Source organism: Arcanobacterium buesumense (assembly GCF_012563545.1).
GTDB classification, from domain to species: Bacteria; Actinomycetota; Actinomycetes; order Actinomycetales; family Actinomycetaceae; genus Arcanobacterium; species Arcanobacterium buesumense.
Window position 1 is genome coordinate 922,742 of the sequence record NZ_CP050804.1, and the last position, 461,373, is coordinate 1,384,114.

422 protein-coding genes, 8 tRNA genes, 3 rRNA genes, 1 other RNA gene, 9 pseudogenes and 1 riboswitch (2 of these 444 only partly in view) are annotated in these 461,373 nt (G+C 48.6%); of the genes and pseudogenes, 113 read left to right on the plus strand and 330 right to left on the minus strand.

The features are described from left to right. The 7 genes in view from der to xerD are tightly spaced (at most 20 nt apart) and all read right to left on the minus strand, a layout consistent with a single transcriptional unit that may run on beyond the window. Positions 1 to 1,441 carry the 5' portion of a ribosome biogenesis GTPase Der gene (gene der / locus HC352_RS04165; RefSeq protein ID WP_168917717.1) on the minus strand. Its footprint begins 74 nt before the window's first position, so 1,441 of the gene's 1,515 nt are visible here — the first part of the coding sequence; its start codon is at positions 1,439 to 1,441; its stop codon lies off the left edge, out of view. Next, on the minus strand, positions 1,438 to 2,136 hold the full coding sequence (gene cmk, locus HC352_RS04170; RefSeq protein ID WP_168917718.1) for a (d)CMP kinase: 699 nt from the start codon (positions 2,134 to 2,136) through the stop codon (positions 1,438 to 1,440). The genes der and cmk overlap by 4 nt, the downstream gene beginning before the upstream one ends. Continuing rightward, entirely contained in the window at positions 2,136 to 2,891 is a 756-nt protein-coding gene (locus HC352_RS04175) for a pseudouridine synthase (RefSeq protein WP_168917719.1), read from the minus strand. Before HC352_RS04175 ends, cmk begins: the two co-directional genes overlap by 1 nt. After that, the gene (gene scpB / locus HC352_RS04180; RefSeq protein WP_168917720.1) at positions 2,888 to 3,451 is read right to left on the minus strand and encodes an SMC-Scp complex subunit ScpB; all 564 of its coding nucleotides are present in this window, start codon (positions 3,449 to 3,451) and stop codon (positions 2,888 to 2,890) included. The genes HC352_RS04175 and scpB overlap by 4 nt, the downstream gene beginning before the upstream one ends. Beyond that, on the minus strand, positions 3,451 to 4,263 hold the full coding sequence (locus tag HC352_RS04185; protein ID WP_168917721.1) for a segregation and condensation protein A: 813 nt from the start codon (positions 4,261 to 4,263) through the stop codon (positions 3,451 to 3,453). The genes scpB and HC352_RS04185 overlap by 1 nt, the downstream gene beginning before the upstream one ends. A gap of 11 nt (positions 4,264 to 4,274) precedes the next feature. Beyond that, positions 4,275 to 5,129, minus strand: a complete 855-nt coding sequence (locus HC352_RS04190; RefSeq protein ID WP_168917722.1) for a ParA family protein — start codon at positions 5,127 to 5,129, stop codon at positions 4,275 to 4,277. 20 nt (positions 5,130 to 5,149) lie between these two features. Continuing rightward, positions 5,150 to 6,079 (minus strand): site-specific tyrosine recombinase XerD, encoded by a 930-nt coding sequence (xerD, locus tag HC352_RS04195; protein ID WP_211080716.1) that lies wholly within the window; start codon positions 6,077 to 6,079, stop codon positions 5,150 to 5,152. Between the two features lie 101 nt (positions 6,080 to 6,180). On the opposite strand from xerD, the gene tkt reads away from it, so the two are divergent. Then, complete coding sequence (gene tkt / locus HC352_RS04200; protein WP_168917723.1) at positions 6,181 to 8,268, plus strand: transketolase; 2,088 nt, start codon at positions 6,181 to 6,183, stop codon at positions 8,266 to 8,268. Positions 8,269 to 8,432: 164 nt separating this feature from the next. Here the strand turns inward: tkt and secG are convergent, their stop codons facing one another. The 9 genes from secG to uvrA form a co-directional block, all read right to left on the minus strand. Beyond that, positions 8,433 to 8,678 (minus strand): preprotein translocase subunit SecG, encoded by a 246-nt coding sequence (secG, locus tag HC352_RS04205; protein ID WP_168917724.1) that lies wholly within the window; start codon positions 8,676 to 8,678, stop codon positions 8,433 to 8,435. Positions 8,679 to 8,800: 122 nt separating this feature from the next. Continuing rightward, the gene (gene tpiA / locus HC352_RS04210) at positions 8,801 to 9,580 is read right to left on the minus strand and encodes a triose-phosphate isomerase (RefSeq protein ID WP_168917725.1); all 780 of its coding nucleotides are present in this window, start codon (positions 9,578 to 9,580) and stop codon (positions 8,801 to 8,803) included. A 5-nt stretch (positions 9,581 to 9,585) separates the two neighbouring features. Then, positions 9,586 to 10,779, minus strand: coding sequence for a phosphoglycerate kinase (locus HC352_RS04215; protein ID WP_168917726.1), 1,194 nt, complete (start codon positions 10,777 to 10,779; stop codon positions 9,586 to 9,588). Positions 10,780 to 10,916: 137 nt separating this feature from the next. Then, a complete protein-coding gene (gap, locus tag HC352_RS04220) occupies positions 10,917 to 11,924 on the minus strand; it encodes a type I glyceraldehyde-3-phosphate dehydrogenase (RefSeq protein ID WP_168917727.1) in 1,008 nt (335 codons plus the stop codon). Between the two features lie 213 nt (positions 11,925 to 12,137). Next, positions 12,138 to 13,130 (minus strand): DNA-binding protein WhiA, encoded by a 993-nt coding sequence (gene whiA, locus HC352_RS04225; RefSeq protein WP_168917728.1) that lies wholly within the window; start codon positions 13,128 to 13,130, stop codon positions 12,138 to 12,140. 111 nt (positions 13,131 to 13,241) lie between these two features. Then, positions 13,242 to 14,198, minus strand: a complete 957-nt coding sequence (locus HC352_RS04230) for a gluconeogenesis factor YvcK family protein (protein ID WP_168917729.1) — start codon at positions 14,196 to 14,198, stop codon at positions 13,242 to 13,244. Next, complete coding sequence (rapZ, locus tag HC352_RS04235) at positions 14,198 to 15,133, minus strand: RNase adapter RapZ (protein WP_168917730.1); 936 nt, start codon at positions 15,131 to 15,133, stop codon at positions 14,198 to 14,200. The genes HC352_RS04230 and rapZ overlap by 1 nt, the downstream gene beginning before the upstream one ends. A 16-nt stretch (positions 15,134 to 15,149) precedes the next feature. Then, positions 15,150 to 17,123, minus strand: coding sequence for an excinuclease ABC subunit UvrC (uvrC, locus tag HC352_RS04240; RefSeq protein ID WP_168917731.1), 1,974 nt, complete (start codon positions 17,121 to 17,123; stop codon positions 15,150 to 15,152). A 2-nt stretch (positions 17,124 to 17,125) separates the two neighbouring features. Next, on the minus strand, positions 17,126 to 20,002 hold the full coding sequence (gene uvrA / locus HC352_RS04245; protein ID WP_247645230.1) for an excinuclease ABC subunit UvrA: 2,877 nt from the start codon (positions 20,000 to 20,002) through the stop codon (positions 17,126 to 17,128). Between the two features lie 62 nt (positions 20,003 to 20,064). On the opposite strand from uvrA, the gene HC352_RS04250 reads away from it, so the two are divergent. Both HC352_RS04250 and HC352_RS04255 read left to right on the plus strand, forming a co-directional pair. Then, the gene (locus HC352_RS04250; protein ID WP_168917732.1) at positions 20,065 to 20,343 is read left to right on the plus strand and encodes a YciI family protein; all 279 of its coding nucleotides are present in this window, start codon (positions 20,065 to 20,067) and stop codon (positions 20,341 to 20,343) included. Between the two features lies 1 nt (position 20,344). Further along, on the plus strand, positions 20,345 to 21,277 hold the full coding sequence (locus HC352_RS04255; protein WP_247645231.1) for a bile acid:sodium symporter family protein: 933 nt from the start codon (positions 20,345 to 20,347) through the stop codon (positions 21,275 to 21,277). A 389-nt stretch (positions 21,278 to 21,666) separates the two neighbouring features. Here the strand turns inward: HC352_RS04255 and HC352_RS04260 are convergent, their stop codons facing one another. The 9 genes from HC352_RS04260 to HC352_RS04300 form a co-directional block, all read right to left on the minus strand. Further along, positions 21,667 to 22,653, minus strand: coding sequence for a TerC/Alx family metal homeostasis membrane protein (locus HC352_RS04260; RefSeq protein ID WP_168918607.1), 987 nt, complete (start codon positions 22,651 to 22,653; stop codon positions 21,667 to 21,669). A gap of 259 nt (positions 22,654 to 22,912) precedes the next feature. Continuing rightward, the gene (uvrB, locus tag HC352_RS04265) at positions 22,913 to 24,964 is read right to left on the minus strand and encodes an excinuclease ABC subunit UvrB (RefSeq protein ID WP_168917734.1); all 2,052 of its coding nucleotides are present in this window, start codon (positions 24,962 to 24,964) and stop codon (positions 22,913 to 22,915) included. Between the two features lie 154 nt (positions 24,965 to 25,118). Beyond that, positions 25,119 to 25,925 carry an MFS transporter gene (locus HC352_RS04270; protein ID WP_168917735.1) on the minus strand — a complete coding sequence of 269 codons (807 nt, stop codon included), beginning with the start codon at positions 25,923 to 25,925 and terminating at the stop codon, positions 25,119 to 25,121. 53 nt (positions 25,926 to 25,978) lie between these two features. Then, positions 25,979 to 26,290, minus strand: a complete 312-nt coding sequence (locus tag HC352_RS04275) for an MFS transporter (protein WP_168917736.1) — start codon at positions 26,288 to 26,290, stop codon at positions 25,979 to 25,981. Between the two features lie 210 nt (positions 26,291 to 26,500). Then, positions 26,501 to 27,346, minus strand: coding sequence for a dephospho-CoA kinase (gene coaE, locus HC352_RS04280; RefSeq protein WP_168917737.1), 846 nt, complete (start codon positions 27,344 to 27,346; stop codon positions 26,501 to 26,503). Positions 27,347 to 27,457: 111 nt separating this feature from the next. Continuing rightward, entirely contained in the window at positions 27,458 to 28,540 is a 1,083-nt protein-coding gene (locus HC352_RS04285; protein ID WP_168917738.1) for an FtsX-like permease family protein, read from the minus strand. Then, entirely contained in the window at positions 28,537 to 29,181 is a 645-nt protein-coding gene (locus HC352_RS04290) for an ABC transporter ATP-binding protein (protein WP_168917739.1), read from the minus strand. The genes HC352_RS04285 and HC352_RS04290 overlap by 4 nt, the downstream gene beginning before the upstream one ends. Further along, entirely contained in the window at positions 29,174 to 30,247 is a 1,074-nt protein-coding gene (locus HC352_RS04295) for a peptidoglycan-binding domain-containing protein (RefSeq protein WP_168917740.1), read from the minus strand. The genes HC352_RS04290 and HC352_RS04295 overlap by 8 nt, the downstream gene beginning before the upstream one ends. Positions 30,248 to 30,262: 15 nt before the next feature. Continuing rightward, the gene (locus HC352_RS04300) at positions 30,263 to 30,583 is read right to left on the minus strand and encodes a hypothetical protein (RefSeq protein WP_168917741.1); all 321 of its coding nucleotides are present in this window, start codon (positions 30,581 to 30,583) and stop codon (positions 30,263 to 30,265) included. 97 nt (positions 30,584 to 30,680) lie between these two features. Between HC352_RS04300 and HC352_RS04305 the strand changes: the two genes are divergently transcribed. Continuing rightward, on the plus strand, positions 30,681 to 31,424 hold the full coding sequence (locus HC352_RS04305; RefSeq protein WP_168917742.1) for a hypothetical protein: 744 nt from the start codon (positions 30,681 to 30,683) through the stop codon (positions 31,422 to 31,424). Between the two features lie 98 nt (positions 31,425 to 31,522). On the opposite strand, the gene rpsA is transcribed toward HC352_RS04305, so the two are convergent. Further along, a complete protein-coding gene (rpsA, locus tag HC352_RS04310; protein ID WP_168917743.1) occupies positions 31,523 to 32,995 on the minus strand; it encodes a 30S ribosomal protein S1 in 1,473 nt (490 codons plus the stop codon). A 170-nt stretch (positions 32,996 to 33,165) separates the two neighbouring features. Between rpsA and HC352_RS04315 the strand changes: the two genes are divergently transcribed. After that, positions 33,166 to 33,960: a class I SAM-dependent methyltransferase gene (locus HC352_RS04315; protein WP_168917744.1), complete on the plus strand. Its 795-nt coding sequence runs from the start codon at positions 33,166 to 33,168 to the stop codon at positions 33,958 to 33,960. A gap of 6 nt (positions 33,961 to 33,966) precedes the next feature. On the opposite strand, the gene polA is transcribed toward HC352_RS04315, so the two are convergent. Beyond that, entirely contained in the window at positions 33,967 to 36,675 is a 2,709-nt protein-coding gene (gene polA / locus HC352_RS04320) for a DNA polymerase I (protein WP_168917745.1), read from the minus strand. A gap of 56 nt (positions 36,676 to 36,731) precedes the next feature. On the opposite strand from polA, the gene HC352_RS04325 reads away from it, so the two are divergent. Then, entirely contained in the window at positions 36,732 to 37,133 is a 402-nt protein-coding gene (locus tag HC352_RS04325) for a PaaI family thioesterase (protein WP_168917746.1), read from the plus strand. Here the strand turns inward: HC352_RS04325 and HC352_RS04330 are convergent. From HC352_RS04330 to HC352_RS04375, 10 genes are all read right to left on the minus strand, one after another. After that, the gene (locus tag HC352_RS04330) at positions 37,111 to 37,728 is read right to left on the minus strand and encodes an ANTAR domain-containing response regulator (protein WP_168918608.1); all 618 of its coding nucleotides are present in this window, start codon (positions 37,726 to 37,728) and stop codon (positions 37,111 to 37,113) included. The two genes, HC352_RS04325 and HC352_RS04330, sit on opposite strands and share 23 nt — an antisense overlap. Before the next feature lie 93 nt (positions 37,729 to 37,821). Next, positions 37,822 to 37,903 (minus strand) — tRNA-Leu (locus HC352_RS04335). A gap of 84 nt (positions 37,904 to 37,987) precedes the next feature. Beyond that, positions 37,988 to 39,406: a pyruvate kinase gene (pyk, locus tag HC352_RS04340; RefSeq protein ID WP_168917747.1), complete on the minus strand. Its 1,419-nt coding sequence runs from the start codon at positions 39,404 to 39,406 to the stop codon at positions 37,988 to 37,990. A 9-nt stretch (positions 39,407 to 39,415) separates the two neighbouring features. Then, positions 39,416 to 40,279: a prolipoprotein diacylglyceryl transferase gene (gene lgt, locus HC352_RS04345; RefSeq protein WP_168917748.1), complete on the minus strand. Its 864-nt coding sequence runs from the start codon at positions 40,277 to 40,279 to the stop codon at positions 39,416 to 39,418. Between the two features lie 57 nt (positions 40,280 to 40,336). Beyond that, positions 40,337 to 41,206, minus strand: coding sequence for an FKBP-type peptidyl-prolyl cis-trans isomerase (locus HC352_RS04350; protein WP_168917749.1), 870 nt, complete (start codon positions 41,204 to 41,206; stop codon positions 40,337 to 40,339). After that, entirely contained in the window at positions 41,203 to 42,573 is a 1,371-nt protein-coding gene (locus tag HC352_RS04355) for a proteasome accessory factor PafA2 family protein (protein WP_168917750.1), read from the minus strand. Before HC352_RS04355 ends, HC352_RS04350 begins: the two co-directional genes overlap by 4 nt. Continuing rightward, a complete protein-coding gene (locus tag HC352_RS04360; protein ID WP_168917751.1) occupies positions 42,570 to 42,746 on the minus strand; it encodes a ubiquitin-like protein Pup in 177 nt (58 codons plus the stop codon). The genes HC352_RS04355 and HC352_RS04360 overlap by 4 nt, the downstream gene beginning before the upstream one ends. Before the next feature lie 15 nt (positions 42,747 to 42,761). Continuing rightward, complete coding sequence (dop, locus tag HC352_RS04365) at positions 42,762 to 44,354, minus strand: depupylase/deamidase Dop (protein ID WP_247645232.1); 1,593 nt, start codon at positions 44,352 to 44,354, stop codon at positions 42,762 to 42,764. Continuing rightward, the gene (arc, locus tag HC352_RS04370; protein WP_168917752.1) at positions 44,299 to 45,825 is read right to left on the minus strand and encodes a proteasome ATPase; all 1,527 of its coding nucleotides are present in this window, start codon (positions 45,823 to 45,825) and stop codon (positions 44,299 to 44,301) included. The genes dop and arc overlap by 56 nt, the downstream gene beginning before the upstream one ends. 9 nt (positions 45,826 to 45,834) lie before the next feature. Next, on the minus strand, positions 45,835 to 46,944 hold the full coding sequence (locus HC352_RS04375) for a tRNA (adenine-N1)-methyltransferase (protein WP_168917753.1): 1,110 nt from the start codon (positions 46,942 to 46,944) through the stop codon (positions 45,835 to 45,837). Between the two features lie 44 nt (positions 46,945 to 46,988). Between HC352_RS04375 and HC352_RS04380 the strand changes: the two genes are divergently transcribed. Next, complete coding sequence (locus HC352_RS04380) at positions 46,989 to 47,939, plus strand: RecB family exonuclease (protein WP_247645233.1); 951 nt, start codon at positions 46,989 to 46,991, stop codon at positions 47,937 to 47,939. Here HC352_RS04380 and HC352_RS04385 read toward each other — a convergent pair. Both HC352_RS04385 and HC352_RS04390 read right to left on the minus strand, forming a co-directional pair. Next, positions 47,872 to 48,537: an HAD family hydrolase gene (locus HC352_RS04385; RefSeq protein WP_168917754.1), complete on the minus strand. Its 666-nt coding sequence runs from the start codon at positions 48,535 to 48,537 to the stop codon at positions 47,872 to 47,874. The genes HC352_RS04380 and HC352_RS04385 overlap by 68 nt on opposite strands. A gap of 10 nt (positions 48,538 to 48,547) precedes the next feature. After that, a complete protein-coding gene (locus HC352_RS04390; protein WP_168917755.1) occupies positions 48,548 to 49,390 on the minus strand; it encodes an undecaprenyl-diphosphate phosphatase in 843 nt (280 codons plus the stop codon). Between the two features lie 46 nt (positions 49,391 to 49,436). Here HC352_RS04390 and HC352_RS04395 point away from each other — a divergent pair, with 46 nt between their 5' ends. Further along, a complete protein-coding gene (locus tag HC352_RS04395) occupies positions 49,437 to 50,378 on the plus strand; it encodes an aldo/keto reductase (protein ID WP_168917756.1) in 942 nt (313 codons plus the stop codon). 81 nt (positions 50,379 to 50,459) lie between these two features. On the opposite strand, the gene HC352_RS04400 is transcribed toward HC352_RS04395, so the two are convergent. The 3 genes from HC352_RS04400 to HC352_RS04410 form a co-directional block, all read right to left on the minus strand. Beyond that, positions 50,460 to 50,801 carry a hypothetical protein gene (locus HC352_RS04400; protein ID WP_168917757.1) on the minus strand — a complete coding sequence of 114 codons (342 nt, stop codon included), beginning with the start codon at positions 50,799 to 50,801 and terminating at the stop codon, positions 50,460 to 50,462. 37 nt (positions 50,802 to 50,838) lie between these two features. Beyond that, positions 50,839 to 51,717, minus strand: a complete 879-nt coding sequence (aroE, locus tag HC352_RS04405) for a shikimate dehydrogenase (protein ID WP_168917758.1) — start codon at positions 51,715 to 51,717, stop codon at positions 50,839 to 50,841. 120 nt (positions 51,718 to 51,837) lie between these two features. Further along, positions 51,838 to 51,922, minus strand: a tRNA-Leu gene (locus HC352_RS04410). 171 nt (positions 51,923 to 52,093) lie between these two features. Here HC352_RS04410 and HC352_RS04415 point away from each other — a divergent pair. Then, positions 52,094 to 52,579, plus strand: coding sequence for a pyrophosphohydrolase domain-containing protein (locus tag HC352_RS04415; protein WP_168917759.1), 486 nt, complete (start codon positions 52,094 to 52,096; stop codon positions 52,577 to 52,579). A 76-nt stretch (positions 52,580 to 52,655) separates the two neighbouring features. On the opposite strand, the gene HC352_RS04420 is transcribed toward HC352_RS04415, so the two are convergent. From HC352_RS04420 to imuA', 6 genes and pseudogenes are all read right to left on the minus strand, one after another. Next, positions 52,656 to 53,216: a hypothetical protein gene (locus tag HC352_RS04420; protein ID WP_168917760.1), complete on the minus strand. Its 561-nt coding sequence runs from the start codon at positions 53,214 to 53,216 to the stop codon at positions 52,656 to 52,658. Then, positions 53,213 to 53,674, minus strand: a complete 462-nt coding sequence (locus HC352_RS04425) for a hypothetical protein (protein ID WP_168917761.1) — start codon at positions 53,672 to 53,674, stop codon at positions 53,213 to 53,215. Before HC352_RS04425 ends, HC352_RS04420 begins: the two co-directional genes overlap by 4 nt. 80 nt (positions 53,675 to 53,754) lie before the next feature. Next, positions 53,755 to 56,919 (minus strand): annotated as a pseudogene (locus HC352_RS09275) (error-prone DNA polymerase). Then, positions 56,916 to 57,917 (minus strand): DinB/UmuC family translesion DNA polymerase, encoded by a 1,002-nt coding sequence (locus HC352_RS04435; RefSeq protein ID WP_168917762.1) that lies wholly within the window; start codon positions 57,915 to 57,917, stop codon positions 56,916 to 56,918. Before HC352_RS04435 ends, HC352_RS09275 begins: the two are co-directional and overlap by 4 nt. Then, positions 57,908 to 58,372, minus strand: coding sequence for a hypothetical protein (locus HC352_RS04440; RefSeq protein ID WP_168917763.1), 465 nt, complete (start codon positions 58,370 to 58,372; stop codon positions 57,908 to 57,910). The genes HC352_RS04435 and HC352_RS04440 overlap by 10 nt, the downstream gene beginning before the upstream one ends. Next, positions 58,373 to 59,017, minus strand: coding sequence for a DnaE2-dependent mutagenesis accessory factor ImuA' (gene imuA', locus HC352_RS04445; RefSeq protein ID WP_168917764.1), 645 nt, complete (start codon positions 59,015 to 59,017; stop codon positions 58,373 to 58,375). 84 nt (positions 59,018 to 59,101) lie between these two features. Between imuA' and HC352_RS04450 the strand changes: the two genes are divergently transcribed. Both HC352_RS04450 and HC352_RS04455 read left to right on the plus strand, forming a co-directional pair. Further along, positions 59,102 to 59,578: a tRNA (cytidine(34)-2'-O)-methyltransferase gene (locus HC352_RS04450; protein WP_168917765.1), complete on the plus strand. Its 477-nt coding sequence runs from the start codon at positions 59,102 to 59,104 to the stop codon at positions 59,576 to 59,578. Positions 59,579 to 59,644: 66 nt separating this feature from the next. Next, positions 59,645 to 59,944: a helix-turn-helix domain-containing protein gene (locus tag HC352_RS04455; protein ID WP_168917766.1), complete on the plus strand. Its 300-nt coding sequence runs from the start codon at positions 59,645 to 59,647 to the stop codon at positions 59,942 to 59,944. Here the strand turns inward: HC352_RS04455 and HC352_RS04460 are convergent. The 5 genes from HC352_RS04460 to glgA form a co-directional block, all read right to left on the minus strand. Then, entirely contained in the window at positions 59,941 to 60,786 is an 846-nt protein-coding gene (locus HC352_RS04460) for a TrmH family RNA methyltransferase (protein WP_168917767.1), read from the minus strand. The genes HC352_RS04455 and HC352_RS04460 overlap by 4 nt on opposite strands. 76 nt (positions 60,787 to 60,862) lie before the next feature. After that, positions 60,863 to 61,921, minus strand: a complete 1,059-nt coding sequence (locus tag HC352_RS04465; protein WP_168917768.1) for an SPFH domain-containing protein — start codon at positions 61,919 to 61,921, stop codon at positions 60,863 to 60,865. 21 nt (positions 61,922 to 61,942) lie between these two features. After that, entirely contained in the window at positions 61,943 to 62,365 is a 423-nt protein-coding gene (locus HC352_RS04470; protein WP_168917769.1) for an NfeD family protein, read from the minus strand. Between the two features lie 63 nt (positions 62,366 to 62,428). Then, positions 62,429 to 63,214, minus strand: coding sequence for an ABC transporter ATP-binding protein (locus HC352_RS04475; protein ID WP_168917770.1), 786 nt, complete (start codon positions 63,212 to 63,214; stop codon positions 62,429 to 62,431). A gap of 38 nt (positions 63,215 to 63,252) precedes the next feature. After that, the gene (gene glgA / locus HC352_RS04480) at positions 63,253 to 64,476 is read right to left on the minus strand and encodes a glycogen synthase (protein WP_168917771.1); all 1,224 of its coding nucleotides are present in this window, start codon (positions 64,474 to 64,476) and stop codon (positions 63,253 to 63,255) included. A 190-nt stretch (positions 64,477 to 64,666) separates the two neighbouring features. On the opposite strand from glgA, the gene glgC reads away from it, so the two are divergent. Next, positions 64,667 to 65,926, plus strand: a complete 1,260-nt coding sequence (gene glgC / locus HC352_RS04485; protein WP_168917772.1) for a glucose-1-phosphate adenylyltransferase — start codon at positions 64,667 to 64,669, stop codon at positions 65,924 to 65,926. Between the two features lie 77 nt (positions 65,927 to 66,003). Here glgC and HC352_RS04490 read toward each other — a convergent pair whose 3' ends face one another. The 24 genes from HC352_RS04490 to HC352_RS04605 form a co-directional block, all read right to left on the minus strand. After that, complete coding sequence (locus HC352_RS04490) at positions 66,004 to 66,495, minus strand: SixA phosphatase family protein (protein WP_168917773.1); 492 nt, start codon at positions 66,493 to 66,495, stop codon at positions 66,004 to 66,006. Next, positions 66,492 to 68,105 carry an ABC-F family ATP-binding cassette domain-containing protein gene (locus HC352_RS04495; protein ID WP_168917774.1) on the minus strand — a complete coding sequence of 538 codons (1,614 nt, stop codon included), beginning with the start codon at positions 68,103 to 68,105 and terminating at the stop codon, positions 66,492 to 66,494. The genes HC352_RS04490 and HC352_RS04495 overlap by 4 nt, the downstream gene beginning before the upstream one ends. Positions 68,106 to 68,221: 116 nt before the next feature. Beyond that, a complete protein-coding gene (locus HC352_RS04500; protein WP_168917775.1) occupies positions 68,222 to 68,539 on the minus strand; it encodes a metal-sulfur cluster assembly factor in 318 nt (105 codons plus the stop codon). Positions 68,540 to 68,586: 47 nt separating this feature from the next. Further along, entirely contained in the window at positions 68,587 to 69,048 is a 462-nt protein-coding gene (gene sufU, locus HC352_RS04505) for a Fe-S cluster assembly sulfur transfer protein SufU (RefSeq protein ID WP_168917776.1), read from the minus strand. Positions 69,049 to 69,050: 2 nt separating this feature from the next. Further along, positions 69,051 to 70,319, minus strand: a complete 1,269-nt coding sequence (locus HC352_RS04510; protein ID WP_168917777.1) for a SufS family cysteine desulfurase — start codon at positions 70,317 to 70,319, stop codon at positions 69,051 to 69,053. 3 nt (positions 70,320 to 70,322) lie between these two features. Continuing rightward, a complete protein-coding gene (sufC, locus tag HC352_RS04515) occupies positions 70,323 to 71,072 on the minus strand; it encodes a Fe-S cluster assembly ATPase SufC (protein ID WP_168917778.1) in 750 nt (249 codons plus the stop codon). 29 nt (positions 71,073 to 71,101) lie between these two features. Continuing rightward, positions 71,102 to 71,431, minus strand: a complete 330-nt coding sequence (locus HC352_RS04520) for a Rieske (2Fe-2S) protein (RefSeq protein ID WP_168917779.1) — start codon at positions 71,429 to 71,431, stop codon at positions 71,102 to 71,104. Next, a complete protein-coding gene (sufD, locus tag HC352_RS04525; RefSeq protein ID WP_168917780.1) occupies positions 71,418 to 72,554 on the minus strand; it encodes a Fe-S cluster assembly protein SufD in 1,137 nt (378 codons plus the stop codon). Before sufD ends, HC352_RS04520 begins: the two co-directional genes overlap by 14 nt. Continuing rightward, entirely contained in the window at positions 72,554 to 73,996 is a 1,443-nt protein-coding gene (gene sufB / locus HC352_RS04530; RefSeq protein ID WP_168917781.1) for a Fe-S cluster assembly protein SufB, read from the minus strand. The genes sufD and sufB overlap by 1 nt, the downstream gene beginning before the upstream one ends. Continuing rightward, a complete protein-coding gene (locus HC352_RS04535; protein WP_168917782.1) occupies positions 73,993 to 74,724 on the minus strand; it encodes a helix-turn-helix transcriptional regulator in 732 nt (243 codons plus the stop codon). Before HC352_RS04535 ends, sufB begins: the two co-directional genes overlap by 4 nt. Before the next feature lie 130 nt (positions 74,725 to 74,854). Next, positions 74,855 to 75,472: an NUDIX domain-containing protein gene (locus HC352_RS04540; protein ID WP_168917783.1), complete on the minus strand. Its 618-nt coding sequence runs from the start codon at positions 75,470 to 75,472 to the stop codon at positions 74,855 to 74,857. Beyond that, positions 75,469 to 77,028 carry a murein biosynthesis integral membrane protein MurJ gene (murJ, locus tag HC352_RS04545; protein WP_168917784.1) on the minus strand — a complete coding sequence of 520 codons (1,560 nt, stop codon included), beginning with the start codon at positions 77,026 to 77,028 and terminating at the stop codon, positions 75,469 to 75,471. Before murJ ends, HC352_RS04540 begins: the two co-directional genes overlap by 4 nt. Positions 77,029 to 77,037: 9 nt before the next feature. After that, complete coding sequence (locus HC352_RS04550; RefSeq protein ID WP_168917785.1) at positions 77,038 to 77,853, minus strand: hypothetical protein; 816 nt, start codon at positions 77,851 to 77,853, stop codon at positions 77,038 to 77,040. Beyond that, a complete protein-coding gene (locus tag HC352_RS04555) occupies positions 77,850 to 78,875 on the minus strand; it encodes a copper transporter (protein ID WP_168917786.1) in 1,026 nt (341 codons plus the stop codon). The genes HC352_RS04550 and HC352_RS04555 overlap by 4 nt, the downstream gene beginning before the upstream one ends. An 8-nt stretch (positions 78,876 to 78,883) precedes the next feature. Next, a complete protein-coding gene (steA, locus tag HC352_RS04560) occupies positions 78,884 to 80,062 on the minus strand; it encodes a putative cytokinetic ring protein SteA (RefSeq protein ID WP_168917787.1) in 1,179 nt (392 codons plus the stop codon). A gap of 7 nt (positions 80,063 to 80,069) precedes the next feature. Continuing rightward, positions 80,070 to 81,764 carry a DNA repair protein RecN gene (gene recN / locus HC352_RS04565; protein WP_168917788.1) on the minus strand — a complete coding sequence of 565 codons (1,695 nt, stop codon included), beginning with the start codon at positions 81,762 to 81,764 and terminating at the stop codon, positions 80,070 to 80,072. Next, entirely contained in the window at positions 81,761 to 82,642 is an 882-nt protein-coding gene (locus HC352_RS04570; protein ID WP_168917789.1) for an NAD kinase, read from the minus strand. Before HC352_RS04570 ends, recN begins: the two co-directional genes overlap by 4 nt. A 50-nt stretch (positions 82,643 to 82,692) precedes the next feature. Beyond that, the gene (locus HC352_RS04575; protein ID WP_168917790.1) at positions 82,693 to 83,523 is read right to left on the minus strand and encodes a TlyA family RNA methyltransferase; all 831 of its coding nucleotides are present in this window, start codon (positions 83,521 to 83,523) and stop codon (positions 82,693 to 82,695) included. A 13-nt stretch (positions 83,524 to 83,536) separates the two neighbouring features. Then, entirely contained in the window at positions 83,537 to 83,710 is a 174-nt protein-coding gene (locus HC352_RS04580) for a hypothetical protein (RefSeq protein WP_168917791.1), read from the minus strand. A 15-nt stretch (positions 83,711 to 83,725) separates the two neighbouring features. After that, complete coding sequence (locus HC352_RS04585) at positions 83,726 to 84,739, minus strand: HAD-IIA family hydrolase (protein ID WP_168917792.1); 1,014 nt, start codon at positions 84,737 to 84,739, stop codon at positions 83,726 to 83,728. Further along, positions 84,732 to 86,315: a hypothetical protein gene (locus HC352_RS09055; protein WP_168917793.1), complete on the minus strand. Its 1,584-nt coding sequence runs from the start codon at positions 86,313 to 86,315 to the stop codon at positions 84,732 to 84,734. Before HC352_RS09055 ends, HC352_RS04585 begins: the two co-directional genes overlap by 8 nt. 283 nt (positions 86,316 to 86,598) lie before the next feature. Beyond that, positions 86,599 to 86,716: ribosomal RNA gene (rrf, locus tag HC352_RS04595) — 5S ribosomal RNA — on the minus strand. A gap of 118 nt (positions 86,717 to 86,834) precedes the next feature. Further along, a 23S ribosomal RNA gene (locus HC352_RS04600) occupies positions 86,835 to 89,927 on the minus strand. A 245-nt stretch (positions 89,928 to 90,172) separates the two neighbouring features. Next, a 16S ribosomal RNA gene (locus HC352_RS04605) occupies positions 90,173 to 91,697 on the minus strand. Together the 16S, 23S and 5S rRNA genes form the textbook arrangement of a ribosomal RNA operon. Positions 91,698 to 92,314: 617 nt before the next feature. Here HC352_RS04605 and HC352_RS04610 point away from each other — a divergent pair. After that, on the plus strand, positions 92,315 to 92,893 hold the full coding sequence (locus HC352_RS04610; protein WP_168917794.1) for a TMEM175 family protein: 579 nt from the start codon (positions 92,315 to 92,317) through the stop codon (positions 92,891 to 92,893). 120 nt (positions 92,894 to 93,013) lie between these two features. On the opposite strand, the gene HC352_RS09200 is transcribed toward HC352_RS04610, so the two are convergent. From HC352_RS09200 to HC352_RS04620, 3 genes and pseudogenes are all read right to left on the minus strand, one after another. Next, the gene (locus HC352_RS09200) at positions 93,014 to 93,301 is read right to left on the minus strand and encodes a DUF5692 family protein (protein WP_369801221.1); all 288 of its coding nucleotides are present in this window, start codon (positions 93,299 to 93,301) and stop codon (positions 93,014 to 93,016) included. Next, positions 93,259 to 93,441, minus strand: coding sequence for a hypothetical protein (locus tag HC352_RS09205; protein WP_168917795.1), 183 nt, complete (start codon positions 93,439 to 93,441; stop codon positions 93,259 to 93,261). Before HC352_RS09205 ends, HC352_RS09200 begins: the two co-directional genes overlap by 43 nt. Positions 93,442 to 93,462: 21 nt before the next feature. After that, positions 93,463 to 94,425: pseudogene (locus HC352_RS04620) on the minus strand (hypothetical protein); the annotation flags it as partial. A gap of 234 nt (positions 94,426 to 94,659) precedes the next feature. Between HC352_RS04620 and HC352_RS04625 the strand changes: the two are divergent. Beyond that, the gene (locus tag HC352_RS04625) at positions 94,660 to 95,385 is read left to right on the plus strand and encodes a DUF5692 family protein (RefSeq protein WP_168917796.1); all 726 of its coding nucleotides are present in this window, start codon (positions 94,660 to 94,662) and stop codon (positions 95,383 to 95,385) included. Between the two features lie 76 nt (positions 95,386 to 95,461). Here HC352_RS04625 and tyrS read toward each other — a convergent pair whose 3' ends face one another. After that, a complete protein-coding gene (gene tyrS, locus HC352_RS04630) occupies positions 95,462 to 96,721 on the minus strand; it encodes a tyrosine--tRNA ligase (protein ID WP_168917797.1) in 1,260 nt (419 codons plus the stop codon). A gap of 189 nt (positions 96,722 to 96,910) precedes the next feature. On the opposite strand from tyrS, the gene HC352_RS04635 reads away from it, so the two are divergent. Beyond that, positions 96,911 to 98,338 (plus strand): YkvI family membrane protein, encoded by a 1,428-nt coding sequence (locus tag HC352_RS04635; RefSeq protein ID WP_247645157.1) that lies wholly within the window; start codon positions 96,911 to 96,913, stop codon positions 98,336 to 98,338. A gap of 7 nt (positions 98,339 to 98,345) precedes the next feature. Here HC352_RS04635 and HC352_RS04640 read toward each other — a convergent pair whose 3' ends face one another. The 17 genes from HC352_RS04640 to HC352_RS04720 form a co-directional block, all read right to left on the minus strand. Next, positions 98,346 to 99,101 carry a nitroreductase family protein gene (locus HC352_RS04640; protein ID WP_168917798.1) on the minus strand — a complete coding sequence of 252 codons (756 nt, stop codon included), beginning with the start codon at positions 99,099 to 99,101 and terminating at the stop codon, positions 98,346 to 98,348. Further along, complete coding sequence (gene argR, locus HC352_RS04645; RefSeq protein WP_168917799.1) at positions 99,098 to 99,607, minus strand: arginine repressor; 510 nt, start codon at positions 99,605 to 99,607, stop codon at positions 99,098 to 99,100. The genes HC352_RS04640 and argR overlap by 4 nt, the downstream gene beginning before the upstream one ends. Next, positions 99,604 to 100,749: an aspartate aminotransferase family protein gene (locus tag HC352_RS04650; protein ID WP_168917800.1), complete on the minus strand. Its 1,146-nt coding sequence runs from the start codon at positions 100,747 to 100,749 to the stop codon at positions 99,604 to 99,606. Before HC352_RS04650 ends, argR begins: the two co-directional genes overlap by 4 nt. Before the next feature lie 91 nt (positions 100,750 to 100,840). Next, positions 100,841 to 101,623, minus strand: a complete 783-nt coding sequence (locus HC352_RS04655) for an SDR family NAD(P)-dependent oxidoreductase (protein WP_168917801.1) — start codon at positions 101,621 to 101,623, stop codon at positions 100,841 to 100,843. Between the two features lie 92 nt (positions 101,624 to 101,715). After that, positions 101,716 to 104,298, minus strand: a complete 2,583-nt coding sequence (gene pheT, locus HC352_RS04660) for a phenylalanine--tRNA ligase subunit beta (RefSeq protein WP_168917802.1) — start codon at positions 104,296 to 104,298, stop codon at positions 101,716 to 101,718. Further along, positions 104,298 to 105,377, minus strand: a complete 1,080-nt coding sequence (gene pheS, locus HC352_RS04665) for a phenylalanine--tRNA ligase subunit alpha (protein ID WP_168917803.1) — start codon at positions 105,375 to 105,377, stop codon at positions 104,298 to 104,300. The genes pheT and pheS overlap by 1 nt, the downstream gene beginning before the upstream one ends. Before the next feature lie 632 nt (positions 105,378 to 106,009). Next, positions 106,010 to 106,930, minus strand: coding sequence for a dihydrodipicolinate synthase family protein (locus HC352_RS04670; RefSeq protein WP_211080621.1), 921 nt, complete (start codon positions 106,928 to 106,930; stop codon positions 106,010 to 106,012). A gap of 6 nt (positions 106,931 to 106,936) precedes the next feature. After that, a complete protein-coding gene (locus HC352_RS04675) occupies positions 106,937 to 107,746 on the minus strand; it encodes an ABC transporter ATP-binding protein (RefSeq protein WP_168917804.1) in 810 nt (269 codons plus the stop codon). Beyond that, positions 107,743 to 109,779: a dipeptide/oligopeptide/nickel ABC transporter permease/ATP-binding protein gene (locus HC352_RS04680; protein WP_168917805.1), complete on the minus strand. Its 2,037-nt coding sequence runs from the start codon at positions 109,777 to 109,779 to the stop codon at positions 107,743 to 107,745. Before HC352_RS04680 ends, HC352_RS04675 begins: the two co-directional genes overlap by 4 nt. A 2-nt stretch (positions 109,780 to 109,781) precedes the next feature. After that, positions 109,782 to 110,732 carry an ABC transporter permease gene (locus HC352_RS04685; RefSeq protein ID WP_168917806.1) on the minus strand — a complete coding sequence of 317 codons (951 nt, stop codon included), beginning with the start codon at positions 110,730 to 110,732 and terminating at the stop codon, positions 109,782 to 109,784. Between the two features lie 93 nt (positions 110,733 to 110,825). Next, positions 110,826 to 112,394: an ABC transporter substrate-binding protein gene (locus HC352_RS04690; RefSeq protein WP_168917807.1), complete on the minus strand. Its 1,569-nt coding sequence runs from the start codon at positions 112,392 to 112,394 to the stop codon at positions 110,826 to 110,828. 246 nt (positions 112,395 to 112,640) lie between these two features. Next, positions 112,641 to 113,495, minus strand: a complete 855-nt coding sequence (locus HC352_RS04695; protein ID WP_168917808.1) for a TrmH family RNA methyltransferase — start codon at positions 113,493 to 113,495, stop codon at positions 112,641 to 112,643. A gap of 84 nt (positions 113,496 to 113,579) precedes the next feature. Next, entirely contained in the window at positions 113,580 to 113,960 is a 381-nt protein-coding gene (gene rplT / locus HC352_RS04700; protein ID WP_168917809.1) for a 50S ribosomal protein L20, read from the minus strand. A gap of 29 nt (positions 113,961 to 113,989) precedes the next feature. Further along, positions 113,990 to 114,184: a 50S ribosomal protein L35 gene (gene rpmI / locus HC352_RS04705; RefSeq protein WP_013170184.1), complete on the minus strand. Its 195-nt coding sequence runs from the start codon at positions 114,182 to 114,184 to the stop codon at positions 113,990 to 113,992. Between the two features lie 94 nt (positions 114,185 to 114,278). Then, on the minus strand, positions 114,279 to 114,959 hold the full coding sequence (gene infC, locus HC352_RS04710; protein WP_168917810.1) for a translation initiation factor IF-3: 681 nt from the start codon (positions 114,957 to 114,959) through the stop codon (positions 114,279 to 114,281). A gap of 167 nt (positions 114,960 to 115,126) precedes the next feature. Further along, the gene (locus HC352_RS04715) at positions 115,127 to 115,873 is read right to left on the minus strand and encodes an SseB family protein (RefSeq protein WP_168917811.1); all 747 of its coding nucleotides are present in this window, start codon (positions 115,871 to 115,873) and stop codon (positions 115,127 to 115,129) included. Next, positions 115,866 to 116,435: a hypothetical protein gene (locus HC352_RS04720; protein WP_168917812.1), complete on the minus strand. Its 570-nt coding sequence runs from the start codon at positions 116,433 to 116,435 to the stop codon at positions 115,866 to 115,868. The genes HC352_RS04715 and HC352_RS04720 overlap by 8 nt, the downstream gene beginning before the upstream one ends. A 172-nt stretch (positions 116,436 to 116,607) precedes the next feature. Between HC352_RS04720 and HC352_RS04725 the strand changes: the two genes are divergently transcribed. After that, positions 116,608 to 117,375 carry a VIT1/CCC1 transporter family protein gene (locus HC352_RS04725; protein ID WP_168917813.1) on the plus strand — a complete coding sequence of 256 codons (768 nt, stop codon included), beginning with the start codon at positions 116,608 to 116,610 and terminating at the stop codon, positions 117,373 to 117,375. 97 nt (positions 117,376 to 117,472) lie between these two features. Here HC352_RS04725 and HC352_RS04730 read toward each other — a convergent pair whose 3' ends face one another. The 9 genes from HC352_RS04730 to hrcA are packed head-to-tail and all read right to left on the minus strand — an operon-like array spanning position 117,473 to position 125,647. Continuing rightward, positions 117,473 to 118,270 (minus strand): isoprenyl transferase, encoded by a 798-nt coding sequence (locus HC352_RS04730; protein WP_168917814.1) that lies wholly within the window; start codon positions 118,268 to 118,270, stop codon positions 117,473 to 117,475. Positions 118,271 to 118,276: 6 nt separating this feature from the next. Further along, entirely contained in the window at positions 118,277 to 119,005 is a 729-nt protein-coding gene (gene recO, locus HC352_RS04735) for a DNA repair protein RecO (protein WP_168917815.1), read from the minus strand. Between the two features lie 6 nt (positions 119,006 to 119,011). Next, positions 119,012 to 119,944, minus strand: coding sequence for a GTPase Era (gene era / locus HC352_RS04740; protein WP_168917816.1), 933 nt, complete (start codon positions 119,942 to 119,944; stop codon positions 119,012 to 119,014). Then, positions 119,937 to 121,202 (minus strand): hemolysin family protein, encoded by a 1,266-nt coding sequence (locus HC352_RS04745; protein ID WP_168917817.1) that lies wholly within the window; start codon positions 121,200 to 121,202, stop codon positions 119,937 to 119,939. Before HC352_RS04745 ends, era begins: the two co-directional genes overlap by 8 nt. Positions 121,203 to 121,207: 5 nt before the next feature. Continuing rightward, complete coding sequence (ybeY, locus tag HC352_RS04750; protein WP_247645158.1) at positions 121,208 to 121,720, minus strand: rRNA maturation RNase YbeY; 513 nt, start codon at positions 121,718 to 121,720, stop codon at positions 121,208 to 121,210. Continuing rightward, complete coding sequence (locus HC352_RS04755; RefSeq protein ID WP_168918613.1) at positions 121,713 to 122,678, minus strand: PhoH family protein; 966 nt, start codon at positions 122,676 to 122,678, stop codon at positions 121,713 to 121,715. The genes ybeY and HC352_RS04755 overlap by 8 nt, the downstream gene beginning before the upstream one ends. 10 nt (positions 122,679 to 122,688) lie before the next feature. Beyond that, on the minus strand, positions 122,689 to 123,432 hold the full coding sequence (locus tag HC352_RS04760) for a 16S rRNA (uracil(1498)-N(3))-methyltransferase (RefSeq protein WP_168917819.1): 744 nt from the start codon (positions 123,430 to 123,432) through the stop codon (positions 122,689 to 122,691). Continuing rightward, entirely contained in the window at positions 123,429 to 124,580 is a 1,152-nt protein-coding gene (gene dnaJ, locus HC352_RS04765) for a molecular chaperone DnaJ (RefSeq protein ID WP_168917820.1), read from the minus strand. Before dnaJ ends, HC352_RS04760 begins: the two co-directional genes overlap by 4 nt. Before the next feature lie 38 nt (positions 124,581 to 124,618). Continuing rightward, complete coding sequence (hrcA, locus tag HC352_RS04770; RefSeq protein WP_168917821.1) at positions 124,619 to 125,647, minus strand: heat-inducible transcriptional repressor HrcA; 1,029 nt, start codon at positions 125,645 to 125,647, stop codon at positions 124,619 to 124,621. Positions 125,648 to 125,791: 144 nt separating this feature from the next. Between hrcA and HC352_RS04775 the strand changes: the two genes are divergently transcribed. Continuing rightward, a complete protein-coding gene (locus HC352_RS04775) occupies positions 125,792 to 126,658 on the plus strand; it encodes a DUF3097 family protein (protein WP_168917822.1) in 867 nt (288 codons plus the stop codon). Positions 126,659 to 126,743: 85 nt separating this feature from the next. On the opposite strand, the gene HC352_RS04780 is transcribed toward HC352_RS04775, so the two are convergent. Together HC352_RS04780 and pulA are read right to left on the minus strand one after the other, a co-directional pair. Beyond that, on the minus strand, positions 126,744 to 127,361 hold the full coding sequence (locus HC352_RS04780; RefSeq protein WP_168917823.1) for a hypothetical protein: 618 nt from the start codon (positions 127,359 to 127,361) through the stop codon (positions 126,744 to 126,746). A 201-nt stretch (positions 127,362 to 127,562) separates the two neighbouring features. Beyond that, a complete protein-coding gene (gene pulA, locus HC352_RS04785) occupies positions 127,563 to 134,279 on the minus strand; it encodes a pullulanase-type alpha-1,6-glucosidase (protein ID WP_211080622.1) in 6,717 nt (2,238 codons plus the stop codon). Between the two features lie 415 nt (positions 134,280 to 134,694). Between pulA and HC352_RS04790 the strand changes: the two genes are divergently transcribed. After that, positions 134,695 to 135,549, plus strand: coding sequence for a hypothetical protein (locus HC352_RS04790; protein ID WP_168917824.1), 855 nt, complete (start codon positions 134,695 to 134,697; stop codon positions 135,547 to 135,549). Further along, positions 135,536 to 136,150 carry an ATP-binding cassette domain-containing protein gene (locus HC352_RS04795; protein ID WP_168917825.1) on the plus strand — a complete coding sequence of 205 codons (615 nt, stop codon included), beginning with the start codon at positions 135,536 to 135,538 and terminating at the stop codon, positions 136,148 to 136,150. Before HC352_RS04790 ends, HC352_RS04795 begins: the two co-directional genes overlap by 14 nt. 177 nt (positions 136,151 to 136,327) lie before the next feature. Here the strand turns inward: HC352_RS04795 and HC352_RS04800 are convergent, their stop codons facing one another. The 4 genes from HC352_RS04800 to lepA form a co-directional block, all read right to left on the minus strand. Next, the gene (locus tag HC352_RS04800) at positions 136,328 to 138,649 is read right to left on the minus strand and encodes an alpha/beta fold hydrolase (RefSeq protein WP_168917826.1); all 2,322 of its coding nucleotides are present in this window, start codon (positions 138,647 to 138,649) and stop codon (positions 136,328 to 136,330) included. A gap of 105 nt (positions 138,650 to 138,754) precedes the next feature. After that, the gene (gene hemW / locus HC352_RS04805; protein WP_211080623.1) at positions 138,755 to 139,945 is read right to left on the minus strand and encodes a radical SAM family heme chaperone HemW; all 1,191 of its coding nucleotides are present in this window, start codon (positions 139,943 to 139,945) and stop codon (positions 138,755 to 138,757) included. After that, on the minus strand, positions 139,942 to 140,757 hold the full coding sequence (gene trmB / locus HC352_RS04810) for a tRNA (guanosine(46)-N7)-methyltransferase TrmB (protein ID WP_168917827.1): 816 nt from the start codon (positions 140,755 to 140,757) through the stop codon (positions 139,942 to 139,944). Before trmB ends, hemW begins: the two co-directional genes overlap by 4 nt. Next, complete coding sequence (gene lepA / locus HC352_RS04815; protein ID WP_211080725.1) at positions 140,754 to 142,583, minus strand: translation elongation factor 4; 1,830 nt, start codon at positions 142,581 to 142,583, stop codon at positions 140,754 to 140,756. The genes trmB and lepA overlap by 4 nt, the downstream gene beginning before the upstream one ends. A 107-nt stretch (positions 142,584 to 142,690) precedes the next feature. Between lepA and HC352_RS04820 the strand changes: the two genes are divergently transcribed. The 4 genes from HC352_RS04820 (at position 142,691) to rpsT (ending at position 144,912) form a co-directional block, all read left to right on the plus strand. Next, positions 142,691 to 143,290 carry a hypothetical protein gene (locus tag HC352_RS04820; RefSeq protein WP_168917829.1) on the plus strand — a complete coding sequence of 200 codons (600 nt, stop codon included), beginning with the start codon at positions 142,691 to 142,693 and terminating at the stop codon, positions 143,288 to 143,290. Positions 143,291 to 143,357: 67 nt separating this feature from the next. Then, positions 143,358 to 143,864 carry a PH domain-containing protein gene (locus HC352_RS04825; protein WP_168917830.1) on the plus strand — a complete coding sequence of 169 codons (507 nt, stop codon included), beginning with the start codon at positions 143,358 to 143,360 and terminating at the stop codon, positions 143,862 to 143,864. Continuing rightward, complete coding sequence (locus HC352_RS04830) at positions 143,864 to 144,430, plus strand: type II toxin-antitoxin system PemK/MazF family toxin (protein WP_168917831.1); 567 nt, start codon at positions 143,864 to 143,866, stop codon at positions 144,428 to 144,430. The genes HC352_RS04825 and HC352_RS04830 overlap by 1 nt, the downstream gene beginning before the upstream one ends. A 215-nt stretch (positions 144,431 to 144,645) precedes the next feature. Beyond that, the gene (gene rpsT, locus HC352_RS04835; protein ID WP_168917832.1) at positions 144,646 to 144,912 is read left to right on the plus strand and encodes a 30S ribosomal protein S20; all 267 of its coding nucleotides are present in this window, start codon (positions 144,646 to 144,648) and stop codon (positions 144,910 to 144,912) included. A 90-nt stretch (positions 144,913 to 145,002) separates the two neighbouring features. Here rpsT and pntB read toward each other — a convergent pair whose 3' ends face one another. From pntB to HC352_RS04860, 5 genes are all read right to left on the minus strand, one after another. Next, complete coding sequence (gene pntB, locus HC352_RS04840; RefSeq protein ID WP_256367966.1) at positions 145,003 to 146,427, minus strand: Re/Si-specific NAD(P)(+) transhydrogenase subunit beta; 1,425 nt, start codon at positions 146,425 to 146,427, stop codon at positions 145,003 to 145,005. A gap of 42 nt (positions 146,428 to 146,469) precedes the next feature. Beyond that, complete coding sequence (locus HC352_RS04845; RefSeq protein ID WP_168917834.1) at positions 146,470 to 148,002, minus strand: Re/Si-specific NAD(P)(+) transhydrogenase subunit alpha; 1,533 nt, start codon at positions 148,000 to 148,002, stop codon at positions 146,470 to 146,472. Positions 148,003 to 148,065: 63 nt separating this feature from the next. Beyond that, complete coding sequence (holA, locus tag HC352_RS04850; protein ID WP_168917835.1) at positions 148,066 to 149,031, minus strand: DNA polymerase III subunit delta; 966 nt, start codon at positions 149,029 to 149,031, stop codon at positions 148,066 to 148,068. 4 nt (positions 149,032 to 149,035) lie between these two features. Further along, positions 149,036 to 150,475, minus strand: a complete 1,440-nt coding sequence (locus HC352_RS04855; protein WP_168917836.1) for a ComEC/Rec2 family competence protein — start codon at positions 150,473 to 150,475, stop codon at positions 149,036 to 149,038. Continuing rightward, complete coding sequence (locus HC352_RS04860; protein ID WP_168917837.1) at positions 150,472 to 151,380, minus strand: ComEA family DNA-binding protein; 909 nt, start codon at positions 151,378 to 151,380, stop codon at positions 150,472 to 150,474. Before HC352_RS04860 ends, HC352_RS04855 begins: the two co-directional genes overlap by 4 nt. 135 nt (positions 151,381 to 151,515) lie before the next feature. On the opposite strand from HC352_RS04860, the gene HC352_RS04865 reads away from it, so the two are divergent. Beyond that, positions 151,516 to 153,297, plus strand: coding sequence for a helicase HerA-like domain-containing protein (locus tag HC352_RS04865; RefSeq protein WP_168917838.1), 1,782 nt, complete (start codon positions 151,516 to 151,518; stop codon positions 153,295 to 153,297). An 80-nt stretch (positions 153,298 to 153,377) separates the two neighbouring features. Here the strand turns inward: HC352_RS04865 and HC352_RS04870 are convergent, their stop codons facing one another. Together HC352_RS04870 and leuS are read right to left on the minus strand one after the other, a co-directional pair. Then, entirely contained in the window at positions 153,378 to 154,340 is a 963-nt protein-coding gene (locus HC352_RS04870; RefSeq protein ID WP_247645159.1) for an aldose 1-epimerase, read from the minus strand. A gap of 216 nt (positions 154,341 to 154,556) precedes the next feature. Beyond that, on the minus strand, positions 154,557 to 157,436 hold the full coding sequence (gene leuS, locus HC352_RS04875; protein ID WP_211080624.1) for a leucine--tRNA ligase: 2,880 nt from the start codon (positions 157,434 to 157,436) through the stop codon (positions 154,557 to 154,559). A 116-nt stretch (positions 157,437 to 157,552) separates the two neighbouring features. On the opposite strand from leuS, the gene HC352_RS04880 reads away from it, so the two are divergent. Then, positions 157,553 to 157,990, plus strand: coding sequence for an HIT family protein (locus HC352_RS04880; protein ID WP_168917840.1), 438 nt, complete (start codon positions 157,553 to 157,555; stop codon positions 157,988 to 157,990). A gap of 8 nt (positions 157,991 to 157,998) precedes the next feature. On the opposite strand, the gene HC352_RS04885 is transcribed toward HC352_RS04880, so the two are convergent. Next, positions 157,999 to 158,697: a vitamin K epoxide reductase family protein gene (locus tag HC352_RS04885; RefSeq protein WP_168917841.1), complete on the minus strand. Its 699-nt coding sequence runs from the start codon at positions 158,695 to 158,697 to the stop codon at positions 157,999 to 158,001. Beyond that, complete coding sequence (locus tag HC352_RS04890; RefSeq protein ID WP_168917842.1) at positions 158,672 to 159,439, minus strand: HAD-IIB family hydrolase; 768 nt, start codon at positions 159,437 to 159,439, stop codon at positions 158,672 to 158,674. The genes HC352_RS04885 and HC352_RS04890 overlap by 26 nt, the downstream gene beginning before the upstream one ends. A gap of 94 nt (positions 159,440 to 159,533) precedes the next feature. On the opposite strand from HC352_RS04890, the gene HC352_RS04895 reads away from it, so the two are divergent. The 5 genes from HC352_RS04895 (at position 159,534) to HC352_RS04915 (ending at position 164,729) form a co-directional block, all read left to right on the plus strand. Next, positions 159,534 to 160,805 (plus strand): AI-2E family transporter, encoded by a 1,272-nt coding sequence (locus HC352_RS04895; protein ID WP_168917843.1) that lies wholly within the window; start codon positions 159,534 to 159,536, stop codon positions 160,803 to 160,805. A 94-nt stretch (positions 160,806 to 160,899) separates the two neighbouring features. Then, positions 160,900 to 161,607 carry a purine-nucleoside phosphorylase gene (locus HC352_RS04900; RefSeq protein ID WP_168917844.1) on the plus strand — a complete coding sequence of 236 codons (708 nt, stop codon included), beginning with the start codon at positions 160,900 to 160,902 and terminating at the stop codon, positions 161,605 to 161,607. Between the two features lie 345 nt (positions 161,608 to 161,952). Then, positions 161,953 to 162,041: riboswitch (SAM riboswitch) on the plus strand. A gap of 5 nt (positions 162,042 to 162,046) precedes the next feature. Then, positions 162,047 to 163,036: a methionine ABC transporter ATP-binding protein gene (locus tag HC352_RS04905; RefSeq protein WP_168917845.1), complete on the plus strand. Its 990-nt coding sequence runs from the start codon at positions 162,047 to 162,049 to the stop codon at positions 163,034 to 163,036. Further along, positions 163,033 to 163,767, plus strand: coding sequence for a methionine ABC transporter permease (locus HC352_RS04910; RefSeq protein ID WP_168917846.1), 735 nt, complete (start codon positions 163,033 to 163,035; stop codon positions 163,765 to 163,767). Before HC352_RS04905 ends, HC352_RS04910 begins: the two co-directional genes overlap by 4 nt. Positions 163,768 to 163,901: 134 nt before the next feature. Continuing rightward, positions 163,902 to 164,729 (plus strand): MetQ/NlpA family ABC transporter substrate-binding protein, encoded by an 828-nt coding sequence (locus tag HC352_RS04915; protein ID WP_168917847.1) that lies wholly within the window; start codon positions 163,902 to 163,904, stop codon positions 164,727 to 164,729. Between the two features lie 150 nt (positions 164,730 to 164,879). Here HC352_RS04915 and HC352_RS04920 read toward each other — a convergent pair whose 3' ends face one another. Then, positions 164,880 to 168,380 (minus strand): proline dehydrogenase family protein, encoded by a 3,501-nt coding sequence (locus tag HC352_RS04920; RefSeq protein WP_168918616.1) that lies wholly within the window; start codon positions 168,378 to 168,380, stop codon positions 164,880 to 164,882. A 164-nt stretch (positions 168,381 to 168,544) separates the two neighbouring features. Here HC352_RS04920 and putP point away from each other — a divergent pair, with 164 nt between their 5' ends. After that, positions 168,545 to 170,122 (plus strand): sodium/proline symporter PutP, encoded by a 1,578-nt coding sequence (gene putP, locus HC352_RS04925; protein ID WP_168917848.1) that lies wholly within the window; start codon positions 168,545 to 168,547, stop codon positions 170,120 to 170,122. A 6-nt stretch (positions 170,123 to 170,128) separates the two neighbouring features. On the opposite strand, the gene HC352_RS04930 is transcribed toward putP, so the two are convergent. Beyond that, positions 170,129 to 170,776: a pyroglutamyl-peptidase I gene (locus HC352_RS04930; protein WP_168917849.1), complete on the minus strand. Its 648-nt coding sequence runs from the start codon at positions 170,774 to 170,776 to the stop codon at positions 170,129 to 170,131. Between the two features lie 128 nt (positions 170,777 to 170,904). Further along, positions 170,905 to 176,301: a S8 family serine peptidase gene (locus HC352_RS04935; protein WP_168917850.1), complete on the minus strand. Its 5,397-nt coding sequence runs from the start codon at positions 176,299 to 176,301 to the stop codon at positions 170,905 to 170,907. Between the two features lie 296 nt (positions 176,302 to 176,597). On the opposite strand from HC352_RS04935, the gene HC352_RS04940 reads away from it, so the two are divergent. Together HC352_RS04940 and HC352_RS04945 are read left to right on the plus strand one after the other, a co-directional pair. Beyond that, positions 176,598 to 177,197, plus strand: a complete 600-nt coding sequence (locus HC352_RS04940) for a DUF998 domain-containing protein (protein WP_168917851.1) — start codon at positions 176,598 to 176,600, stop codon at positions 177,195 to 177,197. Further along, positions 177,160 to 177,807: an alpha/beta fold hydrolase gene (locus HC352_RS04945; protein ID WP_168917852.1), complete on the plus strand. Its 648-nt coding sequence runs from the start codon at positions 177,160 to 177,162 to the stop codon at positions 177,805 to 177,807. The genes HC352_RS04940 and HC352_RS04945 overlap by 38 nt, the downstream gene beginning before the upstream one ends. Here HC352_RS04945 and lysX read toward each other — a convergent pair. The 10 genes from lysX to HC352_RS04995 form a co-directional block, all read right to left on the minus strand. Continuing rightward, a complete protein-coding gene (gene lysX, locus HC352_RS04950; protein WP_168917853.1) occupies positions 177,791 to 180,988 on the minus strand; it encodes a bifunctional lysylphosphatidylglycerol synthetase/lysine--tRNA ligase LysX in 3,198 nt (1,065 codons plus the stop codon). The two genes, HC352_RS04945 and lysX, sit on opposite strands and share 17 nt — an antisense overlap. A gap of 36 nt (positions 180,989 to 181,024) precedes the next feature. After that, entirely contained in the window at positions 181,025 to 182,107 is a 1,083-nt protein-coding gene (pyrB, locus tag HC352_RS04955; RefSeq protein ID WP_168917854.1) for an aspartate carbamoyltransferase, read from the minus strand. A 3-nt stretch (positions 182,108 to 182,110) separates the two neighbouring features. Further along, entirely contained in the window at positions 182,111 to 182,755 is a 645-nt protein-coding gene (pyrE, locus tag HC352_RS04960; RefSeq protein WP_168917855.1) for an orotate phosphoribosyltransferase, read from the minus strand. Continuing rightward, complete coding sequence (pyrF, locus tag HC352_RS04965) at positions 182,752 to 183,450, minus strand: orotidine-5'-phosphate decarboxylase (RefSeq protein WP_168917856.1); 699 nt, start codon at positions 183,448 to 183,450, stop codon at positions 182,752 to 182,754. The genes pyrE and pyrF overlap by 4 nt, the downstream gene beginning before the upstream one ends. A 1-nt stretch (position 183,451) precedes the next feature. After that, positions 183,452 to 184,372, minus strand: a complete 921-nt coding sequence (locus HC352_RS04970) for a dihydroorotate dehydrogenase (RefSeq protein WP_168917857.1) — start codon at positions 184,370 to 184,372, stop codon at positions 183,452 to 183,454. Then, positions 184,369 to 185,136, minus strand: a complete 768-nt coding sequence (locus tag HC352_RS04975) for a dihydroorotate dehydrogenase electron transfer subunit (RefSeq protein WP_168917858.1) — start codon at positions 185,134 to 185,136, stop codon at positions 184,369 to 184,371. The genes HC352_RS04970 and HC352_RS04975 overlap by 4 nt, the downstream gene beginning before the upstream one ends. A 3-nt stretch (positions 185,137 to 185,139) precedes the next feature. Beyond that, on the minus strand, positions 185,140 to 188,331 hold the full coding sequence (gene carB, locus HC352_RS04980; protein ID WP_168917859.1) for a carbamoyl-phosphate synthase large subunit: 3,192 nt from the start codon (positions 188,329 to 188,331) through the stop codon (positions 185,140 to 185,142). Between the two features lie 37 nt (positions 188,332 to 188,368). Then, positions 188,369 to 189,625, minus strand: coding sequence for a dihydroorotase (locus HC352_RS04985; RefSeq protein ID WP_168917860.1), 1,257 nt, complete (start codon positions 189,623 to 189,625; stop codon positions 188,369 to 188,371). Positions 189,626 to 189,986: 361 nt separating this feature from the next. Next, positions 189,987 to 190,847 (minus strand): hypothetical protein, encoded by an 861-nt coding sequence (locus HC352_RS04990; protein WP_168917861.1) that lies wholly within the window; start codon positions 190,845 to 190,847, stop codon positions 189,987 to 189,989. A gap of 82 nt (positions 190,848 to 190,929) precedes the next feature. Further along, positions 190,930 to 192,510: a Na+/H+ antiporter NhaC family protein gene (locus HC352_RS04995; protein WP_168917862.1), complete on the minus strand. Its 1,581-nt coding sequence runs from the start codon at positions 192,508 to 192,510 to the stop codon at positions 190,930 to 190,932. Positions 192,511 to 192,683: 173 nt separating this feature from the next. Between HC352_RS04995 and HC352_RS05000 the strand changes: the two genes are divergently transcribed. Next, positions 192,684 to 192,929, plus strand: coding sequence for a type B 50S ribosomal protein L31 (locus tag HC352_RS05000; protein WP_168917863.1), 246 nt, complete (start codon positions 192,684 to 192,686; stop codon positions 192,927 to 192,929). Positions 192,930 to 192,933: 4 nt separating this feature from the next. Here the strand turns inward: HC352_RS05000 and HC352_RS05005 are convergent, their stop codons facing one another. The 7 genes from HC352_RS05005 to HC352_RS05030 all read right to left on the minus strand — a co-directional run bounded on the left by HC352_RS05005 (position 192,934) and on the right by HC352_RS05030 (position 197,826). Beyond that, entirely contained in the window at positions 192,934 to 193,860 is a 927-nt protein-coding gene (locus tag HC352_RS05005) for an alpha/beta hydrolase fold domain-containing protein (RefSeq protein WP_168917864.1), read from the minus strand. A gap of 8 nt (positions 193,861 to 193,868) precedes the next feature. Further along, on the minus strand, positions 193,869 to 194,942 hold the full coding sequence (locus tag HC352_RS05010; protein WP_211080625.1) for an MFS transporter: 1,074 nt from the start codon (positions 194,940 to 194,942) through the stop codon (positions 193,869 to 193,871). A 74-nt stretch (positions 194,943 to 195,016) separates the two neighbouring features. Next, on the minus strand, positions 195,017 to 195,370 hold the full coding sequence (locus tag HC352_RS08985; protein ID WP_211080726.1) for an MFS transporter: 354 nt from the start codon (positions 195,368 to 195,370) through the stop codon (positions 195,017 to 195,019). Between the two features lie 68 nt (positions 195,371 to 195,438). Further along, positions 195,439 to 196,053: a TetR/AcrR family transcriptional regulator gene (locus tag HC352_RS05015; RefSeq protein ID WP_168917865.1), complete on the minus strand. Its 615-nt coding sequence runs from the start codon at positions 196,051 to 196,053 to the stop codon at positions 195,439 to 195,441. Between the two features lie 20 nt (positions 196,054 to 196,073). Next, a complete protein-coding gene (locus tag HC352_RS05020) occupies positions 196,074 to 196,427 on the minus strand; it encodes a fluoride efflux transporter FluC (protein ID WP_168917866.1) in 354 nt (117 codons plus the stop codon). Next, positions 196,424 to 196,810, minus strand: coding sequence for a fluoride efflux transporter FluC (locus HC352_RS05025; protein WP_168917867.1), 387 nt, complete (start codon positions 196,808 to 196,810; stop codon positions 196,424 to 196,426). Before HC352_RS05025 ends, HC352_RS05020 begins: the two co-directional genes overlap by 4 nt. Next, positions 196,807 to 197,826 (minus strand): diacylglycerol/lipid kinase family protein, encoded by a 1,020-nt coding sequence (locus HC352_RS05030; protein WP_168917868.1) that lies wholly within the window; start codon positions 197,824 to 197,826, stop codon positions 196,807 to 196,809. The genes HC352_RS05025 and HC352_RS05030 overlap by 4 nt, the downstream gene beginning before the upstream one ends. Before the next feature lie 240 nt (positions 197,827 to 198,066). Between HC352_RS05030 and HC352_RS05035 the strand changes: the two genes are divergently transcribed. The 5 genes and pseudogenes from HC352_RS05035 (at position 198,067) to HC352_RS05055 (ending at position 203,706) form a co-directional block, all read left to right on the plus strand. Beyond that, a complete protein-coding gene (locus tag HC352_RS05035; protein WP_211080626.1) occupies positions 198,067 to 198,516 on the plus strand; it encodes a DoxX family protein in 450 nt (149 codons plus the stop codon). Positions 198,517 to 198,642: 126 nt separating this feature from the next. Further along, positions 198,643 to 199,200 (plus strand): ClbS/DfsB family four-helix bundle protein, encoded by a 558-nt coding sequence (locus HC352_RS05040; protein ID WP_168917869.1) that lies wholly within the window; start codon positions 198,643 to 198,645, stop codon positions 199,198 to 199,200. Between the two features lie 173 nt (positions 199,201 to 199,373). Then, a pseudogene (locus HC352_RS09210) lies at positions 199,374 to 199,514 on the plus strand (helix-turn-helix domain-containing protein); the annotation flags it as partial. A 357-nt stretch (positions 199,515 to 199,871) separates the two neighbouring features. Then, positions 199,872 to 201,527 (plus strand): SulP family inorganic anion transporter, encoded by a 1,656-nt coding sequence (locus HC352_RS05050; protein ID WP_168917870.1) that lies wholly within the window; start codon positions 199,872 to 199,874, stop codon positions 201,525 to 201,527. A gap of 358 nt (positions 201,528 to 201,885) precedes the next feature. Beyond that, positions 201,886 to 203,706 carry a chloride channel protein gene (locus tag HC352_RS05055; RefSeq protein ID WP_168917871.1) on the plus strand — a complete coding sequence of 607 codons (1,821 nt, stop codon included), beginning with the start codon at positions 201,886 to 201,888 and terminating at the stop codon, positions 203,704 to 203,706. 1 nt (position 203,707) lies between these two features. Here HC352_RS05055 and HC352_RS05060 read toward each other — a convergent pair whose 3' ends face one another. Further along, a complete protein-coding gene (locus tag HC352_RS05060) occupies positions 203,708 to 204,481 on the minus strand; it encodes an ATP-binding cassette domain-containing protein (protein WP_168917872.1) in 774 nt (257 codons plus the stop codon). Next, positions 204,478 to 206,022 carry an ABC transporter permease/substrate-binding protein gene (locus HC352_RS05065; RefSeq protein ID WP_211080627.1) on the minus strand — a complete coding sequence of 515 codons (1,545 nt, stop codon included), beginning with the start codon at positions 206,020 to 206,022 and terminating at the stop codon, positions 204,478 to 204,480. The genes HC352_RS05060 and HC352_RS05065 overlap by 4 nt, the downstream gene beginning before the upstream one ends. A 369-nt stretch (positions 206,023 to 206,391) precedes the next feature. On the opposite strand from HC352_RS05065, the gene HC352_RS05070 reads away from it, so the two are divergent. Continuing rightward, positions 206,392 to 207,510: a hypothetical protein gene (locus tag HC352_RS05070; RefSeq protein ID WP_168917873.1), complete on the plus strand. Its 1,119-nt coding sequence runs from the start codon at positions 206,392 to 206,394 to the stop codon at positions 207,508 to 207,510. After that, complete coding sequence (locus HC352_RS05075; RefSeq protein ID WP_168917874.1) at positions 207,507 to 207,827, plus strand: PadR family transcriptional regulator; 321 nt, start codon at positions 207,507 to 207,509, stop codon at positions 207,825 to 207,827. Before HC352_RS05070 ends, HC352_RS05075 begins: the two co-directional genes overlap by 4 nt. A 355-nt stretch (positions 207,828 to 208,182) precedes the next feature. Here the strand turns inward: HC352_RS05075 and HC352_RS05080 are convergent, their stop codons facing one another. Beyond that, entirely contained in the window at positions 208,183 to 208,770 is a 588-nt protein-coding gene (locus HC352_RS05080) for an MFS transporter (RefSeq protein WP_168917875.1), read from the minus strand. An 898-nt stretch (positions 208,771 to 209,668) separates the two neighbouring features. Here HC352_RS05080 and HC352_RS05085 point away from each other — a divergent pair. The 4 genes and pseudogenes from HC352_RS05085 to HC352_RS09220 all read left to right on the plus strand — a co-directional run bounded on the left by HC352_RS05085 (position 209,669) and on the right by HC352_RS09220 (position 211,504). After that, a complete protein-coding gene (locus HC352_RS05085) occupies positions 209,669 to 210,067 on the plus strand; it encodes a helix-turn-helix domain-containing protein (RefSeq protein ID WP_168917876.1) in 399 nt (132 codons plus the stop codon). Continuing rightward, positions 210,009 to 210,826, plus strand: a pseudogene (locus HC352_RS09280) (IS30 family transposase). The gene HC352_RS05085 and the pseudogene HC352_RS09280 overlap by 59 nt, the downstream one beginning before the upstream one ends. Continuing rightward, a pseudogene (locus HC352_RS09215) lies at positions 210,825 to 211,040 on the plus strand (XamI family restriction endonuclease); the annotation flags it as partial. The pseudogenes HC352_RS09280 and HC352_RS09215, both read left to right, overlap by 2 nt. Before the next feature lie 269 nt (positions 211,041 to 211,309). Continuing rightward, entirely contained in the window at positions 211,310 to 211,504 is a 195-nt protein-coding gene (locus HC352_RS09220) for a XamI family restriction endonuclease (protein ID WP_168917879.1), read from the plus strand. Positions 211,505 to 211,581: 77 nt separating this feature from the next. Here HC352_RS09220 and HC352_RS05105 read toward each other — a convergent pair whose 3' ends face one another. The 6 genes from HC352_RS05105 to HC352_RS05130 form a co-directional block, all read right to left on the minus strand. Then, a complete protein-coding gene (locus HC352_RS05105) occupies positions 211,582 to 212,163 on the minus strand; it encodes a thiamine pyrophosphate-dependent enzyme (RefSeq protein WP_168917880.1) in 582 nt (193 codons plus the stop codon). A gap of 16 nt (positions 212,164 to 212,179) precedes the next feature. Next, positions 212,180 to 212,659, minus strand: coding sequence for a hypothetical protein (locus tag HC352_RS05110; RefSeq protein WP_168917881.1), 480 nt, complete (start codon positions 212,657 to 212,659; stop codon positions 212,180 to 212,182). Between the two features lie 5 nt (positions 212,660 to 212,664). Next, positions 212,665 to 213,894, minus strand: a complete 1,230-nt coding sequence (locus HC352_RS05115) for an MFS transporter (protein WP_168917882.1) — start codon at positions 213,892 to 213,894, stop codon at positions 212,665 to 212,667. 9 nt (positions 213,895 to 213,903) lie between these two features. Then, complete coding sequence (locus HC352_RS05120; RefSeq protein ID WP_211080628.1) at positions 213,904 to 215,022, minus strand: DNA glycosylase AlkZ-like family protein; 1,119 nt, start codon at positions 215,020 to 215,022, stop codon at positions 213,904 to 213,906. Between the two features lie 685 nt (positions 215,023 to 215,707). Next, positions 215,708 to 216,745, minus strand: coding sequence for a YncE family protein (locus HC352_RS05125; RefSeq protein WP_168917884.1), 1,038 nt, complete (start codon positions 216,743 to 216,745; stop codon positions 215,708 to 215,710). Positions 216,746 to 217,642: 897 nt separating this feature from the next. Beyond that, entirely contained in the window at positions 217,643 to 219,013 is a 1,371-nt protein-coding gene (locus tag HC352_RS05130) for a recombinase family protein (RefSeq protein ID WP_168917885.1), read from the minus strand. Positions 219,014 to 219,478: 465 nt separating this feature from the next. Between HC352_RS05130 and HC352_RS05135 the strand changes: the two genes are divergently transcribed. Next, the gene (locus tag HC352_RS05135; protein ID WP_168917886.1) at positions 219,479 to 219,904 is read left to right on the plus strand and encodes a DNA/RNA non-specific endonuclease; all 426 of its coding nucleotides are present in this window, start codon (positions 219,479 to 219,481) and stop codon (positions 219,902 to 219,904) included. A 1,063-nt stretch (positions 219,905 to 220,967) separates the two neighbouring features. Here HC352_RS05135 and HC352_RS05140 read toward each other — a convergent pair. Then, positions 220,968 to 221,043: transfer RNA gene (locus HC352_RS05140), tRNA-Ala, on the minus strand. A 160-nt stretch (positions 221,044 to 221,203) separates the two neighbouring features. Between HC352_RS05140 and HC352_RS05145 the strand changes: the two genes are divergently transcribed. Continuing rightward, positions 221,204 to 222,025 (plus strand): HNH endonuclease family protein, encoded by an 822-nt coding sequence (locus tag HC352_RS05145; protein ID WP_168917887.1) that lies wholly within the window; start codon positions 221,204 to 221,206, stop codon positions 222,023 to 222,025. A 168-nt stretch (positions 222,026 to 222,193) separates the two neighbouring features. On the opposite strand, the gene HC352_RS05150 is transcribed toward HC352_RS05145, so the two are convergent. The 5 genes from HC352_RS05150 to nadD all read right to left on the minus strand — a co-directional run bounded on the left by HC352_RS05150 (position 222,194) and on the right by nadD (position 225,205). Continuing rightward, positions 222,194 to 222,269: transfer RNA gene (locus tag HC352_RS05150), tRNA-Ala, on the minus strand. A 73-nt stretch (positions 222,270 to 222,342) separates the two neighbouring features. After that, entirely contained in the window at positions 222,343 to 222,999 is a 657-nt protein-coding gene (locus tag HC352_RS05155; protein WP_168917888.1) for a histidine phosphatase family protein, read from the minus strand. Between the two features lie 12 nt (positions 223,000 to 223,011). Continuing rightward, entirely contained in the window at positions 223,012 to 223,479 is a 468-nt protein-coding gene (rsfS, locus tag HC352_RS05160) for a ribosome silencing factor (protein WP_168917889.1), read from the minus strand. Positions 223,480 to 223,515: 36 nt separating this feature from the next. Further along, a complete protein-coding gene (locus tag HC352_RS05165) occupies positions 223,516 to 224,475 on the minus strand; it encodes a hypothetical protein (protein WP_168917890.1) in 960 nt (319 codons plus the stop codon). After that, entirely contained in the window at positions 224,468 to 225,205 is a 738-nt protein-coding gene (nadD, locus tag HC352_RS05170) for a nicotinate-nucleotide adenylyltransferase (RefSeq protein ID WP_168917891.1), read from the minus strand. The genes HC352_RS05165 and nadD overlap by 8 nt, the downstream gene beginning before the upstream one ends. A gap of 182 nt (positions 225,206 to 225,387) precedes the next feature. Between nadD and trxA the strand changes: the two genes are divergently transcribed. Continuing rightward, the gene (gene trxA / locus HC352_RS05175; protein ID WP_168917892.1) at positions 225,388 to 225,753 is read left to right on the plus strand and encodes a thioredoxin; all 366 of its coding nucleotides are present in this window, start codon (positions 225,388 to 225,390) and stop codon (positions 225,751 to 225,753) included. 76 nt (positions 225,754 to 225,829) lie between these two features. Here trxA and HC352_RS05180 read toward each other — a convergent pair whose 3' ends face one another. From HC352_RS05180 to HC352_RS05200, 5 genes are all read right to left on the minus strand, one after another. Continuing rightward, complete coding sequence (locus HC352_RS05180; protein ID WP_168917893.1) at positions 225,830 to 226,777, minus strand: LLM class oxidoreductase; 948 nt, start codon at positions 226,775 to 226,777, stop codon at positions 225,830 to 225,832. Between the two features lie 264 nt (positions 226,778 to 227,041). Continuing rightward, on the minus strand, positions 227,042 to 228,574 hold the full coding sequence (gene obgE / locus HC352_RS05185) for a GTPase ObgE (RefSeq protein WP_168917894.1): 1,533 nt from the start codon (positions 228,572 to 228,574) through the stop codon (positions 227,042 to 227,044). 96 nt (positions 228,575 to 228,670) lie between these two features. After that, on the minus strand, positions 228,671 to 228,928 hold the full coding sequence (gene rpmA, locus HC352_RS05190) for a 50S ribosomal protein L27 (RefSeq protein ID WP_013170278.1): 258 nt from the start codon (positions 228,926 to 228,928) through the stop codon (positions 228,671 to 228,673). Between the two features lie 49 nt (positions 228,929 to 228,977). Continuing rightward, a complete protein-coding gene (rplU, locus tag HC352_RS05195; RefSeq protein WP_168917895.1) occupies positions 228,978 to 229,283 on the minus strand; it encodes a 50S ribosomal protein L21 in 306 nt (101 codons plus the stop codon). Between the two features lie 158 nt (positions 229,284 to 229,441). Beyond that, positions 229,442 to 231,952 (minus strand): Rne/Rng family ribonuclease, encoded by a 2,511-nt coding sequence (locus tag HC352_RS05200; protein ID WP_247645160.1) that lies wholly within the window; start codon positions 231,950 to 231,952, stop codon positions 229,442 to 229,444. Between the two features lie 479 nt (positions 231,953 to 232,431). Here HC352_RS05200 and HC352_RS05205 point away from each other — a divergent pair, with 479 nt between their 5' ends. Together HC352_RS05205 and cydB are read left to right on the plus strand one after the other, a co-directional pair. Continuing rightward, entirely contained in the window at positions 232,432 to 233,931 is a 1,500-nt protein-coding gene (locus tag HC352_RS05205; protein ID WP_168917896.1) for a cytochrome ubiquinol oxidase subunit I, read from the plus strand. A gap of 17 nt (positions 233,932 to 233,948) precedes the next feature. Continuing rightward, positions 233,949 to 235,088 (plus strand): cytochrome d ubiquinol oxidase subunit II, encoded by a 1,140-nt coding sequence (gene cydB / locus HC352_RS05210; RefSeq protein ID WP_168917897.1) that lies wholly within the window; start codon positions 233,949 to 233,951, stop codon positions 235,086 to 235,088. A 53-nt stretch (positions 235,089 to 235,141) separates the two neighbouring features. Here cydB and HC352_RS05215 read toward each other — a convergent pair whose 3' ends face one another. From HC352_RS05215 to HC352_RS09225, 4 genes and pseudogenes are all read right to left on the minus strand, one after another. Beyond that, the gene (locus HC352_RS05215) at positions 235,142 to 235,492 is read right to left on the minus strand and encodes a hypothetical protein (protein ID WP_211080629.1); all 351 of its coding nucleotides are present in this window, start codon (positions 235,490 to 235,492) and stop codon (positions 235,142 to 235,144) included. A 339-nt stretch (positions 235,493 to 235,831) separates the two neighbouring features. Continuing rightward, positions 235,832 to 236,659 (minus strand): carbohydrate ABC transporter permease, encoded by an 828-nt coding sequence (locus HC352_RS05220; RefSeq protein ID WP_369801284.1) that lies wholly within the window; start codon positions 236,657 to 236,659, stop codon positions 235,832 to 235,834. A gap of 7 nt (positions 236,660 to 236,666) precedes the next feature. Then, positions 236,667 to 237,510 (minus strand): annotated as a pseudogene (locus HC352_RS05225) (carbohydrate ABC transporter permease). Positions 237,511 to 237,574: 64 nt separating this feature from the next. Next, positions 237,575 to 238,934: pseudogene (locus HC352_RS09225) on the minus strand (ABC transporter substrate-binding protein). A gap of 121 nt (positions 238,935 to 239,055) precedes the next feature. Between HC352_RS09225 and cydD the strand changes: the two are divergent. Genes cydD through HC352_RS05245 form a run of 3 tightly spaced genes read left to right on the plus strand, consistent with a single transcriptional unit; the run spans position 239,056 to position 244,116 of the window. Continuing rightward, positions 239,056 to 240,717 (plus strand): thiol reductant ABC exporter subunit CydD, encoded by a 1,662-nt coding sequence (gene cydD, locus HC352_RS05235; RefSeq protein ID WP_168917900.1) that lies wholly within the window; start codon positions 239,056 to 239,058, stop codon positions 240,715 to 240,717. After that, complete coding sequence (cydC, locus tag HC352_RS05240) at positions 240,714 to 242,471, plus strand: thiol reductant ABC exporter subunit CydC (protein WP_168917901.1); 1,758 nt, start codon at positions 240,714 to 240,716, stop codon at positions 242,469 to 242,471. Before cydD ends, cydC begins: the two co-directional genes overlap by 4 nt. Positions 242,472 to 242,475: 4 nt before the next feature. Next, positions 242,476 to 244,116 (plus strand): GAF domain-containing sensor histidine kinase, encoded by a 1,641-nt coding sequence (locus tag HC352_RS05245; protein ID WP_168917902.1) that lies wholly within the window; start codon positions 242,476 to 242,478, stop codon positions 244,114 to 244,116. 52 nt (positions 244,117 to 244,168) lie between these two features. On the opposite strand, the gene HC352_RS05250 is transcribed toward HC352_RS05245, so the two are convergent. Genes HC352_RS05250 through HC352_RS05285 form a run of 9 tightly spaced genes read right to left on the minus strand, consistent with a single transcriptional unit; the run spans position 244,169 to position 250,768 of the window. Next, positions 244,169 to 244,792 carry a response regulator gene (locus HC352_RS05250; protein WP_168918620.1) on the minus strand — a complete coding sequence of 208 codons (624 nt, stop codon included), beginning with the start codon at positions 244,790 to 244,792 and terminating at the stop codon, positions 244,169 to 244,171. A 40-nt stretch (positions 244,793 to 244,832) separates the two neighbouring features. Beyond that, the gene (locus tag HC352_RS09075) at positions 244,833 to 245,345 is read right to left on the minus strand and encodes a zinc finger domain-containing protein (protein ID WP_247645164.1); all 513 of its coding nucleotides are present in this window, start codon (positions 245,343 to 245,345) and stop codon (positions 244,833 to 244,835) included. Between the two features lie 44 nt (positions 245,346 to 245,389). Beyond that, positions 245,390 to 245,689, minus strand: a complete 300-nt coding sequence (locus tag HC352_RS09080; protein WP_247645165.1) for a DNA-formamidopyrimidine glycosylase family protein — start codon at positions 245,687 to 245,689, stop codon at positions 245,390 to 245,392. Further along, positions 245,682 to 246,392, minus strand: a complete 711-nt coding sequence (rnc, locus tag HC352_RS05260) for a ribonuclease III (RefSeq protein ID WP_168917903.1) — start codon at positions 246,390 to 246,392, stop codon at positions 245,682 to 245,684. Before rnc ends, HC352_RS09080 begins: the two co-directional genes overlap by 8 nt. Continuing rightward, positions 246,392 to 246,970, minus strand: coding sequence for a YceD family protein (locus HC352_RS05265; protein ID WP_168917904.1), 579 nt, complete (start codon positions 246,968 to 246,970; stop codon positions 246,392 to 246,394). Before HC352_RS05265 ends, rnc begins: the two co-directional genes overlap by 1 nt. Before the next feature lie 5 nt (positions 246,971 to 246,975). Then, positions 246,976 to 247,482, minus strand: a complete 507-nt coding sequence (locus HC352_RS05270; protein WP_168917905.1) for an ATP synthase subunit B family protein — start codon at positions 247,480 to 247,482, stop codon at positions 246,976 to 246,978. Beyond that, positions 247,479 to 247,955, minus strand: a complete 477-nt coding sequence (gene coaD / locus HC352_RS05275) for a pantetheine-phosphate adenylyltransferase (protein ID WP_168917906.1) — start codon at positions 247,953 to 247,955, stop codon at positions 247,479 to 247,481. Before coaD ends, HC352_RS05270 begins: the two co-directional genes overlap by 4 nt. Before the next feature lie 4 nt (positions 247,956 to 247,959). After that, positions 247,960 to 248,523, minus strand: a complete 564-nt coding sequence (rsmD, locus tag HC352_RS05280; RefSeq protein ID WP_247645166.1) for a 16S rRNA (guanine(966)-N(2))-methyltransferase RsmD — start codon at positions 248,521 to 248,523, stop codon at positions 247,960 to 247,962. A gap of 13 nt (positions 248,524 to 248,536) precedes the next feature. Further along, positions 248,537 to 250,768 (minus strand): ATP-dependent DNA helicase RecG, encoded by a 2,232-nt coding sequence (locus HC352_RS05285; protein WP_168917908.1) that lies wholly within the window; start codon positions 250,766 to 250,768, stop codon positions 248,537 to 248,539. 236 nt (positions 250,769 to 251,004) lie between these two features. Here HC352_RS05285 and rpmB point away from each other — a divergent pair, with 236 nt between their 5' ends. Next, positions 251,005 to 251,196 carry a 50S ribosomal protein L28 gene (gene rpmB / locus HC352_RS05290; RefSeq protein ID WP_168917909.1) on the plus strand — a complete coding sequence of 64 codons (192 nt, stop codon included), beginning with the start codon at positions 251,005 to 251,007 and terminating at the stop codon, positions 251,194 to 251,196. 86 nt (positions 251,197 to 251,282) lie between these two features. Here the strand turns inward: rpmB and thiL are convergent, their stop codons facing one another. Genes thiL through murA form a run of 4 tightly spaced genes read right to left on the minus strand, consistent with a single transcriptional unit; the run spans position 251,283 to position 255,601 of the window. Further along, positions 251,283 to 252,260: a thiamine-phosphate kinase gene (thiL, locus tag HC352_RS05295; RefSeq protein ID WP_168917910.1), complete on the minus strand. Its 978-nt coding sequence runs from the start codon at positions 252,258 to 252,260 to the stop codon at positions 251,283 to 251,285. A gap of 7 nt (positions 252,261 to 252,267) precedes the next feature. Beyond that, a complete protein-coding gene (locus HC352_RS05300) occupies positions 252,268 to 253,386 on the minus strand; it encodes a D-alanine--D-alanine ligase family protein (RefSeq protein WP_091280909.1) in 1,119 nt (372 codons plus the stop codon). A gap of 44 nt (positions 253,387 to 253,430) precedes the next feature. Continuing rightward, entirely contained in the window at positions 253,431 to 254,258 is an 828-nt protein-coding gene (locus HC352_RS05305) for a lysophospholipid acyltransferase family protein (protein WP_168917911.1), read from the minus strand. Between the two features lie 20 nt (positions 254,259 to 254,278). Beyond that, positions 254,279 to 255,601 (minus strand): UDP-N-acetylglucosamine 1-carboxyvinyltransferase, encoded by a 1,323-nt coding sequence (murA, locus tag HC352_RS05310; RefSeq protein ID WP_168917912.1) that lies wholly within the window; start codon positions 255,599 to 255,601, stop codon positions 254,279 to 254,281. 206 nt (positions 255,602 to 255,807) lie between these two features. Between murA and HC352_RS05315 the strand changes: the two genes are divergently transcribed. The 3 genes from HC352_RS05315 to HC352_RS05325 all read left to right on the plus strand — a co-directional run bounded on the left by HC352_RS05315 (position 255,808) and on the right by HC352_RS05325 (position 259,767). After that, complete coding sequence (locus tag HC352_RS05315; RefSeq protein WP_091280900.1) at positions 255,808 to 256,539, plus strand: IclR family transcriptional regulator; 732 nt, start codon at positions 255,808 to 255,810, stop codon at positions 256,537 to 256,539. Between the two features lie 9 nt (positions 256,540 to 256,548). Beyond that, the gene (locus tag HC352_RS05320; protein ID WP_168917913.1) at positions 256,549 to 257,682 is read left to right on the plus strand and encodes a glycosyltransferase family 4 protein; all 1,134 of its coding nucleotides are present in this window, start codon (positions 256,549 to 256,551) and stop codon (positions 257,680 to 257,682) included. 66 nt (positions 257,683 to 257,748) lie between these two features. After that, positions 257,749 to 259,767, plus strand: coding sequence for a M3 family metallopeptidase (locus tag HC352_RS05325; protein ID WP_168917914.1), 2,019 nt, complete (start codon positions 257,749 to 257,751; stop codon positions 259,765 to 259,767). 59 nt (positions 259,768 to 259,826) lie between these two features. Here HC352_RS05325 and HC352_RS05330 read toward each other — a convergent pair whose 3' ends face one another. The 4 genes and pseudogenes from HC352_RS05330 to HC352_RS05345 all read right to left on the minus strand — a co-directional run bounded on the left by HC352_RS05330 (position 259,827) and on the right by HC352_RS05345 (position 263,198). After that, entirely contained in the window at positions 259,827 to 260,750 is a 924-nt protein-coding gene (locus HC352_RS05330; RefSeq protein WP_168917915.1) for a PI-PLC domain-containing protein, read from the minus strand. A gap of 417 nt (positions 260,751 to 261,167) precedes the next feature. Next, positions 261,168 to 261,973, minus strand: a pseudogene (locus HC352_RS05335) (ISL3 family transposase). Next, a complete protein-coding gene (locus tag HC352_RS09230) occupies positions 261,927 to 262,214 on the minus strand; it encodes a helix-turn-helix domain-containing protein (RefSeq protein WP_369801224.1) in 288 nt (95 codons plus the stop codon). Before HC352_RS09230 ends, HC352_RS05335 begins: the two are co-directional and overlap by 47 nt. 351 nt (positions 262,215 to 262,565) lie before the next feature. Further along, entirely contained in the window at positions 262,566 to 263,198 is a 633-nt protein-coding gene (locus tag HC352_RS05345; protein WP_168917918.1) for a hypothetical protein, read from the minus strand. 429 nt (positions 263,199 to 263,627) lie between these two features. On the opposite strand from HC352_RS05345, the gene HC352_RS09235 reads away from it, so the two are divergent. The 3 genes and pseudogenes from HC352_RS09235 (at position 263,628) to HC352_RS05360 (ending at position 265,988) form a co-directional block, all read left to right on the plus strand. After that, positions 263,628 to 263,861, plus strand: a complete 234-nt coding sequence (locus HC352_RS09235) for a helix-turn-helix domain-containing protein (RefSeq protein WP_168917917.1) — start codon at positions 263,628 to 263,630, stop codon at positions 263,859 to 263,861. Then, positions 263,815 to 264,674, plus strand: a pseudogene (locus HC352_RS05355) (ISL3 family transposase). The gene HC352_RS09235 and the pseudogene HC352_RS05355 overlap by 47 nt, the downstream one beginning before the upstream one ends. 3 nt (positions 264,675 to 264,677) lie before the next feature. Beyond that, a complete protein-coding gene (locus tag HC352_RS05360) occupies positions 264,678 to 265,988 on the plus strand; it encodes an ISL3 family transposase (RefSeq protein ID WP_168917919.1) in 1,311 nt (436 codons plus the stop codon). Positions 265,989 to 266,403: 415 nt separating this feature from the next. On the opposite strand, the gene HC352_RS05365 is transcribed toward HC352_RS05360, so the two are convergent. The 5 genes from HC352_RS05365 to HC352_RS05385 form a co-directional block, all read right to left on the minus strand. Continuing rightward, positions 266,404 to 266,476, minus strand: a tRNA-Glu gene (locus tag HC352_RS05365). Positions 266,477 to 266,546: 70 nt separating this feature from the next. Beyond that, a tRNA-Glu gene (locus HC352_RS05370) sits at positions 266,547 to 266,622 on the minus strand. Positions 266,623 to 266,650: 28 nt separating this feature from the next. Next, a tRNA-Gln gene (locus HC352_RS05375) sits at positions 266,651 to 266,722 on the minus strand. Positions 266,723 to 266,905: 183 nt separating this feature from the next. After that, the gene (gltX, locus tag HC352_RS05380) at positions 266,906 to 268,414 is read right to left on the minus strand and encodes a glutamate--tRNA ligase (protein ID WP_168917920.1); all 1,509 of its coding nucleotides are present in this window, start codon (positions 268,412 to 268,414) and stop codon (positions 266,906 to 266,908) included. Between the two features lie 28 nt (positions 268,415 to 268,442). Continuing rightward, the gene (locus tag HC352_RS05385; protein ID WP_168917921.1) at positions 268,443 to 269,210 is read right to left on the minus strand and encodes a fumarylacetoacetate hydrolase family protein; all 768 of its coding nucleotides are present in this window, start codon (positions 269,208 to 269,210) and stop codon (positions 268,443 to 268,445) included. Positions 269,211 to 269,237: 27 nt separating this feature from the next. Between HC352_RS05385 and HC352_RS05390 the strand changes: the two genes are divergently transcribed. Beyond that, on the plus strand, positions 269,238 to 270,209 hold the full coding sequence (locus HC352_RS05390; protein ID WP_168917922.1) for a 3-methyladenine DNA glycosylase: 972 nt from the start codon (positions 269,238 to 269,240) through the stop codon (positions 270,207 to 270,209). Positions 270,210 to 270,264: 55 nt separating this feature from the next. Further along, on the plus strand, positions 270,265 to 270,570 hold the full coding sequence (locus tag HC352_RS05395; RefSeq protein ID WP_168917923.1) for a thiamine-binding protein: 306 nt from the start codon (positions 270,265 to 270,267) through the stop codon (positions 270,568 to 270,570). Positions 270,571 to 270,576: 6 nt separating this feature from the next. Here the strand turns inward: HC352_RS05395 and HC352_RS05400 are convergent, their stop codons facing one another. Continuing rightward, the gene (locus HC352_RS05400) at positions 270,577 to 271,302 is read right to left on the minus strand and encodes a DUF4097 family beta strand repeat-containing protein (RefSeq protein WP_168917924.1); all 726 of its coding nucleotides are present in this window, start codon (positions 271,300 to 271,302) and stop codon (positions 270,577 to 270,579) included. 64 nt (positions 271,303 to 271,366) lie between these two features. Then, positions 271,367 to 271,840: a hypothetical protein gene (locus HC352_RS05405; protein ID WP_168917925.1), complete on the minus strand. Its 474-nt coding sequence runs from the start codon at positions 271,838 to 271,840 to the stop codon at positions 271,367 to 271,369. A 431-nt stretch (positions 271,841 to 272,271) separates the two neighbouring features. Here HC352_RS05405 and HC352_RS05410 point away from each other — a divergent pair, with 431 nt between their 5' ends. From HC352_RS05410 to HC352_RS05425, 4 genes are all read left to right on the plus strand, one after another. Continuing rightward, on the plus strand, positions 272,272 to 272,634 hold the full coding sequence (locus HC352_RS05410) for a hypothetical protein (RefSeq protein WP_168917926.1): 363 nt from the start codon (positions 272,272 to 272,274) through the stop codon (positions 272,632 to 272,634). 12 nt (positions 272,635 to 272,646) lie between these two features. Next, positions 272,647 to 272,982: a hypothetical protein gene (locus HC352_RS05415; RefSeq protein WP_168917927.1), complete on the plus strand. Its 336-nt coding sequence runs from the start codon at positions 272,647 to 272,649 to the stop codon at positions 272,980 to 272,982. 5 nt (positions 272,983 to 272,987) lie between these two features. Next, a complete protein-coding gene (locus tag HC352_RS05420; RefSeq protein WP_168917928.1) occupies positions 272,988 to 273,395 on the plus strand; it encodes a hypothetical protein in 408 nt (135 codons plus the stop codon). Positions 273,396 to 273,506: 111 nt separating this feature from the next. Beyond that, positions 273,507 to 273,767 carry a hypothetical protein gene (locus HC352_RS05425; protein ID WP_168917929.1) on the plus strand — a complete coding sequence of 87 codons (261 nt, stop codon included), beginning with the start codon at positions 273,507 to 273,509 and terminating at the stop codon, positions 273,765 to 273,767. Positions 273,768 to 273,818: 51 nt separating this feature from the next. On the opposite strand, the gene HC352_RS05430 is transcribed toward HC352_RS05425, so the two are convergent. The 44 genes from HC352_RS05430 to HC352_RS05640 all read right to left on the minus strand — a co-directional run bounded on the left by HC352_RS05430 (position 273,819) and on the right by HC352_RS05640 (position 305,101). Then, positions 273,819 to 274,256 carry a hypothetical protein gene (locus HC352_RS05430; RefSeq protein ID WP_168917930.1) on the minus strand — a complete coding sequence of 146 codons (438 nt, stop codon included), beginning with the start codon at positions 274,254 to 274,256 and terminating at the stop codon, positions 273,819 to 273,821. Then, on the minus strand, positions 274,249 to 274,497 hold the full coding sequence (locus HC352_RS05435; RefSeq protein ID WP_168917931.1) for a holin: 249 nt from the start codon (positions 274,495 to 274,497) through the stop codon (positions 274,249 to 274,251). The genes HC352_RS05430 and HC352_RS05435 overlap by 8 nt, the downstream gene beginning before the upstream one ends. Before the next feature lie 10 nt (positions 274,498 to 274,507). Next, the gene (locus tag HC352_RS05440; protein ID WP_168917932.1) at positions 274,508 to 275,371 is read right to left on the minus strand and encodes a CHAP domain-containing protein; all 864 of its coding nucleotides are present in this window, start codon (positions 275,369 to 275,371) and stop codon (positions 274,508 to 274,510) included. Continuing rightward, on the minus strand, positions 275,355 to 275,477 hold the full coding sequence (locus HC352_RS09140; RefSeq protein WP_256367949.1) for a hypothetical protein: 123 nt from the start codon (positions 275,475 to 275,477) through the stop codon (positions 275,355 to 275,357). Before HC352_RS09140 ends, HC352_RS05440 begins: the two co-directional genes overlap by 17 nt. Positions 275,478 to 275,581: 104 nt before the next feature. Then, positions 275,582 to 275,899 carry a hypothetical protein gene (locus HC352_RS05445; RefSeq protein WP_168917933.1) on the minus strand — a complete coding sequence of 106 codons (318 nt, stop codon included), beginning with the start codon at positions 275,897 to 275,899 and terminating at the stop codon, positions 275,582 to 275,584. Between the two features lie 4 nt (positions 275,900 to 275,903). Continuing rightward, positions 275,904 to 277,160 (minus strand): collagen-like protein, encoded by a 1,257-nt coding sequence (locus tag HC352_RS08995; protein WP_211080630.1) that lies wholly within the window; start codon positions 277,158 to 277,160, stop codon positions 275,904 to 275,906. Between the two features lie 14 nt (positions 277,161 to 277,174). Next, positions 277,175 to 277,717 (minus strand): hypothetical protein, encoded by a 543-nt coding sequence (locus tag HC352_RS05455; RefSeq protein ID WP_168917934.1) that lies wholly within the window; start codon positions 277,715 to 277,717, stop codon positions 277,175 to 277,177. Positions 277,718 to 277,762: 45 nt separating this feature from the next. Continuing rightward, on the minus strand, positions 277,763 to 277,924 hold the full coding sequence (locus tag HC352_RS05460; RefSeq protein WP_168917935.1) for a hypothetical protein: 162 nt from the start codon (positions 277,922 to 277,924) through the stop codon (positions 277,763 to 277,765). Then, a complete protein-coding gene (locus HC352_RS05465) occupies positions 277,924 to 280,749 on the minus strand; it encodes a hypothetical protein (RefSeq protein WP_168917936.1) in 2,826 nt (941 codons plus the stop codon). The genes HC352_RS05460 and HC352_RS05465 overlap by 1 nt, the downstream gene beginning before the upstream one ends. After that, on the minus strand, positions 280,737 to 281,519 hold the full coding sequence (locus HC352_RS05470) for a hypothetical protein (protein WP_168917937.1): 783 nt from the start codon (positions 281,517 to 281,519) through the stop codon (positions 280,737 to 280,739). Before HC352_RS05470 ends, HC352_RS05465 begins: the two co-directional genes overlap by 13 nt. Positions 281,520 to 281,532: 13 nt before the next feature. Then, positions 281,533 to 283,719 carry a phage tail protein gene (locus HC352_RS05475; RefSeq protein ID WP_168917938.1) on the minus strand — a complete coding sequence of 729 codons (2,187 nt, stop codon included), beginning with the start codon at positions 283,717 to 283,719 and terminating at the stop codon, positions 281,533 to 281,535. Positions 283,720 to 283,736: 17 nt separating this feature from the next. Continuing rightward, a complete protein-coding gene (locus tag HC352_RS05480) occupies positions 283,737 to 284,039 on the minus strand; it encodes a DUF5361 domain-containing protein (protein WP_168917939.1) in 303 nt (100 codons plus the stop codon). Positions 284,040 to 284,122: 83 nt separating this feature from the next. Continuing rightward, positions 284,123 to 284,419, minus strand: coding sequence for a hypothetical protein (locus HC352_RS05485; RefSeq protein ID WP_168917940.1), 297 nt, complete (start codon positions 284,417 to 284,419; stop codon positions 284,123 to 284,125). Between the two features lie 160 nt (positions 284,420 to 284,579). Then, on the minus strand, positions 284,580 to 285,140 hold the full coding sequence (locus HC352_RS05490; protein WP_168917941.1) for a phage tail tube protein: 561 nt from the start codon (positions 285,138 to 285,140) through the stop codon (positions 284,580 to 284,582). Further along, the gene (locus HC352_RS05495; protein ID WP_168917942.1) at positions 285,133 to 285,513 is read right to left on the minus strand and encodes a gp17 family tail completion protein; all 381 of its coding nucleotides are present in this window, start codon (positions 285,511 to 285,513) and stop codon (positions 285,133 to 285,135) included. The genes HC352_RS05490 and HC352_RS05495 overlap by 8 nt, the downstream gene beginning before the upstream one ends. Then, positions 285,510 to 285,749 (minus strand): hypothetical protein, encoded by a 240-nt coding sequence (locus HC352_RS05500; protein ID WP_168917943.1) that lies wholly within the window; start codon positions 285,747 to 285,749, stop codon positions 285,510 to 285,512. Before HC352_RS05500 ends, HC352_RS05495 begins: the two co-directional genes overlap by 4 nt. A 2-nt stretch (positions 285,750 to 285,751) precedes the next feature. Then, positions 285,752 to 286,087 (minus strand): hypothetical protein, encoded by a 336-nt coding sequence (locus tag HC352_RS05505; RefSeq protein ID WP_168917944.1) that lies wholly within the window; start codon positions 286,085 to 286,087, stop codon positions 285,752 to 285,754. Next, a complete protein-coding gene (locus tag HC352_RS05510) occupies positions 286,084 to 286,461 on the minus strand; it encodes a Gp19/Gp15/Gp42 family protein (RefSeq protein ID WP_168917945.1) in 378 nt (125 codons plus the stop codon). The genes HC352_RS05505 and HC352_RS05510 overlap by 4 nt, the downstream gene beginning before the upstream one ends. 6 nt (positions 286,462 to 286,467) lie before the next feature. Continuing rightward, positions 286,468 to 286,707, minus strand: coding sequence for a hypothetical protein (locus tag HC352_RS05515; protein ID WP_168917946.1), 240 nt, complete (start codon positions 286,705 to 286,707; stop codon positions 286,468 to 286,470). A gap of 75 nt (positions 286,708 to 286,782) precedes the next feature. Then, a complete protein-coding gene (locus HC352_RS05520; RefSeq protein WP_168917947.1) occupies positions 286,783 to 287,754 on the minus strand; it encodes an SU10 major capsid protein in 972 nt (323 codons plus the stop codon). A 14-nt stretch (positions 287,755 to 287,768) separates the two neighbouring features. Continuing rightward, positions 287,769 to 288,317 carry a hypothetical protein gene (locus tag HC352_RS05525; protein WP_168917948.1) on the minus strand — a complete coding sequence of 183 codons (549 nt, stop codon included), beginning with the start codon at positions 288,315 to 288,317 and terminating at the stop codon, positions 287,769 to 287,771. 91 nt (positions 288,318 to 288,408) lie between these two features. Further along, positions 288,409 to 289,182, minus strand: a complete 774-nt coding sequence (locus HC352_RS09000) for a VG15 protein (RefSeq protein WP_211080631.1) — start codon at positions 289,180 to 289,182, stop codon at positions 288,409 to 288,411. Beyond that, the gene (locus HC352_RS05535; RefSeq protein ID WP_168917949.1) at positions 289,179 to 290,570 is read right to left on the minus strand and encodes a phage portal protein; all 1,392 of its coding nucleotides are present in this window, start codon (positions 290,568 to 290,570) and stop codon (positions 289,179 to 289,181) included. The genes HC352_RS09000 and HC352_RS05535 overlap by 4 nt, the downstream gene beginning before the upstream one ends. 3 nt (positions 290,571 to 290,573) lie before the next feature. Further along, positions 290,574 to 292,067, minus strand: a complete 1,494-nt coding sequence (locus HC352_RS05540; protein WP_247645167.1) for a terminase large subunit domain-containing protein — start codon at positions 292,065 to 292,067, stop codon at positions 290,574 to 290,576. Then, positions 292,018 to 292,329: a hypothetical protein gene (locus HC352_RS05545; RefSeq protein WP_168917951.1), complete on the minus strand. Its 312-nt coding sequence runs from the start codon at positions 292,327 to 292,329 to the stop codon at positions 292,018 to 292,020. Before HC352_RS05545 ends, HC352_RS05540 begins: the two co-directional genes overlap by 50 nt. Before the next feature lie 186 nt (positions 292,330 to 292,515). Next, the gene (locus tag HC352_RS09240; protein ID WP_168918622.1) at positions 292,516 to 292,821 is read right to left on the minus strand and encodes an HNH endonuclease; all 306 of its coding nucleotides are present in this window, start codon (positions 292,819 to 292,821) and stop codon (positions 292,516 to 292,518) included. 164 nt (positions 292,822 to 292,985) lie between these two features. After that, positions 292,986 to 293,591: a hypothetical protein gene (locus HC352_RS05555; protein ID WP_168917952.1), complete on the minus strand. Its 606-nt coding sequence runs from the start codon at positions 293,589 to 293,591 to the stop codon at positions 292,986 to 292,988. A gap of 93 nt (positions 293,592 to 293,684) precedes the next feature. After that, positions 293,685 to 294,134: a hypothetical protein gene (locus HC352_RS05560; protein ID WP_168917953.1), complete on the minus strand. Its 450-nt coding sequence runs from the start codon at positions 294,132 to 294,134 to the stop codon at positions 293,685 to 293,687. A 274-nt stretch (positions 294,135 to 294,408) separates the two neighbouring features. After that, a complete protein-coding gene (locus HC352_RS05565; protein WP_168917954.1) occupies positions 294,409 to 295,785 on the minus strand; it encodes a DEAD/DEAH box helicase in 1,377 nt (458 codons plus the stop codon). Then, entirely contained in the window at positions 295,766 to 296,047 is a 282-nt protein-coding gene (locus HC352_RS05570; RefSeq protein WP_168917955.1) for a PDDEXK family nuclease, read from the minus strand. Before HC352_RS05570 ends, HC352_RS05565 begins: the two co-directional genes overlap by 20 nt. 473 nt (positions 296,048 to 296,520) lie before the next feature. Continuing rightward, positions 296,521 to 298,989, minus strand: coding sequence for a phage/plasmid primase, P4 family (locus HC352_RS05575; protein WP_168917956.1), 2,469 nt, complete (start codon positions 298,987 to 298,989; stop codon positions 296,521 to 296,523). Positions 298,990 to 299,098: 109 nt separating this feature from the next. Continuing rightward, positions 299,099 to 299,776 carry a hypothetical protein gene (locus tag HC352_RS05580; protein WP_168917957.1) on the minus strand — a complete coding sequence of 226 codons (678 nt, stop codon included), beginning with the start codon at positions 299,774 to 299,776 and terminating at the stop codon, positions 299,099 to 299,101. 29 nt (positions 299,777 to 299,805) lie between these two features. Then, positions 299,806 to 300,573: a hypothetical protein gene (locus tag HC352_RS05585; RefSeq protein WP_168917958.1), complete on the minus strand. Its 768-nt coding sequence runs from the start codon at positions 300,571 to 300,573 to the stop codon at positions 299,806 to 299,808. Further along, positions 300,570 to 300,878: a hypothetical protein gene (locus HC352_RS05590; RefSeq protein WP_168917959.1), complete on the minus strand. Its 309-nt coding sequence runs from the start codon at positions 300,876 to 300,878 to the stop codon at positions 300,570 to 300,572. Before HC352_RS05590 ends, HC352_RS05585 begins: the two co-directional genes overlap by 4 nt. Next, a complete protein-coding gene (locus HC352_RS05595) occupies positions 300,875 to 301,069 on the minus strand; it encodes a hypothetical protein (protein ID WP_168917960.1) in 195 nt (64 codons plus the stop codon). The genes HC352_RS05590 and HC352_RS05595 overlap by 4 nt, the downstream gene beginning before the upstream one ends. Then, positions 301,066 to 301,413, minus strand: coding sequence for a hypothetical protein (locus HC352_RS05600; protein ID WP_168917961.1), 348 nt, complete (start codon positions 301,411 to 301,413; stop codon positions 301,066 to 301,068). The genes HC352_RS05595 and HC352_RS05600 overlap by 4 nt, the downstream gene beginning before the upstream one ends. Then, positions 301,413 to 301,610, minus strand: a complete 198-nt coding sequence (locus tag HC352_RS05605) for a hypothetical protein (RefSeq protein ID WP_168917962.1) — start codon at positions 301,608 to 301,610, stop codon at positions 301,413 to 301,415. The genes HC352_RS05600 and HC352_RS05605 overlap by 1 nt, the downstream gene beginning before the upstream one ends. A gap of 129 nt (positions 301,611 to 301,739) precedes the next feature. Further along, entirely contained in the window at positions 301,740 to 301,898 is a 159-nt protein-coding gene (locus tag HC352_RS05610) for a hypothetical protein (protein WP_168917963.1), read from the minus strand. Then, positions 301,891 to 302,550, minus strand: a complete 660-nt coding sequence (locus HC352_RS05615) for a pentapeptide repeat-containing protein (RefSeq protein WP_168917964.1) — start codon at positions 302,548 to 302,550, stop codon at positions 301,891 to 301,893. The genes HC352_RS05610 and HC352_RS05615 overlap by 8 nt, the downstream gene beginning before the upstream one ends. Continuing rightward, entirely contained in the window at positions 302,550 to 302,735 is a 186-nt protein-coding gene (locus tag HC352_RS05620; protein ID WP_168917965.1) for a hypothetical protein, read from the minus strand. The genes HC352_RS05615 and HC352_RS05620 overlap by 1 nt, the downstream gene beginning before the upstream one ends. 2 nt (positions 302,736 to 302,737) lie before the next feature. Continuing rightward, the gene (locus HC352_RS09245) at positions 302,738 to 302,986 is read right to left on the minus strand and encodes a helix-turn-helix domain-containing protein (protein ID WP_168917966.1); all 249 of its coding nucleotides are present in this window, start codon (positions 302,984 to 302,986) and stop codon (positions 302,738 to 302,740) included. 88 nt (positions 302,987 to 303,074) lie between these two features. After that, positions 303,075 to 303,854, minus strand: a complete 780-nt coding sequence (locus tag HC352_RS05630) for a phage antirepressor (RefSeq protein WP_168917967.1) — start codon at positions 303,852 to 303,854, stop codon at positions 303,075 to 303,077. A gap of 262 nt (positions 303,855 to 304,116) precedes the next feature. Beyond that, positions 304,117 to 304,635, minus strand: coding sequence for a hypothetical protein (locus HC352_RS05635; protein WP_168917968.1), 519 nt, complete (start codon positions 304,633 to 304,635; stop codon positions 304,117 to 304,119). A 229-nt stretch (positions 304,636 to 304,864) separates the two neighbouring features. Further along, positions 304,865 to 305,101 (minus strand): hypothetical protein, encoded by a 237-nt coding sequence (locus tag HC352_RS05640; protein ID WP_168917969.1) that lies wholly within the window; start codon positions 305,099 to 305,101, stop codon positions 304,865 to 304,867. 118 nt (positions 305,102 to 305,219) lie between these two features. Here HC352_RS05640 and HC352_RS05645 point away from each other — a divergent pair, with 118 nt between their 5' ends. The 4 genes from HC352_RS05645 (at position 305,220) to HC352_RS05660 (ending at position 306,815) form a co-directional block, all read left to right on the plus strand. After that, positions 305,220 to 305,603 (plus strand): helix-turn-helix domain-containing protein, encoded by a 384-nt coding sequence (locus HC352_RS05645; protein ID WP_168917970.1) that lies wholly within the window; start codon positions 305,220 to 305,222, stop codon positions 305,601 to 305,603. 13 nt (positions 305,604 to 305,616) lie between these two features. Beyond that, on the plus strand, positions 305,617 to 305,994 hold the full coding sequence (locus HC352_RS05650; RefSeq protein WP_168917971.1) for an ImmA/IrrE family metallo-endopeptidase: 378 nt from the start codon (positions 305,617 to 305,619) through the stop codon (positions 305,992 to 305,994). 45 nt (positions 305,995 to 306,039) lie between these two features. Continuing rightward, on the plus strand, positions 306,040 to 306,474 hold the full coding sequence (locus tag HC352_RS05655; RefSeq protein ID WP_168917972.1) for a hypothetical protein: 435 nt from the start codon (positions 306,040 to 306,042) through the stop codon (positions 306,472 to 306,474). A gap of 125 nt (positions 306,475 to 306,599) precedes the next feature. Beyond that, entirely contained in the window at positions 306,600 to 306,815 is a 216-nt protein-coding gene (locus tag HC352_RS05660) for a transcriptional regulator (protein WP_168917973.1), read from the plus strand. A 46-nt stretch (positions 306,816 to 306,861) separates the two neighbouring features. Here HC352_RS05660 and HC352_RS05665 read toward each other — a convergent pair whose 3' ends face one another. The 4 genes from HC352_RS05665 to HC352_RS05680 all read right to left on the minus strand — a co-directional run bounded on the left by HC352_RS05665 (position 306,862) and on the right by HC352_RS05680 (position 309,185). Beyond that, a complete protein-coding gene (locus tag HC352_RS05665; protein ID WP_168917974.1) occupies positions 306,862 to 308,082 on the minus strand; it encodes a tyrosine-type recombinase/integrase in 1,221 nt (406 codons plus the stop codon). An 87-nt stretch (positions 308,083 to 308,169) separates the two neighbouring features. Next, positions 308,170 to 308,251 (minus strand) — tRNA-Leu (locus HC352_RS05670). A gap of 103 nt (positions 308,252 to 308,354) precedes the next feature. Then, a complete protein-coding gene (bcp, locus tag HC352_RS05675) occupies positions 308,355 to 308,834 on the minus strand; it encodes a thioredoxin-dependent thiol peroxidase (protein ID WP_168917975.1) in 480 nt (159 codons plus the stop codon). Between the two features lie 36 nt (positions 308,835 to 308,870). Continuing rightward, positions 308,871 to 309,185 carry a hypothetical protein gene (locus HC352_RS05680; protein WP_168917976.1) on the minus strand — a complete coding sequence of 105 codons (315 nt, stop codon included), beginning with the start codon at positions 309,183 to 309,185 and terminating at the stop codon, positions 308,871 to 308,873. Positions 309,186 to 309,316: 131 nt separating this feature from the next. On the opposite strand from HC352_RS05680, the gene HC352_RS05685 reads away from it, so the two are divergent. Further along, the gene (locus HC352_RS05685) at positions 309,317 to 309,847 is read left to right on the plus strand and encodes an NUDIX hydrolase family protein (protein ID WP_168917977.1); all 531 of its coding nucleotides are present in this window, start codon (positions 309,317 to 309,319) and stop codon (positions 309,845 to 309,847) included. A 2-nt stretch (positions 309,848 to 309,849) separates the two neighbouring features. On the opposite strand, the gene rdgB is transcribed toward HC352_RS05685, so the two are convergent. The 3 genes from rdgB to HC352_RS05700 all read right to left on the minus strand — a co-directional run bounded on the left by rdgB (position 309,850) and on the right by HC352_RS05700 (position 311,765). Next, positions 309,850 to 310,479 carry an RdgB/HAM1 family non-canonical purine NTP pyrophosphatase gene (rdgB, locus tag HC352_RS05690; protein ID WP_168917978.1) on the minus strand — a complete coding sequence of 210 codons (630 nt, stop codon included), beginning with the start codon at positions 310,477 to 310,479 and terminating at the stop codon, positions 309,850 to 309,852. Next, positions 310,479 to 311,222 carry a ribonuclease PH gene (rph, locus tag HC352_RS05695; protein WP_168917979.1) on the minus strand — a complete coding sequence of 248 codons (744 nt, stop codon included), beginning with the start codon at positions 311,220 to 311,222 and terminating at the stop codon, positions 310,479 to 310,481. Before rph ends, rdgB begins: the two co-directional genes overlap by 1 nt. Positions 311,223 to 311,348: 126 nt before the next feature. Further along, positions 311,349 to 311,765 carry a nuclear transport factor 2 family protein gene (locus HC352_RS05700; RefSeq protein ID WP_168917980.1) on the minus strand — a complete coding sequence of 139 codons (417 nt, stop codon included), beginning with the start codon at positions 311,763 to 311,765 and terminating at the stop codon, positions 311,349 to 311,351. 132 nt (positions 311,766 to 311,897) lie between these two features. On the opposite strand from HC352_RS05700, the gene HC352_RS05705 reads away from it, so the two are divergent. Then, complete coding sequence (locus HC352_RS05705; RefSeq protein WP_168917981.1) at positions 311,898 to 312,230, plus strand: winged helix-turn-helix transcriptional regulator; 333 nt, start codon at positions 311,898 to 311,900, stop codon at positions 312,228 to 312,230. 513 nt (positions 312,231 to 312,743) lie between these two features. Here the strand turns inward: HC352_RS05705 and HC352_RS05710 are convergent. The 5 genes from HC352_RS05710 to clpS form a co-directional block, all read right to left on the minus strand. Then, positions 312,744 to 313,940, minus strand: coding sequence for a Fic family protein (locus HC352_RS05710; RefSeq protein WP_168917982.1), 1,197 nt, complete (start codon positions 313,938 to 313,940; stop codon positions 312,744 to 312,746). Positions 313,941 to 314,084: 144 nt separating this feature from the next. Further along, positions 314,085 to 314,885 carry an MBL fold metallo-hydrolase gene (locus HC352_RS05715; protein WP_168917983.1) on the minus strand — a complete coding sequence of 267 codons (801 nt, stop codon included), beginning with the start codon at positions 314,883 to 314,885 and terminating at the stop codon, positions 314,085 to 314,087. 12 nt (positions 314,886 to 314,897) lie between these two features. After that, the gene (gene murI / locus HC352_RS05720; protein WP_168917984.1) at positions 314,898 to 315,746 is read right to left on the minus strand and encodes a glutamate racemase; all 849 of its coding nucleotides are present in this window, start codon (positions 315,744 to 315,746) and stop codon (positions 314,898 to 314,900) included. 10 nt (positions 315,747 to 315,756) lie between these two features. Beyond that, a complete protein-coding gene (locus HC352_RS05725) occupies positions 315,757 to 316,437 on the minus strand; it encodes a DUF2017 family protein (protein ID WP_168917985.1) in 681 nt (226 codons plus the stop codon). Then, a complete protein-coding gene (gene clpS, locus HC352_RS05730) occupies positions 316,437 to 316,724 on the minus strand; it encodes an ATP-dependent Clp protease adapter ClpS (RefSeq protein ID WP_247645168.1) in 288 nt (95 codons plus the stop codon). The genes HC352_RS05725 and clpS overlap by 1 nt, the downstream gene beginning before the upstream one ends. 85 nt (positions 316,725 to 316,809) lie before the next feature. Between clpS and HC352_RS05735 the strand changes: the two genes are divergently transcribed. Further along, positions 316,810 to 318,153, plus strand: a complete 1,344-nt coding sequence (locus HC352_RS05735) for a nicotinate phosphoribosyltransferase (protein ID WP_168917986.1) — start codon at positions 316,810 to 316,812, stop codon at positions 318,151 to 318,153. 52 nt (positions 318,154 to 318,205) lie between these two features. Here the strand turns inward: HC352_RS05735 and HC352_RS05740 are convergent, their stop codons facing one another. From HC352_RS05740 to HC352_RS05755, 4 genes are all read right to left on the minus strand, one after another. Next, positions 318,206 to 320,002 (minus strand): DEAD/DEAH box helicase, encoded by a 1,797-nt coding sequence (locus tag HC352_RS05740; RefSeq protein WP_168917987.1) that lies wholly within the window; start codon positions 320,000 to 320,002, stop codon positions 318,206 to 318,208. Beyond that, entirely contained in the window at positions 319,999 to 320,364 is a 366-nt protein-coding gene (locus HC352_RS05745) for a DUF3039 domain-containing protein (RefSeq protein WP_168917988.1), read from the minus strand. Before HC352_RS05745 ends, HC352_RS05740 begins: the two co-directional genes overlap by 4 nt. 128 nt (positions 320,365 to 320,492) lie before the next feature. After that, positions 320,493 to 320,774, minus strand: coding sequence for an HU family DNA-binding protein (locus tag HC352_RS05750; protein WP_168917989.1), 282 nt, complete (start codon positions 320,772 to 320,774; stop codon positions 320,493 to 320,495). A gap of 193 nt (positions 320,775 to 320,967) precedes the next feature. After that, positions 320,968 to 322,536, minus strand: coding sequence for an aspartate:alanine exchanger family transporter (locus tag HC352_RS05755; RefSeq protein ID WP_168917990.1), 1,569 nt, complete (start codon positions 322,534 to 322,536; stop codon positions 320,968 to 320,970). Positions 322,537 to 322,625: 89 nt separating this feature from the next. On the opposite strand from HC352_RS05755, the gene HC352_RS05760 reads away from it, so the two are divergent. Continuing rightward, positions 322,626 to 323,909 (plus strand): alpha/beta hydrolase, encoded by a 1,284-nt coding sequence (locus tag HC352_RS05760; RefSeq protein WP_168917991.1) that lies wholly within the window; start codon positions 322,626 to 322,628, stop codon positions 323,907 to 323,909. A 78-nt stretch (positions 323,910 to 323,987) separates the two neighbouring features. Here the strand turns inward: HC352_RS05760 and dhaM are convergent, their stop codons facing one another. Further along, positions 323,988 to 324,716, minus strand: a complete 729-nt coding sequence (gene dhaM, locus HC352_RS05765; RefSeq protein ID WP_168917992.1) for a dihydroxyacetone kinase phosphoryl donor subunit DhaM — start codon at positions 324,714 to 324,716, stop codon at positions 323,988 to 323,990. Beyond that, positions 324,716 to 326,440, minus strand: a complete 1,725-nt coding sequence (gene dhaK, locus HC352_RS05770; protein WP_168917993.1) for a dihydroxyacetone kinase subunit DhaK — start codon at positions 326,438 to 326,440, stop codon at positions 324,716 to 324,718. Before dhaK ends, dhaM begins: the two co-directional genes overlap by 1 nt. Positions 326,441 to 326,604: 164 nt before the next feature. On the opposite strand from dhaK, the gene HC352_RS05775 reads away from it, so the two are divergent. After that, positions 326,605 to 327,771 (plus strand): AI-2E family transporter, encoded by a 1,167-nt coding sequence (locus HC352_RS05775; protein ID WP_168917994.1) that lies wholly within the window; start codon positions 326,605 to 326,607, stop codon positions 327,769 to 327,771. Positions 327,772 to 327,789: 18 nt separating this feature from the next. Here the strand turns inward: HC352_RS05775 and nadE are convergent, their stop codons facing one another. Beyond that, positions 327,790 to 328,620: an NAD(+) synthase gene (gene nadE, locus HC352_RS05780; protein WP_168917995.1), complete on the minus strand. Its 831-nt coding sequence runs from the start codon at positions 328,618 to 328,620 to the stop codon at positions 327,790 to 327,792. Between the two features lie 162 nt (positions 328,621 to 328,782). Here nadE and HC352_RS05785 point away from each other — a divergent pair, with 162 nt between their 5' ends. After that, positions 328,783 to 333,327 (plus strand): TIGR03773 family transporter-associated surface protein, encoded by a 4,545-nt coding sequence (locus tag HC352_RS05785; protein ID WP_168917996.1) that lies wholly within the window; start codon positions 328,783 to 328,785, stop codon positions 333,325 to 333,327. A 67-nt stretch (positions 333,328 to 333,394) separates the two neighbouring features. Here the strand turns inward: HC352_RS05785 and HC352_RS05790 are convergent, their stop codons facing one another. The 9 genes from HC352_RS05790 to hemH all read right to left on the minus strand — a co-directional run bounded on the left by HC352_RS05790 (position 333,395) and on the right by hemH (position 342,269). Continuing rightward, a complete protein-coding gene (locus tag HC352_RS05790; RefSeq protein ID WP_168917997.1) occupies positions 333,395 to 333,739 on the minus strand; it encodes a GNAT family N-acetyltransferase in 345 nt (114 codons plus the stop codon). A 30-nt stretch (positions 333,740 to 333,769) separates the two neighbouring features. Beyond that, on the minus strand, positions 333,770 to 334,789 hold the full coding sequence (locus tag HC352_RS05795) for a pirin family protein (RefSeq protein ID WP_168917998.1): 1,020 nt from the start codon (positions 334,787 to 334,789) through the stop codon (positions 333,770 to 333,772). A gap of 4 nt (positions 334,790 to 334,793) precedes the next feature. After that, positions 334,794 to 335,816 carry an ABC transporter ATP-binding protein gene (locus HC352_RS05800; RefSeq protein WP_168917999.1) on the minus strand — a complete coding sequence of 341 codons (1,023 nt, stop codon included), beginning with the start codon at positions 335,814 to 335,816 and terminating at the stop codon, positions 334,794 to 334,796. Further along, positions 335,813 to 338,227 carry a substrate-binding domain-containing protein gene (locus tag HC352_RS05805; RefSeq protein WP_168918000.1) on the minus strand — a complete coding sequence of 805 codons (2,415 nt, stop codon included), beginning with the start codon at positions 338,225 to 338,227 and terminating at the stop codon, positions 335,813 to 335,815. The genes HC352_RS05800 and HC352_RS05805 overlap by 4 nt, the downstream gene beginning before the upstream one ends. A 91-nt stretch (positions 338,228 to 338,318) precedes the next feature. Next, positions 338,319 to 339,713: an MFS transporter gene (locus tag HC352_RS05810; protein WP_168918001.1), complete on the minus strand. Its 1,395-nt coding sequence runs from the start codon at positions 339,711 to 339,713 to the stop codon at positions 338,319 to 338,321. A gap of 109 nt (positions 339,714 to 339,822) precedes the next feature. Then, on the minus strand, positions 339,823 to 339,930 hold the full coding sequence (locus tag HC352_RS09250) for a winged helix-turn-helix domain-containing protein (protein WP_369801228.1): 108 nt from the start codon (positions 339,928 to 339,930) through the stop codon (positions 339,823 to 339,825). After that, a complete protein-coding gene (locus HC352_RS05815; protein WP_247645169.1) occupies positions 339,899 to 340,510 on the minus strand; it encodes a response regulator transcription factor in 612 nt (203 codons plus the stop codon). Before HC352_RS05815 ends, HC352_RS09250 begins: the two co-directional genes overlap by 32 nt. Beyond that, positions 340,507 to 341,307 (minus strand): sensor histidine kinase, encoded by an 801-nt coding sequence (locus tag HC352_RS05820; protein ID WP_168918002.1) that lies wholly within the window; start codon positions 341,305 to 341,307, stop codon positions 340,507 to 340,509. Before HC352_RS05820 ends, HC352_RS05815 begins: the two co-directional genes overlap by 4 nt. A 5-nt stretch (positions 341,308 to 341,312) precedes the next feature. After that, the gene (gene hemH / locus HC352_RS05825; protein ID WP_247645245.1) at positions 341,313 to 342,269 is read right to left on the minus strand and encodes a ferrochelatase; all 957 of its coding nucleotides are present in this window, start codon (positions 342,267 to 342,269) and stop codon (positions 341,313 to 341,315) included. Between the two features lie 165 nt (positions 342,270 to 342,434). On the opposite strand from hemH, the gene spxB reads away from it, so the two are divergent. From spxB to HC352_RS05845, 4 genes are all read left to right on the plus strand, one after another. Further along, positions 342,435 to 344,186 (plus strand): pyruvate oxidase, encoded by a 1,752-nt coding sequence (gene spxB, locus HC352_RS05830; protein WP_211080633.1) that lies wholly within the window; start codon positions 342,435 to 342,437, stop codon positions 344,184 to 344,186. 163 nt (positions 344,187 to 344,349) lie between these two features. Then, positions 344,350 to 345,261: a hypothetical protein gene (locus tag HC352_RS05835; RefSeq protein ID WP_168918004.1), complete on the plus strand. Its 912-nt coding sequence runs from the start codon at positions 344,350 to 344,352 to the stop codon at positions 345,259 to 345,261. Then, on the plus strand, positions 345,258 to 345,635 hold the full coding sequence (locus HC352_RS05840; RefSeq protein ID WP_168918005.1) for a GntR family transcriptional regulator: 378 nt from the start codon (positions 345,258 to 345,260) through the stop codon (positions 345,633 to 345,635). Before HC352_RS05835 ends, HC352_RS05840 begins: the two co-directional genes overlap by 4 nt. 162 nt (positions 345,636 to 345,797) lie before the next feature. Further along, positions 345,798 to 346,469 carry a queuosine precursor transporter gene (locus HC352_RS05845; RefSeq protein ID WP_168918006.1) on the plus strand — a complete coding sequence of 224 codons (672 nt, stop codon included), beginning with the start codon at positions 345,798 to 345,800 and terminating at the stop codon, positions 346,467 to 346,469. A gap of 1 nt (position 346,470) precedes the next feature. Here the strand turns inward: HC352_RS05845 and HC352_RS05850 are convergent, their stop codons facing one another. Continuing rightward, positions 346,471 to 347,154: a nitroreductase family protein gene (locus HC352_RS05850; RefSeq protein ID WP_168918007.1), complete on the minus strand. Its 684-nt coding sequence runs from the start codon at positions 347,152 to 347,154 to the stop codon at positions 346,471 to 346,473. Positions 347,155 to 347,199: 45 nt separating this feature from the next. On the opposite strand from HC352_RS05850, the gene HC352_RS05855 reads away from it, so the two are divergent. Both HC352_RS05855 and HC352_RS05860 read left to right on the plus strand, forming a co-directional pair. Beyond that, entirely contained in the window at positions 347,200 to 348,252 is a 1,053-nt protein-coding gene (locus tag HC352_RS05855) for a S66 family peptidase (RefSeq protein ID WP_168918008.1), read from the plus strand. Positions 348,253 to 348,363: 111 nt separating this feature from the next. Next, complete coding sequence (locus HC352_RS05860) at positions 348,364 to 348,939, plus strand: flavodoxin domain-containing protein (RefSeq protein WP_168918009.1); 576 nt, start codon at positions 348,364 to 348,366, stop codon at positions 348,937 to 348,939. Between the two features lie 88 nt (positions 348,940 to 349,027). Here the strand turns inward: HC352_RS05860 and HC352_RS05865 are convergent, their stop codons facing one another. Further along, positions 349,028 to 349,324, minus strand: coding sequence for a hypothetical protein (locus tag HC352_RS05865; protein WP_168918010.1), 297 nt, complete (start codon positions 349,322 to 349,324; stop codon positions 349,028 to 349,030). Between the two features lie 184 nt (positions 349,325 to 349,508). Here HC352_RS05865 and HC352_RS05870 point away from each other — a divergent pair, with 184 nt between their 5' ends. From HC352_RS05870 to HC352_RS05905, 8 genes are all read left to right on the plus strand, one after another. Then, positions 349,509 to 351,257: a cytochrome c biogenesis protein CcdA gene (locus HC352_RS05870; RefSeq protein WP_247645170.1), complete on the plus strand. Its 1,749-nt coding sequence runs from the start codon at positions 349,509 to 349,511 to the stop codon at positions 351,255 to 351,257. Positions 351,258 to 351,302: 45 nt separating this feature from the next. After that, positions 351,303 to 351,854, plus strand: coding sequence for a sigma-70 family RNA polymerase sigma factor (locus HC352_RS05875; protein ID WP_369801285.1), 552 nt, complete (start codon positions 351,303 to 351,305; stop codon positions 351,852 to 351,854). After that, the gene (locus HC352_RS05880) at positions 351,851 to 352,540 is read left to right on the plus strand and encodes an anti-sigma factor (RefSeq protein ID WP_168918012.1); all 690 of its coding nucleotides are present in this window, start codon (positions 351,851 to 351,853) and stop codon (positions 352,538 to 352,540) included. Before HC352_RS05875 ends, HC352_RS05880 begins: the two co-directional genes overlap by 4 nt. A 759-nt stretch (positions 352,541 to 353,299) precedes the next feature. After that, a complete protein-coding gene (locus tag HC352_RS05885; protein ID WP_168918013.1) occupies positions 353,300 to 353,776 on the plus strand; it encodes a hypothetical protein in 477 nt (158 codons plus the stop codon). A gap of 839 nt (positions 353,777 to 354,615) precedes the next feature. Beyond that, a complete protein-coding gene (locus HC352_RS05890) occupies positions 354,616 to 355,071 on the plus strand; it encodes a hypothetical protein (protein ID WP_168918014.1) in 456 nt (151 codons plus the stop codon). Then, positions 355,068 to 355,262: a helix-turn-helix transcriptional regulator gene (locus HC352_RS05895; protein ID WP_091280754.1), complete on the plus strand. Its 195-nt coding sequence runs from the start codon at positions 355,068 to 355,070 to the stop codon at positions 355,260 to 355,262. Before HC352_RS05890 ends, HC352_RS05895 begins: the two co-directional genes overlap by 4 nt. A gap of 87 nt (positions 355,263 to 355,349) precedes the next feature. Then, positions 355,350 to 355,559: a type II toxin-antitoxin system RelB family antitoxin gene (relB, locus tag HC352_RS05900; protein WP_247645171.1), complete on the plus strand. Its 210-nt coding sequence runs from the start codon at positions 355,350 to 355,352 to the stop codon at positions 355,557 to 355,559. After that, on the plus strand, positions 355,556 to 355,840 hold the full coding sequence (locus HC352_RS05905) for a type II toxin-antitoxin system RelE family toxin (RefSeq protein ID WP_168918015.1): 285 nt from the start codon (positions 355,556 to 355,558) through the stop codon (positions 355,838 to 355,840). The genes relB and HC352_RS05905 overlap by 4 nt, the downstream gene beginning before the upstream one ends. A 14-nt stretch (positions 355,841 to 355,854) precedes the next feature. Here the strand turns inward: HC352_RS05905 and pdxT are convergent, their stop codons facing one another. Continuing rightward, the gene (gene pdxT / locus HC352_RS05910) at positions 355,855 to 356,499 is read right to left on the minus strand and encodes a pyridoxal 5'-phosphate synthase glutaminase subunit PdxT (protein WP_168918016.1); all 645 of its coding nucleotides are present in this window, start codon (positions 356,497 to 356,499) and stop codon (positions 355,855 to 355,857) included. Positions 356,500 to 356,521: 22 nt separating this feature from the next. After that, complete coding sequence (pdxS, locus tag HC352_RS05915) at positions 356,522 to 357,400, minus strand: pyridoxal 5'-phosphate synthase lyase subunit PdxS (protein ID WP_091280738.1); 879 nt, start codon at positions 357,398 to 357,400, stop codon at positions 356,522 to 356,524. 200 nt (positions 357,401 to 357,600) lie between these two features. Between pdxS and HC352_RS05920 the strand changes: the two genes are divergently transcribed. The 5 genes from HC352_RS05920 to HC352_RS05940 all read left to right on the plus strand — a co-directional run bounded on the left by HC352_RS05920 (position 357,601) and on the right by HC352_RS05940 (position 362,363). Next, positions 357,601 to 358,443 (plus strand): SAM hydrolase/SAM-dependent halogenase family protein, encoded by an 843-nt coding sequence (locus tag HC352_RS05920; RefSeq protein ID WP_168918017.1) that lies wholly within the window; start codon positions 357,601 to 357,603, stop codon positions 358,441 to 358,443. Positions 358,444 to 358,463: 20 nt separating this feature from the next. Next, the gene (locus tag HC352_RS05925; protein ID WP_168918018.1) at positions 358,464 to 359,018 is read left to right on the plus strand and encodes an ECF-type riboflavin transporter substrate-binding protein; all 555 of its coding nucleotides are present in this window, start codon (positions 358,464 to 358,466) and stop codon (positions 359,016 to 359,018) included. Between the two features lie 12 nt (positions 359,019 to 359,030). After that, a complete protein-coding gene (locus tag HC352_RS05930; RefSeq protein WP_168918019.1) occupies positions 359,031 to 360,815 on the plus strand; it encodes an ABC transporter ATP-binding protein in 1,785 nt (594 codons plus the stop codon). Beyond that, positions 360,808 to 361,638 carry an energy-coupling factor transporter transmembrane component T family protein gene (locus HC352_RS05935; RefSeq protein WP_168918020.1) on the plus strand — a complete coding sequence of 277 codons (831 nt, stop codon included), beginning with the start codon at positions 360,808 to 360,810 and terminating at the stop codon, positions 361,636 to 361,638. Before HC352_RS05930 ends, HC352_RS05935 begins: the two co-directional genes overlap by 8 nt. A gap of 71 nt (positions 361,639 to 361,709) precedes the next feature. Further along, a complete protein-coding gene (locus HC352_RS05940; protein ID WP_168918021.1) occupies positions 361,710 to 362,363 on the plus strand; it encodes an HD domain-containing protein in 654 nt (217 codons plus the stop codon). On the opposite strand, the gene HC352_RS05945 is transcribed toward HC352_RS05940, so the two are convergent. The 3 genes from HC352_RS05945 to HC352_RS05955 all read right to left on the minus strand — a co-directional run bounded on the left by HC352_RS05945 (position 362,335) and on the right by HC352_RS05955 (position 365,157). Then, positions 362,335 to 363,204 (minus strand): metal ABC transporter permease, encoded by an 870-nt coding sequence (locus tag HC352_RS05945; protein WP_168918022.1) that lies wholly within the window; start codon positions 363,202 to 363,204, stop codon positions 362,335 to 362,337. The genes HC352_RS05940 and HC352_RS05945 overlap by 29 nt on opposite strands. After that, the gene (locus HC352_RS05950; protein WP_247645172.1) at positions 363,201 to 363,971 is read right to left on the minus strand and encodes a metal ABC transporter ATP-binding protein; all 771 of its coding nucleotides are present in this window, start codon (positions 363,969 to 363,971) and stop codon (positions 363,201 to 363,203) included. The genes HC352_RS05945 and HC352_RS05950 overlap by 4 nt, the downstream gene beginning before the upstream one ends. 226 nt (positions 363,972 to 364,197) lie before the next feature. Continuing rightward, entirely contained in the window at positions 364,198 to 365,157 is a 960-nt protein-coding gene (locus HC352_RS05955) for a metal ABC transporter substrate-binding protein (RefSeq protein WP_168918024.1), read from the minus strand. A 174-nt stretch (positions 365,158 to 365,331) separates the two neighbouring features. On the opposite strand from HC352_RS05955, the gene HC352_RS05960 reads away from it, so the two are divergent. Genes HC352_RS05960 through HC352_RS05975 form a run of 4 tightly spaced genes read left to right on the plus strand, consistent with a single transcriptional unit; the run spans position 365,332 to position 368,571 of the window. Continuing rightward, the gene (locus HC352_RS05960) at positions 365,332 to 366,615 is read left to right on the plus strand and encodes an LssY C-terminal domain-containing protein (protein ID WP_168918025.1); all 1,284 of its coding nucleotides are present in this window, start codon (positions 365,332 to 365,334) and stop codon (positions 366,613 to 366,615) included. Positions 366,616 to 366,675: 60 nt separating this feature from the next. Then, positions 366,676 to 367,053, plus strand: a complete 378-nt coding sequence (locus tag HC352_RS05965; RefSeq protein WP_168918026.1) for a GntR family transcriptional regulator — start codon at positions 366,676 to 366,678, stop codon at positions 367,051 to 367,053. Between the two features lie 37 nt (positions 367,054 to 367,090). Next, positions 367,091 to 367,759, plus strand: a complete 669-nt coding sequence (locus tag HC352_RS05970) for an ABC transporter ATP-binding protein (RefSeq protein WP_369801229.1) — start codon at positions 367,091 to 367,093, stop codon at positions 367,757 to 367,759. Next, on the plus strand, positions 367,759 to 368,571 hold the full coding sequence (locus tag HC352_RS05975; RefSeq protein ID WP_168918028.1) for a hypothetical protein: 813 nt from the start codon (positions 367,759 to 367,761) through the stop codon (positions 368,569 to 368,571). Before HC352_RS05970 ends, HC352_RS05975 begins: the two co-directional genes overlap by 1 nt. A 107-nt stretch (positions 368,572 to 368,678) precedes the next feature. On the opposite strand, the gene HC352_RS05980 is transcribed toward HC352_RS05975, so the two are convergent. From HC352_RS05980 to HC352_RS05990, 3 genes are read right to left on the minus strand one after another with little or no spacing between them, the layout of a single operon-like run. Continuing rightward, the gene (locus HC352_RS05980; protein ID WP_168918029.1) at positions 368,679 to 369,425 is read right to left on the minus strand and encodes an amino acid ABC transporter ATP-binding protein; all 747 of its coding nucleotides are present in this window, start codon (positions 369,423 to 369,425) and stop codon (positions 368,679 to 368,681) included. Beyond that, complete coding sequence (locus HC352_RS05985) at positions 369,425 to 370,093, minus strand: amino acid ABC transporter permease (RefSeq protein WP_168918030.1); 669 nt, start codon at positions 370,091 to 370,093, stop codon at positions 369,425 to 369,427. Before HC352_RS05985 ends, HC352_RS05980 begins: the two co-directional genes overlap by 1 nt. After that, the gene (locus HC352_RS05990) at positions 370,093 to 370,902 is read right to left on the minus strand and encodes a transporter substrate-binding domain-containing protein (RefSeq protein WP_168918031.1); all 810 of its coding nucleotides are present in this window, start codon (positions 370,900 to 370,902) and stop codon (positions 370,093 to 370,095) included. The genes HC352_RS05985 and HC352_RS05990 overlap by 1 nt, the downstream gene beginning before the upstream one ends. A gap of 256 nt (positions 370,903 to 371,158) precedes the next feature. On the opposite strand from HC352_RS05990, the gene HC352_RS05995 reads away from it, so the two are divergent. Further along, positions 371,159 to 371,512, plus strand: coding sequence for a NifB/NifX family molybdenum-iron cluster-binding protein (locus tag HC352_RS05995; protein ID WP_247645173.1), 354 nt, complete (start codon positions 371,159 to 371,161; stop codon positions 371,510 to 371,512). A 63-nt stretch (positions 371,513 to 371,575) separates the two neighbouring features. Here HC352_RS05995 and brnQ (HC352_RS06000) read toward each other — a convergent pair whose 3' ends face one another. Next, the gene (gene brnQ, locus HC352_RS06000) at positions 371,576 to 372,886 is read right to left on the minus strand and encodes a branched-chain amino acid transport system II carrier protein (protein ID WP_168918033.1); all 1,311 of its coding nucleotides are present in this window, start codon (positions 372,884 to 372,886) and stop codon (positions 371,576 to 371,578) included. Between the two features lie 61 nt (positions 372,887 to 372,947). Further along, positions 372,948 to 374,261, minus strand: a complete 1,314-nt coding sequence (brnQ, locus tag HC352_RS06005; protein ID WP_168918034.1) for a branched-chain amino acid transport system II carrier protein — start codon at positions 374,259 to 374,261, stop codon at positions 372,948 to 372,950. Positions 374,262 to 374,566: 305 nt separating this feature from the next. Here brnQ (HC352_RS06005) and HC352_RS06010 point away from each other — a divergent pair, with 305 nt between their 5' ends. Both HC352_RS06010 and galK read left to right on the plus strand, forming a co-directional pair. Beyond that, complete coding sequence (locus HC352_RS06010; RefSeq protein WP_168918035.1) at positions 374,567 to 375,262, plus strand: MgtC/SapB family protein; 696 nt, start codon at positions 374,567 to 374,569, stop codon at positions 375,260 to 375,262. Positions 375,263 to 375,363: 101 nt separating this feature from the next. Further along, positions 375,364 to 376,506 carry a galactokinase gene (gene galK / locus HC352_RS06015; protein WP_168918036.1) on the plus strand — a complete coding sequence of 381 codons (1,143 nt, stop codon included), beginning with the start codon at positions 375,364 to 375,366 and terminating at the stop codon, positions 376,504 to 376,506. Between the two features lie 66 nt (positions 376,507 to 376,572). Here galK and galE read toward each other — a convergent pair whose 3' ends face one another. The 4 genes from galE to HC352_RS06035 all read right to left on the minus strand — a co-directional run bounded on the left by galE (position 376,573) and on the right by HC352_RS06035 (position 383,083). Further along, positions 376,573 to 377,592 (minus strand): UDP-glucose 4-epimerase GalE, encoded by a 1,020-nt coding sequence (gene galE / locus HC352_RS06020; protein ID WP_168918037.1) that lies wholly within the window; start codon positions 377,590 to 377,592, stop codon positions 376,573 to 376,575. A gap of 36 nt (positions 377,593 to 377,628) precedes the next feature. Further along, a complete protein-coding gene (locus tag HC352_RS06025; RefSeq protein WP_168918038.1) occupies positions 377,629 to 379,104 on the minus strand; it encodes a galactose-1-phosphate uridylyltransferase in 1,476 nt (491 codons plus the stop codon). 125 nt (positions 379,105 to 379,229) lie between these two features. Continuing rightward, a complete protein-coding gene (locus tag HC352_RS06030) occupies positions 379,230 to 380,657 on the minus strand; it encodes an NAD(P)/FAD-dependent oxidoreductase (protein WP_168918039.1) in 1,428 nt (475 codons plus the stop codon). A gap of 164 nt (positions 380,658 to 380,821) precedes the next feature. Then, a complete protein-coding gene (locus tag HC352_RS06035; protein WP_247645174.1) occupies positions 380,822 to 383,083 on the minus strand; it encodes a bifunctional metallophosphatase/5'-nucleotidase in 2,262 nt (753 codons plus the stop codon). A gap of 168 nt (positions 383,084 to 383,251) precedes the next feature. On the opposite strand from HC352_RS06035, the gene HC352_RS06040 reads away from it, so the two are divergent. Together HC352_RS06040 and HC352_RS06045 are read left to right on the plus strand one after the other, a co-directional pair. Beyond that, positions 383,252 to 383,836 (plus strand): TetR/AcrR family transcriptional regulator, encoded by a 585-nt coding sequence (locus tag HC352_RS06040; RefSeq protein WP_168918041.1) that lies wholly within the window; start codon positions 383,252 to 383,254, stop codon positions 383,834 to 383,836. A gap of 59 nt (positions 383,837 to 383,895) precedes the next feature. After that, positions 383,896 to 384,393 (plus strand): GNAT family N-acetyltransferase, encoded by a 498-nt coding sequence (locus tag HC352_RS06045; protein ID WP_168918042.1) that lies wholly within the window; start codon positions 383,896 to 383,898, stop codon positions 384,391 to 384,393. Between the two features lie 86 nt (positions 384,394 to 384,479). Here the strand turns inward: HC352_RS06045 and HC352_RS06050 are convergent, their stop codons facing one another. From HC352_RS06050 to HC352_RS06060, 3 genes are read right to left on the minus strand one after another with little or no spacing between them, the layout of a single operon-like run. Further along, a complete protein-coding gene (locus HC352_RS06050; RefSeq protein ID WP_168918043.1) occupies positions 384,480 to 385,958 on the minus strand; it encodes an amino acid permease in 1,479 nt (492 codons plus the stop codon). 22 nt (positions 385,959 to 385,980) lie between these two features. Beyond that, complete coding sequence (locus HC352_RS06055) at positions 385,981 to 386,430, minus strand: YhcH/YjgK/YiaL family protein (protein ID WP_168918044.1); 450 nt, start codon at positions 386,428 to 386,430, stop codon at positions 385,981 to 385,983. Continuing rightward, positions 386,427 to 389,396, minus strand: coding sequence for a glycoside hydrolase family 2 TIM barrel-domain containing protein (locus tag HC352_RS06060; RefSeq protein ID WP_168918045.1), 2,970 nt, complete (start codon positions 389,394 to 389,396; stop codon positions 386,427 to 386,429). Before HC352_RS06060 ends, HC352_RS06055 begins: the two co-directional genes overlap by 4 nt. 280 nt (positions 389,397 to 389,676) lie before the next feature. Here HC352_RS06060 and HC352_RS06065 point away from each other — a divergent pair, with 280 nt between their 5' ends. Continuing rightward, complete coding sequence (locus tag HC352_RS06065) at positions 389,677 to 390,711, plus strand: LacI family DNA-binding transcriptional regulator (RefSeq protein ID WP_168918046.1); 1,035 nt, start codon at positions 389,677 to 389,679, stop codon at positions 390,709 to 390,711. A gap of 25 nt (positions 390,712 to 390,736) precedes the next feature. On the opposite strand, the gene purB is transcribed toward HC352_RS06065, so the two are convergent. From purB to HC352_RS06080, 3 genes are read right to left on the minus strand one after another with little or no spacing between them, the layout of a single operon-like run. After that, a complete protein-coding gene (gene purB, locus HC352_RS06070) occupies positions 390,737 to 392,170 on the minus strand; it encodes an adenylosuccinate lyase (protein WP_168918047.1) in 1,434 nt (477 codons plus the stop codon). Between the two features lie 33 nt (positions 392,171 to 392,203). Next, complete coding sequence (locus HC352_RS06075; RefSeq protein WP_168918048.1) at positions 392,204 to 393,499, minus strand: adenylosuccinate synthase; 1,296 nt, start codon at positions 393,497 to 393,499, stop codon at positions 392,204 to 392,206. A gap of 30 nt (positions 393,500 to 393,529) precedes the next feature. After that, the gene (locus HC352_RS06080; protein ID WP_168918049.1) at positions 393,530 to 394,975 is read right to left on the minus strand and encodes a GuaB1 family IMP dehydrogenase-related protein; all 1,446 of its coding nucleotides are present in this window, start codon (positions 394,973 to 394,975) and stop codon (positions 393,530 to 393,532) included. A gap of 195 nt (positions 394,976 to 395,170) precedes the next feature. Here HC352_RS06080 and HC352_RS06085 point away from each other — a divergent pair, with 195 nt between their 5' ends. Next, positions 395,171 to 396,985 (plus strand): FUSC family protein, encoded by a 1,815-nt coding sequence (locus HC352_RS06085; RefSeq protein WP_168918050.1) that lies wholly within the window; start codon positions 395,171 to 395,173, stop codon positions 396,983 to 396,985. A gap of 76 nt (positions 396,986 to 397,061) precedes the next feature. Here the strand turns inward: HC352_RS06085 and HC352_RS06090 are convergent, their stop codons facing one another. The 5 genes from HC352_RS06090 to HC352_RS06110 all read right to left on the minus strand — a co-directional run bounded on the left by HC352_RS06090 (position 397,062) and on the right by HC352_RS06110 (position 403,374). Then, complete coding sequence (locus HC352_RS06090) at positions 397,062 to 398,588, minus strand: FGGY-family carbohydrate kinase (RefSeq protein ID WP_168918051.1); 1,527 nt, start codon at positions 398,586 to 398,588, stop codon at positions 397,062 to 397,064. A 35-nt stretch (positions 398,589 to 398,623) separates the two neighbouring features. Then, positions 398,624 to 399,643, minus strand: coding sequence for an ABC transporter permease (locus HC352_RS06095; protein ID WP_168918052.1), 1,020 nt, complete (start codon positions 399,641 to 399,643; stop codon positions 398,624 to 398,626). 1 nt (position 399,644) lies between these two features. Beyond that, positions 399,645 to 400,742, minus strand: coding sequence for an ABC transporter permease (locus HC352_RS06100; protein WP_168918053.1), 1,098 nt, complete (start codon positions 400,740 to 400,742; stop codon positions 399,645 to 399,647). Further along, positions 400,739 to 402,268, minus strand: a complete 1,530-nt coding sequence (locus tag HC352_RS06105) for a sugar ABC transporter ATP-binding protein (protein ID WP_168918054.1) — start codon at positions 402,266 to 402,268, stop codon at positions 400,739 to 400,741. Before HC352_RS06105 ends, HC352_RS06100 begins: the two co-directional genes overlap by 4 nt. A 176-nt stretch (positions 402,269 to 402,444) precedes the next feature. Then, the gene (locus HC352_RS06110; protein WP_168918055.1) at positions 402,445 to 403,374 is read right to left on the minus strand and encodes an autoinducer 2 ABC transporter substrate-binding protein; all 930 of its coding nucleotides are present in this window, start codon (positions 403,372 to 403,374) and stop codon (positions 402,445 to 402,447) included. 278 nt (positions 403,375 to 403,652) lie between these two features. Here HC352_RS06110 and HC352_RS06115 point away from each other — a divergent pair, with 278 nt between their 5' ends. Further along, a complete protein-coding gene (locus HC352_RS06115; protein ID WP_168918056.1) occupies positions 403,653 to 404,426 on the plus strand; it encodes a DeoR/GlpR family DNA-binding transcription regulator in 774 nt (257 codons plus the stop codon). 5 nt (positions 404,427 to 404,431) lie between these two features. On the opposite strand, the gene HC352_RS06120 is transcribed toward HC352_RS06115, so the two are convergent. Further along, positions 404,432 to 405,367: a cation diffusion facilitator family transporter gene (locus HC352_RS06120; RefSeq protein ID WP_168918057.1), complete on the minus strand. Its 936-nt coding sequence runs from the start codon at positions 405,365 to 405,367 to the stop codon at positions 404,432 to 404,434. A gap of 222 nt (positions 405,368 to 405,589) precedes the next feature. Between HC352_RS06120 and HC352_RS06125 the strand changes: the two genes are divergently transcribed. Beyond that, on the plus strand, positions 405,590 to 408,154 hold the full coding sequence (locus HC352_RS06125) for a Rib/alpha-like domain-containing protein (RefSeq protein ID WP_168918058.1): 2,565 nt from the start codon (positions 405,590 to 405,592) through the stop codon (positions 408,152 to 408,154). 77 nt (positions 408,155 to 408,231) lie between these two features. Here HC352_RS06125 and HC352_RS06130 read toward each other — a convergent pair whose 3' ends face one another. From HC352_RS06130 to HC352_RS06195, 14 genes are all read right to left on the minus strand, one after another. Continuing rightward, positions 408,232 to 410,493, minus strand: a complete 2,262-nt coding sequence (locus HC352_RS06130) for a Cna B-type domain-containing protein (RefSeq protein WP_211080635.1) — start codon at positions 410,491 to 410,493, stop codon at positions 408,232 to 408,234. Between the two features lie 136 nt (positions 410,494 to 410,629). After that, positions 410,630 to 411,838, minus strand: a complete 1,209-nt coding sequence (locus HC352_RS06135) for an MFS transporter (protein ID WP_168918060.1) — start codon at positions 411,836 to 411,838, stop codon at positions 410,630 to 410,632. Positions 411,839 to 411,876: 38 nt separating this feature from the next. Then, the gene (locus tag HC352_RS06140) at positions 411,877 to 412,542 is read right to left on the minus strand and encodes a TetR/AcrR family transcriptional regulator (RefSeq protein WP_168918061.1); all 666 of its coding nucleotides are present in this window, start codon (positions 412,540 to 412,542) and stop codon (positions 411,877 to 411,879) included. Then, entirely contained in the window at positions 412,542 to 414,296 is a 1,755-nt protein-coding gene (locus HC352_RS06145) for an ABC transporter ATP-binding protein (protein WP_168918062.1), read from the minus strand. The genes HC352_RS06140 and HC352_RS06145 overlap by 1 nt, the downstream gene beginning before the upstream one ends. Continuing rightward, complete coding sequence (locus HC352_RS06150; RefSeq protein WP_168918063.1) at positions 414,293 to 416,083, minus strand: ABC transporter ATP-binding protein; 1,791 nt, start codon at positions 416,081 to 416,083, stop codon at positions 414,293 to 414,295. Before HC352_RS06150 ends, HC352_RS06145 begins: the two co-directional genes overlap by 4 nt. Positions 416,084 to 416,101: 18 nt before the next feature. Beyond that, the gene (locus HC352_RS06155) at positions 416,102 to 417,562 is read right to left on the minus strand and encodes an ABC transporter ATP-binding protein (RefSeq protein WP_168918064.1); all 1,461 of its coding nucleotides are present in this window, start codon (positions 417,560 to 417,562) and stop codon (positions 416,102 to 416,104) included. Further along, positions 417,559 to 418,374, minus strand: coding sequence for an energy-coupling factor transporter transmembrane component T family protein (locus tag HC352_RS06160; RefSeq protein ID WP_211080636.1), 816 nt, complete (start codon positions 418,372 to 418,374; stop codon positions 417,559 to 417,561). The genes HC352_RS06155 and HC352_RS06160 overlap by 4 nt, the downstream gene beginning before the upstream one ends. Positions 418,375 to 418,382: 8 nt before the next feature. Continuing rightward, complete coding sequence (locus tag HC352_RS06165) at positions 418,383 to 419,006, minus strand: MptD family putative ECF transporter S component (protein ID WP_168918066.1); 624 nt, start codon at positions 419,004 to 419,006, stop codon at positions 418,383 to 418,385. Between the two features lie 158 nt (positions 419,007 to 419,164). After that, positions 419,165 to 419,944, minus strand: a complete 780-nt coding sequence (gene pstB, locus HC352_RS06170) for a phosphate ABC transporter ATP-binding protein PstB (protein WP_168918067.1) — start codon at positions 419,942 to 419,944, stop codon at positions 419,165 to 419,167. A gap of 39 nt (positions 419,945 to 419,983) precedes the next feature. Continuing rightward, positions 419,984 to 421,066: a phosphate ABC transporter permease PstA gene (gene pstA / locus HC352_RS06175; RefSeq protein WP_247645175.1), complete on the minus strand. Its 1,083-nt coding sequence runs from the start codon at positions 421,064 to 421,066 to the stop codon at positions 419,984 to 419,986. After that, complete coding sequence (gene pstC, locus HC352_RS06180; RefSeq protein ID WP_247645176.1) at positions 421,063 to 422,214, minus strand: phosphate ABC transporter permease subunit PstC; 1,152 nt, start codon at positions 422,212 to 422,214, stop codon at positions 421,063 to 421,065. Before pstC ends, pstA begins: the two co-directional genes overlap by 4 nt. Before the next feature lie 77 nt (positions 422,215 to 422,291). Further along, a complete protein-coding gene (gene pstS, locus HC352_RS06185) occupies positions 422,292 to 423,377 on the minus strand; it encodes a phosphate ABC transporter substrate-binding protein PstS (RefSeq protein WP_168918069.1) in 1,086 nt (361 codons plus the stop codon). A gap of 120 nt (positions 423,378 to 423,497) precedes the next feature. Then, positions 423,498 to 424,190 carry a response regulator transcription factor gene (locus HC352_RS06190; protein WP_168918070.1) on the minus strand — a complete coding sequence of 231 codons (693 nt, stop codon included), beginning with the start codon at positions 424,188 to 424,190 and terminating at the stop codon, positions 423,498 to 423,500. After that, positions 424,187 to 425,356 (minus strand): sensor histidine kinase, encoded by a 1,170-nt coding sequence (locus tag HC352_RS06195; RefSeq protein WP_168918071.1) that lies wholly within the window; start codon positions 425,354 to 425,356, stop codon positions 424,187 to 424,189. Before HC352_RS06195 ends, HC352_RS06190 begins: the two co-directional genes overlap by 4 nt. Positions 425,357 to 425,505: 149 nt before the next feature. Here HC352_RS06195 and phoU point away from each other — a divergent pair, with 149 nt between their 5' ends. Continuing rightward, positions 425,506 to 426,186 (plus strand): phosphate signaling complex protein PhoU, encoded by a 681-nt coding sequence (gene phoU / locus HC352_RS06200; protein ID WP_168918072.1) that lies wholly within the window; start codon positions 425,506 to 425,508, stop codon positions 426,184 to 426,186. Positions 426,187 to 426,279: 93 nt separating this feature from the next. Here phoU and HC352_RS06205 read toward each other — a convergent pair whose 3' ends face one another. From HC352_RS06205 to HC352_RS06250, 10 genes are all read right to left on the minus strand, one after another. Then, positions 426,280 to 426,600 (minus strand): putative heavy metal-binding protein, encoded by a 321-nt coding sequence (locus tag HC352_RS06205; RefSeq protein ID WP_168918073.1) that lies wholly within the window; start codon positions 426,598 to 426,600, stop codon positions 426,280 to 426,282. Positions 426,601 to 426,626: 26 nt separating this feature from the next. After that, a complete protein-coding gene (locus tag HC352_RS06210; RefSeq protein ID WP_168918074.1) occupies positions 426,627 to 427,073 on the minus strand; it encodes an arsenate-mycothiol transferase ArsC in 447 nt (148 codons plus the stop codon). Positions 427,074 to 427,129: 56 nt separating this feature from the next. Then, positions 427,130 to 427,750, minus strand: coding sequence for a biotin transporter BioY (locus tag HC352_RS06215; RefSeq protein ID WP_168918075.1), 621 nt, complete (start codon positions 427,748 to 427,750; stop codon positions 427,130 to 427,132). Between the two features lie 34 nt (positions 427,751 to 427,784). Continuing rightward, on the minus strand, positions 427,785 to 428,249 hold the full coding sequence (acpS, locus tag HC352_RS06220; protein WP_168918076.1) for a holo-ACP synthase AcpS: 465 nt from the start codon (positions 428,247 to 428,249) through the stop codon (positions 427,785 to 427,787). A 19-nt stretch (positions 428,250 to 428,268) separates the two neighbouring features. After that, positions 428,269 to 437,451 (minus strand): type I polyketide synthase, encoded by a 9,183-nt coding sequence (locus tag HC352_RS06225; RefSeq protein WP_211080637.1) that lies wholly within the window; start codon positions 437,449 to 437,451, stop codon positions 428,269 to 428,271. A gap of 53 nt (positions 437,452 to 437,504) precedes the next feature. Further along, positions 437,505 to 439,127 carry an acyl-CoA carboxylase subunit beta gene (locus tag HC352_RS06230; protein ID WP_369801286.1) on the minus strand — a complete coding sequence of 541 codons (1,623 nt, stop codon included), beginning with the start codon at positions 439,125 to 439,127 and terminating at the stop codon, positions 437,505 to 437,507. After that, on the minus strand, positions 439,121 to 440,962 hold the full coding sequence (locus HC352_RS06235) for an ATP-binding protein (protein WP_247645177.1): 1,842 nt from the start codon (positions 440,960 to 440,962) through the stop codon (positions 439,121 to 439,123). The genes HC352_RS06230 and HC352_RS06235 overlap by 7 nt, the downstream gene beginning before the upstream one ends. Positions 440,963 to 440,988: 26 nt before the next feature. Next, positions 440,989 to 441,786 carry a biotin--[acetyl-CoA-carboxylase] ligase gene (locus HC352_RS06240; RefSeq protein WP_168918078.1) on the minus strand — a complete coding sequence of 266 codons (798 nt, stop codon included), beginning with the start codon at positions 441,784 to 441,786 and terminating at the stop codon, positions 440,989 to 440,991. A gap of 180 nt (positions 441,787 to 441,966) precedes the next feature. Further along, on the minus strand, positions 441,967 to 442,617 hold the full coding sequence (locus tag HC352_RS06245) for a TetR/AcrR family transcriptional regulator (protein ID WP_168918079.1): 651 nt from the start codon (positions 442,615 to 442,617) through the stop codon (positions 441,967 to 441,969). Between the two features lie 39 nt (positions 442,618 to 442,656). Beyond that, positions 442,657 to 442,989 carry a VOC family protein gene (locus HC352_RS06250; protein WP_168918080.1) on the minus strand — a complete coding sequence of 111 codons (333 nt, stop codon included), beginning with the start codon at positions 442,987 to 442,989 and terminating at the stop codon, positions 442,657 to 442,659. A 124-nt stretch (positions 442,990 to 443,113) separates the two neighbouring features. On the opposite strand from HC352_RS06250, the gene HC352_RS09005 reads away from it, so the two are divergent. The 4 genes from HC352_RS09005 to HC352_RS09010 all read left to right on the plus strand — a co-directional run bounded on the left by HC352_RS09005 (position 443,114) and on the right by HC352_RS09010 (position 448,355). Then, positions 443,114 to 443,320, plus strand: a complete 207-nt coding sequence (locus HC352_RS09005) for a hypothetical protein (protein WP_211080638.1) — start codon at positions 443,114 to 443,116, stop codon at positions 443,318 to 443,320. 9 nt (positions 443,321 to 443,329) lie between these two features. Continuing rightward, the gene (locus HC352_RS06255) at positions 443,330 to 444,139 is read left to right on the plus strand and encodes an ADP-ribosylglycohydrolase family protein (protein ID WP_256367967.1); all 810 of its coding nucleotides are present in this window, start codon (positions 443,330 to 443,332) and stop codon (positions 444,137 to 444,139) included. A 54-nt stretch (positions 444,140 to 444,193) separates the two neighbouring features. After that, positions 444,194 to 445,126 (plus strand): PfkB family carbohydrate kinase, encoded by a 933-nt coding sequence (locus HC352_RS06260; RefSeq protein WP_168918081.1) that lies wholly within the window; start codon positions 444,194 to 444,196, stop codon positions 445,124 to 445,126. 133 nt (positions 445,127 to 445,259) lie between these two features. After that, positions 445,260 to 448,355, plus strand: coding sequence for an isopeptide-forming domain-containing fimbrial protein (locus tag HC352_RS09010; protein WP_211080640.1), 3,096 nt, complete (start codon positions 445,260 to 445,262; stop codon positions 448,353 to 448,355). A gap of 118 nt (positions 448,356 to 448,473) precedes the next feature. Here the strand turns inward: HC352_RS09010 and HC352_RS06270 are convergent, their stop codons facing one another. The 16 genes from HC352_RS06270 to HC352_RS06345 form a co-directional block, all read right to left on the minus strand. Beyond that, positions 448,474 to 449,457, minus strand: coding sequence for an ADP-ribosylglycohydrolase family protein (locus tag HC352_RS06270; protein WP_168918082.1), 984 nt, complete (start codon positions 449,455 to 449,457; stop codon positions 448,474 to 448,476). A 115-nt stretch (positions 449,458 to 449,572) separates the two neighbouring features. Then, positions 449,573 to 450,514 carry a DUF5996 family protein gene (locus HC352_RS06275; RefSeq protein WP_168918083.1) on the minus strand — a complete coding sequence of 314 codons (942 nt, stop codon included), beginning with the start codon at positions 450,512 to 450,514 and terminating at the stop codon, positions 449,573 to 449,575. 239 nt (positions 450,515 to 450,753) lie between these two features. After that, complete coding sequence (locus HC352_RS06280) at positions 450,754 to 451,998, minus strand: DUF6688 domain-containing protein (RefSeq protein ID WP_168918084.1); 1,245 nt, start codon at positions 451,996 to 451,998, stop codon at positions 450,754 to 450,756. 338 nt (positions 451,999 to 452,336) lie between these two features. Then, positions 452,337 to 452,717: a transfer-messenger RNA gene (ssrA, locus tag HC352_RS06285) on the minus strand. A gap of 122 nt (positions 452,718 to 452,839) precedes the next feature. Next, entirely contained in the window at positions 452,840 to 453,601 is a 762-nt protein-coding gene (locus HC352_RS06290) for an HAD-IIA family hydrolase (protein WP_168918085.1), read from the minus strand. Between the two features lie 172 nt (positions 453,602 to 453,773). Next, positions 453,774 to 454,316: an SsrA-binding protein SmpB gene (smpB, locus tag HC352_RS06295; protein ID WP_168918086.1), complete on the minus strand. Its 543-nt coding sequence runs from the start codon at positions 454,314 to 454,316 to the stop codon at positions 453,774 to 453,776. Between the two features lie 17 nt (positions 454,317 to 454,333). Further along, the gene (locus HC352_RS06300; RefSeq protein ID WP_168918087.1) at positions 454,334 to 455,617 is read right to left on the minus strand and encodes a M23 family metallopeptidase; all 1,284 of its coding nucleotides are present in this window, start codon (positions 455,615 to 455,617) and stop codon (positions 454,334 to 454,336) included. Next, on the minus strand, positions 455,617 to 456,531 hold the full coding sequence (gene ftsX / locus HC352_RS06305; RefSeq protein ID WP_168918088.1) for a permease-like cell division protein FtsX: 915 nt from the start codon (positions 456,529 to 456,531) through the stop codon (positions 455,617 to 455,619). Before ftsX ends, HC352_RS06300 begins: the two co-directional genes overlap by 1 nt. Then, positions 456,531 to 457,220 (minus strand): cell division ATP-binding protein FtsE, encoded by a 690-nt coding sequence (gene ftsE / locus HC352_RS06310; protein ID WP_168918089.1) that lies wholly within the window; start codon positions 457,218 to 457,220, stop codon positions 456,531 to 456,533. The genes ftsX and ftsE overlap by 1 nt, the downstream gene beginning before the upstream one ends. A 119-nt stretch (positions 457,221 to 457,339) precedes the next feature. Beyond that, complete coding sequence (gene prfB / locus HC352_RS06315; RefSeq protein WP_168918090.1) at positions 457,340 to 458,470, minus strand: peptide chain release factor 2; 1,131 nt, start codon at positions 458,468 to 458,470, stop codon at positions 457,340 to 457,342. 15 nt (positions 458,471 to 458,485) lie between these two features. Beyond that, positions 458,486 to 458,911, minus strand: a complete 426-nt coding sequence (locus tag HC352_RS06320) for a hypothetical protein (RefSeq protein WP_168918091.1) — start codon at positions 458,909 to 458,911, stop codon at positions 458,486 to 458,488. After that, entirely contained in the window at positions 458,908 to 459,351 is a 444-nt protein-coding gene (locus tag HC352_RS06325; protein ID WP_211080641.1) for a TadE/TadG family type IV pilus assembly protein, read from the minus strand. Before HC352_RS06325 ends, HC352_RS06320 begins: the two co-directional genes overlap by 4 nt. Continuing rightward, positions 459,335 to 459,697: a pilus assembly protein gene (locus HC352_RS06330; protein ID WP_168918093.1), complete on the minus strand. Its 363-nt coding sequence runs from the start codon at positions 459,695 to 459,697 to the stop codon at positions 459,335 to 459,337. The genes HC352_RS06325 and HC352_RS06330 overlap by 17 nt, the downstream gene beginning before the upstream one ends. Continuing rightward, the gene (locus tag HC352_RS06335; RefSeq protein WP_168918628.1) at positions 459,694 to 459,888 is read right to left on the minus strand and encodes a hypothetical protein; all 195 of its coding nucleotides are present in this window, start codon (positions 459,886 to 459,888) and stop codon (positions 459,694 to 459,696) included. The genes HC352_RS06330 and HC352_RS06335 overlap by 4 nt, the downstream gene beginning before the upstream one ends. Positions 459,889 to 459,923: 35 nt before the next feature. After that, the gene (locus tag HC352_RS06340) at positions 459,924 to 460,799 is read right to left on the minus strand and encodes a type II secretion system F family protein (RefSeq protein ID WP_168918094.1); all 876 of its coding nucleotides are present in this window, start codon (positions 460,797 to 460,799) and stop codon (positions 459,924 to 459,926) included. Further along, a protein-coding gene (locus tag HC352_RS06345) for a type II secretion system F family protein (RefSeq protein WP_168918095.1) crosses the window boundary here: on the minus strand, positions 460,796 to 461,373 show its 3' portion. It continues 241 nt past the right edge of the window; only the last 578 of its 819 coding nucleotides appear in the window; the start codon falls outside the window, past its right edge; it ends in the stop codon at positions 460,796 to 460,798. The genes HC352_RS06340 and HC352_RS06345 overlap by 4 nt, the downstream gene beginning before the upstream one ends.

Below are 461,373 nucleotides of genomic sequence, written 5' to 3' on the forward strand. Positions count from 1 at the left end.
GACGCAACCGGTTTTCGATGAACCGGCGGTAGCCGTGATCGAAGAAGCCGGAAGTAAACAGCACGAAGCGTGGCGGACGATTAGCGACCTGGGTAGCAAACAAGATACGTGGCTGCTTGCCCGAACGCACCGGATGCGGATTCGCTGCCTGCAGCTCCCCCAAAAACGCGTTCAACTTACCAGTAGGAATACGCGTATCCCAGGACTCAAGCGCGGTGTTCATTGCACGCGTCAGCCGGTTGGTATGCCAGCCGGTCTTGGCCGACAAGTTGATACGTTCTGCCCATTGGATTTGGACAAGCTCACGTTCGAATTCACGATCGAGTTCTATGCGACGTTCTTCTTCGACCAGATCCCACTTATTCATGATGACGACGACGGCTCGCCCGGCATCGATCACTTGTTGGACCACACGAATATCTTGCTCAGCAATAGGTTCGGAAGCATCCATAAGCACTAAACCAAGCTCAGCTTTCTCTATTGCGGATTGGGTGCGAAGAGTCGCATAGTAGTCAGCACCTTTAGTTAAATGAACTCGACGGCGAACACCTGCAGTATCGACGAATGTCCAAGGCTGGCCATCAAGTTCGATAACCTCATCAACCGGATCGCGTGTCGTGCCAGCAAGCTCATTGACCACCACACGCTCACTACCAGCGAGCTTATTCAACAAGGAAGACTTACCAACATTCGGGCGGCCAACCAACGTAATCCGGCGCGGACCTTGATCCGGACGAGCAAGCGCCACTTCAGAAACTTCAGGAAGCATCTTGACAGCAGCATGGAGTAAGTCGCCAGTCCCTCGGCCATGCAAAGCAGAAATGGGATAGGGTTCGCCCAGACCCAAATTCCACAATGCGGCTGCGTCAGATTCACCCTGTGGTGAATCAACCTTGTTTGCTGCAAGAATTACCGGTTTACCGCTACGACGAAGTAACCGAACCATACGTTCGTCAGTGTCAGTTGCTCCCACAGTGGCATCGACGACGAGCATAACAACATCAGCTTCATTGATCGCCATTTCTGAAGATTCCGAAACCGACTTATCGATACCTTCAACGGCAGCTTCCCAGCCACCAGTATCCATAATCGTGAAATCAACGCCAGCCCATTCAGCATCATACTTCACGCGATCGCGAGTAACGCCCGGAGTATCTTGAACAACAGCGACGCGCTGACCAACTATCCGATTAACCAAAGTTGACTTACCAACATTTGGCCGACCCAGAATTGTTAATACCGGTTTTCCCCACTGTTGCGTAACAGGTGCGAACTCGATCTCACCATCGAGCAGAGCTTGGTCTTCGTCGTCGAGGTCATACTCGTCAAGGAACGAACGCATCACATCGGCTTGCTGAGCCTCCTCGACGTCGTCCTCCCCGATCGGAGTAAAGGTTGCGTTGATGTCGAAGTCGTCATCAAATACGTACTCGTCGCTCATGCGCGGGCCTCTTTCACTAGCTGAATAACTGCCTCAACAACCTCATCTATCCCCAGATTTGAGGAATCAATCGTGGTAACACCATCTTGCGCAGTCATAAACTCCGAAACTGTCGAATCATCGCGATCACGGCGAATAACTTCATCACGAGTCTGTGCTAACGCGTCCGCATCAGCGCTCCCCCGCACTTCCAATGCGCGACGAGCCAACCGGGCTTCCTCAGAAGCAGTCAACAAAACCCGCACATGGGCATCAGGCGCCACAACCGTCGTAATATCACGGCCTTCGGCAACAATCCCACGCCCAGATGAATACGAATCAGGAGCATCCTGGGACTCGATAATTGCGCGCTGACGACGAAGCATCTCTTTACGCACTGGAATATTAACCGCAACTTTCGAAACAACTTTAGAAAGTTCTGACGTGCGGATCGCAGAAGTAATATCTTCGCCACCGCACACAAAGCGTTGAGCTTGAGGATCGAGCACGATCTCTAACGGCATTGCTTTTGTCACTTCCAATACCGCTTGCGGATCATCAAGATCGATATTCTCGTGAATTGCCCACCACGTAGCTGCTCGATACATTGCGCCCGTGTCAAGGTATCCTAACCCGAGTTCCTGAGCCACTCGGCGGGCAACTGTGGACTTACCAGACCCCGAAGGGCCATCAATTGCTATACGTAAACCTGCCATCACATACCTACCATTGACATCAAAGCACCCAGCTCCGAACCAGCAATCTGGCGAACCTGTCCAGGTTTCAAATGTCCAGCAACAATATTGCCGAACTGCATACGAACAAGCTCCATCACCGGATGGCCAACTTCATCCATCATGCGGCGCACGATACGGTTACGCCCCGAATGCAACGTGATCTCAATAATCGAATTCTTTCGGGCAACCTCACGCACAATAAAACGGTCAGCCTTAACTGGACCGTCTTCTAACGTAATGCCCTTTTCCATCACCTTCTGCAAGCCACGGCTGACCGAGCCTTCAACACGCGCAATGTAGGTCTTAGGAACCTCGTAAGAAGGGTGGGTTAACCGATGAACAAGTTCGCCGTCGTTCGACAACAAAATAAGTCCTTCAGTGTCCACGTCCAACCGGCCCACATGAACCAAACGCTGAGGATAATCTTCAACAAAATCAGCTAAGGTTTTACGCCCCTGATCGTCCGACATCGTCGAAACAACCCCTGGTGGCTTGTATAGCGCAACAGTAATTAAGTCCTGATCTAACTGGACGCGATTGCCATCAACATGAATAATTGCCGTCTTTGGATCAACTCGGATGCCTAACTGGCGAACGATAACACCATCGACGCTAACCCGGCCTTCTTGAATCATGTCTTCCGCAGCTCGGCGTGACGCCACACCAGCATGTGCTAACACCTTTTGTAGGCGCTCGCCGTTCGGATCATGAAGATCTTGTGTTTTTCGGCTCATGCCATCTCCTTTACTACATCGTCAAACTCATCATCATCTGGCAAATATGGTGCCAGCGGAGCAAGCTCATCGAGGGAATTCATTCCCATTTTTTCTAAAAATAAATCAGTTGTTTCATACAACACTGCGCCAGTATCTGCAGTTGTGCCAGCCGGCTGAATAAGTCCGCGATTTTGTAATGTACGAACAACAGAATCCACATCAACACCACGAATAGCGGCGATCTGTGCTCGAGTTACTGGCTGGCGATAAGCAATAACAGCCAATGTTTCCAGGGCTTGAACAGATAAACGTGACGAATGGCCGGACGAAACAAAACTACTCACAACATCGGCATAACGTGGATCAGAATAAAAACGCCAACCTCCACCAACATGGCGCAGTTGAAAACCACGCGACGGATCAGCTTGGGCATACTCTTGTGCCATGAGCGTCAATAAGTCATCGATATCCGCCGGTGTAGCCGCCAATATAGGCGCCAGATCAGTAGCCTTAACCGGCTCAGAAACAACCATCAAAATTGCTTCTAACGCCCCACGGCGATAATTATTATCCTGCATTATAAACTCCGCTCTGCATCACTGCGATCGTTAGACTCTAAGGCTACCGTATTTCCTGGCTTAACGCGAATAACAATGAGAGACTCAAGCGGACCGGCTTGATTAATATCGACTTCACCCTGACGCAACATTTCCAACACCGCCAAAAAACGCGATACAACAGTCGCCACATTGACCGCATCTGAACACAGCTGAGCAAACGACATCCGATCGCCAACCATTAACCGTTGGCGAAGCACTGATATTTGAGATTCTACTGGGACAAGCGGATCGTGAATATGATTGATAGCTACTTGGTCAGGGCGGCGAAATAACGCCCCAGCAGCCAAAATAGCCAAATCAACACAGCCAATCGGCACATCGACATCTGGCAAAATATTGTGAAAAGCCTCCTCTAATGGCACATTCCGTGGAAAACTCAACGATTGTGCACTCATATATTGCGCAATTTCTAAAGCAACTTTTTTAAATGCTCGGTACTGTAATAATTTTGCAAATAATATGTCCCGAGCTTCAAAAATTGCCGCTACATCGTCGTCATCACGAGCTTCGCGCGGCAAAAGACGCGCGGCCTTAATATCCAAAAGAGTTGCCGCTACTACCACAAACTCGCTCATTTGCTCCAACGCAGCCTCATCTTGACTGCGAATAAAGGCGATGAAATCATCAGTTACCTGCGCTAACGCAACTTCAGTTACGTCAAGTTGATGCTTTCCAATAAGCGATAAGAGAACATCAAACGGGCCAGAAAAGACGTCAAGGCTGACGGCGAAACTGGACCCGTTTGAAAACAGATTGTCACGCGCAGACATGGCCAGTAAAACTAGGCGCTACCGCCACGCGAAATTAGCTCCCGTGCGAGACGCATATAGGCTTTTGCTCCCACATGTGTCGGGGCAAAAGTCGTAATCGGTTCAGCAGCTATCGTTGCATCTGGGAATTTCACTGACCGGCCAATCATAGTGTCAAAAACCCGGTCACCAAAACGCTCTTTAATCAAAGAAATCACTTCACGAGCATGTAACGTGCGCGTATCGACCATCGTTAATAACACACCGTCAATACGTAGCCGTGGATTAAGACGATCTTGGACACGCTCAATCTGATCAACTAGCAAGGCAACGCCACGCATCGCAAAATATTCTGCCTCTAACGGAATAATCACACCATGCGCGGCGGTTAGCGCGTTAACAGTCAACAAACCAAGTGACGGCTGACAGTCCACAATAATGACGTCATAGCTATCCATCACCGGGCGCAATACACGCATCAATGACTGTTCACGTGCGACTTCATTGATAAGTTGAATTTCGGCTGCCGACAACTCAATATTCGCCGGCGCCACATCAAGATTCGGAACTACCGTGTGATGAATTATCTGAGTGATATCTGGCTTAGTTGCAACCATTTCATCGTAAATAGTTCGCTCTAAGGCCATTGCGTTAACGCCCAATCCCGCGGAAGCGGCTCCCTGCGGATCGAAATCAACGATAAGCACTTTACGGCCATATTCTGCTAAAGCGGCGGCGAGATTAATCGACGTCGTCGTCTTACCCACCCCACCCTTTTGGTTGCACATTGCGATAATGCGCGCAGGGCCATGGGCATGCAATTCTTGCGGAAGAGGAAAATCCTGTTCCGTGCTGATATTAATCAAAGATGGTTGTTCTGCACTCACACTACTAATCTACCGGATATTTAGTCGTGCCACGCACGTGGATGGGCAGTTGCGTACACTTCATTGAGTGTTTCGCGTGTCACCATCGTATAAATCTGGGTAGTTGTGACCGACGAATGTCCCAACATTTCTTGAACAATGCGTACGTCTGCCCCTCCTTGTAACAGGTGCGTGGCAAAAGAGTGGCGAAACGTGTGTGGCGTGATATGCGGTAAATCAGCTTGCCGGGCAATGTCTTGAATAATCCCCCAAGCACTTTGACGCGACAGTGGTTTTCCCCGCTTATTAAGAAATAACGACGATGAACCAACAGTGCTACGAGAAGCAAGGAAAGGACGTCCCCGAACCAGATAAGCATTGATCGCGTCAATAGCATACCTGCCCAAAGGCAAAATACGTTCCTTACGGCCTTTTCCTAAAAGTCGGATAGTAGCTGTGTCGACGTCGATGTCATCAGCAGATAATCCCACAGCTTCTGAAATACGTGCCCCAGTACCGTATAAAATTTCGAGCAATACTCGATCTCGTAATCCAATCGGATCAGTCGATTTAGCCGCAACATCAAGTAGATGCTGCATTTGCGCTATGGTGATCGCTTTAGGTAGACGCATACCGATTTTTGGTGGGCGGACATCAACCGAAGGATCCGTCGTCGTCACTCCTTCAGTAACTAAAAACTCGTGAAAGCGACGAACTGCAGTAATCATTCGGGCCACAGAAGTTGATGCCATCGGCTTGCCCGCAGATCCATTCTGTAAATACTCGGCAAAAGACGCAACGTCTTCATAACTAATCGCAACTAAGGATACAACATGACGTTGTAATAAATGATCACGATAATGGTTAAGATCACGGCGATAGGCAGCAATGGTATGGGGCGAAAGAGAACGTTCAACACTTAGATGCGCAAGATAATCAGATACCGCGTGGCCGAACTCATCCCCTAGCACTAGATATTCCTCCCAGAAAAGGTAGCTGTGAATAGCACGCCATCCACGAAAAAAAGATACGCTATATAGGTATCGTAATTCACTGAAGAAGGATAAGTCAGATGACGTCACTTACTTGGACTAACTTAGACGACCAAGCATTAAGCTATGGTCGAGTATTGGCTGGCGACGCAGTTCAAAAGGCTGGAAATGGCCATCCTGGAACGGCAATTTCATTGGCGCCAGTAGCGTATCTACTTTTCCAAAAAATTATGCGACATGATCCGAAAGATCCACACTGGCTTGGCCGGGATCGCTTCGTGCTATCGATTGGCCACTCGTCCCTCACGCTCTACACCCAGTTATTCTATTCGGGTTATGGCTTAGAGATGGACGATCTCAAGGCTCTACGCACCTTTGACTCTCAAACTCCAGGTCATCCGGAATATGGCTGGACACCAGGGGTAGAAATGACAACTGGTCCGCTTGGACAGGGGCTTGCTTCGGCAGTTGGCATGGCGATGGCAGCTCGTCGGGAACGCGGTCTTTTAGACCCGTCGAGCGTGCATGGCGCCAGCCCTTTCGATCATTTTGTTTATGTATTATGTGGCGAAGGCGATTTACAAGAAGGTGTGACCTCCGAAGCGTCGTCGCTTGCTGGTACGCAAAAACTCGGCAATCTTATTGTTATTTTTGATGATAACCAGATTTCTATTGAAGACGATACTGTCATTGCTTTCAATGAAGACGTACTCGCACGTTACGAGGCCTACGGCTGGCATACCCAGCATGTTCAGTGGCGTAAAGACGAGGGTTATGATGAAGATTTAGACGCACTGTATGAAGCCATCGGCAATGCGCAAAAGGAAACTGAACGTCCTTCTATTATCAAGCTTTCGACCATCATCGCTTGGCCAAGCCCAACGAAACAAAACACTGGTGCTTCTCACGGTTCGGCCTTAGGAGAAGAGGAATTGCGTGGCTTGAAGCAAGCGGTTGGTATTGATCCAGAAGCCAGTTTCCAAATGCCGGATGAGGTTTTAACCTATGTTCGTTCGAATGCTGCCTCGCGTGCATCTCAAGCACGCCAGATGTGGGATAAAGATTTTGCGACCTGGCAAGAGGGAAACCCAGACAAAGCTGCTCTCCTTCAACGCCTACAGGCACGGGAACTGCCACAAGGATGGGAAGAGTCTCTTCCAACATTCGAAAGCGGTACCTCAATTGCTACCCGAGCTGCTTCAGGCAAGGTGCTAACAGCGCTCAAGGACGTATTGCCTGAACTTTGGGGAGGATCAGCGGACCTGGCTGGTTCGAATAATACGACGATGGTAGGAGAGCCATCCTTCCTTCCTCAAGAACGTTCATCGAAAGCATTCCCTGGTCACAAATACGGACGTACATTGCATTTCGGTATTCGAGAGCATGCGATGGGCTCAATCCTTAACGGTATCGCCCTTCATGGCCTTACTCGCCCGTATGGTGGAACATTCTTTGTGTTCTCTGACTATATGCGTCCAGCAGTCCGACTTGCGGCATTGATGCATGTGCCGTCTATTTTCGTCTGGTCTCATGATTCAGTTGGCGTAGGCGAAGACGGTCCGACCCATCAACCGATTGAACACTTGTGGTCTTACCGTGCTATTCCTGGGTTAGATATTGTTCGCCCAGCTGACGCAAACGAGACAGCTTACGCTTGGCGGGGAATCTTAGAACGTGACGCTAATCCGTCAGGCATTATTCTTTCTCGTCAGAACCTTCCGGTCTTTGAACGCGGTGAAGGATTAGCTCATGGCAATACGTTGGCAAGCGCTGCCGGTGTGCTTCGTGGCGGATATGTTTTAGCAGATGCTGAAAAGATCGACGTGGTATTGATCGCTACTGGTTCGGAAGTATCTGTTGCTTTAGAAGCTCGCGAGCTTTTGGCTACCGAAGATATTGGCGCACGTGTCGTTTCTATGCCGTGTATCGAATGGTTTGAAGCTGAAGACGCTGAATACCGTGAGTCAGTTCTCCCCCACGATGTGAAAGCACGCGTATCGGTAGAAGCTGGTTCTACATTTGGCTGGAAGTATATTGTCGGGGATACAGGTTGTAGCGTAGGCATTGATCACTATGGTGCTTCTGCAAGTGGTAATTTCCTTATGAAAGAATATGGGATTACTGCCGAAAACGTTGTTGCAGCGGCTAAAGAATCTATGTCCCGATAAAAGAGTCGCTTCTTCATGATTGTGGGTGTCTTCTCAGTACGTATCGCTCATAGGACACCCACTTCATGGGGCAAAAAATAGATCGGGAGAGCAACCGAGAGATAATTTAAGGCGAGAATAGGAAAACCTATTCTCGCCTTAAATTGATACTTAAGAAATATATTCTAGAACTGTATTTTGGTGATCAGTCCGAGCAAGATAACGCATGTGATCCAGACGAGTGCCACAATAACAGTGATCCGGTTAAGATTCTTTTCGGCAACTCCAGATGAACGCATAGCGGTAGAAATTCCGCCACCAAACATATCAGAGATGCCACCTCCACGGCCCTTATGTAACAAAATAGAACCGATAAGCAAAAGGCTGGAGATAACCAGTAAAACGGTGATGATGATTTGAAGAATCGCCACGATATGAACTCTTTCTAACGTAATACGTAACCTGTTCCAGCATACAAGAATGCGCGGGTAAGAAGAAAGTTCTTACCCGCGCGATTCGTCACGAAAACAGCAAACTATGCTGTTTTACTCTGTCAGGCCTGCTGGAAGGTGACAATTTTAGCGAATTCTTCTGCCTTGAGGGATGCGCCACCAACAAGAGCGCCGTCAACATCTGGCTGTGCCATGATCTCAACAACGTTGGAGGACTTTACCGAGCCGCCGTACTGGATACGAACTGCTTCAGCGGTTGGAGCATCGAACATTTCAGCAATCTTGCCACGAATTGCACCGCAAACTTCTTGAGCATCGGCAGGAGTAGCAACTTCGCCGGTACCAATTGCCCAAATCGGTTCGTAGGCGACAACAAGCTTAGCGACTTCCTCAGCTGTAAGTTTGGCAAACATAGCTTCGATCTGTCCAAGAACGTATTCGACGTGAGTACCTTCCTTACGGACTTCAAGCGCTTCACCACAGCAGACGATTGGAAGCATGCCAGCATCGAGAACTTTCTTTGCCTTCTGACCGATCAATTCGTTTGTTTCACCGTGGTACTCGCGACGCTCGGAGTGGCCAACAACAACGTAAGTGACGCCAAGTTTGTTGAGCATTCCGGTTGAAATCTCACCGGTGTATGCACCTTCGTCATGAATAGAGACATCTTGAGCACCGTAGGTAATCTTGAAGTCCTCTGAATCAACCAAAGTCTGGACAGAACGGATATCTGTGAAAGGCGGAACAACGACGCACTCAACAGCATCAAAATCATGCTTGAGATCATTTAGCATCCAACCAAGCTTTTGTACAAGAGCAGTAGCTTCAAGATGATCAAGATTCATCTTCCAGTTACCTGCCATAATTGGGGTACGTGCCATAATTATCAGTCCTCCAGAACTGCGATACCTGGGAGCTCCTTGCCCTCGAGGTATTCGAGGGAAGCGCCACCACCGGTGGAAATATGATTAAACTTAGTCTCATCGAAGCCGAGGAGACGAACAGCGGCTGCGGAATCGCCACCGCCGACAATTGTAAAGCCATCAGCAGACTCAAGAGCAGCCGCAACTGCCTTGGTGCCATTTGCAAATGCTTCGAACTCGAAAACGCCCATTGGGCCATTCCATGCCACGGTCTTTGACGAAGCAATAGCATTGGTGAAGAGTTCTACGGTCTTTGGACCGATATCGAGACCCATCTTGTCAGCTGGGATAGCACTAGCTTCAACTACTTCAGCTGGAGCGTCAGCTTTAAATTCCGGTGCAACGACGGTATCAACTGGCAAAAGGAATTCAATTCCCTTTTCTGCCGCCTTATCGATGAACGACTTTGCAGTCTCCACCTGATCTTCTTCAAGAAGCGATGTGCCAACTTCGTAGCCCTTTGCCTTGAGGAAAGTGTATGCCATACCGCCGCCGATGATCAGGCGATCGGCCTTCTCCAAAAGATTTGCGATAACGCCAAGCTTGTCCGAGACTTTAGCGCCACCGAGAATGACAGTGTATGGACGCTCTGGTTGAGCAGTTGCCTTGGACAGGGAAGCAATTTCCTTAAATACGAGCTCACCGGCAGCTGAAGGTAGAACTTTGGCAACATCATAAACTGATGCCTGCTTGCGGTGAACAACGCCGAAACCGTCAGACACGAACGCGTCCGCGAGCTTTGCATATTCTGCAGCGAGTTCTTCACGCTCTGCGTCAACCTTGGAAGTTTCGCGAGCATCAAAGCGGACGTTTTCGAGAAGGACGACGTCGCCATCTTTCATATCAGCAGTAGCAGCCTGTGCACCTTCACCGACAGTGTCATTTGCCAAAACAACATTCTTGCCAAGTAATTCGCCAAGACGCTTAGCTACTGGTGCCAAGGAGAAGTCTGGGTTGACTTGGCCCTTTGGCCGGCCTAAGTGAGCTGCAACGATGACGCGTGCACCAGCTTCAATAAGGCGCTTAATGGTTGGGAGTGCAGCCTGGATACGGCCATCGTCGGTAATGTTCTTGTCAGCATCGAGCGGAACATTGAAATCCGATCGCACAAAAACTTTTTTGCCGGCGAGATCGCCGAGTGTGTCAATAGTTCTCATTAGTGTCCTTCTGTGTAAATAAAAGATACCAACACTGGCATCTAAACAATCTCAGTATAGCTGATGAAACTACGGGCCCGGGCACGCAAACGCATGCCCGGGCCCGTGAGTTATCACTTACTCAAACTTGCGAAGAATCAGAACTTCGAAGCAACGAGATCGGTAAGGGAAACGAGGGAGTTGGAGTAACCCCATTCGTTGTCGTACCAAGAGATGATCTTAACCTGACCATCGATGACCTTGGTAAGACCAGCGTCGAAGATGGAGGTGTGTGGATCGTGAACGATGTCGGTGGAAACGAGTGGCTCTTCGGAGTATGCGAGGATACCCTTGAGTTCGCCTTCAGCAGCTTCCTTGATTGCAGCGTTGATCTCTTCAACAGTGACATCGGACTTCTCGGATTCGAAGGTCAAGTCAACTGCAGAGCCTGTTGGAACTGGAACGCGCATTGCGAAACCATCGAACTTGCCCTTGAGCTCTGGAAGAACGAGAGCAACAGCAGCAGCAGCACCGGTCTTGGTAGGAACGATGTTGATAGCAGCTGCGCGTGCACGGCGAAGATCAGAGTGTGGTGCATCGAGGATGCGCTGATCGCCAGTGTATGCGTGGACGGTGGTCATAAGACCCTTAACAATGCCGAACTTCTCCTGGAGAACCTTGGCAACTGGTGCCAAGCAGTTCGTGGTGCAGGAAGCGTTGGAGATGATGTTGTGCTTTTCTGCATCGTAATCGGTGTGGTTTACACCCATAACGAAAGTAGCATCTTCATTCTTTGCCGGAGCAGAGATGATAACCTTTTTGGCGCCAGCTTCAATGTGTGCCTTAGCCTTGGTTGCATCGGTGAAGAAGCCGGTGGATTCGATAACGACGTCGATATCGAGTTCGCCCCATGGAAGATCGGCTGGGTTACGCTCTGCGAAAGCCTTGATCTTACGACCATCAACGACGATTGAATCCTCATCGTGGGAAACTTCGTGATCCCAGGTTCCGAGAATTGAATCGCGCTTGAGTAGGTGAGCGAGAGTCTTGTTGTCTGTCAAATCGTTGACTGCAACGACCTCAAAGTTAGCTCCACGCTGGTATGCTGCGCGGATAAAGTTACGGCCAATACGGCCAAAGCCGTTAATAGCAACGCGAATAGTCACTGCGTATCCTCCTTGTGTACTTCAGTACACATTGTAGATTTCTCAACGAGCTGTACTCGCTGACTCACGAACGCCTGACTTTTTCGCCCAACGTTCGATCCTCTCCTATTCTACAAGTTTTTGGTGCTGTATTGTCTAGGCAACTTCGCGTGTAGGTGAAAGTAAATTAAAAAATCCCCATCAACAAGAAAACACAGTGACTTTGGGCCCGTTTCAAATTGTGCGATCAGATACACCTGTCTGTTCACGAACAGCATCCATAGTGCTTGGAATGCCTAACTCACTAGCTCGTTTATCGGCCATAGTGTTGAGCCTACGAAGCCGTCCCGCCACAGCATCTTTTGTTGCCGGCGGCGTGAGCCGCTCCCCCAAAAGGTTGAGTGAGTCTTCCGGATACTTAATTCTGAATTCGCCTGCTTGCCGGAGATTATCCGGTATATCGTCACCTAAGATTTCAAAAGCTCGCTTGACACGAATAACCGCAATAATGGCGGCATCTGCGCTCCGGCGCATATTTGCGTCATCAAAGTTTGCCAAACGATTAGCTTGTCCATGCACTTCGCGTTCTGTGCGCAACTCTTCCCATTTTAAGACAGTGTTATGAGCGCCGATCCGAGTGAGCATCGTTGATATTGCATCGCCTTCGCGGATATCTGCACGGTAAGCTCCACGCGATTCCCTAGCCCGATATGGAACATCTAGTCGGCGAGCCAAACCGCCAATAGCATACGCCGCTTCCATCGATGGACACGTCACTTCAAGCGCAGCATTACGCCCAGGTTCAAGAAGAGTGCCACGAGCTAAAAAGGCACCACGCCATGCCGCAGCAGCATCAGCTTTCGTACCACCAACAATTTGAGGAGCAAGTCCGCGAACAGGACGCCCACGAACATCTAAAATACCTGCGCGCCGGGCAATCCGTTCACCGTCGTTAACCACGCGAAGAAGATAACTATTACCTTGTCTCATCGGCTTACTGATGGCAACCACATCAGGCTCTATTGAATAAACTTGCCGCACCAATTCGGCCAAGTGGTGCGTCGCTCCGGGATGCGTCAGCTCAGCTTGTAAGGAAACAATCCCACCGTTAATTTGTAAACCTCCAGCGAACCGAAACATCGTCGATAACTCGGCCACCATGGCTGACAAGTTCGTTGGGAAAACCAATGATATTTCGTCTTTCACAAAAGACGTCAAAGCTGGCATCGGCTACTCTTTTCTACAGCTAGTGAATAACTCTGGGACAATTCTGGCAATTAACGCGACGATTCTTCGCTGATCATGATGTTACAAGGCGATGATAGTGGCGTGAGGCGATTATGAGAAACTATCAATAACATCACGAAATGCCGTTGCCAGAAAAAGTGGATCGTGCATACTTCGATTACTCTTCTTCGCTACATGGCTGACCATAACATTGGCACCAATACTTTTGGCAGCATTTTCAAGAGTTACCCGATCTCCAACAGTGTCAGGATCAACAATCACACAATCGATGGTGATATCTGGGGCGTGCTGCCGAAAAGCCATAATTAATTCACTGGGTGATAGATGAGCCGTTTCTTCATCCGGAACTAAGTTCATCACGAGTGCTTTTTTCGCTCGAGTATTTTCTAGTGCGTGAAGAAGATCTGGCACCAGCAGATGCGGAATAATTGAGGTATACCATGAACCAGGGCCAATGATAACCCAATCGGCGTCATCAATCGCATCAACAGCGGCCGGATGTGCAGGTGGGTTTGCTGGAATAAGGCCAACACGTTCAACGCATGCATGTGATGTAGCAACTGCCACTTGTCCGCAAATCGACGTCGTCTGGCCAGATACATCGCATACATCTGCTTCTATCTGCAATGGAATAGTTGACATTGGAACAACTCGACCGCGAATGCCCAGTAATCGACCAACAAGATCTAGTCCATCGAGCTCGTCGTGTAAAAGTCGCCATGTTGCAACAATCAATAAATTCCCTACAGCATGGCCATTTAATGGCCCAGTAGATTCAAAACGATGTTGCAATACGTCACGCCATGTTTGCCCCCAGTCACTATCGTCGCATAAAGCAGCCAACGCCATTCGCAGATCTCCTGGTGGTAACACATCCATCTCTTGGCGGATGCGCCCCGAAGAACCGCCATCATCAGCAACGGTAACAACAGCAGTGATATGCGGAGTCAGAATTCGTAGAGCGGATAATGATGCATACAGTCCGTGACCTCCACCTAAAGCAACGACGCGTGGTCCGCGCGCCCCGACATTTTGATTTTCACGCATCACTCTCGTCCAAGATCTCGATGAATTGTACGTACTGATACGCCACGTGATCGCAATTGCTCAGAAACGTATTCGGTCATTGCAACTGAACGATGTTTTCCGCCAGTACAACCGATAGCAATCGTGACATAGGGCTTTAGCTCGCGGATATAACCTTCAAGAATCGGATGGATTAAATCAACATAGGAGTTAGCAAAATCCTTAGCACCATCAATACTCAAAACGAAATCTCGAACAGGTGCATCCCGCCCGGTTAATTTGCGCAACTCAGTAACCCAATATGGATTAGGTAGAAATCTTACATCTGCCACATGATCAGCATCCATAGGTAAGCCATATTTAAACCCAAAACTCATCACCGTTACATGTGGTTCAGTATCTGAGGCACTAGCGACAGCTTTGCGAATTTTCCTAGATAAGTCATGTACTGAAAGATTACTTGTGTCAATGAGCGTGTCCGCCCTACGGCGTAACGGAGCAAGCACCTCGCGTTCTTGTGAAATGCCATCCAGAAGCCTACCGTCTCCTTGCAACGGATGTGGCCGACGCACAGATTCGTAGCGTTGTACCAATGCTTGGTCTGAAGCATCAAGGAAAAGAATTCGATACTCCACGGCATGTTCTTGCAGTGATTCCATGACTTCTTCGAGTTCTTTAAAAAATTCTCGTGAACGTACATCGACGACGGCAGCCAACCGACGCACACCAGATGTTGGCGTTACCAAACCAGCAAGCGCAGAAAGCAGTCGAGGAGGCAGATTGTCGACGACGTACCAGCCAAGGTCCTCTAAGGTAGCTGCGGCCCGCGAACGCCCAGCTCCAGACATTCCCGTGATAATAAGTATTTCTGGAATGTCAGCGGGAGGTAACTCAGCTTGCGCATCGTCCAGAATGACTCCAAGGGGAATATTTGCTGTATCGTTAATGTTGTCCATATCACTATCCTGCCAGTTATTTGTGATCGATGCCTAATTGCGAGATCAATGCGTCGGCTAACACCGGACCGATTCCAGGTGCGGCCAAAAGTTCCGCACGGGAAGCCGCTTTAATCTTCGCAAGGGAACCAAAATGTTTGAGCAATGCTTTTTGTTTGCCTTGGCCAAGTCCTGGAACGTCATCAAGTGCAGAACGAGTCATTGCTTTACTGCGTTTCTTACGGTGGAAAGTAATTGCAAAGCGATGTGATTCATCACGTAAAAATTGCAATAACCGCAAGGCTGGTGACGATCTCGATAAAATCACGGGAAAGTCCTCCCTTGGTAGCCAGATTTCTTCCAAACGTTTCGCTAGGCCGATGACGGTTACATCAGCTGCTAGTTCTTCGACAACGCGTTGTGCAGCATTAACTTGCGGGAGCCCGCCATCGACGACGATAAGATCTGGGCGGTAAGCAAATTTTCGTGGCTGTTTACCGGGTGGAGTTGTTTTATCTAGTGGTTCATCATCAGAGGCATCGTCTGCCGCAGCTCCAGATTGAAGACGGGAAAGACGACGTCGTAATACTTCATCCATAGCAGCTGTATCGTCCCGTGCGCCGGTGCCTTCTGGCCCCCGAACAATAAAATGCCGATAGTCTGATTTTTTCGCAAGTCCATCTTCAAAAACGACCATGGAAGCCACTTGGTGCGTTCCTTGGGTATGGGAGACGTCGTAACATTCGATACGTAGCGGAGCTCGTTCCAATCCAAGCCCTTCGCGTAATTCTTCCAGGGCTTGAGAACGCTCCGTAATATCGCCAGCACGTTGAATTTTGTGCCGTTGTAAAGCCTGAACTGCATTGGTATGGACAGTCTGAGCGAGCTGTGCTTTCGGCCCACGTTGTGGGGTGAGAATACGTACGGGTGCACCACGAAGTTGGGTGAGCCACTGCTGAAGCACTTCTCGATCAGCTGGCATAGCGGGAACCCAGATTTCTCGAGGAATTGCATCTATTGCGGTATGTTCGACATCATCAATAGAGCGTGCCTGACTTCGTTTTTTATGCGTTGGAACTGGCGCATAGGCACCATACACCTGTAGTAAGAGTTGGCTGAGTAATTCGGGTTGTCCGAGATCTTCTACTGTGGTGACCCAGCCACGCTGACCGCGAATACGGCCACCACGGACAAAGAATACTTGTACGGAGGCTTCCAGTTCGTCGTACTCTAACCCAAAAATATCTGCATCAACATCTCGATCGAGTACAACTGTATTTCGTTCCGCAACTGTTGTTAGCGCAACAATATCATCTCGCAACCGAGCAGCCCGTTCGAAATCGTAGGCTTGAGCGGCACTATTCATTTCTGCAGTCTTCTGCTTAATCAGTTTTTCACCATTGGAATCAAGGAAAGAAATCATTTGCCGAGCGATATTCTGATGTTCTTCTTCACTGATCCTTCCCACGCACGGTGCAGCGCATTTGTCGATATATCCATTCAAACAAGGACGTCCGCTGCGTTGCGCATTGTTAAACACGCCTTTAGTGCATGATCGCATAGGGAAAACCCTGAGCAGTAGATCCAGAGCTTCGCGTACTGCCCATACTTTCGTGTAGGGACCGTAATATTTATCTCCCCGTCGATGAGCATTGCGGGTAACGAGCACGCGTGGATACTTTTCACTCATCGTAATTGTCAGGTACGGATAAGATTTGTCATCGCGATACATCACGTTGAACCGCGGTGCAAATTCCTTAATCCACGCGTATTCGAGAGTCAGCGCCTCAATCTCTGATCCGACTACTACCCATTTGACATCCACAGCGGTAAACACCATTGCTCGGGTGCGCGGATGGAGTTGTGCTGGGTCTTGGAAATAGTTACTCAGCCGGTTACGCAATGACGATGCTTTACCGACGTAAATAACTCGACCTTCGTCGTCGATAAACCGATAGACTCCCGGGTTTGCCGGAATATCGGTGGGACGATAGCTCTGCGGATCGGCCATGGTTAGAGTGTTCCGGCACTGGTGAGAATCGGTTTGAGGAATCGCCCAGTGTGGGATTCTTCCACGCGTGCAATATCTTCTGGTGTGCCTTCAGCGATAACGCGACCGCCGCCCTTTCCGCCTTCAGGGCCAAGATCGATTACCCAGTCGGCAGATTTGATGACGTCAAGGTTATGTTCAATAACGATAACGGTATTGCCTTTATCGGTGAGTGATTGCAGCACGCTGATAAGCTTGCGGACATCTTCAAAATGCAGGCCAGTAGTGGGTTCGTCAAGAACATAAACGGTTCGCCCGGTGGAACGACGATGCAGTTCGGAAGCGAGTTTGACACGTTGCGCTTCACCGCCAGAAAGCGTTGTTGCCGGTTGGCCGAGCCGAATATATCCCAAGCCAACGAGTTCAAGCATCTCTAAGTATTTCGCGATTCGCTGGACATTGCCGAAGAATTCGCGAGCCTCAGAGATCGTCATGTCAAGAACTTCAGCTACATTCTTGCCCTTGTAGTGTACTTGGAGAGTTTCACTGTTGTACCGTGCACCACGGCAAACTTCGCATGGTACGTAAACGTCGGGCAAGAAGTTCATTTCGATCTTGATCGTTCCATCACCAGAGCAGGCTTCGCACCGGCCGCCTTTGACGTTGAACGAGAAACGCCCTGGGCCGTATCCGCGAACCTTTGCTTCTTGGGTTTCGGCGAACAGCTTACGGATCGGATCCCACATGCCGGTGTAGGTGGCAGGATTGGATCGTGGCGAACGCCCAATCGGTGATTGATCGACGTGCACGACTTTATCAAGTTCTTCCAATCCGGTGACTTTCTTATGCCGGCCAGGCAAGGAACGTGCACGGTTGAGCTCGTTTGCCAACACCTTGTACAAAATAGAGTTAACCAGGGTGGATTTTCCCGAGCCAGATACGCCGGTTACTGCGGTGAAAACTCCGATAGGGAATTTGACAGTGACGTTGTCGAGATTGTTTTCGGTAGCTCCGGAAACCGTGATCTGGTTCTTCTTGACGATTTTCCGGCGTTCGGTTGGCACCACGATGGCGCGCTTTCCGGTGAGGTACTGCCCGGTGATCGAGTTAGGCGATTGAACGATATCGGCTGGTTTACCAGAGAAGACAATCTCTCCGCCATGTTCACCAGCTCCAGGGCCGATATCGACTAGCCAGTCTGCCTGCCGGATCGTATCTTCATCATGTTCGACGACGATGAGCGTATTGCCCAGGTCGCGCAACCGGTTGAGTGCTTCAAGGAGTTTTTCATTATCACGTTGATGAAGGCCAATAGAGGGTTCATCGAGAACGTAAAGCACGCCAACAAGACCGGCACCGATCTGGGTAGCCAGACGAATACGTTGCGCCTCACCACCAGAGAGCGTTCCAGCTGCGCGTGAGAGCGTGAGATAGTCAAGGCCAACGGAAACGAGGAAAGTTAACCGTTCGATGATCTCGCGAAGTACTTGCTGAGCAATTTTGCGCCCACGCTCATCGAGATCAATATGGGTGACGTATTCGAGGGCTTCCCCGATAGGAAGGTCGGTTAGCTGAGCAATATTGAGATCACCGACGCGCACTGCTAGAACTTCCGGGCGTAATCGTGCACCGCCACAAACAGGGCAGGCAACTTCACGCATAAAGCCAGCAAACCGTTCTTTAGACCACTCGGATTCAGTCTCATTGTGCTTGCGTTTCACAAAATTCAACACGCCTTCGAAACCGGAGGAATATATCTTCTCCCGGCCCCACCGATTGCGGTACTTCATTTTGACTTTGAAATCCCGGCCACGCAAAATCGCCTCTTTTACTTCCTTGGGAAGTTTCTTCCACGGGGTGGTGAGCTTGAAACCCATATCCTCAGCAAGACTGGCGAGCTGACGTTGATAGTAATCTCGGGCGCTCGCTGATGCAGTCACTGACCACGCCAGAATAGCGCCATCTTCAATCGATAGTGATTCGTCAGGGATGACGAGTTCGGGATCGACCTGGAGTTTGAAACCAATGCCGTCACATTCCGGACAAGCACCATAGGGCGCGTTGAATGAGAATGTGCGCGGCTCAATTTCTTCAAGTTCAAGTGGATGATCATTCGGGCAAGATCGTTGTTCAGAAAAGCGACGTTCTTTATATGGATCGTCGGCTTCACGATCAACGTATTCAATAACCACTACGCCTTTTGAGAGGCGTAGGGCATTTTCAACCGAATCATTTAACCGAGAGCGGATACCATCACGAATCGCTAAGCGATCCACGACAACATCGATATCATGCTTATAGGTTTTCGCTAACGCAGGTGCTTCGTCAAGACGGTAAACAGTGCCGTCAATACGAGCGCGCGAATAGCCATCGGTTTGTAGCTGTTTGAGCAGTTCAAGGTGTTCGCCCTTGCGGCCGCGAACCACCGGCGCCAAAATATGGATACGGGTTTTATCTTCTTCTTCGAGCAGCCGATTGACTATCTGTTCTGCTGACTGCGCTTCAATTAATGCCCCGCATACCGGGCAATACTGCGTGCCAGCGCGTGCGTAAAGCAAACGCAAGTAGTCATAGACCTCGGTGATCGTTCCAACGGTAGACCGCGGATTGCGGTTAGTGGACTTCTGATCGATCGAAACAGCCGGTGAGAGTCCTTCAATGAAATCAACAGCCGGCTTATCCATCTGGCCTAAGAACTGGCGCGCATACGATGACAACGATTCAACATAGCGCCGTTGTCCTTCCGCAAAAATAGTATCGAACGCTAAGGACGACTTACCAGAACCCGACAGGCCAGTGAACACAACCATCTTGTCACGCGGGATATCCAGCGTGACATTACGAAGATTATGTTCTCTCGCACCTTGAATATGTATTGAATCATGCACATCTAAGATCATACCGACCGTCTCCGACACGTTTCCATACCAGTTTTCCGTGAGCACAACGTAAGATAGTACACATGAGTACATTTGCTGTTATTTATACATACGATTCTGCCCAAACTGATCTCACTACCGAGATACGCCCACGTCACCGTGAGTTCTTAAAAATGCTCTTCGATAGGGGCGCGCTCAAAGCTTCTGGTCCAATGGCAGGAGGACGTGCGCTGATCGTCGTCGACGCCGAATCAGAGGATAAAGCACGGGAGCTACTCGCCGATGACCCGTTCAACAAAGCTGGTGTACTTGCCAACGTCGAAATTGCTGAATGGACTGTCGTCTACGGACCATGGGAGTAATGTGCGCAAAGATCCGCTCATTATCGGGATAATTCTTGCGCTCTGTGCTGGATTATTTATCCCGTTTTCACGAGAGATTGCAAACGGCTTTGGGATCGCCGCTGATATCGGAGTTGCGCTCGTTTTTCTCCTGTACGGAATGCGGTTACCTACGCGCGAGGTTCTGAGCGGTTTAGCTAACGTTCGTTTACAAGGGTCGATTCTGTTTGCGACGTTTGTGATTTTCCCGTGTATGGGTTGGGCGGTTGCAACACTTGCTTCTCCCCTGCTCGGCCCAGAACTGGCCCGTGGGATTTTTTACCTGTCATTATTGCCGTCTACGGTTCAATCCTCGGTGACCTTTGTGTCGATTGCGAACGGTAATGTTGGTGCCGCAATCGCTGCTGCAACCTTATCGAATATCGCCGGGATGTTTATCACTCCAGTTTTAGTTGCAGTTTTCATGAGTGTTTCCGGAGCAGATACTGGCGGGTTTGGCTCGATTATGGTCAAACTGCTGTTGCCGTTTATTGCCGGGCAACTTGTGCAACCCTGGTTTGGCGGGTGGATGCGTGCCCGGCGTGACTTGACCAAGACTACCGATACGGGCGCAATTATTTTAGTGGTTTTGACGGCGACGACGGTGGCAACTCTCGACGGCTCATGGAGCGTTATCACGGCCTATTCGTTGGTTGTCCTTCTGATCGTGTTGGCGCTTTTCCTGGCGTTGATGTTGGCGCTAACGTGGTTCGGATCGCTCGGCCTAACGAGGAAAGACCGGATTGTGGTGCTGATGTGTGGTTCTAAAAAGTCCTTGGCTACCGGGCTACCGATGGCCAATGCCTTATTCCCTGCGTCTGTTGTTGGAACGATCGGAATCCCGTTAATTATTTTCCATCAATTGCAGTTGATGGTGTGCGCTGTGATAGCTCGCAAATTAGCTCTCAAGGGCTGAGTACATCTAACTTGCCGTTCAGTATCTAAATGAACAGGGATTTATCCAGCACTCCTCTGAAGGTGGCATGAACCATGCAAACTATGCGTTCTTTCTTAGTACGCTGTAGCGCTCCCGCGATAACGTTGGGACCAGATGATTCCTTTCTAAGGCCGGAACCGTATTCTTTCGTGCATGTACCACGCCATGAGATTGAAAGGTTATTTCGAGCCAATCTCCCATCACTGTGCTTCGATTCCGATCTGTCAATAGTTCTCTCACAACCGATTTATGGTGATCGCATCTATCTGTCGTATAGTTACGCAACAGCCAAAAATCTCCAGGACACATTAGCGGACGTCTATCCAATATCGCCTAACGATCCGCTGCCTATAGGCTCTCTATAAGAACTAGTGTTCAGCCCGAAGTCTGCGTGCTCCAATAATGGAGGCCACCACGGTCACAATAATGATGCCTAGGATGATGCCTACCGAGACACCTGGTGTCGGTTCGGTAATTGCGGTGAGCATATCGTATCCGTGGAAGGCGTGGAGCAGAAGCTTCAAGCCGATGAATCCGAGGATTGCCGCCAAACCGTAGTGCAAGTAGATGAGGCGATCGAGTAAGCCATCGACGAGGAAGAACAACTGGCGCAAACCAAGCAACGCAAACGCGTTCGATGCGAACACGATAAACGGCTCCTTCGTCAACCCAAAGATTGCTGGAATCGAGTCAAGAGCGAACAGCAAATCGATCGTCCCAATGGAGATAATGCAAATAAGCAGCGGAGTAAGGAAAGTTTTTCCTTGGGAGCGGTGGAATAGCTTATCGCCAACGAACCCAGCTGTCACAGGGAATACTCGAGAAATAAAGCGGGTCAGCGCAGTCGGTTTATACTCATCATCTTCTTTAACACCATTTTTGCGGTCACGTGCTTCTTGTAAACCGTCCAAGACCTGCTTGGTTGCGGTGTAGACCATCCACACACCGAAAGCGAAGAACACCCAGATGAATTTTTCAACAAGGGCCGCGCCGATCATAATGAAGATAAATCGCAAGACAAGGGCAATAATGATGCCCCACATCAGTACTTTTTGCTGGAATTTCCGAGGTACTTTAAAGGCTGCGATAATGATAATAAAAACAAAGATGTTATCGAGCGAGAGTGAATACTCGGTGATATAGCCGGCGAAGAATTCAGTGGCGAACCGGCCACCGTGGCGGAAGTAGGTTGCGATACCGAAAAGTACAGCAAGCGAAACATAAACTCCGGTCCAGCGTGAGGCTTCACCAATGGTTGGCTCATGAGCTTTACGCACATGTCCGAGAAGATCAAAAAGAATCAATGCAACAACGAATACTCCAAGAAGTACCCATTCCCATGCATGAACCACCATGGTTGGATCAGCAGAGGACGAGTTTGCAACAGTTACAAGCATAGAGTTAAGCAAAGTTAGCCTTTCGGTTCAGAACATGACCGAAGGTCTCTTCCCGCCATCTCTAATGAGAGTAGTGGCCTCGGCCCGGGCTAAGCAGCCGCGATGACGAACCGATATTTCGTGGGAATACTCCCCTTCGCTATTTCTAGCTTACGCGAGAGTAGCTAGAAGGTAACATCTTAGGCGTTATGATATCGCGCTCAGTTCGCGACAAGCACTATTGAGCTTGTTTGATGGCACGTAACTCACGCTTAACATCTTCGATTTCGTCGCGTAACCGGGCAGCGAGTTCGAACTGTAGGTGTTCGGCAGCAACGTGCATCTGTTCGCGCAGATCTTGAAGTAGTTGCTCAATTTCAGCACCATCTTGAGGTAATCGTTCGGCAACTGACTTTTCTTTGCGATACCCGCCGTCTAGCAATTCGCCAGTCTCAAGATCTTCACGGGCGAGCATGTCAGTCACGTCGGCGATCTTCTTCCGCAATGGTTTCGGATCGATGCCGTGCGCAGTGTTGTATGCTATTTGCTTTTCGCGACGGCGGTTGGTTTCGTCGATCGCCTCACGCATATTTGGTGTTATCGAATCGGCGTACATGTGTACTTGCCCAGATACGTTTCGAGCTGCACGTCCAATGGTCTGAATGAGCGCTGTCGTAGAGCGCAAGAAGCCCTGCTTATCGGCGTCGAGGATCGCAACAAGTGAGACTTCTGGTAGGTCCAAACCCTCACGCAACAGGTTGATACCCACTAATACATCGAATTTGCCCATGCGTAGTTCACGCAACAGTTCAACGCGCCGTAAGGTATCGACGTCGGAATGCAAATACTCAACCTTGACCCCGCGTTCGGCAAGATAATCGGTGAGGTCTTCGGCCATTTTCTTGGTTAACGTGGTAACCAAAACTCGTTCATCACGATCGACGCGGGCACGTACTTGTTCGAGCAGATCGTCGATTTGGCCTTTTGTTGGCTTAACAATGATCTCTGGATCTACTAGGCCGGTAGGTCGAATAATTTGTTCGACGTATCCATCAGAAAGTTCCATCTCATATTTAGCCGGTGTTGCTGAGAGATAAACAGTCTGACCGATTCGTTCCAAGAACTCCGCGAATTTCAGTGGCCGATTATCCATTGCGGAAGGCAGGCGGAATCCGAAATCCACAAGGGTGCGCTTGCGGGACATATCCCCTTCGTACATGGCACCAATTTGCGGTACCGTCACGTGCGATTCGTCAATAATCAACACAAAATCCTCAGGGAAATAATCGAGCAAGGTATTCGGAGGTGTGCCTGGGCCACGACCATCAATATGCCTCGAATAATTCTCGATACCCGAGCACGTTCCGATATTGCGCATCATCTCTAAATCGTAGGTGGTACGCATCTCGAGCCGTTGAGCTTCCAGTAGCTTATCTTGATCGCGTAACTCTGCTAGGCGCTCAGCTAATTCTTCCTCAATAGAAGCAATTGCACGTTTCATGCGTTCTTCACCAGCAACATAGTGGGAAGCAGGGAAAATATGAGCATGGTCGGTTTCGCGCACCACATTGCCAGTTAGCGGATGCAGTAAGGCGATGGATTCAATCTCATCGCCGAAAAATTCGATCCGGATAGCGAGCTCTTCATAAACTGGAATGATCTCCACAGTATCGCCGCGTACCCGGAATGTGCCACGGGTGAACGCCATATCGTTGCGCGTATACTGCATCGTCACGAACTGCTTAAGTAACGCATCGCGGTCGAGTTCTTGCCCAACATGGACGTCCACCATACGATCAACGTATTCTTGCGGCGTTCCCAAACCATAGATACACGAAACAGAAGCCACCACGACGGTATCGCGCCGCGTAATCAACGAATTGGTGGCCGAGTGGCGCAACCGCTCAACTTCGTCGTTAATGGAGGAATCTTTTTCAATAAACGTATCAGTTTGCGGCACATAGGCTTCTGGCTGATAGTAGTCGTAGTACGAAACGAAGTACTCGATGGCATTGTTGGGTAACAATTCCCGGAATTCGGCAGCCATTTGGGCGGCGAGGGTTTTGTTTGGCTCGATGATGAGTGTGGGGCGCTGTATTTGTTCGATCAACCATGCAGTGGTTGCTGATTTTCCAGTTCCGGTTGCGCCCAACAAAACGATATCTTTTTCCCCGGCGTTAATCCGCTCAGCGAGTTCCGCAATTGCGGTGGGCTGATCGCCGGACGGAGTGTATTCAGAGATAACTTCGAATGGTGCTTCTTGACGCACAATATCAGTAACAGGACGCATACCTCAAGCCTACCGGTTAGCTCCGACAATATTCGATACCTATCGCTACCAGCTTTACAGGTAACGAGGTGTTACCTGCTGACTGTAGGCTCCTAGAAATCGTAATCGACCAGGGTTGAATACTTATTAATAGGTGGTTCCGCTTGAACACCTCTTAGTGCCCTGCCGGATCATTCCGATCAGAGAGGTTACGGGTGGAATACGTGGCAAGGGCGACAACGAGACAAAAACTAACCGACAGTACAGCCGAAAGTAGGAGATACGTTCGAGAGAACCCAAGGGCGTCCAACACAGCTCCGATCACCGGATCTACCGCGATCGTCGCAGCCTCGTCGAACATCGCCACGATGGATAGCATCGTTGTGCGATACTTGTCAGAAATCACCAGATTAACTTGTTCATCGATGAGGATAAAGAAAACTGATGCCAACCCAGACAACAAAACAAACGACCCTGCACCTATCCAAGGCGTTGAAGGCATGGTCACACTCACTGCGACCAAGAAAAGAATCACTAAACCCATAACAGTGAGAACACGCAATCGCTCGTGGTCCGTTGAGCGCTTGAGCCGATCAGTATTTCGCACTGCAAGCCACTGGACGATCTTCCCGATCACCAATACGATTCCCAAGTTTCGAACCTCAAGACCGCGTTCTTCCAAGAACGGCCCAAGATACGTCGAGTAATTTGACACTGCAATCATGACTATCGTCGAAGCGAGTGCAAGCGAAACAAAGAGGCTATGATTTCTTATTACCCCCGCGACACGGCGAATTACTGTGCCCAGTTTATGCGCTCCGTGACTGGATTGATCGGCTTTAGAAGATTCCGAAGATAACTGGTCATGCAAACGCAGACGTAAAAACACGCCAGCAGCTGCGATATAGCAAGCCACACTCATCCACAGCGGTAGGTTGGTGCGCCATGAGAACAGTATCGGTCCAACCACACTTGAAGTCATGGAAAACAATAAGGTCACCGATCCGACGGCTGACCGGCTCTTCAAATAGTCATCTAGTCATCTTCCATCCCCAATCGCTTGTGCTCTTGGAAAAGCCAGGCACTGTCAGCACCAGAAGAAAGCGCAAGGCCGGCGCCAATGACGAGTTCAGAAAGATAAACTGCTGGCAACGCGTCGAATACGGCAAGAACACTGACACCAAGCGCGATCAATCGGGATCCGAAAGCTAATGCATACTTTTGTCCAAATCTATCGGCAAGACGTCCCATAGGTACCTCAAATAAAAGAGATACAACAGCCCCAAACGAATTAAGAAGCCCGATCTCTAGATATGAAAGTCCCTTCGCCTGAAGAATCATCGTCATCAAAGGCCATGCCATAACTGAAGCGATCAGGCATTTAGCAATCAAGTATCCACCGAAAAGGACGAGCAACGGAACGCTTGGGTATCTTCACAGAAGCTCTCCCATCTTCACCTCAATCAGAACTTCCACACACCGAGGATTATGCACCATTCGGGGCTTGCGTACGATATTCGAGCGCTATCGCTACGAGCATCACCTACAGATCTGTTGCTACCAGCTCAGTGTGTAATGCTCAGCAGGGTTAGCCGTCGTCGCTTGGCGAGAACCGGTGAGGATCCAGCCGGCGTCGAGTAAGGTGTCTGCACCAGGATTAGCCCGTAGTTTGATATGTGTTCCTTGTATTTCGACAACGTCGCAACCAAGGTTTCGTAATCGACTGGCCTGAAGATGCGTATCACTTCGAAATATTACATTTTCGATGGGATTCGTCAGTTCACTAACGCGTTCTTGGCTAAGTGCCCAGTCATAAGGTATTACCCAAGTATCCCAAAGTTTTTCAGCTAATGAGACGAATTCATCTTGAGTCGTTGAGTTTGTGACAACGACATCGGATATTGCGGTTCGCGTCATCTCTCCTGGTTGAGAATTGATTCGGCTTTTCGCTTGAGCTAGGCTCATCCCACGGTTGTCAACCATGCGAGCGATCCGAACGTGGTCAGGGGTATGGATAGTCATCGTGGCCATAAACGAAAACTGATTTGCGCTGCCAACCAGCAGTGGAACGTCGTAGACGACGATTTGGCTCGGATGAGCGGTACGTAGTTGTGCGGATACTTCACGTGCGATATAGGGGTGAATGATTGACTCGAGTTGTTGGCGTGCAGCGGAATTGGAAAACACGAAAGAGGCAAGTGCTCCACGGTCAAGGTGTCCGTCTGCACGCAGTACACGCGGACCGAAGGTGCGCCCTATTTGGTCTAAGGCTTTTGTGCCAGGGGCAACGACGTCGCGGGCAACCTGATCGGCGTCGATAACCATTGCGCCACGGGTGGCGAAAACGTGCGTCAGCGTGGACTTTCCTGACGCAATACCACCGGTTACTGCAAGTTTGAGCATGTTAGCGCACGTCCACTGAAGAACGCACTCCCCTTTCAATAACGCAAATAAATCGTTACCTATTTAGGTTATCGTATCTGTGCCCAGTTATCTATGTTCAACGCGGCCTGGTTACGGCATACGCATGACTCGCACCGGGTCTCGGTATGCAGCAAAAATAGCGGGCGGAATTGCTGCTACCGCGGCTGCACATAGAGCCAATATAATGCTGGCAACTGCGAAGTCGAGCGGTACGGGAGTGTGCGCAAAGTACATCACCGTATAGCCGAGTATGACGCCCGAAACAATGCCGATCAAGCTGATGACTACGGTACGTAGAACCACGAAACAAATCAGAGCGGACCTCGTGATCCCTAGGGTTCGACGTCGTCCTAAATCTTTGGCATGGATAAGTACGTTAGTTAGCACAATAACACCGATAATCACGATTCCCACGCCATGAACAAGTAATAAAATCGCGCCAGATTGCTGCTTTAAAGAATTAATTAAGGCCTGTGACTCAGCCGCTTTTCGGGCTGAGGATTCCACAGATAGTGTGGACTGGGCTGAAGGCAGATTCTTGATCAGGACGTGTTCCATCGGACCAACGTCGTCGAGGCTGGGCGCAACAAAACGCATTTGCGACCACGCTTGAGCTGATTGGGTCGGCTCGATAACGAGATCGGCTAAATCTTCGTGCGGGGCGAGGGAATCAAAAGAGCCGACGACGGCCCACTGGTGTCCATCAGCACTCATGACGTAACCTGAAGAGCTAGTGAGCCCCAGTTTGGCTTTGGCGTTTACTCCCACGATTACTTCACCAGCTCGCGGCATGCGACCATCATTGAGTTTGAGCGCATCGTCGATGTTTCCGGCTAATGAGACGAGGCCTATTCGCGATGCATTTAAGCCAAGGTTTCCATTGACGACGTCGACGGGTCTGCTGAGCGCAAGCACTGATTGTGCCCCACTTTGAGTTGCGAACGTATGGACGAATGCGTCAGTAAGTAAAGAACCTTCGGGATCGAGGACTGTAAAGGTGCGTGTTTCAATACGCGCTAGTTGCTGTTCTAAACCATCTGATTGGGCAACGCTTTTGCCGGCGGTGACAAGAGTAAGCAACGAAATAATCAAGGTGACGATGCCAAGCATGAGTGCCGAGGTGCGAGAGGCCCACGCTGCTTTCATAACTTCGTGAATAAAGCGTACGTTCATAGTTGCACCACGTCGTCGGCATAGTTGATAACTGTGGGGTCGTGCGTAGCTATCAACACGGTCTTATCTGATTGTGCTGCTTCGCGTAGCGCGTTGAGCACAATCAGCGAGTTGTGCTCATCGAGGTTGCCGGTAGGTTCGTCGGCGAGGATAATGTGTGGATTGTTGATGAGCGCCCGGCATACAGCTACGCGTTGGGCTTGTCCACCAGATATTTGACCAGGTTTGCGATATGCCTCATTATCAACTCCCATACGGGTCAAAAGTTCGAGCGCATAGGCCTCTTGGGGGCGAGCCTCTGCATGGGAATAGATACCGGGTTCGCACACAGAATCAATAATGCTGCGGTTGGGATCAAGTTCGGCGCTTTGAAAAATGAATCCGAAATTGTGTGCTCGATAGGACGACTTTTGGCTATCGTTAAGCGCCGTAAGATCAGTGTGACCGTAATAGATGTTGCCTGCTGTTGGAGCAAGCATTAAACCGAGGATATAGAGCAATGTTGATTTGCCGCGTCCCGATTCGCCAGTGATCGCAGTAATCTTTCCGGGGGTAAAGGTCAGTGAAAGACCATCGTATAATTCCGGGTCATGTTTGCTGTAGCGAAACGTTAGGTCAGCAACCCTTAGCTTGTCATTCACGAGATTGCTCCGCAATTGCTTCGACTTTTGTTCCCACCTCGATACCATCAACAACGGCTAATCCTGAAGCGAGGGCGCGCACAGTCACTGGAACAAGGTGAGATTCCTTGCCGTCAATAACACGTACCTGGGTTTGTCCGTCAGCAGTGGTGAGGATAGCCGATACCGGAACGGTGGGGCCGGTTTGTTCGGGAACAAGAACGACGTGAGTGTTTAGATGGAGTAACTCCCCCGGTGGTAATTCGCTACAACTATCACCGCACAGAATTGATCCATCTGACGCGGTAACAGGGATAGATACTCCATCTGGTGTGGTTGTACCAGATCCCGCTACACCTTCCCACATGGTTTGGCCACTATACACGTGTACTACTGCCCCGGTAGGAATCATTTCCGCTTGGCCTTGTCCCAGCATCATGATGAAGGTTGGAGTTTGGGAATAGGTAGATAGGAATGCTTCGCCACCGTTGAGTTGGGCTCCGGTAAACAGTATTTTGTTATCAATTTTTATTGGCGTATCGTTATGCGGGATAGCTATGAGAGTTCCGTGAGGAAACTGTCCCGTTTCTTCTAATCCGCGGTCTTTCTGGAAAGCTTTAACTCCCCACGCTAGCCCTGAGGTAAACGTTTGGCCTTCTCGTATGTCGATATATCCAAGGTCGGCGAGAAAGTTTCGCAAGGCGACGACGTCGTCACCGCGTACACCTTCGGATAAATCGCGCCAGATTGGAGTGGAGCTGACTATCGCCCACACGGGTTGATCGTTGACAGTATAGAGGTTATCTCCTTGCGTGGCCGAGGTTTTATCGGTCACGTATGTTGCAGTGCCGGTGAGAGTATTGGCAGATAGTGGTAGTGGATCACGCGAAGCTGTCGTCGTTACGGTCAAGGATTGGCCGACAGTTTGTTCTAAGACGTCAACTGTTATGTGTGTTTCTGACGTTGGATTAGATACTGCCTGCGTTGCAAACGTCACCCGCAATGCCCATAAAATGCTTAACACAGTTATGGTTGTTAGCAGTAGAAACAAACTAACAACCATAACTTTTTGAGGACGTTTCGTCATTTCCTGACCTATGCTTTACCAAATCGGCGGTGTGCACATGCCGTAGGTACCGTTCCATGTTAGCCAGTCCGAATGCGCGGACCATGATTTAGTGCCGCCATTGCGCGCAGCTACCGTTTTTTCGTAAACCCCACCCTTTTTAAAAAAGGTTACCCCGCCAATTTGGAGCGTCATAATGGTGTGGACTCTTTGCTGTTTGCCGTGAACGGCGTTAACTGCACCATTTGTACATGTTGTTGTTCCACCTTTTGTGCCAGCCATAGCTGGGAGCGATCCGCCCAGCACCAAACCCGTTGCGCAAATGATACTGGCAATGGCACGTAATGATTTCTTCATGTTTTCACCTCTTTAAGGTAAAGTTTACTTGAGATTGTACTCACCATTGAGTAAGTTAAAGATATCAATTATTCCTTATTGTGTAAAGGAGGATTTAATGTTTAAACCTAGCAAAGTTCTTGCTCTTCTTGTTGTCGGGTTATTGCTCGGTGCATGTCAAGATGCTGATACTAGTTCGGATCCTACAGTCCCGTCACATCAGAGTGCGGATAGGTTTGCGCCGAGTAAAACCTGGGATTACACCTCATGGGAACCCACGATTAAGATTGTTCGGAAAAAGATGACCGAGGAAGAAAAGCTTCAATGGCGTACCGACTTGCTTGATCGGAGTAAAAATGTTCCGGGTGTTGATCCGAGCCAGCTCAACGATCCAGGTCTCGTTCGTTTCGAACCAACCCTCCGCGATGTCGACCTTTCAGTAGCGCAGTGTCTTAACGACCGTGGGTTTAAAGCTCACCCACACCCGACCGGTGGTATTCAATTTGACCCTCATCCGCAGTCCCAGGAATCAGCATTACAAATCGCGGACTGGGAATGTCGTGCTATGTACACCCCAGAACCGGCGTTGTTGACTGAGTGGTCTGAAGATCAACTGTCTTTACTTTATGATTATTGGGATCAATACTTTATCCCGTGCTTAGCAGACCACAATATTAATGTTGATACGTCAAATAAACCCAGTAAACAAACATGGGTGAGCTTATTCCACACACCAGATAGCATATCGTGGCAACCAGATGACTATCTGGTATTTGTAGATCGCTATCCCGGTGGTGAACAAGTCCAAAAAGACTGCCCTGGAATGCCACCAACCGACGTCTTCTACGGAGCAGAAGAATGAAATAATACTCATGAAATAAGGCTGTGGCCCGAACGTAATTGTTCGGGCCACAGCCGTTAAGATTAACTAACTTATGAGTTTAGCTAAACTCATTAAGCTCAGTTATTGGTGAGCTTGTCGCGCAAAGCAGCAAGAGCCTCGTCAGAAGCGAGTGTGCCAGCAACATCAGCATCAGCCGATGAGTAGTTAGCTGGAGCAGCTTCCTCGGTTTCGGAAGTAGCAGCTGGAGCGGCAACAGCGGCAGCAGCATCAGCTTCGGCTGCGGCAGCAACCTGAGCCTTGTGTGCTTGCCAGCGAGCTTCAGCAGCAGCATACTCTGCTTCCCAAGCAGCCTGGTTCTCTTCGTAACCTTCGAGCCATTCGTTGGTCTCAGGATCGAAGCCTTCTGGGTACTTGTAGTTGCCCTCTTCGTCGTACTCAGCGGACATGCCGTACAGTGATGGATCGAAGTCTTCCGAGTTAGGATCCACACCTTCGTTAGCCTGCTTGAGCGAGAGCGAGATGCGACGGCGATCGAGATCAATATCGATCACCTTAACGAAGACATCGTCGCCAACCTTGACAACCTGCTCTGGCAGATCAACATGACGCTGTGCGAGTTCAGAAATGTGAACGAGGCCTTCGATGCCGTCCTCAACGCGAACGAATGCACCGAATGGAACAAGCTTGGTGACCTTACCTGGCACGACCTGGCTAATAGCGTGGGTACGTGCGAAGGTCTGCCATGGATCTTCCTGAGTAGCCTTGAGCGAGAGCGAAACACGCTCGCGATCCATATCGACTTCGAGAACTTCAACGGTCACTGGAGTACCGACTTCGACAACCTCAGATGGGTGATCGATGTGCTTCCAGGAGAGCTCGGAAACGTGAACGAGACCGTCTACGCCGCCAAGATCAACGAATGCACCGAAGTTAACGATGGAGGAAATGACGCCTTCACGTACCTGGCCCTTCTGAAGGGTGTTAAGGAAGGTGGAGCGGACTTCAGACTGAGTCTGCTCGAGCCAAGAACGACGGGAAAGAACAACGTTGTTGCGGTTCTTGTCCAGTTCGATAATCTTAGCTTCGATTTCCTTGCCAATGTATGGCTGAAGATCGCGCACACGACGCATCTCAACGAGAGATGCTGGCAGGAAGCCGCGCAAGCCAATGTCGAGGATGAGACCACCCTTGACAACTTCGATGACAGTACCGGTAACGACGCCGTCGGCTTCCTTGACTTCTTCGATCTTTGCCCAAGCGCGCTCGTACTGTGCACGCTTCTTGGAAAGAATTAAACGACCCTCTTTGTCTTCCTTCTGGATGACGAGGGCTTCGATCTTGTCACCAACTTCGACGACATCATCAGGATCGACATCGTGCTTGATGGACAGTTCTTTTGAAGGAATAACGCCTTCGGTCTTGTAGCCGATATCGAGCAGGACTTCATCCCGATCGACTTTAACTACGGTGCCTTCGACGATGTCGCCATCGTTAAAGTACTTGATGGTTTCATCAACGGCAGCAATAAGATCTTCCTCGGTACCAATATCGTTAATGGCAACCTCGGTAGTAGTGTTGTTCGTGGTCATAGAGTTGGTGACTCCGAATTTATAATAGTTACTAATATGGACAGTTGGTTCATATATGTGCATGCACATATATGTACCAAGCCCTCAGTTTACGGGGTTTTACCGCGAAACTGCAACAAATAACCGGCGAGTTGCTATGCCATATTCGCCACAGCGTGAAAGGCCATGCCATGAAATACGGACATCATCAGCTTTCCAGCGTAGACAATCCCATAGTTGCTAACGAAAAATGGTGGTCTGACAATGCTACCGATTATCTGGCAGAGCACGGTTCCATCTTAGGCGACGAAGATTTTATTTGGGGACCTGAAGGGCTACGAGAAGCCGACATCGAATTCCTTGGGGATCTGAGCAACCAGCGCGTCCTAGAAATTGGTGCCGGTGCGGCACAATGCTCACGTTACTTAGCTCGCAACGGTATCGACGTCGTCGCAACCGATCTGGCACCAGGAATGCTCGAACATGCCGAAGAACTCAACCACAAGTACAGTGTCGAGTTTCCGATCTTTCAAGCAGATGCCCGCCAACTACCGTTCGACGACGACAGTTTCGACGTCGTCTTCACAAGTTTCGGAGTTTTGCCGTTCGTCCCTGACCTCAACGAAGTACACCAAGAAATATATCGTGTCCTGCGCCCCGGTGGATTGTGGGCATACTCAGCGCTTCATCCAACCAGATGGATGTTCCCTGATGATCCGACAGCTACCGGTCTAACTGCAGTAAACTCCTATTTTGACCGCACTCCTTATATTGAACGCTCGCACACGCGCCTCGAATACGCCGAATTCCATCACACGTTAGCTGACCACATCAACTCATTGATCGAATCCGGATTTACCATAGACGAGCTATTCGAACCACCCTGGCCGGCTGGCCGAACTGTGATCTGGGGTGGGTGGGGCCCAGAGCGCTCCCCCATTATCCCGGGAACGCTGATGGTTCGGGCAGGTAAGCCGCACTCCTAGCGCACTTTAGTGGGCGGCAGCACGCCAATTCCGGCCGATGCCCACGCCTACTGATAACGGAACGGATAGCCCTGGCCACGCACCACCCATCTCCTGACGTACGATATTTTCAACGGTTTCAGCTTCGGTAGCAACGACCTCCAACACAAGTTCGTCGTGCACCTGAAGGAGTATTCGTGATGCCAAACCGGCACGAGATAATTCTGCTTCCACATTGAGCATAGCAATCTTGATAATATCTGCCGCTGAACCCTGGATAGGAGCATTCAACGCCATGCGTTCGGCAGCTTCACGCACCTGGCGGTTAGTAGACGAAAGCTCCGGCAAGTAACGGCGCCGTCCCATAATCGTTTCGGTATAACCATCCTTGCGAGCTTGGGCGACTAATCCATCAAGATATTCCTTGACCCGGCCGAACCGCGAAAAATATCCTTCCATCAGGTTTTGTGCTTCCGGCACTGGAATCTTCAACTGCGCAGATAACCCATAAGCTGATAATCCATACACTAACCCGTATGACATTGCCTTAATCTTTGAACGTTGCGCCGAGGTCACGTCAGTTTCCGCTACCCCATAGACGCGCCCAGCAACATACCGGTGTAGATCAGCACCATGATTGAACGCGTCAATCAGCTCTTGGTCTCCTGAAAGATGAGCCATTAAGCGCATTTCAATCTGCGAATAGTCCGCCGTCATCAAGTAATCGAATCCAGCGCCAGGTACAAACACCTCACGAATACGTTGACCTTCTTCAGTGCGGGCATGAATATTTTGTAAATTCGGATCAGTAGACGACAGTCTGCCAGTAGCTGCTACAGTTTGTTGATATGTCGTGCGAATCCGACGATCTGGTTGGACTGCCCGCTGAAGGCCTTCAACCGACTGACGTAGTTTGATGGAATCTCGATGATCGAGCAACGCCGTCAAAAACTCTTGGCCAGCAATAGCCTGATCATCTTCCCGCAGACTAATCTTGGCCAATAAACCGGCCAATGCATCAGCGTTCGTCGTATATCCTGACTTTGTTTTCTTTGTCTTTGGCAAGTTGAGTTGCTCAAACAACACCGCCTGCAACTGTTTCGGGCTTGATAGGTTTACCGAGTTATCTCCAATAGCATCCCATGCGCGCTCGGCAGCATCATTAACCTTGCCATCAAAATCAGCATGCAACATATCAAGTTGTTCAACATCAACGCCGACTCCCCGCTGTTCCATCCGGGCTAACACTTCTGATACCCGCAGCTCCATTTCAACCAATGTTTCGTTAGCATGATGAAGATGAAGTTCTTTTGTAAAAGCAGCACGCAAATCATGTAAAAGAACTGCCTGCTGACCCAAATTATCATCGATCAGTTCTCCGTCTGCCCCGATGCCTAACGTGTCATCCGCATGGCTAGAGATATCTACCGCAAGATAGCGTTGTACTAAATCAGCAAAGTCGTATGAGCGTTGATCTGGATGCAAAAGGTAAGCATCGATTTCCGTATCTGCGATGATTCCGGAAAGCGCATAACCTTGCCCAGCCCAAGCATGAATCTGAGCCTTCATCCCATGCCCAAACACTGCAATCTCCGGGCTTTCTAAGATCCGGCCCAGCTCATGTGAGTCATCTGCGGAAAGAGTAGCCACATCACCAACAAAGGCATAACCGTCTTCATCACTCAAAGCAAAGCGGCCAACACTGCCCTCACCAGGTTTTCCGCAGCCATCAATCACCAGTGCATACGGCGGTTGGTGTAGATGACAAAAACCGCTTAAATCGTTTGTTCCATTGGTGATGATTATTGCTTCACGAACCGCTGGTTTACTGCGTTCGGCCGGCACGGCGCCATCATCACGAGCAGGTAACTCCTGTAAAACGCGGCTACGCAAAGTAGTGAAATCCAAAGTATCGAAAAGTTGATGAAGCGCGCTACGATCAACCCCCTGTGGTTGTAGCGTTTGGAGATCCGGAACAATGTTGAGATCCCGAACAAGCTGATTGAGCTGCCGATTCAATTTAACCTGATCAGTATGGTCACGTAATGCCTGACCGGCTTTACCCTTAATCTCATCGGCATGATCGAGCAGCTGCGTTAAACTGCCGTACTGTTCCAGCCATTTAGCAGCCGTCTTTGGACCAACTCCGGGCACCCCTGGAAGGTTATCAGCTTTCTCTCCTACCAATGCAGCTAAATCAGAATAGCGTTCAGGCCTTACCCCACTTCGCTCGGCCACTCCATCTGGATCTAACAACAACATTTGTGCGCGTGGCATTGGATAAATAACTGAAGTCTGTTCACTCACCAGTTGGTATGAGTCTTTATCACCAGAAGCAATATAAACCTCCATCCCGGCATCTTCCCCGCGTGCGGACAAAGTAGCCACGATATCGTCTGCTTCATAATCTTCCACAGTGAGCCAGGAAATCCCCATCACATCGAGAACTTCTTGAATCACCCCAATTTGCCCCTTGAATTCTTCAGGTGTTTTGGCACGTCCACCTTTATATTCGCCATATTCCCGAGTTCGGAATGTTCCGCCTGGCAGATCAAAAGCTACAGCAATATGAGTCGGCTGATAATCATGAATAAGCCGTAACAACGTATTAACAAAGCCATGGACGGCATTAGTATATTGACCTTGGGCAGTCCGGAAAGAATCCGCTGGCAGAGCAAAGAAAGAGCGGAAAGCCATCGAATGGCCATCAACAAGGAGCATCGTTTTTTTAGTCACATACTAAGACTACCGGGTTAGTCCCACACTTTCTTCTAACAGGTAGACTTATCTTCATGAGCACATCGATCACTGATATAAACGACGGCGAACTTGCCAGCCGACTTGGCGCGAAAATAGAAGTTGCCAACATGCAACACGTTATTGAGACCATACCGGTTGCGGGTAACACTCAGCCGTTTGGAGTATTGCACGGCGGCGCAAACGCATTTTTGGTTGAGGACGCAGCTTCACGTCTCGCGCAACTTCATGCCCCCGAGGGCAGATTCGCAGTTGGGACAGAGCTAAATATCTCTCAACTTGCGCCAAACACAACTGAATTGGCTAGAGCGCGCGCCACAGTAATTCGGGTATCGCATGGATCATGTGTAGCGTGTGTCGAAATAAGCGACGCCCAAGGCACACTTACTGCAACTGGGCGGATGACGTGTGTGTTTATTCGCCCACCTGGTCAATAACCGCATCAGCAACTTCACGCATAGTGAGCCGACGGTTCATTGATGTCTTTTGAATCCAGCGGAAGGCTTCCGGCTCAGTCAGACCCATCTTGTCTTGCAATAAGCCTTTAGCACGATCGATACGCTTACGTGTTTCAAACTGTTCGGCAAGCGAAGTAACCTCAGCTTCAAGTGAGACAATTTCTTGGTGACGCGAAAGTGCGATCTCTACTGCTGGCAAAAGATCATTGGGGCTAAAAGGCTTAACAAGGAATGCCATAGCACCAGCATCACGGGCCCGATCAACGATTTCTTTTTGCGAAAAAGCAGTGAGCATGACGATGGCACACCGTTGATTAGCGAGAATACGTTCCGCCGCAGAAACACCATCTAGGCCGGGCATCTTGACATCCATCACGATTAAATCCGGCTCATGTTCTGCAGCTAAAGCGATAGCTTCTTCGCCATTAGAGCCCTCGGCAACAACATCGAAACCAGCTTCACGCAATGTCTCAACAATATCGAGACGAATAAGTGTTTCATCTTCAACAACTAATGCCCGCACGTCGCGTGGGTTAGTGCCTTGTTCTAAATTCTCAAACTGAGAATCATCCATCACGTGTTCCACGCCTGCCTCCTTGGCATACATTATTTTCATCGAAGCAATGCGCATGTGCGCACACATATGCGCTTCATTACGCATTAAAAGTGCTCCCGGAGGGACTCGAACCCTCATGCCTTTCGGCGCAGCATTTTGAGTGCTGTGTGTCTGCCAATTCCACCACAGGAGCGATGGACAACCATAATACTACATGAAAAATGGCTGCCCTGCGATCTTACCCGAACAGGTTAAGAATCACAAAAATAGTTTTTGACTATCGGCGAGTCTCACCCATCTTATGGATGCGGATTGTGTTAGTAGAACCGACAACCCCCGGTGGCATACCAGAAACAATAACCACTCGATCACCGTCAATCGCAAGATTCTCACGACGTAAAACATCATCAACTTGATCAACCATCTCATCAGTAGATGAAACGGCAGACAATGTAAGTGTCTCTAGACCCCACGATAAAGCGAGTTGCCGACGAACTTGTTCGTTGTCGGTAAAGACCACCAGCGGAATACGGCCACGCAAGCGTGACATACGCCGAGCAGTTTGCCCAGATGAAGTAAACACCGCAATGAACTTGACCCCAATCGCTTCGCCAATATCCATCGCAGATTTAGTAATAACGCCATTACGGGTTCGGTGAAGATTGCCGATCCGTGGAATAGACTCAATACCGTGTTCCTCAGTGTATTCAATAATAGAAGCCATCGTTTGAACACACATGATGGGATATTTACCAACAGATGTCTCACCGGAGAGCATAACAGCATCAGCACCATCCAAAATGGCGTTCGCACAATCAGACGTTTCAGCGCGTGTTGGGGTTGGTGCAGAAATCATTGATTCAAGCACCTGAGTTGCAACAATGACTGGCTTAGCATTACGTCGAGCAATCGAAATTGCCCGCTTTTGGACAATCGGCACCTGCTGCAATGGAAGTTCTACACCTAAATCGCCACGAGCAACCATCAAACCATCAAAAGCACGAACAATATCTTCAAGTACACTAACAGCTTGTGGTTTTTCGATCTTCGCAATAACTGGAATACGCCGACCTACTCGATCCATGACTTCGTGGACATCTTTAATATCATTTGGTGAACGTACAAAGGACAGGGCAATAAGATCAGCACCATATCCTAGGCCCCACTCAAGATCTTCCTTATCTTTTTCTGACAAGGCTGGAACAGAAACAGCTACTCCAGGAAGGTTAACACCTTTATTGTTCGATACAGTTCCGCCAACAAGGACTTGGGTACGTACGTCATTACCCTCAACAGAGAGCACTCTGACTTGCACCTTTCCATCGTCGATCAGAATCAAATCACCTTCGGAACAATCGCCAGGCAATCCTTTGAAAGTAGTCGAAACGCGTTCTTTATCGCCTTCAATATCATCCGTTGTAATCGTGAAAATATCTCCAGCCTCTAGCAAGACTGGACCGTTAGCGAAACGACCAAGACGGATTTTAGGCCCTTGCAAGTCAACTAAAACTGCAACCGGCTTACGTAATTCTTCGGAGGCTTCACGCACCCAATCAATACGCTCCTCATGCTCGGCATGTGAACCATGAGAAGCATTGATACGGGCAACATTCATGCCTGCTTTGACAAGTTCAAGAATCCGGTCCTTAGAATTAACCGCCGGACCAAGCGTACATACAATTTTGGCTTTGCGCATACTCTTATCCTACCCGATTATCTGTTCTTCTTCCGTGCCTTGGCGATTCTCGCGATAAATATCGGCAATTTCCGGTTTAGCCTTCAGCTTTTTACTCAAAATAATTAAAGCAACAATCCCGCCAAGGCAGACAATAATAGAGGTCCATACGTTCAAGCGCAGGCCAAAAAGTATTGTTGCATCATCAATTCGCAAGGCTTCAATCCACACTCGACCCATCGTATAAACCACAACGTATAGCGCCAGCAGTTGCCCACCACGCAAATTAAAACGCCGTTCCGCCCACAGCAATACACCGAAGCCGGCAAGGCACCATAACAATTCGTACAAGAACGTTGGATGGAACGTTGTACCAGGAGCAAAACCTGCCGGCATGTGTGCTGCATCTATTTCTAAAGCCCACGGAAGATCGGTCGGCCGGCCAAAAAGTTCTTGATTGAAATAATTCCCCAATCGACCAATCGCTTGAGCCAAGATAACACCCGGAATAAAAGCATCTGCAAAAGCCCCAAAACGCAGATTTCTACGCCGTAAAATATACCAGGCAGCAAAAGATCCACACAGCACTGCTCCCCAAATACCTAAGCCACCTTCCCAAATACGGAAAATCTTCGTCCAATCCCCATTCGGCCCAAAATATGCCGCTGGTGAGGTGACAACATGATAAATTCGGGCGCCAATAATACCGGCAAAAACAATCCATATAGCAATATCTTCAGTAACGTCGCCCGGCCCTCCTTTACGGCGGTAGCGTTTATCTCCCAGATACCAAGCGATAAAAATCCCAGCCAAAATAAATAAGGCGTACGCACGGATCGGAATGGGGCCAAGCATCCACACCGATTGTGGTGGGGAAGGAATTGAAGTGAGCACGTAGTTCTCCTTTAGCACTCAAAGTATCAACGCGATACTTAATCTTTTCGGAAGTTCTTAAACGGAAGTTGTTTTAGCAACCGGCTTTTTATCTGCTAGCGCCAAGATGTCGATGACGATAACTACGTCACCATCGCCTTGAGCTTGCGCCGATGGTACCGTCACTGCAACTCGAGATCCTACCCGTTGATCAACTAGCCCAGCACGCAAGCCAGGAAATACATCGTCAAGAGCAATATATGCAGGTGGGTTGCCATTAGTGAAAGTATTTTCAATTTCTGTACCATCCGTGGCCGCAAGAACATAATTGGCATATACGATGTCCTCGTCTGTTACTTGCGCCCCCTTACCAACAAAAATCGGCGTAACACTGACGTTTTCCATCGGATCGTTCACTGCGCCAATGACCGGCACGTCCTCGTCAGTATTCGATACTTGCGGCATCGGAGTCTCCGGTGAAGGAGAGTCCGCGGATGGCTGCAGGCGGGTAGGCAAAATATCAACAATTGTAATGGCTATGCGATCCTCGTTAGGTTGGACTACCGCAAGACGGGAACCCTCTTTTTTCCCGATGACCACGTCAGCAAGCTTTCCCACAGATTTTGCGGTAGCAACACCACTAACTATTGTTGGCAAATCGGCAACCTGAGACCATTCATCACCATTAGCAGTGAATTTTGTTGCTCGCATAAGTACTTGTTGATTAGCTTCGATGAGCCGGCCTTCACCGATCAGAAGTTCGTCGATTTGTCGGCTATCATCTGCTGGAAAACCCGTCGTCGTCACTGTTACTGCAGCGCCAAAGTTACCCTCAACATGCATATTAAAAGCAGGCGTTTGCCTCGTCATCTGAAAAACAAAGGTTGAGATACTAACTCCACCAAGGAACGCCACTAGGGCTAGAACTGTTGCCAACATCCTATTCATTGATTCTCCATCGTCTCAATCAAGGCATCGACTGCCGCATCTGTTGTTACGAACGGGTCATTGAGTGTAACACTTGTCCCCTGTCCGCCACTAAATAGACGCACCCGGCTCCAATCCACACTGTAATCTCGGTGGTGTTGTTGCGCAGCAACAATAAATTTAGCACGCACTCGAGCACGTGACGTTTGGGGCGCAGAAAATCTGGCGACGGAAAGGTCGTGGGTCGAGACTTTTCGAGCAATGATTCCGTACTTTTCTAATTGCGGACGCAAACCAGCACTCGAGATATCGTGCCAGGCAAGCTCAAGTCTGGCAATCCGATCATCATTTAACGCTACTGAATGGCGACGACGATACCGAGTTATGAGTTCATATTTAGCAATCCACTCGATTTCGGTATGGACACTTGAAAAGTCACCCGAGGCAAATGCTTCTAAAGCACGTTTCCATAAATCAAAAACATATTGCATATTCGAATCAATACTAGGAAGCCACCCAGCACGCTGGTAATAACTCATGACAGATTCAAAAATTGCTTCTTGAATATCTATTGCGCGTATCGTAGTGCCATTGTCGCGCATCAAAAGTGTTGTCCCAGACAGATCCTGAGTAACTTGTCGAATAGCCTGCATAGGCTCTGCTAACGCTAATGCGGGTAACCGACCGCCATCTTCGAGAACGTTGAGTATCGCATGCGTCATTCCGATTTTCAACATTGTCGTTGTATCGACCATGTTGGAATCACCAACGATCACATGCATTCGCCGAAAACGTTCAGAATCAGCATGTGGCTCATCGCGGGTATTGATCATTGGCCGGGTGCGAGTTGAGGACGTTGAAATAGCACCATGCATATGTCTCGCACGTTGTGAGATCTCATAACGTACTGTTCCCGGTTCACGATAAACGCACCCAGCTCCAACCAGCAGTTGCCGAGTCACAAAGAATGGGATGAGATCTTGGAGACGATCGAGAAAGTCACGACGACGGCGCACCAAATAGTTTTCGTGACAGCCATAGGAATGCGCGGCCGTATCAACATTGTTCTTGAAAATATGAACATGGTAGCCAAGAGCACGCTCAGCATAATCTGCACGATCAGCTAAGATCTCATCTCCCACACGGTCTTGCGCTAGAAGCTCATCGATTTGAGTGCACTCGGCTGTCGCGTATTCGGGATGATCACCTACATCAAGATACAATCTGCCACCATTAGGCAAAAAGACTGATGTAGTACCGGTCTTTTCTTGCATATCAGCAAAAATATGAGCTGCGATGTCTGCTGGGTCTACCTTGACATAGGCTCCAGTATGGTCCGAGCATGCCAATCCGTACTCAGTTTCCAAACCAAAAATTCGCCGTTTCACTGACCGCCCTTTTGCACGAAACCTTGAACAAATGATGAGGCATTAGTTTCTAAAATCGTATCAATATCGTCTAGAAGATCATCAACATCGAACGGAGTTGACCGCTCAGTTGTTATTATCTCGTCATCTGTTTCGGTGTGAATAACAGGCTTGAAAAATTCTTGTTCGCTCATCTTATTCCTCAATTCTTACGAGCCAAAGGTGGCAATTGTTGTCTCTGGGGTCTGTGGCATATCAAAAAAGTCTCCCATGTCTGAACGCTGCGGCGTATAGGGATCCATAAAAGACAAGCGTTGGTGACCGGTGTCCGTTTCGAAACAAGCTCCGCCCCACCCAATTGACGCTATGTGATGATCAAATTGGCGTACAAGTTCCCCGCGAAAAAATGCGCGGGTATCAAAAGGCGCATGCTGTGCCGCCCAAGTAACTTGACTTGGGGTAACTAGTCGGGAAACGTGCCCTGCCTGATCAAGTTTGGCAACGATTGAGTTACTGGGACGTAAATCGTGCCATTGCAAATCAAATGCGCGCAACTTGTCGGCATCCCAGCCTAAACCAGCACGGGTACGCATACCTTCAAGCATCCGATATTTTGCTATCCATTCAACTTTTGTTGCAGCCGCAAAAATATCTGTTTTAAACGTATCTAATATTTCTTGCCAAAGTTTCATAAAATCCCATGTTGCCTGGTCAGTTATCCCATAACGCTCTAACGTGGCACGGACTGCGTCAAGATATATTTCCTGAATATTACAGGCAGTTCGCGTTGTTCCATCATGCATATCAACTGCACGCGTCAGGGTGGGATCATGGGATATTTCCCAAGAGGCTGCAACTGGTTCAAATAAAACTAACGATTCCAATTCCAATGGTATCGAGTCTTGTTCGAGCATCCACAGTATGAGGTTCGTCGTTCCAATTTTGAGTAAAATTGAGTAATCAAATTGGTTGGCGTCTCCCCCGATCACATGGAGCCGACGGTATTGTGCGCTATCGGCATGGGGTTCATCGCGAGTATTGATAATTGGACGATTGAAAGTCGTTTCTAAGCCGACGACGTTTTCAACGTAGTCAGCACGTTGCGATATTTGGAAACCAGTTCCTTGAGACGTTTGCCCTAAACCGACACGCCCTGAACCACATAGGATCGGACGGGAAACAAAAAATGGTGTCAGGTAGCGGATAATATCGTTAAAAGGAACATTACGGCGTACAAGGTAGTTTTCGTGACTGCCATAAGCTGCCCCTTTGCCATCTACATTATTTTTATAGATGACGACGTCGTGTCCTTGCTCATGCAAGATTGCCATCGTTTCTTGCGCTATTTTTTCCCCGGCACGGTCCCAGATAACCGCATCGAGTGGGTTTGTAACTTCTGGCGTTGAATATTCTGGATGCGCATGATCTACGTACCAACGCCCACCATTAATCAACGCCGCATTCGTGATTTTTGTGTCCCTAGCCATTTGTCTCATAGACGGAACAGGATTATTTGTAAGTTGATCGTGGTGGGCATAGCTTGGTCCAATCCTAAAGCCACGCGCATCGTTCAGCGGATCTTCGGTATGAAAATCCCATGCAGCTACCGGCTGTTGGCTATACCGCGCATAGGCATCAACAATTGTAGCGCTCAGATCACAATAATCTTGGGAAAAGCTCTGAGCAGTAGTAATACCAAACTCAGTTTCTAACCCAACAATCCTTTGAATAGTCAATGTCTTCTCTTTACTTACTATGGTCAGCTCGCCGTATCGCAACAACGTCGTAACGCCCGTGGACACGCGCCCATTCCTGCGGATTTTCCACCTGTGCTAAGGCGTCATTTTCCATCATGTCAGCTCGTAGAGCAGCGCGTAAATGCGCCATTCGTATGCCTTTTTCCCCAGTTGCTAATAAATCTTTAATAGCGTATCTCTTAGCGCGTTCAACAATTCCAGCTAGCATCGCACCAGAGACAAGATGGCGAGCATACAATGTTTCTATTCGCCCATCACGATAGATAATATCAAGATACGCGTTTTGCGCGCTGTCTTGCCATAAGTTATCCACAGTTTTAATAACCATTGATTCAATAGCAGCTTCGGCACTGCCATGGGCTTGGATTTCTGTTTCATGAATCGGCACGCTAGGCACCAAATATTTACGTAATATATCGATAGCGCCATCATAATCAGGGCGGGCAATATGGATTTTAACGTCTAGCCGACCTGGCCGGAGTATTGCCGGATCAATCATGTCTTCTCGGTTGGAAGCTCCAATGACGATAACATTATCTAGCTTCTCTACGCCATCTATTTCCGCAAGTAACTGGGGAACAATGGTCGTTTCGACGTCGGAGGATACCCCCGATCCGCGCGTTCGGAACAAAGCTTCCATTTCGTCAAAGAAAATGACGACGGGGATACCCTCAGTAGCTTTGGCGCGAGCCCGCTCAAAAATTTCTCGTATCTGCCGCTCGGTTTGGCCTACATATTTATCGAGTAGCTGTGGACCTTTGATATTAAGGAAATACGCACTTTGCTCGCCAAACATCTGTGATAAAGAGGTAGCTACTGCCTTGGCAATAAGTGTTTTTCCAACCCCTGGAGGCCCATAGAGCAAAACACCTTTAGGTGGTTTCAAGCCATGATCTCGGTACAGGTCCGGATGGCGGAATGGTAATTCGATAGCATCGCGAAGCTCTTCAATTTGTGGCGCCAAACCACCAATATCTTCATAGGAGACATCTGGAGATTCTTCAAGTAAGAGATGAGTGACGTCAGGACGTTCAATCTGTTCACTAGCAAAGCCCGTGACGAAATCAGCTAGCACTAGATCTCCGACACGAAGGTTTTTGTCTTTAAGACGGCCAGCAAGACGTATGATCCGGTTCTCTCCACCTGGAGCACTAACCAAAATTCGATCTTTTCCGATGAAACTATCAACGGCAACTGTCTGCCCGGTTTGCGCATATGACCCGGCACCAATGACGACGTGTTGCTCATTGAGTAAGACTTCTTGACCTGGCTCTATACTATTAAAGGAAACCCATGCTGCAGCATGAACATCAATGTGTTTCCCGGATAAAATAACGCGGGCCGTATGCTGGGTTGGATGCGCATGAACAAAAGTCGCAATGCTTACTGGCGGCTTGGATAATGATTCAATGTGAGTACTGAGCTCTTTAATTCGATCGCGTGCAGTATTTAATGCTTTACTTAGTTCTCGATTTTGCTGAGCGAGTGCCCTCAGATCAGGTTCTTGTATTGTCATGAATATCTTCTAGTCATCCGCAGGTTCGATAAGCGCCGGGTGGCGTTTAACTTTTTTCGCTTGTGCTCGGGCTTGGGATTCAGCTTCTAGTTTGGCTTTCATCGCTGCGCTATGATCGCCAACTTCAGAAGTACCAGATAATTCAATATCAGTGCGATGAGCTATATCACGTCGCACTTTGCGTAGCTTTTTCGCTGACATTGTCCGTTCTTTAAGATCCTCACTTTCCCACGCTAGTGGCTGAGAATGAGCGGCTGGAGCTGGACGTTTCGTAGGAACGAGAGGCATTGACCCACGTCCTATTCTTCGGGCGACGACGAGGAATCCAGTATGCGCGACCATACGATGATCTGGACGAACAGATAGGCCATCAAGATGCCATGTGCGCACCATTGTTTCCGAGGATTCCGGTTCGGTAAAGCACGATGATGTGCGCAGATCCTCAACGAATCGAGACATCTGGGTAGTTGTAGCTACATATCCGATAATAACACCGCCGGATCGCAAAGCGTGTGCCGCAGAAGAGATATTCTCCCATGGCGCAAGCATGTCGAGTACGACAGTATCGATACTGCCTTCATCCATATCCCAAAGAACATCGTCAAGATCTCCTAAAACGACATCCCATGGTGGTAGTTGCGGACCAAACCAAGATTCCACATTAGCTTGCGCAATTTCAGCAAACTCGGCACGCCGTTCAACAGATGTCAGGTGCCCGTCCATGCCAACCGCAGACAGCAAGGAAAGAGCCAATGCGCCTGACCCAAGACCAGCTTCGACGACTTTTGCGCCAGGAAAAATATCTGCTTGTTGAATGATTTGCCCGGCGTCTTTAGGATAAACAACTGTTGCTCCACGTGGCATGGATAGCACATAGTCATTTACAAGTGGTCGTAGCGCAAGAAGACGATGCCCGGAGTCCATATCCAAAACGGTACCTTCTTCTTTACCTATTAATTCACTATGGCGAAAACTTCCGCGCTGAGATTGAAAATATCCATCTTTCGTCAGCATAACGGTGTATTTACGGTTTTTTGTATCTGTGAGCTGTACACGTTCGCCAGCACGAAATGGACCACGACGGCGCTCAGCGCCTACAGGATGAGGATAGTTATTCACCACTCCATCTTATGTGAGGATAAAAATTTCTGACAGAACCAAAAATGTGGGATACGTTGGTCTTCAAGCATCCAGGCATTACTTCGACGATGTCGGAGCTACAGGGTAAAGTGAAGAATATGTCATCACAACATGCTGCTATTTCGCCGTCTCGGGCATCAGATTTTCGCACCTGCCCGCTAAAATTTCGGTTCCGCGTTATCGATAAGTTGCCCGAACCACCTTCACGCGAAGCACTACGTGGCACAATTGTGCATGCTGTCTTGGAACATTTATATGACAAACCAGCTCAGGAACGCCAAGAATTAGCCGCGCAGGAGGCGTTAATTCCCACATGGGAAAATCATCTAGAGCACTCACCCCAATCTGCGGAGTTATTCGAAGATGACAACCAGCTCACGCAATGGCTTGAATCTGCCCGGCCACTTATTTCGTCCTATTTCACACTGGAAAATCCACAATACTTACAGCCAGCAGGGCGCGAACTGTTTGTTAATGCTACCTTGCCGTCCGGGTTAGCAATCCGTGGGATTATTGACCGCTTAGATAAAGCACCTAATGGAGCACTACGCATCGTAGATTATAAAACTGGCAAGTCGCCAGCTCCACGATTCCAAGATGGCGCAATTTTCCAGATGCGTTTTTATGCAACAGCGCTTTTTTATGACCACGGAACGCTACCCTTACGCACCCAGTTGCTTTATCTGAAAGATCGTCGCATTCTTACTTACGATCCGGTTGAATCCGATATTATGACGACGACGAACGAGCTAAACCGTCTCTGGTCAGCAATCCGCGGCCGAATCGATGATGGCCATTTCGAAGCGAAAAAGGGACCGCTGTGTAACTGGTGTCATTTCGTATCGCTGTGCCCAGCTTTTGGAAATACCGCCCCGCCTATTGATGAGGCTGGAGTAGCTCAGTTACTTACTGCCGAGCGGACAGAAGCTCTTCAAGCCGAGCAACAGAAAGATCAGATAGCGAATCAACAATAACAAGCCCCGGCAAAGATGGAATCGGTACTTGAAAAGGAATAGCTACTGTTAAAGCTCCAGAGGCGTGTGCTGAGCGAACGCCCGGATCAGAGTCTTCAAAAGCAACACAATCACGAATATTTACGCCAAGTTTTTCGGCAGCTAGTTGATATGGCAAGGGATCTGGTTTTCCTCGTCCAACAGGTAATTCATCCCCAGTCACAGCTACGCCTAATGCTCCTTTAGGAGCAGCGTCGAGAGTCAACTGGGCAAAGTCGCTATATGACGAGGTGACCAAAGCTGTTGGAATGCCGCGAGCAACACATTCTTCAACAAGTTCGCGTGCTCCCGGACGCCATGGCATGCCCTTAGTCTTAGCTTGGTGAACTACTTCGGCAACCAAAATTGGTGCTAATTCTTCAGGTGTCAGCGGTAACTCTAAACGCTCAACAATAAGCCGGCAGGAATCTTCAATAGCACGCCCAATAAGATCATTTTGATCTCCGTCATTCCATGGTTTACCATACCGGGCAAATACCGCCTTTTCTGCCTCGAACCACAAGATTTCCGAATCAGTGAGTGTCCCGTCCATATCGAATAGTGCGGCAGCAATTCCCATGAATTTCCCCTTAATACACGTGAAGCAATCCAACTGATAGCAACGCCACCACACTACCAGCTAAGATCAAACGATAAATGACGAACGGCATGTATGACGTCGTTTCCACTAAACGTAAAAACCACACAATGACGGCGTAGCCAACAACAAACGCCACTACGGTAGCAATAAATAACGGTAATGCGCCAATATCAGGGCCGGTTCCGTCGTCGGAAAACAACCGGTAAAATCCAGAGCCAAGAACCGCCGGTATTGCTAGCAGAAAGGATACTCGAGCCGCCGCGCTACGTGTGTATCCCAAAAGTAAACCAATAGTGATCGTTCCGCCCGACCGGGAAACTCCCGGAATAAGTGCCATTGATTGGGCAAAACCAAGCACTACCCCGTCGCGGATCGTCATCTTTTCAAGAGTCAGACGCCGGGAAGAAATACGGTCAGCAATGCCGAGGAAGATAGCAAAAATCGCCAACATGCCAGCAGTGATAAACATGTTGCGGAACACCGAATCGATCGCATCTTCTAAAAGCAATCCTAAGATTACGATTGGCAAGGTGCCAAATATGACAATCCAGCCTAGGCGTACATCCGGATCGGCTTGCGGAACTTGGTTCTTCCACGGACCAAACGGTAATGCACGGAACCACGCTTTAATAATCCGCACGATATCTTGCCAGAAATAAATAACAACTGCCGCTTCAGTGCCAATTTGTGTCACTGCAGTAAAAGTCACCCCAGGATCGCCCAAGCCAGGAAACAAATCCCCCACGATCCGCAAATGCGCTGAAGAAGAAATTGGCAAGAACTCAGTCAATCCCTGCACGATGCCTAAAATAATTGCTTCAAAAATACCCACCCCTTAAGATTACCGCTCACCGCCAAAGTCTATTAGGCTGACACATGTGAAGAAGAACAAGGTTGGAATATCTGGATTGTCAGTCGGCCATATTGGCTTAGGAACACTCACGTGGGGACGCGATACTGAATTCGAGGATGCTACCCGCATGGTACAAGCACTACTTGACGCCGGCGGGAACCTTATTGACGTCTCCCCACTTTATGGTGAAGGTTTGGCAGTTGGCGTACTTGGACAAATTTTAACTAACGGTATCAACCGCGACGATCTCGTTATTTCCGTCCATCTTGGGTTGAGTATCAACAATGGTCGCGTCATCCACGACTCATCTCGCGGTGGACTAGTACGCGCAATTGACGACGTCCTTCGTCAACTAGGAATTGACCATGTAGATATTGTTCAGTTAGCAGCACCGGCTCCGGATATTCCATTCCGCGAAGTGATTGATACATTAGCTGCGCTTATCCAGAGTGGAAAGGCCCGCTATCTCGGTTTAGCTAATCATCCAGCATGGCAAATTTCGCGAGTTAGCCAATACTTAATTGATCTTCATCTGCCAGAATTAACTGCTATTAACACTGACTATTCTCTCCTACAACGCGGGATCGAAGATGACGTCACCGCTACCGCCAAAGCCTTCGGTTTAGGCATCATTGCCCAGTCACCATTAGCTGGCGGGGTACTTACCGGAAAATATCGCCGTACAATCCCAGCAAGTTCGCGTGCCGCAACTGATCATTTATCTCCAACAGTTGATCGATATCTCGATGCCGATTCACGCCGGCTCGTAGAAGCTGTTGTCAAAGCCGCAGATGGGTTAGGCAGAACGCCTACAGACGTCTCTCTTGCATGGTTGCTCGACCAAAATCATGTTGCGGCAGCCCTATCTGGAGCACGCACAGCAGCTCAATTCGATCAACTGCTTGCCTTAGATTTATCTCCGCTCCCCTCGCAAGTTGCCGAAGTCCTCAGTGAAGTCACTGCTTAACCAAGAACGTCGCAAAATAAGAAGTTGAGGGAGAATATTTCTCCCTCAACTTCTCATTTCTCAATCTATGACGAACAATATCTAGAAATCCTCATCGGTTTCGTAGTCATCGTCGTCATCATCAAAATCATCGTCAAGATCATCGTATTCGTCGTCATCATCGTCAACGAAATCATCATCGTCAACGAAATCATCATCATCCAAGGAATCATCGTCTTCAAAGTCATCGAACGTATCGAATGGCGCCTCAATACCATAATGTGTAAACAACGCATCATCATACACAATATAAGCGTCAGCTAATCTATCAGCACAGCGCAAAAGCTCGGGCGCTTCAGCATCTCGATAAGTAACAGCAGCGGAATGAAACTCGTCAAGAGCTAACCGCAATTTTTCGAACGCAACATGTGGATCACTAGCCATGTCTTAAGCCTATCTCGCTTCTGGAAAATAACAAACCTCACCGCGAAAAATACGCGGACTGATCGAGCACATTATGATAAACATCGGCAGGTAGGCGATGCCCCAACCAAATTTCTTCCGCCAATAGCGCTTGAGCGATCAGCATACTAACCCCATCAAAAACACGCGCACCCGCCTTTTGTGCGGCACGCAGTAATAATGTTTGACGCGGTGTATAAACTGCATCCATCACCACATGACGTGCCCGGATCCATCCTACAGGAAAGGGCGTCTGATCTCTCAAACTCGGGGCCATCCCAACCGGCGTACAATTTAGCACGATATCTGCATCAGATATCGTCTCCTTAGCTACTCGCTCATCATCTAGACCTACAACATCAATAACAGCACTAGCCAAGGGCGAATTATCTTGAGTGATCCGGTGTTTCAATTCATATGCCCGGGTCAAACCTGATCCGCTGCGATTAAGCAATGATATTGCTCGAGCTCCAGTGCATGCCGCGGCCAGACAAACCGCCGCGCCAGCGCCACCAGATCCAATCACCGCAATTTTCGCATCAGAAATATCAATGCCGTTCGTTGTTAACGGATAGAGCATGCCTGGCCCATCGGTTGTATCACCCACCATTCGGCCATCCTTGAACATGATGGTATTAACGGACTGGGCTAATTGTGCCGAAGGGGTAATCTCATCAAGATATTCCATAACTGCCCGTTTATAGGGCATTGTCACGTTAACCCCAGTATAACCAGCATCTTTAATGGCATGTAATTTTAATTCTAGATTCTTATATTCGACGTCGAACAGGTCATAACGAACATCAATGCCTAGCTGGCTTAAAGATGCGGAATGAATAGCAGGCGATAGCGAATGCCCAGTTGGATAACCAATTAGTCCGAGCCGGATAGTGCTCATTATAGATCTCCTCAACTTAGCAAGGCCAGTACACGCCATCCATATCTGAATATCAGAACGACAATAATACACGCCTATAAGAAAAGTCCCATCTGACGAATCACATGGGACTTTTACCTGTGCGCGGAGGGGGACTTGAACCCCCACCCACTATACGTGGACTAGCACCTCAAGCTAGCGCGTCTGCCTATTCCGCCACCCGCGCAGGTGGTTGGCGATGTTTCTTTGAAAACATCACTCCAAGCAACGGATTAAAATTTATCACCCCTTCCCCAGTGACGCCAAATTAATACCTCATTTTTAGATGTGATCTGAGATACGTTTATTATTTTGCCTCATCAGAGCAAAATCCTCTCGCTAAAGATAGGCTTGAGGTATGAGTACACAGCATGAACTTCCAGATTCAAACCGGCCCGAAGATCTTGTACGCCAGTTCCATGAAACATATAACCTTCCCATCGTAAATGATGCGCCGAACGCTAACCGGGAACGTATCCATATGCGGCTAGCACTTATTGCTGAAGAATTTAGCGAATTAGTTGGCGCAGTCTATGGCGCCCAATCCCGATCAATGATCGAAGATGCATGGCAATCTGCACAGAAGGCTGATGACGGGAATCGTGACACCATTGAAGTAGCTGATGCTCTTGGTGATTTAATTTATGTCATTTATGGTATGGCGCTTGAGCTTGGTATCCCACTCAGTAAAGTTCTTGCCGAAATTCAAGCTTCAAACTTATCTAAATTGGGCGCAGACGGTAAACCAATCTACCGTGCTGATGGCAAAGTTTTAAAAGGCCCTGGCTATTTTCCGCCAAATATAGCCCACGCTTTAGGTTTTGAGAATAACGCAGAGGGCTAACACATAGCATGCGGAGGAAGAGACAATAAACTTTGTCTCCTCTTCATTTTCCTGTCATGCTAAGGTTTTTGTCAGCTCACTCGCTATCCTCGCGCATGACAGGCTGAGACATTCTATCGATAGTTGTGACATTCATCCGCATTCCGTGAATAAACACCATCAAACCTGACATAGTAAGAAAAGTAGCCCCTAAAACGACCATTCCTTGCCCAAGGCCAAATTGCGCACCCAAAGCATAGGCATCTTGGATATGCGGATCATTAAAGTAAACCAAAGTAAAAACGATGTCATATGAGCCGGATGCTAAAAGTAACGTCATCGCAGCTGCTAATTTCTTCCGATCTTCCCACCATGAAGAGGTTAGAATAGCAGCAATAATTGAAATGATTCCTCCCATACCTAACACCACACCCATTGTTTTAGTCGCGATAAGTGGTGAGGAAAGATAGGAACCAGAAATATCTTCCCCGGCTAATGTCACTATGCTTTCCGGGGAAACAGTAACAAATCCGGGAATCAAGATTCCCAAAACTGTTACTAATCCGCCAAGTGCTCCAACGATAGCAGCAAGCCGAATCAAAAATGGCGGAACAGCTACTTTACTCGGGTGCGAGACTCGCGGTATATTCAAGCTCATTGCTCATCCTCTTGATCAGTAATTATTTCTGCATCTTCGATATCGTCTTCAAGTGTGGCTTGCACAATTTTAGCTGCGAGCTCGTCAACATGGCGATCAATGTTTTTGCGGGTTTTCTTTTTTTCAACGCGATCAAGATGACCTAGAACAGGTAAGGCTTTCGCAATATTTTCTAACTCGTCACGCCATTGTGCAGCTTGCTGGGCAGTATGTGCATTATTTGCGCTCGCGTACAAGTAAGCGGCTTGCTCACGCAAAACCTTCACCCGCTCAGATAAGTGATTTACTGCTCTTCCATTACTGGAAGCTAAGGTGCCTAAACGTTGTTTAAGCGTCGTAAAATACTCGGGATTTTCCTTAATTAACTGGCGGATCTGTGGCGCATACGTCGTCACAACCTTCACTATCGTTGGCCCGGCAAAAGCGGCGATGCGTATAAGATTTTTCAGTTTTCCCATGAATCTACCTTTCCTGAACATCTGCTATCTTATCCTGCCTGGCCTACCTTTTACTCTTCGTTCCAGCAGTCTTTTAAAAATTAGCGGAAATCTCGTGAATTGCTATGAATTATTACTTCAAGCATCTCAACACCATCAGCAATAAAATTAACCGCTCCATCACATCGTTCTACTATTCCACGAATAATAAGAGCATTATTTTTCAGCTCTCTTTTATATCTTTCCCATAAGCCATAAGAACACACAATATTCATCATTCCAGTTTCGTCTTCAAGAGAAATAAACATTATGCCATGTGCCGTTCTGGGACGTTGACGATGAGTGACATAACCGGCGATACGCAGCCGGTTTCCTAACGTTTTTTCACTAGCCTGCTTAATAGTTAACACTCCATCACGTTCTAAAATTTTTCGATGGAATTCCATGGGATGTTGAAAAGGCGTTGTGTTCGTAAAGTAAAAATCTGCCCTATGTTTCTCTTCAGATTTCATTTCGGGAAGAGCGCCACTCTCAACACCAAATGCTGTTCCAGGGATGGTGGGCTGGAAGTAATCACTTATACGATACCCAGTAAAAGCTACACTCTGCGCTGCCCATATACCTTCACGTCGCGAAACTCCGAGGCTATCAAGTGTTCCTGCCCCAGCTAAGTATCGAATATGCCGATCTGATAATTCTGCCCGATAAGCTAAATCTGATACCGATGTAAAATTATGAGTCTTACGTGCTTGAATAATACGATCAGCTGCTTTCCCTAAACCGCTAATATCTGACAGCCCTAATCGAATACCTAAATGTGGATGCTTATCCACGTGAGCCATTCTCTCTAAGTCTCCTTGCGCTTGGTGGGCAGAAAATTCTTGAACACTTGCAGATAAATCAGACCAACATACATCAATTGGCAAGATGTTAATACCATGTAAGCGGGCATCAGCCAGTAGCGATTGCGGAGAATAAAAACCTAACGGCTGCGAAGCCAAAAGAGCGGCATAAAAATGCTCTGGATAATGCACTTTAAGCCAAGCACTTGCGTAAACTAACTACGCAAACGAAAACGCATGTGATTCTGGAAAACCAAAATCAGCAAAGGCATCGAGTTTATGAAATATTTCTTCAGCCGTTGAGTACTCTATTCCACGTGCACTCATACCCTCGATTAATTCATCACGCAACTGAGCTACCCTCTCATGGCTACGTTTCGCACTCATCGCTTTCCGAAGCCGATCAGCTTGTGCCGGACTAAAGCCTGCCGTATCGATTGCAATTCGCATTAATTGTTCTTGAAAAAGCGGAATTCCTAAAGTTTTTCTAATGCAGGTTTAAGCAACGGATGAGCATACGTAACTTTTTCATGTCCTCGTCGTCGTGAAATATATGGATGAACACTATCTCCTTGGATCGGTCCTGGACGAACCAGAGCAACTTCAATAACAATGTCATAAAAGGACCGTGGCCGTAAGCGTGGCAATGTAGCCATCTGTGCCCGCGACTCCACTTGAAAAACTCCAACTGTATCGGCTGCACACAATAGGTCATATACTCGTGAATCTTCCTGATCATTATTGTGCAAACCCACAGGTTTCCCATCGAAACCCAGTACGCCAGAACGTTGAATCTGTGTAAATGCTATCCGTAATGCACTCAGCATCCCTAAGCCCAATAAATCGAATTTAACAAGCCCCGCTTCAGCACAGTCTTCTTTATCCCACTGCAATACTGTTCTGCCGGGTTTTGTTGCCCACTGAACAGTGGCATACCTCTATTACTGGGCGATCACAAAGCACCATTCCACCTGAATGAATTTCCACATGGCGTGGCAAATCTTGCATTTGTTGAGCAATCTCAACTACTTTTTGTGGTACACCGTCAAGCAACTCTGTACTGGGGCGCCCAACAGTCCAGCTATCTATCTGTGCATGATCGTAGCCCAACGCTCGGGCACAATCACGTATTGCTGATTTTGGACGATAAGTAATCACATTAGCCACTTGAGCTGCATGATTCGTCCATAGCGTTGGTAAATATGCTGGATAACGCGTTCACGTTCCCGCGCCTCAATATCAAGATCAATATCAGGTGGCTCTACTCGATCCGGAGAAAGGAAACGCTCAAACAACATTTTATGTCGAACTGCATCAACGGCTGTTATCCCTAACGCAAAGCACACCGCAGAATTTGCTGCAGAGCCTCTTCCCTGACACCAAATCTGTTCTTTCCGACAAAAAGAAACTATTTCTTCAACTATTAAAAAATAGCCAGAAAAACCTAGCTCTTCAATCACTCCCAGTTCATGGTCAAGAACCTTCCATGCGTCCGGTGCCTGTGTTCTATCGCCATAACGGCTATACGCACCGCGCTCTACTAAATGCGAAAGCCACGAATGCTCATCGTGTGGAGCTGGAACAGGAAAAACTGGAAGGTTGGGCTTGAGGAGCGAAAAATCAATCGCATATCTCTGGCCTAGCTCCTCTCGCGTAGTCCGCTGCTTGCGGATAGTCTCGCTGTATTTCTGACATTTGTTGGCGAGATCGTAACATACGAGCAGACACGTCCATTTTAGGTCTTATCTGCTCTAGATTTTTCCGGTAACGCGTTGCAGCGAGAACGTCTCCTAGAGGTTTTTGACCCCAATAGGCCTATGGACATCCCCAGTTGCCACACATGCTACACCGGCTTCCTCTGCAATGCCGCTGTAGCAGTAATCGCCGCTCGCGATCATACGGATCTCCATAGGCCACTAGCTCCATCGCTATATTATCTTTGCCAAAAAGATCGATTAGCCCCTGCAATTCTCGGCGGGCGCTTTCTACTGCCCACACCCCAGATTTTTGTTCAAGTACCCGGTAGACATGACTATGACGTGCGCCAGTAAAAATATGCCATAAATTCTTACTCCGCTCTGCCAGTGTAGCAATATCATAGGTAGCCGAACTTTTCTCAGATGATGCGAGAAAAGCTTCACCGATGCAACGAGAAAGAGTCTGATAGCCCGCGACAGATTTTGATAATACGACCATGTGAGGGCCGTGTTTCGCCAAGCGTAATTCAGAACCAATCACCGTCGGCATGCAATATTTTCGAGCGGCTTGAGCAAAACGTACAACCCCCGGAAAACCATCATAATCTGTAATAGCCAGTGCTGATAACTCTAATTCTGTAGCACGTTTTACTAATTCATCCGGTTCAGATGTTCCGGTGAGAAAAGAATAAGCTGAATGTAGATGCAATTCTGCGTAATGGCTCATTGATATATTCCCTCAATCCACCATTGCTCCTGCTCGCGAAAGATAAGAAAAGCGCTACGTGCACTAACACATTGCAACCAAGCACGGTGATAATTTTTTTCTGAAGTCCACCATCCCTCAGTCTGTATCCACGGACCTGAAATCTTTATTATTCGATGTTCTTCATCGTGGTATCGCACAATAACGGAATCTATTTTTTCGCAGTGCTCCTGGCAAAAAAGAACACCATCACTGGTAACTAAGCATTCGTGTCCATAAGCATCTTTAGGCTGAATTTTTTCTGGTTTTTCTAGCATTATCGTAGGCCACGGGTGCGGCAATTGACTTTCCCATTTTTCCGGTGCGGATTCTTTCACATCCGCACCCCACTGGACATATTTATAGGTGTCTCGTGGATAACGGCCGCCATAGTAGACACCTTGTTTAACCGATGTTTGCCCTAATAAACTTCGTACTCGTTCCACTGCTCGCTGAACATCGCGATAATATGTGTCATCTCCTCCCCAGAGGAAATCCTGTACAGTGCCGAAAGGATAGAGATCGTAAGCGCCTAAGGCCAGTTCGACTATCCCAACATCGAAGGTCTCATGATCTTGTGTATTCACAGCTTGTTCTCGCAACCAGGCAGACAGTTGCCAACGAATACGTTGCGAAATACTTTTGGCATCCATTTCACGCATCTGCCACGTACGATATCTACGCTCTGCCGTATTCAACTTAATAAATATTCGTAATTCCCGTGCAAGAGCATGCCGACGGTTTAACTGATCTACAAGCTCATAGGACAAAGATTGTACTAAGAAAGCAATCTGATCTGAATGCGTCACCGGTTCGTCATAAACACGTTCGACAACTATGCTTTCGATTCCTTGATAAGGTTGTGGAAAAGGGTCAGCTCCTTCTATAAGCTCAAAAACTTCCTGTGCTGTTTTTCCGAAACGAGTAAGAAAAGCTCGCCTATCTACCTGACGAACATCAGAAATCCGTTTCAACCCCAAAGTTCAGCTATAGCAGTAAACTCATGAAGCCTTTGATATTTTTCGCTCGGAAAATATGAGCATAAAAGACTCCTGATCGATAAATCATCTAAAATTTCAGCAGTGCTTTCTGCATAGAAGTCTCGATAAGCTGCCTGCACAGCAGCAAAAACTCCAGGAGCACAACCAATATGCGCTTCTAACCCTAGATTAAATGCTAAATCTCCGATAAGAAGTTCAGCGAGCTGATTGATAGTATGCGTACGCGGCACAATGAAAACAGCTAATCCTGGCTCAAGCACGGCACAGTGTAAAACGTGAGAAGAAATAATTTCCATCACATCGTTGAATTTTTGCCCGTTTAATGCACTGGCTTCCGGTGTAACACCGAGCCCTGTTTTATGCAAAGATATCCTTTCCACATTTTCAGGAAAAGCAAGCAGTGACCAGTCTGGAATCCAGACGACTCCATACATTTAGGCGCAACTCCATCCACTACCAGTTAGCTTAATATTCGTGCTTCCCTGCCATGAAGATATTTTGTATTCAAGATGAGAAATAGGGCCAATTTCCGCAATATAGCGATGTTTGCGTAGTAGTGTACCGGACACATAAGTTATTTGGCTATGTATCTGATGAACGCTTCCCGCCCAGTTTCCCAAGCTTAAAAATAAACCTGATCGAGTGCGCACTTTTCGTGTCAAAATCCGTTGCTGGCTATACGGAACTAGGTTTGAAGGAGCAATAACAACATCGAATCCCTCAACCAACGCTGATAATACTTGCGCTGGAAAATGTGAGACATGCGGAACTAGTGCGCACTTCTCTAATGAAATTCCGCTAAGTATCGCAAGATCGCAACTCCATGTTGGCATCCCAAGACAAGCTATCCAAGCCCCTTGCTGAGCCGCTATCCCAGCTAAAAATGCGCATAAACTCAGTGAACCTGAAACCTCAACAACACTTCCACGGCTGATACCTTGCGGAAAAACAGCAGCTAAATAAGACGGGACTGCATAAGCATTATGCAAGCCATCATCACTGCGCACACTCCGAATGCCCAGATTTTGCTCTGTTTCTTCTAGTACACGTCGCGCTACTGCAAGCCGACTATCCACCACTCACCCTCACTCGAACATCTGTTCGATATCTTATATCGGGGCTCCCACGTAAAACTAGTTACGTTTTTACGCTAATCTTAAAAGGTGTTAAATTTCGTATTTCATGAACCTAAAATCCCGGGCAACACCGGCAACGCAATCCGCTTAGCAGCATGCACCGGAGCTCGCCTACACCTGATTGAACCGCTGGCATTTAATTTCGACGACGCACATCTACGTCGTGCAGGCCTGGACTATCACGACCTTGCTGACGTCGTCATCCACTCTAATTGGGAAGCAGCTAAAGCCTACTTCGGTGACACACATCGTGTTTTTGCTTTCACCTCCCACACAGAAAACAGCTATGCCGATGAACGCTATTGTGATGAAGATATTTTCCTCTTCGGAACCGAGCCTACTGGTTTGCCTGACGATGTCCTCAACGATCCGTACATCACTAAGCACGTGCGCATCCCTATGCTCCCGGGACGCCGATCGCTAAATTTAGCAAATTCGGCTTCAATTGCCGTCTACGAAGCCTGGCGTCAGCTCGGCTTTCCGGCCGCCGCAGATATTTCCTAACTACTGCCAACGCCGTGCTGGGTATACCCCGCAGACTTTTGCCGGGTATACCTCAATCCTTAAAGTATGGCTGAATACTCATATGCAGAACGTGTTTTAGGAAATGTATTAGGCAAAACTCTAGCTCGCCGTCGTCGTGAACTAGGGAAAACTCAAGAACAAGTTGCCTACGAAGCGCAGATAAATCGGGAGCATTACCAACAAATGGAATATGGGCGCTCAGATCGGAAACGAAACTCACCGCTCAACCCGCGGCTTAGTACACTCATTAAGCTCTCGATCGTCCTCGATATTCCAATAGAAGTGCTACTACGCGATGCTCTGGCCGCATATCATTATGTGCGCGGACAAGAAAACCAGTTTTAGCGCACTCGTAGCTCCCATGCCGCAACTGCACCAGCGGCTGCAACATTAAGCGAATCGACATTGCCGGTCATCGGAATAATCACCGCATGGTCGGCATGTGAAATTGTCGCTTGGCTCAAGCCATCACCTTCAGTACCTAGAATCAGGGCCACTTTAGAATCTGATGCTTGGACTTCTGGAAGACGCGCGAATTCATCTAGTGTCATCGCATCTTTCCGTAAGGCCAGAGAAGCCGTTATCCAACCGTAGTCCTTTAGCACTTGCATTGAACTCGGCCAGTGCGTTATTCGGGTCCACGGGACTTGAAAAACTGTTCCCATTGACACTCGAACGGCACGTCGATACAACGGATCAGAGGCCGAATCGGTCAGTAAAACGGCATCAAAACCAAGTGCCGCCATGGAGCGGAAAACAGCACCTACATTGGTATGATTGACCAGGTTTTCCAGAACAACAATACGTCGAGCTGTAGAATTATCACCAATAAGCTCCTCAAGCGAGGGTAATGCTGGCCGATTCATGGCAGCTAAGGCACCTCGATGCACATGAAAGCCGGTGAGTTTTTCAATAAGCTCTTCACTAGCTACATAGACTGGCACGTCTGCCCCGTCGCGAGCACCAGTAGCTTGAGCGATAATTGGCTCTAAGGGAGAAAGCCACCGATGAGACATAATAAACGATCGAGGGGTATGCCCAGCAGCTACTGCTCGCCCAATAACTTTATCGCCTTCGGCCATATAAAGTCCGCGTTCGGCTTCCAAACTTTTCCGCAATGCAACATCAGTCAACGACGTGTAGTCAACTAATCGTGGATCGTCTAAAGTTTCTAGCTCAATTATCACGTCTCTTAGTGTACAAGACTCCCGCTTACTGTTTTACCTAGCAAGCGGGAGTCTTAGCGTGAGATATCAGAAACTATCAGGACTGCTGACCAGATTCTTCAGCAACTTCGATAGCCCGGTTAGCTTCTCCCTTGGCATCTGCAAGAGCTTCATCAGTGCTTTGCAAATTCGTCTGGGCGAGTGAAGTGGCAAACTCATTATCATCGAGTCCGCTAAAATCCACTTCCACATCTTCTTCCGATGTCTTGCCTGTAAAACCAGCAGTAACAGCATTGAGAGCAGCAGTTAGTTCAGTTGGAACAATCCAAAGCTTCGACGACGAAGATTCAGCAATTTGCGGCAACATCTTCAAATATTCGTAGGACAATAGTTTAGGATCAGCATTGCCCCGGTGGATAGCATCAAAAACCTGCAAAATAGCCCGAGACTCGCCTTGGGCTTGCAGGATAGCAGCTTGAGCTTGTCCTTCAGCACGCAAAATTTGCGACTGTTTTTCACCTTCAGCAGTTAAAATAGCGGACTGTTTAATGCCTTCCGCGGTTAGAATCGCAGCGCGACGATCACGTTCCGCTTTCATCTGCTGTTCCATTGCTGACTGAACAGTAGCGGGTGGATCAATAGCTTTTAGTTCCACCCGGGAAACACGAATTCCCCATCGGCCGGTTGCTTCATCTAGCACACCACGTAACTGACCGTTTATTTGATCTCGTCCTGTTAGCGCTTGCTCCATATCCATGGAACCAATAATGTTACGCAAGGTAGTTACCGCCAACTGCTCAATTGCTGCCATCGGATTAGCAATTTCGTATGTGGCAGCTTCTGGTTGAGTGACTTGATAATAGATAACGGTGTCAATATTTACCACGATATTATCGGAAGTAATCACCGGCTGCGGTGGGAAAGGAACAACTTGCTCACGCATATCGATTCGCTGACGCACCGAGTCAATAAAAGGAACAAGGAAGTGTAGCCCCGGTTTCAACGTCTTATGATATTTACCAAGCCGTTCAACAATAACCGTAAATCCTTGATGCACCTGCAAAACTGCACGCCAAATAGCAACTACAATCAGTAACGCTAAAATAGATAGTACAACGAGTAAAATAATGGATCCGATATCAGACTCATTCCCCATTATGCACACCTTTCTTTTCTTTTATTGTGCGCGAACAACAACGACTTGGGCACCTTCAACTGCAGTGACAACAACTTTTTCTTCAGCTGCAATGGGCGATTCTACGGTCTTCGCGCTCCAAATATCTCCACCAATTTTTGCTTGACCAGAATTTTCATCAATTCGCATCAAGGCGATTCCTTCTTGACCTGCTAGGGCATACACATTCGATTCGCCTTTTGATGAATTGTTGATATGCTGACGCGCCCAGGGGCGCACCAAAAACAAAAGTAGCGACGAAACGATTGCGAAAGTAACAACTTGCACAACAAGATTTCCGCCGATTGCTGACACTCCACCCGCAGCAAGTGCACCGCCCGCAACCATAGTGAACGTAAAGTCAACAGTAAGCAATTCTAAAATCAGCAAAACAGCAGAAATTATTGCCCAAATTCCCCACGCCATTGTGCCCTCCTTAGGACGATATACGTCATGAATTATATCATTTTAACTGCGGAAAATACGACATTAGCGACGTGCGCTGGCGAAATATCGCCCATCGTCATGACGTAAACGTGTTTCAACTCCAAACACTTCAGTTAGATTTGATTCAGTAAGAACATCAGCAATTTTTCCAGCAGTGTAAATTCCACCATTTTTCATCAATAAAGCGTGAGTGAATCCAAGCGGAATTTCTTCAACATGATGCGTTACTAAAATCATCACTGGCGAGTAGGGCGCTAACGCAAATTCTTCAAGCGTTTCCATCACATGCTCCCGGCCACCAAAATCAAGCCCTGCAGCCGGCTCATCAAATACAAGGATTTCTGGATCACTCATTAATGCCCTAGCAATACCAATACGTTTACGCTCACCTGAAGAAACCGTAGCGAACGATCTGTCGGCCAAATGCGCCACACCAAGTGTTGTAAGTAGCCCAAGAGCACGTTGTGTATCTTCCTCGTCGTACTCTTCAGTCCATGAGGAATGGCGTCCATACGCAGCAGTTCGTACAACATCAAGGACGCGTTCACGCCCAGAAATTTTAGCGTCAACCGCGGCAGAAGAAACACCAACTAACGCACGTATATCGTTGAGATCTGCACTACTCGTCACTTCGCCGATCAAAGACACTTCACCTTGCGACGGGAGCATACGCCCCGAAGCAACCGCAATCAACGTCGTTTTTCCCGCCCCATTAGGACCAAGAACAACCCAGCGTTCGCCTTCGTTTACCTGCCAAGACACATTATCTAAAATGCGATTGCCCTGCCGCTGTACGCTTACATTAGTTACGTTAAGAACTTCACTCATGCCTTAACCTTACTGCATACTCCTCACCGAGATTAACTCTACTGAGCTAAAATGTGACAATAGAAATCCATTGTTTTCAGCGCAATTTTCTCCCACGAGAACATTTCTTCAACCCGGCGCCGCCCTGCAAGACCCATCTGGGCTGCGCGTTGTGGATCAGAAACCATCTCAGCCAACGCAAAACCCAAGTCGCGCTCAAACGTTTGCGGATCAACAGGCGTACCCGTACCATCATCGAGCTGCTCGATAGGAACAAGCGTTCCGGTTACGCCATCGTCAATACAGTCCGGGATTCCACCAGTGTTTGTACCAACAACTGGAAGTCCCATCGCCATAGCTTCAAGATTGACGATACCCAACGGCTCATAGATGGACGGAGTAACGAATGTCGTTGAGCATGTTAAAAGTTGCTGGATCTTCTCTCTTGATAAATGCTCATCAATCCATACAACACCCGTGCGCTTTTCCTGCAATTGACGAACTAGTTCTTGCGTCTCTGCCAATATTTCGGGCGTGTCTGGAGCTCCAGCGCAAAGAATAACTTGTACATCAGAGGGCACATAGGCCAAGGCGCGCAATAATCCAGGCACACCCTTTTGCCGAGTAATTCGTCCAACAAAAGCAATAGTTGGCTTATCTGGATCTAAGCCGTAACTACGCACATGCTCACGCGCGGACGCAATTCCTTCTTCCGTTTTTGGAGCTTGCCAAGCATCTAGGTCAATTCCATTATGTATAACGTGAACCTTTTGTGGATCCAGATCAGGATAGCAACGGATAATATCGTCACGCATCCCATAAGAAACTGCAACGATGCCGTCAGCAGCTTCATATGCGGTTTTTTCAGCCCACGATGAAAGATTGTAACCGCCACCAAGTTGTTCGCGTTTCCACGGGCGCAAAGGCTCAAGCGAATGCGCAGAAATGACATGAGGGACCTCATGTAGCAAGGCGGCCCAATGACCGGCCATATTTGCATACCAGGTGTGCGAATGAACAATATCTGTCCCACCAACATTATTGGCAATCGCTAAATCAACACCGAAGGTACGCAAGGCACTATTTGCGTCCGATAAATCAGGTAAATAATCGTATCCAGTTACGTCGATCCCCCCTTCGCTAGTGGACTGGCGCGGGCCATCAAAGGCATGCACGTGAACCTGTGCGTGTGCAGCTAAAACTTTAGACAGTTCAGCAACATGGACTCCTGCCCCACCGTAGATATATGGTGGGTATTCACGGGTTAGCAGATCGACGCGCATAGCACTCCCTTTCGCTCCAAAAACTTTTCACTTAACCTTATCCTGAAAACAGATAAAGTGAAGACATATTTTTATCCGATCTTGGTAAAACTTTGCAGGATTATGGAAACTTTTTGCAGGTTTTGCTAATTGTTCCGAAAATCCTATAAATACACCCCGGAGGTCAAAACTCTTAGCTAAAGTTGAATACATGTATGGAGCAAAAAGATCAAAAGCCCGCGTTCTTGCAATAGTTCTGGCCGGAGGCGAAGGAAAACGCCTGATGCCGCTAACACAAGATCGTGCAAAGCCAGCAGTCCCATTCGGTGGTATTTATCGTCTTATCGATTTTTCCCTCTCGAATCTTGTTAATTCTGGTTACTTGAAAGTCGTGGTACTTACTCAGTACAAATCACACTCTCTTGACCGCCACATTTCCCAAACATGGCGAATGTCTACTTTGTTAGACAATTACATTGCCCCTGTTCCAGCGCAGCAACGTGTGGGTAAGAGTTGGTTTTCTGGATCTGCTGACGCAGTCTTCCAGTCACTTAATATTCTTGATGACGAACGCCCAGATTATGTTGTTATTACCGGGGCAGATAACATCTATCGGATGGACTTCTCTCAGATGGTCGATCAGCATATTGAATCAGGTCGCGGCCTGACAATTGCTGGTTTGCGCCAACCGATCGAATTGTCCTCATCTTTTGGCGTGATTGACACTGATCCGCAAGATTCAACAAAAGTTCGCCAGTTCTTAGAAAAGCCGGAACATGTTGACGGATTACCGGATTCACCGCAAGAATTCCTCGCATCCATGGGTAATTACGTATTCAGCGCCGATGCACTTGTGCATGCGCTCCACGCCGATGCTGATAACGAAAACTCTAAGCATGACATGGGTGGGGATATCGTCCCCATGTTCGTCGCCAAGGGCGATTGTGGCGTTTACGATTTCACCTTCAACGATATTCCTGGTTCCACTGATCGAGATCGTAACTATTGGCGCGACGTCGGCACCATCGATATGTTCCATGAAGCCAATCAAGACCTTATCGCGATTAATCCTATTTTTAACTTATATAATACGGACTGGCCGCTGTACACCGGATATACCGGCCTACCACCAGCAAAATTCGTCTACGGCCACCACGAGCGCCTCGGACATGCACTAGATTCTATTATTTCTCCCGGAGTCATTATCTCGGGCGGTGAAGTAATCGCTTCAGTGCTCTCGCCACACGTGCGCGTTAATTCATGGTCATCAGTACGCAACTCTGTCCTTTTTGACGGTGTCAATGTAGGCCGTAATGCTACTGTTGTTAATGCGATCGTCGATAAATACGTACGTATTGACGAAGGTGCCCAAATCGGTATTGATCACGAACACGATCAAGCTCGCGGATGTTGGATTTCCGAAGGCGGTATCGTCGTCGTCCCGAAGGGCGTCCATATAACCCGCGGATAGCAAACTTCAAGGACCGTGGCGGTAGTTTCACATCTCATATGTGGAACCACCGCCACTTCCTTTCACCTGACGTGCAACTACGGAAGAATACGTTGCCACATTCCAGCAATGTCCTCATCAATTTTGTGCCACTGACCAGAAAACGTCATAGCACCAGCGCACGCAGGAGAAAATCCACGCATAAGTGAGCGTACGGTCTCGTCGCTTGGCTCGCCTAGATAGCTAACAAGGCCGCTAACCGAGGGTTCATGACCGATCACTAATACAGTCGATCTCTGATCATGTGTGCTGTATAAAGCATCAAGTATGTCTTGATAATAGCCCTCATAAAAGCTATCTCGATAATCTACTTCCGACACCGCAAGTCCCCCAGATTTCAGCCCTTCAAGAGTTTGACGTGTACGCACCGCACCCGAAACATAGGCTAAATCAGCACAAGCAATTAGCTGTGACAACTGGCTGCCCATCGATAACGCTTGCTGGCGGCCGTAGTCAGTTAGCTCGCGCAATCGATCGCTTCGTCCATAACCGGCTTGAGCATGGCGCATAATAATAAGTGTCTTCTTCATGCCAGCGTAATCAATTCTAAATAGTCATCGGACCACAAGTCTTCATCACCATCAGGTAACAACAACACTCGCTCTGGATCGAGCGCTTCAACCGCACCTTCGTCGTGAGTAACCAGAATAACTGCCCCCTCATACTGGCGTAACGCGCGTAAAATTTCTTCCCTCGAAGCCGGATCTAAATTATTCGTTGGCTCATCTAGTAACAGCACATTCGCTGCCGAGACAACTAGCATCGCTAATGCTAAACGAGTTTTTTCGCCACCAGACAAAACTGCAGCCGATTTATCTGCGTCTTCACCGGAAAAAAGGAACGATCCTAGGACTGATCGGACGCCAGTGTCATCAAGCTCCGGAGCAACATAACGCAAATTCTCAACAACCGTCTTTTGCGGGTCAATAGTTTCATGTTCCTGGGCATAATAGCCAAGCTTCAATCCATGCCCGGCAATAACTTCACCCGTATCTGGTTGTTCCACACCCGCAAGAATCCGTAACAGTGTTGTTTTTCCGGCACCGTTATAGCCCAAAACGACAACGCGTGATCCGCGGTCGATAGCTAAATCTAGACCCGCAAAAATTTCTAAGGAACCATACGACTTGGTCAGCCCGCGCCCCGTCAATGGCGTTTTTCCAGACGGCGCTGGATCAGGGAAACGCAGGTGGGCAACTTTATCGGCGGCCCGCTCTTCTTCTACCTCACTCATGAGTTTTTCAGCACGTTTGAGCATATTTTGTGCAGCAACTGCCTTGGTAGCTTTTGCGCGCATCTTATTAGCTTGAGCAGTAAGCGTAGCGGCTTTCTTTTCTGCATTTGCACGTTCTCGACGGCGGCGTGCCTCATCCTGTTCTCGCTGTTTGAGATAGGCATCCCACCCCATTGAATAAATATCGATAACTGAACGATTAGCGTCTAAATACCAAATCTGATTGACTGTTTCACGCAAGAGTTCAACCGAGTGCGAAATGACAACAAAACCACCCAAATAATTTTTCAACCAATCTCTGAGCCACAGTATTGAATCGTGATCCAAGTGGTTTGTTGGTTCGTCCAATAGGAGAGTTTCCGCGTCAGAAAATAACACACGCGCAAGTTCAACACGACGACGTTGTCCACCCGATAATGTCTGAAGCTCCTGATCTAGAACACGCTCTGGCAAACCTAACGAAGCAGCTATTTGAGCTGCCTCCGCTTTCGCAGCATAGCCACCTGCGGCGGTGAACTGCATATCTAGGCGCACATATTTTTCCATAGCTTTTTGCTGACGCGCCCCAGTTAAGGTTGCCATATCGTGTTCCGCGCGCTGTATCGAATGCAACGTTTGCTCAATACCACGAACCGATAGAATCCGGTCACGAGCAATTTCGGTTGGATCGCCCACCCGTGGATCTTGTGCAAGGTAACCAATTGAACCTTTGCGCGAAATTATTCCGCTATGTTCAACAACTTCAGAGGTAGTACCTTGACCAGCTAGCAGTCTTAAAAGCGTTGTTTTACCTGCACCATTCCGCCCAACAAGACCAACTGCACAGCCTTTATTAACATGTAAAGTCGCCTGTGAGATAAGAGAACGAGTGCCTATATTCATGGAAAGATCTTGCGTATGAATCACACGTATAGCTTACCTGCCGTACTATGTGCTCCTACATCTCATGATGGTGTAGCTGGACACACACCTAAATGTAACGGGTGAAAAGCCTAGACTTTTCACCCGTTACACCGCCTTTATCAGACATTAAAACCTAATGCGCGAAGCTGATCTCGGCCATCTTCGGTAATACGGTCTGGACCCCACGGCGGTAACCATACCCAGTTAATACGAAAATCATTCACTAAATTAGACACCGCCATAGCAGCCTGCTCTTCGATAACGTCGGTTAACGGACAGGCAGCAGATGTCAGCGTCATATCGGCAACGGCCGAATCGCCGTCGATCGTCAGGCCATAAAGCAACCCTAAATCAACGATATTAATACCCAATTCCGGGTCAATGACATCGCGAAGAGCCTCTTCAAGCTCCGCAACGGTGACGGACGAATCAGTCATATGTGTCTTCTCCTTATATGCAAAGCTAGTTGAGTCTAGAGTTGCGTCTACTGATGTTTAATAGTCTGTGCTTGGTCTGTTGCATCACGAAGCGCCATCCATCCAAGTAATGCGCATTTGATCCGCATTGGGAATTTAGAAACCCCTTGGAATGCAGATGCATCATCAAGAAGATCGGCAAGATCGTCATCGATATCTGCACCACGGTTATCCATCATATGCCGAAATGCTTCGTATAGTTCTTCAACTTCAGCTAAGCTTTTACCTTCAACAAGATCGTGCATAATTGATAATGATGCCTGCGAAATTGAACAACCTTCGCCTTCCCAAGCTGCCTTTTCTAACCGTTTCCCATCTTGAGATAGCATCACCCGCATTGTAGCTTGGTCACCACACGTAGTATTGACCTGGAATGATTCCCCGTCAGCATCAACGAGCTGTCCTTCTCCATGACGCTCTTTAGCAGCATCTAGGATGATTTGCTGATACATCTGGTCAAGATCGTTCATATTTATCCTTCCACCCCGAAATATGACCGCACACGAGCAAGTTGATCGAGGAAAATATCAACATCATGTACGGTATTATACGGTCCAAATGAGATCCGAGAGGAAGCAAAAACACCGAAGTGTTGATGGATAGGCTGCGCACAATGGTGCCCAACCCTAATAGCAACTCCTTGAGCATCAAGAAGCTGGCCAACATCGTGTGGATGAACACCATCAACAGCGAACGCAATAACGCCTACTCGGCGACCAGACGTACGCGGCCCAAGAATACGAATGCCTGAAATATCTTGCATCGCAGTCAATGCGTAGTCAGTAAGCAGACGCTCATGTTTAACAACGTTTTCCATTCCCAGTTGTTGCAGATAATTGACTCCCGCAGCAAGACCAACAATTTGAGTCACTGGTTGAGTTCCTGCTTCAAAACGTGCTGGCGGTGGAGCAAAGGAAGTCTGTTCCATTGTCACAACCTCAACCATCGAGCCACCAGTCAAAAAAGGCGGCATGATTGACCCCAGATCACGTCTTATATACAACGCTCCGATACCTGTTGGTCCAAGCATCTTATGCCCCGAGAAGGCGGCAAAGTCTACATCTAAGGCATGAAAATCAACCGGAAGATGTGGCACAGATTGACACGCATCGAGCACCACATATGCTCCGTGTTGCCGAGCTTTCGGAATAATAACATCTAGTGGCGAAATAGCACCGGTGACATTAGATACATGCGTCACGCCAACAATACGCGTACGTGTATCAATTACGTTGATAGTTTCGATATCAATCTGGCCTTCTTCATCTAGATCCAGCCAGCGTAATTCAACACCAATTCTGCGTGCTAATTCTTGCCAAGGAACAAGATTTGCATGATGTTCTGCACGTGTAACAACAATATTATCGCCTGGGTATAAAACCAGTGGTGTATCTTTACCTGTTATACGCCAGTCCAAGGTTGCATTCAAAAACGTGTAAGCAATAGCATTGAGGGCTTCTGTTGAATTCTTTGTCCAAGAGATCTCATCTGGAAAAGCGCCCACAAATGCGGCAACGGCTGTACGCGCGTCTTCCACAACCACAGTTGATTCACCTGCCAAAACATGTGAACCGCGGTTAACCGCACCATTATGCATGCGGTCATGATCGGCCATAGCTTCAATAACAGATGTTGGTCGTTGCGATGTTGCGGCAGAATCAAGATACACAAGCTCTACCCCACCATGAATTTTACGGTTCAAAATGGGGAAATCTTCCCGAGGGGCAAGCGCGGTGTTCACAAATTAACCTTCGTATTTCTCGTAACCGTTAGTTTCCAGAATGTCTGCAAGCTCTGGACCGGCAGATTCCGCTACTCGTCCATCAACGAAAACATGAACAAAATCAGGCTTAATATACTTCAAAATGCGAGTGTAATGAGTGATGAGTAGAACGCCGTTATGCGTTATTTCATGGACACGGTTCACGCCCTCCGAAACGAGGCGAAGTGCGTCCACGTCGAGACCTGAATCGGTTTCATCAAGTACGGCAAACTTCGGTTTAAGCATCTCCAACTGAAGAATTTCTATCCGCTTTTTCTCGCCTCCGGAGAATCCTACGTTGACATCACGCGAGGAAAAATCCTCATCGATCTTCAGATCCTTCATTGCTTGTTTCATGGTTTTCACCCATTCGCGAAGTTTTGGCGCTTCGCCGTCCACAGCAGTTTTAGCTGACCGCAAAAAATTAGTTACTGTCACGCCGTTAACTTCAACTGGATATTGCATAGCTAAGAAAACTCCGGCACGAGCACGCTCATCTGCAGTCATCTCTGTAATATCTTGACCATCGAGCAAAATTTCACCCTCAGTAATCTCATACTTTGGATGCCCGACAATAGCATATGACAGTGTAGATTTTCCAGATCCGTTTGGCCCCATGATGGCATGAATTTCACCGGAGTTAATTGTCAGATTAACTCCACGCAAAATCTGTTTTGGTCCTTCAGCAGTTTCTACGGAAACATGCAAATTTTTAATTTCGAGGGTAGACACGTATTTTCTCTTCTCTTAAACGTATAACTTTATGAATTAACAGTGATATAGACGTTCTCGCCGTCTACTCGTACTGGATAGATTGTCACGGGCTGGGAAGCTGGCAGAGTCATAACTTCACCAGTTGCTAGATCAAATGCAGCACCATGCTGGGAACATTCAATCGACTCATCTTCAACCCAACCGTCAGATAGTTTCACTCTGCCATGAGTGCACTGATTATGAACAGCGAACCAGTTCCCCTGTTGCGAATGAATAACAGCCACTGGCAGTGGTGTTGAATTCTCGGTGATAACCTCGAATCCTTGGACAGTTCCAGGTGCAACATCTGCGATAGTACATACCCTATGCTCGGGCATTCAACGTACCTCCCATAGTCAGGTCGAGTTCTTCTTCGATAGCTGCCATCAGCTTATTTTCTACCGTTTCAACCCCGATTTGATGAATAAGTTCGGCAAAGAAGCCACGAACGACGAGCCGGCGTGCTTCATCTTGTGGAATACCGCGTGACATCAGATAGAACAACTGCTCGTCATCGAACCGGCCGGTTGCTGAGGCATGTCCAGCTCCGTCAATCTCGCCAGTCTCTATCTCAAGATTAGGAACAGAATCCGCGCGGGCACCTTCAGTTAAGACTAAATTCCGGTTTAGTTCGTAGGTGTTGGTCCCTTCTGCTTGTGCTCGAATAAGAACATCACCAACCCATACCGCATGTGCATCTTGGCCTTGCAAAGCACCTTTATACGTTACATTCGACGTAGCTTTTGGAACACTATGGTCAATCAAAAGCCGGTTTTCGATATGCTGGCCAGCATCAACAAAATATGCACCCAGCATATTAACATCTGCGCCAGGGGCCGTATATTCTACCGAGGACGTGATTCGAATAAGGCTACCACTGAGTGAAACAACTATATGTTTCAACGTTGCATCTTTACCAAGTTTGATTCGATGAGAGGATGTGTGAACAGCCCTTTCATCCCACTCTTGCACACTCACTAATGTCATATGAGCGCCCTCGCCCACAACAATTTCGACTGCCTCGTTAACTTGGCCTTGTCCATAGTGAGTGAGAACAACAGTGGATTCAGAATGAGCTTCGGCTTCGCAGTAAATGTGAAGCGGTGAAACCTGTGACGAACCAGTTGCCACTATTTCAACGATAACCTCGTTTTCAAGTTGCGTATCAGCCGGAATGGTAAGAGCATGTGCGCGCTTAAAAGCATTCCATTCGATCACGGAGACTCGATCTTCGGGAGGAAATACTTGTCCGAGCCGCGAATCTTCTCGAGGTACTATTTCATAGCGAGCATCACCAGATACCCTCACCTCAGGTTCTTGTCCGTTAGCTCCGTCAAAGAAACCTTCCAGACGTTCAAGTGGTGTAAAACGCCAGTCTTCTTCTCTCCCAGTAGGGATTGGGAACGTGTCAGTGGTAAAAGACAGGGCACGATCTGCGCGGGAATTCATAACAGGTGCCATCAGCCAACGGATCCTTCCATTTGAAGCTCAATGAGCCGGTTAAGTTCAAGAGCGTATTCCATCGGTAGCTCACGCGCAATAGGTTCAACGAATCCGCGCACAATCATAGCCATCGCTTCTGTTTCTTCAATCCCACGTGACATCAGGTAGAAGAGTTGGTCCTCCGAAACTTTCGATACGGTCGCTTCGTGTCCCATTTCGACGTCGTCAACTCGAACATCAACGTAAGGGTATGTATCAGAACGCGAAATTGAATCAACTAACAAGGCATCACATAATACGTTCGATTTTGAATGTTTTGCTTCAGGATCAATTTGCACTAATCCACGATATGCTGACCGACCGCCACCGCGGGCAACTGACTTTGAGACAATTGAAGACGACGTATTAGGCGCCATGTGAACCATCTTTGAACCAGTATCTTGGTATTGTCCTTCACCGGCAAAGGCAATGGACAAAGTTTCGCCACGTGCGTGTTCCCCCATAAGATACACTGCTGGATATTTCATCGTCACTTTAGAACCGATGTTTCCATCAATCCATTCCATCGTGCCTCCGGCTTCAACCATGGCGCGTTTCGTGACGAGGTTATAGACGTTATTAGACCAATTTTGAATCGTTGTATATCGAACTCGAGCATTTTTCTTTACGAAAATTTCGACGACGGCCGAATGCAACGAATCGCTCTTATAAATCGGCGCAGTACAGCCTTCAACGTAATGAATATATGAACCTTCATCAGCAATAATTAGCGTTCGTTCAAACTGTCCCATATTCTCGGTGTTAATACGGAAGTATGCTTGCAACGGAATTTCAACATGAACGCCTTTGGGCACGTAAATAAAGGAACCACCAGACCATACTGCCGAGTTTAAGGAAGCAAACTTATTGTCACCAAGCGGGATTGCTGTTCCAAAATACTCTTGGAAGATCTCTGGGTGTTCGCGAAGTCCAGAGTCCGTATCAAGGAAAATAACCCCTTGTTCTTCTAGATCTTCACGAATTTTGTGATAGACGACTTCGGATTCATATTGCGCAGCTACTCCAGCAACAAGACGTGCCTTTTCTGCTTCAGGAATACCAAGACGATCGTAGGTATTCTTTATTTCTTCAGGCAAATCTTCCCACGAATTAGCCTGCCCTTCAGTTGACTTCACATAATATTTAATCGAATCGAAGTCGATATCGGCCAAATCCGCACCCCATGTGGGCATAGGGCGCTTCTGGAACAACGTCAAAGCCTTTAGACGCTTTTTCAGCATCCAATCCGGCTCTCCTTTGCGCTCGGAAATATCGCGAACGACGCTCTCATCGAGACCTCGTTTTGCGGTAGCACCAGCATTGTCAGTATCTCGCCAACCATACTGGTATTTACCACCGATCGCTTCAATAGTTTCTTCTTGGGACAACTGTCGAGTTGAACCCGTCCCGGTTTGGGTCATTTATTTCCTTCCCGATCGCCAAGTGTGTCTGGCGTTGTGCTTTGCGAATCAGCACGATTACGCAAGTTTTGCGGAATTCCTAAAAGAATATTAGTGGTACACACGTGACCACCATTTGCCAATGTTGATAAGCGCTGAATCGGCACTCCTAAGAGTCGCGCGAATGCTTCAGTTTCAGCCTCACACATTTCTGGAAAGTCTTTAGCCACTTCCTGAATAGGACAGTGACCTTGACATAACTGAATAGCTAATGCATGCGGTCCACCCCGGCGAAGAGTAGCGACAAAGCCATCTTTCGAAAGAGCTTCTGCAAGGGTCGCTGTCTTTTCTGCCGTCGACTTCCCAGAATTTTCCAGAATCGACTGGTATCGAGTTTCCAGCTTTTGAGTTCGTGCCCGCACGAACTCTTCAACGCCTTCATCCCCAAGCTCTGAACGCAAAAATGCTAATGCTTGGTTTGCAAGATCTGCATAACCTTGTCCTAGAAGTTCTTGTCCAGCAGCTGTTGCAACATAACGACGCGAAGGCCGACCTCGCCGTGGTGGTCCTTGATTAGTGCCTTCGTAAGCGCCAATTAAATCATCATCAACGAGCGAAGAGATGTGCCGGCGAACAGCCGCCGGAGTTAATACGAGAATTTTTGCTAGCTCGCCAGCAGTGATAGGACCTCGTTCAACGATTAGCCGCAAGATCTGTTCCCGGGTTCCAACATCTACCATATTCGCCATGTCCACCTCCTGAAACCTATCGCATCCTTTACACAACATCTTTGTTGCAATATTCAACTTTTGCAAGTCGACCCGACAAATTTTCGCCACACTCGAACAACTAAGTGTCACAAAAAAGAATGTGTTAACTCTATGCCCGGAATACGAGTTTCTCACATGCTGCTAATATTCCAACAACAAGTGCTGGGCTGGTTAAGTCACCGCGGAAAATAGCATCACGTATTTCGGTTATGTCAATCCAGTGAACAGAAATTTCCCGCTCTTCGTCTTCCCTTTCAAAATCAATCTTTTCAAGCTGGAAAACATCACGAGCAAGAAAAATAGTGACCATTTCATCGCTCACGCCTGCCGATGCATGGAAACGCGCCAATTGTTCCCACTGACGAGCACCATAGCCAGCTTCTTCAGCGAGTTCTCGCGCTGCAGTATTTACTAAAGCCTCGCCAGGAACATCACATAGACCAGCAGGAATTTCCCACATTAACTGCCGCGGTGCGTGCCGATATTGATGAATTAACAACACTTGCCAAGAATCTTCTGAAGGACGCAGAGCGATAATGCCCACCGCGTCATCATGAATCATATATTGACGCTTTGCCACATCGCCAGATTGAAACCTAATACAGTCATTGTAAATATCAAAAATCGGACCGGAAAATTCCTTTTTTCGTGAAAGAAGATCGACGTGGTCGGCCACAGTCATATCCTTTAACGGTATTTCTCCAGCTACAGTGAGATATTTTTTCACGACAACACTTTCTTTTTAATATCTTTCCCTAAAAGAGCCAAGACCGGCCCGAGAACGATCACTGCGCCAACACAAGCAGCAATAAAAGCACCACCGATACCGTTACCACATGTCTTTTGGACAGCCGGGACAACAAACCAGGCCACCGTACCCGCCACTCCAACAACACCTAGAGCAAGTGTCAGTGATCTCCTATCACCAAGAACACGCCTAGCGCCACTCGCTCGTCGTAACGCAACAACAATAGCAACTACTCCAGTAGTCATTCCCATTGACAGCGCAATACCCACCCATAAAAGTGTCATTTCACGTCCATGAATACCTATAGCATAGCCGGCTAATAAAAAGAGAACCACTGTGAACCATGCAATGGAATTACTGAGAACAACAAGCTGAGGTCTGCCAAGAGCATAAAGCACCCGAGCACCGTGATACAAAATCGAAAAACCAATGGCCCCCAAAGCCATAGATTGTAAAGCAATATCCAAACCAATTATTGGATTACCCAATTCGACTACCGTTTTAGCTGGAACAGATAACGTAGCTATAAGAACTGCCGCAACTGTTCCCATAACAAAAACGAGATAGGTTGACCGACAAACAAGATTTTGTACTTTTTGAGTATCACCAAGTTCACAGGCCTCTGAAATACGCGGAAAAACTGCGGTAGCAATAGGGACAGCCAATACCGCATAAGGAACCATAAAAATCGCATAGGCATAGTTAAAAGCCGCAAAAGTTCCCGCATCAGAAAGCGCATTAGTTGAATACATAACACATATGAGTGCAAATTGCTGAGCAAATAAGGCCGCTAACCCGGCTCCACCTAACCGAACAGTCTCACGTCCCAAACCAGGCCTAAAACGCCACGTTAGTCGAATATTGACGAGTTTGATGACTGCCGGAAGTTGCACAAGAGAAAAAATCACGACGCCCGCCGTCGTCCCCCATCCGAGCAAAGCTACAGCACCAGACGTAACCTCAACTGGTGCGATGTTAGGACCAACAGCTAAGGCATACCAAACAAAAACACCAATAACGATAATTGACGATAACAATGGAGCTAACGCAGGCAAAACAAAAAGCTTGTGAGCTTGAAGAACACCTGAAAAAACTACAGACAAACCATAAAGCGGTATCTGCAAAGCAAACATCCGCAATAGGCTCGTCCCCAAAGCAATCTGAGCTTCTGGCGCATCTCCGACAAGAAAACCGATAATCGGTTGAGCACAAACAATAACAAGGAAGGCGAGCGGAATAGACACTGTTAAAATCCATGTTATAAGTGCAGAAACTGTTTGAGATTCCTCGGTTTGTAGCTTACGGGCAATGAACCGAGAAACAATAGGGATAACAGCACCGGCCAATGCACCACCAGCAGCTACCTCAAAGAGCACATTTGGAACTGTATTAGCAGTATCGTATGTCCCAGCCACAGCGCCGTCAGACATAGCCCACGATTGAGCAAGTTTCCGTACAAGCCCCATAAATCGCGAACACAAGGTAAGTAACGCGATGATCCCCGCAGCACCTACGACTGACGATGCTTTTTTCATACCCAGACCTTAAGAGCGACCAAGCTGATCAAGGAAATGAAGTACCGAGTTATTATCGATCACATGTGAAAACGATACTTTCTCAGATATCCCAGTTAAGCCAATAATGCCAGCCAGTGCCAGACAACGTCCGTAGATCGGCATAGCGCGCGCAAACATCACTCCTAGTTGCCCACCAAGTGCATTTGCTCCTAAGTCACCAAGCATCGTTTCACCACGTAAATCTGCCGGTAAAGATGCAAGTGAACTGCCGACAACAGATGCTGGCACAACGTGCGATGACTTGGCGATAGTGCCAGATAAACCAGCACTGACAAGAGCAACTTTCAAAGCTCGCCCCGGACGTAGATCAAGAAGATTAACTAAATTAGCAGTTCCGGCGATAAGTGCGGCATCAACGCTCGTAGAAAAAAGATCACGCAAAGAACGCGGGTAATTAAGTACCACACTCGCAAGAGTTGCACCAGAGCCGATAATGACAATCTTCGCCACTCCCGACGTTATCTTTCCGGACTTTAATGCCCCAAGATGACCGTGAAATCCTTTGCCTTGTGCCTTGAACCGCGATTCAAGGTGATCATCAATGTACCCAGCACCCGCGCCGGTGCCAACGGCAATCAAACTCGCTGAACGTAAACGTCTGTCAGGTATCGCAAAAGTTCCGGCAAGTATCCCTAGTGCCACTTGAGCGCCACCAGTTAGTGATACAGCTTTGCTGTTAAAAGACGTTCGCTGCCAGTTGGGTAATGACACTCTCTTAGCAGCCTCTCCCACCCCACGAGCGAGTGTAGCGGAAGCTAAACAAGCTAAAAGGGAACGCTTCATGAAGCAGGCTTGCTTTCTGCACTAACAGCATCTTGGGAAGAATCTGCTGGTGCGCTCTGCGCGGGGAGAACCGACTCTACGCGTTGCGAAAGCGCCGCTTTCGCACCTTCATTGAACCCCAGATGAACAAGCGAATCATTAAGTTCTGAAGCAACAGCCATAACGACGTTAACACTGCCGATGCTCAAAGAGTCAGACAGATTATCAACAGTAGAAGCCGTGTTTGCATCACGCACAACTCGAGCAACATCAGCTGGCGAATCTGCGGCACCGGCAACAACCGTCGGGATAGCTTCACTAAACCAGGCAGCAAGCTCAGCATATGTTTGAGCATCGTAAGTGGCTTGTGCCTGCACTTCAGAATTCTCCAAGGAACGCTTATCAATCGTTTCCTGATCGGTATTTGGTGCGATAAAGACAACCGCTTGTGCAGCGGCTTCACTTGATGCTGCAATCGTCATCATTGGATGGTCTGAACCTGTGAAAATATCACGCAATGTAGCATTTTGCCCATATGTTTCACCATTCACAGCTAATTGACGAAGCGCATCAGCCATCAGAGTATTCGGATCAGCGCTGGCATCTGCACTATCAATGTAAGTTGCCAGTTGCGAGGCAAAAGTCGTGCGATATGCTGTTTGATCAGCTGCTGTCCACACACCGTTTAACGTTATTTGCATATTGATTGAAGCACCTGCATCAGCCAACCGCTGAGTAACCGCGCTTATTTCTTCGGTCGTCACCCCTGGTAGCGCGATAATTGCAACTGACCTATCAGCTAACGTATCGGTAACTAACGACGGAGCAAGATCCTCCCACGCATTTTCATACTGAGCAATCGTGCTCTTAAAACCGTTCGATTCTTCTTTAAGCTTCTCATTCGATTCGGACAAGGCCTGGACTTGCGAATTCAAGACATTGCCAATGGAATTTTGTAACGGGCCAGCACCCAAAATAATACCTACCGCAAGAGCAATAAAAACTGCACCGAGCGAGACGAGGTGATAACGAAAGTCAACCATGATTCCACCTAAAAAAGACTCTTAAACCAAAATACTGCATCAGAGAACCAGACTTTGAACAAACCAAAGAGGATTTGCCCAGCGTCCGTTACCGCTAATGAAGCACCAATAACAAGTAAACCAGTAATCAGCAAAAATGCGACCTGCCAGTTAGAAATACGCGAACGGTACAGCTGGCTAACGCCTTTTGCATCGATAAGTTTCGAACCAACCTGAAGCCGCGTAAGAAATGTTGATGCCATCCCTCGTCGTCCTTTATCGAGATATTCTATCAACGTCGAGTGTGTGCCAAGCGCGACAATCAAATTCGCCCCTTTAGCATCAGCTAAAAGCATCGCAATATCTTCAGAGGTTCCAGTTGCCGGGAATATAATGTGTTCGATACCAAGATCTTCAACGCGCTTACGGCCAGGAGCACGTCCATCACGATAAGCATGAACAACAACTTCAGCTCCTGACTTTAATGCTTCATCAGAAACTGAATCCATATCGCCCACGATCATATCAGGCTTATAACCAGCTTCGATGAGAGCATCCGCGCCACCGTCAACGCCTACAAGCACCGGCCGATACTCACGAATATACGTCCGTAAGGCAACGAGATCTTCCTTATACCGATATCCACGAACAACAATAAGTGCATGGCGTCCGGCAAAAGACGTATGAACCTCAGGCATCCCAATTCCATCGAGGATGAGATCCTGTTCGCGTTCAACATACTCCATCGTATTTGTTGCAAAAGCTTTAAGCTGGGTAGACATACCAGCACGTGCAGCTTCCCGCGCATCCTGGATCGTTTGTGCGGTTTGAACCCGCCCTTCAGCAATAACCTCGCCGTTTAGTGTCACGACCCCATCAGCGTCAACTTTGACAATTGCTCCTTCGCGAATGTCCATGACTGCAGATCCAAGGTCATCAATAAGCGGAATACCTGCTTCATTGAGAATAATAGGCCCCAAGTTTGGATATCGTCCAGACGTCGATTTCGCCGCGTTGAGCACCACAATAGGTTTACACTCAACAAGAGCCTCAGCTGATACACGATCTAGATCTTCATGATCGATGATCGCAATATCACCGGGTGTTAGACGTTTTGTTAAATTCTTCGTCCGCGAATCGACCTTAACAGACCCCTCATAATTTCCAAGGGTAGCCGTCACCGCATTCTTACGCCGTTTGAATAACATACGTTTATCATGACATATGAACGGAGCGAAGTAACTCAGCGGCGTGGGCGAGTGCCGCTTCTGATTCTTCGTGTCCCGATAGCATCCGAGCCAGTTCACCAGTACGTTGAGCCTGATCTAAAACACTGACATCTGTGATTCCACCTGACTGAGATGAGCTCTTTTGAACCGTGATATGCCGGGTGGCGTAAGCAGCTACTTGAGCCAAATGAGTCACCGCAATAACTTGACATTTACGCCCTAATATTGCCAGCCGCTCACCTATAGAAAGTGCCGTCTTTCCGCCAATTCCTGCGTCAACTTCGTCGAAAATAAAAGTGTGTCCACGAACTGCAATATCCTGTGCCAAAACGACTTCAAGCGCCAGCATCACACGTGACATTTCACCACCCGATGCAGTTTGCCCAAGAGGGAAAAGAGGACTTCCCCGATGCGGTGCAAGCTGGAACTCAACTTGGTCCATGCCGTGCATTCCTGGCTCTTTGGCTAACGTCACCGACACTGAAAATGTGGCATCTTTCATGGCGAGTTTTGCTAGCTCTACACTGACTTGCTTACCTAATTTTTGCCCATACTTTACTCGAAGCCGGTGTAATTGTTCACCATACGATGTAAGCCGCTCATATTCCTGTTCAACCGCTAAAGTAATATCTTCTAAAACCTGCTGTGGGTTAGCGATTTCCGCTAGCCGCTCATCAGCATGAGCTCGTCGGTCAATAATCTCAGCTAACCCCATACCAAGATCTTGTTGTAATGTTTTTAATTGTGCACGGCGCTCGTGAATCGCATTCAACTTCTCTGGATCAGCATCGAGAAGAGAAAGCCGTCTTCCTAATTCATTTGAAATATCTGATGCACGAGAATTCAATTCACGTAATGTGACAACCATATCAGCAATTTCGGGATCACTATTTGCAATTTTTTCCAGATAGTTAACCGCCTGATCAAGTTGGTAGAGTGCGCCGTTGTCTTCCGAATCTAACGCATTTACACTTTCGGTCATGGCGTGGCGAACATCTTCAATATTTTCCAGCAATATTGCTTGTGCTTTTAACTCATCTTCTTCACCAACACGTGGTTGAATAGCATCAACACGCGTGATCAGTGCTTCTAATGCGAGACGTTCGGTGCCGGCCTGCGCTACTTGCGAACGGAAATCTTCACGTTCAGCGAGCAAAGCCTGATACTTATCCCAACTATTTCGATATTGCCCAATAGCTTCAGCAATATCGTTTCCACCAAATTCGTCTAATGCATCTCGTTGTGCTTTAGGCGCTTTTAGCCGAAGCTGATCGGTTTGACCATGCACAGTTACCAGATGCTCACTCAATTCTTTCAGAACAGCAAGTGGCACAGGATGTCCACCAACGTAGGCTTTTGTCCGCCCTGAAGCGGGCAAATGACGACTGATATAAATAATAGCTTGATCGCCGTCAAAGTCGACATTTCCGCCGGCATTTTGCACGATATTTACAGCTGGCGACGAACCGTCAACAACAAATGTCCCATCAACAACGGCTGCTTGTGCCCCAACCCGCACTTTTGCGGAGTCGATTTTATTTCCCATTAACATCATCAACGAAGTCAATGCCATAGTTTTTCCGGCGCCGGTTTCCCCTGTCAGCGCATTGAGTCCCGGACCGAAATGAACGTGCGCCTGCTCAATAACACCTAAATCTTTAATTTGTAGTTCTTCAATCATTCAGCGTCTCCATTACTCCGCCATCCTTTGGTTGGAAGGTTAAATTTACGAACAAGACGCCCGGTAAACGGCATCGCATTCAAGCGGGCCAACTGGACTCTGTGATTATCTCTGGTAACAGTAACCCGAGTTTGTGCCGGCGCAGGAAATAGCCGTCGTCCATCACACCACACATGCGCGTTTTCGCTATTAATATCAACCGCGACATGCGAATCTGGGCTCACAACGAGCGGACGAGCAAATAACGCATGGGCTGCAACCGGTGTCACAACCAGTGCATCAACATCTGGCCATACTACTGGACCGCCAGCAGAAAACGAATACGCCGTAGAACCAGTGGGGGTAGAAACAAGAACAGTATCGCAACTAAAAGAAGACAACGGAACGCCGTCGATTGAAATATCTGCTTCCACCATTCGGGACATGGGGTCTTTTTCAATAGATACTTCATTTAATGCCCAACTACAGGTGGTACTACCATGGGGCATTTCAATGCTTACCTGCACTGCCATACGTGTATCTACAGTCCACTCCCCGTGCTGAATAGCAGATATAACATGCGTCATGGACTCTGGATCTGCTTCCGCAAGAAAACCCATATGCCCGTAATTGATCCCTAGAATTGGAATGTTGCTACCGTATGTAAGCTCAGCAGCGCGCAAAATAGTACCGTCGCCACCTATGACCAAGACGATTTCAATATCGCCAACTTCGTGCAATTCAGGTCGCTTCCCACAGGTATCATCATAACTATGAGGCACCGGATCAAGCCATGATACGTCAATGCCAGATGCTGTTAAAGCTTGGGCAATATGCCTCGCTGAGGCGATCACATCAGGATTTCTATTATGCGATAGTAAGCCAACTTTTCGTGTCATCGCCCCTCCTCGTCCTTCATCTAGTTGTATCTTTTAGTAACAATATTATGTTACTTCGCTGTCATTCCAGCAGGTCCGCATGCCACTGCATTTCGTACAGCATGTTCTAACTCGATACCCAAAGCATCGTCATGCCCTGCTTTCATATGGATAAAATATTCGACGTTTCCAGCAGGACCTGGTAGAGGGGATGGTGCGATTGCTTGGATTCCTAGACCTAGTTGACGGGCCGATTGCGCAACTGTCATTACTGTTTCAACATGATGTTCAGGGTTTCGTACTACCCCACCAGCACCTAACCGCTCTTTACCAATTTCAAATTGTGGTTTGACCATAAGTAAAAAATCTGCCGTCTTTGATGCACAAGAAACAAGCGCAGGCAAGACAAGAGTCAGGGAAATAAAGGACAGATCACCGACGACGAGGTCAGGTGCTGGAGCGACAACGTCGGGTCGAAGTGTACGTACGTTGGTCCGTTCATGAACTTCGACCCTAGGATCCTCGCGCAGTCGCCACGCCAGTTGTCCATATCCAACATCTACGGCTACAACACTTGCTGCCCCACGACGCAACAAAACATCTGTGAATCCACCAGTTGACGCACCGGCATCTAGTGCCCGCACACCAGCAATACCTGGTTGATGTTCACCTAAATATTCAAGAGCTCCAAGGAGCTTATATGCACCTCGAGAGGCGTAATCGTCTCGATCCTCGGTATTAACAAGAAGCGCCTGTGCTGGGTTCATTTGGCGTGAAGGTTTAGTGACAACATTTTTGTCAAGAAAAACCCGCCCGGCATGTATTAATTCTCCAGCCTCATTACGGGAACGCGCCAAACCTCGTCGCACCAACTCTGCATCGACTCGAATTAACTTTGCCATGACGGAATATCCTTTATAGTTGAGCACGACCAAGCATTATGGTCAGTTCTTGATGAACTTTTTCTAAATCAGCAATTTGTTCCGAGCGTGACTTGTGCTCAAGATCGTCCAGCACCTGATCCGGATTAATTGCAATACGGGGCTTAGGTGCTGGACGATGAGTAGCTGAAGTATCAGAATTTGTCATGATGTGGTCACTGATTTAACGCCATACCGGTTCATAATCAGGAAGCCATGACATATCATGGCCAGCATCAACTTTCTGCCAAACGGCATGAACCAGTGCTTGATATTCACGTAATTGTAATCGCGGCCTTTCCTGATCGATACGTTCACCATTGAGGAAAATGCGACGATCATCAATCTGAACATGAGCGTCCCCCACGCGAACACCATTATTGTCGCCTTGTGGCTCATAATAAGGGCCGGTTAAATCTCGCAAGTCGAAAATTGGATAGGTTGGTCGTTCATCAGCACTAGCCAACATCACGTCACGCATCCGTGCAACCCCGGTTAGTACATGTGCCGAGTCATAACCGGCACGATTAGCCCCCAAAATGTCGGTGTTAAGGCGATCTCCAACTGCAAGTGGATACTTTCCCCCAGATTTTTCAAGTGCCAAACGGTACATTGTTGGCTCTGGTTTTCCAGATGACGGAGGCACTACCCCTGTTGCGTGAGAAATGGCGGCTACTAACGATCCATTGCCAAGGTACTCGCCACGCTCGCGTGGCAATGTAGCATCAATATTTGTTGCTACATACACTGCACCGGCCTTGATAGCCAATGCAGCTTCAGATAGATCAAGCCATGTTGCTTCAGGGTTAAGTCCATGCAAAACCGCATCAGGATTATCGTCGGCGGATGCCACTATAGTAAATCCACCTTCGCGTAACGCTTCAATAACACCTTCCGCGCCAAGAGGAAGAACTTTAGCACCAGCTGGAACAAGCGTAGCTAATAGCATGACGCCAGTTATTGCGCTAGTGACGACGTCACCAGGCGCGGTGGGTATACCAAGAGCAGAGAGCTGATCAGCGGTCTGGTCAGGTACGCGTGCAGAATTGTTAGTCATATATATGACCTGCACTCCGGCATCTTTAACGGCCTGATATCCTTCAACGGCTCCAAGCGCTACGCTTGCTCCGCGGTAGGCTACCCCATCTAGATCAGATAAAATCACATCATAACTATCAAGAATGTGATTCTTACTCATTTGATTCCTCATCATCAAATAACTCATCAAATGCCTCAGCAAATTCTTCATCAACATCGTCATCCACGTGATCTTCATCAGTCTCGTCAATGTCAACGTCGTCGTCGAGTTCTTCTAATTCTTCTAACTCATCGTCAAATTCTTCAGCATCGTCAAAATCATCGTCTTGAAACTCTTCGCCAAACTCTTCAGGATCGAGATCTTCAACATCGGCAAAATCATCATGTTCGTCGATATTATGCTCTTCACTTTGGGGATCCTCTTCAGGCATATCATCAAGTATGTCGTCGAGGTCTACCATCATCGAGAAATCTTGATCTCCGTCAAACACACTCTGCCACTGTGCACGGAGTTCTTGCGCCTCATCATTATGTCCTAATTCTTCCAACCGGTCAGCCTTAGTCAACTGCACACGAGCAGCCAGCTGTGGTTCAAGGTTTTCTACGAGTACTTTTTCTAATACCGCTAAGCCGCCTTCTGCATCGCCAACTTCAGAACGTGCACCAGAAATAACAATGACGAGTTCAATTTTCGCTTCCGCATCAAGCCGTGCCAACGGGATACCTTCAATAAAACGTAGTGCTTTTTCTGGGCGTCCTAGACCACGCTCTGAGTCAGCTTCAATAGGAATATGCGAATAGTCATCGCTCATTCTGCGGTAAGTACGCAATTCTCGCAATGCTTCGGCATACCGTTCGGTAATGTACGCAGTCAACCCAAGCGCTTCACGAACTACGTCAACACGGGCTGCACGTTGATACGCTGCATGAGCGTGCTGGTAAGCGACTTCTGGATCGATATCCATCATTTCCCCAGCGTAGGCAAGATGGCGGGCCACACGCTCACCATTTTCCTTATTTAAGCTGAGCAGGCGACGTCGAACATCTTCATCAAGTGATTGAGGTGTGATCGAATCTGGGATTTCATCATATAGATCACGGGAGTCGTTATAGTTAAACTGCCGTTCTTCATTCCAAGAACCATCATGATTAGATGAACGGCGATCGTCACGGCGGTCGTCACGACGATTATCCCGCCGGTCATTATCCCACTTACGAGGACCACGCTCATCACGGCGATCATTATCCCAACGACGAGGACCACGCTCATCACGGCGGTCATCACGACGATTATCCCGCCGGTCATTATCCCAACGACGAGGACCACGCTCATCACGGCGATCATTATCCCAACGACGAGGACCACGCTCATCACGGCGGTCATCACGACGATTATCCCGCCGGTCATTATCCCAACGACGAGGACCACGCTCATCACGGCGATCATTATCCCAACGACGAGGACCACGATCGTCACGGCGGTCATCACGACGATTATCCCGCCGGTCATTATCCCAACGACGAGGACCACGCTCATCACGGCGGTCATCACGACGATTATCCCGCCGGTCATTATCCCAACGACGAGGACCACGCTCATCACGGCGGTCATCACGACGATTATCCCGCCGGTCATTATCCCAACGACGAGGACCACGAGAGGAAGCAGATTGCCACCCCGAGGAACCACCATCACGGCGGGATTGATTTTCACTATTACTACGATAATCTGACATATATTCCTCGGGTTAAATTATAAAAACATTCTATGCGCGATATGCACATTGCTAAATCTATTTTACACAAGCGTGCCACGGGTGTAGCTACTTCTTACAGTTATCAAAGGTGATATTGGGCAATATTTATGCATATTTGCTACTCAAATGAGTCTGAAAAAGCCGAATACACCAAACACCAAACCCTCAGTGGGTTACAAACTGTATGTCGGATCGCTTGTGGGTATAGGTGTGGGGAGGGTGTTGACTTATCGTCAACACCCTCCCCTTATATCACGTTAAGTGACGGCGGTGTCCTACTCTCCCACACCCCCTCGAGTGCAGTACCATCGGCGTTGGTAGGCTTAGCTTCCGGGTTCGGAATGGTAACCGGGCGTTTCCCTACCACTATGACCACCGTCAAAATGGTTGACATAACACACACGCACTACAACGTGTGGGAGTCAAGAATCGTATAGTAGACGCGAGCAGCATTACCATCAACATGTTCCATAATAAAACACTGACGATAAGGAAACTTTTTGTAAATGGTTGGCCATTAGTACCAGTCAGCTCCACACCTTACGATGCTTCCACGCCTGGCCTATCAACCCCATGGTCTATAGGGGGCCTACAAAACAATAATGTTTATGGAAACCTCATCTCAAAGCAGGCTTCCCGCTTAGATGCTTTCAGCGGTTATCCTTCCCGAACGTAGCCAACCAGCCATGCACCTGGCGGTACAACTGGCACACCAGAGGTTCGTCCGTCCCGGTCCTCTCGTACTAGGGACAGCCCTTTTCAAGTTTCCTACGCGCGCAGCGGATAGGGACCGAACTGTCTCACGACGTTCTGAACCCAGCTCGCGTGCCGCTTTAATGGGCGAACAGCCCAACCCTTGGGACCTACTCCAGCCCCAGGATGCGACGAGCCGACATCGAGGTGCCAAACCATGCCGTCGATATGAACTCTTGGGCAGGATCAGCCTGTTATCCCCGGGGTACCTTTTATCCGTTGAGCGACGGCGCTTCCACAAGCCACCGCCGGATCACTAGTTCCTACTTTCGTACCTGCTCGACCTGTCGGTCTCACAGTCAAGCTCCCTTGTACACTTACACTCAACACCTGATTGCCAACCAGGCTGAGGGAACCTTTGAGCGCCTCCGTTACCATTTAGGAGGCAACCGCCCCAGTTAAACTACCCACCAGGCACTGTCCCTGAACCAGATCATGGTCCAAGGTTAGACATCCAGCACGACCAGAGTGGTATTTCAACAATGACTCCACAACCACTGGCGTGGCCGCTTCAAAGTCTCCCACCTATCCTACACAAGCCGTACCGAACACCAATACCAAGCTATAGTAAAGGTCCCGGGGTCTTTCCGTCCTGCTGCGCGTAACGAGCATCTTTACTCGTAATGCAATTTCACCGAGTTCGCGGTTGAGACAGTGGAGAAGTCGTTACGCCATTCGTGCAGGTCGGAACTTACCCGACAAGGAATTTCGCTACCTTAGGATGGTTATAGTTACCACCGCCGTTTACTGGGGCTTAAATTCACAGCTTCAAACACAAAAGTATTTTAACCGTTCCTCTTAACCTTCCAGCACCGGGCAGGCGTCAGTCCGTATACATCCACTTACGTGTTCGCACGGACCTGTGTTTTTGATAAACAGTCGCTTCTCCCTGGTTTCTGCGGCCCTTCCCCCTAGCCTGTTAAAAGGCTTCAAGGTCCGGGCCCCCCTTCTTCCGAAGTTACGGGGGCATTTTGCCGAGTTCCTTAACCACGATTCACTCGCTCGCCTTAGTATTCTCTACTCAACTACCTGTGTCGGTTTAGGGTACGGGCGGCTAAGACCTAACGTCGAGGCTTTTCTCGACAGCACAGGATCACTCTACTTCCCCACAAAAAATGGGTCATCATCCAGCCTCACCTACACGCTTCCCGGATTTACCTAGGAAACAGGCTGCGCTGTTAAACGTGGCAAGCCATTAGCCACGCGAAGCTACCACTCTGCGTCACCCCTGTTAACACGCTTGCCTACTACGCGATCAGTTCCCACGCTCACCACAACCCCAACCCGAAGGAAGGAACCATAGCTCGGATGGTTAGTATCCCACGATTCAACACGGACGGTCTTTCGCCGGTACCAGAATATCAACTGGTTGCCCATCGACTACGCCTGTCGGCCTCGCCTTAGGACCCGACTAACCCAGGGCGGACGAACCTGGCCCTGGAACCCTTAGTTATTCGGCGGACGGGATTCTCACCCGTCATTCGCTACTCATGCCTGCATTCTCACTCGTACGAAATCCACAACCAGTCACCTGTGCTGCTTCACCTCACGCACGACGCTCCCCTACCCAACAAAACAAAAAAAATTTCATTGCCGCGGTTTCGGCGGTGTACTTAAGCCCCGCTACATTGTCGGCGCAGAATCACTTGACCAGTGAGCTATTACGCACTCTTTCAAGGGTGGCTGCTTCTAAGCCAACCTCCTGGTTGTCACAGCAACTCCACATCCTTTCCCACTTAGCACACGCTTAGGGGCCTTAACCGGCGGTCTGGGCTGTTTCCCTCTCGACTACGAAGCTTATCCCCCGCAGTCTCACTGCCGTGCTCTAACTTACCGGCATTCGGAGTTTGGCTGACGTCAGTACCCCGATAAGGGCCATCGGCCATCCAGTCGCTCTACCTCCGATAAGAAACACACGACGCTGCACCTAAATGCATTTCGGGGAGAACCAGCTATCACGGAGTTTGATTGGCCTTTCACCCCTACCCACAGGTCATCCCCTCCATTTTCAACTGAAGTGGGTTCGGTCCTCCACACGCTCTTACACGTGCTTCAACCTGCCCATGGGTAGATCACCCCGCTTCGGGTCTAGAACATGCAACTAAAAACCGCTTTTTAAAACTCGCTTTCGCTACGGCTCCCCCACACGGGTTAACCTCGCTACATGCCACTAACTCGCAGGCTCATTCTTCAAAAGGCACGCCATCACCCCTACCAAGGAGGCTCTGACGGATTGTAAGCGTCCGGTTTCAGGTACTATTTCACTCCCCTCCCGGGGTACTTTTCACCATTCCCTCACGGTACTACTACACTATCGGTCACACGGAGTATTTAGGCTTACACAGTGGTCTGTGCAGATTCACACGGGATTTCACGGGCCCCGTGCTACTCGGGCACCACATAAGGCAGGCTAACACATTACAACTACCGGACTCTCACCGTCTACGGTCCAGCTTCCCAACTGATTCGTCTACACGCTAGCATTTATCACTACCCGACCCCACATCGGCAAGGTCAAACATGGCCCCACAACACCACACACGCAACACCCGATGGCTATCACACGCGCATGGTTTAGCCTCATCCGCTTTCGCTCGCCACTACTCACAGAATATCTTTTCCTGCGGGTACTAAGATGTTTCACTTCCCCGCGTTACCCCCAAACACCCTATACATTCAGATGCTGGTAACCAGAAACAACTCTGGCCAGGTTCCCCCATTCGGACACCCCCGGATCACAGCTCGTTTGCCAACTCCCCGAGGCTTATCGCAGGCTACAACGTCCTTCATCGGCTCCGTATGCCAAGGCATCCACCGAACGCTCTTGAACACTTACAAAAAACCAAAGATGCTCGCGTCCACTATACAATTCTCAACCACCACACCAACACCACAAACAACCAACAACCACACAGGCCATCAATCATCCACAGGCAGCACGGAGTATTACCCCACACCCCAACAGCATGCCAACTTCCCACAACAAAAAAATTTTCCACTAAAAACCACCAAACCAACACCAACAAAGGCATCAGCACACCCACAATCAAACAAATAAAACCAGGTGTAAGGCAGCTCCTTAGAAAGGAGGTGATCCAGCCGCACCTTCCGGTACGGCTACCTTGTTACGACTTCGTCCCAATCGCCAATCCCACCTTCGACCGCTCCCCCCAAAAGGTTAGGCCACGGGCTTCGGGTGTTACCAACTTTCGTGACGTGACGGGCGGTGTGTACAAGGCCCGGGAACGTATTCACCGCAGCGTTGCTGATCTGCGATTACTAGCGACTCCGACTTCATGGGGTCGAGTTGCAGACCCCAATCCGAACTGAGACTGGCTTTAAGGGATTCGCTCACCCTCACAGGCTCGCAACCCTCTGTACCAGCCATTGTAGCATGCGTGAAGCCCAAGACATAAGGGGCATGATGATTTGACGTCATCCCCACCTTCCTCCGAGTTAACCCCGGCAGTCTCTCGTGAGTCCCCACCATAACGTGCTGGCAACACAAGACAAGGGTTGCGCTCGTTGCGGGACTTAACCCAACATCTCACGACACGAGCTGACGACAACCATGCACCACCTGTACACCACCCCGAAGGCCACACTATCTCTAGCATGTCGCAGTGTATGTCAAGCCTTGGTAAGGTTCTTCGCGTTGCATCGAATTAATCCGCATGCTCCGCCGCTTGTGCGGGCCCCCGTCAATTCCTTTGAGTTTTAGCCTTGCGGCCGTACTCCCCAGGCGGGGCACTTAATGCGTTAGCTACGGTACAGAACCCATGGAAATAGGCCCCACACCTAGTGCCCAACGTTTACGGCATGGACTACCAGGGTATCTAATCCTGTTCGCTCCCCATGCTTTCGCTCCTCAGCGTCAGTAACGGCCCAGTAACCTGCCTTCGCCATCGGTGTTCCTCCTGATATCTGCGCATTCCACCGCTACACCAGGAATTCCAATTACCCCTACCGCACTCTAGTCTGCCCGTACCCACTGCAGCCCCGGAGTTAAGCCCCGGTCTTTCACAGCAGACGCGACAAACCGCCTACGAGCTCTTTACGCCCAATAATTCCGGACAACGCTCGCGCCCTACGTATTACCGCGGCTGCTGGCACGTAGTTAGCCGGCGCTTATTCAACACCTACCCTCAACTTACGCCTTGTTCAGTGTTAAAAGGAGTTTACAACCCGAAAGCCTTCATCCCCCACGCGGCGTCGCTGCATCAGACTTGCGTCCATTGTGCAATATTCCCCACTGCTGCCTCCCGTAGGAGTCTGGGCCGTATCTCAGTCCCAATGTGGCCGGTCACCCTCTCAGGCCGGCTACCCGTCGACGCCTTGGTAGGCCATCACCCCACCAACAAGCTGATAGGCCGTGAGCCCATCCCCCACCAGAAACCCTTTCCAACCCCCACCATGCGGCAGAAGCAGAATATCCAGTATTAGACCCCGTTTCCAAGGCTTATCCCGAAGAAGGGGGCAGGTTACTCACGTATTACTCACCCGTTCGCCACTAATCCACCCCAGCAAGCTAGGGCTTCATCGTTCGACTTGCATGTGTTAAGCACGCCGCCAGCGTTCGTCCTGAGCCAGGATCAAACTCTCCAAACAAAAACCAAACACCCAACAAAAAGGCATCCAATCAATACACGTTCGAAAAGCCCAAAAACAGACTCAACAAAACAGACAAACCAAAACTAGCTCATCCAAAATAAAAAAGAAAACAAACCACACCAGCCACCAAAAAAGCAACCAGCACAATCCGCTTCCCAAACAAAAAATCATTGTAAAAAGCTGACACACTATTGAGATATCAAACAACACACCCACACCCAACAACCACCCAACAACAAAGCCAGGCAACCATCAAGAAGGCTATCCACACCAGTCTAACACACAACCACAACCAAGCAAAAACACCCAGTCACAACCACGCACCAAACCAGCGCCACCACCAAAGAACACAACCGCGCTCCCGGCGACAGATAAAAACTTTACGCACCCCCACCCCAACCGTCAAACCAAAACAACGTAACACCCATCACAGACTTGTTACGCTTACTCACTTATAGTTCTACACTGCTACTACAACGAATTTGACTCACATTGATTTTCATTCAGCTCCTGGTATCGTCTTTGATTCGCAAGGCGGTTTATACACCGCAACTAACTACTCAATTTCGGTTAGGATTTTATTGGCATATGCTGTTTTATAGAAGGGAACTGCCATGAATAGTGGACGCATGGAGGCCTTTAGCGACGGCGTTCTCGCCATCGTCATAACAATTATGGTTCTTAAATTGGCGTTGCCCAACGACGTTGACTGGCCAGATATTTATAAACTTGGCCCTACAATGATGGCATACGTATTGAGCTACATATATGTTGGCATCTATTGGGCCAACCACCATCACTTGATCGGAGTCACTAAAACCATCTCTGGCACCACATTATGGAAAAATCTACACTGGCTTTTTTGGATAACTTTGGTACCGGCGGTTACTGAATGGGTAGGTACGCATCCATTTTCCCCAATTCCAACATTATTTTACGGTTTCGTTCTTCTGATGTGCTCAATTACTTACCATTTTCTACAACGTGATATTGTGACACATTTGAGCCATGACTACTCTGAATTTTCCGGATTAAATCGTGATTTGAAGGGAAAAATATCGATTATTGCCTATCTTATTGCGGTTCCCGGATCACTCTTTTTACCGCTTGTTTCATACCTTATTTATGCTGCTATTGCGCTTACTTGGTTCATCCCTGACACTCGCTTAGAGCAACTTTTTGGCGAGGAGTAAAGACATCTTCAAGGCCTTCTTATTTTACTTCTAGATATATTACTAACGTGCAGGTCGAGAATTAACTGGCCTGCACGTTAGTAATATATCTTTCGTTATTTTCTCGTTTTTATTGACCTATTATTCGTGACGACGACGCTCAAAAAGAGCATTTTCATCTTTTTTAATGATCAAGAAAATAATGATGATCAATGCTGCGAAAATGAGGAATACGACGAATGTTACATTCCATCTGGAGTGCCCTAAGTTTTTAGGGCACTCCACGACTAACGATAACGAGCCCAATAGTGCCGAATAGTGTTTCACGACGGGGAACCAGCCTGCAGTCGTCGTTCCTGCCGTTGAATATGGCCACCAAAAAATCCCTAAACTAATGGGAAGTATGAGGAAAAAATGACAACTGCCCACTTATACCGAATAACCAGCCACGCAACAAACGCCAGTACCGCAACCGTAGCGATCAGAGCGATATAGTCATACCACTCACCCACTTCGAAGAAAAACAAAGTGGGATAATCTGGCGGAGTTATATATGGGAAATCAAACATGAAGATACACCTTTACTACGTTTATTGTTGTTTACCCCAGCCAGACAAATATGTCTTTTCGTTCTTTTGTCGAATCTGCTCGTCCCAAGAAAACTCAGGCTCTTGCCAATCGACATAATAATCCTCATCTATACGCCCATCCCAAGGCGTTCCTGGACCAACGGGGGGCCAGTTTGGATTATCTGTTACCGGCTCACGCATCTCCGCAACTGCTGGATTACGACGTCCAAAACGCATCCACTGCGTCTCCGTCTCTTCAAAAAGCTCTGTACCATCCCAACGCCCTGCTGGAGTATCTGAGTTAAAGAACCGGCCACCAAGCAAACCACGCATTATTCGTCCGCTTAGCTGCGGCTTCTTCCGGAACTCAGCAACGCGCTTAAGATAAGCGTTTTGCATATTAGTCATGCATCCCCCAACAAGTTCGATATTAAGCCAGTTAATGACTTTGTTCAGCAAGGTATCGTCTTCATAACCAATACGCCAATGATTAATCAATCGGCACCGCTCCCCTTTAAGCGGAATAAGATAGAAACACCAAGCTGCCGCGAAATGTTTCATCCCTGGGAAACGAAACGCATAAGATCCAGGTGCTGCCGGTGGCATCTTGGTGTCAGTCCAAGAAACGAGATACTTACCAGGTACGATATCAGTCCATTCCATAGTCATTCCGTGATAATCAAAAGCGGCGACATCTCCGGGATCAATAGCATCTGGTGTTTGGAATTCTTCCTGGATCTCATAAGAATTAAAGAAGGGCAAGCGAGCAAAAGTTCGTTCTAGAAATTCCGACGAAAACGATCCGGTGCGATTACAACCAAGTTGCTTTAAATAGCGATAGACCGCATAAGCCGGTGCATCGATATCAATCGCGTACGTTGAGGAATAGCCGTTATCATAATTTGCATCAATCAAATCATCTGCCGGATATCTAAAAGCCTGTTCTTCTAAAGTAGCTTTCCCATGAAGTTGACTATATGCATATAAAAAGCTGAATGTACCCGCACCTACTAAGCCACTTAAGCTAAAAAGTTTTTACCGCGACTGTTCTTTCTAGATGTCTTTCCCATTGCATACACCTTTACCAGTTCTTAACACCACGTCGTTGTGGAATATTAATAGCCTAACGGTCCTACATCACTTTGTTTAAGACTTTTTCCTACAAATGATCAAATTTGAGGATTACCTTTGGATTAATAGAAATTCACTATTAGGAGAATGCTCAATATTATTACCATGACTGGTTGGGCAAAAATTACGGTATCAACCCGCAAAGATCAAAAAGTCAAAGGCCTAATATGGGCAGACATGATCTGGCCATGGGTTATTGCCTACGATTTGTGGAATCACGCATTTTTATATAACGCACTAGCCGATTACACCTGGTATTGCACATTCGCTCTCCTATTGGCAGCAACGATACCTACATTTTTCTGGGCAAAAGGTCAATGGCTATGGTTCCGGTGTTACACACTAATGTTCTGGATCGCGATGAATAACGTTATCCCTGAATTACTGATTTCTCCCGGACAAAACAACTTTGCAACAATGAATCCAACCGCAAATATAATCTGCGCAATGGCCGCTTTAATAGCTAATGTAGCACTGTTCATCTACTGCGCCTACGTTGTTGTTGTCAAGCATCGTCAACCGTACACCACCGGACTCTTCCAAGACTTTAAGGCCTACCGAACAATAGTTAAAGAACATTGTAGCGAGGAAGAAAAATACTGGATGTGCGATTTAATCAAAGAAACGCCGGCGGAACTCGGCTTCGATCCTGAACTTAAAAAGCCACCCGTCCACGGCGGCTTTGTCACTCACTTCCCATGGTGGGGAAAGCAGGATAAGCGATATCCAAAGCTCAGAACACCAGTTAGCTCCGATCCTTATCTTGTGGCGAAGGGCGTTCAAGGCGATCCACAATGGGAGGTAACAGAATAAAGCCTGTTTAGTTACTGTGGGGGTACGTCTAGTATGAACGCACCCCCACAGTAGGTTAATAATTAAAACCGCGACACTATCCTACTCGAATAGCAGCCATATTTTTACGGCCCTTGCGAACTAAGATCAATTCGCCAGCCAAAATATCTTCCGCATTCAAAACGCGCTCTTCGTCATCGACCTTCACGTTATTAATCGAAACTCCTCCTGCGGCAATAGTCCGCCGGGCCGCTCCACGCCCCTTCTCAAAGCCAAGGTCGACTAAAACATCTTGCAAACTTGTTCCAAGTGATGCGTTCACCAACGGTAACTCAGCAACCGCATCACGCAGTGTCTCGCCATCAACGTCCACCGGATCCTTCTTGCCAAAGAGCACTGCAGATGCATCCTTAACCCGCGCAGTAGCTTGCGCCCCATGAACCCACGTCGTCACTTCATCTGCTAAAACACGCTGCGCTTCACGAGCATAAGCACGCTCCGCAAGCTCAACCTCAAGCTCCTCAATACGTTCTTTTGATAAAAAGGTGAAAACCTTAAGCATGCGAATAACGTCAGCATCCGCAGTATTTAGCCAGAACTGATAGAACTTGTAAGGGCTAAGCATCTGCGGATTCAGCCACACCGCGCCCCCTTCAGTCTTACCAAACTTCGTACCATCAGACTTTGTAATCAACTGATTCGTAAGTACGTGAACGCTGGCGCCCTCAACTTTGCGGACTAGGTCCATACCACCAACGATATTTCCCCACTGGTCATTTCCGCCTAACTCCAACGTACAGTTGTAGCGGCGATATAACTCTAGATAATCATTGGCTTGCAGAATCTGATAAGAAAACTCAGTAAACGAAATACCTTCATCAGACTGTAACCGACGTGCCACAATATCTTTTGAAAGCATTGTCCCCATTCGGAAATGCTTCCCAAGATCGCGCAAGAAGTCAATCGCACTTAATTCTTTAGTCCAGTCAAGATTATTGACCGTAATTGCCGCATTCGGCCCCTCAAAATCAAGCAACGACTCAAGCTGAGATCGTAATGCCTGCGTCCATTCTGCGACAGTTTCTCGCGTGTTAAGCGACCTTTCACCTTTTGGCCGCGGATCGCCAATAAGCCCTGTTGCTCCGCCCACTAAAACGATTGGACGATGACCTGCCATTTGCAAATGGCGCATCATTTTCACTGCCACTAAATGACCATGATGCAATGAAGCGGCAGTTGGATCAAAGCCACAATAGAAAGAAATCGAGCCCTCGTTCAGAGCCTTACGCAACTCGTTAATATCTGAGTGCTGAGCAATAAGACCCCGCCATTGTAATTCTTCGAGGATGTCCGTCACGGGATTTCCTTTCATATTTGGTTCTGAATTGACACTACTACTTTGTTATTGTGCCCTACTCTTCCTCGACACTCCAACTTTGTAACGTCTTTAGTGGCCAACCAAATGTGCAACCAGTCCCACTGCAATATATGCAAACCTTTTCTATTTGATACCGCGTAAAATGACTTTGATAGGTTCGCTAAAAGAATGAGAAATAACGATACTATGGTCAAACAAGCTGTCGTCATGGCGCTAGCCTTTATGGGACTAATTATCGGTGCCGGTTTTGCATCTGGCCAAGAGCTTTTACAATATTTTATCGCTTTTGGCAGACCAGGCATTTGGGGTGCTCTTGTTGCCGCATTTTTATTTGCACTCTCGGGTTATATCGTGATGCAGCTAGGCTCATATTTTCACGCAAAAGAACATTCTGCAGTATTCAACGAAGTTTCCCACCCAATCGTCTCCCGAGTTTTAGATGTTTTTACCGTCCTAACACTTTTTACGATGGGCTTCGTAATGATTGCTGGCGCGGGCGCAAATTTCCACCAACAATATGGATTACCCACATGGGTTGGCTCCTTAGCGATGGTGGGTTTAGTGATTGCGGCCGGTTTTCTTAACGTTGATAAAGTTACCACTGTTATCGGATTAATTACTCCATTTATTTTAGTATTTATTGTTATGGCATCAGTGCATGCTTTTACTCATGCCAGTTTATCTATTAATGCTCTTGAACCAGTAGCGACTACCTTGCGGCCGGCAATTCCTTCACTAACTATATCGACAATTAATTACGTTACGATGTCCATGGCCTTAGCGATATCGATGGCTCTTGTTATGGGTGGCAATATCATTAATACAAAAATCGCTGGGTACGGAGGCTTACTTGGTGGCGGAGTATTTGGCATTATTTTAATGTTGTCTGTTCTAGCAATCTTTGCACAAATTGATAAAGTTAAAGACGCCCCGATGCCGATGCTAGAACTCGTTAACCACATTCATCCGGTGGCAGGAACAGCTATGGCAGTCATTATTTATGGAATGATCTTTAATACCGCTATCGGCCTTTATTATTCTCTTGCAAAACGCGTCACAGCATCCAATCCGCAATATTTCATTCCGGCTATCTCTATCCTTTCTTTCATCGGTTTTGGACTATCTTTCTTCGGCTTTCAAACCCTAGTAGGCACCCTTTACCCGATTGTGGGATACGTCGGAATTATTATGATGGGTATTCTTGGCTACGCTTGGATAACACGCCGCAAAGCGATCCGGCATGAACTTAAATTACGTGCGCGTATTCGGCGTTTACTGCGTGTGAAGTGGGATGCATCGCGAGCCTTTACACGTCGTCACGAAAATGCCCTAGTTGCTGCCTTGGATGAATCAAATATCGATTCTGTCGAACAACATCGAGAAGTTTCAGCAGAAGTAGTATCTGAAATTGAAGACGACGACGCTGCCGACGTCGAACCAACTTGGGAAATGATTTCACAAAAATGGGATGAAGAAGTAATCGACGACTCCCCGCTTATCGATATCACATCAGATGTTGATCAGACTGAAGCCCGAGTACGAGCACTAGAAGCAGAACAAGAAAAATCTGAAAATCTCAACGATCACGCAGATTAAAGGCCAATCAAGAGGTTTGAGTGTAACTCCCAAATCCTTGCGCACGCACATGATCGATAAACGCATCCTTCACATCCGTGCTACGCAGTTTACGCATAATTTGTTCGGTGAACGTGTCAACTCGTCGATTCATGTCACGCGAATCGTAATAGGTAGCCATCTGTTGATCGTACTCAGATAAGGCCAAGGTCCATGATTCAGGCTCCCAATACCTATCGTCCATAACCCGTAAATGAGTTGGAATGCGTGGTTTCAACTGGGGCTGCTGTGCAGGATATCCGCATATCATCCCCAAAGCCGGGAAGGTGTACTGCGGAAGTTTCAAAAGTTGGATAAGCCGTGGAATATCATTGAGGATAGATCCCAATAATGTCACGCCTAGCCCCATAGATTCAGCAGCAACAGTCATATTTTGAATCATCAACACCGCATCGGTAAAACCCTCACGAAAAGCATCCATAGATGTCGCTGGAGTTGGATCCCCGCCTAATTCCTCCAAAACACGCACACTGCGCCGAGTATCCACCACGCCGACAAACAATTCCGGTGCTCGTGCAATATAAGGTTGTCCGCCAATATTAGCTAACTGCTCACGAAGATCAGAGCGACGTACCCTAATCACAGCTGCATGCTGAAATCCACGAGATGTTGAGGTGTGCATAGCAACATCGAATAATGTTTTAAGAACGTCGTCGTCAATCGATCGAGAAGAAAACTCCCGAATAGAACGATGCTGTAGAAGTGTCAAAATTGTTGGATTCATGAGTCATTTTCTCCTACTCCAGAATGCGCTAGAGACAATAGCTCAGTTTTGAGAAGGACAGCCCTGCGGACGGATGAGGCAATAATTAAAACAGTATCATCACCAGCAATGCATCCCAAGACTCCGTCGATAACTGCTCTGTCTAAGGAAGAAGCAAGGAGTTGTGCCGCTCCGGGTGGAGTACGCAAAACAACCTGATTTTCCGCTTGCTGAGCACTAACAAGCAACTCACGCGCCCATCGTTTCAGCTGTGCACGTACCCCATTATCAGACTCAGCCAGATCATTTACTGCCGGGATACGATAAACCCGCTGACCAGTTGAATTATGCTCTTTAAAGGCGCGTAATTCTTCTAAATCACGCGAAAGGGTAGCCTGCGTTACAACAATTCCCTGATTCTTAAGAATTTTCTGCAATTCATTCTGAGACGAAATCGCGGAGTTTTCAACAACGGCAACAATCATCGCTTGGCGCGCCGCACGCGTCGTTGGAATCGAACCTTTCATGATGTCTCCTTGAGCTGAGCCATCGTTTCAACAAAAGGTCGCAACTCTTCGCGCGTAATGATAAGTGGCGGTAATAATCTGATTTTTTCCCCACTAGTAGTTGATACTAAAAATCCTCGCTCACGTAATAATCGTTCATATAACCCAGCATCTGGCACCGTCACAGCCAGCATCAGCCCTTCCCCTTGCACATCGTATCCTTGCTCGATGAGCTGAGATTTTAACCATGCACCAGTAAGACGCACGTGCGGAAGTAAAGGCTCAACTAAGTTTAATACGCTAAACCCGGCAGCTGTCGCCAGTGGATTTCCACCGGTTGACGAGGATTCAAGACCTCGTTGAATGAGACGTCCTGCAGTTTGAAAACCAATAGTAACACCAATGGGCACGCCCCCTCCGAGACCACGTGCAACAGTAATCACATCGGCAATCACCCGCGGAGTATGCGCAAACCATCTGCCGGTGCGCCCCACGCCGGACAATGACTCATCGACGATGAGCAACGCGCCATAACGGTCACACAAATCGCGTACTCGAGAAAGTTCATCGTCACTCAGGCGTTCAATCGACCGGCCATGGTGTACATCAATAACACATGCAGCAACATCGTCAGAAAAAGAATGTTCCAGATCAACAGCATCTTCTGCTACATAGACGCCACTAAGTAAAGGCTCAAAAGGCGCTCGGTAAGCTGAATCGGCTAGCGAAAGCGCGCCCATGGTACGGCCATGATACGACCTATTAAGGGTAAGAATACGACCGCCAGGCTTATGTAATCGTGCTAGTTTTAGTGCTGATTCCATTGCTTCCGAACCAGAATTGGAAAAGAAGACACGCGCCGTCGATCCTAAATATCCTTCGTCAGAAAGGCATTGTTGCAGTCGTTCGGCTAACGCGACTTGTGGTTCAGTTGCGTAATTATTAGAAACATGCAAGATTTTACGTGCTTGATTTGCCAGCGCTGCCCGGAGATCAGGATGGTTATGCCCTAACGACGTCACCCCACCACCAGAATCAAGATCGAGATATTCGCGGCCATCTATATCCCACACTTTAGCGCCTTCACCGCGTGTGAGAACAAGTGGTGGCAACCCGTAAGCTGCCATCATGCTTTGATCGTAACGCGGTATAAGTCCAGACATAGTCCACCTTGCTTAAATATTCTGTCCCGTATAATTATACGATTCATTGCATGAGCGAACTAGAAAAAATCATGTGATACGCGTAATCTCACTAATTCTCCCAGGGAGTAAGCCGTAACTTCCGCTCTTCTACTCCCACGCCCTGCTCTGAACGACGAATAAGTTCCTCGACAGTGTCCGTACCGGCACGAACCTGGGTACCCGCTATACCGTCAAGAGTACCATCAGCAATTGCAGCAATGATCTCAGCAACTTCTTGGGGATCATTCCACTGTGTACGTTCTTGATGCATTAACCGATTAGCAGTCATATCTGTTTGGACGACGCCAGGAGCAACAGAAAACACCCGCAAACCGTGCTCTGCCCCAGCTTCATGCAATGAACCGGCGAAACGTAGAAGCGCTGTTTTAGAGACATAATAGGATGAGGCTAAAGCCGTATCTTTAACTGCCGCGCCAGACGATAAATCAATAATCCGCCCACCACCACGAGCAAGCATACTCGGCACCAATGCATGCGCCAGCAAATAAGGTGCCCGAAGATTAATTTCCTGAGTAAGCCACCAATCATGCGGATCAGTTTCCCAAGGTAAGGCTTCTTCAGCCATAATACCGGCATTATTAATCAATAGATCTACTGGATATTCACTAATTTTGTGACATAAATGCGTTATTTCTTGAACTTGCGCAAGATCAACACCAAATGTTAAGACCGTGGCACCACGTGCATTACATGCCTTTGCAGTATCATACAAAGCTTCTTGCGTACGTGCTAATAAAAGCATAGTCCGCCCAGGACGAGCCAAGTTACGCGCGATATGCGCTCCTATACCACGAGAAGCACCGGTTAATAATACTGTTGTTGAAGCATCCATAAAATTATTCTAGCGTGTGAAGAAAGACAAGAGCTTTCCCCACACGCTAGAACATAGCCATGCATCTTTATAGATGCATGCGCGTCAAAAGGCTATCCGCGTAACTGAGCACCGAATTTTTTACCAGTTCGTTTGATGATACGCTTTCGCACTGATGCAGCTTCTTCAGCAGTCAATGTATGATCTGTTCCGCGCAACCGCAAAGCAAAAGCCAAGGACTTCTTTCTATTTGGAATTTGATCGCCTGTATAGACGTCAAATAGCCGAACTTCTTCAAGAAGCGCTCCAGCTGCATCTATAATTGCTTCTTTGACTTCGCCGGCCGGCAAGTCTTCGTCAACCACCAAAGCGATATCCTCTTTGGCTGCCGGGAAAGAACTGACCGGAAGGATATTTCTTGGCTGATCCGCAACTGTCTTCAGTAATATGTCGATATCTACTTCGAAGGCAATAGAACGCGCCGGCAAATCAAATGCTTTACACACCTTAGGTGCTAATTCTCCAGCAAAACCAATAACTATACCGTTCACACTCGCTTGCGCTCCACGGCCTGGATGGAGCGGTGGTCGATCGATATTAGCAAAGGTCACTTCTGCGCCCAATGTTTCAACAATAACCATTACAGCATTAAGGGCATCCCGCCAATCCCATTCCACCGCGGAAAAACCAGATGTGGCCTGAGCAGCAATCGGAGTTGCCACTCCACCAATATGGTGGGGCTGAGCGGGCATCGCCTGTGCCAATGCAGCTAGTTGCACATCAGTAGGGCGTTGTCCTGGATGCGGAGTTTCAGCTGGTACTAATCCATGTGGACGCGTTACTATCGACGACTCAAAAATCGCAACAGCCGGATTCGATCGGGCAACATTCATCTTGGCAGTTTCCAATAACGAATCAAGAACCGATGTCCGCATATAAGGCGATTCTTCTTGCAAAGGATTGGCCAAAACAATTGCTTCACGGCGTTGGTCCAGCTTTGGAATCAGTTGCTTATCAAAAGTAGACTCAGAAACGAAAGGATAAGACAATACTTGCATCCATCCTTGCTCTGCTAATGCCCGAACAATATCTCGTTGCTGGCGCTGTTGACGTGTTAAACCAGCTCCACCGGCAGGGGTGGGCAACACAGAAGCAATCTCACCATATCCAACAAGACGAGCAATTTCCTCGACAAAATGAGCTGACCCAACAAGATCAGGGCGCCACGGGGCAGGAGTAACGCTGAGTACTTCTCCCTTATCTTGCACAGTACAGCCAATATCTTGCAGAATACGGATAACCTCAGCGCGCGGCAGTTCTAAACCGGTAAGACGCTGGACTTCGGACACCGCAAAATCAATAGGTTCAATCTCTGGAACCGTATTGAGATCGAAACTATCCTCATCAATCGTACCGCCACCGAAATCAACGAGAATTTCAGCAACCATTTGCGCTGCTAATGGAGCGATAGTCGGATCGACGCCGCGCTCGAAACGCTTCGAAGCTTCTGAGGGCAAACGGTGACGACGAGCCATACGAGCAATTGAAACTGGATCAAAGTGGGCAGCCTCAATCAAAATATCAGTTGTTTCGGGACCAATTTCAGTTTCACTACCGCCCATAACTCCAGCTAACCCCACTGGACGTGCGCCCACTGCCCCGTGAGAATCAGCAATGATCAAATCCTCGTCATGTAACGAACGAACAACACCGTCAAGAGTGGTCAGCTTTTCACCTGTATGTGCTCGACGAACAACGAGAGGTTCAACCACTTTTGCTAAATCATAAGCATGCAGTGGTTGGCCAAGATCGAGCATCACATAATTTGTAGCGTCAACACTTAATGAAATCGGGCGCATACCTGCGGCAGTTAGCCGGTCTTGCATCCACTTGGGCGACTGAGCATTGGGATCTACGCCACGTACAATTCGGGTAACAAAACGGTCAGCACCCGGTTTTCCATGGATCGGATTCTCGTCAGCGACTCGAACTTCAAATCCCTTATTATTCGCCGGTAGAAATTCAGAATTGAAATTTTCCAAGAGTCCGGGGTCAGTAAATTTAGCACCGGTTGAATGAGAGTATTCCCGCGCAACTCCACGCATCGAAAAACAATAGCCACGATCTGGCGTAACGTTGATCTCTAAGGTCTCTGTAGCAAGACCTAGATACGCAAGGACGTCCTCCCCAACACCAGGTAGTCCGATTTTTTCAGCTTCGTCGTCGTCATGTGCTAAAACGATTATCCCGTCATGGTCTTCACCTAAACCAAGCTCACGAGCCGAACATATCATACCGTCAGAAATATGCCCATAGGTTTTGCGTGCCGCAATAGCAAAATTACCTGGCAACACAGCGCCCGGAAGTGAAACGACGACGTAATCACCTTCAACAAAATTATGCGCGCCACAAATAATTCCACGTGAAGGAAAATCAACAGGCTCTTTTCCTTCACCTGGTGCATCATTATGTGCCCCCACATCAACACGGCAGTAGTTGATAAGTTTGCCATTTTTCTGTGGCTCTTTAACTAACGTTAAAACTTTTCCCACAACAATAGGACCAGATACATCCGGTTGATGTATCTCTTCTTCTTCAAGGCCAACTTTAACAAGATCAGCAGCAAGTTGTGCCGCAGTTAGATCTTCCGGAATCTCAACATGGCTCGCAAGCCAGTCAATAGGAATTAGTGGCATTAGTTTCCCCTTCCAGTTGTACCGAATTGCTGAGAAAAGCGAATATCGCCTTCAACCATATCGCGCATATCAGCAATAGCATTGCGAAGCATAAGCGTTCTTTCTATCCCCATTCCGAATGCGAAGCCAGTGTACTGATCAGGATCAATTCCCGCATTACGTAACACTTCTGGATTAACCATGCCGCAACCGCCCCATTCTATCCAGCCAGCTCCGCCTTTCTTTTGCGGGAACCACAAATCCATCTCTGCTGACGGTTCGGTAAATGGAAAATATGATGGACGTAAACGAGTACGTGCCTCAGGGCCGAAAAGTTTACGCGCGAAATGATCCAACGTGCCTTTGAGATGCTCCATTGTTAGCCCCTTATCCACAGCAAGACCCTCTATCTGGTGGAAAACCGGTGTGTGTGTAGCATCTAACGCGTCTGTGCGGAACACCTTTCCTGGACAAACAATGTAAAGTGGCACTCCCCGTTCAAGCATTGCGTGAGATTGAACTGGAGAGGTATGTGTGCGTAGCACTAGACCAGGTTGTGCACTAATTTCATCACTATCAAGCTGAGCTGTCCCATAAATGTAAAATGTGTCTTGCATCTGACGAGCCGGATGGTCAGGGCCAAAATTCAATGCATCAAAATTGAACCATTCATGTTCAAGTTCTGGCCCTTCGACGATCTGCCATCCCATTCCTACAAAGAGATCAGAAATATCTTCCATTAATGCTGGCAAAGGATGACGTGCGCCTCGTGGCGAACGACGAATCGGGACGGTCACATCCACTTTCTCTTCCGCTAACATTCGTTCTTCAGCAGCTGCCTCCACCCGAGCAGTAGCAAGTGCAAGTGCTTGCTGAATTTCTTTACGTGCAGCACCCATAAGTTTTCCGGCTATCGGGCGTTCACTTTTATCGAGTGTTTTAATCTGCATGTTAGCCAACGTAATTGGAGCGTTGTCTCCGTTGTGGGCAAGGCGAGCTTCTTTCAATTCATCGAGAGAATCTGCATGCGAGAATGCTTCTTTCGCAGCTTGTATCGCTGCGGCAATCCCTGCTTCATCCAGCGGACTCAGGGGTTCCATAATGGCCTTTCATTCTAAATAAGGTAACATTACCCATTGTAGAGCGTCTTTCCGACAACTTCTTGTGCCACGATACATATAATTCGTCACGCTCTACTGGGAGCTGATATCAAATCCATTATTTTTGGCTAAAGACAGCCTAAAAAATACCCTGTGGGGCAAGTATTAAGTACAAAATATTTGAGGTTTCCCCCAGCTGTGCATAAAATGTTTAATTAAAAAGATGAACGGGAAGTTTCCCAAGGTGCAATAGGATTTTCGATTCTTTGACATTTTTGCAAAATGAACTGAAAACGACGGAGAACGAAAACAGCACACTGTGAGCGATTCATCGAATTGTGACCATACTTGGGGTTTGGAAGTTAATCTTCGGTAGCACAGCAAAAGCTAACTTTCACAGTATCTAAAGTTTTCTTCCTATTTTTGTTCTTTGGGACTCAGATCTATTCTTCACCTAACATCCACAACTGCACTCGAGATTGGCTCAAGGGCCTGGCCCCGAAGCGATATCGGAACCAGACCCTTGTAGTCTCACGAGCCGGATTTAATTTGAACCGCCCACTAAATGAGGAACAATTCAAACCTTTATAGCCACCTGCAACATCTATTAAACGCTGGATGGCTTATGAAAATTAATCCATCAACCCAGCTTGCCTAAGAATAGCAGCGATTCCTTCTTCTTCTGCTGGCGTTAGCTTTGAAACAGGCTCAGGCATCTGATTTGACTCAAAAATACCCAAAGCCTTTAGAGCGGTCTTGAAAGCTCCCACGCCTGCTCCGAATCCAGTCGTCGTCGTCGGAACCATCACGATGCGCATCAGGTCAGACAATCTGTCTTGTTCTTTACGTACTGTCTCCCAGTCGCCCGCCATATAAGCGTTCCACTGACGTACATAGCCAGCAGGATCGACATTGGCCAAGCCAGGAACAGACCCGTCAGCGCCACCCAGATATGCACCATCAACAACAACCTCATGCCCTGTCAGCAATGAAAGCGGATGACCAGCACGTTCGTTGTCTTGAAGTAGGAAACGGAATGATACGTCATCGCCGGATGAGTCTTTAACTCCAGCAAGCACTCCGTCTTCACCAAGTTTCATCAGTAACGCCGGTGGAAGTTTCACGTGTACGCACACCGGAATATCATAGGCAAATAAAGGCAACTCAGTAGCTGCATGAATCTGCCGGAAGTGCCGTTCGATCTGTGGCAATCCACCTAGTGCATAAAACGGCGCAGTGGAAACAATCCCGTCTACTCCGATCGCTTCAGCTTGTTTAACGTGTTCAATAACTCGGTCTGTTTGAGTATCAATCACACCAGCTAAAATGGGGACTCGTCCAGCTACAACTTCTTTTGTAGCACGAAGAATTTCCTCACGACGCGCTGGAGTTACGAACGCACCCTCGCCGGATGATCCCAGTGCGAAAACACCATGAACACCGGCTTGAATCATACGATCGAGGCCACGCTGATAAGACTCCGCATCAAAAGTCCCATCTTCATGTTCTGCAACTACAACTGGTGGAATTACTCCACGAAATTCTGTCATCATCTTTCCTTAAAGAGTTGGGTGCAACAAGGATGGCGCTGCGCCCAAAAGTTTCCGAGTATATGGGTCCTTAGGATCTGCTAGCAGTTCATCGGCAGGTCCTTCTTCAACAACAAGACCTTTATTCATCACTGCAATTCGATCCGAAACATAACGCACGGTTTGAATATCATGAGAAATAAAAACCATGGCTAGGTTGAGCTCTTTTTTCAAATCCGTGAGCAGATTGAGAATCTGTGCACGCACTGACACGTCAAGAGCTGAAGTGGGTTCATCTGCAATAATTGCGCTTGGTTCCAAGGCTAACGCACGTGCAATTGCCACACGCTGACGCTGTCCACCAGAAAGCTGACCAGGTAAAGCATCAAGTGCTGATGCAGGTAGGCCCACCATGGAGATAAGGTCACTCACCCGCTTTTCACGTTCTGCCTCAGTACCGATCTTGTGTACTCGCATTGGATCAGCAAGCTGATCATGGATGACCATACGAGGATTCAAGGCAGTTGCCGGATCTTGGAAAACCACCGAGACTACACGACCGATACGACGACGAGCATCCGCGGTACGTTTGGTAACCTCTTCACCGTTAAAGAAGACCTGACCTTCAGTTGCAGCTTGCAGACCACACATCACGTTTGCGGTTGTGGACTTTCCACAGCCTGACTCGCCTACAATACCGAGCGTCTTACCGGGCATAACTTTCATGTTCACGCCACGCACAGCTTGGATCTTGTTAGGCTTGAAAAGTGAACCAGTTCGAGTTGAGAACGTTACTTTGACATCTTTAAGCTCAATAATAGGAGTTTCGTGAGAAGTCACAGCTGTTCACCTACTTTCGATGTAGCATTAGTTTCTTCGGGACGCGGCGGCAAAGCTGCGTAATAGTGGCGTGGTCCAACTTCCGTGAGAACCGGACGAATATCCAATCCATAATCTGGATGTGAAGAACGCGGAGCAAAACGATCGCCAATTGGGAAATCTTGTGGCGACGGTACTGTACCAGGTACCTGGTGCAGTCGACCTGAACCAGATTCAATTGAAAGCACCGCACCTAGCAGACCACGGGTGTATTCGTGTGTCGGGTTGAGCAACAGTTCTGACGTTGGTGCCTGTTCAATAACCTGACCTGCGTACATGACTGTAATAGAGTGCGCCACCTCAGCAACCAGGGCCAAATCGTGTGAAACGAAGATCATTGCAAAGCCAAGCTTTTCACGAAGCTCATTTAGCAAAGCAATAACTTGTTTTTGAACGGTAACGTCAAGAGCCGTTGTAGGCTCATCAGCAATCACGAGCTTAGGATCACGGGTCAGTGCCATAGCGATCAAAACTCGCTGACGTTGACCGCCAGACAACTCGTGTGGGTAAGATTCCAAAGTTCGCTTTGGATCAAGCCCAACAAGCTCAAGAAGCTCTTCAGCAGTACGAGTACCACCACGTGATGTTAACTGTTTCATCTGGGACTTGATCAACATAGCTGGATTGAGTGAGCTCAATGCATCTTGGTAGATCATTGCCATTTCATGGCCGAGTAATGCTTGACGTTCCTTTGCTTCCATTTCAAGGAGATTCTTGCCCTTGTATAGGAGTTCGCCGGAAAGCTGAGCACGTGGATCGATCAGCCCCATAATCGAGAGTGCGGTAATGGACTTACCACATCCAGATTCACCGACAAGTCCCATCGTCTCACCTGGAGAGACTGTGAAAGAGACGTTATCGACGACGTTGACATCTCCGTGGCGTGGGAATTTAATAGAGAAATTCTTTACCTCTAGTAACGGCGTGATACTAGGATCGGAGATAAAGCGGTCATCACGTTTTTCTTCGACCGCACGCAGCGCATCAATTCGAGCTTGCAAAGACTCTGCCTGTTCGGCATAAGCCAACCGTGGGTCAAGAAGAAGCTTATCTGCTTCACGCTTAGAAGAAGCGTCAACTTGAGCCACCGATACACCTTTAGGAGCAGCAACCATTGCGTCGGTGATGCCTTCAGACAAAATATTTAAGCACAAGACGGTAATCATGATCAGAACACCTGGGAAGAAGGCGGTCCACCACTTGCCGAGCATAACAGAAATATTTGCGGATGCGTCGGAGAGAACATTACCCCAGGTAGGAACCATAGCTGATTGCAAACCGGAGCCAATGAATGTTAATGACGCTTCAAGGATGATAGCGTCAGCAACCAAAACGGTGGCGAAGACGAGTACCGGAGCTGCGGTATTACGCATAACGTGCTTGATCAGAATCCATGGTGCACGTGCACCCGAGACTATCACAGCTCGAACGTAGTCTTCACCATATGCACTCATAACATTTGCACGGACAATGCGTGCTAACTGTGGGGTGTAGACGAATGCGATTGAACAGATAATAACAAGGAGAATACCTGCAAGATTATCTGAGCTAAAACGAGCCGAGAAGACAAGAACTGTCACAGCGGCCATTGCAATTCCTGGAACAGCCATAATGATGTCCAAGATACGCATAATAACTTCGGAAATTGACTTGCGGACAACTGCAGCGATCGAACCGATAATTGCACCGAAGAACAATGCGATGGCAGTCGAGCTTAGTCCGATAATTAACGAGTATCGGCCACCGTATAGGAGTCGGCTGAGGATGTCACGACCAACGTGGTCAGTGCCAAACAGGTGAGCGCTACTTGGTTCTGCCCATTTTTCAAAAATAGCTTCCGGCGAATACGGTGCGATAAACGGTGCCAGAATCGAGATGACAGCGATAAGCGCAAGCACACACATAGCAATTCGCGAACCGAGGTTCATATTACGAATACGTGAGAAGCGAACTCCTGGTTGCGTAACTTTAGTAAGTTTTTCTTTCTTTCCCATGATCACACCGACCTAATACGTGGGTTAATCAGCAAGTAAAGCATATCCACGATGATATTGACAATGATGAATGCGATAGCAACAACGAGTGCACCACCTTGTACCAGGTTGACCCAGTTGTTCTGAATACCCTTAATAAGGACTTGTCCCATACCGTTGATAGCAAAAATAATTTCGATAACAACGGCGCCACCCATCAAGTAGCCAACACGTAGACCAAGGACAGTTACTGGTGTGATGAGCGCGTTACGCAAGACGTTGCGGCCAATGACCACAGACTTTGGAATACCAGCGCCAAGAGCTGTTCGAACATAGTCTCGATCGAGTTCTTCAACCATAGATGTTCTCACAACACGAGTCATCTGGCCGATGACAGGGATTGCCAATGCTACTGCTGGTAAGAGCATGCGTAGGAACCAACCGCTAAAGTCATCAAACATTCCGGGAAGAGCGCCCGAAACAGGAAGCTTTCCGATAAATGCTAAAACAAGGAGCACAGCGAGCCAGAAGGACGGTGTGCCGATACAAATAACTGAAAGGACACGAATAACTTGATCTGGCCAACGATCGCGATAGATAGCTGCGAGAACGCCCAAAGGGAAAGAAAATAGCACAGCCAAAATGAGACCGAAGAACGTTAACTGTAGTGTGACAGGCAACGCTTGACCTATGAGAGAAGAAACAGTATTCGATACGCCTACTCCGTAGATGCCAAGATCTCCTTGGACGAGATTAACGATGTATACGCCTAACCGCACTAGCAGTGGTTCATTCAAACCTTGCTGTTCACGGAAGGCTTCGAGTTCAGTGGGAGTAGCGTTTTCGCCAAGCGTACTGTACGCCGGGTCAATTGGCGAAAGCGCCATGATGAGGAAGACAAGGACGGTCACGCCTAGCACCATTACTGGTAACGCAATCAGACGACGCCCGATGAGTCTAAGTAGATTATTCATTCGATCTATTCCTTATGACTGCTATTTAATTAAGAGGGGGCGGATGCGGGTGTACGCATCCGCCCCCTCAAAGAAATAACTCAGCTGTCTGACTTATTTGTGTGTTGCACCGAGCAGGTACAGACCAGTTGTTGCGATGGAGTCAACACCATCGAAGTTTGCTGGGTTATATGCGGTGATCATAGAACGGTGGAACAATGGGAAGATCGGAGCCTTCTCCGCTACGATATCCTGGATCTCGCCCCACTTGGCCTTTGCCTCTGCACCATCGAGTGAGTCAGCTTCTGCCATCAGAGCTTGGATCTTATCGTAGGTTTCCTTATCAGAGTTAGCGAAGTTAGAACGCTTGTGCATCCATGCGTTATCGCCGTACCACCAGGAGAAGAAGATGGCCGGATCGTTACCGAAGACCGATGGATCACCAGGAGCTAGGATAACGTCATAGGTTGGGTTCTCAACATCAGCATTATCTGCGTATAGTGCTGCTGATGCCTTCGATTCGATATTTACCGTGATACCGAGCTTCTCAAGGTCTTCCTTGATTTGCGGAGCAAGGTTAGCAACCCATGGGTGATCAGTAGTCAATAAGGTGATATTAAGATCTGAAACTCCTGCGGAAGCAAGTAGCTCCTTTGCCTTGTCAACAGAGTAGCTCATATCTGTTGCTGGCTTCTTGTATGAAGGATTTACTTCAGGCAAGAAAGATGTAGCTGGGATAGCCTTGCCATCAACTGAGGAATCAATCAAACGCTGAATATCAATCGCTTGGTGGAAGGCCCGGCGAACTTCAGGCTTATCGAATGGAGCCTTAGTGGTATTGAACATCAGGAATGGGTTGTTGTACCCCTCTACTTCCTTAACTTCCCAACCAGCACCCTTCAACTCGTCAATGGTTGCTGCTGGAACAGCTTCCATAACATCGATGGTTCCACCTAGAGCAGCAGCCAAACGCTGGCTGTCATCCTTTTGTGGGTTCCATACGATCTTCTCGAGCTTTGCTGGGCTCTTACCGTTATAGTGCTCGTTGACCACGGCGGTGATTGGGTTGCCTTCCTTAGGCGCAGACTCAAACTTGTACGGACCAGAACCAATTGGCATGGTCTTCAAATCATCGTCACTCATACCTGCAGGAACAACCTTGACGAGTGCGAGGCGTTCCTTGAGCTTAGCAAATGGGTAGTTAAGCTCAATTGTGATTGTGGAATCATCTTTAGCAGTCACACTCTTGATGGCGCTAAAGAAAGGAGTGTAAAGGCCACCTTCGTTAGAGTTACGCTCGTATGAAGCTACCACATCCTGGGCGGTGAGATCATTGCCGTCAGAGAACTTTGCACCTTCGCGAAGTTTAACTTCATAGGTGAGTTCACCAACTTCTTTCGGATCTCCGTCAGCTAGTGCTGCGTGAGTGGAGTAATCAGCCATGTTGAAGTCATAAAGACCTTCGAGAATGTGCCAGTTAACACCGTTTGCAAGTGCAGAACCAGCATGGACTGGACTCCAGTTAGTGGTTTCGTAGGCAACACCTGCGTTAAGAACGCCCGATGGTCCCGTTGATTCTGTGCCGTTATCAGCATTCGGTGCATCGGTGTTTCCACCACAGGCACTGAGCGCCAATGTTGTCGCAGCAAGTGCTGCTACAATACGCGTCTTCTTGACAGACATATATTTTCCTCTCCATTGAGCATACGATTGACCTTCTACAGTTAGCTCGTATGTTGTCCGACAAATTTATCGTAAGTCTTAAAAGTTTGCCATGCAAGAACAGAGCACATCTTTCAAATAACGATTCGATAACGTTTTGGCTTTATTAGGTTATGTTGTCGGAATTAGTCATACCTAACCCTTACCGCCATTACTTTATCATTAATGTGACCTAGAACAAACTTCGCTTCCCTGCGCGTTTTGATATTAGGAAATAGTCCTATTGTGCGCATGAGCCGAGGCGTAAAGACAAAGCGAAGTCGCTACTGCCGCATTCAAGGACTCTGACTTGCCCCACATTGGAATACGCACGATACCATCGGCCCACGACAGTTCCTCTTGTGAAAAGCCATGAGCTTCATTACCGACTAACCAAAGTGTGGGACGTCGTAAATCTACCTCCGCCAATGCTTCTCCCAAAAGCGTTGCACGTAATGCTTTGTCAGAAAGCTGACCAAGATCATGGGTACCCCCACCATCAGCAGCTAAAATCTGGAAACCAGCACGCTGCACACGCTCAACAACGCTAGCTACATCTTCATCTTCAATAATGGGTATGTGAAAATACGAACCAGCAGAAGACCTGATGACTTTAGGATTTGTCGCATCGACAGAGCCTCGCCCAAGAATGACTGCATCAGCACCAGCCGCATCAGCCGAACGAATAATCGTGCCAAGATTACCTGGATCAACACTGCGAATGGCGCAAACAAGCAACTTTCCACGTTCAACAACACTGTCAAAGCGCTCTTCGTCAGGAACAGATATTACTGCGAAAATACCTTGAGCATTTGGCGCAATACGATTACTTAACTCATCAGGGAGAATGTGAGTATAGGGATCTAAATCTAATAAAAGTCTATCAATATCGCCATGCCGCTCAATAGCGTGTTGCGTGATATAAACATCTCGAATTGCACTCGGAAGATAAACAAGTGCCTCGCGGACGCTCTGTGGCCCTTCAACAATTGCCTGGGCATAATTCAAACGAGTTTTACTGCGATACAGTCCCGCTACCTTTTTCAGTTGTCCGGTATACGTTTCCATCGGGGTTCGAGGCATGAGATCTCCTTGACAGAAAAAATTACTGCGCTCTTACTCTACTAAAAGAGTAAGAGCGCAGTATATAAATAAGCGTGATATCTATCAGGCTAATGGAGCATTCACATCGGCTGGAAGGGCCTTGCGAGCAACTTCAACTACACCTGCGAAAGCAGCAGGATCATTCACAGCCATTTCGGCAAGCATGCGACGATCGAGTTCGATGCCAGCAAGTTTGAGACCCTGCATGAAACGATTGTAGGTCATACCGTTTGCACGAGCGCCTGCGTTAATACGGGCGATCCACAACTTACGGAACTCATTCTTACGGACCTTACGATCACGGTAGTTGTACACGAATGAGTGAGTGACCTGCTCCTTGGCCTTGCGGTACAAGCGGGAACGCTGACCACGGTAGCCGGACGCCCGCTCAAGGACTGTGCGACGCTTCTTCTTAGAATTTACGGCGTTCTTTACGCGTGCCATTATATATATCTCCTTTAGTGCGAGCTAGCTCAGATGCCGAGCAATGACTTGACCTGCTTGACGTCTGCTCGAGCCACTGGCTGATCCGAGGATAGACGGCGGGTACGGCGGGACGACTTGTGCTCAAGAAGGTGGCGCTTGCCAGCCTGCTCGCGCATCAGCTTGCCAGATCCCGTCTTGCGGAAACGCTTTTTTGCACCGGAGTGCGTCTTCATTTTAGGCATTATATTTTCCCTCAATGCTGCAAAATGCAGCGTTCTGTTCTGGCTTCTTGTTAAACAAGAAGCGGTTCGTGTCAGCTTATCTACGGTAAGCTATTCAGTCCTCGACTGATTGCTCTGCTTTAGAAGCGACTCGCTCTGCATTCTTCTGAGCGCGACGGGCTTCTTCCGCGCGGCGGTTTTCTCGTTCAGCTTCGCGACGACGACGCTGATCAGATTTAGCTTCGGACTTACGGCGAGTTGGTGCTAGCACCATCACCATGGAGCGACCATCAACACGTGGCGCCGACTCAACTGCAGCATCTTCTGCGGTATCCGCAGCCAAACGCTCCATGAGCTTCATACCTACTTCTGGACGCGATTGCTCACGCCCCCGGAAGCGCAACTGAATCTTGACTTTATCTCCGCCATTAAGGAATTTGATAATTCGCTTTAGCTTAGTTTCATAATCATGCTGATCGATCTTCAGACCGAGACGCATTTCTTTTAGTTGCGTATTGGCTTGATTGCGACGCGACTCGCGTGCCTTCTGCGCGGCCTCATACTTGAACTTGCCATAATCCATAAGCTTGGCTACAGGCGGGTTCGCGTTTGCTGCCACTTCAACAAGATCGAGGTTCGCTTCCTGAGCGAGTCGCAGTGCATCCTCTACACGTACTACGCCGACCTGCTCTCCGGCTGGGCCCACTAGACGCACTTCGGCGACATTGATTCGATCGTTGATTCTTGGCTCGTTGATAATTGCTCCTCTTAACTTACTTCGACGTGCGACGCGCACGGAGTCCAGAGGGCATACGGTACTATGCCGTATTCTCGTAACCCGGCCCCTGTGGGACCCAGGTGGGATTTTCTCCGCTTGCGTTCCGGCTTTTGCCGGTCGGTCATTGATTAACTCTACCAGCTTGGAGCAGTTATTCCTAAAATATGAAAGAATTCTACCCTCTTTTACGTGGTGAGCTTGCCCACGTTCATTTCTAAGCGGGGTCTGATTTCTACTAAATCAAGGCGCGCACTCACATATGGATTACTTTCAAGCTCCCTGCCAATACGCGTCGCTATGCGCTTTGCATCATCAATGGTCGCGCCCTGGGCAAAGACTATATCGATCGCAGATACGCCTCGTTGAGTAGGACCGATATCAATGCGTCGTACTAGCTCCGCATTTTCTTCAGCCAAAAAAGCAAGACGTTCTTTAATCTGCCCGTCACCCCACGGCGGTAGCCAAGAACCACCGGTTGCCAGTGCAATAACGGCTGTGCGCCCAAGCCACATTTCGTGCTCGCTACCAGGATCAAGCACGATCAATCCATTGTGTTGCTTCAAACATCCCACAGCAACAGAATCTATACTCACCGGCACCGGACGCGCTTTATTATTCCAGGCATTTAGCGCTTCGATTCCAGAGAAAACAACTACCGCCGAATGATTCGCAGACAATTGCTCAGTGAGTAATTGTCCACCAGCTTCCAGCAGATGTGTTGATTGTGGGGCGTGCTCCTTGACCCGCCCATCGGCATCTAGCCCAGGATGCTCATGTGGCAATACCGGCAGGATCACCCGATGCAAGGCAACTACGATCCCTTCCGCCCGCTTCGCAATTGGCAATCCAAAAGCACTTGCTAATTCGCTAGGAACCGATCCGTCGTCGTCCGGAAAAGGACGTGGCTTTAAGAGTGCGTCAAAATCAGGCATCGTCCTTATCCTCATCCGCAGCCTGCTCACCCAGAATCTGGGCAACCTCTTCTACCGATAACTCTGCCACAACACCCGGCAACGTAGCCGGATCAGTTTGGCCAAGCATTAACAACTCAATAACCGGATCAATAACGTTTAACAACAACCCTGCAGGAATATCTTCGTCACGTTGCCCGTCAATAAAACGCACTGCGGAAACAAGTCCCGACGTTCCTTCTTCAGCCCCAATATCGTCTCCTAACTGAGCTGTCAATAAAACGACGCCGTAAGGAGACAAGCGAGAGAGCATAGCCGCCACTAGTTCTGGCTGATCAGAAATATCTGCATTATCGCTATCTTCAACAAAAGAAATATCCTCACTCGCAACCTTATCCACAGTTCCCAAAAGCTCAGAAATATCCCAATCATCAAAAGACTTCACCGGGATATCATGCATTACTACAACCCCAGAATCAGTTGGCAACGTCATTGCCGAAATAGATCGCAACGTCAAGATAGCAGCTACTACTTGCGGATCTTGAAAAGTAGTGAGGATTAAATAACGGTGTGCAGAATTCACAAACGTTTCGCTTTCCAATGAGAGTTTTCTTTCGATATCAGTCTACGGCCCACACGCTCACGAAACAAAAGCTTAGGACTACCATCCCAAGGACTGCCTAACCTTGCTATCCCAACGAAAATTTCTCACCTAAGCTGTTGACATAGGAAATTAGCGACGGAGGAAGCAGAAAATGACTCTTACGTTTGATCATGAATCTTGCACATGTGATATCAAGATGAGTGCCCCAGAGAACTTCAATTTCTCTGCTGCGACCGAAGAAGAATCCACAGTCCTTGGCTCACGCCTTAATTGGTTGCGAGCAGGAGTACTAGGAGCCAATGACGGTATTGTCTCCACTGCCGGCATCGTTATGGGCGTTTCCGGCGCAGCAGTAGACAATCATGCTCTCTTTGCCGCAGGCATAGCTGGTATGGTTGCTGGCGCACTATCAATGGCAGCAGGAGAATACGTCTCCGTTTCCACTCAGCGGGATACTGAAGAAGCAGCTGTCGCTAAGCAACAGCAATTTTTCACCTCAAATCCATATGCGGCGCAACGCCGCTTAGCAAGTCTCATTGCGGGACGAGGAATCTCAAAGCCACTCGCATGGAAAATGTCTGAAGAACTGACCAAAAAAGATCCAGTTCACGCACTCACACAATACGAATACGGTATCGATGCAGATGAACTAACTAATCCGTGGCATGCAGCATGGGCATCTATGATCGCTTTTGTTCTTGGCGCCCTTATCCCTTTCGTTGCCATGATCTTCTCCCCCGCAACATGGGCCATTCCGCTAACAGTACTGTCAGTAAGCATAGCTCTTGCGGCAACTGGTGCCGTGTCGGCCTGGCTCGGAAGCGCCCCAATCTGGCCTGCCACTATCCGTAATATCGTTTGGGGAAACTTGGCGATGTGGGGAACCTACGCTATTGGATTCCTCGTCGCTAGTATCTAAAGTTCAAATACTTTCATGGCATGTGGTCCGCTCTCCTATCAAGAGCGGACCACATGCCATAAATAACTAAGCTCAAATAAACTCTTAAACCTAACAATCAGTTTGAAAGTACCTGGTCAACTGCCCCACCAAAGCGCCGTTGGCGCTTCGCATATTCAGCTACACATCGCCACAATGTTGTCCGTTCAAACTCCGGCCACTGTTCATTCACAAACATCATTTCGGCATACGAAGCTTGCCATAACATAAAGTTCGAGGTACGTTGTTCTCCCCCCGAACGAATAAATAAATCCACATCTGGAAGCGCCGGCTGATAAAGCGCCTGCGCAATCGTATCCTCAGTAATTTTTCGCGGATTTAACTCCCCAGCTGAAACACGCTCTGCAATAGCCTCTACCGCATCAGCAATTTCGGCACGCCCGCCATAGTTACAGCAAAAATTAAGCGTCAATGTGGAATTATAACGAGTTAAACGTTGAGCTTGTTGCAACTCCCGGATAACCGAACTCCACAACCGAGGCTGGCGACCTGACCATAAAATTTTCACGCCCCAATCATCAAGCTCATAGCGACGCCGATGGATAACGTCTCGAGAATAATTCATTAAAAAGGCAATTTCCGCCGGAGACCGTTTCCAGTTTTCAGTCGAAAAAGCATAAACGGAAACAACCTCAATACCAATTTCTATTGCTCCTGCTAGCACGTCCATTAACGCTACTTCGCCAGCCTTATGCCCCTCAGTACGCGGCAACTGCCGTTCATTAGCCCATCGCCCATTGCCATCCATCACGATTGCCACATGACGCGGAACCGCCTCACGAGGTAGGAGTGGAGGGCGACTCGCTCCAGGCGGAGGTGCAATTGGCTCATGCTTAATAGGATTGATTCGTTCCATAGCTCCCTAGTTTACGGCAAGATGACGTAATGATTTCATCTGTTTTTCTAAATGCCATTGTGCATAAGCTCCGATAATTGCTCCGGCAGATCTGCGGGTGGCTGGTTGTGAAATATCAGCCACTGCCCAGTCGCCTCGCAGCAGCGCATAAAGCAACTGCCATGTTTCCACAGATGGTGTGGCAGAACCTACCGGACGGCAATCATCACATACTGCGCCGCCAGCAGCAATATTGAGTGCGCTATGTGGCCCTCCAACACCACACGTAGCGCATTCGGCTACCGAAAAACCCCAACCAGCCACCATCATCGAACGCAATATAAAAGAATAGACAACAAGTTCTGGTGGATGCTGACGGCTAGCAACCGCATGAAGTGCTCCGTGTAAAAGAGTAAAAAGATTGGCATCTGCAACGTCATCATCATTAATAACATCTGCAAGTTCTACTAGCGTACTAGCTGCCGTATATGCTTCGTAATCACGCCCAATTGTTCGGCCGTACTGGGCAAGAGTATCAACTTGAGAAATCGTATCAAGCGTTTTGCCACGATATATTTGGACGTCAATATGCGAAAAGGGCTCAACTCGAGCGCCAAAACGTGAACCAGTTTTACGCACACCTTTGGCTACAGCCCGAACTTTGCCATGATGACGCGAAAGCATAGTGATAATTCGATCTGCTTCCCCGATATCATGGGTGCGCAAAACAATTGCGTCATCACGATACGTCTTCACAAAATATCAGAATCCTAAACGTCCCAATGCTTTGGGATCACGCTGCCAATCTTTCGCCACTTTAACGTGCAAATCGAGATAGATTCGCCGCCCAAGTAAACGTTCAATATTTGCTCGTGCTTCCTGGCCAACGGTACGTAAACGCTGTCCACCACGGCCGATAATTATTCCTTTTTGCGACGGACGCTCGACGAAGATATGCGCATGAACGTCCAAAAGCGGAGGTTTTTTCGCACCTGGTTTCGCTTCGCGCTCTATCATTTCTTCAACGACGACGGCGATTGAATGCGGTAATTCTTCGCGTACATCTGCCAACGCTGCTTCCCGAATGAATTCAGCAATCATCGCCTCGTCAGATTCATCTGTGACAGCATCTTGTGGATATAAGGGAGCCGACATCGGCATATGAGATAGCAGCACATCGCTAAGAAGATCAACTTGTTCGCCAGCCACTGCGCTCACGGGAATAATTTCAACGAACTCGTGTAACTGACTGATATCGATCAGCTTATTGGCTAAGTCTTCGCGAGAAATTTTATCAATCTTGGTTACAACAGCAAAAATAGGGAGCTTAGCTTTAGTTAATTCACGTAGCAAATACCTATCTCCGGGACCGATTTTTTCATCGGCAGGAAAACACATCAATGCTGCGTCTACACCATCTAGAGAGTCTCGAACCAAATCATTAAGCCGTTCACCTAATAAGGTACGAGGCCGGTGCAGGCCTGGTGTATCAACTAGAATAAGCTGTCCGTGTGGGCGTTGGACAATGCCACGTACTACCCGGCGAGTTGTTTCCGGCTGATTGGCTGTAATAACGATTTTCGTGCCCACCAACGCATTTGTTAACGTTGATTTACCAGCATTAGGACGGCCAACAATGGAAATGAATCCGGCTCGATAGTCTTCTGGCCAGTCATGTATCATCGCTTCATTCATTTGTCGTGTCCTGTTCTTTTAGTTCTTGATAGGCAACTATCGTCTGTAATCGTTTGCGTCGGCCTTCAAATCTTTCTGCGGTCATGACAATTCCATAAGCTTGTGCTTGTGAACCAACAATAGGGATACGTCCTAACGCTTTAGTCAACAGACCACCCGCGGTTTCTACGTCGTCGTCATCAATCCGAATACCGAATAATTCACCAAGTTCATCTGCAGGTAACCGGGCCGGAACTCGGTAAGTTCCGGCATCAATCTGTTCAACTTCTGGTTCTGCTTTGTCATGCTCGTCGACCATATCGCCAACAATTTCTTCCAAAATATCTTCGATAGTGACAAGCCCAGCAATCCCGCCATACTCATCAACAGCTAACGCCATATGCTTAGCATCTTGACGCATTTCGCGGAACAAATCATCTGCCTTTTTTGTTTCTGGAACAAAAACAGGTTCACGCATAATACCGCTGACCCGAAGTTCTTCGTCACTAGCGCGACGATGAAATTTACGAACAACGTCTTTCAAATATAAAATACCAACAACGTCGTCATTGGATTCGGCAATGACAGGAACACGCGAGTATCCAGAACGATTAAATAACGAAATTGCTTTATTTAACGGTTCTAACGATCCGATGGTGATCATATCAGGACGCGGAACCATCACTTCGCGAACCAATGTTTCTGATAATTCAAAAACCGATCGGACAATTTTTCGCTCCTCGGCTTCTAACGCCTCTGATTCGGAAACACGCTCGACCATATAGGTACGCTGATCATCCTCGATATCTTGAGCGTCTTCCTCTGATTCTCGCCGGGAAACAAAAACTGTACCGATTTTGGTCAGCCACCAAAGTGGCCGTCCACCAAAGCGAATCATGCGGACAGGATATTTAAAACCTAATGCAGGTGGGATGATCGCGTTCGTTAATCCTAACGTCAGCATCATCGCGAGTATCACGCCCACCAAGATAAACACCACGTTATCGACGACGAGACTAACTAGCATCATCAACGTAGCACCCAACAACACCAAAATACCTGAACGTACAGCAGTAACCACAGTAATCGCCGCCAAGCGATGTGTCAGAATTGCAGACACAAACGGACCCGATTGTCCTTCTTGCTCCGCTTCAGCGACCTGAGCATAAGTAATTCGAGAAAGCGCCGAGAGCATCAAGCCACCACCGGCAGCTAGGAGTGCGCATGTGACGACGATACTAATCAATAACGGAAGCGGCACACTTGATAAACTAGTCACTCACATCACTCAACCGTCGGGGCAATATCGTCAATAGTAGCATTCGGATTTTCCGGATCACGTGGACGCCGGGCTAAGAAAGTAAGCAATAGACGACGCTGCAAATCAAACATTTCTTTCTTTTCTTCAGGATCAGCGTGATCATAGCCAAGCAAATGCAAAATGCCGTGAGTAGCAAGAAGAAGAATTTCCTCCATCGTATTATGTCCGGTAGCTAACGCTTGACGGGCCGCAACCTGTGGGCAAATTGCAATATCGCCGAGCATGCCTGGCCGGGGCTCCTCGCCTAATGGAGTAGGGCGAAGCTCATCCATTGGAAAGGACATCACATCGGTTGGCCCAGGCAAATCCATCCACTGCACATGCAACGCAGCCATGGCTTCTTCATCGAGCAAAACAACGGATAAATCCGCTTGCGGGTGAACACGCAGATCGTCAAGCACCCACGTTGCCAGCTCTGAAATTTCTTCAAGATTCGGTGCCGGGTCAAAACCAGATTCGTCATTAACTTCAATCACGTATGTCCTCCCCTGCGTATCGTGCGTATGCATCAATAATATCGGCAACGAGCCGGTGACGAACAACATCACCAGCATTCAGCTCAATAAATTTGATATGGTCCACATCGCGTAAAATATGGCGGATCAGCCCCAACCCTGATTTTGCGTTACGCGGTAAATCTACCTGCGTTAAATCACCAGTAACAACAATTTTCGAATTAAATCCCATCCGAGTTAAAAACATTTTCATCTGCTCTGGCGTAGTATTTTGTGCCTCGTCAAGAATTACAAAAGCATCATTCAGTGTGCGCCCCCGCATATAGGCCAGCGGTGCAACCTCAATTGTGCCAGCAGCTAAAAGTTTCGGAATAGCTTCCGGATCAATCATGTCATAAAGCGCATCGTAGAGCGGACGCATGTACGGATCAATCTTATCGTTTAACGACCCTGGCAAATATCCCAGTGATTCACCAGCTTCCACAACCGGACGGGTCATAATGATGCGTTTAACTTCATTCTTTTGTAGCGCGACTACGGCCTTGGCCATCGCCAAATAAGTTTTACCTGTGCCGGCCGGACCGATACCAAAAACGATCGTGTTTTCATCAATCGCATCAACATATTCTTTTTGCCCAAGCGTTTTGGGGCGAATAGTTTTGCCACGGCTGGTCAGAATATCTGTGGATAGGACATCAATAGGCCGATTCAAGCCATCGGTCATAATTTTCAACGCCCGCTCAACAGCTTCAGTTGTCAAATGTTGCCCCGTAGCCGCAACCGAAATGAGTTCACTGATTAAATTCCGCGCAATATCCACAGCGTTTCGCGGACCAGTAATCCGAATCTCTTGTCCACGCACATGTAATTGAGCCGGTGCTAACCCACGTTCAAGTACTCGCAGCACTTGATCGCCGTGCCCGAGAACATTAATCATCGCAACCCGTTGAGGAACAGTTACAGTATCAGAAGTAGTCATCATATCCATTCTACGCGCTTGCTCGAATAACGGCGATCGCCCATGGCCCGGCAGTGGCCGAGCGTAAAACGTGTTCTCCTAAGAGGACCACGTGGGCGCCAGCTTGTTGAAAAGTGTCAAGCTCGGCATCTGTGATTCCACCTTCTGGACCAACAATAAGCATCATGTTTGACGATGTCCCAGTAAATATTAGAGGTAACGGCACTGTGGCAGATTCATGACAAACATACACCGCCGTTCCGTCCTCAACTTCAGCACGAATTCGTTGAGCTAGATCAGCAGATTGATAAACACGTTCAACTGTTGGTATCCACGATCGCCGGGACTGTTTAGCTGCCGCATGCGCCGTCGCTTCCCAGCGAGCCCGCCCCTTAGTAGCTTTATCATGCTGATTCCACGAGACGATACTGCGCTGAGCCTGCCACGGAATGACCGCATCTACCCCGTACTCCGTTGCTGTTTCCACCGCTTGCTCATCGCGCCCGCCTTTGGCTAACGCCTGAACCAACGTGATATGTGGAGTGTGCGCAGGATCGACGACAAATGCATCTATCCGTCCGCCAAGCTCATTTTTCGAAACCTTAGTCACCGTCATCGTGGCACGTCCGCCACGGCCGTTAACCACGTCGATCTGCTCACCAACTTGAGTTCGACGCACGGTTACTGCGTGCCGAGCCTCTGCCCCAGTTAACTCAAAATATGCACCAACCGAAAGAGTAGGCATATCCGAATCAACATATACCGGTAACATCATGAGGATCGACCTGTGAACTTATCGCGCAGTTTCGAAAAAACTGAGGTGCCTGCAGTAACTGGCTTAGAAAAACGCTCTTCACCACGCAAGGTGGCAAGCTGTTCTAGTAAAGCGCGTTGTTCATCGTCGAGATGAGTAGGAGTCTTAACCGACATTTTCAACTTCAAATCTCCACGGGTTCCGCGATTTAACCGCCCGACGCCTAAGCCATTCAGGGTAATAACATCCCCTGCTTGCATTCCCGGATCAATCTTAATCGTATGTGGACCATCAAACGTTTCAACATCAAACGTCGTCCCGAGCGCAGCTGACGTCATCGGAACGTCAATCTCGCCAATCAAATCGTCGCCCTCTCGTGCGAAGCGTGCATCATCTGCAATATCGACTTCTAAGAAAAGGTCACCGGCAGGACCACCGGCAACACCAGCGTCCCCCCAACCTTGCATCCGAATACGCATGCCATTGTCCACACCTGCTGGAATATTGACTGTCACTGATCGAGTTGAACGCACTCGGCCTTCTCCAGCGCACTCCGGACACGGATGAGTGATAACCGTGCCATAGCCTTGGCATTGAGGGCACGCGACAACAGACACCATCTGCCCGAGGATAGATTGTGTCATCCGTTGCACTGAACCACTGCCATGGCACTGGGAACACGTCTCAGGTTCGCTACCAGGCGCACTCATATGACCATGACAAGTCGAACATTGGACAAGAGCATCAATATTAATTTTCTTTTCTACGCCAAACACAACTTCTTCTAAGGTTAAGCGCAACCCAACAAGCGAATCTCCACCACGCCGCATTCGAGATGCCGGCCCACGTTCACCAGCTCCGCCGCCAAAGAAGGTATTGAAAATATCTCCGAAACCGCCGTCGAAACCGAATCCGTTGCCGCCAAAACCGCCACCGGCAAAGCCAGCGCCACCGTTACGAACTGCGTCGGCACCACCGAGGTCATACATCTGACGCTTTTCTTTATTCGATAACACATCGTAAGCTTCCGAAACTTCTTTAAATTTTTCCGCACCTTCTGGCCCGGCGACGTCGGGATGGAGCTTACGTGCCAATTTGCGATAAGCCTTTTTGATTTCCTCTGTACTGGCGTTTCGGTCTACACCCAGGATGTGATAATAATCAGCCACGTGTTCCTTCTTTATTCATTAGACAATAACAATATATTTTATCGAGATTCATATGTTCCGCTCAGGATAGCGGAAAGATAGGTTGCCACCGCATGGACCCCTGACATGGTGTGATGGTAGTCCATTCGAGTTGGTCCGATAATTCCCAACCGAGCAACTGAAGATTGATTAGTTCCTGAATAGGATGTGGACACAACCGAGGCATGATCGAGGTCAACTTCGGTATTCTCTCGGCCAATCTGTACCGCAAGACCTTCTTCCATATGAGTAAGCATACGCATTAACACAACTTGTTCTTCTAAAACGTCGAGCATATCAGAAATTGTGCCGTTAAAATCAGCGTTGTACTGTGTCAGATTCTTACGCCCAGCAACAACCACATGCTCTTCGGAATCAGCGGAAAGCGTATGAGTAATTGCTGAACCTATTGTTTCGGCTAAGGACAAAAGTTTATCTGGAACGTCAGCGTAAACGTTCGTTAAAGCCTCGTCCACGTCAGCGAGTTGTTTACCAGCACACTGGGTGTTGATAATCATACTAATATTAGCGATAGCCTCCTGGTCCACCGGATGTTGCAAAACCAAAGTACGTTCTTCTACTCGTCCTTCATCCGTAATAATAACGAGCAACACATGAAATTGCCCTAGCTTCACTAATTCAATATGGCGCAAAACGGTACGCCGTAAGGATGGGTACTGGATAACCGCAACCTGTCCGGTTATTTTCGCTAGTACTCGTGTGGCCCGTGCAAGTATCTCATCTAAATCTTGGGTTGACGACAAAACCTTTTCGATTGCTCGACGTTCGGCAACAGATAGCGGTTTCAGTTCGTGAATAGAATCGACAAATTCCCGGTAACCAGCATCAGTAGGCACTCGACCAGCCGAGGTATGTGGTTGGACGATTAAGCCTGCTTCTTCTAGGTGTGACATATCGTGACGAATCGTCGCCGGTGAAACTCCGAGGTTATGACGCTCAACAATACCTTTAGACCCTACCGGTTCCCGAGTAGCAACGTAGTCACGCACGATTGCATCAAGGACGATTTTTCGCCGTTCATGAGTCATTCGTTTTCCTCGCTTTCCGTTGCATAAAACACTATTTTGCACTCAACTATTCCGAGTGCTAATTCTACGTGGCTTGAAGCGCACTTTCACTGCAATAGGCGTGGCGGGTCGCCGATTTCACTACCGGCGATTTAATCTACTTCCATGAATTTCGATCGTTATGGTTCTGATGTACTAGCTTCAGGTATGCATCGGCGCAAAGCTGCCCGGCCTCTTCCAGTGGAAGTTGGCATGGTTTTAGAAGATATGACTACCGGATACGTGGGCGAGGTTGTCCGCGTCGGTAAGGTCACTGGCCAATGGCAGATGGAACTAGAAGATCGCCGAGGACATCGTCGATCCTTTGAGCTAGGTAAAGGCTTTTGGTACGAAGGTGTCGCAGTTGACTTGAAACCTCCGGTTGCAAAACTCGTTGCGGGGCGCGAGGACGATGTACGCACAGTTGCCGGAAAAACTCTCACGGCATCAGGCTCTTTGCATGTTGCTCATAAGGCACGCGTTGCCCGTCCATCCCGTATCTGGGTTGAAGGCAAGCATGACGCAGAATTAGTGGCGAAAATCTGGGGTGAAGACTTAGCCTACGAAGGCATTATGATCGAAGAACTGTTTGGCGCCGATCATTTACTTGAGGTACTCGACGTATTTAACCCATCTGACACAGTTCGCGCGGGCGTCCTGCTAGATCACCTAGTTCCAGGATCTAAAGAATCGCGAATTGCCCAAGCAGCGATGCTCAAGCCCGGCGTATTGGTTTTAGGCCATCCGTATGTTGATGTGTGGCAAGCGGTCAAACCACACACGGTTGGCATTAAGGCGTGGCCGGTAGTTCCACGCGAAGAAGATATTAAAAAGGGGACGCTGGCAAGGCTAGGCTGGGCGCACGAAACATCGGAAGATATCGGCCTAGGATGGAAACGAATTCTAGATTCAGTGCGCACTTACACCGATCTCGAACCGGCACTTCTCGGGAGAATGGAAGAACTCATCGATTTTGTGAGCGCCGGGCAATAGGTTGATGCAAAAAATCTCGCCCTGCGGTCCAGCGTTGCATATATAGTACTGCTGTGCTGTACGGCGAGATTTTGTGCACGAAAGTCTACTGCCACACTTCGCGCGGTAACGTCCGGGCTACTGACTCTAAGGTTGCCACGTATGTGTTAAGACGCTCAACAATATCTGCTTGGCCGTGTTGAGTTGGGAACATAGCCACCAGATGCTCGCCGTTAAAATAGATACTATCAAGAGATTCCCATTCACTAATGGCGCTACGAATCTCCTTCGTCAAATAATCTGGAGCTCTCCCAATAGCAGTTTGTACCTCGAAACTTTCATTCCACCGTTCAATGAGTGCTTCTGCCAACTCAGCAGTTGCCCCATCTGAACGTTGAGCTAACTCTAAGGACACATACAAGCGGTCGCCCTCTGACGATTGCACTGTTACTGCTTTCCAGGCGTCACAGCTAATACCTTGGACCCCAACTTCACCAGCATCGACTGGCCACATCTCCCCTGGTGTATCTGATCCGAGCAAGAATGACGTCACCTCGTCAACTTGGGGGCGAACTTTCCAGCCATGTTTCTTCATTGTCGCGGTTACCTTAGCTTCGTCATCCCATGCGCCTTGGTGCTGAGAACCGAAAATAGCGTAAACAATACCGCCTACAATAACGACAAAAAAGAGAATAGTGATTCCTGGCATCACATATGAACCCATAACAACAACTTTCCGTTAATGCTTTAAAACATTCCGTTTCATTCACAATAACGCATAAATTTTCTATTCCCAATATCTACAGCTGTGAATGAACACGTCGGGTAACAATTGACACAAACAGGACGGACCTGGTGATAACAGAAGTTGTTACCAGGTCCGTCCTGTGTTCTCATACGTTCTACTCGTTAGCTGTCTAGGCACTCAGCTTTGCTTCTTATGAGTGCGGATCAGCAATACTCCGAGTCCAAGCAGTGATGAAGCCACCATGACCAGCCACAAAGCCTGGACACCAGTACGCGAGAGTTCCTCAGCTTGTTGCCCCATCATCTGATCCTTAACTACAGGATCTGACGGTGTAGGTTGCTCAGGATCCGGGTTAGGTTCAGGATCTGGACCAGGCTGCGGCGCAGGATCCGGCTGAGGTTCAGGATCCGGCTGAGGTTCAGGATCCGGGTTAGGCTCTGGATCCGGGCCAGGCTGAGGTTCAGGATCCACTGGTTTCCCCACAACATGGTAAACGCGTTCACCCGTCGCACTATTACCAGCTGTATCAAAAACTGTGTAAGTGACAATAAACTGACCTGGGCTATCTGTTGAGGCTCCGGCCTGGAGTTGCGTTGAAATTTGCAGATCAACATCAACGTTATCGGTTGCCGTAACGCCTTGCAGCATCTGTTCCGCGGAAGGTAAAGCGTCACCTACAGTCAACGTCATCTCTGCTGGCTCAATGGTGAGAACTGGTGATTCCGTATCTTCCGGGGATTGATCGATGATCGTGTAGGTACGAATCACCGGTAGCGATTCATTTCCAGCTTGATCATGGACCGTGTATGTCACTTTATATTTGGCTGGCGTTTCCGTAGATATCGCGTCAACCAGTGTAACGACGTCGTTATCAATCTTTTCCACCTTCGTCATGATAACGCTTGGGTCAAGAACGCCATCAACGTCGTCGCTGGCAGAAACCCCGTCCAAAAGTGACGGAACATCCGCACCAACATTCAAAGTCACATCAGTTGGGTCAACACTCACTACAGGCAGAACAGTATCTTCAATTTCTTCTTGTTTATCAATCAAAACTGCAACTGTCCGAGCCGGAATCGAAATCTTGCCTTCGTCCTTGTTCCACATCGTCTGTTTAACAACCTCATCGACTCCGTTAGTTTGGATGTCAGATAGCTGATAGTCCAAACCTTTCAATTCGGCAATTGACTTTTCCTTCGTCTGCGGTGTGGCGTTGAAAACCACAAGGACGTCAGAAACTGCCGGATCAATATCCCCGTTGAAGGCCTTATTTGCCAGCCCCATTGTTTGCAAGAAGTGGCGCATCACCGGCATTCCGATAGATGTTTGTGCCGGCAACGGATCACTAATGCGCATCATAATCATGCCCGGGTCAGCCAAAGATCCGGCATCAGGGAATGTCACGCGTTCCTTAATTAGATCCGCTGATCCCAACGTAAACAATGGCGATGAGGAACGTAGCTTCAGCAGTTCTTGCGCTTGTGCACTCGCCGATTGCATCGCTTCTGGGGTAGGTTTCAATGACGAATCTCGTAACAGTGGCGCCATATTGTTCCACTGCGCTTTATTGTCGCGTTCTGGTGGCAATCCGATACCAAAGTTGTTGGTTTGCAAACTCCAATCAATCTGGTTGAAGTAATCACCAGAATTATAGGAATTACGATCCAACGACTTCGAGCGCAAAATATCTGTCCCGCCGTGCCAGAACATTGGCGACTGGCCCAAGGTAACTGTAGCTAGAGACAGCGTATTCATGCGTACTCGATCTGGCATCGAGGTATCTTGTGGAAGACCAAAGACGTTCACGTCATATAAGGTCTCATTGTCGTGCGCATCAACATAGTTCACTGACTCGTATGGCTGCGAGGCAAAACCTGCCGGCTGGCCGCCGTATTCAATATGATCGCCACGCGTCCACTTTCCATCAGAGGTGTAGAACTCGTAGTCGCGCAGGTTACCTGCCAAGCCGAGTCGAATCAGATCAGTCTTCTGCTTGAGTGTGTCATGGGCAGAATTGTCATTGACATTATGCGAATTTGGTGCAGTTGCAAGCCCGTTACCAAAGCCCTGCTCAAACTTGTTATCACCATGGCCGTGGACACCGTCACGCAAACGATCGTTAAACGAACCGATTCCGGTACCATCAAGGTTTCCTTGGCGGGCCTGGGTGAAGCGAGTATCATTGGCAACCGAACCAAAGTTCCAGCCCTCGCCGTATAGGTACATCTTCTTGCCGTCGATGCCGTCCTTTTCAACAGTGAGTTCGTCCAAAGCGCTACGCACTTTTTCCATCGTGTCACGTGAGTGGAAGCCCATCAGGTCGAAGCGGAAACCATCAACCTTGTAGAGTTTCGCCCAGGAAACAATCGAATCAATCATGTGGTCTTCAGCCATCTTGTGTTCGGTTGCAACCTCAGAACAACACGGTGTGGCAAGTGTCTTGCCTTTCATGTCCAGGCGATAGTAGTAGCCAGGCACGATTCGATCAAATGTCGACTTTTCGTATTGCGCTGAGGAATACGTGTGGTTATAGACCTGATCGAGAATAACTTGGTAGCCTGCCTTGTGTAGTCCGGCTACCATTTGCCGGTACTCCATTGTGCGCTTACCACCGTATTGATTCTCCGCTGTCGCATAAGATCCTTCTGGTGCTGCGTAATGATACGGATCATAGCCCCAATTAAAACCATCATTTTCCGCTACAGCCATCACAGCTTCTTGCTGTTGTTGAGAGCCCGGTTCAGCTTGCGGAACCTGAGGATATTGTTGATCTTCCCGACGCTCAGGAACAGAGCCGATGTCATTAGTTGGCAGTAGATGAATCGTGTTCATCCCGGCATCAGCTAGCTCTTTCAAATGCTTCATACCAGCAGAGTTTTCTTCACCGAAAGCAGCATAGGTGCCACGCTTGGATTCAGGAACCGTTTGATCAGCGACCGAGAAATCCCGGACATGAAGTTCATAAATTGCGTGCTTTGCAAAGTTATCGAGCTCCGGTGCCGTGCCTGGCCAGCCTTCGGGTGCAAATTCCTTGTCCGTTAAATCAACAATCACCGAGTGAGTAGAATCAGTGGCCAGAGCTACCGAGTTTGGATCAGTAACGATGTTGTGTTGTATCGTTTCTGCCTTGTCAGCTTGGTCTTGTTGGCTCATCACCGTAGCGATTTCCGGAACATAGACTTCGACGTCGTATCGGTAAGGTCGATTCTTCCATTCAGCCTGACCAGTAATCGTCCAGGAACCGTCGTCTTGGCGCTTCATTTGATGTTCGACGAAGGTGCTTCCAACAACTCCATCGTCACCTGGCTCGTCAAAGAGTTGAAGGGTGACAGATTTCGCGGTTGGCGCCCACAATGACAACGTAGGTTGATCGCCGTCGAAAGACACTCCTTGACCGCGCTGGGCAGCTTCATCAGCGTATAGCGAGTCCAAGACGCGTGGTATTTGCACGCCTCCTGCATAAAGCGGAATACCGCGCGGATTGGTATAAACTACCAGCAACTGTCCGGTAAGTACCTGCTCAATATCTGCAATAGATGTAGCTGGATGCAAGGCCGTATAGTCACGCAACTGCGGATCGTTCTTCTTCAACTGAGCAGATAGCCCCCGCGGATCTTTGATCAGTTCAACATGACCATCGGCGCCTTGGATACCGTTCTCTGTTGTTATTCCACCGGTAGCAGACCAGTAAAGTTGCCAGGTGCCGTCGTCACCTAAAGTTGTGGGCCACGCGAAAGTATCGCGGTCCAACCAGTGCGTTTGGTACTCAATATACTTCGTAGGATCAACAGAGGTAATCGTTAGCGTGCCCTTATGCGTATCCAACGTAAAACGCGTCATCTTGTTTTCTTGAGCAGTGAAGCTACAGTTGCCACCTTGGCATCCAATCTCGCCATTGCCCCACATAAAGTTCTTCGCGGCCTTAACCTCATGGTTACCTGTCGGAATGTCAAGGGTCTCGAAAATGAAGATGCCGTCATTATCAGGATCGGCCATCAGTGTTGCAGTACAGGCTGGATCCCAATTTCCGCCTTCTACTCCGCCAGTACAGCCTAAGGATTTGTTAAACGTGCCCGGCAGTGTCCAACTGTCTCGTTGAGCAGTGTTATAGAACTCGTGGGTATCTGGGTTGTAGAAGAACGTCACCTTTTGAGCAGAGCCAAGACTATAATGAGAGTCTTGTCCGCCTTCTGCTGACGAAACACCGCGTACACCGCCCTTTTCTCCATACGATTCGTCCCATTTACCATTTAACGAGACTTTATAGTCATATTCACCCGCAGGTAAATTGTATGATGCCGTGTACCAGCCTGATACTGGGTCAAGCTTGAGTTCGGCTTGTGGGCAGTCCTGCTTCCAGATACCAGAACAACCCATTGCGACATTGTGAGTTCCTGGGATAAAGACCCGGTTAGCAAGCGGGTTGTCTTCTACTGCCCCGATCTCGCTCTGATCTAAATTAACAGAAGCATACGAACTAGTAGCTACTTTTTGTCCAGTCGCATCAACACTCACCGCGCGATATTCGACGAGGGTACCTGGCTTGATACCATCAACATCATGGAAGACACGTGGTTTATCACTCGTTGCGACTCCCAAATTATGCCATTGGTCTTCACCAATCACACGCCATGCGAAAGAAGTTTCCGTCCAGCGGTGAGCAGCCACATTTGCTTTAACTTCAGCTAGTGCAGATGTCACTGTTGGCTGTCCATCCAGTGCGCGAGGTTTTGCCTGCACTGATTGCAGTTTTTCTGGTGTCAGAGTCATATTTGAATTATCGGCACCATCGATTGTGGTATTGGCACGATAAACAACTGCGCCAAAGGCGGGAACCGTGATCTCAACTTTATCGGAAGAATCCACCGGGGTTTGCGTCCCATAAAGAGCTTCGTAGTGAGCGTTGCTAGTCAGTGTTGGGAAAGAAGCCGTCTTGTTTTCGTTGGTGTTATTTACCGCAACTATATGCTCAATTTTCTCGGTGCGATCTACCCGAGCAAATGCATATATGCCCGGACCTTGATCTGCGTACAGCTCCACTTGCGCACCACCATTTAATGCAGGATAGTCTCTGCGAAGCTTGGCAACATTTTTGATTTTTGTGTACACCGGAGCTGATTGATTATAGTGATCGCCCTGCCCTAGCATTGTTCCATCAACAAGTTGTTGATTCTGGTAGTCCGCCACTTTCGTAGCAAATAACGATTGACGGGCATCTTTATCTGCTCCACTGCCGACAAAACCTTGCTCGTCTCCGTAGTACACAACAGGTTGTCCGCGAGTAAGGAACATAAGCTCATGTCCAAGAATTTCGCGCTGTAGAACATTATCTTTTCCTTGGAGTAGGAAACCAATACGTCCCATATCGTGATTACCAAGGAAGGTTGGCATATCTCCAGCCGCCGAATGAGGTGTGGTGTAGAGATCGTCAGCCGCATATATTCCACTTAACCTTTGTGCGCTTCCGCCTTTGAGGTAGTCTAATGCCGAATTTTGCCATCCAAAGTCAAGGGTGGCATCCATATCGGTATTACGTGCGTAAGGCGCTAAGTCTTGCGCGTCAAAGTTATAGACTTCGCCGAACATGAAGAATTTCTCGTTCGTAGCATTGTCTTTAATGTTCTTCGTCCATTGCTTCCAGAATGGGAAATTGACGTGCTTAGCCGTATCAATACGGAATCCATCAACACCAAAGTTAGCCCACGTCGTATATATGTCAGTCATCGCGGAGACAACTTTGGGATTTTCAGTCATGAGGTCATCGAGCGTGTAGAAGTCTCCAAAAGTGAAGTCTTCTCCACCACTTTCCCATGTCCCGTTTCCACGATTATGGTACAGCGTCACATCACTAAGTTCGTCTGGAACGATATTTCCTACTCGTTTAGGGATGTAAGGGAAGGAAGTACGTGAATCTAACTGCGGGAAAGTTGATTTTCCGGCATGTTCAGTAATATCGAAAACATTTCCTTGAGCATCTTTATATGGGAATTGCGCGATGGACTTGTATGGAACATTTCCATTGTTTTCAAATCCCTCGAATTGGACCAAATCAGCGGTATGGTTGACGATAATGTCGAAATACACCTTGATGTCACGGGCATGCGCTTCATCAATAAGCGCTTTGAGTTCATCATTTGTGCCAAGGTGAGGATCAATTTGGGTGAAGTCCGTAATCCAGTAGCCGTGGTATCCAGCGCTCGCATCATTGCCGGTTCCTTGTACAGGCTGGTTCTTGAACGACGGCGTTAGCCATATAGCGCTCATTCTCAAGTTTTGAATGTAATCGAGTTTTGCACGTAACCCTGCAATGTCACCGCCGTGGTAGAAGGCCTTATCGGTTGGGTCGAAACCGGATTGCATTCGGTCATCACCCAAGCCGGCCTTGTCGTTTTCGATATTTCCGTTATAAAAGCGATCAGTAAGCACGAAATAGAAGTTTTCGCCTGTTCCGTTACGAACAGGCGTTTGAATCAACGCATCGTCGGCAGATGAGTAGGGTTTTTCTGGGCGATCTAGTTTCAACCCAACGTGCCCGGTGCGGGTATCGAGCTGAAAAGTGACGTCGGTATCTGCTTCAACAGTGATAGCCATATTGCCGTCCACATTGGAATACCAGTTTTCATCGGCTTTGATTTTGTATTCCCATGATCCTGCGGGGACAGTGAGCGCCTTCTGATATACCTCTGGTTGTTCGACGCTGTTTTCCATCTCAGTATCGGTACACTCTTTTGCCCAATTAGCACAGTGTGTGTTTTGAGATAAAAAATCCCCGGTGACAATAACTGATACCGGAGCAGCATACGCAGGTATCGCAACTAGTGTTGCGCAGAAGAGAACAGCCGTTGATATAACAGCTACGATCGACTTCGGTATCCTCAGCCTTGTTTGCTTCATTGAAAACTCCTTGTAACCGCAGGCGCGTTATCCTGCAGTCTATCCGTCCAGCCGAAGTAATCTGCATTGATTACTCGCGCTGATGTTGAATCTAATCCTACGTAAAAAAATTGATTATGCAAAGGCTTTCTGCAAATTTCAGTACATGTCTTGGCGCTTATACCGGATAACTTTCGCAATCTTGCCATAAGCGCTATATAAACACAGATCCATTGATACAATTTTGTGGATTGATTTTCTTTCTCGGAATCAAAAAATTCTCTCTATCGACTACTTAACTCAAGGAGCTCACGAGTTCATGGAGCAAAAGATTCACCCCTTACGCGACGCTATTCATAGTAGCTAGTGGGCTACGCGCGATGCGTTTCGAGTTTTCCCTGCCCTGACAGCTGGCGCATGGTTGCCATGCTTAGTCATGATGGCCATTCCGTCACTGCAGGTATGGTCAGTTCGTTGGGTCGGTGGGCAACTTGCTCTTGATAGCCACCGCTCCCGGCTGTTTATTTGTTTTGTTATTGCAGCCTCCGCTACCCTTCTTGGGTTGGCATCGAGCTTATCGTCAAGCATAAACCGAATCTTACAAATGGATTTGCGTGCGCATTACGGTGCGAAGTTTTCTGCCACGGTAGATCATCTCACCCCAGCACAAACCTTAGACAATTCATTTATGAGTAAGGTCCGTGCTACCCGCGAAGCAATCCCATTCAATGTGGCCTGGCAGGCCACGTCAACAATCACTGTTGTTAGTTCGATTATTGCCATGATGCTTCTTGGCGCATCGCTATGGTCTATAAATCCCTGGGCGGCAATTCTTATTATTGCTGCTTTGCTACCAGACCTGTTGCTTTACTCCAAGTTAGCTCACGTGGAAAACGATGTTTGGCAAGAAGCTGGCCCGGTCACTCGCCGCATTGATTACCTTGAACAGCTCCAAGATTTCACACCGTCGTCCACGGAGATGGCGGCAAACCCGGGATCCTTCGGTATTCCAACGGAACTCAACCACCAGCATAGTCGGTATGCGAATTTATGGAACCGGGTGCCGCAGGCATCAATACAGCTAACTATTGCGGCGAATATAGTGGTGTTTGTGCTGATGTTTGGCGCACTTTATATTGTTCTGCAGTCTGATTCGACGGTGAACGACGTCGTTGCAGCAATGCTCGGAATGCTCTCTGGACTATCGGTAACTCGCAATGTTGGTTCGGCTTTTGGTGAACTGATGGCATCTGTTCCATTGATAAAGGCATACAGCTTTGCAGGACATTAACTTAAGCATTGAGCCGGGCAGTGTGGTGGCATTCCTTGGTGAAAACGGTTGCGGAAAAACGACCTTGGTAAAGTTGCTTGCCGGATTGCTCGAACCAGATACCGGCACCGTTACCGTGCATGGCCCACATGCGCAATCGAGTGCAACCTCTGACCGGCAAGCCTCCACCTCGATGGTTTTCCAAGATTTCACCAAACTGGAATTAACTGTGCGGGATTTTGTTGATCCGGCAGGCAAGGAAAGCGATGACGCCATCCAAGACGCGTTAACACGTGCCCGTGCCTGGGATTTTATTCAGCAATTGCCAGATGGAATCAACGCACAATTAGGACCGCAATGGGATGGAAGTGGACTTTCTGGCGGGCAATGGCAACGCCTTGCCTTAGCGCGGACTTTTCTATCGGGCGCACCGATATGGATTCTCGATGAACCAACGGCTACTGTCGATGTCCAAGCAGAGGCTGCGATCTATGAAGACGTGCTACACCAACGCCCTGCAGGCACCACAGTCATCATCATTACCCACCGCCCACAAACACTGACCGATGTGGATGCAATAATCTATCTAGAAAACGGGCATATCATCAACACCGTTTCATAATCCTCAATAGCTACCCGTGCATACAGTTTGCATTTTTACACCAATAACATGTCTTTTACAACGAACCTAGCTGAATACGCAAACTCTATGCACATATACCCGCGCGTTATAACGCGCGGGTATATGTTTCTGGTGCCAGCTAGTATAGCTGGCACCAGAAATGCATCGTTTGCGGAATTAGTTATGTGCTCTCCGGCGTAGCAAGACTAGACCGCTCAACACCATTGCAGATGCGATAAGCACCAGAAGGCCAGATGCGATTCCAGTCATAGCAAGATTGTTTCCAACAACTTTCGGATTTTCTGGAGTTTGTTCGGAAACTGTAGTGTTAGTGTCACTTTGCCCTGAAGAATCAGAACCATTTGGCGTTTGATCTGTTCCTACACCGCCATTATCTGACTGAGCGTGATCGTCATCCACACCATCATTATCCGGCTGAGCGTGATCGTCATTCGTGGAATCATTGGTACTATCACTCACCGAATCATCAGCATCATTATTCTCAGAATCATCGCTGTTACCTGACGTGGTAGTGTCGTCAGAATCTGCATCCTGATCACCACTGGATTTTGCACCTTTAACCACAGCACAGATTCCGTTAGTACCATCCTCGGCCGGCAGATTGCCAGTAGTTAAGAACGTAATCATAATGTCCGTGGCACACTGATACCGGTCAAATGATGCATGCCCAGAAGCGGCCACTTTTACGAGGTCGCCACCAATCCTTTCCTGCACATCGATCGCATTTTGAATAGGAGTAGCTGGATCTTGAACATTCGCAACGATTAAGGAAGCCGGGTGTTCTGGCAAGCTATCGTCAACTTTTAGTTGTCCCTCAAATGGCCACCGATCACATGTACCAAGGCTTGCGAAATTGCGGTAGGGCTCTCCAGGATCAACAAACGGGGCTGCATCGTAATACCAATTTTCTACTTTAGTTGCGTTTTCAAGGCTGGCACCTTTCGGATTTGCCATATCTGCACAGTTAATTGCATTGAATGCAGAACGCGCATAGGTACTTTCTCCACTATAATTTGAATAAAATCCGATGATACTTCCAGCCAATGAGAAATCTGTGGCAGCTTCATCTGGATGATCTAGAACTTGTTCAGCCAAGGATGTAAGGAACGAGTTGAGATGCTTCCAATTCGGCTTCCCTGCATAAAGCATTCCGCGCACAGAAGTTTTGAGAGTAAAGAAACTATACCCAGTATCTTGTCTCATTCCCTCGTATTTGATTGGCTTTGTAAGTAGTGGCCGAATAAGGTTTTGCATTTGCTTGGTGTACACCGAAATCTCTGGAGAATCATCAGCTAAATCCCCTTCATTCGGCTGCAATTCTGGACGCGCTAACGCGCACTCTTCGCCGTACTCCGTGTGGCACCACTGCGCGAACTCCTCAAAAGAACTCTGGAAACCTGCTCCCTGTTCAAGATAATGGGCATTTTGGTCACGCAACTGTTGCTCGCTTAGTGCAGAAGTTTTCTCAGCTTCAGTTGGAGCTTTACCCTTATGCGGATCCAAAACAGCATCATAAACAAAACGGCCAACATTTTGCGGGAATGTCTGAGCGTAAATATAGCCAAGTTTCGTTCCATAAGAAACGCCCATATAGTTCAGTTTTTCATCGCCTACCACGCTACGTAGAATATCCATATCACGTGCCGCAGCCTCAGTTGTCATATTCCGTAAAAAGTTGGCGCGAGCGACTTTATCTAGTCCCAAGTATTTTCCAGAATACTCAAAACATGAGTTCACATATTTTTGCCCATACAGACTGTCTTTTTCGTTTTCTATTGCGGCATCTTCACTATAGACACGGTAATCAAACACATTCTTTTGGCTAGTTGAGCATTGTGCGAAAGGTAGCGTTCCTAAAGTGCCCATTTGATGCCCTGCAACACCGCGCTGATCAATGGCCACTAAATCGTAATTTTCATTGAGCTTATGATAGGTTTCAGAAAAAATATTATCTATCATCAGGTAGTTAGTCGTCGAGTGACCTGGACCGCCATAATTGAAAACTATTGAACCTTGCGAGTTGCCGGAACGAGCACTAGCTCGATAATACCCAAGAGCCATATCGCCATTTTCCGGGTGTTGATAGTCAATCGGAACAATTAACCAACCACACTGATGACCTTCGTCTAGAGCTTCAACTGCTGGAGTAACACATTCCGTAGAAATAATTTTTTGCTCATAATATTTTTCTAGTCCCGAAGGTACTAATCCAGTAGCCTGACCACCAGCTTGAGGCGATTTGACCCGAAACGTACCATCTGCAGATTGCTCGAGCGCCGTGGCGTCTTTAACAAGAGTTCCACCAGCATAAACATTCTCCGAAAAATCTGACAGCGAGTACTCATCTGGTTCAGCACTCACAACAACTGCCGGTTCATCACCAGAAGTTTCTCCCGCAGTAGCGAATGCGAATACTGGGCTAAACAATGACAAACTAGCAAGCATGCCAATAGCTGAAAGGAAACGCTTATGGCGCATAAAAACTCCTACTATTTCTTGACTCAATTACACCAATTGTGTCAGACTTCTTTCACTAAATCTTAAAAATGATGATTTGTGACATAAACTACTCACGTGATGTGCTTACCACAACGCGCGAATAACGGTATCCGCCAGTAACCGCCCGCGTAGCGTCAATACAATCCGACCAGATAACGCAGCAGCCGGATCAACAAGCTCATCAGCAATAAGCCCGGCAATCACACGTGGTTGCGTACCGTCTGGAATAGCGATTCCTTCAGCCAGCCGTACGCCCAGCATAATCGCTTCTTCACGCTGTTCAGTATCCGTTAGATGCTCTACGTCGGCGATCGGCAAGTTTCCTGCCAGAAGATGTTGCGCATAGGCACCCGGATGTTTGACATTCCAGAACCTCGTGCCGTTGATGTGGCTATGTGCTCCTGGCCCGTATCCCCACCAATTGGTATTGCGCCAATAGGCCATATTATGCCGGGAATGTTTACCCGGCTTCGCCCAATTCGATACCTCATACCAGGAATAGCCAGCCCCTGTCAGCATAGCCTCAGCTATTTCATATTTAGCAGCTTGCTCGTCTGGATCAGTATCTGGTAACTCACCCCGCCGTACCTGCCGGCCCATCGCGGTACCTGGTTCAATCGTCAGTCCGTAGGCTGAAATATGCCCAGGCTCTAGTGCAATCGCGGCATCAAGGGATCGTTGCCAATCAGCCAACGACTCCCCTGGCGCGCCATAAATCAAGTCCACCGAATACTCTAAGCCAACCTCGCGCGCCCACTGTGCCACTTTGGTTACTTGTCCCGGGCTGTGCTGTCGCTCTAGCGTGGCCAGCACATGCGGAACAGCGCTTTGCATACCGAACGATACCCGATTAAAGCCACCATCTTTTAAGATTTGTAGGGCCTGACGGTCAACCGTTTCCGGATTTGCTTCGGTTGTTATTTCAGCGTCATCGACGACGCCGAACTGCTCACGCAACCTGTCGAGCACTGCAACGAGTTGGCTCGCGTTAAGCATGGTGGGTGTGCCACCGCCGAAGAAAACCGATGTCAGGCCTGCTCCGTTTTCATGCTCAGTCAGGTATCGCGCAGAGATCTCAATTTCACGCATAAGCGATTCGTGGTAGTCCCCTACGGACGCTCCGCTACCAAAATCAGTATTGGTGTAGGTATTGAAATCGCAGTACCCGCAACGCACCCGGCAAAACGGGATATGCACGTATGCCCCGAAACCATCGCTCACATCAGAATCAGGGAGCGACAGTTCGTGGGCTGGTTTAGGTGATACCTCTATCACGGCAATGTTATAGTCTGTGCTTCCGACGACGGCGTAGCACACACGTCATGAATCGTCCGGCCGGCATCAATTCCGCGCTGTTCAAAGCGTGTCATGATTCGTCCGTCCCAGCGCGGTGCGAACCCGCCAACGAAATCGCCGTCATCGTGTGGATCAGGATTCGCCCCCGGATGCATATTCGTCATCCACTGGCTACGCTCAATGACGTCACGCATCTGCCAGGCATAGTTATCCCAGTCTGTTGCCATCCGCCACACACCATCAGGTGCTAACACGCCAGCGACGGTACGAGTAAACGTGTCATTAACAATCCGGCGCTTGTGGTGACGAGCTTTGCGCCACGGGTCAGGGAAAAATGTCCATACTTCGCGAGCTCGCGGATTCGGCTGGGCCACATCGGTACGGAAAATAATCGGCAGTGCCTGCGCAGCATCTACTTCCATAATTCGTACATTCTCTACGCCTTCACGCACAGCGGCATTCACGCAACGTGCCACCCCAGGTGCCCAAGCTTCCAACGCCAGAAAATTCCAGTCTGGGTGAGCTTGCGCCTGCGAGATCAACTGTTCACCTGAACCCGGGCCAATCTCCACCACAATTGGTGCTACTCGCCCAAAAGCTGCAGCCAGATCGATAAAAGCGTCGTCGGCAATCGTCGTCTGCGCCTCACCGGCCGGATAGTCAATCACATAATGCGGACCGTGTTCGGCCATGACTTTCTCAAACTTATCCCCCAACCGCGATCCACGCCGGGTAAAGGAAATGATCCGGCCGTAATTCTTGTTACGTTCGATAGGCTCGTTCGTCGTCACTTCTTCTTTGCCTCCGGCATATCTGATGCCAACGCCGCTACAAAGGCTTCTTGTGGCACGTCAACTCGACCAATCGACTTCATCCGCTTCTTACCGGCCTTCTGCTTCTCAAGCAACTTACGCTTACGAGTAACGTCACCGCCATAGCACTTAGCTAACATATCCTTGCGCAACGCCTTAATCGTCTCGCGGGCAATAACACGCGTGCCGATCGCCGCCTGCACCGGAATTTCAAACTGCTGGCGTGGAATAAGAGCCTTGAGTTTCGCGGTCATCTCAACACCGTAATGGTAGGCAGCGTCGCGGTGCACAATAGCGGAAAATGCGTCCACTGTCTCACCGTTAAGCAGGATATTGACCTTAACCAAATCAGCAGTCTGCTCGCCTTCTTCTTTGTAATCAAGCGAAGCATAACCCTTGGTGCGCGACTTGAGCTGATCAAAAAAGTCAGTCACAATCTCAGCTAACGGCAACTTGTAGTGTAACTCGACGCGGTCTTCGGACAGATAATCCATCCCGCCCATAATTCCACGGCGTTGCTGACACAATTCCATAACCGAACCAACATAGTCCTTCGGCGTCAAAATCGTAGCTTCTACCAACGGCTCATAGATCGCCTTAATCTTGCCGTCAGGGAACTCCGATGGGTTTGCCACCACATGCTCTTCACCCGCATCAGTCACGACACGATAAATAACCGACGGAGCAGTGGCAATCAAATCCAAATCAAACTCGCGTTCCAAACGCTCGCGAATAATCTCCAAATGCAACAAACCAAGGAAGCCACAACGGAAACCAAAACCGAGCGCCACCGAATTTTCCGGCTCATACGTTAACGCAGCATCGTTCAACTTCAGCTTTTCCAGCGCATCACGCAATGCCGGATAATCCGAACCATCAATCGGATAAATACCCGAGAACACCATCGGTTTCGGATCACGGTATCCGGCCAAAGCCTCGTTAGCTGGCTTACGAAGATCAGTAACCGTATCACCCACACGCGACTGACGGACATCCTTTACGCCGGTGATCAAATACCCGACTTCTCCTACGCTTAGCCCTTTTGCAGGTTTAGGCTCTGGTGAGATAACACCAATTTCCAAAAGTTCGTGGGCCGTGTTCGTAGCCATCATCGTTACCCGTTGACGGGGCGACAGAGTACCATCGACCACACGAACATAAGTCACCACGCCACGATAGGAATCATAAACTGAATCAAAAATCATGGCTCGCGTAGGTGCATCCACAGTGCCCACCGGCGCGGGAACTTCGGCAACAATGCGGTCTAACAACTCATCGACGCCCTGGCCAGTTTTACCTGAGACGCGAATGACGCTATCGGGATCAACACCTAACAAAGATCCAATCTCTGCGGCATATTTTTCCGGGTTTGCAGCCGGCAAATCGATCTTATTCAACACTGGAATAATAACGAGATCATTTTCCATCGCCATATAAAGATTAGCGAGAGTTTGTGCTTCGATACCTTGGGCCGCATCCACCAGCAAAATTGCTCCCTCACAGGCGGCTAACGAGCGGGAAACCTCATAAGAAAAATCGACGTGCCCGGGAGTGTCAATCATATTCAATGCGTAAGCTTGCGAATCGACGCTCCATGGCATGCGTACCGCTTGCGATTTGATGGTAATCCCGCGTTCGCGTTCAATATCCATCCGATCCAAATATTGTGCACGCATATCGCGCTCAGCAACCACCCCAGTTAATTGCAGCATGCGATCGGCCAAGGTTGACTTACCATGATCGATATGTGCGATGATGCAAAAGTTTCGGATCCGCGAAGGATCAGTGGCGGCAGGCTCGATCATCTTGACCTCAGTGGCAGTCGATACAGGCACGTGTTCTCCTTTTCCTATAGTCGATTTAACAATACCAGCGTTGCACATATGTATGCGCTTAGTGGCACACTTAGGTTATGAGTATCACCGCTGGTTCGCTAAATTATCTACTTCCGATCATTGAACGCGTCATCCGATTTCCCGGAAAGCTTCTGGTCATCGTCGCTGGTTCAATCACCACTCTTTCACTTATTGCCGGGTGGTTTGCTGGGCGTGAATCAAATACATTTCTGGCCTGGTGGCCATTTATGGTGTCAGTACTTTTTGCCTGCGCAGTGGGCGTTTTCGCGGTTTTGCGGTTTCGGTTGGCTCGTGCCGTTGATTCAGTTATCGATACGTTTACACAAACCACGGCGGGTGCGACAGAAGTATCTATTATTAATCCCGACGGTTCACCTGTTGACTCAACTCCATATTCTTTCGACGACGAAATAATACGTATCGAGGCACAACAACGCTTAATGTCTGCGCAAGCCGAGGCTGCGCATAAACGAAAGGTCATGTTTCCACGCATCGAAGCAGCTCAACGTGCTGCGATCGCAAGTGCTGGTGGTATTGAGAATGCACCATATTTACGCGATGACCTGCGTATTACATTGCTCAGCGCGTTAGCTTCTTTTGCAGCAATCCCAGTTTGCTTTTTTACTTTTGTTGTGGGGTTGATTATTTCACTATAGAAAATAGTTATCAGAAACTAAGCGCAAAAGTATCAACAATGTCGTTCAACATGGCACAATCTTGACTATGACACTTCCAGATAAACTCCTTGGCCGCGATGAACACGTTATTCGGCATATGCACGAACACCCTAAAACCTTGTTTTGGAATGGGTGCGGTTCTATTTTAATTCTTATCGTTATGGCGTTGATGATCGGTTATATGCCAGACTTCCTTGCCCCGTGGGGAACGTGGGTCGTTCTAGCCGTTGCGCTGGTGGCACTTGTAGTGGTGGGAATCCTGCCTTGGCTACGATGGTTCACCGCGACATATACGATTACGAACCGGAGAATTATTACTCGTTCCGGTATCTTTACTAAGAGTGGTCACGATATTCCGTTATCCCGTATTTCCAATGTGAATTACGAACATGACATCATCGATCGTTTCGTTGGTTCTGGCACACTCATTTTTGAGACTTCTGCGAGCGAACCGTTGGTATTGAAAGATGTTCCGCGCGCTGAAGACGTTCATGTTGAATTAACAGAATTATTATTTGCCGACAACGCCGAAGCTCACGCCGACACCGAGTAATGAATATTTGGAACCGTCTGACCCATACCGTCGTCGATATTGGTAAACAAACACTGACCTCGGCGTTTAAGTCATCGTCGTCGACGACGAAAAAACGTCAGCCTCGTCGTGTTCAACCTCGACAGCAAACGTTGCCTGGTCCCAATCAGCCAGCTTGCGAATATAATCTTCGCCAGCTTGGTTTACCGGAATTTAGTTATCGTCCGGTGCGCGACGCTACCCCAGATCCTGGTGAAGTGGTATGGACATGGGTGCCATACGAAGAAAATGACGGCCGTGGTAAAGATCGTCCAGTTCTTGTTGTGGCTATGTATGGACCTGACCATGTCGTTTTTGCGCAAACAACATCGCAAGACCATGATCACGACGCCCAAGATGAGGCTCGTTGGGGCCGATATTGGATGGATATTGGTTCGGGAAATTGGGATGCTCAGCATCGGCCATCAGAAGTCCGGCTCAACAGGTTAATGATCACTCATATCAATCAGATTCGTCGTACTGGTGGACAACTTGATCAGGCGATCTTTGCACGCGTCATCGCTGCGATAAAACATTACCTGCGCTAATGCGTGACGGGTTACACGCCAATATGTTCGTTAAAGTTGACCTGAACTGATATGCTTACGCATGGACTTTACTTACCTGGTCGGGTAATGAGTCCGGCCTTGATTCATAACCACGGGTGTCCCCACGCCTTACAGTCCGGATCAGGCAATCCCTCACCGACCGTATTCCTTTCGTGTATGCCAACCAGCATCCACGAGAAATGAAAGAGATTCACGTGGCAAATATTAAGTCCCAAAAGAAGCGCATCAAGACCAACGAGAAGCGTCGTGTCCGTAACCAGGCGTACAAGTCCGAGCTTAAGACGCTCGTTCGTAAGACCCGCGAAGCCATCGCCTCCGGCGATGCCGAAGCTGCAGCTAGCGCTCTCCAAGTCACCAGCCGCAAGCTGGATAAGGCCGTTTCTAAGGGTGTTATCCACAAGAACCAAGCTGCTAACCGTAAGTCGAAGCTCGCTGTTCAGCTAGCTAAGCTCGGTAAGTAAGCTTCTTCGCGTAACTTTTACGCAAGGAAATAGTGTGGGCTGGAAGTTCGTCTTCCAGCCCACACTATTTATGCACATGTGGCAGATCTGCTATAAGGCGGCAATGATGTCGTTGACCGTTGATTTAGCATCTCCGAGGAGCATATCAGTGTTGTCGTTGAAGAATAGTGGATTTTGTACGCCGGCATAGCCAGCATTGCCCATCGATCGTTTGAAAACAATCACCCGTTTAGCTTCCCAAACTTTGACTACTGGCATTCCAGCAATCGGTGAACCTGGCTCCTGGGCGGCTGGGTTGACCGTATCGTTAGCGCCGATAACTAAAACAACATCGACATCAGCGAAGTCATCGTTGATTTCGTCCATTTCGAGGACAATATCGTATGGTACTTTTGCTTCTGCCAATAAGACGTTCATGTGCCCCGGCAATCGACCGGCAACTGGATGGATAGCAAACTTGACGTCTACCCCCATAGCCCGTAGTTTTCCGGTCAGTTCAGCAACCGGATATTGGGCTTGGGCAACAGCCATACCATACCCTGGAGTAATAACAACCTTCTTCGCAGACGTCAGCAAAGAAGCTACTTCAGTAGCGCCAATCTCTGTATGCACTCCATAATCTTTAGCTTCTTCCCCACCCTGAGTTGGGGAACCAAAACCACCTAAGATAACCGAAATAAAAGATCGGTTCATTGCTTGGCACATAATATATGACAAATATGCACCTGAAGAACCGACTAATGCACCCGTGATAATGAGCAGATCGTTATTGAGAGTAAAACCGGCCATCGCTGCTGCCCAACCAGAGTATGAATTGAGCATTGAGACGACCACTGGCATATCGCCGCCACCGATCGCGGCAACGAGATGGAAACCAAGGGCGAGCGATACTAGCGTCAAAATGATGAGTGCACTGAAACCAGAGCCGAAAGTTGATGCGGAAACGAGCCATACAATGAATAAAAATGACACTACCAAGCCAGCAAGGTTTATCCAGTTTCGCCCCGGCAAGGTCAACGGTGCACCACTAATTTTCCCCGCAAGTTTCAGGTAAGCAACAACAGATCCGGTTAATGTCACAGCTCCGATGAATACTGCCAGACCTACTTCTCCTAGATGGAATCCGGAGCCCATTGACCCACTCGGATGGAGAATAAAGGAATTAAAACCAACAAAAACAGCAGCTAGTCCGACGAATGAGTGCAACAAGGCAATCAGTTCTGGCATGCCAGTCATCTCAACTTTTCGGGCTTTATAGATGCCGATAGTGCCACCGATAATCATGGCCACAATAGTTAACACGATGGTCGAAACGAGGTTTGCTTGCACACTAGCAAAAGCGACAATAACCGTGGCAACAAGTGCGATAGCCATACCAATCATTCCGCGCTGATTTCCGCGTTGGGCACTTACTTGGCGTGATAACCCAGCCAATGCCAAAATAAACAGCAATGCGGCAACAATATATGCCAATGACTGCACTTGGTTTGTCCATGAGGAAGCTATATTAGGCATAATCTCGACTAATATGCCGTTGAGCGAATATGTCTTCATCTGTTAGCTCCTTGTAAACATTTTGAGCATGCGGTCTGTGACCATGAAACCGCCGAATATATTAATCGATGCCACAACAACCGCAAGGAATGCCAAAATCTGAACGACGATGTGTTCATCTGCTATTTGCGTCAACGCACCCACAACGATAATTCCGGAAATAGCATTCGTTACTGACATGAGCGGAGTGTGTAACGAGTGAGTTACCGAAGTAATAACGTAAAAACCCACAACACATGCAAGTGCGAAAACCATGAAATGACTCGTCATCCCCGGCGGAGCAACATAGATTAATGCTCCGAATATGACGGCTGCCAGTCCTAGCCACAAATATTTGGTCAGCTTGGCAGGGGCAACTTCCGGTGTTGCTTGGTTGGGCTGTGCGGGTGGCGCCGGAGTGCTCGGCGCAGCTGACACCTTAACTGGCGGTGGCGGGAACATAATTTTCCCATCGAACGTCACCGTCATTTGCCGCACGATGACATCGTTGAAATCGAGGTGGAGTTGTCCATCTTTTTCGGGAGTGGTCAGACCAAAGAAGTTCACAATATTTTGCCCAAAAAGCTGCGAAGCCTGAGCCGGAAGGCGGCCAGCATAATCTGTATAGCCAATGATTGTTACTCCGTTATCAGTAGTAATCACTTGCCCAGGAACAGTTAGCTCACAATTACCTCCGTTAACTGCCGCTAAATCAACAATAACCGAACCAGGTTTCATACCAGCAACAGCCTGTGCGTCAATAAGTGTTGGTGCTTTTCGCCCAGGGATATTAGCCGTCGTAATGACAATATCCGAAAGGCTCGCTTGCTGAGTGTAAAGATCATGAGCAATGCGTGCCTGCTCTACATTCATTTCTTTTGCGTAACCATCGCTAGATTCTTGTGCCGGGGCTGGGATCGATACAAACGTTGCTCCCATGGATTCAATCTGTTCAGCTACCTCAGCACGAACATCTGTTGCGTTGACGATGGCACCAAGCGAATTAGCCGTGCCAATAGCTGCTAAACCAGCAACTCCTGCCCCAATAACGTACACCGTTGCCGGAGCCACTTTTCCGGCAGCTGTAACTTGTCCGTGGAAGAGTCTGCCAAAATGCGAAGCGGCTTCAATAACAGCCCGATAGCCAGCGAGGTTAGCCATCGAAGACAGCACATCCATTGATTGTGCACGTGAAATACGTGGAACCATATCCATTGCAAGACCAGTAATATTTCGCACTGCTAAATCGTCTAGCGTTTGTGGATGAGTTCCGGGAGCCATCCGAGTAATGAGAGTGGCTCCTTTTTCCATCATGTCTAAATAAGCTTGCGGCGGAGTGTCAAGCGTGAGCACGATATCTGCGGTCCAAGCTTGCTCCGCTGTAACGATTGTGGCACCAGCTTCTTGATACTGAGAATCTGGGTAGTTAGCCCGTTCTCCTGCGCCATTTTCAATAACGACGTCGTATCCGAGCTTCACCAATTTCGCCGTAGTATCCGGCGTTGTGGCCACCAATGCCTGATCCACATGCGGTTCTCTAGGTACTCCTATTCGCACCTTGTCTCCTTTCACCATGCCTTACTGGCATCGACGTTCACACTCTATCGTATTCGTCACTACTTACCCGCGTATTTTTCGAGCTCGCCCAACTTCTAAGATACCGCGTTCTAAGGCATATCCCGGATCGCGCGATCCGCCTTTAACATCAGTATCGGCTTGTGCTACTGCGGATATCGCCATAGCTATTCCTTGGGCTGACCAGCCACGCAAATCTCGTTTAGCTCGATCTGCCATCCATGGCACAAGCGAGATCTGAACGTCAATAGTGCCAGAGCGCTGGCCCAATACCTGTGCCATTGCCCGAAGTTTTGCTGCTATAGCACCCAAAATTGCGGTTGGAGTTGCCCCGGTGGCCAGTGCGTGCCGAGCCAATTTAACAGCTTGGCCGACATTTCCCACGATAAGCGCATCAGCTACATTAAATCCTTTTGCCTCAATACGTCCTGAAAAATAAGTATGGACATTTTCTTCAGTAATCACACCGTCAACGTCGGCAAGTAATTGTTGTACGCTAGCAAGCAACTCACGGACATCAGATCCAACCGCTTCAATAAGCGCGCCAATTGCTTCAGGCGTCATTTTCCGCCCGGCAGCGCGAATATCAGCCATCACTGCTTGAGTTTTTTCCCGCTGATTTTTAACTGCTGGAATTTTCGTCGTCGGTATCTTAGCTTTGGCGAGCTCAGTGAGTATTTTCTTTCCCCGAACTCCACCATTGTGTTGCAATACCAAAACGACGTCATTTTCTGGCTGTTTTAAGTAGGCCAAAAGATCTTCTTGAAAAGAAGTATTGAGATTCTCTAACTGCGTGACGATAAGCATTCGCCGCTCACCAAACAACGATGGTGAAGCAAGTGCACTGAGATGGCCACTAGGGTACGTTTGCGCATCAATAAGAGAAATATCGGTATGCGGATCAAGCGCTCGGGCTTGCGTTTTAAGGAGTGCTATAGCGCGTTCTGCATAAACAGGTTCGCCAGATTGAATGAGCACGATAGGTGCGATCGTAATCTTATCCCAGGTCATTTCTTTAGTATCTCATGTTTAGTTCGTGCTGTTCTTCTTTGTGGAATTTATGTGCCACTACCACAAGTATAAAAAGACAGAGCATGTTTACCAAAGCTCCCACTAGTGGCGGGTATGGGCTAGTAGGTAAACACTCCACAACAATCTCAATCCACCAAGTACATAGTCCAGCGCATGCTAACAATGCGGTGCCTACACATGGTATCAGCGCAGCGGCAGCTCCTCCCGCAAGGCCAAGAATAGTTAACGGAGTAACTACTGGGGCAATAAGCGCATTTGCCACGACGGACCACAGGGAAACGCTATCTTGGATAGTGGCAATAAGCGGAGCAGTCGCTATCCCAGCGACCATTGGAATAGCTAATGCTTGGCTAAGAAATGATGGCAATATTGTTGACATCCAATAGGCAGTGTAATTACCAGCCAAAACAATCGCTGCAACTGCCACAACTGATAATTGAAATCCCAATGTCGTCACTAAAAGGGGGTCTGTTAGCGAAGCATAAATGACGCTTAAGGCTAAAAGTGGCATAGCGCTAGAAACATATTTACGACCTAATCCAACACACAGTAACACTCCCATTATCATTGCTCTACTTACTGATGGTTCTGGTCCAACTACTGTCGTTAGCAGATATATACTCATCAATGATCCACATCCTGTGAGCAATGCTCGTTTGCGGCCAAAGCATATAACTACTAAGCCAATTATTATCGAGACATGTGCTCCTGATACTGCAGTCAGATGAGATAAACCTAAAAACCGCATCTGTTCTTTCATAGCCCGTGGCACAGTTGAGTCATCACCTACTGCTATACCCGGGATTAACGCATCGTGCTGATTGCGTGTGGAAGCAGAATAAGACAGTAACGCATGATGGATTTTATTAACGTACCTGTACCATCCGGATGATCGTCTTAACACCCTGATATTGTTGGCTGTTAATGTGGCATGACTATAACTGGAAAACTCGTTCGTATCGAGATAACCGTCTAGCGCAACAGAATCAAAACGGCTCAGTGGCGTGTTCCCCGGTACGTGGCGCACTTTTATCCACGATTCCACTTCCTGAGCATTACCGGCAATATCCACTACTAATGTACGAAGTAAGAATTCATAATTGCCATGACGGCTTACCGGATAGGATGCAATTGTGCCGATTACTTTTACGGGTAATCGTTGAGCTATAACTTCAGAAAAGAACCGACTGGTACCCATATATGTCTGCGTTATAGTTGTCAGTGAAGCACAGAGTGTACACAATGCAATAACTGCATACGTGGCAGCAAACTTCCCGCCACGAAGCCGAGCAATAAGTGAGCAGGCAAGCATCACACATGCACTTATACAACTAGCTTTCAGCCAATTCGCACCGCCAACAACAACAAGCCACGTAGCTATGGCAGGGAGAACCAACCGGCAATCATGGCCCATCGTCTTCATCCAACACGCAGATGCTCACGTAGTCTGTCTAAGCTTTTTGGTCCAATGCCTGGTACATCTGTGAGCTGGTCAATCTGAGTGAATTTCCCATGACTTTCTCGCCACCGGATAATGGCTTGTGCTGTTGCTGGTCCAATACCAGGAACAGCTTCTAGTGCGTTTGCATCAGCGCTATTTACATCAACGCCACGAGTTTGTTCTGCAGATACGTGCGATGACGTATCAACACCAGCATCGTTATACCCCAGCACATGGATATGTTCACCATCAGTGACTGTAGCAGCTAAGTTAATCCGGGCTAAATCAGCTTCTTGAGTTAAACCACCAGCTGCCATAACCACGTCATTGATACGCGATCCTGCATTAACAGTGACAACCCCAGGATTGTGGACTGCACCTGATACGTAGACGACAAGTGAACTTTGGTTTACAGCAGTGTTCTTCTCGCTATCGTTACGGTTTCTTTCTGCCGATGCTCCATCGGCCATGGAATTATTCGGCAATTCAGTGCTCGCTTCAGCATTATTTTGGGGCAAGTGCGAAGATTTTTCTTCTTCACTTTGTGTTCCTCCCGGGCTTGCATGAACCGTTGGTGTACCTTGCCATAGTGATGAAACTATAACAACAACCGTCATAAAAACAACGACAATAGCAATTACCCGAGCAGCATCCGGCGCCCAGGCTATCCGTAATCGGTTTCCGGAAGCCGAAAGTGCCGAAATGTCCTCCCCTGCACCCATTTTTAATGCTGTTGTTGTTAACGCATGTATTCGTGAACTATTAGTAGACCTCAATGCTTCTTGGTTATCGGGTTGATGATCGATATAACCGATTTTAGTTCTCGGACTACGACGTAAACTATTGCTATGACGACCATGCCGTCGTCGTGGTGGTGGAACGCTCATATCAGTGAGTATGCCTGATTAACGTAAGATCGGATGCTGCCGAAGAAAACCTGTGGACAATTAAAAAGTAACCATTTTTGTGGACAACTCTTGTGCCACAGTTATCTGTCGCAACCCTCGTCTACAATAGCTAGTATGACCACTGAAGCAGAAATCGCCAGACTCAAAGCACAGGCTCTCGCCGCCCAAGCCGAAGCTGCAGCCGCCCGCGCAGCCGCAGCCCAAGCCCAATTGGAAGCTGCCCAAGCCGAATTAGAAGCTACTCAGACTCCATTAGCCGACGAACAAACACCTAGCAATAACGCAACATTTAGCGAATATGCTAACCACGTCGCCCGCGAGTACACATTTTCTGGTACGTCTTTTACCCTTGGCACCTATCTTGAAGATGGCCATCCACTATCAGATATCCGTATTTCATTGCCCATCGGCATGCTCAACCGTCACGGACTTGTTGCCGGAGCAACTGGGACCGGCAAAACTCGCACCTTGCAATATCTTGCCGAAGGTTTATCGACCGCTGGAGTCCCCGTCTTTGTCACTGATATTAAAGGTGATCTTACCGGTCTGCTAGAACCTGGAACGCCGTCGGAAAAACTACGTCAACGCGTCCAATCCCAAGGCCAAGAATGGACACCAAATAGTTTCCCCACTGAGCTATACACTTTAGGAGGAGTCGGAGAAGGCATCCCTATTCGCACAACTATTTCTGATTTCGGTCCACTCCTTCTCGCAAAAATTTTAGGTCTCAATGACACTCAGGAATCTGCCCTCTCACTCATTTTTCATTGGGCTGATACCGAACGCTTAGCACTAATAGATCTCAGCGACTTGCGCGCAGTAGTTACCTATCTAACTTCCCCAGAAGGAAAAGATGAACTAACTGCCATTGGCGGAATTGCCAGTGCCACCGCGGGTGTTATTTTACGTAAAGTCTCTGAGTTACAAGCTCAAGGTGCAGAAGATTTCTTTGGCGAACCCGCTTTCGATGTCACTGATTTTATTCGGCATGCTCACGACGGACGCGGGATCATATCTGCTCTTGAACTTCCTGATGTACAATCACGTCCCGCCTTATTTTCTACATTTATCATGTGGCTTTTGGCTGAGCTTTTCCAGACTTTGCCAGAACAAGGTGATTCCGACACTCCCAAACTTGTCTTTTTCTTCGACGAAGCACACCTTCTTTTCGATGGCGCTTCAACTGAGTTTGTCAACCAGGTGATCCGCACTGTTCGGCTTATCCGTTCCAAGGGAGTTGGTATCTTTTTCGTGACACAAACACCAAAAGATCTTCCTGCCGATGTTCTGGGACAGCTCGGGGCAAAAATCCAACACGCGCTACGTGCACATACGCCAAAAGACATCAAAGCATTGCGGGATACCGTGAAAACATTCCCTATCTCGCCACTAGAACTAGAAGACATTTTACCTAATCTTGGAACAGGCGAAGCGCTTGTTACCATACTTGATGATAAAGGTCGCCCCTCACCCGTAGTTCCCACTCGTATCTGGGCTCCGGCGGCCGTCATGGGCGTTGCATCGTCTCAGTCGATTTCTGCTGCTATCGCAGAATCTACAGTGCGAGAAAAGTACGCACATCGAGTAGACCCAGAATCCGCCTACGAACTGCTCCAAGGACGGATTAATGCCCAGCAAGAGGCAAAGTTGCTAGCCCAAGCTCAGGAAGAAGCCCGAAAGGAAAACGACCGCTTAGCCCGAGAATTAGAAAAACAGATTGCAGCAGAAGAACGTGCAGCTCAACGAGAGTATGCTCGACGGTTGAAACAAGCAGAAAAAGAAGCGGAACGGCAAGCAAAACGCCGCGAGTCAATCGTCGACTCCATGGTGAAATCTGCTGGGCGTACACTAGCAAGAGAAATAACTCGTGGACTATTTGGCACACGGCGCCGATGACGCGGGCATAGATGTATCTCTCCCAACATGCTGGTAGGGCCGGTGGTTGATAACCACCGGCCCTACCACATTCACCACTGCTACTTGCGATACGTCAAAGTAACAGTGAGCGTGCGCGCAGTTCCTGGGGCAAGCACGATCGAACCAGCTGCGTCCGGACGATTAAAAGCATCAGCAACATGCGATAGTGGCTCAACTGCCACAGATCCGCGAACATTCCGCAGAGCTCCATCCGCGGTATAAATGTGGACCAGTGGTGCTTCGGCTGGTTCCTGTACGATATCAATTTCAGAATTGGTCGATGGATCACGAAGAACAGTCGTCACGACGCCGTTATCATCTGGAATTAGACCACGGAACGAGGTATCGAGGGCTGTGCTACCCAAGAAATCTAGCTGGAAAGGCGCTTTAATGCCAGCATAAGCAGCTTCGCCTGGCCGAGGCACGAGATGGGAATCAAAAACAATACGCGTGCGAGCTGGGATGGTCAGAGACATATTTGATGCCCGCGAACCCGGGAATCGCAGGTATGGATGCCACCCAATAGCGAACGGAATGCCATGCAGATAATCGTGGGTGGCAACAAACGAGACAGTTAAATGCTCTTCGCCATTAGCCCCGGTGTCCAACGAAAAGGTGACAGAAAGTTCGAAAGACCAGGGATATCCGGGAGAACCAGGAAAAGTATGAGTCAACGTCAAAGCGTCCTCAGTGTTCGTTGCAGTGAAGTCAGCTTGACCGACAAGACCGTGCGCCGCACCAGCGGGTAGCTCATTGACTTCGTATGTTTCTCCGTCGAAAACATACGAAGATCCAGTTAGCCGGCCTGGCCATGGTGCCATAACTTTAGACCGTGCATCGCGACCATCATCAAACTCTGCCCGCGACTCATAGCCGTCAATAACATTGAAATCTGGCCGTGGTTCCCACGAAATCAACGTCGCGCCACGCTCAACAATAAGTGCACTCGCACCACTAGCGGAGGTAAGTCGCCACGCAGATAACCCATCAAATTCAGTTGCTTCGATTGTCGTACCAGCCATTGACATCACAGCTTCTCACTTTCACTCGTTTTGCTTCAGTGTACATATGTAGCCTAGGTTTTCGTAATAGCTTACTCTTTTTTAGCCCGCAAGCGAAAGCCCACACCTATATTGCCACTAACTTGCGAAAACCTTCGATAATATCGGCCTTTTTAAACGCATCTCGACAGATATGCGTATGCGGCCAGGATAAGATGATCCTGACCGCATACATCATCACGGAACTACATTAACAAGGTTTGGTGCTCGCACAATAACTTTACGTGGCTCACCATCGAGATACTGCGATACCTTTTCCGAAGCCAACGCTAATGCTTGTAGGTCATCATCGGAGATATCGGCCGGAACTTCTAACCGATCACGAACTTTACCCATCACCTGGACAACACACGTCACCGTATCGTCAACTAACAAAGATTCATCAGTGACTTCAGGGAATGGCTCATACGCCAATGACGTGTCATGTCCTAACCGCTTCCATAGCTCCTCAGCAATATGCGGAGCAATAGGGGCAGTGAGTAGCACGAGAGTCTCGGCGACTTCCCGAGTAACAGGTTTTCCAGTGACATGATTATTTAGCACAATAATGCGGGCAATGGCAGTATTGATACGCATTGCCTCGAATTCTTCACGTACGTCGTGAATAGTGCGTGCCATAACCTTAGCGGTTTCCAGATCAGTTTCTTGATCAACAATAACCAGCTCACCGGTTTGCTCGTCGACGATGTTTCGCCACAACCGTTGCAAGAAACGCTGAGCGCCAACAACAGCGCGGGTTTCCCAAGGACGGTCAGCATCGAGTGGTCCCATCGACATTTCATAAACGCGGAAGGTGTCAGCACCATATTGTTCTGCCATATCGTCTGGAGTGACAATATTCTTCAGCGACTTACCCATCTTTCCGTATTCACGATTAACTGGCTGTCCATTCCATTCGAAGGACACTTCTCCCGAGCCGTCACTAGCCGCTACCTCAGTGACTTCATCGGCTGGCACATATTGGCCACGTGAATCGGTATAAGCATACGCCTGAACGTACCCTTGATTAAATAGCTTATGGAATGGCTCACTAGAGCTTAAGTATCCTAGATCGAAAAGAACCTTGTGCCAGAAACGGGCATAGAGCAAATGCAAAACTGCATGTTCCACACCACCAATGTAAAGATCCGTACCGCCAGCAGGTTTACGTTCTTTCGGTCCCATCCAGTACTCTTCATTTTCCGGAGCGATAAACTGTTGAGTATTTAACGGATCAATATAGCGCAATTCGTACCAGCATGAGCCGGCCCAATTTGGCATAGTATTTGTTTCGCGGGTGTATTTTTTCAGGCCATCGCCTAAATCGAGTTCAACATTCACCCAGTCAGTTAACCGGCCTAATGGCGGTTCTGGTTCAGAATCTGCATCTTCTGGATCAAATGATCGAGGTGAGTAATCTGGAGTATCTGGTAATTCTACCGGGAGCATTGAATCGGGAAGAGAATGAGCTACCCCATCTTCGTCATACACAATCGGGAACGGTTCACCCCAGTAACGCTGCCGAGAAAATAACCAGTCACGCAATCGGTAAGTGATGGCGGAGGCACCTACACCTTTTTCTTCCAACCACTGGGTAATCTTAGCTTTACCAGCTTCTTTATCTAGGCCGTTTAGCGATATCTCATCGTTTTCAGAATTGATAATCGCACCATCGCCAGTCCAAGCTGACTGCCCATCAAAATCTTCTGGAGTTTCGATGGTCGGAATAACTGGAACGTTGTATGCCTTGGCGAAATCGAAATCACGTTGGTCCCCAGAGGGCACTGCCATAATGGCTCCCGTACCATAGCCCATCATCACATAATCAGCAGTGAAGACTGGAACCTGAGCCCCATTAACTGGATTCGTTGCAAAGATACCCGTAAATACGCCAGTCTTCGTCTTATCGACGTCGGCACGTTCTTTATCTGATTTACGTGAAGCTGCGCGTTGATAGTCCTTGACCGCCGAAGCTGGATCTTGTGCTCCCCCGGTCCACTCCGCTCGCGTATTAGCTGGCCACTGTGCCGGAATTGCAGGCCCTGCCAGCATAGGGTGCTCTGGCGAAACAACCATAAAGGTTGCTCCGAAAAGCGTATCTGGACGGGTAGTAAACACTGTGAGCTTGTGGTCCTTATCAGCACCATGGGCCGTAAAGTCAACATGAGCACCATGCGATTTACCGATCCAATTTCGTTGCATAGAGCGTACTTTTTCCGGCCAGTCAACTTTATCTAAATCTGCCGCAAGGCGATCAGAATAAGCGGTAATACGCATCATCCATTGGCGTAGATTCCGCTTGAAAACAGGGAAATTACCCCGTTCTGAGCGTCCTTCCGCAGTCACTTCTTCATTTGCCAACACAGTGCCGAGACCCGGCGCCCAGTTCACGGGAGCGTAATCGATATATGCTAATCGACGGCTATCAATGGCACTCTGACGCTGTTGGACAGTCATATCCGCCCATGCAACGCCGGATGGAGTAGGGATTGAACCGTCCTCATATCCAGCTATAAGTTCACTAATCGGCCGCGCACGACCTACCGTTCCTGGCTCACGGCCAGGAGCCTGCTCATCATACCAAGCATTGAAAATCTGGGAGAATATCCATTGCGTCCACCCCACAAACACGGTGTCAGTTGTCGCGATTGAACGACGCTTTTCGTGCGACATCCCCAATCGGCGTAGCTGAGAGCGCATGTTGTCAATGTTTTGCTCTGTGGTAATTCGTGGATGCTGGCCTGTTTGCACTGCAAATTGTTCGGCTGGCAAACCAAAAGCATCAAAGCCCATCGTGTACAAGACATTCTTTCCTTGCATACGATGATAGCGGGCTAAACAATCGGTTGCGATAAACCCTAATGGGTGGCCAACATGCAAACCTTTTCCAGATGGATACGGGAACATGTCAAGGAGGAAATAGGTATCATCAGCTAGCTTTCCCTCACCCGCGAGTTCGCCTACGGGATTTGGTGCATTGAATGTTTCTTCGCTTTCCCACCGGTCTTGCCAAGACGCTTCGATCTTATTGGCAAGTTCGGCAGTATAGCGATATGGGAAGCTACCTGTTGCCGACATGATTCTCCTTATTATTGTTTCAAAATCATTAATATCCATGGTATCGCAGGCAACCGACATTCTTTGCCTAACGCACGTGTGATCCATCAAACGTCTAAACGCGCTAGACTGGATCTATGAGTAGTATATTTACAAAAATTATCGCCGGCGAATATCCCGGAAAATTTGTTTGGGCAGATGACGACGTCGTCGTTATGGCAACGATTGAACCGGTACGTCCCGGTCACGTGATGGTTATTCCTCGCGCTGAAGTCGCAAAATTTAGCGACGTCGAACCACGCGTTTTTGCTCATGCTATGAACGTGGCACAAATTATTGCCCGCGCTCAAGAAAAAGCCTTCGACGTCGAACGCGCAGTAGTAACGATTCTAGGTTTTGAAGTGCCACATACCCATGTTCACGTCATTCCTGCGGAATCTGAGCAAGCCGCCGATCTCCATAATGCCAATCCAGCCCCCGCGGCAGACATTACTCAAGCTATGATGACGCTTCGTAGTGCTCTTGTAGAACTCGGCTATGGCGAATACGTTCCAGAATATATGGACGCGCTATAATTTTCGTTTTACGCGAAGAAAAGCGGTAGCTGATCCCAGAAAACAACAACGACTAAGACAATAATTAGTCCATATCCAAAGCCGACGCCGATCCATCGATTGCGCACATATGCGCGACCGGCGTCGGCAAACTTTTGTCCAAAGTGACCGGCCTGTGCGCTACGTGCGGTGACGTGAACGAAAAGCATGATTGTTACCAGCCACGTCACAAAGCAGTATGGACACAATGATCCCTCAACAACGAAACTTTGGTACATAAACCACACAACCCACACCATGCCGGCAAGCAGACCGCCACATAGCGCTTGCCATAACCACCGCGCAAACTGGGCACGGGAAACCAAAGCTAAGCCGAGAGCTGTAATACCGGCAAAGAATGCTAAGCCGTAGACCGAATTAGATACCCCAAAAAATACTTCATTTTGCCAAGTTCCAACCCATTTACCGCATCCCACTAGCGGGTTAATATCGCAAGGTAAAACGCTGTCGGGATGGGTTAGTTTTTGCTTTTCCGCAACAAGAAGCGAAATTGCCGCCCATATCCCAATTGCACCACAGATCGTCATCAACCAAGCAAAGCCAGATTCGGCTCCCCCAGCAATTTGGTGTGCAGTCGGACGAGATTCATATTTGGCAATCCGAGCATCAATCTCAGTTTCGCTTAGTTCTGACAACGTCTTCTTAGCCATTGTTTGTTCCTTGCTCATCAACATACCTCATAACAAATCTAGCAGTATCTTCCCACCCATGAACCTGATGAGCAGCTATTCCTAGTTTCAACACCGGATAGTCATTTCCGCCCTCATCTAACCGATCCCCGATAAAAAGCATATCGGCAACGGCAATTCCAGTTTGTTGTGCAAGCTGAGAAATACCATAGGCTTTGTCAACACCTGCGCGAGTAATATCAACCGATGTTGAACCGCCAGAACGCACTTCCAAATCCGGCAAGTCTTGAGCGACTGCTTGCCGGAGAGCTTCTTTTTTAGTTCGGTTCGGATCCCACGCCTTTTTGGCTTCTACTGGCGCTTGTTGTCCCAGTGCGGAAAATGTAATTTGTGAACCGCGATCTTCAAGAATTGGTCCCCACGTCTGCGCTTCCCATAGTCCTAGTTGTTTCGCTCGTTTTTCTAAGGAGGCTAAGGCTGCTTGGCGTTCGTGCTCAGACAGGTCCTGAGCATATATTGTCCACCATTGGCCATCAATATACCTCAGATACCGCGTTCCGCAGGTGGGCATAAGATGCAATTTTTCCAGCTGATGTTCATCTGCTCCTAGGTTATCTAACAACTGGGTAGAAAACTGAGCAAACTGCCCTCCGGAAATGACGCATACCTCGGTGATGTCAAGGAGTCGACGTAGCGCATGAGCCATCGGTTGCGGTAAAGGAGACTTAGACGGAGCTAACGTATCGTCTAAATCGAAGGCGATTAACTTGTAGTGTGTCATAGTTCTCCATGGTTGTTTTATTTTGATCATTCAGCTCGAATACCACCAACTAATTGGTAAGCTAGAGACATTCTACGCATGTAAGGAGCGTTTTATGCAGGCAAGTTCGAATGACCATACCTCTGTCCACCGAGTTCCACAGCCGTTGGTCACTGCGGCCGCGTGGTCATGGCGATTAATCGTCGTAGCTATTGTCTTAGCCACAGCAGGTTGGCTCAGTTTACATTTTTATACCATTATCATTTCTACGATGGTGACGCTCCTACTGGCAGTCATCTTAGAGCCTTTTGCCAGCGGATTAATGAAACGTCTGAAGTTTCCTGCTGGATTAGCAGCAACGGCGACGCTTCTGCTCTTGATTTCTTTTATTGGCCTTCTTATTTGGGGCTCAAGCGTTGGCATCATTTCCGGTTTCTCCGAAGTTTCTGACCAAATATACGCCGGTATGAATACAATCATCGACGAGGTAACCCGGCGTTTTCCAGACATTGGGAACCAAGTTAACGAAGCTTGGAACTCCTTACAACACACACTAACGAATAATTCAGGGCATATTCTTGGCGGTGTGGTAGCAGTTGGCTCAACTGTCACTTCAGCACTAACTGGTTTTATTTTGGTGATTTTCACTCTTTTCTTCTTCCTCAAAGATGGCCGCCGGCTGTGGCGCTGGTGTGTTCGACTTTTACCGTTGCACTATCAAAACTCTGCAAATGAAGCCGGTATCCGAGCTTGGGTCATGATTGGTAACTACACACGCACGCAAGCAATAGTGGCTTTTGTTGACGCTGTTGGTATCGCAGTCATTGCTATATTCCTCAAGACCCCATTAGGCCTCGCTTTCCCCATCGGAGTTATCGTCTTTTTAGCGGCTTTTATCCCTGTTGTTGGTGCTTTCCTTTCCGGTTTCGTTGCAGTCATCATTGTTTTAGTCAACACTCAATCATTCTTTATGGCTGGCATGATGGTGGTCGGAATTGTAGTTGTCCAACAAATTGAAGGAAATCTACTTCAGCCAATTTTGCAAGGAAATGCGCTAAACATTCATCCGCTCACTATTGTTCTTATTGTTGCTGGCGGTTCTTCAGTTGCCGGTATCGTAGGCGCACTATTCAGTGTCCCAATAGTTGCCGCGATCAACGTTATTGTTCTATATCTACGCGGTCACGATCTTTACCCATACTTGGCTACGATGGAAGACCGCCCTGGTGGACCACCACGCGACTTTTTAGAATTACGTACGCAGTACTGGCAAGCATTCGATGAGAATATTGCCCAATCTCAATCGCCACAAGAACGACGAGCATACAAGCGCGCTCAACTCACTCGAAAGTTGAATAACATCGTCGGCAGATCGACAAAGGGATAACTTTCCTCCACGCTTGTCATAGATAAGTGTGAGAGTATGGAAATATAGCGAGCATTTAGCTCACCCTATTAGAAAGTAGAAAGGGATAATCTCCATGGCAACTCCACATATTAATGCCGAACTAGGTGATTTCGCACCGGCAGTTTTAATGCCAGGCGATCCAAAACGCGCAGCTCGCATGACTGAACTCTTGATGCCAGATGCCCGACTGGTATCTGATGTGCGCGGAATCCTCGGCTTCACTGGCGAAGTTAATGGAAAACCACTATCAATTATGGCATCAGGTATGGGACAGCCTTCGCTTTCCATTTACGTTAATGAGCTCTTCATGCACTATGACGTGAAACGAATAATTCGTGTAGGAACCGCTGGAGGGCTGTCACCAAAGGTCAAAGTTGGTGATGTTATTATCGCCAATGGCGCACACTATGAAGGTGTCATGAATACCTATCTCACCCCTAACACACATTTTTCCGCAGTTGCTTCCTATGAGCTTGTTCGCGCAGCGGCGGATGCCGCTGGTGAGGATGACACCGTTGTTGTAGGCCCAATTGTTTCACGTGACCGTTTCTATGGTGTTGATCCGGCAGATAATGATGCTCTTGCTCGGGTTGGTTGCCTTGGTGCTGAAATGGAAGCCGGTGCACTATATGGCTTAGCAGCTCAATATGACCGCCAGGCACTTGCAGTCTTGACCGTTTCAGACCACATCACCGTTCCAGGCCAAGATATGACTGCTGAAGAACGGGAAAATAAGTTCCAAAAGGCACTTGAACTAGCAGTTGCTGCTGCTCATTGCTAATCTTCACTATCTTATAGCTTATGTTGTGCCTTCGGCAGTTCTTGCCGAAGGCACAACGCTTTCCTGGCTAGAATCAGATTTTTCGCAATAAGATACCGCCAATGGAAAGACTTCCACCACTTGATGCGTATCCCTGCGAAATGTAGGTAGGACAGTTATCTGGCTATTCTCAACATATTGTTCTCTCATATTTCCATCTTTGCACCTGGTTCCGACATACTTTGATGTCGGCTATCCCTTTCTGCCGAACTGCCAGTCAGACCTCTAATCGCACATCTGTGAAGAGTATGATGTCCATCATTTGGGATAGTTTGCTTTTAATCAGCTAACATGGAACGGTAGAATTATTCATCATGAGCAGCTGAGAGACTCGGCTCACGGAAGCTGCAGCAACCCACAACCATGGTGGGTGCTACTGCCGAGAACGATGGAGGAATGCATGATCGAGCTGAAAAATGTTTCAAAGATATATCCCCGCAAGGGTAGTCCAGCTGTTCACGCACTTAAAAATTTATCGCTCACTATCGCAGATAACACGATTCACGGTATCGTAGGAGAATCTGGAGCCGGAAAATCCACGTTAATTCGTTGCCTAACCGCATTAGAACAACCGACATCTGGGTCTATTCTAGTTGACGGTCAAGACCTTACACAGCTCAACTCCCGTCAGCTACGTGTTGCCCGCCGTCATATTGGCATGGTCTTTCAAGGAGCGAACCTTTTCGAAGCTCGTACAACATATGAAAATATTGCCTATCCCCTACGGATAGCAAAAACTCCTGAAAAAGAAATCGATGCACGCGTAACACAGCTACTTCGTTTAGTTGGCTTACACGACCGCGCAACATCATATCCAGCACAACTTTCAGGTGGCCAACGCCAACGAGTAGGCATTGCCCGCGCCTTAGCCGATAAACCAAGTGTGTTGCTCGCAGATGAGCCAACATCAGCGTTAGACGCTGAAACAACTGACTCAATCCTCAACTTACTAAAAAGCGTGCGCGACCAAACTGGAGTCACCGTCGTCGTCATTACCCATGAAATGTCTGTTGTACGAAAGATCTGCGATTCTGTTACGCTACTTGACGCTGGTGGTATCCAAGAAACTGGCCGGATCGATGATATTTTACAAGATCCCACCTCGGAATTAGCTAAAAAACTCATTCCGCTACCCGAACTTGACCGCGAAATCCGTGAGCTTAACGACGTTATTGACCTTTACTTCACCTCCGAACCTGGAAAACCTACCGGTTCACTTGTGTTGAGCCAAGTCGCCGAACTAGGAGCCGATATAGCTGCCGGTACATTCGAATCAGTTGGCGATGTTCAAGTAGGTCGGTTAGCTTTAACTGTCCCAGTGGGACACGGAGAATTTTTCGCAACAAAATTTGACAAAACAACCATTTTTGCACAGGTGCGTGAAGCATGATTAGCATAGCTCCAGAAGTATCTACCCTCGCCGCCATTGCGTCACGGCGCGACGAAGGAACCTGGTTTAATCGCCCAGTAATCCAAGATCAACTTCTTGGTGCAATTATGGAAACCATTTACATGGTTGGGCTAGGAACACTTATCACTGTAATTATTGGTCTACCATTGGGCGTTATTCTTGCCGAAACACGTAAAGAAGGGCTTATCCCCCACCGGATATTCCATAAGACACTCGGGGCAATAGTCAATATAGGCCGCGCAATACCCTTTATTATATTGGCCGTTATTGTACTCTATGCAATTCGCCTTATTAATATTCCTGGACTATCCACAGTTGGTTGGCCGGCATTTACCATCGCCCTCATTGTCTCTGCCGTACCTTATTTTGCGCGCCTCGTAGAATCAAACGTACTGGCAGTATCACACGGCAAAGTTGAAGCAGCACAAATGGCTGGCGCATCCTCGCTAGCAATTATGACAGGTGTCCTCATTCGTGAAGCTTTGCCGGCAATTATCCAATCAATCACGATCTTAACAATTACTGTTATCGGTTATTCCGCAATGTCGTCAATGGTGGGTGGCGGCGGGCTAGGCGCCCTAGCTATCAATCATGGATATACTCGGCATAACTTTGATGTCGTAATTATTAGCGTGATCGTTATTCTTATCATGGTGCAAATCGTTCAGTGGATTGGCGATATGTTGAGCCGGCTGGTTGATCACCGCTAAGGCACAACCAGCCGGGATGCTCCACGCCTTAGCATCCTTCAACGCATAATGCCGTTATCGCTAGAATTCTTCTAATTGATAGCGAATATATGCCCCTGACACAAACGATAAACATCCTGATATAAAGAGGAAAAATGAAATTCCAAAAATTTGCTACCCTTGCTTTCGCCAGCACCCTAGCTCTAACTTCTTGCTCCACGTCGCCACAAAACAATGCAGATTCTGCGAACGACGACGGGGTTGTCACCTTAACAGTTGGCGCCTCGCCTGTCCCCCATGCCGATATCCTCAATTTTATTAACGACAATCTTGCGGAAGATGCTGGTATTAAGCTTGAGATCAAGGAATATACCGATTACATCCAACCCAATGTTGCTCTGGATCAAAATGAACTTGATGTCAACTTCTTTCAACACCTTCCATATTTCGACACTGAAGTAGCGGAAAAAGGATACGAATTCGAACATGGAACTGGTATTCAAATTGAGCCATATGCAGTGTTTTCTCAGAAGATTGACGAGATTAAAGAACTAACTGATCAGGCAACTATTTTAGTTAATAATGATCCGTCTAACCAGGCTCGTGCACTGAAACTCTTAGAAAAACTTGGGCTTTTTACCTTGGCTGATAAGGAAAACCCAACGATTCACGATCTGGCTACTAATCCCCATAACTATAAAGTTATTGAGGCTGATCCAACAATCATTCCAGTACAACTACCAGATGTGGATATTGCTGTGATTAATGGAAATTTTGCACTCGATCATGGACTAAATCCAGCACAAGATGCCATTGCCATCGAATCTGGTGAAAATAATCCTTATGCCAATATTTTGGCATGGAAAAAGGATTCTCCCAAAGCTTCGGCAATCGCAAAATTAGAAAAGCTCATACATGATCCACAAGTTGCCGACTTTATTCGCCAGTCTTACCCGAATGGGGAAATCATCCCGGCATTCTAGCATGTAGCTCTCTCATCTAGAGTTTTACTGCTAGGCGAAGAGATACAACACGTTGTCTTCTCAACCGGTAAACGTTCTTTATAGGTCGTAAGGGGGCTGATGCGTACGCATCAGCCCCCTTACAGTTACCTCTTAAATGATTCCCTCATGTTAAATGATTCCCTCAAGAATCTTTGTATGGTCACCAAAACGATGGTTCGTCGCGGCAATCGCTTGTTCTCGGAAGAATGGTCGAAGATCAACTCGGCCGTTTCCAGTAACCGGATCACTATAAATCGCAACATCTACCGAACCGTCAACAGCTTTAGCTACATCGGAAGATTGAGAACCAATGTAACGGATTCGGGCAGGATACGCTGGCGCTTGTGTAAGACGTTCAAGCCATGCATCGTGGGACTCAACCGTTACCTCTATTCCCTGCCGATCCAGCAATACTGCAAACGATCCAGGCAACTCTCCGGCAATTGACAAGCTCACCGGAGCACCCGCAACTGATGCGCCAACAATCATCGCCACCGCCAAATCCCAGCTTTGACGATCTTCGAGTCGGACGTGAACGGATGCCGGACGATAGCGCAAAATATTCTTCTCTACCTCTAGCCGAGAGGCATCTTCGGCACGTAAGTAATGAGTGTCAAGCGCATTGTTAATGCTTCGAAGCGCGTGTCTAAAGGAATACTGATCTTGCGGTTCAATGGAGCGATACAGGTTATCGAGTTGTACCAACAGCTCATGCGTTAAGGACGCCAATTCGGCAGATTCCTCAACCTTCGCCGCTGGTTTAACCTGAACAAGGCCTAATAAGTGATTTGGCCCGCCTGCTTTCGACCCGGTTCCCACGTTAGAGCGCTTCCATCCGCCAAATGGTTGCCGGCGTACAATCGCGCCCGTAATCCCGCGATTAATATAGGCGTTTCCGACATGGACATGATCTAGCCAATGCGCAATTTCGGCACTATCGAGAGTGTGGATACCACCAGTTAGTCCATAGTCAACCGCATTTTGAATATCAATAGCCTCATCAAGATCGTTGGCATACATAATGCCAAGAACAGGACCGAAGTATTCTGTCATATGGAATTCTGATCCTCGCTTAACACCAACACGAATTCCTGGGCTCCATAGCCGGCCACTATCATCTAGCCGGCGAGGAGTGAGAATCCAGCGTTCACCAGGTCCAAGTTGCGTCAAGCCACGTTCTAGCTTCCCAGCTACCGGTTCAATAACCGGCCCCATTTCCGCATCAGGTACGTGTGGGTAAGCTACATGAAGGGAACGTGCAGCATCCACGATTTGATTAAGGAGACGTTTGGATTCAGCCATAGTGTCAACTAAAATCACCAGTGAACATGCCGAACACTTTTGGCCAGCATGACCAAATGCCGATGTGACGATGTCTTTAGCAGCAAGGTCAATATCTGCCTGGGGAGTGACGATAATAGCGTTCTTTCCAGATGTTTCCGCGAAGAGCCGTAAATCCGGACGCCATGATCGGAATAGTTGTGCTGTTTCGGCAGAACCTGTAAAGACTACCTGATCGCTGTGAACAACTAGGGCTTGGCCAGCATCTGGTAAGTCCTGCGGGGCAATATCAACTAGTTGCAACACATCTCGCGGTACACCAGCATCCCATAATGCTTGCGCAACTAGAGCACCTGTTCGGCGGGCTTGTTCAGCAGGTTTAAATACGACTGCCGAACCAGTTGCCAACGGCGCCACAACAGAGCCTGTTGGAATTGCGATAGGAAAATTCCACGGTGGTATCGCAGCGCTCACCTGCGCCGGAATAATCTCCACACCGTCAAATGTGTAGAGTTCTTCAGCTAAATCTGCGTAGTATTGGCAAAAATCGATTGCCTCCGAAACTTCGATATCCCCTTCGCTAAGGATTTTTCCACATTCAGCGGCTGCAACAGTTATCAGCTCAGCCCGGCGTTCTCCAAGAATTTTCGCTGCATTGCGTAAAATATCTGCACGTTCGGATGCCGGACGCTGTGCCCATTCTTCAGCATGCCCGCGAGCCCTATCAATACATGTTTTAATCTCAGCGGAACTATGAACGCGGGCTCTGTCTGCTAAATCAGTTCCTAAAGAAGTATGAGGAATCTCAGCAAATATACGATCTGCCCAAGCTATATTTGCTGGTAACGAGGGGTCAGAGTCCGCACTATTAGCGAATGATGACATGATAGGGACATCATCTTTTTCACGGTCCTGTTTACGGTTTCGCCCATAACGTAGTTCTGGAATATCAGCGGGATCAACGTGTGAGAAAGCTGCACAAAGCGTTTCATATTCTTCAGAAAATGCTCCTAAAAGAGCAGCGATATATCGGTCACGTTCACGATTGAAAACACTTTCGTCATGCGGAAATTGGAAGACGTTGGACATGAAGTTCTCTGATCCAGATGATTCTTCAAGGCGACGTACAAGATAGGAAATAGCAACATCAAATTCAGCTGGATCTACAACTGGAACATAATACAAGATATGCCCAACATCTTCTCGTACCGCTTCGGCTTGGTTTGTTGCCATACCTTTGAGCATTTCAACTTCGTATCCTGAGGTAATATCGCGTTTTTTAATCAGTGACAATGCAAACCCCAGCGAGAACATGTTATGACCGGCAATGCCGAGTTTGACATGAGCTAAATGCTCCGGACGTAGCGCATATTCAAGCATCCGCAGATAATTAGCATCCGAAGCTGCTTTAGAAGGTTGGGTGGTAAGATCCCAGCCATGCATGATGGCATCAACGCGTTCCATTGGTAGGTTGGCACCTTTGACGAGGCGAACCTTAATGGGGGCCCCGCCGTTGCTAACTCGTTTGCTTGCCCATTTTTGCAAATCAACCATCGCTGGTAACGCATCTGGCAAATAAGCTTGTAGAACGATTCCGGCCTCTAGATCGTGAAACTCAGATCTGTTGAGCAAGCTCTTAAAAACATCAATCGTCAAATGTAGATCATGGTATTCTTCCATATCCAAGTTAACGAATTTATGCAGACGATGAGCCTTTTGATATAACGGGTAAAGTTCTTCAACAGCATGTTCGACTGCGTTGTGATATCCCCACGGGTTATGTACACCAAGAACTGCAGAAACTTTGATTGACACGTAATCGACATAGTCGTGGTCGAGTAAGTCCATGACCGCATTGAGACGGCGAGCAGCTTCTTTCTTACCTAAAACTGCTTCACCAAGGAGATTTAAGTTTAACCGAGATCCATCTTTTCGCATCTCTTTGATAGCTGGACCGAGTTTTTTCGGATTTATATCAAGGACGAGGTCACCAACGAGTGCTCGAAAGACACGGAACGCAGATCCGACGACGACGTGGGGTGCAAATGTTGCAAGTTTGCCACCAGCGTTTGCCGGCAACGCAAGGTATGGCGGAAGGAAATCAATTTTTTGATCAGACAGTTTTGCCAAATTGCGGGCCGCTACACGTTTGTCTTCTGGTCGAATAACTTTATCAACAAAATCAATTGTGAAGTCTAAACCTCCAGGGGAGGCTAAGACATCCGCTAAGAGCTTACCGGCACGGTCTGTAGGAAGCTGAGCTGCTCGATCAGCCCAGATTCGCGCTTGGCTAATCGCCTCATTCGCAACATCGGAAAGACTAATATCGCCTTTAATATCAGGTTTCATTTTCACTGTCGTCCTTTCACAGTTGTACCAGGAGCCCAGCACTCGTGATATGTCAAATCATACATTCATTATTATCTCTACGCTGAGAAATCTTACGTTTTTCTTACATTAAACAGACTCAGTAATGTACTGTTGACAGGGACAACAATTTTGGGACGTGAACTATGACTGATAAAACCTATCAGACCATTGCAATGGTCATTTATCTTCTTGCCATGATTGGCATCGGCTTATGGGCTTATCGAAAGAATGATTCGGTTGATGACTATATCCTCGGCGGTCGCCAACTACATCCTGCCGTTGCCGCCCTTTCAGCTGGCGCATCAGATATGTCTGGCTGGTTACTCATGGGCCTTCCAGGGGCCTTATACGCTCATGGCCTTATCGAATCCTGGATTGCTATAGGTTTAACGGCTGGTGCATGGCTGAATTGGAAATTTGTTGCCCCGCGGCTACGCTCCTATACTGAAGTTTCCCATAATTCGATCACTGTCCCTTCATTCTTAGATTCACGACTCCGCGACTCTTCCCATGCACTACGTATCGTCTCGGGTGTAGTTATTCTCTTTTTCTTCACCTTTTACGTATCATCCGGTCTCGTAGCTGGAGGGATATTCTTTGAAGCAGCTTTTGGCACCTCATACCTCACTGGGATGTTACTTATCGCCGTTGTAACAATCCTCTACACCTTATTAGGTGGATTTCTTGCCGTATCGTGGACCGACCTCGTTCAGGGCATCATGATGCTTCTTGCCTTAGTTTTTGTTCCGATTGTTGGTCTAGTTACGGTAGGTGGTCCATCTGCCGCAATATCTTCGGCACAAAATATTAATCCCAACTTACATTCGTTCGTGGGTGGCGATACGCTAAGTTTGGCTGGAATTATTGGTATTTTCTCCGCATTGGCATGGGGGCTAGGATATTTCGGACAACCACATATTATCGTGCGGTTCATGGCCTTACGCCAACCATCAGAAGCAAAACCTGCACGACGAATTGGTATTGGCTGGATGGTTATTTCCATTCTTGGCGCTATGGGAACTGCTCTAGTAGGAATTGCTTGGGCTGACCAATCTGGAGCCGGGCTACTCGATAACCCAGAACAAGTATTCATCTATATGGGCCAAATTCTTTTCCACCCATTTATTGCCGGGTTTATGCTCGCAGCTATTCTCGCTGCCATTATGTCGACAATATCTTCTCAACTATTAGTTTCTTCTTCTGCATTAGTTGAAGACATATACGCTGTATTCTTGAGTAAAAATGTATCGAAAAGAAGTGGTGTCATGCTCTCACGCGGAGCGGTCATCGTTATTTCTATGATTGCTGCTCTTTTAGCGGTGTCACCATCAGATACTATTTTACAACTCGTTGCTTTTGCTTGGGCTGGATTCGGAGGCGCCTTTGGCCCAATTATTTTGCTATCGCTATTCTGGCGTAAGCTCACCACTCAAGGAGCTTTAGTTGGTATGGTTACCGGTGCGCTTACCGTCGTCATATGGTCCAACCTTTCAGGTGGAATATTCGATCTCTATGAAATTGTCCCCGGTTTTATAGCTAACGTGACTATCGCCGTCGTCGCCTCTCTTTTAACATATCGTCCCAATTCAATTATCACAGCAGAATTTGACGCTGCCCTCATGCTAGTACGCAACTGGGAAGACCGCGATCGCGCAATCGATAAAGTACGTGAGGTCCATTCTAAAGATCATTACACAGCGCGTTCTACCCGCGAACAGTAACACGCTTTACACGATATTTCTGGCCACTACCTGACAGACAAGCGTCAGTGCAGTGGCCAGATCTGCTATCGACAGATCGGCTTGAGAAAACTGCAAGCCCTCACCCATATCGGAATCAGTTTCAGCACCTACCCGCGCTACCCCGCTATCTCGAACGGCCGGCACGTGAATAAATCCTGCCGGGCCACTAAACGTGCGTAACAAGCTTCGAAAAACTGCGTTACACACGTAAGCACCCGCATCAACAGATTCCGATGCGCTAATCCCGTTCACATTCAACTCAGCAATAATTTCTTGACAGGGCAAGCGCGATTGAAGGACTGCGGCTACTTCATCTAAATTCTCCTGGCATGCTTGATAGCCGTCATTATCCGGGATACGCGCATGAGCAACGTTACGGGCAAAGAGCTCTACGGATATATCATGCCGCTTGCCAGCTTCACCCACCGCAATGACTGCATCTGGTTTTAGTTCAGCTATCGTGTGCGCAAGAATACGTGGCCCACGCTCGAAAGATACGGGGAGGATACGAGTAAAAACCTCAACATCAATATCATCAACTTCAATATGAGGCGCAAGCTGCTCAACAGCTTGTTCACTAGCATTGAGATTATCTCGCCCAAACGGTTCAAAACCCGTCACTAAAATCCTCATACTACGTTTTCTCCTCCTATACGCTACCAGTACCACCACAGGAAGTAGTATGCCCTTTATTGAGCATAGCAAAGGGTAGAAGACCCGATTGGTCTTCCACCCTTTGCTATTTCGTTGCTAGATGAGTATCACACAGCTCGACGGTTAAGAACCATTCCGCTAGTAATAAGTCCGCCGGCAAGTAATGCGAGCAATGCTGCATACGTACCAGTAGTAGCTAACGATCCTGATAATTGCGAGCTACCAACAATTTGCGGATCTGTTGGAGCGCGAAGTCCGAAGACATCTCCACTGCCAACACCTGGCTTTTTACCAGGATTGTCCGGTGACGTGTTACTCTCTCCAGGCTGCTGAGAATCATCTGGAGTTTGCGTACTAGCATCAGTATGGACAGTGACGTTAACCGTGATTAACTTATGACTTTCCATTCCATTGGGCTGAACCGCTCGTAACATAACCGTGTTCTTTCCGGAAACCAGAATTGTTGACGGATCAAGGACTAAATACGCCTCTCCACGGCCACTGCCATCACCTGCAAAATCGGCCGAACCGTCATCATCGATTGAGTACTTCGGGAAGATAAGGCTACCGGCTTGGGCAAGATCACTCATCTGTTCCTTCGTCATCGTTACATCAATAACATCTGGTCCACTGATCTGTGGAAGACGGTCAACAGCAAAGGCTACTGTTCGCATCGTCATATTTCCAGCAAGGTCATCAGCTTGCATAGCGAGCGTGTAGATTCCTGCTCCTAGTTTCTGAGTATCGACTGGGATCATGAGCTCATCCGTAACTACAGTAGCTTCGCTACCGGTAACAAATGTTTCATTTTCCACAGTTGGTTTGTGTTCTTCTGCCTGACCTTCTGGCTCTCCAGCTTTATTATTAGCTTTATTCACAGGTGCAGCAGAGAGTTTACCGATACCAGACTTTTCTAGCTCTTGAGCAGATTCTTCCTGAATATCACGGACATCGATCATGAGCTCTTCGAGCTTACGTTCGGTAACGTCGATTTCTGAATACTTGGTTTCGTCAAGGACTTGTTGTCCAAGAGAATCAGTTAATGTCACCTTGAAACTGCGAAGGTTTGCATCTTTTGCGGCAGCTACGACCGGTGAATCATCAGTTAGGAGCATATCTTCTTCAAGATTCTTATCCATGTAAGAAGCACCAACTGTTGGCTTGTCCTTATCAACAACAACCGGGAAAATACCTAAGACCTGATTACCGAAACGATCAACAACAGTCAACAAAATGTTATCGCCGTCGTCAACCTTAATCGGATAGGTAAATTCACGCTCATTAGACTGTGGGCCATGCCCGGAGTTGTTTTCCCGCTCTTCGACTGTGTCCTTATTAATCTGGAACTTGTAGCCCCAGCCGTCATCCGAAACCTTACCGGTGAAAACAATGTCGTTGCTACTGGTAAATATCGAACCACCCACGGTCAGTGGTTGGTCGATATGGATTTCTGGAACGTTGACGTCAATTAAGAGCTTGAACGTTTGAGCCTGAACCCGTACCGGCTCATTCCCATTTTCATCTGGAACATACAATTCCAACCGGAAGTCATTTTGACCAGTAGTTGCTGGAACATCAAGGGTGTACATACCAGTTGTTTCATCAATCTTGGCTACAAGTGGAGTTGGCTCAATAACCTTGCCATCGCCAGCTTCTCCAGTTGGAACAAGCTGGAATTTAGCAACGGTATCTGGATCGAGCATTCCACGCATGGTAAATACCTTCGTCTCCCGATTGTAATCTGTGGTATCCGTAGGTACGGCACATACTGCAATCTCTGGACTGCACTGTGCGTTATCAATGGTTGGTAGTTCAGCTTCCAGTGGGTAATCATCACCTGGCAATGGTGGCGGCGGAGGTGGCAGAATTGGTCCACCTGGAAGTGGCGGTGCTGGTGGCACAACCACATCCGCTCCACGCCCAGCGATAGGCACTACCGTGATCACGCGCTGCGCCCCATCAGAAGCAATTACTGTGACAGTTTCTGTCTCATCTCCTACCTCTACCTGTAGGGTAAAGCGACCATCACGATCGATTGTTGCCGCTTCATCATAAGCACTTACACTTAGCTGAGCGTCTTTGTTAGTGTCGGTAATCGTTCCAGTTATTGTCACCATGTTGTCAGCAACCGGTGCTGGGGTATCGATAGTCACAGTCGGCTTTTCGTCGTCGTAGAACGGAGTGAGCTCAACGGTGCTAACGACATCGCCACGTGCATTGTAAGCAACAACTTCGATCTCATTTTGTCCTGGTTCGATCGGAACTTGAGTAAAGAAGTAACGATCGGCGAGATCTGCTTCTCCCCCATTGACAGTAACCCGCTCAACTTCTTCGGCAGTATAGCCTTCGATATTAAGCTTTGCACCTTCAGGATCTCCCTGCGTGGTGAAGTATGGCTTAATTGGACCAACAGGACCATTTTGCATGTCTTGAGCAAACGTTACGCTTAACTTGCGTGCTGGATCAAGAATGTGGGAATCGATAGCGATATTAGAAGCCATATCGCCTGCGCTAACAATAATGTGTGTTGTTCCAGGCTTCACCTTGACACGGAATTCAGAATCCGAGTTATTGACACGTTCAGCGACAAGATTTGTCTCTTGATCCGTATCAACTAATGGCTTAGTCTGAATACCTGAACCACTATCGTTCACTGTAAAGTAGGCGTAACCATTGGCTTCGTCATAGTCACCGAAGGTTATAGTTGGAACCGATGTATCAATACCAAATGGCATCTCGGTTACTTGCCAATCGTAATCATCTGACACTCGTGTTTTGACGCGGAAAATATATCTACCATCAGGCACATTCTGGTAATCAACATTTTTCGGATCATAGATCTTACCGTCAAACCCAAACTCGGATGAATCTTGAACGATCGTGTCATTCGACATCGTCGGTTCCATTGCCGTCTTCAAGGTGTAACGACGTAAATCTTGTTGCTTACCCGTTGTTTGATGGAACGTGCCATCCTCAGATTCTACTTCGTAAACGACATCTGAGGCGTTTCGCCGAACCAAGAGCTGAGGGAAGATAACATCGTGCATGTGATCCCCATTAGGTGACATCCATAGAGTCAGATCCCGATCATCGCCGGGCTCTTTAGCTATATCATTGAGCAAACCAATGGGAACAGTTATATCCTCACGAAGAGTTGCTAATCCAGTCGTTGCCGTCAACGAAACAGGATCGCCCCAAGTCTGCCCCGGTTCCGCAATAATCTTTTCAGCATTCCAATCGCCAACAAAACCTAGGTAAGGTATGGCAATATCTGGTACGTCTTCACCATTCAGGCGTGCCCAACCTTCGATGAAGTGCGCCGCACCCACTCGCGGATTCAACGTGAATGATACTTCGCGGTCTTGACCAGCTGGAACTGTTATTGTTTCTACTGATGCGGACAGCGTTTCATCGGAAACGACGGTAGTCGTATTTTGTCCAAGGCCCTTGTGCTCATTAACAACTTGTTGGGCTGGAACAGTGTAGGTTGCCTCGGTAGTACCGTAATTATGCAAAGTAACAGTAAACGTCTTTGGTGCGTTTACTTCGCGTAAGGAAACGTATGGTAAGCCATCTACTGTTGCGATAACTGGAGTATCGGCAGCATGATCGATACGGGCAAGTCCGGCACCCACTTGACGAGGTGCATAAGGCACGCCGTCTTCATTTGTTGGAATTTGTGCCGTGTTCATTAACGCTGCCCGAATACGATCAGTTCGTTCCGGTCCGGTCAACTCTGGGAATTCTTTACTGTAGTGCTGCCACATGAGTGCCGATAATCCGGATACGTTTGGCGCCGCCATTGACGTACCTGAATCAGATGCGTATCGGTTATTGTTCAGCGTCGAGTAGACTTCGCCACCGATGCCTGAAATATGGGGTGCAAAGTCGAGAGTTGGGGTTGGGCCCCAGGAGCTGAACGAAGAAGGACGCAAGGCCTTCTTACCAGCGAAGTCGGCTAGCTTGCGGTTTTGCGTGAACGTGACGTAGACATCGCCCTTGGCACTTTCTTCAGCTAATTTAGCTCCCACGGAGTGGTATGTAGACGCTGAGAATTCGGTGTATTCTTCGACGCCTCCCATACCAATAAATTCCTCACCGCGGCGCGCATCGTTGTAGACAACAACGCCTTTCGCATCAGCGGCAAAAGCACGTTCGAACATATCCGAGAAACGCTCTTTACCTCGCTGGATAAGCGCGTAGTTACCGGCTAACGCAGCATTTTTCTCGGGGGTAAAATCTGTCACTTGTCCGTAGCCAAGATCAACGATTTTGTGCGGCTGCCCATCAGCTTTTCCAGTCGCAGCCTTATGCGGAAGAGCTTGTTCTTCGCCGTTATCTCCAATCCGCCAAGTAGCTACTGGAACAACCTGGACTTGATTATCGATTGACGCAACAGCAAAAGCTCCGGTATCTGCGGCTGGAGATCCAAGCGTCCCATCATCGAGTTGGGTTAAGGTACTATCGAGTTCGCCTGTTAAGGAGAAGTTCATTCCCTCATTTCCGGCAGCGACGACGACGAGCACACCAGCTTCTCGCGCTTTCGCGATGGCACGGAAAACACCATCAGATTCATTGCGGTTACCGTTTGCCGAGCCAAGGGACATATTAATAATGTCGGCCTTAAGTTTAACCGAAGTTTCAATGGCAGCGATAATATCGGAATCATTGGCACGTGCATCTGGATCATTGGAGAAGACCTTCATAGCCAGTAGCTGGGCTTGCGGAGCTACTCCATCAAAACCATTATTAGCAACCACATCTGGCTTATCGATGCCTTCTCGGGCTGAGCCATGAGCGGCAACAATGCCGGACACATGTTGTCCGTGTTCAGTTTTGTTCTGGTCAACAATTTCGTAGTTATCATCAGCGAAATTGTAGCCAGCTGGAACCTTACACGTGAAAAGTGAACCGTGCGAAGTGTCTGGCTTTAGTTTAGCCGCGGCACATTCTTCTGCAGTTAATTGAAGATCTTGATGCGAGGGGTCAATACCGGAATCGATAATCGATACCACAACGCCGCGACCGTCTAAACCGTGGCGTTCGTAGGCTAGCGGTACACCTTCCATTTTCCGCGCATTATGTTCAAGTTTTTCGAACGTACGTTCCAGCTTTACTGAAGATACTTCAGGTTCTTGGCGTAACGCAGGGATCTTATTTGCTGGCATCGTAGCCGCAAAACCGTTAACAAGGAATCCCAGCTGTCGGCCAGCTTCTAGGCCATACTTTTTTGCCCAGTTGTCAATCAGGGCTGTTTGTTCGCCTTTATTTGCTGTTTCACTTGGTTCGGAAAATACGGTTGGTTGATTCTTGAGCATAACAAGCACGCGAACGCGTTGCGACGATTGCGAGCCGTGCTCTTTGAGCAGCCGATCCATATCTGCAAGTGAAATATCACCTGAATGCCTGGCATCAGATGCAGGAAGCGCAACTGCCAGTGGTGCGAACGCCAAACTTGCGGCGAGGACCGAGGCAAATGCTGCAGATTTTAAAAATCTTCCCATTTTTTCTCCTTAGATATTTAATATCATCTTAAGTAATACACTATTTCTTTAATTTTTGTTGACCTTTTTCACGATTTGAGCAGAGTGTTTCCTATCTCTCATCTGGGCTTATAGTTATTGACCACATTCTCAAATCATTTATTCACTCTCTTGGCACCACTTCCCTAATCTTGGTTGCCTGCTGATAAACTAAATCGTGTTATATTTCAGCGCATTGACGAGTGCAGGTGGTTAATATCTATCCTTCATCGCGTGTTTTTAAGTTAGGGGCATGGCTGTGCGCAATCAGCGGAGTCATGTACGCATCGTTTTTGCTAGAAATATTTTTCAATTTCCCACTCGACCCACAAATGAGCTATTTATCTGAGTATTTTTCACTCGACAGCCCCTACCGCCTTGTTTTTGCTACATCAGACTTATTGGCCGCTACGTTGTCCCTTGCTGGCCTCATTTGCTTATCAGATTTTTACCGCTCGTGGTCACGGTTACAACAGTTAATCGCCCTATTTTTTGTCATTTTTTCTATTGCTACCGTTTTTGACGTTACTTTTCCTTTGCGCTGTGCTGAGTCCTTAGACTTTTGTGAAAAAACTGGTTTAACGGCACATCTTATTGCCTCCGCGGTCGTTAGCGGAAGTTTAACTGTCATTGCGCTCAGTACGCTGGCACTCATTTATGTTGGCCATATTACTGAGCGATATCGTATTTTCCTGAGCGTTATCGTTATTTGTTACGTTGTATTAACCGCAATTATTGCTGTCATTGATTTTACTGCTTACCCAGTCGGTTACTTACAGCGCGGCCAAGTCTTTTTTTCCTGTTTACTTTTAGCTAGTGCCGGATTGGTGTTAACTCCCTATGCAAATTCTGATACCCGGATTAGCTCTCGCTCCTGAGTTATATTACTCAAGTTATCCGCAAGCACATCTGGTTGATCCTTGGGTAACCTCCTGGACGAATGCTACTGACTATTTTCCAGTGAGCGACGACGAACCATGCACACTGATCGGTCACTCTCTTGGTGGTCTTGTAGCTCTTGAATGGGCGTTACTTCACCCTCATCGGGTAGCAAAGCTTATTTTACTCGATCCTACTTTTCCGGAACTTAAATCGACACATATCCGACTATCTAACTCTGTAGCTACGTCAATTGCTCCGCTACTGGCACCCCTTGTACTACTTGGTCTTGGTCCACTTCTTCATAGATCCCTGATTCACTCCCGCTATCAGCATCCTGATCATCTTCAGTTCTTGTGCCAGGAGTGGGTATCATCGTCGATCATTCAATCCCGCATTGCGATGCTCTTACGCAAAAAACGCCTCGCTGATCACATTAGTGTTGATTTGCTCATTGGTGCCGGACACGCAAATGAACGTAGTTTCTTGGCTGAACAACAATCGTTAGCGAAAATACTTAATGTTCGTCCGGTCTGGCTCTGGGGTCAAGGCCACCTCTTCCCTATCACCAGACCGGATCTCGTCAAACCTTTTATTTCTCCGGCTTAACAAACGGAAAAGCTAACACGTCACGAATACTCGTTCCGGTTAAGAACATCACCATACGGTCCATTCCGATTCCTAGTCCGCCAGTTGGTGGCATACCAAATTCAAGTGCGGTTAAGAATGGTTCGTCAACTTCCATTGCTTCCGGATCCCCACCAGCAGCAAGTAGTGATTGTTCAGTGAACCGCCCCCGCTGTTCGAGAGGATGGGAAAGCTCAGTATAAGCAGTACCCAATTCCATTCCTAAACCAACTAAATCCCAGCGTTGAGCAATATGCGGATTATCTGGGTCTGCCATAGTCAACGGGGATGTCTCAACGGGAAAACCAGTATAAAAAGTTGGGAAAACTGTGTCTGCTTCGATGAGTTCATCATAAAGCTCTGTCACGAGTTGTCCCACTGTTTCGGCTTCCACATGATAGATATCCAAAAGATCTGCATAGTCGCCAATATCAGAGCCAGGAACAATGGTTCGCCCAACAGCTTGAGAAACAGCGTCAAAAACAGAAATCACTGGCCACGGTTTACTTAAATCGATAATAGTTCCGTCACTGGCACGGATTTCCGGTTTGCCATAAATAGCACGAGCAGCACCCCGAAAGAGCTCTTCGGTTAGTTCTCGCATTGTATCCCAATCACCATAAGCTTCATAAGCTTCAAGGGACGTAAATTCCGGGTTATGCGTGGCGTCTACACCTTCGTTGCGGAAATTTCTACCGATTTCAAAAACTTTAGGCATCCCTGCTACCACTAGGCGCTTAAGGTACAATTCTGGGGCAATACGCAATGTCAAATCTTGATCGTAGGCTCGGATATGGGTATGGAATGGCCGCGCATTGGCGCCTCCATGAATGGTTTGCAGAATCGGTGTTTCTGCTTCCAAGTATCCACGAGAATAAAGAGATTGACGCACATACGCAACAACTTTGGATCGGGCTTGGAATAGTTCATAGGATCGTGGATTAAGCGCATAATCAATGTGACGATATTTCGCACGTAAATACGGGTTAATTGATGCTTGTTTTGGCATTGGTACTAAGGATTTCGCTGCCATCATCCACGATTGGCCTATAAGCGAAGGAGTTCCATTACGCGAAGTGCCTAACACGCCAGTCACCGATACTAGATCCCCTCGGTTGATATAACGCCGGAACTCTTTCCAGCTCACTCCGGCGTGCCGCTCAAAAATGATTTGGATATGCGAATGTTCTTCGACTAAATCAGCAAAGACCACGCCACCAAAATCGCGAAGGAAATGGACACGTCCAGTGAGCGAAACTACTTCATTAGCAGGCACAATACCGGAATTGATGTCTCGGATGGCGTGTGTGCGAGGAACATGTACTGGATAACCAATCCCACCATGAGCTTCAAACTCAGCAAGTTTACGACGGCGAACCTGTCGTTGTTCTGGAAGCCGTGGTTCTGGAGCTGGGCGATGTAGCAGTGACTTTTCTAAACTGATAATTTCATCCGGCTCTCCCACCGGTGGAAAATATCGGTTAAAGGATGGCAAAAAACCTTCCGCACTCGCGTAAGCTAACAAAGTACGTGCGGTGAAAAACGCATTATCAATACACAAGTATCGAGTTTGCCAGCGTGGCCGATATTTTACGTTAGAGCGATACAGTGAGTAAATTTGCCACCACCGCGATGTAAACATTAAGAATCGCATAGCAAAACGCTGCCATGGAGTAGCTCCAACTTTGGCACCGCGCTCAATAGTTTCACGCATCACCACAAAATTCAATGAAATCTGCTCAATACCAAGATTAGAAGCTTCTTGGGTTAAAGAAGCTACCATAAATTCTGTCACGCCTGAAACCGCCTCAGTGGAACGACGCATCACGTCAAGTGACAGCCCGTGCAATCCCCAAGGTACAAAGGTTAATAAACCTACTGGCCTGCCATCACAGTCATGTGCACTGACAATAACGTTACGCCAATCTCGTATATCACCAACCCGCTCGGAAGCCATCGTGAAACCACGTTCATCGCCTACCCGCCATCGATCTGCCAAAATGGCAAGTTCAGTTAATTCATCTTGCGGAATCGATGATTGTCGCCGGACTTTTACGGTATAACCAGCCCGCCGTGGCGCACTTAAGGCTCGGCGAACGTCTGGCAAGTCTTTGAGGTGAAAATCAGCAACATCAATAATTGTTTCATCTCCAAGTGGAAAGGCATTAAGGCTTGCTGCCCGATATGCCCGTGCGCCTGCCTCAGAAACAGATACTGCTGCAACAACCCACGAATTTTTCCGGGCATGTTCACGCCACGCTTTAATCGCCGCATTCCATGAACCTGGCTCTCCAATAGGATCTCCGGCAGCTAAGCACACGCCATTGACAACGCGATAGGTCACCGCAGCACGCTGATCAGGTGAAACAACAACTTTTCGATCGTAGCGGGTAGCAAAATATCCCAGTGAATCATCTGAGGGCGGATCTAACAAAAGGCGGCGTATCGTTAAATGTTCCGCGGCGCTAACCGAAGGGACTTTTGCAGATTTAAGCAACACTATTAAAGCAAGAAACAAGCCACTTGCAGAGATGATACCAGTAACAATTCGGATCACCGGCGGGATGCGATAATGCGCTATTTCAGTAGGATCATTAGGAGAAATACCCAATGCAGTATTGATAGCTGTTAAGACTGGATTTGCCGGTATATCAACATGCGCATACATGTACATAATCCAAACAACAAGTGACGACAAAGCAAGGCCAGTTACCAAGATCGTTAGGGCTACTCCCCACCGGCCACGTACTCTCATCGGAAACTCGTGTAGTGATACCACACCCAAACAGACATAAATGACCGCAAACAATAAATTGCTAGCGAGACGAATTACCGCTACCGTCGATAAAAGCCCTAATTCATCGGGATGAAATACTATTTCTTGGAAACCACTGATGATATTAGGAACTTGCACAGCAACAAGATAAAAAACTAATGCAGCACGTTGCCCGCGCAGCATACCCGACGTCAAAATGACCATCAAAAGCGTCATAAATAATGTCGGGTATCCTGGCAATGCAACAAAAGACAAAGCGTAATCAACAAACCTCACAAATCCTGGCACAAGATAGCGCAAGACGAGCCCGGCAACCAGCCATAGCGCAGAGATCTGCGTAGTAATCAGAATAAGTGAAGATCGAGGAAAACGATGAGTCTTAGCCATGCCTACGATTTTAGTCCACAACCATGGCGGAAACTATCACGAGAGCACTGCTGCATAATCACAATAAGCGCATAATGCTGGTTGTCCATAAAAACGCGGTACCAATCCCCGCTCCACATGAACTACACATCGTTTATTAGCACAGTGTAATTTCTCGTCTGGATGCGAATCTAGTATTTCGCGCCGGCATTGGGCATCCGGGTTCTTTTCCGCGTCAGATAAAAGATAATCGATCAACGCCATCCGCATTATTTTTCCGTTGTACGTTTGTTCAAAGTACCGTGCCCGTGGATCGGAATCGACGTCGATTGAGATTTCTCCCACGCGAGGCAACGGATGCATCACAATACTGCTTGGCGGCGCGTATGCCATCATCTGTGCGTCCAACTCATACGATGATTTAAGCCGCTCATAGTCAGCCGCATGCTCAAAACGTTCTTGTTGGATACGCGTCATATAAATAACATCCGCATCTGCCAATGCCTGTGGCAAGGAACTCGTCTCAATAACTTCTACTCTTCCAGCACGTAGTTGCGTGACAAAATCCGCCGGGAGACGAAGCTCTGGAGGGCTGACCATCGTAAACGTATTACCCGGATAACGCATCAACGCATGCAGGAGCGAGTGAACAGTTCGTCCATAAAGCAAATCTCCCACTGCAACAATATTCAATCCGCCAAGCCGGCCAAATGCGCGATCGATTGTCAGCATATCTGCCAGCGTCTGAGTGGGGTGGAAATGTCCACCATCGCCGGCGTTAATAACTGGCACACGCGCAGCTTGGGCAGCAACTAAGGCGGCTCCATCGTTCGGATAACGAACAGCTACGATATCTGCATAATTAGAAACAACAGCAAGAGTATCGGCAATCGTCTCGCCTTTAGCAACTGATGAATCGCGGGCTGAAGGCATAGATAGTATATTGCCACCTAAACGATACATAGCGGCTTCAAAACTGAGCCGGGTACGCGTAGAAGGCTCGTAAAAAAGCGTTGCGAGGATCTTGCCACCAGCAGCTTGCCGGTAATGATGCGGCTGACTGATAATATCGTGAGCGGTTTTCAGTAAGGTGTTTACTTCTGCTGTACTAACATCGTTAATATCAATAATGCTTCGCATATATCATGCTCCTACTTTTTGCCATGAATCGTTACGGGGATTATCACGGAAAGCACGCAACCGTGGAAGGTCAGTAGCCGTAATTCGTCCAGTTTTCTGAGCTAATTCGATAGCATCATCAAAAGTTGTCAAGGTAGTTAGCTTTACGTCTGCGGTGCGCAACGTTTGGGCTGCGGCACGCATTCCATAACTAAATATTGCGACGACGCCGAGAACATCTGCCCCGGCTTCACGTAATGCTTGAACAGTCTCGATTACCGAACCGCCGGTAGATATAAGATCTTCGACGACGACGACACGCGCACCTGGCTCTAATCGTCCCTCGATTCGATTCGTACGTCCATGATCTTTAGCTGATGAACGTACATACCCCATCGGAATTCCAAGACGATCGGCCGCGAGCGCCGCGTGTGCAATACCAGCAGTAGCTGTGCCCATCAAAACCTCGACGTCTGGGAATGTTTGCCGGATTCGCTGTGCAATCGCATCTTCGACAATGTTTCGTTGTTCTGGAGCGGTCAAGATTAATCGATTATCGGTATAGATAGGGCTTTTAATTCCAGATGCCCACGTGAAGGGATTGTCTGGGCGTAGGAAAACTGCTTGAATATCGAGCAGTGCCTTGGCAACAGTTTGTGCAGTATTCATCGGGTAAACTCCTTAACGCAACGGGTATAGGCAGCTACTGGATCGGTAGCTTGGGTTATGGGCCGGCCAACAACAATCATGTCTGATCCGAGTTCGTAGGCTCGTTGTGGGGTGGTGATTCGGCGCTGGTCATCAGCCGCACTATCTGTGAACCGGATACCTGGTGTGACCGTAAGGAAGGACTTCCCCAGTTCTTCGTGCACTGATTGGGCTTCTAGTGGGGAACAAACTACGCCATCTAAACCACACTGGTGTGCGTTTGCTGCGTATGAGGCAACAACTTTTGGCATAGATTGTGGGATAAGAAGTTCTTCTTCCAACATCTCTTGGCTGGTTGACGTCAGCTGTGTGACGCCAATGAGTAATGGACGAGTGCCATCTGCTCGGGTTAATCCTTCGACAGCAGCTTTCATCATATTGCTACCGCCAGCACAATGGAGATTGGTCATATCGACGTCCAGCTCGGATAGTACGCGCATTGTTTTGCCGACGGTTTGTGGGATGTCGTGGAGTTTAAGATCAAGGAAAATTTTATGTCCACGATTTTTCACGGCTTGAACAATCTCTGGTCCTCCCGCATAAAACATTTCCATGCCTATTTTGACGAATGGCTTATCATTTTCAAAGAGGTCTAAAAATGTTGTGAGTGTGTGTGGCGAATCGAAGTCACAGGCAACGATCACTTCTCGGGCCATGTTATGAGTCCTTTCGATGTTGGCTAAGTGAGGCGAGTGTTTTGATCCCGTACCGATCCATTTCGGCTGGTAATTGCTCGATTATTTCCAGGCAAGCATAGGGATTGACAAGGTTGGCAGTGCCAACTTGGACGGCAGTGGCTCCGGCATACATCATTTCAATAACATCGCGAGCGCTGCTGATCCCACCGATACCGATCACCGGAATATCGACGGCGTGGGTCACGTCCCACACCATTCTTATTGCCATGGGAAAGACACCCGGACCAGATACCCCACCGGTTCGGTTGGCAAGAATGGGCTTCCCGTTGTGTAAGTTAAGACGCATTCCGACGAAGGTATTAATTAAGCTCAGCGCGTCCGCACCAGATTCTTGGCAGGCTTGAGCGATATCCGTAACAATTGCACTATTGGGAGATAACTTCATAATGATAGGTTTTGTTGTTACCTCTTTGATAGCCTGGCAAACTTGGGCAGCGGATTTGGGTGAGTCAGCGAATGTCTTACCGTCATCATGAACATTGGGGCAAGAAATATTGACTTCTAACCATCCCACGTTCTCTTGGGCATCCATTGCACTGGCTACCTGAACGTATTCGCTCAGTGAAAACCCCGCAATATTTGCCATCACTGGCTTATGGAAGTAGGAGCGCATCTGTGGAATCTCATGGGAAATCACCGCTTCTACCCCCGGATTTGCTAAGCCGATAGCGTTGAGCATTCCTCCAGGTGCATCTGCAACACGCGGTTGGGCATTTCCAGAACGCGGTTGCGCCGTCGTCCCTTTAAATGAGAACGTACCTAGCTGGTTAATATCCCATAAACGGGCGAATTCAGCACCAAATCCGAACGTTCCCGATGCTCCAATAATGGGGTTGTCCAGGTCAATTCCACACAGATTGACTGCGAGTCGATTCGTCATTGTTGTGCCTCCCCGTCGAAAATCACCTCAGTGCTATCAAAAACTGGACCTTCAACACATACTCGTTCCAGTCCACGAACGGTTTGTACGGTACAGCCTAGGCATGCACCAAATCCGCAACCCATATGCGCTTCCAGACTTACCTGGACTCGTCCGGTGGATCGCGCAACCACTGCGCGCAACATCCCTTGCGGTCCACATGCCAAGACGTGTGGCGCCTGATGAGGCAAGGCATCAGTAACAAAGCCTTTTGCGCCATATGATCCTTCCTCGGTAGCAACTGTTACTTCGCACCCTAGTTCACGAAAATCGTCTTCGGCGTACACGTCCTGCGCAGTGCGAAACCCCAAGAAAACGCGGGGTTGGTATCCGCGTGAAAGCGCATATTTGGCAGCGAAGTAGAGCGGCGGAATACCCGAGCCGCCGCCAACAAGGAGTGGGGTTGGCCCGGCTGCCTCAACGTCAAAACCGTGTCCGAGTGGTCCAAGAAGGTCAATCAGTGTTCCCGGTGTGACAAGAGCAAGAGCCTGGGTACCGGCCCCGACCTGGGCAACTATCACTGTTACGGTAGCACTCGCGTCGTCGTGATACGTAATATCGGCTATGGCTAACGGCCGTCGCAAGAAGAATCCGGGAATTGTTATGTTCACGAATTGTCCCGGATAGGCAGGTCCAAACGTCTCGCACCTGATCCGCAACCGATAAATTGTTTCGGTTAAGGGAACAATGTCTTCGACGCGTGCTTGAACTTTGATATTCGTCATCAATCAGGCTCCTTGGCGGCGTGGAGCATCGATAGTAGAAACGTTCAAAGTTATTTCTTCAAGCACATCGAGCAACACATTGACCGTATCAAGAGACGTCAATAAGGTAACCGAAAACTCCGAAGCCTTAGCGCGAATCTGTGCGCCGTCAGACTTCTGGGATGATTCTTCAACACCTTGTGTATTAATGATGTATGACAAGTGTTGCGCTTCGATAGCATCGATAATCTCGGTAGAGCCTTCGGAAATTTTACTCATAGCGCGAGTACGAATACCGTGTTCTTTTAAGTATCGTGCAGTTCCTGCGGTTGCTGCGATATTGAAGCCGAGATCATAGAATCTGCGGATAAGACCAAGCGCCCGTTCCTTATCTTTATCGTCGATGGTCGCCAGCACCGTTCCATAGTTGAGAAGGTTCATTCCAGCAGCTTGGAGAGCCTTATACAGGGCACGGTTGAGATCGTCGTCGTACCCGATTGCTTCACCAGTCGATTTCATTTCCGGCGAAAGGTAAGCATCCAAGCCTTTGATCTTGTTGAAGGAAAAGACTGGAGCTTTGACAAAGAATCGATCGCGTTCTTCCGGATAGAGGTCGAAGATTCCTTGTTCTTTAAGTGACTCGCCCATAATCGCTCGAGTAGCGATAGCTGGCAGTGCAAACCCGGTGACTTTCGATAGGAAAGGCACTGTTCGTGAGGATCTCGGATTGACTTCAATAATATAAACTTTTTCGTCTTCATCCACGATGAACTGGACATTGAACAATCCGCTAATTCCGATCGCCAACCCCAGCGCCTTCGTGTACTTCAATATTTGTCCTTTAACCTTCCCGGAGACTGAGAATGTTGGATATACCGAGATAGAATCACCGGAATGGACGCCAGTGTGCTCAACTAACTCCATAATTCCGGCAACGAACACATCACGCCCATCACAGATTGCGTCAACTTCAAGCTCTTTTCCAGAAATATATTTATCGACGAGCACCAGACGATCGACGTCGATATTCAATCCTTGTGATAAGTAGTGGCGCAATTGTTGATCTGAACCAACTATCCGCATAGCCCGCCCGCCAAGAACGAAGGATGGACGTACCAGAACTGGATAACCAACGTTGTGGGCAACCGCAAGACCGTCGTCAACATTAGTCACAGCCTTACCCGGAGCTTGCGGAATATTGAGTTCGGAAAGCAACCGTTCAAACTCATCACGATCTTCTGCCCTATTAATCGCTGCCAAAGAAGTGCCCAGTAGCTGAACGCCACGGTCTGCCAGCGGTCCGGCAAGATTAATTGCTGTTTGCCCACCAAGGGAGGTAATGACACCAAGGGGTTGTTCAAACTCGACAATGTTCATCACGTCTTCTGGCGTCAGTGGTTCAAAGTACAGCTTATCTGCCGTGGTATAGTCCGTAGATACGGTTTCGGGATTGTCATTGATGATGATTGCTTCATATCCGGCTTCCCGAATCGTCTTAATCGCATGTACCGATGAGTAGTCAAATTCCACTCCTTGACCAATACGGATTGGTCCTGCACCAAGGACGATAACCTTTTTACGGTCAGTCAGTTTCGATTCGTTGTAACCAGAATATGATGAGTAGAAGTATGGAACATACGCACCAGATTTAAGCGTGTCAACCATGCGGAAAGCTGGGACAATTCCAGCGGCATGCCGGCGTGAGCTAACGTCTTGCTCGGTGGCATCCCATAGCCGGGCAATCACGGTGTCCGCAAATCCCATCTTTTTCGCCTCGCGTAAAACTTCGTCATCGAACATGCGCTCTCGCAACCTGTTTTCCATTGCAACAATCGAGGCGAATGATTCAAGGAATAATGGTGTGACTCGGGTGACGCGATGGAGTTCAGTAATGTCGGCACCGCGGCGCAGTAGTTCGACGATGGCAAATATCGTATCGGAGCGGAACTGTGTCACGTAGTCCCACAATTCCTCGTCGGTCATCTGCGCAAACGACGGCATAAAGAAATGGTCGACGCCGATTTCCAAGGATCGCACTGACTTGAGTAAACATTCTTCAAGGATCGAACCTATTCCCATAACCTCGCCAGTAGCTTTCATTTGCGTGCCTAGAAGGTTTGGCGCGTCAGTAAACTTGTCGAATGGAAAACGCGGGAATTTTGCAACCAGATAATCGAGGACCGGATCTTTGCTCGCCATTGTTCCGGCAACCGGAATCTCATCTAAGGTCAAACCAAGCGCGACTTTTGCAGTAACTCGCGCGATGGGATATCCAGAAGCTTTAGATGCTAACGCAGACGATCGTGATACTCGTGGATTGACTTCGATGAGGAAGTATTGACTCGACGTCGGATTAACTGCAAATTGGACGTTGCAGCCACCTTCTATTTTCAGCGCACGAATAAGTTTGAATGCGGATTCTTTGAGCATCGTAAGATCGTGGTCATTTAAGGACAACGCTGGGGCAACGACGACGGAATCCCCAGTATGCACGCCCACCGGATCAATATTTTCCATTGAACAAATACATATTGTGTTGTCTGCGCTGTCACGCATCACTTCAAATTCGATTTCTTTATAGCCAAGAATCGACTTTTCAATCAGAACCTGGCGAACTGGCGAGAGTTGCAAGGCGTTAGACATCATGTCGATTAACTCGGCGTCATTGTGGGCGAAACCGCCACCGGTTCCACCAAGGGTAAATGCCGGACGTAGGACTACTGGATAACCAATACGCTGGGCAGCTGCCTGGGCCTCTTCAACTGAGTAAGCTATTTCTGAGGCAATAACAGGCTCACCGATAGATTCACATAGCTCCTTGAACAGTTCGCGGTCTTCCGCACGTTCAATTGACTCAGAGGGAGTTCCTAAGAGTTGAACTCCACATTCAGCTAAAATGCCTTTCTTTTCTAGCTGCATCGCAAGGTTTAAGCCTGTTTGGCCGCCAATACCCGGGACAATAGCATCTGGACGTTCTTTACGAATAATTTTAGCGACGTATTCGAGTGTCAACGGTTCCATGTAAACCCGATCGGCTATTTCCGAATCAGTCATAATCGTTGCCGGGTTCGAATTAACGAGGATGACACGGTAGCCTTCTTCTTTCAAAGCCAAGCAGGCTTGAGTACCAGCGTAATCAAATTCGGCTGCTTGCCCAATGACAATTGGACCGGATCCGATAATAAGTACAGTCTTTATTGATTTGTTTTTTGGCATTATTGTTCTCCGTTATCGCCGTCGTTAATCTGTTGTTTTATCGTTGTGGTGCGGTATAGACAATCGTGTTGTCATAAATTGTTGCCAGGCAGCGCCCGGAAATCTCCCACCCGTCAAAAGGCGTAGCTCGTCCTAACGAAAGGAATTCTTGTGGATCAATACGGTATGTATCATTCATGTCCCAGATGGTGAAGTCAGTCGAGCGTGGAGTAATCTTAAAGCGGTTTCGGCCAGCTGTTGTAAAAAGCTCAACAGCCCGTTCTAATGAAACCTGTCCCGTTTTGACAAAATAGGTATAAAAAAGCGGGAATGATATCTCAATCCCGACGACCCCAAAAGCTGAATGAGCTAATCCTTGGCTTTTTTCTTTCGCAGAGTGCGGGGCATGATCGGTAGCAATCATGTCTATCGTTCCATCGAGCAACGCATCGATCAGGGCAGCTCGATCCGTTGGCTGACGCAACGGTGGGTTCATCTTAAACCGACCATCGTCGATAAGCATTGATTCGTCTGCTAGCAGATAATGCATAGCAGTCTCACAGGTAACGTTGAGTCCTTCTGCCTTAGCTTGACGAATTAAATCCGCTGATTCGCCACACGAGATATGACAAACATGGTAAGCCGGAAGAACCCCTTCTTCTTTCAGTTCCCGAAGCATTTGAATATCTCGTGCTATTTGCATATATTCAGCGGTTTTTGGAATACCGATGAGGTTGTGTTCTGCTGCGTATGGACCATCATTAATGCACGAGTTTGGTGGACGAAGATCGCCGTCTTCGGCATGGACAGCAACGATGCTGTCAGTTTTCGCCAGAAGTCGGAGTGCCTCTTTCATAAGGTCTGGGTTATCGACGCCGTGACCATCGTCAGAAAAACCGATAACGTGCGAAGCTAAGTTTTCAATATCCGCTAATTGGGTTCCGGCTTCACCTTTTGTCACCGATGCATAGGGAATAGTTTCGATGAGTGCATCTTTGTTAATAAGCTCTTGTTCAAGAGTTAACGTGGCAATACTATCCGGTACCGGATCGAGGTTTGGCATCGCTCCGACTGTAGTAAATCCGCCACGTGCCGAGGCTAAGGTTCCCGTAGCGATTGTTTCTTTGTAGCTTTGACCTGGTTCGCGCAAGTGCACATGAACATCGCAAAATCCCGGGAATACCACGATATTATGCGAAATTTTTCCAGCTTGTTGCGCTTGGCGCAAGTCACCAACAAGCTCAAGTAACTCGGAATTGTTGGAAAACTGAGCATACTGCTCAACTTCGGAGAGTGTCTTAACAGCGTCTACCATATTGATGCCTTTCACCGGTTCAATGGGTAATAAAAAAGCCTTGGTTAAAAAACCAAGGCTTCAATAGCAATGAAAAACGAATAACGGGAACAAAGATTCCCGGTTTCCACGAAGATGTTGGAATCCACGAAGAGTCAAACAACCACCACAATGAGTGCCGTGGGCAGATGCCAACTTTCATCAGGCCTCCTTCCTCTCCAGTAGGAATTCATATTGAGCTGAAGTAACTGTAGCAAGTCAATACCTTTTCAGCAAAACTCATTTCCACACTGTGGCAGGTAATACACCACATTCTGAGACAGCATAAAATAACGATGTGCCCGGCACACATGTACCGGGCACATCCTCTAGCTGAGATGGCTTAGAAGCTTTGCATAATAAGCACATTCAAAATTACCGAAATGATTATCGCAGCAGTTGTGAGACTGGCGTAAGGAAGTACCGGTGATTTAGCCATCCGACCTTCGCGGTTGATACCAACATAAACCAATAGCTCACCAACGATACTAGCAATGACGATAACGACGCCAATAACTAGACTCATGAATGCTGTAAAAGCAGAAGACGGTAAGAGAACTAGAATGAGCACCAATGGAAGAAGCATAAGCACTGGAATACAAGCAACAGCATATAGCGTTAGCGCACGCATAAACTGGACTGTTATACCACGTATTTTCAATGTCAGCATAATGGCAAGAGCACGCATTAAGATCGCCAATACGCTCGTTACTATGAACAAAATCAAAGCATAGAACCACTGACCAAAATTAAGCGAAAAGTAGCTGTAGTGATCGGCCCACATACCCATCATTGTGCCGTAATAATCGCCCTCAGCAAGCGGGCCAAAATGAGACCGGGCCAATGCCGTAGCACCTAAAATAGCAACAGTAAGAATATAAATACCGAATGTCACTAGTGCAAAAAGGCGTTGCTGGAAAATGACTGAGAATAGGTCGCTAGTACGGCCATGCCAAATATGCCCAAGGGCCTTCGGAATATCTTTTAGAGCAAGAACGACTGGACTTGGCTGAGCTACCTGTGGAGCATATCCTTGCGGATATCCCTGTGGGGGAACATAACCAGACTGTGGAACACCTAGCTGACCCGCATTTGGCTGCGGCGGAACAAAACCTTGCGGCGGAGCAACAGGCTCTTGTGGTTCTTGCGGAGTTACTGGTTGGTCCGGTTCAATCGGATTCATATTTTCATTGTTTTCTGACATAGGAATTCTTTCTCTGTCCTTAAAAGTAAAGTGAACACCAAATCACTATACCGACATTTGTTATCTAATACGTGGTTTCATCTTAGCTATTGGTATTTAACGGGTAGTAAACTCGAACCCCAGCTACGAGTATCAATAAGACGACAATCGTCATAGCCAGACCGGCAATGCCTGAGCCAGTGATAGCTAACATCACATAACCGCTAAACGCAGCGAAGGCACCGAGCAACGCATAGGGGAGCTGAGTAGTGACGTGAACAATATGATTACATCCCGCTCCAGTAGAGGACAAAATCGTTGTATCTGAAATTGGTGAACAATGATCACCCCATACAGCTCCGGCAAGCACAGCACCAAAAGCAGCCAAGAGGACCTCAGAACCACCGGGAACCGAACTTAAGACGTCCCCCGCAATCGGTAGCAAAATACCAAAAGATCCCCACGATGTACCTGTGGAGAAAGCCATTGCACCGGCAACAATAAACATAATAGGGACAAGCCAGAATGCAGGTAGCTGGGCGGCGACGACGAGCGAGCCGAGGTACTGCCCTGTTCCTAGTTCAGAGATCAATCCCCCAAGGACCCATGCACACAGCAAAATTTCGATTGCTGGCAACATGGATTTTGCTCCCTCTGCTACTCCGTGGCCGAATGTACGCGCAGTGAAATCTTCGGAACTGCGCGTGTAGCGAACATAGTAATAAATTGCCGCCGCAAGGCCACTTAGGCCACCGATATTGAGGGAAAGTGCTACGTCAGTATTGGCTAAAATATCGAGCACTGACCACGAACCAGCAGCTTGTTGCCCGGTATAGGCAATCCCGCCTAGGACTCCGACAACGAGGAAGACGAATGGGACGATGAGCGATCGGCGTGCACCCGGTTCGAATTTTGGCAAGTTATCTGATAACTGTCCAGGAACTGAAATATCTGGATCATAGACCTGTCCAGTTGTTCGCGCCCGGCGTTCTTCGGTACGCATGGCACCGAGATTAAGATCAAGGCTTACGGTAAACCATAAGAGAATGATAGCCGCAATGGCATAATAGTTAAGCCCAGCAGATCGGATAAATGCGCCAGCATCTGAAACATCTACTCCGGCAGCAGCCACGATTGGTGCCATGATGCCAATGATTGATGCACCCCAGGAAGAAAATGGAGCAAGTACCGCAACTGGTGCAGATGATGAGTCGATTAAATAAGCAAGTTTTGCCCGTGAAATTCGGTGCTGATCAGTTACCGGCCGAGCAACTTGGCCTACCGCTAGAGCATTGAAGTAGTCGTCAACGAAAATTGCGGTTCCTAAACCAGCTGCCAGAGTTTGAGCACCTCGCCCATTACGAATCCGAGATGCCGTCCATGCCGAAAATGCCGACGTTCCACCTGCCATCAACACAAGCGAGGTAATAACGCCCAGTACAAGCAAAAACATCAAAATTAAAACATAGTATGAGTTGACACTTGCATTCTCAACATCCCAAAACAGCCCAGAAAAATAGGTCCATATTAGACGCAATGCGCCCGTTGGAGAGCCATCAGCCGCAAAAAAGGCAGCGGTGAGAATACCAGCAAGTAAGGAGACGATAACCTTCTTCGTCCAAATCACCAATACAATCGCAACAATCGGCGGAACTAAGGTCAGAAATGGATATACCTCAATCATGGACGTCTCCTTTCGTAGTCGAGAATAAATTAGTACTAAAGTCTGATTAGACCACAGTTTACGATCGCAAGGTTAATAATATGCTTGGCGTTTCATTAAATGAGACACTTTAAATTGAGACGAGTTATCGATAGGTGTATTGTGTGACCGGTATAGTCTTTAAGGAGGATTTTATGAAGAAGGGCATTCACCCTGATTACCACCCAGTAGTTTTCCGCGATCGTTCTGCTAACTACACTTTCCTTACGCGGTCCACACTGACGTCGGAAAATACAATTGAATGGGAAGACGGAAACACTTATCCCGTGATCGATATTGAAGTATCAAGCGCTTCGCACCCGTTCTACACCGGGCAACGTCGCATTCTTGACACCGCCGGTCAAGTTGAGAAGTTCAACCGCCGTTACGGCCGGAAGTAATTTTTCACTTTTCATGTGGCGTGTTGGCATTGAGCCAATGCGCCACATTTTTTATCACCTCAGCCACCTGTGGAAGCATCCTTCCATACTGCATAAATTCATGCTGGACCCCAGGAATTTCGTTGTATACCACGTTGCCGGAAACCCCCTGTATCTTGGTAGCTAGTGCTCGTGAATCGTCCCGAAGCGGATCGATTTGTGCGCTCAGGAGATAAACGGCTGGATAACGCTGAGCATCTACATTCAGCATGTCAAGAACTCTTCTATCGCCCCCAGCAGGGATGATTGCTTTCTCATAACTAGCTAAGTCTGCACGGGTCATTCCCGCCACATGTGAATATTGTCGTAAAGACGGTGAATCCACTAACCCATAGCCACCATAAAAGAACCCTAATCCGGCTATTTGAGACGCACTCGCCAAGTTTGGCTGGAGATTATCGACGGCGAAATCACCGCTAAGTGCATGAAATGTTTGCACCATTAACGTCGCCCCACAACTATCTCCCATGAGAAAAATATGCGACACACGTGAGGCGAGATAGCTAATGACATCGGCAACTTCACAAACTTGCGTGGGATATTTAGATTCTGGAGCTAAAGAGTAATTCACTGAAAATACTGGGCAACAGCATTCACTACTCAAGGTACGCAAGAGCCGATCATGACTTTGGCTGTGGCCAACAATCCATCCACCTCCATGAGCATAAACAATCGCATGTGTAGAAGAATAGTGAGATCCATACAGACTCACATCTACATTATTTGGGCCAATCTTTATAGAAGACCGTGAGACTTGTGGACCGCCGTCGTTCCACCACACCCGTTTTTGCAGGTAGCCATCGCGTATTTGTGCAAGCGTGTTTTTAGGTAACGCAAGGTTCTCACGTATGTCAGCTTTACGACGCTGAACCTTCTTCATTGCCTCATGCATGCTAACTATTATCGTTGCGAAATTCGATTCAGCGCAATCGAGCACACTAAGCCAATAACTAAAAATACTCCACACGATGCCATAGCTATTGTCTGGCCAGCGGTGTATCCATCATGGAGCACTGCAAGGAGGTGCGGATTTCCGTCAGCTAATCCAGTCATCGCTCCGCCCACCGATGATGAAGTTACCTCGGAGAACTTAACCGCGAGATCATATGGCAGTCCAGCATCAACAAGTCTCCTAGGCATGTCATTATTAATGGCAAGGGCTAACGAAGATCCCGCTAAAGCAACACCGGTTGCCGAACCAACTTGCCGGAAGGTGGATTGGATCGCCGATCCCATTCCGGAAATTTTTACCGGAACGTGTGCTAAAACGACGGATGTGAGTTGAGCAGATGCCAAGCCCATTCCACAGCCATACATTGCAAGCAAAATTACCAGCATCCACATATGTATCGCCGGATCAAGTACCACAACAACGCCAATAATCCCCAAAACTTCAAGAGCCAATCCAACAATCACGGTTCTTTCTGGACCGATCCGTTGTGAAATAAAACGAGCAAGACCCCCGGAAATAATTCCACCACCGGCGAGTGCAGCGAGCACCCATCCGGTTTCCATTGTTGATAGCCCACGGACGTTTACTAAGAAAAGTGGTAAGCCAAACAACACTCCGAATTCGCCAGCAGCTACCGCCACGGCAGTAACATTCCCTAATGTAAATGAGGGAATAGTAAATAGCCGCGGATCGACGAGGACATTTTGGAAGTTGCGCGCTTTATACAATTCGCGCGCAACGAAAATGACTAGAAGCAGTATGCCGAAGATAAGAACGACAGTAGAAATTGATATCGGCGGGTTGAAGTTCCAGTTTCCCAGTGAAAGTCCTTGTTTTGAGGCCCACCAACCGTATGTTGTTCCCTCGATAAGGCCGAAAATAATCGCTGCGAATGAGACTGCAGACATGATTGTTGAAAGCAACGGCAAAGGTTGTCCAGACACCTTATCTGAATGCGGCAATATACGTAATGCAATTGGAATTGCGCATAAAACAAGAGGAACATTGACTAAAATACCCATGGCCAAGAAAACTCAGAGGTAATCCAGCCACCAACAAGAGGACCGAGAGCAGCCATTGTTGCCATGGCTGCTCCTCAAATACCAAAAGCAGCTGCTCTGCTATTATTGCGGAATGTTTCATTGATGATAGATAAGGTTGCTGGTAAAATGAACGCACCTCCGAGACCTTGGAGAGCACGCGCGATAAGTAGTAGCGCAGCTCCCGTAGCAAACGACGCAATCGCAGAAGCTAAACCGAAAATTGCTAGGCCGGAGATGAACATACGTCGATGACTGTAACGGTCCCCGAGCACACCTGATGGGAGTAAAAGCGCAGCAAAAACAACTGTATATAGAGAAGAAACCCACTGTGCCTGTGTCAGGGATAATCCTAAATCCACAATAATAACTGGTAGCGAGACAGCAACAATAGTACCGTCTAAAACGATAAGCGAGACGCCAAAATAAGAATCGCGAGGATGAGTTTATGTGTCTTATTCACGTTGCTAGTTCTCTTTCAAAGGCCTAAATTATTTGTTGCTAAAAGCTCATACGAGTGAGCCACCGTAGCCCGTGCAGCTTCGTGCGGATTCCTCTTATGGTTTTCCCGCACCGCTACTAATGTCAGCCGAAGTATTTGGTCTCCGATGCCAGTAAGTAATTCCACGGCGATCGGATCATCTTGGTTGAGACGTTTTTGTAAATTCACACGCAAAGCATTGTTATGCGCTTCATAAGCAGATCTATGTGGGATGTCTGCCGGTGCAGATGAAGAATGAACTAATCGGGTAAGGATCCATTCGGAGCGTGCTACTAGGATAAGATCATCACACTCATCGATTGTCTTTTCTATCGCATTGGCGATTGCCCGCCAGGCATCAATACCCAGTGGTTCGTTAAGAAGATGTGCAATATACCGCGAGCGATAGACGAATAGCGGTTCCAGCAACACCGTAATTTTGGTGGGAAAATGATTGAAGAATGTGCGCCGTGATATCCCAGCTTCTTGCGCAATATCATCAATAGAGACCGAGTCAATAGAATTAGCCTGAGTAACTAAAGTAATAGCAGAGCGAACGATATTGTCTGTAGTTTCTTGGCGTTTTGTTTCACGTCGGGTACATTCACACATAGTTGCACTAGAGTGCAAAATTAACTGAACACTTTTCCAAAAGATGTCCCTAACAAAACACCGCAGACGCTCAAGACACACGTAACAACAACGTATGCGAAGGCATATCCCGCTCTCTTATCAAGCAGTAACCGACCGGTTTCCACACTCGCGGTACTAAAAGTTGTAAATCCACCACAAAATCCAGTGCCAAGAACGGCAGATATTAGCACATCGCCATCAACAGAAATGATAGCCCCAAGAAAAATCGCACCAAAAACGTTAATAACTGCAGTTGACCACGATCCTTTGAATCCCAATCGCTTCAGCCAAGTATCAACCCAGTAACGCGCAACTGCGCCCATTCCACCAGCAATAGCAATGAGAGCTATCATATGCTCTTCTCCCGATTCCCCAACCATAAACCACATAGCGCCGCACACGCACCAAGGATCAACTGGCTACCAGCAAAGATAATCCCCGCTATCGAACCGATTTCACTCATCTGAACAACGTCTACCGCAAACGTCGAATACGTCGTAAACCCGCCTAACAGTCCGGTACCAAAAAGCAACCGCCCCTCCGTCGTCGTTAGCCACGAACAGGTGTAACTCTCGCTGTAACCGTATAAGCAACCCAGCAAAAAACTACCAAGAACGTTAATCAGGTAAACAGCCCACGGCCCTGACACCGGAAACACCTGGATAAGAGACCATCGCAGGCTAACCCCAGCCACACCACCGAAGAAAACCAGCATAGTGTTACGAGCAGCGGTCATTCTTTTACTCCAGGAACTAATCGAGCAAGCGTCACCGAACCAGGAATATTCTTAATATCCACGCTCTCACTTTCGTAAATAAGCCCATCTATGTTCCACAGTAAAGGCTCACCATCGATACGCTCAACATGAAGATCAACAATCGTATCCGTATGTGCAACCGGACTTGCGGTGTGTGACCCATCTCGATATTTAGTTAACAGGCGACCGATACCAAGCAACGATAGGCTATCTGAATATAAGAAATCAGCATGCGAATCGTCCAAAAGCGCACCCGGCAGCGGCTGATAACCACCCCCATACATGCGCCCATTGCCCACCACAAAAACAGTACAAGCTTGTTCGATTTGGTGATACTCGCCGGCAGTGTCATGATACGAAAACGCTAATGGTACTGACTTTTCGTGCCACAACGTGCGTGCTACCCCCAGCCCATAGGCGGCACTGCCTAAAGCCCGAAAACGCCGTTGCACCCGCATGGCTGCGCGAAGAACCTCAGTATCGTATCCGAGCGAAAATACGTTCGCGCAATAAAAATCATTGACACGCAATACATCAATCGGGGAAAACTCCACATTCTTCGTCGCTGAAATAAGAGTCAACGCATCACGATATCCAACGTCTTGGGCATATAAACTGCGTGCGAAATCGTTACCAGTTCCCATCGGAATCACGCCAAATGCGCAATCTTTCCCAGCTAGCGCCTGAACCACTTCATTCACAGATCCATCGCCGCCAGCCACATAGCACACCCCTTGGTTTCCCCAAAAACTATTCCATTCAGCAGCCAATTTCTGGACATGATCTGGTCCACGGGTCAACGAAATTGTTACTCTGCCAGCTTGACTTCGGCTCCCACCCAGTTCGCTATGCGTTGCGTGCGGATAGCAGGCGCGAATTTCTTGCGCCAAAGCATGCGCATTCCCCTTTCCAGCTCCCCTACTGAGAATAAAACGGATGTAGGGACGTTGACTGGCATTCTCGGTTGGAAGTAATGAAAAAGGTGACTGATCCATAATGTTGAGTTTATTGCTACCGGCATACAGTTGCCAGTCTTACCTGCGGGCACATCTATACCCGCTAGCATCTCGGTCTGAACGTTGCCTGTGTGGTGGATGTTTGTCTGTTTCATGCCGGCAACCATCTGCTCATATAGACCACAGATTTAACGAATGTGCTCATCGCCTAACTTGCCCGATAATACGAGCCTGTTCGATAGAGTTGTTGTAACTCGTCTATCAGAAGGGAAGAACATCGTGAAACTATCATCACCACTAACAGGTCTAGCTACTCGGGGTAATAATCCATGGGTGAGAAGATCGCAAACCACAACCCGCATTACTCTTGGCACATTTATGTCCTTAGCTGGGATCTCTCATATGACCTTTGCTCGAGAAGAATTTCAGGCACAAGTACCGTCTTGGTTCCCTATCGACGACGATCTCGTCGTCCTGGGCTCTGGCGTAGCAGAAATCGGACTCGGGTTATCTTTACTTCTTCTCCCCAAGCATCGACGAGCTACCGGAATAGCGTTAGCCATATTTTATGCCGCAATTTTCCCTGGGAATATAGGCCAGTATGTTGAAGGTATCGACGCATTCGGGCTAGATACTGACGGCAAACGTTTAGCACGGTTATTCTTCCAGCCAGCATTGATTGGTTTGGCATTGTGGGGTGGCGGAATTTTGCCTGCAAAAAAGAAATAACATGCGAACGGCTATATAGCAGATACGTGGCATTGTGTTAGCCTAGTTGAGGTGCATGGATCACTCCAGCCTTTGTTTTTCTACACCTAAAATTTTATAAAGCTAACGCACAGGATTATTACGATCATGGCTAGACCTAAAACGAAAACTGAATTGTTAAATGCAGCTGAGACACAGTATGAGAGACTAAACAGACTCATCGACAACATGGGCTCCGATAAACAGCACGAGACCTTTGATCCTAGCCTTACCCGAATGAGTAAAGAAGCTCATTGGACACGTGACAAAAATTTACGCGACATACTAGCCCACTTGTATGAATGGCAACAAATGTTACTTTCTTTCGTTGATAACAACAGTCAGGGCCATGCTCAACCGTTTCTTCCTGCTACGCATACTTGGAGAACTACGCCAGCGCTCAACCAACAAATCTGGGCTAAATATCAAAACATTTCCCTTGAGGACATCCGCAAGGACTTGGCTGCTAGTCACTGTGCAGTAGTGGATCTCATCAACAGCTTCACTGACGAAGAACTGTTCACGAAGATGTATTTCCCATGGACAGGCACAACCTCCCTCGGATCTTACTGCGTTTCATCCACTTCGAGCCACTACGAATGGGCAATCAAAAAATTGCGTGTCTACAACGTCCCAACAACACTAGATAACCCACAGAATCGCTAGGTTATACACTAGGTTGCTGAGTAAAAATTTCTGGTTGCTTGACAGTAAAATCGTATGGCTGTTCTAGTGGACATAGCATCTATAGATCACTAGAAAAGTGAACTATCAGTGAGTCTTAATCATATCTTCGCAACACGCTTAAAAACTGCCCGGACAAAGAAAAATATTACTCAAAACAGCTTGCTGATTTACTGGGAGTATCACGACAAGCAGTGTCGAAATGGGAAAATGGTAATGGATACCCCGAGGTAGAGAAACTGGTGTTGCTCGCTTGCGAACTCTCGGTTCAGGGAAAATTCAGTATGCCCTTTTAGGTGTTACCCAAAAAGTTTTCTAGCAATGAAAAGAAGAAATCATTGGTTATTAAAAGGACTATTTGAGAATCCACAAATCATCGAGGACTCTGACCAGCGAAAAACTCGACGTTGATGTTTCCCACTGTGAGTATTGCCAGCTGAATGAATTTTCAGGATATCCACGGTGCACGACCAGATTTAAGATCTTCATATCACCTTCTTGTTAATTGAGTTTTTCAGTCTTTTTTGAGATAATAGGACTAGTTCTAGGCATACGTAGCAGTCGTATTTTGCACAGTTTCCATATTATTTTTACGTCACTTCGTAGCGCCTTAAAGTCCCCGTGTCAGAAACTGAAAAGGTCGTGATCTTTCGTTGCATTTGTCTACCGTTATTCGGCATTTACATTCTTTATTACCGACGAAAGATGACTATCTCCACACGAATATCAAACACGATATTATCGCTGGAATAACAGTTGGCATTGTTGCACTCCCCCTCGCCTTAGCTTTCGGAGTTTCCTCTGGAGTAGGAGCAGCCGCCGGACTCATCACCGCAATCGTTGCTGGGCTCATTGCCGCTATCTTCGGTGGATCACATGTTCAAGTTTCTGGACCAACCGGCGCAATGGTTGTCATTTTGGCTCCGATTGTTGCTGAACATGGTGCCAATTCCATCATGCTTCTTTCCCTCATGGCTGGCGGCATAGTTTTAGCTCTGGGCCTGTTAGGGCTCGGCCGTGCTATTTCACTTATTCCATGGTCAGTGGTCGAAGGTTTCACTTTAGGTATCGCTACGCTCATCGCCTTACAACAAGTACCTCTGGCGATGGGCACAAAAATTCCAGCTGGCGTTAAATCACTTCGCGGTGCTTTTCTCGCCGTCGTTGACGCCGACTGGACGGTATCGTTGTTTACCCTCGGAATTGTTGGGATAACGATGCTTATCATTATTGGTTCTTCGCGGATATCTTCGACGTTCCCGGCCTCTTTGGCAGCAGTCATCGTTGTCTCCGTCATTGTTTATATTGGCCAACTCAACGTCCCAACGATCGGCACCCTACCAGATTCACTACCTGCGCCAAGACTTCCAGTGATTCGTTTGGATCTACTAATAGAGCTTGCACCAGCCGCGTGTGCAGTTGCCCTCTTGGCTGCAATTGAATCATTACTTTCGGCACGTGTGGCTGCTGGAATGCCAGGTCAAGGTTCTTATGCTCCTGATCGAGAGTTGGTGGGCCAAGGATTGGCTTCTATCGGATCTGGAATGTTTGGGGGTATGCCAGCAACCGGAGCTATTGCACGTACTGCTGTCAACGTGAAATCTGGAGCAACCAGCCGGTTATCTGCAATTATCCATTCAATTCTGCTGACTGGAATCGTTTACTTTGCAGCTGGTTTAGTCAGCCATATTCCATTATCCGCGTTAGCAGGAGTCTTGTTTGTTACTGCAGTACGCATGGTATCTTTTACAACGATTCGCCAAGTTACTGGCTCAACTCGTGGAGATCGGCTGGTTTTCTGGGCAACGGCATTCGTCACTATACTTTTCGATCTCGTTGCGGCTATCGCCTTCGGCGTCGTTATCGCTATTCTGTGGGCGATGTACCAGCTATCGCGGTTATCGGGCGTTGTTCAATTGACGTTACCGGGTGAGAAAATGAAGAACGACGAACGAATCGTCTATTTCCGTCTTGATGGTTCGATGTTCTTTGGCGTTGCAGAGCGCATTGTCACTGAACTTTCTAAGGTTCCCCACTCTGTTGAAGTAGTTATTTTATCTATGTCTCACGTTGGCATTTTAGATGCTTCTGGAGCTAAGCACCTCACCGAAGTTCTAATCGAACTGAACGAACGCGGTATCACAACAATGATCAAGGGCTTACGCCCTGAGCACGTACGGGCAGCCCAAAATGTGGGTGTGCTTGCTTCACTTACGTCTCCAGGGTATTTATTTGACTCGATCGACGACGCGACAAACGCTGCACGCGAGCTTATCGCACAACATGCTGCTCAGGAAACAGGGCAATAAAGTGTGGCAAAGCCCCATTAATACGTTGATCCCGCAGAAAATATCTACTAACACTGATTGCTATATTGAAAGCATGCTGCTAACTTTCTCTTTCTCTTAAACGGCTCCTCCCTGTCATCAAGCTCAGCAAGCTGTGCAAGACCTCGCAAGTTTCCGTATTCTGTCGCTCATGTCTCATAACTCACGCAACATCTCTATCCAGCACATTACTGCGAGAAATAGCTAGTTTCTGAGGCTTTCAAGCAATCTGCCTCACAGTTCACGGGCGGAACATCTTCATCAGCAGGTGTATCCTAAACATGATCAACCCCGTCTTTTAGCAGCACCGGAAAGCCTACCTGACAGTATGAAGTCCTTTATGAAAATCCTGGGTTCCCATCGTTCAACGCTAGCTATCATTGCGGCTGTCATCGGCGCCGTCGTCGGTTTAGCCTCGGTAGTCTTTCATTACTGTATTGAGGGCTGGACCTATCTGATGACCGGCTACTCTGACTATTCCGCACACCCGGGCGCGAGCCACGGCTTTTTAGGGTGGGGCACATGGTTTGTTATCCTCACCCCAGCCATCTCTGGTTTTTTGTATGGCCCGATGATCACCAAGTGGGCACCGTCTGCTCGTGGGCATGGTATTCCCGAAGTCATGTTGGCAGTCAAACGCAAGGGCGGAAAAATTCCCGGCGCGGTCGCAGTTGTTAAAATTATTGCGTCAGCTTTGACTTTAGGCGGTGGTGGCTCGGTTGGCCGTGAAGGCCCCATCGTTCAAGTCGGAGCGGCCCTAGGTTCATCGATCGCAAATAAGTTACACCTGACCACCCGACAGGTCGTCCTTTTCGTCGGCTGCGGATCGGCTGCTGGTATCGCTGCTACCTTCAACGCTCCCCTAGCTGGCGCAGTGTTCGCACTAGAACTCATTTTGATTAACTTCACTGCCGAGACATTCGGCATGTGCGTGATCGCAGCTGTTGCGTCCTCGCTCGTTGGGCACGCCTTTTTAGAAGACGTCCCCGTCGTAGCAATTCCCTATGTGTTGCGCGTCGGCAATAGCATTGACTTCGTCTTGATTATTCTAGTTGGATTCATCGCAGCCCTGGCCGGGCTCGGATTTTCAAAGATTCTCTATGCAGTAGAAGATTTAATCGACGCCATCTACCACCTACCAGAGTGGGCTCGCCCAGGTATCGGCGGTATCGCAATCGGCATCATGCTCTTTTTCTTGCCGGAAATGTATGGCTCAGGATATCCGATTCAGCTCGATGCGCTCGAAGGTAAATACGCGATCGGATTCTTGCTACTTTTAGCCCTCATGCGCGCAATTTTCACCGCAACAACCATCGGCATTGGTGGTTCTGGCGGCGTCTTCGCCCCCACCCTTTTCATCGGTGCGATGGTCGGTTCTGCTTTCGGACAAGCAATCGCGCCACTGACCAGCACATCACCATCGGTTTTCGGTGTCATCGGAATGGGAGCGGCATTTGCTGGCGCTGCCCGTGCCCCCATGACTGGCGTTCTCATCATTATCGAAATGACCGGCCAGTATTCGTTGATCATGCCGATGATGCTAGCTGTGGTGGTTGCTACCGCCACCAGCCGGTTCTTAACACGTAAGACGATTTACACAACCAAACTTATTCGGCGCGGCGACATTCTCGACGATCCGGTTGACCACACATTGGTTGGGCGCGTTCCAGCCGCAAAGCTCATGACGCCGGTACCTGCTACGGTCACTACTTCTGCAACGATTCGCGAAGCAAACCACGTCTTAGTCCGCACACGAGGAACACGAATACCAGTTACTGACGACGACGGAAAATACGCCGGTTGTTTCACCGCGTTGATCTGGGCACACGTATCGACCGAGGGAATCTCGCCAGATACGCCGCTGTCCGCCATCGATCTAGACCATACCCATATCACGCCTGAGATGCTCCCAACCCAGGTCCTTTCGTCACTGATCGACAACAACGCCTCGGCCGTCGTCGTCGTCAACGACGATGAAACAATCGCAGGCTGGGTAACCCAACGCGACCTAGTACGCCTGATCCATAAGCAACAGCGTGCTGCGCTGTCTGCTATCGAAAACGAATCATCGTTCGGATCCCGTTGGTTGATGAAGCATCCTGACGGATTACGCCCACGTCGGATTCAGCGCACCCGCCGCCAGGACCGGAAGGAAAACTGATTCAGGCAGGCTGATGGTTAATCAACGTACGCACGTACTCAGTTGCTCCATGGTTAGCGACTCGTTGCGGAGTGTCGTACTGTTCGATGGCACCGTCTTTCAATACCAACACCTTCGAGCCCAGCTTGAGTGCTTCTGACGTATCGTGGGTGACGAATAAGCAGGTCAGTCCTTCACGTTGAACAATGTCCATAATCTCGTCTTGCAGTGCTCTGCGGGTGATCTCGTCGACTGCTCCGAACGGCTCGTCCATCAGCAAAAGCTCCGGACGTCCCGCAATTGATCGAGCAATCCCGACTCGCTGGGCTTGGCCACCAGAGAGCTGGTCAGGCATCCGCTCCAATAACTCTGAATCAAGACCGGCAATCTTCATGGCACGCTCGATATCAGCTTTGATTTCTTCTTTTGACGCGCCAGAAATCTTTGGAACATATCCAATATTTTGCGCAACATTCAGGTGCGGGAAAAGTATCGAACCTTGGACTGCGTATCCGATCTGCCGACGCAATTTAACTAGTTCAGCAGTAGCTGGAGCCGGAGTTGCAACCTTGGTGCCAGCCACCATGATAGTGCCGCTATCAGGGGTGACGAGTACATTAATCATTTTCAAAAGCGTAGATTTGCCACTGCCCGATTCGCCTAGAATCGTTAAGAACTCCCCTCTCTTCACAGTGAGAGAAAGCGATTCGATAATAGTTTTATCGCCGTATGATTTTTTCACATCGTCGAAGCTAATAATGATTTCGTTGCCTTCTTTGGATGGCTGCGCTGTCATTTTGTAGCCCCTTTCGTCTGCTCTAACTGGGCAAGGAATTCGGCAGCCACTTCCGCAGGAGTGGCCCCATCGTTCTCAACCTGTGAGTTCATTGAAATCATGGTTTCTTCATCGATCGTCCCATCGAGGCTCTCGAGAATCTCACGCAGTTGCGGATACTGACGTAAAATCTCACTGCGTACGACGTTCATGCAGTCATAGGCTGGGTAATATCCAAGGTTGTCACGCAACACGGTGAGACCAGAACCAGCCAATTGACCGTCAGTGGTGAAGATTGGCATCGCCTGAATCTGCCGACTGTGAATAGCTTCGTATTTCAAACCAACATCGATATCTTTCGTGTTACCGAATTTGATTCGGTATGCCGAGGTCAGGCCCTTGTATCCATCAAGCCGCTCGAAGAAATCAGGTTCCGCCCCGAACACTAACTGGTCTGCGATCGGAGTAAGATCAGCAATAGTTTTCAGATTGTACTGCTTGGCAAGTTCATCGGGAACAGCAATGCCATAAGTATTTTGGAACCCATATGAAGTGATCCACTCCATGTCATAATCGCTTTGGTACTGCTGGTTTAGCTTCGGGAAATCAGTTTGCGCATAGTTGCTATCGTTCTTTAGCACTGCAGCCCATCCTGTTCCGGTGTATTCGGGGTAGATATCGAAATCTCCCTTTTCCATTCCCGGTTGAATATTGGATGTTCCGCCACCAACACCATGGGTGACTTGCACCTTCAGGTCAGTCTCAGCCTCGATTTTTTGTTTCAGAATCTCACCCATAATGTATTGTTCAGTCATAGGTTTAGTAGCAATATGAACGGTAGCCCCACTTGCTTGGAAAGCTACTACCATGAGCGGTACGAGGAGAGCAGCTACGAACGTGGTACCAAGGGCTCCGATAGCAAAGCGGTTCCGCTTGGCACCAGGGGCGAGAAGTTTCGCAAACGCGCCAATCAAAGCGTCTGAGGCGAGCGCTAAGATAGCGATGAGTAAACTGCCCGCCACCGTCATCGCCGTATTATTGAGGGTAATTCCGCGGTAGATCGCAACACCGAGACCACCAGCACCAACAAATGAGGCGATACCCGCGAGCGCGATAGTCATAACAACCATATTCCGCAATCCTGAAACGATCACCGGCAGAGCTAACGGCATCTTTATTTTCCATAGCAACTGCCGGGGAGTCGACCCCATTCCGCGGGCGGCTTCGACAAGCAATGGATCTACGTTCGTTAGACCGGTATAGGTTGCGCGAACCATTGGAAGTAGACCGTAAATAGTCAGTGCAATAATGGCGGTGGTATTACCAATTCCAGACAGTGGGATAAGGAAGCCGAGCATAGAAATTGACGGAATGGTGTAAACGAAATTCGCTGTACCCATCACTATTCCGCTGGCTTGTTTACGCTCTGCTGCACTAATACCGAGGCTAATTCCGATGAAGCATGCCATCACGATAGCGATGGAGCAAATCAGCAGGTGCTGGAGAAATAGCTCGAAGAAGAAGGCTTGCCTAGTCCATAACAGTTGGAGAATTTCACCCACGACGCTGACCGCACTTTCAAAGATTATTCAAATTTCATCTATATACAGCCTAGTACATCATCAAATAAAAAACCTCTGCCCCACGAAATCGCAACGGGTAGAACTCTATTTATTCGATAGCTCGGAATGCCGATTGGTAGTTTAGTGGCCGGTGGCGAATGCGTCTCGATGGACGTGTTTTCGGTTTGTTTACCAGCAATAAAGGGTTTTTCGCCAAGCGGGTTTAACACATAATTGCTAGGGATACTGCGATTCTCATCTCACCCCACCTTACTAGTATATATTTACACTAATTGCAAATAACTGCTACTATAAAAACAGAACATCTTGTCATAGGCGAGGGTGACTATGCTACGAATAGGGGTAATTATGAGCAATACTGATGTACTTTTCGAGCATCAAAGGAAGTGGGCGGATGAATACCGCCGAGCCTTGGCCGACCATAACGTTAGCCCCGATACAGCACAAGCAGAGGCAGATCGCCAGCTAGAATTGCTCCAACAATTGAATCTTGATCCGCTGAATTCTGATGACTGGATAGCTATCGACGAAGCAGTGTCCCAGTACCTTGCCAAACACCCCTTCCAGAAAGCTCTCCAAACACAAGAAGTGACCGTGTGGAATACCCTGAGCTATGTTGGTACCCTGATCACAGGATTCTCGGTATGGATTCCAATTTCCGAGTGGATACAAGGTGACTTCAGCTGGCAGATCAGTCTCTCAGCGAACACACTAATATTTCTCACTTACGTCTCGCTGATAGCAGCAACTTTCGTCGTGTTCCGGATAACCTATTATCGCCATGGTCTTCTTCGGTCCTTACTAGCCGCTACCCCAGTGCTTGCTTTGGTAGTCCTTGTCTTATTCCTCCCACTCCATATATGGGACAAACAGACACTGGATAGTTCATATGGAACGATGCCCACCCTGCTAGCAACGGCACTGGGCGTCACACTCGGCATTGCCGTCAACGTCTTGAGTAAAAAGCACGATGCTCGGCGGGCACATAAACGCGCGCTCAGAATGTGGGAACTTCACCAAGGCGATCACACTAACGAACTGAACTGCATCTGGTTGAGCGAACTCGAAGGGATACTGCGCACGAGCTATCAATATAATTCAGCACTTATCAACTCCACGTTACCAGAACTGGGATACCATCTTTCCGCAAAAAGCACATCCTCAGAACCAGTCTTGGCCGAGGAAGAATTCGGGGCCGCACGCCAGTTTGCCTACCAGCTAGCATCCAATAATCACCGTGCTGTTATCCATGCAAAACGCAATGAGATGCTAGGACAACTCGTGTTCCTTGCACTTTCTCTCCTAGCCCTATTTAGCTGGGCAATGGCGAAGATAAGCGGTGAAAATTCTGCTACCCTCTGGCTTATTCTACTGTTTGGGATTGGTGGCACCGTACTGTCTTCCATATCCGCCATATCGTGTTGGCATGATTGGCGAGCCGCACGCACCCAACGGAGATTATCATGACTCAGTTCGACGATTTCCAACGCGGCCTACTACCAATGCTTTTACTAGCTGAACTACATCGCGAACCCGGACACGGGTACAGTCTATCGTTACGCTTAGCGAAACGCGGATTCGACCGCGTCAAAGGCGCCCACCTCTACCCTGTCTTAGCTCGGCTAGAATCCGACGGATACTGTACACCTGTCTGGACAGAAGGTGACGGCGGACCTGGACGTAAGGTCTACCATCTCACTACATCTGGTGAAGAACGATTAGCAGAACTTCGTCACTCATGGAAGCTTCTCGTTCCGTTGACCAACAAGTTAATCGCTGGCTGAGCTAACGAAGCGGGTTGTCCAGGTGCTAGGAAGTCCCCACACAGTGGGTAAGCTGCGATGTAGCGGTTGTGAGTCTTCTAGCACATATGTCAGTAACGTCAGTTGATCACAGGGTCATGGGCCGTTACCTCCTGAAATTTCTAGGCAGGCGGGTTTTAAACAGACGCCCTGTCCATCCCCTCACGAACCTGTATCAGTCTACTGGTCGCGATTAACGAACACTAAAGACACGAGCGCCGGAATAACAGTCAGGGACAAAACAACAAGATACGTTGTGACATAACCGTCTACGATCCGTAGACCCGCAAGCAGAGCAGACATAGCTAATAACCCAGCCGATGTTAACGTTACCGAGTTACCAAGCGAGTACGTGCCAAGAATAGCCCCGACGCCCACGAGAGAAAGCAGTACGCAACGTTGGTTTATCTGGAAGCCGCAAATAAATAACACCATTGAGGAATGACAATATGGCAGGCACAAACATGGCATATGCTCCACCAAGAATCCCCACCAAACCACCTGAAATCGATGGTCCACCAATTGCGGCAACTCCCTCTATCATCTCGACTCGAGAGTTAAACTTCAGCATTGACTCGCGTCCCAAAACCTGAGGAACATAACCCGCACTTGCAACAGAGCCTAATTCACTTACCGCACCACGAATGACACCTAGTAGCACTATAATCGCAAGATTCACAACACCGCCCAATAGCAGCCATCCCAGCGCTGTCAAACACCCACCTTCAACGAGATAGCCTGCAAAAACAACTTTCCTGCGAGGTAACCGATCAGCGATCGCCGCCAACGGTAAAGTGAGAAATAACTGCGTCGTTAAAGTAGCAGTAGCAAGAATTGATGCCAATACGATCGAACCAGTAGCGTAAAGAAAAGCTAACGGAAGCGCGAGCTGGGCAATAGCATCGCCGATCAAATTCATAAGCATCGTCGTCTATAACTTACGATAAAGCACGTTCTCCGGATTCAACATTCTTTAACCTCAAAGGCATCATTAAAGTAGCTGGACGCAAGCAAACGACGCGGAACCAAAATTTTCCACGAAAAATATCTTTTAAGACAACTTTAAAAACTGAGAATATCTTCAAATCCTAGACGGTAGAATGTATCTATAACCATACTTTTAGCGGCTAGCGTTTGTTTGGATTAAGAACTTCCCTGATTTCAGTTTTCACTGTCTCTAGCCTATCAACTAGAACTACCAGCACAGCGGCCTCAAACAAACAAAACCTTTTATCAAAAGTTGAGTATAAATGGTTCTCTATACGCAACTTTTGATACAAAACTGTCGGTGGGTGCAAATTCTCAACAGTTGGGTGCAAATTTCGTTTCGTGAGGACGTGTTAATTTCCCACGAATTAAAAACAATATGCGAAGATGAAATAGTTTAATGCCTATCTCATCAAGGATGATGTCATGCTTAATGTCAACAGTACCCAACGTAGTGTACTCGAGTGGCTTAATACTGACCAAAGCACGAACCCGCTGTCGTCCGAATGGAAAACTACGTAACACCCGACACTCAACCCCAAAACCGCCAACAAACACTCACACCAGCGACATTCGCGAGGCATTTGACCACAAAATGTAAAAAACTCGTGATACACCCATACTCCACTATCCGACACAAGCGAAATCGAAACATGCGAAGTATCCTCCTAGAGTCACTGAACAAGCCCCTTGGACGCTATGCACAAAGCGAATAAGTCTAACCCGGTAGGGAATCTTGTTCAGCTCTGCCTACCCCATGCCAGAAGTCCACTTTTCCACTATTAGCCTGTCGCAAGTAGCTCACTAAACCCAGCCAGTTCAGTGAATCGAATTGCATGAATTTCACTCAGGCCACGGAAGCTGTGGGTGTTTCACAACGTAGTGGCAAAGTTTGGCGCAACGGCAAGAATCGTTCAACGGGCGGTAACGAAGCCGCAAGTGTGGACTGGTACTGTTTCCATATGGACAAGCCGAATCCTATGAGCAGTCGCTACCTTTCCCAAGATGAACGCATCATTATCGCTGACATGCTCAAACACAATGTGAGCATTCGGGAGATATCGCAACGCCTGGGTGGTGCTCCTTTTCGTATTAGCCGTGAAGTTCGAGCAAATACTCATCCTGATAACGGAAGCATAGGAACCTTAAAGAGCTCACCAAATCTCACATCAGCGTTTGAAACGACCAAAGACACCGAAAATTCTTGCCAACCCCGTGATGTTTGCGTTAGTTGAGAAGTATCTAAAGATGCATTGGAGTCCAGCTCAGATAAGTGGCAGACTGAAAAAGATATATCCCCATGATGAGTCGATGCACGTATGCAGCGAAACTATATATCAAGCTATCTATGTTCATGCCCGCGGTAGCCTACAACTCAATGTTGAGCAACTACTACGATCTGGCAGAGCAAAACGCCGACCACGTCATCTGACCATGCAAAGAAAACCATGCTTGGGTGATCCGTTGGTGATGATCGCCCACCGACCTGAAGAGATCGCTACACGTGCGGTCCTTGGCCATTGGGAAGGTGACTTGATCACCGGGGCTAGGAACAAGAGCGCTATCGGCACGCTCGTTGAACGCACTACACGTTTTACAATCTTGCTCCACTTACCCGGCCATCATGATGCAGGTAGTGTGCAAGAAGCAATAGTGAAGAAAATGAGCACACTTCCCAAGCTTTTACCGAACTCCTTAACCTGAAATCAAGGCTCACAAATGGCTCTACACGCGTAAATTTCAACCACGCTAAACATGGATGTATATTTTTGCGATCCGCATTCACCCTGGCAACGCGGAACAAACGAAAACACAAACGGGTTCCTCCGGCAATACTTCCCAAAAGGAACCGATCTAAACCAATACTCTAAAAACCTATCTCGACGCAATCGCCGAAGAACTCAGGCGACCCTCCCCGCAAAACACTAGACTGGCACAAGCCAACCAAACGAATAATCGAACCAATCAACAACAACTGTTACAACCACACCTAGAATCCACCACCCTGACATTATTGATACGCTGCGTATGGTTACAGCGCCAACGATTGCACGCGATCGATTTGTTGTCCTTGCCAACGTTCCAAGATCACTCGTCGAGGGACTTGAAGAAGAACATTTGTCATCGCGAATGTCCGACGCCGTACATTGCCAGAATCTGAACAAGATAATTGCGATCATTATAGAACTACTCGTTGACCCCTTTTGATTAGGTTGAGACTAAGACACCCCAACGCCCAAGCAGATCGAGCTTACGGCAGTGGTCGTGGGAGAGCGCAGTGCAGAGCTGTCACTGACCCCATTATTCGAAATGCACAAGAAGAAGGACAAATGGCTGCTATGCGGGAATGGCTAACTAAACGCTGATACACAGAAAGACACTCCGCTAACAACCTCGCTTTAGAGGATCTTCCAGTGGGCACTTTCTCTGCATAGCACAATGCACCTGTCTGGAAGGAAACTGGGGAAGTCTTCAATATGCCAATTAATCTTGTGGTTCAGCTACGCATACAAAGAACATCGGGTTTCTCAGTCCCTATCGGAGCTAAGAGTGCTAGAGACTTTACTAATCCAAATAAGAGACTCAGGGAGGAAGCTACGAAGGTACACCAACTGAAGTACACCTGCGGCGAAGAACTTGATCTTTTGCTACATGGATTACTCAATGGGTAAAATTAGACCAAACTTCAACCTTCATACTTTGAACTAAATCTTATCACTTAGAACGCTCACCGTCTCAAAATGAAACGCTATGAATCATCGAGATTGGAACCATATCGCTCGGCGAATGCTGAGATTGTATCAGTAGGAGAAATTAAACGATCCCTAAACGGGTAATTGAGAGGTATCGTTTTACAAACCAATGCTCGCAAACCTGGTTGCAGTCCCCAGGTCAGCGCATCACAAATATTTTCTTCCGTGGCTGTCATCACATAATCGAAACCAGAGGCTTCAAGTATTTCAGGAATACCTTTTGTCCCAGAAAACGCTGAAGGTTGTCCCCCGGTTGTACGATACCCTCCATTGTCTAAAATAATACATAGCATATTTCGCGGAGAAATGGTTGCTACTGTCGCAGCTGCACCGAGATTCATAAGTAATCCCCCATCACCTTCGACTGCTATAATCTTAGAATTTGATTTGAGGGCTAAGCCGAGCCCAACCGGCAACACCATGCCCATGGAACCATATAGCGGCAGTACCGTACCAGGGTGAAAAATATCGGTTGCGAGAAATGCAGTCGGTCCTAGATGGCATACAATCTGTAGAGATGGGCAGAAGGTATTTAACTTAGTGAACAAGTAACATACGTCGAGTGCTTTACGATCCATTATTATCTCTCCATTATTATCTCTCGATTAGAACAACAGTTGCCCTTAGCCCGAAGCGCGAAGATAATGGAACTGAAGATATGTCACATAAGACATTAAGTGCTTCACTAGATGAGACACTTACAATTTTACAGCCCATAGTTTCAAGAGTTGACTTCACTGCGCGACCTGCGGGAATTTGTGTTGGGTTATATTCGTCTTGTCCTCCACGCAAAGCTACCGCAATTGTAAGAGGAATACCATAAGCTATAACAAGAGAACCTAATGTGTTCAAAGACGACATTAAACCAGATGATTGCATCATTACCAGAGGTCGATACCCCGCTATATACAATCCGGCACCAACGGCGATGGATTCCTCTTCGCGAGAACAAAATAATACATTCTCGAGATTAACTAAACTAACAATGTCATTAAATTCAGAGCATGGAACCAAAGGGAAGTAATCGTAACAACTACTCAGCATAGTGTGGGGCGATGGGATTGAAATAAACATGCAGTTCATCTCCTGTATCCGGCCGGAGCCTCGATAAAAAACGACATACTGGTAAACAGTATTACTACTACACTCAACAAGCAAAGCGATAGATTCAGGCTGAAGTACGACAGCAAAAAACCTGTGGATAAGTTCGCGACACCACTACCAACATCGAATGATGCGCCAATGGCGGCATTCATCTCTGTTTGCCGAATTTCTAAATAATATGCACCAATAAGCATGAAGGAGGTAATAAACATTATCGTCATACCAGAACCCAGAATCACTGAGCCAATCACCACGAAAAAAAGATTCCCTCCCAAAGTGATAACTATTACTCCGATTGCAACAGCTAATGATGCCATTCGATACTGGGCCTGCGTGCTGATTGATTCGGCGTTGACTTTTCCAAAAAGTAAACCTACGAAAAATCCTGAAAAACTAATTATTGAAAGAAATACACCAGCCATTGACTGCTCACTAAGAATTGTTTCAGACCACTTTGTTAGTAGAATACTTAACGCACCCATTGCAGAGCCAAGGCCAAGCATTGGGCCAAGAATTCCCCAGGTAATACGATTGAAGTAAATAGATCGAACATCATGCATCTGATACTCATGACCCTCAGATTTACCAACGCTTAATGGGTGCGATATAAGATTATGAGTAGATGTATAGTTCCTTCCAGCTAGCGTTATTATTGCTGTCGTTCCTATGAATCCACAGAAGAGGCCAACAGGGATAGCCCAAAATGCTCCTACAGTAGACCAAAAAAAGGTAGTGATCAAAGGCGTAATAGCGAATACTAGTTCCTCGGAGACAGAATCAAGGGTATGAAGTGCGCGATTATGTGAGTCGGTAAGAGCAAGACGAGTCCATAATGTTCGCACCAGAGCAGGAGTCGGTGGGGCTATCAATGTGCCCATTAATAAAAATACTACAGCAACGTAAAATGGCTTATCGATGAAACTAAGAAATGCTCCAAACCCCACACAGAGGCAATATCCTACAGACATAGGAATAATCGTTCGCAGTGGCGTAAAGCGCATGACTACTCTACCTTTGTATGGTGCCGTAAGGGTACCAGCCGCCATTAGTAACGCAGATGCAATCCCTGCAAACATATACTCGTGTTTACTACTATACATTGCGATCAACCCGAATGGGACTAAGCCTGCTGCTAAACGACTAATATTTATAGCTAGAAGCAGCGGCCCTGCTTCACGATCAAAAATAATATCCTTGTAATTCATACCGTTACATCACTTCTCAGGGAGATCTGTCCAAAGTTGTAGAGTCCGTGCAACTTCATGTTCGACAAAGTCGGCGTCAATTGTCTCATCTATTTCAAGGTTCTCGATCTCAACGGTGCCGTTCGAAACTCTTGCGGCGACTCTTCCAATAATGTTTTCATTGTTCAGAAGCGGCATAGCAAAGTAGCCAAATTCGCGCTTATTCGCGGGCTTGTAAATTTCGAGTCGATAGTCTTTTCCGAAAAGCGCTAGCTGACGTGGACGATGCCAAATTAACGAATCAAATGGCGAGAGAACCGAAATATGCAGACTTGACCAATCCAATTCATCAACTTTGTCAAGCAACTGTTCATCGATCAACCAGGTGTCTCTGAGTCCCTCAACATTCACCGGAATAAATCTGCTTTCGTGACAATATTCAGCGATCTGTGAGGCTTTCGGGAATCGAAAGTAATCATAAACATCCTTAAGCCTCGCAACCCCAAGTGCACCTAAAGCAAGATCTACCGATTTTTGCAGGCTCTCATCAACACTTAACTTCTCCTCAGTAGGCATATTAGCTTGTTCCGGGGTGCTGTATATCCTTTGCCAGCGTTCATCTCTGCTAACCACAGCCAATTCGCCAAAGCTCAACAACCATTCACACGCGACTTTCACCTCACTACTGCGATTCCAGCCGTTGCCACGAGTTTTACCAAGCATTCCATGTGTAGCCGGCCCATCGATCGAAATCCGCTTCAAAACATCAGCTGCAACTTTCGGGTTATATGGAACACCACTGAGACCATTTTTGCGGATACGATCACGGCGCCAGTGAAAAATCGGCCATAGAGATTGCGGAAGAAGCGAATGTGCATGGCCCCAATTTTCGAACAATCCGGCCGCTGAAGTGTAAAGACTATCTACTTCAGATTTATCGACCCCACGGGAAAGAAGCACAATTTCTTGCGAACGACGCACTGCCTGAATTGAATCTATTTGTACGCAACCCAGTCGCTGTATCACCGATTCCAATGAATTAAGCGACCCTAGCTGAGCCGGGGCTAACCCTTGCGCAAGGACAGCTACCTTTCGCGCAGTCCGCAGATCGATATTCTCCACACGCTTGACTTTTCCACTCTCGATCATAGTGACATGCACTCACGACTTATAGGAATCAGCCGTGCAATCTCGTCTCCCCTTCGAATCTCAACTCTACATTTTGGCGCGATTGCGATACTTATGCCTTTCGACTCAATTCGCTTGAGCGTAGCCGGTGACAACAATCCTACCTCTACTCCCAGATCTGGCAACAGAGGCGAAGGAATAACGAGCAACCCTATCTCATCCCATCCTTCAACAGTCCACCCTTGTCTCCATTCAAGAGTGCCGAGACCATTGGGGAGGAACATTGATTGCGGACCTGCATCAGTTTCAAACTCATATGAATTCAGCCATGAAGTCGGATCAAGAGCTATTGTTGCGTCTCCACGAGTCCAAATCTGTCTCTTGCCAACAGCACGCGCAGAGCGTTCAACATTTTTCCTCCAGCAACCTCAATTTGTTCCAGAGGCGACAAAATCACATCAATTGCGGAATAAATCCGCCACCCAAGAGTCGCTCCTTGAACCCATGGAGGACAGAATTCAGGTTGCCTTTCAGCTCGTAAGTGCTTAAAGTTTTGACGCATAGTGTCTCTGCGTACACGTGCAGATTCTAAATCGATCACGTGTTTCTTTGGGGCTATAGCCCACTGATACATCTCTCTGAATATCATTATATATTCATTTCAGCTCACTCAGCTCACTGTGAAGTTCGCTGAAAACCTAAATAATTAAAATGACCGATAGCGTAGCTGCTTATCGAGATTTTTCCTTGCGATCATTGCTGATGCAGGATCAAATAGCGAGACACTACATGGTCCGAAACCTGATTTGACCGTAGCTGTCTCTATTGCTGAATCTTTGTCAGAGAGCGCGTCAGAGTCCGCCTTGATTATAGTAACTCCATGCGACCCCCAGTCCGGCATATCATATCGAGCTGTTGTCGATCGTGAAAATGCTGCGATATAAATCGCCCCGTTATCCGGATCGGTAACGATTCCTCGAGGAGCTGGTCCAGCATCTAGGTAACGAGTCACTTCAAACGTATCTAAATCAATGACAGCAGCTGAGTTGTCACGCTCCAAGGTAGCAACAGCATACTTATTGTCATTTGAGAATGTAATTGCCCTAATTCCACTTGCCCGAACAGGAATGTGTCCGCAGACTGTATCCGCTTCCAGATCAATTACTGGAATGCTCCTAACCGAATTACATGCAACCAGAGCAATCTTACGAGATTCGTCAATATTGAGGCTGTATGGGAATGTTTCTGGCGCTAACTTGATCGTTGAAACAAGAGCAACACCATTAACATCGCCGTCGTCGAGGCTACTAATATCAAACTTTGCGATACTTCCTTCTCCCCAAAGTGATACATATGCAAAGTTATTTACAACTGCCATATGACGAGGATCACGCCCGATTGGTAGCTGTCGAACTTCTTCGCCTATGTTCAGATCCACGATTGAAAGGCTATCGGAACCTGAGTTTGACACGAGAAGATACTTTTCGTTGCCAACGATAAAAAGACCTCGCGGACCATTTCCTACCTTAATTTTACGTACTTCTTTATGTGCTAGACCATCAATCTCAGACACCGTGTTTGCACTTGTGTTCGAAACAAAACCTCTGCCGTCGGACGTGAATCGGACGCTACCTCTCGGCGCATTCCCGACCCTGATGGTGGCAATCTTACGCACAGTTCCGTTCATATCTTCAAAGACAGATAAGGTTCCAGAGTCTGTGTCAGTGGAGTAAATTTCGGTCATTTTCTTTTTCTTTGCGAGTTCTAAATTCGGTAGGACAAACGCTACCACATGTCGGGCTCCAAAGTACTTCACTACACGATGCAGGACTACACATGGTTTGATCCCCAGGCCCGGTTGGTGCAAATGTTGCGCTCGGGGCGCGGAATGGGCCGCGATGCGTTGGTGATTATTAACGGCCAGGCGCAGGCTCAGCAGATCACGCTTCCATGGGGACGCGGTACTGATTTTGAGTTGATATGGCCAGCCAATGGGAACGCCCGCTCGACCACACTGAGCATATTGCACCCGGCGGGCATCTCACCCTTGCTCCGTTCTCAGTTGCAGGACTGCTAGACGGAAGTCTTGAGAGCTAAACCAGGCATCCGCTGCTTGATATGTTGTGCAGATACCGAAAATCGCGCACAAGATCTCGTCGGGCGGGATAGCAATGCGCTATAGGCTACTGCTGTGCCGAATCCCGAGATTTTGTGTGCCAAACTAGCGGAGTCCAGCTTGGAGCAAGCGGCTAACGCCTAATTGCTCACTAGCACGTCTTGACGACTACGTTTAGCGAAAATATAGATACCCATAATGAGGAGTACATACTAAGTGCCAAGCAACCCATACTTTTTAGCGGTTGCCATTTTTTAGCGGATATCGTTATCTCGGATCAAGAACGCCCCGTATCTCAGTTTTCACGGCTTACCAGCCATTAACTACACCGACTAATGCCATACCGCAGGAAAAGAAAACCCTTTGAAAGGCACGTATTTCCATAGAAAACACGCCCCCAAGGGGTTAATCCCTGGCCCAAATTTTTGTATCAAAATGAGCGTCTTAATGGTTGACTACGGAAAATTAGAAGAACCAAAAACATTTATAGATATGGTTGGTAGTTAAACAGATGGTTCCATTGTTCTAGCCTTTAGATGCGATTACATATTGTTCTTGGGCTTTATTAAACACAACGTGGATACTGCCGTGTTCGTCGACTACTGCATGGTTGACGAGTAGGTTCCATGCGTCGTCGGAGTATTCTAGGGGTGATTGGGAGGCGAAGTAGTCATGGACTGCTCTGGCTTGTGCTAGACGGCTTTGCCGGTGAGCGATTTCGTCGATTACGTTCGTATATTTCGTGATAGCTTTCTCGCGCCTGCGTTCTAGTGTGGCGTATTGAGTATCGTAGTTATCTGCGTCCATCATGTTGGTAGCTGCAGTGTTCAGTAGTTGGTTGATAAGGATTGTTACTTCATCAATTTCGCATGCAAGTTGATCGCGTTGATACTCAAGCTGGTTCGTGTTTAACACAGTCGATTGGAGAATGTTCAAGACGTAATCAGTTCCGTCGTGGTGTGTGACGCGTTCTTTTAGTGCGTATGTGAAGGCCTGCCGTATTTGTTCGTCAGTAACATGTGGTGTGCTACAGCGAGTGTGCTTGCCTTCGTATTTGTTGTTGCAACGCCAAATGAAGCGTTCATATTTTGTCCCAGAGTGCCACTTTTTCCGTCCAAAGCTTCCCTGACATTGTCCGCATCGGATTTTGGAAGAGAATACGTGGTGCGGGTTTGAATACGCGATGGAGCGTTGTGTGAATTGGGTTTGAACGCGGTCCCAAACATCTGGATCGATGATTGGTGGGTGATGTCCTGTTACATAGTATTGGGTGACTTCTCCTTCGTTTTTCTTCACCGTCTTTGAAAGAAAGTCAAGGGTAATTGTTTTTTGGAGCAAGGCATCGCCTTTATATTTTTCATTGCGTAAGATGGAGCGAACGGTTGATGCGCACCAGCGAGTTTTCCCTCGTGGTGTGGGCATCCCAAGGCGTGTGAGGCTAGTGGCAATTGCCGAGGGAGTCTTCCCTGAAAGAAATTCTGCGTATATGCGGCGCACTGTTATTGCTTGGTCTTCATCGATCTGTATGTTTCCATCTTGACCTTTGGTATATCCCAGAAGCGAACTGTATGGGATCATGGCCTTTCCTTGAGCGAAACGTTTGCGGTGCCCCCACGTAACATTTTCGGAAATCGAGCGGGATTCTTCTTGGGCAAGGCTAGACATGATGGTGATGAGGAGCTCGCCTTTGGAGTCGAAAGTGTAGATGTTTTCTTTCTCAAAGTAGACCTCTACCCCAGCTTCTTTGAGTTGGCGTACAGTCGTTAATGAATCGACAGTATTGCGTGCGTGCTCATCATGCTGATTGGTGAATTGAGAATTAGTTGTTGAGATACCTCGGCATGATGTTTGTTCAACTGGTCGGACTTCACACTCACAAGTACACGGCAACCACAACGATCATTTTCACATTTACCATTTACATACTTCCGTTACAGAATTCGCCTGCGATTTTATTCTGAGCCGGACCCCTTGCCTCGTCGAGTCGGGGACGCTTACACTAGTTGAAGGATGAACAATAGAAATAATGCACCACGGAACTGCAGGCTGAATAATCTCCTCCCCAATCTCAAAAACGAAGGGTGGGGATTCATCCAGCATAATCACGGTCACAGTACATGCGAAGTACACACCAGGTATGGCGACCGGAAGTCAGGACCGAACCCGTATCTGAATGACCCACTAGCTAACACACACTACGTGGTCGGGCCCAGTTCTACCCAATTGAGATATGGGATCCGTTTTCAACACCACTTTTTCACGGACTTTCAACGCCTTACGACTTTAGTGATAGTCGAGGGCGTGCAGTGCTATACCGACCAACAGAAGGGCGCCCGTTTTCCTTGTACGAAAGTCGCTCCCGTGGGCTTCCCGGATGGCACCTACCATCGCGGACATCTCCTGGCATCCGAATTTGGTGCAGGTATGGAAGCGATCAACCTTATCACTATGCCAGCTGCTGTTAATCAGTATTTGAAGCCTCAAACAGCTCGAGGGAAAGGGTTCGGCTACATCGCTGAGCTGGCAGAACGGTATATGGACGATGACAGCTTCTTGAAGGGCACGTTGACACAGTCGGGAGAGATTGCGCTCCCAAACTATCGAAAATTTGAGATAAAGATAAAAGAGCTCGTTGAACAAGGAAACAAATCTGGAATCACCGTATCGCTGCGCATAGAGCTCACGACGATAACGAATGTAACTGACATAATTTTTCCCACGATTTACTTTGGCTCCTCGCCAATCTTAAGGTTCAAAATCGACAACCACGAGCCAGGTCTTGATTAGTAATATCCTCGTACCGGGCCGAGCACCAAAACCCTGTTGCAATAAAGAACTTTGCTAACCAGACACAATACAATTGACCTCCAACTGCCTTAGAAAGCTCCGGCTCCTTAAGCCTCCAGATTCACTGAACAGGAAGTTCGGAAAGCGATGTAGAAGCCACGGTCCGGTTCGCCATAGGTCTCATCAGTTGAGCATGGACTACCTAGAGTAGCTTGGTTCGAGCAACAAACAAAGGTTGTCAAATTTGAGGGTGGCTCACGCTCAAACAGAAGATGTAGTGGGATTTCTTGCACCGATGCACGGCAACCGCCTTCTGAACGGCCCTCGCTCAACGAATGGGCAACGCCGTAGACGGTACGAACAGTGTATCGATGTCTGACGTAGCGTCTAGCGAAGGCTAACATCCTCGGAACTTCCATCGGCGAAGGAAAACTGGTGGAATAAGAAAACGGGGAACGGCCAGGCAAGCACGCAACCTGCCATCAGCTCTATCTGGTTTACCTTAATAAAAGCTTGAGTGAAGCATCTTTGATTCCAAGCCTGTACCTTAGAAGGGCAAAGACCTATCATTTCAACAGCGCAACTGAGCAAGCGATAACAATGTAGCCATAAAATAATTGAATTGCTATCCCTCACAGGCCGGCGCTCACATGATACTTGCAGATAGCCAAGCCTAACCACTGGAAAATGTAAGCAAGCAGTGTTGAGAAATGACGACTCCGCAAACTCGATGCTAACTAGAGCCGATACAATTCATTGTCCAAGATAGAGCGAAACGATCGCTATGCCCGAGAACCTTTCAAGGCTAACCCGCATATACTATTCGACGCTTACCTTATACGTTTTGACGCATGCTCCTACTATTTGACGCATGCTCTCGCTTCCGGCTCAAGAACTCCCCTGATATCATTTTTCACAGCCCGCTCAACCATCATCTACACCTACCCACCACCGTACCCACAGACAAACAAAACCCCTCGAATCCCGCGAATTACTAGGTAAAACGCGGAACCCAAGGGGTTCTGTCCGTACTCAATTCCATGTATCAAAAGTTGAGTACTAATGGTGGAGCATAGGGGATTCGAACCCCTGACCTTTTCATTGCGAACGAAACGCGCTACCAACTGCGCCAATGCCCCGTGCATTCATATATTAGCAGGAACATCATACCAATATCGAATTGCTGTCTGCCATCTCACTAGTCACTACCAACTTGTGGAGAATCACAGGCCTTGTGGAGAACTAATACTATTGTGGATAAGAAAAATCAGCTATCGGCAACTGTGCGATCATGGAAATATGAAACGCCAAAGCCTCGATAAACTCCTCTATGTCCTATCCGCGGTCCTATGCGCTTGGCTTGTGCTACCTGGCTTAGGACCAGACATTATGGATTTAGAACAGCGCTTCGGCTGGAAGGTCGGCCCGGATAATTGGCGCGGCCCGCTTTCTACTCCACCATCGTACACAATACTAGATCCCGAAAAACAGCAACTTCTCTCCACGGTTGTTATCCGCAATGAGCATACTTCCCCGCCCCCATACCATCGGAGCGAATTTGGCCACCCTTGGGCAGATGTCGATCATAACGGTTGCGATACCCGAAATGACATTCTAGCCCGAGACACCACAGATACAATTTTCAAACCAGGCACCCGCAACTGCGTCGTCGTCGAAGGAAAACTATCTGAACCCTATACCGGACAAACAATGAATTTTATCCGAGGGAAAGAAACGTCAGCACTCATCCAAATAGACCATGTCGTAGCTCTTGGTGACGCCTGGCGGTCCGGTGCATGGGCGTGGAGTGCGCAAAAACGCGAACAATTTGCTAACGATCCGCAGAATCTACTGGCGGTAGACGGGCAACAAAACCAGGATAAAGGTTCGGCAAACGCAGCACATTGGTTACCTCCCAATGAAGCCTTCCAGTGTGCCTACGTCACGCGTCAACTGTATGTCAAGGCGCAGTGGCAGCTATCCATGACCCCCGCAGAGCGTTCCACTATCGAGCGTATCCTTAGCTATTGCCCGCCAGGGGCGGACGAGGATGCCCTACTACACCCAAAACGGATTGCTTATTCCACACAGCACAGCAGCAAACACCCGCGCGCACTATAAACCAAAGTGTTTTGAGCTCCTAGAACACCCTGAAATAAGCTACTACTTGCCAACATAGGTGATACTCAGGAAATAGAAAACCCCTTGACAGCCTTGTATCTCTAAGAAATACAACCGTAAGGGGTCAAATTATTTATCCAAAACTTTGTATCAAAAGTTGAGTACAAATGGTGGAGCATAGGGGATTCGAACCCCTGACCTCTTCCATGCCATGGAAGCGCGCTACCAACTGCGCCAATGCCCCGAAGACGTCATTAATATTACCTACCTAGGCACCTAATATCCAAATCCTTACAGCCAATTTTACGTGAAACAGCTCACCGCCAGATGAAATCCTGCGTATCACCATGGGCAGCCCACCGATTCCACGACTTTATACGCCACGACGGCACAGCACCAGGACGTGGAATAATCTCCGCCCAATGGCAGTTATCTGGACCTTGAAGCATATTCCACTGAGATGGATTCTGCCCCATTAGCACCATCACACCATTAACAATTGCCGAACCATGACTGACAAACAGCAGCGTTTGATCGTGAGAGTCTTCGGCCACGCTTGCCGCGTATTCACGAATTGCTTGTGCGACAAGCTCACCATTATCTTCGCGAGTTTGAACGTCAGCTACCCCAGGTTCTTCACCAGCCCGCCAGCGTTTCCAGGCTTGTGGATAAGCTTCCTTAATCTCAGCGGAGGTAAGTCCTTCCCATTGACCATATCCACGTTCCCGTAACCGCGAATCAACTTCAACGCTAATACCGATTGTGTGGCCTACCGTCCGCGCAGTATCAAAAGCTCGTTGCAGATCAGAAGAAATAATTCGAGTAATCCCAGCAAGAGCAAGCTCCCCGGCAACAGTTTGCGCTTGCTGACGGCCAATATCATTCAGGGGCGTATTTTGCGTTCCTTGGATACGCGCTTGTGAGTTGTTCTCAGTTTGCCCATGGCGAAGCAAAATAATCCGTTTTAGCGGCATATCAAACAACTTTCATGCAAGATCAGCCGACGTGGCTGCATCATGCCCAGTAGCATTTTCGATACCACTAGAAAAATAAGCTGCCAGCGTTGACTCTTGGGCAACCTCAGAAGGCTTGATGTCTTCCGGTAGCTCAATCATTGGACAATCTGCCCATAGCTTCTCTAGAGCATAATATTCGCGATCTTCGTCTTGTTGGACATGAACCATCACGATGCCAAAATCTAGGAGAACCCAGTGCGCTTCGCCTTCCATGCCCTCTCGGCGCTGACGCTTGCATCCGGCCTTATGCATAGCCTCTTCTACCGAGTCCACGATAGCGCGCACTTGACGCTCAGTAGATCCTGAGACGACCAGGAATGTGTCGGTAAGCGCAAGCCGCTCGGCGACGTCGATGGCCGTAATAGACGTTGCTTTAACGTCTGCCGCTGCCCGGGCAGCAATAATTGTTAAATCGATAGCTTCTTGTGTTGCGCTCACGAATATCCTTTGTAGTGATAGTTAATATATTTGAATTTATAGCAGTAGCTCTTGTGAAACAACAGTTGTTGATTCTGTTGTTCCGCTCGCATTGAAGAAGAACTTGTTAATACCAAGACCAACCAAGACTCCAACGAGGATAGCAATGAGAATAAGCAGAATGTAATTAAGAATTGTTCTGCGTGGGTTGAGATTATCGTCTTCGTCGTCTTCATAGTACGACATATCATCTTCGGAAGCCGTTTGGCTTTCGACGGCGGAGATATCTTCGTCCTGTGGAGTTAAAGTATCCGGAGCAACAAGTTGCCCGAGTTCTTCGGCTTCCAAATCAGAGCCTTCTGGCATCACCGAAGTTCGTGACACATCCCCAGTATTTTCTTGCTTAGGCTCTTCCAGCGATTGACGGCGAGTCATCGACAGGAGCCGTTCACGCATCGCCACTGGCGATTCGTCATCTTCGTCTTCGTCGTTTTCGTCGCCTTCATCTTCGCCGTCACTGTCTACCGACGCAGACTCAGCTACGTCACTTTTTTCGTGTGACGAGGAATCTTGTGTGGCTTCTTCGTGAGACTCTTCGCTATGCGCATCGTCTTCTTCGCTCAGTTGAGAGCCTGGAGAATCTGGCTCCTGTTCACTATCTTGCTCAACAGCTTCATTAGGAACGGGATTTTCCCCAGTGGCAGCCTCGGGATTATCTTCAGCAACATCTAGGGCTGGCTCTAGCGCATTTTCTTCTTCAAACCGTTCAAAAACCGATAAACGTTCCGGCTGAGAAGATTTTTGTGATTGCACCACTCCCTCATCTTCAGCTACCGGTTCTGTGACGGCTGGAATCATTCCGGTTTCCGCTTTGCGTGCCTCACGTAACTCTTTACGAGAAGGACGACGAAGACGCAGCTCTGTTGTCTCGCTAATATCAACCCCATCTGCGGGACGGACACTAAGTTTGCCTTGCTCCCTCAGTTGCCGGCGACTCATACGTGGAGCGTCACTCATGCTTCTCCTCTCCTTCCACACAGTTGCGTTGTGCCCCTGCCTCATCAGCGTAATCGCCCACGATGGATGCCAGGGCGGTTGTCTGAGCTTCTTCTGGTCTATATAAATGATACTTGGAGATGTACTGAACTACGCCATCGGGAACCAAATACCATACCGGAATCCCGGATTTTACGCGTTCTCGTACGCCAGTAGAAGAAATTGCCATTGTCGGAATCTCAATAAGCGAAACACCATCTTCCGGCAAACCAGCCAAATCTAACCGGTGGCCAGGGCGGCTAACGCCAACAAAATGCGCCAGTGTCCACAGTTCATCGGAATTTTTCCACTGTAAAATTTGTGGAAGAACATCTGCTCCAGTAATAAAAAAGAGCTCGTCGTCGGGATAAAGACGACGAATATCACGAAGAGTATCAACAGTATATGTTTTTCCACCGCGATCTATATCTACCCGAGATACGGAAAATCGTGGATTGGACGCAGTAGCAATAACCGTCATTAAATAACGGTGATCTCCTAGAGAAATAGGTCTACCGGTTTTGAATGGGTTATCTCCAGCAGGCACAAAAACGACTTCGTCTAGCTTAAAAACATGCTGAACCTCTGAAGCTGCAACCAAATGGCCGTGATGGATAGGATCGAATGTTCCACCCATAATTCCAATGCGGCGCCGGGTACCCGACTTGTGTGCCGCCGTATGTGTTACAGCAACACTTTGCTTTTCACTCATACCAATATTTTACCTGAGATTATGCCACAAGAGCCTGTTTGGCCATTAACCCCATCACTATCGGCGCATATTCCTCATACGATTGCCGGGGAAAATAGCCTACGTGGGAATAACTTTACACACTATGCGTTAATGTTAAAGTCAAGACACAAATGTTCGACAAACATAGAGAAAGGCCCCTGATGGCTACTGTTGAAATTACTGCCGATAACTTTAAAGATCATGTTAATTCTGGAATTACTGTCCTAGATTTCTGGGCGGAATGGTGCGGTCCATGCCGGATGTTCAGCCCGACCTTTGAAGCTGTTTCGGAACAAAACCCAGAGGTGACTTTCGGTAAGATTAATACGGAAGAGCAGACTGAATTAGCTCAAGCTTTCCAGGTGATGTCCATTCCAACCGTTATGGTATTCCGCGATGGCATTCGGCTATATGAAGGCGCTGGCGCATTGGCCCGTGATCAACTCCAGGCACTCGTGAAGAAGGCTCAGGAGCTTGATATGGACGAGGTTCGTGCACAAATTGCCCAAGCCGGTGAGCAAGCATAAAGCTTTAAGCAACAATCGTTTATGTAGTGGTGGGCTGAAAGGTATTCTTTCAGCCCACCACTACATTTGCATGTACTTAAACCAACGATTGTTGTTTAACCTCAACACCTGCCCTACCACTAAGCAGTGGTAAAACACCACGGACAAGTGAGGCTAAATCAATAGGCAATGATGCTGGATGGATAACAACGCCATCGGCAGCACCTAACCCAACCCACCGCTCAATAGTATCGGCTACATCGTAGACTGTGCCATATACCGTCGGAATACCGGAAAATAGTTCACAACCAGTTATTTCTGATACTAAGATCGCCCGTTCATGAGCAGCACTTGACGTAGCCGAAATAACCACTCCTAAATCAACGACGACGGGCAAATCACGTTCCGCATCGCGCGCCAAGGCCCGAAGTCCATATCTAATCCCCCGAGCGGTATGTGGATCGGCAACCTGGAGACGGACCATATTTGCATATTGAGCCACAATCTCCATCATTTCAGCCGAAGGCGATGCAGAGGCAAGATTGACCACCAGGCCTACCCCAGCTTCACATATCGCTTCAAAAGCGGCAACCGTATTTACTAGATCAACGTTTTGATCGATTCTTATCGCCAGCGAAGCCCAGCCGGAACCCTCTACGCATACCGCGTCTAAGGCTTGAGCTACGATTTTCGGCTCCGGCAAAACCTCCATCACAACTCCACTGCCATCGATGGTGCGCATTTGCGCACCGACGTTTATTGCGTCAAGAACTGCTTGCGGACGGCTGGCATCCGCGCAAAATTCCGCCGATAAGGCTACAAAGTCTAAACCACCACTAGCAGCAGCTCGAGTTGCAGCCATCATTTTCCCATGCTGAAACGGTTCCGGTTGGCTAATACACGAAGACACATAGTTTTGCACGCCAAGCATTGACAGATCAATTCCTAGCCATGCCGACGTCGTATGCTCGCCATAAACACGCTCGGTTCGCTCGTGAGGCGTGTACGTTAATGCTTTGCGGCTTACGTTCAAATCAATCGTCATGGCATGTCCTAGTATTTAGGTAGCAATACGTATATTCCTACACTGGTATCTCACAGCTAAAAGAAAAGATTTTGTTAAGCTGTTGTTTAGGAATTTACCCTGCCCTTACCCTCTAAGCAACACACGAGCTAGTTTTTCTATTAAAATAGCCAAAACTATCTTCAGATTTTGGTAAGTAACGCCTGATAGGACACCAATAAGGCAGAAGCTAAAGGCTCTGCCGTGAAATGACACACAGCAGAGCCTTGGCTACGTCAAAAACCTTTACTCAGTAGGAAGTTCCTCATCAGGATCAGTCCAGATTCCGGCTTGGCGCTCCGTCCACAGCTCTTGACGAGCCGCTTCTTTAGCATCCATCATCTCATAGTACTGACTCTTGCGTTCTCTACGCGTCGGACGAATATTCTCATCCAATCGGATATCAGTACCACGAGGGCTCAACAGCTCTGCACCGGTAGCCATCGTCGGCTCCCAATCAAAAATCATGCCATCTTCAACAGAACCAATGACCACCATATCCCCAGCTCGAGCACCAATTTTCATCAATTCTTTTTCGATACCCAAGTTATTTAGCCGATCAGCAAGGTAGCCGACGGCTTCGTCGTTTGAAAAATCAGTTTGTCGAACCCATCGTTCCGGTTTTGTTCCCCGCACCTGATAGAAGGCTTTCTCATCCTGTTGCCGTGGCGTGATAGTAAAGGAGGAATCATTCTTCTTATCCAATGGACGAATGACTGGACGAACTTCATCGTCAACCACTTCTTGGGCACGCAGGTGTTCAACGATAGTACCCAAAGCATAGCCTAGTTCTCGCAATCCCACCCGGGACACTGCAGAAACAGCAAAAACAGCCAAGCCGCGATTCTTCAACTCATCATGAACAAAATCGGCAAGCTCCTGAGCGTCTGGAACGTCTATTTTATTGAGCACAACAATACGCGGCCGCTCCATTAACGGCACACGCCCTTCGATCGGCGGAATATGAGCAGCATACGCGGCCAATTCCGCCTCAATAACTTCTAGATCAGAAATCGGATCACGCCCTGGTTCGAGGGTTGCACAATCAAGGACATGTACAATCGCAGCACACCGTTCAATATGGCGTAAAAACTCATGACCGAGGCCTTTACCCTCTGACGCACCGGGAATAAGTCCAGGAACATCTGCCATAGTAAAACGCATATCGCCCGCTTCAACCACACCAAGGTTGGGAACCAAGGTGGTAAAGGGATAATCAGCAATCTTCGGACGTGCAGCAGACATCGCGGCAATCAACGACGATTTACCAGCGGATGGAAATCCGACCAGAGCAACGTCTGCAACAGACTTCAATTCTAAGACGACGTCAAGCGCTTCACCTTCTTCGCCTAACAGTGCAAAACCAGGAGCCTTACGTTTAGGCGAGGCAAGAGCAGCATTACCTAGCCCGCCTTGACCGCCTTCGGCAATAATGACTTCTATCCCAGCTCCAGTCAGATCAGCTAAGATATTTCCGTCCATATCCTTCACCACTGTTCCATTGGGAACTGAAACGATAAGATCTTCACCGCGTTTGCCGTGACGTAAATCGCCAGCACCTGGTTTGCCGTTAGTTGCTTTCAAATGAGGCGAATGATGAAGGGAAAGCAGGGTTGTCTCTTGGGGATCAACTCGGAAAATAATGTCACCACCGTGACCGCCATTAGCGCCGTCTGGGCCACCAAGTGGCTTAAATTTTTCCCGACGCACCGACGCCGCACCATTGCCTCCTTTGCCAGCCTCCAAATGGAGAACGACTCGATCAATAAAGCTTGCCATGGGGTGTCCTTACATAAAAATGAAATATAATGCACGAGAGGGCGGAGAGCTAATGCCCTCCACCCTCTCGAGTATGTCGTTTAAGATTCGTGCAACTCAGGCCTGAGCCGCGACGATGTTCACAACCTTGCGATCGCGGCGAGTACCAAACTCAACGTGACCGGTCTCAAGTGCAAACAGCGTGTCATCCTTACCGCGGCCAACGTTGGCACCCGGGTGGAAGTGAGTGCCGCGCTGACGCACGAGGATCTCGCCTGCGTTAACAAACTCGCCACCGAAACGCTTCACGCCGAGGCGCTTTGCGTTAGAGTCGCGACCGTTGCTAGTAGAGCTAGCGCCCTTCTTATGTGCCATGTCTAGACCTTCTTCTTTTTAACAGCTCGTTGGACGGTAAGTTAAGCGATCACTTAATAGCGGTGATCTTAACACGGGTAAGCTTTTGGCGGTGACCTTGGCGCTTACGGTATCCAGTCTTATTCTTGTACTTGATGATTGAGATCTTTGGTCCCTTTTCATCGCGAACAATTTCGGCGCTGACCTTGGCCTTGATGCCATCCGCTGCTGAGGTGATCTTATCACCGTCGACGAGCATGATCGGCTCGAGCTCGACCTTGTCGCCAGCTTCGCCTGCAATCTTGTCCACAACGACGACGGAACCGACAGACACCTTTTCCTGGCGGCCGCCTACCTTGACAATCGCGTAAACCACGTTCTGCTCATCTCTGTCGAAACTGATGCATCCGGGATCGGATGCCCTGAAAATTATTTAGCGCAATAAAGTGCGCCAGCAATTAACGATACTGAAACACTGGCTCAGACACAAGTTCATAACTAGCGATTCAGACCACAATTACAGATTTTGGCTAACTATTTCTTCACTTTCTTCACTGGGAACGTCATAAGTGCTGATGACGCACGCGTAGTGGGTGTAATAGTGCCTGAAGAAGTTACTCGTTTCTTTGCTTTTTTCACCGGTTCTTCGGACGTTTGTTGCGAAGAACCAGCCACTGTTTGGGAATCTGCGGACGTAGATTCGGAAACTACCGGATTGGACTGAGTAGATTTCTTCCGTCCGCGCCCATGATAAGTTTCTTTATCTGCACCGCGGCTAGCTGACACCTTTTTTGCCCGACCACGCTTAGGTCGTTCAGTTGTCTCTGGCGATTGACTTCCGGCACTCAGCTCAGACTCTTCCTCACCATCGTCATGTTTCGTTGTAGCAGCAGCTGCAATGGTTGCTAATGCGGCCTTAACTTCTTCATGCTTTGGATCTGGCTCATTGTTGTGAGCCTTTGCTTCCTTCTTCGATTCTTTCTTAGATACCCGCTGGGTTAACTGTGTTTCTTCGTTTTTCTCAACCGGATGGTCGTGGCTAATGTATCCACGCCCCTCACAGCACTCACAAGTAGTAGAGAATGCCTCAACGAGACCTTGTCCCACTCTCTTACGAGTCATTTGCACTAGGCCAAGTGAGGTCACCTCTGCCACCTGGTGACGAGTGCGATCTCGGCCAAGACACTCAATTAACCGGCGTAGCACAAGATCACGATTAGCTTCGAGGACCATGTCGATAAAATCGACGACGATAATCCCGCCAATATCACGCAACCGCAACTGCCGAACGATCTCCTCAGCCGCTTCAAGATTATTACGCGTCACCGTCTCTTCAAGAGAACCGCCAGTACCAGTAAATTTTCCGGTATTTACGTCAATAACCGTCATAGCTTCAGTTCGGTCAATGACTAGTGATCCACCCGAAGGTAAGAATACTTTCCGATCAAAAGCTTTTTGTAGCTGCTCATCGACCCGATGCTCTTGGAAAATATCTTTATCCGATTCCCATTTTTCTAGACGATCCACGAGTTCTGGCGAAAGCTCTTGAACATAATGCGAGATAGTCTTCCATGCATTTTCGCCCGAAATACGCAAGGTCCGGAAATCTTCATTGAAGATATCACGTACAACCCGCACCGCGAGCTCCGGCTCACCCTTCAGTAATGAAGGTGCATTCTTCGACGCCTTAGATTTCGCTTCAATATCGGTCCACGACTTCATCAGCCGTTCGACATCTTGCTTGAGCTGATCCTCACTAGCACCTTCCGCAGCTGTACGGACAATAACACCATGCTCACCGGGAATAATCTCTTTGAGAATCTTCTTTAGCCGCAAGCGTTCAGGTTCTGGTAACTTGCGTGAAATACCGGTCATTACTCCACCAGGGACTAAAACAAGATGGCGGCCAGCTAGGGTGATTTGCGCTGTCAACCGAGCACCTTTATGTCCGATAGGATCTTTAGTAACCTGCACCAAAACCGGATCGCCAGATTTTAACGCTTGTTCAATTTTGCGCGGTTTACCTTCTAGTCCTGAGGCATCCCAATTGACTTCACCAGCGTAAAGCACCGCATTGCGGCCCTTTCCAATATCTACGAACGCTGCTTCCATCGATGGTAGAACATTTTGAACTCGTCCCAAATAGACGTTTCCCACCATCGAAGATTGAGTATGACGTGCTACATAGTGCTCAACGAGAACGCCATCTTCAATAACAGCAATCTGGTTCAGACCGTCACGTTCCCGGATGAGCATGTCACGATTAACCGATTCGCGACGTGCTAAATACTCTGATTCCGTAATAGTTTGACGACGACGACCTACTTCACGCCCTTCCTTACGGCGCTGGCGTTTAGCTTCGAGACGAGTTGATCCTTTCGGGGCAGTAACCTCATCCGAGACCGCTTCAGTAGCTCGCCGACGACGGCGACGACGAACCGCTGGCTCTTCAGCTTCAACAGCCTCGTCGTTATCACTATTTTCCGATACAACCGCTTTGACTTTTTTCGTTTTCCGCGCTGATTCGTTTTCGGTTTTAGCTATCTGAGCATCGTTTTGAGAGCTATCCTTCGACGTCTCAAGAGTTTCATCTACGTCAGCGTTGCGCCGGCCACCCCGAGTGCCACGCCGACGTTTCCGCGCTGACTCTGGATGCGTATCGCTATCACTAGCTACTTCTTCTGCAACGTTTTCCAATTCATGCGCATCTTCTTCAATAACGGCTTCTTTGCGTTGCCGGCGAGCACGAACTGCACGAGCCACATCAGGTTCCTGAAACAATAGTGATGTTATCGGCGGAGCAACGACAACTTCTGGAACTGGTGTAGGTTCTTCAGCCCCACCAGCCGAGAAAATAATCGACGTCGGATCGGCAACCTTCGCCGAATTCTTCCGTGGCTTTACAGGCAACTCAGCAAGTGACTGAGCAACTGATTCGGCAATATCTTTTTTTGCATGCGCTTTTTTATCTGACGTTTTGCGCGTTCTACTACGTGTTGCCTTTTTACCCTCAGGTACGACAACATCCATGGCTTCATCGGCCATCGGATACCCCCTATAACCACGTACGTGCATCTCGTGCGTGGCGCATAATAATCACAGCCTCAACTGTGGAAAGTCTCTAATATTAAGCTGTCCCGGCAGCAACGCTCATGCGGCGCACTTGAACAACGTCGGCTATTAGATGCTCAATAACCTAGTGTCAGTCTACACGCTTCATGCACTCAACACACATTCCCCTACTATGAAGTAAGCACCAAAGCACATCTGTTCCCACCATCACACAGCCATTAAACCCACATAAAATGTGACATGGGACAAAGTTCCTAAAATTGCTCACGCGACTTTCCCGAATTAACTGGCATCCGAGAGTAAAATACGTCATGATTACATTATGGATTCAATGTGTCCCTAACACCTGAGCTCGTAACAACGACGCTCGAGTGGTAGCCATATTGGAACGGGCTAAAAGGCCCATCCGACTCAGTAACTCTATTCATCAGGTCGCACGGAAGGTGAAAAAGGTGGATGTCCTCGACCTTGCGCGGTGGCAGTTCGGCATTACAACGGTGTATCATTTCATATTGGTACCGTTGACGATCGGCCTATCCCCACTCGTCGCATATTTACAAACAAAATGGCTTCGGTCCGGAGACACAAAGTGGCTCAAGCTGTCCGAATTCTTCGGAAAAATACTTCTCATTAACTTCGCACTCGGTATCGCGACAGGTATCGTTCAGGAATTCCAATTTGGTATGACCTGGTCTGAATACTCACGTTATGTTGGTGATATTTTCGGTGCTCCACTCGCATTCGAAGCGCTCCTCGCGTTCTTCTTAGAATCTGTATTCCTCGGAGTATGGATCTTTGGTCGCGGACGCATCTCACCAAAGGCACACACCGTGGCTATTTGGCTTGTGGCACTAGGTACCAATATCTCAGCTTTGTTTATTTTGGCTGCAAATTCCTTCATGCAAAACCCAGTCGGAGCTATCGCTAACCCAGAAACTGGTCGCGCTGAACTCGACGGTATCGGAGGCTTCCTCGAAGTCGTCTTCTCCACTACTACCCTTTACGCTTTTGCACACACAATTTCCGCTTCTTTAATGGTTGCTGGAACACTCATCGCTGGCGTATCGATCTGGTGGATGGTTCGTAGCGTAAAGAATAACAACGAAGCTGAAGCCATTGAATTATGGAAACCAGCAGCTCGTTTTGGCCTGAAGGTTCTCGCAGTTGCGGGCGTTCTCGCCCTCGTCACTGGACACTTCATGGGGCAACACATCTACAAGGTTCAGCCAACAAAGATGATTGCCGCAATGGGAATTACCCATACTGAAGAAAACGCGCCACTAGCATTGATGATGACCGGTACTGAGCTCACACCAGAAAACATCATCTCTTTGCCAATCCCCGGCCTAGAATCCTTCATGGTGACCGACCACTTCTCTGGACCTAACTCCGAAGTTACTGGAGCGACCGAAATCCAAGAGAAGTTCACGAACATGTTTGGTGATGAATTCGGTGCAGACGTGAACTATCTGCCCAACCCATTTATCGCCTTCTACTCTTTCCGCATCATGATGGCTCTTGGCTTTGCCTCAATTGCTTTATCCTTCGTTGGTTTGTGGCTATTGCGCAAGGACAATCTGATCCGTTCTGGCGGAATTTCCAAGCTCTACCTGTGGACTATTACTTTCCCATACCTTGCCTCCATCTTCGGATGGATCTTGACTGAAATGGGTCGTCAGCCATGGGTTGTTTACCCGAACATGGAAGTCGCCGATAGCATGGCACCTTCTGAGATGATTAAGCAACTTACCGACTTCGGCGTTTCTCAAAACGTAGTTCCGGTTGAGGTCTTCATCTCCCTAGTCATCTTCACCCTACTCTATGCGGCACTCGGCGTCGTTTGGTACGTCTTGATCAAGCGCTACGTGAAAGAAGGCATTAACACTGCCAAGAACGTTGCATTGCAGTTTGACCATACCAATCCAGATGCCAAGCTAAGCTTTGGATACTGAGGAAAGGACACCTAACAATGGATCTCTCATTCCTACAAATTCTGTGGTTCGTCCTCATCATTGTGCTGTGGATTGGCTACGTTACCCTTGAAGGTTTCGGTTTCGGAACCGGCATGCTCCTACATATCCTGCCACGCAACGAAAAAGAACGTCGCCTTCAACTTAATACTATCGGCCCACACTGGGATGGTAATGAAGTCTTCCTTCTCACCGCTGGTGGCGCAACTTTCGCCGCCTTCCCTGAGTGGTACGCAACCATGTTTTCCGGCATGTACATTGCTCTCGTTCTCGTGCTAGTTTTGCTCATTTTGCGAATCTCTGCGATAGAATGGCGCGGCAAGATTAACTCCGACGCCTGGCGTAATGCATGGGATTACATTCACTTTGGTTCCGCTTGGCTCGTCGCCCTCGTATGGGGTGTCGCATTTGGCAACCTCGTTCAAGGCATGGCAATCCAGGTTGGCACTTATGGTGCAGCTGGCGATCCATCCACCTTCGTACCGGCTGATCCAACACAGGTTGATGCCGCTCTCGGTCAAGGCGCACAGCATTTCTTGACCGGCGGATTCTTCTCTCTGTTTACACCATTCACTATTGTCGCCGGCCTCGTTGTTGTTTCCCTGTTCCTAACTCATGGCGCGCTCTGGCTCGCTTTGAAGACAACAGGTGACTTCTCTGAGCGGGCGAAAGCACTTGCTAAGAAGACCTCACTAGTTTCAACAGGACTAACTGCACTATGGGCTCTGTGGGCGCTCTTTGCCTACTCCACAACCTGGTTCGCTGTTATTCCACTTGCGCTAGCTGCCGTTGGTCTACTTGTCTCAACATTCTTTACCCTACAAGGTAAGGAAAAGGCTGGATTCTTCGCTCATATGGCTGGTGTTGCATTTGCTGTTGTCTTCATATTTACAACAACAGTTCCATTTGCGCTCAAGTCCTATATCAACGACGCTTACGGCCTAACATTAGTCCAAGCATCAGCAACAACAGCAACGCACACCGTTATGACGATCGCAGCTGTGATCTTCGTTCCGATCGTTGCCGGATACACCATCTGGTCCTACCTATCGTTCTCTCGTCGCCTCGGCGTTGAGTCGCTGTCAGAAGAACCAGCTGGCTTACATCCAACCAAAATTCGTGAATTCGAAAATGCGTAAGCTGATCTAAGCATCATAAAAGGTTGGGGTTGTCTACAGGCAACCCCAACCTTTTATTTCGCCATATTGATAACTGCGATATAACCTGGAAGCGCCACCCCGAACATCGCCATATATCCAACAATAGCTACCCAATGGTGAGGGAAAATAAATAACATAACCACCGGGGCCCATGTGACAACGAGTAATATAAACGTCACCAGTACATGCTGAACTGCAACTCTCAAGGCTTGGCTAATACTGACAACTAAACTGTCACTGGTACAGCCTAAATCACTCACGTTGGCATACATCCACGTCGTGATAATACTTATGATAAGTACCCCGCCAACCATTCCACTTTTCATAATAAGCATGATGAGGGCATAATTCTGGCTATCTGGCAATGCCTCAAAATGGTTCAAAAGGCCCACTCTGCCATACAACCAACAAATACTGTGGCAACAATGAGCCCCCACGTCGTAGTTGTATCCCACCGCGTCCAAAATCGCTTGAAAAACTCCGAATAACTTGAGTATCCCGATCGTTTTTGATGTCTGCTAATCCCTGATAGCCGGCTCGTAATGACAAACCTATAGTGACTAAAGGTATCGACGCTAGTATCATCAAAAAATTCAGCAAAACAGGATTTACTGCCGAGTCAAGCACTCGATACATGCCAGATTCTGGATTCACTCGTATCCCCCGTACTAAAGTGGCGCTGAGTATATACTACCCAGCGCCACTCAAAACTATGTGAAAACTTAGCCTTTAACTGCTCCCGCTGACACACCTTCAATGATATATTTCTGCGCGAAAACATAGAAAAGGACAATTGGAACAATAGCTAAAACAAGCATAGCCATCAACGCACCCATGTCACGGTTGCCATTCGAGCCCACAAGGAACTGAACCACAATCGGGATTGTACGATACTCACTTGACGGCCCCAACACCAACGATGGCAATAAGAAGTCATTCCAGACCCACATCGCATTCAAAATAGCTACCGTAATCGACGTCGGCTTCAGCATAGGTAACACCACTTTGAAATACACTAGGAGCGGACTACATCCGTCAATCGCCACTGCTTCTTCTATTTCAACTGGAATCGCTTTGATGAAGCCAACGAACATAAAAACGCTCAAACCCGCACCAAAGCCAAGATACAAGACCACCATGCCAGCAGGATTTGCCAACGAAAGAGAATCAGCAATTTTGACAGTCGGAAACATGACCATCTGGAAAGGTATCACCATAGAGAAAACAAAAACAAAGTACAAAAGAGTTGTCCACCATGCTTTTACTCGCACTATGTAATAAGCCGTCATCGAAGAAAAGAAAACTATCACAACCACAGAAGTAATCGTTATAACAAATGACCACAAAATCGCTGAAGTGGTACCAGATAGCACCAACCCCGTCACATAGTTACTAAGACCAACCAAGTCATCACCTACCGGGATTGAGAAAGGATCACCAGATATCGCAAACTTTGCTTTGAATGAATTGACAACGATAAAGAATAATGGCCCGAGGAAAACCACTGTTAAAAAACTAGAAGGAGATATACCAACAACTTCCCCACTGATAAGCTTTTCATGCTTCAACCTCCCGCTTACGCGTCGCATTTAGCTGAGCCATTGCCAAGACAACAACAACGACAACAAAAATCACTGCCTTAGCCTGAGCCACACCCTCTTCACCAACTCGATAGAACATCGAATTGACAATACTTAGCGCCACCATTTCTGTTTGGCTTTGCGGGGCTCCCGCAGTTAACGCCAAATTTTGGTCATACATTTTAAACGTATTTGCCAATGTAAGGAACAGACAGATCGTTATCGCTGGCATAACCATCGGGATGGTGACATGCCGCAAAGTCTTCCATCGTCCCGCCCCATCAAGCTCGGCTGATTCGATTAACTCACGGGGAACATTTTGCAAGCCAGCAATGTAAATAATCATCATGTATCCAACAAGCTGCCAATTCAAGAGAATAATGATACCCCAATAACCGTACGTCCAATCCGAAACGATCGTAGTTCCTTATTTAGCCAAAATAGAGTTGATGAGAACCTGCCAAGTGTAACCTAGAACAATTCCACCAATCAGATTGGGCATGAAAAAACAGTACGGAAAAAATTTGTTCCCCTTAACTTACGAGTAAGCAACCAAGCAATCCAAAAAGCAAAAACATTAACCGTAACGATTGCTACTGCAGATACCAAAATAGTAAAGACAAAAGCTTATACGAAACCACTGCGTTCATCGAAAACATCAACATAGTTCTGGACACCAACAAATTCCCAATCTGTCAGCGTCGTAAAGTCAGTAAATGATAACCCAAGACCTAAAATGAACGGAATAAAAAAGCTATCGCAAAAGCGATGAGCGTAGGAAGAACAAAAATTGGAAAATATTTTTTGAGTGACCTCATCATACCCTCGTTTCCCGTGGGAGGAGCACTATGCTCCTCCCACGAGTTCATGGCTTAACGGAAAATATTACTTTTTCTCAGCTTTCCATCCCGTTGTAAAGGTAGAAACGACGTCATCCCTTGTCAGGTTTCCGGTAGCATACTGGGCTAATGCCTGGCCGAAATCATCCTTAAACTTCTGTGATGGATACGTAGTAAATACCCAAGGAACTACCGAAAGATCCTCATTGGTCATGTAGGAAGCAATCTGCTTAGCAAGCGGATCGTTTGGTACTTCATTTTCTGCAAATGATGTAAATGGTGCGTTAAACCCTAAATCTTCAACGGCAAACTTCTTGCCTGTTTCAGAGGTCAACAACCAGTTCACAAAATCAATCGTTGCTTTTTGATCAGCCTCAGACGCCTTAGCTTTAATAGCCATAAATGCTTCAGTACCTACCGCAAGACCCTGCTTTTCTTCACCATCATGACCAGTGTAGATAGGCAAGAACTTAATTTTATCTTCCTTGACAGTATTACCAGCAGCATCCTTGATCTGGCTCCATGCCCAGTTTCCGTTCTGAACCATAGCAGCCTTACCCTCGGCAAACTCTGCCATCGAATCAGTCACTGTCTTCGTCGGCGTTAGTTCCTTATTTACCGTTGAATTCTCAAGGTAAAGATCAAAAATATTCTTAAATTCCTTGTTAAAAGTGAACTTTGTAGCCTCAGTATCAGTGATGTTCTCTTGCTGATACTCGTAGTACATTGGAATATTTGACAAGTGTGTCTGCCAACGCCAATCTTCCCCCCTGAGCAAGTGACGTAGCGGCAAAAACTCCTTCAATTCCCAATTCACTTCGACGAGCTTGCATATCCTCTACGACAGCTTTCAATGTCGCAAAATTCTTGATCTCGTCCATATTCATGGCCTTAGCTCCGCTCAAGGCAAAATACTTGTCCAAGATCTCTTGGTTATAAATAATCCCATAGCCCTAAATAGCCAACGGAACACCATACACCTTGCCGTCTTCACCGCGAAGAGCTAAATTTTCATCTTTCAACGACTGTGCAAAAGGCGTATCAGATAAATCTGCCGTGTACTTCTGCCATGTCTTAAGGCCGACTGGACCATTGACCTGGAAAAGCGTTGGCGCATCAGATTTAGTGATTTCTGTTTTCAGTGTCTGTTCGTATCCACCAGAAGCGGATGTAGCAACTTTAACCTTCACGCCAGTTTCTTTTTCATACTCCTGCGCGATCTTCTGATATGTTTGCTCAGCCTCCGGCTTCCAATTTAAGAAATAAACAGATCCCGGTGCATCTGCGTCTTTACTATCAGACGAACAACTTGCTAATCCAGTCAACATCAATCCACCAATAGCAAGAGATGCCCATAGCTTTTTTGCCTGCGTAAAAATTCTCCTCTTGGTCAAACCTAATTTCATTGTTATGACCCATTCCACACTACGCGATTTATCCAAGCTAAACATGTCCACAACAGAATCTAATGGGCTCTCCACGCTAAACTAGGACTATAGACCAATCCATTCGTACGGTTAGGACACTGTGAAACCATTCGATCCACGCCTTATGCATTATGCACAGGCAACTCGTCGATACCTTGCTTTGCTCGTCGGAATAGGCATTGTGATGACCCTCCTAATAGGCGTTCAAACCTATCTGATCGCCGCCATTATCGCGCCCATTTTTTATCACCAAAGTAGCCTCGGCCAAGCTATACCTGCTCTTATACTTTTAGGTGCAGTCTTTTTAGGCCGTATCACACTGACCTACCTGCAAGGCGCCATCGGACACCGTTCCGCAGTTCGCGTCATCAGCCAATTACGGTCACGAGTTTTACAGCACGCTGGTGATCTCGGTGAACGCTGGTTAGCGCGAGGTAACACCAACGAAGTTGTGACGTTAACTACGCGTGGTTTAGATGACTTAGAAGATTACTTTGTCCATTTTTTGCCCGAACTATTTCTCACTGCTACCGCTACACCTCTTCTCCTTGCCGTTGTCACCTATATGGATTTCTTAAGCGGAGTCATGATCGTCTTATGCTTACCACTGATCCCGCTCTTCATGATCCTCATCGGCAAAATGACGCAATCTTATTCAGCTAAACGCCTCCAAACTATGCAACAACTAGGAAGCCAACTCCTAGACTTATTAGGCGGGCTTGCAACTCTCAAAGGCGTTGGTCGAGAAACCGGCCCAGCCCAGCGGGTGGACGAGCTCGGTCTATCTTTCGCCCGCCGAACAATGAACACCCTCTACGTTGCTTTCCTATCCGGAGCAGCCTTGGAATTCATCACCACGCTCACTACTGCACTTGTTGCTGTATCTATCGGCTTACGAATGGTCAACGGCGATGTTTTACTGTTTGAAGGGCTCGTCGTCATCATGCTTACCCCTGAGGTACTGAGACCATTACGCGAAGTTGGCACCCAATTCCACGCTTCAGCCAACGGAGTTGCTGCCGCCGAACGCGCATTCAAAATCTTACAAACCCAGCCATATCATCATTCAGGCAACAAACCAGTGCCAGATATGAGCAAAACACCTATTCATCTCAGTGAAGTTTCAGTTTTGGCTCCCGGAAGGGCAACCATTGCACCATCGTCATTAACCGCCACAATTAATCCTGGACAAGTAACCGTCATCCGTGGCGCCTCCGGATCTGGAAAATCTACCACCGTTAACGTATTGCTAGGATTATTAGCACCATCTGCCGGAAAAGTGCTTATCGGAGATGAAGATTTAGCACAACTTGATCAGCAACAATGGTGGGAAAACATCACTTGGGTGCCCCAACGTCCAGTTCTCGTTCCCGGAACAATCGCTGAGAATCTCGGTGCTGATCCAGCTACTGAAGCCGTCATTCGCGCAACTCATATCACCGGATTTGACGACGTACTAGCTACGCTTCCCCATGGCTGGCACACTCGTATCGGTCAAGGCGGGACTGGCCTATCAGTAGGACAACGCCAACGGCTAGCACTGACAAAAGCGTTGATTTCAGCTAACCCTATTGTCATTCTTGACGAGCCTTCAGCTCACCTCGATGCAATTTCTGAAGAACACGTCTTAGCCGCAATCAATGAATTATGCGCCAGTGGACACACGGTCATCGTTATCGCTCATCGCACCGCTATGGCTGATCTCGCTGACAATCTGATCGACGTCGTTTCCCGCACGCGACTTACCCGGGAGGTATTGTGACCCATCCATTTCCCCACGACGAACGAGTCGCACTTAGCCGTTGCTTAAAAATTCTCGACGTCGATAAAAAACGTTTCACATGGTCCGTGCTAGCTGGCTCTGGTGCCCTCGGCTCAACCGTCGGCTTAGGTGCCACCGCAGCATGGATGATCGCCCGCGCCGCCCAACTTCCTCCCGTACTCGATTTAAGCGTAGCCTCGGTCGGTGTCCGTGCTTTCGGCGTGGGCAAAGCAATCTTCCGATATCTCGAACGTATCGCCTCCCATTGGGTCGCGTTACACGGTATGGCTAAACTACGCTCCCACATCTACCGGCAACTAGCTAACTCCTCAACAGACGTCGTAACATCACTCAAACGTGGCGATCTCTTGACCCGTACTAACGCAGATGTCGACGAAGTAGGACTCGTCGTCGTCCAATCACTTCTCCCCATGTTTGTGGCCGGAATTATTACCCTACTAACCCTCGGAATTCTTGGTTTCCTCTCCCCTCTCATTGCCATCATCGTAGCTATTGCCCTATTTTTTAGTGGGTTTGTCGGACCACTATGCGCCATGATGGGTGCAAAAATGGCTGAAGAAGCCAATATTGCTACTCGTGCTCAACTCAATGAGCAAGCCTTATACCTCCTTGAGCATGCTTCCGAATTACGCGTATCTGGCAAACTGACAACCGCACAAGCTCGGCAACAGAGCATCGAGGAAAAAATGTGGAAAAATCGTGATCATGCCGCACGGTACACAGCCTTGGCCTCCGCGATAGATATCTTTGCCCTCGGCTTTGCCGTCATCGGCGCACTTATTATTGGCTCATGGCAGGTTGGTCTTGGCACATTAAGCGAAGTAAATCTTGTCGTTTGCGTGCTTACCCCATTATCAGCTTTCGAAGCCACATCACGTATGCCCCGCGCTTTTATCCAACTAACGCGATCGGGGGCCGCCGCACAACGGATCATGGCTATCATTGATCAAGCCGCCATGTCCCCGGCATCTGAGGCCACCCCACAGATCACCCCCGGTTGCGCACTCCAGGCCACTAACGTCGTAGCCGGATGGCCAGGCGGGCCTGATGTGACTACCCCTATTTCGTTGCAGATACAACCCGGGCGAACCCTAGCAATCGTCGGACCGTCAGGCATCGGAAAATCCACATTGCTCGCCACACTAGCCGGTTTAATTCCACCGCACGCCGGTGAGGTAACAATCGATTCTCAACCAGTGTCTACCATTGCCCGCAGTGCGCTAACTGAACATATCAGTTTCACGGCAGAAGACGCCCATATTTTTGACACCACGATTCTTGAAAATCTGCGAGTTGCTCGTCCCGATGTCTCTGCGCAAGAAGCGCGTGATTTACTCAATCGGATCGGCTTAGGTTCCTGGTTAAATCAGCTACCCCACGGAGTGGATACCGAATTAGGTACGGACGCCACAACTGTTTCTGGCGGTGAACGACGCCGTCTGCTGGTAGCACGTGCTCTTGCTACTCCAGCAACTATTTTACTTCTCGACGAACCAGGTGAACATCTCGATCCGCATACCGCAGATCTTCTGATTCGCGATATCCTCAACGTCGATCACAACCGAGCCGTCGTCCTTGTCACCCACCGGCTCACCCCACTCGATGCGGCAGACCACGTTATCATCCTAGATGATAACGGCAGCGGACAAGCCACTATTATTGATCAAGGAACCCACACCGAACTCAGTAAACGTAACTCCCAATATGCTTGGTCGTTACGCCAAGAAGGATAATCTCATGGATTCTAATCGACTCACTGCCGTTGTCTCACACGCTTTACAACTCACTGGTCAACTTGAACGCGAGGCAGCCTATCAACACTTCGTCGATTCCGCCCGCCAGCTCACTGGTGCCCACTATGCTGCACTCGCAGTTTTAGACTCCCACGGGGAGACAATGCAATTCATCCAATCTGGAATGGAACCAGAAGATGCCCGAAAGGTCGGCCGTCCCCCACGCGGTCATGGAGTTTTCGCAGATACTCCATTGAAGGGATGGTTGATCGTTAACGATCTCGATACTTATCCCCATCGTTACGGTTACCCGGCCGGACACCCCGTAATGAAAAACTATCTAGCTGTTGCCGTCTCAATTAAAGAACAAGTTTGGGGCCGGCTCTACCTTACAGATAAACCAGGCGGTTTTACTGACGACGACGGCGCTCAAATGGAGATCCTGGCACAAGCAGCAGCGATCGCAGCCCAAAATTCTCAAATGTTTGTGCGTTCACAAAACCGTGCTCGTTGGCTAACCGCCTCACAAAACATTGTTTCTTCCTTGCTCGAAGGCTCAGGCGAAGACGAAGCCTTGCAAGTTATCGTCCATGAAATGCGTATCGCTGCTCAAGCTGATGCCGCCATCATGGTGTTACCGTCCATTCAAGACACCTGGGTGTCAGAAATTGTTGATGGTGAAGGCGCCGAACAACTCCTCGGTATCGCATTCCCGGAAGCCGGACGAGCCATGACTGTTGTTCATGAACAAGCAGGTTTAGTTGTTGATTCAATGCAACGGCTTCGCACAGTTCGTATCGAGCAACTACGCCAATGGGGACCCGCCTTGTATGCGCCACTAGCATCTAAATCTGCTGGTACCGGCGTAATTTTGCTTTTACGTGATGTTGGTGGTGTTGAGTTTAACCTTCATGATTTGGCGATGGCAGAAAATGCTGCCAAACAGGCTGCGATTGCGCTAGAGCTAGCCGAGGCACGGCTCAATGAGGAACTAGCTTCCGAACTCGATGAGCGTTCTCGTATCGGACGTGACCTCCACGATCTTGCTATCCAACAGCTTTTTGCATCTGGTATGCATATTACCGCTGTCAAAGAAGACCTAATCGCAAAAGGATACGCAAAAGAAGTTAGTGCAGCTTTAGATCAAGCAATATCTTCTATTGACGAATCCGTCCGCCAAATCCGTGTTATTGTCCAGTCACTGCGTGATGACTCTGCCTCAATTGCGCTTGTTGAACGACTCCAGCAAGAAACAAAAGTGGCACTGCAAACATTAGATTTCGCACCGTCATTAATCATCAGTTGGAATGGGTCAGTGACAACCAATGACAATACTTTTGCGCTCATTGACGACGCAGTAGGTGCAGATATTGCAGACGACGTCGTTGCCGTTGTCCGCGAAGGCTTATCGAATGCCGCCCGACATGCTCATGCGTCCTCTGTTGCGGTGAAACTATCTGTTAACCCTACGCACGTCAAAATTGACGTGATCGACGATGGACGCGGAATAACACAATCATTGGGACGGCGCTCTGGGTTATCGAATCTCGCTGCTCGCGCCCGGCGCCATCACGGAACATTCACGATTTCAAACCGGGAACAAACCCGTGGAACACGTGTTACTTGGGAAGCGCCCCTGACATAGTATTCGTGTGTGACTAGCATTGGACTAGTCACACACGAATATAAGTATTTATTTAGTTAGCGGCGTTACGCCATCCAGCTGCCCGCTGGCCAGCTACCCACGCAGCTACTTGCGTGCGCCGTTGCATGCCCATCTTCGACAATAACGACGTGATATGATTCTTCACGGTTTTTTCGGCAACGCCGAGTTTTTCGCCAATTTCACGATTAGAAAGACCGTCACCAATAAGCTGGAGGACTTTGCGTTCCGATGGAGTCAAATCTGCCGTCGGATCGTCGTGATCAGCGCGCCGGCGCGTGACAGTACGTTCGTCAAGAAGTACACGACCATCAGCAACTGCTCGGATCACATCAGTGATTTCAGCTCCTCGAACAGATTTGAGTAAGTAAGCTTTTGCGCCAGCATCAAGGGCTTCAGCTAGTGCGTCGTCGTCATCAAACGAAGTCAAAACAATACATTTGACTTGCGGTACTCGTTCGTGGAGTTCACGAATAATATCAATGCCGGTACCATCTGGAAGACGCAAATCGACGAGGGCGACCTGCGGAATCATCAGTTCCGCGCGACGAATTGCTTCGGCGACTGAACCAGCTTCCGCAATAACCTGCAACCCGTTGGCGCGATCGACTACTTCGGCAATACCTCGACGAACCACTTCGTGATCGTCGATTATCATGACACTTATAGGGGTAATTTCTTCACTCACAGTATGTAGTTTACCTCGAACGGCGTTGACATGTCGGGCATAAATGTGACGACCTATTCATAAAGGTTATCCGCTCAATTGCGGTCCCACAGCGATCACATGGAAAACCTGCCTTACCATACACGTGTAAGGCCCGTTCAAAGTAGCCTGCCTGGCCATCAACATTGACATACAGCGAGTCAAATGAGGTTCCACCGGCTGCCAAAGCACGCTCCATGACATCTTGTGCTGCCATATAAACATCCACAATAGCTGTCACGGTCATGGCAGTTGTTATTTTGCGCGGATGCACGCGGGCCTGCCATAATGCTTCATCGGCATAAATATTGCCAATACCCGACGCAATATCTTGGTTCAATAAGGCGCGTTTTATTTCTGTTCGCTTCTTTTTCACCAAGCGCGCTACCTTATGAATATCGCATAGTGGATCGAGAAGATCACGGCCAATGTGCGCAACCCGTTGTGGTATTAACGCAAGATCACTGCCATAACCACCAGGTCCGTCGTCAAGTGTAGGTACCAAAATATCTGGCTGTAAATGGCCAAAAGTTCGCTGATCAACAAAATCTAGGCTCGTTCCATCAGTAAAATGGAACCGGGCACGCGCATGAGGAGAGATGTACTGTTAATACGGAACTGTCCGGACATGCCAAGATGTGCAACGATGGCGCTATCTTCAGTGACCATCCACATATACTTACCGCGTCGAACTACCGCGTTAATCGTGTGGCCTATTATTGGTTGCACGCCAGTAGGCGACATACGTACAACGCGGGGATGGAAAACGTCCACATCGGCAATGGTTTTATCAATAACATACGGGATAAGACCATGACGTATAGTTTCGACTTCGGGAAGCTCAGGCATTGTTCTGCGAATATGGAGTATTAGTTAAAAGACGATGATATCCGTCTTCACAGGCAGCAAGCTTTGCTGCCTTGCGCGATGTTGCTTCTCCTCTGCCCCATTCGGTGGCACCGATAAAAGCGCAGGCCGTATAAACTTTTGCATGATCTGGGCCTTCTGCGTGAAGCTGATAAGAGATATCCCCTTTAATGCCAAGCTCTCGGGCTTTTTCTTCTAAAGCAGTACGCCAATCGAGAGCTGGTCCCATACGAGTGGCTTCGATAATTTTCTCTTTCAGATGCCGGCGCACAGTATCAATAACAACAGCTAATCCACCTGCCTCATAGGTGGCAGCGATTAATGCTTCAACCGTATCGGAAAGGATTGAATCTTTATCACGCCCTCCAGAGCGCTCTTCGCCTTTTCCTAGTCGAATGTAGTCTCCTAGTTCAAGGCCACGAGCGATATCCGCCAGCGCACGTTCTGAGACTGCTGCTGATTTAATCTTCGACAATTCTCCATCTGACTTATCTGGGTAGTCATGAAAAATCTGTTCCGCAACAACAGCGCCCAAAATTGAATCGCCTAAAAATTCTAGGCGTTCATTATGTTTACTATCGTGCTCATAAGCCCATGAACGATGGGTCAACGCTAAGGTGAGCAAGTCACTTGGAATATCTACACCCCAACGAGCCAGTAGTTGGCTGCGATCATGCTTGTGCATTAGTTTTCCCTCATCTGTTCCGCGAGCGCATCTAGCGCAGAAAAAGCGGGGTTGAGAAATTCGTAACGGTGGCCCGCAGGTAAATCTTTCCACGGTTGGCCGCACTCTGGGCATAGGCCCTGGCAGTCCGGAGAGCACAACGGAGTGAACGGAAGTGCTAAGACAATGGCATCTCGTATCAACAGCTCAAGATCGATGTGCATATCTTCGATAACTGGCATGTCTTCTACTTCGTCATCGCCTTCGCTGATAAGCGCTTGGCGTCGCTCTGGCCAAAAAACAAGCTCTGCGATCGGCTCATTCATGGGTTTCGTAATATCGATAGCACATCGAGAACATTGGCCAAGGGCTTGGGTAACAATTTGTCCTTGCACAAAAATGCCTTCGGAAACTGATTGCAGAGATATCTGCAGATCAAGGTTTGCGCCAGCAGGCACACCAATAAGGCCAACGCCACATTCTTCGGGTGCTGGAACGGTCAGGTCCAGATGTGTGGTGGTTCCTGAAACAACATCGGATACCGACACAACGTAATCAGACCGCAAATCCATAGCGCCTTCTTTCTCTGGTTTTCGCACGTATTTTACTGTTCTTGAACACGACGCTGAGCAAGAACTCCTTGTCCAGCGGCAATTTGGTTTTGTAGATGCGCAAGCTGATTAGCTAACTCAGAAAGAGTTTGGTCAGAATAATCATTCGCGCCTTGGATAAGCTGTGACGCCTTTTGATGCGCTTCGTCAACAATGCGTGTGGCTTGTGACTTTGCCGCAACTGTAATCTGATCCTGTGCAACAAGACGCGAAGCTTGTTCGCGCGCTTCGGCAACAATCGATTCGGCTTCTTCACGGGCATGACGCAACACAATATCGGCGTCTTCCCGAGCTTGATCAGAAACGCGACCAGCTTGCGACAGAACCGAATCGGCCTGCTTGATCTGATCAGGCACAATGTCGCGGGCAGTATCGAGCAAATCGATAACTTCGGAACGATTAATCAGAACCGAAGCAGACAACGGCATATTTTTTGCGTTGACAACGATATCGTACAGCTCATCTAAAATTTCGAGTAAGGACTCTCCCTGATCACTCATGCTTTCACCTTTTCTTTTAATGCCTGGGCAACATTGGGCGGCACCAAATCTTCATATGGTCCACCATAGTGTGCTAATTCTTTCACGAATGAGGACGCAATATGTGCAAGACTCGGCTCACCCATAACAAAAACCGTCTCAACACCTGATAAATGTCGATTGAGTAACGACATTGGCAGTTCTGAATCATAGTCCGCAGATCCACGAACTCCTTTGACGATCGCATTCGCGTGGATCTGCTGCGCAAAATCTGCAACAAGTCCATCAACGAGTGCAACACGAACATGCGGAATATGCGCAACTGCTTCGCGCGCCAACGCAACACGTTCATCGTCGCTAAATAAATACTTTTTAGCTGAGTTACGGGCAACAACAACCACCACTTCGTCAAACATCCGGTGGGCTCGTTCAATAATATCAACATGCCCATAGGTGATGGGGTCAAATGATCCGGGACAAATTGCACAACTCATAAGGTCACTCTACGTCCTGTTGTGTCATTTGTGCTGTCCACACCCGGGTATCACCCCAGGTTCGTTCGCGCTCAGCGTGTAACTGCGCCGGCCACACTGGTGACGAATTACGTTTTGCTCGTTCAACGACGACGAGACCATCGGATTTCAAATGCCTGGGCAAGTGCTCAAGAATGGCAGTCAATTGGTCATCTGGGAAGTCATAAGGCGGATCTAAAAAAATAACATCGAATGGACCGTCACTACCCGGCTGGCTCACATAGCTCAAAACATGCGATTTAATAGCACGCAATGGCAACGTCATCTCCCTCGCGTTCTGGTTCATCACACGCACAGCTTCTTCTGCAGAATCTACCCCAATAGCACGGTGCGCTCCACGTGAAAGCGCTTCTAAACCTAGCGCACCGGAACCGGCAAAAAGATCAAGGAACTCTCCATCTTGCACAAACCCGCGATGATCAAGGTGAGAAAACACTGCCTCTCGCACCAACGACGACGTAGGGCGCGTGCCGCTCTTAGGCACCCGCACGTTTCGCCCGCCGGCGCTACCAGCCACAATTCTACTCACAGTGTTCTCCTTCTTAACTCTTTTCCAGATACTCCCGGTTACGGGCATTAATATCTGAAATTGCCACAGCTAACGCACGATGCGAAACCAAAGACGGATCTTCGTCAATAATCTCACGGGCTGCGTGACGAGCCTGTTCAATAATTAGTTTATCCTTAACCACCGACACAAAACGAAGCGAACTTCGCATCCCCGATTGGCGCGCCCCCAACACATCACCAACAGAACGCAATACGACATCAGCTTCAGCAAGTTCAAATCCATCCGTCGTCGAAGCAAAGGCTTCAACCCGCGATGCGGCAAGAGAGCCGTCCGCAGCACCAGTAACTGCCAAACACAATCCGGGTTTATCACCACGCCCTACCCGGCCTCTGAGCTGATGAAGCTGAGATAGACCAAAACGATCGGCATCCATAATAATCATTAGCGTCGCATCGGCAACATCAACGCCAACTTCGATAACAGTTGTCGAAACCAGCAATTGAATTCGTCCCGCAATAAAGTCATCCATAGCAGCTGTTTTCTCTGTTGGCGTCAGCTGACCATGTAACACACCGATGTTGACTTCACGTAGCGTAGGCAAAGCCCGAAGCCGTGCACTCAAAGTTTCAACATCAGACATCGGTGGCCGTTCCATCATGTCGAGCTGTTGATCAACAAGGTCAGAGTCTTCTTCTGATTCGCTCGGTGAAATACGCGGACAAACCACGAAAACTCGGCCGCCTGTCGCGACTTCTTCACCAGCGCGTTGCCACACGCGTGCCATCCAGCGGTCGTTATACGCCGGAACAACATTAGTAGTAACCGCATTGCGTTCCCGATTGGCTAACACCATGACGTCAAGGTCACCAAAAACCGTCATCGCGATAGTTCGCGGAATAGGTGTGGCAGTCATGACCAGCAGGTGTGCCCCACGCGCTAATCTATCGCGCTGATCTACCCCAAAACGATGCTGCTCATCAACAACTACTAAACCACGGCGGGGTATTTGCACGCTCTCACTTAGTAATGCATGCGTCCCTACAATCACTCCGGGCTGACCAGAAGCTAATCGAGCAAGAGTCCGACGTCGTTGCGCACTGCTTAACGATCCAGTCAAAATATCTACAGCAATAGCATTATCTGTAGCTCCTAATTGGCCCGCAGTGCCTAGGTCTCCCAGCATGGACGTGATCGTGTCCCAATGTTGCTGAGCCAGCACCTCCGTAGGCGCAATCAGCACTGCCTGATAGCCCGCGTCAACTACCTGAAGCATCGCTCGCAACGCCACAATTGTTTTCCCAGAACCAACATCGCCCTGAAGAAGCCTGCGCATCGGGAGTGCAGATCCCAACGCTTGGCTGATTTCATGACCAACATCAACCTGTGAATTAGTAAGCGAAAACGGGAGCCGAGTATCGAACGCAGCTGCCACGCCGTCGTCACGCCATACGCATACTGGAGCAGATGTCTTGCCAACTTCTGTAGCGTGCTGAGCTAAAGCTGCTTGCAAAACGAAGGCTTCTTCATGAGCTAATCGTTGCCGCGCTAACTGCCATTCAGTAACCGTATTTGGCTGATGAATATCCATTAATGCCTGATACCGAGAAGGTAAGTTATATCGTTGCCGATAATTATCGGGAAGCGGATCTGGAATATCTGCTGGAGTTAACGTCGCCATAACCGTTTCAACGGCTCGCTGGATGTGCCACGATGGCACTTTCGCTACCGAATGATAAACCGGTATCGGCCGAGCAAGCTGGGCCGGATCGAGCGCATCGGCATCATCCAAAACCTCATACTCTGGATGAGCAAGTTGCAACCGGCCACGGTAGGAGGAGATAGTTCCAGAAAAAGTGGCCATCGCCCCTACCGCGAGCTGCGATTCGTGAAAAGCTAGTGGACGCTGATGTTTGGCGAAAAAGGTCAAATCCAGATCGTGCTCACCATCAGAAATAGTGACATTCAAAATGAAACCACGGCGATTATTCATCGGGCGCATATTAGTAGCCATTACTCGAGCAACGACTGTCACCGATCCCCCTTCAGAAACTGCTTCAATGGGCAATAACTCACCACGTTTAGCGAGTCGGAAAGGGATATGGTTGAGAAGATCTTCGACTGTTTCCAGCCCTAACTTTGCTAACGCATGAGCGCTACGCTTACCGACAAGACGATCAAGGGGCCGCGATAATGCTGTCCAGGTATCGGACGCGAGGGCACCTAAAGGTTTATCTGCCTCAGGCGATTGCGAAAGAAAAGCCATCAACGCCATCCTCGATCTGTCAACGTACACTTATGGAGAAAATACTAGTAGACTTACTTAAGAAAGCGTATCTGCATCCACTTTCCTTCACTGTCAGAGCAATAAGCGTGGCGAACAGCACGCTCTACATGCCCGTTACAGCTTGGATAACAGCAGGATAATTCGATACACTTTTGAAGTTGCCAATTTTGGTAGAGGCGCGAAAGCGTCTATTCGTTTTAATGAAGGAGAGAACCGTGGCGTCTGTATGTGAAGTCTGCGGCAAGGGCCCGAGCTTCGGTAAGAGTGTCTCGCACTCCCACGTGCGTACTTCCCGCCGTTGGAACCCGAACATTCAGCGTGTTCGTGCTCTCGTTAAGGGTACCCCGAAGCGTCTGAACGTGTGCACCTCGTGCCTGAAGGCCGGCAAGGTCACTCGTAACGTGTGATCGAACCAAGCTTAAATATCCCTCGATTCATCGAGGGATATTTTTATATTATAAACCACATATCGTCAAGGACAACGGCCATTAAACTATGCAGACCGGAAATGGTCCCAACCGATCTGATCAGGATCAAGCGGAAGCTGGTCAAGCGTAACTCGGCCATACTCATCAGGTCCCATAACCTGCCCAATAACACTAAAGCCATCCGGAATAACGGTGGCTGAGTCAATAGTAGCAACAAAGCCATGATCTTCTCCTCCGGCCAACGCCCACAAGCGTCGGTCAGTCCCCAGGCGTCCGGCCGCCCGTCCTAGTCGTCCAAGAAGCTTATTAAGCTGTGCACCATCAAGATTGATCCAAACCCGACTAGACTGTGCCACTCGTCCGATGTCTTTTACTAGTCCATCTGAAACATCTATCCCAGCGCATAGGGTGTGAGCATTAACCGCTGCCATCACTGCCCCGATCGGCGGCTTCGGCCGTAAAAAATCATCGATTAAGGATGCCAAATACTCATCTGAGTCTGTGCGCGTGTACCCGTGTTTGAGTAACTCATATCCAGCTGCAGCATGGCCAAGATTCCCAGTAAAGATAACTTTCTGACCAGGTAACGCATTATCCCTGCGCAGTGGCTTGCGTCCTTGGAGATCACCAATAACGGTGACTCCGATAGTTATCTCCGACGCCGAAACAAGGTCACCACCGTCAACACCTACTTCCCAAGGCTGGCAGGCTTGAGCAAAACCACGAGCGAGGTCTTCGACCCAGGTCACCTCAGTAGTAGGTGGTAGCCCGAGCCCAACAACAAGTGATACTGGCGTGGCTCCCATTGCAAGAGCATCGGCGATATTTTGTTGCGCCGCCCGATAACCTACATCAAATCCGGTGGACCAATCACACCGAAAATGTCTATTTTCTACGAGCATATCGGTGGAGACAGTTGTATCCCCGCCGATATGCAACACCGCAGAATCATCACCGTTGCCTACTACAACGCAAGTAGCCTGCGGCAATAGCGGAACGAACCGAGCAAGCAGTTCTTTTTCGTTGAGATCTTTAACGAGCACGCTTGCCTTAACGAAGCCCTGTTGGGCGTTCCAATGCTAAACCAATCAATTCATCAAGCAACTGAGAATATGGGAGCCCAGTGTGCTCCCATAGAACTGGATACATTGAGAACGGTGTGAAACCTGGAATCGTGTTGATTTCGATGACGTAGGTTTTACCTTCAGGCGTCAAGAAGAAATCGACGCGAGACATTCCTTCGCAACCAAATGCATCGAAAGTTTTAACCGCCTGATCGCGGATTTTATCTGAAATCTCTGGCGGGACTTGGGCCGGGATAGATAGTCTCAAATTGGCTGTCTCCAAGTATTTATGCTCAAAGTCGTAGAAGCCATCGTCAGGAAGGTCTACAAGGACTTCACCAACAACGGAAGCGCGCGGGGTCGAATCATTACGTCCGCCTAGGACGGCACATTCGATCTCACGTCCGTCAACGCCCTGCTCAATCAGTACCTTAGGATCATGTATTTGAGCCTGCGCCACAGCTTCCGAGACATCCTCAAGCGTGCTAACACGCGTAATACCGAGCGAAGATCCAGCTCGTGCAGGCTTGACATAGACCGGGAACTGTAATTGAGCAACCTTGGCAAGAACTGCCTCACGCTCATCGCGCCACTGACGAGCTGTGGCAACAACGTAAGGTGCTACCGGCAGTCCGGCCGCCTCCAAGACTACCTTCATGTAGTGCTTGTCCATTCCGGCTGCAGATGCGAACACGCCACATCCAACATATGGAATACCAGCTAGTTCAAGGAGCCCCTGAATTGTTCCGTCTTCTCCAAAGGGCCCGTGCAGTAGCGGAAAGACAACATCCACGTTGCCGAGAAGTTCGAGGTTGCTGGCGTGTTCACGATTATAGGCAACTAGCGATTGTTTCCCGTCTCCGGCAGGAATCGTGACAGCTTCTGGAGCTTTCTCAACTTCAAGAAGGCCCGCATCAAGCGTCAGCTTCGATGGATCAGTTGCCCCTGGAACCCACGTACCATCGCGGGTAATAGCTATCGGTACAACCTCATAACGTTCCGGATCTAAGGCTCGCATGACAGCGCCTGCAGTAGCAATAGAAATGGAATGCTCACCTGATGCGCCACCATAGATAATTGCGACGCGGATCTTTGAATTCGACATGAGAATAATGTTACCTCAGGGCTTTGCTCAGATAGGAGTTGTTGTCAGCGTGCCGTTATTTTTCTCCACCTACGCCGACGACGATTTTTCCGTGCCTGGCGCAAGGCCCGATTAAGTTCATAGTCATCGTTCATTGGGTCACCATCAAGCCGGCAATCCCAGCGTCGTTCGCGTTGCTGTACTGTGAAATCTAACGGGTTTGCTTGGCGCAATGGCACCAGCATGTGCTCCAAATGATCAATTATTTTTCCAGTAACTGCCGTAAGTTCAGCGTAATCGGGATCCTCGCTGACCGATAGGTTTAGTGCGGGACCAAAAACGACGTGGGTACGCGTATGCCGTCCCATATGTTTCCAATCGATGGCATAATTCCACGGGTTCAATAGGCGTTCATTTCCCCAATGCGCACAAGGAATAATTGGAACGTCTGGATGCGTTGCCATTAACCTCGCAAGTCCCGTTTTTCCGCGCATTGGCCACAGCTGCGGATCGTGAGTGAGACCGCCTTCTGGAAAGAGCAGAACGATTCCACCGGCGTCGAGAATATCGCGGATTCCATCAAGCGAATCTTTAGCAGCAGAAGTTCCTCGTGTCACCTTAATTGCGTTGACTCCGCGAAGTATGAAAGCCACTCCAGGAACTGCGAAAAAATCTGATCCAGCAACGAAATGCGGTGCTCTACCTGATTTAATGATTGCTTCACCGAGAATAAGCGAGTCTGCATGGACTGTATGATTTGCAATCACTATCGCGGGACCATCGTGCGGAATATGGTGCAGTCCAGTGATCGTCAGATTCTGCACGACGTTATTTAACTTGATGATGATAGGAGCGATAAAGCGCAAGAACGGTTGTGCTTCGGGAACTTTCACGGTGGTTTTGCCTATATGCTTTACGAAACTCGTTCAACGTTTGCGTGCAGAGTACGCAACTTGGTCATGAAGTGTTCGTAGCCTCGATTAATTAGGTCAATCCCTTGAACGTGCGAGGTTCCTTCAGCCGCTAAAGCTGCAATAAGATGGGAGAACCCACCGCGCAAATCAGGAACGGTAATGTCCGCAGCAGTCAACGGAGTTGGTCCCATGATCACAGCGGAGTGATAATAATTTTCAGTACCGAACCGGCACTGTTTTCCGCCCAGACACTCTCGATAAACTTGGATATGAGCACCCATCTTGTTTAGTGCTTTCACAAAGCCGAATCGATTTTCGTACACTGTTTCGTGAACGATCGAGACTCCGTTAGCTTGTGTAAGAGCGACGACGAGAGGCTGTTGCCAGTCAGTCATAAAACCTGGGTGGACATCTGTTTCAATAGGAATCGAGTTCAGTTCCCCGCCAGGGTGCCAAAAACGAATGCCCTCATCAGTCACGTCAAATTGTCCTCCAACTTTACGGTATACGTTGAGGAAGCTCATCATCGGTTCTTGTTGCGCCCCGTTAATCATGATATCCCCGCCGGTAGCTAGCGCAGCACAGGCCCAAGATCCCGCTTCGATTCGATCTGCGATTGCAAAATGGTTGTATCCGTGGAGCTGGCGTACTCCTTCAACAACGATCGTACGATCGGTAGATACTGTGATGAGCGCACCCATCTTTTGCAATACGGAAATCAAGTCCATGATTTCTGGTTCTACGGCAGCACCACGCAACTCGGTGATTCCTTCGGCTCGCACGGCCGCTAACAACGTTTGTTCAGTAGCTCCGACTGACGGATACGGCAATGTCACTTTGCGGGCTTTAAGTCCACGAGGAGCTGTTAAGTGGAGACCAAACTCCTGTTCGTCACGAATTGCACCGAAGTCTTCTAATACTTGTAGGTGAAAATCAACTGGTCGGTCTCCAATATGACAGCCGCCGAGGTCTGGAATGAATGCTTCACCAAGTGAATGTAATAACGGTCCACAGAAAAGAATGGGGATGCGCGATGAGCCAGCTAGAAGGTCCATCTGCGCCGGGTCATCTGGCAAGTGGATCTTGCCCGGAGTAATGGTGACTATCCCAGCGTCTTGATCGTAATCAACATCGGCACCGTGTAACCGAAGAAGATCAGAAACAACATCAACGTCACGGATCAATGGAACGTTGCGCAGAACAGATGTCTCTTCAGTAAGTAGAGCCGCCACCATTGCTTTGGAGACAAAGTTTTTTGCTCCGCGTACTGCAATAGTACCGTGAAGTGGCTGTCCACCAGTGACTTTCAAAACGCCTGACATGTGTTCTCTTCTCCGGACGTGTTGTACGAGTTCGGTAATGTGGAGTGAAGTCTATTCATTGTTCTGTCCAATCCACGAAACAAGAATACCCCGAATTGTCATTCTATTCGACTAGGCATACGACGCACCGCATAAGATGTCTTTCTTCGTAGACCAAGAACCCCAAACGGGTTGCGTCTCACAATATGGAATGGCAAGATGGGCTTATGGACAATTCCCAAGGTAGCGGGGTCGGAGTACTCGACAAAGCCGCATTAGTTCTTCAAGCGCTCGAGCAAGGCCCACTAACACTAGCACAACTTGTCTCAGCTACACATTTAGCGCGCCCTACTGCGCACCGGCTGGCAGTCGCTCTCGAATTTCATCGTCTCGCAAGTCGAGATACTCAGGGTCGGTTTATTTTAGGACCGCGACTAGCTGAATTGTCCTCGCGCGCTGGCGACGATCGCCTGTTAACTGCCGCGAATCCGATATTAATTGCCTTACGCGACCACACTGGCGAATCAGCTCAACTCTATCGCCGACAAGGTGATCAAAACGTGTGCGTTGCTTCAGCAGAACGTACTACTGGCCTTCGTGATTCCATTCCAGTAGGTTCAGCATTCTCTATGCAAGCAGGATCTGTTGCACAAGTCCTTCTAGCCTGGGACGAGCCGGACCGGTTACACCGTGGACTATACGGTGCACAATTCACCGCTACCGTGTTATCAGCTGTCCGACGTCGTGGCTGGGCCCAATCGTTGGGCGAACATGAACCCGGCGTCGCCTCAATTTCGGCTCCAGTGCGAGGTGCCAATGGACAAGTTATCGCTGCAATTTCTATTTCTGGACCAGTCGAACGAATGGGGCGCCAGCCGGGACGCCACTATGCAGCCGCCGTCGTCGCTGCCGCTAATCGACTAACCGACCTTATCAAGCGCTCTGAACCAACAACCTAGGGCGATACGATGCGCAAAACACTTCTTGTTACCAACGATTTCCCACCACGAGCTGGTGGTATTCAAACGTTCCTTGAAGGTTTCGTCTCGCAACTTGACCCGACTCAACTCGTGGTTTACGCCTCCACTCCGCCAACAGGGATGCAGTCCGCGCTGGACTACGACGAGCAACAACCGTACACAGTCGTGCGCTATCCTGGGACGACTATGCTTCCTTCGCCGGACGTTAGCCGTACCATGACTAGTCTTATCCACCAGCAGGACGTTAAAAATGTTTGGTTTGGCGCAGCCGCTCCGCTCGGATTGCTTGCTAATACAGCACATGCAGCTGGAGCTGATAAGGTTATTGCCACTACCCATGGGCATGAGATCGGCTGGTCTATGCTTCCGGGCTCTCGTCAAATGCTTCGGAAAGTTTTTACAGATGCCGACGTCGTCACCTACCTGACTAATGCAACGCTACACCGGCTAGCTCCATTCATCGGGGACACCGATATTATGCAACTTCATGGGGCTATCGATCCGGAGATGTTTGCCTTTGACCGGCAAGCCCGGGCAGATTTGCGACGCCGCTATGGAATCGGTCAGCACGCCCCCGTCGTCGTATGTATTTCTCGACTCGTGCCACGAAAAGGACAAGACATTCTCATAAAAGGATGGCATCAGGTGACAAGCCGATTCCCGGGAACAAAGCTTGTGATCGTCGGTAAAGGACCTTACGAGAAAAAGTTACGGCAACTTGCCAGCCAATCGCCTGCACAAACTGACATCGTTTTCACTGGTGAAGTACCATACGCAGAACTTTCTGCTCATTATTCACTGGGAGATATTTTTGCCATGCCATGCCGTACCCGCGGCGGCGGCTTAGATATCGAAGGACTCGGGATCGTCTATCTCGAAGCATATGCTGCTGGGCTACCGGTAGTTGCCGGAGATTCCGGCGGCGCGCCCGAGGCAGTAATAGATAAAGAGACCGGCCTGGTAGTCAACGGTAATTCTGTCAATGCAGTTGTTTCGGCTGTTAGCTATTTCCTTGAGAACCCCGACGAAGCGCGCCGGATGGGTGATGCGGGTAGAGACTGGGTCGATCACAAGTGGCGGTGGAGCGACGTTGCGAAGCCACTGATTAGTCTGCTCAGCTAAAGACCGTGGTTTACCGGTACGCGAAAGAGAACGCATTCTTTAACGCAAGCACGGTAAACTACAACTATGACAGAAAACCCATTACTCGAAAAATCATTATTACCATATCAATTGCCACGCTGGGCTGATATTAAGCCGGAGCACATCATGCCCGCCGTCGAACAGGTTATGGCACGCCAACGTGCGGCGTGGGAAAAGATCGCTACCGATCCAAACCCGCCAACGGTCGAAAACACGGTTGAAGCCATCGAGCATGCAGGCGAAGAATTTGATCGTGTTTTGTCCATCGCCTTTACCTTATTCTCTTCGCTGGGAACGGACGAACTCAACGATATTGAGGCACAGATCGGTCCAAAGCTTTCCGAACATGAGAACGCTTATTCACTGGATAAGCGGATTTATCAGCGTATTCAAGCGCTTGATATATCCGATGCTGATGCCGAAACCCAATATTGGGTTGAAAAAGAGTTGAAGGCTTTCCGTTCGGGTGGAATCGAACTTTCCGACGACGACGCCGACCGGTTGCGCGCTATTGATGCGGAGCTTTCTGGGCTACAGATCGAATATGTCAAGCGTGCTACACGCGCGATGTCTGACGCGGCTTATATAACAGATGATCCGGATCAATTAGCTGGGCTAGATGACGATAAGTTAGCTGGCTTGCGCACTGACGATGGCTCTTATCGTATTGAGCTAGCGAATTTTTCAAATCAGCCGATTCAAACTGAGATACGTGTTCCCCAGACTCGTCGCGATATCCTCGCCGCGTCGCTGACCCGCGGTTTCGGAGAGCATGCAGAATCGGATACTCGTGAGCTCGTGTTAAAGATTGCCAAACTTCGCGCAGAACGGGCTGCTTTGCTTGGCTACGAAAGCCATGCCCAGGTTGTTGCAGCGCGCGAAATGGCTGGAGATTCAGATGCGGTTCTCAACCTGTTAACATCCGTTGCACATAAGGCTGTCGCAGCGGTTGACCGTGACTACGAAAACTTGGTTGAGTTGGCTGAAAAAGATCCAGATGCTGATGGCATTGAAGCCGGTGACTGGACTTTCTACGAGGAGCAGTTACGCGCGCAGCAAGGCGTTGAGGAAGCCAAAATTATGCCGTATCTTGAGCTAACGAATGTGGTTGAAAACGGCATATTCTTCGCCGCAAACCGACTCTACAGTATCTCATTTGAGCCTCGGCCAGACCTTGCTGGTTACGTTCCGTCAATGAAAACTTGGGAAGTAAAAGATGAGGACGGCACCACACTTGGTCTTTTCCAAGCGGACTTTTTCCGTCGCCCTGGCAAAAAGGGCGGCGCATGGATGCATTCGGTGATTACCGGATGCGAGATTGATGGGACCAAACCCGTCATTCTCAACAACTGCAATTTCCCAGAACCTGCCGACGGCGAGTTATGTTTATTAACCTGGGACAACGTTGAAACTGTTTTCCACGAATTTGGCCACGCTCTTCATGGATTACTCACGCAGACCCGGTATCGGTCCTCAGCAGGGACGAATGTGCCGCGCGATTTTGTTGAGTTCCCTTCGCAATTGAACGAAATGTGGGCTTACCACCCAGAGGTCTTGGCTAACTATGCACGCCATCATAAGACTGGTGAAATCATGCCGTCCGAACTCGTGGAGGCCTTGTCCGCTTCCAAGACGTTTGGTCAAGCTTTTGCAACTACTGAGTTCACAAAGGCGGCACTGGTGGATCAGGCTTGGCATTTACTCGGTGTTGATGAGATTCCAAGTGATGTGGCAGCGTTTGAAGAATCCGCGTTAGAAAAGTTTGGCGTTTCTTGTCCGTTAGTTCCTCCGCGGTATCGGTCAACCTATTTCACACATACCTTTGGTGGTGGATATGATGCCGGCTATTACTCGTATATGTGGGCCGAGGTTTTAGTTGCAGATATCGAGCAATGGTTCCGGGAAAAGACCAATGGCGGCTTCACTCGTGAAGCTGGGATGGAGTTACGTGAAAAACTCTTATCGCGTGGTTCTTCTCGTCCGCCTATGGAGTCCTTTAAGGACATCCGTGGACGTGAGCCGCGTCCGGAAGCTCTCCTGGAACGGCGTGGCTTAGCTGAGTAAACATCATGAGGGCTCCGGCAGAAAATCTGCCGGAGCCCTCATTTAATTTCAATTAATGCCTACCACGGACGGTCTGCATTAGTTGCCATGTGATGAGTAGCAGAGTGCTTATCTACCCAGTTCTTGATGGAGTTAAAGGCGTTAATGGTATTCGGGTGACGATAGAAGTACGTTGCCTTGAAGCCGAATATCATACCATCTACGTGAGCCTTACCCAGAAGAGCATCAACGTTCCAGTCTTGTCCAGTAGCAATTGTCCAACCAAATGTCTTACCTAGTGCGCCACGAGCGCGGGCTTCGCTTGATTTCCGAAGCTGATCACATGTTGTATTGGCGTAAGATTCGCACGTGCCAAATCCTTGGTTGATATTGTAGTATCCGTAATCCGCAATCTTTTGCTTAGTAAGGATCTTGTCTCCGGCTTTGGAGAAGTCACTCAGAACGTTGTCCGTTGGACCGGACAACGCAACAGCTTCACTATCGTGCAAGTCGTTGATGATTGTGTTCCAGCCTACACCGCCTACAGTCTTGTAGAATCCATAAAGAGCGCGCACACCCGCAGGTTCAAGGTACTTCCGCGACAAGTCCCGTAATGCGGTAATTGAGCAGACGCTACTTTGATTTGGACAATGATCTGGATTCTTGATATCGAACCAGACGAATGAAATATTCGCACCTTCTTTGCGCTTATCAGCGATGTGCTTCAAAATAGTTTCTGCACGGTCACCGGCACTTGTTGGTAGCCCGTCATGATCGGCCCACCAGCCTCGCCGCCACGCGGTGAAATCGATTTCCATAGCGTTGGCTCCAACAGCAATTGCATCATCTACACTTTGCGTAGTTAAAACTCGATGTGCAATAGCGTAAATAGCTCGACTATTAGCCGGAGGTGTATCTTGCGCGTTAGTTGCTGCAGTCGCACTACTTGCTGGTAGAGCAACGCTGAGAAGAAGAACTAAGAATGCAATAATTGTCTTTTTCATTGCTCTATCTTTCCTACTTAGAGATACACGAAAGCGCAGGTCTCAAGTGCATCTATATACTTATGTATTTTTGGGCGAATCACTAATTCTTCGATCCCCCTCAGAATCTATGACTCGTGCCATGACTTAATAATGACCCTAAAACATTGACAGCACAAGCCAAAGTGTCAACATAAATAAAGTTGAAAATATTCGGCATCCTTTAAGGTTTGACAGCTAATATAGTCCTTTAGATGCTATTATTCGTACATATCAACTTAATCGTATCATAGATCATTAAACGAACACTGAATATCGGACAAGTTTCATATAACAACGTGCAGTTGACAAAGTTAACGCACCGGCGCACACGGAATCGTTGCAAAAACGGCTCTTCGGATTTTGGTGGGGTTAGGGGAAGATTGTGTTGAGGAGTCGCTAGTTGGGTTTGCCTGCGTAGAGGAGGCATCTGGTGTGGTAGTTGGTGAAGTTGGTAAATCCGTAGCCGATTCTTTTGATGCGTTTGATGAGGTTGTTCATGGCTTCGGTGATCGAGTTCGATAGGCGGGCGTGGTGGTAGGCCAGGATCTGGTTATACCAGTTTTTGAGTGTTCGGCTAAGTTGTTGGATTTCTTGGGGCATGAAGTCTTGGCTAGTGTGGTTGATGAGTTCATCAAGCACGGTTTGAGTGGTGGTGATGTCGGGTGTAGAAATTTCGTAGGCGTGTCTTTGACACAGTAAGCGATAACGACTTCACCATAGAGGTCTCCTAGGCGTAAAAGTGATTCGATCCGATGTTTTGTTTTATCGGTGAGTTTTTCTTGTCCGTAGACAAGTTGGCGTCTTATACGGTAAAGCGGGTCGGTTTTTCGTCCGCGGTGTCCAAGTGTTTGTTGTTGAACACGCCGGCGTACACGATCAAGGGCTCGGTTAGCTAATGTGATGACCTGGAAGTGGTCAGCAACTTGGGTAGCGTGTGGTGTGATCACGTTGAAAACAGCCCGGTAGGTCGGGCTCATATCGAGTGTGGCATAGCTGATTTTTTGTTTCCAATAGGTAGGGAAGCGGTGAAGGAAACGGGCAACCTCAACATAGCTACGGCTTGGAATAATATCAATGGTCTGGTGGTTGGCTACATCGCATAGCGTGGTCACATATTGGGTAGGGCGTTTGTTCAGACGAACGAAACTTGTCTCGTCAAGACCCAATCGCACTAGTTTGAGATAAACGTTTACGATCAGCATCAAGTAAGGCCTGCCCGTAGATAGTCACGGAGTGGTTAATCGTGTGCCAATCACAGCCCAGCTCGCCAGCGACTTCACTTATTGTTCGTCCCATTCCTACTTGCCTGGTCGCCCATTTAGCTGCCCTGGTCGTTAACCGACAATGTCTACTAGCAATGCGTTTGTCCTGGCTAGTCCATGAACCCATAGCACAATCATTGCTAGGACAATACCAGCGGTGTTTACGACAGATCAGACTCATGGGACGTCCATAAACGGGCAGATCGATATAAGGAACTCGTGGCCTATCCTTGACTCGTGCCCGTACCTTGCATCGAAAACATAGCACGGTATCAAGATCTTGCTCGATCTCGATTGATTGGTGTGGTCCGTGACGATGATAAGCCACAGGCACAACATCTTTTAAAATCAGCAAACGAGCCACGATTACGTTAGGATCAGAACTGGTGAAGATAGTTTCAGGTTTTTTGCTCACGCTCTAAGCATGAACTATCTTCACCACTTTCACATCCTCACACCCCGCCAAAATCCGAAGAGCCAGTTAGTCACGGCTACAAAGGTTGCCTAACTAAGGGCGTTTCAAACTTTCAGATCACATCTGCGGCGCTGGCGGATTCTGCTGATTTTGCTGTGCGAGATTTTGTGCGTTTTGGTTAGCCATCATCTGCTGTTGTAATGTCAGTTGAGCAAGCATTGCTTGCTGAGCGCGCATGTCCTGAGCTTGATCATGACGCACCTGAGCTTGATCCGCAAATACTCGGTTTTGAAGCTCTGTGGCAAACTTTTTGAGTTTCGCTTGATCGACAAACGAAACAGCAATTTCAACTTTTCCGCCTGCAGGATTTTGAACTTGGAGTACTGCAGGGAAGCAGGTAAGAAGCAACGCTGCCCCGAATAACATCAGTAGCGCACCAAAAGCTGGTGCCGATAGACTAGCAAGTCCAATGATAAAAGCTAATCCCCCTGCGAATGCGCGACCGATATATAGCTTTTGTGAAGTATTTACTGCAGCGATATTAGCAATTGGCATAATAGATTGATCCCCACCAAGCGGGATAAGACCCAAGATCGCATTGGGAGCCTTATAAACGAAACGTGTGGTCGAACACATTAGTTGAGTCGGCATATAGGGAGTGAAGAGGGAAGTCAAAAACTTATCTCCATATACAGCTTGTTCTCCAGGAGCCAATTGAAAATCAGTCGCATTTTGAATATTTCCCGACATATTATCCACCCTTCTAAGTATGATACTCTGCATTCCAAGATGAGAGTAGCACCCCCCCCGCGAGTCAAGTGAAAACTGGCTCTTCGGATTTTGGCGGGGTGTGAGGATGTGAAAGTGGTGAAGATAGTTCATGCTTAGAGCGTGAGCAAAAAACCTGAAACTATCTTCACCAGTTCTGATCCTAACGTAATCGTGGCTCGTTTGCTGATTTTAAAAGATGTTGTGCCTGTGGCTTATCATCGTCACGGACCACACCAATCAATCGAGATCGAGCAAGATCTTGATACCGTGCTATGTTTTCGATGCAAGGTACGGGCACGAGTCAAGGATAGGCCACGAGTTCCTTATATCGATCTGCCCGTTTATGGACGTCCCATGAGTCTGATCTGTCGTAAACACCGCTGGTATTGTCCTAGCAATGATTGTGCTATGGGTTCATGGACTAGCCAGGACAAACGCATTGCTAGTAGACATTGTCGGTTAACGACCAGGGCAGCTAAATGGGCGACCAGGCAAGTAGGAATGGGACGAACAATAAGTGAAGTCGCTGGCGAGCTGGGCTGTGATTGGCACACGATTAACCACTCCGTGACTATCTACGGGCAGGCCTTACTTGATGCTGATCGTAAACGTTTATCTCAAACTAGTGCGATTGGGTCTTGACGAGACAAGTTTCGTTCGTCTGAACAAACGCCCTACCCAATATGTGACCACGCTATGCGATGTAGCCAACCACCAGACCATTGATATTATTCCAAGCCGTAGCTATGTTGAGGTTGCCCGTTTCCTTCACCGCTTCCCTACCTATTGGAAACAAAAAATCAGCTATGCCACACTCGATATGAGCCCGACCTACCGGGCTGTTTTCAACGTGATCACACCACACGCTACCCAAGTTGCTGACCACTTCCAGGTCATCACATTAGCTAACCGAGCCCTTGATCGTGTACGCCGGCGTGTTCAACAACAAACACTTGGACACCGCGGACGAAAAACCGACCCGCTTTACCGTATAAGACGCCAACTTGTCTACGGACAAGAAAAACTCACCGATAAAACAAAACATCGGATCGAATCACTTTTACGCCTAGGAGACCTCTATGGTGAAGTCGTTATCGCTTACTGTGTCAAAGACACGCCTACGAAATTTCTACACCCGACATCACCACCACTCAAACCGTGCTTGATGAACTCATCAACCACACTAGCCAAGACTTCATGCCCCAAGAAATCCAACAACTTAGCCGAACACTCAAAAACTGGTATAACCAGATCCTGGCCTACCACCACGCCCGCCTATCGAACTCGATCACCGAAGCCATGAACAACCTCATCAAACGCATCAAAAGAATCGGCTACGGATTTACCAACTTCACCAACTACCACACCAGATGCCTCCTCTACGCAGGCAAACCGGCTCTTCGTGTTTTAGCGGGGTGTGGAGATGCAGAAGTGGTGAAGGTAGTTCATGCTTAGAGTGTGAATCAAAAACTTGAACGTACCTTCACCGCTTATGATCCTACCGTAATTCTTGCTCGGCTTGTGAGTTTGAAAGATATTCGCGTCTTGGCGTATCACCGTCATGGCTCTCAACAGGAAATCGAAATTGAACAAGTCCTTAAGAGACCAACATGCCCACGTTGTGAAAGTCTTGCACGCGTTAAAGAAAGGCCAAGAGTGCGGTATATAGATTTACCTGTCTATGGTCGGTCTATGAGCTTGTTATGGCGTAAGCACCGCTTGTATTGTCCAAACGTTGCATGTGATGTTGGTTCATGGACAAGTCAAGATAAACGTATTGCTGCTCAACGTTGCCAGATGACTACCAGGGCAAGTAAATGGGCGACCCGGCAAGTAGGCGTGGGACGAACAATTAGCGAAGTCGCAGCTGAACTTGGTTGTTCTTGGCACACAGTCAATGATGCAGTAACTATGTATGGTCAAGTGTTACTACAAGCAGACCGTAAGCGTTTAAACAAGACTCACGCAATCGGGCTTGATGAAACAAGTTTCGTTCGCATACAAGGACACCGCACAAGTTATGTCACTACGGTATGTGACGTCGAGCATCATCAAATCATTGATATTATCCCAAGCTGTAACTACATAGACGTAGCCCGCTATTTAAAAGACCAGCCCAACGCTTGGAAAGCACGAATCCGTTATGCCACTTTAGACATGAGCCCAACATACCGTGCTGTGTATAACGTGGTATTACCTCAGGCAACTCAAATAGCTGATCATTTCCATGTGATTACGTTAGCCAATCGTGTGTTAGATACTGTACGTAGACGCGTACAAAATCAGACCTTGGGACACCGTGGGCATAAAAAAGATCCTTTATACAAGATTCGGCGTTTACTGACATATGGTAGTGAAAAACTACTGCCAGCAATGGTCCAGCGTCTAGAAAGCATGCTTGTGTTAGGAGATCCTCACGCTGAAGTAGCGATTGCGTATCGGATAAAAGAACGCTTACGAGAGTTTTATCAGCAAACAGATCTTGGTGTTGCGACCACCATGCTTGCAGAATTGATACAAACATGCCTGGATGTGGCTATGCCCCCAGAAATTCAGCAGCTAGGACGCACGCTACAACGATGGCAGCTTCAAATCTTGGCGTATCATCAAACGCATCTTTCTAATTCCATCACCGAGGCGTTAAACAATCTCATCAAACGTATTAAACGTATCGGATTTGGGTTCACGAATTTCAACAACTATCGCATTCGTGCATTACTGTATGCCGGTAAACCTAACTGGAGACTGCTGCATAATATCTTCGTGTAACCTGTTTACCAGTGAGAAGATCACAAGGCATTTTCTATCATCGAGTGTTCCTCGCACTAACAACAACGGGTTAACAAAGACAATGTATGTTGCTTACTTTTGTATAGTTATTCCGGGCCACTAAAAATCTCATCACCGCCACATTAACGGCAACGAAAACACAGCTACTAACTTTAAAATCACTACACCAGCACTTGATACTAGGCCTGTAAACCCACCGAGTAACAACGTTTCACCCCGCTAAAACGCGAAGAACCGGCAAACCCAACTAGCGACTCCTCAACACAATCTTCCCCTAACCCCACCAAAATCCGAAGAGCCTGAAAACTTCTTTTTGGCGCAAAATCTCAGGATTCGGTACGTTATTACCCTACTTACGCAAAAAGTCCGAGCAAATATTGCTCGGACTTATCCGTACCCCGTACCGGATTTGAACCGGTGTTACCGCCGTGAGAGGGCGACGTCCTAGGCCGCTAGACGAACGGGGCCTACCTGATGTTTCCATCAAACGCTACTAACCCACAGCACCACTGACAAATATCAGTTGTACGTAAGTTATGGTACCCCGTACCGGATTTGAACCGGTGTTACCGCCGTGAGAGGGCGACGTCCTAGGCCGCTAGACGAACGGGGCAAGGACACATCAATAAATTGATGTTTCGCTGGGGTACCAGGACTCGAACCTAGACTAAATGAACCAGAATCACTCGTGCTGCCAATTACACCATACCCCAAAGTTTGGCGTGCGACTTTTCGGTCTGCAACGAATATTTAGTTTACGCACCGATACAAAGATACGCAAATTACCGGCTCGTGAGCGTTATCACGCTCACGCCGTCAAGAAATACCAAACAAGCCAGAGAGAAACGAACAATCGTCCCTCTCTGGCTTGTTTTTACATAAATAAAAGCAGCGACTCAGTTAAACGTGGCGCGGAACCGGCGCAGACGCTTCAATGTCTCTTCCTTGCCCATTAAAACGATCGAATCAACAACCGGCAAGGAGACATTCGTTCCCGTCATAGCAACAAACAATGGAGCGAATGCGAAGCGCGGCTTGATTTCCATACCAGCCACGATCTTCTCATCCACCGCTGCCTTAACACCTTCAACAGTAAATTCTGCATCGCTCAACTCAGCAAATGCAGCGATAGCCGCATCCAACACTTCAGGAGCCGAGTCACGCAACTTCCCTACTGCCTTTTCGTTATATTCCAGCTCATCAGCAGAACGGAACAAGAAGCCCATCAACGCAGCTGCTTCACCGAGAAGCTGGATACGCGTCTGAACAAGCGGCGCTGCCCCATCGAGCAAACGCTGGGTTTCAGCGTCGGCATCCTCAAACTTATCAACAGCCAACACGCCAGCTGAATGCAGGTAAGGAACCAACCGGTTACGCAAATCAGCTGGGTCAAGGCGACGAATGTGCTCAGCATTAATCGCCACACACTTCTTATCATCAAAACGTGCCGGATTCGGATTAACGTCCTCAATATCGAAGGCCGCAACAAGCTCATCTTTAGTGAACAAGTCATTATCTGGCGCAATCGACCAACCCAACAGGCCTAGATAGTTCAACAAACCTTCCGGAATCATGCCGCGCTCACGATGAAGCAAAAGATTCGACTCAGGGTCACGCTTCGACAGCTTCTTATTACCCTCACCCATCACATAAGGCAAATGGCCAAAGTGCGGGGTGTACTTCGCAATACCTAGTTCAACAAGAGCACGGTAGAGAATAATCTGACGCGGAGTTGACGATAACAAATCCTCGCCACGCAGCACGTGGGTAATCTCCATGAGTGCATCGTCAACCGGGTTCGTCAACGTGTACAACGGCTGGCCGTTTCCACGCATAATCACATAATCTGGCACCGAACCAGACTTGAAGGTAATCTCACCGCGCACCAAATCGGTAAACGTGATGTCTTCATCAGGCATACGCATACGCAATACCGGCTGACGGCCCTCGGCACGGTAAGCAGCCTTCTGTTCTTCAGTCAAATCACGATCGAAGCCATCGTAGCCAAGCTTAGGATCTTCTCCCTTAGCCTTGTGCCGCGCTTCAACTTCTTCCGGCGTGGAAAATGACTCGTAGGCGTAGCCAGCTTCGAGAAGCTTCTTGGCCACATCTGCGTAAATATCCATGCGCTGGGATTGACGATACGGCTCATGCGGGCCACCAACTTCAATTCCTTCATCCCAGTCAAGGCCAAGCCAGTTCAGGGAATCAAGAATCTGTTGGTAGGACTCTTCGGAGTCACGTGCCGCATCAGTATCTTCGATACGGAAAACGAATGTACCACCAACATGGCGCGCATAGGCCCAGTTAAATAGGCAAGTACGCACCATTCCAACGTGTGGGGTGCCGGTGGGTGAAGGACAAAAACGTACGCGGATCTTATCCGCTGGAATTGAAGTAGTCATGATAAGTAAAGTTTACCGCCGTTTCGCGTTAGTCTGCCACAACCGGGTTGCGTAGTGTGCCAATGCCCTCAACATATGCTTCAACTTCAGCTCCCGGCCCACCCGGAATTCCAGGGGCTACCGCACCGGTAAGGATGATGTCCCCCGGTAGCAATGTGAAGCAAGATGAGACGTAAGAGACGATTTGAGGAATCGTGTAGGCCATTGCCGACGTCGAACCGTCCTGAACAACTTCGCCGTTGATCGTCAGGCGAATAGTTAAATCAGAGGTGTCAAGATCGGTAACAATCACCGGGCCAATCGGGCAGGACGTATCGAAACCTTTCGCGCGCGCCCATTGTGGGTCGGTTTTTGCGGTAGAAACATCGGTCACATCATTAGCGACGGTGTATCCGAAAATAACATCGGCAACGCGTTCTTCCGGAACATCCTTACACAGGCGGGAAATAATAATCGCTAGCTCGGCTTCGTGGTGGAGGTCAGTGGCGAAACTTGGCTCAGCGATCGGAACATTCGGACCAACGACGGCTGTGTTGGGCTTGAGGAACGTCACCGGAGCTTTCGTTATATCTGGTTCTGGTTGTCCTTCTTGATGGTAGGTTCCACCTAAGCCAACGACCTTTGAGCGTGGAATAATCGGCGAGACGAGATTGGCCTCATCTGCGGCAACGATTTCTCCAGTTGGTTCGATTCCTGAGTACATGGGATCGCCAGCGATCACATGGTAGTTTCCGGTTTCTTCATCGACGACGGCGAAGCGTGGTCCTTGTGACATTGATAAACGTGCAATTTTCATATCTTAAGACTATGCCAAAATAGTCTTATGTATGTTCTTTCTCCAGAAATTTGGTGGCCGCGTGCCCGGGTTCACTTTGCTCAGGCCTCTCGACGCTCACGTGGGCGGGTTGAACGCCGCCAACGCGGAGAGAAAAATGCTCTAGAAGATTTCTTGTGGGAGTATTATCCGATGCGTCCGGGACGGTTGGCAGTCTGGCATCCTGGTTTTGCCGACGACGGCGAACCATACGCTTTACTCAAACCACCAGTTTCGCCGGGAAGCGCAGAGCCAAAACCGTGGAATCCGACTAGCGCCAGTCTTGAGGACCCGTTGGCCTGGTGGCGTCACCACGCATCCCTGCCTTGGCACGACGTGCGACAAACCGACGACGGTGAGATCGTCGTCGTCAACAACGAATTCCTCGACCACCGTGCCCACGGAATCAAACATCTGACCCAACTCCACGAAATCCTTCTCACCCGCGAAGCAACTTTCGGATGCCTGGGCTGGCATGAATGGGCAATGGTGTATCGGGCTGACGAGACCCGACATGCTCTCCCCTTGCGACTCGGCGCAGAAGAGACCAACCGACTCGTCGAACAAGCCCACATTCGCTGTACCCATTTCGACGCGTTCCAATTCTTCATGCCTGATGCTGTTGCACTGAACAGGGTTCAGCCTACGTACGAAACCGTGTTCGAGAACGAACAGCCCGGATGCATCCACGTCTCGATGGATATTTTGCGTGCATGTATCCAGCTCGGACCGATTATTCCCGGCGAACTGTTAATCTCTGCTTTTGACCTGGCAATGCGCGCTCGCACCATCGACATGGCAGCCTCACCGTATGACTGCTCCTCGCTCGGGCTCGATCCAATCCGCATCGAAACTGCTGCCGGCAAAGCCGAATACATCGAGCGTCAGCGCGATTTAACCATTGCCGCACGTCCATTGCGCCAACAACTGCTTGGCATTCTTCGGCCACTCGGCGATAAAATCGAACTATCTCGTCTCTAGCCACTAACCTCTAGCCGCTAACCTCTAGCCGCTAACCTCGAACAAAGGATGAATCATGATTGTCGCTTTTTCAGTTTCTCCAGAAGGAACCGGACGCGCAGACGGCTCAGTACACGACGCAGTTGCCGCCGCCGTTAAGATTGTCCGCGAGTCCGGCCTCCCCAACCACACCTCCAGTATGTTCACTGAAATCGAAGGCGAATGGGACGACGTATTCGACGTCGTCAAACGGGCAACCCAAGCAGTAGAACCGTTCGGGTCACGCATCTCTCTCGTTATCAAAGCCGATATCCGCCCCGGTTACACTGGTGAAATGACTGGAAAAATCCAGCGACTCGAGAAAGCTATTGACGAGCTATAACACGCGTCATTGATTAACTGCTCGGACGATTTCTATCGCGCCGGTTCCAGCTTTCCCTTCAATGCGTACCTTGTGGACATCTCCACTAGGAGCTTCAGTTTGCGCAAGTTCACTCGTAACTTTCCCTAATCCGGATTTGAGATCTAGATAGGTAGCAGTGCCTTGGGCAATGCCAGCACGGATACTTCCGACACCTGTTTTCATTGTTACCTTTTGTGCTGTCTGAGCACCAACAATTGTTGCTACGACGATGTCACCTGCGCCCGACTTTAAGGAAGATTCACCTGCTGTTGTGAGCCGTTCGATGTCGATCGAACCCGCTCCGTTCTTCACTTCTGAACCGTCTAGCTGACCAATCTTGATGGTTCCGGCGCCGGACTTAATAGAAGAATCTGTAACCTTTTCGGCGAAGATATCGCCGGCGCCAACCTTGATTTTCAGACGTGAAGCGGGAACTGCCAAGGAGACAGATCCGGCACTACAGGTAATTTCTCCGCCGGTGATCTCACTTGGGAGCGTGAGGATGATTGGTTCATCATGATGTCCAATAAAGTTTGGCTGCAACCCTCCAGAATGACGGGCTGGTTTTGGCTCATCAATTCGCACGGTAGAACCGACAATATCTAGATAAACATGAGGTGCATCGGCGGGCAGCTCAATGCGTGGTTCGGTAAGCGATTGATTTAGTCGAATGTCGATATCAAAGCTACGTAGCGAAATAAATGTTTGCATGAGGCTCTCCTTCAATGCGATATTTTCTTATGGTTGACATGTCTACAGCGATGTAGACACGCGATTACATCGACCAGCCGGTTATCCGACGTGACATATTGGTACTTACATGACGCCGCGCGAGTTTTTCACGGGTAGCCGCAACTATCCAGGAATTCATTGATAACGCCGAATCGGAAATCTCTGCGGTGATGGCATCTCGAGTAGTTTCTGGGATACGTAATGTGATTCGCACAAGATTTTCGTCATTATCTGGTAGAGCTACTGGTTCTTCGAAGGCTAGCTCGAGCCCATCTGAAGCTGTTTTCACATACAGCCCATGCGCTATCCCCGCATCCTGTAGCTCTTCAATGAGATTAAGTAGAATTTGAGATTGCATCTGTTTAACAGCTGGACGTAATGCACGAACCAACGCAGGTACTGCCTCCTGGATTTCCGGTGAAGCCAATGCGGTAGCTGCTTGGAGTTCATGCGCTAAATACTCGTAGCTCGTATCTGGGAAAGAAATTGTTCGGGTGAGTGACTTGTTTCGTTGCATAGTGTCATTATGACACCATAAATGACACTATGCAAGCACTATTGCACAACCGGCCGACAACATAGAAAAGATCCCACATCGTCATGATGTGGGATCTTTTCTGTGCGCGAGGAGGGACTTGAACCCTTCAAAACGAGAAAGAATATCTATTGCTTTTCCACTGTTTTTCGTTGATATACCAATAAATACTCAAGATGCACCCCGATCTTCAAGCCTGTGTTAAAACTGGTTAAAATCGGCGTGTCCTGTGTACCGGTACACAAAAAAAAGAGTACCAGAAATTGTGTACCGGAGGGAAAGGTATAAGGAAAACCTACCGTAAAAATTAGTTCGACTAATTTTCATTTTCGGCTTGCGTCTGCATTTCAAATGCGATAGACTTTAGTTACAAGCCAAGGAGAGGCAAAGCCCCCGTAGGAAAGGAAAACAAAATGGCAGGCTACAACGGATATTCAAAGTCAAACAACGCAATCGCCGCTGAAGAAGCGGGACTAGTCACCCTATCGAAAATCACGAAGACTTGGCTCACTGAAAACGGTATCGAAGAATCGGTGAAGTTCGTTAAGTACCTTATCAAGCTAGGTATCATCGTTGCAGACGAATGGCACCACACCTCAAAATTCTACAATCAAACAAACTACTACAGCGCCGAAACAATCCGTGAGGAACTCGAACTCCGTAAGGAGCACAAGGGGAAAACTGGAATCAGTTTCTACGAAGCCTTACAACAGGGGTACACAGAAAATTTAACCGATCTTTTCGATATTATCGCAATCTTCAACGGGACAAACTAACAAGGAGCGCAGATGGATCACAAAACAGCCCACACGCTCATTAGTATTATGGGCATCGAATATGCGGATATAGCCGCAGAGCTTGGCAAGGGGGTTCGTACGGTCGCGGGCTGGATGCGAGGCGAAAACGAAACGCTACCGTTTTATTTTGAAGAATGGCTCAACGCCCGCTGGGATGAGTTCCGCGCCGAGATAAAGAATTTCATTCTCGATGCCGCGGCGTACGATACGGTGGTAATCGGCAGGAGCGCGCCGGATGATGTGCCAGATGGTGAGTTCCAGGCGATGCGTCGAGCGCAGATAATTGCGTGTGAAACTGTTGATAAATCTTGGGTTGATGGAAAGTAGGAGTTATGACTGGTGCGAAAATGCGTTTGGTGCGAATGGCTCTCGGATATTCGATGGCTGAATTTATTTCTGAGATGCAGGCGGCGTGGCCGAAGGCGGATCGTGAAGCGGTTCAACGGTGGGAGCGCGGTATCTGGGAAATCCCGGACGTTGTCGCCGAGCATGTCGAGGGGCTTTGGACGCGGATGATGTTTAAAATCGACGCTGCACTCAATGAGCTGGACGATTTAGCCGAGGAAAGTATCGAGCCGGATGCGGTTGATTTGACGATTTTTGCCACGCCGCAGTCTTTGGAGAAGGCTCATCCTGGCATGGGATGGAATCAGCATACTGCGCAGGTTGGTTTGATGGCTGTTGCTTTGGAGTCGTCTGGGTATGAGGTGCGTGTGTCTTACGCGCCTATCGAGAAGTGATACGTATCACATGGATGTGATTGATGTTCAGCTTGCGTCCGCATTCTGAATGCAGTACACTATAAGTGTAAGGCAAAGAGAGGCAAAGCCTCCAAAACAAAAGGAGCCAAAATGCGATACGCAACCGAAGCACAAATCAAATACATCGAATCACTCGCAGCCCGCACCGGATACGCAACAATGCGCAAACTCGCCTATGACGCACACATCCTCATCGACGACATCGAAGACCTCACCACCCGTGAAGCCTCAACCGTCATTGATCTACTCAAAGACGAAATCGCGGACTCAACCGTCGAAGCCTCAACAAACGACGAATACTCCTACAGCGAAGCACAGTTCGAAGCAATGTTCGACTGCCTCGACTGCTAAAAACAAAAATAAGCCCCGTCCCCTCCACGCTGGAGAATACGGGGCTTATTTTTAATGGAGTTCATCGTTCAAAGCGTCAAAGCGTGCAGTCACACGCTCGATAGATTCACGATTCCGGCCCGCTGAACGCTCAACATTCGTGATCCGCTCAGCGTGATTGGAAAGATCCCTGCGGACTTCCCCTACTTGGTGGCTCACAGACTTCACAACGTCGTTTGTGTGGTTTTGTGTGAGCTGGAATTGCTTCATCATGCCGTCGTGTTCGCTGAGCTTTAATTCGATGCGGTCAGCAACATCACGTAAAGACGAGCCGTGATTGTTTTTCAGTTCTTTCGTCTGCTCTTGCATTTCTGCGAGCTTACGCGACGTTTTCCGGCTTTCCCTCATGTTTTTGTAGTTAGACCAGGCACTCGCGCCGATGAATCCTAGAATGGCGAGGAATTGGCCGAGGCCTAAGAGCATTGGATGATTCGCGGCGAGTTCATTCATTGCCACCGCCTTCGCGCATCGCATGCTTACCAGACTTTGAACCCTTATCGGTAGCCATCGGATCAGCAATTGACGTTAACACCGAGAGCAAGGTGGCTGTGGCGGCGACGCCGAGCGTCGCGCCCCAGTTGATTTCCCAGAGCACCGAGCCGGTGGTGATCATTGCGATCATGGTCTGAGCGGCAGTCTTGATGGCACGCTCAAACGCGCCAGCAACCCAAGTCTTGTTGTAGGTCTTCATCTTTCACTCCTTAGATAGTTCCGTTTTGGTTGAGGCGGCGTTGCATAGCGGCGACCGTGTTTGATGGCCCACCGAGGTAGCCGTCCGGTTGATAGCCGTAGCGTGCTTCCAGCGTGTTCACATCGTTTCGCCCGAAGAATCCATCCGGTGTAGTGCCGATGTGTGCTTGGAACTTCGAGATGAGTTGTGAGCCTTCCGCGTCGTCGCCACGCCATTCCCAGCCGGAAGTGCAGGCGGCCAAGAACGCTTGGTTCGGCGCGTACTGTGAGGAAACGACACCGTCGACTGGCGTGCCGAAGTAGCGTTGGAGATCACGTGTGGTGTTTTCACCCCACCAGCCATCGGGAATGGTCTGGTAGCCGGTAGAACGGGCTTCAGCAACCGCCGCGCCACCGTAGTATGGGCGGGTCACGGCGATAACTGATTCCCAGCCGCGTGCACGCCGATACACGCCACCACCGTTAGACTGTGAACCGCGCGAACCCGCAGAAGTATTACCCTCAATGGTTTGGAGCCATGAGCCGCGATTGACTTCAACGAAACCAACGTGATCGGCCACGCCGTCGCCGTCCCAATCAAAAAAGACCACGTCGCCGGGCTGTGCTGAACGTACTGGGACTGACCTGCCCGCGTGTATCGCGTTATTAATACCGTACGGGCAATAAGCGAAGTCACCGCCGGGATACTCCACGCCAGCCGCACGTAAAACCCACGTCACAAACATGGCACAGTACGGAACGCCGCTGGCGCCGAATGCTGCTCCATGTCGTGTAGCGTAATCACGGCCGTATTTTGTACCGGTGGCCGGGTCATTCCAGCGTGAATAACCCAGCTCAGCAGATGCGATGCGTAGTGTGTTAGTTGGCGTTGTCATAAGTGATCTCCTCGATTTCTGCTACGTCGTCTGGCGTGTTATCGCCGGTGTTGTTTTCGTGGACTAGGCGTGGCTCTGTGAGCGCACGGATTTCTTCTGTATTCATTTATTCCTCCTTGAAAATTGGGTATAAAAAAGCCCACACCATGTGTGGTGAGGGAAGTGAAGATGGGTATAAAAACCCCCACCATGCGTGGTGGGGGTGTTGTGTTACTTGTATCCGATAATTTTCGTTCCAGTTGCCACTTTCTGCCCAAGCTTACGATCCAGTGTTAACTTAATCGAGTTCCAGTCACCAGGCTCAGCAGTACAGTTGTATTCCTGACTATAAATTTTTATAGAAGTGACTTCGAGCCATAAAGGACGCTCGCCTATTTTCAAGAAATTAACGTAAATTACCGTCGCGCTATCCCAATATGTGCCATCGGCAGAGCCTTCAACGTGTACGGTTTTGCCAAAAATCAGTTTGCTACCGAAATAAGCTTTCGTTATTTCACGGCTACCAAAAAACGCTTTCCTTAACTCCATAAGCTCACTTCTCAATCAGATAAAGCGTCGAAGCATCTTTGTAATACACGCTTTCGTATTGTGATTGTGTGCCGATCCAGATTTTCACCGGCGAACTGCTCCGCTGATTGACGATATTTTCGCCCGGCTTACCAGTGGGGCCAGGCTTGCCTGGTTCACCAGCAGGACCAGCAGGGCCAGGGGCTCCTTGAAGTCCTTGCGGGCCAGCTGGTCCGCGCTCGCCCCGTACACCTTGCGGGCCAGGCTCTCCACGCTCACCTTTCAGTGAAGCTCGCTGTTCCGGTGACAATTCCTCGAAAGTCATCGTCCCGTCTCTACCAGCAGGACCCTGAGGACCGCGCAAATGCCCAGACTGCTTGCCAGCCACCGTGAGCACGTCGTCGTCCCATGAGACTGATTCCGCAATAGTTTCGACCTTGCGTACGTTCGCTTCGACAGCCGATGCAGACTTTTGAGCTTGCGATGCAGACTGTTGCGCTTGCTGTGCAGAATCAGCAGACGCTTCTTTCGACGCTGACGCGCTAGAAGACGCATCCTCAGCCTTAACAACGTGCCCCGCCAGTTTCGCCAACTCGGACTCGCCAAGATCAGACACAGCTTGCTTAGCTTTAGCCACGGCTGGTGCTACCGCGCCAGTCACCTGCTCAACACCAGCCTGTGTTGCCTGCTGAATCTTCACATGCTCGGCTTTGACTGCTTGTAAACTCTCGTCAACCTTTGCAGTGGATGCGCGCACTTGAGACTCAAGGCTACCGATCTGCGCCATCAACTCAGTAGCGCGCGCCAAAGCAGTTTTCACGCCCGTAACCGTCTCAGTCTCGACAACCTTGACAACACCGGACTGCCGGTCAATCGGCACAACGGAGGCTAAATCAACGGTTTGTCCTTTCGGCACGCTGATAGTGAATGGAATCCAGCCTGGATAATTCACAGTCACCGTATACCCCCAACCGGCGGGCTCGATACCATCACCGACAGTGGCAAGAATCGTCAGGCTCCGATCATCATCATGACCGAGTAGATAGCCTTCACTATCGACAGCCACCTCAAAAGGTACAGGGATATACACCTTTCCTCCCGCACGCACCATCGACACGGTAGGCTCAAATCGGATACGTAAATCCGTGACCGTGTACGTGTCTGGTGTTGCGCCAGAATCTTCCGCATCCGGATGCGCATACACAATCCTGCCAGTCACCGTGCCGTAAGGCACATCAGCGATTTCGGTTTTAGAAGGCGGTTTCAACTCGATTTGCTTCATCTACCCACACCGCCTTATTTGTGTGCGAGCTCGTACAAGTCAGGAGTCAAGTCCGGTGTTTTATCACGAGTCGAGTAGTGAGCTGCAACCACTCGGTAAACCAGATCGTGATACTGCACAAAATCATCTTCAAGATACGGATGATTCTCGCCATCCCACTCCACCGCGTCATCAACCGGTGCAAGCGGATTCTCCTCAATCAGCTCCATCACTTCCCACTGCGCGCCTACCTCATCAGGGTCAGAATCATTATTCTCAACCAGCGAACGAACCAACTGGCCCTGAGCGTTCTTCACGATCCAGCCCTTGGGATACAATTCAACCGGCGTAGAAGGCTTAACGAACACTGGTGCTTCTTCAGTTTTCTTCGGTGCAGTTTTCACACCATCACGCGCCGTCAGAACCTGCACCTGCAAATTCTCCAACTGTTGCGGCGCGTTAGCCAAAACCTGACGACGGTCACGCTCATCAACAACAAGCTCCCACACTGCGCGGAACTCATCCTCAGAAAGCCCGCGTAAATCCTCGGCAATAATCATCTTCTTTTTAGCCATCATCTCTCCTTAAAATTGGGTATTAAAAAAGACCACCGTTTGGTGGTCTCAAGCATTTTGTGTCTCGGCGGGTTCTTCTCCGTCAGAGCCTTTTTCTTCCAGCTCACTCAGGGCTTTCTCCAGCATCGCCTCAGTCATAATCAGCTTGTGCGTAAGCTCAGCAATCCGCTCCGAGTATTTATTGATAATTGCTTCCGCATCGATATTCATTAATACATTCCTATCTTCTTTAAAATTGATTCCAGTGAAAAAAGCGTATTCCCTTGAATGAAATAAAGGCCGCCAGTGCCAAATGCTATACCGGTTTTTCCCTTCTCTTGCATTAAAGCTGGATAAGACCAGCCGTTGAAATTCGCCAGCGTAAATTTCAACCTCTGCCAAAAATCGTCAGTCGCATCAGTACCACACACGATCGGTAGATCAATATTGATTCCCTTCGCGCCACCATTTGTGTAGCCCCAAGGATCAACACGGAAAACTGAGATGTAATTAGGTGCGTTTTTGTACGGCAGATAGGCCATATCAAGATAAAAGCCCTCATAATCCAAATTCATCGAGATACCACGCCAGCTAGGATTAGCTTTCCAACGCTGATTCGCGAACTGTCCGATATATTTATCGCCATCCCAAAACATGAGCCTACCGTTATCCAACTGCATCGCCTTACGGTTCTGCATGTATGACGTTAGACCGCTCATGTCCATCTGGACGCGCGACGAACTATTAGATGTCTTGATGACTGAGCCGACGATACTTGCACCTTCGATTTTCGCACGTGAAGTAATATTGCCGGAAAACGTCGCTTCACCGTTTGTGCCAATCGAGAAAGTCTCACGATTAGACGAATCAGTAGCTCGGATACGATACCGGTTAATATCAAGATTCGGGCCCTTAAAACCAGCATCCGTAGAAAACATGCGCGACGTTATTTTGCCTGCCATCAAAGATTCAGTCATAAGCTTCTGGATCAAACCAGTGGATGCTTGCACCTTATCCGCAGTCACCGCACCATCAGCAATACCAACCGACCGTATCGGATTATTCGGCGTACCAACCAGAATCTTTCGAGAAACCAGCTCACGAGCAAAAGCACGATCCGCCGCCAGTGCTTGGATAACGCCGTTTTTGAAAGTGTTACCCGGCGATGCCGCTAAACGGCTAATATCCACCTCGGCGGTCTTCAACTCGTCGGCGATCTTTTGACGCGCCGCATCTATCTCCGCACGAACCTTAGACGTGACCTTGACTGTCGTGACTGGTGATGAATCATCAGAACGACGACGCAACCGATCAACGCTCCACGCGCGATAATAGCGCGTTTGCCCCACCACTGATTGCCGATCCAGCATCAGCCCGCCCGCACGAGCCGTGCCCACAACCTTCCATGTGCGCTGATCTGCCGATTCCTCCACCTCAATATAGGCGAAATGAGCTGGTGGATCATACGGTTGACCACCAACATAGTGGAGTTTTCCGTCCCACGTAAGCTCAACAACACCATAATCAGCACCACCAGTAAGGCGTGTTGGTGGTGCAAGTTTCTCATCCGGAGCAACAGTTGTCACCCGACCAACAAGAGCCTTGGACTGTATCCCCTCAGACGAAACTGCCACCACGCTAATAGATACACCTTTATTTGGTGTGAACCCATCGACGAGAACGTTCGTATGCGACTTGCTGTGAACGACTTTACCGCCAACATTGACCTCATATTCCGCGATCCGGATCGCTAGACCATGCACGTCCAACGTGACTGGCGAGAAACCAACACGCACCAAACTGCGCGCCTCGTCGCCTTCCCAGTAGCCCTCTGATTCAGCCACCAAACCAACCGGTTGAGCCGGTTCAGCCTTATCGGCTTTAGTAGGCGCAGACCCAGTACCCGCATCACCATGCGCACCATTAACGATACCCTTGATCCGTTTCACTTGCCGGACTTGCGCATCCTCAAACCGATCATTCAAGGTGAGCGCAACCTTAACGTTGCGTCCCGTACCAGAAAGAGTGACCTGGAAAACCCGCACCGGCTCGACACCATGCGCAGTCCGATACGAAACCCAATCCCCCGGACGAACGTCAACTAACGGAGTCCAATCCAAATCGGCCACCGGCTTCTGCCACGTGTACTCGAACCGTTCACGCGAACCCGCATCCAACTCAGCCTGAATCATCTCACGAGCCGTACGCTCCTCCTTAACACCGCCTTGAGTTAAGACTTTCATCGTCTTACCCCAAGGAGCCGGAGTACCCGCACTGTTGTCTACACGCCACACGTTCCCCTCATCACCAACGAGCAACGCAGTGTGTATCAGCCCGCCGATAGTTGAACGCACCGGAGCTTCAGACGCACCAAGTGGGATAAGTGTTTGCTTGCTTGGTTTCGTGCGCGATTCGGCGTTCACCACCATCAAGCGACGACCCTCAAACCACCAATCAACAAACCCTTGCCCAGAGAGATTCTGCAGTATCGTTAGTAGACTCACGCCCGGCTCAAAGTAGAGCGTGTGAGTCTTGGTCCAAGCATGACCCGCGCTATCACGAGTAGGCGTGAACCCCAGTTCAACACCAGGCACAAGCCCATCAACAAGCCCACGCGCCTCAGACAAAACAGTTGCAAGAATCTGGCCCGCGTTAGCCGATAAGAACTTGCGCTTACCATCCTCATCGTAATGTTCAACCATGCCGAACTTCTTCGGCACAACGACCACATAATCAGTCAAACGACCGTAAGAAACCAGTGTGTAATCAACGCTGGACACGTCGCCGGAGACAACGTCGACCATCGACTCCACACGCATATAGCGTGCGTTTTCTGGCTCCACATAACGGCTACCATTCCACACCTCCAAGACGACCTCACACGGATCAGCCAGCAACGCCGCTTCATCCGAGCCAGCAGCACACTTCACCTTCAACGAACCAAGATCGTTAATAGGTAGCGAGCCTTGCCATTCCAACGGTTTATACAAGTAGTCTTTGAACCCGCCGTCAGGCTCATAAACTGACAGCCGATACAGGTCTTTCATCTCCACCATTTATGACCACCTAACCTTACCGAAAACCCAGAAGGGTTCGTTATCTTCACCCGCAACACCGGCATCACACCCTCAACCGTGACCTTGCCGGCAATCTTCAAAAACCCATCCGGACCGTAATCCCAACCAGTGACGCCAGATACGCGACGACGAGCAACATCAACCTTGGAACCGGAATTCACACCAGTGAGTTTCAGGCTCGAGCCATCAACCAGCGACGTGACCTCAACCTCAGACGCAGAACCGGTAAACGACAAGGTGGCGTCGCGTAAGACACCCGACCCTTCAAAGGCCCGCACATGATTCACGCCATCAACAAGCCCAGTCGAAACCAGTCCCCCGTCGAGCATCCAGCCCGGCTCATGCGTGATTTGTAGCTTCACCAAAACCCCAGCCACGCCAAGCCCGCTAATCTCCGGAACCGAACACGCCACCGAATACACCCGCGAAACATACTTCGTTTTCGTATACCGACCGTGCGTGAACCCCAACGTCTCCGCCTGATCGCACAACGCCTGCAAAACGCTCACGCGCTGAAACAAACGCTCAACACTCACACCAACATCCGGATTATTCACCCACACCGATACTGCTGTAACACTCGACGGCGAACCATCATCAACCACGAGCAGACCATCAGTAGCCGGCAGTTGCAGAGTTGTAATGTTTTTCGGTGTAGAAGCAGGAAGACCGGTAGATTCCTCTACCAGCCAACCAAACTCCTCATTATCCAATGGGACGTTGTTTAGCGCCCACGATGACTCCAACATGCTTGCCCCTCCTTTACACTAGCGAACCAACGCCAGCGGACACCTTCGCCAACTCCTTAGACAAAGAAGTCGACGACGGTTCACGCAACGGATTATTAATCGCACCAATATGAAACGAAACACCAGCGCGCGACACTGGGGCCATGCGAGATGGCCCAGATAATCCACCTCTAAGATTCACATCAGCGCCAAGTGAATTAGTGAAATCACCAAGCGACCTGCGAACCTTGGAATACTGCGACTCCAGACCATCAACAAAGCCTCCAATAACAAGTTTTCCTGCTGGTTTCAAAATGACTCTGTCCAATGGCGCAGGCCCTTTCCAATCAGGCAGCCAGCTAGTAAGCGAAGATAGCGTATCTTTCACCCAACCAAACGCAGATTTCAAGCCATCGACGAAACCACGGATAACACTCTTACCAGCAGAAACAAGCCACGATCCTGCATTAGAGAAGAAACCGATAATCTTGCCCGGAAGCGAACCAACGAAACTCATAACACTGCTAACACCGTTAGACACAGCCGAAGTTATATTGCTCCACGCCGACGACGTTAAAGAAACAGCATTATTCCATCCAGATGAAATGAACGATCCTACAGCAGATGCACCGCTAGAAACAGTAGAAGTAATACCAGACCAGGCAGAACTAACAAGGGACGTGATACCAGACCAAGTAGAACTAGCTACAGTGGTGATCGTGGACCAGCCTGCAGAAAGCACACCACCGATAACACCGATAGCGCCACTAATAAGGCTTGTAATGATTTCCCAAGCGCCAGAAACAATACTTCCGAGGCCATCCCAGACCATCTGCCAGTCGCCGGTTAAAAGCCCTGTCCAAACATCAATGACGCCCTTGATGATTGACAACGCGCCTTCGATCACGCTTGCCAATGTTGAGAACACTGTTTCAACGATAGGGATAAGAGTTTCTAATGCTGGAGCGATATAGTTAAGCAACGGAATCAGACGCTCGATTATCGGCGCAATGCCATCGCCGATCTTCCCCAAAACCGTGCCGAGACCATCAGCAAGAGCCGTAAACGTAGGAGCCAAACCGGCAAAGACGTTCATGATCGCCGATCCTGCATTACCAAGCGCGGTGCGCAATGCTTCAGAATTGGCAAGCATCTGGGCAAATGCGCCGATAATCAAACCCACAGGGCCAGTTAGCCCAGTGAACAAACCGCCAATAATAGGTAGGCCTGAAAGGAGCGGGCCTAGCATACCTGCAAGCCCACCAAGGATAGGACCTAGCCCTGTTAGGAAGCCTAGATCAAGATTCCCTGCAGAGAACGCATCTTTCATCGACTGGACACCGCTGGCAATCTTCCCGAAGAAAACCTCTGCTTTTTCAGCGGCCGTACTCAACGCGCCAGTAAAAGCACCCTTCAACGGGTCGATAACGTCTTTTAATCCGCCGACAATGGCGGCTTCAAAATTTCCCCAAGCTCCCTCGAACGTCGCCGTTGAGGTAGCGGCTTCTTGCGCAGCTTCTGTCATTCCGAGACTGCTGATTGCCGCGTTAAACTCTTCTGCGCTAATTTGACCCTTGCTCATCGCGTCGGCAAAATCACCGGTATAAGCGCCAGCGTCAAGCAAAGCTTTCTTAATCGGGCCTGCCGCACCAGGAATCGCGTCTGACAACTGCCGCCAATTCTCCGCAGTCAACTTGCCCGCACCGGCAGTCTGGGTGATTACCATACCCACAGATTTGAACGTCTCTTTATTACCACCCGCGACCGCATTCAAATTACCAGCCGCCTCGGCCAGCTTGTCGAAACCAGCCACACCATTCGACGCCAACTGTGCAGTGATCGACTGAATATCCGAAAGGTCATAGACGGTCAGATCCGCGTATTTTTGTGCAGACTTGGTTAATGCTTCAATCTGATTAGAATCAATGCCGGCGAAGTTCAAGGTGGACTTGAATTTATCGGTAGCGTCTGACGCGCTCAATGCTTCGCGTGTGTATGACGCGACGAACGTGGTCGCGGCGGCCAGTCCCGCGCCGGCCATCTTCCCAGCCGTCGTAAACGCACTACCAAGAGTGGACGAAATCTTCCGCCCCCAACCAGATGAGTGCGCCGTAATCACAGAATCAACACCATTCAATTCAGAACGAATACTCTTCTGGATACCCTTAAACGAAGGAACAACATTCAACCACGCTGTGCCTAGATCCATTGATGCACTCATCGGCTCTCCCTATTCAATTATTCGGTTCGGTTTCGTCTCAAAATTTCTTCGAGCTCGTCGCTCGTCACTGCCACAAACTCATCACCAGAAGCAGACTCAACTTCAATCCCAGGTCGCGGGAAGGGATCCGGCCGGTTAACACCCTTCTCCCCATCTGAAGTTTTTGCCCACGCCAAGAACGCCAAATAATCAACGCTCAAAGCTTGAGCAACCATCGCAGGATCCTCCCAGCGCCAATCAGGGACTAGCGCTCGATGAGTCCAGGATTCAGGCTGCCGAATCATTACTGCAGTTAAATCAGCCACACGACGCATAGGCATTTCGTGCCAGTTACTGATCCGATAGAAGCGCAGGAAATCAGCGTCAAGCTCGCTCGGATGGTGATGTACGACGGCGGCGAGCTTTAAGAGTTTGGGGAAATAGCCCCCATGACTTCGAGAAGAAATGTTGTTGCGTCGGTGCCAGAAACCCGCCCATTATCGCCACGTAGCGCATCCAAAACGACTTTCTTCTGATCGGCACCAAAAATACGGGTAAACAGAGGAATCACACGAAGAGGATTGCTGGTTTGGATTTCGTAAAAGTCCTCCATCAGCTCGAAATCGTCAAACACTCCGGCGTCGATTTCGACTTCAATGCCGCGTACAGTTACCTTTTGAACTGCTTCAGTATTTTGGGTCTTTTTTGTTTTAGCAGCCATGCTTGCTCCTTAAAAATGATGCCATGCAAATAAAGGGTTTGCCTCTACCCTGCCTGGTTTCGGACACAAAAATATCCCCTGTTTCCCTTGACGCTGGCATGGCACAAAACAGCGCAAGAAACAGAGGGATCAGGCAGGATAGAGGACGAATTAGGAAATGTTATTCTTCAACGGTGGAAATGTACTCGATAGCAGTATTGCCATCCTTATCTGGCGCACACGACAATGTGACTGGATAAGCGACAACCTCACCATCCTTATAGGTTTGAGCACCAACACTGGTGATCTTGCCCTTCGGGATCACGATGCGCTTTACGCGGCCACCAGTCATAAGCATTTCGATAACGAAGACTCGGTATGGCATTTCCTTTGAGTTGTGCTTAATGGTTAACGTACCGTCAGAATCGGTGACATTAGCCTCGCCGAAAATCTCCTTCAACACGTCGGCATCCAACGCTTGAATGAAAGACCACTCGAAGGTCTCCTTACGTGACGTGGCGACAGTAAGAACAGTGTCGCCGCCCCACGCCTTAATATCGGCACTTTCAGATTCGAACGAGTTCGTTAGACCATCTTCAGAAACATAACCAAGATTCGTGAATCCGGATAGTTCAGATGTTGCATTGGTAGGCAACTGCGCCCCTTTAATAGGGCACGCGCTCAATGCGCCAGTAACTAACGGCTTAGCTACCGTTACTAGCGAGCTATCACTTTTAGCCATCTTCCTCTCCTTTCAGAGGTAAGTTATTTTTAATAAACACAGCGTTTGCTGTGAGCTGGTATCGCGCTGAACGCGATTCAGGATCGGGAAAACTATAAATTGACACAACATCGGCAGCACCTAGCTGTGCGACCGTTGCAGGTAGGTCATTGAAAGCGTCAGCGGCCTCTTGTGCGAGCTTCGATGCCTCGGCTTTTGATTCGGCCCAGGCTTGAATAGCAAACGTCGGCTTATCAATAATCCGGCCACACTTACCCGCCACACGTTCAACAGTCACGAAACGTTTAGGACGATCACCCGGTACCTCACCAAACACCGGAACACCAAGAACACCGCCTAGTGCCTTTATGACAGCCACATCGGAAGTCGTCACTGCGCACCTCCTACCGCTTTCAGTAGCGTGTTTTCACGCAAGTTTTTCAACCGTGCCTTATATGTGGTTGCGCGAACCGCGCCGTGCGGACGCGCATCCTTACCCCGCGAAGCGATCACGTCACCGACGAACCCCTCGCCCGCGTTACCGGCGATGCGAGCAGTCTCAGCCTCAACCAGTGGACGAACAAGCGCGAACAGTGCATCCTCGTTGATTTCGATACGCTTTACAGTCATCGCTATCCTTCAACTAAAGAAACTGTCGCCCGAAGATTCCAACGGGTCGGCATGTTTTCTACCATGTACGGTTGCGGATCACCTTGAACCCGCCAAATCTTCCCCATGAATTCCACATCACACCCACGCAACGAAGCAGTAAAGGTTTTCGGAAAATAAAGAGCAATCTCAGTACGATCCCCAGCCCGACGCATACCGCCAGGCGTATCATCAGTGGAAACCGGGCCAACAAGAACGTCGTCAACAACCGTCTGAGTTTCCTCAAAAACTGGCATGTTCATATCGTCAACGCCAGTCTTTGTTTTGCTCAGAACAGTTACTTGTGTACCATGAATCATGATCGCCGTCCTAGAATATTCACTTCGAACGCGCCCCGAGAACGCCCACCAAGACTGCGCGCCTCCGCCTTGCTCAAATACAAATCGCCAGACGGATTAGCAAACGAAGCCTGCTGAGTGTATGGGCCAGCAGTAATTGACGCAGACGACGCACCAACAAGATCAGCCTGACCTAAAGGTGGGGTCATTGCGCGTTTGACAACCGCGCACGCCACTCGCTTACGTGTGCTTTCCTCAGCATCTTCACACCGAGGACATTCACGACGCATCAGATCAGACGCATCTTCCAACAAGACTGCTGCACGCTTCTTCTCTGATTCGCTTAACGGCCTCCACCGTGATTCTAAATCTTCAACAGTCGCGTAAACAGTCATCGTCAGTTATTCCTTTTCCACTTTCTTACCACGACCGCGCCGACTAGTTTTCTTCGGATCCGGTTCAGCTTCTTCCGCTTCAGGCACTGGATCGGCATCCGGGATCACTAGACCTAGACCTGTAAACTTCCGCAACCGCTCCAACAGATCAACCTCAACGAAAGCCACGCCATCAACAAACTCAACACGTGGACTCAAAATCAGCAACTCCGGATACACCGGAGACTCAACACGAACAGCACTCATAACAAACACTCCCTCAATAGGCGTGAGCGGTAAAGATTCAACCTTCACCGCTCACGCCCAATAACTAGAAATTTCTCAACTCGCCACGGTCAAAACACCGTGAGCCTTTTCGTTGCCATACTGCAAGCCAATCTCGCCGTATAGCTGGACCTTCTCAGCCGATCCAGTCTTAGCAAGCGGCTCAACGAAGAAGTGACCCTTGCCTGGAACCTCGAGGAACGCAGGCGCGCACTGCTCAAGCGAGCAAACAATCAGATCAGTCTTAGAAACGTAAGAGTTCAGCATGATGTTGAGCTTGCCGAAATCAGTTTCGATAGTCTGAAGATTCACGCCACCAACGTTACGAGAAGATTCAACGCGGTTAGCGTCCTTGAGGAAGATACGTGTCAAAGCACGCTTCAAGGTGGAATTTACAATCAGTGTTGCTGTTTCAGACTCACGCATACCGCCGTTGTCCCAAACCTTTTGAATAAGGTCCAAAACATCGTCCTCGGTAATAGTCTTCGCGGTCTTCTCGGTAGTCACCTTGTTTGTCTTGATAACACCAAGCAAACCACCAGAACGACGAGCAGTGCCGTTATCCGACGGCTTAACCATCGTGTTATTCAAGAAGCCCTTCTCGACATCACGCGCGATATTCTTCAACGCAACATCAATCTGGAACGCCAACTCACTCGCTGGAACAGACGTAGAACCAATCTGGACCATCTTCTCTCCAGAATCAACCGTACGCATACGGTTAGCGCCAAGACGAGAATAAGAAATCGAAATCGCTTCCTGATGAATCTCAGTCACGTTCTCGACGTTGAACCGCTTCTGCTCCGTATAAGCGGCAACATCCGCGCCTTCCGTCTTCTGATTCTCTGCATTAGCGTCACGCAGATCGTAGCCTTGCCAAGAGAAAACAGGCGACGCCACAGATTTACCACCGGTCAGGCCACCGATAGCGGAAAGGAAAGGGGTATTAGCTGGAGTAGCTTCAAAAAGCTCCCCCGTGTAGTTAGGCAAATTATATGTAGTCGCCATTTCAGTCAAAGTATTAGTCATTTTTAACTCCTAAGTTATTGTTTCCCGAGCTTTAACGCCTTCAGCATCGAAACAGTCGCCTTGTCACCTGCTTCAACTGCTGCGCGAATCTGCTCATCAATAGAAACAGCACCAGAATGTTCTGGACGCTGTGAAAGAGAAGGAACGGGATGGCGCGGATCATCGGCAGGCTCGCTGGCTTGCTTCTTCTGCCAGTCAAGCAGAGCTTGCGCATACGCGGTCAAATCGTCTTGAGGTCCAGCAAGTAACTCGACAGGCACACCAGTCGAATTCGACGCCTCCAACAGCTCTTTTTGCCGTCGTTCAGCCTCAAGACTCTGCTCCAACGCAGTCAAGCGCTCGCGGGTCTTTTCTTCCTCAGACTTAGACGCATTTTCAGACTCACGCAACAGGCTCTCAAGCTCAGCGATCCGTTTCGCGTTCGCCTTATTCGCTTCACGTTCCTTCTTCAACGCCGCCTTACCAGCATCCCCAAGAAACTCGTCCTCAACCGTTTCTTCAGGCTTCGCGCCATCAACCTCGGCAGGTTTCACTTCCTCTTCAACAGCCGTATTTTCAGCCATCTTTCCTTCTCCTTAAAATGGTAGGTGCAGAATCGCTCTGCAAATGAAAAACCTCCCCACATCGCGTGGAGAGGGAAAATATGTGTATCAGTCAGTTGTCGCTAGGCTTCGGCCCAGGCTTGCGCTTATCCGCTTCCGGAACATGGGAATCAGTGAAACTATGCGGGTTCATTTCACGCATCCTAGCCGCGACCTGCTTAGTTGTTGCGCGTCCGCCAAGGCTCCGGCGCGCCTCCAGATACGACGAATACAAGCCGTCAGGATCATAACCGTCAAGTTTCGGTGTTTTGCTCCACGACGGAACAATCATGCAGTCACAATCCGCATGATACTTATTCCGCTTACCCGCCGTGTCTTCAGACGCATAAACGAAGCCACGCGAGGCAAGCATTGCACACCAAGCACACGTTTTCGTACCAGACGGCACACGCGCATACCGCGCACCATTACGTGCATCACGCGCAACATTACGTTGCACAGTACGCCGCCCAAGGTTCAACAAATCCCGTTGAGCTTGACGTTGAGCAACAGCAATCACCTCTTGATCATGTATGCGAGCTGTACGGATCAGCTCATCAAGCTGTGCTTTGAGTTCCTCCACCGAATACATATCCGCTGGGACAGACTCAAAAACAGGCAGGCCTTCTGGACGCATGTCGTCAAACATGCGAACAGCCAACGCGGCAACACCATCACCGTAGCGTTGAATCAGCTTTACATATTTAGCTTTTAACGCCCGCTCGAACTGCTCCTGCGACAATGACGTACGATTCAGCTTGTCAAACAGTAAGAGTTCACTGCGGACACGCTCGATAATGCGACGCTGATCCGCAGTAAACCTATCCAGATACTCACGACCTGTCACAAGTTCTCACCAGACCCGTTTAATATCTGATCAACAAGGATATTGCCTTGAGCTTTACGGATCTGCGAACGAATACGCGAAATCTGCTCGCCAGTATAACCAAACTCCTCCAACGCAACATCCGTGTAAGCCAGCTCAGGAATAGCACTAATCTGCTTAACCATCGCATCAGCCTGCGAAACAATCGACGGCATCGCAGGATTACGCCAACGAGTCGAAAAAGAAAGCGGATTGGCAACATCACCGTGCATCAAATTAACAACATTCTGATACACACGTGACAACGCATACCCATTCACACGGTTCGTATTCGTCGCTTCAACAACAAGCTCTTCCTTCGCCGCATAGATCGCGTCAGCCGAAGCCGGATTATCTTGAACGATACCTAGTGAAGAAACAGGCAATGACGTAACACCCGCAAACTCAGTTGCTAACGACCGAATCTGCTCAGTGTATGGCAACATCGACTGCTGCGGAATCACAGAAACATCCGGCGACTCCCCAGACTCATCAGGAGTCAACCCCTTCACTGCCCCCATCTGCCACGTCCATGACTTCGAGATTTCTTCCCACGCCTCCTCAGACACACCACGCAGTAACAAGCCTGGCGCAGTGTAGAGTTCGGACGAAATATCCATGCGTAGAGCAGCTCGAATCGCTCTATCGGTGATAGTCATGACTGCTCGTGTGATACGCGAACGCCCGAATGGACGATCAAGCGACGGACGGAACGTTAACGCTTCCATCGGCACACGCGACAAACCATGCGTACGCACGTCGGCGACGAACCAGCCCCGTCCACGGTTCTCACACACGATAGCCTCAAACGGAGTCAACAACGTCAGCCGTGCAGGGTTTCCAGCCTTATCCAATTCGTTAATCACAAGACCATACGACAGGCACCGACGGGAACGATCCCACAGCGCAGTTGCCCACTGTGCAGAATGAGGCAAAATAACAACCTCAGACTCACCAGAATACACATCGCCAGGCGTCGTCGAAATAAACGCCACAGAATGAGTCAACTCCGAAGAAATAGCCTGTGGCAACTCAACATCAAAACGATTCTCATGTAACACACGCTCAAGCCCATACGGGTCTTCTTCACCGGACGCGGCAACAACACCATCCCACACGCAACGCGACGACAACACATGCACAGCCTTTTCAGGCCAGCCCGAAACCACTTCTAAATCACGCGCAACCTCATCAGGAATAGAGATACCAAGATTCTTCACATCAATCTTCATATCCACATAGGACTGGCGTAGAAAATTCCGAGGACGTTTCACAGACCACTGCTGCACCAGCAATCCTAGCTTTTCCTGCAAATCATCAGGCAAACCATACACACGCGGCGCATGGAACACCATCATATTCTCAACCACTATTCACACCAACGCTTTCTGCTTCCTGCCCGGTACACGCTTATTCATCTTCGCCGCCCACACAGCAACCGACAAAGCCTCCACCGGGGTCTCATCACCATCAAAACTTGTCGCTTGCCAACCCCAAGCACCGTCACTGCCGCGCTTCTTCTCATCTGATACAGCAACCGACGCATCCAACGCATCATTCGCGCCTCCAGCAGGACGGGTCAGCGAACCGTCCTTCACCGCTTCAACGAGCATCTGGCAGGCAGTGAAATACTCACGAGTAGACAAAACCTTCACAATCTTCTTAGGTACACCACGATCCAGCAAAGCTTGAGACAACAAACCCGCGCCAGCCGCGCCAGACAACACAATCAGCCCAGCGTCCCGCCATCGCTCAGCGAGCCAATCAGCTAAACCAGCCACACCATCATCAGTGCTACCAGTGTACGAACCGATAAGATTCGCATGAAAGCCATGCTCGTGCTTCAGCACGCCAACAACGGACTGACGATCACCATCAAATGAAAACGCCACACCATAGCATTTCACGCCAGACGACGGAGGAACACCAATGGTTGAATCCCACAACTCCTGGCTAATCTTCCGAGTAGCAACGCCAGCTTGATCCCAAATCCCGAGTGCTTCACGCTTAAAATTCTCGTTCGAACCAATCAGTTTGCGCATACGAAGAATAGAATTCTTCGACGTGCGATGCGGATACGACGGATTAGCCTTCTCGACCTGGGCCCAATCAACATAGCCGGGGTCCCAATCAGCAACATTACAATCTGCATCTGCCGAGAACTCAATCCACAACGTATCGGCATCTTTAGACAGCGCGGAATTGCGTTTAATCGTGAACGCCTCGCCCGGGTCCTTTGGACGCGGCGGTGTTCCAATCAGAAACACCAAACCGTTCGGGGCCGCGTTAGTCGCTGGAACCATATCCGACAACGCCGACTCAGTTAGAATCTGCGCCTCATCGAATACCAACACGTCAATCTCAGCAAAACCACGCCCAAACCCTTGCTCACGCGCACCAAACAAAATGCGTGAACCATTGTGAAAAATGATGGTCTGTTGCCCGTTCGCGGCACGCACAGTCTTCACCATCGCCGCCGCTTTACCAGTCGTCGCCATCGTACGCATCGCATCAAACGTCTCATCAGAAGTACGAGTATGATGCGCAGTCCACACCACCAACATTCCAGGCTTCGCCATACACAAAGCGAAAATAAGCCAACCAACCGTATACGTTTTACCCACCTGACGCGGAATCGAAAAACACACACCACCGATCGACGCCGCATAAGACCCGTCGGCACGCTTCGACAACGCCAACTGAATCGCATTTCGTTGCCACATATCCAAACCAATATTAATACGTTGCAACTGCGCAGCAACCAACGGCCACTCAGTCGAAACAATCCCATCCGGAACATGAACAAACGACGCTAACTCAGATAGCCTCTGCTGAGAACGGGGCATCGGCGACTGCTTCAAGGTCACTCACCCCACTTGCTTCCTCATACGCCTGCGTCAACGTATGAATATCGTCCATCGTTTCTCTTAATCGTTTCGTCAACGCCGCCAAATCACGCGGCGCAGTATCGGGATCATCAATAGCGCGCGCCAAACGATCCCGCATAGTCTCAAGCGTTCCTAGCAAATCATTCGCGCTCGCCGCCGTCGCAACCTTACGGTATTTCGTACGCTTTGAAGGGTCTAATGGCGGTTTTTTCACTGCTTCTTCAACTGCTTTCAAACCCATATCGACACCTCCTTTACTCAATAAATACAAGAAAAGCACGAACCTAACATGTCCGTGCCTATGGGGGTAGCCTGTGGAAAAAATGTGGGGAGAGATTTCCCTATGCCGCTTGGGGCGAAAATCTGGGGGTGGGGAGGGGGTGGTGCCCCGTTGAATTTTCTGGGCTGTTTCCCTCTGCTGATCATGTTACCAGTTTATGTCGGTTGTGTTGGTTGGTTGTTGTGCTTTTTTGAATTTTTGTTGTTTTCTTCCGTCGCCTTTTGATTGGTTGCAGTGTCGGCAGATTGTTTGTCCGTTGTCGGTTGTGTCTGCGCCTCCCCAGCGTGCTGGGATTATGTGGTCTGCTTCGGGGCTGTTTGGTTGTCCGTGTGTGCCCCATGCTAGTTGTGTTCCGCAGAGTGGGCAGTGTGTGAGTCCGTTTGTTTGGTCTCGGTGTAGGACGTTTTGGCGGAAGCGTTTGTGTTTTGCGGTGCCGGTTCTGTTTGTGGGCATGGTTTGTTTTTGTTGTGCCCCCTTGTCGTTTTGTTGGGGTGGGGTTTGTTTTTGTGGGGCGGGGTATAAAAATGACACCCAACGTTTTTGTTGGATGTCTTTTGGATACACTTCTAACCTCTATCTGTCACGCTATTCTAGTCGGGTTGGTTGGTGGGGTCAAGTTATTGGAGGTGTTTGGCGAGTTGTGGTTCGTAGATGAGGCCGTCGTGGTTTGGTGTGATGATGCCGCGGTGGATTAGTTTTCGTAGGTGTGGGGCGGTGATTGTGTAGGTGTTGCGGGCTTGTTTTCTGGTGATCCATTTGCCTGCGGTGGCGATGACTATTTTTTGGGCGTTGCGGAGTTGGGGTGGTGTCCATGCTCCTTCGCATGCTGGGCAGATGTAGCGTGTGTCGGTGTCTCGGTAGAGGAGGTTTGTTTGTGTGCACATTGGGCATAGGTGTTGTGTTGGTTGGGGTGTGAGTTTTAGGAGTTGTGCCCATTCAATATAGGTTTCGGTGAGGTAGGTGAGGTTTTCGGTGTTGAGTTGGTTGAGGTGTGGTGCGAGCGCGGTGGCTGTGGCGTATCCGTGTTCTTGTGCGATGTTGGTGATGTGTGCGTGGTCGGCGTTGATCGCGTCGAGGTCTGGTTGATGATGGTCGCGTGCGCTTCGGCAAGCTGGCGCGAGGTGGTATTGGATGGCGTGTAGGGATGGTTGGAGTGCGTCGTTGAGTTCTTGGTGCATGATGTCGAGTTCGGCGCATTGAGTGGGCGTGATGGTGGCGTGCATGGGGTTTATTTTACTAGATGTAGTGGCTTTTTTATGTTTTGATGGCACATGTTGTTGTTTTGCGGGGCTAGTTTTTGTCTAGCCCCGCTTCTTTTATGCTTCGCTGAACCTATACTCCTGTTTCATTGCTTGGTAGGCTTCTTCGCGTGTCATGAATTCTGAACCTTTGCTGGTGATTCTTACCCCGGCGATGCCGCAGGGCTGGCGTTGGAGTTCTCGTTGAATCGATACGAGTGCTTTGTGTAGGTCTTCGGTGTAGGTGTCTGGGTTTTTTGTCCTGCGCGTATGAGGTATTTGAGTGCGTTGGCGACGGGGGAATGATGCGTTGATGTGTTCGGCGAGGTCGTAGTAGGCGTTTTCCCAGTGTTCTTTTTCTAGTTCGAGTGCTTGTATGGTGTGGTGTGTTCTGATGATCGCGTCGCCTGCTTCGAGTGTGCAGATGTATGCTATTTGGGCGGCGGTGTCGGATAGTTGGCGTGCCGTGTTCCAGTCGTGTTCGGCAATGGCTTTCTCCCAAGCCGTTGTCTGTTCATGCGGGGTCATTGTTCTTAGTCCTGTTCTGGTAGTTGTTCGATGCTGGTTAGGCATACGCTAGTTTTTGTTGTTTCTGGTGGTGTTGCTGTGGAGAGCAGGGTTTTGCCCATCTGTTTTTTAGCGTCTTCCCAGTTGTGTGCTTGTATGGTTAAGTTGTAGGGTCCGAGTGTTTTTGAGGACACTTCAAACGTGTATTTGTGCATTTGTCTATTCCTGTTCTGGCCTTTCTCTGGTTAGTAAGGCGATGAGGTCGCGTAGGGTCATGGTCACGTACTGGTCAAAATCAACTTCCTACACCAACCACCTCCCCCACAGTCAGCTCTGCACGCACCGCATCCAACAGCGCGGACTGAGTCAAGTCCTTCTTTTCCAAAGCCACCAAAATACGCTCATCAACACTCCCGGCAGTCACAATATGAGTCACTGTCACCGGCTCACGCTGGCCTTGACGGAAAAGACGCGCATTAGCTTGCTGATAAAGCTCCAACGACCACGTCAAACCAAACCACACCATCAAATGACCGCCAGTTTGAAGATTCAAACCATGCCCGGCCGACGCTGGATGAATCAAAGCCATATCAATCTTTCCGGCGTTCCAGTCGGCGATATCTTCAGGTGTTCGGATTTCCCGAACGCCATCGAACCGTTCCTTAATCCGATCCGCGTCATGCTTAAACCAATAAGCAACCAGGAGCGGATGTCCGTTAGCTGACTCGTGCAGGTCTTCGAGCGCATCAAGTTTCCGATCATGCAGCACTGTGTACTTTGTCGCCGTCGCGTCGTTGTAGATCGCTCCGTTTGCGAGCTGTTGCAGTTTGAGTGCGAGCACTCCAGCCGAACCGGCATCGATAACATCGTCATCGTTGATGGTGGCGACCATGTCTTTTTTCAAATCCGTATAGGTTTTCTTTTCCCCCTTGCTCATTTCGACGACGACGGATTGCATGGTCAGCTCAGGCAAGGTCAGAAAATCGGTTGTCTGCATTGACATAGTCACGTCGGCTATTGCGTCATATATGCGTTTCTCGCCATCTGGTTTCGGTTTCCATGTGAAGACTTGATATGCGGATCGCTTGTCTGGATCGAAGAAGTCGTTGCGGAAATGTGTAATGAACTTTCCGAGCCGTTGGCCGTCGTCGAGCACACGGAATTGCGCGAACAGGTCCATGAGTCCATTCGATGCTGGCGTACCAGTCAAGCCAACGATCCTCTCGATATGACGCCTGGCTTTCACCATGACTTTCACGCGCTGTGATGCGTGGGATTTGAATGAGGATAGTTCGTCGATGATGACGGTGTCGTATGGCCATTTCCCGCCGAGGTGCTGATATAGCCATGGTAGGTTTTCACGGTTGATGATGGTAACGGTGGCGTCACTGTCGACGGCCTGCGCACGTTCGGCCTTGGTTCCGACGGCTACACGGTAGTCGAGGTTGATGTGGTCCCATTTTTCAATTTCTGCTGGCCATGTTGATTCTGCTACGCGTTTGGGTGCGATAATCAAAGCCCGCCGCGTCTTCCCCTGTCCCTCGAGAATCTGCAGAGCCGTCAGCGTGATAACCGTTTTACCCAAGCCCATGCCGAGGAACACGGCAGCGGTTGGATGTTCAAGGATGAATTTGACTGCTTGGGCTTGGTAGTCATGTGGTGAGTATTTCATGTGCTGTTTCTTCCGCTTTCGTAATCGAATCGATGATGTGGACGGTGGCTCCGAGTTTTTCTAGTTTTCGGATCATGTTCGCTTGTGCCGGTCTCGGTTTTTTGCCTGGTGCTTTGAGTTCGGCGAATGTGATGTGGCCTGTTGGGGTGATGATGATCCGGTCTGGTACTCCTTGTGTGCCTGGAGAGACGAACTTCAGGCAGAGGCCGCCGTGTTTCTCGATAAGTCTTTTGAAGTGTTTTTCGATGTGTTTTTCGTTCATGGTTTTCGGTGTGGCTTGGATTTTTCACAGTGCCGGTTTAGTGCCGGTTATTTTTTGGAACCGGCACCCGACTTTTTGGCTTGGATTCGCCGTTTCGTTGTTTTTCGGTGCCGGTTTTTTGATTTTTTCGCTAGTCAGCGCTGTAACTTATATATACATATGTACATAACGGACATATATACCTCTTTTTTATAATTATTTTTACTAGGTAAAAGAATTTAAGAATAACCGGCACCCGTTGAAGGTGAAACGGCTTGATAGCAACGAAAGGTCGGGTGCCGGTTTTTAAAACTATCCGGCACCCAACCGGCACCCGTTGAAGGTGAAACGGCTTGATAGCAATGAAAGGTCGGGTGCCGGTTTTTTGCCCTTCTGAAAAATAACCGGCACCCAAGCAGGGAATTTCCTGAGAATTTCCTGTGACTATTTTTCCCGACGGTGCCGGTTCGGGTGCCGGTTCGGGTGCCGGTTTTCTACGACAATTCACTGTCCAAATCCTCCTGAATCCGCAACCCCTCATAGAGGCGCTTCCCATGCGATCGAACCGAGTTAACCCCGAATGGTTTCAACCGTCTACCGAACGCATTCGACGCCACCGGCTGCACACCATTAACACGACACCAACGCTCATAAACTGAATAGACACGACCAGCTGGAGCCTGCGAGTACACAGACGGTTCAACCAAATCCACTGCCCCACTGCCGATCCATTGAGCGACCGTATCCTGATCAGACTCATACTCGGCCGTGGCCTGCTCCACCACCACCGGTTCACGCAAACCAGATTCAAGATACTTCGTCGTCCCGTCAATCATCCACGCAAGAATGCCCGGAGCTTCCATCATCAGTTCAGCCTCAAGATTCGGATTACGATCCTTTTTCGGAACCACATTCAAGAACGGGACGCGACGCACACGACGCCACAACGCTGGCGAACCACCACTAGTAGTCTCAGGCACAGAGTTCGTCAAAACAATAAGCGTGTGCGACGGCGCGAACGTGAAAAAGTCTTTGCCCATAAAACGAGCAGTAATAACATCACCACCAGTTAACTGTTTCACTTTCGCCTCGGCGATACGTTTACCTTCCTCCAGCTCTGAAATAACAGCCAGGCGCGCTCCGGCCAACGCAGCTATCTCTGTCGGATGCCGATCCGACGCAGTCAATAGCTCTGACGGTGAGGTAATCGTGTACCCTGTCGGTCCCGTTCCGAGAATGTGTTGGACGACGTTGAGCATCGTTGTTTTTCCGTTCGCTCCAGTGCCGTGGAAGAACGGCAGGATTTGCTCGTGGACTTTCCCGATCAGTGCTAGCCCAATGAGGCGTTGTACATAGTCGGTGACTTCCTTGCCTGCGTTCAAGTCGGTTGAGACGAATGTTTGTGCGAGGAAGTTGAGCCATTTCGGTGTTGGCATGTCCCAGTCGGGTTTAACGGTTGTTGACCGCATGAACAGGCCTTTCGGGGTCGCTGGGGTGACTTTTCGTGTTTTCAAATTCACTGGTCCTGCCGGGGTGTTCAACAAATACGGATCAGTATCGAACACGGTGAGTGGCGTGTAGATACCTTGAGCGTTTTTCGCTAGCGCTAGCATGTTACGGATCGAGTTCGCACCGAGGGAGCGACGCCGGTGTGCTTGCTCTGCTTTGTCTTGTGCTGGGAAGGTGCGTGCGAGATTTCGTGCTGCTTCTGCCACCTGTGCATCTGCCCCGTCCAAGTCCCATACGTGCCCGTTCCAGAAAGACCATGATTTGTGTTCTGGAATATATCGGTAGATAGATGTGAATGCGTCTTGGAATCGTAGCGCGTTGCCGTCGTCGGTGAGCGTGTATTCTGCTGGTTCTAATACGGCTGGTGCAGGCGCTGCTACTGGCTCCGCTACTGGTGCTGGTGCTGGTGTGATGGCTGGTGCGCCTTCACGTATCCACTTATCGAAACTGATTTCCGTCGCGTCCCGCACACGTTTAGCTTGCTCACCAAACCCCTTCTCATACAAATACTTAGCTGCCTTAGAATGATCGCCGCCATGCTCGAGTAAAGCGTAGGCGCCTTGTTTCGTGTAGGGAACCTCGGCTTCGAAATCTGTTGACGTGGTCCACACCCACAACCGGTCACGGTCGTTTGCATGTCCTGTCGAGGCACTAATACCTGTGGTCTTGCCTGGTCGACGCCAAAAAGTCTCTGCGCCGCGCGTGAATAGCGGTGTCCACCCGTGCGGTTGGAGAATCTCATTCCAGCTTGTTTTGCTTTCGAAGTCGTCGAGCGGGCTAACGCCGTCGACGCGCGCATTATTACCAGTAATAGTTAGCTGGGGCGTGCCTGGTTTTGTTGGTCGTGGTGTTTCGTCGATTGTTTTGAATACGGTGAGGATCGCGTCGAGTTCATCGAGCGTGAACGGCGTGAGCATTGTGGGGTCGGATTCTGACACGAATGCCCACGCGGAGTTGTGTGTGTGGTGGAATCGTTGCCCATCGGTTGGGGCGACGACAGAGTAGCCTCCGTTTTCGCGGGTTTCGGCGATAACTTCGCCGGTCTTGTTTTTCGCTAGTTTACGGTTGCCATGCGTATTTCCTGGTGCTTTGATGTAGAAGTGCCAGCCGCCAGATGGTGTTGTTTCTGCCCATTGAAAAAGGCGTGTCCACAGTTCGCCTAGTCCACTATCGGTAGCTGTTTGCGTGAGCAATGGCAGGTGCTGTGCGCCGCGGCCTTCAAGCTCGATCATCATCAAATCGCCAGACACTTCACCCATGACAACACCAAGCCCATAGTTGCTAGTGCCGTTAAACCAAGTATTGAGTTCGGTTTCGGTTAACCGGCTGGTTTGGAGGCGTTTCCATGATAGGGCTGGTTTTTTGTCTCCATCTGCGGATGCTGGTGTGATTGGCAGGATGGAAATTCCGGCGTTCCAGAGCTGGTGTGCGCGTTGGTCGATGGAGGTTGGCATTCTCTTGTCTTTCGTTTATTGTGCTGTGCTGGTGTGGTTTGTTTTGTCCGGCAGTCGGGGCTTGCACCCGATCGTCTTGTCCCTGCTTGGTCTGCCGGCACCGCCTTGTTTAGGCGGCGTTTTGTCGTAGGGTTGCGACGACTTGGACGTCGAGGCCGGTGAATGATGCGACTTGCTCGTCGTTAAATCCGGAAGCGAATAGCTGCTGTACGTTGTTCGGATCAACTGCCGGTGCCGCTGGCGCTGGTGGCGTCGCTACAGGAGCCGAAACAGGCGCAGGAGGCGTGACAGGCGCCGCTGGCGCTGGTGGCGTCGCTACAGGAGCCGAAACAGGCGCAGGAGGCGTGACAGGCGCAGAACCATCAAGCGCTCCCCCAAGATTCGCAGTGACCTCAATCCGATACACGTAAAGCTTCGTCGCATTCAAACGAGGATTCTTCGTATTCGGCTCTTCACCAGTGAACGTGATCCACAACTTGTTACCAGGCGCCAAAGCATGATCAGCATCCAACCCGGTCTGGCGAATCGCATCCATCATCGCAGTACGCTGCTGACCCCACAGCTTGATATAAGCAGCACCTTCAACACCTTCCGGTGTCGTAATAGAAACAATCAACTGCTCTTTCGGCTTGCCATCAGGCCAGAACTGCGGTTCAGAGGTCGTGTAATCCGTGACCTGTTGAATCTTCGTGTTAGTAATAGTTCCACCAACGGTTTCTCCAACCGTTTCAGGCTTGACCTGCTTCGCCGAAGCGAACGCGTCATTGAGTGACATTGATAGTGACATTATGTTTTCCTTTCTTAGAAACCTTTTTGTTAAAAAACTTGTCCGAGAGTCGTATGAAAATCAGGGTATTTAGCACAGTCGAAGCAACCTGGTTCACGCGGCAGGCCCGTTATCCATTTATCCCGTGCGTCTTTCGATACCGTCTCGAGTGCCCGAATGTTTTTCAGCATCCGTTCAACTCGAGCTAGCCCGTCCAACGCGATTTGCTCGTCGTACTCAGCTATCCAGATGTAGCCGTCGTTGAGTGTTAGCGAGTTGCGTGGCTGGAAGTAGACGCAGACGTGGCTTGTTGGATAACCTGCCTGGTTCCAGCCACGCGCATACAAATGCGCTTGGACCTCATACTTACGTCCCGGATGCTGGTTACGTTTGACCCGATCCAACGTCGATTTGCCGACAATCTTCCAATCAACCGTCATTCCCGTCTCCGCCAGCCCATACTGGTCTGGTAGAAACAGGTCAGTTGAGCCGGTGACTGGTTTGCCGTCGATTTCGCCGACTGTCACCCGGTTTTCACACAAGAACACCGGTTGGGTTTCTGCCCCTGGTGTTTCATTGTTGAGCTTGGTGAAAAGATCTTCATAGTAGGCGTGGACGCAGGTGCCGATGAACGGGAGCCAACCAACTGTTGGTTCTGTTTTAATCCAGCCGGCAAGCCTTGCTGCTAGGCAGTGATCACATTCCATTCCGATTTCGGAAGGCCCGATCATGGTTTGCAATGAGCGTGGCGCATATCTGATAGAGTCCTCAATCAGAGTTTTCAGTGCGTCGCCGGCTTGTTTCGCTGTTGTCGTCATCGGATTGTGATTGTTGGTGTGCCGGTGCGGTATTTGTCTAGCACGGCTGGTGCTAGATGCTGTGAGACTGCCTTAGAGTCGATAGTTTGTTTGTATAGTTCCGGATTTGTTTCTGGCGTGAAGTCCTTAGCTAGTGCGGTGGTGTTTAGGCGCGGCTTGGTCCAAGTTACGTTATGTCCAGAGACTTTTCCGCCTTCTGGTAGGGCTTGGCCGAGTTGTTGTTTGATGATTTCCATTTGTTGTTTGATGTTTTCGGAGGCTTCTTTGAGTGCCAAATATTGGTTCATGAGGTTTTCGGTGTTCATTTGTTTTCTCCTTCGATTGTTTTTGTTAGGTCTTTGTCGAGTTCGCGGCCGATGGCTGCGATTTTGTTCTGGTTTTTGATAATCACTTTGTATGCGGTGTAGAGGTCGTCCGCGGCGATGTTGTATCGCACGTAATACACGGCGGCGATCGTCGCGGTGGCGAGGTTGGTTAGGATCAGCAGCGTTATCATTCGTCTTTGTCCCCTATTTCTACAAGTTTTTTAATCGCTACAACGATTCCCGTAAGTTCATTTGCGATGTTTGGGATTTTTTCTTTTTTAAGTTTCGCGTTCAGCATCACCGCTAACTGGTGATATGTAGCCATGCAACCTTCTGCGGTTTGCGCGATAACATGACCTTTATGTTCAACCACGTAGGTTCGTGCGATTTTTGTTGCGAATAGGAGGTCGTACAGTAGTTTGTCAACGTCGTTTAGCGTGAATGGTAGTGTTGTTTTGTCTTCTGGTCCGCCGATGATTCTTAGTGTGTCGTCGGTGTGGAAAAATGCGAAAATTTTAAGTGTGTTATCGTTCATTAGTTTGTTTCCTTTTCTGGTGGTGCGATTGTGAGTGGGCCGAAACTTTTTTGTAGGTCGCGGATGTGGATGCTGATGTTGCTGTTTTTGTCTGGCCCGTATTTTCCTCGTCCTTTGTAGTAGAGCCGTGTGCCATCCGAGGTGAGAATATCGGTACGCGGATTGTCGCCAGGTTGGACTGTGTATCCGGGTTTCACGAAGCTACCGCCTCCGCGTATTTGACGAGATGCCGAGTGTTTTTTTGAAGGCTCATTCTGTGTGTCCTTTTGTTTTTCGAGTAGTTTTTTCGAGTAGCTATAAAACGGCTTTAGCGCGCGGTTTTCTAGCTAGTCGTTTGTTTCGAGTAGCTCTTCGATTATTTTTTCTGTTTCGTGCGCCTTGTTGATCGTGGCGTGAAGATACTGGAGTGTTTTCTCAGCCGAGGCCTGCGCTTCCCCGTATCCAATAAGCGCATTGGACAATGTGGGGAGGTTTGGTTTATGCATCGGCTGTCCCCCATTTTTCTGCTAGTCCTTCGGTGTAGCCCGGGAATCGTGCGACGTGCATTTCACACATGTCGGCGATCAGGTGTAGTCGTGGACGGTTTTCAATGATCTGCGTATCGGTGGATTCAGGCCAGCCATCATCTTGGTCCGCTAGAGTTCGGAGTTTTTCTATTGACCCAGTCCAGCAACCGATGGTGATTTTCCAGCCGTCGGGGGTGGGGATGAATATTGCCTGATACTGGTAGAAGTTTGAGATTTGCAGAATATGACCAGCCCCCCACAGGTCAGCGTCCGACAGGTCAGCGCCCGACAGGTTAGCCCCCCGCAGGTCAGCGCCCGACAGGTTAGCCCAGCGCAGGTCAGCGCCCGACAGGTTAGCCCAGCGCAGGTTAGCCCAGCGCAGGTTAGCGTCCGACAGGTTAGCGTCCGACAGGTTAGCGTCCGACAGGTTAGCGTCCGACAGGTTAGCGTCCGACAGGTTAGCGTCCGACAGGTCAGCCCCCCGCAGGTCAGCCCCCCACAGATCAGCCTTCCGCAGGTCAGCGTCGGCTAGGGTTTCGAGATCTAGGGTCAGCAAGAGTAGGTAGTGTGTTAATCGCGCGTGTGGGTTTTCTTTACGCCATACGGCGATTTTCTCAGCGTTCGTTTTCATTAGTTTTCTTCTTTCATCATCAAGTGAGATAAACGGAGCACGAGCGGCCAAGCCAGAGAGACGCACAACATCGCGCCAGCTCCGTATGTGATGCGTTCCCAGCCTTCAACGAACTGTGACAAGGCGACGAGATTCCCGCCAGCGACGGTTAACCCACCGGCGATGATTGTGTAAAGAATTTTCATTTTCAGGATGCCTTTCTGCGATTTCGTGCGCGTGTACTCCTTGGGGCGATAGCGTTAGGTGAAGAATCGGGGTGTTTGATGCCGCGTTTAGCGCGTATATAGTCGTCGATTGCGTTTTTAGGTATCCGCCACCGGATACCGATTTTGAATGATCCGGGGAACTCGCCTTTTGAGGCGTAGATTGCGACTGTTTCGGGGCTGATTTTTAGACGCTCGGCAACATCAGCAGTGGTTAAAAGTTCGGCTGTCATTTGCTGGCCTCTTTCTGTTTCAACGCGGCTTGATATAGCAGATGCACACGGATCAGCTTCGTGAGACTAAGCTTTGGTTTCGTATCCATCAGGCCGCCTCTTTCCCGTCTTGAGCCAGAAACTTATTGACGAAATACAGTTGGCCTTTACCAGTCACCTTCGGTGTGAGAGATACCGACGTGTGCCCGTCCGAATGGTTCACGACAGTTTCTTTAATCTCAAACAGACCCATGTCCATTGCCCGCTGTGTTGGTTTGTTCCAGCTCGAACCTTTCTGCCGGATCAAGTAGCCGTTTTCGCGTAGCCAGCTAAACAACCGGTTCTGTCCGATGTTGATACCGTTACCGCGTAGAATCTTTGCTAGTTCGCCGATGAGGATTGATGTGTGTGACACGGCGACTGAGTCTGCGAATAAGACTTTCGGCGCATCCTGCTCAACCTTGGCTTCGAGTTGGTTGCGGGCTTCCTGCTCGGTCTTCAACTCGGTAGCGAGCCGGATAATAAAATCAGGATTCGTCAATGTCTGCTCGATGACCTCTGGGGTCATGTATGCGCCATGCTTACGAACAGACGGGATGACTTCTTCGGTGACCCACTTGCGGAATGGCTTAGCGGCAGGGTTGTTCGAACGAATAAGCGCAGTATAAAGACCAGACTCGTTAATCACGGTCACTTTCTGATCTCCACCAGGGGTTGGCACGATCTGCCATCCCTTATCTTCTTCGTCGATCATGCGAGTGATCCGGCTGCTGGATTGTAATCCGAGGACTGCTGCAACGTCTTTAGCTACAAACCAAGGCTCATCACCTTTCCTAATAACGCGAACGTTGCTATTGTTGTAACTGAATGGAATCAGATTATTGTTCATATGTGTTTTCCTTTCATCGACCGTTCGAGATGCGACCTCGGACGGTCACCTATATATGTGTGTTTATGTGTGCCTACTCAATAGAGAGGAGGTGAAAAGATTGTTATCTCGCAGACAAGCCCTGCTAGAAGCGCTAGGGAACATTGCCCAAGGGACTCAAGAAGCCGCAAACTTGAAAAACTCAGCGACAGACCCAGATGTACGCCGTCTAGCAAACAGCCTGTACTACATTGGATACGGTGCCCAGCAAGCGATTTACGCATTAACTGATCGCGGACGGATAAACGATCTCGACCTTTAAGCCCTGCGCCTTGCCTATCTTGACAAGTAGCTTGGCTATTTTTTCTTTGGACATCGGGATCTCGCCATTCAACATTGCGGTGAGGGCCCGAGCCTCTCTCACGCCAGAGCGACCTTCCCAGAACCTAGCTGAACAATCATCAAGAAATTCAAAAGCCTTTCTGAATGATTCTTCGTTCTCTTCACTTTTAGCTTTGTCTGATTCGAGCATCTGTTCAATATCCGTGCTAGTCTTAGCTTGCTTTTCCTCTATCTGGCGCATTGTCTGCCGGGTAGAATCTCCGTGCGACTTTGGCTGGTTCTCATCGGCCCCCAACATCTTCTGGGCGGCGGTCAGGTGTTCTAGTATCAGGTCGACGTGTTTCTTGGCGCGTTCTTTGTTGTCTGGTTTGAACGCATAGAGCGCGTCAAGAATCGCGTTAGCCATCCGTAAATGATTCCGGACATCATCCAACCATTCAGGGAACTGGTATTCGCTCATTCCTTTCTCCTTTCTTTTCACTTGTTGCATTTAATGCAACAACTGGTTGCTGGGTTGATGAATCTTGAAGCAGTCCCGCAGTTAGTACAGTGTCGTCGCCAAGGAACATGTTCGCGTTTGCATTTCGTGCAACAGGTTCGCGGGAATCGAAAAGTCTGTACTTCAGGTGTTGGATCGGCTGGAGTACCGATCAGCTTGAGTTTTACGGGATTCTTCATTGGTGTCCTTCTTATGCGGCGGTTTCTTTTCGATTTTCTTCGGCTTGTTTGAGTAGCATCCAGGCTTTAGCTCCGAGAGCTTCTGCGACCATCTCCAGTTGATCTACTCCGAGTTGACTTTCTTCTTTGTATATTTTTCGCCACAAGGTAGATCGTGGAATTTTGGTAAGAGTGGCTAGCTTCGATGGCTTGATTTTCTTTCGTGCGGCTTGGGCACGAATTTCTTCGTTTACGTGTTCGCTGAGCATATTTCGTTCACCTCCTCAATTTCAATGTTGAAATCGGCTCATAACATTAACGTAATTTCACTATTGAAATTTGTCAAGGCGTATTGTGTGTCAATTTCAAATATGAAATAATAAAAGCGTGAAAAGACAAGTAAAACAACGCACTGATGTGACACCACTCATATTTAATATTGTTGAGATAATCAAGGCGTCACTGAAAGATGCTGAGTTAGAACAGAAACAATTAGCGAAGCTGACAAACATTTCAGAGCCCAGTATGAGCCGCATTATGAAACGTCAGCGGGTTATGGATATCAACGAGCTGGATTTCATATGTAAAGCGCTAGGGCTGACTACTTGGAAAGTAGTTAAACAAGCCGAAGAAGCACTACTCCCGCCGCGCAACATCGCGTCTCTTGATGATCGTCGTCGAAACATGTCGGAGGAGCCGCCTAACATAGAATTGTTAGCATCAAGCCCGCACAATATCGAAGAAGATCAACCTAGCTACGACGACTTCTAAAAGGAGGAACCCCGTGACTGTCGAAGAATTAGAACAATTCATCGAGAGTCACGGGGTTAAAATCGTCTACACTCCGCAGCTCGAAACATGCGGCGGATACAGTAAACAACACCAAACAATTTACATGCCAGGCAGCTATCAATCCCTACCGAAGAACGCACTCAGCGTACTCGCTCACGAGTATGCGCATCATCTGCTCGGCCACGACGGGCCACAACCACCAACCGAGGAAGAACGAGCAGACCGACTAGCCGCGCAACTCATCATCTCGCCCACCGAGTACGAGTTAGCGGAAAAACTGCACGAGGGGCAACTCTCAGCCATCGCCGAAGAGTTGGGTGTAACAACCTGGATCGTCAAAGCCTACCAGCGTTGTTTACGCGTAAGCTAAAATGCAATCATCTTCAGGAAACAGGACAAGCAAGAGGATTTGATAATGAAAAATAAATCTTGGAAGTTTTGGGCACTTATCGTCGTCGCCGTATTCGTTATTATCGGCGCAGGCCAGCAACTAGGGCTAATCAACGATCCGAATAAGGAAACCGGCAAGGAGAACTCACAGACTACTGCCGAGCCTACAGAAACAAAAGAAACTCCTGCATCAAGTGAAAAGACAACAGGCGGAATTGACTACGGTCACGCAGTCCAGGCGTGCGACAACACGGCAAAAGACCAGCTTTTCCCAGGCGCGAAATACAATTCCGACCCAATAATGGGAGAACAAAAATCTGGGGTTGGTATTGATGATTCCCAGTTCCTTGCCGTGTATAACGTCAAGGTTGATGGACATAAAACCGCTATCACGTGCCTCGTAGATGGAACTGTGGATGCGATTAACGTCGTGAGTATCAAAGAAACAGAGTGGAAATAACCGCGCGTATATGAAAATAGCCCTTGCAGTCAGTTACGGCTGCAGGGGCACTTCTTGTTTCTAGATAAGCTTATCGCTTGCGGTCTACATGCGCTCATAGCCACCCTCAAAGAACGGAAGAACTAATGCCCACACGCTACCTTTCGCTACACGGGTACGCCCAGCGCGTAGGCATCGCCTACAGTACAGCCCGAACCTACCAAAATCAGAAACGGCTAGCCCCACCAGACGCAATCATCGGAGAAGGAAATGCAACAACCTATGGTTGGCTCCCCGAAACAGTCGACAACTGGCAAGCCAACCGTCCAGGGCGTGGTGCTAGAACCGACCTACAAAAATAAAACGATAAGCCCCAGCAAGCGTTCATGCCTGCTGGGGCTTGTTGTTTTACTCAGCTTCTATTACTTCCGCGTCCACCACATCATCGCCGGTCGTGATCTGTTTCGGTGGAGCGATTTCCGGTAAGGCTGGCGAGAGTTCGGTGCCGATTGCTTCAGCCGCGCCAGCCCAAGATTCACGCGAAAGATGCCCGTAAGTATCGACAGTTGTTTGGATTGATTCGTGTCCGAGCCGTCGTTGAATCACCGGCAACGGCGTGCCGAGCTTAATTAACGCCGAGGCGTGAGAATGTCGTAGATCGTGCAAGCCTGGGTTGCCGTCGATTCCCGCCGCGGCAGTAGCCTTATGCCAATGCCGGTCAACGAAGGAGTTCAGATTCATTGGGCGCGCCGGGTCTTTCGGTGAGTGAAAAAGTAGCGCGTCTGATTTTTCGAATGAGCGCACGAACGGCTCGAGCACGGCGACGACGTTCGCCGGTAAGGTGATTGTGCGATATGCGGCGCGGGATTTTGGCGAGCCAAGATAGGAGCCTTGTTTGTCTTTCTTGAATGCTTTCTCGATACGTACCGTGGCTGGGTTTGCGTCGAAATCAAAATCTGCTGGTGTGAGTGCGATAGCTTCACCGCGCCGGATGCCCGTTGAGTAGATGAGCAGGATGAGTGGATGGAATCGCTCCGGCAGGTGCTCGAGGATTTTCGCGATCTGTTCACCTGTCAGATACATCTTTTCTTTCTTCGCCTGATCGCGCGGTATCTTCACACCCTTAGCTGGATTCGAGCTAATAATGCCTTGCTCGATCGCATACTCACACACGGACGACAAGATACCTTGCGCGTTGCGGATGCTTTTTGGCGAGTAGAATCCGCCGGTGCGGGTGGGTTGGGAGCGTTGCCATGCTATCCATGATTCGACTGCGGTTTTCGTGAGTGTTGATATTGGCATTTTGTCTGGGAAGAATTTGAGCCAGGTTCGTTTCGCTACCCGCCGGTAATCTTCGCCTGTGCCGCGAGCGCCGTATGAATCTACACGCGCGATGTAGACTTCAAGCACATCTTCGATCGTTTTGATTGCCAGGCTTGTATCGGATGCGTCTCGCAGTTCGCGTGCTGCTTTACCGCCGATGGAATCGACTAACTGCCGGAATGCTTGCGCGTCCGCAAGATTATCGAATGTTTCGGTGGTTGGGTTTGCGCCTTTTTCAATGCGGAAACGAACCCTGTAAGAAACTGTTCCGTCTGCCCGCCGACGCGGTTCTATGCCTTTTATCATTAGTCTATACCGTTCACTCTGTGTACTCGTTTGTGTACCCGCCTGTGTCCCGGTTTGTGAATCGTTGATATATCAACGGTTTAGAAGTGCGCGAGGAGGGACTTGAACCCTCACACCCGAAGGCACCAGAACCTAAATCTGGCGCGTCTGCCAATTCCGCCACTCGCGCATGATCAATCTAAAAGATTGCTACCGACTCAGCATACACAAAACCAACGCGATTGCTCAAAATTTCAGCAATCGCGTTGGCCTAAATCACATTACGCGCAGTTTCACCCGTCAATACCAAGCTCCCTGCGGATACGAGCTACGTGCCCGGTAGCTTTTACGTTATAGAACGCATGCGAAATAGTGCCATCTTTAGCAACGACGATAGTAGAACGAATCACACCCCGAAGAATACGTCCATAATTCTTCTTTTCCCCGTATGCACCCCATGCTTCCAAGACTTCTTTAGAGGGATCTGAAGCTAGCGGAAAGTTCAGATTCTCCTTTGTGGTGAACTTTTCTAGCGACTCTACTTTATCCGGCGATACCCCAATGACCGTATAGCCGGCGCTCTTAAATGAATTTTCCGAATCCCGGAAGTCGCATGCTTGGGTAGTACAACCTGGTGTCATAGCGCGCGGATAGAAGTACACAATCACTCCGTTATCTGCCTTGGCCAATTCTTCAGAAAGTGAAACTTTTCCACCACCCAGAGTATCGAGACTGAAATCTGGAGCTTTTTGCCCTACTTCTAAACGTGCCATGATGTTCTCCTTAACGCTAGATACTTTACTTCTACTTTACTCGCCTAGGAAGGTAACAAGCAGATCCAGTGACACTATAAGCGTAAAAAGAATGAAACCGCAGATCATTGGTATCAGACCAAACGGCGTCGGGAAAAGTAGACCAGCTCCTAGCGCAGCTGTTGCACATAAATTTAGCGACTCGCGATGCCACCCCCACACGCCAATCGCTATCATGATCGAAGCAACCAATCCGATAAGAAGTCCCGTGGTATTTCCACCAGCCACGATGATCGTATACCACCCAAGAATCGCCATTACCCCGATAAACACCAGTGCTACAATCATCATCGGACGTTCAAAAGCACGCATTTCTTCCTCCACTATCGTATTCGACGGCAATTACTAGGTGTCATAGAATAGTTATTCACTAATAATCCTACCCTGTTCACCAGTGGCACAACATCGGCCGTTTTCTTTACAAAAACTGGCACAATCGAAGTATGAGTGAGATTGCTTCAGATGATATGGGACCATGGCTTTCGCCGGAAGAATTAGAATTTGTTCGAAATAAAGTTCCGATGCTCTACGTGGATGTGATTCCAGTCCGAATTGACGACGCCGGACGCATCGAAGCAATCGGTCTACTTTTATCCGCGAAAGACGTCGGCATCACCCGATCAATCGTCTCTGGCCGAGTATTATTCCACGAATCTATCCGGGATGCCATTATTCGACATATCGATAAAGATCTCGGACTGATGGCATTGCCTCAGCTTCCAGTATGCCTAACGCCTTTTACAATTGGCGAATACTTTCCTACACCCGGCGAAGGCTGGCACGATCCACGCCAGCACGCAGTTTCACTTGCCTATATCATTCCGATGGCTGGGGATTGTTCTGCCAGTGCTGATGCGTTGGAGATCACCTGGTTTCCACCACGTGACCTCCTGACCACATCCCTACAGTCAGAAATCGTCTCTACTCATTTGCCACTGATCAAGCGAGCACTGGCTCATCTGGGAATCGAATAGGCTCACTGAAAAACGTGGCTTGCGATAATCGGACCAAGTTCTGCGAATGCCCGGCCACGATGCGAAATTTTGTTCTTTTCATCCGGGGTTAACTCAGCTGCAGTTACGTCATAGCCGTCTGGCTGAAAGATTGGATCATAGCCAAAACCGCCGCCACCTACCGCAGTATAGCGCAACGTCCCAGTCATGCGACCTTCGCGGACGAATTCTTGACCATCAGGTAGTACTAACGTTGCCGCACATGCAAAATAAGCGGAGCGATATTCCGGCAACACATCGTTTAACTGAGCGAGTAACAAGTCAAGGTTAGCCCGATCGTCACCATGGCGGCCACTCCAGCGTGCCGAGAAGATTCCTGGCGCACCGCCCAACACATCCACACAAATACCAGAATCATCAGCTACTGCCGGGATGCCGGTTGCCTGCGCAATATGCCGAGCTTTAATCAATGCATTGCCGGCAAAGGTCACGGCGTCTTCTACTGGTTCTGACACATCGAGATCAGCAGCCGAATGGATTGCAGTTAAATCGATCCCGGGCAAAAAAGGAGCCAGAATTTCCCGCAATTCACCGACTTTATGAGAATTTCGGGTAGCGAGAATAAGACGCGGACGGCTAGTTTCCATCGTCATTACTTCTCCGCTAGAATCGTAGTTTGTTTGGCAGTGAGCTCCTGACAGCCCTTTGTTGCTAAATCAAGCAAAACTCCCAGTTCGGCGCGATCGAATGGTTCACCTTCAGCCGTGCCTTGAACTTCAACAAACTTTCCATTACCGGTCATCACGACGTTCATGTCGGTTTCGGCGCGGACGTCTTCTTCATACGGCAAGTCGAGACACGGCACGCCGTCGATAATGCCAACCGAAATTGCAGCCACCGAATCCTTCAAGACTGGCTTACCAGCACGCGGCTTAATGTGCTTTTGCGCGATTCCCCAAGCAACTGCGTCTGCGAGGGCAACATAAGCGCCAGTAATAGATGCAGTACGGGTTCCGCCGTCGGCCTGCAAAACGTCACAGTCAAGTACGATTGTGTTCTCCCCTAGCGCACTCATATCGACGACGGCGCGCAAGGCACGTCCGACAAGGCGGGAAATTTCTTGAGTACGGCCCGATACTTTACCTTTCACGGATTCGCGCTGGTTACGGGTGGAGGTTGCGCGTGGCAGCATGGCATATTCGCCAGTTACCCAACCTTCACCGGAGTCTTTGCGCCAGCGTGGAACTCCTTCAGTAAAGGACGCAACGCACAACACTTTGGTGTTGCCGAATTCGACGAGGACAGAGCCTTCGCCAGCATCAAGAAAATTACGGGTAATTTTTACTGGGCGAAGTTCATCGGTTGAGCGACCGTCGGCGCGAGAAAATGTAGTCATGTGATTAGTCTACCGCTACTTAGATTTAGATCGAGTCCAGTGATGCTGATTTTGGCAATGTAGAAGACCTGCTTGAAGACAGCACGTAAAATTTTTGGATTGTTTCCTAATCGCCTTTATCGTTTCTTATTGTTGCTCTTCCGTGGTCCCACAATTTTGCCAGAACTGATCCTCTTCTTCTTGTCGTTCTGCAAAGGTCCATACTTCTTGAATCTTCCTATCCGCTATTCTAAATAGATCAATACCGGGATCATTTAATTTTTCTTTCCCTCTCTCAGCTAAAGACACAACACTTGTGGCAACAAAGTCATCATTACTTGCAGCCCAATTTGTTATAACTCTGAATGTCCCATTACTCATTCTTGCAAACTCAGCTAGTCGGTCTGCCAGTGATTGCTTTCCCACAGTAACGCCAGAAAGAGGACTCTCTCCTCCCATATGCCACACAACATCATCTGACATTAGTTCGAAAGCAGTGTCAAAATCTCCTCTTGCTAATGCTTCGGCATATGAGTTAAACACTTCCATATTTTCCGTATTCATAAGAAATCTCCTTTGATCTTTCAGAATTATTTCTTCTGTTTTACCGTAGCATTGAAGTCTTGTTTTTATAAGTACGAACATTTACAATACTTAGTATCTAATTTGTTACTATCCCTATTCGAGGAACCTGCCGTGGCAACAGTTGATGATAAGTGTCCCTATGTGACTACTCAAAGAGTTTTACAGGGAAAGTGGGCAGTTGTAGTTTTATACCATCTAAGTACAGGAACTAAAAGATTCAGCGAGCTTGAGAGGCTAATTCCGCATGTTACTCGAACTGTTTTAACAAGACAGCTTCGTCAATTAGAGCAAGATCAGCTAATCATAAGAAGGGTATTTCCTGAAGTACCTCCCCATGTCGAATACTCGTTGAGTAAATTGGGCCATAAATTTCAGAGAGTATTAAATGAGATAGAAATTTTTGGCCTAGACTATATTGCAGAGCTTAAAAGCATGTCTCAATAGTAATTATTTTGAAACTGAAAAAGAGTCACCTTGTTAGCCAGAAAGATTTTGGCAGATAAATATCATGTCTCGCTGATGACTTGGTATTGGGCTAGTTATTTCTTGGACTGTCATTTTCTTACTCAGCATCAATGACACAAATTTTTGGTGTTCGGTGTTTAATTCAGATCTGCAGTTCTTACTGATCGCTCCGTCATAGCTAGCAATCTATGTGCTTCCGGGAAATCCACTAACCCAAGATGGGTAACCTTCTTTTCGCTCTTGGCAATGGCTCGTTACGGCAAAGGGTGTAACCACCAGCGCAAAGAATCGAGAGCAGAAAACGATCTCGAACAGACAGAACTCTAAACCAAACAGATTTGGCATGCAAAGTACACCAAAGCTGAGAATCGCGAAAACATCGTCGAGTTCACCGTCGATAATGCCAACGGCGTTTGGGACAGTGCTGGTCTGGCAGCAACCTGCACAACATAGTCATGGATCCTTAGCTCCAAGTAGGTATAAGTCCGAAGACTACCGCAGACCGAGCCGAGACATGCTCTCTTCGGACAGCCTCATAGTGACGGGCCGCTGGGACACCACTTCTACCCATCCTTCTTCTACAAGATGTTTAATGTGACGGTTGATTGTAGGAGTCGATCTTTCTACGTAGTGTTCTAATTCTCGACGTTCCATCGCAGTTCCACCAGAAAACAACTCCGCTTGAGCAAGAATCCATAAAATTGTGGAACAATCATTATCCGCATCAAACGTGTCAAGGCGCCTCTGAACAGTAAGTAAACTTTTAAGCGCTACTTCTAGCTGATTTAGAATATCTCGTTGTGCATCGCAAATAAGATCAAGGAAGAACACAACAAAATGGGTGACTTCACCACGATTAAGTGGATGTTCTACCTCAATGAACTGTTTGTAGTATGAGTTCTTGTTTTGATTAATTCGAGCAGAGACACTTAGAGCTGTTAGTGGCCATCCCAATTCAGCAAGTTTGCGAGCAAGGATGAATCTGCCAGTTCTACCATTCCCATCGTAAAAAGGGTGCACAATCTCGAACATAAGATGAGCGATAATTGCGCTGATAACATGCGACGCAGACGGATCCGCTAATTCCTGCAACATCGTTTCTAGACCCGCCATTATTTTCTGTTCCGGCTGAAAACCCGTATGGATGACTTTCTGAGATGCTGCGATCACTTGCACTGGTTGGGCGCGGAATAGCTTCCCATCTGGAGCATCAGCCTTATCGACTTCCCCTTCAGTTACCTCATCATAAATAGTTCGAATGTCTGCCGGAGTTCGAAGTGCTAATTTTTCAGGATTATCAGCCAAAGACGCTAGGAGATGAACGAGAGATGAGAGCCTAATATTCGCATTTTCATTTGCATCATAGGCTGCCAGAGCCTCTTTGCGTGTTGAATAGATCCCCTCAATATCATTAGTAGCAACCGTTTCGTCTGCGATAAGAAGACGTACATAGCGATTCATAACGATAGACGGAAGCAAATTCATGTTTTTCTGGATTTCGTTAGCCATCTGAGAAATCGCTTCGACCTTCAACGTCATAGAGGCAGTAACCACATAAAACATCGAAAAGTCACCAATAGGAAAACTTAGGGTGACGCATGATGGAGAATCAATTCGCCGACGGAATTCTCTTTCGTCAGTGCCCGGAGTCTGATAACTCAATTTTCGTAGAATAGGATATTCTTCCACATGACCTCCAACATAATTCCTTATTTAAAAAAATAGCATGTTTTTTCAAATAAGGCTGACAGTATCAAGTTCTAACTGTAAAAAATAGTCCAATTTTTCAATAAGACTGTAAGAAGCCATAAACCATGCATTGTCCAAATGTTTCTAGAGCGTGTAAACATCCCCAGCTTGAGCCACGTGAACTTCGCCAGCAAAAACGCTACGCGCATCAGCAAGGTTCTTATCCGCATTCGTCCATGGTTGAAGATGTGTAAGCACCAAACGCTTTGCACCGGCTTCAGCTGCCATCTCCCCCGCACGCAAACCAGTTAAATGCACTCCGCGCACAGTATCGCGACCCTCTTCAAAAGCTGCCTCAGACAAAACCAGATCAGCATCTCGTTCGGCTTCAACAACGCTCGCCACAGTGTCCGTATCTCCGGTATAGGTCAACACAACTTCCCGCTCCATCTCATCGTCTTCCGACGGACCTGAAATACGTAGCGACAATGCCGGAACGGTATGGTAAGCAGCGAAAGCCTCAACAGTCAGCGGCCCAACTCGCACAACCGACCCCGGCGCAAGCTGCTGAAAATCAAACTCTGTTTCATAGGTTTCAGCCGGATCATCGTCAGATAAGCCCCGGGTGCGTGCCGCTCCATCACCAGGCGAATACACCGGAATCTGTGGCAACGCGCCTTCTGGATACCAGCGACGATACACCTGCATTCCCACCATGTCCGCACAGTGATCAGCGTGAAAATGGGATAAGAACATCGCATCAACCATGGCTGGATCCACATAACGCATCAAATGCCCCATCGCACCTGGTCCGAAGTCAAACACAAGAGAAAATATTCGTTCAAGCCCCGAGGCATCCGTACCTTTTGCTTGTACTAAATATGACGACGCCGGAGATTCCTTCCCTGACATCGAGCCAGAACAGCCAATAATTGTTAGTTTCACTGAGTGTCTCTCCTACGAGGCAGAATTAGTGCGGAAAAGTGGAACGTCAACATGTGCCACATCAGCTACCTTGGGACCAAGGAAGCGGCGGGCTAGCACTTGGAAAGAATCACTTTCGCCAGTGACGTTAAAACTATAAGACGGTTTACCATCATCGGCTGAACGCAATAGATTAGCTTCTGTTAACCCACGATAAACATCTTTAGCAGTTTCATCTGCAGACGAAACCAACAAAACATCTTCGCCCATCACATATCCAATAGCGCCAGATAAGAATGGATAATGTGTACATCCAAGAACAAGAGTATCAACCCCAGCTTCTTTGATCGGGGCTAGATATTCATGAGCAACATTCATTAAATCTTTTCCAGTTGTCACACCAGCTTCAGCAAACTCCACAAAACGCGGAGCCACAGCAGACGTAATCTGCATATCAGGAACAGCAGCGAAAGCATCCTCATAGGCTCCAGATCGAACTGTCGCCTGAGTAGCAATCACCCCAACTTTTCCGTTACGAGTTGCTCGTACTGCGGCTCGGGCAGCCGGACGAATCACTTCCACAACCGGTATCCCCAACTGAGTAGTGTATCGCTCCCGAGCATCATGAAGTACCGCAGAAGAAGCCGTATTACAGGCAATCACAAGCATCTTCACGCCAGAAGAAACCAAATGATCCATCACATTAAGAGCCAATTCACGAACTTGTGCAATTGGACGTGGACCATACGGACAGTTAGCCGTATCGCCCACATACGTCACAGATTCATTCGGAAGCTGATCAATAATGGCACGCGCAACAGTCAGGCCTCCGACTCCGGAATCAAAGACCCCAATCGGGGCGTTGTTGCTCATACTATTCATAGTGTCAATTTTACCCGCGAAGCGACTTATGGCGAACTGCACTTATCAGTGACTCTTGCCACCAGGTCACCATGGCATAAAGCACAGCCATCATATCTTCTTGGGTTTCTATTGGCGGTAACCCTGATCCATCACGCGAACTTGTCCCCGTGAATATACCGGCACGTTCATATATCCGCGCCGCATCTTCATCATCAGCAATCTCTAACCGCATCGAGAGCACCATACGAATATCATTCATCGCCGCCAACCACGCAGGCGCCGCATCGTTAGTGATAGTGACATCCATAATACCTTCTGGAATCGCAGACAGAGTTTCATACATTGTCACCAAATGGTCAATTTTCGTTGCCGCAACACTTTCTTCAGTGATAGCCCGCAATTCAGCCGCTAGCTCCGGATCTTCACTCATATCTGGCAACAGGCGTTCCAATGCATCATCCATCGGCAAATCCGGGACGGCGAAAAGATCTTCATCATCATCGTCTTCCACCCGTTTTTCGATCGCCGTAAACTGGTCTTCAAAAGCCGCAAATGGATCTTCGGCAATTCGCTGCCGGCGATCCAATTCCCGATCAACATGCGATCCGAGGATCACCACAACATCCGAAGCGAGCCCCATCATCATGCGGCGTTCTTCATCATCTAGTTGGGCTTCATATCCCCCACGTACTGCTAAAAAAGCGCGCATCAATCCTCCTGTTCTAAGGTGGCCCGCAAACCATACCCGTGGAGCGCTTGGACATGGCGTTCCATTGATTCCCGCCCGCCACTGGCAACCACCGCTCGTCCTTGCCGATGAACTGTCAGCATACGGGCCCGCGCCACAGTTGGCGTCATCCCGAAATAGGTTTCAAAAACCCATTGGACATAGGTCATCAGATTAACTGGATCGTTATGGACGACAGTACGCCACTGGGCATCGGCTAAACCGTGCTCAGCGGGGGCACTATTAGTTTCAGGAAGAGAATGAGTCACGTTTCTAGTCTACGCGATTCGTCCAGAGGGAGAAAACACAGCCTGTTTGGTAGATTTTTCATCCATTCCCACCTACGGTTAAACCATGAAACATTCTTTAAGTACCGCACTGCTAACGGATATGTATGAGCTGACGATGATCGAGTCAGCATTCGAGACTGGACGCGCCGAACTTCCGTGTGTTTTTGAAGTTTTTGGCCGCCGTCTTCCTGGTTCACGCCGTTACGGTGTGGTTGCGGGAACCGGACGCATTTTAGAAGCACTGCAAGATTTTACGTTTGGCGACGAGGAAATCACCTATTTGCGCGATGCTAAAATCGTTGGCGAACGCACCCTTGATTTTTTGAAATATTGGCGTTTTACCGGTGATATTTATGGATATGCAGAAGGCGAATGTTATTTTCCTTATTCGCCACTTCTCACCGTAGTTGGCACATTTGCTGAGTGCGTTGTACTAGAAACCTTAGTATTGTCGATGCTGAACTACGATTCTGCGGTGGCGACGGCAGCCTCGCGTGTCACGATTGCCGCGCACGATCGTCCGTGCTTAGAAATGGGTGCCCGTCGAACCCATGAATATAGTGCAGTTGCGGCGGCACGTGCAGCAGTTATTGGCGGTTTTGTTGGAACTTCGGATTTAGAAGCGGGCCGGCGGTACGGAATTTCGACGATTGGCACGGCAGCGCACTCGTTTACTTTGCTTCATGATTCCGAAGATGAGGCGTTTGCGGCTCAGATCCGCACTCTTGGTCCGAACACTACATTGCTTGTGGACACCTACAACATTCACGACGGCGTAGAAAAAGCAGTTGCTGCGGCACGCGCAGCTGGTGGCGAATTAGGTGCTGTTCGGCTTGATTCTGGAGATTTGGTTGCCCAGGCGTTTAAAGTACGCGCCCAGTTAGATGAGTTGGGTGCAACGACGACGAAGATCACCGTCACCTCAGACTTAGATGAATACGCGATTGCTGCGTTAAATGCAGCTCCGGTGGATTCCTATGGCGTAGGAACTAAACTTGTGACGGGTTCTGGACATCCCACGGCCCAGCTGGTCTATAAACTGGTAGCCCGGCAGGACGCTTCGGGAGCCTGGACACCAGTGCAAAAGAAGTCTGAATCTAAAAGCTCCCGGGGCGGCCTGAAAGTTGCTGGCCGGAAATACGATGTTACTGGCCGTGCCACTGCTGAACTCATCGTCACCGTCAATGATTTTGAAGACGGAATTGTCTATTTGAAAGAGCAAGGCGCTCGCCCACTGCAAGTTGCTTTGGTGTCTGGTGGCAAGATTCACGATGAGTACATGAACGCTACCGCGTTGGGCCGAGCCGCCGAACGTCATCGTTCTTCTCGCGCTGCACTGCCATACAACGCATGGCGTCTGTCCGAAGGTGAACCGGGTATTCCGACCGAATTCGTCGATATTCGATAATTTACACATACCAAATAATTGGGTGGGTAGTATCAGCTACCCACCCAATTATTTATTTACGCCCAACAAACCAGCGCTGCAACTGAGCGATACGTGCCTCGATCTGTTCCAGCGAGGCACGAGCTACTTCTGGCCCACCACACACATTGCGCAGATCGGTGTGGATAAGAGCGTGGGCCCGCCCAGTTTTCGCCGAATAGGCTGCCACGATTTTCGATAGTTCTTGGCGTTTTTCTCGACGACGACGCGAACTCATCACCGGAGCACTACCCGAAGTGGGACGCTTAGCAGCCTTACTTTGTTGATCTTGCTGATGCTGACGTAACAAAGTGGCAACGTCGTCGGGCTCAAGTAAACCTGGGATACCTAAGAAATCGGCTTCCTCATCCGAACCGACTTCCGCCCAAGAACCGAAATCGTCACCGTCGAAAACCACCTTATCGAAGGTCGCTGCCGCAGAAAGCGCCCGATATCCAGGGCCTTCTAAATCATTGGAAGCTGTCTCTTCCCGGTTAGCTTCAGCTAAAGATTCATCATCCCAACCTTGCTGTGCCTCATCAGACGATGGCTTATTCAAGGCGTGGTCTCGTTGGGCTTCTAGCTCTCCGGCAAGCCCCAATAAACGAGGAACAGAAGGCAAAAATACTGATGCTGTTTCACCACGTTTACGCGAACGGACAAAACGACCGATAGCCTGAGCAAAAAAGAGCGGCGTAGAAGCTGACGTAGCATACACTCCAACGCAAAGGCGTGGTACATCAACACCTTCGGAAACCATACGTACCGCCACCATCCACCGGCTGGTATCGGCAGAAAATTGAGCGATCTTATCAGAGGCAGTGTTGTCATCAGAGAGCACAACGGTTGTTTTTTGGCCGGTGATTTTATCTAAAAGTCCAGCATAAGCTTTCGCAGTTTTATGATCAGTTGCGATAACTAGGCCGCCAGCATCGGGAACACTTCTTCGCACAACATTGAGCCGTTCATCAGCTGCTTTGAGCACCGCCTGAATCCATTCGCCACTTGGATCAAGAGCTGTCCGCCAAGCTTGCGCAGTCAGATCCTTAGTCAGTGGCTCGCCAAGTGTTGCTTCCATAACTTCGCCATGCTTTGTTTGCCACTGCATATTTCCGGTGTATGACATAAACATCACCGGACGCACCACGAAATCGCGTAACGCTTCAGCATAACCGTACGTGTAATCAGCTTTAGAACGATAAATACCATCACCATCAGGTTCGTAAGTAACGAATGGAATAGCTGAGGTATCTGAACGAAACGGTGTTCCAGTAAGACTGAGTCGGTGCTTGGCTACCGAAAACGCCACTCGGATAGCATCTCCCCACGAGAGATTATCACCACCATGATGGACTTCATCCAAAATAACAAGCGTTTTCCGTGAAGCGATTCGTTGCCGATGGAACATCGGTGCGCGAGCAACCTGAGCATAAGTTACACAGGCTCCATTGAACGACGTACCTAGACCGATATTAGAATTAGAAAAATCTGGATCTAGCTGCAGGCCCACTCGTGCCCCAGCCTCTGCCCACTGGTATTTCAAATGCTCAGTTGGAGCCACAACAACAATTTCGTTAACCTCTCGCCGAGCCATAAGCTCGGTTGCTACTCGAAGTGCGAAGGTCGTCTTGCCAGCACCTGGAGTTGCTACCGCAAGGAAATCCTGCGGCATTTTGGCCATAAATTGTTCTAAAGCCGCCGCCTGCCAAGCGCGCAACGATCCAGCAGTTCCCCAAGCCGCACGACGAGGAAATACCGGAGGTAAATTTTCTGCTGCGGAAACGGAGGCCGATTGTGGCGAATGTGCTGAGCCTTTCAGCTCAGAACTCATTGTTCACCTCCGGAACCGTTGCCCGTTCCTCCCTTACCTGGAACATTGGGGCCAAACGGCCAGCTATTGCCCATATTGCCCATCTGTTCATAGATAGCTTTACACGTCGGACATAATGGGTACTTATCAGGATTGCGAACCGGCGTCCAGACTTTCCCACACAAAGCCACAACTGGTCCGCCTTCAACTGCGGACTGCACGATGCGATCCTTGCGAACATAGTGTGCAAAACGCTCATCGTCACCCGGGGCCTGCTGTTCTTCGGTTTTTTCTAAAACAGCTGTTGTTGACGATGGATCTAAGCTAGGTGCTTGAGGGGCGCCTGGCTCACTAGGAGCAGAGTAAGGATCTGAAATAGCCATGGCTATAGTTTACCCCAAGCCGGGGATTGGATAGCTGGCCTAGTATGTGACGTCATACCTTCGGATATAAAAATATCAGGGCAACATCCCGCGGATATTTGCCCTGATATTTTCTAGAATGCTCTAGTTCACTTAGCAACGGCCTTCTTCAAGGTTGAGCCAGCGGAAATCTTAACACCGAAGCCGGCTGGAATCTTGATTTCTTCACCGGTGCGTGGGTTACGGCCCTTGCGCTCTGCGCGCTCGGTACGCTCAACAGACATAAGACCAGTGATCTTTACTGCTTCGCCCTTGGAAAGGGAATCAACGAGAACGGACTGCAAAGCCGACATAGCCTTGTCAGCATCAGTCTTGGTGATGCCAGCTTCTTCAGCAATCTTTGCGATAAGTTCAGTGCGGTTGAGGGACATAGTTCTTCCTCCAAAATAGAAGTTGTTCGAACGGGCTGTTTAGCCGCTACCTAGAAATTTAGCCGAAAAGGAGCCAAAACCGCGAATTTGTAGGCGTGTTTCGCTAAAAACATAGAATAAGTCACTAACTTTTGACCTCAAACACCACATTTGTCACATTATTAACGCGATGATTAGTAGCTTTAGTCACGTATCAGAACAACAGAATCAGCGAAACGAGCAAAATCTTAACGATCATCCCCAACGCAAACAACGCTGCATATCCGCTCTCAATACGCTCATCATTAACCTTCGAAACCGCAAATGCCAAAATTGCTGGCTGCCCCAAAATACCAGCCATAGCCCCCGAGGTACGTGGCGCAGACAAGTCCAACATACGTCCAACAAGACCTGTCAGGCCAACAACAACAATAGCGATGACAGCGCCAAGAAGCCCGGCTTTAAGACCCTGACTCGTAAACGCCGTCTTAGCGAACGCTGGCCCAGAAGCAATACCTACTGCTGCCAAGAACAACAAAAGACCGAGTTGCCGAATCGTCAGATTAGCTGACAACGGTAATTGCCACACCAGCGGACCAGTACGTTGCAAATTACCTAACACCATACCAACTAACAACGGACCAGCAGCTGCCCCCAAACTAAATGATGTTCCACCAGGAAGAGATATTTCCACCATGCCAACTAACAGTCCCAAGGCCAAGCCAAGTCCTAAACCAATAGCATCGACCTCCGAAATCTTACGTTGGGAATTACCAAAGTAACTTTCAATAGCCGACTCTTCGGAACGCGGATAAACCACGGCAATACGATCACCGAGTTCAAGACGAAGATCATCAGCAGCCAGCAACTCCAAATCACCACGATGGACACGGGTAATCATCGCCCCAAACTGTGCTGGCAAACTCAATGAAGCGATCGAACGCCCCGCCAACTCTTTTCGAGAAACAACAAAACTACGGAACCCCACGATCGAACGATCGTCAGCTAAATGCTCATCAACTTCAGTCCCAATCGCCGAAACAGCTAACTCGACGTCGTCAGGCAAACCCACAACAACAACTCGATCCCCGGGCAATAACACTTCACCGGGGCTAACCACTCGCTGGTCATCTCCACGCCGTAGATAGGACATCCGGATCCGTTCTTCTTGCCATCCTGGAATTCGCCGAATCTCTAACTTCTTATCAACATTTGCTGTCACTGCAGACAAATGCTTACCAGCCAAAGACTGCGTATCACTCTTGCCGGGCCACTGCCGCCCAACAACCAATGACACAAAGATAATGCCAAAAATCACGCCCATCGGATATGCCAAAGAATAACCAACTGCGGGAATTTCATTGCCTGTGGCAGCCGATGCTGCAGCAAGTGCCGGGGTATTCGTCGTCGCACCAGCAAAAATACCAACCGAAAAATCCGATGTGAAACCCAGTATCATGCCACCCACGATGGTAGTAACTGCGCCAAGTATCAACACTCCAATAGAAGCAATCATCAACTTAGATTGTCGTATAAGATCTGCAAAAAACGTTTGCCCGGCGCTTAGCCCTACAGTGTAAACGAATAACGCCAACCCTAAATTTTGGATCATTCCCATTGAGCTAGCCACATCAGGTACTGCATTACCTATCGCAAGACCGACAAATAGTGCCCCGGCAGCACCAAGACGTAATGGACCAAAAGGAATAATACCGACGACGGCGCCCAAGGCAACGACGACGAAAACAGTTAATAATGGAGATTCAAGCAAGAGAGCAGTCACAGCTCACCCTTTCAAAAAGCGCTCAGCGCCACAGTAATTATTGCGTGGTACCTTTTAACTTTACCAATATTTTTTGAGATGATTCGATTATGGACTTTCTAGATAGCCTTACCCTTATTGGTCCGGTCGCTACTATTGCCATTTATTTAGTGACAGCTCTATTCATTGGAGCTGTCGGCGTTCTTACGTTACGTAAAACAAGCAGTGGTTCACGTGTAGGCGGTCTCGTAGCCTTCGCAATCGGCTTACTAGCCGCATTGGCCGGATGGTTCTACTTCTTTGTCTGGCCAGCACCTTTCCCTGGACTAGTACCGTGGAATATTTTTATCGCCAGTTTCCCTGCCGCAACAGCTATCATCGGAATATTCACTGTGCGCGGTCGACGTATCATTTTGGCTATCATCGCCTGTTTAGCTAGCGCCAACACATATCTCGTGGCCAATCTAACGTATGAAGAATACGCTTCGATTGGTAGCTTCTTTCCGCATCATATAACTCAAGAAATGACCTACGATGAGTTCCTGGCTCGCACTACTACTCCTAAAAACGGAAACCGGGAAATAGGTGCCCTTGTCACAATCCCAATGAAAGGTCTCGAATCTGGTCTTGATGCACGAGATGCATGGGTCTATATTCCACCAGCTTATTGGACACATCCAGAGATGGATCTACCCGTCGTCGTTCTCCTCCACGGCAATCCTGGCTCACCACAACGCTGGTTCGCGGTAGGCGACGCAGCTATCCCAGCAGATCATTATCAACATGCCAACGACGGCATCTCCCCCATCCTCGTTTCCGTTGATGCTACCGGATCGTGGTCTGGAGATCCGGCCTGCGTCGACGGGCCAGACATAAAGATGCAAACCTACTTAAGCCACGATGTCCCACTGCTTATCAAAGAAAGATTGCGAGTGGACCCAGACCAATCCCACTGGACTCTCGCCGGGCTCAGCTACGGTGGAACATGCTCCTTGCAAGTAGTTGCCAACGCTCCGCAAGCCTACGGCGCTTTTATTAACCTTTCCGGCTACGAAGAACCCATGCTACGCAACCATCAAGAAACCGTTGACACATTATTTGGCGGAGATGAACAAGCATTCAACGCAGTTAATCCAAAAAATATCTTCGAAAATGCTCTTGCCGATAACGATCCGAAATTCACCGGTATTACAGCCGTCTTTTTAAGCGGAGATTCCGACGTACGCGCACGTAAGGCGCAGCGTTTGCTCTCCTCACTCGCTCAAAAGGTCGGCATGAACGTCGATTCACGAATCATTCCAGGCAATCATGGTTATGGCACGTGGCGACGAGGATTTGCTCAAACCTTTGAGATAGCCGTAAAACAAGGACAACTACCAACAAACGATGAATAACGAAATATTTTGACCTAGATAGCCTGAAAGCGGGGCGACCAAACAGGAATTGGCCGCCCCGCTTTCAGGTTAGCGATACTAGATTTCACCAAACCCAGAATCGATTAATTCCGCGAGCGCAGCAAGAACTTGCTCAGCTTGTTCACCTTGCGCGCGTAGTTCTATCTCATCCCCACCTTGGGTTCCTAATCCAGCTACATCCATCAGTGAGGTAGCTGAAACAGTCTCACCGTCGTAAACAATAAATACTTGCGCCTGATATTGACTAGCGAGATGTACAAGTTGAGCCGCCGGACGTGCATGCAAACCAGTTGCATTGACAATTTTTACCCGCTGACTATAGGTATCTGGCTGTGGAGTTACGTCAACTGTATCCAGCACCGGTTCATCGTCGCTTATTAACGCACCATCTATCTGGTGACGTTTTGCTTCAAGTGAATGACGGGCTTGGCGCACAACTTCAGCAAGAGTATTGCCAGTACTAGCTGCGACAATAGCTGACATAAAACCTTCTACAAAAGGTGCCGGCACCATCATCACATTGTCTGGGTAGCCTAAGAACTCTAAGGCCATGTCGGTAGACAATATAGCTGATCCAAGATCAGTAAGAATAACTACACCATCACCATCTTGCGCTGCCTCAATAGCCGTCATAATAACCATCGCATCGGTACCAAAGGTCCCTTCGCTACTCCCGGCAGCGATCTCAACCCGTACTGAGCAATCAGCAACCATTTGCATACCTAGTTCATAGGTCGCTTGTGCTAACTGTGGTGAATGTGAAACTAAGACAATCCCAACACTCATTATTTCTCCATCACTGCGGTAACGAGTGCGTCAACAAGCAATGCTGCTGAGGCAGCTCCTGGATCTATGTGCCCTATCGAGCGTTCTCCCAGGTACGATGCACGTCCCTTCTTAGCGATCATGTCAATAGTTTGATCTCGCCCAGTAAAGGCTGCTTGTTGGGCTGCGGAAAGCGCATCACTTAGTTGGGCATCATTATAGGCTTCAAGAACATCTGCAACCGGCATGAAAACATCAAGCATTGTTTTTTCCCCTGCATCGGCTTTGCCTCGTGACCTAACGCCATCAACACCAGCACGGAAAGCAGCCGCTAACGTAGGTACATCAACTTCGTCTACATCACCAATTTCTTGGCCAAAGCGCAGGAAGAATGTACCGTATAGCGGACCAGATGCCCCGCCAACACTAGATACCAATGACATTCCAACGACTTTACCAATTTCGGCGAAGGAGTCAGGATCAGCTTTGTCAACAGCATTTAGTGCACTACTCATACCCCGGGCGATATTAGCTCCATGATCCGCGTCCCCAATAGCGGCATCAAGTTCAGTTAGTTGGTCCTGATGGGTGTCCATAGCCTGCGCAGAGAGTTCAATCCATGTGCGCATCTGGCTCAGTGTGATCCCCTGCCCCGTTTCATGACGATCCCGGTGCGCAGTGGCCTTGGCCGGCTGATCCTTCGTTACTTTGTGAGCTAGTTTCGCACTCGCCGAGGTTTGTGGAGTAGATATTGTGTGTCCCCAGGTTAGTGCTGGTGTTGCCACGGGTGCATCCCACAGGCGCAACAATTCATCATCAGCTTTCAAAATAGTCAGCGAGCAACCAGCCATATCGATTGACGTAATGTAATTGCCTACCAGATTTCGCACAACCCGTACCCCGCGTTGAGCTAACAAACGGGCCACTTCGCCGTACATAATATAGAGCTCTACTAACGGAGTTGCTCCCATACCGTTAAGCATGACGATTGCATCTGAATGTGTAAAATCATAGTCAGTTAGAATCGCATCAACTAAATCTTGGGCAATCTCGTGTGCGCTTTTCATCTTGATTCGGTGACGCCCAGGCTCACCGTGAATTCCAACGCCCATTTCGATTTCATCCTCGGGCAGATCAAAGGACGGTTTGCCCACAGCTGGCAGCGTAACTGACGTTAGCGCAACTCCCATCGAACGGCCTTGCTCAATAACTTTTTGGGCCACCGCAGTGACTTCGTCCAGACTTTGTCCTTCTTCTGCTGCCGCACCTGCGATTTTTTCTAGTAACACAGTAAGTCCTACGCCACGACGCCCTGCAGTGAAGGAGGAATCTTCTACAGCAACATCATCTTTGACAACCACATAGTTGACATCAATGCCTTCGCTTTGCGCCAGTTCAGCAGCCATCTGAAAGTTGAGGACGTCACCTGTGTAGTTCTTAATAATAAGTAGGGCGCCTTTGCCGCCATCAGTGCCAGAAATCGCCGCACTAACTTGGCCTGGTGTAGGGGAGGTGAAAATTTCGCCAGCAACAGCCGCATCAAGCATTCCAGTCCCAACAAATCCGCCGTGGAGTGGTTCATGGCCAGATCCACCACCAGAAATCAATGCTACTTTTTCTGTAGGTGATGAAGTACGGAAAATTACTCTCTTTTCATGGTCAATTCGTAATTGTGGATGAGCTAACTCCATCCCAAGAAGAGCTTCAGTGACGACGTTTGCTGGATTATTGATCAACTTTTTCATTGTGTACCTGCTCCATTGCTGAGATTGTGATCTAGATATCATTCTCTCGTACTTGTGCGCTTGTATCAAGTGCCGAGTTCCAGCCTTTGTATGCTGTGGGCTAAATAAAGGTATCTTTAGATATAGAAATAAACTATTGATAATTTATCGTGAAGGATTAGCTGATGAAGCGACAACATTTTCCGCAACCGCCTGCAGCTACACCTGTGAACAGCCCCCAGCCTTGGTCAGCTATTGTTAGCCCACCACCGCCCCGTTCTTCTGGAGTTCCTCATTGGCTCGTTAAATATGGTGTTGGTGCTTGGTCACTGATTGGTTTAACTATTGTTATCGCGACTATCGTGTATCTATTGGGGATGATTTACCAGGTTTTCCTCGGAGTTTTTCTAGCATGCGTCCTCACGGCAGTTTTATCTCCGATCGTTAATATGCTAAATAAAGTAATGCCGCGTTCGCTCGCCACTGGATTTGCCGTCATTAGTGGCTTTACAGTTTTTGGCGGCCTTATTACCTATATTATTTATTCGATTTTGGATCAGTGGGACGATTTGATTCGCCAATTTTCGCACGGCGTGAACAACATCGTTGCCATGCTCACCGATGGATCACTCCCCATTAAAGTTCACCGTTCACAACTTCTTCATGGAGTTTCTAATGCAGTACAAGAAGGAAGCCGATATGTACGCGACCACGCCGGCTTTATTGCTCAAACGGTACTATCAAATGCTAGCCAGCTCGCCGTCATCGTCACCATCATTGCGTTAGCTGTTTTTATCACCGTTTTCTTTTTATCGTCGGGCACCTCCATGTGGAAATGGTTCCTTGAGCTCTTACCGGAACGTAAACGAGATCGCTTCGACAAAGGTGCCAAAGCTGGCTGGTCTGCCTTTTCTGGCTACGCCGCCGGAATGGTCATTATTGCTATAGCTAATGGCATGCTGTCCTTTATTTATTTATGGTTTTTAGAAGTACCGCTGGCAGCTCCACTTGGCGTATTAGTTATGCTATGTACATTCATCCCACTCATTGGTGCGCCTACCGCAATGTTAGTTGCCATGTTCGTTGGACTGGCAACTGGTGGATTATCAATGTTTATTTTCGTTGGAATCGGCATTGCAGCAATCAGCCAAATTGAAGGAAACTTACTATACCCACTCATTGTTGGCAAGAAGGTTTCTGTCCACCCTGTTGGTGTGGCACTAGGTGTCGCAGCAGGTGGTTTTGCCGGTGGGTTAATTGGCGCGGCTATTGCGATTCCAATGATCGCAATTGTTTGGTCGGTTTATAAAACATTGCGTGTCCCAGAATTAGAACACGCAATGTCTGAATGATCAGTGGTCAGATACTTTTCATTGTTCTTTCCACCATCGGTCGCTAAGCTGGACGGGCATAACACGCTTATGCTGCGCTTGTCGCCAACGATCCTCAAGTTTTTGCGCGATCGACGGCGGAATGGACTTACCTTCTAAATAGTCATCGATATAGTCATAGCCAATTCCGAGCTCATCTTCATCAGTACGGCCGGGGTTGCTATCAAGAAGATCTGCCGTTGGAGTTTTGTTCCATAGTTGTTCTGGCGCGCCAAGATATTGGGCAAGTTTACGGACTTGGCGCTTATTCAATCCAGCTAATGGAAGAATATCGGCTGCACCATCGCCAAATTTAGTGAAGAAACCAGTAATATTTTCTGCTGCATGGTCAGTCCCGATAACCAATAGCCGCTCATCTCCAGCAATCGCAAATTGGGCAATCATGCGCATGCGAGCTTTCACGTTACCTTTGTTGAAATCAGTTATTTTGGCAAGCATTCCATCGTTATAAGCCACAACCATCGCATCTGTGGCCGCCTTAATATTAATCGTCACCATACGATCCGGGTTAATCCATTCAACCGCCCCGGTCGCATCTTTTTCATCAGCTTGAACGCCATAAGGCAATCGCACTGCGATGAACTGTGCTTCATACCCTTCATTTCGTAGCTGTTTGGCAGCTAGCTGGGCAAGTTTTCCACCCAAGGTAGAATCGACTCCCCCAGAAATACCTAGCACAAATCCCTTGGTATGGGTTGCACGGGCATAGTCGCATAAAAAGTTGACGCGAGTTTGAACTTCCTCGGCTGGATTAATAGTGGGCTTAACTCCCAATGACGAGACGATTTCGGTCTGTAATTGTGTATTCATACTCGGTAGTCTACCGTGAGCCAACCAATGTGAGATAAATATACATCATCTACTTGAGAATAGTTATCATTCCCAATAGAGTAACTTCTATAACTGTTCAGTCGGTTGTACCCACGCTTGGGTACTTCGCAAATTGATCAACTATAGAATGGATAACGCTATATGAAACTGGCGAAAATGCGTGTAGCCGTGGGCGCTATTATCAGCTCCATGCTACTATCAATGCTCGCTCTACCAGCGCATGCACTTGGTAACGGAATTGTGCTTGCAGATGGCCATACCGATGCCTTTTATATTGATTCCGAGGGCGGACAACTCTCCGTTCAGGTCAATCATGGACTTAATAATGAAAAATACGATCCGAACAATGTCCAATTCAGCATTTCTCCAGAAACATACGGAGACTATTCGGAAGAAATGCCTTATCTAAGCCGCGGAACAACCGGCTACTACACAAATAATTTGGAAGCCACAACCTATTTCGAACCAGGCTGGTCTGCTCCCGGATATCAAAATAACGGCTTTAAATCTGTACGTATCGATTTCTCGGCTGTGCAAGGCCCTGGAGCAGTTGCAATTCTCGGCAATAGCTTATCCGAAGATACGCCGCTAGGAGCTTTTCTCATTCCAACCAATAAATTAGCTACGCTTAAGGACTTCATCACCAAACTAGAAGATCCACAAACTGCTAAAGCAACTCGGGAAAACTATGCTATCCAAGGCATTCCTGGTGGTACACACTATCTCGATGCCGGCGTTACGCTACCAATTTTCGGCCACCAACATGCACATTGGTTCTTTACCGCAGCCGGCGAATATCAGATAACAGGAAAAGCTGTCGGTGAAAAGCTTGATGGAAGCTTCGTAGAGTCCGAGCCGTTTACGTCCACATTTGTGATTAACAAATTCTATAAAGATGGTGCACTTGCCGACGATTCCGATCCGGTGAGCGAGGATGCTGAAAGCGATCAAAGTGCAACATCTAGCGAAGATGACGAAGACGACGCTACTGCAGTAGATGAAGAAGATGACGATAGCGACGACGTCGACGCCGACGATGATGAAGATGAAGACGACGATGCTGATATCGAAGACACTCAATCACCATCAACCCCGCAATCGTCAGACAGTGGAATCCTCACCGCTCCAATTACTCTGGATACTGGACATACCGATGGTTTCTTCGTCCTGACAAAGGGCGACAAACCACGTCTCGTAGTGCGCGAAAATGCTACGTCTTTTGAAGGAACATTACGCACCCCAGAAAGCGTTACCTTCCATCTAGAAAAGCGATTCTACGAAAAAATCGGCACTATGAATGACACATTTGCCGAAGGCGCCGGTTATCACACGAACCGAAAACTACGTGGATTGAATCCATTTTCCCCTGGTTGGTCAGTTGATAATTTCGCAAGTCACGGCTACAGCGATGTCGCCGTGAAATTCCTTTCGGTTAAAGGTCCTGGACAGCTTATCCTCAGTGGCACCCCTAAGATTGACTCATCCTTAAATCCAGTTCTTAGTACCAATAGTCCATACCTGACTGCCGGTGCGAAATTACCAATTACCGGTCACACGCATGGCCTATGGATTTTCACCGCCCCAGGCGATTATTACTACACTGCGCAAGTTGTTGCCACAAAAACAACTGGCGAAACTATCACCTCAGATCCAGTGAGATACCATTGGGTTATTGATCCTAACGATGAAGATCCGCAAAATAATAACAACCCAATCGATTCAACAATTTCACATGACGAAGAGATAGCGGATACAGAAGATGCCGAGGACTCTTACGAGGATGCTGATATTACAATTACTTCACCGAAGAATGCGGTTCAGCCTGGCCAGACATTGACTGTTAAGGGTAGTAATTTACCGCCATCGAAAAAAGTTTCTTTCGTCATTAGTTCCTTCGGTAAAACTAAGACAACAGCCGTTGTTTCCGGCCTTTCGACAGATCAAAAAGGAAATATTACGGCAAAGGTCACCCTACCGAATAATCTTCAACCTGGTCGTTACCTCCTCGGCATCACGTTAGAAGGTCAAGACAGCCAACTTGATAATGAACAATTTACTGTAGTTGCTAAAGACACCACCCCGATACTTCCGGGACAAGATCTCAAGCCAGGCGGTACAGACCAACCTGCTGCGCCTGCTCCAAATGCGTCGCTTAACAATATCGTCAATAGCCACGAAAAAGTTATTCTAGACCATGGACACCTGGACTTGTTCACAGTTATTCAACGCGATGGACAATTACATCTTGTTACCAAGGATGACTCCACTAATGAAGAAATCATTAGAGATCCGGCAGACATCCAATTGCGGGTGCGTAACAATGCTTTAACAAGCATGCCCGATAAACTCGATAACTCAATTCCAAAATACGGATACTATCTTGATGCAAGCGGCTCTAGTCAACAAGAACTACTCTTTCCTGGGTGGGACACATACCGTGTCGCACCAACATTTGAGTCAACCGATATCATCATTAAGAAGGTAACGGGACCAGGCAAGGTCTACCTATTTAACTACAAGCGAATGGGGGGCGTTGAGCCAGCCTTCACATCAGAGAAGTATCTGATGGAAGATGGCTCCACTATCCGTCAAGACCAGCCAAGTCACGTACACACTAACTGGCTCTTTACCCAACCAGGTCTCTACACGATGGAAGTTCAAGCTAAGGCCACTCCTGTATCAGGGGGCGCACCCGTTCTTTCTAACGTGGCAACTTTCCGGTGGATGGTAGGAGACACTGCAGTGCTTCCTCAAGATGACAATAGTTCCTCAAGTGATGTCCCCAGTAAGCCAACACCGCAGGAACAAGGCCCACGAGTGATACTAGCCTCAGGTAAATTCACTGCTACCGAAAATGAGAAGATCACAATCCAAGCTACCGGCATAGTTCCTGGCACCAAGGTAGACTTCTACCTGCACTCAACTCCGCAATTACTAGCAGGCGATGTTCTTGTTGATATGCACGGTGTTGCACAAGCTAGCGTAACCACACCAAAACTTGCCGGATTGCACACCATTGTTGCTACCGCTAAAGACGGCCGCTCGCTCGCTGTCATGCCATTCGAAATCACGCCTGAGTATCCTCAAGGAGTTATTCCTGATGCTGGCGCTCTCAAACCTCTTGATAAAGAAAACCCGAACAAAAAGCGGATTGAAATTAGTAACGGCCACATCGATTTGTTTACCGTCTTAGCACATAACGGCAATATTTCGATTAAGGCTAAAGACGACTCGCATGGGAAGGTAACCCATCACGATCCAGCTGATGTGTACTGGCGAGTAAGTGACAAGGCACTGACCGATATTCCTCAATCTATGCCTCAAGAAATCTCTCGTCGCGGCTACTACCTCGATCAGTCTGGCAACAATCAAGGCACGATCCTCTTCCCTGGTTGGGACACTAACGGCGTCAAACCAGCTTTCGGTACAACCGACATTATCTTCACCAAGGTTAAGGGACCAAAAGACGGCAAAGTCTTCTTGTTCTCCAACGGTCGTACTGGTGGTGTTGTGCCAACACTGACCAGCCAGCATTACGAATTAACCGATGGTGCCATGATTCGCCAAGAAAAACCAGCACATGTTCACACTAATTGGTTATTCTCTGCCCCTGGCATCTATGAAATGGAAGTCAAGGCAGTTGCTACCCCAGTTAATGGTGGTGCAAAAGTCGAATCGCAACCAGTAACATACACCTGGCTAGTCGGCGATAAAACTCTCGCGCCAGGCCAAAATAACGCAAAAGATCAGCAAGATCCCCCTGCTGACCAGAATAATCATTCTTCAGCTGATACTGATACTTCTGGGACCAACGGATCTGATGCCGGAAATACGAATGATAGCGCCGCCTCCGGCACAGGTACCAGCACGGCAACTGCTGATCCACACCAAGACGTCCCTGTCGCAAAGTGTTTCCCGAAGCAACAAGGCGGTAACGGAAAAGACACGATCATCCCACAAATCAAGGATGATCGTAGTGCCCCGGGTAAGTGGATTGACCCATCCTCTGCAGCCTTTGCTATTGGAGCAGCTGGAAAAGCTACAACTAACCAAGCTATTGGTTCAATACCTTCAGGCACACCCGTGTGGATGATTTCTGCAACTCAAACAGCAAATGTTCCATGGGTTGGGGCAAATACTCAAAACCCAAGTTTCCTTGACAAGACGAAGGGCTCAGCGACCTTCACACTAAGCTCGTTCTCTGGCCCGGGAAAGATGGAAGTGTACACATCGGGTAATTTTGGTCAAGTTGTTGGCCAAAAATGGTTTACCGGTAGCGGATCGTCTGCCTCTGGTTCAGTTTCGCTTAAACCAAACAGCCATGTGCACCCTAACTGGGTATTTGATAAACCAGGCACCTACAAGGTGGGTATTACTATGAGTGCTCAGGGCAAGGATGGCAAAGAAATGTCCGGCACCACTACTCTGACATTCAACGTCGGTTCTGGTTCTGGTATCACTGATGGCCACTTCGATCTTGGCCCTACTGTAGGCGCTGCAGGTTCTAAGACCGTATGGCTCGATGCGAATGGTAATCCTTGTACCCCAGATGCTACTGATTTAGCAGCAGCTGGTCTGGCAACTACTGGTGTTGAAGGAACTATGCCATTTTCGCTCATTTCTCTCGTCCTTATGCTTAGCGGAATTAGTGCACTTGTTTACCGGCGCAAGCACTACTTACGTTAATCGCAGGTACTAGATATGGTTGTGGCCCAGAAGATTCTGGGGCCACAACCATATCTATTAGTCGCAATTAGAGATTGCTCATGACAAATTGTTGATCTTCCATTGTTGCAGCACGCCAAGTCAAACCTTCACCATGCTTCCCCACCCAACGGCGAACCATTGGGCACATGGCAACAATTGTTTTACCTTCTGCTGAAGTTTCATGGAGGGCAACATCCACTAGCGTCCCAGCTAACCCACGGCCTTCAAGTTCCGGACGAACCTCAGTATGGAAGAAGATTCGTTCATCACCGTTATCAATGTATTGAGTAAATCCGGCGACATCAGATTCTTCATAGCGGATTGCGTAGAGACTGTTTCCAGCTACTACTTCGACTGGCTTTCCAGTTTTATCGGTACGTTGTTGGTTCATTGTTTTTCCTTCCACAGGGAACTAACTGGGTTAAATTCGTTGTTCTGGACGAGCGACCGGGGCAGGGTTATGACGCGGTCGTATTTTTACATCAGGCAATACTGGAGCCGGAATTCGAGATAATCCTTGCGGATCATGCCCAACGTACCCATATGTTTTACCAAATCGGTCACTTTCGTTTTCCCATGCTTGACGCATCTCATCTAGTTCAACTGAATCTCGAGCCAAAAAATTCCACCACATAATGATCTGCTCGTTAAATGGCTCGCCACCGATCAACAACAAACGGCCAGCATTTTCCCCACTATTTCGAATTCGTAGCTGTTTCAGCCCAATTCCGGTATATGCTAACTCAGTTCGAGCTACTTTTGTCCCCTCGACGTCGATATTGCCGCTGTCTACTAAAACTCCGTGCTCGAATTTTGGATCTAGATTTAGCGTCACCACTGAACGTGGTTCCACAATTACCTCAGCTCCCACCAACGGGGTAAACGTCGGTACTGGTGACGACGAACCAGCAAGAGAACCTACGAAAACTCTGACCTGCCCACCATCGACGAAGATCACCGGCGGTACGTAATGGTCAAAACGACGTGGACCATGCCGGGCCGAGTCAGGCAATGCAACCCATAGTTGAACACCATGAAGGACAGTGGTGTCTTGAGTAGATACTTCAGAATGACAAATACCATGACCTGCCGTCATAAAATTTGCATGCCCTGGCCGCACAACTGCGTGGTTATCCCCTGAATCATGGTGGGTGATATTTCCTTCGAATAACCATGACACTGTTTGTAAACCAGCATGGGGATGCGGGGCCACATCCATTCCACCAGTTTGAGCTACGTCATCAGGACCATAATGATCCACGAAACACCATGCTCCAATAAGCGAGCGTTGCCGCTGCGGCAATGTTCGATAGACGGTCATTGCCCGGAGCCCGCCGAGTGGCACTTCGCGAGCAGTAATAATCTCTACCGGGGCACCGTCAGTGCCCAGCTCTTGAGCTTTGTTCGAAACAACGGATGGCTCATTTAACATATGTGACATACCGTCATTGTGTCATGTTTAAGTCATCTTGCGTTATACGTTCAGTATCAGCGAACGTCCAAAGATATTCGATAGTGACGATGCAGTGCTCTCCGATACTAAAACTTCGTGAGGACCAGACCACTAGCGTGCCAATTTCTGTTTCGACGTGGACAGTGTAGTGCGAACGGGAAAACACACAGTCAATAACTTGACCCACATTTCCTAAAATCGTTTGATCTGGGTTTGGCAAAAGAGTAATTTTCGACGGCGGTATCGCTACTTTGATTTCCGGAGACGAAGCAATAGATAGGTGTGGAGCAATAATACGGGCTTGGGCTGGAGAGATAACATTTGGTACGCCCATTAATCGTGCAACAGTAGAATTTGCCGGACGTAAAAAGAGATGTTCGGGCGTATCATCTTGAATAATTCTTCCATCCGCTAACACAATAATACGATCCGCCACCAGACAAGCATCATTTATATCATGAGTTACATATAGAACCGATAAATCTAAACGATGGACTTGGCTGAGTAACTCATGGTGAATATCGTTACGAATGGCAGACTCGATATGCGCTAATGGTTCATCTAACAGAAGCACTCGAGGACGGCGCACCAAGGTGCGTGCTAACGCAACCCGTTGGGCTTGTCCCCCAGATAGCGTAGTAGGATGCCGGTCAGCTAGCCCAGATATATTTAGCGATGTCATCACAATATTTGCTAAATCATGACGTTGTTTACTGCTCTGGCGACTATCGTCTAAACCAAACTCGATATTATCTCGAACAGACATATCAAACAGCGTTGGACGCTCCACCATTATCGCAGTTGGTCGATGCGGCACTGGTTGCATTGTAATATCTTCGTCGTCAACAAAAATATTGCCACTCGTAGTAGCAATAAACCCTGCGATAGCATGAAGTAAGGTAGTTTTTCCAGAACCAGATGGACCTACGATTGCAACAACATGCGAATCAGGAACCGTAAAAGACGCATCCTTAACTATGTTGTCAACGTTAAGGTCACGAATAGTTAAACTCATCTGGAACCTTTCAACTCATAATATCGTGCGCTAATCAATGCCATGCTTCCCGCGATAATAATTAATGCGGCCAATCCACCAGTAAGCAGTGAGGTAGCAAAAACTTCGCCAACGTCTCCACGCTCTGCTAAATTCACTAAATTTGTTGATGATACGAGCAAATACGCTGGTTGGACAAAAGCCAATGTTGCTGTTTGAGTGAGCGTCAGTCCGAAAACGATAGCGACAAGAGCAACAAAACGTCCTTTCATTTGCCACAACACTAAAAAGAGAACACGCAAGCGATTGGCTCCTATATCGCGAGCCGTACGGGCCACGATCGCCATCCGGTTCATCATCATCACCGCAAAGAAATATGCTAATGGAATCGCTAAGGTCAGGTAAGCGATTATCACTGCAATCGTCCCACCACCAATAGAATAACTACCAACCAATGCCGGGAAAATCGCGTAACCAGCTACTTCCACATTGTTTCGCAACATTAAGGTTAATAATAAACCGACACCTATTGGAGCGCCGAGTAACAAAAAAGCCATAAAAGCACGTAGCCACCGAGTGTATGCCCATTCATGAATGGCCAAGGAAACACCGATTATGACAGCAACGGCGGTGACTGCAAAACCGATCCATAGTTTCATGGCAATGCGTGCTTGAAAATCATCTGGGAGGGCAGAAAAATCGGCATAGGTAGCCATAATGATAACAACATAAAGAACTATGCTAAGCCACAAGACCTCAACGCATAACAGGTAGCGACGTTGCTTTACGAAGAAACGATGTAAAAACTCTATTGCACGCGAGTTATCACCCGCCAACATTTGTCGGATTGATATCTTTGCCCTGTGTTCATCCCGGTAAGCTAAGAAATACCAGGTAGTTATTGCTCCTATCGCTCCGATGATCACACACCACGCAAGCATGGTATAAGTTTGACGATCTGAACTCACCGAGCTGAGCACCATATTAATAAACAGGTGATCTCGACCACCATAGACAGCTCCTGCCGAATTATCGGAGACTAGCCATAATGATATTCCGACAATGCTGACGGCCACTCCTGCTTGTATCCGCGGAAAGTACAGTTTGTGTATGATCCGCCCGGGACTAGATCCCATATCTGCTGCACTCATTATTTTTTCCGCCGTCAAATCAGCAGTGAAAACCAGGCATGTAAGAAAGGCAATTGGGGTGGCGCATAGGGCAAACGTCAAGATAATAATAAGCCCACCATAGGGGTCAATATTTACTGGGTGAACAGTTAACGCCGTCGCGATCGCAACCGAGGGTACTAATATCGGGGCGCATGCGCTAAGGAGAATAGCTAGCCGATAGCGAGCGCTGATACGGTAAAGTATCGCAAAACTTGCCCCGAAAATAGCGGCTAATGTTGCTCCTACCACTGCCAAGCTAAGAGATCGTGCTAATGGCCCCCGCACCCCATATGGATACATAACTTCATGGGCAAAGCGATCCACCATGGTCTGCCGAGTATCTGCCATTACGTGAATATCAGTTGCGTATAGCGCAACATCAAGCTGTGCTAAGCGCGAGGCAAGATTGTTGTCCAATGCAAGAGATACTGGGTTTTGCCCCTCCACTTGGGCCAGAAGCTTTTGCCCGCGTTCTGAAATTGTGTAACGCAAAAAGTCTTGTCCGGCCGCCTGCCGACCATGAGCTAACACCGCACCAGCACCAATTTCGTAGCCAGTACCATCGAGAGGAATAATGAGTTGCGGCGCATTTGCATCATCACTATCGGCTGGGCAGTAGGCTTCAAAGGTAACCGCAGCATCGACAATTCCGCGCCGGACTAACTGCGCCGGTGCGGTACCCGATGCGGTATACGTTGTTGTTGCTCGATGAAGATTGGCGTAAAAGGTATCGGATACTTGACGCTCATGAAGTACGCTGAGCATTGTTACTGCAGTACCGGAAGAAAATGGTAAAGGCAATGCTAATCGTCCGGAATAATGCGCTAAATCTGCCCAAGTATATGGCGTAGGTGCGTCAGGGGCAACACAAAAAGCTAATACCCCACCGTAGGTTCCAATCCATGTCGAAGTTAGCATTGTTGATGGAATTGTGTCGGTGTCAAGATGATGCGCAGTGAGCAAACCTGCTCGTTCAGCGAGGACATATGCCTCTGCCGGACCGCCAATCCACACATCAAACTCAGATTTCTGAGGTTGTAATTGAAGGTGAGCAAGTGCTTCAGATGTTGGCATTCGAACCATTTGGGCACTCTTGTGACTTTGTGCAGTGTAATCGTCGACGAGGGCCTGGCAAGCTGGTTCATTATTCGAGCACAACACCATAACGTCAGGATTGAAGTTATACGTTGAGCTAACTCCAATAAAACTTAATAGAAATACGACGATGACCCCGATTATTCGCGGTATCATCGTGCGCATCCATAGTGATTTCATACTCTTTAGTATATGAAAACTGGAAGCTTGCTCGTTGAGTAAGCTCCCAGTTTCATGTGTGCTAGAAATAGGTAGATCAGTTAGCTGTAGTGCGTGCGTTATGCTCATCCATCAGTCGACGTTCGTCTTTGCCAACGATCCACATAAGAATCAGGGACAAGACAACAACGATGAGGAGCACAGCGTAGGTGATATTCCAGCCAAAGTAGTGGATGAGAAGACCAACACCAGATGAGGCCAAGGTTGCACCTAATAGGTAACCAAACAAACCAGTGAAGCCGGCAGCTGTACCAGCCACATTACGTGGGGAAAGATCGATAGCTTGCAAACCAATCAGCATAACTGGCCCGTAGATCAAACCGCCGATAACACCGATAAGGACATAGAAGATCCAGAGCGGAGCAGTGTTTGGAATCAGCCAGTACAACGCAATTGCAACACCCACGCCAGCTAAGAATAGTAAGCCAGCACCAGAACGCCATCCCTTGAATACTTTGTCAGAAACCCAGCCGCACAAGACGGTACCGATGATACCGGCGCCTTCATAAATTGCGAAGCCGATAATACCTTCTTTAATGTTAGCGCCGTGAATTTCTTCGGTTAGATAAACTGGAATCCAGTTCAAAACGCCGTAACGCAGGGTATAGACGAAGACGTTGGTCACTGCAAGGAGAACGATAACTCGATTGGTCAAAACGTGCTTGAAGAGCATGTCCTTCCATGAAAGACCTTCTGTATCGTGAATCTCTACCTTGGCTGGGTCATCACGGTACTCTTCGATTGTAGGCAGACCAACAGCTTCTGGCCGATCATGAATGAGGACCAACGAAATTGCCGCAACTACTAATGCAACAATCGCTGGAGCCCAGAATGCTGGAGTCCAGTCAGCTTCGGATGTTGCAAAGTTGCCTAGTGCCCATGCAGCGATAAGACCAACACCTGCACCGCCGACGTTGTGCGCACAGTTCCAAATCGAGGTCTTCCAACCGCGCTCATTGGTTGAGAACCAGTGGACTAATACGCGACCTGATGGTGGCCATCCCATTCCTTGGAACCAGCCGTTGAGGAACATAACGATCGCAAATAGACCGACAGATGCTGATAGAACTGGAACAAATGCAATCAAAAGATTAGTAATGGCTGATAATGCCAAACCAAGTGGTAAAAAGTAGCGAGCATTTGCGCGATCAGAAAGCATCGCCATAAAGAACTTTGATAAACCATAGGCAAAAAGTACCGCGTTTGCCACAATACCGATACCGATGGTGTTCATCAGATCGTGTTCTTTGAGAATGGCCGCAACGAGCGAAACATTGTTGCGAATCAAATAGAAACCAGCATAACCGACGAAAATGCCGGTGAATACTTCTAGTCGCATACGGCGGTAGACCGAATCAACTTTTTCTGCTGGGAGCGGTTGGGCTTTTGGCGGTGCCGATAGGAAACCGAGCGGCCGCGACTGCTTGGACATGGATGACCTCCGAGGATCGTCATTGATAACTCTGATTTATCCATGGTAAAGAGACGGAGGTAACAGTGATGGCGGTTTAAGTAACACTTGGTAACATGGCGTTACTTAATTACTGAGCTAAAGAATAACCTAATCCGCGATGACTTCGAATCAGCGTCGGATCTACACCAGCATTTTCCATATGCTTACGCAGGCGATAAATGGTTGTTTTCACCATTTCTCGCCCACCAGTACCCGCCCGCTGGCCCCCACACGGCAGTAATTAATTCTCGAGTGGGAACAATATCGTTGGCGCGTTTAGCTAAGGTAGCCAAGATAGCCATTTCCACCTGACTTTCTGTCACTAGCACACCGTCATACCAAGCGCGTCCTCCGCGCCGATCGATACGCACTGGACCAAAAATTTGATGATTTTCTTCTCGTTCAGGCGCTAACCGCCGCACAATAGCTTGGGCACGTAAAGCCAATTCACGCGGACTGAACGGCTTTGTCACATAATCATCTGCCCCGGCTTCCAATCCAGCTATCCGGTCCGACTCTTGCCCCAGAGCAGTCAATAAAATAACTGGTGTTTCAATTCCCAAAGCACGCATACGTCTCGTAATATCTATTCCAGAACCTCGCGGCATCAACACATCTAGTACTACTAAATCGTAGTGATTATGTTGCAAAAGCTCCCATGCACGTGCCGGCGTAGTTGCGCTTTCACATTCGAATTCTTGAGTTTCAAGTGCAAAAGTAACGATCGAGACCATCTGCGCTTCATCATCAACAACAAGAGCTCGTGGTTTCATCATTCTCCTTTCGCTACTGCTGGTAAAACTACATGTATGGCCGTGCCATGCTGAGATAACGAGTCTACCAAGATTGTCCCACCATGAGCATGAACAATATGTTGTGCCACCATCATGCCAATACCCGTTCCCGGACGCCGGGAAGAACCGGTGCGAAATGCTTCAAACATATGCTCTTGATCTTCTGAAGAGATCCCTTCACCATCATCGGAAACAATGAGGAGCGCACCGCCACCTTCCGCATTGCGTACACGTACAGTGACTGTTGCCTCTGGCCCAGCATGCCGAGTAGCATTATTGACCAAATTCCACACCAGCTGGCGAATCAAGCCCGGATCGGCACAAATAGGGAGTAATCCACCAGCAGCATCAACATGTATTGGAACATTTGTGATACGTCGCATGTGGCGGGCAGTATCAGCTACAACTGCCCGTACATCAACGTGTTCTCGAGCAATGGGCGTAGCTGAATTTAAGCGGGCATCGATAAGGAAGTTTTCCGAAATATTGATAACTTGCGTTGTGTTTTCGGTAATTGTTGTTACAAAAGTACGCTGCTGGTCAGTTAGCGGCCCAGCTAGTCCTTCAGCTAAGAGTTCTGCTGCGCCATTGATAAGTGCTAACGGAGTGCGAATTTCATGCGAAATGATGGCTGGACGCTCATGCCGGGTAGCAAGTTGATGACGTAGATTATTATTATCGCGCTGAAGTCGCACAATGTGCAGGTACTGATACACCATCACCGCCATCGCCACAACCAATGCCAAACCGAGACAAATCAGCAACCAGATACCGCTCATAGTGGCTATTTTAAAGGATTATCTGCGATAGCGCTGTGATAAACGTGAGCGAGAATTTTCCCGGCGACAGGGTCTGAATCAGGCGGTGCTACCGATGTGAAATAGCATCCCCCTTGAGAGATAAATTTTTCCTGATTGAGTACATCGATTTCATCAAGTGTTTCAATACAAGAAGCGAAAAACCCTGGAGTGACAACCATGATGTTTTGGACACCTTCACCTGGCAGGGCTGCCATACGCTCAATGGTTGCTGGTTGGAGCCATGCGCCTGGCCCAAACTTGGATTGATATGTTATCTCAAAATCAATAGTCCCTACGCGATCCATGATGGCTTGAGTCGTTGCCTCACATTGTCGTTGATATTCACGCGGATCGTGTGCGGCGCGTAGAGGAACACCATGGTAAGAGAAGATTATTTTGTCAATGTGGTGAGAGCATCGCTTAATACGGGTGTGTATATGTTGTACATACCAGTCGATATACGCCGGATTGTCATACCACGCTGAACTACGGATAATTCTGGGGGCATCTGGCTGGGTAGCAATCTCATCAAGCTGACGCCAAATATCAGCTACTGTTGACGGAGTGTATTGCGGATACAGCGGAATGACAACTACTTCGTCAACGTCAAGTTCAGCGATTACCGAAGCGATACTCGGTTCCATATATGTGGTTGCAAAGGCGACTCGAACACCCTCAAGCTCCTGAGCTAAGTGGTGATTTTGCGCGCGGGTATGGACTAAAAGTGGAGAACCTTCCGCAGTCCAAATTCTGCGATAAATCGGCGCAATTTTTTCCGGCCGCACCCGCAAAACAATGTTGTGTAAAATCGGTTTCCACAACCACCGTGGCATATCTACTACTGCCGGATCTGAAAGAAAGATCTTCAAAAATTCTTGAATATCTTTCGGCTGCGGAGAGGCCGGAGTTCCCAGAGTTACGATAATGCATCCACGTGTCATAGTCACAACATTAACGTCTCTAACTTCTATCTGCATTTTCAATTGTTATTTCAATTTTAATTAGATATGTCGCATAAAATTTCTGATTAAAATTCAATTGTTTATTTTTCAACAAAAAAAGAGTATGATGTAGCCATAATAAAAATCTCGGCAAAGGAGACGATAATGGCGACGAACTTAGTTCCAGCAGCAAATGAAATGATGCGCGTTTTACATGAGTGGGGCATCAAACGGATCTATGGACTTCCTGGCGGTTCTCTCGATTCCACAATGGACGCCATCCACACGTATCAAGATCGCATCGATTACATCGGCGTTCGCCACGAAGAATTTGGCGCACTAGCCGCAGTTGGCGAAGCTAAAACAACCGGCCGCATTGGCGTCATGCTCGGCTCAGCAGGCCCCGGTGCCGCGCACCTACTCAACGGGCTATACGATGCCAAAATTGACAATATTCCCGTTCTCGCAATCATCGGCCAGGTCCCAACCGCGCGAATGAACACCGATTTCTTCCAAGAAATGGATGAAAACCCGATGTTTGCAGATGTTGCCGTATACAACCGCACCGTCATGACAGCCGAACAACTCCCCCTCGTTATCGACACCGCAATCCGCACCGCTTACGCAAAACGCGGCCCCGCCGTCGTCGTCCTCCCCAAAGATCTAGGTTGGGAAAAAATTCCTGCTAATGCCTACCCAGTCTCAGCACATGCACACCCAACCACACAACCCACATTCCCAATTAATAAGGATGACGTCGAACGCACCCTTGACTTACTCACTCAAGCTAAACGACCAATCATATACTTCGGTCAAGGCGCTCGCTCAGCCGGGACGGAACTAACTGAACTTTCGAACCTTGTTGGCGCACCGCTGTTGTCAACTTATCTCGGCAAAGGTATCGTCCCACACGATCACCCTTCCTACATGCTTTCGACTGGCCGAGTAGCAACTAAACCAGCTGTCGACGCTGGGCGCGCTACTGATTTCATTTTATTCATTGGCACGAATTACGAATTTGGCGTTTTCATGTTTAATCCTGATGCCCGCTTCGTCGATGTCAATATCGACCCAATGGTCATCGGCGCCCGCCATGGCGTTGAGCTAGGCGTTCGTGCTGATGCCAAGGAATTCTTAGCAGCCCTTGTACAAGTAGCTCAACAACGCGGCATCGACGGTTCAGAATCTGCATGGTTGCGCGCCGCACAAGAAAATCGTTCCCAATGGGAAGAGTGGATCACTTCACAGGCAACCACGCAATCCCCAATACGACTGGAAACCGTTTTTAGCGAAATTAACAAGGTCACCACAGATGATGCGCTGTTCGGTATCGACGTCGGCAATGTCAATATCGCTTCTGCGCGCTTCTTGAAAGTCAACCCAGGCCAACAGTTCACCACTTCGCCACTGTACGCCACGATGGGCTATGGTCTACCAGCAGCTGTCGCCGGCGCCCTCGAATACCCTGGCCGCCAGGTGTGGAATTTGGCAGGGGACGGAGCAATGACCATGGTGGTTCAAGGACTAACCACCGCAGCCGAACACCACTTACCGATTATATCGGTGGTACTGACGAATGAATCACTAGGTTATATCGAAGCCGAACAAGACGACACACGTCAACCACACTCTGGAGTTTCCTTAACTGATCTTGACTTCGCACGTATCGCAGAAGGTTTCGGAGTGCGCGGTATCACCGTTCGGACCGCATCCGAACTGCACGAGGCTTTGGCGCAGGCGGTAGCAGCGAATGAACCAGTTGTCCTCGACGTCAAAGTCACAAATGATCGGATGATTCCAGTCGAACAGTTCCCGCTTACGCGCGATGAACGACCTGATTTTGATGAATTCCGAGCTCATTACCACGCCGAAAATCTCGAACCTTTCGGTGAGATTTTGGCTCACCATCAAGCCTAACGGTTCGTCGTAAGGCGTCAATAGACACAACAAACTTCGTGTGGTGCGGAAACTGAGCGGTCGCCGCACCACACGGCCCTTCCTTGTAACAACATATTGATACAAGCATATTTCGACATAAAATCCTTGTATCAGTTAACTGTCACAAGGAAGGGTTCTTACGATGCCTGTCCCACACGCCGGATCAAGTATGCCCTACTTATTGATCGCTGCACTTGTGCAACTATCTCTGATAGTTCTTCCGCTGATCACGCTCGGAGCATGGTATATTCACACTCCTCACCGCAAGCTTTTCCTCAATCGGCTCCCATACGCGCCAAAGCTACAAACAACAATCCGCGGTCTAGCTATCGCCCGCATTGTCGGTTTCATTGTTGGCATACCGGCAACAATTATCCTGCTAGTCTTCGTAGGAATTCCGGAGCTCAGCTATGCCGCACCATTCGCCATCTACACTTCAATCTGCCTTTTTACCTTCATAGTCCACATACTCACATTCAAAGCCGCTCACGTCCCGAGACACAGCGGTTTAGAGCGCCGCACCCTTACCCAATACACTAACCAGCTTCCCAAAGTAACGCTCATAAGCGCCCCGCTCATATTATTCTCCCTCACCGCGCTCTACCCTCTAATGCCAGTATTACCTGACGATTTCGGGGCCGTTTCATTCGCGTCACCAATAGCAGTATTTGCAGTGATCGGCGCACTAGTTTTCGCTTCTTTACTTACTGCCGCAATCACACAGATTGTTATCTTACGCCCGCGAAATTCGTCAGATAATGCGCTTGTCAGCCTTGACAATATCGTGCGTCGCAGATCTATTAATGAGCTTATTTTCGGCATAACCGCAGCTACGGCGGCCACCGCTCTTGGTTTATCAGTGCGTGGAGCTTATCTTGCGTTCAGCGCATTATTCTTCCGCCCCACAGTCTTTATTGACGCAAGCGCGATGCCAAGTTCGACAATATTAATCATTTTGGCCGCTGTTCACACCATCGCAGCAATCGTCAATACCATCATTTTCGTCATCACGTTGGCTCGTCAGTTCAATCCAGGAATCGGCGTCGATCAATGAGTGTTGAACTAACTATTGATTCATCTCTTTCAATCCCCGCACATGAGCAGCTAACAAATCAAATTACTGGTGCGATACTTTCCGGAAAACTTTCCCCCGGTAGTCAACTGCCCACCGTGCGTGCACTTGCGCGCGATCTTGGAATTGCCCCGGGCACTGTTATGCGCACCTACGCGTCCCTATCTGAGGCAGGACTGATTACCACAGCGCGAAGTAAAGGAACCATCGTCAACGGCAGAAAAACTAACGACGACGAACTTGCCAACCACCTCATTCAACTCACCCAACGTTATCTCGCTGATTTACGCGCTTTTGGTTTTACCGAACAGGACGGCATCAAAGAATTAACTAGATTGCGTGAGGATAAAGAATAATTTTCAGCACATCGCATCGATAACATGTGCGTGCTAGGTACGTTTCTGGCAAAATACTTCACGGTACACCGCTTGGGGCAGCAAGCGAGTACGCGCCGTAGAGGTAGTGAGAGCGTCGATGTACTTCATTTTCCGTATCATTTTTAGCGTATAGGAATATTCATGACTGCCCAGAAAGCAAAATTCGCTCCAACCGGGACTGGACTCTACCCAATTTTTGTTGCCATCATGGCCGTTGTTCTCATTCTGTCCAACATTGGAGCTTCGAAGCCGGTTATCTTCGGTCCGATTCTTACCGACGGCGGATTCTTCCTTTTCCCATTTGCCTACATCATTGGTGACGTCGTTTCCGAAGTCTACGGCTGGAAGGCCTCCCGCCGTGCTGTCATTGTTACCTTCGCGCTCTCAATTTTCGCTGCGCTGTGTTACTGGGTGATGATTGCGCTACCTGGCGCAGATTTCTATGACGGCCAAGAGGCGCTAGTACGCACTCTCGGACCAGTGTGGCAGATCGTCGTTGCTTCTCTTCTTGGCTTCCTTGCCGGCCAGCTTTCCAACGCATTTACCATGGTTCAAATGAAGAAGCGATCCGGGGAAAAACTGCTGTTTGGCCGAATGGCTGCCTCCACCGTCGTCGGAGAATTCGTTGATACTCTCGTCTTTTGTTCTATCGCTGCGCAAGTCCTAGAAATCCCTGACCTATCGACGTTCCTCAACTATCTGTTTGTTGGTTTTACCTACAAAACCGCCGTTGAACTTGTATTCTCCCCTATCACGATGGCCGTCATGCGCCTCGTTAAGCGAGCAGAACCAGAATACGGTATTCAGGGATAACCTACCGCGTCTCTATCAACGCAATGGGCGGATGCGCTGCGTGAAAATCATTAATCGGCGCATCCGTTCCATAACCTAACGCAAACCCGGTAACGAGTGCGTATTCGGCTGGCACATCGAAAACCTCATCTGCTGGCCGGCGCCACCCTGCCAACACTCCTAATGGACACGAGTCCACTCCGTGAGCCTTCGCAGATAAGAATAGTGTTTGTAGCATTAAACCGGCATCAAGCGCCGAATATGGCAAGAAATCATGGTGGATAAACACCAAGCCCACAACCGGCGCGCCAAACGCTTCAAAGTTTCTCCGCATCTGCGCATAGCGTCCGGCGCGATCTTCTCGCGCAATTCCCAAATGCTGATACAGCCCTACTCCAACCTCAACTTGCCGAGTACGCAATTCGTCTGGATAGCGGGCAAAAATATCATAATCACCATCGCAATCAGGAACAGTTTTTATTGCTTGCGCTGCGCTCATAGCATCGAACTCACGCATATAGGCTGCGAGCAACTTTTCCCGGGTCTGACCAGTTGCCAACGCCACTCGATATCCACGAGTATTTGACCAGCTTGGCGCAAATCGCGCATCGTTAAAAATCTGATCCACAGTCTCTTTAGCTAGTGGAACATCACGGAAATCACGAACAGTATGGCGAGCTTGCACCAGTGCAGAAAAATCGTTCATACGCTTATCTTACAAGCCTCTTCCTTCACGCGCTAGACTTAAAACATGACTCATTCAGCGCCTTTGATTTCCCCCTCAGTCGTTCACCCTGGTGATAAAGTTGCCGTGCTTTCCCCTGCGTGGGCGGCTCCAGCTTATTTTCCGCAACTTCATGAGCAAGCAAAGCAACGGATTGAGTCCGAACTGGGATTGATTGCGGTAGATTTTCCTACCACGTGCGCAATGGGCGCTTCTCTTGCCGATCGGGCAGCCGATGTTAACACCGCTTTTGCAGATCCGGATATTCGAGCAATTTTCACTACTGTGGGCGGAGATGATGAGATTTGCTTGACGAAGTTGCTGGATCCGGAGCTTGTCCGGCAGGATCCAAAACCATTTTTTGGCTATTCCGATAATACGAATATCTTGAATTGGCTGTGGCACAACGGAGTGGCGAGTTTTCATGGCGGAGCCACCCAAGTACATCTTGGGTCTGGACCTGGTATCGATCCGATACATTTATTGACGTTGCGTAGTGCTTTGTTTGGCGACGACGTCGTTCTTCCGATAGTCAGCGAGTCCGAAGATTACGGACTGGACTGGTCTGATCCGCAGGCACTCACGCATGGAGTTCACCGGGAACCGGCAATGCCAGTGGAGTTTATCGGCAGCGATCAACAAGTCCGCGCAGCTACGTGGGGCGGTTGTTTTGAGGTACTCGATCAGCTAGCGATAGCTGGGCGGTTGCCAGATGCTCGTGAATTAGAAGGAAAAATCCTGATGTTAGAGACATCGGAGATTATGCCACCCCCAGATTATGTTGGCCGTTGGATTAGAGCTTTTGGTGAACGCGGATATCTCAGTGCAGCTGCTGGATTAATGTTTGCCCAGCCCGTTGTTGATGATCGGGACAACCCTGTCCCCTACGAGGTACAACAGTCACGGCGTTTGACTTATCTTGAGTATGTATTGACTCACGTAAGCTCCTACCGCGACGATCTTTTAGTTGTTGTTGGCGCTCCATTTGGCCACACTCGCCCACAGGCGATCATTCCCTACGGTGGCGAAGTCACTTTAGACCCGCAAGCTGAAACAATAACGGCACATTTTGCAAGGTAACTTCTAAGCTCCCCCTAACTTTTCTCTGTCGCTAAGTTTCAGTTAGGATTAGCTGGCTATTATTGAAGAATCGTCATAAAGGCGAACATAAGACATGAAAGTGTCGCAAACATGAAACATACAATAGTTATCTATTCGTCTATTACCGGTTTTGCACATACCTACGCACAATGGATTAGTGAAGACTTAGATGCTGACCTCTACTCCATAGAAGAATTACTTCCACTTATTAAGCACGGCCAGGTAGCACTTGCCAACTATGACCTTATTATTTATGGTGCCGGAATCCGCATGGGCATTATTCGCAGATTCTCAACATTCCGTAAGCTTATTAAACGTGCTGGGTTATCGACGTCGAAGAAAATCATTGTGTGGGCTAATGGCGGTACACCGCAACATCCGGATCGCGACTATCGTTCTGCCTCCCGCACGTTTAACCGCGTCGAACTTGCTCGCAATGACTACGCATATTTCTACTTTGAAGGCGGAGTGCGGTACGAAGGCCTGAACCCAATCGAAAAAGGTTTACTAAAGACCTTTGCTAAACGCGTCCAAAAGTATCGCAATCGTGGCGAATGGGCAGTGGCCGTCGCCGATCACATCGCCGAAGGATACGACCACACCAACCGAGCAGCCATTGCGCCTCTTATTGCGCGCGCACACGATATCCTTAGCAAATCTTCATAACAAACTCATGAAAAACTAGGGCGAGAACCTCCGTGCTTACCGGAGATTCTCGCCCTACTTTACGTATAACGACGACGGCAGGAAGGGTTTACTTCTTGTCGTCCTTCATCTTGTCATCATCCATCTTGTCGCCATCAGACATCTTGTCGTCCTTCATTTTATCATCTGACATCTTGTCGTCCTTCATTTTATCATCTGACATCTTGTCGTCCTTCATTTTATCGTCCGACATCTTCTCGCCATCAGACATCTTGGTTTCCGACATCTGCTTGTCATCCATCTTGCCGTCATCCATTTTGTTATCAGCATCAGAGTTGCACGCTGCAAGACCAGCAACAGATAGTAAGCCAACAAAAGCACCAGCAGTGATTCGACGAATATTCATAAAGTTCTCCTTATATTACGAGGCGGACGCCTCAACGATCTTTCATAACTAGTTCGACGCCGATTGCCATCTGGATTGGATGACATTACGTGACCTGACTCACAGTCCAAATCCAGACTTAAAGCAATCCAGAATCACTACTGCTGCGAACTACTCATAGAACTTAATGAAAGGACTTCACATTATGTCTCTAGTATTAATTGGTCTCCTTGGCGGATTTATCACCGGTATATCCCCATGTATTCTGCCGGTACTCCCCGTCATATTCCTCTCCGGCGCTCAAGGAGCACAAACAACCAAGCCAAGCACAACCCCTGGTTTATTGTCAGGCAATCTCATTTCTCTCAATGACACACCAGCCACTTCAACCGTGACCACGCAGACCACCAAACCGGCCTCAAAATGGCATCCCTACGCCGTCGTCGGCGGACTAGTGCTCAGCTTTACCACCTTTACCTTATTCGGCTCTGCACTATTGACTCTCTTGAATCTCCCCCAAGATTTTATTCGCTGGGCTGGCGTAGCCATGTTGTTCCTTATCGGCATCGCAATGCTCATCCCGCGACTCATGGAAATACTGGAAAAACCGTTCTCGCGTTTCGCTAAAACTGGCAACTCAACATCGTCTAACGGTTTCTGGCTCGGAGTTGTCCTCGGCGCCGCCTATGTTCCATGCGCTGGACCAGTCCTAGCAGCCGTGTCAGTTGCCGGAACAACCGGAAAGATCGGTGCGGACACCGTAGCACTAGCTCTATCTTTCGGAATCGGAACCGCAATTCCACTCCTTTTCTTTGCGCTCTCAGGCCAAAAACTCACCGAACGAATTAGCGCCTTCCGCACTCGGCAACAACTTATCCGTAGCATCGCTGGTATCGCGATGATTGGTCTAGCCCTAGGCATTGTTTTTGATGTTCCGGCTAAGATTCAACGCGCACTACCGGACTGGACGTCGTCGTTACAAAAGAGCACTGAGTCGCTCTACCCAACTCAGCAAAATGGCCCCTGCGTCGACGGCGCAACAGAACTCGCCAACTGCGGTCAACTCCCCGAAATCAGTGGCGCAGTCGCCTGGTACAACACTCCAGATAATCAGCCATTGAGTGAATCTGATCGAGCAGGAAAAGTCACTCTCGTCGATTTTTGGGCCTACTCGTGTATCAACTGCCAGCGCTCAATTCCAGGTATCGAAAAACTCTACGAAACCTATAAGGATTCCGGTCTGCAAGTTATCGGGGTCCACTCGCCCGAATACGCTTTTGAAAAAGTGCCCGAAAATGTGAAAGCTGGCGGCGACAAACTCGGAATCACCTATCCGATCGCCGTCGACTCCAACCTTGTCACGTGGCAAAATTTCGATAACCACTACTGGCCAGCCCACTACCTTGCTGACGCAACCGGTCAGCTACGCGCAATCAAATATGGTGAAGGCGCAGAAGCAACTACCGAACGCCAGATCCGTGACCTCTTACGTGAAGCCAACCCGAACGTCACCCTTCCCGAACCAATTTTTTCTAACGCCAATGACGACGCGTCGGCTCGCGCTCCGCGTACTCCCGAAACATATCTCGGTTCTGCGCGTGCCGAACGCTACGCTGGCGGATCATTATCGAACGGCACCATCGACGCCTCTTTTCCAGAGTCACTCAAGCCAGATAACTTTGCACTGAACGGAACCTGGAAGGTGAGCCCGCAATCGATTACCCCAGTTAATGCCGACGGTAAGTTGCGTCTTTCTTGGCGTGGCGCACACGTCTACTTGGTAGCTTCTGGCGAAGGAACTATCACGTGGAATAACGATGGGAAAGAATCAACCATGAAGATCTCTGGTGTGCCTAATGCTCAAGAAATTGTCAACACCACGCCGGAGTCTTCAGGAACAGTAGAACTCACTGTCTCACCAGGTGTGGAGTTGTATTCGTTCACTTTCGGGTGAGACGCAGTGACAATCTTAGCTCAAACACCGTACGATAAAGCCGTGATACCTGAACCATCAGATCTTGACGATGTCATACTCAGACGAATCGCGAACGGCGATAGCCAGGCTTTCGCGACTTTCTACGACCGTTGGAGTGGCAAGGTTTTGGCGCTGATCCGCCAGATTTTGCGTGACCACTCTCAATCGGAAGAAGTGTTGCAGGAAGTGTTTTTAGAAGTGTGGCAAAAAGCGCCACAGTTCACTAGCGGCCGCGGCACAGCCCGCGGGTGGCTGGTAACACTTGCGCGCCGGCGGGCGATAGATCGAGTGCGGTCTTCTCAGGCCAGCCGCGAGCGTGACACTGCCTATGTGGCAACCGATATCGACTACGATCACACGCTTGAAAGCGTGGAACAACGCCTCGAATCGGAACAGGTTCGCCGGATGCTTGACTTCGTAGGTGAACCGCATTCTTCCACTATCAAACTTGCGTTTTTCACCGGATTAACACACCGTGAAATTGCCAACCATCAACGTGTTCCACTTGGAACAGTAAAAACTCGGATCAGAGACGGATTAGCTAAAATGAAAAGATTTATGGAGCAGGAACGATGAATAGCGACGACGATCTCACCTTCCCCGACGATATTGCGGGGACACTAGGCACAAGTTTGACACCTGTTGCCCCTTCTCCTGCTGTTCGCGAGCATTTGTTGGAGACAATTGCCCACCTGCCACAAGAATCACGATCACCGGAGTCAACAACGACCGATAGTAACGTCGTCGAACTCAAGCCACGAAAACTGCGAGTTGTGCGTGCAGTTTCCCAGATGGCGGCGGCCGCGGTATTGGTAGCTGCCGGAGTTGGTGTCGGCCGTTGGAGTGTCATGGATTCGATGGAATACACCAGTCATTATGCGCAGCTCAATCAGGCCCAAGATGTGGTACGGGTTGCTGACACAATGCCAGATGGTCACGTGGTGACTTTGACCTGGTCACACGATATGGAGATGGCCGCGGTAACGATGCCGGTAGAATTACAAGCTCCCGCAGGTCAGAGCTTAGCGGTGTGGGTACGCCACGCTGGTAACATCCGCAAAGCTGGAATGTACGAACCGAACAAAACTGGCCCATTCTCGTTTATTGATGCCATGCCAGAAGATGGCGACGACGTCTTCGTTACGATTGAACCAGCCGACGGATCAGCGCAGCCAACTGGAAAACCGATTATCACGTGGAAGATTAGTATTCCTGATGATCCGGCCGATCGAGCGAGCACTACGCCTCATTCGCTCACCTAAGAAGAAAATATCGTAAGATCTTGATCTCTAAGCTTAGAAGATCACACCGTTGAAACTCCACTAAAATACATGAGCAAGCTATTTGCAGGCTAACCAATTAGCGCGTATCCTGACTATTAGGACGCACTTCGGTGCTCCGCTTCCGAGACCCGTGTTCGCACGGGTCTTCGTGTTATAGAATGCGACTATCGTGCACATCGGCCATTTTTATTAATTTAGATATAATGACTCCTATGTGAACTGATCTCATCCCCTATATAAAGCTCATTCTATTTTTGGCCTAGGTGGGTTTATAATTCCAGCAAACAAGGCAACATGGGCAGATGGAAGCCTATCCGAGAGCTACCTCTTTTATGTTTTCAGATCAGGACGCATCATATCTGTAAGAATCTCCAATGAAGTTTGACAGCCATTTACATCAAACAATCCAGTGTGCCGACTGGATTTGCGAATTACTTGGAAAAATTGTGGCATGCAAACATGACCCGAATTCACGGAATTTGAGTGGGCTACGAAATATTTTAGGACGCTGGAGGGGCTTACTAAACGTTTGCACCATTTATCCATTCTCCCTAGCCACACACAGGGTATCAATAGACAGTACTCAAGTCACCTAGAGCTAAGAACTCAAGACACTTCAAATCCAAACTCCTAAAAATAATCCTAAATAAAAATGGAAATTGCCATTTACAGCGATACTATTGCAGGACTAGAGTCATATTATTCAGATCAATAGTGTAGACGGGAGAGTTTACAAAGATGAATAAAACGTTTTTGGCTATGATCGTCAGTGGATCTCTTGCACTAGGGAGTGTAGGGATTGCTGGACAATTCAATAATGAATTTCCGGTTGCAACATCGCCAATTGTTAAAGTTAATGAGCCAAACCCTAATGGTATTTCGCTGACTGAAAAAGACGCGTTGGAACTCGCTCAAAAGATCGCTAACTCAAGCTCAGCATTCAAAAAATCCATCGTTGCTGGCGGAAAATTCAAGATTGTGGTTCCGGATAAGGTGCTGATTGAAAAGTATAGGTTTACCCCATCTGAGATTCAACTTCTTCACTCGTTCGCAGATGGATCCGTGCGATCTGTTAACATCACACAAAGAAATGAAACGGCTACCGCTAATCGAGCGAGACTGTTCCATATTTCAAATTATGACCTCAAGACAGGCACCTTCGCTTTCCTTTCTACAGCTGCAGAAGGTGGACCAGCAGCAGTGGCTGCCGTTTGACCACTAGTTACTTCAATTGCAGGTCCTCTTGGAACGGTAGCTGGAATTGCTACAGCTGTCCTTGGAGGGTCATTCTTTACCAATGTCGCGCTTAGGGTAGTTGGGGCGATCCACCAAGGGAAAGGAATTACTTTCTATTCCCAATGGGGAATCCCTCCACTGCGTGTAGAGATCGAAGGACGATAACTTTTGCTCAGCAATCTCATTACCTTTTTAAAAGAAGGATTTCCGGAATTATTCTGGACGCATATGCTAGTGTTCTTTGCATATAACTTGACGTTCACGGATATATTTTCATTTCCGATTATTGCCGAAACCTTGATACTCATATGGCTTGGTGCATATATCATCAAAAAACAAATTGGCCATCAACCCATAGCTATCATTTACGCGGTCGTTTATATTACAAGTTCATTGGGAATCCTAATTATCAGAAATGATTCCACATCAAGAGCGGGACTTATCGCTCTTTGCTTCCTCTACCTCCTTGTACGTGATTATTCGGTTACAAAAAGTAAATGAACTTTGATAATTAACTGCCGGAACTGGTTAAGTCAGGGATAAATCACTACCGCACGTGTGCCGATCTGTGAGCGGGAAAGACCAAGCTAATCAGCTCATTTTAGCCGTAGCTCACCTCTTTATGCCGTCTGTCAAAGTTTGCTCAAACTTTATTTTCATCGCCCCTCTTCATGCTTGCGAAAAAGGAACGCATCAGCAAAAACAATTATTACCGCAACGATAGTGACAAGAGAATGCTTCCACCATATGTCAAACATACTTGACACTATTTCCTCTCGCATGTAAAGTCTGCTTTACATAAGGGAAAGGAATCAACTATGTCACAACCTCACATATCTATATGGGGATACACCAAACGTAAGCGACTGCCTGCACTGGTCATTGCTCTGCCGCTAGGCCTGTTAGTGGGAACAGTTGTTGGGATAATCTCGGCCTATTTACGTTCCGACACGGACCATGTATGGCTGTATGCCGCCATATTCTCGGCAATGACCGGCTTTCTGTTTACTGGGCTTATCTGGGTTCTCATCGTCGATCGCACAACCATTGCTGGCGCCATCGCAAAACCGGAAGCGAGCGTTGAAAACACCTGGCATGCTAGGGCCGTATCAGCTGGATTCTTCACTATGCTCATTGGTAGTGGCTGGGGCTCAGCAATCGCCGCTTTTTACCACCAAAACGCTATTAGCATCTGCTTTGTCATCTTCTTCATCCTTGGCGTGTGCGCCTACGTAATCAGTTATGTCATCAACCGCAAGCGAACACTACAATGAAGAATTCGCTCCCGAAGCTACGCAAAGAAAACGGCTGGTCCCAAGAATACCTAGCTCAACAACTAAGCGTGAGCCGTCAAACGATTATCTCTATCGAAAAAGGACACTTCGACCCATCACTTCCACTTGCTTTCGATATTGCTCGTGTATTCAATCAAAGGATTGAGGACATCTTTTCCCCTGAGTCATAGGCTAATTCTTTTGGCTTGTTTGCCTCAGATCCTTATGATGAATACATTGTATTCATCATAAGGATCTGAGGAGTACCTATGCCCACAATGACGCTACGTATGAATGACAGCGATGCCGAACTGATCCGGAAATTTGCCAAATTTGAAGGATTAACAATATCCGATTTTGCCCGCCAAGCAATTCTGGAAAAAATTGAAGATTCCTATGATCTCGACGAATTACATCATGCTCTTGCTCATGACACTGGCGAGCGCTTTACTATCGACGAGGTTTTAGAAGAACTTTCCTGGAGATGAGTACCTCGCCACATACGTATCGAGTATTTCTCACTACACGAGCACGTAAACAGCTTAAAAAGATGGATCGCTTCGATGCAAAAATACTCGCAACATGGATAAAGAACCACCTTGAAGGATGTAGCGATCCACGTGCTTTCGGCAAAGGGCTGACAGCTAATAGATCTGGAGAATGGCGCTATCGCGTCGGCTCGTACCGCATATTGGCATTCATTGAAGACACAACGATTACAATTGAAATCTTTTCGATAGGCCGATGCGATTCAATCTATTCAAACTAAAATGCAATAGCTCCTTAGAGCATCCGCGCGAACGTATTGTAGATACTCATATCGTCGTCAAGCTCCGGATGGAAGGTCGCACCAATTTGGTTGCGATAGGTAACTGCCACCGGAGCACCATCTGGCAATGCCGCCAGTACGTCAACACCGTCACCCAGCTCAGCAATATGTGGGGCTCGAATGAACGTCATCGGGATCTGGGCCGGATCCTCGCCGGCAACACTAGGTTCTCCCTCGAAGAACTGCCCGTCAGCGATATGGAAACTGCCGAGCTGGCGGCCATAGGCGTTGCGCACCACCGTCACCGGCATCGTGGCAAACCCAGCAACCGCAACATGGGACGACGTCGGTGCCGCATGCTCTACCCCGGCAACTGGACCGTTGGCAACTTGCTGGGCTAAAAGAATTAGCCCAGCACAGGTACCAAACACTGGCAAACCATCGGCCAACTTCTGCATAAGCGGATCGAACATGTCGAGTTCGCGCAAAAGTTTACTTTGTACTGTGCTCTCGCCACCTGGCAAGACCAGCCCGTCAAGATCGCGGCGAGCATCGTCTCCGTTACGCAATTCCACAGCCGTTATTCCAAGCTGCTCTAAACGCCGGCGATGCTCAATAAATGCACCTTGGACAGCTAGTACACCAACAGTTTTTGCCATTATTTTCTGGATTCCTTCAATGTCACTTGCCGCGCTCAGCCATGAGCAGATCAATTTCAGATTCGTTGATGCCAACCATGGCTTCACCCAAATCTTCTGACAGCTCAGCAATCAGCTTGGCATCTTCGAAATTGGTCACTGACTTAACAATCGCCTGCGCGCGCTTAGCCGGATCGCCCGACTTGAAGATACCCGAACCGACGAACACGCCTTCAGCGCCGAGCTGCATCATCAATGCCGCATCAGCCGGCGTCGCTACACCGCCAGCAGCAAAATTCACGACCGGCAACTTGCCATTCTCATGCACGTAACGCAAAAGCTCTACCGGGACTGCCAGTTGCTTAGCCTCTTCAAACAGTTCATCGGCGCGCAAGCTCTGAACCTTACGCATCTGGGACTGAATCAGGCGCATATGGGTAACCGCCTGTACCACATCACCAGTTCCTGGCTCGCCCTTGGTACGAATCATCGAGGCACCTTCAGCGATACGGCGAAGCGCTTCGCCAAGATCCTTCGCACCACACACAAACGGCACATCAAAATCAGTCTTATTAATATGGAAAACATTATCTGCTGGGGAGAGTACTTCGGACTCGTCAATATAGTCAATCTCGAGCGCCTGTAAAATCTGGGCTTCAACAAAGTGTCCGATACGAACCTTTGCCATGACTGGAATGGACACTGCGTTCTGGATTTCTTTAATCAAGCGTGGGTCACTCATCCGTGAAACGCCACCTGCTGCACGAATATCTGCTGGGATGCGTTCGAGAGCCATCACCGCACTAGCGCCTGCTTCTTCGGCAATCCGTGCCTGCTCAGCGTTTGTGACGTCCATAATAACGCCACCTTTAAGCATCTGCGCAAGTTGTTTATTCAATTCGAAGCGAGAATTCTCAGTCATACCCGTACCTTTAAAGTTCTAAATTTCTGAAGTTTTACCGGCTTGTACCGTAAACTATTCATGCAATACTATACGCGAGGTAATCCTACTTCACGATCGAAGTCCGTTATCAGCGTAGCCAAAACTATGAACACTGAGGCGATCTATTTCACACTGTAAGACGTCCAGCATTTTTTGTCTCAACCAGCGATAATTATTTTATGAATAACCTTGTTTTGCAGTCAGATTTTGGTCTCGACGACGGCGCAGTCAGCGCAATGTATGGCGTTGCCGTTGGAACTAGTCCCAAACTTCACATCTATAATCTCACCCATAACATTCCACCATACGATATTTGGGAAGGTTCTTATCGTTTAGCACAAACTATCGATTACTGGCCAGAAGGAACCGTTTTCGTCTCCGTCGTCGATCCTGGAGTTGGCTCAGACCGTCTCTCCGTCGTCGCCAAAACCAAAACCGGCCATTACATCGTGACGCCAAACAACGGAACCCTCACGCACGTTAATGCTATTTTTGGCATCACAGATATTCGCACGATCGACGAAACCATCAACCGCCGTGCCGGATCAGAAGCCTCATACACCTTCCACGGCCGTGATATTTACGCTTTTACCGGTGCCCGGTTAGCCGCTGGCATTATTTCATTTGACGACGTCGGACCACGCGTCCCACTCGATGCTCTCGTTACTCTCGATTACGAAGAACCTACATTTGTTGACGGCGAGATCCGGGGAATCATTGAAGCCCATGATGTCCGTTACGGATCGCTATGGACATCCATTCCACGTACTCTCTTCCTCGATATGGCTGATGGGTTTAACCAACGGTTCCGTTTACGTGTTTTCAATCAGGGACGCCAAGTGCACTCCAACCACATGCTCTATGTGCCATCATTTGCTTCAGTTGAGGTCGGCGATTCACTACTTTACGTTAACTCACTCGATCGTATGGCCATCGCTATTAATCGTGGCTCCTACGCTCACGCATTCAACATCGGTACCGGTACATCTTGGCAGGTATCACTAGCCCATTACGAGCTATAAGGGACACGAAAGGATAAATAATGTCTAAGAAAATGTCACCAGTCGTACAAGTCGTTGCTATCGGCATCGGCGCAGCATTATTCTTCGTCTTGGGCCGCTTCGCCGCAATCCCAACCCCAATTCCAAATGTCGCCATCGCACTCCAATATGCAGTTCTAGCCGTTTTTGCTGTACTGTTTGGACCAGTTCCAGGTGCCCTCATCGGCGGAATTGGTCACGTTCTTATCGATGCCACTGGATATGGCATTTGGGCATCATGGGAAGTTGCCTCCGCAGTTGTCGGCCTCATCATCGGAATTACAATGCTTGGCAACAAAGTCAATGAAGGACTCTTCCACACCAAAACTATTGTTCGATTCAATGTCGGCGTCGTTATAGCAAACGCCATCGCATGGGCTTTAGTCGCTCCGCTGGGAGATATTCTTATCTACTCCGAACCAACAAACAAGGTATTCATTCAAGGCGCCACTGCCTTCATTTCCAATTCGATTACCACCGGCGTTGTTGGCACACTTATTTTGATCGCCTACGCAAAGACGCGCACCCAAAGCGGTACACTGTCCACCGAGGCGTAAGAAAGACAATAAATGACTCCTCCGATCCAACCGATTATCTCTCTTCGTGACGTTACGTTTCAGTATCGAGCACAATCGGCATCTACCTTGCACAATATTAATCTCGACATATTTCCTGGTGAAAAAGTTGCGATCGTTGGTGCATCTGGATCGGGGAAGTCTACTCTTATCCGGTTAATCAACGGACTAGTCCCACACTACTTCTCTGGCACTGTTACTGGTGATATTACTGTTGCTGGCCTTGATCCACAAGCCGTTCGATTAGTCGACATTTCGGCACATGTCGGTACCGTACTCCAAGATACATCAGGGCAATTCGTTGGCTTAACAGTAGCTGACGATATCGCTTTCTCCCTAGAAAACCAACAAGTTCCCACTCGAGAAATGCCTGCTCGCGTCGCTCAAACAGCACGCATCGTTGGGATGGAGGATTTCCTTACCCACGCACCCCAAGAATTATCTGGTGGACAAAAACAGCGCGTTGCTATGGCTGGGGTTCTTGTTGATAACGTCGATATTCTTTTATTTGACGAACCTTTAGCTATGCTCGATCCGGCTTCCGGGCGTACCAGCATTGAACTGATCGATGAACTCCACACTGTTCACAACAAAACCATTCTCATCGTCGAGCATCGCCTTGAAGACGTTCTTCACCGCCCCGTTGACCGAATCGTTTTGATGGATGGCGGAAAGATTATTGCTATTCAAACTCCTGATGAGCTCCTCTCCACTTCACTGCTCGAAGATCATGGCATTCGCCCACCGCTACACGTTTCCGCACTAAAATATGCTGGCGTTAATATCACTGCCGATATGCGGCCAGCAAATCCACACTCACTCCGGTTATCACCTGACGACATAACAACTGTTCAAGCGTGGGCTGACGCTCATGGGACTCATCCCCAGCCAGCTACACCACAAAAAACACCTGCTATTTCTTTAGAAGATATTTCTGTCTCATACTCCGGCGATAACGGTCCGCAACGTATTTTGTCACATGTGTCAACCACAATAAACAGTGGTTCAATGATTGCTATCGTTGGGTCCAACGGTGCCGGAAAATCAACGCTCGCTAAGGCTATCTGTGGTTTTCTCCCAACTGATACCGGCGATATTAAAATTCACGGCACTTCTGTTGCCAGCTGGTCAATCGCGGAACATGGCCAGCATGTAGGTTTCGTGCTTCAAGAACCAGCTCAAATGCTGTCTCGACCAACTATTATCGAAGAGATTGAACTTGGTATGCGAGCCCGCGGTATTGCAGATGATGAATGCACCGCACGCCGTGATGACGTGCTGAAAATATGTGGTCTATGGCCATTCCGAAACTGGCCTATTTCAGCTCTGAGCCACGGGCAAAAGAAACGCGTAACAATTGCCGCTATTCTCGTTCTGCAACCAGACATCTTGATCCTCGACGAGCCAACTGCGGGACAAGATTTCGCCCACTATACCGAATTTATGGATTTCCTTGCTCAGATCAACGAGACTGGCACTACCGTTGTTCTGATCACCCACGATATGCACCTTGCTTTGGAATATACTTCCCGTGTTTTGGCTATGTCCAATGGCCAAATTATTGCCGACGACGCCCCGGCTAACGTCTTAACAAATGCTAACGTGACATTCGATGCTGATATTGTCACAACCGGCCTATACGAACTTGCCCGTCTGGTTAACTACTTAGACACCTCTGCTTTCGTACAAGCTTTTGTTAATGTTGATCGCCAAGTCCGTAAACAAGCCGCTTTCCAGCGTTTGACTGGCACAGAATCAGGAGAAAAATCGCGTGGCTAAAGCAGTCCTTGGCTATATTGATCGTCCCAGCCCACTCCATCGCCTTACTGGCACCGCAAAACTCGTTCTAGTTATCAGTCTTGTGGTGGCAGCGATGCTCACCTTTGATGCCCGTCTATTACTCGGACTATCTTTCCTATCGATAGTGTTATGGACTATGTCTCGAGTACGGCTAAGCGATTTGAAAGTTGTTCTCATTATTATTGTTACATTTATGATGCTGAATAACCTTCTTATCTACATCTTTTCACCGAGTTATGGTGTTTCTCTTTTCAGTACCGAACATATTATTCTCGCTGGCCCGGGACGATGGGTTTTGACCTGGGAGCAACTCTTTTACCAGTCCTTAGTGACACTAAAGTATTTCGCAGTTCTGCCTGGCGTATTACTGTTTATTGCAACCACGCCACCACCTGAATTTGCCGCCTCACTGAATTCCCTCGGTGTTCCCTACCGCTATGCCTATTCGGTATCCCTCGCTTTACGATATATTCCAGATGTCCAACGCGATTACGGAACAATATCTACTGCCCAACAAGCACGCGGTCTTGATGCTTCGAGAAAAGCCCCCTTACGTGTGAGAACCAAGAATCTACTCGCTGTTCTTATGCCTTTACTCTTCGGATCGCTAGACCGGATCGAAACAACTTCGGCAGCAATGGAATTGCGTGGTTTTGGCAGCCTCAAGAAACGCACCTGGTGGGCGTATCGCTCCCTACAGCTGGCAGATTGGCTTATTATCCTTGCGTCACTGGCTATTGTTGGTCTTGCTATCTGGCTCCAGTTCGTCAACGGCGGAAGGTTTTGGAATCCCTTCATCTGATATGCACATCAGATAAGATGGTTCATATGTTGTGGCTATGGGCTGGCAACACATGCTGATTGGGAGTATCTATGAGCACCATTGATCTTACAGCTATACAAAACTATACATATGCGATATACAACTCGGATCGATCTGGCCACGGGTTAGACCATATTAACCGTGTTGTCAGCTTGTGTCAGCGTATTATTGCTGACACTAAAGCAGAAGGCATGAATCCACGGGTCATTCTTATTGCTGCTTACGTCCATGATGTTATTGATCCCAAAGTTGTTGCAGATCCGGTACAGGCCCGTAATGACCTGGAAAAGTTTTTACATACTCAAGCATTAACTGGCGCAGAAATAACGGAAATTCTCCATATTATTAGCAACATGTCGTTTTCAAAAAACCTCATCACCCACCAGCCACTTTCCATTAATGGACAAATCGTCCAGGATGCTGACCGGCTCGATGCTATCGGCGCTATCGGTATTGGTCGTGCTTTCTATTACGGCGGGAAATTCGGTGATGATCTATATGATCCAGCGCGCGCTCCACGCGATTTCACCAACGAAAATGACTATCGAGAACACTCCACGGTAATCAATCACTTCCACGAAAAGCTATTCAAACTAACCGATTCACTCAACACTCAAGCTGCCAAAAGAATCGGAGAGTTACGGAATAAGCGAATGTGCGTATTCGTCGAACAGTTTATTGCGGAATGGAATGGAGAGCCGTAGACATTCGGCTAATATTTAGCCCTCGTGGCGAAAGAACATAAACAATTGCGAAAACAATTCCATGTACCAACACCACAGTTGCACCAGAGGCCATGTTGAACCAATACGAGGAGTAAATACCGATAGTCACACTCAGCGCAGACATTAACGGCGCAATCCACAACATACGATCAAATGATTCAGTCATGAGAAATGCAATTGCGCCGGGAATAATCAATAACGCTACGATCAAAATAGCGCCTACTGCCTGCATCGCAACCACAACAGTCATCGCCAAACATGTTAAAAGCAAAGCCGATAACCGTTTTGTTGATAATCCAATCGCGCTTGCATGTACCGGATCAAACGCAAACAATGTTAAATCTTTACGTTTAGCGATGACGATAATAGCGGCAAGCGGAGCCAAAATGACTACCTGGAGTAGATCAGCCTGAGTAATACCCAATAAGTCACCGAAAATAACATGGTGCAAATTAATATGGCTAGGGAAAACCGATATCAAAACAAGGCCCAGTGCGAGCATCGTCGTAAAAACAACACCCATCACCGTATCTTCTTTAAGCCCAGATCCATTACGAATCACGCCTATCATTGCCACACATATCAGTGCGGCGATAAACGCACCGATTGAAAACGGCGCACCAAAAATATATGCCAGCACAATCCCCGGTACCACGGCATGCGAAAGCGCATCTCCCATCAGCGACCACCCTACAAGGACCAGCCAGCACGATAACAAAGCGCACACGCTTGCCGCGAGAATCGTCACTGCAAAGCCTCGAAGCATAAATGTATGCGTCCACATTTCAATGAACGTGTCATAAAACCACAGCCAGCTCATTTCGTTTCTCCCTTATCCGCATAGTATCCAGCAGGTGCCGTAAACGCCCGGGATAAATTATTTGAACTTAGCGTTTCTCGTGGATCTCCACGTCCCACAATCTGACGGTTAAGTAGTACCACTTCATCAGCAAACTCTGGGATAGTTGATAGATCATGAGTAGAAACTAATAGCGTTGTTCCCTTGTCAGCCAGACTCCGGAGTAATTCGGTGATGACCGAGGCAGATGTATAGTCAACACCAGCAAACGGCTCATCGAGAAGCATAAGTTCTGCGCCCTGCGCTACGGCACGAGCAACAAATACTCGTTTACGCTGTCCGCCAGACAGGGCACCGATCGGACGCTGTTCTATACCAGTCAGACCGACAACATCAAGCGCATCGGCAACGGCCTGACGATCCACATCTGTCGGTTTACGCCGAGCCCCCATAAGGCCGTAACGCCCCATCATCACAACGTCATAAACGGAAAGGGGGAAACGCGTATCAATTTCTTCATTTTGCGGAACATAACCCACTTTTCCAGATTTACGCGCCGAAAGCGAGGACGTCTGAGAAATAATAATCTCTCCTTGTTGATAATTAACGAGCCCCATAATGGACTTAAAAAATGTAGATTTTCCTGACCCATTCATTCCAACGATGGCGCAAATTCTTCCCTGACCAATACAGAAATCGACGCCGGTTAGTGCTTGGACATCGCCATATGAGACATGCAGGTCACGCACGTCTAGTACTGATGCTTGTGGATCCACTTCTATCCTCACCAACGGTCTTTTATCCAGCTCGCCGCTGGACACTTATCTCAGTTTAGCGCACAAAAGGTTGTAGTTTCTCTATGACTTATTCAACTCTTTGCCGCACCGAACTTTGACCATTTACGCTTACAAAATCGCCAATTTCCTAGCGAAAAAATCGATGGCCGCAACGTGATTTCTAAGATTTTCACGCTCCGGCCATCGATGTAATTAGATGTCTATCACATGTCTGTTTTTACTTCGACTTTCCAGTCAAACCCTTGGTGATAGTCTCTGCATCATAGCGCAGAAGGTCAAGGTAAGTTGGCACATCACCGTCAGCTTCGGAAAGTGAATCAACGTAGAGGATGCCACCGAATGGAGTTCCTGTTGCTTCTACAACTGGCTGCATCTTGTTATCGATAGTCGACTCACAGAAAACGGCTGGAATCTGGGAATCCTTGACAAAGTTCTCTACATCAGACATACGCTGTGGAGTCAATGCGCCTTCAGCATTCACACCCCAGAGATACTTTTCAGTAAGCTTCATATCGCGTGCTAGGTAAGAGAAAGCACCTTCACATGTCACAAGTGCCCGATGCTCCGGCGCAATCGAGGCGAGCTCGGTTTCCATCTTTTCCTTCACACTAGCGATTTCTTTCTTATACTTTTCGCCATTGGCCTTGTAGAAATCAGCATTGTTCTTATCGATAGACGATACCGCCTTGACGATATTATCGACGTAGACTTGACCTGCATCTGGCGACATCCATGCGTGTGGGTTTGGCTTGCCTTCGTAATCACCTTCGGCGATCGCAATTGGCTCAACACCTTCAGACAAGTCAAAATGTGGCGCCTTGACATCAGCAACGAAACGCTCGAACCAACGTTCTAGTCCAAGACCGTTATTGAGAATAACGTTCGCCCCCTCTGCCTTCTTAATGTCAGCCGGTGTTGGCTGATAATCGTGAATTTCAGCATCCGGTTCAGTGATAGACAGAACCGTCATCTTATCGCCAACAACTTGTTTCGCCATGTCAGCAATAACAGTGAAGGTTGTTAGCACAACCGGCTTGTCACCGGTCTGAGAATCACTGGTTGAGTCCATTGCCTTGGAACCCATCGCTGGCTTTTCTGAAGATGAGCACCCGGTGAGAGCGAGAGCGCAACTCGCTACGAGCGCTGGGATAATGCGCGTGATCTTTTTGATATTCATACTCATTATCTTAAGTACGCTTAGGCCACCCTCACAAGTTCGCCATGGCGAACTTTGTGTCTGACTCATCACGTAACACAATCCCCTCAAGCCACTTAACAACAAAACGAGATTAATGATCTATAGAATGGGAGTTACCTTATTCCCTACCTCAACACAGCAAAGCCTAGCACCATGAGTCCTTCACAGCATTATCCAATCCCTACCCAAGTACCAATCTATTCTTCACGCGAGATCGAAGTTCCAGCAGCCACCCGCCGCTCTCTCAGCCAAATCATCGGTGGTATCATCTTCATCTTCGCTCTCTTGTGCGCCGCGTGGCTGATCATCTTAATCGCTTTGCGCATCACACAAGGCTCATGGCTTTTTAACCTCGCTGTTTTCTGGGCGGTTTTAACCTATTTAGTTCTCCCCCGCCTCCATCAAATTTTTACTTATCTTTATGTGCCCGACTATTTCATCGGCCGCACCCGAACAACCGATGGCGTGTTGGGCGATCCAATCAACCTAGCTTTTGACGGCGATGCCAATGACATTCGTAGCGCAATGCAACATGCGGGATGGATTGAAGCTGACCCCATTACTGTACGCTCCAGTATCGGCATTGTGATGTCTACTTTGCGCCGCCGCCCATATCCCTCTGCCCCAGTTTCCACTTTGAAGCTTTTTGGCCGCAAACAGACATTCGCTTTCCAACAGGAAGTTGGCGGAAATGCTGCCAAGCGCCACCATATTCGCTTTTGGCATGTCCCGGATGGCTGGCTATTACCCGGCGGACAAAAAGTCGGCTGGTTAGCTGCCGCAACTTACGATCGATCAGTTGGTTTAAACGTCTTCACCTTGCAAGTTACCCATAAAATCGATGCTGACATTGACGCGGAACGCGACTATGTCATTAACACCTTGCGTTATGCCGATCCCGAAAACAAAGTTCGTGTCATTGAAAATTTCTCTACCGCTTACCAAGCCTGGAACGGTGGCGGGGATTTGGTGGAAACTGATGGGCATCTCCCCGTCGTCGACGTTACCGGGTCAATCAACCGCACACACTACCAGCTCCCGCAAAGTCAACACCACTCTCATGCCATCCCACCTATCCCATTAGCTTTTTCCACAATTTTAGTTGCCATACTATTTTTGTCGACCATTAATTCTGTTCTTAATGCGCAGGCTTACGCCTGGTTCAATTTTGCGATATCAATTGCCTTATTCATTGCCCTCGTTTTTACTTTTTTACGACGACGATGGGCATGGTTTATTCTCATGGGACATTCTGCGATACTGGCTTTTAGTCTTTTACTTGCTACATCTTATGCACCACATGGAAATGAAGAACCACTCACCATCATCGCATTAACTGTTTTGGTACTCGTGACTATTTCGGATGAGAAAGTTCGACTATGGGTCAGCGAAAAAGAGGCCACCGAAAGAAATGAATTCGCTGCGCATCCACAATAGACATTCCCATCACCTCATGTTATTGTATTAGTGTATTAATACAGCAACACAGAGGTGAATATGTCAGTCGACGACTCTCGCCCCATCTGGATCCAACTGGTTGACACCTTCAGCCACAACATCGTGACTGAAAAATGGCCGGCAGGATCAAAGATTCCCAGCGTCCGCGAGCTAGCACTGGACGCCGGAGTCAACCCCAACACAATCCAACGCGCACTCGCCCAACTCGATAACGAAGGCCTCACCACCACTGAGCGCACACAAGGTCGCTTCGTGACAACCGATCTGCAAACGATCGCCCACAAACGATCCGAGTTAGCCGGTCAAGCAACCAGCCAACATGTGACAACGATGGCGAATCTCGGCCTGAGCATCGACGAAGCCATTGAGCTTATTCGCGAGCGCTGGAACGCTTCAGCAACACATGAAGGATCATGAGATGGAACCGACCACACCCCTTATTCGCATAGAAGGGTTGACCAAACGTTACTCATCGACAACCGCACTGGACGATGTTTCGCTTGATTTACATCCTGGAAAAGTTATTGGTCTAATCGGCAATAACGGTTCAGGTAAAACAACCTTGATGAAAATTTTGGCTGGCGTGCTCTCCGATTGGGAAGGCACAGTTAGTATTGCTGGATATGCACCCGGCCCAGAAACAAAACAGCGTCTCGCCTTCTTGCCATCCGCACAGTTCTTAAACAAATCGATGACTGCTGCTGACGCATGCCAACTGTATGCTCGATTCTTCACCGATTTCGATATCCGTAAAGCCCATGATCTACTCAACTACTTCGAGTTGCCCTTGGATCAGAAACTTAAAGAAATGTCGAAGGGTATGAACGAGAAGGTTCAAGTTTCGCTCACAATGTCACGAAATGCCGATATCTACTTGCTTGACGAGCCTATCTCAGGTGTTGATCCGGCAACGAGAACCACGATTTTGAACGGTATTTTGCGCGACTTCAGCCCCGAAGCACTCATGGTGGTCTCCACGCACCTAGTTGCCGACGTCGAAGCGATTCTCGACGACGTCATCCTCATTAACAACGGCAAGGTTGCCCGTTACGTCAACGTTGACGATCTGCGTGAGGAATATGGAATCTCCCTCGATAGTATTTGCCGGAAAGGATTGAACTGATGTTTTTGCTACTTCTTCGTCAAGAGTTCACCTCGCAAAAGAGCTGGTTGAGCTCAACATTTCTGACGGCTAGCTTGATCGCTATCGTTTCCTTCGTCGTCTCCTTGCCACACATTCCAGGCTTAACTGCGTTTTCTTATTTCACGATGGTGGCGACGGCGATTGGCACACCGGTAGTGATTATGATTGGGCTGGGAGCCGAATACTGGCAGTCGATGTCTGGCGAGCGTGGCTACTTCACGCACACTATTCCGGCAAAGCCAAGTGAATTGTTCTGGGCAAAAACGCTCTTCGCATTCCTTGTTGAAATGCGCGCCCTCGGTTTTACCTTGCTTGTGCTCTTGGCACTGGCGTTGAGTAACGCGTGGGAAAACGATATGTCATTGGGTGATTTTCTCGAACCATATAAGGAATATCTCCAAAGCAAACCTACCTGGTTGGTTGTGGCCGCCCTACTCTATATCGTGCTCGGTTTGGTCAATATTATCCTCCAAGGAGCTGCGGTATTGAGTATTAGCGCGCTGGGCCGATTCTCCGGCTCGACGGCGTCGAATATCGCTATTGGGTTTGCTGGGCTCTACCTAGCCAATCAGGCCGTGGGTGCAGTCGGTACCCTGCTGTTGCCACTATCGGTACGTATCTCTGATCTGTCCTTGACATGGGAATCGATGTTGCCGAGCATTGTGCATTCGATTCAAACTGATACCCAGCCGGAACTCTTTGGCATCGGTTTACTGATCACCTTGCCGATTCTTACGATCGTCTTAGTCTGGTTCGGGATTCGAGCTATTGCTCGAACGTCGTTGCGCTAAGCCCGTCCATTCCAACGAGGCATCTTAACCTCGATCTCCTCTAACAAGCTTGGTGGCTCAGTAACATCACCTATTACTGAGCCACCGAACTCGTGTTTGACTAAAGTTTATGAGAACAAATCCAAGAACCGTTCGATGCGCGCAGTAGGCGCAGCGAAGAACGCTTGGGCATCGCCGTCGTACTCGATTTTTCCATCTTGAAGGAAGACGATGCGGTCTGCGATCGAGCGCGCAAACCCCATATCGTGAGTGACTAACACTAACGCAGTTTGACCACGTGCCACATCTTGAAGCGTAGACCGTACTTCTGCCGCTAGTTCTGGGTCTAACGCCGACGTCGGTTCGTCACACAATAAAAACTCTGGTTGCATAGCAAGCGCTCGGGCAATAGCAACCCGCTGTTTTTGCCCGCCAGAAAGCTGATACGGATAGGCTTTTTCGCGCCCGGCTAGCCCAACCTTGGCTAACAGTTCACGACCTTGTTCCACGGCCCGCGCGCGCGGAATATTTAACGCGCGGATCGGACCAAACGTGACATTGTCAAGCACGCTCAAGTGTGCAAAGAGCTGGAAATCTTGGAAGACCATCGCTGAATGCGCCCGTACCACGTGCTTATCTTCTGTAGAGAGTCGGTTCGAAAAATCAATTTCTCGGTTGGAAACTGTCAATGTGCCGAGTTCGGGGGTTTCCAGCAGGTTCAACGAACGTAACAGCGTTGATTTTCCAGAACCTGACGGACCGATAATCGCCGTCGTTTGCTGTGGATCAAAATTGATCGATACGCCATCTAGCGCACGCACTGGTTCGCCATCTTTACTGGTGTAAGTCTTATGTAAATCGGTTACCTTTAACATCAGCGTGCCTCCACATACTTCGATGTTCGCTTTTCGAGCGCATGCTGGCCCGCAGTGAGGACAGAATTAATGACGAGGTAAATCATTGCCACTTCTACATAGAGCAACAGCGGCTCGAAGGTAATAGCTGCTAACTGTTGGCTGCGCAAGAAGACATCAACCAAGGTGATTGATGATACGAGAGACGTTCCTTTAACGAGATCAATGAAATCTGACGACAGCGGCGGAATAGAAATTCGAAATGCCTGGGGAGCAACGATATGCCAAAGGATCTTACGGTGGGTAAGATTCAACGACTGCCCCGCCTCCCATTGCCCGCGTGGAACAGCTTTCAGGCCTGCACGCAAGGCTTCAGCAGTATAGGCACCAGCGTTAAGACCCAGCGTCATGATCGCAACTGGCCAAGCATCGAGTACGATTCCAGCCCGAGGCAGACCATAGAAGACGATGAATAGTTGAACAAGTAGCGGAGTTCCTCGAAAAATCCACACGTACAACGCGCCGATCTGTGAAAGCACTGCAATGCGTTCGAAACGAACAACGGCAACAATACTTCCGATAATCAGGGCAATAATGAATGAGATGATTGCTAACGGTATCGTAACAGTAATGGTTGCAGCTAAGAGCGTTGGTAACGATTGCGCCCATAATTGCACAGCATGAATCATTATTCACCTACCTGAGAGTGAGCGGAGATGTCCTCGCCAACATACTTTTCGGTGATTTTAGCAATCGATCCATCAGCTAGTCGGCGTTGAATTGCTTTATTAAGCTCGGCAACAAAATTATCTTCTCCCTTTTTTACAAGGATTGAACAGCAGCCAGGAGTTTCCACTTCACCATCGAGTAATCTTATATTCGAGATTGGATTGTTTTCTTCATAAAGTTTGAATGTGACTAATGAATTTAAAGTGGTTTCAGCTCGACCAGCAGTGACAAGATCAATTGCTTGTACAAAGCCATCAACTGGAACGATTGGCAATCCAAATGTGTCTTTGGCTAGCATCCCGAGGTTTGAGGTTGTTGATTGAGCTGATGTCTGTGTGGTGAGGTCATTGATTGAAGTTAGCGGAGAGTCTTTACGCACCGCGAATTTTGCGACATCACGGGTATAGGGCATGGTGAAGTCGTATTTAGCTTTACGCTCGTCACTAACAGCAAGATTATTAATCACAACCGGGTATTTTCCGGCATCCACCCCCGCGATTAAACCATCCCACGGAGCAACAGTGAACTCCACCTGAGCACCAAGATCCTCAGCTAGAAGTTTCATAATATCTATTTCAATTCCAACGAGTTTTCCGTGATTATCCGTGTATGAGTAGGGACGATAGGTTCCTTCAGTTCCGACGGCGAGGGTGTGAGTTTCTTGTGTTTGTTTTAATAGTTGTCCCGACGACGGCTCACTTGTAGCCGTACAGGCTGCCAATGCGAGTGTTGCAATAACGAGGGAACTGATTTTTTTGGCCACAGACATAGGTCACTTTCCTTGACAAACAACAGCAATCGGCACACATGAGCCAATAACTTAACGAACGATGAAAAATTTTCGGACACACTCGTAGAAACGAACATGTTAGGGAGATTTTGTTTATTAGCAACAGCAACTAGAACATGGCGTTATCGCCATAACTAGCGTGTTGACACTCGAAGATGCTCGTCCGAAAATATACATGTTTTAATTTTCAAGTTACTTCTGGCCTGCTGTCAACATGGAGCTTATAATGAGAGCCATGATACGTAGTAATGACATGAACATCGCAATCAATATTATTGGAGATCGTGTGGGGTCTGGACTGGGCAAAGCTCAAACAATGGCAGTAGCCCATATTGTCGATGGAGCTATCACCTCGTGGGACGAATATGAGGTTGGATGGAACCTGTTACATGGACAAGGCCCTGAAGGAACTCATCACGCGCGCATTGTGAGGTTTATGCGTGAGCATGCAATTACCGCAGTGGTTACTGGTCACATGGGCGCTCCTATGGTTAATACGCTCACTAAACTCGGAGTTCGTCCAGTTGTCAATATCAGTGGCGACGCCCGGCAAGGTGCATTAACTGCCGTCGAGATACTCAATAATTAAGGTAAAGCAGGTGGGCGGGCAGGAGAAAGATCTCCTGCCCCCCACCTCACTGAGATTTTCGTATTAAACCGCTACCTCAGTCTGGCTAGCGCTACGAAGAGATAGGTCATAAACCAATCCGATCATTATTGCGATAATGGTTGGAACAACCCATGCCATCTGCAAATAACCCAGCGGGAAAAAATCCAGTCCGTACCGCAGCGCAGAAAATACGCTTAAACCAGTGGAATTCAACGCTTCTGGGATAGCTAAAACAACTGCCGTATAAGTCCCTAACCGATACGCCCAAACCAAATGTTTCCGCGTCACCAATTCAATAATCGCCACAACAATAAGCGAAATTGTAATAGGGTAAAGCAACTGATTTAGTGGAGCTACCATGGACAAAATTCGTTCTAGTCCAAGATTCGAAAGCGGGAAAACAATCACAAGATGGATAAGGAGCCAAGAATGCTGAGAAATACGTGGAAAGAGGTTATGGAAATAATGTGATGACGAAGCCAACAACCCCAAGGCGGTTGTTAAACACGCCAAGAAAACGATCAGCCCAAAAACTAACTGACCAGTTGTCCCAAAAAGCTCTCGCGAGACTTCGGTGATGACAACAGCACCGTTCGGGCCACTACCGACGCTCCCCAAATGAACTAAACCTACATAACACACCGCTAGCAATGATCCAGCTAGAATTGAAGCCCCAATCATACCCCGGCGAAGTTTAGCCCCAGTAAATCCTGATGTTGCTAGAGCTCCTAAAATAACTGGCCCGTACATTAAGGTCGCCAGCGAATCCATCGTGAAATATCCCTCGATCAACCCACTTGCCAGCGGAGCTTGAGCATAACGCGGCTCAACCGGATGGCTAATGTCGGGCAAAGTGTAAGAAGCAACAACCAAGGCAATCAATAAGAGAATCAAGATTGGCGTCAAATATCCACCAATCCGACTCACGATTTTCGTTGGTTGACGAACTAACACATAACAAATACCGAAGAAAATAACCGTGTAAACAAAAAGCTGAAGATGCCCAGAACCTACAAAGGGAACAGCTGCTATTTCAAAACTGACCGCTGCAACTCGAGGCGTCGGATAAAGCATAGCTGTAGCGATAAACAAAACAGTCGTAAAGATCAATCCAAAACGCGGACCTACCCGATCAGCAATTCGACTCTCGCCTTCACGCATCGAACCAGCAGCGATCATGCCCGCCACCGTCAATACTGCACCAGTAATAACAAATCCAATTACCGCTGTGTACGCATAAGGACCAGCCTCTACGCCTATCATGGCAGGCAAAATAAGATTACCCGCTCCAAAGAACATCGCAAAAAGAGCAAACCCTGCAAAAATAATTGATTTTGTTGTAGAAGAAAACATAAAACACCTCACCTTTATTGGAACTACCCAGACTTAACTGCTGGAGTGACGACGACGGGGGCTAACGCCCCTTCGTAAGTCGGCCACGGGAAATATCAATTCCCAATCCAATAACGAGTGCTACCGCAGCTGGAACAACCCACGCCATCTGCAAATAACCCAGTGGGAAAAAATCCAGTCCGTACCGCAGGGCAGAAAATACGCTTAAACCAGTAGAATTCAACGCTTCTGGCAATGCAAGCAAAGCCGTCGCCCAGGCTGGAATCCGGTAACTGAAGAAAAGTCGGCCCGGAGTAGCTAAATCAATTAGTGAAACCACAACAAGTACCATCACAATCGGATAGAGCAACTGATTCACTGGCGCGACGATAGCTAAGATTTTCACTAAACCGAGATTAGTCAACGCAAATGAAACACCAGTGGCAATACCCAACCATGTTTTTTGACTAATCGCTGGGATCAGATCATGAAAATATTCAACCGATGCTCCCAATAAGCCCAAAGCGGTAGTAAAACATGCTAAAACAACGATCATGCCGAACAAAGTTTGCCCTATCGGACCAAATAGATCACGTGTGACATTAGCGGTCAATGCAGCTCCATTATCGCCAACACCCACTTGTCCAACACGTACAAGCCCAACATAGACAACAACAAGAAATACCCCAGAAAGCATACCGGCAAGTGCTGTACCTCGGTGGACTTGACGTTTATTCCAGCCAGCGGCACTAAGTGTAGAAATCACCACACCACCAAACATTAAGGCCGCCAATGCATCCATTGTGAAATAACCATGAATGAACCCGGTAACAACGGGGGCAGCCTGATATTGCTCATTTGGGACAGTATTTACTGGTGGCATCATCCAAGAACCGATGATAACAACAAGAAGTAAAACAAGAAGGGCCGGAGTAAGCCAGGTACCAACATTACGGATGATCATATTCGGCCGGCGAGCAATGATATATGCCAGCGTAAAAAATACTGCCGAATAACAGAGCATCATCAAGCGGCTTGCCAGATCGGAAAAAGAATGCGTATACGGACCAAATGCCATCTCATAGCTAACTGCGCCAACGCGAGGGATAGCATAGACCATTCCAGTAAATAAGAAGATGAGAGTAGTAACTACAAGCCCCATGCGCACACCTAAACGGTCTGCCAGACGCTTCTCATCTGATCGTTTCGTCGACATTGCCACCATAGACAATACCGGCAGTAAAACTCCCGTCGATACAAACCCTATTGCTGCACTCCATGCCAAATTACCTGCTTGCGCACCGATCATGACGGGAACAATGAGGTTTCCAGCGCCAAAGAACATCGCAAACAACGCGAGACTGGTAATCACCAAAATTCGCACATTCGATGTCATAGCCCCTCCTCATCTTAGAAATAATATTTCAGATATAGTTTATTAACCTTAAGAATATGTATCTAACTACCTACTTCCCAAATTGACTGCCCTATCCCAGATATATCGTTCACATATTGAGATATTCACGTTGGATTAGCTCACATAACCAAGATATCGAGCAACTGCCATATAACCAGGCAGTGTACCGTTGCTTTACCAGCGACTATAATAAGAATGTGGATTAGCACAAGACTACGCTACTCACATTGTCACCTACTCTCACCCGCCGAACTATTTGACAGTGAGCTAAGAAAGATGGAGTTATGTTGAATGTATTAAGCCTTGAACAATTTCTTAACGGCTCATTCGCGTTGCTCGTAACAACTATTTTATGTTTTCTCCTCGGCGTTGAGCGTTACTACCACAACAAGGACGCAGGAGTAAAAACGCACGTTCTCGTGGGAATGGGTGCCTGCCTTTTTACTCTTGTCTCGATTTATGGGTTTGTTTCTACTGGCGCTCCCCTAGATCCATCCCGACTTGCCGCCCAAATAGTTTCCGGAGTTGGATTTTTAGGCGCGGGAGTTATTTTTGTCAATAACGATACCGTGAAAGGTTTGACAACAGCAGCAACTATCTGGATTTCAGCAGCAATGGGAGTGGCGTGCGGCGCAGGAATGTCGCTCTTGGCTCTTGCTACTCTCCTTATTCACTACATTTTGATCTTCGCCATCGGTCCCTTGGCAAATAAGATTCCCAATACGCACCACCTCGAACGTACTGTGGTCGAATATGAAGCTGGCCGCGGAGTGATGCGCAGAATCCTCGTCGTCGCCACCAGTCTAGGCTATAAGGCCATGGTGAATTCAACTGCTGTTATCGAAACTGAAAACGGCACTGGCATGCGAGCTGTTATGCGCTTCGACGGCCCCTACCCTCGAACCACGCTCTATGAACGTTTAGCAGGTTTAGAAGGAGTCAATGCCATTGACGACATCACCCAAGCAAATCTCGACTAACATACGGCCACAGTAAGCGTTCAACATGTTTGGGAAGAGAAAATACCAGTAAGATAAGAATCATCACGCAAGCGCGAAAACTCACAGCGATGGAGACAACGATGTCAAATACATTTATATCTGCTTGGACTGACACCGAGGGAATCAAACGAGTCACCAATCTATTTTCTACTACTTTCAGGCATCAACCTCGTATCCTCGCGGCAGCACCTGGACGAGTTAATCTCATAGGTGAACACACTGATTACAACGACGGACTATGCTTGCCGATCGCCTTACCACACCGTACGTTTATTGGACTAACACCGCGCGAAGACAACCGTGTTTACTTTATTTCAGATCATGGATCGGCCTGGGAAGGCGATATTTCACAGATCAATCCACATATGCCAGCCTCGTGGGTCAACTACGCAGGTGGGCCAGCATGGTCACTAAATATCACCCACGGTTTCGATGCTGCTTTTGTTTCTTGCGTCCCCTTAGGGGCAGGGTTATCTTCGTCAGCCGCTATCGAATGCGCAAGTGCTATCGCACTATCTGACGCTTCAAAAGAAGAGATCGTGGCAGCATGTATCCGTGCAGAAAATGAGATTGCCCATGCGCCAACTGGCGGAATGGATCAAACAGTATCGGTATTTGGTGAAGCAGACCATGCTGTTTTCATCGATTTCCAAGACCACTCTCGAGAATTAGTTCCCGCTTCTTTTAGCGAATATGGCTTAGATATTCTCGTCATTGATACTCGAGCCAAGCATTCCCTAGCAGATGGGCAATACGGCAACCGTCGCGCCGAATGCGATCAAGCTCGTGATCTTCTAGGATTGTCTTCGTTACGGCAGGCCACCCTCGATCATCTCCCCCAATTACCAGATCTACTCGCACAACGAGTACGCCATGTGGTGACAGAAAACGCCCGCGTTTTAGATGCCGTCTCAGCTCTGCGTAGCCAAGATTTCCCCAAACTCGGGCAACTTTTTACCCGCTCTCATGAATCATTGCAGGACGATTTTGAGGTATCGTGCCCCGAACTAGATTGCGTGGTAGAAGCCAGCCTCGAAAGCGGTGCGCTCGGCGCACGCATGACCGGAGGCGGTTTTGGCGGCTCAGCTATCGCATTAATTGCAACTGAGCATATAGACCACGCCGTATCTCATATTACTGCTCAGGCTCAAGCACATGGCTTCCCGCAACCGGCTTTCTTACGTGCCCACGCAAGTAATGGAGCCACAATTTTGCACCAATAATCTCATCAAAAACCATTGGGGGGCTAACACATTTTGTGTTAGCCCCCCAATGGTTTATCGACAGATTTATGCGCCGCGATACCCTTGTGGATTTTCTGTCTGCCAGCGCATCGATGATGCGGCCATATCTTCTATCGTATGCGTGGCGCGCCAGTCCAACTCTACTTGGGCTTTTGTAGCATCAGCATAACTTTCCGCAACATCACCAGCCCGACGAGGCACAACTTCATACGGAATTTCTTTACCCGCTGCCTTTTCATAAGCCCGAATAACCTCAAGTACTGAATATCCGTGGCCAGTACCCAAGTTATACACATAGACTCCCGGATTATGCAGGTGATCAGTTGCAGCTACGTGACCGCGGGCAAGATCTACGACGTGGATATAATCGCGAACACCAGTGCCATCAGGCGTATCATAATCATCACCAAACACTTGGACTTTCGCTAGTTCGCCAACAGCAACTTTAGCCACGTATGGAGTTAAGTTCGCTGGAATTCCCTTTGGATCCTCGCCAATTAACCCACTTGGGTGCGCCCCTACCGGGTTGAAGTATCGCAAAATCACGATCGTCCATGATGGATCTGCTACATAGAGATCATTGAGGATCTGCTCTTCAAATACTTTCGTCCAACCGTAAGGATTAGTAGCTATTCCAGCGGGTGACTTTTCAGTTAAAGGCAAAACACTTGCTTCACCATAGACCGTAGCAGAAGAGGAAAAGACAAATCTCTTCACGCCATGCTCACGCATAGTCTCCAGAAGAGCTAATGCTCCACCGATATTATTGTCATAATACTCTAGTGGTTTTGCAACTGACTCCCCTACAGCTTTAAACCCAGCAAAATGGATAACCCAATCAATGGAATTGTCGCTAAAAACCTTATCTAACTTAGCCTTATCTCGAATATCAGCATCGTAAAAGCGCACCTTTTTACCAGTGATTGTTTCAACCCTGTTCACCGCAACTGGCGACGAGTTAGAAAAGTTATCAACGCACACCACGTCATAACCCTTCTCCAATAATTCCACTGTGGTGTGGGTACCAATATAGCCAGCTCCACCAGCAACTAAAACCGTCGTCATCTCTCATACCCCTTAAAAACAATATCCTTACTTATTTTATTCACTACGAACGAATCCACAATCAGTTAAGAATTTTTCGGTACGCCATTGTTCTTTAAACACTGCTGTATTTTCTAAAATTCGTTCACATACGCTACCAAGTTCATCACGAATCGCCTGATCAATCACTCGCCGATCGCGACTGCCATCAACTAGTTTGTGGATCTCTTCATTAACAAAATCAAACTCAGCTAACTCGGCAGGCAAGGGCTTGCCTTGCTCAATCGCATCAGCTAACTGACCTAACTGCCGTTCTAAACGCGCCGGTAGAATAAACAGACCCTGCGCCTCAATGAGCCCAATAGATTCCTGTTTAATCGCAAAAAATTGCGGATGAGCATGGAAAACACCTGCCGGGTATTCCTCCGAAGTAATATTAGAACGGAAAATAATACTCATCTCGTATCCGCGTTCAGTCAACACGCACGTTGGCGAAACTGCTGAATGCCAACCATTCTCATCACGCGGAATAATCCCGATCTCCGGATCACAGAAATCAAGCCACGCAGTAGCGATTTGGGCACTGACATCTGCCACCGCATGCCGATCTTTACTGATCACCCGAACAACTGTATTCGGCCAGTCAACAATTTCAACAATCGCACCTTCGTATTGCGGAACGCGATACGTCACGCGTGTACCTGCAGTGTGCATAGGTAGTGTCTCACCACCACCTTGATAATGATCATGGCCCAACACTGAACCACCAATACGTGGCAACGCCGCATTACACCCAATAAAGTATCCCGGGAATTGATCGACGAAATCCATCAAGCGATAATATGTCCGGTCATCCACATGCATCGGCGTGTGATCCATATTTACGGCAATACCATGCTGGTCAAAATACCCATATGGAGAGAACTGCCAAAACCACGGTTGCCCATCCAAAGTGATCGGAACAGTCCGTAGCGTTGACTTTTGCCGACCAGCAAATCCCTCATTTTCATGACAAATTGTACACTGAGGATAGCCACCAGCCACCGAATTACCCGTCATTGCCTTTTTCGGATCCCGGAACTCTGGCTTGGCAAGATTAATAGTGACAATAACTTGTCCACTATTAAACCTTGGATTCTTATCCAGCATGGCTCGCTTAACATAATGATTAGCAACGCAATAATCATAGAACCATGACATCGCCTGCATGCCATCTTTATCTTGGCCGATACGGGTATGACGATCTGCAATCTGAGCAGGGGACAACGAGAGAATACCCATAACTTGATCAGCTAGACCATCACGTTCTTCTTCCGAAATATGCCCAGCTACAACACATGCCTGGGTAAAATCTGCAATCAGTTGGTCAGGAGCACTAGCATTCGTGTGTGCTCCAGTTGGCCGATATCCGTCAAGCCCAAAGATGGAAAAAATTCGATTACGGGTAAAGTCTTCATTACGTGGATCTAACTCAAGATTTTTACGGGCGTAATCAATGAGTTGATCTACGGCACTGTAGATATTTTCAGTCATTTTGGCTCGCTTTCACATATGTATTAATCATAACGCGCGCGGGCAAAAATAACTCAATAAATGCCGATATTAAAATTGGCGGTTGCCCAGCTGGGACAACCACCATCCCTCTACGTCACACTAGCTTAATTACCAGCGTTTTCAGTCTCATCCTTTGCCTGGTTAGACTGCCGATCATGTGTGGCAACTTCAGCTAACTTTGCTAACGGTTCTGGATCAACGTCGCCAATAACTAAATGCCCCGAAGCTCGTTCTCCAAGCGCTTGTAACGCAAGGCGCCCAACAAGCTGCTGATTCGTCGTCGAACGTGCCGAACGCCCATTCGACAGATAACTAATCATCCAACGCATTAACGTTGAAAAGCGCGTCTTGAACCCCGAAAGCGTCAAAATATGCAATACGCACCAAGCAAGCCAAGCAACAAAGCCAGCAAATTCTAGTTTGCCAATTTTAACAACCGCTTTCGATTTAGCGATCGTCGCCATCGATCCTTTATCGTTATACACAAACTTTTCCGCGCTGGGTTTACCTGCGAGACGATCAATGATGGTTTGAGCAGCAAAGCGTCCTGGCTGGATTGCTCCTTGAGCAACTCCAGGAACACCCTCTAAAGACATCATATCGCCGACAACGAAAATATCTGGATAGCCCGGAACGGTTAAATCGGGATTGACTCGTACTCGCCCAGCCCGGTCAAGTTCAACACCGGTACGTTCTTGAATCTTCTTCCCTAGTGGGGATCCCTGCACACCAGCAGACCACACCTTACAGATAGAATTAATAGTACGTTCGTTACCATCACGGTCACGTAAGGTCACAGTGCGGTCAGTCATTCCAACCACCATCTGGCCCATCATTACATCGATCCCCAACTTTTCGAGGGCCTTGCGGGTGCGTTTTCCGAGACTTTCCCCAAATGGCGGCAGTGGGTAATCGGCACCGTCAACCAAGATAACGCGGGCATCATGCGGATCGAAATTACGGAATTCCTTGCGTACAGTTTTTGATGCAAGCTCGCGAATTTGACCGGCTACTTCAACTCCGGTTGGGCCTGCCCCGACAACAACAAAAGTTAAAATATCACGCCGTTTTTCTGGGTCTGTTTCCATTTCAGCAAGCTCGAAAGCTCCAAAAATTCGAGCTCTAATTTCTAGCGCATCATCAATAGTTTTTAGCCCTGGCGCATAGCGCGAGTACTGATCATTACCAAAATAGGACTGGTCTGCTCCAGCTGCCACAATAAGCGAATCATATTCAGTGCGCATTTCGCGGTTATGATAACGCCAGATTACTTCTTTTGCGTCGACGTCGATATCTTCGACGAGGCCCAGCAAAACTTGGACATTGGATTGCTTTGCGAGGATTTCACGCGTTGTCGGGGCGATTTCACCAGAGGAGAGAATTCCTGTTGCGACCTGGTAAAGCAGCGGCTGGAAGAGGTGATGCGAGGTTCGCGAGATCATAGTTATATCAACATCGGTCTTTCGTAAGGCTTTTGTTGCAAATAAACCGCCAAAACCTGATCCAATAACAACGACCTTATGCTTAGCCACTCGCGCTCCTTAGTCCGATACTTTGTTTTCATCTCCCACTCTACTTTATTTACGAACCATATTTGTTGCGTAAATTGTTATAGTTCTAACTTTTCCACGAGGACGAGGCCATGCCGAAGAGTTTTCGGCATGGCCTCGTACATCTAGTGCGTTAGCTAAATCGGTTAGTTAAGAGCCTTCCGGCGGATACGGGTTAGTCCCATACCAGCACCGATAAGTAACACAGCAACAAGCCCGGCGCCATATGCGGCGTCCACACCGGTTTTAGCCAGTGACTGCTTCTTATCTGTGGCCTTAACATCAACATCCTTCTTTACTTGCGGATCTGTTGGTGTTGGCGGAACAGGATGCGGGGTTGGAAAAGTCCCGCAATCAACCATGACTTTTAATCCAGCTTCCTGACCAACAACTTGACCAAAATCAGTATCAACAGTCACCGGCAGGGTAATATCACCGATCTGATCTTGGCAAACATCAGACAGAACGAACTTTGCAGTAGCCTGGCCAGCACCGTCTGTGGTGATGATGGACTGCTCATTTTCTGCGTTCGGTTCCTCGATAGAATTATTAACCGGGAACTTTTCAGTTAATGACCCTAAATGTACTGTAACATTTTTGGTTTGGCCTGTTCCTTCAGTAAATGAAAGGCCACGAAGCGGAATCGTTACCTCACCACCCTTAGCGACCTTATCCTGTGGCAGGGTGATTCCAATTGCCCGCTTAAGATCTGAGGCGCCTAGTTTTGGACCAGTAATCTTCTTCAAGTAGTCGTTGAAACCGTCTCGATCAAGAACACCGAAAGTCTTTACCGGCAAACCCTTCTCAAAGTAGCCATCGCCACCTTCTAACACGAAGGTCATTGAGCCAACGTTATACACTTTGTCCATCTCTAACGGCTTGCCGTTAAGGGAGATAGAAGTGATTCGGCTTCCCATCGGCAAAGCAGGATCGTAGGTGTAGGTGAGGTTCGACGATGTACCCAAGCGCAACATTGGCCGAGAGTTTTGCGAGTTGAGGTTAGTCTTCCACTGGTTTTCAAGCGCCTTTTTAAACTGTTCACCAGTCATTGGAGCATAACCAAGTTGGTTGGAAAATGGCAGTGCCTTATATGTGCTGGCGTATGTTAAAACACCGTCGGCAGGAATAAGGTCTTCACGCAAGCCACCAGCATTAACCACACCAAAATCGACTGGCGTAGTGCCATCGATTGTTACTTGATCAAGGATCGAGTCTGCAACGAGGTTACCTAATGTAGATTCAACACCACGATTGGAACCTGGTGCTGGTTGTGTCTTTCCCGGTTCAAGGTATACGCCACGGTTCCATTGGGCTGTTACCTCGGAAACGATTTCAGCTTTGCCTGCTTCTTGGGCTTGTTCTTTAGCAGCATTCACAACTTTGGCAGCTGATCCGTTTGCTAAGCAATCTGGATCACTATCAGCAACAACAGTTGCGGCTGGGATCAAGATCGAATCAGCTTTGACTACTTTATTTGCCTTCTTATCAAAATTGATGCGCACTAATCCCAAATTGTCAGTATAGGAGCCGGATGCAATGCCTGCTAATAGTGGGTTCTTAGATTCCAACTGGACTGTTGAATCAACTTTATCGAATTCATATGGTACGTGGGTATCACCACCCATCAGCACATCGACTTCAGCAGGCATCTTCGAATAGTTGTTCTTCACATCATCATCGAGCATAGCGACGACGATCTGCGCTTGACCGCTTTCTTTGAGTTCTTTAGCTAGTCTTGTTATTTCAGCAATTGGATCATCAAAGCGCAACCCTTTAGTTGTATCTGGGCTAAGTTTGAACGGAACGTCTTGTGCGATAGCACCAATGTAGGCTACTTTAACCCCGTCAAGCTCAGCAATGGCATAATCTTTGAGATAAGGAGTCTCCACTCCATTGTCACGATAAGATCCCATTCCTTTAACGTTTGCTCCCAGATATGGGAAGTTGACTTTGACAAAGTCCTGCGGCTTACTTCCGTCTACTCGTTGCCGGAAAACGTCTTGTCCCAAGTCGAGTTCGTGATTTCCGATTGTTGAACCAACAACTGGAAGCTCATTGAGCGCTGCAATTGTTGGATTATCTTTCTGAGAACCAGAAGTATAGGGCGAAGCGCCGATATTGTCACCCAGGAGAGTAAACGTTGAATGAGGATTGGTTTGGTATGCCTTATTCAAATAGCATTGAACAGCTGGGATTCCTGACTCAACAACTTTTTCTTCTTTGGTTTTCTTATCCTGCTTAACTACTTTTTCAATGTGCCCATGAACATCAGTAAGTTTATACAGGTCAATAGTAACAATATCATTGTCCAGCGGAGCTGAATTCTCTGCCCATGCCAGGCTGGGAGCCAGCAAAAGTGATATTGCCATTGCGGCCCCGCACAGTGGGCGAGTTATAGGTTTACGCATAATGAATCTCCATTGATTAAAAGCGGAATGCGAACAGCTTAAGACTAACAAGCCTATGAGCGTCAAACAATATCCACAGAAGAATATGCTAAAGATTTTTATGGACACTGACATGATATTGACTTTTCGTCTAAAGATTTTCTATTCTAACAATCATTAAGGAGTAAAATGTTACAACAAATTCGCAGTCAACATACCCGCACCGCAATCCTCGATGCTACTCATCGCATCATTATTCGCGATGGCGCAACAAAAATTACCGTATCTGCTATCACCACCGAGGCCGATATTACACGGTCATTGTTCTATCACTATTTTGCTGGTAAAGATGAGGTAATCGAAGCGTTGCTCGATTATATTATCGATGATTTCCTTACCGAGCTTGACGCTTGGAATAATGCACGCGAGCCCGGAAACATCGAAAAATCATTAGAAGAAGCAACCACGCTCATGCGCAAAATCCTCAATGAAGATGGACCTTTTGCCACGAGTTTAGCGCGTAATTCCAATGCTCAACTCTATCTTATTTTTACTGACCGAGCCGCAAGCAGGATTGCACGATACATCACTGAAACCACAGTCCGTGATTACAAAGAGCATCACCCAGTGAAGATTACTCATATTGAGAGCATGATTTATATGCTACTAACTGGACTTACGGCGCTTATTCGCTCTGATCCAAGTATTTCCGATGAAACGATCACGTTGATCATTGCCCAAACGTTACATTTGCAAGATCATTTAGCTGACTAGTTTTTTCGACGACGATCCCCGTTACCTTGCTGAATGACCCTACGTAGTGGAGTTGAGCTATGCCCCTCAATGAAGACCTTATCCTTAAAGGTACGAGTGAATCTGATCGCACCTATGTCTACCGGCTCAATTTTTTAACTGATACTTTCGGTGATGAACACGCAGTACTTGATGATAGCTATGACGAATGGGCTACTTACTATGTTGCTGATTGGGAAGCCGAGAATGGCGGTTTTATTGCTTGGGTAGGTAATACTCCGGTCGGTGGCGTGTGGCTTTTATGGGGCACCGACGATCGACATGGGTTTGGCTATGTGTCAGCAGATATTCCAGAGCTTGCTATTGCTGTTGAAGGACGTTATAGCGGCCAAGGTATAGGCACTGCCCTGCTCGATGCCGCAACTGAGCTAGCAAGAGAATTGGGCGCACCAGCTATTTCTCTTGCAGTAGATCCACGTAATGCTCGCGCCAAACAGCTCTATCTGAAGGCCGGATTCACTCCCACCGGAGAGCAACGTTACGGTCATAAGATTCTACTTCGTTCGACCAATAGCTAGAAATCTTTTCGCAATATATTTGTGGCGCTTGAGGGGGAAACCCAAGCGCCACAAATTATTTCACGAAAGATCACGAATCTTTCTTTTTAGTCATCTGTCTCCATCGAGCTCATATGCTCCGCAGAAGGGCTTAATTCTACTAAGACAGCCTGCGGATCTCGTTTCTTTAATCTCCGGATGTAGCACTCATAGGCGATCATAGCTCCGCCAATGAATATCACTACGCCACCAATGTTGTACACAAGTGTCAGCCATAGTTCCTGTCCGTATGGAAGAGTTCCGGTGATGAATACAAACGCAAAGATCACCATCATGAACCCGGACATGACCATACCAAACGTTCTCGATCCGACTCGGAATCGACGCGGAATATGATCATAGTTTTTCCGGAAGAAGAAGTAAGCAATGTAAATGAACAATGGCGGAATGAGAGCGGTTGCCGCCGTCATATTGATGACGATTTCAAGCAAGCCATTGATAGAATTCGATCCGATAGCTGGAATAATCAGTAACGGTACGACGATCAAGAATTGTAGCCAAGCTGCTCGCCAAGGAATTCCATTCTCATTAAGCTCAATTAGTTTCTTACCAAAGATGCCTTCAGGTATTTCAGAAAAGAAGATTTTCACTGGTGTAGATGTCCACATCAGGAGCGAACCGAGTGTAGCTGCTAGCATAACCACTCCAACAATATGATTCACAATCTGAGTATCTATTCCCAAATAATTACCTAAGCCACCCATTGTTTGGAAAATACCGGAGGAATAATCCAGTTCTCCTGCAGGAACAAAAACTGTCATTAATAATGAAGCAACAGCGTAGAGCATTCCGATCGCGAGACCTGCGATAACAATCGTACGAACGAAAGCTTTTACGCCTCCGCGCAGATCTTTAATGTAGACGCCTACGGATTCAGCACCGCCTACACCTTGGATGATCCATGCTAAAGTCCCCAAAAATGCCCACATGCTTGCAAAATTTGAGAAATCTGGAGTCATAGCTTCAAAAGTAATAGGAGTTGCTGGCTCTAGACCGCCAGCGAGTGCGCCCACTGCCAGAATAACAAAGGCAAGAGACATGACCATCATCATCGTGGCACCGATATTTGTAATCTTCCCGATCCACGAGGCTCCTTTAGTGGAAATCCAGGTCGCAACGATGAAGATAGAAATCGATATTAGAGCGATAGCTGTTTGCGAAAACACTTTTTCCTGACCAAAAAATGTGTAAGACGCATACACCAATACGATTGGCAGCAGTGACACGAAATAGAAAAGGTTCACAAACCAGTATGAAAATGCCCCCATAAAAGCCCAGCGACCGCCCAGGGACGTCTTCACCCATGCATAGTCTCCAGATTCTGAATCTTTGTTCAACGCAACAAGTTCAGCAATGATCAGTGTGTATGGAAGGAAGTAGAGCAGTGTGGCAAAGAAGAATGCGGGAGCAGATGCTAGACCGATAGATACTGAGTTGTTGACGACATTACGGAAGTTGAAGACGGCCGCGACCGTCATTGTTAATAGAGCATACGTGCCGACTTTGGCACGTGTCGATGTAGTCATGATTCACCTCATGTCCTAAGTATTATTTGTTGTGGAAAGAATGACCTTCTTTGGTCACTCTGATAAGTAGCCCCTGAAATGAATCTCCCGGCACCACCTTGGAAGCCTCATCGATAGTTAAAACCAGAATTTCACCTGTTTTTACTACTACCTGCTCTGCTTCGCCTTTGAAGCTCTGATAGTCCGATTCGTCGGAATACTCGTCCAGCGGATGTAGCTGAGATTGTCGTGCATAGAATACAGTTGCCTCGCCCGCTAAGCAAACAATCACTCTCACATATTGTCGACTTCCTTGCAAAGCAGCTTCTTGCCACGTATCGTCAATCTTCAGCCAGGTTAAAGAATCACCTACGGAGTGAGTCTCATACATGGCATTGCGCTCACTAGCTGCTAGTGCTTCTAATACTCGATCCCATTTTTTATGGCCACCTAGTATGTCCTCGAACTTATTGCGGTCTTCGAAAACTCTCATTTTTCACCTCCTTCAAAGGGTTGGAAAATAATGTGATGGTGGAAAGATCTGAAATATACTCTGTATGAGTCAAGGACTTCCGAGCCCCAAGAGTTTGATCCCAATCCCAAAACCTGAGGATCAATATTGACTTCTATGTGGTCCTCTGGTTCTAATTCATTCAGGTGTTGAGCCTCGTCTAGCTGAGAATCAGAATACCGTAAAGCCCTCACATTTAGCGGAGTATCTCCGGCAAAAATCCGTAGACCATAATTCATTCCATCGGAAAGCTCATATCTCAGAATCTCTCCACGGTTTCCGCAGTCTTGTGGTTTAACATATGGCGTGTAGAGATCATCGACGTTGGTCGTAAAATTATCGATCCATCCCGCTGCTCGGGAATCGGGATAGTTTTCTCCTGGGCCATGCCCAAAATAAACTATGTCTTGTAGGGATTGTTTGATTCCCATGCGAATTCCAATGCGCGGTATTACTTGGTCGAAGCTCCCGTAGGGAGTACCTGATATGTCAAGTGTGGCAATACCATCCGCGTCGATCCGCCACAAATACTTACATCTCATACCGAAATCGAGAGATGGCGGTGCGATCACCGAATCCACTTGAAAAGTGACGTGATCTGGCGAGCTTGACCATTGTACATTCCTGGTGTTTTCTTGCAAGCAGTCGATGAAATTCGGTCGCCAAATACTGTCAAATTCTTGGACATGGTTATCGATTAATGAATGATAGAAACTGATTTTCGGAGATTTTTCAATGATTTCTCCCCGGGAGGTCTTCATGGAAATTAACTCGCCATTGATTAAGTCGACAACATAGTCAATGCCGTTCGTCGAAATATTGAGTTTATTATCTTTCTCGACAACATCGATATCTTCAGTTACCGTTACCTGAGGCTGAAGGTACTCAACTGGACCCCATTCGAACTGGCAGATAGCAACACTTGATGTGTCCGCTGTCTGTCGTGACATATTTTTAGCGCCGACTCGGAACAGCAACTTTCTATTGGGTTTCTTTTCCGGAAGTTCCAGCTGGAGTTCTGCTTTTTCGCGCGGCTTTAATCTTGGGCAGTCAAGTTCAACGTCATAACTGCCGTCTTCATCGATGACAGAAAAACAAATCGTCAGCTCTGGAAGCTTCTCAAACCACTGCTTTGATTCGACATATACCTTATTCTCACTCACAGAAAACTTAACTGGAGCAATCAAGTATTTGTACTCGAGGAGACCTGGAGAAGGAGCATGCCACGGAAAGACGAGACCATCAATGCAAAAGTTTGCATTATTCGGATAATCGCCATAATCCCCGCCGTATTTGTAAAATACTTTCCCGGATTCATCTCGTGCAAGAATACCGTGGTCACACCATTCCCAAACAAAGTGGCCTTGAATGTGGTCCCACTTATTGATGACGTTTTGATATTCGGCTAATCCTCCTGGACCATTTCCCATAGAGTGCCCATATTCGCACAAGATCCGTGGTTTACGATGAGGATACATACCGAAATCGTTCATCTGGGAAACTCGAGAATACATCGTCGAAACTACATCGACGATCTCTGCATCACGATCTTCCTCGTAATGAACTGGACGCGTAGGATCAAGTTCTTTACAACGGTTGTACATTGCTTCAATGTTGCAACCAAATCCAGATTCATTCCCTAGTGACCACATAACGATGCACGCATGATTTCGCTGTGCCAGCACATGGCGTTCTATGCGATCGACGTATGCAACTTCCCATTCTGGATCATTAGTCAATCGTTCGATCTCTCCCACATTCGCAAATCCATGTGATTCAAGATCTGTTTCTGCGACGACCATCAGCCCGATTTCATCACAGATCTCATAAAATCTCGGATCATTAGGATAGTGAGCTGTACGGACTGCATTGATGTTATGGTCTTTTATCATCTGAAGATCTGCACGGATGAGGTCATAGCTAACCGCTCTCCCTTTTTCCGAATCGAAGTCATGGCGATTAACTCCGTGCATCTTGAAGTACCTACCATTGAGCAAAATTGCTCCATCTACAATTCGTATATCACGGAATCCAAATCGATGAGAAACTACTTCTTGGAGACAATCTCCGTCGAACAACTCTAATGTCAGCAGATACAAATATGGTTTTTCAGGATTCCAGTTATGAACGTCCGATAGCGGAATACTCAGATTTTCATCTGCATCCATAACATCGCTAGCAACTATCTCGCCGGCATCAAAAACGCTCCAACGGACCTTCAATCCTCCTTTAGCCTGCGAAAGATCGCACTTTAAATGCAAGCGGTAAGAATTTTCGCTGACCATTTCGGCGGAAATGAAGAAGTCGCGGAGATGAACTGCTGGCCGGGAATACATCCACACTGGTCGAAAAATACCTGAGGCCCACCACATATCCTGATCTTCGATATAGGTTGCGTCAGAAAACTGGCTTACTTTGACTACTAAAAGATTTGTTCCCACTTTTAAGTAATCCGTTAAATCGAATTCCGCAGATAGCCGGGATCCCTTGGAAAAACCGATCGAGTGCCCGTTGCAGTAAAGCTCAAAATATGATTCGACGCCGTCAAAACGAATAATGTAGCGTCGCCCTTCTGAAATCTCAGAAATGTGTATTTCTCGCTGGTAGAGCGCCGTTGGATTATCGGAAGGTACGAAAGGTGGATCAACGGGGAATGGATAACCCTCATCGGTATATTGGAGTTTTCCAAACCCATCAAACTGCCACATGTGCGGGATATTAACAGTAGTGGATTGATCATCAATTTCGCTTAAGAATACATCATCGATACGGAACGGATTGTCGTATAACTGGAAATTCCACTCCCCAGATAGATCAATAAAATCCGTCACTTCTTCACGTTGTCTCAACAACGCTTGGTCCATTGTGGAAAATGACAGCATGTAGGAATGCGGCGCCAAAGTTCCACGGCTAATTACCGCATTGTTTTCCCAGTTGTTTTTCTTCATCTGTGAGCCCCCTTGCGCACTTATGAAACCGGTTTCAGATTAAAGTAATTATAATCATACAGTTTCTGTCAAATCAATACTTTTCCCGAAAGAAAGGTCATACATTTTCTACAGATTTAGAATATTCTGGATAACACCTCACATACCAGTCCATTTTATTGACACCCTGTGGATACTTTTCCTTCGGGTTATTCCACACTTCCACAGCAGTGAACTAGTATCAGCCCGCAACTATTGCGCCGATATCCTATAATTGTTCTGGCTACAGAAAAGGTGATAAATGGCAAGGTTTAGGGATAAAAAGGCAACTATTGCTGACGTCGCAAAAGTAGCAGGTGTATCCCGTGCTACCGTTTCGCGCGTTTTGAATCAAACCGCACGCGTCTCTGATGAAAAAGTTGCCGCAGTAGAAAAGGCGATCGCCACTACCGGATTTTCAGCATCATTTTTCGCTCGAAATCTTGCCACTGGCCGCTCAAGAGCAATTGGCATCATCATCACTGAACCTATTGCTGAATTTTTCTCTGATCCCACTTTCCGTCTCATACTCAACGGAATTACGAACCGGCTCCTCACAACTGACTCCGTTCTTTCGCTTTACCCCATGGAGACCAAGGCCGAACAAGACAAGGGACTAAGTTATATATCAAAAGGTTCAGTAGATGGTGTTATCCACCTCTCCCCTTACACCGCCGATGATGTCGCTCCGCAACTGAAAGAAATCAGTATTCCGACTGTCTTCTGCGGAACCATCGGTTCGGAAGATGTTGAAGAATCCTTTTCCCACGTCTATACAGACGATCACCTTGGCGCTTCGCTTATCGGTCAGCACCTTATGTCCAAAGGCGTCCGCAGTATCTTGGCCCTGCATGGTCCAGCTAGTAATCCTGCAACATCAGACCGGCGTCAAGCACTCCTATCTTCTTGCTCCGACGCCATAAAATCAGAATATTATTTATCCTCGTGGACAGTGTCCGAAGCTTTCGTGAAAGCCGGTCACTTAATTAAAGATCTGCATAAATACGACGCAATAGTATGCGGTAATGACAGAATTGCCGCCGGAGTAATATCCCGGCTAGAAAAAGAAAATATCTCTATTCCACAAGACATTATGGTTACCGGATTCGATAACCATACGATTGCTAGCGAAACGTCGCCCGCTATCACGACGATTCAGCAACCATTCGCAGTGCAAGGAAATATGGCAGTCCAGCTTGTTAACGAATTATTAGCCGGACAATCGCCAAGAACCGTAGTTCTTACTCCGCAGTTGATCGTAAGAGATTCTACGGGAGACGTATCACCGAAATCATAATAGGACTTAGTCTGGGCTAGGCCTTTCACACAGAAAGTAGAGCGTCTGCTGGTTGTGTTCCACCAAGCGTTTGATCAACCACTCCAAGATATTGTTCTACTTGCTGTGCACACCGGCCAATATAACTGGCCGGATCTAGCACTGCCGCAAATTCTTCCGCGCTCATACCAAACTCAGTATGCGAAGCTAACGCATTGAGCAGATCGAATGGTTCTCCATTTTTCATCAGTTCCGTTGCTCGCATCGATTCTTCGCGAATAATCTCATGAAGTTCTTGCCGGTCTCCTCCGCGCTTAACACCTTCCATCAAAATATTTTCAGTAGCGATAAATGGAAGAAAGTCACGTACCGCTTTCGCTACGATCTTGTCATTGACATGAAGATTAAACGTCACATTCATACACAAGCGTAAAATCGCATCCGTTGCCAAAAACCCTTCCGGCATAGATATTCGACGATTGGCTGAATCGTCCAACGTACGCTCTAGCCACTGGGCCGACGCCGTCATCGCGCCATTCATAACATCGGCCATAACATATCGTGCCAAGGAACAAATGCGTTCAGTACGCATCGGATTACGCTTATACGGCATCGCACTAGAACCGATCTGATGTGCGGCAAACGGTTCCTCCACTTGCCGATCGTGTTGCAACAACCGGATATCTTGCGCCATCCGATAGGCACTTTGAGCAACCGCAGACAAACAATTCAAAATACGGGCATCTAGCTTACGCGGATACGTCTGCCCAGCCACATCAAATGTTTTATCAAAACCAAAATCAGCAGCAATCATGGCATTCATCTGATCAATTCGCGCGTTATCGCCGTCGAAAAGTTCCAAAAAACTAGCTTCGGTCCCCGTCGTTCCCCGACTACCTAGAAAACGTATTGATTCTAAAACGAAATCAATTTCTGAAACATCAGCCATAAAATCTTGAATCCACAAGGTAGCGCGCTTACCCACCGTCACTAGCTGAGCCGGCTGATAGTGGGTGTACCCAAGGGTTGGCATGTCCTTATACTTATCAGCGAATTGCGTTAAATTCGCAATAGTCACCAACAGCGATTGGCGCAGATAGCGCAAAGCATCTCGATAAATAATCAAGTCCGCATTATCTGTCACGTAACAGCTTGTTGCCCCTAAATGGATAATCCCGCTAGCATCTGGAGCTACTTTCCCAAAGGCATACACATTTGCCATTACATCGTGACGGACCTCTGCTTCGCGCGCTACAATCGTGTCCCAATCGATATCGTCAACATGCTCAGCTAATTGGGCCACTTGCTCAGATGAAATCGGCAACCCGAGAGCAGACTCAGCCCGTGCCAGAGATACCCACAGTTGCCGCCATGTCCGCACCCGAGTACGCATCGAAAATTGTTCGATCATAAAATCGGATGCATATCGACTAGTTAGTGGGCTGGCATAACGGTTTTTGCTAGCATGTTTGTCTGTCACGGGCGCGTCCTCTCAATCACTATCTGGGGTTAATTAGCGTTCAATATATGCGTCTCGCTGCGGCCCAACACTCACGTAGCGGATATGGCAACCAATCTGCTGTTCAACAAAGTCCACGTAGGCGCGAGCTTGTGCCGGCAACTCATCCCAGGTTCGGCAACCACTGATATCACATTGCCAGCCAGGTAGGGTTTCTTCTACCGGACGAGCATCATCAAGATCAGCCGGGAACGGGAACTCGTCAGTGTGCTCGCCACGCACATCATAACGGACACACACTGGAATCTCTGCCATCTCAGATAGCACATCCATCTTGGTCAAGGCAATTTCCGTTGCCCCTTGCATCTGCACGCCATACCGAGTTGCCACAACATCCAATGGACCCACCCGGCGAGGACGACCAGTAGTAGCACCGTATTCCCCGCCCGCATCTCGCAGGTCATCAGCCTTTTGACCAAACCATTCGCAGGTGAACGGACCAGCACCAACACATGTGGAATAGGCTTTGACTACACCCATCACTCGGTCTATTTGGAGACTTGGTAGCCCCGCACCAACTGGCGCATAGGCAGCAACCGTATTCGATGAGGTGGTAAACGGATGAATACCAAAATCGATATCACGCAAGGCGCCAAGCTGAGCTTCGAATAAAATTCGTTTACCGGCGTCGCGTGCATCGGAGAGCACTTTCGCAGTATTGGCTAAGAACGGAACTAGGCGCATTGCCCAGGTGTCGATCCAGTTCATAACCTCATCGAGGGTCACTTCCGTTGCTCCGTAAACCTTTGTGAGCGTTAAATTCTTCCATTCGAGAAGATCCATAACATGCTGACGTAAAAGCTCCGGATTGCGCAATTCGCCAGCCAAAATCGTCTTCTTCTGGAACTTGTCCGAGTAGAATGGTGCGATTCCCTGCCTTGTAGAGCCATACTGTTTGTCCGCTAGTCGCATTTCTTCTAACGTATCTAACTCTCGATGCCACGGCAAAAGCAAAGATGCGCGCTCGGAGACCACCAAGTTTTGTGGGCTTATTGTTACTCCTTGTTGGGCAATAGCATCGATTTCGGTAAATAGCTGTTCGGCGTTAAGCGCTACCCCGTTACCAAGGACGTTAAGAACGCCGTCGTTAAAAATTCCCGATGGCAACAGATGTAACGCAAATGTTCCGTAATCATTGACGACGGTGTGGCCCGCATTTCCGCCACCTTGGTAGCGTACAACGACGTCGTAATCGGCAGCCAAAAGGTCAACCATTCGGCCTTTGCCTTCGTCTCCCCAGTTGATGCCAACAATTGCCGCAACTGAATCGGTTGGTAGGTGGTCAGTCATGATTTTTCTTTCTCTAGCGATCAACTATTTTTACCAGGATGTCGGGACTGGTGCGCCTTCGCGATAGCCCGACGACGATTGGATACCAACGATTGCACGCTGAGCAAACTCAGCGATATTTTGCGACCCAGCGTAGGTGAAGGATGAGCGAACACCAGAAATGATGTGGTCGATCAGGTCTTCGACGCCAGGACGCTCTGGATCGATATACATTCGAGCAACCGAAATTCCTTCTTCGAACAGTGCTTTGCGCGCCCGATCGAAGGCAGATTCACGTGCGGTACGGTTACGCACGGCACGCTTGGATGCCATACCGAAAGATTCTTTATATGCTCGCCCGTTGGCGTCATAGTTAACATCCCCAGGTGATTCGTATGTTCCAGCGAACCAGGATCCGACCATGACGTTAGCAGCGCCAGCTGCAAGTGCCAAAGAGACATCGCGAGGGTGGCGTACACCGCCATCTGCCCATACGTGTGCACCGAGTTTTTTGGCTTCGTCGGCACATTCTAACACGGCGGAAAACTGTGGGCGTCCTACTCCGGTTTGCATCCGGGTGGTACACATGGCGCCTGGGCCAACACCAACTTTAACGATGGACGCTCCGGCTTGCACCAGATCTCTAACGCCATCGGCACTAACGACGTTACCGGCAACGAGTGGGAAGTCGGGAGGTAGAATGGCTCGTACTGCCCGTACTGTCTCGAGCATTTTTTCTTGGTGGCCATGGGCAGTATCGACGACTAAGAGGTCTACTCCACCAGCAATAAGTTCTTGTGCTTTTCCTACTGGATCGCCATTCATGCCAATAGCGGCACCGATACGCAACCTGCCTTGATCATCAACTGCCGGCTTGTAAATGGTTGCCCGCACAGCTCCTGATCGAGTGAGAACTCCGAGAAGAGCTCCTTCGTCATCAACCACCGGAGCGAGATGGTGGTGGTGGGACTTTAAAATTTCGTATGCTTCACGCGGATCTATTCCTGCCGGCAACGTAAATAAATTTCGTGACATTACATCGCGGACTTGAGTGAACCGATCAACTCCCGTTAAATCTTTTTCCACTACAAGACCAACCGGAACATTAGTATCCGGATCGACGACGACGGCCGCACCGTGGGCACGTTTAGGAATTAGTCCGAGGGCGTATCCGCAGGTGTGATGTGGTTTGACGACGACGGGAGTTTCGTAGACAAGGTGACGGGACTTGACTGCCGCAATGGTGTCAATGACGATACTCGTTGGAATATCTTGTGGAATAATTACCAGACCGCCACGGCGAGCCACTGTTTCTGCCATCCGTTTGCCAGCAATTGCCGTCATATTGGCAACTACTAGTGGGATTGTGGTACCGGAACCATCGTGGGTGGCTAGGTTGACGTTACTACGTGAACCGACCGCAGAACGGGACGGAACCATGAACACGTCGTCGTACGTAAGATCAAAAGTGGGCACAGTGTTGTTTAAGAATTTCACTAAGAAACTCTATCTATGTCGCTGGCGAAAATTCCACAACTCAACACAAGTTCTCGTATATTGAAATATCTGTGTTTCATAGTTTGAGACACACTCCTCGATAAGGCCTATTTCCGTGCCGGAAATCGCACCCCATCAATAGTTCCCCGAAAACTAAAATGGCTAGACTTATTTCCTGACAGTAAGGGGAAAACTATGGAACACGAGCCGGCAACATCACCTAAAAAACAAAAAGGTAGCCCAGCACTCATCATTCTCATGGCCGGAATCGTTGGCCCAACTGTCATTCTTGGCAACTATCTTGGAGCCGGACAGGCCGGAATCGTTGGCGGGTTCGTCGCCATGTTCACCCTCATTAGCTGTATGGGCCGATCCCTCCATGCCAATTTTTCAAGGTTTATTGTTGTCGCCCCGCTGATCGCTTTCTTTTCCATCGTCCCACGCGTCATTGCTCCCGCGTGTCTGCCACTGGCAATCGCACTGGCAGTTCTCGGAGTATTTATCGCCGGTATTTTGCCACTACGCAATCGCACATACAACACTGCCGCAATAGGTCTTGGAACCTCAACACTATTAGGCTACTCGTTGCCAGTTTCCCAGGCTCAGCCAAGTGAATTCTTCATCGCCGCAGGTGCTGGCCTCATCGTTGCCGCACTCCTCATTCTCCTTCTAGGAATAAAAGATCCTTCCGGCCCTACTCGGCGGATGGTTAGCGAACTCTTTGCCGATAACAACCGGAACTTTTCCGCCGCTTTCGAAGCTTGGACTATTGACGGTTCCCCACACTGGCTTGGGCTAATCATGGAATCCTCCGTCGAATACCGGCTTGCCCGCGCTACCCTCAAGCCACAAGCCAAAAACGACCCAGCACTACAAGAACTCCTCAACACCATCAACGATCAAGCCAATCAGCTTATGGCTGGAATCAAGAACAAAAAACACCTACCGGCCCAAACACCGCAAGCTATCGAGACTATTGATCTCGCACACGTCAATGAGCACTACCGGCACGCATTAACAGCGATGATCAACGCACTAGATAAAGCTAATAAAGCCGAAACTAGCCGTGAGAAACATTCCGTCGATATCCCGCCTTCGCTTCGGCACCACGTTCGACTCAACTCGATCCGTTCTGCTATCGGTGGACACTCACTGCAAGTACGCCACGCTTTGCGAACAACAATCGCAGTCTTCCTGACTTTTCTTATTTCACTACGGGTTCCCCACGGCGATCCGCTTCTCCCTACGCTACTTGTCACCTCATTTGCACTTATTCAGTCAAGCAAAAATGCCACATTAATGAGAGCACGAGCGCGGTTCATTGGCATTAGCATCGGTGGAATCGCTGCATTTGGCATCATTATGTTTTTACCTTCGAGCATATTATTCCCACTTTCGATTGTCGCACTGGTTGTAGGAATGTGGTACATCGCAGATAGCCCGGCAATCGGAACCGGAGCGCTTATTATTATGGCAGTTGGCTACAATTTCGAAATGCGCCATATTGCGCCAATGACAGCACTTGCTGAGTATTTCATTTTTGCTCTCATCGCCATCATCATCAGCTCTATTGTTGGCTTCACAGTGATTCCTGCTTGGCGTCCACCTTCACTAATGAACCGTTTATCGCAAGCATGTACAACATGTGCACACGCCTGCACGCTCCTGAGTTTGCCGCGAAGCACCAGTAGCGACGAAGAGAAGATAGACGCACTGACACAAGCGCAAACGGCCATTCATCAACTTGCGCCAGACCATGAGGACCTCAGTTCTACTCAACGGCGCCTGCTAAAACAAACCCGCCACAGTTTTGAAGACTTACTTGCGGTAGCAGTTTTCCAGTCTTTGACCCAGATACCCGATATTCACGATCAGCTCTTAACCGCAGCCGACATCCTACAGCACTCGGATTTATCCCCATTCGCAGTAGACGACAATTCCGCACTTAGCTTGCCTGCTTTAGCCCTCCGGGTACGCACGAATACTCACGAGCTTATTAACGCCCAATAGCCACCACTGCTATCGCATTCTATATGCTTTATTCACCACTCCAACATAAGCGTAGCGAATAAAGCACCCGCATAAACTACATATTTTGGATTGCCGACAACCGATGCATGATGGTTTTATTAGCTAGATAGCTGTCAAGATAAATATTATATAATTCGTCATAAATCGACGTAATATCTACATTAGGTTTAACAACTTGAGACTCTTTAACCCAAGTATCCTTTTGACTAACACTACCAAGATACTGAGCTGCTAATAAAGCATCGCCGTATGAGGCGCCAACGGTAACATCTGGAATGATCTGCTCAATTGAACAAACATCACTAACGATCTGAGCCCATAAACGCCCCTGAGTTCCTCCACCAACAGCTAGGATCCGCGCTGGGCGTCCTGCACTCATTTCTAATTCTTCAATAATTTGTCGTATCCCAAAAGCAATTCCTTCATAAACTGCACGAAAAATATGTCCCCGCTGATGGCGCAATGTCAAGCCAACAACCATACCTCGTGCATCAGGATCATATAGCGGGGTACGTTCTCCGGCGAAATATGGTAACAACACTAGTCCATCCGCCCCTGGAGCAATTGATTTTGCTTCGTCAATTAACGTTTTAAAATCGATACCTCCGCACAAACCTTGGAACCAGGTTGTGACACTTCCCGAAGTTGCCATTCCTGCCGCCAGCGTGTGTGAGTGTGGAACGACTCCACTTGTCGTCCATAGGGCCGGTGACACTGTAGGAGCAGCTAAAACCTGCACCATGAACATCGTTGAACCATACATCAGCATAAGATCGCCAGGAGCAGACACACCTGCAGAATATGCTTCTGCCCACGCATCAATAGTTCCAGCCAATACTTGAGTTCCTTCCGGCAGGCCCGTTTCATCTGCAGCACACGCAGTAATTTGCCCGGCCAGTTCACCCGGCCATAACAACTTTGGAAGATGAAGACCTGGCAAGATTCGTTCTGCCCAGTCATATGCCCAGTCTTGTTTTTGCACATCATACAGCGGATCACACTGACTGGCAGTATGGTGATCCAAAACCCATTGTCCGGTAAGTCGTTTCACAATATATGAGTGCGAAGAGTACCAGGGAGAATCTGGGGATACTTCTGGATAGTTATCCCGAACCCAAGCAATTTTGGGTCCTAAAGATTGGCTTGACAGAGTCTTGCCACAACGTGCAAGTATCGCTTCCCTCCCCAATATTTGATTTTGCTCTTGAATCTGTTTTTCAGCCCTAGTATCAATTCCATATAGAATCGCTTTATGCAACGGAGCATCAGGATCCTTGTGCGTACTACTTTCACTGACAGTTGTTACCAAAGCTGGCCCTAAACCCGAAACACATAGTGCACCAAGTTTTGCCTCACCTTTTGCTATATCCGCATATCCATCGGAATTGACAATATGACGACACACATGGAGAACAGACCCCCACCAATCTGTCACTGCATCCATTTCGGCAAAACCTGGACGCGGTAAGCTCATCGTATTAGGATGAACTGCTTGCGCCACAATTGCACCCATATGGTCACATAAAACAGCTTTCGTTGCCCCAGTTCCAATATCTATACCTAGCGTCAGAACATTATTCATATTATTTTCTTCCCTATATTTTATTATTCTTATCTTTAGACACGTTCACGACGTTTGGAAATCCATTTAAAGAGTATTTCTCGTAACCGCGATCCCCAGGTATTGATAGCAACAATGAAGATCAATAATGCGCCTTGCATAATATTGACGATATGCGGACTATTCTGGATAGAAAGTAGACCAGTAGAGAGCATCTGAAGAGTTAATACTGCGATAACTACCCCAGCAACTGTAATATATCCGCCTTCTGGATCAACCCCGGCAAGAACAGCGATAACAATAGCTAATAAAATGTACGTTGTGCCATATTGTGAATTAGCACCAGAAGCGCGAGAAGATATAATCAATCCAGCAATACCTGCTAACACTCCAGAAGTTAGGTAGGTGAACGTAAGAACTTTAATCCGGTTAATTCCAGAATAGTCAGCAGCTACGGGGTTAGCACCAACCATTCGCATCTGGAATCCCAATTTAGTTTTGCTTACCAATACACCAATAATAAGAGCTATTACTACCATCAGCATGAAAATCAAGGGAATTCCAGCAACCGTAATTAATGCAATATTTGTAAACGCAGTTGGCAAATTAGTCAATATAGAACCGCCAGAAAGCACTAACGCAATGCCGGAAAATAATTGCTGGGTTCCTAACGTTGCCAAAATCGGTGGAACGTTCAACCCAGCGATGAGGAGTGCGTTACACAGTCCACACAACGCTCCAACCAATACTGCTACCAGCACTGCAATAGGCACCGACAAATTAGACCCTGACGAAATCATTAATTGAGCAGCAATAATAGCAGAAACGTTGGATATCCCTACTACAGACAAATCAATACCTGCAGTAAGCATAGTCACTGAGATCGCCATAGCCAGTAGAGCTAATTCGGGTGTTGCAAGAAGAATAAACTGAAAATTTGCTCCAGAAAGGAATACCGCCGGATTAAGTATCGAAAAAAGTATGAATATACCAACAGTAACAACAACAAGTCGCACGAAACTATGACGGCTACCCATGCTGTTAAGAAGTTTCGTATATAGATTGTTCGGTGTCATATTACTGCTCCCCTACGAAATTCTTTACAGATGACTCTTCGGGACAATCTGTTTGACTATGATTTTCTATAATTGCCCGAACAGGTTTCGTTCGAGCCGATAATGCTTGCAAACTAACACCTAGTACGAGCATGATTCCAACCATTGTTTGTTGCCATATCGCTGGGACGCCAAGCGGAACAAGCGAAGTTCTAATCAGCGAAATCAAAATAACGCCGAGAATGGTACCTCGAACGGAACCACGACCACCCGTAATAGCAGTACCTCCAAGCACTACCGCAGCAATCACATTTAGTTCTTGCCCAGTAAAAGCTGTGGGGTCAGCTGTTCCGGCTAGTGTAACGAATGTTATGCCGGCAATGCCAGCCAAGCCACCTGCAGCTACTGCGACCATAATCTTGACTAACTTAACTGGCACCGCTGCACGCTGAGCTGCTTCTTCACCACCACCTAGAGCAAAAATTGACCGTCCGGCAATAGTCCATCGCAAAAATGCCCATACAATAAAGACAATAGCCACAACCAATAGAATCAATACATTTAATCGAGTTGTGCCTCTTACAGCACCTGGTGCGGTAATGATATTTGTTGTTCGTAAAATTTCTAGTGGCTCAGGTAAATTGTTGATAATAACACCCCCGCCAAAAGCAAATAATGTCCCCATAAAGACAGCAGATGTTGCAAGGGTTGCAATAAGAGTGGATACCCGGGTACCAATGACAACCACAGCGTTTATTGCTCCCATCGCGCATCCAATAACACATGCGACGACGAAGGGTATAACTGCTAATGTAATATTTCCTTGTTCTGGAGTGAGTAATACTGCAAGATAAGCTGAAGTAATACCGATTGCAAGAAAAGATACATCAATTCCGCCAGTTAGTAATACCAAGAAAACTCCTAATGCGAAAACCACATTCACCATAGAGTCACGCAAAATATTGAATAGAGTTTCAACGGAAAAGAAACCAGGAACTTTCATGATCACTGAGCCAAGGATCATGATAATGAGAAAAACTAAGAGTAACTCCTGGTTGGCAACAATTTTATAAATGAAACTTGACTTTTGCCGAGTGCTTCTATGAATGTTTTTCTTCATTGTACGATCGCCTTTACTATCGTGTCTTCAGTCAGTGATTCGCCTTTTAATTCTTCGGTAATACGTCCGCTTCGAACGATAAGTGCTCTGTGACATGTCGAAACTAATTCAGGAACGTCGTCAGATATCACTAAAACACCCAGCCCTCGTAAGGACTGAGCACGTAGAACTGAAAGAATGTCAAACTTAGATCCCACATCCACGCCTACCGTCGGCCCATTGAGAATTAGAACTTTCGGTTCACCCAAAAGCCATTTTGCGAGCAAAACTCGTTGTGCATTGCCTCCCGACAAAGAACGTACTGGGTCTTCTAAGGAATCTAATTTAATTCTCAAATCACGAACAATATCCGTTTGAATTCGCCGTGCCTTTTTCGTTGAAATAATTCCCTTGCTTAATGCTTTTCCAAGGTGAGCAGATATGACGTTATCACCAATAGGCTGATCTAAAAATAGACCTTGTGTTAATCGATCCTCTGGAACATAACCAATACCGGCATTAACTGCATCAGCCATTGTATGGACTTTAACTTCTTTTCCACCGACAGAAATTGATCCTTGTTGCGCCGGATTTATCCCAGCAATTGCTTCGGCAATTTCCGTGCGACCAGAACCTAACAAACCAGATAGACCAACAATTTCGCCTTGCCGAATAGTAAAAGAAATATCTTCAAACAGTGGATCATTCCCCAGTTTGCGGACTTCCAACGCCACTGGTGCTTCCTCATCAATAACGCTTGCATTATCAATATTCGTTTGACTTCGGCCGGTCATCGTTTCTGCTAATGTTGCGTGAGTATATTCGCTAGGTCTCCCTTGGCCTACAACTTCGCCATTTCGCATGATCGTTACCCGATCAGAAATCGAGAAAACTTCTTGCATCTTATGACTAATAAATGCAAGAGCAACCCCATCATCACGCAGTTTTTCAACAGAGGCAAAAAGCGCATCAACTTCACGCCATGTCAAGGCCGTAGTGGGCTCATCCATCGCAATAAATCTTGCTGAATGCGCTAAGGCCCTTGCTACTGCACACAACTGCCGTTCAGCTACATTAAGATCACCAACTAGACTATAAAGATCTAATGAAACTCCCAGTCTTTCAAGTGCTTGTTCACCAATGTCTAAAGTTTCTTTGCGTCGCACTGTTTTCTGGCGATCGGCAAAATATCCTGGAAGCGCGATATTCTCTGCAACTGTCAAATTTGGCAATAACGAAAAGTCTTGATAAATAATGTCAAGTCCTAATCGATATGCTAAAGATGGATTGAGATGAGGATAGCTCTTGCCATCAATCACTATATGGCCAGCGGTAGGAGCGTGAGCTCCTGAGATAACTTTCATCAACGTGGATTTGCCACAGCCATTTTCTCCGGCAATACAATGAACTTCTCCGGGGTAGAAATCTACTGAAACACCGTTGAGGGCCTGTACTCCGCCAAAGCGCTTCACAACATCGACAGCAGAAACAAATGGTTGCGAATGATTTTGGGAAGGGAAAGAATTAGTAGTTGGGGCTTTAGACATGGTTTCCCTACTTTTTATAAAACTAAATTTTGTTGTCATAAAGGTATAAGCCACAAATAACACGAAAATGGGCCGTTCTCTCATGACATTGATAAATGTTCTGAAAGGATCCGCCGACACCGAATAAATACTAATCGGCGGATCCTTCCAATATTTTCGAGAAAGAAACTCAGATTTTAGAATGGAAAATTATCTACAGTTTCCTTCGTCGCTGAAAGACTTGCATCGCCATAGAACACAATTGGATTTTCTGTTGACTGGACAAGATTCGTGTAGCCTTCTACTCCTAAATCAGTTCCAGGTTCGAGAGTCTTACCTTCTGCTAAAAGTTGCCCTGCCTTCAAAATTGCTTTACCAGCAGCAGCCGGATCCCAGAAGTAGATTTCATCAATAGATCCATCTTCCAAACCCTTTTTGGATTGTGAGGGAACTCCAGTGCCATGAACACAAGTTTCATTTTGAAGACCTGCTTCAGCGATTGCTCGCCCTATGCCAATAACATCCTCTGAAGACCCTCCCTGAAAACCACGTAAGTTCGGATTAGCTTGAAGAAGCTGCTTAGTTTTCTTATAAGCTTCGTCTGCGTTATTATTCGATTCGACTTCTGTCCCTAAACGTGTCATCTTCGGGTATTGACGCTGTTGTTGATCATATCCTCCCTTAGCCCACTGCATGTGGCTTTCGGCAGTTAGCGTACCAACAAATTGAACATACTTGCCTTCATTTCCCATACACTTTGCTAGACCGTCCATAACGTTCGCGCCATAAGCAAAGTTATCAAAGGCTTCAATGTCTGCATCTGGAGTGGTCAGACCCGCTGCTTCTTGGGTAACCACCTTAATACCAGCACTTGTTGCTTGGCTAATAACGGTATTAAGAGCTTCTGGATCTGAAGGAATAATTCCGATTACAGCAGGCTTTTGAGCAATTAAGCCCTGAATCACACTGACTTGCTTTTCCGGGCTATTCGTATCAGGACCAGTTTGAAATGCAGTCTTTCCAGATTCTTTTGCAAACTCCTCTACACCAGTTTTCATGCGATCGAACCAGGCAATACCGGTGAGTTTGACAACGTTTACATAGTCACCTTCACTAGCTGCTGTCATATCGCCGTCCGCACTATCAGGGGGTTGACTGATCGGCAGTCGTCATACTGCATCCGGCCAAAACAAGCATAGTAGCGAAAGTTAAAGTGGAAAATTTTCGTAGTTTACGCATATTAAGTACCTCTTCCTTGAGTCTTAGCTATGACGTCGTTTACTACACACGCCATCGTGCCCCCTTGCACGATTTCGTGCAAGATAAGAAAAGTGTATTAATATTTGGTTAACTAACAAACACTTTTCGACAATTACTCTTTATTTAATCTGGAAGGTGCATTCTCGTGCGTCTCAGCTCTCGCCAGCGCAAAATTCTATCGCTACTGCATGGCGGGACTTATTTGGAAGTCAAAGATCTTGCGCAACTTCTCCACGTCGACGCTTCAACAATCCGACGAGACCTACAGGGACTAACTGCCGAAGGGCTTATAGAGAGACGCCATGGTGGTGCCATTTTACGCCACACCACTGATTCTCATTTTTCACATGCACTATCTAATGAAACCGAGCATCTAGCTGTGGCCAAAGCTGCCTATCGCATGCTAAAAGATGGCGATTCCTTAACTCTTGCCTCTGGCCCAATTTCGACCCTACTTGCTTTGTCACTACTCGATATGCAAGATCTAACTATTATTACCAACGATCTCAACTCAGCAATGACGCTATCCGCTAATCCCACGTTCAAGGTTCATATCCCTGGTGGCGAATTAAGAGAATCTCCCGCACATACAGTTTCTGGCACAAAAGCTGAAGCATTTCTTATCGAACAGCGAACGGCCTGGAGTTTTATCGAAGTCGAAGGCATCCACCCATATTCCGGTTTTACTATATCTGCGACATGGCAGACCGGTATAACTCGCATGCTCTTGCAAGCTGGAAAACGCAAATGCGTTATGGCTGACTCCATGGCATTCGGCCGTCGCTGCGTTGGGTTTGTTTCAGAGACGAACAGTGCCAACCTCATCATGACTGATGAGCTACTAAACGACTATGAACTTCCAGCCTTTGGCGGAAGAGTAATGAGAATCGCGCGTGACCCTCGGGATCTTTTAGCATAGCGAATTTAATGCTCATCTAAACCATGCGCAAGCTTTTCATGCTCGCTATGCTCTTTAGGCTCAAATTGGAAGGTGCTGTGCGCAATGGGCAGATGAAAATGCCCTTGAGCGCATTCTTCGAGTTGATGTAAAAACTCAGCTCGCTGATCATCCGTCGTCCCCGACGAAATCGCAATATGTGCCGTGAGTGATACCACGCCAGTTTGGATCGTCGATACGTGCAAATCATGAACTTCTTCAACAAAGGTCAAGCCCAAAAAATGCTCGTAAATTTCGTGAGCATCAAGATCCTCTGGTGTTGCTTCCATCAAAATACGTAACGCACTCCGAAGCAATATTACCGCTCGTGGAGCCATCAAGATTGCAACGAAAAGCGCGGCTACCCCGTCGGCACGTTCCCATCCGGTCGCATAGTAAATAACTGCTGAGACAATAACTGCCAACGAACCTAACGTGTCGGTCAGAACTTCAAGAAATGCCGCTTTCATATTCAGCGACTCATGGCGACCGCCGAAAAGCACAAAAATCGATAACGCGTTTGCAACAAGGCCAATAAGCGCAGCGATAAACATTGGTTCGACGTCGATTATCACCGGGCTAATCAGCCGCATAATGGCATGATAGCCAACCCAAAAACAGATCAGGAAAAGCATACCGGCCTGCACTGCTGCGGCGATGATCTCTATCCGTCCCCATCCCCAGGTATAGGTTGTATCACGAGGACGACGCAATAAATACGCAGCACCTAAGGCTACAACCAATCCCGAAGAGTCAACGAACATGTGGCCGGCATCGGCAAGCAAACTAAGCGAACCAGAAATAAGTCCGCCAATGACCTCAACAATAAGAACTGTTGAGGTAATAAGTAATGCTGCACTAAGCCGAGCACGCGAACTGGTAGCACTACCATGATCGTGTCCATGGGAATGATGATGACCCATTATCCGCCTCCTCATGCGTTGTACACCTTGTTAGGTTTCCAACAAATACGCGTATTTAGCCTAAGATAACTCCCATCTTACGCCAACTACGCCCGAATATATCAATGAACTTCGCCTAGTCGAACTTAGACTCGAACCTCTAGGACTTTAAGCTAATGATCTACCAGATATGTTAGGGTACCCTGAATTGTCACTATATATTAGTAATTCGATAGGACGTTCATGAAACTATTTAAGCTCGTTGCCGCACTAGCAATAAGCAGTCTTGCGCTGAGTTCGCTTCTCATTCCAGCTACGGCAACCCCGTCATCAGCAGCAACGGAACAAGACGGATTCAATATCTCTCTCGAAGAAATTACTGACGGTTCACAACGGCATTTGCAATGGTCACACACGAACTGCATTCCAGTGACTGGTGAAACCGCAACCGTTACCTACACATTGACCAAAGATGGCACTGATATCCCTATAAAAGGTCTAACTCAACTTCAATTACAGCCTAGCGATGCCGGAACGTATCATCTTGACGCCGTATGTGTCTACAGCCAATGGCTCCAACCGGTGAAAAAATCTATGGAGTTAACAGTAACTGCCTTACCACAAAATCCAGAACCACCGGCAAACAATCCGCAAGAAGACGGACCTTTTACACTCTATTTCGATAAGGTAGGCGAAGGTGATGACGCAAAACTCACCTGGCGTACCGAAGGATGCCGCGCTCCTCGTCCAGTCGAGATCACGCTCACACGCGATAACACCCCAATCAATATCGAAAATATGCATGAACTAGCTCTTAAAGATCAGCCAGCTGGAACATATACAATGCATGCCAAGTGCTCCCCTGAGTGGCTCGCACCAACGACTCTCACTAAATCCATTGAAGTCACTCCGTCACAACCGGCTGAGCCAGATCAACCAACGCCACAACCACAACCTACACCTGATAAGGACATGTCAATCGACGTAGCTGAATTCAACGAGTCTCTCGCTGGGCGTACCCTATCTTGGAACGTTTCTGGTTGTTCAGTAAAGAATGAAAAAACCGTGAATGTTTCGGTACTTTTCAATGGCCACAAGGTAGAACTTCTGCGTTCCTCACGTACTGAAAGTGTCAACGCTTCCCAGTGGCCAACTGGCGTCTACACGATCGAAGCACAATGCCAATCGCTTGCTGATCAACAGGTCTATGCCACTCAATCACGCGATATCACATTGTCACGCGCGAATTTACCCGTCACTTTCGCCGGTGAGCCACTAAACTATCTCATTCCGCGCCCTGGTGACCGGGTACGCATTTCAACCCAACCGTTACACCACCGACTAGCTCTCTCAGACGGCACTACAGCTGAACCATTTGCCCCAGGCGAAGATATCGAACTCTTTGTTGCTTTCGACGATTCTCCAGAGCGCACCAGCGTCGGCCATATCACTGCTGACGCCAGCGGCCATGCTGATACCACCATGTGGATTCCATTCAACGACGATGCCAAGAGTTTTACTATTTTTGCTATCGGTGCAACACATAAATACCAGCTCGACTATCGCTCATTGCTGACAACAAAGCCACCATACGGTATTACAGCGTCTAAGGCTGACGCAACGGTTCGTAATATCCGCGTCTCTTCGTATCGTAACGATGAACTGTCCAGTGATAATGCCTTCACCAAGAACAGCACAATCGCCGTGAAAGTTCTTGATCCGTCAGGAAAAATGGTGATGAGCATTCCAGCAACAACCACTAATGACGGTTCGTTAGATACTGTCATCTCATTACCTAGTGGTCTTGCCGATGGCCGCTACACGGTACTTGCCTCCACTCCTTTGGGACTGCGCGGTAACTATGCTGCCTATTTCTACCTCAAAGATAATGAGGCATGGGCACAATGGAATGAACCACCAACACCGCAAGCTGAGTCTCATGCCTGGAAGTTGTCCTACCCTGAGTTGACGGTCAAGCAACAAGGAACCACCGAAGGCACACTGGTAGCAACGTTGTTTGGTAAGGATCGCGGAGTGCCGCATGGCATCACATACACTCTCGGAACAAACGCACCAACATGGGTAAGCGTTGATGCGAAAACTGGAACAATTACTGTCACTCCAGATGAATACGTTGCCACCCAAAACTACACTTTTATGGTTATCGCAACGCATTCGGACGGCATAAAAGCTGAATTACCAGTAAATGTCGCTGTTCTTCCAGCATCTGCCTCACAGCCTGATTCATACGCTTGGGCATTGTCTTATCCAGATCTCACAATCAAACAGCAAGAAACTGCGAAACTGGATGTTATTGCAACACTATTTGGCAAGGACCGCGGTATGCCACAAGGCATCACTTTCACCGCTGGCCCGCAGATGCCAAGTTGGCTCAACGTTGACTCACAATCTGGAACAATTACTGTTCACCCAGATGAGTACGTTGAGTTACGTGATTATAGCTTTAGCGTGACCGCTATGTATGCAGATGATCTGTACAAAAACATTCCGGTCAATATCAAGGTAGTCGAAGCTGATCCACAAACCAGCTTCCCACTATTCCCGCTTAAGCCGGGTAAAGAGGTTATTCCAGCTCTAACGCTTACTCCTGCCTCACCACAAAATGAGCACGTATCAGAAGCACAACAGAAACAGGCTACCGAAAAAGAACAGCCACAAACGCCTAACGTAGTTACTGCTCAATCAGCGAACTTAGCTCAAACTGGATTTGCCGGATTTGGTCTTGTAGGTTTTGCCTTATTATTCGTTGCTACCGGAACTATCCTCCGGCATAAGCGTCAATCATAACTCGTAATCAGATAGCTAAGTGCGGGGAGTACCATGACGATGTACTCCCCGCACTGTTCGTTACTTCTTAGCTTTCGTTACTTCCTATAGCTTGCCCTTTGGCGAGCAAGTAACGCTCCTGCTACACCGAATACCAAGGCTGTTAACGCTATTCCAAAAGGAAGATTCACGCCAGTTTTTGCCAAACTTCCGCCTGGCTCAGGCGTCTCCGGAGTTGGCGGAACATTCGGAGGAATATGAGTATTAGTAACAACAAAACCAGACAGTACATCACCGCTTACTACTGATGTATATCCGTCAACTGGCTCTTCAACGACCGAGTACTCGATAAGATGTCCAGCCTTCATCTTAACCAGTCCTTCAAACTGTGCTGACCAGTTATTATCTGCGTTTAGCTCACGAGTAATCCCTGTGCGAACGCCGTCAGCAACTAGTTCAACAACTACCCGATCTGGACGTTTACCATTTTGATTGTTGTTACCATCCCATACCTTCGATACGGGCACCGTAACCACATCAGGATTGTTGACAACTTTGACAACTCCGGGAACTGCCATTGACACTAAAACACCATCATCGTTCTTCCCCGCCTGAATAGGAATGTCAAATGCGGTGTAGGGATGAGAAATAACGTATGGCTCTGGAACACTAATCTCTTTTACTAGATACCGCCCCGGTGTTAAAGAAGGTTCTCCAGCAGGTGTAAATATGCCATCGTTATCCGTAACGAAAGTTCCATCTTGAGGGTCAAAATCGTCAAGTTTTATTTGACGTACATTAACTTGCTCGCACTGTTGGGCATCCGTACCATCGCATACTTCTATTTCTTCAGCTCCGGTCATGTCAGGAACACGTCCACACGCCGTCGTCGAATCGTCAACAACCTGATACAAAGCAAATTTTGCACCAGCAATCGGCGCTCCGTCTGGATCTGTTTTCTCGACCCGGAACGTTCCTGGATTCTTCTTGTAAGTGAAGTACAAATACTGTGTTTCTAGTCCTACCGTCTTATGATACGAAAGCTTAATGTTAGGCGCAGACTTAAACTGTGGAATTCCACCCGAATTCATGGAATCAAATATGCCATCTTCTTCTACCGGCAAGTCATTATCCACATATGTATAGCCAGGAATATCCTTCTTTACCGATTCGAATGTTGGCTTGTACGGCAGATCTTTATCTCCATAGTCAAGGAAACTATTTGTTGCACTATCGTAATTCATCACCCGTAAACCCGAAGCTGAAGCCCATGTTCCCGGTTGACGCATGGAGAACTCGTACGGCCAGCGGCCTAAACCAAAACTCCCTGCTCCATCTGCAATCTGTACTTCACCAGAGCTCTGAGCGATACTTGGATATTTTTCTGCCAAGTCTGGATATATGTCTGCACTTTTTTGTCCAGCTAAAACTGGAGCTAAGAATTGCTCTTGCGATTCAAGACACTGAATCGTTGTATATGTGGAGCCTTCTAACGGTCCAGACCATCGTGCTAATGGCCGATGAGGTAGTTTCAGTGCATTACCGTCTGCATCGAGCTGGTCAATTCCCAGGGCCTGCCGATATTCTGAATCCAGCACATAGCGAAAATCAGCATAAGCTGGAATCGACACATACAGGCCATTTGCCTTAGCTCCAATAGAACCGCCTTGAGTATCGCCGGTAGAACCTGTACCGATCGTCATTCCGCCGCCATCACCGAATACTGGCAAATATGCATCCCATACAAATGTATGTTCTTCATTAAACTCAAACAAATCATCGAAGACGACGTGTTTGGGCTCAAAGAATCCTGATGGGCGATCTGGAACATGGCTCCAGTCTCCATTGCTCTTCTTCACCACAACTGATTCTTGGTCCGCTGGATCGTATAGGTCTCGATCGATTGGTTGCCCATCAAGCATCATGTTCTCAACAGGCTTCCAAGTGTAGGGATCATTCGTATCACGGCGAGTATATTGCCATGTCACACCTAAGCGAAACTGGTTAGTAGGCGCAACGTTATCACCAGCTTGTTGGTCTTGATCGTAGAACCAGTGCATCGTTGTACGTATCCCATCACACGGGTTAATGACCGTGCGGAAAGCAAACGTTGATAACGGAGTGATCTGTGGGTTGTCTAAGCGAAGGCACCCATCTCCGTCGCCCCCCCCTGGCTGCCACTGCGGATCCACTTGGCCATGAATCCATTGATACGACAACGTATATTTTGGAAACGGCCGATTCGCCGCATTCACCGGAAGAGTAACCGCAACAATAATCGCTGTGACGAGACTCGCCACTATGCCGATAATCGCAAGTGCTTTCATCCGGATTTGTCGTGTTCCTAGCGATAATCGCATAATATTCGCCACCCAGTAAGAAGATCAAGAAATGCCAGTGAAATAAACATTTCACCCGTAATATAAGATAAATATCTTATTATCGTATCACGCAATATAGCTGTTGTGCAATGATAAGAAACACACCGTTTAGTCACTAGAGTGCTTCGTACGAAGACTTCCCTTGTAACACCGGATGGACATAGCACCACAGCGCAGAAATGATACAGACGGCGACACCGAAAACTATTGGTAGCACATGATTCCAACTGTATAAAGCAGTAGAGCCAATCGGGGCTATAGCATACGCAATACCACCGTTAGCGTTAAGAATCCCAGCTAGCCCACCTTGCTCATGGTGCTCAACTAGCTTTGTTGGACCAGCGTTATAGCCGGTTAAAGCCAGCCCCATTCCCAGGCCTATAGCAGCACACGCCACGAGATACACTCCCATGTGAGACGGGAGGAAAAGACACGCAACGCCAAGGCCAAGCATAAGAGTTCCTCGTCGTAACAAAACCGTTGGCTTCCACTTAGATACTGGTGCCACAACCGCTTGCCCGATAATCATCGCTATTCCCATCACGACCATACACAACGCAATCAACCCCGCTGAATAGCGCGGTTCGACGTCGAGCCCGTCTTGTAAAATAAACCCGAAAATCGTACCTACGCTAGCAAAGACAAGATAATCTAACAGACCGACGCTGAGGAACGGGAAAACTCGCGGATCGCGATAATGGATAGTTGCCGGCTTATCTACTCGATAGGTTTGGCTAGCAGGACTGAAAAATATGACAAGAACACATATTCCTACGCCCATCATCAGTGGCATAACAACAAGCGGAAGCATAATACCGCCTAAAGCAGCTAGTGCCCCGCCGATTATTGCTCCCAGAATTGATGCGATTCCTTGTGCTGCGCCTAAAGCACCAACTCCTTTGATTCGTTCACGTTCAGTAACCGTGTGAGTAACAATATATGTCTGCGACGACGGCGCAACAGCAGCAATCGCGCCACCATAAATAACACCTCGGGTCAGCAGAATCAACGCAACTAACACCCCAGTACTGAGGTATCCAGATAGCCCTAGATGGGATACATAGGCAAAACTAGCGAGCGCGATAAATCCAACGAACATTGATATCAGGAGGACACGGCGAGTTCCTAAGCGTAAGGACGCTCGGCCCCACATTCCAGCAAAACTTGCGAACATCACTGCTGCAGTTGAGATGGCTGCCCCAATATGCCATTCAGCTAAGCCAAGCTCTCGTGCTAACGGAGCCAATATAGGGTTGAGAATCATCTGTCCCATAAAAGCTAAAAGCACAGTGAAAAGCAGTATTGGAAATTCCTTATTTCGCATTGTTACGTCTCTATTCGTTCAAGAGCGCCTTATATTTACTAGCCGAAACTATTGCTAGGTGGCCGTATTCCAGCTTCTAAGGCGGTGATAATAAATTCTATTTTTGGTTCCACAAGATCACGATAAATGTCAGAGCTATTAAGAAGACTGGAGAAATCTGTACCTAATTGTTGGTTAGTAAGTTCTAGGTTCCGTTGGATAAGCTCTTGGCGTTCGTGATCTTTCGGGTCAGCACGGTAGGCGCTGACTCCTAAATGGATGGTGATTGTCGTATCGCCAATAAAGTCCAGTGCGAAAAGAACGATATCTTTGCTAAGCCCGGCATCGGTGAAATCTTCAACGATCGTTGGTACGCGCTTCATAAAATTAACCTGCGGGAACGGATAGGTGTAGAGCGTGAGGGCAAAACCCGGAAAGGCCTCGCACAATTCCCAACAGTAACGCGACCAGGCACGTAACATCTGTGGCCAGGAAGTTTTCGGAGCCACCCATGGCCGACGACGAGCAATTTCTTCTAACCCGGCAGCAACTAGATCGTCACGAGACTTGTAGAGCCGATATAAGCTTGGCGCACCAACACCAACTGCTTGTGCCGCCTGGGACATAGTGAACTTATCTATACCAATCTGTAGAACTGCGTCGATAACTTGATCGGCAGTGAACTTTGGCTTTGGACCAGTTTTACGTCCCAGGGGCATACGCATTATGTCAACGACCATCCTTTAGCTGCTTGACGAAGCTCCCAGAACTCTCGATACGTTCCATCTTTGTCAAGAAGTTCTTGATGAGTACCATGTTGAGCAATTCGTCCGTGAGAATCTAAAACAACAATCTGATCTGCTGTTTGGATTGTAGATAATTTATGGGCAATAACGACAAGTGTAGCCCGCTTGCGTAAATAATTCAGCGACTCCACCACATGTTTTTCGTTGGCCGGGTCCAATGCACTTGTTGCTTCATCAAACAGCACGATAGGTGCATCCTTGATAATAGCCCGGGCAATCGATACACGTTGACGTTCTCCGCCAGACAAGGCTCGCCCGCCTTCGCCAACCTTCGTGTCCCAGCCATCGGGGAGCCGGTTCACGATCTCAGTTACCCCGGCTAGGTCAGCGGCATGACGAATCTGTTGCTCGGTCGCGTCCGGATTGCCGACCCTAATATTAGCTTCGAGAGTGTCATCGTAGAGGTAAACATCTTGGAATACCCACGCAATTTGTTTCATCAGATCCGCAACGCGTTGTTCTTTCACCGGGACTCCCCCGACTAAGACTGCACCCCGATCAACTTCATAGAACCGTGCAATTAGACGGGCGAGGGTTGTTTTTCCACAGCCAGAAGGACCCACAATAGCAGTATAAGAATGAGGTGCAAACCGAATGCTGACACCATTGAGCACGGACGCGTCTGGAGTATAGCCAAAATAGACTTCTTGGAGTTCAACTGATCCTGGTTGTTCAATTGATTTTGGCGAAATCGGATCAGTTAAAACTGGCTCATCGAGTAGTTCATTAATCTGTAATAGCAGCGGCCTAGATCCTTCTAGCGCCATTCCTAACGAACCAATCTCGGACAACATCGTAGTGAAGCGAAGCATGATTCCAATAAAAACAATGGTAGCTATCGGATCGCTAAAACCAAAAGTGGTACTGACGGCAATAATCATCGAGAACACCGCAACGAACTGCGATGCGGTACCAACAATAATGTTTCCGAATAATCCCCACCATAGACCACGAATACCTGCTTTTTCAGATGCCTTTGTTGCGCACATCAGTGGCTCGAACGAACCTGCTTGTCCACAAGCTCGTAAAATTGGCTGGTTTTGCGCAAATTCCACAAGACGTGCCGATAATTCTTGCGACGGTGGAGTATTTAGCTTGTCATCGCGTTCTTTACAACGTTGAGCTATCCAAACGGCTACTAGCATAACCGGGACACTTATTGTTAAAAGAATACCCATTGACGGCGACCATATCCAGCACCCCACCAATAGCACCAGCATGGTAAACGTATTCATAATCATCGGTGCTAGAAAATGGGCAAATGATTCGCCGAGCATCAGCATTTGTTTCGATACTAGCCGGGAAAACTTTCCGGCAGTTTCAGACGTAAAGTAACCTAGTGGAAGTCGGGCCACTTGATCACCAATTTGCTTGTGCAAACTCACCATAGAATCCAAAGCAACTGAATAGTTTGCCATCGCAAGTACATACTCTAGAATTGCCGAGGTAATTCCTAAAAAGAGAAGAACACAGAGCCAACCAACAATAGATAAGCCCCACACATTTTCTTGCTTTACCAGCGCAGTTGCCGCAGGTAAGAACACTGATAGTGCCAAACCGCGTACAACGCCAGATATAGCGGCAAAGCTGAAAACAGCCCGGAGCTGTTTTTGTCCTTGCGAACTTAGCAACCGGAAAATCTGTTGGGTAATTCCTCGTGATACCGTTTTCATGCGTTCGTTCCTTCCCACAGAGCTGCATAGAGAGGATGTTCATTCACTTCATCTGGAGTGCCCACTGCGCTCAACCGTCCTTGTTCTAAAATTGCCACTTGATCCACTCCCTGTACCGATGCCGGACGATGGGCAATTGCAAGAACTGTTCTTCCGCCTTGTCGGGCTTTAATGAGTCGAGTTAAAGCCGTTTGAATAAGTGCTTCGGATTCCGGATCAGTAAATGCAGTGGCTTCATCCAAAATAAGAATCGGCGCATCAATAAGCAGTGCCCTAGCGATCGATAGTCGTTGGCATTGTCCACCAGAAAGATGGGTATCAACTCCGTAAACCGTATCCAAGCCACGTGGTAATGCGGCGATCTCATCAGCAATTTGGGCATCCCGCAGAGCCTGCCAGATTGCCTCATCGCTTGCTTGCGGGCATCCCAGCCGCACATTATCGCGAATTGACAGCCGAAGAATTTGTGGATCTTGCAAAACAAAACTTACATATCGGTAGAGCTGTGCATCAGGCCATTGCCTAATATCTACTCCACCGATAGTAATTGCGCCACTATCCGGGTCAGAGAACCGAGCCAAAAGGGTTGCCAAAGTCGATTTTCCACCACCTGATGGACCAATAAGTGCGGTTACACTTCCCGGCTTGAGCGTCAACGAAACATCATCAACGGCGAGATTATCACCATAGCTAAAAGACACATGGTCAAAAACTACTTCCTCTGGCACGGTTGTGTCATGATCGCCCCCGCGTTGATCAGACGCTCGAGAGATCTGCGGAATATTTAATATTTTTTGAATACGCAACGCTGCCGCGCCAGCCATCTGAATCGACCACGTCATATTGGCCAAAACTTCGATGGACTGTGGAATCATCAATGCAATAATCGCCGTAGGGATAACATCGGTAGCCCGAGCATAGCCATAATTAACCGCTAGCGCTCCCAATCCGAGATTCGTTAAAAGCAAAACAGAAGTTGAAATCGCCGAATATGCTAGTGCTGACATCCGCAGTAACGGACCACACCATGCCAGATAAAAACGGTGAAATTCTTCGCTAGCACAGCGGTAACGTTCATGTGCTTTACCAGTACGCCCGAAAGCCTTTACCACTGAGATACCAGTAATAAACTCAACCATCGTTGCCGAGACATAACCTAGTCGAGTATCCATCTCAGCAGTTTTTTCGCCCATATCTCGCATCATGTATGCCATCGCACCCAAATAGAACGGAATCGTGGCAATAGCGATTAAACCTAATATCCAATTCAGATAAAATGCATAAATCAACAGCGCAATAGGACTGATAATAGCAACGGTGTTATCCACCGGAGCGTGTGCAACAACTGTGTGAACATCGGCGGTGTCATCTTGAACAGCTTTACGTACTAGACCCGAGTTAGTTTTGGTGAACCACGATAATGGCGCTCGTGCAATACGTTTGGCAATTCGATCTTGCAAGATCCGACGTAAGTGAATATCAGCAAAATGTGTCACAGCTAATGCCACGACATAAAGGCATAGCCTGGTGAGGAATAAGCTCAGGAGTAATATGACTGCACTTTTAACTTCATTCGGATCAGGGCTAATATCTTTACGCCATGCCGCAAGCAATGTGCCAGACAGTTGAACTAAAACGATATATGGTCCAACCGAAAGTAATGCTGACATTACTGCAAGTATCCGTGCCAGCATGATCCTGCCCGAAATAGGTTGCAAAAGATCGTTAAACGCCACCCTTCCAGCTTTGTCTTTTTCTTTATTTGTAATGTCTGAACTATCAGGCATGCCAATCTCCTGTGTGGATTAGTTGTGGTGTAGTGGATTGTTAATTTGGTTTAGTTCTAGTATCCGATCAGCACATGAAGCGAGTAGCTCTTTATCATGCGTAATAACTACGACAATGTGCCCACGATTAGCTAGCTGCCGGAACAGTGAACTGATTGCTTGTAGCTGGCGATAATCCACACCCGATGTCGGTTCATCAAAAATAACCAGACGACGCCCAGTGGCTAAGGCCGCAGCAATAACAAGACGTTGCTTTTGTCCACCAGATAAACTCAGTGGGTGACAATGTTTAGACGATAATAAGCCGAGTTGCTCCAGCAAATTTTCTGCTCCAACCTCATTGTCAGTCCCTAGCGTCACTTCTTTAATGACACTATCGGCAAAGAGCTGGCGATGAACATCTTGCATAACAATAGAACTCAGCGATGATAACGCTCGAGATGAACGAGGTTTGCCATCGAGATATATGGTGCCAGATTGCGGCTTGAGCAATCCGCATAATAACCGCGCTAAAGTTGTTTTCCCAGCGCCGTTAACACCGGTGAGTGCAGTTATTTTACCGGCCGGAAGATCGACATTAAAGTCTTGGAAAACCACATGACCCGGGTAGGAAAAATCGAGATGCCGCGACGATACTCCAGAGGTTATTGGTGGTTGGGAGGCTTGCTCGCTACCAGTTTCAACACAGAGAATCTCACTATTTCTTGGCAAATCCAAAACGCGCAATCCACGACGACGCCGTTCGTCGTCGTCGAAAGCGAAAAACGTTGCTCCATCAATAATTTCCGGATCAGAACCAGGGCAAAAATAGACCACCTGGTCCACGAGATCGCGCAGAAAATATAATCGGTGTTCAGCGATGATAATCGTTTTTCCAGCCGCTTTTTGGTGGCGCAGTACACTCGAAAAATTATCAATCGCTTCCGGGCTTAGGTTCGACGTCGGTTCGTCAAAAAGTAAAACCGGAACCATAGATGCGAGTCCACTTGCTTGCGCCACAGATTGAAGCTGCCCACCAGATAACGTATGCAGGCTTCGTTCTAACAGATGATATGTGCCAGTTTCTTTTGCAGCATCGATGCATCTATCCCACAGTTGTTCCGACGGCACACGGTAGTTTTCACCTGCATATGCAATTTCAGCCAAAACATGCCCCGTGAAAAACTGTGTCCGGGGATTTTGGAACACAGTGGCGCTTGTTTTTCCGATATCTGTCAGATCGACGTCGTCCACCTTATGTCCACTAACCGTCACGCTTCCACCCATATGCCCGGGCTGGAGTTGCGGGATTAGACCGTTGATCATTTTCAACGCAGTGGATTTTCCGCTTCCTGACGGTCCACAAAATAGCGTGCAACTTCCCGCCGACATATGGAGATTCAAATGTTGGAAGACGAACGACGGTTGCTGGCCTTGTGGAGCAGGGTAGGCAAAGCAAACGTCACCAAAATGAACTTCCCCGTTATCGTGCTTAGTCATCGTATCAATCCTGGAATATGCGCAAAACCGAGTAGTTCTTCTCCAGTTGGATTCCAAAACCGCATCAGAACATAGCTCATAGTGACGAATAAAATAAGTGCATCTGCTGGCCGGAATCGAGTTGCGTATAACGGCAGTGGCCGCTCGTTAGACCCTAGGCCTCGGATCACTGCAGAGGCAGTGAGATCGTCTGCAATTCGAACAACTCCAGCTAACAACGGAACAATTAAATATTGCACCGTTTGTGTTGGGTGACGGATTACATCTGCGCCTACAAGGTTTATTCCACGCAGTTTCATTGCTTCTTGGATAGCTTTGAACTCGGCAAGAATTGTTGGAATGAAACGTAGCATCACGAGGATGGCCGAAACAAAGCTTGCCGGCAAATATAGTGCGCGCAGTGCCGCCCCCAGTTCAGAGGTGCTGATGGAGTAGATAGCATAAATACCTATAGTTGCAGTCAAGATGAAACGAGACATCCAAAAGCTGATACCAATCAAGAAGGCAACAAATCCGTTAGCACCTAACGACGCACCATAGTAGGTGAACAAAAGAAATCCACTCTCTAGAGCCACGAATCTGATAACGCCTTCAAGCGTCCCAACCGAAGCAAAAAGAATTCCGACTATGGCAGTTGCCGTGAGTAAAACAGGAGCGCTAGCGCCACCAATGACGGTGATGTTTATTGCTAAAACGACTAGTAGAGTTGTGCGCGGATCATTTTTAAAATAGCGAATAGGCTTCCATGAAGTACACATTTGTTCCATGTGTAGTTGATGATGTGCCTGTTGGCTTACAGCATGCGATGTCATCTTCGTATTTAGGCGATCCCAGCTTTAGCGAAATTTTTGCGGAGAATTATCGTGCCTATCCAACCGCCAATAAGCGATACAAAGAAATTAGCAATGGTAAAGATGACGATAATTATCGGCGTGAAAAGTGCCTGCATCTGATCGGCGTACTGTTGCCCCATCTGCACAGCGACGTCAGCAAAGTAGGCATCTGCACCATAGAAGATCGGAAGCCATGCACCAAAGTACCATACCTGAAGGATCGCATAAGCAAAAATATTCTTCGGACCGTTAACGTAGTTTCCGGATTTGGCTACTAGATCAGCAATAAATGACGTCAAAGTAGTAAAAACTAGAGTAGTCCAAGCATGGCCAGTTAACATCATCAATAAACCAACAATGATGCCCAAAATACTTAAGGCGCCGAATGCGCGAATTTTATTGAGCATCAAAACAATGACTGTACCTTCAATTAACAGCGACAGCGGTATACTGATGAACATAAAATATGGCCCAAAAAATCCCAGCATGCCGATAGTAAAGAATACAACGAAATATATGGCCGTAAAAACACCAATATAGACAATTTTTTGCGCATTGGTACCTGATGCAGATCGTGTTGTGAGCGCAGGCATCATTTGATCGTCAGACATGACAAACCTTTCATACTGAATAACGTTCACAGTTAGGTTAGCATATCCTAATACCGAACACTATTTAGTATTAAATTACTCTCTGTTGTCCACCCCCGCGAGAGCTCTTTTGCCAAGGCCGATCCGTAGCTTAAATAGCCACTAACAGTACAATCACTTCACCCGAATCGTCCTGAAACATAATCTTCAGTCTGCTTGTTAGCCGGGTTAGAGAAAATCCGCTCCGTATCGTCATACTCCACAAGATGCCCCGGCTTGCCTGTGCCGTCGATGTTGAAGAACCCCGTTTTTTGAGAAACACGGGCAGCTTGTTGCATATTATGCGTCACAATCACGATTGTGTAGTCTTTTTGAAGCTCCTGCATAAGATCTTCAATGGCAAGAGTGGAGATCGGATCGAGTGCAGAACAGGGCTCATCCATCAATAACACATGCGGCTTAACCGCAATTGCACGAGCAATACATAAGCGCTGCTGCTGGCCACCGGAAAGGGATGACCCTGGCCGATCTAATCGATCTTTCACTTCTTCCCATAGGTTTGCGCCACGTAGTGAGGTTTCGACAATTGCTTCGGCATCGCTTTTCGAAATCCTCCGATTATTCAAACGTAATCCGGCTAGGACGTTATCTTGGATGGACATTGTTGGGAAAGGATTAGGACGTTGAAATACCATACCAACATGCTCACGCACCCGAACCGGATCAACACCAGGAGCATAAATATCTGCTCCGTCAATAATGACCGAACCTTTCGAATGCGCTCCGGCAATAACTTCGTGCATCCGGTTCAATGAACGCAAAAATGTCGATTTACCACAACCTGATGGACCAATAAGCGCAGTGATTGAGCGCGCTTCGATCTCAACATTGACATCTTGGACAGCGAGGAAGTCCCCGTAGTAGATATTGAGGTCTGATACTTTAATTCCGTCTTGCACGGTTAGTCCCTTCGTTTATGATAATGCCATGGAAAATAATTAAGCGATTCCCTGGGGCGCGAACCGTTTAGCGATCCAGCGCGCAAAAAGATTAAGGAGCAATACAATACCGATCAAAATCAGTGCTCCAGCCCACGCCGTTATTTGGTGTCCTTTGGTGTACTCGTTATACACATAGACCGGTAAGGTGAGCATCTGACCGTGGAACATATTCAGATTGTATGAATCTGTGGTTCCCGCGGTGATCAACAACGGAGCTGATTCACCAATAATGCGCGCAGTCGCGATCACGATTCCCGAAACAATACCGGAAACTGCGGTACGTAATACCACGCGGAGGATCGTTGCCGCCTTAGAGACACCTAACGCGTAGGAAGCCTCACGCAATTCATTGGGAACAAGTTGTAACATTTCTTGAGTATTTCGAACCACGAGTGGAGTCATTAAAACCACTAACGCAATCGCTCCCATGAATCCAGACTTGAACTGAGCTTGCCCGAACAGTTGCTGATTAACTATCGGGATGAGAGCAGCTGCGAATAAACCAGCAACGATTGACGGAATACCCGTCATCACATCTACCAAAAAGGTGATGATTTTCGCGAAAGTACCCCGGCCATATTCCACTAAATACACAGCGGTGAGCACACCGAAAGGTACCGAGATTAACGCGGCCGTACCTGTAATTAGCAAGGTTCCAATAATCGCATGCCCTGCTCCCACAACGGTATCAACATTGGATGAACCAAACGTGGTGTGGGTGAAGAATCCGCTTTGAACCATGCGGCTCCAACCATGCGAGGTCACAGTGTAGAGCAAGGAAATCAGCGGGATAACAGCCATCACAAACGCGCCCACGATAACGTTGGTAGCCAGACGATTTTTACCGTAACGCCGCCCTTCAACTGCGAAACCAAAAATGGCTGATAAAACCAAGAAGATGGCAACTGCGATCAAACCTGCAGCGACGATATCTGGCTGGGCTTGCCCTATAACAAAGAAAAACAAAGAGATAGTAAGTGCCACTCCACCAGCTGCAATGTTGAACCATTTTGGTAGGTAGTGCTGTTTGCGCGATGTGAATGTCTCGGGCATAAGGTCAACAGTAGAAAAGGTACTCATGCATTAGCTCCTGAAAACTCTGCGTAGCGGCTGACAATGGCACGAGCCACGAAATTGACGAGGAAAGTAATGATAAACAAGATGAAGCCGAGAGCAACCAGGAAGTCAGATGAGAGTCCAGAAGATTCTGGGAACCGCAAGGCGATCTGTGAGGCGATCGTGGAGTGTTGGCCTGGTTGGAAGATCTTGAAGTTGATCATCAAGCCCGGAGAAAGAACCATGAGCAATGCCATTGTTTCGCCTAACGCCCGACCGAAACCAAGCATTGTGGCCGAAACAATACCAGAACGCCCGTGCGGAAGAACAACCATTTTGATCATTTCATATCGGGTAGCTCCCAAGGCAAGGGAAGCTTCTTCTAACAATCTTGGAGATTGAAGGAATACTTCACGGCACAAGGAGGTGATAATTGGCAAGATCATCACTGCTAAGATCACTCCACCCATCATGATATTGCGTGCTGGTGGCACAAAAACCAAGGCGTCGGGCTGCAACGGGCACCACGAAAAGTTTTGCGCCAGTGTGGAAAAACCAGGTAGTCCCCCACTCCAGACTTCTTGGCCGTCAACGATTTCTTTTGTTCCGGAGATGAATTCAAAAACTGGGGTTAACGACGTCGCTATCGAGGTAAAGATTGGGCGCAATAGTGGTTCTAGGGTCCACATTCCCCATAAACCAAACACCACGGATGGGATGGCTGCCAACAAGTCAATTATCGAACCGAAAAACACCGCTAGGCGACGTGGAGCGTAGTGGGAAATAAAAAGCGCGATACTCACTGCAAAGGGCACTGCAATAATTAGTGCGATAATCGAAGCGAGCATAGTTCCAAACAAGGCAGCTACGGCGAATTGCCAGAAATTCTTACCCCGAGCAAATTCAACGTTTTCTATAATCGTCGAGGACGAAGCAAACAGCGCATTTTTAGATGATAGCAGCAGGAAAATCGCAACTGCCGCCAATAAAACGAGAATCATGGCGCCTGCGCCACTAGACATCCATCGAAAAATCTTATCTACTTGTGATCCACGTGCCACCGGTGACCAGATCGCATGCGGTCGCTCGTCACGATCACTCACAGGGCGATCTATCACTGCCGGAGTATGTGTTGCAGGCATGTCACTATCAACTACCGTATGTTTGTCCACTAGATCCTCATTTTCTGTTTGCCCACCCAAGGGCAGTGCTGGACCAGCTTGGTAGGGACCGGTCCAGCACCGAGATATTAGCCGTTGATAAGCTCAATAGCCTTCATAACCTTGCTGCGTAACTCATCCGAAATCGGGGCATTACCACCGCTTGATCGCGCCGCAACTTCCTGACCGTCAGCAGAAGCCACATAGGTCAAAAAGCTCTTCACATTCGCAGCGGTTTCTGCCTGGTCATAGTCAGTACACGCCACCAAGTAGGAGACCATAACGATTGGATAGGCTCCGGCAATCGAACCATCCCGCTTGAGATCTACCGTCAAACGGCGCTCAGTAGCGTCAGCGCTAGGGGTGGAACCGTCAACGATTTTCGCAGCAGCTTGAGGCGAATATGGTAAGAATTGTCCAGCTATTTCAACTTCAGCTGCACCAAGATCACCAATCTGGGATGCATCGGCGTATGTAATTGCACCCGGAGTGGACTTTACAAGATTAACTACACCAGAAGTCTTTTCTGCCGACTGAGTTCCGGTACGTGGCCAGGTATCGGAGGGTTCATAGGACCACTCACTGCCAGCAGCTTCACTCAAATACTGTTGAAAGTTTTCCGTAGTTCCAGAATCGTCAGCACGATTAACCGGAATGACTGCCAAATCAGGCAGTTTCACACCCGGATTGAGCTGAGCAATCTCGTCATCGTTCCATGAAGAAATTTTCCCATCGAAAATATGGGCAATCACTTGAGCAGAGAGTTTCAACGAGTCAATACCCTCGAGATTGAAAGCTACGGCAATAGGGGAAATATACAGCGGCAATTCTAGGGGTTCTGCGCCACAGCGCTGCGTGGCTTTTTCCACCTCGTCGGCCTTCAGTATCGAATCGGTACCAGCGTAGGCTACTTGCCCCGAAATGAACTGCTTGCGGCCAGTACCTGAGCCAGTTGGATCGTAATTGACGACGATGCCGGAATCGGTAGTGAAATTATCACGCCACGCTTGTTGAGCATTAACTTGAGAGGAAGCACCAGAACCATTCAAGGACGAGCTTGAAGATGCGGATGTGGAACCTTCAGTGGTATTTTCAGCAGGGCCAGCACATGCGCTAAGACCGAGAGCCAAGACTGATAGTAACGCAACGGTTTGAGAACCAGTTTTCTTAGTCAAGATTCGTTTCCTTCGATTGACATGTGAGGGTTATTCTCCCTCACCTGAAATTCAATCTAATAGGTCAATGTAACCGTAGTATTCACGATAGGTTAACAGTGGGTGAACATTACGTAGCTATTATTCGGCGACAAATTTATATCCCAAACCGCGCACCGTAATAAGCATGCGTGGCTGGCTCGGTTCCGGCTCAATTTTTGATCGTAACCGTTTGATATGTACATCGAGAGTCTTCGAATCCCCAATATAACCAGCGCCCCAAATCCGATCAAAAATCTGAGTACGAGTCAATACTCGACCCGCATTTTCCATCAACAATTCGAGAAGCTCAAACTCGCGCAACGGCATCGTAACTTCGTGACCATCAACGGTGACCACATGCGATTGCGGATCGAGGACAACTGAACCTACCCTCAGTGCGCCAGCCTCACCGTCATCGTCGAGAACAATTGGGGCAGTGCGCCGCAACAATGCGCGCACCCGAGCCAATAGTTCGCGATACGAATACGGTTTCGTGATGTAATCATCGGCACCGATCTCTAGGCCCACGACTTTATCAATCTCAGAATCTTTCGCACTGACCATAATGATCGGCATGGTCGATGTTGTGCGGATTTTCCGGCATACTTCAGTTCCAGAAAGTTGTGGCAACATGACATCAAGTAACACAAGATCTGGAGAATGGGCCTGAAAAGCCGCGAACGCTTCGCTACCGTCAGCCGCTGTCACAACAGAAAAATCATCTCGTTGTAAGTTAAAAGCGAGCGTTTGGCGTAAAGTCGGCTCATCTTCAACAACCAGAATCATCGTCATTCGTTTCCTCCTTCGGCCTGGGACTGTATGTGTCGAATAGTATGGTGGGCCAGCGGCAAAAGAATCGTAAACGTCGAGCCTTGGCGAATTTGACTCCACAGTTTCACTTCACCGCCATGGTCATGGACAATATGTTTCACAATGCTCAACCCCAACCCGGTTCCGCCAGTTTCGCGCGAACGTGCCTCATCACCGCGATAGAAACGTTCAAAAACGCGTTCTTGTGCTTCATCAGAGATACCTATTCCGGTATCAATAACGGCAATGGAAACCTGATTGTTATGCCGCGATACAACAACCGACACCCGCGAATAGGGATGGGAATAGCGCACCGCATTATCCAGCAGATTGCGCACTGCAGTGATAAGTAAAACCTCATCGCCAAGAATTTCTATACCTGATTCACCGCCAGAAACAAGGTCAATGTGGCGTGCGTGTGCTTCAACGTCAGTTCGTCGGAGAGCTTCGGCGACGACGTCGTCTACCGAAACTAGCTGCGGATCAGTTAAGGCATCAGATTCTTGGAGGCGCGAGAGTTGGATAATTTCTTGGACGAGCTGAGCCAACCGATCTGTCTCAGTTTCTAAGGATGCTGCGAAATGGCGAACTTGGTCCGCATCATCGCTAATAGTCCCGATTGTTTCCGCCAGTAATTTTATCCCACCAATGGGCGTTTTGAGCTCATGCGAAATATTGGACACAAAATCGCGACGAGTTTCTTCGAGGCGAATTTTTTCGGTGTGATCTTCAAATAACACCACAACTCGATCAGAGGATGCTTTAGCTACCCGTACCCAAATTCGACGTGGTCTGCGGTGGCGCTTTCGCACACTGACCATATCAAACTCTACGTCTGTGGCCTGCCCAGAAAGGAACACTTCGGTAACAATAGTTGCCAGATTCGGGCGTAATACCCCATCTTGAATCATTCCGAAATTAGTTGCCAACTGTGATGCGCGGATAATGTTGTTATCTGAATCAAGTAAAATAAATGATTCAGGCAAAGTATCGAGAATGAGCATCACATGCTCTTCGGTACTATTCTTCAAGAGTGTCAGTTCTTGGCGCTCGCGGTAGCGGCGCACGCGCAACTCAGTTAACCAGATACCGCCGATCATGGCAGCTCCGAGGATAAGCCCGAGCGCAAACGTCAGTGCATCGTGCATACCTCCACCCTATCGGTCGAACAGCCTAGAGACGAGTCAGATACATTTTTGACACCAGTTGTTAACCTTCAGGTGGGTAAAAATTAACGCAAATATGCTTTACTTCTATGAAGACAGCCGTGTTATACCCCCGCAACTGAGGAGATCTTGTGCGCGAACTTTTCCATCAACAGATGAACCGCTTATCAGATACTATCGTGCTTGAAGCCAAGGCCGTAAAGAAGGCAATGAACCGAGCGAGCGTGGCGATGCGTGATGCTAACTTGGCTAAGGCTGAAAAAGTTATCGACGCCGATCGTAAGATTGACTTCTTTGAACGGTCAATTGACGAGATGGGGGTTTCGATCTTGGCTCGCCAAGCGCCAGTTGCTTCCGATCTGCGTGTTGTTGTTTCTGCGTTACGTGTATCTTCTATTTTGGAGCAGATGGGCGATCTTGCCCGGCATATCGCGTATGTTGCTCGTAGCCGTTATCCGCACGCAGTTTTGCCAGATACTGCGCTTGGCGTACTTGTGAAAATGGCCGAGCACGCTAGCTCAATGGCGGAAAACGTGGCACTACTCATTGAAACTCGCGACCTGAAATTTGCTACTGCTATCGAAGAAGAAGATGATTTCCTTGATGAGTTGCACGAGAAGACATTTAGCTACGTTCTCGACAATGACCTTGATCTGACCCGGCAAGAAATAATTGACATTATCTTGCTTGGCAGATATCTCGAACGGTTTGGCGATCACGCGGTTTCGGTGGCCCAACGAGTGCAGTTCATGGTCAATGGTATTCAAGATTTTAGCGACCCGTTTGCCGAAGTTGATCTTACCGAGATCTGAAAACGGGCTATGAAGGCACTTCGCGCTGGTGGAGGAAGTCCTTACCAGCGCGAATGTTTTTGTGCCGAGATTGGTGTAGTGGTATTTGTGAGCTTAGTCGATGTAGACGGCTGTTCCAGAGGCGGTGACCATGAGCATGTTGTTTCCAGTGCCGAGTACTTCGTAGTCGATATCGACACCGACGACGGCGTTTGCGCCAAGTGCACTTGCTCGGTTTTCCATTTCGTGGATGGCTGATTCCCGGCTGTGTAGGAGCTCTTCTTCGTAGGAGACAGACCGGCCACCAAAGAAGTTCGTTAATCCGGCACTGAGATCCTTGAGTGCGTTCACGCCTTGGATGACTTCGCCAAAGACGATGCCGTGATAGCGAACGATGTGGTGTCCTTCGATTGTTGGTGTGGTTACTGAAATCATCGAATACCTCCGCGTAGTGTGTGAGACTAAGTTGATGTATAACTTGTGGTGGGTTGGTCGAGGCCGAGGCGTGCAATGAGCTGATCGACTCGCTGTGCAATATCTTCACGTATTTCTCGAACGACGCTGGCTGGCTGGTTTGCTGGATCTGCCACGTCCCAGTCTTCATAGTGTGTGCCGGGAAAAATTGGGCAACTTTCGCCGCACCCCATGGTGATGATCCAGTCGCTTTGGGAAACATTATCGCCGGTGAGCATGGTAGGCGTAGTATCGAGTGGTTCCAATCCGATTTCAGCTAAGGTCTCATACGTTTGGGGATGAAGCTCACGAGCGGGAGTTGTACCGGCAGAAAGCACACGTACACGATCGTCAGTTTTTGCCGCCATCAATGCAGCCGCAATCTGTGACCGTCCGGCATTTTTTCGGCATGCGAACAACACCGTCACTACGTGGTTACGGTTAGTATGCTTCATCGCATATCTTCTTTCGCCAGTCGGTTGATAACGTTCGACCAGTTTATCGCATTCTGTTAAGGTTCGACACGTGAAACTGCCACCCGTGCCTGTGGTGAGAGCACCGCAGCTAACGCACACTTCAATGCATCTCCTGGGATGAACGGCAACATTCCTGCCCACATCAATTCACTCCATCCAAGGTCAACACCCGTGGCGTGCATCATGAGCCACAGATACGGGACGCCGAAAGCGTAGATAACGAAGGAAGCTCCCCCATACATCAATAGCGAGGTCGAGATTCGACGATCCCAGCCGTGTTGTGCCAGCCACCCAACCACAGCTGTAGCAACGATGAAACCGATCAGATAGCCAAAGGTGGGCTTAAATATCATCAGTGGTCCACCAGTAAAATGTGCAAACCATGGAATACCGGCTAGGCCACCCACAACATAAGTCACCATTGCTGCCGTGGCTCGCCGATACCCTAAGGTGACGCCCAAGGCCATCACCCCAAATGTTTGGCCAGTAATGGGAACAGCGCCGATAGTGACATTCAGTTGGGCCAATACCCCCATCATGAATGCGCCACAAGCAACCAAAACCAACGTATTGAGACGCGTTTGAGCCACGTGATGCACCATAAACGGAGTCGTTGCTGGGCCGGTTAGTCGAACTGGGACACGAGTAGAAAACATGAATAATCCTTTAATAGTTGAACGAAACAATCATTTATTGTTGGCAAATAACAGCTATCGCTGCGGCATAGTTGCCATCATGGGACAGAGAAATACAGATCTGTGCTGGCGGTAATGAACACTCGAAGGCTTCTTTTACCTCCCCAGAAAGAACAAGAGCAGGACGATGCCACGCATCGAGAAGAACTTCGATCTGAGAGAAAACCTCAACTGTATCGGCGATCGCCGGCTGATGTCCATATAGTGCTTGGGACCACGCCTTAATGAAGGCTTCCCGGGCAGCCCAGCGCGCTGCAAATGATGCGTCCGGATCGGCAGCAACTAAACAGGCACGCTGTTCTCGGGCAGTGAAAATGGTACGGAAGCTACTGCCCGGCTGTGCCAGCTGGCCACTAAAGTGCGAAATAGCAACCAGATCTATGCCGATGCCGGACAGGGGGCGGCCGGCAGTCGCCAACGCGGCCGCCCCTAAATCCCGGAAAATCTGCTGATGATCCATAGTGTTCACTACCCCGGCCTTAACCTTCGTGCCCTACGCCGGGGAAGATGCCAGCATCGGTGAGGCGAGTGTGCGGATCGAGCAACATCGCAACTTCCGCCTCGTGTGCCCCGTATTCAGGTAGTCGGCGTCCAGCGGCAGGTTCAAAGAGTGGCTTATCGCCAATCATGCCCGCATTGATCCGTCGAGCTCCAGCATGCAGGCGAGCTTGTGCTAGTTCACGCCACACCGTAACATCGCCACCAGCATTTGCCAGTGCACGTGTGAAGCATTCTGGATGAGCCAAAACAACTACTGCCGAAACATGCCCGAAGCCCAGCGAGGAGAGCACTGCTGCCTTGACTTGGCCAACACCTAGATCCAACGGCTGACGCAACCACACAAAGTCCCCGCCCTTATCGGCGATTTCTGGAGCCACACAGTCTAGGGCAATATTGCCCGGGATACGTCCAGTGCGTAACACCTCGGTTAATCCAGCAATCTGGAATAATGCAGCGCCGCCCTTGGCGTGACCAGTCACCGACTTTTGCGAAATAACAAAGAGTGGGTTACCGTCAGTGCGTCCCACCGCCTGCCACATGCGCTGATGAAGCTCAGTTTCGTTCGGATCATTGGCATTTGTGGAGGTATCGTGCTTGGAGACAACCCGAACATCATCTGGGCTAAGACCCAAACCTGCTAGGGACGTTGCAATCACCGATTTCCTACCGCCCCGGGCTGCACCCAAGGCGCCGATACCTGGGGCGGGAATAGACGTATGAGAACCATCAGCATACGACTGGGCGTGTGCCACGACGGCGAGAACTGGCAGACCAAGTTCTGCAGCAACATCACCGCGTGCCAACAGTACAGTTCCACCACCAGCAGCTTCGACGAAGCCACCTCGACGTCGATCATTTGCCCGCGAGTAGAAGCGTTCACTGATTCCTTTTGCCGCCATCACAGCAGAATCTGCGGTTGCATTCATGTCACCGAAACCGGTCAACGATTCCACACCGATATCGTCAATGCCGCCGGCAACAACGAACATTGCCTTTCCAACTGTGATCTTATCTACTGCCTCTTCAACAGAGACGGCAGCGGTTGCACAGGCAGCAACTGGATGGATCATCGCACCATAGCCACCAACATATGCTTGCATGACGTGTGCTGCAACCACATTGGGCAATGCTTCTTGCAAGATATCTTGCGGACGATCCTCACCTAAGAAGCGATCGAGGAAAACTTTACGGAGTGATTCCATACCACCAATACCAGTTCCCTGAGTGCATGCCACATCGCTGGGATGAACTGCGCGCAAGAGTTCGGCCGGAGTGAAACCAGCAGACAAGAAAGCGTCAACTGCTGTCACCAGATTCCATACCGCAATCCGGTCCATACTATCGAGCATGGACGCGGGGATCCCCCAGCGCGCTGGATCGAAGTCAGTTGGTAACTGGCCGCCAACCGTACGCGACAAGGTTGCCCGCTTCGGAACGCGGGCGATGGAGCCAGCACGCTTGCATACCACCCAGTCGCCGTCCTCGCCTTCATATATTCGGGTGGCATCGGCGTCGGCAGCGACATAGTCTAGTGCCTCAGCGTGGGTTGGAACCGTGAATTCAATATCGCGATCCAAAAAGATTCTCGCAGTGTCAATTGACCCCTGATCGACCAGATTTGAGCTATCTGCTAACGTTCGGATACCACAGCGTGCCACAACTTCGTCTCGGTAACGATCATAGATTTCTGCTTCAGGCACATGGGTACCGTGGAGATCATACCAGCCCGGATGCGGATCGTTTGACCATTGGATCAGATTCATCATCCACGCTAATTCAAGGACTCCAGCAGCCGTCAATTCCACACTGCCGTCACGCTGCAAACCGTATTCGGCTTGGCTACGGGTTCGTCCTGATCCCCATGCCGATACTTCACCGGTTCCTACGACGACGACCATGTCTTTGAGAGATGTCGTGACTTCCCCTACACTCACTTCCGGTGCCAATGTTGGTGCTATCTGCGATGGGAGCGCAAGAATGGTGGCAGGCTGGTGTTGTTCATCATTTGCCTGTGAATCTAGACTTCGTTGGTTTATGCCAGCGTGACGTGCCAATTCAGGCAAGGACATATTTGCTTGCCCAAGACCGCCGGTTAGGTCAGCGTCTAATGGAGCGTGCTGAGCTTGCTCGCGGGCTTCGCGGGTACATAATGCTAAGAGATGTTCGGAAATTTCATCTGGGGTAAAGACGTGGATTCCGGCAGCTTGAGCTGCAGGAACAAGTCCGTCGTTTCCGCTCATCAAATGTGTACCGGCCACCCAGCCGATGCGTGGCTGTGCCAAGGTGATGGCCTGTGGCCAGCCAGCTTCAGCATGCCATTTGTTGCAAATGGCATCGAAAGCGGCTTTGACTTCACCATATGCGCCATCGCCACCAAATGTGCCGCGGTTTGGCGAACCAGGAAGCACCACATGTACTCGTGACTGATTCCCCGCTGAAATCGCTACTTCAGCCAATCGACTAATGAGGCGTTCAACGCTCCACAGCAACAATCGTGCTTGAGATTCGGTGTGACCACCAGTATCCGACAGCGAGCCGAATACTCGCCCAGCAGCGAATGGGAAGGCGAGCGTTGGGAGCAAGGAAGGCTTGATCACCGTCGTCACCTCGCCCTTGGTTTCTACCTGCTCACTATTAATCCACTCCACCACACTATCGACGTCACGGTAGGCGCACAGATTTGCTGGAACGAGCCACAGTGTTGCACCTGCGCAAGCATGCTCAGCGTAAAGTTGGCGAGCAAAATCGAGGCGTGCTGGTGTGATGCGCGAAGCGGTCATCACCACAGTTGCTCCTCCAGCAAGGAGCTTTGCTACCACAGAACTGGCAATCGATCCGGGTGCCGCACCGGTAACAACAGCGACCTCGTCACGGTAGCGAGCGGGAGTGTAGTTCTGCGCTTGATCAGCAGCATCGTTGAAGGTTTGAGCAATATGTGGCTGGTTGGCAAGCTGGCGTGCCCACCACCTAGCTTGGGCGGCAACAGCGGCACCGGTGCCGGTAAACCGATGCGGATCCACTGCACTACCTGAGGTTGCCGCACGGGCAAGTTCTTCGCGAGCGCTTGCCCAGCGGTCATCGAACACTACTGCTTGGCGCGCATCGAAATGTGGCTGGACGGAGTCGAACCAGTGCTCCCCTAGTTCAGCTTCGACAGTTTTTACTAGCTCGTCACTTGTCTGCGTTTCTTGATATTCAGGGGTTGGTTGGAGTCCCAGTTGGGCAAGAACGGTACGGGCAGCGGTGGCAAGGATGCCGTTTGGTCCAGTGACGTGGTCTGCGTAGGCTTCTAGCGCAGCTGAATCAACAACTGAGCTTGTGCCTGCGCCGCTTCCGGGTAGGGAGACGTGGACATCGTGGTGACGTGCGACGGCGTGTACGGCTGCGTCGATGAGCTCAGTTGCTTGTGCCTTCGAGGTTGCGCTTTGTGTGCCAAGGGTCGAAAGGCTACCGCCGCGTACGGATTCGCCCTCGCGAGTGCCAAGCACGAGGGTGACTTCTACCCATGGGATCCAGGATTCTGGTAGCGCCCATGCGCCAGTGACGCGATTGGTTATTTCGCTTGGTTTAACGCCTGAAGCCCCGAAGATTGTGCGTAGACGGCTACGCATCACATCGCCGAGAACCGGACCGTATGGGGTGTATCGCGGTGCAGCTACGGTGACACGCGAACGTAAGGTGGCGACGTCGGCTTCAGCTGCGCCGTCGATTGTGGCAACACCAAGTTCGGTACTCATATCCATCAATAGCTGGTTTCGGCGCGAAGAGACTCCGTTAGTCAAACTGTCAGTGGTATCGATTGGAGCGATTTGTTCTGGCAGTAATTTGTTTTGCAACGCCAACAGGGTTAGCAGTGCTTGGGCGGCGTCAAAGCTCAGTTCTGGCAGTGGGCCGCTAGGAGTGTTTCCTGCGTGTGTTGGTGGTTGTGGCGTTGTCATTTCAGAAGGTTGCGCGGCTGGAGTTTGTGGCGGCGTGGCTGGTGGGCTATCGTGTTGGGTCGGTTCGACGTTGGTGTGTGCGCCCGGTTCGGTTGCCGATTCACGTGGTGGGATGGGTGTGGAATCGGTTGCATACAGTGCTGCTTCGTCGCGTTCAAGGTTGCGAACGAGCACATGAGCGTTGAGCATGTGTGGAAGTTGCAGAGTTTTCGCGGCGAGGTTTGCCAAGGTTGGCGCTTGCCCCAAACCGACTTCAACGAGTTGTTCAACTCCTAGACCGCCCTGTTCGCGAGCACTAAAGAGCAGTTCTTGGGTTTCGATCCAGCGAACTGGTGAGGCGAACTGCCAGGAGAGCAATTCGATGACGAGGATGCGCGCCACTTTCCCAGGAGCCTGGGCAACGAGGGTTTCAAAGCGGTCGGCGTCAGCGAGCAGATCGGTGAGGATCTGGGAAGGAACCTGGTCACAGATTGCCTGTGCAAAGTCACGAGTGAGCTCGAATGGTCGCGCAACCAGGTTAGGAATATAGCGATCGACGAGGATCTCGTAGTTAAGTTCGGCGGGCAACAGTTCATCGAGTTTTTGTGCAAAGGCGGGAACGCCAGCGCGCAAGACCCGCGAATGGAATGGAACATCGATTCCGGGGATGAGCATGAAGGGCCGCTGACCGCCAGCACGCTCGGCAAGAACTTCAGCCTCATGTGCCAAGGCTTGTAATCCAGCAACCGTGCCAGCTACCGCATACTGCTGGCCGGCAAGGTTGTAGTTGACGATCTGGAGGAACTCTCCGGTGCGCTGGGCAAGATCGTCAACGAAATCGGTGACTTCCTCGGCACTCACACCGCACTGATTCGGGCGCAAGGCACCCAATCGATACTGAGAGCGGCCTGCTTGGTCTCGTTCAACGAGCGCATGCATCGCCGAGCCACGCGAGTAGACGACGTCGATCACCGATTCAAGATCGAAAATACCTGCACAGGATGCTAATGCTGTGTATTCGCCGAGCGAATGACCAGCGTAGATCGCACCCGGAACGAAGGCGTTTTCGTCAATCATGCGTTGGGTTTGTCCATAGGCAAGGACGGCGAGCACAACTTGGGTGAACTGGGTCAGGTTCATGACCCCTTCTGGGTGACGCAGAATCTGATCGCCGACCTTGAGCTCGGTTGGGTTGTTGTCAACAATATGGATGATCGAAAAGCCATGGGCCCGGCGGGTATGCTTGTCGGCACGCTCCCACACGTCACGCACTGCTGCAGACCGTTGACGATCATTTGTTCCCATGCCAACGTATTGGATTCCTTGGCCTGGGTAGACGTAGGCGGTGCGGGCTGGAGCAAGCAGGCCCTGACCGCGGGAGACAACCGCATCGCCGATTCGGCAGGTCACCTCGATGGCGTCGGTAGCGTTGGAGCCCCGGCCGATCCGCTCAACCAAAATATCTATGTCATCGTTGAGTTGAACCATGCCATACATCGAATAGGTCCATCCAACGAGCTGGCGTTGACTATGACTTCCTTCACCGGCACAGGCCACAGCCTGGGCAACGGCAGATAGCCACATCCCATGAACTAAGGCGTCTTTCAAGCCGACTAATGCGGCCGCATGCTGGGAGGTGTGAATCGGGTTGTAGTCACCCGAGGCGATCGCAAACGGAGTCATATCAGTGGGTGCTGAGATATTTACGCGACGAACAAATGACCGTGGCGTGGCAGTGATGTGCCGGCCTTGACCACCAAACCCAGCTACTGGGGTAGGTGCAGTCGTTGTCGTGATGCGACCGCGAATCGCAAAGCGTTCGATCAATCGGGCGATCCGCTTGCCCTCGTGGGTTAATTCCAGATCTACTGTGACGATTCTCCCCGATGCGGACTCGCTCAAGACTCGGGTTTGTGCCCGAACTGCAACGCGCATTTCCGAAGTGGACAATTGTGCTACCGCAACATCAAGATCGATGCAGTGATCGAGGTGGACTGCGTTGAGCAAGCCTTCAATCACCGGATACCCATCGGGAAGGTATGCTGAGCCAAGTGCTGCATAAATCGCCGGCCAGCATGGGCCGACAAGAGTATCAGCGGTGGCGTTGGCAATACGCAGTTCTTCGCCTTCAGTTGTAGCTGCGATAACTGCGCCAGTTGCCGACATGTGGGTACGCCACACATCTGGCGTGATCGTTACCTGATCATGAACGACGCCGAACGGGGTATTTTCGTTTGGGACCACGCGCGGCAAGGCGCGCAGTTCATCACCACCCACCGACGTCGAACCGATTCCGGCTACTGCCGCAAGCAGACCGTAGACGGCTTGTGGTAAGCGCTCCCGGCTCACGGTTGGTACCGCGCCGGTGGCAACCGATGGTGGCAGATCGAGTGGAATACTCACCTCACGGACCGCGTATGGGTGTGGCTGGGGCAAACCATCCCAATAGGTATCTGCACTAATAACGATTTCCCAGCCCGCAGTAGTGTCGCGGAGTTCACATGCTTGCGGACTGAGCGTGTGCGCGGGGTTGTCGATCAAGTGCCCATTCCACACAATATGCGGCACAGCACGCACATATTCTTCAACGGTGCTTGCCGAATTCAGACGAGCAAAACGAGCTACAGGCTTCACTCCTTGCGCACTCAACCGAGAAATACATGCGGCTTCGAATCGGCCCAAAAGCTCAGCTACGGGTTCATCAACGCGATCAATTCCCGCTACCGAAACTGGGCCTGGAATAACGCGCACGCTTTGGGCATCGTAGCGTTCGTCTTGGGCCTGCCAGAGCGTATCCAATCCCCACCAGCGTGCCAGATCGGCGTCGATAACAGGAACGAACGGCATTGGCTTGTGATGCTTGCGGCACAAGGAGATAAACCAGGCGGCATCGCGTTCATTCACGATCGTCGTCGCTGCATGAGGATAGTGTTTACGTAGCAGTGCTAAGGCATGTGGACCATCTTCAACGGCGTCGATATCAGCAAAGAGAGTCTGGATTGGGCCATGATCGACTTCGTGTAACCGGGCTTCGATGCGATGGAGTAAGTCTAAGAAACGGTCACTCCACGTCGGATCACACCACGGGTAAGACAATTCTAAGAAGCGTGCACCCCATTCGTGATACGTCATTTGGTTGACCTCGCCAAAGAATGGCTTGGCGGTCTTATTCAACGCCATCATAATCTCATCTCGGCGCTGATTAATCACATCCATATCTGAACCGACCTCGGCCAGTAATCGAGAACATGCTGCAGAGTCGTTATCAATTTCGTACATGTCTGCATGCAAGTGCGATAATCCGGAGGCCACTCCCCCACGTGAACGCGCGCGGCCTACCCACCCGCCGTCGTTATCGATGGTGATACCGGGGGTGTCTTTTAACAGTTGCTTCACCTGTGGGGAAGTTTTTGCTTCTTTGACTGTCATCGCTGCCGTACCCACCAAAATGCCATCGACTGGCATTGCGGGCATGTCGTGGCGTAACGCCCACCGGCCAGTGATGTAGTCGGCTGCGATGTGCGGGGTGCCAATACCGCCACCCACACACAACACTACATTTGGCCGACGGCGAATCTCAGCATAAGTTTCGAGTAGCAAATCATCGAGATTCACCCACGAATGGTGGCCACCAGCATGGCCGTCTTCAACCTGCATAATCAGTTGGGCTTGCGGGTTGGCCTCAGCAATGCTCAACACTGCTTTGATCTGTTGTACCGTGCCGGGCTTGAAACAAATATATGGGAAGCCTTCTGCGTGCAAGGACTCAATGAGTTCAGTTGCTTCCTCCAGTTCTGGAATACCGGCTGAGATCGTTACGCCGTTAATGGGTGCGCCTGCCGCACGTGCTTTGGAGACGATCTTTTGCGCACCAAATTGGAGATTCCACATGAACCGATCAAAGAACATGGTGTTGAACTGGGCGGTGCGGCCCGGCTGGAGATCTTTGACTAAGCCATCCTTATTCGCTGTAAAGACTTCGAGTGAGTACTGCCCACCGCCAGCTAGTTCCGCCCAGTATCCGGTGTTTGCTGCGGCAGCAACAATTTCTGGATCAACAGTTGTCGGGGTCATACCGGCCAAAATAATCGGTGAATTTCCAGTCAGGCGAGTAAACGCGGTTTCTACCACGACCTGTCCGTCTGGCAGTTCGACCAGTTGAGGAGCGAATCGCGAATAGTCAATGGCGGTTGGCAGTTGGGAGCCGGGTGCGGTGAGCTGGTCACGTTTGAGCGTGTCCGACGCATCAACGACGACGATTGGGCCGCCTTGGACCAGTTGCTCGGTCATGCGCACTAATCCGCTTCCGGGACCAACAATCGCAAGAGCTTGGGTATTGTGTGCCACACTGGCTACCTGGTTGGGCCAATCTTGGGGCGTGAGCAGTATTTCTTGAGCCATGTGTGCGACGAGTTCTGTATCCAATCCACAAAGCTGCGCCCACTGAACTGCTGTGTCAACTGCCGGCTGCATACTTGGGTGATGGAAGGGAACGGCTACCGGTAGCTCATCGAAGATGGGATCAAGAATTGACCCGCCACGCACTTTAGCCTCAATCGCGGCATTGTGGCGTTCCACGCCGCTTATCAAGGTTGCTTTCGCAAGCGCTAGCTTTTCTGGGTGCCCAGAAAGAACGAAGGCCTGAGGTCCGTTCCGTAAGGCAACATTGGGAGAGCCTGGTTCGGTTGTGGCGACGTGGGCCAAACCTTCGTTGATTGCATCGGCGCATAATCCACGTACTGAAAGCATCCGAGACGCTGTAGGCGATCCGCCCAATTCGCGCACTCGCAAGCTGGCAGCTGCACCGATAATGAGCGATAACGCGACGAGATCTTCAAGCTCGTTGGTTGAATTGATAGCCTTAGCAGCGTAGGCAGCCAAAATGCCTTGTGAATGGCCAAGTATTGGCACGTTTTTAACGTCTACTGCGCTGTTATCAAGCTGGATCAAGGCGCCGATATGTGCAAGCAAGATACCTGGCATTGATACTGCAGCGGTGGCATCGAGATCTGTCGATGAGGTGTTCTTGGCGGACAACACATCGTCGAGACGTGCCGGTGCTTGTGGAATAGCGGTGGCGATCTCGCGCGCCACACCCGCAACTTTTGCTCGCGCATTGGTGAGCAGCTCCGTTAAATACTGGGCGGTACCATCGGCGTAATAATCATGCAGCTCACTCACCCAGGACGAACCTTGGCCGGCGAAGACGAACGTGGTGTGTGGTGATGTTAATGCACTAATCATTTTTATCCTTGTCATTGGGGAAAATTGGGAAAATAAACTGGATTGCGAAGGTATTAGAGTGGCGGATTTGAGCTGTGGCGTTCAATGCGCTGTGGACGACGTTTGGCTTGAGCAAGGACAAGCGAGGAGATAATTGTTTGCCGAGTTTGTTCTGGAGTAATCAACCCGTCGAGTGCGCCAATCTCTAGTGAAAGATTAGGGTTAACAGCTTGGGTCGAGTAGGCTTGTTCGAATCGCTTGCGTGCCCGCTGCACATCTGACCCGGCAGCTTTGAGCTCTTTGAGTTCTTTGCGGTGAACGATATTGACCGCGCCTTCTGATCCCATCACCGTAATCTCAGCACCAGGCCACGCATAGTTAAAATCAGCGCCCATCGACTTTGACCCCATAACAATGTAGGCACCGCCGTATGCTTTGCGTACAATAATCGTCACCAGTGGAACAGTGGCAGTTGCGTAAGCAGTAATGAGCTTAGCACCCCTGCGGATAATTCCGGCACGCTCTTGTTCGGTGCCCGGGCGGTAGCCTGGCACATCCACCAAGGTGACAATCGGGATATTAAACGCGTGGCAAAACTGCACAAAGCGCGAAGCTTTTTCCGAAGCATGAACATCAAGCGTTCCAGCATCAACGCATGATTGATTGGCAACAATTCCGACGCTACGGCCCGCGAATGCTCCGAAACCAACTACCACGTTGGCGGCGAACAGTTCTTGAACCTGCAAAAATTCACCGTGGTCAACGAGATGTTCAATGACCTCCACCATGTCATAGGACTGTTTCGGATTAACTGGAACCAACTGCCCTACTTCACTCGCGCGCGCTTCGTCGTCGTCATTGGCAGTGTATGCAAATCTTGGTGCGTCTTCTTCAGAAGAACTCGGCAAGTAGGAAAGCAAACTACGCGTATAATCTAAGGCGTCTTCTTCGTCGTGAGCCATATAGTGAGCTACGCCGGTGGTTGCAGAATGTAACTGTGCCCCACCCAGATCATTGGAGGTCACATCTTCACCAGTGACCGCACGCACAACTTCTGGCCCGGTGACGAACATATATGACGAATCCTTGGTCATAATCACGAAATCAGTTAATGCCGGTCCATACACAGCTCCGCCCGCGCATGGCCCTAAAATAACTGAAATCTGTGGAACCACACCCGACGCTGCACTCGTTTTACGAAAAATCTGACCGTACTGTGAGAGCGCCGCCACGCCTTCTTGGATCCGGGCACCGCCCGAATCGAGCAAGGAAATAATGGGCATACGCATATCGATAGCGTGGTCCATCAAATGCAGTATTTTTGTGCCTTCAACGTCACCTAAGGTTCCCCCGCGCACTGAAAAGTCCTGAGCAATAATCGCCACTGCTCGGCCCGAAATTTCTCCAAACCCCGTCACGACGCCCGAACCCAAATAGTCTTCATCGATATTTCCGCCCGCAAAACGGCCAATTTCGTGAAATGTACCTGGGTCAAGAAGTAGACTTATGCGTTCGCGGGCAGTCTTTTTCCCTTTCGCATGTTGCACAGCGCGTGCTCGCTCTTCACCTTTCGTGTGCAAATGCTGCACATGCGAAATATAGGTGTCGCAAGTTTGAGCCGGCCGTTGCCCGAAGGACGTAATCCATTTGGCGGTGTCTTTCGCACGCTCAATGATTCGAGGTTTAGTGTTCACGATTCATCCTTTTCTTCTCGTGTGCTCAACGTGACTAATACTTGGTCTGAGTTCACTGAATCTCCAACTGCTACACAGATGTCGCTGACCACCCCAGACATGGGAGCCGATAAGGGTTGTTCCATTTTCATTGCTTCAATAACTGCAATAAGATCGCCTGCTTCAACAACATCTCCGGGCGTTACCGCCAGGCGAATAACAGTTGCTTGCATGGGAGCGCGCACCGTACGTGGATCATCAATGTGGGTCTGGTTGAGTTGTGATGCACGACGCCCGCGCCGCACAATTTGCGCTCGCCCAAGGTCTGGTACTGGCCTTTGCGTGAAATTGGCGAATAATTCGCGAGGCAGCCGGATTCGGTGACGTCGGCCATCAATTTCGATGTCGTATTCTTCGCTGAGTACCGGTTGCCTCGACTCACTGCCTTCTGGTTGAGCCGAAGTACTGAGATTGTCTGCTTCAAAGTCACCCAACTGGGTTTCTTCTAACCAGCGGGTGTGGACTTTACCGCCAACCGGATCAGCGAAAGCCGTACCGGATAAAATGTGTTCGTAGAGCGGAGCCGAGCACGCAACCCCGGTAATTTGCAGTTCGCCTAGGGCTCGCAGTGAGCGTGCAATAAGTTGCTGGCGGGTAGGGGCCCAGACAATAATTTTGGCAATCATCGAATCGAAGGCAACCGGGATATTTTCTCCCGGTGCCAGTGCGGCCTCGATCCGAATTCCTGGGCCTTTGGGCCATTCGATCTCGGTGACGGTACCGGCGCTTGGCATCAGGTGACGGTTCGGGTCTTCACTCGTGATGCGCATCTGCAAGCTGTGACCGCGTGGTGCCATAGTGACCGGCGCTATCTCGTTGAGGTTGGCTCCAAAAGCAATAGCGATTTGGAGGCGGACGAGGTCAGTGCCGGTGACTTCTTCGGTGACTGTGTGTTCTACTTGGAGTCGCGGATTGACTTCGAGGAAGTATGGGGTGTTGTTGTGATCGACGAGGAATTCGCACGTTCCAGCTCCGACGTAATCGACGGCGGTGAACAGTTCTTGAGACCACTGCTGGAGCAGATCGAGGGTTGCTTGAGGTAACGCAGGGGCTGGGGCTTCTTCGATGAGTTTTTGGTTACGACGTTGAACCGAACAGTCACGAGTTGAGGCCATCCAGAAATTTCCGTGCTGGTCGCGTAAGCATTGGGTTTCGATGTGCCGGGCTGCAATGAGGCGCTTTTCTATGAAGAACTGGCTCAGGGCGTGGTCTGGCGGGAGTTCGTCCGCTGGCGCTAAACCATGATCTTTCCATAGCGCTTCGACCTCGTGATCGGATCGGAGTTCGAGGATGCCCCGCCCTCCCCCACCTGTTGGATTTTTCAGCAAAATCGGGAATTCGGCCTCCCGAGCGAATTGCACTATCTGCTTCTGGTTACGGATTGCGTCTTGGGTACCGGGAATAAGTCCAACCCCGAGTTTGGTGGCCAGGCGGCGGGCTTGAGATTTGTTTCCCAGAGTTGAAATTGCTTGTGGGCTAGGCCCGATCCATGTCATTCCAGCATCGATAACCTGCTGGGCAAATTCGGGATCTTCGGAGAGGAATCCGTAGCCGGAGTGGATGGCGTGGGCACCGGCTCGCTGGGCGATCTCGATAATTGCTGGACCGTTAAGATAGGTCTGTGCAGATGTTGTTCCGGGCAAGGCGTAGGCATCGTCAGCGAGTTTCGTCCAGGTTGCTCCTCGATCGGGATCAGCATATAAAGCGATGGATCGGATCCCCATTTCACGTGCAGTGCGGAAGATACGAGCGGCTATTTCGCCACGGTTTGCTACCAAGATGGATTGTGGATATGTCACTGCGTCTCCTTTTGTGGACGTTATTCTTAGATGCGCCGCAAGGTCACATCGCCAGCCGATAAAATGTGTGATCCGGTGGCGGTATGAATGATGGCGTGGCCGTTGTTGGTTACCCCGGTCATGGTTCCGGTGAAGTGGTGGGGGGTTTGGTTGGTGAGGACTGTTGCGATGATCTGCTCACCGATGGTGGCTAATCGTTGTTCGAATTGGGTAGCTAAGCCACACGCGCGGGCATCGTAGTGACCTGCCTGCCACAGCTCGATAAGCTCTAAAGTGGTGGCGATCATCGCTTTCCGGAAAGTATCGGTGACGACGGCGGTTGCAGCGTTGCGGTTATCGAGTGCGAGGCGGATCGAGGTGGCGGTAGTGACGGGCAATTGCCTGGCGCTCATCGTCGTATTAATGCCAATGCCGAAGGCGATATCTATCCATGAGGAGGCAGTTGGTGGATCGGCGATGGTGGCGATTACTCCGCCAAGTTTTTTACCGTCGATCATCAGATCATTGGGCCATTTAATGGCCAGATCTGGGGTCAACGCTGGGAACTGAGTGCTGATGGTCTCGTATGCAGCCAGCGCACCTAAAGCGGTGAGCCACGGGGCTTGTTCGCGGTAGTGGCGTGGGATGCGCACGCCAAATGTGGTCAGCGAACAGGTTCCACCGGGTGCAGACCACGTGCGGTTAAAGCGGCCGCGTCCGTGAGTTTGGGCGTGAGCGGTGACGACGAACAAAACGCCAGCATCGGCGTCGTCGTATTCAGGGAATAACCGCTGAGCTTCATATTGAGTGCTATCGAGGAGTTCGTGATGGATGATGTGAACCACGGGCCCTCTTTTCGTTTGGCGACTTTTCGTATATGCCAAACCCTATGAGTTGCGCGGACAACTTCTAAATACATTAATGTATATCGACGCTCATTCGGTCACTATAAGATTTATATTTTTGAGGAATTCTCACGATAAACTACGGTTACGTAACCATAGTTTGTTGCGTATGTCACCACGCTAGTTTTCAGATGAAATGGGCTCCGAACACGCCTCAAGTAACTGCACAATAAGAGCGTTGATTTCATCACCACTGCCCGCCAGATCCTCCTGCTGCCAAGCAGCATAACCTGAGGAACGCAAGGCCACACCAATGACAGCCTGGGCAACAATCTCCGACTCAGAAGTCATCTGCCGCCCCACGATAGCAAGGATCTTATTCAAAATCTTGGCCATAGATGAAACGAATTCCCGGTTAATATCGCTAAATTGTTTTCCCCACGCCGGAACCCGAATAGCGCGCACCAACATTTCGTTATGCACAATGAAGTAATAACGATCCAAGTGCAAAGCCGCCAGCGCTTTACCTAAGAGCACGTTCATCTTGTGAATATGATCGGCTTGCTCGCTCAGTGGGAGCACACCCGCCTCGAGCTCTTCTTCCCACTGCACCAACACCTCATTCATACGCGAAATCGTCGTGTCATACTCGTAGCGCGCCACGAAAGTGAACAACTCTTCTTTATCAATGAAGTTTGAATAGAACGCGCCGCGGCTATAGCCCGCCTGAGCACAAATACGCTCTAAGGTACACCCTTCGATACCATGAGTAACCATCACCTGGCGCGTCGCCGCAATCAAACGCTCTTGGGTTTCAAAACGGTCACTCATCAGGCCTCCGATCACAACATCGCTAACAGATAGCTAAGCTCAGTGATCGTTAATTTGCAACTCGTTACCATCTGGATCGACCACCCGAAGCGAACGCCCAAAATCTTCGACGACGATTCGACCACCGTCGAAACCAGCCCCTATAAGATCAGCCTGGACTTCTTCAAGTGGCTTTTCAGCAACCATACACACCTCATACCCAGCTTTAGGGAAATTAGCCGACTCGTAGCTATGTACAGCCAGCGTTGCCCCCTGCGATTCCATCTCGGTCCACACCGGATCGATAGCACGGTTCAGCTCAAGACCTAGTGCCTGATAAAATCGAATATTTTGCGCATGGTCCCGTGCGTAATTGATAACCAAAAGCTTCACGGTTTCTCCCTTTGCTCTACGTGGCTATAATGACGTGTGGAGTTGATGTATTTCTTCACCATGGACACCCCACGCACCCGAGGTTATCACGATCACTTAGCTACATCACACCGATATATGCCGCATGACGAATATGAAAAACTCGCACACGCACAATAGCGTCAATCACGGAATTGATAACGCAATCGCAACGCTGTATGGCACTGCTATCGGCGATGCGCTCGACATGCCCACTCAGGATATGACGCCAGATCACATCTTCGCCGATTATGGAGAAATTCAGGGATTCGTGGATGCCGGCCCACACCAATACATTGCGGCAGGTATGTGAGCTGGAACGATTACTGACGATACTGAGCAGATGCTCATCGTCGCCGATCTCCTCATTAAACACGGTGAAATCCCGCCACGCGAATTTGCCAACGCGTTAACGCAATGGGAAGAAACGATGATAGCCAAAGGCTCACTCGACCTTCTCGGCCCGTCCACAAAAGCGGCGATCGCGGCGATCGCTGCCGGGAAAAGCACTGCGGAGTCTGGACAATATGGGACGACCAACGGCGCTGCGATGCGGATAGCCCCGGTTGGCATTTACTACTCAGCAACCAATCTTGAGACCTTCGTAGAGCGCGTACATCACGCCAGCTCAGTAACCCACAACACCTCGTTAGGAATTTCTGCTGCCGCCGCAGTAGCAGCAGCTATCAGTGCCGGAATTGACGGCGCACACCGCACCGAATCAGTTGCGATAGCACTGGACGCTGCTCGGCTTGGGGAAACATACGGCCACCATGTTCCAGGCCCTAGTATCGCCGGGCGTCTACCCTACGCTATCGAGTTAGCTAAAAAATCATCTGATCTGGCCGATCTGCTCTACAACGTCGTCGGCACTACCCTTGCCTCGCAAGAATCTGTGGTGGCTGCACTCACAATCGTCGCAGTCGTTTCTGACCCGTGGGACGGCCTGTGCCTTGCTGCTAACTGTGGTGGAGATACTGATACCATCGGCGCAATCGCTGGAAGTATTTATGGTGCGATCTACGGGCTAGAGGCATTTCCGCGCGATGCCATCACCACAATTGACGCCGTGAACAACCTGAACCTCACAGACACCGCCGCCAAACTTATTTCTCGGCGACGCACACCATAATTATTACTTGTGGTGGCCGGTACGTATCACCCCAAACCGATCTGAGGACTCATCATGCCAGACCTAATACATACTGGAAGCATCGTCGTCGATATGGTGATGACTATCGATACTGTTCCCACCCCAGGAAATGAGGCGCTAGCAACGACAACACACCTCGTTGCCGGCGGTGGCCTCAATTCAATGCTCGCCGCTCAGCGTAGTGGCCTGCCAGTGAAATTTGCCGGACTGGTGGGCACCGGGCCGTTTGGCGATATGATCGCTCAAACTCTCGCCGACAACGAACTAGCATCAATCTACCCGCGGGTGGCTGGCACGGATTCCGGCTTTTGCGTAGCGCTAGTAGATAAGGGCGGAGAACGAACTTTTATTACCCAAGTGGGCGCAGAAAGTGAGGTGAGTTTCGAGCACCTATCGCAGATACAGATAAACGACGACGATCTTGTTTACGTTTCCGGCTACAGCCTAGCTACGCAGACAAACGCGTCCGGCTTAGCTCGATGGCTTGCCACTGTGCCTGAATCAACGGTTGTTTTCCTTGATCCTTCGCCGTTAGTTTGCCAGTTGCCGGAAAAGGTTTTCCAGCCGCTGATCGCAAGAGCCTCAATTGTGTCCTGTAATCTGCGCGAAGCCCGGCATATCACTGGCCAAACTCGGGCGAAAGACTGTGCCAGCAGGCTCGCCGAGCTACTTCGCCCTCACGCTTACGCTGTTGTTCGAGCAGGAAAAGAACCGACCCTAATCTCTTCGGCAGATAATCCGCAATCGGTGATCTCGGTGCCCACATTCCCGGTTGATGCCGTGGATACCAACGGGGCCGGTGATACTCATGCTGGGGTTGTGCTCGCCAGTATTGCTCATGGTTTATCCCTTGAAGAAAGCGTCCGCCGTGCCAATGCCGCTGCCGCTATATCCGTCACCCGCTCCGGGCCCATGAGTGCCCCAACTGCTGAAGAGGTCGAAGAGTTTTTGGCTGAGCACCGGTAGTGTTCGTGCGGTGACGTGTTCGATAATCGCGTTCTTCTGAGTCTGTTAAAGGCGCCTCTTTGTTCCTACGAAGAATGGTAGACTTACCACAATTATCTTTTTATTTTTCTTCAACTTGCTTGGGAGCATTGCGGTGTCTATGCGCGAAAAATCGTCGAATCGGACAAGGGAATTCGTACCGCGTTTTGCTGGTTCGGTTACAGCCTTTCTTTTAACTACAGTTCTAGCCATGACTGGGTTTGTTCCACTGGCGCACGCTGAGCCGGTAGCCTATGAGTTCCAAGGCGAATGGGTTGATGCGCCTGATCGGGTGCTATCGGGATTCGACGTTCTCACATCCCAGTGGTGGCTAGATATCAACGATGATGCTTCCGCCCCAGCCAATGACGAGGTTGAAGAAAACAACGTTGTGACTCTTAGTGCTGAAAATGCAGTTTTTAACCGGATTCCTACGATCTGCGCTAATGCAGAAACGTCAAGCATTAGCACAGATGGATCCGTATTGACTTGTGACTTAGGCACGCTCACCGAAGGTAGTGCACTGAATTTTACGAGTAGCTTACTCGTTACAGGCTCACCTGGTTCTCAGGTAACTTTAAGTGGGGAGTTCCGCGGAAAGATCGTTGATAACTTGGTGCCAATCCCGATCTACACTCAATTCACTATGGATGCCAAGTTTGATGGCGGAACCCCCTACCCGCAGCTATTGCCATTAGTTAAGCCAGAACAATATCTCCTCGAATTTCCTTTCTCTATTCGGCATGCTCACAATAGCCCGGCCGGTCCAGACACCGTCACGTTCGATATCACGACTACCCGGCGTATCGAAGTAGACCCTTACGGGCAAGAGGCTGATCTGGTAGTTATGGATGAGGACGCCTGCCAGCCCAACGATCGTCAACAGCCCGGTTATCCGTTCTCCGATGGTCAGCATCCGGCTAACCAGCAGACGGCGTTCCCTACATGTACGTTAGAAAAGACTGGCACGGACACATTCCGTTTGACACTATCCGGGCTAAAATATGACCAGCCTACTCCACAGTTGGATTCCAATGCCGAGCCATTGCCTAGCGGAATGGATGTGATTGCTGCCGGAAAACTACGGTTCAAACTGCGCTACACCGCTAACGGCAATACTGTGAGTTTAACTGCCTCTACCCCACAGTTCCAAGCAGTTGACGGGAGCACTTTTGTTGATGATCCTAGCAATAACACCAACTCTGTTCCGGTAGTATTGGGCTACTATACCGGGGGATGGGCATTATCCTATATGCGCCCGAAGTCTTACCCGGGAATACCGTGGACGGATACCTACCGAGCTCCAGTTGGAGCAACCGTCATGTCTTTCGTAGGCCACACCCCAACGCGCGCCAGTGAATCGACTGACCACTGGGTTTGCGGAATTATAGATTATGAAAAAGTGGAGCTACAAAAGGTGCGGGTAGCTGTTGATGGTAGCGTCAAACCGCACTTCTTCTATGATGATTCCTTCCCCACAAACCCAGACGGTACTCGTGACATTTGGTATTACGTGGGCGAAACCTTGCATAACCCTGGCAGTGACCAGCCTGTAGATCCCAATGACTTTGCGTGTGGTGGCGAAACTAGCACAACTGATCCCGAAGCAGGTAATCAACCGGAATGGACTCGCACACCTGCAGATTTGTCTCAAGTTAAAGCTGTCAAAGCGCGTCTGTCTAAAAATGTGGTGAGCTCTGCGGGAAGAAGAGGGCAAGTATATGTTGCCATGGAACTCAAAATTAAAGACACCGTGAAAATCGGTACTCCGATTTGGACTTGGGGCTACGTTTTATCAGACGGAGCTACTAATTGGAATCATAGCGCTGATAAAGTCTCCTACTTCGACCGTAGCTTAGACCCCAAGGATGTCAAACCCTATGGAACTCTTACCCCGGATCTCACGTATCCCTTTGTTGGTCCTGGTCGTGATGTGCTACGTGTCGTAGGTTCCGAACCTTACGTGAATAAACAGGTCGCACAAACTGAATATCTACCTAACGAGGAAGCCGAGTTCAGTCTCACCTACGGCCTAGAATCTAATATGGCTCAACCGTTCCCAGATAGTCTCACGCTGACTGATATTCTGCCAGAAGGTCTAATGTACGTAGCTGGAAGCACTCAATATGCTGATGGTTCTCCTGCTCCAGAACCAACAGTGACTGATGTTGCTGCCACGAATACCACACCTGCACATACCCAACTGGTGTGGAACTTTAACGATGTGGTTCCTAATGATCCAGCCGGAAAGTTGACTTACCGGGCTACAGTGCCAGCAGATGCTCAGCCAGCACAAAGCTTCGCCAGCACTGCGATCATTGAAAGCCAAGGTATTAGCCGCACATCACAAGCTACGTTTACCGTTCCGACCTCGGGTTTGACCAATCTACGTAAATCCGCAGTTGAGTCAGAACTAAAACCAGACGAGAACGGTAACGCCACTGGTACATGGATGGTGGAATTACACTCTGCAGATCCACGCACGTCAAATATCACTGACGTGATTGACCTCCTGCCAGCACCTGAAGATGGAGCTGGCAGCACAGTGAAAACCATGCCCCAGCTAGTGAAAGTAACGGCTTCTCTACCGGGAAGCAAAGTCTATTACACCACTGTGCCCCGCGCTATGCTCAATGAGGATCCAGCCCATTCTAGTAATGGCAGTCTTGGGAAACCATCTAGTATGTGGAGTGAAGAGTTTTCTCCTCATGCCACAGCTGTGCGCGTCATTGGTGGACCGTTAGTTCCTCTTGGTGTTCAGAAAATCATTGTAGAAGTTAAGTATGCTGGATTAGATGAAACGACGACGTTTGCCAACGTCGCTGTAGGCCGTGCAGAAAATACACGGTTACGGATGCGGTCATCTGCGCTCATGCAATACACCAAACCTGCACCAGACCCAGATCCAGAACCCACCCCAGATCCAGATCCAACGCCAGACCCAGAACCAACGCCAGACCCAGAACCAACGCCTACGCCTACGCCTACGCCAGACCCAGAACCAATCCCTACGCCGGATCCGGAACCCACCCCACAGCCGCAACCGCCGGTTCCTGCGTCGCCAACACCAGATCAGCCAAAGCCACCAACGGATTCTCCGAACACGAAGCTGGCTAAAACGGGTAGCGATAGCGTAACCTTGCTGGCTCTCAGTTCTCTCTTCCTGCTTTTAGGAGCAGGCCTACTTCGACAACGCAACCGAGTGAGCTGATCTACAACACGGGCACCAGTTGCCAAAAGTAATGGGTCTGTCCCGCACACAAGCCGTGTGCGGGACAGACCCTCATTTACCACAATATCTCTGTCCAATATAGCCGGGTCGCTAAAAGTTAAGCATAGCCAGATAGTATTCGTTCAATCAGCTCAAATCCTGACAGTCCGGGATAGCCGTGAATCTTCCCGATCCAACTTTCAGGTATGGCAGATAAACCCCATCGAGCACCTAGGAGACTTCCGGCTATCGCAGCAACCGTATCAGTGTCTCCTCCCCCGCGAACTGCTGCTTCCATAGCGAGTTGTAGGTGACGTGACGGATCATCGAAAGGAATCTTCGTCGTCGTTATTGCCGACCATGCTCCTTGGAGTGCTTGAACTACCCAACCGTTGCTACGAAAAGTATTGGGAGCGCGGTGCTGGGCTTCTTTTAAAGCCTTGTTCCAAAACGAGCGTCTGCTTACGGGAAGTAACCCGACGCCTTCATCAATTCCATCAAAGGAACCGTATTCGATCGCATGAGCAATCCCAACCGACCAGATCACGCAAGCCTCTGAAGCTATCGGATCACCATGAGTAAGCAATGAGATCCGCCCAGCAGCATCTGCAACCGTCTCTCGGTCCAGATTAGGGAGGACGACCGGGGCGGTGCGCATCAGGGAACCATTACCGGCTGAGCGGTTGGGTATCTGCCGATAACGCATAGCTGACGCCTTCGCTAAAGATTGCGCTGTACGCTCACAGTGAGAGGCATTAATGACAGAAAATATCTGCTGACCAATCCCTTTGGGTTGCGCCTCAAACCACGTGAACCAGCCTTCGGCAATCAGATCAAGTTCATGATCCCCAAAGTAACCCTGACTAGCAATGCCTGCATCGATGATCGGGATTGACATTGCGGTGTCATCAGACCACTCACCCGGTTCGAATCCTTCGCGCCCAATCATCTCAATCGGCAAGGCCGATGGTAATGGCTTGTTGAACTCATATCCCACGCCTAACGCATCCCCAGCAGCAAGACCAAGAATGCACCCGAGCGCTCGATCAGAGTTCACGCTTATCGCACTGATAATCGACGGATTCGAAACGTTGCTACTCATCACAAACCTCCTACACGTATCTTAGCTACGGCAAGAAGATTCTCTGCGTGCACGCTTACCCGTGTTCATGCGCGTAAACCTCTCACATACAAGGCTTAGACCGGCATAGAAAATACTAGTTCATGTATGAGGCGAGCCGATCAGTGGCAGCGTCTAACTTTTCTCGATCCCAACCATCTAAATCAGCAGCCAAAGCATACGTGCTTTCAAAGAACTTGCGGACCATCTCTTCTGGATTATCTGACTTACGCACCGCCTCATAAGGCAGAACATACTCATATAGTTCTTCGCTATAGTAGGCCTCGGCCGGTTCGATCTTTTGGCGGGCGTAGCCATCTGGAGCAGGGTATGCGTAGGAATAGAACATGCCTTCTCCTTCGCCTCCCGGCCAAAAACCAGCACTCGTAAGATGATGTGAATAACCTTCCGCCATCACCCAGTCAGCACAGTTTGGAACCCCACCAGGATGTTGAGGAGCAAGCTTATCTACGAAGCGAGTACACGCCATATCGAACGATCCCCAGAAGAAATGTACCGGGCTTACTTTGCCCAAGAAGCCAGAACGGAAGTTATCTAATGCAATATGAACCTTTGCTAGTTGTAACCAGAATCGATGCACAGCGTCCTTATCGTAGCTCTTGTGCACAGTATCTTCTGGGAACGGAATCGCCGGGTCAACCTCATTAGGGAAAACACTAATATTCATAGGGACTTCGATTTCGGCCATGGACTGCTGCACTTTCGCATAAAAGTCAGCTACCGTCATAGCTTCTAAAGCAAACTTCGCGTGTAGTCCGTTACTGCGACGGAACCGAAGCTCGTGGTTAATGAAGTCGAATTCGATATCGAACACATCGCCCTCGAACGGGATTGACGACGTCGTCAACCCAACCGGGGATACATACAATGTGACTTGCCACCAGTGATTAATGAGCGGGGCATACTGCATACGAATCTTGCCAACAATCTGCGTCCACATATGTAAGGTATCGCGGGTATCGGTCCAATCCTCAATCCGAAGCTCCGGCCAAGATGAAGGAGTCTGTGAGGTGGTCATAATATTTCTTCTCCGTTGAATCCATGTTGCAGAATATAACAACTATGATACCGACTTGCGTTACCACTAAGCTCATATCAGAGCCCAAAGTAGCTATCAGCAGAATTACCACAAGCATTAACAGATGACTAACTATTGGAATCTGTACCAATAGGGTAAAACAATATCAACCATCAGTTTTGCGGATTTGCAGCGGGAAGTGGACATTAGCGGTATAGCGATGAGTGGAGCTTAATAAGTTATCCATCTATATCATTAATCTCGCGGTAGTGGATGCCTGTGTATTGCATGGCGATAAGATCTTCAGGATGGCGCACACACAGGTAAATAACGGCTAGAAAACTCCATTCTAAAGGCTTCATCAATACCCAAACCGTATCAGCTGCCCATTTCGTTCTAATACGTTTCGCTAAATCAAAACCATACCGATCATAAAAGCCGCGAATCGTTCGATGTAGACGAGGTAGATGGTCAGAGATTACTTGTTCAAAAGCATTAGCTATCAGCAATTGCCGATTCACTATAACGGGGTGTCCGTGGCGGATCCCGCCGCGAATTGGCTTAACAAGTTCTTTGTGCCCACCAGCGGCTACTGTGCAAAGGTAGTGCTCATCAAAAAACACATTTGGCGGCGAGGTCTGCTGTGAAAAAGCCCAGCCACTGGTGTCTGTAAACGCCCTGATAAGCGCATGGGGGCCTTGCCCCAGTAACACCAATATCGCATACACTACTCCCAGCACTGGCAAAGTGATGAAGAAAGCCCACATGGGCCAGGTTTTCGCTTGCGTGAAATAATAGTTTAGGCGAGCGAGCATAGGATGGGTTTCAAACTTCACCGATCGATCTGCATCGAACACATGTACCCGTAGGGTAATGGCGATTGTTCTGGCAACTATAGCCACAAAAACAACGGCGGGAATAAGTAGATAGAGATCTGTAAGCTGACGGTATTCATAAATTTGTATTGTCCATATAACAACATAGGCAGTGGCGATATAGAGCATCCCAATCGCTAGAACCGGAATGAGTGGCGGTAGCTTATCAACTGGTTTTAGCCATAGTGCATAAAATGCCACAAAACAAAGTCCAAGAAGAATGACAACCCATAGATAGTAATTGGGAGAAATTGGCGAATGACGCTGAGAGTTCAGCAATTGCTCTTGCCAACCAGCTGAAAACACCACGTCTTTATAGAAGAGGAGGTATAAAACATCGCACGCCAGAAGGAAACAGAGCACCCACGTGTCATAGCCAGGACGATGCGACTGCGGGGTTTTCCACCGTAAGGCTCGCACAACCAACATCAGCTGATATCCCAGCAGCACCACCGGATAAACACACAGTAATGAAAACGCAACTAAAAACACAGGACCGACAAGTAATAGATTGAGGAGTGCTTCTTCAGTCACGTCTTCGCCCGAGAAAGGCACGTGTAGCAGCATCTGAAACACAACGACGACGAGGGTGAGAGCAAATGAAAGCACAAATTGAAATAAGTACGGGTACGCTTTCGCAAATCTCCACATGGGCTAATCATACATCGTCTTGTTTTCCGCAGGTGGCAATGCAGTTCGCGAGGCATATTAGTGATATCAGCTCACGATCCCCCAGCTAACCTTCAGACAAGAATGCGCGCTCACTGTCTAACAACTATGTTCAGTCACAACAACAAGGTTCATTTCACAACAACATGATCTGGCCAAGACGCCGAAGTTTTCGATAAACAAGAAATCCGAGAAGATTTAACGTTACACAAATAAGCAACATCTAGGAAACCCGAAAAGTAAAAGAAGCGCGAGCCAGTGTGGCTCGCGCTTCTTCATGGTGGAGATGGGGAGAATTGAACTCCCGTCCGATAATGAGGAACCCAAGGCTTCTCCGGGTGCAGTCTGTTCATCGTTGTTTTTGGCTCCAGCACTCTAACAGACATGTTGCTGACGAACCTAGCTACTTGGGAGTCGCCTAGCGGTTAATAGCGAACCGCTAGTGCCAGTGGCTTTCAAAGGCGACGCCAGAGTTCTCACGCGAAAGCAACGTGAGTCTGACGGATTTCTTAGTTAATGCGCTCGCTCAGGCGGCGAGGGCGAAATCAGACTTCTGCTTATTGGCAGTTATTTTTTTCGCACAGATCGTTAAAGAGATAACTGTGCATCCTCTACCCGCTTCCCTTCGGTAATCACTACCGTCGAAACCGATCATCCCCTATTCAGTTATCACCTCATGGCTACGTTCATCTCTTCACTAAACGAAACCACGAAACACACTGTTACGCCAGATTAACGCACAATACCTGCGTCGTCAAGTAGGGACGACGCTCGCCAATTCTCACACCAGCTCAACAACATCGGCGATCGAATCGTGGACAAAATCTGGCCGGAACGGGAACTTCTCAATATCAGATCTCTTCGTTGAACCAGTAAGCACCAAATGGGTACGCAAACCAGTTTCCACACCAGCCAAAATATCAGTATCCATCCGGTCTCCCACAATCGCAGTCTCCTCCGAATGCGCTCCGATCTTATTCAAACCATTACGCAACATCACCGGGTTAGGCTTGCCCACAAAGAACGGCGAACGGCCAGTCGCCTTCTCAATCAATGCAGCCACCGCACCTGTTGCCGGAATATCTCCCTCAGCTGATGGACCAGTACTATCCGGGTTAGTTGCGATAAAGCGAGCGCCAGCTTGGATCAGCCTAATTGCTTTAGTGATCGCGTCAAATGAATAAGTGCGCGTCTCCCCTAAAACAACAAATTCCGGATTCGCTTCCGTCATAATAAAACCTTGCTCATACAAAGCGGTAGTCAAACCCGCCTCGCCCACCACGTAGGCCCGGCGCAAATCCGACTGCTTCGCCAAAAACCCAGCCGTGGCCAAAGCTGAGGTCCAAATATGATCCTCAGACACATCCAGACCAGAAGTCTTCAACCGCTCGGCCAAATCACGTTCGGTGAAAATTGAGTTATTGGTTAAGATCAAATGCGGGATTTCTTTGTCCTGCAACTTCCCTAAAAACTCAGCCGCACCAGGCAACGCTTGACCTTCGTGCACCAGCACGCCATCCATATCAATAAGCCATGATTTCATATACCAAGACTTACCATGTTTAGGCAGGGAAAGGTACCGGTTTCGCTTATGAAAGAATAAAATGAGCCAACATTCAGAAATACCAGGCCATCGATTTCACAAAAATGCTCTCAAACATGAGTACGCAACAGATTTTATTATCTATTTGCGCACTGGGTAACCGCATGATTTCTTATCGACGTTGGTTTCGACGCGCTTGGCTCATCGCCCGCTGCGCCTCACGCTCATCTTGTCGGCGACGCAATGTTTCACGCTTATCCCACTCTTGCTTGCCGTGAGCTAGCGCAATCTCCAACTTGGCTCGCCCACGGACAAAGTACAGCTCTAAGGGCACAATCGTGGTGCCCTTCGCTTTTACTTTCACAGCTAACTCGCGTAACTCATGTGCATGCAGAAGGAGCTTCCGTTTAGCAGTAGGCTTATGATTCGTCCATGAACCCATCGCATAAACTGGAATATTCATTCCTACAACCCATGCTTCGCCGGACCGGTCAATCTCAATCCACGCTTCGGACAGTGACGCCCGCCCAAGGCGTAATGCTTTGACTTCGGTACCAGACAAAACAAGACCGGCTTCGAAAACGTCATCGATAAAATAATCGTGCCGAGCTTTCTTATTACGTGCGATAACCTGTTTTGCATCCGCCGCAACTTTAGCCTTTTGCGCTTGCGTTAGCTTACCGGAGTTCTTCGCAGCGCTTTTCTTCTTCGCCATGAGTGTTCTCCTTTAACTTAGAAACCAGGCAACCCCATCGGGTTGATAGCCGTACCATTCTGCCATACTTCGAAGTGAACATGACAGCCAGTGACTCGTCCAGTGGCTCCGGACAACCCAATCAAATCTCCCTGCGAGACCCGCTGGCCAGGCACAACCTTAATCGCAGACAAATGCATATGCGAAGTCACATACGAACTGCCGTTATGAATTCCGTGGTTAACATACACGATATTTCCGCCACCCACATCAAACATCGTGCTGTCAATGACACCATCAGCGGCAGCATACTGCGGATCACCACAAGGTGATGCCAAATCAACGCCATAATGCATGCGCCGATAGTTCCCCAAGGGGTAAATGCGCATTCCAAAAGGCGATGTGACAACAAGAGGCCCTGGAATCGGTGGATTGAGCCAGCCGCTTCCAGTTGTTGCACTTGCTTGCCCGGCGGCAGCACGTTCTGCTTCCTTACGGCGATTTTCTTCATCGATTGCAGCGATTCGCGCTGCAGCTGCTTGTTGCTCTTGCTCAACTTGGTTTAGTGAGGCTTCGAACTCTGCTTTGCGCTTTTCCAGATCTTGGGTTTGAGCGTTTATTGATGCTTCAAGATCTACGAGTTGGGTTTTGCGCTGTTCAGCTTCGTCACGTGCTTTGTCTCGAACGACGACGATAGCATCGGCTTCGGCTTTGAGCTCGGTAACGCGTTTTTCCACAGCTTGTTGCCGCGATTGACGGTTTTTCGATTGGGCAACTGCTTGGGACAGTTCCGTCAACGCAGCACTTTGCGCACGCGTCACGGCCGCATTGACCCGATACGCATTCGTAAATTCTTCGGCCGACGCGGATCCAACAACTAGATCAATAGCTGTTGGCATGGTCTCGCCCCGATATGTCGCCCGAGCAATTTCCGCTAACGTTTGTTTTGTTTTATCGGCTTCCTGCGACGATGTAGAAAGTTCACCAGAGATACCTGCGAGTTCGTTTTGGGCGGCAGACAAAAGAGCTGCGTTAGCTTGCGCCTTACGTTCTGCAGTTGCCAGTTCTTGTTGTGCATTCGCCAAATCAGCTTCTGCTCCAGGGATTTGCGAACGAGTTTTTTCCAACTCTAAAAATGCGTCTTGAAGATTAACATCGATTCCTTCTAACGAGGACTTAATCTCCTTCATACGATTTTCATTTTCTTGCTGTTGGTTCACCAGATCTTGGCGTTCGTCAGCCCAGGCAGGCAAAGCTAACCCGGTAACTACCATCGTGACAGTAGCTACCGTGGCGATAAACTTTCGTCGAGAATTCATCATCAGACCTTAGTGTATCGACGTAGTGCCAAGAAGGAAGCAACGGCAGAAATGGCAATAGCTGCCAGCAATAACCATGGAGCTAGAAGCACAACATCATGCGCCGAAACAATCTTTAGCCAAGAATCTGCGAACCACTGGTGGACAAAGAACTCCACCGCCACGTAAAGACCACCGATAGCTAAAATTGCACCAATAAGTGAGGAAATGATTCCTTCAAGGATGAATGGGGCTTGAATAAATGCATTCGATGCCCCCACATAGCGCATAATCTCAGTCTCGTTTCGCCGGAACATAGCGGACAGGCGAATTGTTGCTGGAATAAGTAGCACGGAAACAATAATCATAATACCGGCCAAAATCGTGGCGATAAGAGTGAAACGATTGAGCATATTGAAAAGCGGTTTAAGCTGTTGACGTTGATCAATCACAGATTCTACGCCAGGCCGGCCAGATAGCATTTCCGATACGACGGCGATGTCATCTTCATTTGGGTTCGTGAGCTTGAGCCGGAAAGAGGATTGCATTAAATCAGCATCTATCGTATCTGCCCATGTTGTACCTTTAAGTTGTTCCTTAAAAGCTTCGTAAGCATCCTCTTTGGTCTCAAAATAAACATGTTCGATATGTTTTGCTACTTCACCGCTATCGAGATAGTCGCGCAATGAATCTATTTGCGATTCACTAGCTTCACCCCCAGCGCACGCCGCACTAGTAGATTGCGGAGGGCACATAAAGACTGAAACTTCGACTTTGTCGTACCAATCATTCTTCGCTGACTCAATTTGAGTCTGGAATAAAATCGCTGCTCCCACGAACAACAAAGAAACGAAAGTGACGAGGACGACCGAAGCCATCATTGACGTATTCTTACGCAGGCCTTTCCAGACTTGAGAAAAAATAAAACCGATTCGCATCAGCGAGCACCTCCGTATTGGCCGCGCTCTTGATCACGCGTAATCTGTCCATCTACCAACTCAACAACGCGTTTACGTAATTGATTAACGATTTCTTGATCGTGGGTGGCCATCACAACTGTAGTCCCCTGACGGTTAATCCGATCAAGCAACCGCATAATTCCTAACGCGGTGTTGTGGTCTAAGTTTCCGGTTGGTTCGTCTGCCAACAAAATTTCCGGGCGATTGACCATCGCGCGCGCAATAGCCACTCGTTGTTTTTCGCCGCCAGAAAGCTCGTGCATACCGCGCTTTTCTTTACCATCGAGACCAACAAGTTCCAAAACTTGTGGAACCTCTTTCATAATGGCATGGCGTGGGCGACCAATGACTTTCATTGCCAAGGCAACGTTATCAAAGACATTCTTATCGGTCAGTAGACGGAAATCTTGAAATACCGTGCCAATCTTTCGGCGTAAAAAAGGCACCCGGCGTGAAGAAACTCCCGCAAGGTCTTTCCCTAAAACATGGATACGCCCAGAGGTTGGGCGTTCTTCAGCCAAAATCAAGCTGAGCATGGTGGATTTACCAGAGCCAGAAGCTCCGACGAGGAAGACAAAGTCGCCGCGCTCAATAGTGAGGCTCACTTGGTCTAATGCCGGAGCTGCCCCACGAGCATATATTTTGGTGACGTTTTCAAACGTAATCATGAACAAGCACAATCTACTTCGGGTACATACTGGATCTACCCTAGTAATGATTTCGGCGCGTCAGCTAGCTGACGCGCCGGTAAGGCCAAGAAAAGTACCTTGTTATTTCACATCTAGGGTTATTCGGTTGGGAACATCTGTCCATGCCGCCAACGGATACCTGCATCGATAAAACCGTCGATATCACCGTCAAAGACAGCTTCAGCGTTGCCAACTTCATGCCCGGTACGCAGATCTTTGACCATTTGATATGGGTGGAGAACATAGGAGCGCATTTGATCGCCCCATGCGCCTTTAACGTCACCAGCAAGTTCTTTCTTGATAGCTGCTTCTTCTTCGTGGCGTAATGCCAGTAAACGCGATTGCAACACTCGCAATGCTGCTGCACGGTTTTGAATCTGAGATTTTTCATCCTGCATTGAAACGACAATGCCAGTCGGAATGTGAGTCATACGAACTGCCGAATCAGTAGTATTAACAGACTGTCCGCCCGGACCTGAAGAACGGAAAACATCGATCTTTAATTCACTGTCTGGAATGTCAATATGATCAGTTGTTTCAATCAACGGAATAACTTCTACAGCCGCAAAAGACGTCTGCCGCCGCCCCTGATTATCGAATGGCGAGATACGCACAAGACGATGAGTTCCAGCTTCTACTGTGAGGGTGCCATAGGCATACGGCGCCGAAACTTCGAACGTAGTCGATTTTATGCCTGCTTCTTCCGCATAAGATGTATCAAGCACTTTTGTTGCATAGCCATGGCGTTCTGCCCAACGTAAATACATACGTTGCAACATTTGTGCCCAGTCAGCAGCATCAACACCACCAGCTCCCGATCGAATAGTGACAACCGCATCGCGTTCATCATATTCTCCGGACAACAGCGTCTTAATCTCCAGCGCGGAAAGATCAGAGCGTACCGTCTCAAGCTCGCCATCAACCTCGCTTAAAAGCTCTGCACCCATCTGCGCATCAGTTTGCGATTCTTCCACTGCCATTTCGTATAAGGTAGCTAGATCGGCAATCCGTTCACGCATCCGCGCAACTCGTTCGAGCTCAGATTGAGCGTGTGACAGTTGAGAAGTCACCGCTTGAGCTTGTTCTGGATCATCCCACAGGTCAGGTGCACCCGACTTTTCTGTCAGATCCGCAATTTGCGCTTCAAGCGCACTCACATTTGTTACCGCCTCGATCTGTGAAAAAGATCGGCGGAGTTCTTCAATTTCAGCTTGATAGTCAGTTGCCACGAAGCTAAGTCTACGCTATTGACCCCCTTCGATTCTCAATCGGGCAGACGAAGTTGCACACATTTCTATTTCATCAAGGTTATCGAGAAACGATGGAACAAATGGAACAGGAACCAAGCGACATAGTGTAACAACGATATCGTTACCGCTCACCCCTGTTGGTTGACTGACCCAATCCTGAGTATTAGATACCGCACGGTGTGCCTCACTTTGAATATGCGACACATCATAACTTACATTCCCTGCATAGTAGTGAGCATCCGAGACCTCTTGCGCGAGTTTCAACGCCACGCCATCGGCCCTGGCTAAAACATCTTTACGTTCATTATGCAGGTGAACACTTGCTCCGATAATCAAAACTAACATCATAACAAACACCCAGATACCCAACCCTAAAATGAGTAAGTTCCCAGGTTCAGTTTTCCTAGTTTTTCTTTTCATGGAACATTCCGAAAAATATCACTATCCATTGTATACGCGGCTGATACCGGCACCAGAATGCCGGTTGCTGGTAATACTATCTGCGTCGATACCGTAACCTCTATCGATGCCCCTGGTGTTTGACAGCCTGATGGTTCGCACATGACTGACACCGTTAATCTTTCGCTATGCCCTCGATCTGACCACACGTCTAACGCAATTTCTTGGGCTTTATGCAATACATCGACTTCCGGTGCACGAACCACTTCCCGAACTGCCTCCCGTGTTGCTGCTTGAACACTAAACTGCGCCTCAAGTACAGCACTTAACGACATCAGCAAAATAAGCGCCGGACCGATAATAACAACCATGATCCCAACAAATTCCACAATAGCGTTACCTGGTTCGCAAACCGCTGTGCGACCCTTGGCTCTCTTAAGGTGATTATTCAATAGTGGCACGACCTTCCACATCAATAGTGATAGGCAAAAGTAAGCCCAACACTGGAGCCGGAGCACACGCCCGGACAATCACCCACGAAGGACCATAAGTAATCGTGATGTCATCAGCAAAGGCAGGCGGCAACGTCGTCGTTATTAACTCGAAGGTACGTTCTCGAGCCACTTCTTCGCTCGCTCCATCTAAAGCCGCAAAGCGTGCACCGAGAGCAACCGAATCTTTCATCACCTCACGCGCAAACCATGTTAAACCAAGACTGACGATCGTGACTGTAACAATGAGCAATAATCCAACTGTTGCTGTGAAACCAACGACGGCATTGCCGCCCTCACGCTTTGCCAGGTTCACGAAATCTGAGTGACGCGACTAATCGCATCTTGAAATAACGTCGTCAATGCCGGGCCAACTAATGACCACAACAAAACAACTAATGCCGCAGTCATCAGCGTAATCATCACCCAGCCAGGGACATCACCCTGCTCTTTTCGCCCAGCAACGGACGAAATATGGCTAACATATTTCTTTAGTAACCAACGCATATGAAATGACATATTTTTCCTTTCACAATAACTTCTTAATGAAAATTCATGTAATGCAGTGCCGGGAAAATCGTGAATAGAATTGTGATCGGTAAAATTAGGAAAACCACCGGGATCATCATAGATATCTCGGCCTTACCGCCCTCTTCTAATAATTCTCTACGAGCCGCGTCACGCGCATCACGGGCTTGATGGTGTAGCGTCTGAGCTAATCCGCCACCTTGTTCCATCGCCATAATCAACGAGTCAGTAAAACGCGAAACATTACGGTTATCTGCCCTAACCGACAACTCAGCTAAAGCCTGAGCCAACGATGAACCAGCATGCACGTGCGAGAGCATGACCTGAAATTGCTCAATCAATGGGCCTTGTCCTAGTTGCACAACTCTTTCAAGGGCCGGACGGATCGCTTGACCAGCTCCTACCGCGAGCGCAACTAACTCAATCACATCTGGTAGTTGACGAGTAAACATTCGTGACGTGCGTTTTGCCTTCGTCGTCAACCGCGAATCTACCCACAAAGCTGCGCCAAGCGCACCGAGTATCACAGTCAGCACGATAATAGCCGGACTATACCCACGGGCTATGAAGGCTATCCCAACTAAACCCCCAACGAGCAAACCTGCACCGGCCCACTGGATTTGGGTGAGCCGAAAATCGCTAACACTGCCCTGGCCAATCACTGCCAGCCGTCGTTCGACAGCAGATCTTGTTGATCCTAATTGCTCGATAATCCGTAGCAATGAAGGCAGAAACCGGGTGAGAATCGAGGATCGCGGGCTACGATTATCACGTGTAGCCACATGAGGAATAACCTGCTGTGTCAATGATTTTCGCGGACTTGTTAGCCCGTAAATAAGCCAGGTACTTCCAGCTCCTATCGTCATACCAGCTAAAGACATTCCTATCATGGAGTTCCGCCTATTTTTCTTGGTGTAGATATAAAAATTCGCGTGTCCGCACTCAGCTCTCCAAGTTTGATCATTAGACCATAGGCAAGAACAGTTAGAAATGCTCCACTAACTAAAACAGCAATACCACCAGCAGTGCTAAATGCTTCTACTGTTCCTGGACGAGTTGCAAAAAGCGCGAGCAAAATCCAGGGAGCACCTGCCGCTAACCGAGCGCCATTAACCGTCCACGATTGTCGAGCAAGCAGTTCTCCACGGGCACGGTTATCTTCACGTACAAGACTCGCCAACTGACTGAGCATCAGTGCCAAATCATGACCCCCTAGTTCATGAGATAGCCGCATCGCTTCGATCACTCGATCCGCCATCGGATCATGAAATTCATCCTTCAGATCATTTAGTGCCGAATCGAGACGCCCTTGTGCACGGATATGTTGAGCACAGCGCGCAAATGGTTCACGCATCATTATCGGGCCACGCTGACTAACCACCACTAATGCTTGTGAAATAGATAATCCCGCACGTAGTGATCCAACGACGTCGTCCAACACATCGGGCCACGCTTCACGTTGTC

Coding starts and splice junctions, on each gene's coding strand:
- pyrF (WP_168917856.1), bottom strand. CDS start 183,450: ATGGCCCGAGAAGTGATCGTTGCCTGTGACTTCGATTCGCCACACACA.
- HC352_RS06135 (WP_168918060.1), bottom strand. CDS start 411,838: ATGCGAAATAAGGAATTTCCAATACTGCTTTTCACTGTGCTTTTAGCT.
- HC352_RS06155 (WP_168918064.1), bottom strand. CDS start 417,562: ATGACTAAGCACGATAACGGGGAAGTTCATTTTGGTGACGTTTGCTTT.
- HC352_RS05400 (WP_168917924.1), bottom strand. CDS start 271,302: ATGCAAACATTTATTTCGCTACGTAGCTTTGATATCGACATTCGACTA.
- HC352_RS06085 (WP_168918050.1), top strand. CDS start 395,171: ATGGAACACGAGCCGGCAACATCACCTAAAAAACAAAAAGGTAGCCCA.
- arc (WP_168917752.1), bottom strand. CDS start 45,825: ATGACAATACAAGAACCTGATCTGAGGGCACTCGCTCAGCAAAATCGA.
- HC352_RS09055 (WP_168917793.1), bottom strand. CDS start 86,315: ATGTCAGATTATCGTAGTAATAGTGAAAATCAATCCCGCCGTGATGGT.
- HC352_RS05795 (WP_168917998.1), bottom strand. CDS start 334,789: ATGTCACATATGTTAAATGAGCCATCCGTTGTTTCGAACAAAGCTCAA.
- uvrA (WP_247645230.1), bottom strand. CDS start 20,002: ATGATCTTAGATGTGCATGATTCAATACATATTCAAGGTGCGAGAGAA.
- HC352_RS06260 (WP_168918081.1), top strand. CDS start 444,194: ATGCCAGACCTAATACATACTGGAAGCATCGTCGTCGATATGGTGATG.
- HC352_RS05040 (WP_168917869.1), top strand. CDS start 198,643: ATGGCTAGACCTAAAACGAAAACTGAATTGTTAAATGCAGCTGAGACA.
- HC352_RS05120 (WP_211080628.1), bottom strand. CDS start 215,022: ATGATCGAGAGTGGAAAAGTCAAGCGTGTGGAGAATATCGATCTGCGG.
- HC352_RS04915 (WP_168917847.1), top strand. CDS start 163,902: ATGAAATTCCAAAAATTTGCTACCCTTGCTTTCGCCAGCACCCTAGCT.
- HC352_RS06010 (WP_168918035.1), top strand. CDS start 374,567: ATGTTGAATGTATTAAGCCTTGAACAATTTCTTAACGGCTCATTCGCG.
- HC352_RS04820 (WP_168917829.1), top strand. CDS start 142,691: ATGAGTATCACCGCTGGTTCGCTAAATTATCTACTTCCGATCATTGAA.
- HC352_RS06215 (WP_168918075.1), bottom strand. CDS start 427,750: ATGTTTTCTACTCGTGTCCCAGTTCGACTAACCGGCCCAGCAACGACT.
- HC352_RS05990 (WP_168918031.1), bottom strand. CDS start 370,902: ATGTCTGTGGCCAAAAAAATCAGTTCCCTCGTTATTGCAACACTCGCA.
- HC352_RS05330 (WP_168917915.1), bottom strand. CDS start 260,750: ATGAAAAAGACAATTATTGCATTCTTAGTTCTTCTTCTCAGCGTTGCT.
- HC352_RS05110 (WP_168917881.1), bottom strand. CDS start 212,659: ATGTTTATTTCAATCCCATCGCCCCACACTATGCTGAGTAGTTGTTAC.
- HC352_RS05505 (WP_168917944.1), bottom strand. CDS start 286,087: ATGATTCATGGTACACAAGTAACTGTTCTGAGCAAAACAAAGACTGGC.
- HC352_RS06045 (WP_168918042.1), top strand. CDS start 383,896: ATGCCCCTCAATGAAGACCTTATCCTTAAAGGTACGAGTGAATCTGAT.
- HC352_RS04535 (WP_168917782.1), bottom strand. CDS start 74,724: ATGGCGAATATGGTAGATGTTGGAACCCGGGAACAGATCTTGCGGCTA.
- HC352_RS05555 (WP_168917952.1), bottom strand. CDS start 293,591: ATGCACGCCACCATCACGCCCACTCAATGCGCCGAACTCGACATCATG.
- HC352_RS06225 (WP_211080637.1), bottom strand. CDS start 437,451: ATGATTAGTGCATTAACATCACCACACACCACGTTCGTCTTCGCCGGC.
- HC352_RS05815 (WP_247645169.1), bottom strand. CDS start 340,510: ATGATGAAACCACGAGCTCTTGTTGTTGATGATGAAGCGCAGATGGTC.
- HC352_RS05880 (WP_168918012.1), top strand. CDS start 351,851: ATGAATAGCGACGACGATCTCACCTTCCCCGACGATATTGCGGGGACA.
- HC352_RS05925 (WP_168918018.1), top strand. CDS start 358,464: ATGTCTAAGAAAATGTCACCAGTCGTACAAGTCGTTGCTATCGGCATC.
- HC352_RS06075 (WP_168918048.1), bottom strand. CDS start 393,499: ATGACTGACCACCTACCAACCGATTCAGTTGCGGCAATTGTTGGCATC.
- HC352_RS04690 (WP_168917807.1), bottom strand. CDS start 112,394: ATGTCTGTCAAGAAGACGCGTATTGTAGCAGCACTTGCTGCGACAACA.
- HC352_RS06190 (WP_168918070.1), bottom strand. CDS start 424,190: ATGACGATGATTCTGGTTGTTGAAGATGAGCCGACTTTACGCCAAACG.
- pntB (WP_256367966.1), bottom strand. CDS start 146,427: ATGCCTAATATAGCTTCCTCATGGACAAACCAAGTGCAGTCATTGGCA.
- uvrC (WP_168917731.1), bottom strand. CDS start 17,123: ATGGCCGATCCGCAGAGCTATCGTCCCACCGATATTCCGGCAAACCCG.
- HC352_RS06210 (WP_168918074.1), bottom strand. CDS start 427,073: ATGAAGCATACTAACCGTAACCACGTAGTGACGGTGTTGTTCGCATGC.
- HC352_RS05575 (WP_168917956.1), bottom strand. CDS start 298,989: ATGCCAACCTCCATCGACCAACGCGCACACCAGCTCTGGAACGCCGGA.
- HC352_RS05025 (WP_168917867.1), bottom strand. CDS start 196,810: ATGACCGCTGCTCGTAACACTATGCTGGTTTTCTTCGGTGGTGTGGCT.
- HC352_RS05955 (WP_168918024.1), bottom strand. CDS start 365,157: ATGAATATCAAAAAGATCACGCGCATTATCCCAGCGCTCGTAGCGAGT.
- HC352_RS05125 (WP_168917884.1), bottom strand. CDS start 216,745: ATGACCGAAATTTACTCCACTGACACAGACTCTGGAACCTTATCTGTC.
- HC352_RS04855 (WP_168917836.1), bottom strand. CDS start 150,475: ATGAAGACGATGGGCCATGATTGCCGGTTGGTTCTCCCTGCCATAGCT.
- HC352_RS05300 (WP_091280909.1), bottom strand. CDS start 253,386: ATGTCGAATTCAAAGATCCGCGTCGCAATTATCTATGGTGGCGCATCA.
- HC352_RS04945 (WP_168917852.1), top strand. CDS start 177,160: ATGCAAATTCTGATACCCGGATTAGCTCTCGCTCCTGAGTTATATTAC.
- hemH (WP_247645245.1), bottom strand. CDS start 342,269: ATGACACGTGGATGCATTATCGTAACTCTGGGAACTCCGGCCTCTCCG.
- HC352_RS04885 (WP_168917841.1), bottom strand. CDS start 158,697: ATGAGCAAGGAACAAACAATGGCTAAGAAGACGTTGTCAGAACTAAGC.
- dhaM (WP_168917992.1), bottom strand. CDS start 324,716: ATGAGTGTTGGGATTGTCTTAGTTTCACATTCACCACAGTTAGCACAA.
- HC352_RS05545 (WP_168917951.1), bottom strand. CDS start 292,329: ATGGGTTTGAAAGCAGTTGAAGAAGCAGTGAAAAAACCGCCATTAGAC.
- HC352_RS05520 (WP_168917947.1), bottom strand. CDS start 287,754: ATGACTAATACTTTGACTGAAATGGCGACTACATATAATTTGCCTAAC.
- HC352_RS09080 (WP_247645165.1), bottom strand. CDS start 245,689: ATGCCTGAGCTTCCCGAAGTCGAAACTATACGTCATGGTCTTATCCCG.
- HC352_RS05790 (WP_168917997.1), bottom strand. CDS start 333,739: ATGAACCAACAACGTACCGATAAAACTGGAAAGCCAGTCGAAGTAGTA.
- HC352_RS09220 (WP_168917879.1), top strand. CDS start 211,310: ATGCCAATTAATCTTGTGGTTCAGCTACGCATACAAAGAACATCGGGT.
- HC352_RS04920 (WP_168918616.1), bottom strand. CDS start 168,380: ATGAAACCTGATATTAAAGGCGATATTAGTCTTTCCGATGTTGCGAAT.
- HC352_RS06110 (WP_168918055.1), bottom strand. CDS start 403,374: ATGACAGCAGCTAGTGAAGGTGACTATGTAAACGTTGTCAAACTCACC.
- HC352_RS05390 (WP_168917922.1), top strand. CDS start 269,238: ATGTATGTTCTTTCTCCAGAAATTTGGTGGCCGCGTGCCCGGGTTCAC.
- HC352_RS04570 (WP_168917789.1), bottom strand. CDS start 82,642: ATGACACGAAAAGTTGGCTTACTATCGCATAATAGAAATCCTGATGTG.
- aroE (WP_168917758.1), bottom strand. CDS start 51,717: ATGAGCACTATCCGGCTCGGACTAATTGGTTATCCAACTGGGCATTCG.
- HC352_RS04420 (WP_168917760.1), bottom strand. CDS start 53,216: ATGAGCTTGAATATACCGCGAGTCTCGCACCCGAGTAAAGTAGCTGTT.
- HC352_RS04635 (WP_247645157.1), top strand. CDS start 96,911: ATGAGAAATAACGATACTATGGTCAAACAAGCTGTCGTCATGGCGCTA.
- HC352_RS05445 (WP_168917933.1), bottom strand. CDS start 275,899: ATGGAGTTAAGGAAAGCGTTTTTTGGTAGCCGTGAAATAACGAAAGCT.
- HC352_RS09245 (WP_168917966.1), bottom strand. CDS start 302,986: ATGACAGCCGAACTTTTAACCACTGCTGATGTTGCCGAGCGTCTAAAA.
- HC352_RS04790 (WP_168917824.1), top strand. CDS start 134,695: ATGATGGCCATTCCGTCACTGCAGGTATGGTCAGTTCGTTGGGTCGGT.
- HC352_RS04825 (WP_168917830.1), top strand. CDS start 143,358: ATGACACTTCCAGATAAACTCCTTGGCCGCGATGAACACGTTATTCGG.
- relB (WP_247645171.1), top strand. CDS start 355,350: ATGACGCTACGTATGAATGACAGCGATGCCGAACTGATCCGGAAATTT.
- HC352_RS06290 (WP_168918085.1), bottom strand. CDS start 453,601: ATGAAATCATGGCTTATTGATATGGATGGCGTGCTGGTGCACGAAGGT.
- HC352_RS05480 (WP_168917939.1), bottom strand. CDS start 284,039: ATGCCTATGCGTCGTGTGGCTGATTTAACTGCAGTAATGATTCGGCAG.
- pheT (WP_168917802.1), bottom strand. CDS start 104,298: ATGCCACTAATTCCTATTGACTGGCTTGCGAGCCATGTTGAGATTCCG.
- HC352_RS04305 (WP_168917742.1), top strand. CDS start 30,681: ATGTTTAAACCTAGCAAAGTTCTTGCTCTTCTTGTTGTCGGGTTATTG.
- HC352_RS05995 (WP_247645173.1), top strand. CDS start 371,159: ATGATACGTAGTAATGACATGAACATCGCAATCAATATTATTGGAGAT.
- HC352_RS05895 (WP_091280754.1), top strand. CDS start 355,068: ATGAAGAATTCGCTCCCGAAGCTACGCAAAGAAAACGGCTGGTCCCAA.
- hrcA (WP_168917821.1), bottom strand. CDS start 125,647: ATGACTCATGAACGGCGAAAAATCGTCCTTGATGCAATCGTGCGTGAC.
- rpsA (WP_168917743.1), bottom strand. CDS start 32,995: ATGACCACGAACAACACTACTACCGAGGTTGCCATTAACGATATTGGT.
- tkt (WP_168917723.1), top strand. CDS start 6,181: ATGACGTCACTTACTTGGACTAACTTAGACGACCAAGCATTAAGCTAT.
- rpmI (WP_013170184.1), bottom strand. CDS start 114,184: ATGCCTAAAATGAAGACGCACTCCGGTGCAAAAAAGCGTTTCCGCAAG.
- uvrB (WP_168917734.1), bottom strand. CDS start 24,964: ATGCGTCCTGTTACTGATATTGTGCGTCAAGAAGCACCATTCGAAGTT.
- HC352_RS05785 (WP_168917996.1), top strand. CDS start 328,783: ATGAAACTGGCGAAAATGCGTGTAGCCGTGGGCGCTATTATCAGCTCC.
- glgA (WP_168917771.1), bottom strand. CDS start 64,476: ATGCGCGTCGATCTGCTAACCCGTGAATACCCACCATATATCTACGGT.
- lysX (WP_168917853.1), bottom strand. CDS start 180,988: ATGGCTAAGACTCATCGTTTTCCTCGATCTTCACTTATTCTGATTACT.
- HC352_RS09240 (WP_168918622.1), bottom strand. CDS start 292,821: ATGCCCACAAACAGAACCGGCACCGCAAAACACAAACGCTTCCGCCAA.
- HC352_RS05620 (WP_168917965.1), bottom strand. CDS start 302,735: ATGAAAATTCTTTACACAATCATCGCCGGTGGGTTAACCGTCGCTGGC.
- HC352_RS04890 (WP_168917842.1), bottom strand. CDS start 159,439: ATGACACACTACAAGTTAATCGCCTTCGATTTAGACGATACGTTAGCT.
- pdxT (WP_168918016.1), bottom strand. CDS start 356,499: ATGGCAAAAACTGTTGGTGTACTAGCTGTCCAAGGTGCATTTATTGAG.
- HC352_RS06340 (WP_168918094.1), bottom strand. CDS start 460,799: ATGATAGGAATGTCTTTAGCTGGTATGACGATAGGAGCTGGAAGTACC.
- HC352_RS05680 (WP_168917976.1), bottom strand. CDS start 309,185: ATGCGTGCTTTTGAACGTCCGATGATGATTGTAGCACTGGTGTTTATC.
- HC352_RS04610 (WP_168917794.1), top strand. CDS start 92,315: ATGAATAGTGGACGCATGGAGGCCTTTAGCGACGGCGTTCTCGCCATC.
- HC352_RS05610 (WP_168917963.1), bottom strand. CDS start 301,898: ATGCATAAACCAAACCTCCCCACATTGTCCAATGCGCTTATTGGATAC.
- HC352_RS06130 (WP_211080635.1), bottom strand. CDS start 410,493: ATGCGATTATCGCTAGGAACACGACAAATCCGGATGAAAGCACTTGCG.
- smpB (WP_168918086.1), bottom strand. CDS start 454,316: ATGGCGAAGAAGAAAAGCGCTGCGAAGAACTCCGGTAAGCTAACGCAA.
- HC352_RS05200 (WP_247645160.1), bottom strand. CDS start 231,952: ATGGCCGATGAAGCCATGGATGTTGTCGTACCTGAGGGTAAAAAGGCA.
- HC352_RS05810 (WP_168918001.1), bottom strand. CDS start 339,713: ATGTCCAAGCAGTCGCGGCCGCTCGGTTTCCTATCGGCACCGCCAAAA.
- HC352_RS05905 (WP_168918015.1), top strand. CDS start 355,556: ATGAGTACCTCGCCACATACGTATCGAGTATTTCTCACTACACGAGCA.
- scpB (WP_168917720.1), bottom strand. CDS start 3,451: ATGCAGGATAATAATTATCGCCGTGGGGCGTTAGAAGCAATTTTGATG.
- HC352_RS06300 (WP_168918087.1), bottom strand. CDS start 455,617: ATGATGAATTCTCGACGAAAGTTTATCGCCACGGTAGCTACTGTCACG.
- HC352_RS06095 (WP_168918052.1), bottom strand. CDS start 399,643: ATGACACCGAACAATCTATATACGAAACTTCTTAACAGCATGGGTAGC.
- pyk (WP_168917747.1), bottom strand. CDS start 39,406: ATGCGCAAAGCCAAAATTGTATGTACGCTTGGTCCGGCGGTTAATTCT.
- HC352_RS04330 (WP_168918608.1), bottom strand. CDS start 37,728: ATGGATGATTCTCAGTTTGAGAATTTAGAACAAGGCACTAACCCACGC.
- HC352_RS05985 (WP_168918030.1), bottom strand. CDS start 370,093: ATGATTCATGCTGTGCAATTATGGGCGCAATCGTTACCAACGCTCTTA.
- HC352_RS04655 (WP_168917801.1), bottom strand. CDS start 101,623: ATGGATGCTTCAACAACAGTATTATTAACCGGTGCTTCTCGTGGTATA.
- HC352_RS05835 (WP_168918004.1), top strand. CDS start 344,350: ATGCCTGTCCCACACGCCGGATCAAGTATGCCCTACTTATTGATCGCT.
- rpmA (WP_013170278.1), bottom strand. CDS start 228,928: ATGGCACATAAGAAGGGCGCTAGCTCTACTAGCAACGGTCGCGACTCT.
- HC352_RS04695 (WP_168917808.1), bottom strand. CDS start 113,495: ATGCCTCGAACCCCGATGGAAACGTATACCGGACAACTGAAAAAGGTA.
- HC352_RS04670 (WP_211080621.1), bottom strand. CDS start 106,930: ATGATGACAGAATTTCGTGGAGTAATTCCACCAGTTGTAGTTGCAGAA.
- HC352_RS05580 (WP_168917957.1), bottom strand. CDS start 299,776: ATGTCACTATCAATGTCACTCAATGACGCGTTCGCTTCGGCGAAGCAG.
- HC352_RS06055 (WP_168918044.1), bottom strand. CDS start 386,430: ATGAGAGTTTTCGAAGACCGCAATAAGTTCGAGGACATACTAGGTGGC.
- HC352_RS05750 (WP_168917989.1), bottom strand. CDS start 320,774: ATGTCCCTCAACCGCACTGAACTTATCGCAAAGATTGCTGAAGAAGCT.
- pheS (WP_168917803.1), bottom strand. CDS start 105,377: ATGGAACCCCTGAGTCCGCTGGATGAAGCAGGGATTGCCGCAGCGATA.
- HC352_RS04425 (WP_168917761.1), bottom strand. CDS start 53,674: ATGGGAAAACTGAAAAATCTTATACGCATCGCCGCTTTTGCCGGGCCA.
- HC352_RS05180 (WP_168917893.1), bottom strand. CDS start 226,777: ATGACGATTGATTTGAACGTAAGCCGCAAAGCATTAACGTACACGCCT.
- HC352_RS04300 (WP_168917741.1), bottom strand. CDS start 30,583: ATGAAGAAATCATTACGTGCCATTGCCAGTATCATTTGCGCAACGGGT.
- HC352_RS05080 (WP_168917875.1), bottom strand. CDS start 208,770: ATGCTTATGAATTTGATCGGCGATGCTATTGCCCAGCTCGCGCTTCCG.
- HC352_RS04230 (WP_168917729.1), bottom strand. CDS start 14,198: ATGCGTGAAAATCAAAATGTCGGGGCGCGCGGACCACGCGTCGTTGCT.
- HC352_RS05470 (WP_168917937.1), bottom strand. CDS start 281,519: ATGTTGGAGTCATCGTGGGCGCTAAACAACGTCCCATTGGATAATGAG.
- HC352_RS05965 (WP_168918026.1), top strand. CDS start 366,676: ATGTCAGTCGACGACTCTCGCCCCATCTGGATCCAACTGGTTGACACC.
- HC352_RS05655 (WP_168917972.1), top strand. CDS start 306,040: ATGAAAAATAAATCTTGGAAGTTTTGGGCACTTATCGTCGTCGCCGTA.
- HC352_RS05840 (WP_168918005.1), top strand. CDS start 345,258: ATGAGTGTTGAACTAACTATTGATTCATCTCTTTCAATCCCCGCACAT.
- HC352_RS05105 (WP_168917880.1), bottom strand. CDS start 212,163: ATGGATCGTAAAGCACTCGACGTATGTTACTTGTTCACTAAGTTAAAT.
- murI (WP_168917984.1), bottom strand. CDS start 315,746: ATGAATAGTATGAGCAACAACGCCCCGATTGGGGTCTTTGATTCCGGA.
- HC352_RS08995 (WP_211080630.1), bottom strand. CDS start 277,160: ATGAAGCAAATCGAGTTGAAACCGCCTTCTAAAACCGAAATCGCTGAT.
- HC352_RS05425 (WP_168917929.1), top strand. CDS start 273,507: ATGCGATACGCAACCGAAGCACAAATCAAATACATCGAATCACTCGCA.
- HC352_RS05685 (WP_168917977.1), top strand. CDS start 309,317: ATGAGTGAGATTGCTTCAGATGATATGGGACCATGGCTTTCGCCGGAA.
- HC352_RS04780 (WP_168917823.1), bottom strand. CDS start 127,361: ATGGGTTCATATGTGATGCCAGGAATCACTATTCTCTTTTTTGTCGTT.
- HC352_RS05005 (WP_168917864.1), bottom strand. CDS start 193,860: ATGCATGAGGCAATGAAGAAGGTTCAGCGTCGTAAAGCTGACATACGT.
- HC352_RS05500 (WP_168917943.1), bottom strand. CDS start 285,749: ATGACTGTAAAGCGTATCGAAATCAACGAGGATGCACTGTTCGCGCTT.
- HC352_RS05940 (WP_168918021.1), top strand. CDS start 361,710: ATGAGCACCATTGATCTTACAGCTATACAAAACTATACATATGCGATA.
- HC352_RS06145 (WP_168918062.1), bottom strand. CDS start 414,296: ATGAAAACGGTATCACGAGGAATTACCCAACAGATTTTCCGGTTGCTA.
- ftsE (WP_168918089.1), bottom strand. CDS start 457,220: ATGATTACGTTTGAAAACGTCACCAAAATATATGCTCGTGGGGCAGCT.
- coaD (WP_168917906.1), bottom strand. CDS start 247,955: ATGAGTTGTGCAATTTGTCCCGGATCATTTGACCCCATCACCTATGGG.
- HC352_RS05420 (WP_168917928.1), top strand. CDS start 272,988: ATGACTGGTGCGAAAATGCGTTTGGTGCGAATGGCTCTCGGATATTCG.
- HC352_RS05320 (WP_168917913.1), top strand. CDS start 256,549: ATGCGCAAAACACTTCTTGTTACCAACGATTTCCCACCACGAGCTGGT.
- HC352_RS05430 (WP_168917930.1), bottom strand. CDS start 274,256: ATGAATGAACTCGCCGCGAATCATCCAATGCTCTTAGGCCTCGGCCAA.
- HC352_RS04985 (WP_168917860.1), bottom strand. CDS start 189,625: ATGGTAGACGCTGTTAAGACACTCTCCGAAGTTGAGCAGTATGCTCAG.
- HC352_RS05155 (WP_168917888.1), bottom strand. CDS start 222,999: ATGCCGCTAAAACGGATTATTTTGCTTCGCCATGGGCAAACTGAGAAC.
- HC352_RS05465 (WP_168917936.1), bottom strand. CDS start 280,749: ATGGTGGAGATGAAAGACCTGTATCGGCTGTCAGTTTATGAGCCTGAC.
- HC352_RS04775 (WP_168917822.1), top strand. CDS start 125,792: ATGAATTTCGATCGTTATGGTTCTGATGTACTAGCTTCAGGTATGCAT.
- HC352_RS04880 (WP_168917840.1), top strand. CDS start 157,553: ATGAGTAGTATATTTACAAAAATTATCGCCGGCGAATATCCCGGAAAA.
- rph (WP_168917979.1), bottom strand. CDS start 311,222: ATGACTACATTTTCTCGCGCCGACGGTCGCTCAACCGATGAACTTCGC.
- HC352_RS05775 (WP_168917994.1), top strand. CDS start 326,605: ATGAAGCGACAACATTTTCCGCAACCGCCTGCAGCTACACCTGTGAAC.
- coaE (WP_168917737.1), bottom strand. CDS start 27,346: ATGCTCAAACTTGCAGTAACCGGTGGTATTGCGTCAGGAAAGTCCACG.
- HC352_RS04270 (WP_168917735.1), bottom strand. CDS start 25,925: ATGACTTCAAGTGTGGTTGGACCGATACTGTTCTCATGGCGCACCAAC.
- sufU (WP_168917776.1), bottom strand. CDS start 69,048: ATGAACGATCTTGACCAGATGTATCAGCAAATCATCCTAGATGCTGCT.
- HC352_RS05845 (WP_168918006.1), top strand. CDS start 345,798: ATGACTGCCCAGAAAGCAAAATTCGCTCCAACCGGGACTGGACTCTAC.
- HC352_RS04500 (WP_168917775.1), bottom strand. CDS start 68,539: ATGACTGATTCGTCCGTCACCGTTGCGGAGCTTGAAGAGGCTCTTCGC.
- HC352_RS04440 (WP_168917763.1), bottom strand. CDS start 58,372: ATGTATGGAGTCGTCTGGATTCCAGACTGGTCACTGCTTGCTTTTCCT.
- HC352_RS06065 (WP_168918046.1), top strand. CDS start 389,677: ATGGCAAGGTTTAGGGATAAAAAGGCAACTATTGCTGACGTCGCAAAA.
- HC352_RS05665 (WP_168917974.1), bottom strand. CDS start 308,082: ATGATAAAAGGCATAGAACCGCGTCGGCGGGCAGACGGAACAGTTTCT.
- gltX (WP_168917920.1), bottom strand. CDS start 268,414: ATGACTACTTCAATTCCAGCGGATAAGATCCGCGTACGTTTTTGTCCT.
- HC352_RS05585 (WP_168917958.1), bottom strand. CDS start 300,573: ATGACGACAACAGCGAAACAAGCCGGCGACGCACTGAAAACTCTGATT.
- HC352_RS05385 (WP_168917921.1), bottom strand. CDS start 269,210: ATGAAAATTGCACGTTTATCAATGTCACAAGGACCACGCTTCGCCGTC.
- HC352_RS05490 (WP_168917941.1), bottom strand. CDS start 285,140: ATGGCTAAAAGTGATAGCTCGCTAGTAACGGTAGCTAAGCCGTTAGTT.
- whiA (WP_168917728.1), bottom strand. CDS start 13,130: ATGCCAGCTTTGACGTCTTTTGTGAAAGACGAAATATCATTGGTTTTC.
- HC352_RS04870 (WP_247645159.1), bottom strand. CDS start 154,340: ATGGCTGGTACGACAATCGAAGCAACTGAATTTGATGGGTTATCTGCG.
- HC352_RS05590 (WP_168917959.1), bottom strand. CDS start 300,878: ATGAACACCGAAAACCTCATGAACCAATATTTGGCACTCAAAGAAGCC.
- HC352_RS06035 (WP_247645174.1), bottom strand. CDS start 383,083: ATGCGTAAACCTATAACTCGCCCACTGTGCGGGGCCGCAATGGCAATA.
- HC352_RS06245 (WP_168918079.1), bottom strand. CDS start 442,617: ATGAGTGACCGTTTTGAAACCCAAGAGCGTTTGATTGCGGCGACGCGC.
- HC352_RS04910 (WP_168917846.1), top strand. CDS start 163,033: ATGATTAGCATAGCTCCAGAAGTATCTACCCTCGCCGCCATTGCGTCA.
- tpiA (WP_168917725.1), bottom strand. CDS start 9,580: ATGGCACGTACCCCAATTATGGCAGGTAACTGGAAGATGAATCTTGAT.
- HC352_RS05595 (WP_168917960.1), bottom strand. CDS start 301,069: ATGATAACGCTGCTGATCCTAACCAACCTCGCCACCGCGACGATCGCC.
- HC352_RS04940 (WP_168917851.1), top strand. CDS start 176,598: ATGTACGCATCGTTTTTGCTAGAAATATTTTTCAATTTCCCACTCGAC.
- HC352_RS04680 (WP_168917805.1), bottom strand. CDS start 109,779: ATGGGAAAGAAAGAAAAACTTACTAAAGTTACGCAACCAGGAGTTCGC.
- putP (WP_168917848.1), top strand. CDS start 168,545: ATGACTGATAAAACCTATCAGACCATTGCAATGGTCATTTATCTTCTT.
- HC352_RS05600 (WP_168917961.1), bottom strand. CDS start 301,413: ATGAACGATAACACACTTAAAATTTTCGCATTTTTCCACACCGACGAC.
- HC352_RS04900 (WP_168917844.1), top strand. CDS start 160,900: ATGGCAACTCCACATATTAATGCCGAACTAGGTGATTTCGCACCGGCA.
- rapZ (WP_168917730.1), bottom strand. CDS start 15,133: ATGGACAACATTAACGATACAGCAAATATTCCCCTTGGAGTCATTCTG.
- era (WP_168917816.1), bottom strand. CDS start 119,944: ATGAATGAAGCGATGATACATGACTGGCCAGAAGACTATCGAGCCGGA.
- sufD (WP_168917780.1), bottom strand. CDS start 72,554: ATGGCACCTGTTATGAATTCCCGCGCAGATCGTGCCCTGTCTTTTACC.
- HC352_RS05440 (WP_168917932.1), bottom strand. CDS start 275,371: ATGACAACGCCAACTAACACACTACGCATCGCATCTGCTGAGCTGGGT.
- HC352_RS04465 (WP_168917768.1), bottom strand. CDS start 61,921: ATGGGGAATGAGTCTGATATCGGATCCATTATTTTACTCGTTGTACTA.
- HC352_RS05010 (WP_211080625.1), bottom strand. CDS start 194,942: ATGGGTATTTTAGTCAATGTTCCTCTTGTTTTATGCGCAATTCCAATT.
- bcp (WP_168917975.1), bottom strand. CDS start 308,834: ATGGCACGTTTAGAAGTAGGGCAAAAAGCTCCAGATTTCAGTCTCGAT.
- HC352_RS04650 (WP_168917800.1), bottom strand. CDS start 100,749: ATGTCTGGACTTATACCGCGTTACGATCAAAGCATGATGGCAGCTTAC.
- pdxS (WP_091280738.1), bottom strand. CDS start 357,400: ATGACTGAGAATTCTCGCTTCGAATTGAATAAACAACTTGCGCAGATG.
- HC352_RS04295 (WP_168917740.1), bottom strand. CDS start 30,247: ATGACGAAACGTCCTCAAAAAGTTATGGTTGTTAGTTTGTTTCTACTG.
- glgC (WP_168917772.1), top strand. CDS start 64,667: ATGTATGGAGCAAAAAGATCAAAAGCCCGCGTTCTTGCAATAGTTCTG.
- HC352_RS04380 (WP_247645233.1), top strand. CDS start 46,989: ATGTGGGATACGTTGGTCTTCAAGCATCCAGGCATTACTTCGACGATG.
- carB (WP_168917859.1), bottom strand. CDS start 188,331: ATGCCAAAAAACAAATCAATAAAGACTGTACTTATTATCGGATCCGGT.
- HC352_RS06100 (WP_168918053.1), bottom strand. CDS start 400,742: ATGAAGAAAAACATTCATAGAAGCACTCGGCAAAAGTCAAGTTTCATT.
- HC352_RS05075 (WP_168917874.1), top strand. CDS start 207,507: ATGACTCAGTTCGACGATTTCCAACGCGGCCTACTACCAATGCTTTTA.
- recN (WP_168917788.1), bottom strand. CDS start 81,764: ATGATTGAAGAACTACAAATTAAAGATTTAGGTGTTATTGAGCAGGCG.
- HC352_RS05405 (WP_168917925.1), bottom strand. CDS start 271,840: ATGCAACGAAACAAGTCACTCACCCGAACAATTTCTTTCCCAGATACG.
- HC352_RS05865 (WP_168918010.1), bottom strand. CDS start 349,324: ATGAATATTCGTCGAATCACTGCTGGTGCTTTTGTTGGCTTACTATCT.
- pstA (WP_247645175.1), bottom strand. CDS start 421,066: ATGAGTACCTTTTCTACTGTTGACCTTATGCCCGAGACATTCACATCG.
- HC352_RS06275 (WP_168918083.1), bottom strand. CDS start 450,514: ATGACCACCTCACAGACTCCTTCATCTTGGCCGGAGCTTCGGATTGAG.
- HC352_RS05660 (WP_168917973.1), top strand. CDS start 306,600: ATGCCCACACGCTACCTTTCGCTACACGGGTACGCCCAGCGCGTAGGC.
- HC352_RS06060 (WP_168918045.1), bottom strand. CDS start 389,396: ATGAAGAAAAACAACTGGGAAAACAATGCGGTAATTAGCCGTGGAACT.
- HC352_RS05030 (WP_168917868.1), bottom strand. CDS start 197,826: ATGGATCAGTCACCTTTTTCATTACTTCCAACCGAGAATGCCAGTCAA.
- cmk (WP_168917718.1), bottom strand. CDS start 2,136: ATGGCAGGTTTACGTATAGCAATTGATGGCCCTTCGGGGTCTGGTAAG.
- HC352_RS09230 (WP_369801224.1), bottom strand. CDS start 262,214: ATGAGTCTGATCTGTCGTAAACACCGCTGGTATTGTCCTAGCAATGAT.
- rdgB (WP_168917978.1), bottom strand. CDS start 310,479: ATGACGATGGAAACTAGCCGTCCGCGTCTTATTCTCGCTACCCGAAAT.
- HC352_RS05245 (WP_168917902.1), top strand. CDS start 242,476: ATGGATTCTAATCGACTCACTGCCGTTGTCTCACACGCTTTACAACTC.
- galK (WP_168918036.1), top strand. CDS start 375,364: ATGTCAAATACATTTATATCTGCTTGGACTGACACCGAGGGAATCAAA.
- HC352_RS05975 (WP_168918028.1), top strand. CDS start 367,759: ATGTTTTTGCTACTTCTTCGTCAAGAGTTCACCTCGCAAAAGAGCTGG.
- HC352_RS06040 (WP_168918041.1), top strand. CDS start 383,252: ATGTTACAACAAATTCGCAGTCAACATACCCGCACCGCAATCCTCGAT.
- HC352_RS04580 (WP_168917791.1), bottom strand. CDS start 83,710: ATGACAAATTCTGATACTTCAGCTACTCATCGTCCAGCACCTAAGCCC.
- HC352_RS05805 (WP_168918000.1), bottom strand. CDS start 338,227: ATGCGCACGATGATACCGCGAATAATCGGGGTCATCGTCGTATTTCTA.
- HC352_RS04685 (WP_168917806.1), bottom strand. CDS start 110,732: ATGAATAATCTACTTAGACTCATCGGGCGTCGTCTGATTGCGTTACCA.
- HC352_RS09250 (WP_369801228.1), bottom strand. CDS start 339,930: ATGGTGAAAACAACCATTTATCGCCTGCGTAAGCATATGGAAAATGCT.
- HC352_RS04275 (WP_168917736.1), bottom strand. CDS start 26,290: ATGACGATGATTCTTCAGGCGAAGGGACTTTCATATCTAGAGATCGGG.
- HC352_RS04325 (WP_168917746.1), top strand. CDS start 36,732: ATGAGCACATCGATCACTGATATAAACGACGGCGAACTTGCCAGCCGA.
- HC352_RS04550 (WP_168917785.1), bottom strand. CDS start 77,853: ATGAAGCGTTCCCTTTTAGCTTGTTTAGCTTCCGCTACACTCGCTCGT.
- trxA (WP_168917892.1), top strand. CDS start 225,388: ATGGCTACTGTTGAAATTACTGCCGATAACTTTAAAGATCATGTTAAT.
- HC352_RS05640 (WP_168917969.1), bottom strand. CDS start 305,101: ATGCTCAGCGAACACGTAAACGAAGAAATTCGTGCCCAAGCCGCACGA.
- HC352_RS04360 (WP_168917751.1), bottom strand. CDS start 42,746: ATGAGCGAACAAGAATTTTTCAAGCCTGTTATTCACACCGAAACAGAT.
- HC352_RS05460 (WP_168917935.1), bottom strand. CDS start 277,924: ATGAATATCGATGCGGAAGCAATTATCAATAAATACTCGGAGCGGATT.
- HC352_RS04520 (WP_168917779.1), bottom strand. CDS start 71,431: ATGCCCGAGCATAGGGTATGTACTATCGCAGATGTTGCACCTGGAACT.
- obgE (WP_168917894.1), bottom strand. CDS start 228,574: ATGGCAAGCTTTATTGATCGAGTCGTTCTCCATTTGGAGGCTGGCAAA.
- HC352_RS05000 (WP_168917863.1), top strand. CDS start 192,684: ATGAAGAAGGGCATTCACCCTGATTACCACCCAGTAGTTTTCCGCGAT.
- ftsX (WP_168918088.1), bottom strand. CDS start 456,531: ATGCGAATCGGTTTTATTTTTTCTCAAGTCTGGAAAGGCCTGCGTAAG.
- HC352_RS05475 (WP_168917938.1), bottom strand. CDS start 283,719: ATGAGTGCATCAATGGATCTAGGCACAGCGTGGTTGAATGTTGTTCCT.
- HC352_RS05930 (WP_168918019.1), top strand. CDS start 359,031: ATGACTCCTCCGATCCAACCGATTATCTCTCTTCGTGACGTTACGTTT.
- lepA (WP_211080725.1), bottom strand. CDS start 142,583: ATGATCGAGCCTGCCGCCACTGATCCTTCGCGGATCCGAAACTTTTGC.
- HC352_RS04970 (WP_168917857.1), bottom strand. CDS start 184,372: ATGACGAATCGACTCGCAGTCAATCTGTGTGGAATTGACCTGGACAAC.
- nadE (WP_168917995.1), bottom strand. CDS start 328,620: ATGAATACACAATTACAGACCGAAATCGTCTCGTCATTGGGAGTTAAG.
- HC352_RS04995 (WP_168917862.1), bottom strand. CDS start 192,510: ATGATTGAGGTATATCCATTTCTGACCTTAGTTCCGCCGATTGTTGCG.
- HC352_RS04895 (WP_168917843.1), top strand. CDS start 159,534: ATGCAGGCAAGTTCGAATGACCATACCTCTGTCCACCGAGTTCCACAG.
- HC352_RS04730 (WP_168917814.1), bottom strand. CDS start 118,270: ATGGAACGAATCAATCCTATTAAGCATGAGCCAATTGCACCTCCGCCT.
- HC352_RS06140 (WP_168918061.1), bottom strand. CDS start 412,542: ATGCGTATGCCCCTGGGACGTAAAACTGGTCCAAAGCCAAAGTTCACT.
- HC352_RS05415 (WP_168917927.1), top strand. CDS start 272,647: ATGGATCACAAAACAGCCCACACGCTCATTAGTATTATGGGCATCGAA.
- HC352_RS04755 (WP_168918613.1), bottom strand. CDS start 122,678: ATGACTACTTCTGATACTGTAACTGTTCCTCAACGGGTTGCGATGATT.
- HC352_RS05560 (WP_168917953.1), bottom strand. CDS start 294,134: ATGACCCCGCATGAACAGACAACGGCTTGGGAGAAAGCCATTGCCGAA.
- HC352_RS05700 (WP_168917980.1), bottom strand. CDS start 311,765: ATGAATACGGAAAATATGGAAGTGTTTAACTCATATGCCGAAGCATTA.
- HC352_RS05250 (WP_168918620.1), bottom strand. CDS start 244,792: ATGATAATCGACGATCACGAAGTGGTTCGTCGAGGTATTGCCGAAGTA.
- HC352_RS06320 (WP_168918091.1), bottom strand. CDS start 458,911: ATGAAAAGAAAAACTAGGAAAACTGAACCTGGGAACTTACTCATTTTA.
- HC352_RS05060 (WP_168917872.1), bottom strand. CDS start 204,481: ATGACAGCGCAGCCATCCAAAGAAGGCAACGAAATCATTATTAGCTTC.
- HC352_RS05455 (WP_168917934.1), bottom strand. CDS start 277,717: ATGATGGCTAAAAAGAAGATGATTATTGCCGAGGATTTACGCGGGCTT.
- HC352_RS04415 (WP_168917759.1), top strand. CDS start 52,094: ATGAGTACACAGCATGAACTTCCAGATTCAAACCGGCCCGAAGATCTT.
- HC352_RS05725 (WP_168917985.1), bottom strand. CDS start 316,437: ATGCGCGCTTTTTTAGCAGTACGTGGGGGATATGAAGCCCAACTAGAT.
- HC352_RS04215 (WP_168917726.1), bottom strand. CDS start 10,779: ATGAGAACTATTGACACACTCGGCGATCTCGCCGGCAAAAAAGTTTTT.
- HC352_RS05860 (WP_168918009.1), top strand. CDS start 348,364: ATGAAACATACAATAGTTATCTATTCGTCTATTACCGGTTTTGCACAT.
- HC352_RS06105 (WP_168918054.1), bottom strand. CDS start 402,268: ATGTCTAAAGCCCCAACTACTAATTCTTTCCCTTCCCAAAATCATTCG.
- HC352_RS05800 (WP_168917999.1), bottom strand. CDS start 335,816: ATGAGTTTAACTATTCGTGACCTTAACGTTGACAACATAGTTAAGGAT.
- galE (WP_168918037.1), bottom strand. CDS start 377,592: ATGACGACGGTTTTAGTTGCTGGTGGAGCTGGCTATATTGGTACCCAC.
- HC352_RS04930 (WP_168917849.1), bottom strand. CDS start 170,776: ATGAGGATTTTAGTGACGGGTTTTGAACCGTTTGGGCGAGATAATCTC.
- HC352_RS06205 (WP_168918073.1), bottom strand. CDS start 426,600: ATGATTTCAGTAACCACACCAACAATCGAAGGACACCACATCGTTCGC.
- HC352_RS05315 (WP_091280900.1), top strand. CDS start 255,808: ATGGACAATTCCCAAGGTAGCGGGGTCGGAGTACTCGACAAAGCCGCA.
- murA (WP_168917912.1), bottom strand. CDS start 255,601: ATGTCAGGCGTTTTGAAAGTCACTGGTGGACAGCCACTTCACGGTACT.
- HC352_RS05325 (WP_168917914.1), top strand. CDS start 257,749: ATGACAGAAAACCCATTACTCGAAAAATCATTATTACCATATCAATTG.
- HC352_RS05410 (WP_168917926.1), top strand. CDS start 272,272: ATGGCAGGCTACAACGGATATTCAAAGTCAAACAACGCAATCGCCGCT.
- HC352_RS05435 (WP_168917931.1), bottom strand. CDS start 274,497: ATGAAGACCTACAACAAGACTTGGGTTGCTGGCGCGTTTGAGCGTGCC.
- HC352_RS05020 (WP_168917866.1), bottom strand. CDS start 196,427: ATGATAGCTCTCATTGCTATTGCTGGTGGAATGGGCGCAGTTGCGCGT.
- dhaK (WP_168917993.1), bottom strand. CDS start 326,440: ATGAAAAAGTTGATCAATAATCCAGCAAACGTCGTCACTGAAGCTCTT.
- HC352_RS06090 (WP_168918051.1), bottom strand. CDS start 398,588: ATGAATAATGTTCTGACGCTAGGTATAGATATTGGAACTGGGGCAACG.
- HC352_RS05745 (WP_168917988.1), bottom strand. CDS start 320,364: ATGGCTATTTCAGATCCTTACTCTGCTCCTAGTGAGCCAGGCGCCCCT.
- HC352_RS05565 (WP_168917954.1), bottom strand. CDS start 295,785: ATGAAATACTCACCACATGACTACCAAGCCCAAGCAGTCAAATTCATC.
- HC352_RS05850 (WP_168918007.1), bottom strand. CDS start 347,154: ATGAACGATTTTTCTGCACTGGTGCAAGCTCGCCATACTGTTCGTGAT.
- HC352_RS05740 (WP_168917987.1), bottom strand. CDS start 320,002: ATGAGTTCTGAGCTGAAAGGCTCAGCACATTCGCCACAATCGGCCTCC.
- leuS (WP_211080624.1), bottom strand. CDS start 157,436: ATGTCGGCAACAGGTAGCTTCCCATATCGCTATACTGCCGAACTTGCC.
- HC352_RS04760 (WP_168917819.1), bottom strand. CDS start 123,432: ATGATGTTACCGGTATATGTTGATTCGGATATGCCTACTCTTTCGGTT.
- HC352_RS04905 (WP_168917845.1), top strand. CDS start 162,047: ATGATCGAGCTGAAAAATGTTTCAAAGATATATCCCCGCAAGGGTAGT.
- HC352_RS04725 (WP_168917813.1), top strand. CDS start 116,608: ATGACTCTTACGTTTGATCATGAATCTTGCACATGTGATATCAAGATG.
- HC352_RS04185 (WP_168917721.1), bottom strand. CDS start 4,263: ATGTCTGCGCGTGACAATCTGTTTTCAAACGGGTCCAGTTTCGCCGTC.
- HC352_RS04285 (WP_168917738.1), bottom strand. CDS start 28,540: ATGAACGTACGCTTTATTCACGAAGTTATGAAAGCAGCGTGGGCCTCT.
- HC352_RS04865 (WP_168917838.1), top strand. CDS start 151,516: ATGACCACTGAAGCAGAAATCGCCAGACTCAAAGCACAGGCTCTCGCC.
- HC352_RS05145 (WP_168917887.1), top strand. CDS start 221,204: ATGAAACGCCAAAGCCTCGATAAACTCCTCTATGTCCTATCCGCGGTC.
- HC352_RS05945 (WP_168918022.1), bottom strand. CDS start 363,204: ATGAGCTGGCTGTGGTTTTATGACACGTTCATTGAAATGTGGACGCAT.
- steA (WP_168917787.1), bottom strand. CDS start 80,062: ATGTTATTCAAACGGCGTAAGAATGCGGTGACGGCTACCCTTGGAAAT.
- rnc (WP_168917903.1), bottom strand. CDS start 246,392: ATGCACAAGCATGATCGCAGCCAACTACTGGCTCGTTGGGGTGTAGAT.
- HC352_RS04990 (WP_168917861.1), bottom strand. CDS start 190,847: ATGTCAGAAAACAATGAAAATATGAATCCGATTGAACCGGACCAACCA.
- HC352_RS05085 (WP_168917876.1), top strand. CDS start 209,669: ATGAATTTCACTCAGGCCACGGAAGCTGTGGGTGTTTCACAACGTAGT.
- HC352_RS04470 (WP_168917769.1), bottom strand. CDS start 62,365: ATGGCGTGGGGAATTTGGGCAATAATTTCTGCTGTTTTGCTGATTTTA.
- HC352_RS04175 (WP_168917719.1), bottom strand. CDS start 2,891: ATGAGCCGAAAAACACAAGATCTTCATGATCCGAACGGCGAGCGCCTA.
- brnQ (WP_168918033.1), bottom strand. CDS start 372,886: ATGTTTTCTTCTACAACAAAATCAATTATTTTTGCAGGGTTTGCTCTT.
- HC352_RS05115 (WP_168917882.1), bottom strand. CDS start 213,894: ATGAATTACAAGGATATTATTTTTGATCGTGAAGCAGGGCCGCTGCTT.
- HC352_RS04250 (WP_168917732.1), top strand. CDS start 20,065: ATGAGTACATTTGCTGTTATTTATACATACGATTCTGCCCAAACTGAT.
- HC352_RS04975 (WP_168917858.1), bottom strand. CDS start 185,136: ATGACGAATATCAAAGTTCAAGCACGCGTCGAAGACATTGTTCCCTTA.
- pyrE (WP_168917855.1), bottom strand. CDS start 182,755: ATGAATACTGCACAAACTGTTGCCAAGGCACTGCTCGATATTCAAGCA.
- HC352_RS05735 (WP_168917986.1), top strand. CDS start 316,810: ATGAAACATTCTTTAAGTACCGCACTGCTAACGGATATGTATGAGCTG.
- HC352_RS05630 (WP_168917967.1), bottom strand. CDS start 303,854: ATGAACAATAATCTGATTCCATTCAGTTACAACAATAGCAACGTTCGC.
- cydB (WP_168917897.1), top strand. CDS start 233,949: ATGGATCTCTCATTCCTACAAATTCTGTGGTTCGTCCTCATCATTGTG.
- HC352_RS04800 (WP_168917826.1), bottom strand. CDS start 138,649: ATGCGCCATAAGCGTTTCCTTTCAGCTATTGGCATGCTTGCTAGTTTG.
- pyrB (WP_168917854.1), bottom strand. CDS start 182,107: ATGCGAAGCATTATTGATATTAACGATGTTAGTACAGCAGAAGTAAAC.
- HC352_RS06050 (WP_168918043.1), bottom strand. CDS start 385,958: ATGACTACATCGACACGTGCCAAAGTCGGCACGTATGCTCTATTAACA.
- HC352_RS05345 (WP_168917918.1), bottom strand. CDS start 263,198: ATGTCGGGAAATATTCAAAATGCGACTGATTTTCAATTGGCTCCTGGA.
- sufB (WP_168917781.1), bottom strand. CDS start 73,996: ATGACCCAAACCGGGACGGGTTCAACTCGACAGTTGTCCCAAGAAGAA.
- HC352_RS05760 (WP_168917991.1), top strand. CDS start 322,626: ATGGACTTTCTAGATAGCCTTACCCTTATTGGTCCGGTCGCTACTATT.
- HC352_RS06195 (WP_168918071.1), bottom strand. CDS start 425,356: ATGCACGATGCACTGACGTTTGCGCTCGGGCTTATCCTCGGAGCTGCC.
- HC352_RS05055 (WP_168917871.1), top strand. CDS start 201,886: ATGAAAATCCTGGGTTCCCATCGTTCAACGCTAGCTATCATTGCGGCT.
- HC352_RS05820 (WP_168918002.1), bottom strand. CDS start 341,307: ATGAGCGGTATCTGGTTGCTGATTTGTCTCGGTTTGGCATTGGTTGTG.
- HC352_RS04475 (WP_168917770.1), bottom strand. CDS start 63,214: ATGAGTGAAGTTCTTAACGTAACTAATGTAAGCGTACAGCGGCAGGGC.
- HC352_RS04860 (WP_168917837.1), bottom strand. CDS start 151,380: ATGAGCGTTCCACCACCACGACGACGGCATGGTCGTCATAGCAATAGT.
- HC352_RS04315 (WP_168917744.1), top strand. CDS start 33,166: ATGAAATACGGACATCATCAGCTTTCCAGCGTAGACAATCCCATAGTT.
- brnQ (WP_168918034.1), bottom strand. CDS start 374,261: ATGACATCGAATGTGCGAATTTTGGTGATTACCAGTCTCGCGTTGTTT.
- argR (WP_168917799.1), bottom strand. CDS start 99,607: ATGAAAGGTTCGATTCCAACGACGCGTGCGGCGCGCCAAGCGATGATT.
- HC352_RS04385 (WP_168917754.1), bottom strand. CDS start 48,537: ATGGGAATTGCTGCCGCACTATTCGATATGGACGGGACACTCACTGAT.
- HC352_RS05285 (WP_168917908.1), bottom strand. CDS start 250,768: ATGGCTTTTCTTTCGCAATCGCCTGAGGCAGATAAACCTTTAGGTGCC.
- HC352_RS05515 (WP_168917946.1), bottom strand. CDS start 286,707: ATGAGTGCTGTTCGTGTTGAGTCTCCGGTGTATCCGGAGTTGCTGATT.
- HC352_RS04830 (WP_168917831.1), top strand. CDS start 143,864: ATGAATATTTGGAACCGTCTGACCCATACCGTCGTCGATATTGGTAAA.
- HC352_RS04555 (WP_168917786.1), bottom strand. CDS start 78,875: ATGGTTGACTTTCGTTATCACCTCGTCTCGCTCGGTGCAGTTTTTATT.
- HC352_RS09205 (WP_168917795.1), bottom strand. CDS start 93,441: ATGTTTGATTTCCCATATATAACTCCGCCAGATTATCCCACTTTGTTT.
- spxB (WP_211080633.1), top strand. CDS start 342,435: ATGGCGACGAACTTAGTTCCAGCAGCAAATGAAATGATGCGCGTTTTA.
- HC352_RS04585 (WP_168917792.1), bottom strand. CDS start 84,739: ATGAGTAAGAATCACATTCTTGATAGTTATGATGTGATTTTATCTGAT.
- HC352_RS04625 (WP_168917796.1), top strand. CDS start 94,660: ATGCTCAATATTATTACCATGACTGGTTGGGCAAAAATTACGGTATCA.
- HC352_RS06160 (WP_211080636.1), bottom strand. CDS start 418,374: ATGACATCGCATGCTGTAAGCCAACAGGCACATCATCAACTACACATG.
- HC352_RS05980 (WP_168918029.1), bottom strand. CDS start 369,425: ATGTTAAAGGTAACCGATTTACATAAGACTTACACCAGTAAAGATGGC.
- HC352_RS04260 (WP_168918607.1), bottom strand. CDS start 22,653: ATGGTGGTTCATGCATGGGAATGGGTACTTCTTGGAGTATTCGTTGTT.
- HC352_RS05615 (WP_168917964.1), bottom strand. CDS start 302,550: ATGAAAACGAACGCTGAGAAAATCGCCGTATGGCGTAAAGAAAACCCA.
- HC352_RS06150 (WP_168918063.1), bottom strand. CDS start 416,083: ATGCCTGATAGTTCAGACATTACAAATAAAGAAAAAGACAAAGCTGGA.
- HC352_RS05890 (WP_168918014.1), top strand. CDS start 354,616: ATGTCACAACCTCACATATCTATATGGGGATACACCAAACGTAAGCGA.
- HC352_RS04640 (WP_168917798.1), bottom strand. CDS start 99,101: ATGAATCCAACAATTTTGACACTTCTACAGCATCGTTCTATTCGGGAG.
- HC352_RS06125 (WP_168918058.1), top strand. CDS start 405,590: ATGAAACTATTTAAGCTCGTTGCCGCACTAGCAATAAGCAGTCTTGCG.
- HC352_RS06270 (WP_168918082.1), bottom strand. CDS start 449,457: ATGAGTAGCAACGTTTCGAATCCGTCGATTATCAGTGCGATAAGCGTG.
- nadD (WP_168917891.1), bottom strand. CDS start 225,205: ATGAGTGAAAAGCAAAGTGTTGCTGTAACACATACGGCGGCACACAAG.
- HC352_RS05635 (WP_168917968.1), bottom strand. CDS start 304,635: ATGAGCGAATACCAGTTCCCTGAATGGTTGGATGATGTCCGGAATCAT.
- rplT (WP_168917809.1), bottom strand. CDS start 113,960: ATGGCACGCGTAAAGAACGCCGTAAATTCTAAGAAGAAGCGTCGCACA.
- HC352_RS04455 (WP_168917766.1), top strand. CDS start 59,645: ATGGCTGAATACTCATATGCAGAACGTGTTTTAGGAAATGTATTAGGC.
- pulA (WP_211080622.1), bottom strand. CDS start 134,279: ATGAAGCAAACAAGGCTGAGGATACCGAAGTCGATCGTAGCTGTTATA.
- acpS (WP_168918076.1), bottom strand. CDS start 428,249: ATGGATCATCAGCAGATTTTCCGGGATTTAGGGGCGGCCGCGTTGGCG.
- HC352_RS09005 (WP_211080638.1), top strand. CDS start 443,114: ATGACGAATATGAAAAACTCGCACACGCACAATAGCGTCAATCACGGA.
- HC352_RS05920 (WP_168918017.1), top strand. CDS start 357,601: ATGAATAACCTTGTTTTGCAGTCAGATTTTGGTCTCGACGACGGCGCA.
- HC352_RS09235 (WP_168917917.1), top strand. CDS start 263,628: ATGGGTTCATGGACTAGCCAGGACAAACGCATTGCTAGTAGACATTGT.
- HC352_RS04935 (WP_168917850.1), bottom strand. CDS start 176,301: ATGGGAAGATTTTTAAAATCTGCAGCATTTGCCTCGGTCCTCGCCGCA.
- HC352_RS04490 (WP_168917773.1), bottom strand. CDS start 66,495: ATGAAGAAGACACTTATTATTATGCGCCATGCTCAAGCCGGTTATGGA.
- HC352_RS06025 (WP_168918038.1), bottom strand. CDS start 379,104: ATGACTGAAAATATCTACAGTGCCGTAGATCAACTCATTGATTACGCC.
- HC352_RS05270 (WP_168917905.1), bottom strand. CDS start 247,482: ATGAGTGATCAGGGAGAGTCCTTACTCGAAATTTTAGATGAGCTGTAC.
- HC352_RS05165 (WP_168917890.1), bottom strand. CDS start 224,475: ATGAGTGACGCTCCACGTATGAGTCGCCGGCAACTGAGGGAGCAAGGC.
- HC352_RS05570 (WP_168917955.1), bottom strand. CDS start 296,047: ATGAACGAAAAACACATCGAAAAACACTTCAAAAGACTTATCGAGAAA.
- HC352_RS06165 (WP_168918066.1), bottom strand. CDS start 419,006: ATGTCTGACGATCAAATGATGCCTGCGCTCACAACACGATCTGCATCA.
- HC352_RS05885 (WP_168918013.1), top strand. CDS start 353,300: ATGAATAAAACGTTTTTGGCTATGATCGTCAGTGGATCTCTTGCACTA.
- HC352_RS05870 (WP_247645170.1), top strand. CDS start 349,509: ATGTCTCTAGTATTAATTGGTCTCCTTGGCGGATTTATCACCGGTATA.
- HC352_RS05960 (WP_168918025.1), top strand. CDS start 365,332: ATGAGTCCTTCACAGCATTATCCAATCCCTACCCAAGTACCAATCTAT.
- murJ (WP_168917784.1), bottom strand. CDS start 77,028: ATGAAAAAAGCATCGTCAGTCGTAGGTGCTGCGGGGATCATCGCGTTA.
- HC352_RS05015 (WP_168917865.1), bottom strand. CDS start 196,053: ATGTGTGAATGTACCCGACGTGAAACAAAACGCCAAGAAACTACAGAC.
- HC352_RS05070 (WP_168917873.1), top strand. CDS start 206,392: ATGAGCAATACTGATGTACTTTTCGAGCATCAAAGGAAGTGGGCGGAT.
- HC352_RS06120 (WP_168918057.1), bottom strand. CDS start 405,367: ATGGGTCATCATCATTCCCATGGACACGATCATGGTAGTGCTACCAGT.
- HC352_RS05510 (WP_168917945.1), bottom strand. CDS start 286,461: ATGACTGTTTACGCGACTGTTGAAGATTTAGAATCACGGTGGAGGCCG.
- HC352_RS04400 (WP_168917757.1), bottom strand. CDS start 50,801: ATGGCTAGTGATCCACATGTTGCGTTCGAAAAATTGCGGTTAGCTCTT.
- HC352_RS04575 (WP_168917790.1), bottom strand. CDS start 83,523: ATGGCAAAGTTAATTCGAGTCGATGCAGAGTTGGTGCGACGAGGTTTG.
- HC352_RS04715 (WP_168917811.1), bottom strand. CDS start 115,873: ATGCCTGATTTTGACGCACTCTTAAAGCCACGTCCTTTTCCGGACGAC.
- HC352_RS05525 (WP_168917948.1), bottom strand. CDS start 288,317: ATGGCTGAAAATACGGCTGTTGAAGAGGAAGTGAAACCTGCCGAGGTT.
- HC352_RS05485 (WP_168917940.1), bottom strand. CDS start 284,419: ATGGCTGCTAAAACAAAAAAGACCCAAAATACTGAAGCAGTTCAAAAG.
- holA (WP_168917835.1), bottom strand. CDS start 149,031: ATGACCTGGGATAAGATTACGATCGCACCTATCGTGCTCATTCAATCT.
- HC352_RS04350 (WP_168917749.1), bottom strand. CDS start 41,206: ATGAATAGGATGTTGGCAACAGTTCTAGCCCTAGTGGCGTTCCTTGGT.
- HC352_RS09140 (WP_256367949.1), bottom strand. CDS start 275,477: ATGAATACAGAAGAAATCCGTGCGCTCACAGAGCCACGCCTAGTCCAC.
- HC352_RS06335 (WP_168918628.1), bottom strand. CDS start 459,888: ATGCGTTGGTTACTAAAGAAATATGTTAGCCATATTTCGTCCGTTGCT.
- HC352_RS05855 (WP_168918008.1), top strand. CDS start 347,200: ATGACTCATTCAGCGCCTTTGATTTCCCCCTCAGTCGTTCACCCTGGT.
- HC352_RS05395 (WP_168917923.1), top strand. CDS start 270,265: ATGATTGTCGCTTTTTCAGTTTCTCCAGAAGGAACCGGACGCGCAGAC.